The organism is Streptomyces sp. NPDC048001, assembly GCF_043203115.1.
Taxonomy (GTDB): Bacteria; Actinomycetota; Actinomycetes; order Streptomycetales; family Streptomycetaceae; genus Streptomyces; species Streptomyces sanyensis.
This window is the reverse complement of sequence record NZ_JBIDBN010000006.1, coordinates 1-416,154: the sequence shown is the minus strand read 5'-3', so window position 1 is coordinate 416,154 and position 416,154 is coordinate 1. Positions and strand designations below refer to the sequence as shown.

The following is a 416,154-nucleotide window of genomic DNA, read 5'->3' as shown; positions in this document are numbered from 1 at the left end:
GTGGCGTGGCAGGGGCCGCCCCCCCCGTGCGTGCCTATCTGTTTTTTTACCCCCTGGGGGGGTTTATTTCCTTGTTTTGGGGGGGGGGGTGTTTGGGGGGGGGGGGGGGGGGGGGGCCCCGCCGCCGGGGGGGGGCCACCGCCCGGATGTCACGAGGCGGCGTGCAGCGCGGCCAGCGCCTGCGCCCAGCGGGCGTACTTCAGCTCGGCGAGGTCGGCGACGCTCTCCACGCCGAACGCCTCCTTGAGGAGTTCGCCGTCCCGCTCCGAGACGCCCTTCAGGGCGGCGACGGGCGCGGCCAGCACCTCGCCCAGCGGCTTGTCCGCCCACGCCTTGTCCAGAACCCCGCTCAGATCCGTCGATGTCACGGCAGCCTCCTGTGGACCGGTCCTATGCTCTACAAGCATGTAGAGCATAGGACCGGGCGCCCTCCCGGGCGGGCGTTTTCCGGTCTTCCGCCAACAAGGCCGGAAATCGCCCTCGCGGATGCCGGGCCGCCGCCCCTGTCCGTGTGCTTTGCCATTCCTTTACAGTGGATGCGGAGGCGCGCCCGCCGCGCCCTCCACGCCCCGCAGACACAAGGAGCAGCGGACCCCCGATGGGTGAACCTCCCAGTACCCGCCCGTGCCCCCGCGCGTGCGCCCCCCGGGCGCCGGAACGCGGAGCGGCACGGTGACCGGCCCCCTGCCCCGCAGGCTCCCGCCCCTCGCGGCGGGCCCTGCGCTCCCCCCGGCCGCCTCCGGCGGCCGCTCCCGCGCCACGGCCGCGCACCCGCCCCGCACCGGCGGCTCCCGGCCGCGGCGGAGGGCGCCCTGCCGGGGCGCCTGAGGCCCCCGGCCGCGGGTGCCCCGCGCCCCGCACACCCCCCTCGCCGGCACCCCGGCGGAGGAGCAGCCGCTCCTCCTCCCGGGTGGAACCCGGCCCGGAGCCCGGCGGCTTCGCGGCCCGGAGGGGAACCCGGCGGCACACCACCGCGTTGACCACGATCCAGGCACCACGAAGGAGAGCACCTTGTCCGCCAGACCGTCGGACCCCCCGGGACACAGTCCCCGACCACCCCGCCCTGAACACGGCACGCGGCGGGGCGGTGTCCGATGAGTGCCGTCCTCGGCCTGCTGGCGGTCCTGGTGCTCACCGCGGGCACCGGCTACTTCGTCGCCCAGGAGTTCGCCTACGTCGCCGCCGACCGCCTCGCCCTCACCCGCGAGGCGGAGGCGGGCGACAAACGGGCCGCCCGCGCCCTGCGCGTGCTGGAGCGGCTGTCCTTCATGCTCTCCGGCGCACAGCTCGGCATCACCGTCACCGGCCTGGTCGTCGGCTTCCTCGCCGAGCCCTCGGTCTCGGCGCTGCTCCGGCCCGCCCTCACGGGCCTCGGCCTCGGCGCCGGCGCCGTGTCCGCCGTCTCCGTGGTGCTCGCCTTCGTGCTGGCCACCGTCCTGCAGATGGTCCTCGGAGAACTCGCCCCCAAGAACCTGGCCCTGGCCGTGCCCGAGCGGCTCGCCAAGGCACTCGCCCCCTCCACCCTCGTCTACCTGAAGATCGTGGGGCCCGTGGTGCGCGTCTTCGACGGCGCCGCGAACCGGCTGCTGCGCGCCGTCGGCATCGAGCCGGTGGAGGAGCTGCACCACGGCGCCACCCTCGAAGAGCTGGGCCACCTGATCGGCGCCTCGCACGAGCAGGGGCACCTGCCCGCCGACACCGCCGAGCTCCTCGACCACGCGGTCGAGTTCTCCGAGCGGACGCTGGGCGAGGTCATGGTGCCCCGCGCGGACGCCGTCTTCGTCCACCAGGCGACCACGGCGGCAGCCGCGGTGGAGGTGATCGCCGAGCACGGGCACTCCAACTACCCGGTCTTCGGCGACCACCCCGACGACGTGGCCGGCGTCCTCGGAGTGCGCGAGCTGACGCGCGTCCCCGCCGACCGCCTCCACGCCACCACGGCGGGGGCGGCGGCCCGCCCCCCGCTGCTGCTGCCCGAGACACTGCCGCTGCCCGACGCGGTGGCCCGCATGCGGGAGCGCGACGACGACTTCGGCGTCGTCCTCGACGAGCACGGCGGTGTCGCGGGGGTCGTCACCTACGAGGACATCGCCGAGGAGCTCGTCGGCGACATCGCCGACGAGAGCGACCGGGTCGTCGAACTCGCGGTGGCCGACGGCGCGGGCTGGCTGGTCGACGCCGGACGCCGCCTGGACGAGGTCGAGGACGCCACCGGCCTGGCCCTGCCCGAGGAGGAGGACTACGACACCGTGGCGGGCCTGGTCATCGACCGGCTCGGCCGCTTCCCCGCCGTGGGCGACCGCCTCACGGTCGACGGCGTCGACATCCGGGTCCTGACCCTGGACCGCCATGTGCCCGAGCGGGTGCGCCTGGAGCGGTGCCCGGCGGCGGCTCACGACGCCCCCGGCTCCGGGCCCGGAGCCCTCCGGCCTGACGGGTCCGCACCCCCGGCGCCCGCGGCCGGCGCCACCGCCGCCCCGCACTCCGCCGAGGAGGCACGGTCATGAGCCTGCCCACAGCACTGCTGGTCACCGTCCTGCTGCTCGTCGGCAGCGGCTTCTTCGTGGCGGCCGAGTTCGGCCTCGTCGCCGCCAGGCGGCACCGTATGGAGAAGGCCGTGGAGGAGGGGCGGCGGGGCGCCAGGGCCGCCCTCGCCGGCATGCGCGAGCTGTCGCTGATGCTGGCGGGCGCGCAGCTCGGCATCACCGTCTGCACGCTGGGCCTGGGCTCGATCTCCAAGCCCGCGATCTCCCACCACCTCGACCCGCTGCTCCGGGGGCTCGGACTGCCCACCCAGCTGAGCTACGGCATCGCCTTCGCCGTGGCCATGGTGGTGGTCGTCTTCCTCCACATGGTGGTCGGGGAGATGGCCCCCAAGTCCTGGGCGATCGCCCACCCCGAGCGCTCGGCGATGCTGCTGACTCCCCCCTTCCGGGCGCTGGTCAGGGTCGTGCGCCCGGTGATCCGGGTGCTCAACCTGGCCAGCAACGCCCTGGTGAGGCTGTGCCGGGTGGAACCGCGCGAGGAGCTCGCCGCCGTCCACAACCGGGAGCAGCTGACCCACCTGGTCGCCGAGTCCGAGCGTCTGGGCCTGATCAACAAGACCGACTCCGAACTGATCACCCGCTCGCTCACGGAGCCGCAGACCCCCGTGGGCGCGCTGCAGACGCCCGCCGCGGACATCGCCATGGTCCCGGCCGGGGCCGGTGCCGAGGAGGTGCTGGCCGCGGCCACGGCCGCCGACCGCTCCCGGCTGCTGGTCCACGACGGCGACCGGATCCTCGGATCGGTGCACACCCGCGACGCCCTGGTCGCCCGGAGCGGCGGCCGCGCCGTCACCGCCCGGCGCCTGGCCCGGCCGGTGCCCGAGCTGAGCGCCGCGGACAGCGTCTCCCACGCGGTCGAGCAGCTGCGCCGCAGCCGCGCCTCCCTCGCCGTGATCCGTGACGAGCACGGCCGGCTGACGGGGCTGATCAGCCTCGACGACCTGATCGCACGGCTGATGGGCGTGCCCGCCTGAGGGCGTGGGGCGGTCGGGCCCGGGTGGCCCGGCCGCCCCGCCGTGTCCGGCGCGGCGGGCCCGCCCGGGGCCTGTGCGGGTCCGGGTCCGGGGCCTGCCCGGGGCCGGGGCGGGTGTGCGGCCGCCGGCCGCGCTCCCGGGGCGGAAGGCCGCCCCCGGAGGGCCGCCGCCGGACCGGTGCACCCGACCGGACCAGCGGCGATCGCACTTATGTCGGCCATCGGGGGGAATCCCCGCTCCACGGCCCACCCGGTGCGCCGGCGGCGACGAACGACCCACGGACCCGTCCCATCGGGGTGACGGGCCGTCCACCACCGGAGAGCTTTCATGCGCATCCGCATCGCCGCCGCCGTCGCGGCGGCAGCCGCCGTCGCCGCGTCCTTCACCGTCCCCGCCACGGCCTCGTCGGACCCCTCCGCCCCCACCCCCTTCGCTCCCCGCGGCGGGGCCGCACACGCCGGGCTCGTCAGCGTGGGGCTCACCGCGGACCAGCAGCTGGTCGGCTTCTCCGTCGCCGAGCCGGGCGACACCTGGTCCTTCGGCCGCGTCAAGGGCCTCACGGGCGACACCGAGCTGGTCGGCATCGACTTCCGCGTCCAGAACGGCAAGCTCTACGGAGTCGGCGACCGGGGCGGCGTCTACACCCTCGACGACCGGGCCCGGGCGGTGAAGGTCTCCCGGCTCACCGTCGCCCTCGACGGCACGCGCTTCGGGGTCGACTTCAACCCGGCCGCCAACCGGCTGCGGGTGATCAGCGACACCGGCCAGAACCTCCGCCACAACATCGACGACCCGGCGACCCCGCTCACCACCACGGTGGACGGCACGCTCACCGTCCCGGGCACCCCGCCCACCACCGCCCGCGGCGTCACGGGCGCGGGCTACACCAACAACGACCTCAACGCCGCCACCTCGACCACCCTGTTCGACATCGACACCCTGAACGACCGCGTCGTCCTGCAGTCCCCCGCCAACTCGGGAACGCTGGCCGCCACGGGCGCCCTGGGCGTCGACGCGGGCCCGTCCGCGGGCTTCGACGTCTACTACCGGTCCTCCGACGGCTCCAACCACGGCTTCGCCGCCCTCTCGACCGGCGGCCGGCAGCGGTTCTACCGGGTGAACATCCTCGACGGCGAGACCACCTTCGCCGGCACCTTCCCGGCCGGCCACCAGGTCGTCGACGTCGCCCTCCCGCTCGACCAGCGCTGACCCCGGCACCAGGGGGCGGCCGGTCCGGGGCATCCCCGGACCGGCCGCCCCCGTGTCACCGGCCGCCGACCGCGTACGCCGCGTAGAGCCGCCCGGCGTGCGAGGCGAGCACCGGCGCCGCGGGGGCCACCGGGTCCGGGAGCACCGGCGACAGCGGGGACCAGCGGTGCCCGTCGGGCGAGGAGCAGGCGAGGAGCAGACCGGTGCCCTGCTCCCGGTGGGCCAGCCACAGACCGCCGCCGTGTGCGGTGAGGGCGGGGGCGTGCCCGGTGAGCGGCCCGGACAGGTCCCAGACCGGGCCGAACCGCTCGGGCGACCAGGCCAGCGCGCTGAGGGTGCCGTCGTCGCGGCGGTGGGCCGCCCAGGTCGTGCCGCCCAGCCGGGCGAGGCTGAGTCCGCCCGGGCAGTCCCCGTCCGTCAGCCACCCCTGGTCGCGGTGGGACCAGGGGCGCGCGGCACGGTACGGGAGGCGCCACTCGGCCAGTACCGCGTCCCCGGGCCCCCGGCGCACGGCGGTGCGCACCCGTCTGCGGCCGTCCGCGGCCAGGGCGTCCAGGTCCGCGTACGCGTGCTGGTGGGGGAGGCGCACCGCCGCACCGGGGCGGCCGGCCGCGAGGGGGCAGGCGTGCACCGCGCCACCGCCCGCCTCGGCGTACAGGCACCACAGGACCGCGCCCACCGGTACCAGCGCCGGACGGAGGCCGCCCGAGGGCGGCCCGCCGCGGGGGCGCAGCCGGACCGGTGCCCCCCATGCCGTGCCGGGTGCGCCGAGCGTGCTCCACAGCAGGGTCCCGTCCGCCGGGTCCGCGACCGCGGCGTACAGGCGGCCGCCGTGGGAGCACAGCGCGGGCACGGCCGCCCGCGACCACGGCGGGGCGGGTGCCGGAACCCAGCCGCCCTCCCCGAGCGCCCGCAGTCCGATGCGGCGCCGACCGCCGCGTCCGGCGCCGGAGGGGGCGGCGCCGGACGCGGCGGGGGCGGTGGGGGGCTCGGACGGCATGGGCGGCCTTCGGGTCCGGCGCGGCGGGGCGGGCGACGGCGCGCCCCCGGGGGAACGGGGGCGGGGGCGCGCCGTGCCACGCGTGCGCCACGGGCGGTCCGCCCGTTCAGGACTTCGGCATCAGGACGGTGTCGACGATGTAGACCGTGGCGTTGGCGGTGGGCACGTTGCCGCAGACGACCTCGGAGGAGTCGTTGACGGTGTACGCCTCGCCCGAACCCACGGTGGTCAGGGTCGACTTCTGGAGCGTCTCGTAGGTGCCGTCCTCCAGCTGCTCCGGCGTCAGCTTCTCGCCGACCACGTGGTACGTGAGGATGTCGGTGAGCATCTGCTTGTCGGCCAGCACCTTGTCCAGGTCGGCCTGGGGGATCTTGGCGAAGGCGTCGTTGGTGGGCGCGAACACCGTGATGTTCTCGGCGGTGTTGAGGGTGTCCACCAGGCCCGCCTTCTTCACCGCGGTGACCAGGGTGGACAGGGCCGGGTTGTTGGAGGCCGCGGTGGCCACCGGGTCCTGGGCCATGCCGTCGAAGGACCCGGCGCCCTCCGCGGGCACCGAGGCGCAGGCGGGGCCGAACGGGCCGTCCACGGGAGCCGCGTCGTCCGCCGTGCCGGAGTCGTTCCCGGCGGGGGCGGAGCCGGCGCTCTCACCGGCCGCCGCATCGGTGGAAGTGTCCTCACCTCCGCACGCGGTCAGGGCCAGCGGGAGCACCGCGGCGGCGGTGACGGCGACGGCGGCACGGCGGAAGCGGAAGGCGTTCATGGAGCTCTCCAAGGTAGTGGGTCGGTCACTCAGGGTGACGATCGGGGGGCGGTCGGCGCCCCGGCCGGCGGACGGGGCGGGCTGCGCGGGGCGCCTCACACGGGTGGGGCCTCACACGGGTGGCGCCTCACACGGGTGGCGCCTCCGGTGGAACATGCCGCCGTCCGGGGTCGACCGGCCGGCGCTGCGCGTGTCCCGCTGCTCTGATCGTCACGCCCTCTATTCGGGGCCCGCGCCGGGGTGGATTGGTCCGTCCTCCGAAAGAGTGATGACGGCCCCTCGGGTGGGACGGCCCACAGCCGAACGACCCTGGTCCGGGGCCCTGGGTACTCCGTTCGAGGGATAGGTCGGCGCGGGACCCATCCACGGGCCGGGCCGCGGCGAATGCCGGACGAGCCCGGGCGTCCTGGAGGGAGCGCCCGGGCTCGGGCGGCACCGGACGGCGCCGGTCCGCCACCGGCGGCGGCCGCGGACTTCCGGCCCCGGCCGCCGCAGGCCCGTGGGGCGTCCGCTCGCCCGGACGCCCCGCGGGCACCCCGGCCGGACGGGCACCCCGGCCCGGGGGGGCGGGGCCCGGCCGGACCCCGCCCCGAAGGACCTCAGCCGGCGCCGCTCACGGCGCGCCCGGCTCCGGCTCCGCCCCGAAGGCCCCCCGGAGCGGGCGGAGGGCCAGCCGGACCAGCGCCAGGGCGCTGTCGTCACCGGCGATGCGGTTGGTGCCGAGTGCTCCGCAGGAGCGGCACCGGTGGACCAGCATCCACTCCCCGTCCGCCCGTGCGGACACCGCCACGGCGTCCATCCGCCCCCGGCAGCCCGCCGACCGGTCGCCGGGCAGGCGGCCGTCCACGTGCAGGCTGGTGAGGCAGTGCGGGCAGTGGTTGCGGTGCGCGGTGCCGGGGGCGCTCGTGGACACGTCCAGGCGGCAGCCCGCGCAGCGGAAGTCCCGTGCGCGGTGGCCGCCGCCGCCGTGCAGCACGTCCTTGCTCCGCTGCGGCCGCCGGTCCTTCCGGTCCCGTCCGCCCGTGCGGGTACGTCGCGGCATGTCCGATGCCCTCCCGTTCCGCCGGCTCACAGCCGTCCCAGCACTTCGAGCGGGAACGGCGGATCGGCCAGCGGCCGCACCGCGGTGCGCAGGAGCACGAGCCGGTTGTCGTCCGGGTGGACGGGGTGGGAGGCGAGCGCGTCGCAGCGCAGGCAGCGGTGGACGGTGATCCGCTCGCCGGAGTCCAGGACGGCGACGGCGATCGGGGCCGTCCGGCCCCGGCAGCGGCCGGTTCCCCCCGCACCGTCGTCCAGGTGAGGGGCGTTCAGGCAGGAGGGGCAGTGCGTGCGGCGGGCGCCCCGGGAATCGAGGGCACGCGCGGTCGCACCGCACCACGCGCAGTCGAAGGCGCCCCCCTGCGAGGGGTCCGGCGTGTGCGGGACCCCGGGGGAGCCGGGGATGTGCGGGCTGGTGTCGGAGGCGCTGCGGTGAGCGTCTGCGGTGGGGCTGTGACGGGTGGACACCCGGTGTGCTCCTTGCTGATGACGAGACGATGACAGCAAGAGCAGGCCGAGCGGGTCCTCGGGGAACGCACCGCGGCACGGCTGCGCCCGGGATCGGGCGGGCATGCCTGCGGGCGGCGGGGTACCGGACAGCCGGCCGGTCGTCGCCGCACGGGTGCGGCGGCACGGCAGCCGGGGACGGTACGGCCTAGAACGCGGTGCGGTGAGGCGCGCTCGGCACGGTGCGGGGCATGAACACAGCCTTCCAGGGCCGACGGGCCCGGTGCGACGACGGGGTGTGAGACCCACGGTAGCCAGGCCCCCCGCCCGGCTCCAGTGGTTTTTCCCGACCCCCGGGACGGCCCGCCCGACGGGCGACCGGTCGCGCCCCGGCCCCGTCCTCCCCGCCCGCCGGGATCACTCCCCGGCCGCCTCCTCCTCGCCCGCCGCCAGGGGCGTGACGACCGCCTCGACGGTGACCGGTCCGCTCCGCTCGAAGTCGAGGGTGAACGCGATCCGGTCGCCGGGACGCCAGTCCCCGGAGCCCGTCACGGCGACGGCCGGACCGAACCGGGACATGCCGAACTCCGCCCCGGCCGGGACGGTGAACGAGTCCGCGCGCTCCCGGTACCCCCCGCCCTCCGCGGTCATCCGGTGCTGCGTCAGCTCCGCGGGGGTGTTGCGCTCCGACCACGTCACCTCGCGGAGGCGGTCCGGGGAGCCACCGCTGTTGACGATGCGGAAGTAGGCGCTGGTGGTCCGCCCGGGCACCACCGGCTGCAGCACCCGCCCCTGGCCGACCTCGATCCTCGCCGGGGTGCCCGCCTTGCCCGAACCCGCCCAGACGATGAGCCCGCAGGCCGCCACCGCGGCGGCCAGCACCGTGACGGCCGCCGTGCGCAGGGCGTCCGCCAGGCGCCGCGCGTCCGGCCACCAGGGGCCGAACGCCGCCGGACGCCCGCTGCCGGACTCCGCCGCACCCGGATCCGCCACCGGATCCGCCACCGGATCCGCCGTCCCGTCCCGTTCCGCGCGGCTCATCGCGCACCCCCCGCGCCGGGGAGGCGGAGCCCGGGGTGCCGCGCCCCGGGCGGGCGCCCCCCGTCCGGCCGCCAGGTCCGCAGCCGGAGGCTGTTCGCCACCACCAGCACCGAGCTGGCGGACATCGCGACCGCCGCCACCATCGGATTGAGCAGACCCACCATGGCCAGCGGCATGGTGACCGCGTTGTAGCCGAAGGCCCAGACCAGGTTGGCGCGGATGGTGCCCAGGGTCCGTCGGGCCAGCAGCACCGCGTCGGCCAGCGCGTCGATGTCCCCCCGCACCAGGGTCACGTCCGCCGCGCCGATGGCGACGTCGGTCCCGGTGCCCATCGCGATGCCGAGGTCCGCCCCCGCGAGGGCCGCGGCGTCGTTGACCCCGTCGCCGACGACCGCGACACGGCGCCCCTCGGCCCGGAGCCGGGCCACCAGTTCGGCCTTGTCCTCGGGCGAGCAGCGGGCATGGACCTCGGAGATCCCGAGGTCGCGGGCGACCGCCTCCGCGACCGGCGCCCGGTCCCCGGTGGCCAGGACCGGCCGGACGCCGAGGCGCCGCAGCCGGTCGACGGCCCGGTAGCTGTCGGGGCGGACCAGGTCGGCCACCTCGACGAGCGCCTCCGGGACGCCGTCCACCCGGACGAGCACCGCCGAGCGCGAGGCCTCCTCGGCCCGCCCCAGCGCGATCGCCAGCGAGGCCGGCAGCTCCTCCACCCCCGTCGCGCCCGCCCGTCCGGACTCCTCCGCGAGACCGTCCCCGGCCGGACCCTCCGCGAGACCGCGGGCCAGGTCCGGCGCGACGACCTCCACCAGCCGCCCGTCGACGCGACCGCTGACACCCCGGCCCGTCCGCGCACGGAAGTCGTGCACCGGCGGGAGCCCGACGTCCCCGGCGGCCCTGCGGGCATACGCGGCGATCGCCCGCCCCAGCGGATGCTCCGAACCCGCCTCGACGGCGCCCGCCAGCCGCAGGGCCTCACGGGCACCGAGCCCCCCGGGCACGTCCGCGACCCTCCCGACGCTCATCCGCCCCGAGGTGAGGGTGCCCGTCTTGTCGAGGACCACGGTGTCGACGTGCCGGAGGCCCTCCAGCGCCTGCGGGCCGCTGACCAGCACACCGAGCCGGGCGCCGCGTCCCGTGGCCGCCATGAGCGCCGTGGGCGTGGCCAGGCCGAGGGCGCACGGGCAGGCGACCACCAGCACGGCCACGGCCGCGGTGACCGCGGACTGGGCGTCGGCGCCCGCGCCGAGCCAGAAGCCGAGCACCGTGACCGCGACGGCGAGGACCGCGGGGACGAAGTGCCCCGCGACCGCGTCGGCCAGCCGCTGGGCGCGCGCCTTGCCCGCCTGGGCGTCGGTGACCAGCTGTGTGATGCGCGCCAGCCGGGTGTCGGACCCGACCGCCGTGGCGCGCACGAGCAGCAGGCCCCCGACGTTGACCGCTCCGCCGGTCACCGGGCTGCCGGGGGAGACCTCGACGGGGTCCGACTCGCCGGTCACCAGGGAGAGGTCCACGGCCGAACTCCCCTCGGCGACCTCCCCGTCGGCGGCCACCCGCTCGCCGGGCCGCACGGTGAACAGGTCGCCGATCCGCAGCCGCTCCACCGGCAGCAGGACCTCCCCCTCCCCGCGGCGCACGGTGACGTCCTTCACCGCGAGCCGGGCGAGCGAGCGCAGCGCGGCCCCCGTCCCGCGCCGGGCGCGGGCCTCCAGGAACCTCCCCACCAGGACGAACAGCGGTACGCCGACGGCCGCTTCCAGGTACACGTGCGCCATGCCGTCGTCGGCGGCCGGGACCAGGGTGAACGGCATCCGCATGTCCGGATCGCCCGCACCGCCCAGGAACAGGGCGTAGGCGGACCAGCCGAAGGAGGCCGCCACCCCGAGGGAGACCAGGGTGTCCATGGTCGCCGCGGAGTGCCGCAGTCCGCGCAGCGCCCGCAGATGGAAGGGCCAGGCGCCCCAGAAGGCCACCGGAGCGGCCAGGGTGAAGCACAGCCACTGCCAGTTGCGGAACTGCAGGGCGGGCACCATGGACAGCACCAGCACCGGTGCCGACAGCAGGGCGGTGACCAGGAGCCGTCGGCGCTCCTCGGCGGAGGCCTCGCCGCCGTCCGGGGCTCCGTCCGCCGCGCCGCCGCCTCCCTCGTCCCGGCCGTCCTCACCGGCCCCGGCCCCGGGTGCCTTCCGGGCGGGCTCGGGGACGAGCGCCCGGGCGGTGTAGCCGGCGGACTCGACGGCCGCGACGAGTGCCTCGGGGCCGACGTCCTGCGGGTGGGTCACCCGGGCCCGCTCCGTCGCCAGGTTGACCACGGCCGTGACGCCGTCGAGCCGGGCGAGCCTGCGTTCCACCCGGCGGACGCAGGCGGCGCAGGTCATCCCCCCGACGCTGAGGTCGGTCACGGCCTCCGTGGACGCTGCGGCGGTCATCCGTGCCCTCCCGAGTGGCCGGTGCCCGCTCCGTCGTCCCCGTCGCCCGGGTCGCCGGTGGCGGCGGGCCCGACCAGTCCCGGGGCCACCGGCCCCATGACCGCGCCCGCACCGTACGCCCCGGCGAAGATCAGCACGAGGAGCAGGAGGAATCCGTAGACCGCCGGAGGCGGCAGGTACCGGAGGAGTGCCGTCCGGTCTCGGGGGGCGGGCGTCTGTTCCACGGAGCGGCCTCCACGGTCTCGGTGCGGTGCGCGGGACGACGGACGTGCGCGCGGGACGACGGATGTGGCGGACCAGGAGTCGCAGCCGGGCGCCCTCCGGTTTCCGCGTCATGACGTGGCGTACGTCACAGCACGCGCCGCGGTGCCTCCCCGGCCCGTGCCCCGGGGGCGGGGCGGGAGCCGGGACGCCCACCGCCCCTCACCCTCCCGGGTGACACCGGGATCACCCCGGCCCCCCGCCCCGACTCCTGGTGCGACAGGCGGACCACCGGACCCGGTTCACGGACCCGGACCCGCGGCACGACTGAACACCGCCCTCCCGCCATCCGTACCGAGAGGGCAGCCCGAGCGGAGAGCGCGGCGAGCAGGCGGCCGCCGACACGAGGAGCAGAGCATGGACGAACGGCACTACACGGTCACCGGCATGAGCTGCGGCCACTGCGTCGCGTCGATCACCGAGGAGCTGTCGGGCGTGGCGGGGGTGACGGCCGTGGAGGTCGAACTGGCGGGTGGAGCCGTGCTGGTGCGCGGCACGGAGCTGGACGACACCGCCCTGCGGAGGGCCATCACCGAGGCCGGCTACGGGGTTGCCGACCGGGCGGCCCTGCCGGCCGCGAGCTGACCGGGCCCGGCGGCGGCACGTCACCGGCGCGCGCCCGCGGCCGTCTCCCGACCGGCGGAGGCGGCCGCGCGGCCGTCCCGCCACCGGTCCCTCGGGGAACGCGCGGACCACCGACGCGCCCTGAGCGCCGGCCGCGCCCGGGCCCGAGGGCGTCGGCCGTCCCGTACCGGCCGCGCGGGAGCACGGACCCGACCGGGTGGGACGGGCCCGCCGCGGTCCACCACCCGGCGGGGGTGCGAGGGGCGACCACGGCTACCGCTCCCGCAGGCGCCACCACCACCAACGGCCTGCCGTCGACACGGGCACCCGGCCGGGATGCGGGAGGGTGCAGCGCTCGAACTCGGCGTCGATGCGCGCGACCAGTCGGCCGAGGTCGGCCCTGGCTCCCCCGGGGAGGTGGCGCATGACGTCGTCCAGGTCGTCCCGGGCGTCCTCGATCTCCAGTCCCGGCTGCCACACCTCCGAGGCGTCCAGGTACCGCCCCGACCGGCTGAAGGCCGCCGCGAACCGGTCCAGGGCCTCGGCGACGAGACCCGGTCCCAGGCGCTGCTCCTCGACCCGGCGGACGGCCGCCCCGGTCCGGGCGGAGACATGCGGGACACGGCGTACCGCGACGTAGCCGTGCGGTCTCCACCGCTCGTGGCGGAGGTCCCCGGGGCGCCTACGCGGCACGGCCCTTTCGGCAGGAGGTCACGGGCGGCAGTGTGGCACGGCGCGGTGGGCCGGCGGTACGCCTTCGGGGAGAAGCAGCGCCCGGCCCGACGGCGCCGGGGCGGACGCGCGACGCGCACCGGCCGGCGCCGCACCGGCCCCGGTGGCCGGTGCAGCGGCTTCGACGCCCGCCTCGACCGCGTTGCCCGTCCGTGATCCGCGGACTGTACGGTGGCCCACCGGCAGCGAGAGGCGGAGGGAGTCACCGCGGATGCTCGGGCGCGCGACGGTCCACCGCCTGGTGCTGCTCTGCCTGTGCGCGGTCGCCCTGGGGCACGGCTTCGCCGGGGCGGCCACGCATGTCGCCCACCATCCGCCGCTGTCTCCCGTACCGGCGGCCGGAGCGCCCTCCGCCTGGACCGAGGACGCGACGGAGCCCCACGGCCGGGCGCACGGCGACGGGCACGTCGGCCCCGCCTGCGACATCGTCACCGGCAGCGCACCGGGCTCCTCAGGTCCGGCCGCCGGTGTCCCCGTGTGCCCCCTGGGCACCGAGCCCCCCGTCCTCCTGCCGCTCGGCGGAGCCGCGCCGTCCCGGTCGCCTCCGGAGCCGTCCCCGATCGTCCTGTCCGTGTTGCGCATCTAGGAGAGTCCGCCGCCCGCCGCCGCTCGTGCCGAGGCGGGCGGACCCGGGTTCGCAATCTCCTCACACGGAAAGGACGTACATCACTCATGGGAGCACGTGGCAGAAAGGAAACACGGGGCGCGGCGGACCCGGGAGCGGGGCCCGTCATCGCCTCGTTCGCCTCGCTGGGCGCCGCCGCCGTCCATGTCGCGGCGGCCCCCGACCACTTCGCCGAGTGGTGGGCGGCGGGTGTGTTCTTCTACGCGGTCGGCGCCTTCCAGGCACTCTGGGCGGTCGCCGTGCTGCGCTTCCCCGGCCCCGCCCTCATGGCCGCCGGACTGGTCGCCAACGCGGGCGTCATGGCCGTCTGGGCGCTCAGCCGGACCGCGGGCATGCCCTTCGGCCCCGGCGCCGGCCTCCCCGAGGAGGTCACCGGGGCCGACGCGGCGACCGTCGCCTTCGAGGCGGTGGTCGGCCTCGTCGCGGCGTTCGGCCTGCGGGGAAGCGCCTCCCGCGGCTTCGCCTCCCCGTTCACGGCGGTGGCAGTGGCCGGTGCCGCCGGAGCGCTCGTCACGGGGCTGACGGTGCCCGCGGTGCAGAGCGCCCTGAGCCACAGCCACGGCCACGGCCCGGCGGACGGCAGCACCCCGCACGGTCACAGCGAGGAGGACGGGCACGGCGGCGGAAGCCCCGAGCAGCCGGATGGGCACCCGTCCGCGGCCCCGGGCGACGGCTCGGCGCAGGGCGGGGCCTCCGCGTCGGCGGCACCCGCTCCGCGGGACGCGGACGCACCGGCCGGAGAGGCGACGGGCGGCGGGCAGGGCCACGACGACGAGCCGCACGGGCACTGATTCCCGCCCGGGCCGGGAGGGAATCAGTGCCCTCCCGGCCCGGACCGGTCGGCCGGACGGCCGGGGCCCGTCGGACCGCGGTCGGCGGTGGGACGGGCCGGGCCCGTCAGTGGCCGTCGCCGCCCACTGCGATGCGCCTGGTGAAGGACCTGCCGCCGTCGGTCGACTCGTAGACGCCGTCCCCGGTGGCGGCGAGGACGCGCTCCGCGTCGACGGCCGTCAGCGCCTGGGGCCGGCCGCCGGGGACCGTTCCCGTCTTCTCCCAGGTGGCCCCGGCGTCGGTGCTGCGGTGCAGCCCGCCGGAGCCGTCGAGCCCGTACAGGGCGCCGGGCACCGCCCAGGACAGGAAGGCCATGACCGGCTGCCCCCCGGCGGCGAAGGTCCGGCCGCCGTCGGTACTCCTCGCGATGCCGTCCGCGGTGGTGGCGAGGACGGTGTCCGGTGCACCCGGGTGGACGGCGATGTCCAGGGCCTGCAGCCGGGCGCGGTCGTCCCAGGCGGCACCGTCCTCGCTGACACGCAGCCGGGCACCGGTGCTGTCGTAGCCGTAGAGCGTGCCGTCGACGTGTTCGAGGGCGTGGAAGTCGGCTTCGCCCCGCAGGGAGAGGGGCTTCCAGGTCCGTCCCGCGTCCCTGCTCTCGATCAGCCCGTGATGGGCGGGGCCGTCCGAGCCGGGGGCCGGGTGCCCGCTGGCCAGGAACCTCTTCGGCCCGGCGACCGTGAACCCCATGAAGTCGTCCTCGCTGTCACCGACCCGTTCCGGCGCACCTCCCTCGCCGGGGGTGAAGATGCCGTCGTGGGTGGCTGCGTAGAGCCGCTGGTCCGCCGGGTCGACGCCCAGTGCGTGGACGTGCCTGATCTGCGGGGTGCGCGCGCCGGCGGCCGCGCTCGGGTCGTCGCCGCCGGTGCGGCCGGTGTCGGTGCCGCCGGTCGCGGCGGAGCACGCGGACAGCGTGAGTGCGAGAAGGGCTGCGGTGGTGACGGCCCGTGTGCGGGTCGCTGCGTTCATGGTCGTCGTCCTGACGTGGTCGTGTTCGATGAGGGATCGATGAGGGATCACGGTGGCCGGGCGGGCCGCGGCGCGGGCGGCGCCCCTGGCCCGGGCCGGGGGCGGGGTCGCGCACCCGGAGGCCGGGGCGGTACGGCGCACCGGCGGGAACCTGCGACCACCGCCGAAGGCGGTGACACCCCTTCTAGATCCTCAGGACGACGCCCTTCATCACGGCCCCCGGCGGCTTGTGGGAGACCACGGCGGCACCACCCGCGGCGGCGTCGGCCGCGGGCACGGGCAGGGCCTCGCCGTGGGCGGGGAGGCATTCGCCCGGGGCGTGCGGGGCGGGGGCGGGCGAGGGCTGGACCGGCACGCAGTCCGGCGCGTCGTGCACCGGGCCGTGGCCGTCCCGCTCCTCCGCCGGAGCACCGTGGACGAGGTCGGCCGCAGCGCCGCTCACCGCGGCCCGGCTCTCCTGCACGGGGTGCCGGCCACCGTCGGGGACACCCATTCCGTGCGCGCACAGGAAGGCGAGCAGCACGGCCGCAAGCCACAGCGGACGCAGCGCGCCCGCCGCGGGGCGGGAGCGGTGCGTCCGGGAGTGCGGCCGGGCCATCAGCATGCCGCCGAGGTTAGCCGGGTTGGGCGTCACGGTGCCGTCGCGGGGGCGGGAGGAGACCCGGGTCACGCCGTCACGGCGCCCCGGGGGCGGGGGAATGGCCGCTGAGTTCCAGGAAGCGGCCGTGCCAGGTGTGGTACCACACCCGGCCGCTGACCGAGTTCACCGACAGCATGCCCTCGATCCGGTCACCGCGCAGGGTGTGCAGCGTGTAGTAGCCGGGGAACTCCACGGGGTCGGCGGCTCGCAGCGCGGGCCGGTGCTCACGGAGCCACCGGTCGGCGATCCGCACGGCCTGACCGGGTCCCAGCGTCGTCGCGCCCGGCTCGACACGCCGGGGCATCATGCCGTACTCGGTGTTCCAGCTCATCGCCGGGCCGAACTCCGGGTGGACGGTGCCGCTCCCCGGTTCGACGAGCACCTCCGTGGCCCCCTTCCCCTTCGCGTCGACGAGCTGGGCGTAGTAGCCGTCGGTGAACCTCATGACCTCCCCGACATGCAGGTCCCAGCGGTCGGCGAACCGCTCGGCCGCGCGTTCGGCGCCGGCGAGATCGTGCACCGGGCCGAGCCCGGAGACCGCGCCCGCCGGCGGTGGGGGCTCCGACCGCCGGGGGGCGCCGCCGACCGCCCACACCAACGACGCGACCAGTGCCGGCACCGCGGCGAACAGGACCGCCAGCGGCACCACCCGACCGCGCAGCACGCCGGTCATCGGGGTCTCGGCCGGTGCTCGGCGAGCTTCCTGCGGGCCGCGGAGTACGCGTCGCCGTCGATCTCGCCGGAGGCGAAGCGCCGGTCGAGGATGTCCTCGGGAGTCTCGCCCCGCGGCCCGTCGCGCTCCGGCCCGGTGGCGCGGGACGAGGAGTGCTGGGTGAGGCGGACCACCGCCCACACCACGAGGCCGATGAGCAGGATCCACAGCAGCGGCATGAAGGTCATCCAGGCCCAGGCCCCGTCCTCGTGCCAGTACATCGCTGGCCCACCTCCTCGAAAGGTCCCGTCTCCCAGTGTGTGCCCCGCCGCGGAGGACCGTGAGGGGCCGTTCGGCCCGTCGCGGGACCGAACGCCTCTCCGCTCCGGGCTCCCGGCACGGCCGGGACGGGGCGCTCGGCCCCGGACCTCTCCGGGGCCGACCGGGCGGCGCCCCGCCCCGTCCTGCCCCTGGCGGCCCACGGTGCGCCGGTACGTCCGGCAGGTTCGGCGTGGACGGCGTGCGGGAGGCACGGCGCGCATCCGCGGGCGGACAGGCCCCCATGGGGCATCCCAGCGTGCTCGCGGCCGCCCAGGAGACCTTCGACCGCCCGAACCGTTGCGCGCGCGTGAGCGGGCGGGCACCCACGCGCGCACGTGTCCAACCTCGCGGCATGGAGAGGAACTGGAAGGCGGAGTACCTCCGCCTCATGAACGGCCATCGCCCCGGGCTCCCGGACCCCGAGGCCGTGCGGCGGGGCGGGCCTCCGCGGGAGCAGCGGCTGACCGGGACGGAGGTACGGGAGGCCGAGGGGGAACTCGGGATCACGTTTCCGGTCGAGTACCGCGAGCATCTTCTGCGGCACGGCAACGGCAACGGCTGCGGCAGCGGTGGGTTCAGGCAGTTGTGGCGCGGTCCGCGGGGCTGGGGCTGGTACGACGACACCGACACCAACTACGGCTTGCTGGCCGAGCCGTTCCCGCACCCCGACACGTACCGCGCCCACGAGGACGACCTCGACGCCCGCGAGCCGTCCCGCGAGGACACGGACGCCTGGGAGGCGTGGGACTGCGAGGCCGGGGTGCTGGAGGAGCTCAAGACGGCCGGCGCGGTGTACATCAGGCCGGGAGGCTGCGGCTTCTCCACCCTCCTCGTCGTCACGGGCCCGCACCGCGGCGAGATGTGGTTCGACGGCCGGGCCACCTGCGACCGGATACTTCCGCTGACCTGGGCCGGCCGACCCGTGTCCTTCGCCACCTGGGTCGCCCGGGACACGGGCATGGCGCCGTGGTGAGCACACCGCGCACCACGGGCGGGCGTCGGCGGCGGCACGGCTCCGCCCCGACCCGCAACCGGTGCGGGGCTGCCGAGCGTCCGGCGCGGACGACCGGAGGCGGGGGCCGCTACGCGTCCGCGGCGGCGGCCAGGGCGCAGACCAGCAGGGTGCGCGCCTGGACGGAGACATGGTGGCCCCAGGCGGTGAGGCGGGCCAGCTGACGTAGGGTCAGCCAGTGGTACCCGGGCGGCGGGATGGCGGGCAGGGTGTCGTCCTCGACCAGGAGGTAGCGGTTGTCGGCCGCCAGGAAGCGCCCGCCCTCCTCGGCGAGGACCGTGTCGAAGCGGATCCGCTCGGCGGGCGCCGACAGCAGGCGGTCGGCGAAGGGCGCGGACTCACCGGGGAGGCACTGGACGGTGGGGGCGACCTCGGGGCCCGTGATCAGGCCCGGCTCCTCCTTCGCCTGCGCCAGCACATGCAGGACCCCGTCGAAGCGGGTCGCGCCGAAGGCGCTCACCCCGGCCCCCCGCGGGTTCACCAGGGGCTGGCACCAGGACCCCACCTCACGGCCGGCCGTCCTCACCCGGACGGCCACGACCCGGAAGGGCCCGCCGTCCCGGGAGATCTCCTCGGGGCCCCGCCGCCAGCCGGACTCCTCCACCTCCGCCAGGGGCACCGGGCGGGAGACGTGCGACTGGCCGGCACGGGCCCGCGTCAGCCAGCGGACGACCTCCTCCATGGTGTGGCGCGGCCGGGACGCGCCGCCGAGCGAGTGCCACACACCGCCGCCGTCCCGGTCCGTCGCCGGCGCGGACGCCGGAGCCAGCGGGGCGCAGGCGAGCACGCTGCGCGTGTCCATGTTGACCAGGCGGTCCTCGTGCAGCAGCCGGTACAGCTGGCCCAGGGTGAGCCAGTGGAAGTCCGGGTGCTCCGGCACCTCCTCCCCGGTCTCCACCAGCATGTGGCGGTTCCGCTTGTGCAGGAAGTACTCGCCGTGCTCGGACTGCAGGACGTCGGCCAGCACCCGGCCACGCGCCGGGGAGGTGAAGTACTCCAGGAACCGTACGGCGGAACCACCGTGCGAGCGGGTGAAGTTGCTGCGGGTCGCCTGCACGGTCGGCGACAACTGCACCGCGGGGACGTTGCCGGGCTCCGCCTTGGCCTGGAGCAGCAGGTGCAGGACCCCGTCGAACTCCTTGACGACGATGCCCAGGACGCCTATCTCGGGCTGCACCATCACCGGCCGTACGGCGCCGGGCCCCGGGTCCCCCCACGCGGTGCGGCGCAGTCCCTCCACGGTGAAGAACCGTCCGGTGCGGTGGCGCAGGTTCCCGGTACCGGGCTCCGCGTGCCACTGGTCCAGGTCGGCGAAGGGGACGCGCTCCACGGCGAAGCTGCGGTGCCCGTGGGCCCGGAGCCGCTCCCGGAAGGCCGCGAGCGGGAAGCGGGCGCTGTCGGCGGCGGCGGCGGACCGCATCAGCCGCGCGGTGGTCCCGGCGGCGGCACGCTCCCGCGCCCCGTTCACGAGGCCGCCCGCCCGGCGCCACGGGAGGCGTCGGCGGCCCCGGTCAGCGGCTCCCACCAGTCGCGGTTCTCCCGGTACCAGCGCAGCGTGTCGCGCAGCCCGCGCGCGAAGGGGATCCGCGGCCGCCAGCCCAGCTCGGTGTCCGCCTTGGCGCAGTCCAGCGCGTACCGCCGGTCATGGGCCTTGCGGTCGGGATGCCGCCGCACGCTCTCCCACCCGGCGCCGTACTCCCGCAGGATCCTGCCGGTCAGGTCCCGGTTGGTCAGCTCGCAGCCGCCGCCCAGGTGGTAGACCTCACCGGAGCGTCCCGAGGTCAGCGCCGCGAGGATGCCGCGGCAGTGGTCCTCCACGTGCAGCCAGTCCCGGACGTGCTGCCCGTCGCCGTAGAGCGGCACGGGCAGGCCGTCGAGCAGCCGGGTGGCGAAGAGCGGGATGATCTTCTCCGGGTACTGGCGCGGGCCGTAGGTGTTGGACCCCCGGGTGATCACCACGTCGAGTCCGTGAGTGACGTGGCAGGCCAGTGCCAGCAGATCGCCGGCCGCCTTCGCCGCCGCGTAGGGCGAGCGCGGGGCGAGGGGCTGCTCCTCGGTCCACGCTCCGTCGGCGACGGACCCGTACACCTCGTCCGTGGACACCTGCAGGAAGCGGCCCACGCCATGCCGGCGGGCGGCGTCCAGCAGCACCTGGGTGCCGACGGCGCTGGTCACGGCGAAGGGCACGGCGCCCTCGATCGAGCGGTCCACATGCGACTCGGCGGCGAGGTGCACGACCGCGTCGTGGCCGGGCATCAACCGGTCCACCAGCGCGGCGTCCTCCACCGCGCCCCGGACGAAGCGGAAGCCGGGCAGCCGCTCCACGGCGCGCAGGGCGTCCCCGCTGCTCCCGTGGCCCAGCTTGTCGAGCACCGTGACGCGGAACCCGCCCGGCTCCTCCGGGCCGGGGCGCCCCGGCCCCGCTCCCGCTCCCGGTCCGGGTCCGGGCAGCAGCAGACGGAGAAAGTGCGACCCGATGAAACCGGCGCCGCCCGTCACCAGCAGCCTCATCCGCGCTCCTCGCCCGCCGGGCGAACACCGCCCGGCCGTCCGCGAGGCTACGGGGCGCCCGGGCTCCGGACCTGCTCAAAACTGAGCAGGCCGGCCCGGCGGCGGCTGCGAGGATCCCGGCGGGAGGCGCCGCGGCCGACCCTGCCGCCGACGGCGCCGCGAGGGGAGGCTCGGAGCCGATGCGCGGCATCATCCTGGCCGGCGGGAGCGGAAGCCGGCTGTGGCCGCTCACCCGCGCGGTGTGCAAGCAACTACTGCCGATCCACGACAAGCCGATGGTGTACTACCCGCTCAGCACGCTGATGATGGCGGGCATCCAGGACTTCCTGATCATCACCTCGCCCGATGCGCTGGCGCAGTTCCGCCGGCTCCTCGGCGACGGGTCCGGACTGGGGATACGGGTCGAGTACGCCGTGCAGCCGTCGCCCGGGGGCATCGCCCAGGCCCTCGTCATCGGCGAGTCGTTCATCGGCGGCGAGCCGGTGGCCCTGGCGCTGGGGGACAACGTCTTCCACGGCACCGGTCTCGGGGAGCGGTTGCGGGCCCACACCTCGCCCGCCGGGGCCAGGATCTTCGCCCATCAGGTGGCCGATCCACGGGACTACGGAGTCGTGGAGTTCGATGCCGACGGCCGGGTGCTGTCGCTGGAGGAGAAGCCCGCGCGTCCGCGCTCCCGGTACGCGGTGCCGGGCCTGTACTTCTACGACGGCCAGGCCCCCGAGATCGCCCGGGGTGTGCGGCCCGGCTCGCGCGGGGAGGTGGAGATCACCGAGGTGAACCGCGAGTACCTGCGCCGGGGCCGGCTGGCGGTCACCGTGCTGGAACGGGGCGTGGTCTGGCAGGACGCCGGCACGGTGGGCGGCATCTCCGCCACCTCCGAGTACGTCCGTGTGGTGGAGGAACGCCAGGGGCTGAAGATCGGCTGCCCCGAGGAGGTCGCCTGGCGGCTCGGCCACATCGACGACGGGCAACTGCGGGCGCTGGCCGAACCGCTGGTGCCCAGCGGCTACGGGCGCTATCTGCTCCGGCTGCTGCAGGACGACGGCTGACTCCTCGGCCGGGGCGGGCGCGGCCCCGTCCACCACCCCGGCAGCGACCCGCCCGGCCGGACGTCACCCGGCACGGGGCGGGGGCCGAGCAGGCCCTGTCCGCCGGGACGGACCGGCACCCCCCGGTGGCCGGTGGTGAGTGGCCAGTTGTGAGCAGTACCGGGCACGGGTACGGCGGTAGACAGGGAGGCTCCCGATCGCGGAGGAGTCCCGATGCGTGTGCTGTTCACGACCACCCCCGCCCCCGGGCACCTGCACCCCCTGGTGCCGCTGGCCCACGCCGCCGTGGCGGCCGGGCACGAGGTGGCGTTCGCCACCGGCGCCTCGATGGTGCCCGCCGTCGAGGCGATGGGCTTCCGGGCGTTCCCGGCCGGCCTGGGCCGGGACGGGGACGGGGACGAGGAGTTCCGCAAGCTCAAGGAGGCGGCCCGGGGACTGCCGCCCGTCGGCGTGGAGATGGACCGGATCGCCGTCGCCGGTGTGCTGTACGGCGTACGCACCCGTCGGATGGCGCCCGATCTGGTCGCCCTCGCCGAGCGGTGGCGGCCCGACATCATGGTGAGGGACAGCTACGAGGCGGGGGCCGCGGTCGCCGCCGAGCGGCTCGGCATACCGCACGCGGCGCTGGACACCACCCCGCTCTACACGATGGAGCCGCTCCGCGAGCAGATCGCCGCCGAGCTGGCCCGGGCGCGGTCCGAGGCGGGCCTGGCGCCGGACGACGGGCTGGGGATGCTGCACCGTCACCTCACCCTGAGCTGCGCGCCGCCCGGATACCTCTGGCCCGGCACCGAGCGGCCGGCGACCGCCCGGGCGCTGCGGCCGATGCCCTTCGACCGGATGGCGGAGGAGCGGCTGCCCGGCTGGATCGAGGAGTCCGCCGACGACCGGCCGCTGGTCTACGTCACCTTCGGCACCATCACCAACCGCTGGGTGCCCGGGGCATTCCCGGACCTGTTCCGGGAGGTGCTGGCCGGCCTGGCCGAGGAGCCCGTCCGCGTGGTGGCCACGGTCGACCGGGATGCCGACCCCGCCGAACTCGGGCCGCAGCCCCCGCACATCAGGGTGGAGCGGTACGTCCCCCAGAGCCTGCTGCTGCCGCGCTGCGCGGTGGCACTCAGCCACGGCGGCTTCAACACCGTGGTCGGGGCCGTCGACGCCGGTCTGCCGCAGGTGATCATCCCCTTCCTGGGCGACCACCCGGACAACGCGCGGCGCTGTGCCGAACTCGGCATCGCCCGGGTGCTGGAGCGGGAGCGGGTCACCGCCGCGGCGGTCCGGGAGGCGGTCCGCGACGTGCTCGACGACCCGGGCTACCGGACCCGGATCCAGCCGCTGACCGAGGAGTTGCACGCCCTTCCCGGGCCCGCCGAGGCGGTGTCGCTGCTGGCGGAGCTCAGCGGCGCTGCCTGAGTTCCGCCGCCCCGAACAGCGTCTCCTCGATGCGCAGGCAGTCGCGGTACCCGGGCAGCGCGCCCGTGGCCCGCGCCTCCGCCAAGGACACGGCGGCCCGGTCCCGTTCGGACAGGACCGGGTCCAGGCCGTCCGGGAACTCCAGCCCGATGTCCGGGTCGAAGACGGAGACGGACTGCTCGTGTGCGGGGTCGTAGGCGCCGGAGAGCAGATAGGAGACCACGGTGTCGTCGCCGAGCGCGACGAAGGCGTGGCCGACCCCGACCGGCAGGTAGACGGCCTGGAAGGTGCGCTGGTCCAGCAGGACGGACTCCCAGCGGCCGAAGGTGGGCGAGCCGACCCGGAGGTCCACCACGAAGTCGACGGTCCTGCCGCGCGCGCAGTACACGTACTTGGCGGTGCCCGGCGGGGTGGTGGTGTAGTGCACTCCGCGGATCACCCCCCGCCGCGAACGGCTGTGGTTGGTCTGGGCGACGGGGAAGAGCCCGTGGCCCAGGGCCTTGGTGAAGGCGGCCTCCTGGTACGGGGAGACGAACAGGCCCCGGTCGTCGGGATACACCGTGGGGCGGAACACCCAGGCTCCGCCGACGGCGAGTTCACGGGACTCCATGGCACCTCCATGACGGGAACGATCGGATCCATGACGGGAACGCTCGAAACGGACAGGGAAGGGATGGGAAGGGAAGGGACGGGAAGGGCGGCGGGGGGCGGGGAGGGGGGCGGCGAGCGGGCGGGGAGCGGGCGGCCGGTGGTCACCGGTACTCGGCCGGCGGCCCACACGGCCCGACGGCCCACGCGGCGGGCGCGGTGGGCCCCCGCTACCCGGCCAGCAGCTCACGCAACGCGGTGATCACCCGCCCCTGGGCGGCGACGGGGAGGGAGGGGTACATCGGCAGCGAGAAGATCTCCTCGGCCATCGCCTCGGTGACCGGGAGCGTTCCCGGCTTCCGGCCCAGGTGCCGGAAACCGCTCATGGTGTGGACCGGCCAGCGGTAGCTCACAGTGAGTTCGATTCCGCGCGTGGCCAGCGCACCCAGGATCTCGGCGCGGCGGGGGTGCCGGACCACATAGAGGTAGTACACATGGTCGTTTCCGGGGGCGAGGCGGGGCGTCGTGAGCCCGGTGCCGGCCAGGCCCTCGGCGTAGCGGGCGGCGATGGCGCGACGGGCGGCGATGTAGTCGTCGAGGCGGCGCAGCTTGTGGCGCAGGATCTCGGCCTGGACCTCGTCCAGCCGGGAGTTGTGACCGGGGGTCTCCACCACGTAGTAGCGCTCGGCCATGCCGTAGTAGCGCAGTCTGCGCAGCCGTTCGGCCACCTCCGGGTCCGGGGTGAGGACGGCCCCGCCGTCACCGTAGGCGCCCAGCACCTTGGTGGGGTAGAAGGAGAACGCGGCGGCATGGCCCGCGGACCCGGCGATCCGGCCGTGGCGGCGGGCGCCGTGGGCCTGGGCGCAGTCCTCCAGCAGCCGCAGTCCGTGGGCGTCGGCCAGCGCCTCCAGCGGGGCCAGGTCGACGCACTGGCCGTAGAGGTGGACGGGCAGCAGGCAGGTGGTGCGCGGGGTGATGGCCGCCTCCACCGCGGCGGTGTCCATGAGGTAGGTGTCCGGGTCGATGTCCACGAAGACCGGGACGGCGCCGACCGCGTCGATGGCCACCACGGTGGGCGCGGCGGTGTTGGAGACGGTGATGACCTCGTCGCCCGGCTTGACGCCCAGGGCCTGGAGCGCGAGCTTGACGGCGTTGGTGCCGTTGTCGACGCTGACGCAGTGGGGCACGTCGTGGTAGGCGGCGAACTCCTCCTCGAAGGCGCGCATGCTGTCCCCGAAGACCAGTCGGCCGGAGCGGAAGACGGTGTCGACAGCCCCCATGAGGGCGTCGCGTTCCTGCTCGTACTCGGTGAGGTAGTCCCATACCCGGATGGTCTCGTCTGTCACGGCGTCAGGACCCTTTCTCTGCGGTGGCGTGCCCGGCGACGGTGCGCGCCAGGGCGTCGGGCAGGGGTATCCGCGGCGACCAGCCGGTGGCCGTCCGGAAGCGGGTGGCGTCGATCGTGACGCCGTGGAAGTCGGTGGCCGGGGCGCCGGCCGGGGGCTCCACCGGGACGACCGGGACCGGGGGTCCGCCGCGGTGGCCGGCGGCCAGCCGGGCGACGGTGCGGAAGACGTCGCCCAGGCGGTCGCCTCGCCCGGCGCCGAGCGGCCAGTGTGCTCCGGAGAGTGCGTCGGGATGGTCGATCGCGGTCGCGAAGGCCCGGGCGATGTCCTCGGCGTGGACGAGGTCCCTGGTCACGGTGCCGTCGTGCCACATGGTGAGCCGCTGCCCCGCCAGGGCCCGCCGCGCCATGAAGGAGACCACCCCCCGGTCGTCGGCGCCGGGAGCGGCGCTCTCCCCGAACACCGTGGGCAGACGCAGGGCCACGCCGCGCACGGCGCCTTCGCGGGTGGCGTCCAGCAGCAGCCGTTCGGCGGCCAGCTTCTGCCGGTCGTAGGCGGTTTCCGGGTGGTCGGGCTCACCGCCGTCGATCGGTTCGCAGGGCGGGACGCCGAGCTGCGAGGCGGCACCGGCGTAGACCACCACCGGCGCCGCACCGCCGGAGGGGCGGTCCCGCAGGGCGGCCAGGACCGAGGCCATGACGCCCTCGTTGACGGCACGGGCGGCGGGATCGTGCTCGGCGGCGCGCCAGCCGCCGGAGTGGACGACCAGGCTGATCACCACGTCGGCGCCCGCGACCGCCTCGGCGACGGCCCCGGGCGCGGTGAGGTCCAGCGACCGGCTCTCGACCCGGGCGGGACCGCTCGGGAGGCGGACGGGGCGGCGTGCCACGGCCCGCAGCCGCACGGGACGCGCCGACAGTTCCCGGAGGACCCAGGAGCCGACGAAGCCGGAGGCACCCAGCAGGGCGATCAGCGGGCGGGCCCGCTCGGGGCTGGCGGAGAGCATGCGGGCAGCGTAGAGACCCGCGGGCCGCCAGACTGACGACTTCTGAGCATTTCCGGCTCTGCGCCTCTGCTCCACCCGGACCAGGTCAGGCCGCCACACCCGCTTTATTGTTCACGGAAGTGACACAGTATTGACAAGTTGCACAGTGTCCGAAAGCATGCATTCGCGTCTCGAGTAGCGAACCGAGACAGGGGGGGCATGTCGCATGATCGCCAGTGTGCGCCGAGCCGGATCCGGCGCGATTCCCTGCACAGATGATTCTCCCGCGATACCCAGAATTCCGGCGAGCACTCCGGGAGAAGAGCGCGATTTTTCCACCCGGGTGGCGCACCGAATCGCCGCCTCGGATGGCAGCCTGCCCACGGTCTCAATCGCCCGGGGGCAGCATGTCTACAACTGCACCCAGCGCGACCGGAACCTCTACCTCGTGAAGACCGGGCAGGTCAAGACGGTTGCCATCACCGCATCAGGGAAGCGTTGCTTATTGGACCTCTCCATGCCGGGAGACCTCTTCGGAGAGATGTGCCTGGCCCGGTCCTACCGTGACGAGACCGCGGTGGCAATGTCCAATACCACCCTCACACGCATTTCCCAAGACCTGTTCTTCGCCACGCTGCAGGCCGAGAACCTCTTTGAAGCATTCACCTTACACCTTGCTGGGAAACTCTCGGAACAGCAACGCATCATCGCGGATCTGGTGACCATGGAAAGTGAGCTGAGACTTGTTTCCCGTCTTCTCCAGCTCAGTCGCCGCCTCGGGGAGGAGCACCATCAGGGCGTGGTCATATCCGCCCGCCTCACCCAGGAGGAACTGGCCGAGATGATCGGCACCACACGGTCACGCGTCGGCTTCTTTCTCAAACGTCTGCGGGCGGCCGGTCTCATCACGTGCAATCGCGGGTACATCACCATCCGATCCGTAAGCCGGCTTGCTTCCTTCGTCGAGGAGCGCATGGCGCTCGACGGTCCCTGAGCCGGGCCGGTCCCCGGTGGAGCCGGAGGGGGCACGGGCCCCCTCCGGCTCCTCGCGTCGGCCCGCTCAGGCGTGCGCGGAACTGCCGTCGGTCACCCGGGGACGCAGCCGCCCGCCGGTCACCTCCACCACCCGTCCGCCGAGCCGGTCCGGAACCGCCGGGTCGTGGGTCACCACCAGCAGCGCCAGTCCCAGCCCCCGGCTGAGTTCGTCCAGGAGCGCGAGCACGGTCAGGGACGTCGACCGGTCCAGGGCGCTGGTGATCTCGTCGCACAGCAGCACGTCCGGCCGGGCCGCGAGAGCCCGTGCGATGGCGACCCGCTGCCGCTCGCCGCCCGAGAGCTCGGACGGACGGGATGCCGCCCGGTCCGGGGAGAGCCCCACCCGGACCAGCAGGTCCCGCACCTCGGCCTCGGCCTGCTCCCGCCTCACCAGGCCGAACTGGTGCAGCGGCCGGCCCACGATGCGTCCCACGCTCTGCCGGGGGTTCAGCGAGTCGTAGGGGTTCTGGGGCACCAGTTGCATGCGGCGCAGCTGGGCCGGAGCACGCCCGGCGACGCGCGCGGCCAGTCGGTCGCCGGTGAGCCGCACCGTCCCCGAGTCGGGAGCGGCCAGTCCGGCGACCGCCCGCAGCAGGGTGGTCTTGCCGCTGCCGGACGGCCCCATCACACACAGCCGCCCCCCCGGGGCCAGCTCCAGCGAGACGTCGTCGAGCACCCGTCCGGTCCCCGGAAGCGAGACGCTCATCCCGGACACCCGCAGCACCGGACCGGCCGCCGAGGACTCCCCCGGCGCGGGACCGCCATCGGTGGCGGCATCGGTGGCGGCATCGGTGGCGGCATCGGTGGCGGCATCGGTGGCGGCATCGGGCCGCCCGGCCGGGGCCGGGGCGGTACCGGCCGCCGCCGGCTCGCCGGCGGTGACGGCGAGCACCTCCCCGGGCGGACCCGAACGCACCACCCGGCCCTCGCCCATCGTCACCACGGTGTCGGCCACGGCGGCCACCGACTCCAGGTCGTGGGAGATCAGCAGCACCGCCGTGCCCGTGCCCCGGCACAGACCGGTGACCTCCGCGAGCAGCCGCCGGGTGTTCTCCGCGTCCAGCGCGCTGGTGGGCTCGTCGAGCACCAGCAGCTCCGGCTCGCGGGCGAGCGCCGCGGCCACCGACAGGCGCTGCCGCTGCCCTCCGGACAGCCGGTGCGGGCGACGGGCCAGGAACGCCGCGTCGGTGGGCAGCCCCACCCGGGAGAGCGCGAGGCGTGCCCGCTCGGCCCGCTCCTGCCGGGGCACTCCGGCCGCGCGCAGCTGTTCGTCCAGCAGCGCGCGCAGCCGCAGGTTGGCGGGCAGCGAGGTGCGCGCGTCCTGCGCCACATAGGCGGCGGCCCGGGCGCGCAGCGCGCGCAGCCCGCGCGGCGTCAGCGCGGCGGGATCGGTGCCGAGCAGCGTGCCGCCGCCGGCCGTCCGCTCGATCCCGGGGCCCACATGGCCCAGCAGCGCGAGCGCCGTGCTGGTCTTGCCGCTGCCGGACGGCCCGACGAGCGCCACCACAGCACCCCGGGGGACCGTCAGGTCGACACCGCGCACCACGTCCTGGCCCGTGGCGACGGCGGTGAGGGACAGCCCGGACACCTCCGCCGCCGGCCCGCGGCCCCCGTCCGGACCGGGCGCCGCGGCCACCGGCAGGCGCCCGGCGCGCGGCGGGCCGGACCGGCGGCGCGGCCCCGCCGCAGCGCCCGGTCGCACCCCGTCGGCCACCCGGCCGGCGGCGAGCAGCAGGATCAGCAGCATGAGGCTGGGCGCCAGCACGGCGAGCGGCTGAAGTGCCAGTCCGCCGCGGTTCTCCAGGATCATCAGGCCCCAGTCGGGGTCCGGCGGCTGCACCCCCAGCCCCAGGAACCCGGCCGTCGCCACCGCGTACGCGGCACCGACGAAGCGGACACCGGCGTCGGCGGCCAGTGTCACCGTCAGGTTGGGCAGCACCTCGCGCACCAGCACCGAGCGGGTGCGCTCCCCCCGGGCGACGGCGACCTCCACGTAGTCGTGCGCCAGCACCTGCTGCGTCGCGGCGCGCACGATGCGGGTGACGTCCGGCAGCATCACCGCCACCACCGCGACGGCCACACCCACCAGGCCGGGGCCGGTCCCGGTGACCACCACGGCGATCAGGACCAGCGGCGGCAGCCCCATCATCACGTCGGCGAGGCGCATCACCACCGTGCCGGCCCGCCCGCCGCGGAAGGCCGCGAACATTCCGGCGGCCAGCCCCAGCGCATAGGCGGCGACGAGCACGGACAGCGAGACCAGTACCAGGGCCCGGCCTCCGGCCAGCACCCGGGCGAGCACATCGGCTCCGAGATAGTCGGTGCCCAGCGGGTGCTCCCAGCTGACCGGTGCGTACGGCATGCCCGCACCGGTACGCGGGTCCCCCGGGGCGATCCAGGGACCGACGACGGCCAGCACCACCAGGGCGGCGAAGACGATCGCGGCCACGGGGCGACGGCGGGCCCGCGGTGCCGCGGGCCCGGTCCCGTCGCCGCCCGGTGTCGTCAGCGTCATACCGGCACCCTCCGCAGGGGGTCGAGCGCGATGCCGAGAAGGTCACCCAGCAGATTGACCAGCACCGTCACGGCGGCCACGATCAGCGCGACGGCCTGCACCGTGGGCACGTCCCGCCCGGCGGAGCCCTGCACCAGGACGGAGGCGAGGCCCGGGAAGCCGAACAGCGTCTCCACCACCAGGGCGCCGCCGACCAGCAGCGCCACATAGCGCGCCAGCAGCGGGATGACCGGGGGCAGTGCGGCGGGCAGCACATAGCGCAGCACCACACGGTGCTCGGGCACACCGTTGAGCCGGGCGGTCGCCACGGCGTCGTCCGCGACCACCTCCACCACACGGGCCCGCACCAGGCGGGCGTTGTGCGCGATGGTCCCGGCCAGCAGGGTCACCACGGGGAGCACCAGGATCTCCGGATGGTCCAGCACCGAGGCCCCCGGCCCGAGGAAGGAGACCGCGGGCAGCACGTCCAGGTGCAGCGCGAAGATCAGGATGAGCACGCTGCCCACCACGAACTCCGGGATCGACACCATCGTCAGGATGCCCGCCGACAGGGCCCGGTCGGTGAGGCTGCCCTCCCGCAGCCCGCCCCAGACGCCCAGCCCGACCGCGAGCGGCACCAGGAGCACCAGCGTCACCAGGGCCAGCATCATCGAGTTCCCCGCCCGCGCGGCGACGATCTCGGAGACCGGCACCCCGGAGACGTACGAGGTGCCGAAGTCCCCTCGCACGGCCCCCCACAGCCACTTCGCGTAGCGTACGGGGGCGGGCCGGTCCAGGCCGAGCTCCCGGCGCTTCTCCTCGACCGCCGCGGGGCCGGCGTCCGGTCCCACCGCGGCGGAGGCCGCGTCTCCCGGGGCGAGTTCGGTCGCCGTGAAGACGATCAGCGAGACGGCACCGAGCACCAGCAGGCCCATCAGCAGGCGACGCGCCACCAGGGCGGCCAGCGACCGGGCGGACGCGTCCCCGGCCGCGGAAGGCCGGGCGGACGCGTCCCGGGCGGCAGGGGGCCGGGCGGACGCGTCCCGGGCGGCGGGGGGCCGAACAGACGGCTCGCTCATGCCAGATACGCGTCCCGGAAGCTCGGGAACGTCGGATAGCCGAGGGACTGGACACCGCGCACCTGCGGAGTCGCCGCCGCCAGGACGGGGGCCTTGGCCCACACGAGGTCGCCGCCCTTGTCGTACAGGTAGTGCTGCATGTCGCCGACCGCGGCGGCCCGCTGCTCCTCGGTGAGCGCCGAGCGGACGGCGTCCACCAGACCGTCGACGGGGTCGCCGCCGACTCCGGTGAAGGGCAGCAGCGCGTCCGAGCCGTAGAAGAAGAGCACGTCCAGCGGGAGTGGGCGGGGCTTGCGGTTGGCGGACTGGAAGTGCGCGCCGATGAACACCTTGGGATCGGCGAAGAAGTCGGCGGCGGGCACCTTGTCCACGGAGATGTCGATCCCGGTCCGCTTCACCTGCTCGGCGAGCACGACGGCGCCCTCGGTCAGGCCGTACTCGTAGTCGCTGGTGCGCAGGCTGAGGCTGAGCTTGTCCACGCCCGCCTTCCGCAGCAGGGCCTTGGCGCGGTCGGGGTCGTAGGCGCGCTGCGGCAGGTCCTGCGCGTAGTGCGGCAGATGCTTGCCGAACAGGTCGTTGCCCACCTCGCCGAAGCCGAGGGTGACACGCTCCACCATCTGCTCGCGGTCCACGGCGTACTTCAGCGCCTGCACGACCCGGGCGTCGGTGAACGGATCCTGGTTGCGCTTGAGCATGGCCCCGAAGTTCGGCCATTCCCACTTGGGCGGGGTGAGCAACTGCACCGCCTTGTTGGCGCGTTCGGTCTGCCCGGCCACCAGCGAGATGCTCGCCGCGTACTCGACCTGGCCGGCCTTGAGCGCGTTCAGCCGCGCCTCGCCGTCGGCGATGGAGACCAGCTCCAGTTCGTCGAGGTAGGGCCCCTTGTCGCTCCAGTAGTTCGGGTTCCGCTCCAGCACGGCACCCTGGCCGACGCGGTGCTCCTTGAGGATGAAGGGGCCGCTGCCCGGGGTTTTGGTGAAGTCGGTGGTGCCGTCCGGTATGACGAAGAAGCCCTGGGTGAGCACCAGGTCGAAGAAGCCGTGCGCCCGGCGCATGGGGATCGTGCAGGTGAGCTTGTCCACCTGGCGGCCGGCGGCCAGATCGGCGTCGACCAGCAACGGGCCCTGGTTCGCCTGGTCCTCGGCGTAGGTCCGCAGCGAGAACAGCACATCGGCGGCGGTCAGCGCACGGCCGTCGTGGAAGGTGACGCCGTCCCGCACCCGGATGGTCCACTCCTTGCCGTCCGCGCTGGGCTCGACGGACTCGGCCAGCTGCATCTGCACCCGGCCGTCCGGGCCCACCACGCACAGCTCGTCGTACACCACCCGCGCTCGCACGTAGTCGATGGGCGTGTTCGCGGCCATCAGCACGTTGTCGGTCTCGTTGCTGCCACCGATGAACGCGGCCCGCAGCCGCCCGCCGCGCTTGGGGCCGGGGGTCGCGCTGCCCGCACCGTCGGTCGAGGGGCCGGATTCACCGGCATCGCCGCAGGCCGTGAGCGCGCCGCCGAGGGCGACCCCGGCACCCAGCCCGGCTGTGATCCGCAGCAGGGACCGTCTCGACGGCCGGCCTTCGAACTCTCGCATGGTCATCTCCTGATCGCGCGGCGAGCGGTGCGACGACTGTAGGAAGACATCCGGCCAGGGCTCTGCACAGCTTTGAGCATCCTCAACTCCTTCCCGGGGCCGCTCACTTCTGGGCAGACGGCTCCGGGAGGCGCCCGCGAGTCTGGCCCCCTGCCTGTGGCCGACCGACGGAGGAGTGAGCCGATGAGCGAGGCGAGGACCGGAGAGCACGCGGCGGGCGCCGAGGGCGATCTCGACGAGATGCCGACCGACTTCGAGCGGGCCCTGTGCGTGGTGGCGCACCCCGACGACATGGAGTTCAGCGCCGCCGCCGCGGTGGCGGCCTGGACCAAGGACGGCAAGTCCGTGAGCTATCTGCTGCTGACCCGGGGCGAGGCGGGGATCGCCGGCATGCCGCCCGCGGAGGCGGCCCGGGTGCGGGAGGCGGAGCAGCGCCGCAGCGCGGAGATCGTCGGGGTGCGCGAGGTGGAGTTCCTCGATCACCCGGACGGGGTGCTGGAGTACGGGACGGCGCTGCGCCGGGACATCGCGGGGGCCATCCGGCGCCACCGGCCCGAGCTGGTGGTGGGGTTCAACTGCCGGGAGACCACGTACAGCGGGCGCTGGAACTCCCCGGACCACCGGGTCGCCGGGCGGGCTCTGCTGGACGCGGTCGGGGACGCCGGAAACGAGTGGATCTTCCCGGACGCCGGAGCGGCGTGGGGCGGCGTGCGCCATGTGGCGATGGCGGGCTCGCCGCAGCCCACCCATGCCGTGGACGTGTCGGGGACGGTGGACCTGGCCGTGGCATCGCTGGAGGCGCACGCCGCCTATCTGAAGCCGCTGTTCGGCGAGGGGCCGGTGGATGTGCGCACCCCGCTGTCGGGGCTCTTCGGCGGCATCGGGCAGCGCTTCGGGGGGCGCCCGGCGCTCTCCTTCGAACTGGTCCGTCCCTGAGCGCCGGACTGCGCAACTTTGGCCAGGCGGGACGGAGCGCGATCCGTACGCTGCGGGCATGGCAGCCATCCCATATGTGAAGTACGAGAATGTGGCCCGCGCTCTCGAGTGGCTCTCCGCAGCGTTCGGGTTCACGGAGGAACGGCGCTACGCCCACGACGACGGCGCGGTCTTCCACGCCGAGATGCTGACCCCGCAGGGCGACCCGGTGTACCTCGCCGGGCCGGGCGGGGACTACCGCTCGCCCGGCGCCACCGGCCATCGCAGCGCCATGGCCTCCATCGACGTCGAGGACGTGGAAGCGGTCTTCGCGCGCGCCGGGAAGGCGGGGGCCACGGTGGCCTTCCCGCCGACGGACACCCCGCAGGGCCTGCGGGTGTGCAAGGTCGAGGACCACGAGGGGCACGAGTGGTTCTTCAGCCAGCGGCTGAAGGAGGCCGGGGACGCCGCCTGAGGTCGCTCCGCTCCCGGCAGGGGCGGGCGGCCGGGACGAGGAACGTCCCGGCCGCCCGCCCCTGCCGTCGTGGCGGTGCGGTCGTCACCAGGTGACCGGAAGGGCCTCCAGGCTGTGGATGACGACGTTCTTCTTCCACGGCAGCCGGTCCTCCGGCGCCCCGAGCGCCAGCCCGGGGAAGCGGCGCAGCAGGGTCGCGATGCCCACCTGCAGCTCCAGCCGGGCCAGCTGCGCTCCGACGCAGTGGTGGATCCCGTGCCCGAAGGTCGTGTGGGACTGCGGTTTCCGGGTGATGTCGAAGCGGTCCGGGTCGTCCCACTGGGCCGGGTCCCTGTTGGCCGCGTTGGTGACGGCGATGACCCCCTCCCCCGCGCGGATCAGCTCCCCGCCCAGCTCCACGTCCTCGGTGGCCACCCGCATCAGACCGCCGGCCGCCCCGCCCGGGATGTAGCGCAGCAGCTCCTCGACGGCGTCCCCGATCCGCTCCGGCTCCCCGCGCAGCAGCCGCAGCTGCTCCGGGTGGCGCAGCAGCACCAGCACCGAGTTGGCCAGCCGGTTGGCGGTGGTCTCGTAGCCGGCGACGATCAGCCCGCCGGCGAAGGAGACCAGCTCGCGCTCGGTGAGCCGGTCGTCCTCGTCCCGGGCCGCGATCAGCACGCCGAGCAGGTCGTCGGTGGGTGCGGCGCGGCGCCCCTGGACCATGGCCGCCAGATAGCCGATCAGCGCCTCGCGGGCGGCGATCGCCTCGCCGAGCGCGTCGGCCGAGGTCCGGAACATGGTGTCCGACCACTCCCGGAAGCGGTCCTGATCCGACCGGGGGACCCCGAGCAGATCGCAGATGGTGATGATCGGCAGCGGCGCGGAGAGCCCGGACACCAGGTCGCCCTCACGCCCGCCGGCCTCCATCGCGTCCAGCAGCTCGTCGGTGGTCCGCTGGATGCCCTCCCGCATGCCGGCGATCCGCCGGGCGGTGAAGGCCGGGGCGACGAGCTTGCGCAGGCGCGTGTGGTCCGGCGGGTCCTTGCTGACGATGGAGTCCGGGTCCGCCTCCACACCGGGCATCAGCCGGGGCGCCCCCTCCCGGGTGGCCGCCTGGCGGCTGAACCGGGCGTCGTGGAAGACCGTGCGCACGTCCTCGAAGCGGGTGACGATCCAGGCGGTGTCCCCGCTGGGCAGGGTGACGCGGCTGACCGGGCGGTCGGCGCGGAGCAGGGCGTACTCCGGCGACGGATCGAGCGCGGAACGGATGGGGAAGGGGAAGGGCGGCGGGACGCCGGCCCCCGGGGCACCGCTCTCCGGCGGCGGTGTGGTGGGCGTCTGCGTCATCGGGACTCCTTCGCGGATGGGGACGGGTGGGCGGATCCCGGTGGCCCCGGGCCGCGCCTGTGGGCGCGGGAGCGGGCTACCAGGCGACCGGGAGCCGGTGCACGCCGTGGACGAACATGTCCGTGCGGAAGGGCACCTCGCCCAGGGGAACGGCCAGGCGCAGACCGGGCGCGCGGCGGAACAGCGCCGGCCAGAGCACCTGGAGCTGGAGCCGCGCCAGTCGCTGCCCCAGGCACTGGTGCAGCCCGTAGCCGAACGCCAGGTGGTCGCGCGGCGGGCGGTGCGGGTCCAGCCGGTCGGGCTCGGGGAAGACCGCGGGGTCGCGGTTGGCGGAGGAGACGACGACCACCACGCCCTCCCCGGCCCGGATGGTCCGCCCGCCGACCTCGCAGTCCTCGGTGGCGACACGGCGCAGTCCGTAGTCGATGACCGTCTGGTGCCGCAGCAGCTCCTCGACGACGAGGGGCGCCTCTCCCGGATCCCGGCGCAGCCCCTCGGCGAGGCCCGGGTCGAGGAGCAGCATCAGCGTGCCGATGCCGATCTGGTTGGCGATGGTCTCGAAGCCGGCGATCATCAGCAGGGTGACGATGCCGACGACCTCGTCCTCGGTGACCTCGCTCCGGTCCCGGCGCAGCACCAGTCGGCTGATCAGGTCGTCCCCGGGGCGGGCCGCCCGCTCGGCGGTCAGCCGCTGCAGATATCCGCGGAGTTCGTCGCGGACGACCTGGCGCCGGTCGGGCGCGGCGGACTGGTCGCCGATGACCTGGGTGCACCGCTGGAAGAAGTCCCGGTCGCCGTAGGGGACGCCCAGCAGCTCGCAGACGACCAGGGTGGGCAGCGGGAGGGCGAGGGCCTGGACCAGGTCGGCGGGGGCGGGCCCGCCCAGCATCTCGTCCAGCAGCCCCTCCACGATGCCTTCGAGGGCGGGGCGCAGCCGCTCGACCGGCCTGCGCTTGAACTCGTCCACGATGGCGCGGCGCAGCCGGGTGTGGTCCGGCGGGTCCATGCGGATGAAGGTGCCCGGCCCCGGAGGCCGTACGGTCATCCGGGCGGGGAAGCCCTCCCTGGAGAAGTCCGAGCTGAAGCGCGGGTCGGACAGCACCGCGCAGGCGTCCGCGTGACGGGTGATCAGCCAGACGTCGCTGCCGTCGAAGTCCAGACGGGAGGGCGCCACGGGGCACGCCTCGCGCAGCCGGGCGTACTGCGGCGCGGGGTGCAGCGGGTCGGTACGCGGTACGGGGTAGGAGTCCGGTGGCGAGAGGGATTCCACGGGCGCGTCCTCCGGTGTGCGACAACGACGGCTGCGGGCCGGTGGGGCCCGGCCGCAGCCATCGTCGTCGGCGCACACGCGGTGGGTCTGCTCAATTGTGTGCGGGCCCTTCCGGGCCCGCGCCGGATCACTCGAAGGAGTACTCCAGGCGGTAGGAGGCGTTTCCGGCCTCCTCGTGGGTGGCGGTGAAGCCGCCGGAGCCCGTCAGGCCGGCGAGTTCACCGGTGCCGGATCCCTTCACCACCTGCCAGGTGACGGTGGCGGTGTCACCGGTCAGCTCCCCGGTGTGCTGGAGGACGAAGCTTCCGCTGCGCCCCCCGACACGGCCGGTGACCTGCTCCATTCCGACGAAGGTGTTGGTGTCGTCGGCGCGGTAGAACATCACGTACTCCTGGACGGCCTCGCCCTCGATGTCGCCCTCGTAGCGGTAGGCGATGGCGGAACGGGTCAGCTTCACCCCGTCGGCCTTGGCGAAGTCCTCCTCGTCCCAGCTGGAGAGGACGCGTGTTCCGGTGGCGATGGTGCTCATGTTCCTGGCCCTTTCGCGGACGGGTCCTGACGGTGCCTCGACGGCCGGCGGCGGGGCCGGGTGCCAGGGCCCCCGGGGTACCGGGCCGGGACCCGGAGGCCACGCCGAAGCCGGACCCAGCATGCCGGTTCTAGGAGTCCTGGGTGAACCATTCGCGCATTCCCCCCTCGATTCCGGCCACCTGCCGCCAGATGACCCCGTCCCTGAGCACATAGGCGCCGAAGCCGATCTCCTGCTCGCCCCTGACGCTCATCTCCGCGCGCATGAAGATGGTGTCGTCGGTGTGGGTGTACTCCAGCAGCCGCTCGTAGCGGGCCTGGATGTGCATATAGCGACCGAAGGTCTCCTTGATCTCGGTGCTGCCGCGGAGTATCCCCTGGAAGCGGATCACCTCGGCCTCGGGGTGGTACGTCTCCATCAGCCCGTCGATGTCGGCGCGCTGCAGGCAGTCGATCTGCCTGACGAAGACCGGGTGGCAGTGCGACAGGTCCAGTTCTGACATGGTGTTCCTCTCCTGGCGGTGGGTGCGTCGTGCGGTGCGACGTGCGGTCGTGCGGTGCGGTCGTGCGGTGCGGCGCTAGGGACGGGCCGCGGTGAGTACCGGGCGGATCAGCGCCGTCAGTGCCGCGGGATCCTCCCGGAGGTAGAAGTGGCCGCCGGGCAGCACCCGCAGCCGGAACGGCCCCCGGGTGGTGTCCCGCCAGGCCGCCATCTCGTCCGGTGCCACCTGGGGGTCCCGGTCCCCGGCGAAGGCCGAGACCGGGCAGTCCAGCACCCCCCGGGCCCGGGGCACATAGGTCTCGTTCAGCTCGAAGTCCGCCCGCAGGCCGGGCAGGAAGGCGCGCAGCAGCCCGGGCTGGGCGATCACATCGGCGGGGGTGCCGCCCATCTCCGCGACCACCCGCAGGAACTCGCCCTCGGCGAGCCGGTGCACCGGGGCCTGCCGGGACGGCAGATGGGGAGCGCGGCGGGCGGAGACCAGCAGGTGCTCCGGCCGGGGGCCGCCGCACAGCGCCAGCTCCCGGGCCGTCTCGTAGGCGACGACCGCGCCGAGGCTGTGGCCGAAGAAGGCGAACGGGCGGTCCAGCAGCGGCAGCAGGCCCGCGCACAGCGGCCCGAGCAGCTCGTCCATCCGCCGGACGGGGGGTTCGCGGAGCCTGGCCTCGCGACCGGGCAGCAGCACCGGCCGGACGTCCACCCCGGTGCCGAAGGCGCCGCGCCACTCCCGGAAGGCGGACGACCCGCCCCCGGCGTGGGCGAAGCAGAACAGCCGGAAGGCGGCATCGGGCGCCGCCTGCGGTCCCGGCGTCCAGGGACTGCGCACGGTCCGTCCACCTCCGGGGCCCGGCGGGCCGGGGTCGAGGTCCGGTGCGTGCCCGGAGACGGGCCCGCTCACCGCGGATCCCGGCTGAACAGCAGGCTGCCGGCGATGCCCCCGAACCCGAAGGAGTTGGACACCGCGTAGGGAAGGTCGGCGGTCTCGGCGACGGCGCCGGACAGCCGCAGCCCGGTGCCGGCGAGCGGCCGGGTCAGTCCGGGGTTCGGGTGCACGAAGCCCTCGCGCATCTGCACCACCGTGGCGACCGCCTCCACCACCCCGGCGGCATGCAGGCAGTGGCCGGTGAGGGACTTGGTGGCGTTGACCCAGGGCGCGTCCGCACCCTCCCCGAACACCCGGCGCAGCGCCGCCGCCTCGGTGCTGTCCCCGAGCGGGGTCCCGGTGGCGTGCGCGCTGACATAGCGGACCTCCCCGGGCTCCCGTCCGGCGGTGCGCAGCGCCTCCGTCATGACCGCGGCCGCGATCCGCTCGTCCGGGCGGGCGAGCGCGGTGGCGCCCAGCCGCAGCCCGTATCCCTCGACGGCGGCCAGGGGCGGCACCGAGCGCCGGGCCGCGGACCGGGGGCTCTCCAGCACCAGGGCGGCGCAGCCTTCTCCGGGCAGGAATCCCCGGGCCCGCCGGTCGAAGGGCGGCCCCGGGGGCTCGGTCCCGGGTACCGCGCCGGTCGCCATGGCCCCGAGGTTGACCAGCGCCTGCCGCTCCAGGGCCGTGAGCGGACTGAGCGCGCCCACGACCAGGCAGACGTCCGCCTCTCCCATCGCCAGCATCCGTACGGCGGAGATCAGCCCCACCGTGCCGCTCGCGGAGGCGCCGCCGACCGTGCAGCCGGGGCCGGTGGTCCCCAGGACCTCGCTGAGCGTGCCCAGATGGTCGGTGTCCAGCAGACGCAGGGCCGCGCTGGCGGGGACGTGCCCGCGTCCGGCCGCCGCCCTGGGCCGGACCTGCTCGGCGTAGCCGCCGGTCAGGTTGTGCCCGGCGACGACCAGCGCCACCCGGTCCTCCGGCGCCGGGGTGCGGTGCAGACCGGCGCCGCACCAGGCCTCCAGCGCGGTCAGCACCGCCGCGCGGACCTCACGCGGCGCGCGGGCGGCGGCCCGGCGGGCGCGGCGGCCGAGCTCCGCGGGGAGCTCCGCCGGCAGCCGGTCCAGGTCCTCGGCCGAGTCCGGGAGCCGGGCCAGACCCGCCGGATCACCGGGCCCGGCGCCTTCGGTGAGGGCGATGCCGCACCGGCCCTCCCGCAGGGCGGCCGCGAACTGCGCCGGCCCGGTGGCCACCGCGGTGCGCACACCGGCGCCGGTGACCAGGGCGCGGCGGGCGGGCCGTCGGGTCACCGGTGCCTGCTCAGGGTGGCGACCAGCGCACCGATCGTCGGCAGGCCCTGGAACTCGGCCACCGGGACGGACAGGTCCAGCTCCTCCAGGACCAGGGTCACGACATCGGCCCGGTCCACGCTGTTGCAGCCGAGGTCCACCATCGACGCTTCGGGGGTGATCTCCTCGGCCGGGATCTCCGGCACCACCTCCAGGATGCTGCGGCGGACGGCTTCGAAGACCTCCGCCCCGGGGACGGGCGGACCGGGGGCGGTGGGCTCGCTCGCGGGCCCGCCCGCCGGCCCGGACGTGTGCCCGGTCGCGGGCCCGGTGGTGTGCTCGGTCGTGTGCCCGGTGGTGTGCTCGGTCGTGTGCTCGCTCATGGCGCGGTCCCTCAACTCCAGGCGTAGGTACGGTGGTAGTCGGTCACCCCGGTGTGCACCAGCAGGTCCCCGGCGCGCTCCCCGGAATCGAGGTAGTCCTCCCAGAGTTCCCAGGTCACCTCGCGGTTCCGTTCCGGCACCAGGCAGGAACGGGTCACCTTCAGCAGGCGGGTGTACTCGGCGAAGTCGATGGTCCGGCGGGCGGCCAGCCGCTCCCCGATCCGCATCCGGCGCACCGCCCGGGCCGACTCCCCGGTGACCACCCCGCTGAAGAACTCGGAGGCGCAGCCGGAGCCGTAGGAGAACAGGCCCACCCGTTCCGGACGGACGCAGGGCGCGGCGTCCAGCGAGGAGGCCAGCGCCAGATACACCGATCCGGAGCACAGGTTGCCGACCTGCCGCGGATAGGCCAGCGAGGGCGCCACCCGGCGGTCGAAGTCCGCCCCCGCGTCCTGGGGGCTCAGGGACGTCCAGTCCCGCGTCATCTTCCGGTGCGCGGAGCGGACCAGTCCGGCGAACGGGGTGTGCAGCGCCAGCCGGTCGAAGGTGGCGCCGAAGTCGGCGCCCTCCACCCGGTCCGCGTAGTCGGCGAAGCTGCGGTCAAGGCAGTCCAGATAGGCGAAGAGGGAGCGGTCCGCGTCCGCGACGTCCTGGTCCGGAGCCGGGCGGGCCGAATCCAGGGTCTCGTAGCTGTGCAGCCCGAACGCCCCGGGGTCGAGGGTGAGCACCTGCGGTTCGTCGCCGACGAGCAGGGCGACCGCGCCGTGGCCGGTGGCCGGTTCCGCGTACTGGGCGTAGGCGTCCACCACGGCCACGTCGGTGGCGATCACCAGGGCCTTGGCCCCGGGCGAGAGGCCGGAGGCGACATAGCCGGCGGCGAGCTGGAGTGCGCCGGTCGCCGCGTAGCACGCCTGCTTGGCCTCCATGACGCGGCAGGTCGCCGGCAGCCCCAGGTAGTGGTGCACATAGGAGGCGACGGACTTGCTGTAGTCCACGCCCGACTCGGTGGAGGTGACCAGCAGCTCCACACGGGCCCGCTCCGGTGGCGCGAGCGCGTCCAGCAGCGGTTTGGCGGCGTTGACGGCGTTGGTCACCGGGTCCTCGCAGGGCAGCCCCACCGAGCGGCGGTCGAGCATGAGGTTGCCCTGCCGGGCCGGGTCCAGGCCGCGTCCGGCGAACAGGTCGGCCACCTCGATGGCGGCCAGCCCCGCGTAGACGTTCAGCGCCTCGATGCCGACGGCGGGCGCGGCGGCCGTCATGCCGTCCGCCGCGACCGGTCCAGGCAGTCGGCGAGGAACCCGACCAGCGCGCCGATGTCGGGGATGTCGCTGAACCGCCCCATGGGGACGTCGAGACCGAGCCGTGCGGTGACCCCGGCGATGATCTCCACCCGGTCCACCGAGTCGGCTCCCAGGTCCTTCAGGTGCCGGGTGTGGACCACCTCCTGCGGCGGCAGCGCCGGCAGGATTCCGGCGATGACCTCGCGCAGCGCCCGGTCGGCCTCGGTCCTCGCGGCGTGCTCCGGCGGAGTCGCCGGGGGCATGCGTTCCGCTGCGGTCATCGTTCCTCCTGTGGGTTCGTGGGCACCAGCTGGGTGCAGACGGCGATCAGTTCCCGGGAGCCGGCGTCCCGCACCACCGCGTCCCAGACCTCCGCCGGGGGGCCGGAGACCGCGGCCCGCACCCGGACCGCGGTCTCCAGGCGGGTGCCGGGGTCGGCGTTGCCGAGGTAGCAGATCTGCTGGTCGGTCACCGCTCGGGCGAGGAAGTCCGGCTCCGCCCGGCCGAGGGCCCGCCAGCCGGCCAGGAGGGCGCGGTCGACGATGGTGAAGTAGGCCGCGAAGTAGACCAGTCCGACGCCGTTGAGGTCGCTGACGGGATCGATGGTGTGCGTGGCGGTCAGGTCCTCGGCCACCACCCGGCAGCTCCGCTCCGGGTCGTCCAGGAAGGTCAGCAGCGAGCGCGCCCGGCCGTAGGCGAGACGCGGCGAGTAGCGTTCGGGCAGCCGGGGCAGATGGCCGTGGCGGAATCCCGGCGGCGACGCCCTGTCCAGCCCGCGGTTGCTGCCGGCCCGCCCGCGCGAGACCCAGCGGTTGAAGGTCTCGGCGTGCAGGCAGCCGGGGGGCGGCGGCGCGTAGAAGTCGTCCGGCTCCAGGGCCGGTGGCAGCGCCGGCGCCCGGGACGCGTCGGAGATCCGGTGCACGGTGTGCACGGACTCGCTGCCGAAGCCGAACACCCGCGAGAGGATGTCCAGCCGGTCGCCGAAGCCCGGGCTGCGCAGGTGGTAGCCGAGGCTGCCGCGCACCCGGTAGTAGAAGAACGAGAGGTAGGCGGGGTCCCCGGACTCGTTGCGGGCGCGCAGCACGTCCAGCTCGCACACGTCCGCGACGGTCTCCCAGGTCCAGTCCCCGATGCGGCCCAGCAGCAGGGCCGAGGGCCCGCACATGCCCGGGGTGACCACGCGTCGGCGGCGTACCGTGGCGGCGTCCACCCGCTCCCGGTCCGGCCCGGGCGGCAGCGCGTCGCCGGCCGCCGGGACCGGAGCCGGTGCCGGGGTCATGACGCGGCGCCCTTCGCTCCGGCGGTGCGACGGGCGGCGGCCCGCGCGGTGTCCTGTGCGGCGGCCCGCGCGGTGTCCTGTGCGGCCGTGAACTCGGTCAGGATCCGGCCGAAGCGCTCGGCCCGGGTGAGGCTGGGGAAGTGCCCGGCGTCCGGGAACTCGTGGAAGCGGACGTCCGGCAGCAGGCCGTGGAGGAGATGGGCGGTCTTCAGCGGCACCACCGTGTCGTGCCGGCCGTGCACGATCAGCGTCGGGGTGCGCAGCCCCTCCAGGCGGGGCAGCAGATCGGGCGCGGCCTCGAACTCGTCGAGGTAGCGCAGCCCGGTCTTCGGGTCCAGGCTCTCGCAGCGCAGCAGCAGTTCCTCCAGCCGTTCGCGGTCCGCCGCGGTCTCCTCCGTGCCCGGCTGGTCCAGCAGCCGGTCGAAGTCCTCCCGGGCGACCAGGGACAGGCGGTTCATCTCCCCGCGCCGGTTCCCCACCTTGTAGGAACCGCCGACGAGCGTGAGCGAGGCGGTCTCCTGCGGGTTCCGCAGCGCGAAGGACATCGCCGGCAGTGCGCCGAAGGACGCGCCCGCCAGATGCACCGGGCCCTCCACCCCGAGCCCCGCCAGGGCGTGGCGCAGCTGGTCGGCGAGCCCCTCGACGGAGAGGTCGGATGCCGCGGTGGTGTCCCCCACCCCGGGGTGGTGCACGCAGATCACCCGGTGGCGGTCGGCGAGTCCGGCGAACTGCGGCGCGAAGAAGCCGGCCCCGACGTTGAAGAGATGGAGCAGCACCAGAGGCGTCCCGGACCCCGCGGTGAACGCCTCCACCTGCCCGCCCGGGGCCGGGAGGAGATGCCGCTCGACCGCGGGCTGGTGGGTGCGCAGCACGGCGTGGTTCTCGCTCCGGGGCCGGTGCCGCTCCTCCATCGCCGTCCGCACGTCGTCGGGCAGCCGGTCCGCCGGGTAGTAGCTGCCGTCCGGCGCCTGGACGGGGGCGTCCCCGGGTGCGGCGGAGGGCTCGACGGGCACCAGGTCGGGGACGGGCTGCGGGGCGGCCCCCAGCCGGGCGATGCGGCGGCCCGCCTCCCGTGCCGCGGCGGCCGGAAGCCCCACCGGGACCGCGAGCCGCAGCGGAACACCGCCTCCGGAGCCGCCGGCCAGGTGCGGGGCCGCCCGGACGCCGGTGGTGCGGTACAGCCAGGCGAGCCAGCTGGGCCCCGGGTGGCGCAGCGGCCCCGTGGTGGCCATGCGGGCGACGTCCAGCAACACCGCGTGGGCGCCGGGGTGCTCCGGCACGGGCAGTCCGGCGTCCCGCAGCTCCTGCCACAGGGCCCGTACGGCCTCCCGGCGTGCCGTCACCCGCTCGGCGGTCCCGGAGCGGTCGGCGATCGCCTCGGCGATCAGACGGCGCTGGGCCGCACCGGCCTCCGAGCCGCGGAGCCGGATGTCCTCGCGGATGGCGGCGAACAGCTCCGGGTCACTGGTGGCCACCAGTCCGCCGCAGTCGATCCCGAAGTCCTTGGAGAGGCTGAGGGTGACGGCGTGGGCCAGGCCCAGGAACTCCTCCGCGATGTCCCACAGCGGGCGTCCGCGCTGCCCCGGCTCGTGGTCGGCGACGGCCGCGGCGTTCTCCGGCAGCCGGGTGGCGTCCAGGACCAGCGGAACGCCGTGCGCGTCCGCCGTGTCCCGCACCCGGCGCAGTCCGGCCAGCGACAGCGGCGCCCCGCCCGCCGCGTTGGGGCTGGCCTCCACGCAGAGGAAGGACACCTCCCCGGCGTGCGCGGCCAGTTCGCGGCCGAGTGCCCCGGTGTCCAGGTCCGCGTGGAACGGCGAACCGGGGTCCGCGGGCGGCGCGGTGGGCACGGTCAGCGGGGTGTACCCGTGCTCCAGCAGGTTCAGCCCCCAGGTGGGGAAGAGGTCGTTGCGGGCCACCAGGCCGCGCGGGCCGGGCCAGGCGCGGCACAGCAGCGCCTCCGCCGAGCGCCCCTGGCCGGTGGCCACCGCGTGCGCGAACGGCGGGTAGGCCAGCTCTCCGGGGGCCGGGGCGACGCGGGTGGCGGCGCGGCGCCGGAGCGCGGCCACGGCCTCGGCCACCACGGGGGTGTCGAGCTCCGCCCAGGAGTCGGTGACCAGGTCGAACTCGGCCTCGTGGGAGGGGATGCGCAAGGGGTTGTACCCGGCGGCGGCGAGCCGTCGCTCCCGGGCGGCGACGGCGTGCTCGTCCTCTCGGGGCTCTGCGGGCTCTGCGGGCTCTGCGGGCGGGACCGTGCCGGCCGCCGGCGCCGGGTCGGTCCGCCGGGCCTCGTCCGGATCCGCCACATCGGGGTCGGCGATCATCAGGATGATCTCGGAGACGTCCGTGGGGTCCGCGTCGGCGGGCCGGCACAGGTACAGCGGCAGGTTCACGGGCCGGAACTTGTTCTTGAAGCGGAAGTTGCCCTCGCCCGTGAAGACGCCCCGCGAGCGCAGGTCGGCCAGGGCCTGCTCGGCCACCGGATCCGCGTTGGCCGAGGAGTCGAGCCGCACCCCGAAGCTGGCCCCGAAGCTGAACAGCGTCCATCCCTCGTCGGCCAGCAGCCGGATGATGTGGACGAGGGTGAACTCCAGCCCGCCCGGTGGCATCGACTCGGCGTAGAACTCCAGGTCGAGCAGATGGCCGGGCTCCGAGGGGATCCGGGTGATGATCACCGCGCTGTGCAGGGTGCCCTCGGCCCAGGTGAGGAAGAGACGGTGGCGCTCGCCCAGTTCGCCACGCCGCAGCTCGTCGCGCACCGTGGTGACATAGGGGTTGACGGCGTTCCCGGCGGCCTCCTTGCGGGCGCGCCACTGGTCGACCAGGGCCACGATCTCGGCGTCGGTGTCCGGGTCGGCGCCCGTCGTGTACTCCACGGTGCGGGTGCCCGGCCGGCGCCCGAACCTGCCCACCAGGTGACGCAGCCGCTGCATCCGGCCGCCCTCCAGGGAGAACTCCCGGATGTCCTCCAGCCGCTGCACCACACCGAAGGGTGTGGCCGTGCAGGGGACCCCCTGTGCGTCCTCCAGCCGCACCATGGAGAGCTGGTTGGGCTTCAGCCCGTGCGCGCGGGCGTGCTCGAACCACTCCCGGGTCAGTTCGGGCAGGTCGTCCGGGGAGCCCACATAGCTCCAGGCGAGCAGGGAGCCGTTCCGCTGGGAGAAGTGGAAGTAGGCCCTGCGGTGGGAGCCGAGGAAGAGGAAGGGCGCGATGTCGCGTCCGGGCAGCCCGCCTTCCTTGGCATGCCGCCGGTCGAGTTCCGCGACGAGCGCGGCGTCCTCTGCCCGCCCGGGCAGGTCCCGCTTGGCGACGACCAGCGGCCCGGGCCCGCCCGGGTCGCCCGGGAGTGCGGCATCGCCGGGGGAGGCGGGAGTGGGGGAGGCGGGGGCCGGTGACGTCCGGCGGCGTCCCGGAACCCGCCCGCCCAGATGCCGGGCGAGGTCCGCGACGGTGGGGTGGTCGAACAGCAGGGTCTTGCGCTGGGCCCCGAAGTCCCGTTCCAGTGCGCTGACGGCCCGGAGCATGTCGAAGGAGGTGAAGCCCTGCTCGGAGAAGGTGCGTCCGCCGTCCACGGGGTGGCCGAGGACCTCCGTCAGCAGCCGCAGCAGCTCCTCGGAGCCGGTGCCCGCACCGTCGCCGTCCACGGGTGCGGGTGACACGGGTGCGGGTGCCGGAGCGGCGGCCGGGGCGGCGGCCGGGGCCGGAGGCGGAGCGCCCAGGGCCTCGCGGACATGCGTGGTCAGCCGGGCCACCGTGTCCTGCTCGTAGAGCTCCACGGCCTTGAGGTCGATGCCGTAGGCCGTGTTGAGGGCCTGGGCCACGTCCATCCGGAAGACCGAGTCGAGGCCGAGGTCGGCGAAGGGCCGGTCGTGCGGTATCCCGTCCGCCGGGATGCCGAGCACGGCGGACAGCACCTCCAGGACCGTGCGGGTGATCCCGGCGTCGCCGGACGGGCCCGGGGCGGGCACCGGCGCGGGGACCGCTTCGGGCGCGCGCTCGGGCTCGGGCCGCCGGGCGGCGGCGGGAGGCGGCACGGCGTCGTCCGGCTCCGGTGCCGTCGGCAGCGGTGCCAGCCTGACCTTGCGGCCCCGGGGGCCGGAGCGGGACGGGGTCGGGGGGCGCATGTCTGTCTCGGCCTCCTGGCGGAACGGCGGCGTCGGCGTGGGTGCGGGGCGTGCGGGGTGTGCGGGCGAGGGGAGGACGGCCGGTGCGGGGCCGGCGTCCGTCGCGTCCGGCGGCTCCGGGAGCCAGTGGCGGGTCCGGGCCAGCGGGAAGACCGGCAGCGGGGTCCTGGGCGGCAGCGCCCCGTCCCACAGCCCGGGCCAGTCCACCGCCCCGCCCGCCACCCACTCCAGGGCCAGGCGCCGGGGGTCCCCGTACCCCTCGGCGGGGGGCGCGCCGGCCGAGGCACGGCCCCGGCACACGCCCTCCGGTGTGGGTCCGTCCGCCACGTCGGCGAGCGTCCGGGCCAGGCTCCCGAGGTCCTCCGCGACCACCGCCAGGCGCTCGGGCCACGGGTCACGGCCCGTCTGCAGCGTCCGCGCCACCGCGTCCAGGCCGGGCCGGTGCTCGGTGAGCCACCGGGCCAGGCGTCCGGCGTACGCGGTGAGCTGCCCGGCGGTGGGTGCCGAGAGCACGATGAGCCGGGGTGCATGCGGCGTCCGGGGGCGCGGTGCCGCCGGGGCGGACTCCAGCACCACATGGGCGTTGGTGCCGCCGAAGCCGAAGGAGCTGACCCCGGCCCGGCGCACCGGCTCCCCGTCCGGCCCGGGCACGGGGGCCCACGGCTCGGGCTCGGTGACGACCCGCAGCGGGGTGCCGTCGAAGCGGATGGCCGGGTTGAGCCGGTCCAGGTGCAGGGTGGGGGCGAGCCGCCCGTGCTCGAAGGAGAGCAGCACCTTGAGCACTCCGGCGATGCCCGCCGCCGCCTCCAGATGACCGATGTTGGTCTTCACCGAGCCCAGGGCCAGCCGGCCGCCGCCGTCGGGCACCTCGCGGCCCCGGGCGGCGTACAGGGCACGCAGGGCCTGGCGGATGCCCTCGGTCTCGACGGGATCGCCGAGGCCGGTGCCGGTGCCGTGCGTCTCCAGGTAGGTGAGGGTGTCGGGATCGGCCCCGGCGGCGAGATGGGCACGGACCAGCACATCGGCCTGGGCATCGGGCCGGGGCGCGGTGAGGGACCCCGCCCGGCCGCCGTGGCCCACGGCCGTGCCGCTGATCACGCCGTAGACGTGGTCCTTGTCGGCGAGCGCCCGGTCCAGTGGCTTGAGCAGGACGACGCCGCAGCCCTCGCCCCTGACATAGCCGTCCGCCGACGCGTCGAAGGTCTTGCACCGTCCGTCCGCGCTGAGCATCCCGGACTGCTGGAAGGCGCTGAACAGAGCCGGGCTGAGCAGCACGTTGACGCCGCCCGCCAGGGCCATCCCGCACTCGCCGGAGGCCAGGGCCCGGGCGGCGTGGTGCAGCGCCACCAGGGAGCTGGAGCAGGCGGTGTCCACGGACTCGCTGGGGCCGCGCAGGTCGAGGAGGTAGGAGACGCGGTTGGCGAGCACGGCGTGTGCCACTCCGGTGGCGGAGTGCGCGGCCACCGGTACGCCGCCGCGGGCGAGCAGGTCGGCGTAGTCGGAGGTCGAGACACCCGCGAACAGGCCGGTGTCGGTGCCGGCCAGCTCGGAGGGCCGGTACCCGGCGTCGGCGATCGCGTGCCAGGCCGTCTCCAGGAACAGCCGCTGCTGGGGGTCCATCAGCTCGGCCTCGCGGGGGGCGATGCCGAAGAACGCGGCATCGAAGCGGTCCACTCCGTCGATGAAGCCCGCCCGCCAGGGGGTGCCCCCGGGCCGGGCGAGCCCGGGACGGCTGCCGGGCGCCTCGGTCACCAGATGGCGCCCGGCGTCCAGGTGCCGCCAGAACTCCCGGACGTCGGCGGACCCCGGCAGCACTCCCGCGATGCCGATGACGGCGATCCGGTCCGGTGCGGTGCGTGCGCCGCCCGTGCCGCCGCCCGTGCCGCCGCCCGTGCCGCCGTGTGGAGCGTCGGCGGCGGCTGCAGGGGCGGGGGCGGGGGCGGCCTCGTCGGCCTCCGCGGGACCGGCGGCCGCGTCCTCCGCTTCCGGCCCGGCCGCACCCCGGCCCCCGGCGGCGGGGGCCGGCGCCCCGGCGTGGTGGTCCGCCAGATAGCGGGCGAAGGAGGCGAGGTCGGCGCACTCCAGCAGCACCGTCGGCAGCAGGTCGAGGCCATAGGTCTCGTTGACCTGGTTGATCAGCTCGGTGAGCGTGATGGAGTCGAAGCCGAGGTCCAGCAGGGGATGGTCGAGGTCCACGTCCCCGGGCTCCACCATCAGGAAGCCCGCGGCCATGGAGCGCAGTTCGCGTTCGGCCTCCGCCACCGGCCTCCGCTGCGGCGCGGGGGCCTCCTCGGCGGCCGTCGCCCGCGGCGACGGGCCGGGGGCCACGGGGAGGGAGGCGACGGGCGCGGGGGCAGCGGAGGGCGCGGGGGCGGGGGGCACGGGGGCGGGGGGCACGGGCGCCGCGGGGGCGGCCTCCTGCGGGGCAACCGCCGTGACGGCGAGGCAGGCGTCCTCGCCGGCCAGCGCGGCGTCGAAGGACCACAGCCCGTCGGCCGTGGCCAGCGGCACCATCCCCCACCGGCGTTCGAGCAGGGTGCGGGTGGCCTCGTCCACCGTCATGCCGCCGTCCTCCCACAGCGGCCAGCCCAGGGAGACGGTCCGGCCCGGCCGCAGGCCCGCCGCGCGGAGCCGCTCCCGGCGCTCGGCGAACTCGTCGAGGAAGGCGTTGGCGTAGCCGTAGTCGACCTGGCCCGGGTTTCCGCCGTGCGCGACGACGGACGAGAAGAGCGCGAAGAAGTCGAGCGGCTGCTCCCGCGTCGCCTCGTCCAGCGCGACCGTGCCCAGCACCTTGGGGGCGAGCACCGCGGACCAGTCCGCGGGAGACTTGTCCACCAGCCGGGCGTCCCGGGTGGTCCCGGCCGCGTGCACGACCCCGCGCAGCGGCCCGTCGGCGCCGGTGACGCGGTCGACCAGGGCGCGCAGGCTCTCCGGCCGGGTCACGTCGGCCCGCTCGTACCGGACGGTGCTGCCCGGTGCCGCCAGCGCGGCGAACCGCTCCCGGGCGGCCGGGCCGGGCTCCGAGCGCCCGGCCAGGATCACCGTGACCGGGGCCCGGGCCGCCAGATGGGCGGCGAAGTGGCGGGCCAGGGCGCCGGTTCCGCCGGTGATGAGATAGACGGCGCCCGCCCGCACCGGCGGGCCGCCGGAGGCGGGGGGCTCGACGGGGCGGAGCGCCCGCGCCTGTCGTCGGCCGCCCCGGCGGCGCAGCTGCGCCGCCTCGCCGGGGCGGCACCGTCCCAGCTCGGCCAGCAGCCAGCCGGCCAGGCGGTCCGGGTCCTGGAAGGCGTCCGCGCCCTCGACGGCCAGCCGTGCGGCGCCGAACCGGCCGTGCTCCAGCACCAGTCCGCGCAGGGCCGCCGCCATGGCGGCGTCATAGGGCCGGGAGCCGGGCGTCGGGGCCCGGTACCCGTAGACGGCCCGCAGGTCCCGGGGCCCGCTCGCGGTGGCGAGCAGGGCCGTTAGCACCTGGAGGAACGGCTCCGGGCCCTGGCCCAGCAGCCCGGGCAGGGCTGCGGTGGACAGCTCGTCCGGGCCGTCCGGCGGGCAGCAGACCACCGCGTCCGGCACCCGGCCGGCCCGGGCCAGCTCCCGCACCAGCCGACGGGCGTCCTCGGGGTCGCCGGTGCGCAGGACGTGGCGGTGTCCGGCACCGGACGCCGGTTCCGCGGTGCCGGGCGGCACCGGGAGCACGGGGACGACCCGGTGTCCGGCGGCCTCGCAGCGCGCGGTCAGCGCCGCCGCCAGTTCGGTGTCCGCGGTGAGGACCAGCACCGTCCCGGTGCCCTCGTCGTCCCCCGCCGGGTGCGTGTCCGTCTCCCCTGCCGTGTCGCCTTCGCCGGTGGACTCCCAGACCGGCCGCAGCAGCCGGCAGCGCTCCGGCCGGGGCCCTCCCGCGTCGGCCGCGGTGCGGGCCGCGGCGGCGGTGCCCGCTCCGGCGTCCTCGGCGGGGGCCCGGGTGCGGGCACGGGCCAGTGGCCCGTCGCCCGGCAGCCAGTAGCCGCCGTGCTCGAACGGGCAGGCCGGGAACGCGACGCGGCGCGGCAGGGGCGTCCGCCACAGCCGGGCCCAGTCGACGTCGGCCCCGCCGAGCCACGCGGTGACCGCCTCCTGCGGGTCCGTACCCTGCCACTCGGCCGTTCCCCCGCGCGTCGCCGTCCCGGTGCGCAGACCGGGCGGCGTCGGGCCGCCGTCGGCGTACGCCGCGAGCAGCGCGGCGAGTCCCGTCCGCGAGGCGACGGTCACCGCCAGCCGGTGGCCGTACTCCCGGCGGCCGTACTGGGCCGCCCAGGCGAGCTCCCGGAGCGTGGCCGCACCGGTGGCGTCGGCCGGATCCGGCTCCGTCGCGGTCAGGAAGGCGGCCACCCTCCCCGCGTACGCGCGCAGTCGCTCCCCGGTGCGCGCGGAGAGGACGAAGACCTGCTCGGCATCCCGTGGTGCCGCGTCCGGGTGCGGGGCGGGGCGGGGCTCCCGCGCCATGTACTCCTCGACCACCAGATGCACGTTGGCGCCGCCCGCGCCGAAGGAGCTGACGCCGGCCCGCAGCGGGTACTCCCGCTCCTCACCGTCCGCGCCGCGCACCCGCGGCCGGGTCCACTCGGCGAGCTGCGTCTGGGGCCGGAACGGGGAGTCGGCGAAGGGGATCTTCGGGTTGACCCGGTCCAGGTTCGCGGACGGCACCAGGCGGCGGTGGGCCAGCTGGAGCAGCACCTTGGTCAGGCCCGCGATCCCCGCGGCACCCTCCAGGTGGCCGATGTTGGACTTCACCGAGCCGACCGCGCAGTGACGCCCCTGCCAGGCCCGTCGCTCCGCCTCCCGGTCCGCTCCGAACGCACGGGTGAGCGCGGCGATCTCGATGGGATCACCGAGTTCGGTGCCCGTGCCGTGGGCCTCCACATAGCTCAGGGTGCGGGGCTCCACCCCGGCCCGGCGCAGCGTCTCGGCCACCAGGGCCGCCTGCGCGTTGGGGTTGGGCACGGTGTACCCGCTGGTCTTGCCGCCTGCGTTGGACAGCCCCGCCCTGATGACGCCCCAGATGCGGTCGCCGGAGGCGACGGCGTCGGCCAGGGGCTTCAGCAGGACGGCCCCGACGCCTTCGCCCGGCACGTATCCGTCGGCCGCCGCGTCGAAGGTGCGGCAGCCGTCGCCCCCGGCCAGCATGTTCATACCGGCCAGGGCGACCAGGTGGGCGGGGTGCAGGATCAGGTTGACGCCCCCGGCGACGGCCATGCGGCACTCGCCGCGCCGGATGCTCTCGCAGGCGAGCTGGACGGCGGTGAGCGAGGAGGAGCAGGCGGAGTCCACCGCCATGCTGGGCCCGGACAGGTCGAAGGTGTAGCTGACCCGGTTGGCGATCGACCAGTACGCGGAGTGGGCACCGGCCAGCTCCCCGCGCGGCCAGCCCTGCGCGGCGGCCAGCTTGCCGTAGGAGCCGTACATGACGCCGACGAAGACACCGGTCTCCGGTACGCGGCTGCGCGGCCCGGCGTACCCGTTCTCCTCCAGCAGGGTCCAGCAGCTCTCCAGGAACAGCCGTTCCTGCGGATCGATCGCCGCCGCCTCCCGCGGCAGGATGCCGAAGAGGTGCGGGTCGAAGCGGTCCACCCCGTCGAGGAATCCGGCCCACTTGCCGTACGTGCGCTGGGGGGTGCCGCGCCGCGGGTCGAAGTGCTCGCGCCAGTCCCACCGGTCGGGCGGGATCTCCCCGACGCAGTTGGCCCCCGCGGCGAGGTTCCGCCAGAAGGCGTCGAGGTCCGGGGAGCCGGGGTACCGGCCGGTGAGGCCGACCACGGCGATGTCGGTGGGGGACGGCTCCCCGGGCACCGACCGGGACACGGCGGCCACCGCCAGGGCGGCGTCCTGCGCACCGGCCCCCGCGGGCGCCGCGGCCTTCGCGGACGCCCCGGCCTCCGGTGCGGCCACCTCCGGTGCGGCGGCCTCCCGTGCGGCGGCCTCCGGTGCGGCGGGCGCGGACGCCGGGCGCGGTTCCGCCGCGCCCACGAGTCCGGCGGCCCGCAGCACGGGGTCCCGGCGGTCCGCGAGCAGGTGCCGGGCCAGCCGCTCGATGGTCAGGTGCTCGAAGAGCAGGGTGGCGGGGAGTTCACCGAGATCCTCGGACAGCCGGTCGAGGATCTCCGTCCCGGTGATGGAGTCGATGCCGACGTTCTCGAAGGGCTCCCGGTCGGGAAGGTCCTCGTCGGGGCACTTCAGGACGTCCCGGAAGGCGCCGCGCAGATAGCCCCGCACCCGGGGCAGGGCCTCGGTGTCGCCGAGCGGCGCGGTGCCTCCGGTCTCCGGTGCGGCCGGGGAGCCGCCCAGCGGCATCCCGTGCTCGGCCATCCGCGCCGGATCCGCCTTGATCACCAGGGCCTGTCCCGCACCGGACGACACCACCTCGGCCAGCGCGACGGCCCCCTCGGCGGGTTCGATCGACCCCACGCCGAGCCCGGCGAACGCGCGGGCGTAGCGCTCGCCGGCGACCGCGCCGACGCTGCCCCAGTAGCCCCAGTTGACCACCCGGACGGGGAACGGGCAGCGTGGCGCGGCGGCGTGCACCACGGCGTCCTGATAGGTCGCCGCCGCGGCGTAGTTGCCCTGTCCGGCCGCCGCGACGAACGACGCCGCGGAGGAGAAGAAGACGCAGAAGTCCGGGCGTTCCTCCGCCAGTGCGTCCAGGAGGACGGCGGCCCCCGCGGCCTTGGCGGCGAAGACCCCGGTGAACTCGGCCTCCGTCATCCGGGCCAGCGAACGGTCCCGGAGCACCCCGGCCGCGTGCACCACACCGTGCAGGGCGCCGAAGGCCCGGTGCGCCTCGGAGACGGCGGAGCGCACCGCCGAGGGGTCGGTGACATCGCCCGGCACATAGCGCACCCGGCCGCCGAGCGACTCCAGGCCGGCGATCGCGGACGTCACCTCGGGGTCGTCCGCGGGCCGACGGCCCAGCCAGACCAGGCGGGCGGCGTGTCCGGCCGCGAGGTGGCGGCTCACCGCCCGGCCCAGGCCTCCCGTGCCCCCGACGACGAGATAGCACCCCTGGTGCCGGAACGCGGGCCGCTGCTCCGCGGCGGATGCTCCGGTGGCGGGCAGTGGCAGTGGCAGGAACTCCCTGGTCCACGGGCGGCCGTCACGCCAGGCGAGCAGCGCGGTGCCCGGCCCGGCGGACAGCAGGCGGTCCGCGAGGTCCGCCGCGGTGACCGGCGGCTCCTCGGCACCGAGGTCGGTGAGGGCGCACCGCCAGGAGGGGTGCTCGGCGGCGGCTGCGCGGGCCAGTCCCACGAGCCCGGCGCCATGGGCCCGGACCGGCTCCCCCGCGGTGACCGGGACGACGCCGTGGACCGCGACCCGCAGGCTCAGCGGGCGCCGGCCCTGGCCCTCGTCCAGCATGCTCCGCAGCAGCCGGAACGCGGCGAGCGTCGGCGGATCCACCGGCTCCCGGGGACCGTCGGCCTCCCGGGCGGGACCGGCCAGCAGGTACAGGACATCGCAGGGGCCGCCCGGATCCGGGCGCACGGCGGCATCCAGCGGCAGCCGTACCACGGCGTCCCCCGCCCGCTCATGCCGCTCGGCCAGGGCCTCGGCGAGGCCGGCGGCGCCGGGGTCGTGAGCGAGCAGGACGCGGGCTCCACCGGCCGGGGGCGGCGGGGCGGCGGGCCCGGCCGCCAGGGGACGCCAGACCGGGCGGCGCAGCAGCAGCTCCCCGGCGGCGGACGACCCGGCCGGGACGGGCTCCACCGGCTCCACCTGCTCCACCTGCTCCACCTGCTCCAGCGGCTCCAGCGGCTCCACCTGCTCCAGCGGCTTCGCGGGAGGCGCGGGAGACCCGGGCTCCTCTCCGGTGATCCAGTGACGGACGCCACCGAAGGGGTAGGTCGGCAGGCCGGGCCGCCGGGGTGCCGGAGCGGGCTGCGCGGGGTAGACGGCGGACCAGTCCGGGTCCCGTCCCGCCAGGTACTCCTCGGCCGCCCGCCGTACCGCCGGGGAGGCCGCGCGCGGTGGCTCGGCGGCACCGTGGACCAGCCAGGCGCGGGCCTGCTCGCGCAGTTCGGAGGGGGTGCGCACGACGAAGAGGGCGCGCTGCGGGAAGTGCCAGCGGTGCAGTGCCAGGACGCGGCCGACCGCCTCGGCGTCCTGCTGGTCCGTCACCGCGTCGGCAAGCCGCCGCACCTGGTCCCGCAACTGGTCCCGGGTGCGCGCCGACACGGGGACGGGAAGCTCCCGCGTCGTCCCCCTCCCCGGCGCGCGGTCCGCTCCCGGTGCCTCCGGGGGCGCGGTCAGCACGGCGTGGGCGTTGGTCCCGCTGAACCCGAAGCTGCTGACCGCACCCGCGAGCGGCCCGCCGGGGCCGGTGGGCCAGGGCACCGGCTCGGTCACCACCTCGAAGGGCGCACGCTCGGCGTCGATCTCCGGATTGAGCCCGGAGAAGTGCAGCGTGGGCGGGACGCAGCCGTGCTTCAGCGCGCACACGACCTTGAGGAACCCGGCGATGCCGGCCGCCATCGTGGTGTGGCCGATGTTGGACTTCACCGAGCCGATGAGCAGCCGGGGGCCACCGGGAGCGGGCCGGAAGACGTTCCGCAGTGCGCGGGCCTCGATGGGGTCGCCCAGCGGAGTGCCGGTGCCGTGGGTTTCGAGATAGCCGAGCCCGGCCCCGCCGTCGCCCAGCCCGGCGCGGGCGTGCACCTCGCGCAGCAGGGCGGTCTGCGCCTCGGCGCTGGGGGCGGTGATGCCGTTGCTGCGGCCGTCGCCGTTGACGCCGGTCGCCTTGATGACGGCGTGCACGGGGTCCCCGTCGGCCAGCGCCCGGTCCAGCGGCTTGAGGACCACGGCGCCGACGCCCTCGCCCAGCACGATGCCGTCCGCGGTGGCGTCGAAGGGCGCGCAGCGGCCGGTCGGGGAGAGCATGCCGGCGGCGCTGGTCCACACGTGCATCCGGGGACCGGTCATCAGCGCGACGCCGCCGGCCACCGCCATGTCGCACTCGCCCGAGCGCAGGCTGCTCACGGCCAGGTGGATCGCGACCAGGGAGGAGGAGCAGGCCGTGTCCACGCAGAGCGTGGGCCCGCCGAGGTCGAGGTGGTAGGCGATCCGTGCGGCCAGGATCGAGGGGGAGTTGCCGAGGAAGGCGGAGCCGCCGAGGTCCTCGCCGGCCGCCCGCAGCCGCTCCAGGTAGTCGCCCGTCCCGGCCCCCACGAAGACGCCGCAGCGGGCGCGATGCGTGCCGGGGGTCGCGTATCCGGCGTCCTCCAGGGCGGTCCACGCCTCCTGGAGGAAGAGACGCTGCTGCGGGTCCATCCGCTCGGCCTCGCGGGGCGAGAGCCGGAAGAAGGCGGCGTCGAAGCGGTCGATGTCGGTGAGGAGCGCGGCCCACTTGCTGTAGCTGCGGCCGGGGGTGGACGGGTCCGGGTGGTAGTGGCTCCGGAGGTCCCAGCGCTCGGGGGGCACCTCGCGCACGCCGTCCCGGCCCGCGAGCAGGTTGGCCCAGAAGGCGTCCAGGTCGGGGGCGTCGGGGAAGCGCCCGGCCATGCCGATCACGGCGATGTCGGTCGCGCCGGGGCGTTCCGGGGCGGGTCGCGGCGCCGCGGGAGCGTCCTGGGCCGGGCCCGGCACGGGCACGGGCACCGGCACCGGCACCGGCACCGGGTCCAGCACCACCGGCTCCACGGCGGCCGGGGCGGCAGGAGCCGCCGGGGCCGCCGGGGCGGCAAGGGGCTGGGGCTCCGGGGCTTCCCCGGGGGCGACGGCTTCCACCGTGCCGGGTTCCACCGGGGCGGGGTCCGGGGCGGGGTCCGGGGCGGCCAGCGCGGCGGTGTGCAGGGCACCGCCCCGCGCGGCCTCCGCCACGACGAAGGCGGCGAGCCGGTCCACCGTCGGATGGTCGTAGACCACCGTGGACTCCAGCCCGAGCCCGAAGTGCTCGTTGAGATCGCGCACGACCTCCACCGCACCGAGCGAGTCCACGCCCAGCTCCTGGAAGGTGCGGGCGTGGTCGATCTCCTCCTCCTCCAGATACAGATGGCCGCACAGCGTCCCCGTCAGCACGGCCACGACGGTCTCCCGCCCGATCCCGGACGGGGCCGGGGAGGCCGTCTGCCCCGCAGCCGGCCCGGGAGACGGCGCGGCGGCACCCACGGCGGCGGGCTGCACCACCGGCTCCACCGGCTCAACGGGCTCAACGGGCTCAACGGGCTCAACGGGCTCAACGGGCTCCAGCCGTACGGTGACCGCCGCTCCCGCGTCCACCGGCTCCCTGCGCGCTCCCGGCGGCGGAACCGCGGCGGAAGCCCGTGCCCGGTCGGGCCCTTCTCCGGCCGCGTAGTGACGCACCCGGTCGGCGTGGCCGCGTACCCGCGCCACGGCGTCCGCGTCCAGCACCCGCCGGTGCAGCTCCGCCTCACGTTCGACCACGGTCGTCAGCTCCTCCAGAGTGCGCTGCGCCAGCTCCCGCTTGAGCGCCCGGACCGCCGTGCGGGGGCGGGCGGCGATCGACCTGGCCAGGGTGAGCGCGGCGGGCAGCACCTCGGACCGCGGCAGCACCGACACTCCGGCACCGCGCCGTTCCAGCTCCGCCCCGCTGAGCGGCCTGCCCGAGTAGCACATCTCGGCCGCCACCGAGGCGCCGAAGCGGCGCTCCAGCACCCGGGTCGCCCCCATGCCCGGGGTGAAGCCGTAGGCGAGGAAGCTGGCCGCGTACATGCCCTCACGGGCCATCAGCACCACGTCGGCGTGCAGCCCGAAGGCCAGCCCGCCGCCGGACGCATGGCCGGAGAGCGCTGCGACCACCGGGCGGTCGCAGCGCTGCAGCCCCTCGTAGAGGAAGGGCACGTCGGTGAAGCTGCCCTCCCCCCGGGCCAGCTTCTCCAGCGCCTCCGGGGTTCCCCCCATGCTGAACGCCGGCCCCTCGCCGGTGAGGGCGACGGCGCCGACGGAGTCGTCGTCCCCGATCCGGGCGAAGGCGTCCTCCAGGCCGCGCACCGTCTCCTCGGTGAACATGTTGCTGCCCCCGCGCATCACCACCAGGGCGACCCCGTCCTCCAGCACCCGCAGCTCCACCGCGGGCCCCTGCGGCTCGTGCTCCGGCGACGGGACCGGGACGGCGGCGGACGGCCGGGGCGACGGCACCGCGGCGGACGGCCGGGGCGACGGGGCGGCCCGCACGGGCTCGTCCGCCGCCGGGGCGCCGTCACGCCAGCGGCCCAGCCAGCAGCGTTCCTCGCGCAGCGGCGGCACCGGCAGCGCCACCCGGCGCCCCCGGGGCAGCCCGGCCAGGGCCCGCGCCCGTTCCCACGGCACGTCGGCGCCGTCCGCCCAGACACGGGCCAGTTCGGACAGCCGGGCCTCGCGCAGCGAGCGGGCCGCCTCCTCGGCGGACAGGGCGGGGTGCTCCTCGGCGGGACGCCGGGTGCCCCGCACCCGGCGGGCGGGCTGCTCGGGCTCCCCGCTCGCGAACCCCTCCAGCAGCGCCAGCAGTTCGCGCCGCTGGACCTCCGCCGTGCCGGCCGGCACCACCACGGCGAGCCGGTGGTCCAGAGGGGTGCGCCCGGCCTGGAGGGTGTAGGCGACGTCGGCGACACCGACGGACCGGCCGGCGCCGCGCGGGGCCGTCCGGGCGGCCAGCCGGGCCAGGGTGGCCTCCGGGGCCAGGGCCCGGGGCGGCAGCTCCCCGCCGCCGAGGGATTCGCTCAGCCGGCGTGCCAGTTCCCGGCCGGTGGCCGGGTCCAGCCCCAGCTCCGCCAGCGGAGCGGCGGGGTCGATCTCGGCGGGGTCGACGCCCAGCAGCTCGGCGGCGACCGCGACCGCGGCCTCCGCACCGGCCCGGTCGGCGGCGGTGCCGCCGGTGCCCCCCGGTTCGCTCCGGGCGAGGGACGCGGCGACGGCCTCCGCGTAGGACCGCAGCCCCTCCTCGTCCCGGGCGGAGAGCAGCACCAGCTGGGGCCCGCTCCCGCCGTCCTCCGGCTCCCCGACCGGGGCCTCGTGGCTCTCCACGACCAGATGGACGTTGGCCCCGCCCGCGCCGAACGCGCTGATGCCCGCGCGCAGGGGCGCCCCGGGCGCCGGGTGCCACGGGGTGGCGCGCTGCGGTATGCGGAAGGGTGAACCCTCCAGCTCCAGATGGGGGTTGAGTTCCTCCGAGTGCAGCGAGGGCACCAGGGTGCGGTGCCGCATCTGGAGCAGCACCTTGCTCAGCCCGGCGATCCCGGCCGCGCTCTCCAGGTGCCCGATGTTGGACTTCACCGATCCGACGGCGATGCCGCCCTCGCCGGCCCCGCTGTCCGCGAAGGCCTTGCGCAGTCCCCGGATCTCCACCGGATCGCCCAGCGCGGTCCCGGTGCCGTGGGCCTCGATGCAGCCGACGGTGGCCGGGTCGCAGCCCGCCCGGCGCAGGGCCGCGCGGATCAGCTCGGCCTGGGCGTCCGGGTTGGGCACCGTGAAGCCGCTGGTCCGTCCCGTGTGGTTGGCTGCGGAACCACGCAGCACGCCCAGCACGCGGTCACCGTCCTCCAGCGCGCCGGACAGCGGCTTGAGCAGCACCGCCCCCACCCCCTCCCCCGGCACATAGCCGGTGGCCCCCGCGCCGAAGCTCCGGCACCGGCCGTCGGTGGAGAGGAACTGCCCCTGGGCGAGCTGGAGGTACTTCTGCGGGTGCACGGTGACGTTGACCCCGCCCGCGAGCGCGAGGGTGCACTCGCCGCGGCGGATGCTCTCCATGGCGAGGTGCACCGCGGTGAGCGAGGAGGAGCAGGCGGTGTCCACCGCCATGCTGGGGCCGGTCAGTCCCAGGGTGTACGAGACGCGGTTGGCCACCGACGCGTGCATGGCGGCCGGGGCGACGCCCTGGTCCCGGAGCAGCTGGTAGTGGTTCCACATCACTCCGGCGTAGACGCCGACGCACTCGCCGTCGAGCGCATGCGGCGGGTACCCGGCGTCCTGGAGGGTCCGCCAGCAGGTCGTCAGGAAGAGCCGCTCCTGGGGGTCCATGCGCTCGGCGTCACGGCGGGAGATGCCGAAGAAGGACCGGTCGAAGAGGTCCACGCCGTCGAGGAACCCGCCCCAGCGGCCGTAGGTGCGGCCGGGCACGGGGTCGCCCGGCGTGAAGTAGGCGCCGTGGTCCCAGCGGTCGCCCGGGACCTCCACGATGCTGTCGCGCCCCCCGGACAGGTTGCGCCAGAACGCGTCGAGGTCGGGCGCCTGCGGGTACGCGCCCGCGATGCCGATGACCGCGACGGGCTCCTCGGCCCGGTCCGGGCGGCCCGCCGGGGCCTGGGCGGGCGCGATGGCGGTCGCGGCCTCGGCCGCCCGGGGAGCGGGCAGGACGTCACCGATCCGCGAGGGGTCGCCGTACACGGCGACGACGGTGCCGGGGGCTCCGGCCAGGGCGGTGTCCAGCAGGCCGAGCCCGGTGTCCGTCGGCATGGGCCAGGTGCCGCGGGTGCGGCGGGAGTGCGCGACGTCCTCCTCGCTGAGCCGCATGGCGCCGTCGGCCCACATGGGCCAGCCGACGGCCACCGTGCGGCCGGGACGGCCGGAGCGGACGCGCTCCTCGGCGAAGTGCTCCAGGAAGGCGTTGGCGAAGGCGTAGTCGCTCTGGCCCGCGACGGCCTGGGAGGCGGAGAGGGAGGAGTAGAGGACGAAGAGGTCCAGCGGGTCGTCCCGGGTGGCCTCGTCCAGGTGCAGCGTGCCCAGCACCTTGGGAGCGGCCACCCGGTCGAGGTCCGCGCGCGTCCTGCCGGGGAACAGCCCGTCCGAGACGGTGCCGGCGGTGTGGAAGACGCCGTTCACCGGGCCGAACTCCTTCCGCACCCGGGCCAGGGCGGTGCGCACCTCGTCCTCGCGGCCGAGGTCCGCGGTCAGCCAGCTCACCTCGGCGCCCCGGGCGCGCAGCCCTTCGGCCCAGGCCTGCTGCCCGGCGCTCACCGGGCGGCGTACCAGGAGGGCGATACGGGCCCGGAACCGGGTGGCCAGATGTTCCGCGAGCAGCCCGGCCAGCCGGCCGGCGCCGCCGGAGACCACATAGACGCCGCGCTCACGCAGCGGGCTCGCGGCGGGCGGGGCGGGCGCGGCGGGCTCCGCGCGGAAGACGCGTGCCTCGCGGCGGCCGGCGCGGTACCGCACCTGGGGAGCCGCGGGAGCACGCGTCTCCCGGGCCACGGCCTCGGCCACGGTGCCGGCCTCCCACCGGTCGACCCCCAGGACCCGGCAGTCCAGCCGCGGGGACTCGCCGGTGAGGCAGCGGGCCAGCGCGCCGACCGCCGGGCGGGCGGCGTCCGCCCCTTCGGGCGGCGCGGGGTGCGGGGCCAGGAGCAGCGTGGTGCGGGCGGGCCAGCGGCGGGTGAGGGCCTGGGCCAGGCGCAGCAGGGTGTGCGCGGGTCGTACCGGGTCGTCGCCCGGCTCCGGCAGCGGGAGCACCACACAGCCGGGCGGGCCGTCCAGCCCGTCCACGACGGCCGCCACGTCCCCGCCGTCCACCGGTGGGTCGCCCACCGGCAGGAACCGGCGCCCGGGCAGCGCCCGGCGCAGCGCGGGCAGCAGACCGTGCGGGGCGTCGGGCCCGGGGAGGACCAGCACCGGACCCTCCGGTGCCGGAGCAACGGCCCCGGTGGTGCCCGCCGTTGCGGCGGGGGCCCAGACGGGCCGGAACAGGCCGACCGCCCCCGGGTCGCCGGCCTCCCCCTCGGGCGGGGCGCCGGACCCCCTCCCGGGCGGGTCGGCCGGGGCCGTCGCCGGCGGCCCGTAGGTCTCCGCCAGATGCCCGGCGAGCACCTCGATGTTCTGGTACTCGAAGAGCAGCGTGGGGTACAGCGTGCCCTGGACGGCGTCCTCCAGGGCACGGCTGATGGAGAGCAGGTCCAGGGACTCCAGGCCCAGTTCGTAGAACCCGGTGTCGGTGCCGACCTTCCGCGGGTCGGTGTGCAGAGCGTCCGCGACCAGGCGGCGCAGCAGCGCCCGGTAGGCCTCGCGCGGGGAGCCGGCCGGGGTGTCCTCGCCGCCCGGGGCGTCGGCGGGGACGGCTGTCGAGCCGGCGGGGGCGGCGGCCGGGGCGGCGGGGACCCCGTTCAGGACCACCGGGCCGGGGACGGCGTCGGGTGCGTCGTCCAGCAGCGCGGTGATCAGGTCCGGGCGCCGGATGCGCTTGCAGGACAGCCCCGTGAACTCGGCCAGGATCCGGCCGGACGGATCGCACAGGGTGTAGTCGCTGGTGATGAGGTCACCGGTCGCGGCCAGCCGCTCGGGGTGCGGGACGTGCACGAGCGTGGTCGGGCCGATCGGGCCCCAGGCCCGGAAGCGGTCGAGGTAGACCGGGATGAACGGCTCCCGCGAGGCCGCCTCCGTCTGTCCGTAGGCGGCGATCGTCGAGGCGTCGAGGAGCGCCGGATGCAGCCGGAAGGCGTCCGGGGCGGGGGCCGCGGCATCGAGGGTGAGCTCGGCGAGCAGATAGCCGTCACCGATGTGCAGCGGCCCGTGGCAGGTCATGGCGGGGCCGTGCCGGATGTCCTCGGCACGGGCCCGCGCGTAGAGCTCGTCCATCGGGTAGCTGCGCCGGGCCGCGTCCCGCAGCGCCCGGGGGTCGACGGACCCGGGGCCGGAAGCGGTGGGGGGCTCGTCGCCGAAACCGAGTTCGGCGCGCATGTTCTGCCGCCAGGAGGCCCCCGGCCGCCCGGCCGGGCGGCTCTCGGCGGTGACGGCGCGGCGGCCGTCGGGGCCGGGCGCGGCCAGGGTGACGCGGATCTCCCGGCCCCGCCCGGAGGCGGTCGCGACCGCCTCCGGGAAGAGGACGCGGTGCAGCGACGCCCGCCGGTCGTCCAGGCCGCGGGCGCGCAGGATCCGCCAGAGGATGTCCAGGAAGGTCACTCCGGGCATCACCGAGACCTGGTGGACCCGGTGGTTGCGCATGATGAAGTCGTCGTCCGAGAGTTCGAGACGGGCGACGATCGGCGCTTCCCCGGTCGTGGGCTGCCGCTGGGTCATGCGTTCTCCTTTCCGGCGGGCAGAGCCGGGGACGGGCGGTCGGGTCCGGGATCCGCGAAGGCGAGCTGCAGCAGCGAGGTCACCGGGGGACGTTCGCCCGGCCGGGGCGGGCGGTCGAGCCAGCACCTGCGGCGGTGGAACCGGGGTGCCGGAAGCGGGGCGCGCAGCGGCCGGTAGCGGGCGCGGGACGCGGCCGGCAGCCCGCCCAGCACGGCATGGGCGTTGGTTCCGCCGAGGCCGAAGGCGCTGACGCCGGCGAGCCGCCGTACGCCCTCCGGCCACGGGGTGGACTGCCGCTGGACGCGCAGCGGGGAGTTCTCGAAGTCGAAGCGCGGGTTGGGCCTTTCGCATCCCACCGTGGGCGGGATCAGTCCGCGTTCGACGGCGAGGGCCGCCTTGATCAGTCCGGCGATCCCCGCCGCGCTGAAGAGATGGCCGATGTTGGACTTCACGCTGCCGACCGGCAGCGGGCCCGCGTCCGGCGCGCGCCCGGCGAAGACGTCCTGGAGCGCGCGCAGCTCGATCGGGTCCCCGATCAGCGTGGCCGTGCCGTGCGCCTCGATCATGCCGATCTGCTCCGGTCGCGCACCGGCCGCCGCGAGCGCCGCCTTCACCAGCGCCGCCTGGGAGGCGGGGCTGGGGGTGGTCAGCCCCATGGTGCGGCCGTCGTTGTTGGCGGCCACCGCGTCGATGACCGCGGTGATCCGGTCCCCGTCGCGGAGCGCCGCGTCCAGGGGCTTGAGCAGCAGGACGCCGCAGCCCTCGCCGGGGACGAACCCGTCGGCGCGTTCGTCGAAGGTCCGGCACCGGCCGGAGGGGGAGAGCGCGCGGGCCGCGCTGAACTCCAGGTAGGGCTCCTCGTCGAGCAGCACCTCGACACCGCCGGCGAGCGCCAGCTCGGACTCCCCGGCGAGCAGGCTGCGGCAGGCCGACTGCACCGCGAGCAGCGCGGAGGAGCAGGCGCTGTCCACCACGAGGGCGGGGCCGCGCAGGTCGAAGTGGTGGGCGGACATCGCGGCGATGAAGTTCTGGTCGCCGCCGAGCCCGGCCACGCTGCCGGGCGGCCCGGCGCGGTGCCGGTAGCCGGACATGCGCGCCCCGGCGAAGATGCCGACCGCCCGCCCGGCGACGTCCTCGTCGCGGTATCCGGCGCTCCGCAGCGCGGCCGCGGAGCCTTCCAGGAAGAGCCGGACGGCGGGGTCGGTGGTGCGGGCCGCCTCGTCGGTCATGCCGAAGAAGCCGGGGTCGAACTCCTCCAGCCCGTCGAGGAAGCCGCCCCACCTGCTCACGCTGCCACCGCCTGCGGCGGTCCCGCCGGGGCGGTAGTGGGCGGCGGTGTCCCAGCGGTCCGGCGGGATCTCGCGGATGGCGTGCCGGCCCGCCGTGAGCAGCTCCCAGAAGCCGTCCAGGTCCGGTGCGCCGGGGAAGCGGCAGGCCATGCCGATGACGGCGATCTGCGCGGAGTGCCCGGCGAAGGCCGCTTCCGGCGCGAGCGCCGGGCCGTCCGGTGCGGTGCCCGGGCGCGGCGGGGCGGGAGGGACCGGCGTCTCCTCCGGGGCGCGTGCCTCCGCCGGTTCCGGGGCACGGGCCTCCACCGGTTCCGGGGCACGGGCCTCCACCGGTTCCGGCGGCGCGCTTCGGGCGGGCGCCAGATGGCGGGCGAGGGCGCGGGGCGTGGGGTGGTCCAGGACGGCCGCGGGCTGGAGCGGCCGTCCGGTGTGGGCCTCGACGCGGGTGACCAGCTCGGCCAGCATCACGGACTCCACCCCCAGTTCCGTGAAGGAGCGCTCGGGGTCCAGCTCCCCGGCCGGGATGCCGGCCACGTCCTCGAGGAGCCCGGCGAGCCAGCCGGGCACCTCCGGGCCCTCCGCGAAGGGCACCGCGAAGGGCACCGCGCCGGGCACCGCGCCGGGCACCGGGCCGGGAGCGACGGCCGCGGGCGTCGCGTCGGCGGACGGCACGCCCGCGCCCCCGTCGCGGTCGATGCCGCCCGTGGCGCCGGTGTCGGCGCCACGGTCGGCGCCGCTGCCGCCGCCGGGCGGGGCGACCAGCACCACCGGTGCCCCACCGGGCTCCAGCAGGCGCTCCAGCACGGCCAGGGCGTCGTCGCTCGTGAGGGTGCCGAGCCCCGCGCGGGCGGCGGCCCCGGCGGCCTCGGCGGGAGCGGGACCGTCCCTCCACACCGGCCACTGCACCGCGCGGAACCCGGCGTCGCCCAGCCTCCGCCGGTACCGGGCGTAGGCGTCCGCGCAGCCGTTGGCCACCGCGTAGTCGCCTACTCCGGCCGCCAGTTGGGGCAGGGCCGAGGAGACGGACGAGAAGACGACGAAGAACGACGGCCGGTCCGCCGCGGTGAGCTCGGCGAGGGCCCGCAGGCCCTCGGCCTTCGGCTCCAGCACGGCGGCGATGTCCTCCAGCGCCTTCGCCGTGAAGGGTGCCGGACCGCGGGAGCCCGTCCCCGCGCAGTGGATCACCCCGGCCGGCGGGCCGAGCCGGGAGCGCACCCGGTCCAGGAAGGCCGTGAGCCGGGGCCGGTCGGAGAGCGGACCGGCGTGGGTGAGCACGGTGGCACCGCGACGCTCCAGCTCCCGCACGGCCTCCACCGCGCGGGCGGTCCCGGCGGGCAGGCCCGGGTCGTCCCAGCGCTCCCGGCCGGGGAGTCCCCGCAGCCCGGTCAGCGCGATGCGGCGGGCTCCCCGTTCCACCAGGAAACGGGCGGCCAGGGCACCGAGCGCGCCGGTGCCCCCGGTGACCAGGTAGGCGGCTTCGGGGTCGGCGGTGAAGGGCCCGGCGTCCGGGGCCCCGCCGGGCAGCGGGACGGTGCCGGGCAGCAGCCTGCGCCCGTTCCGGTGGCACACCTCGGCCGGGGCCTCCGGCAGCCGCCACTCCCCGGCGATCTGCCCGGCGGAGGGCAGATCGGTGTCCAGCGAGGTGGCGTGGACCAGCGCGGGGTGCTCGGCGTGCAGCACGCGCAGCACGCCCGCCAGGTGCGCGCCCGCCCAGGACGGCCGGGTGCCCGCCGGGTCCTGGAGGCCCGAGGTCACCTGCAGCAGCCGCAGCCGCCGGGTCCCGCCGTCGCGGGCGGCGCGGGGCAGCCGCTGCATCAGGGCGGTGCGGGCCCGCCAGGGGCCGGGCGCCTCTTCCGGGCGCCAGAGGTCGGCGAGGTCGATCACGCCCCGGCAGTGCGTCAGGTCCCCGGCGGAGTCCAGCAGTGTCGCCGCGTCGTGGAACCTCCGGACCCCGGCGCCGAGATCGCCGCCGCCCCCCTGCCCGGACTCGACGAGCACCTGGGCGTCGAGCGGGCCCAGTGCCCGGGCGGTCTCCCGGGCCAGCGCCCAGGTGGCCTCGGTGGCCAGCACCAGCACCCGGCCGCCGCCGGTCTCCGGTGCCGGGGTGTCGGCCCCGCCCACGGGCCCGTGGTCCCGCCACGTCCGCGTGTACAGCGGGACCGGGACCGGCGGCGCGGGCACCGCACCCGCGGCACCCGCGGCCGCCGCGGCCGGGGGCGGTTCGGGCGGCCAGCAGCGGCGCCGGGCGAACGGGTAGGACGGCAGCGGGACGAGGGCGGCCGCCGTGGCGCCCGGCAGCAGCGCCCAGTCCCAGCCGGTTCCGCGCACCCAGGTCCGGGCGATCTCCGCGAGGTCGGCGCCCCGCGGGTCCCGGTGCTCCCCGGCGCGCGGCGCGGCCGTCGCCCGGCCGCGCAGCACCCCGGCGGGCGGGTCCGTGTCGTCGGCGTCGAAGTCCCGCAGCCGCGTCCGTAGTTCGTCGGCGGTTTCGACCAGGAGGGCGGCCCGTTCGGGGAGTTCCTCGCGACCGGTCCGCAGGGTGTGGGCGATGTCGCGGAGGGCCGGGGGACGGCGGCCGTCACCGGTTTCCGTCAGGGCCGCGGCCAGACGTCCGGCGAGGGCGGTCAGGGCCCCGGCGGTCCGGGCGGAGAGCACCACCAGCTCGGTGCCGCGGCCCTCCCCCGCCCCGGCGGCCGAGCCGGTTCCGGTGCCGTCGCCCCGCTCGGGCGAGGCGGCCGGGGGCTCCTCGACGATCAGATGGGCGTTGGAGCCGCCGGCGCCGAAGGAGCTCAGCCCGGCGCGGCGGGCGCCCCCCTCGGGTCGCGGCCAGTCGGCGGGCTCCCGCTGGATCCGGAACGGCACGGCCGCCCAGTCGATCTCCGGGTTCGGCCGCTCGGCGTGCAGGGTGGGGGCCAGCCGTCCGTGCCGGAACTGGAGCAGCACCTTGGTCAGCCCGGCGATCCCGGCCGCCGCCTCCAGGTGGCCGATCAGGGACTTCACGGTGCCGATGGGCACGCCGGCCGGCGGCAGGGCGCCGTAGGCGGTGTGCAGACCGGCGATCTCGACCGGATCGCCGAGCGCGGTGCCGGTGCCGTGCGCCTCGACGTAGCCGATGCTCCCGGGGGCCGTGCCGGCCGCACGCAGCGCCGCGCCGATGACCCGGGCCTGGGCGGCCGGGTCGGGAACGGTGTAGCCGTTGGTCCGCCCGCCGTGGCCGATCGCCGTTCCCCGGATCACGCCGTGCACCCGGTCGCCGTCGGCGAGGGCGCGGTCCAGGGGCTTCAGCAGCACCGCGCCGACGCCTTCGCCCGGGATGAAGCCGTCACCGTCCGCGCCGAAGCCGCGGCAGCGGTGATCGCTGGAGGTCATCCCCATCTCCCGCTGCTGCACGTACTTGTTGGGGTGCAGCGAGAGGCTGACGCCACCGGCCACGGCCACCTCGCACAGCCCCTCGCGCAGGTCCCGTACGGCCAGGTGCAGCGCGGTCAGCGAGGCGGAGCACATGGTGTCGACGGTGAGGCTGGGCCCCTGTGCGTCGAGGAACCACGAGGCCCGGTTGGCGATGCCCCCGGGGGTGGCCCCGGTTGCCCGCGGGGAACCGGCGAGCGTGGCCTCCACCCCGAGGTAGGGGTACTCGTTGTGCATGGCGCCGACATAGACGCCGACGGCGTGGCCGTGCACACGGTGCAGCCGGTCCCGGGGGTAGCCCGCGTCCTCCAGCACCTCCCAGAGCACTTCGAGGAAAAGACGTTCCTGCGGGTCCATCAGCTCGGCGGTGCGGGGGGCGATCCCGAACAGCTGCGGGTCGAACAGGTCGTGCCCGTCGAGGAATCCGCCCCACATGAGGTCCTCCCCCGGACGGCCCCGGCGCCGGTTCGCGGGCAGGGCCCGGATCTGGTCCCGGCCCCGGGACAGCACGTCCCAGAAGGCGTCGAGATCGGCGGCGCCCGGATAGCGGCCCGCCAGACCGATCACGGCGATCCCCTCCGGGCGGGGGGCGGGAGGCCGCCCGGCGGCGGCGGAGGGGGAGGCGGACGGCAGGCTCCGCGGGCCGGAGGCTGCGGCCAGGGCACGGGCGGCGGAGGCGAGGTCCCGGTGCTCGAAGAAGAGGGTGGCGGGCACGGTCGCGAACTCCTCCCGCAGCCTGGCGGTCAGCCGGGCCACCACGAAGGAGGTCAGCCCGTGGCGCTCCAGGGGGGCGGCCGGGTCCAGCTCGGCCGGCGGCACTCCGCTCACCTCGGCATAGAGCTCGGTCAGCCGCCGCTCGACGGCGGCCACCGGCTCCGCCGGGCCGTCGGCCCCGCCCCCGGCGTCCGGGGCGGCGGCGGTCACGGCGGCCGGGGCGGCCTCGGTCGCGGGCAGCGCGGACGGTGAGGGCAGCGCGGACGGCGGGGGAGCGGCCGGGGCCGCAACGGGCACCGCCCGGGCGTCACCGGCCGCTGCCGCGGCCGGGAAGGACCGCTCGCCGGCCGCCGGGGCACGGAGCACGGCATGGGCCAGCGAGCCCGTCGCGCCGACCGCGTTGACCAGCGCACGCAGGGGCAGCCGGGGGTCCCGGGGCCGCCACGGCTCGGCGCGGGACACGACCCGCAGCGGCAGCCGGTCCCAGTCGACCAGCGGGCTGCGCTGTTCGGCGAGGAGGGTGGGCGCGAGGGTGCCGTGCCGCATCTGCAGCAGGACCTTGGTCAGCTGCGCGAGACCGGCGGCCGACTCCAGATGGCCGATGGCCGGCTTGAGGGTGCCCACGGGCAGCGGCCGGCCGCCGTCGCGGTCGCCGAAGACCTCGCGGAGGGCCTGGAGTTCCGCCGCGTCGGAGAGGGCCGCGCCGGTGGCGGCGCACTCCGCGTAGCCGATGTCCCCCGGCTCCACCGCCGCCCGGCGGACCGCCAGGGCGAGGGACTCGCTCAGCGCGGCGACGTCCGGGGCGCCGAAGCGGTCCCCCGCGGCGAAGTCCAGCCAGGTGGACTCGATGACGCCGTGCAGGGGAACGCCGTCCGCCCGGGCCGCGTCCGCCGGACGCAGCAGCAGCGCGCCGCCCCCCTCGCCCGGGGACCAGCCGCTGACGACCGCGTCGTAGGCCCCGGCCACCCCGTCGGGCGCCGTGAGGCCGAGCCCGCCCAGCAGGGCGGTGTGGTACGGGTGCGCCACCAGGTTGACGGCCGCCACCACGGCCGCCTCGCACTCACCGCGGCGCAGCGACTCCCGGGCCAGGTGCAGCGCGGTCAGCGAGGAGGAGCAGGAGGTGTTGACGGCGAGGCTGGGCCCGCGCAGCCCGAGGGCGTGGGAGAGGCGGTTGGGGAGGTCGGAGGCGATACCGGAGAGTTCGGCCTGTCCGGTGCGCTCCCAGCGGTCCGCGCCGTTGAGCTGGTGGTCCGGCCACATGGCCGCCACGAAGACCCCGGTGCGGGGGGCTGTGCGCCGCAGGCTCCCCGGCGTGTGGCCGGCGTCATGGAGGCAGTCGCCCACCAGGTGCATCAGCAGCCGGAGCTGCGGGTCCAGGGACTCCGCCTGCCGGGGGCCGAGGCCCCGCGCGGGGTCCAGGGCGGCGGCCACCGGCGCCTGCGGCTCCACGGCGTCGAGGTCCAGGTAGCCGCCGGGCGTCCTGCCCGTCTGGTGCAGCCGCCCGGCGGGCGCGGGCCGCACCGCGCGGTGGCCGCCGCGCAGGCGGTGCCAGAAGCCGTCCAGGTCCGGCGCGTCGGGGTAGCGGCCGGCCAGGCCGACGACGGCCGTCTCGTAGGGCCCCTCGAAGGCCGCGGCAGCGGGTGCCGCCGGGGCGTGCACGGTGGCGGCGGCCGAGGACGCGTCGGCGGAGGCCCGCGACGACGCGGGCACGGTGAGCCCGCCGCCGAGGAAGGCGTGCAGATAGCGGTGCCCGGAGTCGAGCCGCAGGGCGCTGCGGACCCGGTCGAAGGCCACCTGGCCGATCGGGCACAGGCCCACGCCGGACCGCTCCTGGCCGGCCATCAGGGACTGGCCGAGATACCCGGCCTCGACCAGCAGATAGCGCTCGGCGTCGGACGCGTACAGCGGCTCGATGCCGTGGGTCTGGCCCACCAGGTACAGCTCGAAGCAGGCGCCGTCGAACACGGGCCGGTTGGTGACGAAGTGGACTGTCCGGTCGATGTCCGGGGCGGGATTCACCAGCCGCAGCGTGTGCCGCTCCGGGTCGTAGTAGTACACCCCGCCGGGAAGCGAGGTCACCGCGTCCGGCTTGAGGTGCAGATAGGTCTGGACGGCATAGGTGTCCCCGGCCGAGGGGTAGGTGCGGCGGGCGCGCCCGTCGGCGTGGCGCACCCGCAGCGGGGCGAGCAGCGCGGACAGCGCGTCGGCGGAGAGCGGTCCGGGGGCGTACGTCCGGCGGCTGGTGCGCGCCGTGTAGCTCTCCACGGGGACCTCGGCGGGCGGGAGCGCCACCTCCCTCTCGTCCGGGCCGGGTGCGCGCAGGTTCCAGCGGGCGGCCTTGAAGGCCTCCCGCTCGGCGGCCGACAGCGGGTCGACCCGGCCGGGCCGCTGCCCGGCGGTCCGTTCGGGGGCAGGCGCCTGCGGCGCCTCCCGGCCCTCGCCCGCCTCCCGCGTCGGCTCCTCGTCCGTGGCGGCGGGGGCGTCGGGGGAGGCGGGGGCGTCGGCGAGGAGCGCCGCGAGCGAGCGGGCGATGCCGGCCGCGGTGGGCGCCTCCAGCAGGGTGCTCACCGGGATGCGCACACCGTGGCGGAGGTGCAGTGCCTGGGAGACGCGCACCATGGTGAAGGAGGTGGCGCCCGCGTCCCACAGGTCGGCGTCGGGCGCGACGCCGGGGATGCCGATGAGTTCCGCGGCGGACCGGGCGATCTCCTGCGCGAGCGCCGCTGCCCGGTCGTCCCCGCCCGTCCGCGGGTCCGGGACGTCCGGCGCCTCCGGCCCGCCCGCCGCATCGGCCGCGTCCGTCGCGTCCGGCTCGTCCACCGCATCCGCCGAGCCCACCGCATCCACCGCATCCGCCGCGTCCGGCTCCCCGGGCTCCTGCTGCGCGCACGCGTCCTCCGGCGGCCAGGGCAGGGCCTCGCGGTCCAGCTTGCCGTTGGCGGTGGCCGGGAAGGCGTCCAGACAGCGGACATGACTGGGCACCAGGTAGCCGGGCAGCGCCTCGGCGGCGTAGGCCCGCAGCTCGCGAGCCGTGGGTGCGTCGCCGTCCGGCAGCACATAGGCGACCAGGGTGCGGTCCCCCGAAGGGTCCGGACGGGCCAGCACCTTGACGTCGCGGACCGCCGGATGGCTGCGCAGCCGGTGCTCCACCTCGCCGGGCTCCACCCGGAAGCCCCGGATCTTCACCTGGTCGTCGGCACGGCCGAGGAACTCGATCACGCCGTCCGGCCCGAGGACGGCCCGGTCGCCGGTGCGGTACATACGGGCGTCCGCGGCCCCGGCGTACGGATCGGGCACGAACCGTTCGGCGGTCAGCTCGGGGCGTCCCCGGTACTCCCGGGCCAGGCAGTCCCCTCCGATGTAGAGCTCTCCCGCGACGCCGATCCGGCACGGCCGGCGCTCCTCGTCCAGGACGTAGTACCGGGCGTTGTCGATGGGGCGGCCGTAGGGGATGCTGCGCCAGGCCGGATCCACCTCCAGCACCCGGAACCAGTTGGACCACACGGTGGCCTCGGTCGCGCCGCCCAGGCTGATGAGGTCGGCCCGGCGGAAGACGGCCCGCAGCTCGCCGGGGAGGTTCAGCGGGGTGTAGTCGCCGCTGAGGAAGACCAGCCGGAGGTCCCCGGTGCCCGGGTGCCCGGCGGCCTGGCCGGGGAGCAGGGGCAGCAGCTGTGCCAGCGTGGTGGGCGCGGAGTTCCAGAAGGTCACCGGCTCGCGCAGCAGGACGTCCAGCAGCAGGGCGGGGTCCCGCTGCTCCGACTCGTCCGCGACACGGACGCAGGCCCCGCTGCCCAGCAGGCCGAAGAGGTCGAAGACGGACAGGTCGAAGCCGAGCGAGGTGACCATCAGGCCGGTGTCCCCGGGACCGAACCGGAAGGTGCGCCATGCCCAGTTGAGCAGGTTGCGCACCGGGCGGTGGGTGACGGCCACCCCCTTGGGGCGTCCGGTGCTGCCCGAGGTGAAGATGACGTAGGCCAGGTCGTCCGGGCCGGTGCCCGGGTCCGGGTCGGCGTCCAGCTCCGGGTCGGCGTCGGCACCGGCGGCCTCGCCCGCCGCGGTCACCAGGACGCGGACCCCGCCGCCGGGTCCGCCGGGGTCCGCGCCGCCCGCCTCGTCCGTCAGCAGCACCTCGGCACCGGCGTCGGACAGCATGGCGGCGGCCCGCGCCGGGGGCTGGCTGTGCTCCAGCGGGACGTACGCCCCACCGGCCTTGAGGACGCCCAGGACGGCCGCGACCATGGCGGGCCCGCGCCGGTAGCGCACCCCCACCGGGGAGCCGGGTGCGACACCGGCCGAACGCAGCAGCCGGGCCACCGCGTTGGCCCGGCGGTTCAGGGCGCGGTAGGAGAGGCTGCCCCCGGTGTGGCGCAGTGCGGCGGCCTCCGGGGTGCGCGCCGCCCAGTCCTCGAAGAGGCGGTGCACCGGGCGCTCGTCGGGCAGGGCGGTGGCGGTGGCGTTCCATCCGTGGAGCACCAGCTCGCGTTCGGCCGAACCGGGCGCGGCGACCGTTGCGTCGTCCCCCTCCGGCGCACCGGAACCGGCCGGCGGCAGCGCGGTCAGCCGCTCCCGGTAGACCGCGAACATGGTGTCCAGCACTCCGGCGGGGAAGTCGCCGTCCACCGCGTCCCAGTGGAAGTGCAGGGTGTCCCCCTCCGCGACGCAGATGGAGTCCAGGGAGACGTCGGGGGTGTACGTGAGCCAGGGCCCACCGCGCACCGCGGGTGGCGGCGGGTGCTCGGTCAGCTCCAGCAGCCCCGTGTGCACCACGGGGAACCCGTAGCCGCGGGCGTCGTCGCTGCGGCGGCGCAGCACCTGGCGGCGCAGCTCCGCCAGGCCGTCCACGGCGTCGCCGTGCCGGGTGTCGGCCTCCAGCAGCCGGTGGCAGGACGCGGCGCGTTCGGCGGGCGCCCGGGTGCGGGGCCCGTGGGGTATCCAGCTGAGTCCGGTGTGCTCGCCGGGACGCCGCCCCTCGTCGCCCGGCCGCCAGCGGACCGCGGCGACGCTGAAGTCCTCGTCCGGCAGGCCGGTCGCCAGGGCCTCGGTGAGCGCGGCGACCAGCACGGCGTCGGGGGAGAGGCCCTGCCGGGCCAGGTCCTCGCGGATCGCCTGCCACCCGGTGAGGGTCCCGGAGCGGCGGGTGCGGCGGCGTTCGGTGCCGGTCCGCAGTACGGGGCCCGACGGCAGCCCGCGCAGCCGGTCGCGCCAGTGGGCGCGGGCGGCCTCCCGTGCGGCCTCGGACGGTGGTTCGGGGGTGGGCGCCCCGGCGGGCAGGGCGGGGTGCCACGCCTCCTCGGTGGCGCATCCGCGCATGAGTTCGCGGATCAGCAGATGCAGGCTGCGGCCGTCGGCGAGGGCGAGGTCGAGCACCACGTGGACCGTCGCCGCGTCCGGGCCGTCCGGGGTGACCAGCAGTTCGGCCGCCGGCCAGCGGCCCGGCGGGAAGGCGGTGCCGGCCAGCCGGTGCCGCAGTTCCCCGAACCAGTCCGCACCCTCCGTGGCGGGCGGGCGCAGGACGGGGACCCGGCGGCGCGGACCGGCCTGCCGGCGGACGCTCAGGGTGCCGTCGGGGGCCAGGGAGGACCGCAGCACGTCGTAGCGCTCGGTCATGGCGTGCCAGCGGTCCGCGGCACGCTCGGCGAGGCGTTCGGCGTCGAGGCCGGTGACCTGGAAGGCGTGGTACACCTGGCAGCCGTTGCCGGGCCGGGTGTCCTGTACGCGGGCGACGAAGTACGCCTGCTGGAGCTGGTTCAGCGGGCGGGCCTCCTCCGGCGCGGGCTCCCCGGCGGCGAGCTCCCGCAGCCGGTTCCCGAACTCCGCGAAGAGCCGTTCGGCCGCGCCCGGCGCGAGCAGGGCGTCGGTGACGTCCCAGTGGCAGCGCAACCCGCCGTCCGCCTCCCACATCTGGTGGTCCAGGGCCACTCCGGAGGTGCGGCCGACCGCGTGGGAGACGGCGCGGCCGAAGCCGCCCGGGGCCTCGTGCGCGGTGTCGAGGAGGCTGGTGAAGACCACGGGAAGGACGGGTGCGGACCCGCCGCCGGCCGGGGCGCGCAGCGCCCGCAGCGCCTCCACCCCGGAGACGCCGCCGTGCTCCAGATCGCGCCAGAGCCGGTCGTGCACCTCCCGGGCCGCCTCGTCGAAGGGGCGGTCGAACGCGGGCGTGACGGGGAAGACGACGGTGGAGGTGAAGGGGCCGGGCAGGTCCTGGGCGGACCGGGGCAGCCTGGCGCGGTCCGCGGTGGTGAGCACCACGGTGGAGGGGCCGGCGGAGCCGTGGCGCCCGGCCACCTCGGTGAAGACCGTGAGGACCAGGGCCGAAGGGGAGATCTCCAGGGCGGTGGCGCGGCGCCTGAGCGCCTGCCACTGGTCGGGCGTCAGGGTGTCGTCCAGCGCCCGGCGGGGGTGTCCGCCCGGCGGAGCGACGGGCTGCGGGACGCGGGCGGCGTCCGGGGCGGGCGGCAGCCCGGACAGCCGCTCCCGCCAGTAGGCCAGGTCCTCCTCGTGGGCGGCGGTGCCCTGCCGTCGCCGCAGGGCCAGCACGGCGTCGCGCAGCGGCACGGCGGGAGCCGGCAGGGGGTGCTCCGGGTCCTCGTACCGCTCCCACCAGTGGCGCAGGACGACCGCGAGGCCGTGCCCGTCGGTGACGGCGCCGTCGATCAGCAGATGGACGACGCCGCCGTCGGGACCCAGTGACAGCTCCACGGCGTGCGGCGGCGCGTCGTCGGTGAGTTCACCGCAGGTGAGGCGCTCGCGCACCCGGACCAGGTGGAGGGCGAACTCCGCGCGGCCGGTGTCGCGCAGGTCGTGCCGCGGGACGTCGGGGACGGCTCCGGGGTCGTCGGCCGGCAGGACGCGCTGCCCGCCGGCACCGGCCGGTGCGAGGCGCAGCGCCTCGTGGTGGGCGACCACGGACCGCCAGGCATCGGCCATCCGGGCGGCGTCGAGGCCGGGGACGGTGAGCTCCCGGTACAGCCGGCACCCCGCCGGATCGGGGACCAGCCCGGGATCGCGGCCGACCAGGTAGGCCTGCTGCACCGGCGTGAGCGGGAAGGGCGCGGCGGCGTCCCCCGTCTCCGTGCCCTCCGCCGCGGCGGCGCCCGGCGCCTCCGCGCTCTCCGCGCCGTTCCCGCCGCCGCGCCCCTCGGCGGGGGCTCGCCCGGCGGCGGAACCGGTGACCAGCTCCGCGAGTTGCCGGACCGTCGTCCCGCCCCGGAGCGTGTCCAGGGAGACGGTGACACCGAGCGCGGACCGGATCTCGGCCAGCAGCCGGACGGCGGCGAGTGAGCCCAGGCTGTACGCGCGCAGGGGGGTGTCGGGGGACGGGTCCGCCCCTTCCGGCAGGACCTCCGCCACGATCTTCAGGATCACGTCGGCCGCCGTCTTGTCCTGGTTCATGCCTTCTCCGGTGGTGACGTCGACGTCAGGGGGCGAGGCCGGAAGGACCGGAAAGAAACGCCTCGGCGCGTGCCAGCAGCTCCGGGGCTCCCCGGAAGACCGAGATGTGGTCGCCGTGCGGGCGGGTCCAGGTGGTCGCGCCCGGCAGGGCCCGGGCCACCTCGGCGGATCCTCCGGGATGGGCCGTGGTGTCGTCGCCGCTGGTGACGACCAGCGCCGGTGCGGTGACCCGTGGCAGCAGCGGGCGCAGATCGGTGTCCATCACCGCGCCGTTGAGCACCGAGTAGCGCACGAACAGCCCGGTGTCCGCGTAGGGGTAGAGGGCCAGCGGCGCGATGTCCGCCGGCACGCTGCCGCGCATCGCGTTCAGCAGGCCCTGGTGGATGAGCCCCGCCGACGCGGGATCGGCGCGGGCCATGCCCATCAGCGCCTGGAGGTTGCGCTGGTGGTCGGTCTTCGGGCCGTCGGGGCCGAGTTCGAGGTCCCCGTGCCAGAGGCTGAGGGAGCTCACCCGCCGCGGATGGCGGGCCGCCGCGGCCAGGGCGAGGGCCGCTCCGCCGCACAGCCCCATCACATGGGCGTCCGCGAGCCCGGCCTCGTCCATGGCGGTGATCAGGTCGTCCGCCTGGGCGTCGAGGCCGGTGTGCCCCGGGAAGGGCTCCGTGAAGCCTCCGGGGTCTCCCGGGTCCCCGAAGAGGCCACGGGTCTCGACGGTCAGCACCCGGTGGCGGGCGGCGAGTCCGCGCAGCCAGAACGCGGCCAGCCGGGCCGGCATCCCGGGTGCGGAGGCCAGCACGACCGGTGGTCCGCCGGGCGCGTCCGGCCCGGTGGTGTGGATCCGCAGCGGGGTGCCGTCCGGCGCCTTGACCGTGCGCGGGGGCGCGGCCCGCCCGATGTCGCGGGCGGCCGCCGCGTCCACGGCCCCGTCGGTGAGCCCGCCCTCCGCCGCGGTGGACCCGGGTTCCGGTGGCGGCCCGGCCAGCTTCAGCCGCGCGGCGGCGACCTGGGCGAAGGTCTCCGCGCCCGGCGCGCGGCCGCCCGCCGCCGGGGTGCCCACCGCGATCGGCGGGACCCCCAGCCGCCGGGTCACCCGCTCCAGCGCGGCGGCGTCCGGCAGGCCGTCGCCGGGCGGCACGCTCAGCGGGGCGGGCAGCGCCTGCAGCAGCGGGGCGAGGTCCAGGACCGCTTCCACCAGCCGGGCCGCGTAGGGGGCCGTCCGCGGTGCGGCCCGGTGGTCCGCCGTCCCGGGGCCCTCAGCCGCGGGGGAAGACATGGCCGCGGGTGGTCCGGTCGGTCAGGGTGTTGTGGCCGTAGCGGTCCTCGCCGGAGACCAGCACGGCGCCGTAGCGGTCCAGGGTGACCCGGCCGCCGTACTCCTCGATGGCCTCGGTGCCCGGGTAGACGCGCACCGAGGTGGGCACGTAGCGCGAGGCGAAGCCGAGCCGCATCGGGAGGTCGCCGCCCTGGTGGGGGTGGGAGGCGTGCATCAGCGTGGACCAGAACATGATGGCCTGCCCCGGGCGCATCACCATCGACTCCGCGCGGCTCTCGTCCGGCACGAAGTCCGGGTCCTTCTGCAGGTCGCGGTAGTCGTAGCCGAAGAAGCCGCGGCGCACCCCGTCCTTGACGGTGTGGTTGATGCCGTCCGGCCGGTAGTGCATCCGCCGGGTCTCGTCGTAGTTCATCCGCTCGTGGGTGCCGGGGATGAACTGCAGGCAGCCGTTCTCGACGGTGGCCTCGGTGAACGCCGTCCACACCGTGATGGTCCCGCCGAACTCCTTGAGCTCCTCGGGCCACACGATCTGCGGCGTCCCGGAGGCGTTGGCGAAGGTGTCGGCCTGGTGCCAGTCGGTGCCCTCGTCGCCGGGGTACTTGGGGAAGAACTCGGTCCGCCAGCACAGTGTGTCGAGGCCGAGCACGCTGGTCACCCGGTCGACGATCTGGGGCCGGCAGACGTGGTCGGCGAGGAACGGCGAGTCCAGATGCCGGTCGTAGTTGGAGATGTTGGTGTTGCCGGACGAGGCCGCCTCGTCGCCGTAGACCGCCATCGAACGGTCCATCAGGGCGAGGCGCTCGCGCTTCCACAGCCGGGTCATCTCGTCGGGCTCGTAGACCTGGAACGGCCCGAAGTAGCCCTGTTCGCGGAAGGTGTGGAGCTGCTCGGCCGAGAGCGCGTGGAGACGTTCCGGTGTGGTCATGCTGTTCCCCTCGGATGAGTGGCCGCCGGTTCGGCGGGATGCGGGGCACGGGCGCTCGCCGGACCTCCGGGAGGGGCGGCGTCCGCTCCCCCGTCGGCGCTCCGGCTGTCGGTCACGCAGTCCGCGAGCCGGGCGATGGTGGCCTCGCCGTCCAGCTCGGCGCCGGTGAGCCGGACGCCGAAGTGCTCGTTGACGCGGGCCAGCACCCGCACGAAGGCGAGCGAGGTGGCGCCGGCCTGGAAGAGGTCGGCGTGCGGTCCCGGCGGGGCGGGGTGGGCGAGTATCTCCGCGACGATCTTGGCGACCTCCGGGAGCGGGCCGGAGCCGTCGGGGAGGGCCCCGGCGGCGACGCCCGGCCCGGTGTCCCCCGAGTCCCCGGCGACCAGCAGCGCGCGCAGGGCGGACCGGTCCGCCTTGCCCTGTGCGGTGAGCGGCAGGGAGGGGACGAGGCGGTACCGGGCGGGCCGCAGATGGGCGGGGAGGCGGGCGGCCGCCAGCGCGCTCAGCTCCCCGGCGAGGTCCCCGGGGCCGGCGGAGCCGGGGGCCGGCGTGACGCACGCGGCGAGCCGCAGATCGCCGCCGCCCGCGTCGTAGTCCAGCACCACGGCGTCGGTGACGCCGGGGTGCTCCCGCAGGCACGCCTCGATCTCGCCGGGCTCGATCCGGAAGCCGCGCACCTTGATCTGGTCGTCCAGCCTCCCCAGATAGCGCAGCTCCCCGGTGGCCGCCTCGCGTACCGCGCGGTCGCCGGTGCGGTAGCAGCGCAGCTCCGGTGCGCCGGGCAGCGCGGTGAAGCGCTCGGCGGTCAGCTCCGGGCGGCCGAGGTAGCCCCGGGTGACGCCGTCCCCGCTGACCCAGATCTCCCCCGGGGTGCCGTCGGGCACCTCGGCACCGTCGGCGTCCAGCAGGTGCACCCGCAGGTCCGGCAGCGGCTCCCCGATGGGGCTCGGCCCGGAGCCCTCCACGTCGGCCCGGGTGAGCCGCCGGTAGGTGACGTGCACGCAGGTCTCGGTGATGCCGTACATGTTGACGAGACGGGGCCGGTCGTCGCCGTGGCGCGCCGTCCAGGCGTCCAGGGTGCGCGGGTCGAGCCGCTCGCCGCCGAAGACCAGCAGCCGCAGCGCGGGGAGCGCGTCGCCGCCCGGCCCGGAGCCGGCGACGGCGGCGTCGAGCTGGCGGAAGGCCGACGGGGTCTGGTTGAGCACCGTGACGCCCTCGTCGCGCAGCAGCCGCAGCAGCCCGTCCGAGGTGCGGGCGAGTCCCGAGGGGACGATGACCAGCCGGCCGCCGTGCAGCAGGGCGCCCCAGAGCTCCCAGACCGAGAAGTCGAAGCTCATGGAGTGGAACAGCGCCCAGACGTCGTCGGGGCCGAACGAGAACCACCGGCGGCTGGACGTGAACAGCCGCACCACCTGGCGGTGTTCCACCAGGACGCCCTTGGGGCGGCCGGTGGAACCGGAGGTGTGGATGACATAGGCGAGGTCGCTGTCCCGCACCGCGGGCGGCCGCGTCTCCGGGGCCGGAGCGCCGGGGGCGCCCCCCGGCGCGGTGATCGGCACCCGGCGGGGGCCGTCGGCGGGCAGCGCGGCGGCCGCCCGGTCCGAGGCGGCCACCACCGTCGGCCGGGTGTCCTCCAGCAGCGAGGACAGCCGGGAGGCGGGGTAGTCGGGGTCCAGCGGCACATAGGCGGCCCCGGCCAGGAGGATGCCGAGGACGCCGGTCACCTGCTCCAGGCCGCGCGGCGCGCACAGCCCGACCAGGTCACCGGGGGCCACTCCGGCGCCGGCCAGCCGTCCGGCCAGGTCACGGGCCCGGGCGTCGAGTTCCGCGTAGGTCAGCCGCCCCTCCGGCGCCGTGACCGCGACCCGGTCGGGGGCCTCCCGGACGCGCTCGGCGAAGATCTCGTGCAGACAGCTGCCCTTCATGGGCACCTCCTGGGGAAGCGGCGGTACGTCAGCCGCCGGCGGGTGTGTCCGTCGCGTACAGGCCCCAGTGGTGCGGGGTCAGCGCGGTGTCCTGAAAGCTCCCCTGGACGAACATCCGGGCCCAGGTACCGGGGCCCTTCTCCGGGCTGCGCTCCCGGAAGAAGATCTCCCGCACGCTCTCGTCGCGCACATGCAGCTGGAGCAGCCGCTGGTACGTGCCCAGCGAACGCAGATGGATGAGCCAGTGGATACGGTCCATCGGACCGAAGGCGTCCTCGTAGAGGAGGACCGTCGCCTCGCCCGCCAGGTTGTCGTTGATGGCCGTCGCCGCCTCGCGGGCGAACTCACGTGCCTCGGAGCGGAAGTCGTAGACGATCTGCGCGGTGCGGTGCAGCACGATGCCCGCGTTCGCCGAGTGCAGCAGCAGGTCGTCGGGCTGCTCGGTCTGGTGGCGGGCGGGCGGCAGCCGCACCTCGGCGGTGTCGTTCTCGAAGACCTCGGTACGCCGCTCCCGGTCGTCGTCGACGCGCGTGCCGTACATGCCCCAGAACTGCGGCAGCAGCACGGTCTCGCGCAGGGAGCCGTCCACGAACATCCCGGCCCAGCCGCCGCCGCGCCCGGCGGGAATCCAGTCCCGGCCGAAGAGGGCGCGGTACTCCTCGTCCTCGGTGCCCATCCGGACAAGCGACTCGTAGTCGTCCATCGAATGGAGATGGATCAGCCAGTGCACCATGTCCTTCGTGCCGAAAGTCTCCTCGTAGACGAAGACGCTGGCGACGCCCGGCTGGGTGCGGGTGATGTAGTCGGCGGTGGCGCGCGCGAATTTCCTGGATTCCGAGTGGTATTCCCCTCGCACCTGGGCCGTGCGCTCCACGATCATTCCGGAGTTCGCCGAGTGGAGCAGCTTCTCCGCCGGGACGGAACTCTGGTGGAGGGCCGGTGGAATCACTGTACTCATGAGATCCCTTGCTGGTCAGTGGCTCATCCGGCGATGTTCCGCTGGAACTTTCCGGGTGCGCGGCACGCGGTATCCATACTCATTTCCGTGCGGTTTCCGGAGCGTACGGAACCGGGCCCCAACGGGAGCGTGATCGCCTTCTGTCATCCGGATTCATGGGCGAGACTAACCTTTGCGCGGAATGATGCCTGCTCACTCTTGAGCACGCTTCACCGTCCTCAGATAGCCGTCGGCAATCTCCGCGGCTCCGGTCATCAGCCGGTCCGCGACCTCGTCCACATGGCGCCGCCGCCAGTCCTGCAGCGGGGTGCCGGCGACGAAGGCGTTGAAGGCGCCCATCGCGGGCCCGCAGTGGATCTGGTAGTTGACGCGCCCGCCGGGGTCACCGCGCAGCGCCAGCCGGGTGGAGCGCACGAAGTACCAGCGGAAGACCAGCGCCATGCGCAGCCGCGGGCTGGCCTCCGCACGGGCCAGCTCGCCGGGGTCGGTGCGGGCCAGGTACTCCCTGGTCTCCTGCCACACCTCGGCCACCGGGCGGCCGAAGCACTGGGACTCCAGCGAGGCGAGGGTGCCGGCGTCCAGCTCGTCCAGCGAGCCGTGGCGGCGGTAGAGCTCGTACAGCCTGGCCGCACGCCCCGGGAACAGCGTGCCCCGGCGCATCACCTGCACCCGTGCGCCGAGTTCGAACATGTCGCCCGCCGGGGCGTACGCGGTGTCCTGCACGCCCGCCCCGGCGAGCATCTCCTTGACCGCGTCGGAGGTCCCGGCCTGCGGGGTGCACTGGTTGACGGAGCCGGTGACCGCGAAGTCGGCGCCCAGCAGGAAGACCGCGGCGATCGCCTCGGGCGTGCCCAGTCCGCCGGCGGCACCGACCCGTACCGGCGGGGTCGCGCCGTCGGCCGCCGCCCGCCGCAGCCGGGCGATGGCCGGGAACAGGGCCAGCGCGGTACCCGCGTCCGTGTGCCCCCCGGAGTCGGACTCCACGCACAGCTCCGTGCTGACCGGCACCGCCCGCGCGATGTCCGCCTCCTGCTCCGTCAGCGCGCCGTCGGCCACCAGCTTCCCGATCAGCGGCGCCGGGGCCGGCGCGGCGAAGAGCGCGGCGACCTCGGGGCGGGAGACCTTGGCCAGCACCCGGCGCCCGGGGACGGGCCGGCCCTGGCGGTCGCGGCGCGCGCCCCGGAAGCGGGCCCGCAGCAGGGCGGGCGTCAGCTGGGTGAATCCGGCGGCCTCGACGAACGGCACGTCGTACCGCAGCAGCAGATCGGTGACCGCCGCCTCCCGGCGCGGGTCGCCCGGGGTGTGCAGCAGGTTGACGCCGAACCGCCGCCCGGGGCCGGAGCGGTCGGCGAGCGTGCGCAGTGCCTCCTCGATCCGGTCCGGGCCCAGACCGCCCGACCCGAAGAAGCCCAGCAGCCCGGCCCGTCCCATGCGCAGCACCAGCTCGACGGAGGAGATGCCCTGGTACATGGAACCGGCGAGATAGGCGTACCGCAGCCCGTAGTCCCGCCGGAAGCCGGCCGACCCCAGGTCCTCGGCCCGTACGGCCTCCGGCCCCGCCCCCGTCCCGGCCCCGGCCCCGGCCGGGGCGGGGGCGGGGGCGGGGGCGGGGGCCGGAGCGGGCGCGGCACCCGGGGCGGGCCCCGTACGAGAGGCGGGCACGGCACCCGGGGCGGGCGCGGCGGGCCGCCGCCGCGCCCGCCACAGACCGGTCAGCACCGTGCCCGGCCCCAGCTCTGCCGGTTCCTCCACCCCCCGGGCCCGCAGCTCGTCCATGGTCTCCGCCCAGCGCACCGGCTCCCGGATCTGGCGGGCCAGCAGCGCGGCGACATCCGGGCCGTAGGGCCGCGCCGTGGCGTTGGCGATCACCGGGACGCGCGGCTCCCGGAGCGTGACGTCCTCCAGGAAGACGGCGAACTCCTCCGCCGCGTCGCGCATATAGCGCGAGTGGAAGGGCGCGCTCACCTGCAGCGGCAGGCAGCGCACCCGGCGCCCCCCGCCCTCCTGCCGCAGCCACGCGGCCACCCTGTCCAGTTCGTGCGGCGGCCCGGCCAGCACCACCTGCTCGGGCGAGTTGAGGTTGGCGATGTCCACCCCGCCGGCCCCGCACGCGCGCAGGGCCGCCGCCGTCTCCTCGGGGCCGAGGCCGACCACCGCCGCCATCCCGCCCGGCACGCCGCGGGCCATCAGCTCACCGCGCCGCCGCACCAGCCGCACGCCGGTGGCGAAGTCGAAGCTGCCGGCCGCGAAGAGCGCGGCGTACTCGCCCAGGCTGTGCCCGGCCAGCACGCCGGGCGCCTCACGCCCCTCGTCCCGGGCCGCCAGCACCTGCAGCGCCTCCACGACGAAGAGCGCCGGCTGCGCGTAGCGGGTGTCCCTGAGCCGTTCCTCCGGGCCCTCCAGGCAGAGTTCCGCCACGGAGAACCCCAGCAGCCCGTCGGCCTCGCGCACCCGCTCGGGGTAGCGGTCCAGGACCTCCCGGCCCATCCCCCGCCGCTGCGCTCCCTGTCCGGGAAAGATCCAGGCGTGCACCGCCGTCCCCCTTCTTCTCGTCGGTCCGTGCCGCTACGTACCGGTGGCCCGGGGCGGGGACGCCGGTGGCGCGCCCGGGCCGGCGACGAAGCCCCTGATCCGCTGCCGCACCCGGGGGTCGGACATGAGCGTGACGAACTCGTCGACGGCCAGGCGCTCGGTGTCCTCGCCGCCGGTCCCCAGCCGCCGCGCGTAGTCCTTGAGCGCGGCGACGGTGGCGGGGTCGACGCGGGAGGCGCGGAACTGCAGCCGCCGCAGCACGTCCCCCGGGTCGTCCAGGACCTCGTCGACCAGCCGGCATGCCGCGGCCTGCCGGGCGGTGACCGGGAGGGTGCTCAGCGCCATGGCGTACGCCGGCTGGAAGCCGGTACGCCGGATCAGGAACGGCAGCACCGAGCAGGGCAGCAGGCCCCACAGCGCCTCCGGCAGGCTGAACCGGCTGCGCTCGGTGGCGTACACCAGGTCGCTCGCCGCCACGAGACCCACGCCGCCGCCGACCACCTGGCCGTCGACGTGGGAGACCACCATCCGGCCCAGCCGGGTGAGGCGGTCCAGCAGGCGGTAGTACGCCTCGGCTCCGGCGCGGAGATCCGGCCCGGTGCCGTCCTCCTGACCGGACCCCGCGGCATCGTCGAGGTCCATCCCGGTGCAGAAGTAGCCGTCGGAGCCCTCCAGGACGACCAGGCGGCAGTCCTCCGTCCGCTCCGCGAGGTCGAGAGCGGCGCCCAGCTCCTGAAGGGTCCCCGGAGTGAGGGAGTTGCGCCGGTCCGGCCGTGCCAGGGTCACGGTGAGCCGGGCGCCCCGGTACCCGACGCGGACGTCACGGCACGGGCGGCCGACCGCCTCCTCCAGACCGCCTAGGTCCACCGGTACCTCCGGTGGAAGTCGCGGATCTCCTCCAGGACCAGCAGGCCCCGCCCGGCGAACCGGTCCCGGTAGATGCCGGGGAACTCCTCCGGGTCGAACCTCTCGTTCCGCACCCCGCACATGCGGCGGGCGGCGCCGTCCGCGACGGGCTCGTACTCCTCCATGGTCAGCGGATGCCGCTCCGCGATGGCCCCGGGCAGGTCCCGCGCGGCGACGCGCTCGCCCGCGGACGCGGTCAGCACCCCGCTGTAGAACTCGGAGGCGCAGCCGGACCCGTAGGAGAACAGGCCGATGCGGCGGGGCCCGGCATGCGGCCCGTCGCTGTCGACGGCCGAGCACAGTGCGAGGTAGAGCGCCGCCGAGTAGACGTTCCCGACCTGGGTGCAGTACGTGAGCGACGGTGCGGTGCGGCGCTCGAAGTCCGCCTCGGTCTCCTCCGGGGACACGCCCTTGATCCTGCGCAGCAGGGTGCGGTGGGCGCTCTTGACCATGCCCGCGAAGGGAGTGTGCAGCACCAGCCGTTCGAAGGTGTCCACCAGGTCGGTGCCCGGCACCCGCTCCGCGTAGTGGCGGTAGCTCTGCTCCAGGCAGGTGATGTAGGAGAGCAGCGACAGGTCGGAGTCCCCCGCCTCCATCTCGGGGCGGGGGCGCAGCGTGTCCATCACCTCGTAGCTGTGGAAGCCGGCGGCCCCCCGGTCCAGCCGGAGGACGCGGGCGTCGCGCGAGACGATCATCGCCACGGCACCCGCGCCCTGGGAGGGTTCCCAGTAGGTGTCGCGGGCGGCGGCCCCGGCCGCGTCGGCGGCCACCACCAGGGCCAGGGCGGCCGGGTCCGGGCTCTGCTCCAGCAGCCCGACGGCGGTGCGCAGCGCGGCCGTACCGCCGTAGCAGGCGTGCTTGACCTCGAAGGAGCGGCAGGCCCGGCCGAGCCCGAGCAGATCGTGCACATAGGTGCTGATCGGCTTGCCGAAGTCCAGCCCCGACTCGGTGCCGACCACGACGAGTTCGATGCGGTTCCGTTCGTCCTCGCCGAGTTCGTCGATCAGCGGCCGGGCGGCGTTGACGGCGTTGCTCACGGCGTCCTCGAAGGGCAGGTTGACGGACTTCTGCCGCATCAGCAGATTGCCGAAGCGGCGCATGTCCAGCCCGCGCGCCTCGAACAGGGTCCGCACGTCGAGCGACGCCCGGCCCACATAGGCGTTGATCGCGTCGATGCCCAGCGTCATCCGGAGACCGCCGGGGCCGGATGGTGCGGCACCAGCACGGTGTCGTTGAGGGTGCCGTCCAGGAACATCGCACCCCAGGGCACGCCGCCCTCCCGGACCTCCATGCCGGTGAGCTCGCGCAGCAGCGGGTCACGGGCCTCCAGCTCGGTGATCCTCCGGTAGTCGTCGAGCGAGCGGAGATGGACGAACCAGTGCAGCCGGTCCTGCGTACCCCACTGCTCCTCGTAGAGGAAGGCGCTGACCCGGTCGCGCAGCTTCTCGTTGAGCCGGCCGATCCAGTCGAATCCCAGCTTGCGCGCCACCTTGCGGTACTCGAAGCGGACCTGCCCGGTGCGGTGGATCACGACCCCGGCGTTCGCGCTGTGCAGCAGGGCGTCGTCCGGCTGGTCCGTCTGGTGCCGCGCGGGCACGGCGAACAGGCCCTCCAGGTCGTGGTCGTCACCGTCGGCGTGGGTGAAGCCGTGCTGCGGCACGATCACCCTCTCCTGGAAGGACCCCTGCACGAACATCCGCTCCCAGTTGCCGCCCCCGCGCTCCGGCATGCGGTCCCCCGACGCGACCTGCTGGAACTCGGCGTTGTGATCGACCATCTCCAGCAGGCGGGCGTAGTCGTTCGGGGCCCGCATGTGGATGAGCCAGTGCAGCCGGTCGCGCACCCCGAACAACTCCTCGTACAGCAGGGTCGTCGCATACGGGTGCAGGGCCTTGTTGGTGAAGAACTGGAGGTCCCGGGCGAAGGAGCGGGCCTCGGCCCGGTAGGGGTAGCAGACCTGCCCGACCCGGTGGATGACCAGCCCGGCATTGCCGGTGTGCAGCAGCTCCTCCGGCGGGTGGGCGACCTGCTCGGCGGCGGGCGGGCCGAAGGACCCCGGCGCCTGTTCCGTCTCTTCCATCTCGCTGCCCTTTCGAAGAGGGTGTCCGCGGGGGAGTGGGCGAGGAAGCTTCCGAAGCGTCGTCCGCGGGGCCGTGAGACGGCGCGGCGGGGCGGTTGGGCTCCCCCTCCCGCCCGGCGGTCCGCCCCCCGCCCCCGGCGGGCTGACGCCGCGCCACGCTATGGCGCCAACTCCGATGGCTCTGCTCAAAGTTGGGCACCGACCAGGGCCCCTGGCTCATACAATCCGTCGACGGACCGCCACAAGGCGTGCCGCGCGGCAGCGCGCGGCCGACGAACGAGAGGCATCCACACCATGAGCCGCGTCACCCTGGAGTCCTTGTCCTACGACAAGGCCGCCGACGAGTACGACGCCTACCACGGCGGTCTGGAGCGTGGCCGGAAGGCGGCCGAGGACCTGTCGCCGCACCTGCTGCCGGGACCCGTCCTCGACATCGGCCTGGGCACCGCCCTGGTGGACGTCGGCCTGCGGGATCTGGGCCACCCCGTGCTCGGTGTGGACATCGCCCCCGAGATGGTGTCCCGGGCGCACGACAGGCTCGGCGACCGGGTGGCGCTCGGAGACGCCACCGCGCTGCCCTTCGCCTCCGCCTCGCTCCCCAACATCGTGATGGTCCATGTGCTGCACGTCGTGGACGACATGGAGCGGGTGCTGACCGAAGTGGCCCGGGTCCTGCAGCCCGGCGGCCGGCTGGTGACGGTGCACGGCGTGCCCGTCGCCGAGCCCGACGACATGGTCGGCGCGGAGGCTCCGCTCAACGTCCTCAAGCCCGAGGTCCCGGACACGCCCGAGCGGCTGGCGGAGTCCGCCGAGCGCTGCGGACTGCGGGTGGTCAAGGAGGCCGCGGCGGCCCCCTACGAGATCACCCTCACGCCGAACCAGTACGCCGACTCGATCGCCGGCCGCGTCTGGTCGTACCTCAAGGACGTCGACGACGCCACATGGCAGCGGCTCGTGGAGCCGGTCGTCGCGGACCTGCGGGCGCTCCCCGACCCGGACCGGGAGCGGCAGCAGACCTGGCGGGTGCCGCTGTCCGTGCTCTCCCACCGCTGAGCGGGGGGAGAGCGAGACCATGACCGTCCCCGGACCGCGTCAGGCGGCCTTACCACCGTCCTCCTTCACCGAGTTGCTGCGCGACCGCGCCGAACTCACCCCCGACCGCCCGGCGATCATCGTGGACGGCGTCGCGGAGCTCACCTTCGCCGACTGGGACCGGCGCGCCGACGCGGCCGCCCACCGGCTGCGCGCCTTCGAACCGGCCCGGCTGCGCCGGGTGGCGCTGCTCTTCGGCGGCGACGCCTGGGCGGACTTCGCGGTCGCCTACCACGCGGTACAGCGGGTGGGCGCCACCGCCATCCACCTCAACGACCGCATGCCGGGCGAGGAGATCGCACGACGGCTGGTGCAGTGCGGGGCCAACGGCATCCTGCACGCGGACGGACTGCGGCCCCCGGAGGGCTTCACCGGATGGACCGCGCCGCTCGGCTCCCTCGAAGGCGCCGCGGACGACGCCCCGGCGCGCCCCGACGCCGCCAGGCCGCCCGTGCGGCCGGACGCCATCGCGGACATCCTCTACTCCTCCGGCACCACCGGCCCCGCCAAGGCGGTCACCGTCACCCACGCCAACATGATGCACGGCCGGGCCCGTCCCACCATCGACGCCCTCGGCTCCTCGGAGCACCTGCTGTCCGCGATGCCCCTGGGCACCTCCTCCAGCCAGGGCACGATCTCGCTTCCGCTGCTGTCCGACAGCGTGCTGGTCGCCGCCTCGCTGAGCGACGAGCCCGACCGGATCGCCGAACTCGCCGCCCGGTACCGGGTCGGCTCGCTGATGATCACCCCGGCCACGGCACGGGCCCTGGTCCTCGCACGGGTCCATGAGCGCCACGACCTGTCCGGGGTCACCACGGTCACCAGCGCCTCGGCGGTCTTCCCGGCCGCGGTGGCCCGGCGGCTGCTGGCGATGCTGCCCGGCGCGAGCCTGGCGACCGCCTACACCTCCATCGAGGCGTCCCCGGCCGTGGTCCTCAACGTCTTCGACCCCGGCCACCCGCTGTGCGCGGGCTTCCCGGCCCCCGGCACCGACGTGGTGATCACCGACGAGCGGCAGCAGCCCCTGCCCACCGGCGAGGTCGGTGAGATCTGGCTGGGAACGGACGCCCCCCAGCGGCGCTACCTGGACACCCTGCTGGACCGCCAGGCGCACGTCGGGCGCTGGACGCGGATGGGTGACCTGGGCAGCCTCGACGACCAGGGCCGGCTGCACTTCTTCGACCGTGCCGCCGACGCCGTCCGCTCGGACGGCCGGCTGGTCTCCACGGTCCAGGTGGAGTCCGTCCTCTACGACCACCCCGAGGTGCGGGAGGCGGCGGTCATCGGGCTTCCGCACCCCGGGTCCGGGGAGGAGACCACCGCCGTGGTGGTGCTCTCCTCGGCCGCCGTGCTGCCCGAGGTCCAGGACTTCGCCAAGAGCCGTCTGGAGCCGCACCAGATACCGGGGCGCTACCTGGTGACCGACGCCCTCCCCCGCAGCTTCCTGGGGAAGGTCCTCAAGCGGGAGCTGCGGCGCATCCACACCACGCCGTCCCCGCGCTCCCACCACGAAGCCGCCGACCGCCACGCCGCCGAACCGGAGGAACCCGCCGTGCCCCTCGACCCGGAACTGCTCGATGTCCTCGGCTGCCCCGAACACCCCGACGCCGGACTGCGCCATGACGCGGACCACTCGGCCCTCACCTGCGCCGACTGCGGTCGGCGGTATCCCGTCCTGCGGGGCATACCGGTGCTGCTGCCGGGCGCCGGCGAGTAGCCCGACACCGTTCGCACGGCCCGGCCCTGACGTCCCCTCGACTGGAGCTTCCCCGTGACCACCTCTCCCCCTCATCAGGAAGGCCCCGAGGCCCGCGCCGAGGAGGGCACGCCGAAGCCGGCCGGGCCCGTCCGGCCGGTGCTGCTCGTCGTGCTCCTCTGCCTGGCGGACCTGATGGTCGTGCTGGATGTCACGATCGTGAACGTCGCGCTGCCCTCGATGAAGCGCGACCTCGGACTCTCCCAGACCGATCTGCAGTGGGTGGTCAACGCCTACGCGCTGATCTTCGGCTGCTTCCTGCTGCTGGCGGGACGGCTGGGAGACATCTTCGGGCGCCGTCGGCTCTTCCTCGCCGGCGTGGTCCTCTTCGGCGCCGCGTCGATGCTCAGCGGACTGGCGGACGACGCCGCGACGCTCATCGTCGGCCGCGGCCTGCAGGGCCTGGGCGGTGCCGTCATCGCACCGACCGGACTGTCCATCATCAACACGGAGTTCCGCCACGACACGGCCGGGCGCACCAAGGCGGTCGCGGCCTGGGGCACGATCGCCGCGGGCGGCAGCGCGCTCGGGCTGCTGCTCGGCGGCGTCCTCACCACCACCATCTCCTGGCACTGGATCTTCTTCATCAACGTGCCCGTGGCCGCCGCCGTGCTGCTGTGCGCGCGGGCCGTCCCCGAGTCCCGGGACGAGGCGTCCGACCGGACGGTCGACTACGCCGGTGCCCTGACCGTCACCGCCGGTCTGCTGCTGCTGGTCCTCGCCCTGGGGCACGGCGCGTCCTGGGGCTGGACCTCGGGCCGGACCCTCGGCACGCTGGCCGCCGCCGTGCTGCTGCTGGCGGCCTTCCTGGTGATCTCCTCCCGGGTGCGCCGACCGCTGGTGCGGCTCGGCATCTTCCGCATCCGCTCGCTGGCCGTGGCCGACGGCGTCCTGCTGCTGCTGTCCTCCGGCATCTTCACCATGTTCTTCTTCTCCACCCTCTACCTCCAGGACGTGCTCGGCTACACGCCCATCAAGGCCGGCCTGACCTTCCTCCCGGCCGCGATCGGCGTGATGATCGGCGCCACCATCGCCCAGCCGGTGGTCGGCCGCCTCGGCCCGGTCACCGTGGGCTCGGCCGGCCTGCTGCTGGCCGGCGGCGGCATGCTCTACCTCTCCCGCCTCCCGGAGGGCGGCGACTACGCCACCGACCTGCTCCCCGGGCTCCTCCTCCAGGCGATCGGACTGGGCCTGGCCTTCGTGCCCGTGACCCTGCTCGCCACCTCCGGTGTGCCGGAGTCCGACGCCGGTCTCGCCTCCGGCCTCTACCAGACCGTCCAGGAGATCGGCGGCGCGATCGGCCTGGCCGCCATGTCGGCGCTCGCCGTGTGGCGCACCGGGCAGGAGATGACCGGCTCCGGCGCCGGCCCCGACGTCTCGGCGCAGGTCGCCGGCTTCCGCCTGGCCTTCCTGGCCGGCTCCCTGGTCATGGTGGCCGGCGCCGTCCTCTTCGCCGCACTGCTGCGCAAGCGCCATGTGGACCCGGTCATGGCCGACGTGGCCGCCAACGGCCCGGCGGTCTGACCCTCACCCGACGGGCCCCGGCCGGACTCTCCCGGCCGGGGCCCGTCGCGCTGCGACGGCGTCCCCCGGCGCGCGCGCCGGCCCCGAAGCGGTGCCCGAGGCCCCCGCAGACGGCTCCCGGCTCGTCGCCGGCGGTCGCGGCGCGAAGCGGCCCGGGGCGGCGGGATCGACCAGCGGCATCCGGCCGGCATGCCGGAGCCACCGGGTGCCCGTCGCCGGCGCCGCCCCGCCGACGAGGGGCCGCCCCCGGGCGGCCGGCCCCGCGCCGACCCCGCCGGGCACGACCTCCGCGAGCGCGCCGGGACGCTCCCGTCACCTCGTCGGCATGCTCCCGTCGCGCTCGTCGGCATGCCCGGGACCGGGACCCGGCGGCCGCCCTCACGGGCGACGGACCACGTGATCGTGAAGTGCTCAAGGTTGGGCAGAACCGGGCCGTGACGCAGAACACAATGCACCTCAACGCCACGTTTCGAGGGGAGGTGACCCGCATGAAGAAGCTCGTCGTCCGCCGCCTGGAGACCGTCAAGACCAGCGCCGCGACCTCCTGCTCGGTCGTCGTCGCCTGACGACGACCGGCGGAAGCCGATTGACAGCCCGGGTGGGCCGGTGTCCGCACCGGCCCACCCGGACCCACAGGAGAGAAGGGATCGCACCGATGCCCGGTTATCCGCCCGACTCGGTGATCACCGTGCTGCCGTACTCGCACCGGCGCGAGGCCGACTCCGCTGTCATCGGCGACCTCGACCGCCAGGTCTTCCTGAGCATCCCGATCGAGGCACTCGACGTGCTGGAGTGGTTCGCACAGGGCTGCACGCCCGCCGAGGCGGGCCTCCGCTACGAGGCCAAGCACGGCGAGACCGCCGACCTCGACGACTTCATCGACGTGATGGTCGCCGAGGGCTTCATCACCGTCAACGACGGCACCGCCGAGCCGGTACCGGCCGCGGACACCCCTGCCCACGGCAGCGCGCCCCCGGACGGCGGGACCCAGCGGGACAACGGCTCGAAGCTGCGGTGGAAGAGCCACATGGAGTGGATCAGCCGGCGGACCGCGCAGCGGATCTTCTCCGCCGCGGTGCTGGTGGCCTGCGGCCTCGTCATCGCCGCCGGCCTGCTGACCGCGGTGCTCAACCCCGGGATCATCCCCGGTGCCACGATCCTGCTGTTCCCGGAGCACTTCGCCCTGCTGACCTGGTCGACGATGGCGATCATGATCGTGGGCATCTACCTGCACGAGGTCGCGCACCTGGTGGCCGCCCGGGCGGCCGGGATCCCGGCGCGCATCGGGATCGGCACCCGGCTCTACATCCTGGTCGCCGAGACCGACATGAGCGGCATCTGGCTCGCCTCCAAGCGGCAGCGCTACCTCGCGTTCCTGGCCGGACCGATCGTGGACGGCGTGTTCGGCTCGTTCGCGATCATCCTGCTCAAGCTCATGGAGACCGGCACGCTGTCGGTGCCGCAGGAGATCCAGTGGCTCACCGCCGCCGCGCTGTGGACCTACTTCGGCAGGCTGCTGTGGCAGTGCTTCTTCTTCATGCACACCGACTTCTACTACGTGATCACCACCGCGCTCGGGACCCGCAACCTCATCAAGGACACCGAGAAGTGGATGGGCAATCTGGTGCGGCGGCTGTTCCGCTCGCCCAGGCGCGCGGACCTGTCCGACCTCAGCCCGCGCGAGCTGACGTCGGTCCGCTGGTACTCGGCCGTCTACCTGCTGGGCCGGGGGGTCACGCTCGCCTCGCTGTTCGCGATCACCCTGCCGGTGCTGATCGGCTACCTGTCCCAGGCCTTCCTGTTCCTCACCGGTCAGGACAGCCGGATCAACTCCTTCGACTTCGCCACCATCGTGCTGGTGGCCGTCATGCTCGACGGCGGCGGCCTGTACCTGTCCATCCGCAACCTGTTCCGCCGCAGGCGTGCCCGCCGGACCGAACTCGCGCTGCGCGACGACCGGCTGGCCACCGCGCGGGCGAGTACGGCCGGATCCTGACGCCCCCGACGCACAGGACCGGTTACCGTACCGGCGACCACGACCCCCACCGGGAGGCATGAGACGTGACGGCGGCCGGCATCACCACCCGAGAACTCAACCGCGCGCTGCTGGCCCGCCAGGGACTCCTGGAACCGATCGACGACTCGGTTCCCGGGATTCTCGCGCGTGTGGGGGCGGTTCAGGCGCAGAGCTGGCCCGCGGTGCCGGTGGCCCTGTGGACGCGCAGCGCGCGGCTGGGCCCCGACGACTTCCTCGACGCGGCGCGGGACGGCGAGCTGCTGCTGGCGACCCTGCTGCGCGGCACCCTGCACATGGTCCCCGCCTCGCAGTACCCGGACTACGCGGCGGTCACGCGGCTGACGGGCGCCGCGGACTGGCGGCGCAGGACCAAGGGCCCCGCGCCGCTGGTGGACCGCCTGTTCGAGGAGCTGCGCGAGCACACCGCCGAGCAGGCGCGCGTCCCGGAGGACGTGTGCGCGTTCATCGAGGCGTTCCTGGAGCGCCACCCGGACGCGGTCACCGACGAGGAGATCGCCTTCCAGCGGCAGTACAAGTGGCGCCCCTTCCGCAGCACACCGGCGTTCGTGCGGACCCCGCCGGACGGGGTGTGGGGCGCGAAGGCACCCGAGGCGCTGCGCGCCGCTCCCCCGGCCGAGCCCGACGAGGCCGCCGCCCTGGAGCGGGTCGTGCGAGCGCACCTGCGGGCCTTCGGGCCCGCCGCCCCGGACGACGTGGCGACCTGGATCGGGCACCGGACGCCGCCGGTGCGGGACGTACTGGCCGCGATGGACGACCTGGTCGCCTTCGGCCAGGGCAAGCGGGTGCTCTACGACCTCCCGGACGCGCCTCGCCCGGACGGGGACACCCCCGCGCCGCCGAAGCTGCTGCCCGCGTTCGACAGCACCTTGCTGGCCTACCACACCAACCACCGGGAGCGGATCCTGCCCGACGCGCACAAGGGCGTCGTCTACGCCAGGTCCAACCTCCAGATCAAGCCGAGCTTCCTGGTCGACGGGCTGGTGGCGGGCACCTGGGCGATCGAGGTCAAACGGCGGGTGGCCACGGTGACGTTGCGGCCGTCGGAGCAGCTGGCCGCGAAGGACCGCACGTCCCTGGAGGACGAGGCGGAGCGCCTGGCGCGCTTCGCCCAGCCCGAGGCCAAGGACCACGCGGTCGTCATGGAGACCTGACCGGGCCCCCCTGCACCGGGCCCCGCCGCCCACCCGGGGGACCCGGGCTCTGCGGGGAGGGCCCGGGTCCTGCGGGGAGGGCCCGGGTCCCCCCGGCAGGCGGTCTCGGGCTGGTTCGCGGAGCCGGAGGACCGGCGGGGCCGGGGGGACTCCGGGCTGCGACGGGTGGCCGGTCAGCCCTCGCCAGCAATCCCCGCGCTTGCATGAGGAAGGCGGTGGCTGTCGGACCTTTCTCACAAGGTAGACGGGCCCCGGGGCGTACGGAGGGCGCGGCACCCGGCAAGAGATCTGGACGACAAAGAAGCCCCAGGCCGCTGGCCTGGGGCTTTCTCATGGAGCGGGCGACGAGAATCGAACTCGCGCTCTGAGCTTGGGAATCAGCGGTGCTTGAGTCTCCGGAACGTCTCTGACCTGGGCTTTCCTGCGCGGAAGCTGGGGTCGCAATGGTCTCTGGAGGCTGTACCTGACCGCTGTTGTCCGCTCTGCTGGGCACGGATGGGGCACGGGAGGGCGATACAGCGCACCCTGCCAGGGGGCGTGCTCGGGGTGGGCCGACGCGTCAGAGAGGGATGATGCGGACGTGGTTTCCGCAGAGTTTGGTCATGTCGTCGCTGTCGGAGGTCAGGAGGGCGACGGGTGTCGGCTGCCGCAGGGCGACCTCGGCGACCGTGGCGTCGATGGCGTACTTGTGCCCGTGCAGCCCGACGCCTTTGAGGAGTTCCGCTGCTGCTCTCGCCGCCTGCTCGGTGACGGGCTCCACCTTGACGCGGGACAGAGCCCAGTTCAGGCGAGGCATGTTGGTGCGGGAGTGGCTGACTTCCACGATGGTGTTGGCCCCGATGACCAAGTCGGCTCCCATGTCGTGGAAGACCTGAAGCATCGCGAGCAGCTTGCGGTCCTGCGCGATCCAGGCGGAGAGCCCCTCGGAGTCCAGGACGACGGTCTCGATGCGCTCGCTCACGCGGCATCCGCGCCCGTGGAGGTACCGGCGGAGCCGAAGATCTTCGCGCGAGCCTCGGCGAGCTCCTCGTCGCTGAAGGGTCCGTGCTCCTCCTCGTGACGGCGGAGGTCGTCGCCCAGGAGCTGGTGCCGGATCTGGCGGGCTACAGCTTCCGCCACGTAGCCGGAGACGTTGTCCGTGAGCTTGCGGAGCTCCGCCACCTGATCGCTGGGAAGCGTGACGGTGATGCGAGTCGTCGAAGACATGAGGCCAGCATACTGGAGTATGCAGGATGTCGCTGCGCGGTGCCCCGGCTGCTCGCGGAGGCAGGCGCCAACCCTGTCGACTTCAGTTTCACCAAATGCCTCGCGCCCACTCGACCCTCGGTAGCCTCTCGACAGCGTTCAGTATCGAGGAGGGGTAGGTAGTGACTGAGCAAGCATTCGGGATCGACAAGATTCAGCTGGTCAAGCTGCTGCGGCGGGTGGCCGAGGGCGAAGCGCAGCTACCGGAGTTCCAGCGCGGCTGGGTGTGGCCGGACCACAACATCATCGGGCTGCTCGCCTCGATCTCTCGTGGATACCCGGTCGGCACCCTCATGTTGCTGCAGACCGGTGGTGACGTCCGTTTCAAGTGTCGCCCGGTTGAGGGCGCCACTCCACCCCCGGACACGGAACCGGACACCCTGATCCTCGACGGCCAGCAGAGGATGACCTCGCTCTTCCAGTCGATCATGCTCGGTAAGCCGGTCGAGACACAGAACCAGCGTAAGCAGCGGGTCACCGGCTGGTTCTACGTCGACATGGTCAAGGCTCTCGACCCTCAGGTGGACCGTGAAGACGCCATCCGCCTGCTGCCGGCGGACCGGGTGGTCCGCAGCTTCCGTGGCGATCTCATCGAGGACTACTCGACTCCGGAGAAGGAATACGCGGCCCGGCTCTTCCCTCTCTCCCAGCTCTTCTCCAACCGCGTTTGGAGCTACGGCTACGAGGACTACTGGAAAGACCAGGGAGAGGACGGCCGCAAGTGGTGGCGGGACTTCGAGGAGGCGTTTGTGCGGCCCTTCGAGCTCTACCAGGTGCCGGTGATCGAACTAGGCAGGCAGACCGAGAGGCAGGCTGTCTGCCAAGTCTTCGAGAAGGTCAACACCGGCGGCGTCACCCTCACAGTCTTCGAGCTGCTCACCGCCACATATGCCGCCGAAGAGTTCGACCTGCGCGACCATTGGAACAACGTGGTCCGGGCCGCATGGAAGGCGCCGGAGTACCGCCTCCTCAAAGACGTTGCCAACACCGACTTTCTGCAGGCCGTCACCCTCATGGCAACGGCTGCCCGGCGCGCCGATGCCGCTACCGTCGGGGTTGACGAAGAGCGTCTGCCGCGAATCGGCTGCAAGCGCAAGGACATGCTGGAACTGGGTCTGGACGAGTACCGGCGCTACGCGCCACTGGTCGTCCAAGGCTTCAAGGACGCCGCCAAGTTCCTCCGCCAGCAGTACCTCTTCGACACCAAGTTCCTTCCCTACGGGACCCAGCTGATCCCTCTCGCCGCAATCCTCAGCACGCTCGGCCCACAGGCCGAACCGGCCGGTGCGCAGCAGAAGCTGGCCCGTTGGTACTGGTGCGGTGTGTTCGGTGAGCTGTACGGCGGCTCGACGGAGACCAGGTTCAGCCATGACCTCCCCGAAACCGTGGGCTGGGTACGCGGCACCGGGGCCGAACCTCGGACCATCCGGGACGCCCGGTTCAGCGAGAGCCGCCTGTTGACATTGCGCACCCGCAACAGCGCTGCCTACAAAGGAATCTACGCACTTCTGATGAAGGAAGGCGCCGTCGACTGGCGGACCGGTGAGAAGACTGAGATCACCGAGTACTTCGCGGAGGCAGTGGACATCCACCACATCTTCCCGCAGGCGTGGTGCGAGCGGGAGAACATCGACCGGGGCACTTACAACTCGATCGTCAACAAGACTCCGCTGACCGGACGCACCAACCGCATCATCGGCGGAACAGCACCCTCTGCCTACCTCCCTAGGCTCGCGAAGAACGCCGAGGTGGAAGCGGACACCGTGGCCAACCACATTCGTACCCACCTGGTTGATCCCGCGCTGCTCGTCAAGGATGACTTCGCGGGCTTCTTCGAAGCCCGGCAGCAGGCCTTGGTCGAGTCGATCGAGACGGCCACTGGCAAGGCGGTCGTCACTGAAGACGGATATCCCGCAGCCGGTGTGGTGGACGAGGGCGACGAGGACTGCATGTCCCTTTCCCGAACCGCGTCGACTACTCGCTGAACGGGCTCCTCGCCATCAGTCGCAGACGACGTGTGGACGGAGCCGACCACGAGCAGGAGGGTGATGAGACCGCCGTCCGGTAGGAGCTGGCCGTGCTGGCGGACGCCCTGTGGAGGGGCTTCGGCAGCACATTAGCCGGTAGGTCGAGAAGGGGGCGGACGGCCTGCTGCCAGTCGGAGAGACGGCGAAGCCGTTCCCGCGGTCCACCTTCGGGCGGTAGCGGCGCAAGGCGCGGACCGTTGTCGGTCTGCCGGAGAACTCTCGCTTATGCGACCTCCGGCATATCGGCCCCACCGTCCCGGCCTGGTCGGGTGCCACGCTCAGGACACGATGGTGCGCGCCGACCAGTCGGAGGAGAAGGCACCCCTGATCTATCGGCACTCCGACTGGGCCGGCGGAAGGAGGTCGCGGGCGGGGCTGGGGCGGATGGTGCACGCGGCCCGTGAGAGGGGGTCGGGCGGTGCGGAGGTGGTGCAAGGCGCTTAGCACGGTCCAGGCAACAAAGAAGCCCCGGGCCGCTGGCCTGGGGCTTTCTCGTGGAGCGGGTGACGAGAATCGAACTCGCGCTCTGAGCTTGGGAAGCTCATGTTCTACCATTAAACTACACCCGCACAGCGGATCTTGATCCGTTCCGCATCGCAGCACACTCTACCCCATCCGAGCCCGCGCTGTACGCCGCCTCGACGTGTCCGGGATCGGGGACCCCCGAAGGCTGTGCGACGGAGGGGAGTTGGGGCGTAACCTCGCTACCCGGAGCGCCGCGCAGGGCACTGTCCGAGCCATCCCCTAATGTGACCCTTCGTCCGCATTTCGCTGGGAAGGGGCCCGATGGACTTGATGGAGCGCACCGTCGTCCGCTGTGCCGAGGGGCACGTGTTCGCCACCGCTTCGTTTCCGATGCAGCAGCTGGGGCCCGAGCGGCTCGGGCCCGGGCGGCTCCTGCGGTGCCCCCGCTGTGCGCGGCTGAGGCACGCGGTGCCCGTGGCGCCGGAGCCGGCGCGGGAGCGGCGGCAGGCGTAGGCGAGGGCGGGCGGGCCTCCCGAGCGGGGCCCGCCGGCCCGGCCGGCGAGGGCGCGGGGCAGTGTCCGATTGGGGGCGCCCCGGGCGTCCTGCGTATCCTCGGGACGTGCTTCTCTCAGACAAGGACATCCGGGCCGAGATCGACGCCGGACGGGTGCGCATCGACCCGTACGACGAATCCATGGTGCAGCCGTCGAGCATCGATGTGCGGCTGGACCGCTACTTCCGGGTGTTCGAGAACCACCGCTACCCCCACATCGACCCGGCGGTCGAGCAGGCCGACCTGACCCGTCTCGTGGAGCCCGAGGGCGACGAGGCGTTCATCCTGCACCCGGGCGAGTTCGTGCTGGCGTCGACGTTCGAGGTGATCTCCCTCCCCGACGACATCGCCTCACGGCTGGAGGGCAAGAGCTCGCTCGGCCGCCTCGGCCTCGTCACCCACTCGACGGCCGGCTTCATCGACCCCGGCTTCTCCGGGCACGTCACACTGGAGCTGTCGAACCTGGCGACACTGCCGATCAAGCTGTGGCCGGGCATGAAGATCGGGCAGCTCTGCATGTTCCGGCTGTCCTCGCCCTCCGAGGCCCCGTACGGCAGCGAGCGCTACGGGTCGCGGTACCAGGGACAGCGGGGGCCGACGGCCTCCCGGTCCTTCATCAACTTCCATCGGACCCAGGTGTGAGGGCGGACGCATGAGCGAGGTACGCGAGAACCTGACGTACGAGAAGTTCGGCGGCGCGATCCGCGAACTCGCCCAGACGATCGCCGACGACGGCTACGAGCCGGACGTGGTGCTGTCCATCGCCCGCGGCGGTGTCTTCGTGGCCGGCGGCCTGGCGTACGCCCTGGACTGCAAGAACATCCATCTGGTGAACGTCGAGTTCTACACCGGCGTGGGCACCACGCTGGAGATGCCGGTGATGCTGGCGCCCGTCCCCAACGCGATCGACTTCTCCCACAAGAAGGTCCTGATCGCGGACGACGTGGCCGACACCGGCAAGACGCTGAAGCTGGTCCACGACTTCTGCCTCGACCACGTGGCGGAGGTCCGCTCCGCCGTGATCTACGAGAAGTCCCACTCGCTCGTCAAGTGCGAGTACGTCTGGAAGCGGACGGACGAGTGGATCAACTTCCCCTGGAGCGTCGACAGGCCCGTGGTCAGCAGGCAGGGCCAGGTCCTGGACGCCTGAGCCCCGCGCCCCGGACGCTCACCAGGAACGCAGCGCCCGCACCGGGTCGGTGCGCACCGCGCGGCGCAGTGGCCCTGCCGCGCCCGCCAGCACCGCGGCGGCCGGAAGCAGCAGGGTGGCCGCCACGGTCCACGGGCCGGGCAGCACCAGACCGGCCGGCAGGTGCCGGGCGAACAGCTCCAGTCCGCGCAGCCCCCTGACCGCCAGCGCGCCCAGCGCCGACCCGAGCAGCGCACCGGCCGCCCCGGCGGCGAGCCCGAGGCACCCCGCCTCCACGGCGAAGGCCGTGAGGATCTGGCGGCGGGTGTGGCCGACCGCCCGGAGCAGGCCGACCTCGTGGATGCGCTCGCGCAGCAGCGTGCCGCCCATGCCCACCCCGGCGGCCGCGGCCACGGCCCCGAGGAGGCCGAGCATCAGCCACGACCCCCAGCGGAACAGCTCCAGCAGCAGGGGGAGCTCGCGGACCCGGTCGGCGACGGCACGGGCCGAGAAGCGGTCCCGGTGGAGCCTCTCCAGCACCGGCGCGACGGCCTCGGGCCGCGCCACGACGACCGTGGCACCCGAGAAGCCGCGGGTCGCGAGGAACCGCTCGGGGCTCACCCCCTCCCTGGCCGCGGCCCACTCCACCACCAGGGGAGCGGCCGCGTAGGCGGCATTGGGGCCGTCCTGGCGCCACGCGGGGTCGTAGAGGCCGACGACGGTGATCCGGTCGGCGACGGCGGTACCACGGTTCTCCCCGGTACGCCGGGTGTGTGCCACGTCCACGCTCCGGCCGAGCAGCCCGGTCAGGTCCTGGCCGTCCCCGACGGCGGGCAGGACCACCTCGCGGCCTCGCAGGGGGAAGACCGCGTCACGGGACCGGTGCAGCAGCGGCGGACGCAGGGAGGGCCGTTCGGTGGTCGCATGCAGCAGGAACGGCGGCAAGCTCTCGTCGGTACCGCTGTCGAAGGACGCCTGGAGCAGCGGCTCGACGGATTCCACGCCCTCCAGGGCGCGGACCCCGTCGAGCGCCGTGCCGGTGAGCCGCCTGGCCCCCGGATCGTCGTGCGGTGCCTCCAGATCGATCTGCCGCAGCCCGGAGCCGGAGGCGAGAGCCGCCTCCGCCGCTTCGTCCGCGCCGCGGACGACGGTGGCGGCGGTCAGCGCCACCACGGCGCAGAGGGTGAGGACCACCGCGGCCGCCAGCGTCCGGCGGCCGAAGCGGAGGGCGTTGACCGCCCCGCGGTGGACGTGGTTCACGAGGCGGCTCCCGGTGCGTGGGCGGGCGGGCACGGCAGGGCCGGGGGCGCTCCGCCGCCGAGCACTCCGTCCGCCATCTCCAGGACCCGGTCCGCACGGGCGGCGACCTCGGCGCTGTGCGTGACGAGCAGCACCGCACAGCCGTCCTGGGCGGCGGAGCGGGTCAGCAGGTCGAGGACCGCGGACGCGGACTCGGCGTCGAGGTTGCCGGTCGGCTCGTCCGCGAGCAGCACCGCCGGCCGGTTGACGAGCGCCCGGGCCAGGGCCACCCGCTGCTGCTCCCCGGCGGACAGCTCCCGGGGCCGGTGGCCGAGCCGGTGCCCCAGGCCGACCCCGTTCAGCAGCAGCCGTGCGGGCCCGGCACCCCGGCGCAGCCCTCCGGGGTGGGCGAGGGCCACGTTCTCGGTGGCCGTGAACTGGGGGAGCAGGTGGAAGGACTGGAAGACGAAGCCCAGGCGGTCGCGGCGCAGGGCGGAGAGTGCGGCGTCGGACAGCCCGGCGGTGTCCCGGCCGTCGACGAGCACCGTGCCCGCGGTCGGCACGGCGAGGAGCCCGAGGGCCGTGAGCAGGCTGGTCTTGCCGCTGCCGGAACGGCCCGTGAGGGCGACCGTCCGGCCGGGCACGAGGTCGAGCACCGCCCCGCGGACGGCGGTGACCGGGCCGTCGGGCCCCCGGTGGACGACGGTCAGCCCGCGGGCGGCCAGGACGGGCCGGACCTCCGCCGTCACCGGGCGGCCTCCGCGGGCAGGGCGCCTTCCAGCAGCGCGGTGATCCGGTAGGCGGCCCGCGTGCCGGGGACGCCGCACTCGGTGTCCCGGGCGCTGTCGCGGTAGAAGGCGGAGGCCCCGGGGCAGTCGCGGCGCGCCTCCAGCAACTCCCCGATCCGCTCGGCATCCGCCGTCCGGGGGGTCCAGCCGAGTGCGTGGGCGGCGCCGAGGGCTTCGGCCGCCTCACGCACCGTACCGGCCCGGAGCCTCTCCTCTGCCTCACCGACGAGTTCGGCCGGGGCTGGCCTCTCGCCGGGAAGGGCGTCCAGACGGTCGGCTCGTGCGAGACCGTTGATCAGCAGCGACCTGCCGTACCTGCGCTCGGGGCTGTCCGCCGGCCAGCGCGTGACACGCACGGCGGGCGTGTCCTGGTCGAGCCCGGCGAGGACTTCGGTGTAGCGGCTCCAGACGTCCACGTTGCCGTCGTCGACGGACCGGGGTGCGGAAGCACGGACAGCGGCGAGGACGTCCCGGGTGTCCTGCTCTCCCACCGTGCCGCCCACGGCTTCCATGAGCGTCAGCCAGGCCCCTCGCAGAAGGGGGTCGTAGGTCGTGAGGACGGTGGTCCGCATGTCGGCAAGACCTTCGCGCAGCAGGGGGTCCTCAAGTGGCAGTCCGGCGATCAGGCGGAGGGCGACCACTTCGTAGGTCGAGGTCAGCGCACCGTGGCGCACCTGTACTGCGGGCATGAGACCTGTCGGGAGCTGACGTGAGCGGATCTCCTCCACGAGGGGCGCCAACCCCGTTCGCGGGGATCCCAGAAGGAGCCAGGCACGGGCGCTCAGGCTCTGGACCTGGGGGTCCCTCACGGATCCCCTCGGTTCCAGGACGCCCCGCAAGCGCCTTTCCTGATTGGCCGTCAGTTTCAGGTCGAGGCGGTCGGCCAGCAGCACGTAGTAGGCCGCCTCGATCGCGTCGGACTCGTCCCCGGGGACGGAAAGTGCGTGGCCGCGCTCCTGCCACCACGCACCGGCCCGGGCGGCGAGATGCGCGGGGGGCTGCGCGCCCACGGCAGCCGCGATGTACGCCAGGTGGTAGAGCTGCACAGGCCGCGGCGGCGCTGTCTCTTCGGCCTCCGCCAGCCAACTCCTGACCGCCGCACGGCGGTCGTCGCCCAGCCGGACACCGAAGTGGTCCAAGGCGACGAGGGCCCCGGATGTCTCGTCGAGCAGAACGGACACGTCGCCAGGAACCGTCTTCCCGGCACCGAACCGGGCCTGCGCGGCGAAGTGGGACAGCAGGACATCCACGTCGTCGGGCGTGTGGAGAACGGCGCCCGTCGCGGATTCGAGGCGGGAGATCGATACGGCCGCGCTGAAGGGGTCCCTGAGCACCTCCGCCGCGAACTCGGCTCGCAGCGCCTCGCGCTCGGCCCTGATGGCGACCTGTCTGCCCGTGGCGGTACGCAGGGCGGACAGGCCGTGGGCGGACGCGTGGAGGCCGGGACGCGCGGCGGATCCGGGAGAGGCCGTGAAGAGCCCGTTGTCGCCCCGAAGCTCCTCGATCTGCCGCTCAAGGTCGCGCTGCTCTGCGGTGAGCCCCGAGCGGCCGCGGCCGTCGCCAGGGACGTCGAGGACGTTGCCGAAGACCCTGAGGCCCAGGAGGACAGCCAGGATCCCGCCGACGGCGATCCAGGCGGCGGTGCGCTTACCCCTGGTCATCCCTCCCCCTCAGCCCGCGCAGGCGGAGGCAGTGCCCTTGACGCCCAAACCCTCGTGGTGGGTGGATGCGTAGGAGCACGTCTCGATCCCCCACACCATCGACAGGTACCCCGAGCGCGCCTGGCCCGAGAGGTCGGAGGTCCAGGTGTCGGTGTTGGTCCACTCGAAGGAGTGGGAGCCTGCGCTCCCGCTGCCCGAGACGCCCGTGCTCCCGCTGCCCACCGAGACCGAGCCGCCCTTTCCGGTGATCTGGGCGACGTTCTTGACCCAGCTCATCCGCTGGCGCTTGGAGCCCCGGTAGACCTTCGCCGAGGTCTTCCAGTCGCAGGCCTTCGCCCACAGGTTGCACTCCCAGGCGTTCGCCTGGAGGGTGATGCCCCGTCCGATGGTCCGCTGGGAGCTGTCGCTGATCGCACCGGCGGTCGTCCCGTTCCCGGAGGCGAGGACGGCGAGCACCGCCGCTCCGGCGGAAAGGGACATGCGGGTTGCGCGGTTCATTCCTCCACCCCCACGGGTGTCGTGTTCCTCGTCCGGCGGGGCCGAATGTAGTGGAGCGGTAGCCGCTCCCCCGGCCGCCCGAAGGCGTCCCGGACGACCGCCGCATCGTTCCTTCCGCCGGTGCGCGGGACCGGGGGAGGATCGATACGGCGGAGGAAGGTGGCGGGTCGGGCGACGCTCCTCGGGGGGTCTTCCCGGCCGCGGGCGCGACCGTGCGATCTTCACCTCTTCGGGTAACGGCACTCGTCCCGTTGCCGGAGGGCGGGTATGCGGATCCCATGAAATACCTGGTACGCGACAAGATCTTCGCCATCGGCGACGACTACTGGATCGAGGACGAGCGCGGCCGCCACGCGTTCCTCGTCGACGGCAAGGCACTCCGCCTGCGGGACACCCTGGAGCTCAAGGACCCGAGCGGATACGTGCTGGTCACGCTCCGGCAGAAGCTGCTGAGCCTGCGCGGCGCGATGACGATCGAGCGGGACGGCGAGACGCTCGCCACCATCCGCCGCAAGCGGCTGTCACTGCTGCGCAACCACTTCCGGGTCACGCTCTCCGACGGGACGGAGCTCGACGTCAGCGGCCGGATCCTGGACCGGGAGTTCGCGGTCGAGTACGACGGGGAGCTCCTGGCGCACATCTCCCGGAGGTGGCTGACGCTGCGGGACACCTACGGCGTCGACGTGGTCCGCGAGGACGCGGACGCCTCGCTGCTGATCGCGGTCGCGGTGTGCGTGATCCGGATGGCGGAGCGGGAGCGCGAGGAGGACTGAACCCGCCCGCGCTCCGGTCCGCCCCCTTCCGGGCCGGAGCCCGGGTCAGCGGTCGTGCGGCGCGGCGAGTCCGAGGCGGCGGTCCTTCAGGGCGGGGAAGACCTCCCGGGTCCTGGCCACCGCCTCCGGGTCGATGTCCACCGTGAGCACCTCCTCGCCGGGGCCCGCCTCGGCGAGGACGTCGCCCCAGGGGCCGACCACGATGCTGTGCCCGGCCTGCTCCACGCCCGCGTGGGTGCCGGCGGTACCGCAGGCCAGGACGTAGGACTGGTTCTCGACGGCGCGGGCGCGGGCGAGCAGCGTCCAGTGCTCCCGCCGTCTCGCGGGCCAGCCCGCGGGCACGACGAGCGCCTCCGCCCCCTGGTCCACCAGGCTCCGGAACAGCTCCGGGAAGCGGAGGTCGTAGCAGGTGGCCAGGCCCAGGGTGAGGTCCCCGGGCAGCGGCACGGTCACCGGCTCGGTGCCGGCGCCCATCATCACGGCCTCGCCCGTGTCGAAGCCGAAGCGGTGGATCTTGCGGTAGGTCGCCGCGAGCTCGCCCGTGGGGGCGATCACGAGGGAGGTGTTGTAGAGGGTCCCGTCCCCGGCGCGCTCGACGACCGATCCCGCGTGCAGCCAGACCCCGGCGTCGCGGGCCGCGTCCGCCACGGCCGCGTAGGTGGGCCCGGTGGGAGTCTCGGCCTCGGCGTCGAACTGCCGGTAGGCGAAGGCTCCCACGGGCCAGAGTTCGGGGAGGACGACGAGGTCGGCGCCGCGCTGGTCGCGGACGAGGTCGGCGACGCGTTGCCGCCGGGATTCGACCGACTCGTCCTCTTCGACCGCGATTTGCATGAGTGAGGCGCGCACACTACCACCGTCCTGGCATTGGAGCCGTCAACGCGGGCCTACGATCGTCACACGAAAGCACTGCCGGGGTGCCTCCGAGCAGCGTACTGTGCTGAGGCGGGGGCCACCCCCGGACCCCCACGCAGAGCCGCCCGTCCCGTTTGCCCGCGTACGACCGCCGAGGGGTCCCGTGACCGTCCATCCCAGCCTCCAGAACTACGCCGATGCCTGGACGCAGTCGGTCGAGTCCATAGCCGAGCTGGTGCAGCCGCTCGTCGAGGGTGAGTGGAACCGCGTGACACCGTGCCCGGGGTGGTCCGTGCGGGATGTCGTCTCGCATGTGATCGGCATGGAGTGCGAGATGCTCGGCGATCCCCGGCCCATCCACTCGCTGCCGCGGGACCTCTACCACGTGCGCAGCGAGTTCGCCCGGTACATGGAGATGCAGGTCGACGTCCGCCGCCACCACACGGCGCCGGAGATGACCTCGGAGCTGGAGTACGTGCTGATCCGCCGGGCGCGCCAGCTGCGCAACGAGAGCCGCGCGCCCGACACCAAGGTGCGGGCGCCGCTGGGTGCCGAGCAGACCCTGGAACTGGCCTACCGGATGCGTGCGTTCGACACCTGGGTGCACGAGCAGGACCTGCGGACGGCACTGGGCAGGCCGGGCGCCCTCGACTCCCCCGGAGCGCTGGTGGCCCGGGACGTCCTGATCGAGGGCCTGCCGAAGGCGGTGGCCAAGAACGCGGGGGCGCCCGCGCACTCCGCCGTCGTGTTCGACGTCAGCGGTCCCGTGGAGTTCCTGCGCACGGTGCGGGTGGACGGCGAGGGCCGCGGCTCGGTGGACGGCTCCCCGTCGCTGGGTCCGCTGGTGACCTTCTCGACGGACTGGGAGACCTTCTACCGTCTGACCTGCGGGCGCGTCCGTGCCGCGGCGGTCGCGGACCGGGTCAAGGTCGACGGCGACGAGGAGCTGGGCGAGGCGATCCTGCGGGTGATCGCGGTCACTCCGTAGCGTCCGCGGGGCCGCCGGCCCCGGGGACCCCGTCCCCGATGGCGGCGGCCCCGCCCGCACAGGCCGCGATGTCAGGCCGGCACGTGGACGGCCTCGACCCGGCTGGCGACCAGGCGCTCCCGTTCGCGCCGGGCGCTGAGGCCGCGCAGCCGCAGTATCTGGGCGACGCCGAGGAGTTGGAGGGCGAACACCGAGGCGAACGCCACCCGGTAGTTGCCGCCGGTGGCGTCGAGCAGCAAGCCGACGGCGAGCAGGGTCGTCATCGAGGCCACGAAGCCGCCCATGTTGACGATTCCCGAAGCGGTGCCCTGGCGCTCGGGCGGGTTCGCCGGGCGGGCGAAGTCGAATCCGATCATCGAGGCGGGCCCGCAGGCTCCCAGCACGGTGCACAGGGTGATGAGCAGCCACATGGGCGCCCGGTCCCCCGGGTAGCCGAGGGTCGCGGCCCACAGCAGTGCGGTGGTCGCGATGGTGCCGAGGGCCAGGGGTGCCCGCGCTGTGTGGTGGCGCGCTATGACCTGACCGTAGACCAGTCCGATCACCATGTTGGACGCCACCACCAGGGTGAGCAGGGTGCCCGCGGTATCTCGGGTGAGGCCCTGGGCCTCCACGAGGAAGGGCATGCCCCACAGCAGCAGGAAGACCATGGCGGGGAACTGGGTGGTGAAGTGGACCCACATGCCGAGCCGGGTGCCGGGTTCCTGCCAGGAGGCGCCGAGTTGGCGGCGGACGGAGGCCGTGCCGGGGTGCCGGGCCGGAGGCGGTTCATGGCCCTCGGGGTGGTCCTTGAGGAAGAGGAGCACCAGCGCCAGCGCCACCAGACCGGCGACGGCACTGCCCGCGAAGGTGGCCGTCCAGCCCATGCCGTGCAGCATCCGGGCGATCACCAGGGTGGAGACGAGGTTGCCGGCCATGCCGAAGAGGGCCGCGACCTGGGCGATCAGCGGGCCCCTGCGCACGGGGAACCACCGCGTGCCCAGGCGGAGCACGCTGATGAACGTCATCGCGTCGCCGCAGCCCAGCAGGGCGCGGGCGGCGAGGGCCGTCTCGTAGGAGGGGGCGAGCGCGAATCCGAGCTGCCCGGCGGTGAAGAGGACGGCCCCGATGGTGAGGACCTTCTTGGTGCCGAGCCGGTCGACGAGCAGGCCCACGGGTATCTGCATCCCCGCGTAGACCAGCAGTTGGAGGATGGAGAAGGTGGAGAGCGCCGAGGCGCCGACGTGGAAGCGGTCGGCGGCGTCGAGCCCCGCGACGCCCAGCGAGGTGCGGAAGATGACGGCGACGAAGTAGACGGCGACGCCGATGCCCCAGACGAGGGCGGCGCGCCGGCCGCCCGGGGGGTCCGCCGCCGGGGGCGGCGCGGGGGCGGCGCCGGAGGGCTCCGCGCTCACCCCTCCTCCCCGCGCACCAGGTCCTTCACACGGCCGAGGTGGCGGCGCACGCACTCCGCCGCTCCGTCGGCGTCCCCGGCCCTGATGAACTCCAGGAGCTCGCTGTGCTCCTCGCGGTTGCGGGTGATGCGGTCCGGCAGGGCCCGCATGATGGCGACGCCCATCCGCAGCTGGCGGTCGCGCAGCTGGTCGTAGAGCTTGGAGATGATCTCGTTCCCCGCGTGGCGGACGATCTCGGCGTGGAAGCAGCGGTCGCTGGCCGCGAAGGCGGCCAGGTCGCCGGCCTCCGCGTGGCGGCGCTGCTCGCCCAGGAGTTCCTCCAGGCGGGCGAGGAGGTACGGGGGAGCGGGGACGGCCTTGCGGACGGCGAACTCCTCGACCAGGAGCCGGGTCTCGACCACGTCCGCGATCTCCTGTGCGGAGACGGCGAGGACGAGGGCGCCCTTCTTCGGGTAGAGCTTGATCAGCCCTTCGACCTCCAGCTTGAGGAGCGCTTCCCGTACGGGGGTGCGCGAGACCCCGACGGCGTCGGCGAGTTCGCCTTCCGTCAGGAGGGTCCCGCCGGCGTACTCGCGGTCGAGGACGGCCTGCTTGACATGGGCGTAGACGCGCTCCGCCGCAGGGGGGCGCTTGGCCGCGGCACCGGTCGGGGTGGGGCTGGGAGCGGGCATGCACGCAGCATAGATACAACAAGGGTGCAAGGGGTATCCCCGTCCGCGATCCGGACGGGCGGCGGGCCCGACCGGACACCACGCAGCACGGTGGCGGGTGCCACGGCCCGGCGTGGGCGACCGGGCGGGAGGGACCGATAGGACGGCCGAGCGGGAGGGGTCTGACTCGCAGTCGGCCGTCCTCGCCCACCGCCTGCCGGGAGCGAGGGGCCCTCCGGTACGCGGAACGCCCGGCCGGGGGGTTCCCGGCCGGGCGTTTCACGTGAAACAGGACGTCGATCCCGTCGGGGCCTCAGGCCCCCTCAGGACCTCGGATCCCGTCAGGACGTCGGATCCCCTCAGGACCTCGGATCCCGTCAGGGCCTCAGGCCCAGGTGATCAGCCGCTTGGGCTGCTCCAGGACCGCCGCGATATCCGCGAGGACCTTGGACCCGAGTTCACCGTCGACCAGGCGGTGGTCGAAGGAGAGCGCCAGGGTGGTCACCTGCCGCGGCTTGACCTTGCCCTTGTGCACCCAGGGCTGGAGCTTGATCGCCCCGACGGCGAGGATCGCGGACTCCCCGGGGTTGAGGATCGGGGTACCGGTGTCGACGCCGAAGACGCCGACATTGGTGATCGTCACCGTGCCGCCCTGCATGGCGGCCGGGGTGGTCTTGCCCTCACGTGCCGTCGCGACCAGGTCACCGAGGGCCGAGGCCAGTTCGGGCAGGGTCTTGTCGTGCGCGTCCTTGATGTTCGGCACGATCAGACCGCGGGGGGTGGCCGCGGCGATACCCAGGTTGACGTAGTGCTTGAGCACGATCTCCTGCGCGGCCTCGTCCCAGGCCGCGTTGACCTCCGGGTTGCGTCTGATCGCGACGAGCAGCGCCTTGGCGATCAGCAGCAGCGGGTTCACCCGCAGCCCGGCCATGTCCTTGTCCGCCTTCAGCTCCTCGACGAGCTTCATGGTGCGGGTGACGTCGACCGTGACGAACTCGGTCACATGCGGGGCGGTGAAGGCGCTGCCGACCATGGCTGCCGCCGTCGCCTTGCGGACGCCCTTGATCGGGACGCGGGTCTCACGGGCGCCCGCGGTGACGGGGGCGGCCTCGGGAGCCGGAGCCGGAGCCGGAGCGGGAACGGCCTCGGCCACGGGGGCCGGTGCCGGGGCGGCGGCCGCGTGGACGTCCTCGCGGGTGATGATGCCGTCCGGCCCGGTGGGGGTCACCGTCGCCAGGTCGATGCCCAGGTCCTTGGCCAGCTTGCGCACCGGAGGCTTGGCCAGCGGACGCGGGCGGTCCTCCGGGACGGCCGGAGCGGCACCGTGGCCGTTCATCTCGGCCTGGATCGCCGCCGCCGCGGACTGCTCCGGGGCCGGCGCCGCCTGCTTCCGCGGGCGCCGCTTGGTCGAGGACTCGGCGACCCCGTAGCCGACGAGGACGGGCTGGCGGCCCTTCGGCTTCTCCTCCTCCGCCTCCTCCGCCGGAGCGGCGGGAGTCGGCACGGAGGCGGCCGGGGGCTCCGCGGCCGCCGGCTCCTCGGCCGGACCGGACCCGGGGGCCACGTCGATGGTGATGATCGAGGTGCCGACGTCGACGGTCGTCCCCTCGCCGAAGCGCAGCTCGTGCACCACGCCGTCGTAGGGGATGGGCAGCTCGACGGCCGCCTTCGCGGTCTCGACCTCGCATACGACCTGGCCGTCGGTGACCGTGTCACCGGGCTTGACGTACCAGCTGAGGATCTCGGCCTCGGTGAGCCCCTCGCCCACGTCGGGCATCTTGAACTCGCGGAAGCGCACGGAAGTGTCTGCGGTCATGGTCTCGGCACCCCTCTCAGTACGCGAGCGAGCGGTCGACGGCGTCCAGCACCCGGTCCAGCCCGGGGAGGTACTCCTCCTCCAGACGGGCCGGCGGGTAGGGGGCGTGGTAGCCGCCCACCCGCAGCACCGGGGCCTCCAGCTGGTAGAAGCACCGCTCGGTGATCCGGGCCGCGATCTCCGCGCCCGAACCGTAGAAGACCGGGGCCTCGTGGACCACGACCAGGCGACCGGTCTTGGCGACCGAAGCCTGGACGGTGTCGAAGTCGATCGGCGACATCGAGCGGAGGTCGACGACCTCCAGCGACTTGCCCTCCTCCTGGGCGGCCGCGGCCGCCTCCAGGCAGACCTTCACCATCGGGCCGTAGGCCGCCAGGGTCAGGTCGGAGCCCTCGCGGGCGACCCGTGCCGCGTGCAGGGGACCGGGGATGGCCTCGGTGTCGACCTCGCCCTTGTCCCAGTAGCGCCGCTTCGGCTCGAAGAAGATCACCGGGTCGTCGCTCTGGATGGCCTGCTGGAGCATCCAGTAGGCATCGGAGGCGTTGGACGGGGAGACCACCTTCAGGCCCGCCACGTGGGCGAAGAGCGCCTCGGGGGACTCCGAGTGGTGCTCCACCGCGCCGATGCCGCCGCCGTAGGGGATGCGCACGACGACGGGGAGCTTGACCTTGCCCAGCGCGCGGGCGTGCATCTTGGCCAGCTGGGTGACGATCTGGTCGTACGCGGGGAAGACGAACCCGTCGAACTGGATCTCCACCACCGGGCGGTAGCCGCGCAGGGCCAGCCCGATCGCGGTGCCGACGATGCCCGACTCGGCGAGCGGGGTGTCGATGACCCGGTCCTCGCCGAAGTCCTTCTGCAGCCCGTCGGTGATACGGAAAACGCCACCGAGCTTGCCGACGTCCTCGCCCATGATCAGGACCTTGGGGTCGGTCTCCAGGGCCTTGCGCAGCGACTCGTTGAGCGCCTTGGCGAGGGGAAGCTTCTGTACGGCCATGGCTTACTTGCCCTCCTCGGCGAACGACGCCTGGTAGGCGGCGAACTCGGCGCGCTCCTCGTCGACCAGGGCGTGCCCGTCGGCGTAGGTGTGGTCGAACATGGCCATGTGGTCCGGGTCGGGCATGGCGCGGACGGCCTCGCGCACACGCTTGGCGAGGACGTCGCTCTCCTCCTCCAGGGAGGCGAAGAACGCCTCGTCGGCCAGGCCCTCGTTCTCCAGGTAGGTGCGCAGGCGCAGGATCGGGTCCTTGGCCTCCCAGGCCGCCCGGTCCTCGTCGTGCCGGTAGCGGGTCGGGTCGTCCGAGGTGGTGTGGGCGCCCATGCGGTAGGTGAACGCCTCGACCAGGGTGGGGCCCTCGCCCCGCCGGGCGCGCTCCAGCGCGGAGCGGGTCACGGCCAGGCAGGCGAGGACGTCGTTGCCGTCCACGCGGACGCCCGGGAAACCGTAGCCCTGGGCGCGCTGGTAGAGCGGCACCCGGGTCTGCCGCTCCGTCGGCTCGGAGATGGCCCACTGGTTGTTCTGGCAGAAGAACACCACGGGGGCGTTGTAGACCGCGGAGAAGGTGAAGGACTCCGCGACGTCGCCCTGGCTGGAGGCCCCGTCGCCGAAGTACGCGATCACGGCCGAGTCGGCGCCGTCCTTCGCCACGCCCATGGCGTAGCCGGTGGCGTGCAGGGTCTGCGAGCCGATGACGATCGTGTACAGGTGGAAGTTGTTGGTGGTCGGGTCCCAGCCGCCGTGGTTCACGCCGCGGAACATGCCGAGCAGGTTCGTCGGGTCCACCCCGCGGCACCAGGCCACACCGTGCTCGCGGTACGTCGGGAAGACGTAGTCGTCGTCGCGCAGCGCGCGCCCCGAGCCGATCTGGGCGGCCTCCTGGCCGAGGAGCGAGGCCCACAGGCCCAGCTCGCCCTGGCGCTGGAGGGCCGTGGCCTCGCCGTCGAAGCGGCGGGTCAGGACCATGTCCCGGTACAGCCCGCGCAGCTCGTCGGCGCTCAGGTCGATGTCGTAGTCCGGGTGCTCGACCCGCACGCCCTCGGGCGTCAGCAGCTGTACGAGCTGGGGCTCGGAACTCTGCGGCTTCTTCGCGGCGCTCACGCGCTTGCTGCTGCGTCGCGGTTTGCGCGCGGCAGTGCTCTCCACGGTCACGTGCGTGCTCCTCCGTCGGTCCGGCCCCCGGGGTCCGCCGGTGTGGCCAGTGCGGCTCGCCCGATGTCCGTGCCCACCGTACGGGGGTTGTGTACGGCCGACCGGGAACCGGGCTGACAGGTGCCCCGGCGAATGCCCTGCCATAGGCACGTTACCCAGTGTGGCGCATTACTGCGAAACCCCATTTGACCTGCGTTTTTGCTTGGATTTCCAAGTAAATCGAGGAAGTGGGGAACAATCACTGGTCACAGCCCTGCGGGTGCCGGAACAGGGGGCACGTTATCCCGCGCACCCCGGGCACGGGAAGAGCCGATGTGTGAGACTTCCCGAGTGACCGAAGAAGGAAAAATCACGGTATTCCTGCTCGACGACCACGAGGTCGTACGGCGCGGGGTCCGCGAGCTGCTCTCGATGGAGCCCGATATCGAGGTCGTCGGGGAGGCGGGCACGGCGGCGGAGGCCCTGGTCAGAGTCGCGGCGACCGCGCCGGACGTGGCCGTGCTCGATATCCGGCTGCCCGACGGAAGCGGCGTGGAGGTCTGCCGGGAGATCCGTTCGCAGAACGAGAACATCGCCTGCCTGATGCTCACCTCCTTCTCCGACGACGAAGCCCTGTTCGACGCGATCATGGCCGGGGCCTCGGGCTATGTCCTCAAGGCGATCCGCGGGGACGAGCTGCTGGGGGCCGTGCGCGATGTGGCGGCCGGCAGGTCGCTGCTCGACCCGGTGGCGACCGCGCGGGTGCTGGAGCGCCTCCGCGACGGCGGCAGGCCCCGCGACGACGAGCGGCTGGCGAACCTCACGGAGCAGGAGCGCAGGATCCTGGACCTGATCGGCGAGGGGCTGACCAACCGGGCGATCGGCGAGCGCCTCCACCTGGCCGAGAAGACGATCAAGAACTATGTGTCCAGTCTGCTGGCCAAGCTGAACATGCAGCGCCGCTCCCAGGCCGCGGCCTATGTCGCCCGGCTCCAGGCGGAGCGCGAGCACCACCTCTGAGCACCCCCTCCGCCGGGCCCGGGCCCGGGCCCGGCGGGGCGCGCACGGCGACCACGCAGGAGAGGCGGCGAGCGGCCCCCGGGCCGCGCCCGGCCCGGCGCGCGGCACACGGCACACGGCGAGCGGCGAGCGGCGAGCGGCGAACCAGTCGGCACGGGACCTTGGTCCCACGCTGAACAAGGACCGGCGACTCTTCTGCGGGCACCCGCCGGTGGCGGACAGTGGACGCCATGTCCACCGACCAGCGCCACGCCATCGACCTGCTCTCCCGTGTCCGCTACGGGCGGCTGGCCACCAGCGTGCGGGCGATGCCCTTCGTCGCCCCGGCCCGCCACCTGGTGGACGAGGGGGCCGTCCTGCTGCGGATGCACTCCCGCCTCAGCGACCACCGCGCCTGCAGCGGCAGCGTGGTCGCCTACAGCGCGGACAACCTGGAATCGGGTGCGTCGACCCTGTGGTCGGTGCAGTTCACGGGGACGGCGCGGATCGACTCCCCCACGGCGGAGCAGCTGGCGGCCTTCGGCCCCGCACCGCGCCGGATCAACGGGGAGGAGTACATCCCCGTCTACCTGCGCATCGACCCGCGCTTCGCCACCGTGCACACCCTGGAGCACTCCGAGGCCACCTGAGCGGCCGCCGGGCCGCGGCTGGGAGCACCGGCCACCCGGGCACACTCCGGGCCGGAGTCACGGCGACACGCTGAGTGATCTAACATTTGGCATGTGCCGCGCTCATCTGTCGTCACCCTTCCCGGTGATCCCGCTCCTTCCGCTGTCTTCGCTCCTCCCGGTGACGACCGGCCCCCTCCCGGTGAATGGGCCCCTGTCCGTCGGCCCGTCCCCGCCGCCAGAACCACCCCCTCGGGTGACCCCCTCCCCCCCGTCGGCCGTCTGCTGCGCCGCTACCCCGGGGCCGGGGAACCGCTCTCCTGCCACCCGGTCACCCTCGGGCTGCTCAACCGCGGCTACCGCCTGTCCACCACCCGGGGCGTCTACTTCCTCAAGCACCATCTGGACGGCGACCGGGCCGCCATCGCGCGCCAGCACACGGCCACCTTCCGGCTCCAGGGGCTCGGTGTGCCCGTCGCACCACCGGTGGAGGACGGCGGCGGCGCGACGCTGGCCGTACTCGGCGGGCACTGCTACGCGCTGCACCCCTGGGTCGACGGGCGGCACCGCTACGGCGCCGAGCTGACCGCCGCCCAGTCCCGGCGGCTCGGTTCGCTGCTCGGCACCGTGCACACCCGCCTCGCCGAGGTGATGGCCCCCGCGGCGGACCTGCCGGACGCGCACGCCAGCGCCGACCCCGAGGAGACCTTCGCCCTCATCGGGACACTGCTGCGGCTGGCCCGGTCCGCCCGCCCCCGGGACTCCTTCGACACCCTGGCCGAGCACCGGCTCCTCCAGCGCCGGGTCCTGCTCGCCGAGCACGCCGGGCGCAGACCGCCGCCCGGGGGCGGCGGAGGCTGGGTGCACGGGGACTTCCATCCGCTGAACCTGCTCTACCGGGGCGCGGAACCGGCGGCGATCGTCGACTGGGACCGCCTGGGCGTCCATCCCCGGGCCGAGGAGGCGGTGCGGGCCGCGGCGATCTTCTTCGTCCAGCCGGCGGGGGAACTGGACCTGCCCAAGGTGCGTGCCTACGCCCGCGCCTACCGGCGCGCGGCCGGGGCGGACGCCGCCGAACTGGCGGCGGCGGTGCACCGGGTGTGGTGGGAACGGCTCAACGACTTCTGGATACTGCGCTGGCGCTACGAACTCCAGGACCGAAGGGCCGACCCGCAGTTTCCCGCGGTGTCGGCCCTGGTGGTCTGGTGGACGCGCCGCTACACGGCCGTGCTCGACGCCTTCACCCGCTGAGCGCCCGCGCCCGGCCCGGGCGGTGACACTCGGCCCCGGCCACGGCCCCGGCGGTCCCGAGGCGTCCGGTCGTATCCGGAACGGGCGCACCCCGGGCCGGTCCACGCAGCCGGACGGCGTGCGCCCGCCGCCGGCGCCGGGCAGTTGCCGGTCGCGTGCCGTTGCGGCCGTCAGCTGGTGGTGGCCCCGCCCTCCGTGTCGCCGCCGGTCCCCGAGCCGGTGGTCGTCCCGCCGCCGGTGGTGGTCCCGCCGCCGCCGGTGGTGGCCCCGCCACCACCGGACGCGGTGCCGCCCGAGCCGCTGCCGGCGCCGCCGGCGGTGTCGGTCGGCGGGTCCTCCGGGTCCTCGCCCGGGTCGGAGGGCGCGGGGTCGGAGGGCTCCGCCGAGTCGGAGGGCGTGGGCTCGCCCGCGCTGGGGGTCGGCTCGGTGCTGGGGGTGAAGGAGGGCGTCCAGGAGGGCGTCCAGGAGGGCTGCTGGTGGTTCCCGCCCGTGTCCGTGTCCGGCTCGCCCGTGGGAGCGGTCTCCTCCTCCGTCGGCGTGGGGGACTCCTGCGGCACGGACGGCGACTCGGAGGTCGTCTTGCCGTCCTGCGGAGTGTCGGCGGTGTCCCTGGCCGCGTTGACGGCGAAGGCGATACCGGCGACGACCGCGATGACCGCCAGGGCGGCCATCAGCCACACCTTGGTCCGGGGACCGCCCCCGGGACCGTGCGGGGAGCCGTCGTAGCCCCCGTCGTCCGGGTTGGACGGCGGAAGGATGGGGCCCTGGTGGGTCTCTCCGTGGGCCGGGTAGGCGGCGGTCGGGCCCGTCATGCCCTGCACCCGGGTCGCGCCGGAGTCGTAGACGCCCACCGGTCCGGTGTTCCAGCCGCCGCCGTGCCCGCCGCCCTGCTGGAGCATCTGGAGCGCGTACTGGACCAGCCCGCGCATCTCCTCGGCGCTCTGGAAGCGGTCGTCCGGGTCCTTCGCCAGCGAACGCATCACCAGGCCGTCCAGCTCCGGCGGCACGCTGGAGAGCACCTCGGACGGCGGCCGGGGGATGTCCTGGACATGCTGGTAGACCACCGACAGCGGCGTCTCGCCGGTGAACGGGGGCCGCAGGGCGAGGAGTTCGTAGAGCAGGCAGCCCGTGGCGTAGAGGTCGGAGCGGTGGTCGACGGCCTTGCCGAGCGCCTGCTCGGGCGAGAGGTACTGGGGCGTGCCCATGACCATGCCGGTCTGGGTCATCGTCGACTGGGCGCCGTGCAGGGCGCGGGCGATGCCGAAGTCCATCACCTTCACCGCGCCGGAGTGGGTGATGATGACGTTGGCCGGCTTGATGTCGCGGTGCACGATGCCGTGCTGGTGCGAGTAGGCCAGCGCCTCCAGCACACCGGAGACGATGATCAACGCCTGCTCCGGCGGCGGGGCTTCGGCGTTGACGAGCAGGTCGCGGATGGTGCGGCCCTCGACGAGCTCCATCACGATGTAGGGCACCGTGCGGTCCCCGACGACGTCCTCGCCGGAGTCGTAGACGGCCACCACCGCATGGTGGTTGAGCCCGGCGACCGACTGCGCCTCACGGGTGAAGCGGGCCTTGGACACCGGGTCCTCGGCCAGGTCCGCGCGCAGCAGCTTCACGGCGACGGTGCGCCCGAGCCGTACGTCCTCGGCCGCGAAGACCTCGGCCATACCGCCGCGGCCGAGACGGTGCGTCAGCCGGTAGCGGCCGTCTCCGACCAGTCCGCCGTCGCCCCAGGCATCCGAGGACTCCGGCACTCCGCCGCCTGCTTCGGGTTCGGGTGCCATCAGTCCTCGCCGTCGTATCCGTCCGCGTGCGTGCTGCGCGTTGCGGGATGAGCCATGTCCTCGGGATGCTGTGCCACGTCACGCTACAGCCTTCGCGCGGCACACCGGTCTCGAAGGAGACCGGCCATCAAACCGCCCGTCGCGCCCGGCACGCAAATCCCGCGCCGCCCTGTAACGCTTCCGCGACGCTTGTTGCGCGTACGGTCACGGAACGGGCGCCCGGCTTGACGTGTCGGTGCCCTCGGGCAGACTTGGCCCGTACATCCGGATTCAGCCGCGGCACCGCATCCCGGGCGGCCCGCCGCGCGCACGGGGGGAAGCAGCAGATGAGCCAGGACGGCGCACAGGGCCGCTACGCGGGCGGTTCGGTGGCAGGCGGCCGGTACCAGCTTCGCGACCTGCTCGGCGAAGGAGGTATGGCCTCCGTCTACCTGGCCTACGACACGGCGCTCGACCGTCAGGTCGCCATCAAGACGCTCCACACCGAACTCGGCCGGGAACAGTCCTTCCGCGAGCGGTTCCGCCGCGAGGCGCAGGCCGTCGCCAAGCTGTCGCACACCAACATCGTGTCGGTGTTCGACACCGGCGAGGACACCCTCGACAGCAACCTCATGCCGTACATCGTCATGGAGTACGTGGAGGGCCGCCCCCTCGGCTCCGAGCTCGCCGAGGACGTGCGGCAGTTCGGCGCGATGCCCGCCGACAAGGCCCTGAAGGTCACGGGCGACGTGCTGGCAGCTCTCGACGCCAGCCACGAGATGGGCCTGGTCCACCGCGACATCAAGCCCGGCAACGTGATGGTGACCGGGCGCGGTGTGGTCAAGGTGATGGACTTCGGCATCGCCCGCGCGATGCAGTCGGGCGTCACCTCGATGACGCAGACGGGCATGGTCGTCGGCACCCCGCAGTACCTCTCCCCGGAGCAGGCCCTCGGCCGCGGTGTCGACGCGCGCTCCGACCTGTACTCGGTCGGCATCATGCTGTTCCAGCTGCTGACCGGCCGCCTTCCCTTCGACGCGGACTCGCCCCTCGCCATCGCCTACGCGCATGTGCAGGAGGAGGCGGTGGCGCCGTCCACGATCAACCGCTCCGTCACCCCCGCGATGGACGCCCTCGTCGCCCGCGCCCTGAAGAAGAACCCGAACGAGCGCTTCCCGAGCGCCGCGGCCATGCGCGAGGAGTGCGCACGGGTCGCCGCGGCCGGGCAGACCGTGGCACCCGTGATCATCAGCGGTGCCGCCCCGGCGAACAGCGGCTCGGGCGTCGGCTCGGCGGTCTTCCCTCCGCTGGACCAGTCGGCGCCCGCCCCGCAGGGTGTGCAGACCCCGTACCAGCCCGGCGCCTACGGACCGGCCACACCGGCGCCGGCGGCGGCCCCCGCGCCGCACTACGGCTACCCCACGCCCGCCGCCTACCAGCCCGGCCCCGGTGCCCCGACCCCTCCGCCGTACTCGCTCGCCCCGCAGCCGGCGCCCGCGGGCGGCGGGAGCAGGAAGCGGAACATGCCCGTGGTCATCGGTGCCGTCGCCGTCGCGCTGCTCGCGATCGGCGGCCTGGTCACGGCCCTGTCCCTGAAGGGCGACGACTCCGGTGACAACGCGGGCGGGGCGGAGCCCGGCGCCAGTGCCGAGGCCGCGGAGCAGGCCGACTACAAGGGCCCCGAGCGATACCGGACGATCAAGGCGACCAAGTGCTCCGACGCGCCCGAGGGGTACAACGACGCGTCGAAGGTGCAGGCGCCGAGCTTCGTCTACAAGGACATCCTGTCGGTGAAGGAGTGCGCCGACACGATGGGCTGGAAGATCGAGGAGCGCCCGAAGGCCAGTGCGCAGTGGGGCGACGGGATCGTCGTCTCCCAGTTCCCCCTGGCCGACACGGAGATCTCCGAGGACGACGCGTCCTTCATCCTGGAGGTCTCCACCGGCTATCCGGAGTAGCCCCGCCGCTGACGGAGCAGGGCGCGCCCCGCAGCCGGGGCCCGGCCCCGCCATGCCCCCGACCGGCCGGGCGGCTGTCGGCCGCGCGATGCTGCCGCACCCTCGACACCCGACCGGGATGCCGGGATTGCCCCGCTATGTGACGCTGATCCCGTCCTTCGGCGTCTCGGCACGGGAGGGGTCCCGCGGTGGCTCCAGACCTGAACGCACGGTGCGCGGTCGCCGCCGCCTCACTGCTGCTCCTCGCCACCGGCCTCACCGGCACCGCCACCGCCCGCGCGGACACCCCCGCGCGCCCCTCCGGGCAGGCGCCCGCGGCCCGGCCGGACGAACCTCCCCGGACCTCCCCGCACACACCGCGCCCCTCCTCCGGCGCCCGCCCTCCGGCCGCCCCCGGCCGTACGCCGCACGAGCACCCCGGACGCCCCTCCTCCGGCGCACGGGAGGCCGGGGCACCGGCCGCCACCCGGGGACCGGGACTTCCCGCCCGCGGCCCCTGGCTGCGGCCGGTGGACACGGCGAGGCTGGAGTCGGCCGCTCCGCCCTCCCCCTCGCTGGCCGGGCGGCAGGCGGGCGAGGGGCGGCTGAGGCCGGGCAGGAAGCCCTCCACCGCCCCCGCGGACTCCGGCTCACCGGCACCGTCCCGCACGCCCCGCGGCGCGGCGGAGGAGTCCGCCGCGGCCTCCCCGCCGCACTCCGCCCGTCCGTCCGGGGACGTCACACGGCCCGGCGGGGACCGCGAGCGGGACGGTGATCCGCCGGGGGAGCCGAGCCCGGCCACCCCTCCCGGGGAGGACAAGGCGAGCGAGGACCGGGCACCCTCCCCGGCCGCCTCCGACCCGACGGCCGCTGCTCGGCCGTCGGCCGGGGCGGCCGCCCGGGACCAGGGCCCGCCCGGCCTGCCCGGCCCGCCCGCCCGGCAGATCTCCCCCGCCTCACTCGGCGTCGGGCTGGCCCTGATGGGCCTCGGCATCGGCTTCCTCGGAGTGCGGCTGCGGCGGCGCTGAGCGCCCGCCTCCTCCTCAGGAGGGACCCGCGAGGTCCCCCGTACGTCGGTTGCCCCGGGCGGCATACCCGGTATACATACTGAGTATGTCCATTCGCCACGGGCTTCTCGCCCTCCTGGAGCCGGGCCCCCGGTACGGCTCGCAGCTCCGCTCCGAATTCGAGTCCCGCACCGGGGCCACCTGGCCCCTCAACGTCGGCCAGGTCTACACGACCCTCAACCGCCTGGAACGCGACGGCATGGTCGTCCAGGAGGGCGCGGACGAGGCGGGGCACGCCCTCTACGTCATCACCGAGCAGGGCCGGAACGAGCTGCGGACCTGGTTCGCCACCCCGGTGGACCGGGCCAACCCGCCGCGCGACGAACTGGCGATCAAGCTCGCCATGGCCGTCGGCACCCCCGGGGTCGACATCCGGGCCGTGATCCAGTCCCAGCGGCACCACACCGTGAAGGCCATGCAGGACTACACGCGGCTGAAGGCGCAGGCGCTCGCGGCGATCGAGGGCGGCGGCTCCACCGAGCGGGACGACGTCGCCTGGCTGCTCGTGCTGGAGCAGCTGATCTTCCAGACCGAGGCGGAGGCCCGCTGGCTCGACCACTGCGAGATGCGGCTGATCCGCCTCTCCGCCGCGGCAGGGCCCGCGGCCCCCGCGGGCCCGGAGACTCCGGGGGCCGCGGCCGACGCCGGGAGGACGGCCACCGCCCGGACGCGCCCTGGCGAGGGGGCGGCGGAGCCCGCCGTGCCGACGGGGCGGCGCGGCACCCGGGGCGCGTTCCGGCGGTAGCGCCGGCACCCGAGGAGCGGGCGCCCGTGCCGGCCGCCGGTCGCGCCGGGCCCCGGCCGGCGGCCGACACCGGCCCCGGTAGGGGCCGGCCAGGGGCCTTCGTACCGCCGTGAGGCGCCCGCCCGTCCGCACCACAGACCTTCCGCATGCCCGCCCAGCGAGCGCGGGCTGTTCGCTCACCCAAGGGGGAACCATGACCACACAACCGTCACCACAGCCTCAGAAGTCACAGCAGCCCGTGCTGCAACTCCAGCAGCTGACCCGTGTCCACGGCAGCGGCGCCACCGAGGTCCACGCCCTGCGCGGGATCAACCTCGACGTCTTCCCGGGCGAACTCGTCGCCGTGATGGGCCCGTCGGGATCGGGCAAGTCGACGCTCCTCACCATCGCCGGAGGACTGGACGCCCCGACCTCGGGCCGGGTGATCGTCGAGGGCACGGACATCACGAAGGCCGACCGCAAGGCGATGGCGGCCCTGCGCCGACGCAGCATCGGCTACGTCTTCCAGGACTACAACCTCATTCCCGCGCTGACCGCGGCGGAGAACATCGCCCTGCCCCGGGAGCTGGACGGGACCTCGGCCCGCAAGGCCCGGTCCGAGGCGCTCGCCGCCCTGGAGGAGATGTCCCTGGGCCATCTCGCCGACCGGTTCCCCGACGAGATGTCGGGCGGCCAGCAGCAGCGTGTCGCCATCGCCCGCGCGCTGGTGGGGGACCGGCGCCTGGTCCTCGCGGACGAACCGACCGGTGCCCTGGACTCCGAGACGGGCGAATCCGTGCTCGCGCTGCTGCGGTCCCGCTGCGACGCGGGAGCCGCGGGCATCCTGGTCACCCATGAGCCCCGGTTCGCCGCCTGGGCGGACCGGGTCGTCTTCCTCCGCGACGGGGCCGTGGTCGACCAGACAGCCCGCAGCCAGGCGGACTCCCTGCTCAGCGGGCAGGCGGCCGAGCGGTGAGGACCTGGTACCACTCCTGGCGCGCCACGATCCGCATCGCACGGCGTGACGCCTGGCGCGCGAAGGGCCGCAGCCTCCTCGTCCTCGCGATGATCGCCCTCCCGATCCTCGGTGTCAGCGCAGCGGACCTGACGCTGCGCAGCGCCGAGCTCTCCGCGGAGGAGGCCGCCGCACGGTCGATGGGCGCCGCCGACGGGCGGCTCAGCGACACCGGCTGGGGCGGGACCCCGATCCTCCAGTCGCCCGCGGGCGACCAGTACGCCCCGGCCGAGGAACTCGACTGGCAGACGGTCCCCGAAGGGCCGGTGGACCTCGCCTCGGTCCTGCCCGAGGGGGCCACGACACTTCGGGACACGGTCGCCACGGCCAAGCTGCGCACGGCCCACGGCCTCCTCCAGACGGACATCCGGGAGCTGAAGCCGGACGACCCGCTGGCCGAGGGCCTGATGCCGCTGCTCAGTGGCCGGCTCCCGCAGAGTCCCGACGAGGTGACGGCCACCTCCCACTTCCTGGAGACCAGTGGTCTCACGGTCGGCTCCACCCTCACGGCCCGCGGCTTCGACCGCGAGTACACGGTGGTGGGCACCTACGAACTGCCGAACGACCTCAAGGCCGACCAGATCAACGCCCTGCCCGGGGCACTGATCGCCCCCATGCGCAAGGCGCTGGAGGCCGACGGGCTGCCGACGCCCTCCGCGAGCACCACCCTGCTGGCGAAGATCCCCGGTGGTTTCACGTGGAACACCGTGCAGGAGATCAACACCAAGGGCGTGGCCGTCGCCTCCCGCGCGGTCGCCATGGATCCGCCCGCCGACTCCGAGGTGCCGCTGTACCGCAAGGGGGGCTGGACGTACGAGGAGAGCGCCGGGGCCAGGGCTGCCGCGCTGGCCGCGGTGGGCACCGTCGTGGGCCTGGCCATGCTGGAGATCTGCCTGCTGGCCGGACCCGCCTTCGCCGTGGGCGCCCGGCGCTCCCGCCGCCAGCTCGGCCTGGTCGGTGCCAACGGTGGCGACCGCCGGCACATCCGGGCGATCGTGCTCTCGGGCGGTCTGGTCATCGGTGCCGCCGCGGCCGTGGTCGGCACCCTGCTGGGACTGGTCCTCACCTTCGCTCTCCAACCCCTGCTGGAGGACGCCCTCGGCAAGCGCTTCGGTGCCTTCGACGTACGCCCTCTGGAGTTGCTGGGCATCGCCCTGCTGGCCGTTCTGACGGGCCTGCTCGCCGCGGTCGTGCCCGCGGTGACCGCCTCCCGCCAGTCCGTGCTGGCCTCGCTGACCGGTCGCCGCGGGGTCCGGCGCAGCAGCCGGGTCCTCCCGGCCGTCGGTCTCGTGGCGGTGGTGCTGGGCGCGGCGATCGCCCTGTACGGATCGACGATGACGGAGCAGTTCGCCGTCGTCGCGGGCGGCAGCGCCCTCGCCGAACTGGGCATCGTCGCACTGACCCCGGCGCTGGTCGGCCTCTTCGGCCGCACGGGCCGCCTTCTGCCCCTGTCCCCGCGACTCGCCCTACGGGACGCGGTCCGCAACCGGGGCCGCACGGCCCCGGCGGTCGCCGCGGTGCTCGCCGCGGTGGCCGGAACCGTGGCCGTGGCCACCTATGCGGCGAGCAGCGACGCCCAGGACCGGGCCGACTATGTCGCGGAGCTGCCGTACGGGGCGGTCTCGGTCATGGCCCCCGAGGCGGGCGGCCGTGAGGCGCCCGGTGTGCGGGAGACCGTGCAGCGCACCCTCCCGGTGGAGCTGCGCGCGGATGTGGACCGCATCGCGGTGGGCAAGCCCACCTGTTCGATGTGGGACCAGACCGACGGCTGCGGCTGGTACGAGGTGGTCGTGCCCGAGGCCAACCAGTGCCCGCTCTTCACCAGGGACCCGGGCAGGCCGGCCGACGAGGACCCCGCGCTGCGCTTCAGCGTCGAGGAGCGCAGGCAGCTCGCCCGCGACTGGCGCTGCACGGAACCCGAGGGCCCGGGCAGCGTCACGGAGGGCGGTGTGCTGGTCGGGGACCAGAAGCTGCTGGAGGTGCTGGAGATCGACGACCCGGCGGCGGCGAAGGCCCTCGCGTCCGGCATGCCCGTCGCCTTCGACAAGCGCCCGATCGACCGGCACGGCCGCATCGGTATCAAGCTGATCACCGACACCGAGGCCGCCGAGGACGCGGCCGAGGAGGACCGCGAGGCGCCGGGGGCGATCAGGCACCTGACCGTGCACACGGCCGCGGGCGAACCGCAGACCTACGGCGTGAAGCTGATCGTGCCCCCGGCGGCGGCCGAGGCTGCCGCCCTTCCCACCCTTCCGCTCGGTGCCTACTACAGCACCGACACGATGCCCGGCAGCGAGCAGCGGCAGAAGCTGGACGGGGAACTCGACAAGGCCACCACGGACATCACCCTGGTCGTGGAGGCCGGTTACACCAGCAAGAACAGCATCGTGCTGCTGTCGCTGGCGGTGTTCGCCGGACTGATCACCATCGGAGCGGCCGGTATCGCCACCGGTCTCGCGCAGGCGGACGCGGAGGCGGACCTGAAGACGCTGGCCGCGGTGGGCGCACCGCCCCGGGTCCGCAGGACGCTCAGTGGCTTCCAGTGCGGTGTGGTGGCCGCCATGGGCGTGGTGCTGGGGGCGGCGGCAGGGGTCCTGCCGGCGATCGGGCTCCGGCTCACCGAGAGGCGCCAGCAGTTCGCCTGGCGCCAGGAGGCCCTCGACCGCGGCTGGGGTGCGTTCGGTGGAGAGCCCTTCGTGCCCATCGTGATGCCGTGGGGCACCCTGGCCGCGCTGATCGTGGCCGTACCCGTGGGCGCCGCCGTGCTGGCCGCGCTGGTCACCCGCTCGCGGGGCGCGCTGGCCCGCCGCGAGGCGGCCTGAGCGAAGGGCCCTCCCGGAGGCGTCCGGGAGGGCCCGGGGCGCTCCGGGCCCGGGCAGGGCTCCGGGACCCGGTGCGGCTCCGGGAGGGATCCGGGGGCGCGGTTCGGGGCCCGGCAGGTCCCGGCGGAAGGGTGGATCACCGTCGCACGGGGGCACACCGTGTGGTGAAGCCCACGTACGAGAGAATGGCGGCATGGAGATGCCGAGGAATGAACGGTCGCAGGAAACCCCTCACGTCCTGGTCGTCGGTCAGGACGGGATGGCGCTCGGCGGCGGTGACGGTGACGACGAGTCGCGCGAGGTCCCGGTGACGGACATGGTCGAACAGCCCGCCAAGGTCATGCGCATCGGCAGCATGATCAAGCAACTGCTGGAAGAGGTCAGGGCGGCACCTCTCGACGAGGCGAGCCGTGTCCGGCTCAAGGAGATCCACCGGGGTTCCGTCAAGGAGCTGGAGGACGGCCTGGCTCCCGAGCTGGTCGAGGAACTGGAGCGCCTGTCCCTTCCGTTCACCGAGGAGGCCATCCCGTCCGAAGCGGAACTCCGTATCGCCCAGGCGCAGTTGGTCGGGTGGCTGGAGGGCCTCTTCCACGGCATCCAGACGGCGCTCTTCGCCCAGCAGATGGCCGCCAGGGCCCAGTTGGAGCAGATGCGCCGCGCCCTGCCGCCCGGCGCCCCCCATGAGGACGAGGGCGGTCAGACCGGACCGGTCCGCTCCGGCCCCTACCTGTAGCCGGGCCCGGGCTCGGCGCGAAACGGCGCCGTCCCGGAAGCGGGCGGCGCGGCGTGCGTGGGACGCGGCTGCGCCCCCGGAGGCAGGCGGACGCCGACACGGCCTGAGCCGCGGATCCGCCCCTGCCGATACCGAGCGCCGGACGGGCGGGCCCGAGGGGCCCGCCCGCCGCCGTCGAGGACTCCGGCGCGCGGCGGCCCGACGCCCCGTGCGGGCTCAGGCCCCGGGGGCCGGACGGCCCCGTGCGGCCTCAAGCTCCGGGGGCCCTCAGCAGGATCTTGCCGACATGGCTCCCCGACTCCAGCACCCGATGGGCCTCGGAGGCGTCCTCCAGGGGCACCGTACGGTCCACGACGGCGCGCACCCGGCCCGCCTCGATCAGCGGCCAGACATGCTCGCGCACCGCCGCGACGATCGCGGCCTTCTCGGCCGGGGGCCGTCCGCGCAGGGACGTGGCGGTCACCGCCGCCCGCTTGGCCAGCAGCGCACCCAGGTTGAGTTCACCCTTGACCCCGCCCTGGAGCCCGATCACGGCGAGTCGGCCGTTGACGGCGAGCGCCTTCACGTTCCTGTCGAGGTACTTGGCCCCGACGATGTCCAGGATGACATCGGCCCCGGCCCCGTCGGTGGCCTTGCGGAGTTCCTCGACGAAGTCCTGCTCGCGGTAGTCGATCAGGACGTCCGCGCCGAGTTCGGCGCAGCGCCTCAGCTTCCCGGGGCTCCCCGCCGTGACCGCCACTCGGGCGCCCACGGCCTTGGCCAGCTGGATCGCCATCGTCCCGATCCCACTGGCACCGCCGTGCACGAGGACGGTCTCCCCGGGGCGCAGGTGCGCCACCATGAACACGTTCGACCACACCGTCGCGGTCACCTCGGGGAGCGCGGCCGCGGTGACCGTGTCCATGCCCCGCGGCACGGGCAGCAGTTGCCCGGCGGGCACGGCGACCTTCTCCGCGTAACCGCCCCCGGCGAGCAGGGCGCACACCTCGTCGCCGACGGCCCACCCGGACACACCCGGGCCCAGGGCGGTGACGCGGCCCGCACACTCGAGCCCCGGATAGGGCGAGGCGCCCGGCGGGGGGTCGTAGAAGCCCTGGCGCTGGAGTACGTCGGCCCGGTTCACGGCGCTGGCGGCGACCTCCACGAGGACCTCCCCCTCGCCGGGGACGGGGTCGGGCACCTCGGCCCAGACAAGGGCCTCGGGGCCACCGGGTTCGGGAATCGTGATCGCATGCATGGCCGCGAGGCTACTCCCGGCCGTTGGCGGTGGCCGCGTTCTCCGCCCTCACGATGGTGATGAGACGGTCCGTCAGCTGGAGGGGGCTGGCGGCCGGGTCGTCGTAGGGCAGCAGCCGGTGGCCGCGCACCACGCTCACCACCAGGTCCTCGGTCTCCCGGACGCTGCGCCCCACCTCGGCCTTTATGACCGGCCGTTCGACGAGGTCGAGGCCGCTGCCCTGCTGGATCAGGTCCTCCATGACGGTGCCCGCGCTGGGGCTGAGCACGGAGAGGCCGAGCAGCCTGCCCGCGGCGCCCGAGCTGGTGATCACCGCATCGGCACCGGACTGCCGGAGCAGCGGCGCGTTCTCCTCCTCGCGGACCGCGGCGACGATCTTCGCTCCCCGGTTGAGCTGGCGTGCGGTCAGGGTGACCAGCACCGCGGTGTCGTCCCGCTGGGGCGCGATGATCACCTGGCGCGCCTTCTGGAGCTCGGCCCTCAGCAGCACGTCGCTCCGGGTGGCGTCCCCGACGACCCCGACGAAGCCCTCGGCGTTGGCGGTCTCGATGACCTTGCCGCTCGGGTCGACGATGACGATCTGGTCCTTCCGCAGACCGGTGGCGCAGAGGGTCTTCATCGCCGAACGGCCCTTGGTGCCGAAGCCGACGATGACGGTGTGGTCACGCAAGGTGGACCTCCAGCGGTTCAGCCGCCACTCCTCCCGGGTGCGCTCGGTGAGCACCTCGAGAGTGGTACCGACCAGGATGATCAGGAACAGCACGCGCAGCGGCGTCACCAGGAACACGTTGGTGAGCCGGGCGGCGTCGCTGTAGGGGACGATGTCGCCGTAGCCCGTGGTGGAGAGGGTGACCGTGGCGTAGTAGAGGCAGTCGAGGAAGTCGACCGAGCCGTCGGCGTTGTCGTGGTAGCCGCTGCGGTCGGTCCATACCAGCAGCACCGTCACGGCCAGCACCAGCAGCGCCATCAGGAGCCGCTTGCTGACCTGCCGCAGGGGCCGCTCGACGACCCGGCGCGGAAGCTTCACCCGGGCGGCGACGAGCTGCTCGTCGACGTGCCGGGCCATCGCGTCCCTGTTCGGCAGTTTCACGTGGAACACCCCTCCTCGGTGCCCGGATGGGCCCAGCTGGTCCAGGGCAGCCCCAGGACCTCCAGTGCGTCGCCCGGCCGGGCCCCTCCCGGCGGGACCACGGCGAGCGCGTCGGCCCCGGCGATGCCGCGCAGCATGGCGGGACCGTGGTAGTGCAAGGGCACGAGCCGTCCGGCCGTGTGCCGGACGGGCACCAGCCGGGTGTCGTGCGGGTGCCCCTGCACGGACTCGTGCACCGGGATCCGTGTCGGCTCGGCGGTGGGGCGGCCGGTCAGGCCCCGGAGCAGGGGCTCGGCCAGGGTGAGCAGCGCGGAGACCGCGGCCAGCGGATTGCCGGGGAGGCCGACGAGGCAGCGCCCCGGGGCGAGCCGGGCCAGCAGCATCGGGTGCCCGGGGCGGACCGCGACGCCCTCCACGAGCAGGCGCGCGCCGAGCCGCCGCAGTACCGGGCGGACGTGGTCGACCGGTCCCGCCGCGGTGCCGCCGGTGGTGACCAGCAGTTCGGCCTCCGAGTCCGCCACGGCCCGGTGGAGGGCCTCCTCGTCGTCGACGATCCTGCGGGTGGTCACAGACTCCGCGCCCAGTGCCCGAAGCCAGGGGCCCACCATCGGCCCGAGGGCATCGCGGATGAGGCCTTCCCGGGGCAGCCCGGAGGGGAGCAGTTCGTCGCCGAGGACGAGGATCTCCGCGCGGACGGGCCGGACCGTCCGGAACTCGTCGTAGCCGGCCGCCGCCGCGAGCCCGAGGACGGCGGGCGTCACCGCGGTACCGGCGCCGAGCAGGCGCTCGCCGCTGCGGCACTCCTGGGCACGTGGCCGGATGTCCTGGCCGGGAACCACCGTGCGCTCGGCGTGCAGCAGGCCCTTGGCCTCGTCGGCGCGGGCGTGCTCGCTGCGGATGACGGCGGTCGTCTCGCGAGGGACGCGGGCACCCGTGGCGATCCGTACCGCGGTGCCGTCCGCGAGGGCGTCGGCGGCCGCGTGGCCGGCGAGCACCGCGGCGTCCTGGATGTGCCAGGGGCCGGGACCGGAGACGGCCCAGCCGTCCATGGCGGAGGTGTCGAAGGAGGGCAGGTCGCACAGGGCCGTCAGGGGCTCGGCGAGGACGTGGCCGAGGGCGTCGGCCAGCGGGGTGGTACGGGTCCCGCCCGGAACCCGGCGGCCCTCGCGGGCCGCGATCGCGCGGGCCTCGGTCCAGGCCGGGGCTCCGGGGCCGTGGCCCCGGGCCGGGCGCCGGGGAGAGGTCTCCCCGGTGGGCGGGGCGGCGGACGCCCCGGCGGCGGCAGGCCGGTCGGGCGCGGGCGGCCGGTCGCCGGGCCGGTGGCGGGGCGCTTCGCGGGAGGACGGCTCGTGCGGGGACGGCTCGCGGTGGGGGGCATCACCCGGGGCGGAGAAGCCGGGGGCCGGGGTCCCCGGGGCGGCCTCTCCGCCGGGGCGGGGGGCACCAGTGGTTCCGCGGGGTGCGAGCAGGGCCAGGGCGTCGGACACCCCGTCGAGCTCGGGCAGGGGGTGGTGGTCGTCGGCCCGGCGTCCGGGGGCCGCGCCCTCGGGATGCTCCGGGGCCGGGCGGTGCCCGGGGCCAGGGGCCCCGAAGCCGCCCAGGGGGCCCCAGGACTGCCCCGGGGCGAGGTCCCAGGGGTCGCCGGGGACGGGGCGCACCCGTTCACCAGGGTCCGGGGGCACCGGTCCGCCGCAGGCGGCGCGGGGTTCGGGGGGCGGGCCGGGTTCTCGTTCGCGGCCGGTCGGTCTGCTGCGCGGGTGCTCGGTCATCCTGCCGTGGCCTCACCGCTGCGGGCGTCCCCCGGGCCGCCGTTCCCGGGCTGCGTGCCCTGGTCGTCGCTCTCCGCGGCCCAGCGGGCGGCGAGGGCCGCGGCCTTGCGCGAGGCCTCGGCCACCGCCTCCGGGCCGCCGCCCGCCCGGGCCGCCGCGTAGCCGACCAGGAAGGTGGTCAGCGGCGCGGCCGGGCGGGCGACGCCGTGGGCGGCGTCGCGGGCGAGGTCGAGCAGCCCGTGGGTGTCGACGTCCAACTCGATGCCGAGTTCGGCCGAGACCGCGGCAATCCATTCGTCCAGCACGTATCCATGCTCCCTGATGCGCGCCCGGGCCGCGGCGATGTCCTCCCAGGTGTCGCAGTCGAACGAGGCCAGGGCATCGGCGGCGACCCGGACAAGGTCCAGTTCCCGGGTCAGAAGACGCAGCGGCAGGCCGGAGAGGCTGCCGTACTCGGTTGCGAGGAGAGCGATCTCACGTCGCAGGGGTTCGAGGCGGTAGGCGGCGACCAGCGGCTGGTCGCGCTCGGCCGCGTCGGTGAGCAGCGCCCCCTCGACCGGCGTGCCGGCCTCGCGGCCCGGCGCGGCCCCGCCGAGAGCGGCGAGCAGTGCGCCGACCGTCCGGGGCCCGAGGAAGGGCAGGTCGGCCGAGAGCACGACCACGGTCTCCGCCCGGCAGTGGCGGAGACCCGCGTCGAGCGCGGCGAGCGGACCGCCGCCGGGCGGGTCCTCCCTGGTCCAGAGGACCGGGCGGGTGGTCGGGCGCCGTCCCCCGACGACGACGGTCCGTGCGGCCCCGGCGCAGGCGGAGAGCACCCGGTCGAGCAGCGCCCGGCCTCCCACGCTGACCGCCGGTTTGTCGGTTCCCCCCAGGCGTCGGGCGGCTCCTCCAGCGAGTACGACGGCGTCGTACGCGGAGCGCTCGGGCGTGCCTGGTGTGGTGGTCACCCCAGCAGTATGGGCCGTGATCGCCGCGCCCCGGCAGCCAGGGCCCCGCCTCGCGGGCGTACCCCCTGCCACCAGGGACCTGCGAGCGGCACGGCACCCCTCGGAGCGCCGATGCGGACCTCGTGCCCGGGCGGCGCGAGGGCCAGGGGCCGGGCCCGGCCCATGGTGGGGACGGGCCCGTACCGCCGGGCCCCGAGGACCGGCCCCCGGACGGCCCCGACGGTGTGCCCGGCCGCCGGACCGGCCACCGGACCGGGCGCCGGGCCGGGCGCCGGACGGACGGGCCGGGAGGCCGGGCGGAGGGGCCGCCGGAGCAGGAAGCCGGAGCAGGAAGCCGGGCCGGGAGCCGGGCCGCAGCCACCCGGCCCGCGCGCCCTACACCGTGCGCAGCAGGACCGCCGGCCGCTCCACGCAGTCGGCCACATAGCGCAGGAAGCCTCCCGCGGTACCTCCGTCGCAGACCCGGTGGTCGAAGGTGAGCGAGAGCTGCACTACCTTCCGCACGGCCAACTCCCCTTCATGGACCCAGGGCTTGGGCACGATCCGTCCGACGCCCAGCATGGCGGCCTCGGGGTGGTTGATGATCGGCGTGGAGCCGTCGACGCCGAACACCCCGTAGTTGTTCAGGGTGAAGGTGCCTCCGGTGAGGTCCGCCGGTGTCAGGGTGCCCTCGCGTGCCGCGTCCGTCAGCCGGGCGAACTCGGCGGTGAGCGACTCCGCGGACCTGGTGTGGGCGTCCCTGACCACCGGGACGACCAGTCCCCGCTCCGTCTGCGCGGCGAAGCCGAGGTGCACGCCCGGCAGCCGCACGATCTCCCGGGCCTCCGTGTCCACCGCGGAGTTGAGCTCCGGATAGCGGTCGAGCGCCGCCGTGCAGATGCGGGCGAGCAGCGCCAGGAGCGAGATCTTCTCGCCACCGGAGGCGTTCATCGCGGTGCGGGCGGCCAGCAGCTCGGTGGCGTCCGCGTCCACCCAGCAGGTCGCGTCGGGGATCTCTCGCCGGCTGCGGGACAGCTTGTCGGCTACCGCACCGCGGACCCCGCGCAGCGGAACCCTCTCCTCCGCGCCGGTGGGGAGCGCCGAGGTACCGAGAGCCCTCCCGGCGGCCGGGGCGGTCGGCACCACGGGCGGCGCGACCTCGGCGGCCCTGAGCGCGCTCTCCACGTCGGCGCGCAGGATCAGTCCGTCCGGGCCCGATCCGGTAAGTCGCCGCAGGTCGAGGTCGTTGTCCCGGGCCAGCTTGCGCACCAGTGGCGAGATCACCGCGACGGGCCCCTCGGCGGCGGCCCGCACGGTCTCGCGGCCGTGCGCCCCGTGGTGCGCGGAGGACCCGGAGGCGGCACGCGGCGGCACGCCGCCCGGCGAGCCGTTCCGGGCCGTCGCCGCGGCGGGTGCCGCAGGCGCAGGAGCCGCCGCGGGCGCAGAAGCCGCCGCGGGCACGGCGCCGAGTGCGGACGGCCGCAGCCGCCGCCGCCGCGCCGCGGGGGTACCGGTGCCGTAGCCCACCAGAACGTTTCCAGAGGTCTCGGCGGACGCGTTGCCGCCGGAGGAGGCAGCCCGTTCTCCGGACGGGGCGGGCTGCCCGCCCGATGCCGCCACGGCGCCCGCGTCCTCCAGCCGGTCCGCTCCGACGGCGACCGTCAGCAGCGGTGCGCCCACCGGCAGCTCGCTGCCCTCCTCACCGAAGCGGGCCGTCACCACTCCGCCGTAGGGGCAGGGCACCTCCACCATCGCCTTGGCGGTCTCGACCTCGACCACCGGCTGGTCGATGGCGACCACGTCGCCGACGTCCACCAGCCAGCGGACGATCTCGGCCTCGGTCAGGCCCTCGCCCAGGTCGGGAAGCTTGAACTCCAGGACCTTCGCCATCAGCTCTCCGCCTCCCACTGAAGCCGTGCGACCGCGTCCAGGACCCGGTCGACGCCCGGCAGATGATGCTTCTCCAGCATGGGCGGCGGATAGGGGATGTCGAGGCCCGCCACCCGGAGTACGGGGGCCTCCAGATGGTGGAAGCAGCGCTCGGTGACCCGGGCGGCGATCTCGCCTCCGGGACCGCCGAACCCGTTGGACTCGTGGACCACGACGGCCCGTCCGGTCCGGCGCACCGAGGCGCACACCGTCTCGTCGTCGAAGGGCACCAGCGAGCGCAGGTCCACCACCTCCAGGTCCCAGCCCTCGGCCGTGGCGGCCTCGGCGGCCTCCAGGCAGACGGGCACCGAGGGGCCGTAGGTGATGAGCGTGGCACTGCGGCCGGGGCGGCGCACCGCGGCCCGTCCGACGGGTTCGACCTCAGCAGGCGCCTCGGGCGACCAGGCCGACTTGGACCAGTACAGCCGCTTGGGCTCCAGGAAGACCACCGGGTCGTCGGAGGCGATCGCCGCGCGCAGCATCCCGTAGGCGTCCTCGACCGTGGCCGGGGTCAGGATGTGCAGACCCGGCGTGGCCATGTAGTAGGCCTCGGAGGCGTCGCTGTGGTGCTCGACGCCCCCGATGCCGCCTCCGTAGGGGATGCGCACCGTGATCGGGAGGGGCATCGCCCCCCGCGTCCGGTTGCGCATCTTGGCGACATGGCTGACCAGCTGCTCGAACGCCGGGTAGGCGAAGGCGTCGAACTGCATCTCGACGACGGGCCGCAGGCCGTACATCGCCATACCGATCGCGGTGCCGAGGATGCCGGCCTCGGCCAGCGGGGTGTCGGTGCAGCGATCGTCGCCGAACTCCTTGGCAAGCCCGTCGGTCACCCGGAAGACGCCCCCGAGGGTGCCGACGTCCTCGCCCATGACATGGACCGTCGGGTCCTCGGCCATGGCGTCGCGCATGGCGCGCTGCAGCGCCTGGGCCATGGTCGCGGGCTTCACTGCGGCCGTGGTCATCGTGCTTCCCCCTCGGCTTCGGCCGCGGCCTCCAGCTCGGCGCGGAGCTGCGCCGCCTGCTCGCGCAGCTGGCCGGTCTGCTCCGTGTAGACGTGGGCGAACAGGTCCATCGGGTCGAGGACCGGGTCGGCGTTCATACGTTCGCGCAGGTCGGCCGCCATGGCCTCGGCCTCCTCGGTGACGGTCCGGCGGCTCTCCTCGTCGAGCAGGCCCCGTGCGGTGAGCTCCCGCTCCAGCAGCATGATCGGGTCGTGGGCGCGCCAGACCTCGACCTCCTGTTCGCCCCGGTACCGGGTGGCGTCGTCGGCGTTGGTGTGGGCGTCCACGCGGTAGGTGACCGCCTCGACGAGCGTGGGGCCGCCGCCTCGGCGGGCCCGCTCCACGGCCTCGCCGAGGACCTGGTGGACGGCCGCGGCGTCGTTGCCGTCGACCAGGCGGCCGGGCATCCCGTAGCCCACGGCCTTGTGGGCCAGCGAGGGCGCGGCCGTCTGCTTGGCCAGGGGCACGGAGATCGCGAACCCGTTGTTCTGGACGAGGAAGACGACCGGTGCCTGCCAGACCGCGGCGAAGTTCAGCGCCTCGTGGAAGTCGCCCTCGCTGGTGCCGCCGTCGCCGACCATGGCGAGGGCGACGACGTCGTCGCCGCGCAGCCGGGCCGCGTGCGCCAGACCGACGGCGTGGGGCAGCTGGGTGGCGAGGGGCGTGCACAGCGGGGCGATGCGGTGCTCGCGGGGGTCGTAGCCGGTGTGCCAGTCGCCGCGCAGCAGGGTGAGCGCCTCGACCGGGTCGAGCCCGCGCGCCACGGCCGCGAGGGTGTCGCGGTAGCTGGGGAAGAGCCAGTCGCGCTCCTCCAGGACCATCGCCGCGGCGATCTCACAGGCCTCCTGGCCCGTGCTGGACGGGTAGACCGCGAGGCGCCCCTGCTTGGTCAGCGCCGTGGCCTGGGTGTTGTACCGGCGGCCCCGGACCAGCTGGGCGTAGAGCCGGAGCAGCAGGCCGGAATCGGCCGAGGCGGCCGCATCGGTGCCGAGCACACGCAGCGGCTCGGGATCCGGGAGCAGGGGGGCGGGGTCGGTGCGGGGCTGCCAGGCCGGCGGCGGGGTGGGCCGGTAGTCGGCAGCGGCACCGGGCAGCTCCTGGACCGTCATGCTGCTCTTTCTCAACGCGAGCACCTCCTCGTGGGAGCGCCGACGAACGAGGCCGTGGGCGACGACGAATGCGAACGGGAGACATCGCCCTGTGTGGCGTGCCTCACCTACCGATTGTTCGGTCGTGAGCGCATTTTGGCTACAGGCACCTCCAGCCTGTGGACAAACGGTCCGGCGGGGCTTCAGATGGACACAGGTTGTCCACAAGGCGGAGGCGGGGGGACATGTCCACTGAACAAATGGCCGACGGCCAGGACCGCGCGGAGCAGGCGCCCCCGCCCAGGCCCCTCGATGCCGTCGACCGCGACATCCTGCGCATACTCCAGTCGGACGGCCGCGCGTCCGTCCGGGGCGTCGCCGAGCGGGTGCACGTCTCCCGTGCCAACGCGTACGCCCGCATCAACCGGCTCATCGACGACGGTGTGATCAGGGGCTTCACGGCCCGTGTCGACCACGAGCGCGCGGGGCAGGGTGCCTCCGCCTACATCACGCTCAAGATCGTGCAGAACACCTGGCGCACGGTGCGGGAGCAGCTCCAGGCGCTGCCGGGGGCCGCGCACATCGCCCTCGTCAGCGGAGACTTCGACGTCCTGCTCCTGGTGCACACGCCGGACACCCGCACCCTCCGGGAGCTGGTCCTCACCCGCATCCAGGCCATTCCGGAGGTGCTGTCCACCCGGACGCTGCTGGTCTTCGAGGAGACCGATCTGGACCCGGTCTGCGGAGGCGGGCCCGGCGCTCTCTCCGGCCCCGGCGCCGACCCGGAAGAGCAGACGCCCTGAGCGCGCGCCGAGCGTCGGAACCGCCGCCCGCGCCCCCCGGTGTGATCATCGGAAGGCACTGTCCACAGCGCCGGACGCCCCGGTCCCGCGCGCCCGCCTGGCGCCCCGCGCGGCGACCGCCGCTACCGGGCCGAGAGGCAGGTCACCCGCCGCTGCGCAGCCCGTCGAAGGCCATCCGCACGACGGCCTCGGCCACCTGCTCGCCCTCGTACCCGCCGCCCGGCTGCGGTCGGTACCACTCGACCAGCGAGTTGACCATGCCGAAGAGCAGCCGCGTGGCGAGGCGGGTGTCCACGTCGGCCCGGAGGTCCCCCTCGGCGGCGGCCGCCTTCAGCAGGTCGGCCACCCGCTGGTCGAACTCCCGGCGGCGCTCCAGCGCCCACCGCTCGGTCGTGGTGTTGCCGCGCACACGCAGCAGCAGCGTCACATAGGGCAGCTCGGCCATGAGCACCCCGACGGTGCGCCGGGTGACGTACTCGACCCTCTCGACGGCGCGCCCCCGGCCGGCGTCCGGCTCGTCCAGGATCGCGAACAACGCGTCGAGGGCGCGGCTGACCGCCCGGCGCAGCAGTTCCTCCTTGCCCGCGACGTGGTGGTAGATCGACGACTTGGAGATCCCCGCCGCGCGGGACAGGTGCTCCATCGACGTGCCGTCGTAGCCGCGCTCGTTGAAGATCCGCACCGCGACCGTCAGCAGGGTCTCGGGGGTGTACGTGTCGCGCTTGGCCGTGGTCATGGGGCGTCCTCGTCTGTCGGCTCGGGCGTCGCGTGGGACCACTGGTGGAGGCCCAGCGTCCGCGCGTAGCGGCCGGTCGGCACCGTCTCGTCCAGGTTCGCGAGCAGCTCCCAGGCCCAGCCCCGCCCCAGTGCCTCGTTCCATTCGAGGGGGCCGCGCGGGTAGTTGACCCCGAGGCGCATCGCGGTGTCGATGTCCTGCGCGGTGGCGACGCCGCGGACCAGCGCGTCCGCCGCCAGGTCGCCGAGCATCGCGACGGTGCGGGCGACGATCATGCCGGGGACGTCCCCCAGGACGGTCACCTTCTTGCCGAGTGCCTGGAACAGTCCGGTCGCCTGGGCCAGGGTGTCGGGCCGGACGTCGGGAGCGCAGGAGAGCGCCACCCGTCCCGCGGTGCGGTAGTCGAGGGCCAGGTCGAAGTAGACGACGTCGCGGAACTCGCAGGCGGCCTGCCCGTCCGCCAGGACCAGCTGACCGCCGCTGGGCAGCACCAGGCGCGTCCCCTGGTCCTCGTCCTCGGGGCGGACGGCGATACCCGCGTCGGAGATCAGCTCCAGCAGAGCGCCCGCGGGCCCCAGGTCGCCTTCGGCGACCACGTACGCGGGGGCGTCCTGCGGCTCCGCGTCCCCGGGCACCGGTCGCTCCGCGCCCTCGGCGTAGGAGTACCAGCCGTGACCGGTCTTGCGGCCGAGGCGCCCGGACTCGACGAGCCGCTGCTGGGCCAGCGACGGCTGGAACTTCGGGCTGTGGAAGAAGGACTGCCAGACGGACCGCGTCACGGCCTCGTTGACGTCCTGGCCGATCAGGTCGGTGAGCTCGAAGGGGCCCATCCGGAAGCCGCCGCACTCGCGCAGCACCAGGTCGATCAGCGCGGGCTCGATCCGGTGCTCCTCGTGCACGGCGAACGCCTCGGCGTAGAAAGGCCGGGCCAGGCGGTTCACGATGAAGCCGGGCAGGTCGGCGCAGCCGACGGGGGTCTTGCCCCACGCCGCGACGGTCCCGCGGGCGGTCCGTGCGGCCTGCTCGTCGGTGGCGTGCCCGCTGACCACCTCCACGAGCGGGAGCAGCGGTGCCGGGTTGAAGAAGTGCAGGCCGAGGAACCGCCCCGGGACCCGCACAGGGCCCGCCACGGCCGTCACCGAGAGGGAGGAGGTGTTGGTGGCGAGCAGGCAGTCGTCCGCGACGACCTTCTCCAGTTCGGCGAAGAGCTCCTGCTTGACGTCCAGCCGCTCCAGCACGGCCTCGACCACGAGGGCGGCGTCGGCCAGCTCGGCGATCGAGGAGGCGGGGTGCAGCCGTGCGCGCGCCGCGTCCCGGTCCGCCGGCGCCATGCGGCCCTTCTCCACCAGGCGGTCGAGGCGGGCTGCGACGGCCAGCGCGGCCTCCTCCGCCCGGCCCGGGACGGCGTCGTGCAGCCGCACGGGGTGCCCGGCGGCCAGGGCGACCTGCGCGATGCCCTGGCCCATGGTGCCGGTTCCGACGACGGCGACGGTGCGGCTGGGGTCGATGGCGGTCATGGAGCGATCCTCTCCGATGAGTTGTCCACAGCTTCGACAGGCCCCCTTGTACCGACCGATCGTTCGGTTACTCTAACTCTGTCATTCCTCCCCTGCCCAGCTCGACGAGGAGTTGGTCCTCATGCAGTTGACCGAGACCCACCGGCCCACGCTCGACCAGGCCCTCGAAGCGATCCGCACGCGCGCCTACTGGTCCCCCCACCCCGAGCACCCCAAGGCGTACGGCGAGAACGCCCCCTCGGACGGCCTCGCCGCCTTCGAGGCGCTGCGCGGCAACCGCTTCGACCTGGACCAGCCGGGCACCGACGGATGGACGGGGGGTGAGGTCTCGCCGTACGGCATCGACCTGGGGATCGAGTACCCGCATCCCGACCCGGAGGTACTGCTGCCGGCCATGCGCGCCGGCATGGCGGCCTGGCGCGACGCGGGCCCGGAGACCCGCGCCCTGGTCTGCCTGGAGATCCTCGCCCGCATCAGCGCGCGTACCCACGAGTTCGCGCACGCCGTGATGCACACCAGCGGCCAGGCGTTCATGATGGCGTTCCAGGCGGGCGGGCCGCACGCCCAGGACCGCGGCATGGAGGCCGTCGCCTACGCCTACCTGGAGCAGACCCGCACCCCGGCCGCCGCCGACTGGTCCAAGCCCCAGGGCAAGCGCGGTCCGCTGGAGATGCGGAAGACCTTCACCGCCGCGGGCCGCGGCATCGCCCTGATGATCGGCTGCAACACCTTCCCGACGTGGAACGGCTACCCCGGCCTCTTCGCCTCGCTGGCCACCGGAAACCCGGTGCTCGTCAAGCCGCATCCGCGGGCGGTCCTGCCGCTCGCCATGACGGTGAAGGTCGCGCGCGAGGTGCTGGCCGAGGCGGGCTTCGACCCGAACCTGGTGGCACTGGCCGTGGAGCGGCCGGGCGAGGGCATCGCCAAGGCGCTGGCCACCCGGCCGGAGGTCCGGATCATCGACTACACGGGCTCGACCGCGTTCGGTGACTGGCTGGAGGCGAACGCCCGCCAGGCCGTGGTCCACACGGAGAAGGCGGGCGTCAACACCGTCGTCGTCGACTCGACGGACGACTACCGGGGCATGCTGTCCAACCTGGCCTTCTCTCTCAGCCTGTACAGCGGCCAGATGTGCACCGCCCCGCAGAACGTGCTGGTGCCCCGGGAGGGCATCGAGACGGACCAGGGCCGCAAGTCGTTCGACGAGGTGGCGGCCGACCTCGGTGCCGCGGTGAGCGGCCTGCTGGCCGACGACGCCCGGGCCACCGCCCTGCTGGGGGCCCTGGTCAACCCCGAGGTCAAGGCACGGCTGGAGGCTGCCGCGGAGCTCGGCGAAGTGGCCCTGGCCTCCCGGGAGGTCGTCCACCCGGAGTTCCCCGGCGCGACGGTCCGTACGCCGCTGGTCGTGAAGCTGGACGGGGCACGCAAGCTCTGGGAGTCCCGGGAGAACGAGCCCGCCTACCTCGACGAGTGCTTCGGCCCGGTGGCCTTCGTGGTGGCGGTCGACTCGACGACCGACGCCCTGGATCTGCTGCGGTACACGATTCGCGAGAAGGGGGCGATGACCGTCGGCGGCTACACCACGTCCACGGAGACGGAGCGGGCCCTGGAGGAGGTCTGCCTCGACGAGTCGGCCCAGCTCTCCCTGAACCTGACCGGCGGGGTGTACGTCAACCAGACGGCGGCGTTCTCCGACTTCCACGGCTCCGGCGGCAACCCCGCCGCCAACGCCGCACTCTGCGACGGGGCGTTCGTGGCGAACCGCTTCCGGGTGGTGGAGGTCCGCAGGCACGCGTGAGGCGGTCCGCCGCCCGGGCTCAGGTCCGGGCGGCGGCGAGGCCCGGGCGGGCGGCGGCGCCCACCGCGCGGTGCCCCGGCCCCGGGGCGGGGTGGCCGCTGCCACGACGGACGGGTCGGCACGGGCCACCTCGGTGCGCCCCCCTGCCGCGGTGGGCATCCGCAGCGTGGTGGGCATCCGCAGCGTGGTGGGCGGCGCACGACGGACCGCGCCGGGCGGTACGGTCCCGGGCGGTACGGTCCCGGGCCGGGCATACCCGGGCGGGCTCAGGGTGCCGGGATCTCCGCATGCCGCTGCACCCAGGCGTGCATCGCGATGGCCGCCGCCGCACCGGCGTTGATGGACCGGGTCGAACCGAACTGGGCGATAGAGCAGACCATCTCCACGTGGGCGCGCGCCTCCTCCGTCAGCCCCGGCCCCTCCTGGCCGAACAGCAGAACGCAGCGGCGCGGCAGCACGACGCGCTCCAGCGGGACGGCGCCCGGCAGGTTGTCGATCCCGATCACCGGCAGGGCCTCCGCTGCGGCCCACCCGGTGAGCGACGCGGTGTCCGGGTGGTGGCGCACATGCTGGTAGCGGTCGGTCACCATGGCGCCGCGGCGGTTCCAGCGGCGCCTGCCGACGATGTGGACCTCCTTGGCGAGGAAGGCGTTGGCGGTACGCACCACGGACCCGATGTTGAAGTCGTGCCCCCAGTTCTCGACCGCCACGTGGAAGTCGTGGCGCCGGGTGTCCAGGTCGGCGACGATCGCCTCCCGTGACCAGTACCGGTAGGCGTCCACGACGTTGCGCCGGTCGCCTCCGGCGAGCAGCTCGGGGTCGTAGCGCTCGCCCCGGGGCCAGGGCAGCGGATGCGGGCCTACGCCGACCTCGGGCCCGTAGCCCTCGTCGTACTGCCGGGGTTCTTCCTCGGTGGTGCTCACCCCACGAGCGTACGTCCCGGCCCGGAGCCCTCCGCACCGTCCGCCCGCCCCGGATCCGCCTGCCCGCCAATGCCGCCGGAGGGGGCCTCGGCCGCCCTCGGGGCCGGTACGCTCGCGGCCGCGGCGCCGCCCTCGCGCCCGCCCCAGCGCCGCCGCGAGGGAAGCCGGCGCAGCAGCCCCTCGCGGAGGCCCGCCGCCCGGGCCCCCAGCCAGACCAGGAAGACCGTCGGCAGGAAGACCGCGTCGGCGGAGATCATCGCCAGCGAGAAGAACGGCAGCCCGAGCAGGACCGCGATCCCTGCGTGCTCCATGATCATGATGACCAGCAGCACGTTCTTGACCTTGCGGTTGAAGAGCGTGAAGGGGAACGCCACCTGCACGAGGACGGTGCCGTAGGTGAGCACCAGCACCAGCAGGCCGCTGGCGGCAAGCAGGTCGGAGACCGCGGGCCAGGGCGTGAAGTACTCCAGGTTGAGCGGGTAGTACAGGGCAGTGCCGTCCTGCCAGCGCGAACCCTGCACCTTGTACCAGCCCGCGGTGGCGTAGATGAGGCAGACCTCCGCCATGATCACCAGCAGGGCCGTGTTGTGCACCAGGTTGGCCACCACGTCGAGCGCGAGGCGGTGCTGGCCGCCCGGTGTGTACCGGGTCACGAGCCACCACAGCCCCTGTACCGACCACAGCAGCCAGAACAGCCACAGGACGAGTTCACCGGTCTCGTTGAGAAGGGTGCCGGTGAACAGCCCGGCCCCGAGGACACCCCACAGCACCGGTCCGGCGACGTCCCGGACGGGACCGTCCCGCTCCGCCCGGGCGGCCCGTCGCGCGTCGAGGGACCACACCGAGGCGCACCGGGTCAGGACCAGGTAGATCGCCATCAGGTGCACCACGTTGTCACCGCCGTCGCCGACGAAGACGGAGCGGTTCTGGAGCGAGAGCACGCCGAACATGAACAGCGCCGAGGCCGCACGGGTGCGCCAGCCCAGCACCAGCAGCAGACTCGACAGCGCGGACAGCGCGTAGACGGCCTCGAACCAGAAGGCGCTGTCGGTCCACAGCAGACCCGTGAAGGCGTCGTTGTCGGCCAGGAGTTCGTACCCCAGCTGCCAGTCCCACGGGCCGTCCGGGCCGTAGAGCGCATGGCGGTTCGGGAACTCGAAGAGAAGGAAGGCCAGCCAGGTGGTGCCGAAGCCGATGCGCACGATCGCGCTCTGGTACGGGCCGAAGGCGGTCGCCGTGACCCGCTGGAAGGCGCGCGCGGCCTTGCGCTCCACGGCGGTGGCCAGCTCGGGGTCCCCGCTCGCCGCAGGCCCCGGGGACACCTCCCGCCCGCCGCTCATCGGGCCTCCTCCGTCCGGCCGCCGGTGACGCCGCCGGGCAGGTCGGCGGCGGTGACGGTCCACCACGGCTGCACGTTGTACACGGGACGGGTGTCGACCTTCTCGGGGCTCCACGAGGGCGGCTCGATGGCCTGCGAGGAGGACCTCAGCTGGATCCGCTGGACGGGGCCGCCCAGCTCCGCGCCCTCCAGCCGCTGCATGGCTATCCGGCGCAGGTAGCGCTCGGAGAGGCGGGCACGCAGGCTGTCCGGACGGGCGCCCTCGGCATGCGCCCCGAGGTAGAAGTCCCAGCCCCGGCGGAGCTGGTTCTGGTGGATGTGGCTGGGGAGGAGGTTGCCCCGGATCGCCTCGGCGTCCCGCTCCGTCAGGTTGATCCAGTCGCTCGTCCGGCGGCTGCCCCCGGCGTCCGTGTACTCGGCCCGCGCCTCCACGGAGATGTTCTGCTGGAGGGGGTTGGGGGCGAACAGCTTCCAGTTCTGCTCGAACTCCGGGTACACCCACGCCTGCACCGCGTCGCCGTGCCGTTTGGTCAGGGTGTTGGACGGCGCCACATGGAGGAAGACCATGGCGAGATGGACGCAGGCCACGGAGGCGATGCCTGCGGCGCACACGGCGGCGAGCACCCGGTAGGGCGTGGACAGCCCCGCCACCCCCGCGGGAGGCGGCCGGTGCGCCGCCGGGTCGGCGGGGTCGGCGCCCGGCCCGGTGGGCGCCTGCGGGGCGGACTGCCCGGAACGGGTCTGCACGGCGGCCGGCTGGGGAGACCGACCGGGCGGACCGGCGGGCGGTGCCCCGTCCTCCGTACCGCTCGCCTGCTCGTAGGACTCCATCCCCGCCCCGATCCCCAGTCGTCCACGTCGGTCATCCACAGGGTTGACACCCTAAGGGCCCTCGACCGACCATTGAAGCCAGTGAACCGAACGATCGGTCGGTAGGGAGTCCGGATGACGTCAGTGACCACGGAGGCGTACGAGGCGGCTTTCGACGCCGCCGTGGCCGCCGACGAGCGCATCGAGCCGCGTGACTGGATGCCGGAGGCCTACCGGGCGACGCTCATCCGCCAGATGGCCCAGCACGCCCACTCGGAGATCATCGGCATGCAGCCGGAGGCCAACTGGATCACCCGGGCGCCCTCCCTGCGCCGCAAGGCGATCCTCATGGCCAAGGTCCAGGACGAGGCGGGCCACGGCCTCTACCTCTACAGCGCCGCGGAGACCCTGGGCGTGAGCCGGGACGAACTGCTGGACAAGCTTCACACCGGCCGCCAGAAGTACTCGTCGATCTTCAACTACCCGACGCTCACCTGGGCGGACGTCGGCGCGATCGGCTGGCTGGTCGACGGGGCGGCCATCACCAACCAGGTACCGCTCTGCCGCTGCTCGTACGGGCCCTACGCCCGCGCGATGGTCCGGGTGTGCAAGGAGGAGTCCTTCCACCAGCGCCAGGGGTACGAGCTGCTCCTCGCGCTCTCGAAGGGGACGCCCGCACAGCACGCCATGGCACAGGACGCGGTGGACCGCTGGTGGTGGCCGTCGCTGATGATGTTCGGCCCCCCGGACGACGCCTCGGCCCACTCCGCGCAGTCCATGGCCTGGAAGATCAAGCGCCATTCCAACGACGAACTGCGCCAGCGCTTCGTGGACATCTGCGTCCCCCAGGCAGAGAGCCTCGGCCTCTCGCTCCCCGACCCCGACCTCCGATGGAACGAGGAGCGCGGCCACCACGACTTCGGCACCATCGACTGGAGCGAGCTGACCGAGGTCATCAAGGGCAACGGCCCCTGCAACGAACAGCGCCTCGGCCAGCGCCGTCGCGCGCACGAGGAGGGCGCCTGGGTCCGCGAGGCGGCCGCCGCCCACGCCGCCAAGCGGCGCACCGCACAGCACACCGAGCCCCGGGAGGCGACGGCATGAGCAGCTCGACCGAATGGCCGCTGTGGGAGGTCTTCGTGCGCTCGCGCAGGGGCCTGTCCCACACCCACGCGGGCAGCCTGCACGCACCGGACGCCGAGATGGCCCTCAGGAACGCCAGGGACCTCTACACCCGACGCAGCGAGGGAGTCTCCCTCTGGGTGGTCCCCTCCGGCGCGATCACCGCCTCGTCCCCGGACGAGAAGGACCCCTTCTTCGAGCCCTCGGCCGACAAGCCCTACCGGCACCCCACCTTCTACGAGATCCCGGAAGGGGTGAAGCACCTGTGACGGCGACGCACGTGGACACGGCGGCGGCGCTCGCCCTCGGCGACGACGCCCTGGTGCTCTCCCACCGGCTGGGCGAGTGGGCGGGGCACGCACCCGTGCTGGAGGAGGAGGTCGCCCTCGCCAACATCGCGCTCGACCTCCTCGGCCAGGCCCGGGTGCTGCTCTCCCTGGTGGGCGACGAGGACGAGCTGGCCTACCTGCGCGAGGAACGCGCCTTCCGCAACCTCCAGCTGGTCGAGCAGCCCGGCGGCGACTTCGCCCACACCATCGCCCGCCAGCTCTACTTCTCCGGCTACCAGTACCTGCTGTACGAGCGCCTCGCCGCCGACGGCGGACCTCTCTCCGGGCTGGCGGCCAAGGCCGTCAAGGAGGTCGCCTACCACCGCGACCACGCCGAGCAGTGGACCACCCGCCTGGGGGACGGCACGCAGGAGAGCCACCGGAGGATGCAGCGGGCCTGCGACGCACTGTGGCGGTACACCGGCGAGATGTTCCGCCCGGTCGACGGCCTGGGCCTCGACGCGGAGGACTGGGTGCTGCTGGACGCCGCCTGGACGGCGCGCATCACGGAGGTCCTCACCGGTGCGACCCTCACCGTGCCCGAGGGTCCGCGTGCGGACGCCTGGTCGGCCGGCGGCGGCCGGGAGGGCCTGCACACCGAGCCCTTCGGGCGGATGCTCGCCGAGATGCAGCACCTCCACCGCAGCCACCCGGGGGCGTCATGGTGAGCGGTGCGCAGGCGGCCGACACCCGGCTGGAAGCGGAGCTCCGCCGCCTCGCGGGCTCCGTGCCCGACCCTGAGCTGCCGGTGCTCACGCTGGAGGACCTGGGCGTGGTCCGCGCGGTACACGTCCGCGGCGCCGACCGGGTCGAGGTGGAACTCACCCCGACGTACACGGGCTGCCCCGCGATCGAGGCCATGTCGGCGGACATCGAGCGGGTGCTCCACGAGCACGGGGTGGCCGAGGTCTCGGTGGTCACCGTGCTCGCCCCCGCGTGGTCGACGGACGACATCACGGCCGAGGGCCGCCGCAAGCTCACCGAGTTCGGCATCGCCCCACCGCGCCCCCACGCGGCGGACGGCCCGGTCTCCCTGACACTCTCCGTCCGCTGCCCGCACTGCGGCTCCACCGAGACGGAGCTGCTGAGCCGGTTCTCGTCGACGGCCTGCAAGGCCCTGCGCCGCTGTGTCTCCTGCCGTGAACCCTTCGACCACTTCAAGGAGCTGTAGATGTTCCATCCGCTCCGGGTCGGCGCCGTCGATCAGCTCACCGACGACTCCGTGGCGGTCACCTTCGAGGTGCCGCCCGAGCTGCACGACACCTTCCGCCATGTGCCCGGCCAGCATCTGGCACTGCGCCGCATCATGGACGGCGTGGAGGTCCGGCGTACGTACTCGATCTGCGCGCCCGCCGTCCCGGAGGGCACCGCCCCCGTCCTGCGGGTGGGGATCCGGCTCGTCGACGGCGGAGCCTTCTCCACGTACGCGCTCAAGGAACTCACGCCGGGCGAGCTGGTCGAGGCCATGCCCCCGATGGGACGCTTCCTGCTGCCGCCCCGGCCGGGGTACTTCGCGGCCGTGGTCGGGGGCAGCGGCATCACTCCGGTCCTGTCCATGGCCGCGACCCTCCTCGCCGCCGAGCCGGCGGCCCGGTTCTGCCTGGTCCGCAGCGACCGCACGGCCGCCTCGACGATGTTCCTGGACGAGGTGGCCGACCTCAAGGACCGCTATCCGGACCGGTTCCAGCTGGTCACGGTGCTCTCCCGGGAGGAGCAGCAGGCGGGGCTGCCGTCGGGGCGGCTCGACGAGGAGCGGCTGACGGAGCTGCTGCCCGCGCTGCTGCCCGTCGGAGCGGTGGACGGCTGGTACCTGTGCGGGCCCTTCGGGCTGGTGCAGGCGGCCGAACGCGCGCTGCGGGGGCTCGATGTGGAGCGGGGCCGCATCCACCAGGAGATCTTCCACGTCGACGACGGTTCGGCTCCCGTCTCCGGGGCACGGGCGGCCGCGCCCGCGCACGCCTCGCTGACCGCGACGCTCGACGGCCGGTCGGGTACCTGGCCCGTCCAGGAGGGGGAGTCGCTCCTGGAAACGGTGCTGCGCAGCCGTGCGGACGCGCCGTACGCCTGCAAGGGGGGCGTGTGCGGCACCTGCCGGGCGTTCCTGGTCTCCGGCGAGGTGCGGATGGACCGCAACTTCGCCCTGGAGCCGGAGGAGACCGAAGCCGGCTATGTGCTGGCGTGCCAGTCGCATCCGGCCACCGGCACGGTGGAGCTGGATTTCGACCGGTGACGTCGGCCCGGGCGGTCCCCGACCGGCTCCGCCCGGCATCCCCGGCCCTGCGGGGGCCGCCCCCATCCCCGTACCGGAGGGGCGGGCGGACCGGCTCGGGCCTGCGGGCGGGCCGCGCGGTGCCGACCGCGACCGGCTCCGTGGGCGCGCTCCCGCGTGCCGGGGCACGGGCTCCCGGGCCGGGAGCCGGGCCTACAGCCCCGGCCGGTGCGGTCTCGGCACTCCCGCCCGCCGGGATCGGCCGACGGGCGGCGGGCGGTCGGCTCGGTGAGTACGCCGGTCGTACGGCGAGCGCCCTCAGAGGACGTGGGCCGGGACTCCGCTCTCGGTGACCATGGGCCGCCCCGCGCCCTCCCAGGCCAGCATCCCGCCGTCCACGTTCACCGCGTCCAGCCCCTGCTGGACCAGGTACTGCGTGACCTGGGCGGACCGGCCGCCCACGCGGCACATCACAAAGGCACGACGGCCGTCGGCCAATGCCTCGGTGACCTGGCCGAAGCGTGCCACGAAGTCGCTCATCGGCACATGCAGCGCGCCCTCGACGTGCCCGGCCGCCCATTCGTCGGCCTCCCTGACGTCCAGGACCAGGCCGTCGGCCGGTACCGCAGCGGCTTCCACGCTGGGCAGCGGGGCGAAGTTCATGGGGCGATGCCTTCTCTCGTACGGGAACGTCGTGGGACGGGCGCGGCTCAGTCCCACCGGTGGGACTGAGCCCTGAGCCCTGAGCCCTGAGCCCTGAGCCCTGAGCCCTGAGCCCTGAGAAAAACTACTCCACCAGGCCGGCGAGTTCCCGTTCCCGATCGGCAACCTTGGCCAGCAACTGCTCGGCGATCTCGTCGAGCAGCGCATCGGGATCGTCGGGCGCCATCGTGAGCATCGCGCCGATGGCGCTCTCCTCCAGTTCCCGTGCCACCGCAGTGAGCAGTTCCTTCCGCTGCGACAGCCACTCCAGCCGGGCGTAGAGCTCCTCGCTCTCACTCAGGCGCGTCTCGGGCGATGCCGGGCCCGCCTCCCACTCCTCGGCCAGCCGCTTCAGCAACTCCTCGTCGCCGAGCGCGTAGGCTGCGTTCACCCGCGTGATGAACGCGTCGCGGCGCTTCCGCTCGCTCTCGTCCTGCGCCAGGTCCGGGTGGGCCTTGCGTGCCAGCTCGCGGTAGAGCCGACGTGCCTCCTCGCTCGGACGCACCCGCCGGGGAGCGCTGACAGGCCGGTCCGTGAGCATGGCCGCGGCCTCGGGGGAGAGACCGTCCCCGTCCATCCAGTTGTGGAAGAGCTCGTCGACCCCGGGCATGGGCTGCACCAGCGCGCGTGCCTCGCGCGCCCTGCGCAGGTCCTCGGCATCGCCGCTGCGGGCGGCCCGCGCCTCGGCGATCCGGGCGTCGAGTTCGTCCAGCCTGGCGTACATCGGCCCGAGCTTCTGGTGGTGGAGGCGCGAGAAGTTCTCTACCTCCACCCGGAAGGTCTCCACGGCGATCTCGAACTCGATCAGCGCCTGCTCGGCCACGCGCACGGCGTGCGCGAGCCTGTCCTCGGGCCGCTCCTGCGCATCGGGGGGCACCGCATGGTCCTCGTCGTTCCGGGTGGCCTGTCCCCCGGTGGCTTCCTCGCTCACCCGTCCAGACTACGGGCGTGGCCGGCCACCGGGTCACACACCCAGCTCAGCGGCTATCCGGCCGTTCTTGACGGCCGTCAGGAGGTCCGCGTGATCGGCCTCCGTCCGGTCCGCGTAGGTCACGGCGAAGGAGGCCACCGCCTCCTCGAACTCGTCGCTCTTCCCGCAGTACCCGGCGACCAGACGGGGATCGGCGCTGTGGGCGTGCGCCCGGGCGAGCAGGGCACCGGTCATCCTCCCGTAGTCGTCGACCTGGTCCGGCGCGAGCGCGGCGGGATCGACGCTGCCCTTGCGGTTCCGGAACTGCCGGACCTGGAAGGGCCGCCCGTGCACCGTGGTCCATCCGAGCAGGATGTCGCTCACGACCTGCATCCGCTTCTGCCCCTGGACGACCCTCCGCCCCTCGTGGGCGACGTGCCGCACGGCGAAGCCCGCGGCCCGCAGATGGGGTTCCAGCACCGAGGGCCGCGCCTCCTTCACCTGCAGGACCAGCGGATCGCCCCGGTGGTCGAGCAGCAGGACCACATAGGAGCGCGTGCCGACGCTTCCGGTGCCGACGACGCGGAAGGCCACGTCCTGGATCGCGTACCGGGCCAGCAGCGGGAGGCGGTCCTCGGAGACGGTGGCGAGATAGGGGCCGAGCGATGCGGCGACGGCGGCCGCCTCCTCGTCCGGCACCCGGCGCAGCACGGGCGGTGCGTCGACGAAGCGGCGCACGCTCCGTCCCTCGGCGTCGTGGACGCTCTCGGTGGATTTGGCGGCGAAACGCGCGCTGGTGTTGTTCCGTGCCTTCGCCGACACCCGCTCCAGGGTGCCGAGGAGGTCCCGGGAGTCGGTGTGGGAGACGAGTTCCTCGTCGGCGATCGCGTTCCAGGCGTCCAGCACCGGGAGCTTGGCCAGCAGGCGCATGGTGCGGCGGTAGGCGCCGACGGCGTCGAGCGCGGCCGCCCGGCAGACGTCCTCGTCCGCGCCGGCAACGCGGCCCGCGAGGACCAGCGACGCGGCAAGACGCTTGACGTCCCACTCCCAGGGGCCGACGACGGTCTCGTCGAAGTCGTTCAGATCGATCACGAGGCTTCCCCGGGCGTCCCCGTAGAGACCGAAGTTGCCCGCGTGCGCATCGCCGCAGAGCTGGGCCTCGACACCTGTGACGGGCGTCCCCACGAGATCGTGCGCCATCAGCCCGGCGGATCCGCGGAGGAAGGCGAAGGGCGAGGCGGCCATCCGGCCGACGCGGATCGGGGTCAGCTCGGGAACCCGGCCTCGGCCGGACTCCTCCACCGCCCGGACGGCGTCCGGGCGGTCCTCGGTGAGCACGAGCGAGTCATGGTCCGCACGGGGCACTCTGGCCCGCAGCTCCTTGCCCAGCGCCTTGGGCGAGAGCCCCTCCGCCTCGGGCCCGGCCGCGCGGGTGACGAACCCGGGGACCACCGGGATGCGCACCCGCCCCTCGCCCCCGGACTCCGGACGCTGCCCCGGTACCCACACCTCGGCCTCGCTCATGCCGCTGCCTCCCCCGTGCGCGAACGCCGTCCGCCGTCCGCCGTCGTTCCGACCGATGAATGCCCCGACCGTACAGTCGCGCGGCACGGGCCGTCTCCCCCTGTGGAAACCGCCCTGTGGAAAACCCCGGAGACCTCTCCCACCTGCGCCCGGACCAGGTCCCGCCGTCCCGGGGCCCACCGCGGCGGCCGGTCCCGGCGACCGCGGCGGGCAGCACCGCGCTGCGCACCTCCCGAGGGCCACGGGCGGCACCGTGCGCACCCGGGCTGCTCACGGCCCCGGGGCCGAACGGTGACCCGGAGCCGAACGGTGACCCGGGCGGCCGCCCCGCGGCACCCCTCGGCCCGTCCCCGGCAGGGACACCGGCGAAAGGGAGCGCGTCGGCGCCCTGCCAGGAGCTGCCCTGCCGCCGGCCGAGGCGTACCGCACCCCACGGCCCGGGCCGGGCCCCGGGCGGCCCCCGTGGCGCGCTCCCCGCCACCGGTGCCGCGCGGACGGCTCCCTCGCCGGGGCCCGCGCACGGGCCCAGAGCGGTCGGCGGACAACCGGACCACGGGTCCACCCGGGGTGGCCGGAACCTGTGCCCGCCCGTGGGGGAGAGGAGCATCCGAAGGGAGGAGGGAGTGTCCCGGGGGCGCTGCGGAACGGCACGGCACCGCCCGGCCTTCATGCGTATCGAGCCTGCGTACCGGGCCGGGGCCGGTGGCACGGGTGGAGGGCCGCGGGGCAGGAGGGGCACCTGCGGCGCCGTTTCGAAGGTCCTGCGGCCGTCGTACGAGACCGGGCGTCGCCACCGGCGGCGATCCCCGGAGCACCTCCCCCGGAGGACCCCACGGGGCACCGGTCCCGGACACTGCGTGCGCCCGCCCGCCCCCTGGGCCGCGACCACGCCCGTGCGCGAGACGGCCCGTACACGAGAAACGGGCCCCCACCGGGACTTTCGTCCGGTGGAGACCCGTCTCCTCTGTGCGCGAGGGGGGAGTTGAACCCCCACGCCCTTGCGGGCACTGGAACCTGAATCCAGCGCGTCTGCCTATTCCGCCACCCGCGCATTGGGTGCTTTCGTTCGGCTGCCTCACCTGCTGTGGTGCTGCCCCCTGGCGACATGCAGAAGATTAGCACGCTGCCCGGGGTGGGTTCACATCCGTTTGTTTCGGAGGCCCGCGGAGCGAACAGGAAGGTGAAGAGCCAGGGCGCACGCGGGCACGGAACGGAGACGGTCTCCCCCCACTCCTCCTGTATGCCTCCCGGGTGCGGGACACTGTCCGAAGGCCCCCTCTACGATCCGTGTGAGAGGTGACACTCATCAACGGGGCAGCCAAGGGGAACCAGCCGTTTTCCCCGCGCGTGGATACGATCAGTAAGCAGTACCAGGGCGACAACGACGGAGGAGGTGCCCCATGGGAGTCCTGAAGCGTTTCGAGCAGCGTCTCGAAGGCCTGGTCAACGGCACCTTCGCCAAGGTGTTCAAGTCCGAGGTCCAGCCTGTCGAGATCGCCGGCGCCCTCCAGCGCGAGTGCGACAACAACGCGACGATCTGGAACCGCGACCGCACCGTCGTCCCGAACGACTTCATCGTGGAGCTGAGCGCCCCCGACTTCGAGCGGCTGAGCCCGTACTCGGGGCAGCTCGGCGACGAGCTCTCCGGCCTGGTGCGCGACTACGCCAAGCAGCAGCGCTACACCTTCATGGGGCCGATCAAGGTCCACCTGGAGAAGGCGGACGACCTCGACACCGGCCTCTACCGCGTGCGCAGCCGCACCCTGGCGTCCAGCACCTCCCAGACGCCCGGGTCCCAGGCGGGTCCCCAGGGGGGCGGATACGGCTACCCCCCGGTGGGCGCCCCGCCGATGCCCGCCGCCCCGCCGCCGGGAGGCTCCCGTCCCGGGCCCGCGGCGGGCGGCCAGCGCCCGCAGGGCCCCGGCGCCCCGCAGGGTGCCCATGTACGACGCTGGATCGAGATCAACGGCACACGCCATCAGATCTCCCGCCCGACGCTGGTGCTCGGACGCAGCACCGACGCCGATGTGCGGATCGACGACCCCGGCGTCTCCCGCCGGCACTGTGAGATCCGGACCGGAACGCCCTCGACGATCCAGGATCTCGGGTCTACCAACGGCATCGTGGTAGACGGGCAGCACACCACCCGCGCTACGCTCCGCGACGGCTCGCGGATCGTCGTGGGCAGCACCACCATCGTTTACCGGCAAGCCGAAGGGTGAAGCGGGGGCAATGTCAGAGCTGACCCTGACGGTCATGCGGCTAGGTTTCCTGGCCGTCCTGTGGCTGTTCGTGATCGTGGCCGTGCAGGTCATCCGCAGTGACCTGTTCGGCACGCGCGTGACACAGCGCGGCTCGCGCCGCGGCGCGGAACCCCGCCCGCAGCAGCGCCAGGCCGCGGCACCGCCGCAGCAGCGGCAGCAGCAGAGCGGCGGCGGCCGCCAGCGCCGGGGGGCGCCGACGAAGCTGGTCGTCTCGGAGGGGACGCTCTCGGGCACCACGGTCGCGCTCCAGGGCCAGACGATCACGCTCGGGCGGGCGCACGACTCCACCATCGTCCTGGACGACGACTACGCCTCCAGCAGGCATGCCAGGATCTACCCCGACCGGGACGGCCAGTGGATCGTGGAGGATCTCGGGTCCACCAACGGCACCTATCTCGACCGGACCCGCCTCACCACCCCGACACCGATTCCGCTGGGCGCGCCGATCCGTATCGGCAAGACCGTCATCGAGCTGCGGAAGTAGTACGACAATGAGCGAGCGGAGCGAGCGAGCCGCAGCGGTCGCCGGCGGCGACCGGCACCGGCTCCCGACCGGAGGGTGGGCAGTGTGGCTCGAGACCGGCTGTACCCCGAGCCGACGGGCGAGGTGCGCATGAGTCTGTCTCTGCGTTTCGCCGCCGGGTCGCACAAGGGCATGATCCGCGAGGGCAACGAGGACTCCGGTTACGCCGGCCCCCGACTGCTCGCGATCGCCGACGGCATGGGCGGCCAGGCGGCGGGGGAGGTGGCCTCCTCGGAGGTCATCTCGACCCTGGTGACGCTCGACGACGACGTGCCGGGCTCCGACATCCTCACCTCGCTCGGCACGGCCGTGCAGCGCGCCAACGAGCAGCTGCGGATGATGGTCGAGGAGGACCCGCAGCTGGAGGGCATGGGCACCACGCTCACCGCCCTGCTGTGGACCGGCCAGCGCCTCGGCCTGGTGCACGTGGGCGACTCCCGCGCGTACCTGCTGCGCGACGGCGTGCTGACGCAGATCACCCAGGACCACACCTGGGTGCAGCGCCTCGTCGACGAGGGGCGCATCACCGAGGAGGAGGCCACCACCCACCCGCAGCGCTCCCTGCTGATGCGCGCCCTGGGCAGTGGCGACCACGTGGAGCCGGACCTGTCGATCAGGGAGGTCCGGGCCGGTGACCGCTACCTCATCTGCTCCGACGGCCTGTCCGGCGTGGTGTCCCACCAGACGATGGAGGAGACGCTCGCCAGCTACCAGGGCCCGCAGGAGACCGTGCAGGACCTGATCCAGCTCGCGCTGCGCGGCGGCGGGCCCGACAACATCACCGTGATCGTGGCCGATGTGCTCGACACGGACTCGGGCGACACCCTGGCCGGCCACCTCAGCGACTCGCCCGTGGTCGTCGGCGCCGTCGCGGAGAACCAGCACCAGCTCAACGACGGCGGTGCGATGCAGACGCCCGCGGGCCGGGCCTCGGGCCTGGGCCGCTCCTCCTCCGGCGGCGGCTTCGGCCCGCCGGGGTCCGGGGCCGGGTACGGCGGTATGCCGCCCGAGGGCTCCTTCGACTCGTACACCGACGAGGACTTCACCAAGAAGCGCGCCGGGCGGAAGTGGCTGAAGCGCTCCTTCTTCCTGGTGCTCGCCCTCGCGGTGGTCGGCGGCAGCGCCTACGGCGGCTACCGCTGGACGCAGACCCAGTACTACGTGGGGTCCAACGAGGAGCACATCGCCCTCTACCGCGGCATCAGCCAGGACCTCGCCTGGGTCTCGCTCTCGGAGGTGGAGAAGGACCACCCCGAGATCGAACTCAAGTACCTACCGCCCTACCAGCGCAAGCAGGTCGAGGCGACGATCACCGAGGACAGCCTCGGCAAGGCCCGCGCCAAGATCCAGGAGCTCTCCCGGCAGGCGTCCGCCTGCAAGAAGGAGGAGCAGCGCCGCGAGGCGGCCGACAGTGCGAGTCCACCGCCGCCCGCCGAGAGCGAGGCGGAGGAATCCGCCGGGACTCCCGCGACCCAGGGCGAACAGACCAAGCCGAACGCAGCCTCTCCCTCTCCGGGTCCCACCCTCTCGGAGGAGGAGCAGAAGCTGGCCTCGAACTGCGGCAAGCAGTAGCGGGCCGTAGGGGGCCTTCTCCACCATGAGCGTTGTCACCAACACGACCACGATCGGCGCGATCGACGCGCCGAGCCGGCGGAACACCGAGCTGATGCTGCTCGCCTTCGCCGTCGCGATCCCGGTCTTCGCGTACATCAACGTGGGCCTCGCCCTCGACGGCGAGCTGCCCGCGGGCGTCATCGGCTACGGGCTGGGTCTCGGCCTGCTCGCCGGTGTGGCCCACATCGTGGTGCGCAGATTCGCCAAGTACGCCGACCCGCTGCTGCTGCCGCTGGCCACCCTGCTGAACGGCCTCGGCCTGGTGCTGATCTGGCGCCTCGACCAGTCCCCGCGGCTGATGGCCCGGCCCGACTTCAGCGCCCAGGCCACCAACCAGCTGATGTACTCGGCGCTCGGCATCGCGCTCTTCGTGGGCGTGCTGCTGGTCCTCAAGGACCACCGGGTGCTCCAGCGCTTCACCTACATCTCGATGGCCGTCGCGATCGTGCTCCTGCTGCTGCCGCTGGTGCCCGGTCTGGGCGCCGACGTCTTCGGCGCGAAGATCTGGATCCGGGTCGGGGGCTTCTCCATCCAGCCCGGCGAGTTCGCCAAGATCGTGATCGCGGTGTTCTTCTCCGGCTACCTGATGGTGAAGCGGGACGCGCTGGCCCTGGCCAGCCGCCGCTTCATGGGGCTCTACCTGCCGCGCGGCCGCGACCTCGGCCCGATCCTCACCATCTGGGCGATGAGCCTGCTGATCCTCGTCTTCGAGAACGACCTCGGCACCTCGCTGCTGTTCTTCGGCATGTTCGTGATCATGCTGTACGTGGCGACCGAGCGGACCAGCTGGATCGTCATCGGCCTGCTGATGTCCGCGGGCGGCGCCGTGGTGGTCGCCTCCTTCGCCAGCCATGTGCAGTCCCGTGTGGCGGCCTGGCTGGACCCCTTCGGCTGCCGCGAGTCGGCCGCCGCGGCCGGCAACGGCAACATGCTGAACGCCTGCGACCAGATGACCCAGGTCCTGATGTCCTTCGGCGCGGGCGGCACCATCGGCACCGGACTCGGCCAGGGCAACTCGGACCTCATCGGCTTCGCCACCAACTCGGACTTCATCTTCAGCACCGTCGGCGAGGAGCTCGGACTGGCCGGTGTGATGGCCTTCCTGCTGCTCTACGGGCTGATCATCGAGCGCGGTGTGCGCACCGCACTGGCCGCCCGCGACCCCTTCGGCAAGCTGTTCGCGATCGGCCTGTCCGGCGCCTTCGCGCTCCAGGTCTTCGTCGTGGCCGGCGGCGTGATGGGCCTCATCCCGCTGACCGGTATGACGATGCCCTTCCTCGCGGCCGGTGGCTCGTCCGTCATCGCCAACTGGGCACTGATCGGCATCCTGATCCGCATCAGCGACACCGCGCGCCGTCCGGCACCCGCGCCCGCCCCGTCCCCTGACGCCGAGATGACCCAGGTGGTCCGACCGTGAACAAGCCCCTGCGCCGAATCGCGATCTTCTGCGGACTGCTGGTCCTCGCCCTCATGATCCGCGACAACTGGCTCCAGTACGTCCGCGCCGACGAGCTCAACACGCACAAGCTCAACAAGCGCGTCGAGATCGAGCGCTACGCCCACGCCCGCGGCAACATCGTCGTCGAGGGCAAGGCGATCACCGGCTCGGAGGAGACGGACGACACCTACTACAAGTTCAAGCGGACCTACACCGACGGCCCGATGTGGGCACCGGTGACGGGCTACGCCTCCCAGGTCTTCGGCGCCAACCAGATCGAGAAGCTCGAGGACGGCATCCTCAGCGGCAACTCGGACCAGCTCTTCTTCGACCGCACCATGGCCATGTTCACGGGCGACGAGAAGAAGGGCGGCAACGTCGTCACCACCCTCAACGCCAAGGCCCAGGAGGCCGCGTTCAAGGGGCTCGGCGACAAGAAGGGCGCCGTGGCGGCGATCGACCCCAAGACGGGCAAGATCCTCGCGCTGGCGTCCACGCCCTCCTACGACCCGGCCTCGTTCGCGGGACGCCTCAAGGACGACGAGAAGGCCTGGGTCTCGCTGACCGAGGACGAGGACAAGCCCATGCTCAACCGGGCGCTGCGCGAGACCTACCCGCCCGGTTCCACCTTCAAGGTCGTCACGGCGGCCGCGGCCCTGGAGAACGGGAAGGTGGACGACATCGACGCGGCCACCGACACGCCCGAGCCGTACATCCTCCCCGGCACCCGCACCCCCATGGTCAACCACGCCCAGGGCTGCGAGAACGCGAGCCTCAACCGGGCGATGGAGGTCTCCTGCAACTCCGTCTTCGCCAAGCTCGGCGACGACGTGAGCCGGGACAAGATGGTCGAGACGGCGGAGAAGTTCGGCTTCAACAACCCCGAGATCGACACCCCCGTCCGTGCCGCCGCCTCCGTCTACGACAAGGAGATGAGCCGGGACGGCAACGCACAGTCCGCGATCGGGCAGTTCAACACCGCCGCGACCCCGCTGCAGATGGCCATGGTCACCGCCGCCATCGCCAACGACGGCAAGCTGATGAAGCCGTACATGATCGACAAGCTGGAGTCCCCCGACCTGGAGGTCGTCCAGCAGAACGAGCCGGAGGAGATGAGCCGGCCGGTCTCGGCGGAGAACGCCCAGCTGCTCCAGCAGATGATGGAGAACGTCGTCGAGCGCGGCACCGGCGGCAACGCGGCGATCCCCGGTGTGAAGGTCGGCGGCAAGACGGGCACGGCCCAGCACGGCGAGAACAACAGCAAGAACCCCTACGCCTGGTTCATCTCCTACGCCAAGGACGCGAACGGCTCGCCGGTCGCCGTCGCCGTCGTGGTGGAGGACAGCGACGCCAGCCGCGACGACATCTCCGGCGGCGGCCTCGCCGCACCCATCGCGAAGGCCGTGATGAAGGCAGTGCTCGACGACAAGTGACGAGGATCACTTCCGGCCCGGATACCTGCATGTTGCGATACCGGTCGGATATCAGCTGACGGTCCCGGGCGGATCACGCGGTGGCAGCCCGGTAGCGTATGCGCGAACAGCACACCGGCATTACCACACACAGGTGCGGTCGGGACTGACGGAGAGGGCTGGAAGGTTATGGAAGAGCCGCGTCGCCTCGGCGGCCGGTACGAACTGGGCTCGGTGCTCGGCCGCGGCGGAATGGCCGAGGTCTACCTCGCCCACGACACCCGGCTCGGCCGCACCGTCGCCGTGAAGACGCTCCGGGCCGACCTCGCCCGCGACCCGTCCTTCCAGGCCCGGTTCCGCCGGGAGGCCCAGTCCGCCGCCTCACTCAACCACCCGGCGATCGTCGCCGTCTACGACACCGGCGAGGACTACGTCGACGGGGTCTCCATCCCCTACATCGTGATGGAGTACGTCGACGGCTCCACCCTGCGCGAGCTGCTGCACTCCGGCCGGAAACTGCTGCCCGAGCGCACCCTGGAGATGACGATCGGCATCCTCCAGGCCCTGGAGTACTCCCACCGCAACGGCATCGTCCACCGGGACATCAAGCCGGCCAACGTGATGCTGACGCGCACCGGCCAGGTCAAGGTCATGGACTTCGGTATCGCCCGCGCCATGGGCGACGCCGGTATGACCATGACGCAGACCGCCGCCGTGATCGGCACCGCCCAGTACCTCTCCCCCGAGCAGGCCAAGGGCGAGCAGGTCGACGCCCGATCCGACCTGTACTCGACGGGCTGCCTGCTCTACGAGCTCCTCACCGTCCGGCCGCCCTTCGTCGGGGACTCCCCGGTGGCCGTGGCCTACCAGCACGTCCGCGAGGAGCCGCAGCCGCCCAGCTCCTTCGACCCCGAGATCACGCCCGAGATGGACGCGATCGTGCTGAAGGCCCTGGTCAAGGACCCCGACTACCGCTACCAGTCCGCCGACGAGATGCGCGCCGACATCGAGGCGTGCCTCGACGGGCAGCCCGTCGCGGCGACGGCGGCCATGGGTTCGGGGGGGTACGGCTATCCGCCCGAGGACCAGCCGACGACCGCGCTGCGCCAGGCCGAACCGGCAGGGCAGACCGCGATGCTCCCGCCGGTCAACCCGGACGACGGGGGCTACGGCGGTTACGACGACCGGCCCGACCGGCGCCGCCAGAAGAAGTCCAGCACCTCGACGGTGCTGCTCGTGGTGGCGGGCGTCCTGGTGCTGATCGGCGCCATCCTCATCGGCAAAGCGGTCTTCGGTGCGGAGAACAGCGGCCAGATCAGCGTGCCGCAGCTGGTGGGCAAGACCCTGGAGGAGGCCCAGCAGTCGGCCGAGAACGCCAAGTTCACCCTCGCCCAGTCCGGCACCGAGCGCTGCGACCAGCCCAAGGGCAGCATCTGCAGCCAGACCCCGACCCCTCCGGCCAAGATCGACGAAGGCGAGACCGTGTCGGTGGTCGTCTCCGAGGGCGCGCCGAAGGTCAAGGTGCCGGACGTGGTCGACCGCGACCGCGACCGGGCGACCGAGATCCTGGAGAAGGAGAAGTTCCAGGTCGAGGTGGACGAGGTGGAGTCCTCGGACGCCGAGCCCGGAACCGTCCTGAGCCAGGACCCGGAGGCCGGCCAGGAGGCGGAGACCGGCGCGACCGTCACCCTCACGATCGCCAAGCAGGCCAAGCAGGATCTGCCGAACGTCGTCTCCAAGCCCTTCGACGCCGCCAAGGCGCAGCTGGAGATCCTGGAGTTCGAGGTGGTCAGGGTCGACATCGACTCGGACCAGCCGCAGGACACCGTGGTCGCCCAGGACCCGCAGCCCGGCAAGGTCAGCAAGGGCAGCAGGGTGACCCTCCAGGTCTCCAAGGGCCCGCAGCAGACGCAGTCGCCGGTCCCCTTCGAGATCCTGGGCAAGCGGCTCGGCCAGGCGAAGCAGATCCTGGCGCAGGCGGGCTTCGCCAACGTCTCGGTGGCGCCGGGCAACCCGACGGAGGACAACGCCATCGTCCGCAGCTCCAACCCGTCTCCCGGCACACCGGTGGACCCGGCCACCACCCCCGTCGTGCTGGAGACCTTCGGCGGCAACGACGGCGGAAACGGCGGCAACGGGGGGAACGGCGGAGGCTTCATCGGAGGCCTCGGCGGAGACGACTGACCCTGCCCGCGACATGACGCGGGAAGGCCCCGGCACCTCCTGGACCACTCCTCTCGGGTCCACGGTGCCGGGGCCTTCCCGCGTTCCCGGTGGCCGCCTCCGGTGCGGAGCGTCCGGTCGGGGACAGGCCCCCCGAGTGGGGAGCCCCCGGAGCCCGAGGCCCGCCCCGTGGCCCGCGGCGACCGTCGCGCGCACGCGCCGCGCTGCCGCAGCCGATCGACTGCTCTCCCGTACGAGGGGGACCCTCCGCCGTACGGGCGCAGCCACCGGAGGCCGTGTGCCCCGCGCTCGGGCGGACGGGACCCCGGCCGGGGCGCGCTCCTAGGAGGCGAGTTCCGCGGGCGGTGTGCGCTCGGCGTCCACCTTCTGGGTGCGTACCAGCTCGCCCCACACGATGTAGCGGTAGTCCGAGGTGAAGACCGGCGTGCAGGTGGTGAGGGTGATGTACCGGCCGGGTCTGGACCGGCCCGACTCCTCCGGCACCGGCTGGAGCACGTCCACGTTGTACTTCGAGGTCTTCGGCAGGGTCTCGTAGACCTTGTACACGTACCAGGTGTCCTTGGTCTCGAAGACGATCGGGTCGCCGTCCGCCAGCTTGTGGATGTTGTGGAACTTGGCACCGTGGCCGTCCCGGTGCGCGGCCAGGGTGAAGTTCCCCTGCTCGTCCCACGGCAGCGCGGAGGCGATCGGCTCGGTGTAGTAGCCGGCGACCCCGCCGTTCAGGGACGCGGGGTCGGTGCCCTTCGTGACGAGGACCTCGCCGTCGCCCATGGCCGGAACGTGGAGGAAGCCGATGCCGTCCCCGGAGTCGAAGGCGCGCGGTCCTGCGGCGGGGGTGTCGCCCGCCGCCCATCCTTCGCGCATCCGCTCACCCTGCTGCCGGGCCTCGCGGTCGGCGAGGACATTGGTCCACCACAGCGAGTAGACGACGAAGAGCCCCAGCACGAGACCCGTCGTGATCAGCAGTTCCCCGAGGACGCCGATGGCACCGGCGATCCGGCCTCGCGCACGTGTCACTGCACCGTTCCCTGTCTTGACGTGTGTCGGCGTCCCAGGCGTTCCCGTACGCCGAGGCGCGGCCGTCAGCCGACGAGCGCGTCCGGTTTGCCCTCGCTGCGGGGCCGTTCGTCGACCATCTTGCCCCACACGATCATCCGGAAGGTACTGGTGAACTCGGGGGTACAGGTGGTGAGCGTGATGTAGCGGCCGGGTTCCTCGAATCCCGAGCCTGCGGGGATCGGATCGATCACGGCCACGTTGGACGGCGAGGTCTGCGGCAGGATGCTCGCCATCTCGTAGGTGTAGTAGGTGTCCCGCGTCTCGACCACGATCGGGTCGCCGGGCTTGAGGCGGTTGATGTAGCGGAACGGTTCGCCGTGGGTGTTGCGGTGTCCCGCGACGGCGAAGTTGCCCTCCTCGTCCTGGGGCATCGCCGTCTTCAGCTTTCCCTCGCCGTAGTGGCCGACCAGGCCCCGGTCCAGCACCTTGTTCTTGTCGATGCCCTCCGCGATCGGCACGACCACGTCCAGCTTGGGGATGTACATGATGGCGAAGCCCGTGCCGGGCTCGAAGGCGTCGGGCTGCCGCGGGTCCTCGGCGTTGGCCCAGTCGTCCTGGATCTGGTCGGCCGCCCGGTCGGCCTGCTGGCCCGCCAGGACGTTGGTCCACCACAACTGGTAGGTGACGAACAGCAGCATCACCACGCCGCAGGTGATGAAGAACTCGCCGATCGCACGGCTGGCGATGACAGCGGGGCTGTCCTTGGCCGCCTTGGCGGCGCGGCGGGCCTCCATGCGGGACATCGGCCGCCCCGGCTCCGCACCGGGGCCGGTGGGCTGTTTCGGGGCCGCTGCGGCGCTCCTGCGGCGGTTGCCCCTGCCCTTGGCGGCCCGCCGGCGCTCGGCCCGGCCCGGACCGGGAGGCGCCTCGGGGACCCCGGGTGACGCCACGGTGCGCAGCGCCACGGTCTCGGCGTCGGCCACGGAGGCGGCGGACGCGGAGGCGCGGTCGGCTCCGACCGCGGAGGATGCCGTGCCCGGGGGCCGCTCGTCCCGTACGGGCGGCAGGACGGCCGTCTCCTCGCCCTCCACCGCGGGCCGGGTCCGACCGCCTCGCGCATGGCGGGCCTCCGGCACCTGCGGGCGGTGCGGTGGCGGGGCCGCGGTGGGGGCGTCCCCGCCCCGGGCGGGGGCATCCGGGCCGGGGGATCCGGCTCCGGGAGGCGGAGCAGCGACCGGGGGCGCCGAGCCGTACCAGTCCCGTCCGTAGCCCTCGCGGTCGTACCAGTCGACGGGTTCCTCGGCGGGCCCGCGGACGGCCCGGCCACCGGCCGGGGTGTCCGAGGCGGAGGAGGCGGGCTCCCCGGCCCACGGCGGCCCCGGGACACCGGACGGCAGCGGGCCGGTCAGCGGGTCGGTCAGCGGGTCGTACCCGCCGCCCCCGCCGCGGCCTTCGGGCACCTGGCCGTCGCGCCCGGGACCCCCGGCGCTCACGCGCTCGCCTTGCCCACCACCGGCGCCAGCCCGGCGGAACGCCCGACGGCCCCCTCGTCCCCGCACTGCTCCAGCCAGTTGGCGAGCATCAGGTGCCCGTGCTCCGTGAGCACCGACTCGGGATGGAACTGCACTCCCTCGACGGGCAGATCACGGTGGCGCAGCCCCATGATGATGCCGTCGGCGGTGCGGGCCGTGACCTCCAGTTCGCCCGGCAGGTCGGCCGGTTCGGCGGCCAGCGAGTGGTAGCGGGTGGCCGTGAACGGCGAAGGGAGGCCGGCGAAGACGCCCTTGCCCTCGTGGGTGACGAGGGAGGTCTTGCCGTGCAGCAGTTCGGGGGCGCGGTCGACCACGCCGCCGTAGGCGACGGCCATGGACTGCATCCCCAGGCACACGCCGAACACGGGCACGCCCGCCGCGGCGCAGTGGCGCACCATCTCGATGCACACACCGGCCTGCTCCGGCGCCCCGGGCCCCGGGGAGAGCAGGACGCCGTCGAAGCCGTCCCGGGCGTGCGCGGTGGAGACCTCGTCGTTGCGCACCACCTCGCACTCGGCGCCGAGTTGGTAGAGGTACTGGACCAGGTTGAAGACGAAGCTGTCGTAGTTGTCGACCACCAGGATGCGGGCGCTCACCGGGCGGCTCCTTCCCCGTCGACGGTGACATCGTTGAACGGGAGCAGCGGTTCCGCCCACGGGAAGACGTACTGGAACAGCACGTAGACGACCGCCAGGACCAGCACGAGCGAGATGGCACCCCGCACCCACGCGTTGCCCGGCAGATGACGCCAGATCCAGCCGTACATGCCGTCCCTTTCCGTTTCGTTACGGGAACAGGTTACGGGGCGGGCGCGGGCCTGCGGGCGGGCTGTGGAAAGCCGGTGCGGTCGGCCGTCCGCCCCGGGGGGCCCGGAGCGGCGCCGGGGGCGCCGGCGGGCGGGGCGGCGGAGCGTGCGGCTATCCGGTGGGCTCGGCGTACTGGAGGTCGACGGTGCCCGTGTAGCCGGGCAGGGTGACCTTGCCGTCCTCCTCGACCTTCCAGCCGAGTCCGTAGGCCTTCACGTAGAGCTGGTAGTTCTGGATCGCGGGTGACGCGGTCAGCGCCTTGCGCAGCGCCTCCTGGTCACCGATGGCGGTGACCTTGTAGGGCGGCGAGTAGACGCGGCCCTGGAGGATCAGGGTGTTGCCCACGCAGCGCACGGCGCTGGTGGAGATGAGGCGCTGGTCCATGACGCGGATGCCCTCGGCGCCTCCCTGCCACAGCGCGTTGACCACGGCCTGGAGGTCCTGCTGGTGGATCACCAGGTCGTTGGCCTGCGGCTCGGGGTAGCCGGGGGCCGCGCGGGCGTTCGGCGGGGCGTCGTCGAGGGTCACCGTGACCGCGTCGCCGGTGAGCTCCTCGGTGCCGGCCGCCTTCTCCAGGGCCCTGAGCTCGGCGTCCTGGGACCCGGTCGAGGCGTCGTCGCGTTCGGCGAGCGCCTCCACCTCCGCCCGGACGGCGGCGGTGGACTCCTCCAGGTCCTTGTTGTCCGTGCTGCGCTGCCCGATCAGGTCGCTCAGCTTGAGCATGGACGCATCGGTGCGCAGGTCCGTACCCTTGGCGGTGTTGAAACTGGTCACGAAGATGACGCCCGCCAGGGCGAAGACGGCAGCCGTGAGCAGGCGGACCGGTCGCCAGGTGAAGCGGCTGACCGGCCCTCGGGGAGAGTCGGCGGAATTGCTCAACGTACCCTTATCTCCTTCGGCACCGCGGAAGCACTACGCTAACGGACGCCCGGGGGAGGCCGTGGTCCCCCTCACGCCCGAAGCGGCGCCAGCCACCGTTATCTGCGCGGTCACGCAGCGCATCGACAGGAGAGTCCCTCGTGCCGAAGTCACGTATCCGCAAGAAGGCCGACTTCACGCCGCCGCCCGCCGCCAAGCAGGCAGCGAACATCAAGCTGACGAGCCGCAGCTGGGTCGCGCCGGTCATGCTCGCGCTGTTCCTGATCGGCCTGGTCTGGATCGTCCTCTTCTACGTGACCGAGGGCGAGCTGCCGGTCCAGAGCTTCGGCAACTGGAACATCGTCGCCGGCTTCGGCTTCATCGCCGCGGGCTTCGGCGTCTCCACGCAGTGGAAGTAGCGTCTGCGCGGTCCGGCCCCGGTCGGCCACGGCTGACGGGCGACCGGGCGGCGGCGCTCTGGCGCGCCGAGGCCGCACCGGTTGTCCACACAGTTATCCACAGCCCGGGGAAAAGGTCAGAAGATCTGTGGATAACCAACACCCCGTTGACGCCGATCTGACCGATTCACCCATGCCGGTGAACCATCGTGCCCCTCACCCTGACCGGAAAACTCCAGGTCAGCAGCGAGGGGCACTGGCGTCCCCCACACGGCGCACAAGATCCGCCACCCACTGTGGACAACTGTGGGGAAAGCCGGGAGCGACACCCACGGGACCCCTCAGGTGAGCGCCATCGTCCGGCCCACCACGACCCCGATGGCGACCAGGAACACCAGCGCGCACGTCGCGAACTGCACCGGGACCCGCTTGCGGCCCGACGGCGCGTGCACCATCCCGTACGCGATCGCCGCCCCGGCGACCAGACCGCCGACATGGGCCTCCCAGGCGATCCCCGGCGCCACGAACGTGATCACCAGGTTGATCGCCAGCAGGACGACCACGGGGCGCAGGTCCTGCCGCATCCTCCGCATCAGGACGACGGTCGCCCCGAAGAGCCCGTAGACCGCCCCCGAGGCCCCCAGCGACCCCTGCTGCGGTGCGGCGATCAGATAGGTGAGGGCGCTGCCCGCGAAGCCCGAGACCAGGTAGAGGGCGAGGAAGCGCACCCGGCCGAGCGCCTGCTCCAGCGGGCCGCCCAACCACCACAGCAGCAGCATGTTGAAGAAGATGTGCCAGATCTCCTGGTGCAGGAACACCGAGGTGACCAGGCGGTACCACTCGCCGTCGGCCGCCACGCCCACCACGTCGCGGAGCTGCGGGTCGTAGGCGCCACCGATCAGGGTCAACCGGTGCACCAGCTGGTCGCCGAGGATCAGCGTCAGCAGGAAGACCGCGGCGTTGAGCCCCACGAGCACCTTGGTGACCAGTCTCGGATCCGAGGCCACCGCGCCGCCGGCGAGGGTCCGCGGCATGCTGGCGCCCGGCGCGTGGCCCGTGCCGGAGCCGGTGCGCACGCACTCCGGGCACTGGAAGCCGACCGAGGCGCTGATCATGCACTCCGTGCAGATGGGGCGCTCGCAGCGGGTGCACCGGATGCCCGTCTCCCGCTCCGCGTGCCGATAGCAGCGCGGCAGTTCGTGCGCTCCCTGCGGATTCTGCGGGCCGCCTGGCTCCTGGTCCATGAGGTCCCCGTCCTTCCGGGCTCGCGACTACGCCCTGCCCATCCTTACGGACGGGCGGGCCGGGAGGTTCCCGGGGTCCCGCACAGGGGCCCGCGCCGGGCACCCGCCCCGCTCGTCCCCCCTCGGAACGTCCCCGAGGAGACCCCGTACGGTCAGCGCTCGCGGGTCTCGACGACGACGGTCTCGATCGCGATGTCCTCGATCGGGCGATGGGTGCGGGGATTGGTCGGCGCGGCGGCGATGGCGTCGACGACCTTCCGGGCGGCCTCGGTGCTCACCTCTCCGAAGATGGTGTGCTTGCGCGTCAGCCACGCGGTCGGCGAGACCGTGATGAAGAACTGCGAGCCGTTGGTGCCCGGGCCGGCGTTGGCCATGGCCAGCAGATAGGGACGGTCGAAGGCGAGCTCGGGGTGGAACTCGTCGGCGAACTCGTAGCCGGGGCCGCCCGTGCCGTTGCCCAGCGGGTCACCACCCTGGATCATGAAGCCGCCGATCACCCGGTGGAAGACGGTCCCGTCGTAGAGCGGGTCCCGGGAGGTCGCCCCGGTGGCCGGGTGCACCCACTGGCGCTCTCCGGTCGCGAGCTCCACGAAGTTCTTCACGGTCTTCGGCGCGTGAAACGGCAGGAGCCGGACCTCGATGTCGCCGCGAGTGGTCTTGAGGGTGGCGTAGAGCTGCTCGGCCACGGTGTGCCTTCCGAAAGGTCTGTGTGTCTTCCCCGGCCTGCCGGCCGACTGCCCGATCCTCGCACGGAAGGGGCCGCGGGAATGCCGAGGCGGCCGGTGGGCATGCGAAAGGGACCGGTGGCGCACGCGGCACCGGCTCGGCGGAGATCGGCGGGGCAGCCCTCGGCGACCCGCCCGTCCGTGTCCGGGGTGACCCGGATGCCCGCCCCGCATGCCGAGGCGGCCTGACCCGGGCATGATGTGCCATCGGGTGGAAAGGCGTAACTGTGCCCCATAAGGGGACATGAGCAGGCCCTCAGAACGCCACCGAGGAGGAGGATCCCGTGACCCGCAACGACAGCGTGCGCGCCGCGACCGGTTCGGCGAAGGACAGCGTCCTGCACGCCGCGGAAGTGGTGGCGCCCTACGCCGGCACGGCCAGGGACCATGCCGTTCTCTATGCACGCGAAGCACGCGTCAGGCTCGCGCCCTCGGTCCACAGGGCCGCAGCGCAGGCACGCGCCCAGTACGACGTGTACGTGGCGCCGCGCGTGCCGCCCAAGGTCGACGAGACCGCGCACCGTGCCGCTGTGCAGGCCCGCAAGGCCGCACGTCAGGCGGCGGACTACACGACCCCCCGGGTGGAGTACGCACTGGCCGCGGCGCAGCCCGTCGGCAGGGAGGCGGCAGCCCGCTCGGCCGCCGCACTGGCGGCACTGCGCGGCCAGGTGAGCGCCAAGGACATCCAGAAGCTGGTGCGGAAGCACGAGCGGCGCTCACGCACCGGTCGCGCGGTCAAGGGCCTCGTGGTCGCCGGTGCGGTGGCCGGCGGTCTGATCGCCCTGTGGAAGTGGTGGGACCGGCAGGCCAACCCGGACTGGCTGGTGGAGCCGCCGGCGGCTACCGAGGTCTCCGAGCGAGGTCGCCTGTCGTCCGTGGACGGCAGCGAGCAGGCCGGTCTCGACCCGGAGGTCCGGGCGAAGCAGGACGAGTCGGAGGCAGCGGAAGGCGACGAGGGCCGCTGACGCGGGCCGGGCCGGTTCCCCGCGGACCGAGGCGCCGGGAGAGGCGGACGCTCCCGGCGCCTCATGCTGCGATCACATAGGCGTCGCGGTGGGCGGTGACGGCCTCGGCGCGTGCCGGGTCGGAGCCGGTGGCCCGAGCGGCGGCCGCGTGGCGCTCGGCGACGTGGGCGGCGGTGCGGGGCGCACGGCCCGCGGTGGACCGGGCGAAGAGGGCGCGGGCCGGGCGGACGACCACCGCGGCGGCGCAGAGGCGGCCGAGGGCCGCTGCGGGGCGGGCCAGCCGGGCGGCGGTGCGGGCGCTGAGCAGGGCTCGTCGGCCGCTGAGCGGATGCGCGGACGGCCCGGACGGGCTCCCGGCACCGCACACGGCCGGGACGGGGTGCCCGACGGCCGGGACGGCGGGGTCGGGCAGGGCGAGCTGGCGGGCGGCCGGCGCGGCGCCGTGCGCCTCGGCACGGATGCGCTGCTTCATCGTGGGCGGCAGCGACCGGTCCCGTGCGGTGTGCCGGGCGACGTCGACCCCCCTTCTTCTCTGGGCCGGTACGGTGCTTCGCGGCTTCCGCGTCCGCGGCGCGGCGGAGCGGTCCGCCCGGGGAGCGGCCGGGTTCGGCGCGGCGGCGGAGCCGGCGGTGGACGCGGCGGCGGTGCCGAAGCCCAGTGCGGCGAGCAGTGCGAAGAACGCGGAGACGACCGCGGTCCACAGATTCCTGGCCGTGATGGCAGCCATGACCCCTCACTTTCGGGTTGAGCGCTTTACATACCTTTCTCATGATGTGTACGCATCTCGAGGAGTGTGGGAGCGACGCCACCGCCGCGCAGTTCTTCCGATGAACACCACCCGTCCGGCGCAGCACCCCCGGCCCTGAAAGGGCGCGCACCGGATGCGCACCCCGCAGGGGCGGGGTAGGAGTGCCGCATACGGCCGCCTCGGAGCGGCTGGACGGCCACCGCAGGCCCCGGACGGGCGGACCTGCTGCACGCACCGTCACAAACCGCCGTGCCGGGGTGTCTTGAAGAGTGTGGACATGGAACGAGAACGGCATCGCGGTGGAGGGGCCCGAGGCAGCGGGACCGGCGGCGGTCCACCGGCGCCCGGGCCCGGGCGCCCGACCGGGCGGCGGGCGCCCCGCCCCCGCCCGCCGCCGGAGCGGGCCCGGGGGCCGAAGCGGACGGCGAAGCCGGGCGCCCGGCAGCGGTGCCGTCCCGCGACCTCAGCACGGAGCAGGGGAAGCAAACACCCCTCCGACCATGTCTTCGCAGGTCAAAGGGGCGAGAGAGTGGAGCCTAGGGGAGTCGAACCCCTGACATCTGCCATGCAAAGACAGCGCTCTACCAACTGAGCTAAGGCCCCGCGAACGGACGGACCGCCGCAGGACGGAACGGGCGGACCCGTCACCGTCGCGGACCAGAGTACCGGGTCATCCCCGTGATCCCGCAATAAGGACCGGAGTCCTCTCGGGCCTCCCGGCGGCGGGCCGCGCTCCGTAGGATGCAGGCGGGTTCGCAGCAGCGAAGCCCGGTCGGGGACAGCGATGGGGAGGCGCGATGGACGCGGCACAGCAGGAGACGACGGCAAGAGCCCGGGAGTTGCAGCGCAGCTGGTACGGAGAGCCGCTGGGGGCGCTCTTCCGCCGGCTGATCGACGACCTGGGGCTCAACCAGGCCCGGCTGGCCGGAGTCCTCGGGCTGTCCGCCCCCATGCTCTCGCAGCTGATGAGCGGCCAGCGTGCCAAGATCGGAAACCCGGCGGTGGTCCAGCGCGTCCAGGCCCTCCAGGAGCTCGCGGGCCAGGTCGCGGACGGAAGCGTGAGCGCGGTCGAGGCCACGACCCGCATGGAGGAGATCAAGAAGTCGCAGGGCGGCTCGGTCCTCACCGCCACCAGCCACTCCGGCGGCACCTCGGGAGCCCCCACGGTCAAGCGCGTGGTGCGCGAGATCCAGTCGCTGCTGCGCTCCGTGGCCGCCGCCGGCGACATCATCGACGCGGCCGACTCCCTCGCGGGGACCCATCCGGAACTGGCGGAGTTCCTCCGGGTGTACGGCGCGGGCCGGACGGCCGACGCGGTCGCCCACTACGAGGCGCACCAGAGCTGACGGGCTCCACGACTCGGCACGGGGAACACGAGGCAACGAGGAGCGGGCGCAGCGCACATGGGTGAGGTCTTCGCCGGACGGTACGAGCTGGTGGATCCGATCGGACGCGGTGCCGTCGGGGCGGTCTGGCGCTCCTGGGACCACCGCAGGCGGCGGTACGTGGCCGCCAAGGTGCTCCAGCAGAGCGACGCGCACACCCTGCTGCGCTTCGTCCGCGAGCAGGCCCTGCGCATCGACCACCCGCATGTGCTCGCCCCCGCCAGCTGGGCGGCGGACGACGACAAGGTCCTGTTCACCATGGACCTGGTCGCCGGGGGCTCCCTGGCCCATGTCATCGGCGACTACGGCCCGCTGCCTCCGCGCTTCGTGTGCACCCTGCTCGACCAGCTGCTGTCCGGCCTGGCAGCGGTGCACGCCGAGGGAGTCGTGCACCGGGACATCAAGCCGGCCAACCTGCTGCTGGAGGCCACCGGCACCGGCAGACCGCATCTGCGCGTCTCCGACTTCGGCATCGCGATGCGCAAGGGCGAGCCCCGCCTGACCGAGACCGACTACGTCGTGGGGACGCCCGGGTACTTCGCCCCCGAGCAGATGCTGGGGTCCGAGCCCGACTTCCCCGCCGACCTCTTCGCCGCCGGGCTCGTCGGCCTCTACCTTCTCCAGGGGAGCAAACCCGACGCCCGGGCCCTGATCGAGTACTTCGCCCGGCACGGGACCCCGGGGGCCCCGAACGGCGTTGCCGAGCCTCTGTGGCAGGTGCTCGCCGGTCTGCTCCAACCGGATCCGCAGGCACGGTTCCGCACCGCGACGGGTGCGCGCAAGGCCCTGGCCGCGGCCGTGGAGCTGCTGCCGGAAGCGGCACCCGACGAGGAACCGGTGGAGATCTTCGACCAGATCGGACCGCTGCCTTCCGGTTTCGGTCCGTCCGGCCCCGCGACGGCCGCCTCCGGCACGCGGTCCGGCGCCGCCCCGGCCTCGGAGACCGGCAGCTTCCACCTCGCTCCTCCGCCTCGGCCCTCGGCACAACGGCACCCCGCACCCACGGGCGCCCCGGCCACCGGCAGCACTCCCCCGGGGCAGGGACTGCCGCGGCCCGAGCAGGTGCCGACCGGACCGCCGGCAGCAGCCGTGCCACCCGCCCCGGCCCCGTCTGCCCCGCCTGCCCCGCTGTTCACCGCGCACCCGGCCCCCGCGCCCCACGACCCCTCGGCACCGACCCGGGCCTACACGGAGCACGGTGCGCCGCCGCCCCGGCCGGGGGCGGCGGCGGCCCAGGGTGCCTTCACCGCGGGCCCGGTGCCCGCTCCGGTGCCCCCCCGCCGGCCGGGACCTCCCACGAGGGTCGCCGTGCCCGTCCTCGTCGTGGCGCTGCTCTGCTTCGCCGTCGGGATCTGGGCCCTGACCCGCATCTGACCCGTGCTCACCGGGCCTGCGGCGTCGGGGCGGTGGCCGGTCGGCCGCGACGGCGGCGCGGGGTCCGCAGCGCGTCCGGAGCGCCCTGCCCTCCCGTTCAGGAGGCGGGCGGCGGCCCGTACCCGCCCTGCCCGTGCACCGGCGCCCCGTACCGGCCCGGGTACCCGTCATCCGGACCCGGACCCGGACCGGGACCGGGACCGGGCACCGGCAGTGCCCCCGCTGCCCGGGCAGGGGGGGCCGGCCGCCCCCGTGCCACGGGCCGCGCGCCGCCGCGCTGCCAGGGTCCACACCCCGAGCCCGAGCACCAGCAGGGTCCCGGTGCCCAGGGCCACGGCGGCGACCACGGCCATGGCACCACCGCTCTCCTGCGCGGCGTTGCGGCCGGAGTCCGCGGCGGACCGGTCCTCGGAGGTGACCTGGAAGTCACCCGCCGCTCCCTCGTACCCCGGGCCCGCCCCCGCCTCGCCGGTGACGTCGACCCGCAGGGTGAGCGGCAGGGGCCCGTCGCCGAAGGACCCGGCCGTCTCCGGGCTGAGCGTCACCGACAGGTAGTACCAGCCGGCGAAGCGCATGGCGCCCACGCTGCTGTCGGAGTCGTGGCGGTTCTCGTGGGCGACCGGCGGCAGCGGGTCGATCGACAGGCTCTTCTGCTTGCCGTCGTACCTCACGGCGGACTCCCGGTCCACCAGGCCGCGGGCCGGGTTGTACAGGGAGACCGCGAGCGCGTTGCCGACACCGTCCCCCTCCGCGGTGCTGCTGCCGAGGTCGGCGCTGACGAAGAGCTGCTGCCCCCAGTCGACGGGGACCCGGTAGAACAGCGTCTCGCCCGGTGCGATCTCGTCCTGCCATTCCCCCTGGTCGAGCCCGGTGGCGTCATGGAACCCGTGGCCGCCCGCGCGCGCCGTCGGTCCGCCGGCCGGGGCCGCCGGGGAGGCAGAGGGCCACTCCTCGGGAGCCTCGGTGGGCACCGGGGTCGCGGGCCTCGGCTCGGTGACGAGACGGATCTCCACCTGCCACGGGCCGGGCGAGGAGTCCTGCTCGCCGCTCCGCTCCAGCAGCACGTAGTAGGGCCCGGCCTCCTGGCAGGTGCTCCGTCCCCCGGTGATCCGCCGCTCGGCGTAGTCGGCGATCGGACGGGCGTAGTCCGCCGACCCGAAGCGCGCCGTGCCGCTGTCGCACGAGCGCCCGGAGCGGTCCTCGATCGTCACCGAGAGTCCGTCACCGTAGGCGACCGTGCTGCCCGGCTCCGGGACGGCCACCGCGGAGAGGTAGGCGTCCACCCGGTCGTCGAGGTCGATCCGGTAGTAGCGCCTGCCCTCCGGCCCGATGCTGTCCCGGTAGGTCGAACCGGCCTCCAGCACAGGGCCCTTGGTGTTCACGGAGGCGCCGGACACACGGTGCGCCCCCGTGTCGAAGGTGTACGCACCCGGTCCGGGCCCCTCCGCGGCCCCGGCCGGGGCGGGCGGTGCCGCGAACGCGTACACCGCGACGGCTCCGGCCAGCGCGCCCCGGGCTGCGCTGCGCTTCTTCACGCACGCCTCCTTGCGTCCGAGGGGTCCGCCACCGTGGCGGCCCCGTCTCCGGCGGCCTCCGCCGCCCCCACGGCCCCGCGCACGGCGGGCGCCCGTTCCCCCGCCGCCCAGCGCCTGCGCACCAGGAGCACCGCGGCCGCTCCGGCGGCGCCGGCGAGTGCCATGCCGGACCATCCTGCCCCGGAGCCTTGGGCGCTGTCCGCGCGAGAGGGTGCTGCACGCCCCCGGTCCGCCGGGGCACCCGTTCCGTCTGCCGCACGGTCGGCCGGTCCACCGCCGTCCGACGCGGGTGTCCAGGGCTCCGCCGCGTCCCGCCGCTCACCGAGGACCGACAGCCTGAGCACCACGCCCACCCGCGGGTCGTCGGCGATCTCGGCGGCCCCGGCGCCGAGGGTCACCGCGATGTAGAAGCCCCCACTGGTGTGCACGGGGCCGACGTGCTCGCCGCTCCCGTAGCGGTTGGACCAGGCCACGGGCACCGTCGCCATGTCCAGCGACGCCGGCCGCCCGGCGTAGGCGGTGCGCCGGGCGCGGCCGTCCGCCTCGCCGACCGGGACCCGGGTCGGCGTGTACACCCGCGTGGCACCGTACGAGCCCTTCCCGGACCAGCCCTCGGCCACCGGCTCCCCGGTGAACTCCACCGAGTACCGGAGCCGTTGGCCCCAGCCGACGGCCACGCGGTACCAGACGGTCTGGGAGGGGAGCAGGCCGTCCCGCCAGACCCCCGGCCCGATCTCCCGTGCGTCGTTGAAGCCGCTGCCCCCGCGGACCTCCACCGGTTCGCCGTGCGGGAGTTCGGCCGGAGCGGTGAGCGCGGCCTGCCTACGGTCCTCACCGTCCTCGGCGGGTGCCGTGGACGCCGTGTCCTCGCCCGGCGGCTCCTCCAGGGTGTAGGCGAGTTCCAGCGGCCAGGGGGCGGTCCCCGGCCCCTCCTCGCCCGTCCGCTCCACCACCAGCAGGTAGCGGCCCGCATCGTCGCACCGCCCGGCTCCCCGGCGGCTCGGCACACGCGCCACCGCGGAGGTCAGCGGTACGGCACCCTCCGCCTGGGCGAAGGACTCCTCGCCCGTCGCGCAGGCGCTCCCCTCGCCTCCCTCCGCGCCGCGTGCGGCCCCGTCCCTGAGCAGCCGTGCACGCAGTCCGGCGCCGGGGTCGGCCGCGGCACCGGGATGGGGCACCGCAGTCGCCGAGAGGGTCGCCGTGGACACGCCGTCCAGCCGGAGGGCGTAGTGGCGCTGCTCGCCCGGCCCGAGGGAGTCGAGGTACTGCCCCGGTACGAGCCCCGGGGCCGTGTCGCCGGAGGCGGTACCGGTCACCGGGGTACCGCGCAGGCGGTAGGAGTCCGCGGCGAGTTGCGCGCTGCGCTGCAGCTCCCGGGAGAGCGCCCCGGCGTCCGGGGCGTCGCGGTAGCGCCCGGCCCCCGCCGCGGCGACGCACTCCAGTTCGGCACGGGCGGCGCCGTCCACCTGGAAGCCGATGGTGTCGATGCGCACCCCCGGGGTGCCCCGGGCCACCTTGCGGGCCGCCTCGCAGGGCGGCAGCCCGCAGCCGTCGCGCCCGTCCGAGACCAGCACGATCGTGCGGGTGCCGGACGCGCGGCCGACGGCCGCGGGCAGGTCCTGCGCCGCCCGCTCCAACGCCGTCCCGACCGCGCTGTCCCCGCGGGGCTCGAGGGACCGCAGGGCATGTGTCAGCCCGGCCTTGCCGAGAGGGTGCACGGGGACCAGCTCCCGGGTGCCCGTGCAGCCCCCGGCCCGTTCGGCGCCGTGGACCCGCAGGCCGGTGGGATGGCCTGCGGGAAGGGTGCCGACCGCGGTCCCGACGGCCTGCCGGGCCGACTCCAGGCGGCTGCGGCCGGTGCCGTCGTCCCCGGCCATCGAGGCGGAGCTGTCGAGGACGAGCACCAGTGCGCCCCGGTCACCGGCGGACGGTCCGCCGCGTCGCGGCTCCTCCCGCGCGGTGCCCGCGCTCCCCTCCGCCGCGGCCTGGGGGCCCGCCGCTGCGAGGAGCAGAGCGGCCCCGACCGCGACCGCGGCTCGTCGGCACTGCCGTACTCCCACGACGTCCCCCTCCGCCGTTACTTTGCTCTCGCAATTCAACAGGTTGCGATGGTGAACTCACGAGGATCGTGTCCTCGCCGGGGCAGGGCCGGGGAAGCGTTCGATCCCCGGGTGCACGGAACCCCGGCCGCATCCTGCGGCCGGGGTTCTCGTCTCAGCGTTCTGTGTCTCACACACCCGAACCTGCGGGCACGGAGTCGGTCGCCTCCGTCCACAGGTCCTGCTCGGCGCGATCCGCCTGGATCTGGCGGTACACGAGGAGCCCGCCGATGGCGGCCAGTGCGACCAGGAGGAGCTTCTTCACCGCGCGACCTCGTCTTTCCTTGACGTATGAGGGCTTCTGGCGCCCGACTATACACACCGGCCGATACCGATCGGTTACCTGCGTACGGACTCCGGACGCAGGCCCTCGCACCCGCTCACGGGCCCGCGCGGCGGAGCCGATCCTTCCGGCGGGCCGCCCCGCGGAGCGGCCCGCCGGGGCCGGCCGCCGGAGAGCCGGGGTGCCGTCCCCCCGCCCCCGTGCCACGCTGAAGGCGGACCGCACCGGCCCGGGGGGTTCGCCCGCACGGCAGCACCCCGACACCCGAGGAGGCCGACATGGCCACTGACACCCGTCCCGGATCAGCCCCTGCGCAACCGGCCGCCTCGCACGGCCACACCTCCGGCGCGACGGTCCTCGCCGCCTCGCTGATGCTCTTCGGTGGTGTGATGGCGATCTTCGAGGGCATCTCGGCCATCGCCGAGGACGACCTGTTCGTCGTGACACGCAACTACGTCTTCGAGTTCAGCCTGACGGGCTGGGGATGGGTACATCTCATCCTGGGATTCGTCCTTGTCCTCGCCGGGATCGCCGTACTCGGCAGCGGAGCGCTGTGGGCCCGGTTCTTCGGCGTGTTCGTGGCGAGCCTGGGCGCGATCGCCAACTTCCTGTGGATCCCGTACTACCCGCTGTGGGCCCTGGTCCTGGTGGCCGTCAACATCTTCATCGTCTGGGCGCTGTGCACGGGGATGCACCGCGAGGCGGAATGACGGGCGGGCAGGGAGGCCCGGAACCCGTCCGGGCGACGGCTCGGCGGAACCCCGCCGGGACGCCCCGCGCCTGACGGCCCGTGCACGGCCGCACCCGCCAGGGGCCGTCCGGCGCGGGACGGGTGCACCCGGCACGGCGACCGGGAACGGCACGAACGAGGGCCCCCGACCTGTTCGGTCGGGGGCCCTCGTCTGATGTGGGGCTAACAGGATTTGAACCTGTGGCCTCATCCTTATCAGGGATGCGCTCTAACCAACTGAGCTATAGCCCCTCCGCGCTGCGCGCTGACCTCTGAAGATTAGCGCACCTGACGCGCAGCGCCAAAATCGGTTCCCGCGGGGCCGGCCCGGAGCCGCGCCGCGGCGGACCAGCGGCTACTCGTCCTCGGCCAGCGTGAGCTCCACACCGCCCACGAAGCCGGCCGAGAGGTTGTAGATGAAGGCGCCGAGGGTCGCCAGCGCCGTGGCGAGCACCACGTCGATCACGGCGATGACCGAGGTGAAGATCAGGACACGGGGCAGCGACAGGAACGACTGCAGGTCGAAGCCGTTGCTCTCGTTGGACCCGGTGGCCTCGCTGATCGTGCCGCCGACCGTGGAGAAGACCCCCATCGCGTCCATGACCATCCAGAGCACCGCGGCCGCGACCACGGTGCAGATGCCGAGGGCGATCGACAGCAGGAAGCTGACCTTCATCACCGACCAGGGGTCGGCCTTCGCCACCCGCAGCCGTGCCTTGCGGGTCCGCGGCGTGGTGCGGGCCCCGGTGCGCGGAAGGCGCACCGCCGGGGCGGCCTGCTGGCCCGTCCGGGCCTGGCCGCCCTCGGTTCCGCCGGGTGCCTGGTAGGCCTGCGGCGGGTGGTACGGCTCACGCTCGGGCTGCTCGTCGCCGTACGTCTCGTAGGGGGACTGCTGTCCCCGGGTGTCCGTCACTGTTGTGGCCCCCTGGGAGTCCGCGGCAGGGCCACGGGCACCGTTCGCTCCGGAAGCGGACGCTCCGGCACCCGTGGCTCCACTCACGCTTACTCCTCGTGCTCCCCTGCCGAGGACGGAGTGCCCTCGGCTGCCGACTCGGCCGCCTCATCGCCGGCCGCTTCCGTCCCGTCGACCTCTTCGGCCTCGCGACCTGCCTCGGCGTTGCGGGCGATGCCCACGACGGCATCGCGCTTGCCGAGATTGATCAGTTGGACGCCCATGGTGTCACGGCCCGTCTCCCTGACTTCGTTGACTCGCGTACGAATCACACCGCCACCGAGGGTGATGGCGAGGATCTCGTCGCTCTCCTCGACCACCAGCGCGCCCACGAGCGACCCCCGGTCCTCCACGATCTTCGCGGCCTTGATGCCGAGACCGCCGCGACCCTGGACGCGGTACTCGTCGACGGGGGTCCGCTTGGCGTACCCGCCGTCGGTTGCGGTGAAGACGAACGTACCGGTCCGGACGACATTCATCGAGAGCAGTTCGTCACCCTCGCGGAAACTCATGCCCTTCACGCCGGAGGTCGCACGGCCCATCGGGCGCAGCGCCTCGTCCGTCGCGGTGAAGCGGATGGACTGGGCCTTCTTGCTGATCAGCAGCAGGTCGTCCTCGGCGGACACCAGCTCCGCTCCGATCAGTTCGTCGTCGCCGCCGGCCTCGGTCTCCCGGAGGTTGATCGCGATCACACCGCCCGAGCGGGGGGAGTCGTAGTCCTTCAGCGGTGTCTTCTTCACCAGCCCGGCCTTGGTGGCGAGCACCAGGTAGGGCGCGGCCTCGTAGTCGCGGATCGCGAGGATCTGCGCGATCTGCTCGTCCGGCTGGAAGGCGAGGAGGTTGGCGACGTGCTGGCCGCGGGCGTCCCGGCCGGCGTCCGGCAGCTCGTACGCCTTCGCGCGGTAGACCCGCCCCTTGTTGGTGAAGAACAGCAGCCAGTGGTGGGTGGTGGAGACGAAGAAGTGGTCGACGATGTCGTCTTCCTTCAGCTTCGTGCCGCGCACGCCCTTGCCGCCGCGCTTCTGGGACCGGTAGTCGTCGGTCTTGGTGCGCTTGACATAGCCGCCGCGCGTGATCGTGACGACGATGTCCTCCTCGGCGATCAGGTCCTCGATGGACATGTCGCCGTCGAAGGGGACCAGCTTGGAGCGGCGGTCGTCGCCGAACTTCTCCACCACCGCGGCGAGCTCCTCGCTGATGATGGCGCGCTGCTTCTCGGGGGAGGCCAGGATGCGGTTGTACTCGTCGATCTTCGCCTGGAGCTCGTCGTGCTCCTGGACGATCTTCTGGCGCTCCAGGGCCGCGAGCCGCCGCAGCTGCATCTCCAGGATGGCGTTGGCCTGGATCTCGTCGATCTCCAGCAGGCCCATCAGGCCCTCGCGGGCCACCTCGACCGTGTCGCTGCGCCGGATCAGGGCGATGACCTCGTCGATGGCGTCGAGGGCCTTGAGCAGGCCGCGCAGGATGTGCGCCCGCTCCTCGGCCTTGCGCAGCCGGAACCGGGTGCGGCGGACGACGACCTCGACCTGGTGCGTCACCCAGTGGCGGATGAACGCGTCCAGCGAGAGGGTGCGCGGCACACCGTCGACCAGGGCCAGCATGTTGGCACCGAAGTTGGTCTGGAGGTCGGTGTGCTTGTAGAGGTTGTTGAGCACCACCTTGGCGACGGCGTCGCGCTTGAGCACGATCACCAGCCGCTGGCCGGTGCGGGAGGAGGTCTCGTCGCGGACGTCGGCGATCCCGCCGATCCTGCCGTCCTTCACCAGGTCGGCGATCTTCTGCGCGAGATTGTCCGGGTTGACCTGGTACGGGAGCTCGGTGACCACCAGGCACTGGCGGTTCTGGACCTCCTCGACCTCCACGACCGCGCGCATCGTGATGGAGCCGCGCCCCGTGCGGTACGCCTCCTCGATGCCCTTGCGGCCGACCACCAGGGCACCCGTGGGGAAGTCCGGGCCCTTGATGCGCTCGACCAGTGCGTCGAGCAGCTCCTCGTGCGTGGCCTCCGGGTGCTCCAGCGCCCACTGGGCACCGGCCGCGACCTCGCGGAGGTTGTGCGGCGGGATGTTGGTGGCCATGCCGACCGCGATACCGGCGGAGCCGTTGACCAGGAGGTTGGGGAAGCGCGACGGCAGGACCGTCGGCTCCTGGTTGCGCCCGTCGTAGTTGTCCTGGAAGTCGACGGTCTCCTCGTCGATGTCCCGGAGCATCTCCATGGACAGCGGCGCCATCTTGCACTCGGTGTAGCGCATGGCGGCGGCCGGGTCGTTGCCCGGGGAGCCGAAGTTGCCGTTGGAGTCCACCAGCGGCATCCGCATCGACCACGGCTGGGCGAGGCGCACCAGGGCGTCGTAGATGGAGGAGTCGCCGTGCGGGTGGTAGGTGCCCATCACGTCGCCGACGACGCGGGCGCACTTGTAGAAGCCCTTCTCGGGGCGGTACCCGCCGTCGTACATCGCGTACAGCACCCGGCGGTGGACGGGCTTGAGGCCGTCCCGTACGTCGGGCAGCGCACGCGAGACGATGACGGACATCGCGTAGTCGAGGTACGAGCGCTGCATCTCGGTCTCGAGACCGACCGGTTCGATCCGCAGCTGCGGGCCCTCGTCCTCGGTGGCGGTCACGGGAGTGTTCTCGTCGGCCATTGCTGGTCTTCAGTCCTTTCGTGCGGTCAGCTGAGACCGACTCAGATGTCGAGGAAGCGGACGTCCTTGGCGTTGCGCTGGATGAACGAGCGCCGTGCCTCGACGTCCTCGCCCATCAGCACCGAGAACAGGTCGTCGGCCTGTGCGGCGTCGTCCAGCGTGACCTGGCCGAGCACGCGGTGCTCGACGTCCATGGTGGTGACGCGCAGCTCCTCGGCGTTCATCTCGCCCAGGCCCTTGAAGCGCTGGATCGAGTCCTCCCTGATGCGCTTGCCGGCCTGCTTGCCCATCTCGACCAGGGCGTCGCGCTCGCGGTCGGAGTAGGCGTACTCGAAGTCGTCCCGGCCCCACTTGATCTTGTACAGCGGCGGGCGGGAGAGGAAGACGTGCCCGGCCTCGACCAGCGGACGCATGAAACGGAAGAGGAAGGTCAGCAGCAGGGTGTTGATGTGCTGGCCGTCGACGTCGGCGTCCGCCATCAGGATGATCTTGTGATAGCGGAGCTTCTCGATGTCGAAGTCCTCGTGCACACCCGTGCCGAAGGCGGAGATCAGCGCCTGGACCTCGGTGTTCTGGAGGATCTTGTCGATCCGGGCCTTCTCGACGTTCAGGATCTTGCCGCGGATCGGCAGGATGGCCTGGTACATCGGGTTCCGGCCGGACTTGGCCGAGCCGCCGGCGGAGTCGCCCTCGACGATGAAGATCTCGCACTTCGTCGGGTCGTTGGACTGGCAGTCGCTCAGCTTGCCGGGCAGCGAGGCCGACTCCAGCAGGCCCTTGCGCCGGGTGAGGTCGCGGGCCTTGCGGGCGGCCACACGGGCCGTGGCCGCCTGGATGGCCTTGCGGACGATGTCCGCGGCCTCGTTCGGGTTGCGGTCGAACCAGTCGGTGAGGTGCTCGTGGACGACCTTCTGGACGAAGGTCTTCGCCTCGGTGTTGCCGAGCTTGGTCTTCGTCTGGCCCTCGAACTGCGGCTCGCCGAGCTTGACCGAGATGATGGCCGTCAGGCCCTCGCGGATGTCCTCGCCCGTGAGGTTGTCGTCCTTCTCCCGGAGCAGCTTCCGGTCCCGGGCGTACCGGTTGACCAGGCCCGTCAGGGCCGCACGGAAGCCCTCCTCGTGGGTGCCGCCCTCGTGGGTGTGGATCGTGTTCGCGAAGGAGTACACACCCTCGCTGTACTGCGAGTTCCACTGCATGGCGATCTCGACCGAGAGCATCCGCTCCCTGTCCTCGGAGTCCACGTCGATCACGGTCGGGTGGATCAGCTCGCCCTTGCGGGAGTTGAGGTACTTCACGAAGTCGACGATGCCGCCCTCGTAGAAGTAGGTCACCGACCGCGCCGGCTGCACCTCGGCCGTCTCGGCGGCGTCGGGGTCGTCGGCGTTCATCGTCGCCCGCGCCGACTCGCGCTCGTCCGTCAGGGTCAGGGTCAGGCCCTTGTTGAGGAAGGCCATCTCCTGGAAGCGGCGCGAGAGCGTCTCGAAGGAGTAGTCGGTGGTCTCGAAGACATCCGGGTCGGCCCAGAAGGTCACCGTGGTGCCGGAGTCCTCGACCTGCTCGTGCTGGGCCAGCGGCGCGGTGGGCACACCGAGCTTGTAGTCCTGCGTCCAGCGGTAGCCGTCGCGCTTGATCTCGACGGAGACCCTGGAGGAGAGCGCGTTCACCACGGACACGCCCACACCGTGCAGACCGCCGGAGACGGCGTAGCCGCCGCCGCCGAACTTTCCGCCCGCGTGCAGCACCGTCAGCACCACCTCGACGGCGGGCTTCTTCTCCACCGGGTGGATGTCCACCGGGATGCCGCGGCCGTTGTCGACGACGCGCACACCGCCGTCGGCCAGGATCGTGACGTCGATCGTGTCCGCGTGGCCGGCGAGGGCCTCGTCGACCGAGTTGTCGACGACCTCGTAGACCAGGTGGTGCAGTCCCCGCTCACCGGTCGAGCCGATGTACATGCCGGGGCGCTTGCGGACCGCGTCCAGACCCTCGAGGACGGTGATCGCGCTGGCGTCGTACGAGGCGGTGACCTCGCTGCTCCTACCGGCGGCAGTGGACGGGGTGTTCTCGTTGGGGTTGCCGGAATCGGCCACGAAGCGCCCTTTCTGGCACAGCACGAGCCGTTCTCCGACGGGCGGGAGCGGCTGCGTCTTTCGGCATCTGATCGACGTGTCCCGCGAGATTCGCGGGATTGTGCACCAGTCTACCGGTACCGGCGACCCGAATGGGGGTTTGGCGGTAGCTGAGTTCGCATGTGCCGCCCTGGCAGTCCACCGCTCGACTCCCCATATCCGGGAAGGGGCTCCAAGAGGCTCACACCGGCTTTGAGCGCTTCGGGCTGTCAACCCCCCGCTACCGAGAGGGACGCCCCCTGTGCGCACCGGGGCTCCCGGCTGTGCGCACCGGGGCTCCCGGGGACCGCGCGGTGCCCCGGGAAGCCTCCGCCGAAGGAGCGGGGCGGGGAGGGATCAGCCGTAGGTGTCCCCGGGCCCGGTGCTGCCCGGCGCCCGCAGCGGGCCGTACCGGCGCTGCGGCGCGCCCGGCCCGACCACCTTGATCGCCCGGACGGTGCCGTGGCCGAGGTCCTCGTTGAGCCGGGCCACCAGGCGGGGGGCGAGCAGGCGCAGCTGGGTGGCCCAGGCCGTGGAGTCGCACTGGACCGTGAGCAGCCGCTCGTCCGGGTCCTCGTCGTAGCGCAGCGGGACGCAGTGCTTGGCCAGGTCCTCGCCGACGATCTGGGGCCAGCGCCCCATGACGCCGCCCACCGCGGCGGGGGTCTCCCACCCGCGCTCGGTGATCAGCCGGTTGATCGCCGCCCCGAGCGGCAGCGGGTCCCGGCCGTCGGCACGCGCGCCGGAGCGCAGGCCGCCCCGGCGTGCCTGCTTCTTCTGCTGGGCCGCGGCGCCCCGCGCCCTGGCCTGCTCCTTCGCCGCGCGCAGTGCGACCCTGGCCAGGTCCACGCCGGAGGGCTCGGCGGTGGCCGCCCGGGCGGCAGGGGACTCGGAGGTGCTCATGCCCCGCGCACCTCCCCGTCGGCCACGGTGTAGCGGCTGCCGGCGAGCACCGCGGGGACGTCGTCACCCACGGCAGCGGTGACCAGCACCTGCTCACCGGGGGCCACCAGCTCCGCGAGGCGCTCGCGGCGGTGCGCGTCCAGCTCCGCGAAGACGTCGTCCAGCACGAGCACCGGTTCGTTCCCCTCCGCACGCAGCAGCTCGTAGGAGGCGAGGCGCAGTGCGAGGGCGAAGGACCAGGACTCGCCGTGGCTGGCATAGCCCTTGGCCGGCAGCCTGCCGAGCCGGAGCACCAGGTCGTCCCGGTGGGGGCCGACCAGCGTCACACCGCGCTCGATCTCCTGGCGGCGCGCCTCCTCCAGAGCCGCGAGCAGGTGCGCGTAGAACTCCTCGCGCCCGTGCGCCTCCCCGGACCCGGCGGAGGCGGAACGGTACTCCAGCACGACGGGTCCGCCTCCCGGCGCCAGCGCCTCGTAGGCCTTGTCGGCCAGCGGCTGGAGGGCGGTGATCAACTCGCTGCGCCGGGCGAGCACCTCGGCCCCGGCACGGGCCAGGTGCTGGTCCCACACGTCCAGGGTGGACATGTCCATGGAGCGGCCACCGTGGCGCCGGGCCATGGCTGCCGACTTCAGCAGGGTGTTGCGCTGCTTGAGGACCCGCTCGTAGTCGGACCGCACACCCGCCATCCGCGGCGAGCGGGCGGTGACCAGGTCGTCGAGGAAGCGCCGGCGCTCCCCGGGATCGCCCTTGACCAGGGCCAGATCCTCCGGGGCGAAGAGCACGGTGCGCAGGATGCCGAGCACGTCGCGTGGCCTGACCTGCGAGGACCTGTTGATGCGCGCCCGGTTGGCCTTGCCCGGGTTGAGTTCCAGCTCGATCAGCTGGGAGCGCTCGCCCTGGGTGACGGCGGCCCGGACCACGGCGCGCTCGGCGCCCAAGCGGACCAGCGGGGCGTCCGAGGAGACCCGGTGGCTGGAGAGCGTGGCCAGATAGCCGACGGCCTCCACGAGGTTGGTCTTGCCCTGGCCGTTCGCCCCGACGAACGCGGTGACGCCCGGGCCGAGAGGGACCTCGACCCGGGCGTAGGAGCGGAAGTCGGCCAGCGACAGGTGCGTGACGTGCATGGGTGTGCGCCGACCTTCCCGCGGCGGCCCGTGCACAGGGTGCGCACGGGCTGTGGACTACTTCTTGCTCTCGACCGCGTGGCCCCCGAACTGGTTGCGCAGCGCGGCGATCATCTTCATCTGCGGGGAGTCGTCCTGGCGGGACGCGAACCGCGCGAAGAGCGAGGCCGTGATCGCCGGGAGCGGCACGGCGTTGTCGATGGCCGCCTCCACGGTCCAGCGGCCCTCGCCCGAGTCCTGGGCGTAGCCGCGCAGCCGGTCGAGGTGCTCGTCCTCGTCCAGGGCGTTGACCGCCAGGTCGAGCAGCCAGGAGCGGATGACCGTGCCCTCCTGCCAGGAGCGGAACACCTCGCGCACGTCCGTGACCGAGTCGACCTTCTCCAGCAGCTCCCAGCCCTCGGCGTACGCCTGCATCATGGCGTACTCGATGCCGTTGTGGACCATCTTGGCGAAGTGGCCGGCGCCGACCTTCCCGGCGTGGACGGAGCCGTGGGCCCCCTCCGGCTTGAGCGCGTCGAAGACCGGCTGCACCTTCGCGACGTCCTCGGCATCGCCGCCGTACATCAGGGCGTAGCCGTTCTCCAGGCCCCAGACGCCGCCGGAGACACCGCAGTCGACGAAACCGATGCCCTTGATGCCCAGTTCGACGGCGTGCTTCTCGTCGTCCGTCCAGCGGGAGTTGCCGCCGTCGACGACCACGTCGCCGGGGGAGAGCAGCTCCGCCAGCTCGTCGATGGTGGACTGGGTCGCGGCTCCGGCCGGGACCATGACCCACACCACGCGCGGGCCCTTGAGGCTGCCCACCAGCTCCTCCAGGCTGTGGACGTCCGCGAGGTCCGGGTTGCGGTCGTAGCCGATGACGGTGTGGCCTGCGCGGCGGATGCGCTCGCGCATGTTGCCGCCCATCTTGCCGAGGCCGACGAGACCGAGCTCCATCTGAGATTCCTCAATCGTTTGTGTGCCGTGTTCCTGCCCGGCTCCGAGACTACGCCCGGCAACCGGCGCACACCTGTGGGGTCACGCGCTCAGAAGCCCTGCTCAACCGCCTCGCGGGCCGTCGACCGCGAGGGCCGCGGGGCGCCCTGGCCGCGCACCCGGTCCGGGCGGGCCCCCGCCCGGACCGCACCCGGGTCAGCCGCTCAGGCGGACCGGCATGATCAGGTACTTGTACGCCTCGTCCGCCTCCGCGTCGACGGCCGGCTTGCCGCTGAGCAGCGCCGGCTTGGTGGAGGTGGTGAAGGAGAGCTGGGCGACCGGGGAGTCGATGGCGCTCAGGCCGTCGAGCAGGAAGGTCGGGTTGAAGGCGATCGAGATGTCGTCGCCGTCCAGCTGGGCGTCCACGCGCTCCACGGCCTGCGCGTCGTCGCTGGAGCCGGCCTCCAGGATCAGCACGCCCTGCTCGAAGCTGAGCCGCACCGGGGTGTTCCGCTCGGCGACCAGGGCCACGCGCTTGACGGCCTCGACGAAGGGAGCCGTCTCGATCACGGCAACCGAGTTGAACTCGGTGGGGAACAGCGTGCGGTACTTCGGGAGGTCGCCCTCGAGCAGGCGGGTGGTGGTGCGGCGCCCCGCCCCCTCGAAACCGATCAGGCCCTCGCCCGCACCGGAGCCGGACAGCGCCAGAGTGACCGTGTCGCCGCTGGTGAGCGCCTTGGCGGTGTCGAGCAGGGTCTTGGCGGGCACCAGCGCGACGGCCGAGGCGTCCGGGCTCTCGGGCTTCCACAGGAACTCGCGGACCGCGAAGCGGTAGCGGTCGGTGGAGGCGAGGGTGACGGTGTCCCCCTCGATCTCGATGCGCACGCCCGTCAGCACCGGCAGCGTGTCGTCGCGCCCGGCGGCGATGGCCACCTGGGCGGCGGCGGAGGCGAAGACCTCGCCCGGCACCGTGCCCGTGGCGGTGGGCATCTGCGGCAGGGCCGGGTACTCCTCCACAGGCAGGGTGTGGAGCGTGAAGCGGGAGGAGCCGCAGACCACCGTCGCCCGGACGCCGTCGGTGGAGATCTCCACGGGGCGGTTGGGCAGGGCGCGGCAGATGTCCGCGAGCAGGCGGCCGGAGACCAGGACCGTGCCGTCCTCCTCGACCTCTGCCTCCACCGAGACCCGGGCCGAGACCTCGTAGTCGAAGCTGGAGAAGCTGAGCGCGCCGTCCTCGGCCTTCAGCAGAAGGCCAGCGAGAACCGGCGCCGGCGGACGGGCCGGAAGGCTCCGGGCCACCCAGGCCACCGCCTCCGCGAGTACATCGCGCTCCACCCGGATCTTCACCGGAACCGCCTCCTGCTGTTGCTGGCTCGCCCTGCTGGCCTTCGTCGTCGGCTTGATGCCGGAGACCAGTCTGACGCACGGCGCCGACACTCGGTGCGGCTCGGGGTCAAGTCGGGACGGGGGCGGCGGGGGCCACCGGGCCCGAGTTGTGCACAGGCCCCCCTTCCAAGCAGATTCCCCGCTAACTCTGAGTGGGAGTAGTAGTAGGGCCTGTGGAAACCGTGGATAACGTCGTTGACGCAGGTCAGGCACGGTTTTTTGTCCACTGCCCCTGTGGGCCGCAGCCGTGGACAACCGGGGGTGCCTGTGGACGCGCGAAAGTTCTGCACAGTCGATGCACAGCCCCGGGGGACTTCTCCCCAGCGGCGTCCCCAGCTTTACCCACGTTCCCCACAGGCCAATCCGGCAGCTTGGTGTGACGGCTTTCACTCCACCCGGTGAGGGGCGGTGTTGCGTTGCCGAACAGTGGACAGGGGTGGGGAAAAGCTGTGGGCAACCGCGTGTGCCTTGTGGGTCACCGGTGGACAACGAGGATCAAGGTTTCGGGAAGATCGGGATCTCCACAGCCTGTGGAGATCCTTCGGCCACAAGTCCACAACCGGCTGAGCAGGGCCGACGGCACGGCGAAGGGGCCACCTGTGGACAGCTTCGGGACAACGTGCGGATCCCCAGGCTGTGGACGGCGGTTTCGGTCCCGGTCTGTGGAGAACCGCCCCGGCCCGCCGGTATTCGAACACAGCCGGGCGAGGGGTCGCGGGGCATCCGGGGCGCGCGGGGCCGCCTCCCCCTCGGTCCGCACGCAGTCCGACGGCCCGCGGGACGGTGACGGACCCCGGGGCCGCGGGAGGCGGCGATGACCCGCCGGACGTCCCCGGACGTCCCCGGACGCCGCTCCCGCCCCTCCTCGTCCCGGCCGGCGCCCTCCCCGCTGCCTCTCCCCGGCCGTCCGCCGCTCCGCCGCGGCTTCCCGGCCGGCGCCCTCCCCGGGAGCCTCCGCGCCACCGGGGACCCCGCCTGCGCGGACCCCGCCTGCGGGGCCGCGAACGGCGAAGGGCGCCCGGGAGGATGTCCCGTGCGCCCCTCGTCCCCGCTCCGTCCGGTGGACCCCCGCTCAGCCCGCCTTGATCCGGTTGGTCAGCTCCGTGACCTGGTTGTAGATCGAGCGGCGCTCCGCCATCAGCGCACGGATCTTCCGGTCCGCGTGCATCACGGTCGTGTGGTCCCGACCGCCGAACTGGGCGCCGATCTTGGGCAGGGAGAGATCCGTCAGCTCGCGGCACAGGTACATCGCGATCTGGCGCGCCGTCACCAGGACCCGGCTGCGTGAGGAGCCGCACAGGTCCTCGACGGTCAGGCCGAAGTAGTCGGCGGTGGCCGCCATGATCGCCCCCGCGGTGATCTCGGGGGCCGCGTCCTCGCCGCCCGGGATCAGGTCCTTGAGGACGATCTCCGTCAGCCCCAGGTCCACCGGCTGCCGGTTGAGCGAGGCGAAGGCGGTGACCCGGATGAGCGCACCCTCCAGCTCCCGGATGTTGCGGGAGATCCGGGAGGCGATGAACTCCAGCACCTCCGGGGGCGCGTTCAGCTGCTCCTGCACCGCCTTCTTGCGCAGGATCGCGATGCGCGTCTCCAGCTCGGGGGGCTGGACGTCCGTCGTCAGCCCCCACTCGAAGCGGTTGCGCAGCCGGTCCTCCAGCGTCATGAGCTGCTTGGGGGGCCGGTCGGAGGAGAGCACGATCTGCTTGTTGGCGTTGTGCAGGGTGTTGAAGGTGTGGAAGAACTCCTCCTGCGTGGACTCCTTGCTCGCCAGGAACTGGATGTCGTCGACCAGCAGGATGTCCACGTCGCGGTACCGCTTGCGGAAGGTGTCGCCCTTGCCGTCGCGGATGGAGTTGATGAACTCGTTGGTGAACTCCTCGGAGCTCACGTACCGCACCCGGGTGCCCGGGTAGAGACTGCGGGCGTAGTGCCCGATCGCGTGCAGCAGGTGCGTCTTCCCGAGCCCGGACTCCCCGTAGATGAACAGGGGGTTGTAGGCCTTGGCCGGCGCCTCCGCCACCGCCACCGCGGCGGCGTGCGCGAAGCGGTTGGACGCCCCGATCACGAAGGTGTCGAAGAGGTACTTCGGGTTCAGCCGGGCGTGCGGCTCCCCGGGCCCGGGTGCCGGAGCCGGTTTGGCCCCGAGCGGGCCGGTGCCGCCCCCGGGGCCCCCGCGGTGCGGCGAGGCGGGCTCGCCCAGGTCCCTGCGTTCGGCGCGCGGGTCGTACGGCTGGTGGTCGGCGGGCTGGGGCCGGCGGTAGTCGTGCTGCCCGCGGCCGGGCGGCGGGGTCGCGTACGGGTCGCGCTCCGGGAAGCCGCCGAGTCGGGGCTGCTGCCAGGAGAGGTCCTCCTGGGTACGCGGCCAGGAGCCCGGCTCGGGGCGCTGCTGGTACTCGGGGTAGGCGGGGCGCACCGAGGGCAGCCCCTCGTCGGTCTCGCCGCGGCGGCCGTATCCCTCGTAGCGGTCGGTGCGCGGGGAGTCGTAGCCCTCACCGGGGCGGGGCGGCTCGTAGGCGTCCTGCCGGCGGGGTGCACCGTAGCCCTCGCCCTGGCGCCCGCCGTCGTAGCCCTCGGACCCCCGCCCGCCCTCGTAGCCCTCGCCGCCGCGCGGGTCCTCGTGCGGGGCCGCGGGGTAGCGCGGGGCGCCCGGCTGCTGGGAGGCGGGCGCAGAGCTGTCGCCGACGGAGTCGTCGACGGTGATCGCGATACGGATCGGGCGGCCGCACTCCCGGCTGAGGGTGTCGCTGATCAGCGGGGCGAGGCGGCCCTCCAGTACGCGCTTGCCCCACTCGTTGGGTACGGCGAGCAGCGCCGTGTCGGCGACCAGGGCCAGCGGCTGGCAGCGCTCGATCCACTGCTTGTCCTTGGGCTCGACGCCCTGCTGGCCCTCGTCGAGAAGCTGCTCGAGCACTCGCGGCCACACTGCGGCAAGATCGGCAGGTACGTCAGCCACAAAGCACGCTCTCTCGCAGGTCCCACGAATGTGTGGTTCTCGGGACGGGATAGGAAGACAGGCAGGAAAAGAATCCGAGTTCAGCCACGGTAGTCAGGCCGACCCGTGCGGTTCAAGTTGTTGTCCACAGCCTGTGTACAGGGCACCCCGCCATCCACGTGGTTTGACCGGATGGCGTAGCCGCGCGTACCGTAACCAGGTCGAGTTGTCGATGGCTGCTGCCGCCTGCCTCCGATGGGCAAAGACCACGGTCCGTGGTCGAGAAGCGGTGCACTCGGGCGTGAACGCGAGCTACTCGTGGGCGCACGGTGACAGCCAGGCGATGTCCCGCCACCAACGAATCATTTCTGGAGCCCCCGAGTGAGCAAGCGCACCTTCCAGCCGAACAACCGTCGTCGTGCGAAGACCCACGGTTTCCGCCTGCGCATGCGTACCCGTGCCGGCCGCGCCATCCTGGCGAACCGCCGCAGCAAGGGTCGCGCCAACCTGTCCGCCTGATCGCCTTAAACAGGTCATGACGTGCTGCCTACCGAGAATCGGCTGAGGCGGCGCGAGGACTTCGCGACTGCGGTACGCCGAGGGCGCCGGGCCGGACGCCCGCTCCTCGTCGTCCACCTTCGAAGCGGTGCCATGGACCCGCACGCGCCTGGGGAGAGCGCCTCCCAGACGTGTGCGGGTTTCGTCGTGAGCAAGGCCGTGGGCGGCGCCGTGGTACGGAACAAGGTGAAGCGGAGACTGCGCCACCTCATGCGCGATCGGCTCTCCGAGCTGCCCCCCGGTAGCCTGGTGGTCGTACGGGCGCTCCCCGGTGCGGGTGACGCCGAACACGCACAGCTGGCCCAAGACCTGGACGCCGCTCTCCGGCGGCTGCTGGGAGGGGGCGCGCGATGAAGTACCCGCTGCTGGCACTGATCAAGATCTACCAGTGGACGATCAGCCCGCTGCTGGGACCTGTGTGCAGGTATTACCCGTCGTGTTCCCACTACGGATTCACGGCCATCGACCGGCACGGCGCGGTCAAGGGAACAGCCCTGACCGCCTGGCGGATCCTGCGGTGCAATCCGTGGTCCCCGGGCGGGGTGGACCACGTCCCGCCGCGCAAGCGGCCCCGATGGCACGAAATGCTGCGCGATGCCCTGCGTGGCAGCAAGGGCGGGCACTCCGCCGCTGATGTGCCGGCCCCGGGATCGGCTGCCGAGGCCACGGCCCCGGTCGCAGAGACCTCGCCCAATGCTCAAGGAGCCTGATTAGTGGACACGATTGCCAGTCTCTTCAGTTTTATCACCACACCTGTCTCGTGGATCATCGTCCAGTTCCACTCGCTCTACGGGGCCGTCTTCGGCCCTGACACGGGCTGGGCCTGGGGACTGTCCATCGTGTCCCTGGTGGTGCTGATCCGTATCTGCCTGATCCCGCTCTTCGTGAAGCAGATCAAGTCGATGCGGAACATGCAGGCGCTCCAGCCCAAGATGAAGGCGATCCAGGAGCGCTACAAGTCGGACCGCCAGCGGCAGTCCGAAGAGATGATGAAGCTGTACAAGGAGACCGGGACCAACCCGCTCTCCTCGTGCCTGCCCATCCTGGCGCAGTCGCCGTTCTTCTTCGCCCTCTACCACGTGCTCAGCAAGATCGCCTCCGGTCAGGAGATCGGCGTTCTCAACCAGAGCCTCGTGGACAGCGCCCGCCAGGCGCACATCTTCGGTGCGCCGATCGCCGCGAAGTTCATGGACTCGCCCGAGAAGGTCCAGGCGCTGGACGCCACGCTGCTCGACGTCCGCATCGTCACCGCGGTCATGATCGTCCTGATGTCGGCGTCGCAGTTCTACACCCAGCGCCAGCTGATGCAGAAGAACGTCGACCTCACGGTCAAGACGCCGTACATGAACCAGCAGAAGATGCTCATGTACATCTTCCCGGTGATCTTCGCCGTGATGGGCATCAACTTCCCGGTCGGTGTCCTCGTCTACTGGCTGACCACCAACGTGTGGACCATGGGTCAGCAGATGTACGTGATCAACCAGAACCCCACGCCGGGCAGCAAGGCACAGGACCAGTACCTCCAGCGCATGCTGAAGGGCATCACGACGAGCGGGCAGGTCGGCTCCCGTCGTAAGCGGACCGTGGTCCAGACGATCGTCGCCAAGGGACCGGACCGCAACGACAACGAGCGCCGCTTCGTCACGGGCCTCGCCAAGGCGGGACTGGTGGCCCAGCCCGACGGCACGGTGGCCAAGAGCGACACCGCCATGGCCGAGGCAGAAGGCGGATCCCACCGTCGCCAGCAGCCCAAGCGTCAGAGCAAGGCCCAGAGGCAGTCCGCGCAGTCGGCCGCCAAGGGCGCCGACAGCACCGATGGTGCCCCCGTCTCCAAGCCGTCCCTCCAGAAGGGACAGACCGGCGAGGCTCCCCAGGCCAAGTCCGCGGGTGCCAAGGCGGCCGGTTCCACTCGCCAGCCCAAGTCCGGTCAGCGCAAGGGGCCCCAGCGTCCCAAGCACCCGTCGTCGAAGAAGTAAGAAGGAGTCCATCCGTGACGGAAGGCACCATCTCCGCCGCCGAGGGTGGCGACACCCTCACCCGCCTGGAGCAGGAGGGTGAAATCGCGGCCGACTACCTCGAGGGCCTGCTGGACATCGCCGACCTCGACGGCGACATCGACATGGATGTCGAGGCGGACCGGGCCGCGGTCTCCATCATCAGCGAGGCGGGCAGCCGCGACCTTCAGAAGCTCGTGGGGCGCGACGGGGAGGTCCTGGAGGCGCTCCAGGAGCTGACGCGTCTTGCGGTGCATCGGGAGACCGGCGACCGCAGCCGCCTGATGCTGGACATCGCCGGCTTCCGCGCCCAGAAGCGCTCCGAGCTCGCGGAGCTCGGAGCCAAGGCGGCGGCTGAGGTCAGGTCGAGCGGTGAGCCCGTGAAGCTCGACCCGATGACCCCCTTCGAGCGCAAGGTCGTCCACGACGCCGTGGCGGCCGCGGGGCTGCGCAGCGAGTCGGAGGGCGAGGAGCCGCAGCGGTTCGTCGTCGTCCTGCCTGCCTGACCCACGTGTTCCCCCGGCCCCGTCTGCTCGCAGGCGGGGCCGCTCCTTGTCAGCCTGAAATTCAGCTCACCACGGTCCCCGCGGGGACAGCGACGTGCGGTACGGAAGGACGGTTCCCCGTGACGGAGGCAGCGGAGCTCCCTCAAGCACCCGAAGAGGCGAGGACGGTTTTCGGCGAGTACTTCCCGGAAGCGGTGCGCTATGCGGAGCTGCTCGCGGATGCGGGAGTGACGCGCGGGCTCATCGGTCCCCGTGAGGTGCCCCGTCTGTGGGAGCGGCACCTGCTCAACTGTGCCGTTCTCTCCGAGGTGGTGCCAGCAGGCGTCACGGTGTGCGATGTCGGCTCGGGCGCGGGGCTGCCCGGTATTCCGCTCGCCCTGGTCCGCCGTGATCTCAAGATCACTCTTCTGGAGCCGCTGCTGCGACGCACCACCTTCCTTCAGGAGGTTGTGGAGCTGCTCGGTCTCGACCATGTGACCGTGGTCCGTGGACGTGCCGAGGAGATGCTGGGCAAGGTCCCGCCCGTCCATGTGGTCACCGCTCGTGCTGTGGCTCCGCTGGATCGTCTGGCCGGCTGGGGTGTTCCCCTGCTGCGTCCCTACGGCGAGATGCTGGCCCTGAAGGGGGACACCGCGGAGGAGGAGCTGAGCAGTGCCCGCTCGGCCCTCGGCAAGCTCGGTGTCGTGGAGACCTCGGTGCTGCAGGTGGGCCAGGGGGTTGTCGATCCCCTGTCGACCGTGGTGCGGGTGGAGGTCGGGGAGAGCCCCGGTGGAGTGCGGTTCGCCGCCAAGCGGGCCAAGGCGGCCCGCACGAGCCGGACCCGCCGTCGCAGGTGATGCCCGTGTGTGGTGCCGTACGGCTGCCATACGCACATGGAGCGGAGTGTCTTCCCGGTAGCCCGCGCTGGCGCATGCATCGTGTTTCACGTGAAACGTCGCTCACTGCTGCAGGGAATCATCAGCCGCGGCCGTGCGGCCGCGGCCCCCGGGAGGGCGCGTAAGCCCCTTGTGCGGGCTACGGGGTTGTCCACAGAGGTGGATTCCTCCACAGAACCAGGGGCCTCGCTGGTTCACGAGCCCGAAAGCATGGCAGGCTCTGTGCATCGCGAGCCTGAAGTCGAGGAAGGTGAATCCTTGCGGTCCGACGCCAATATCGCGGGACCGATGACCGATCCGGTCCCCGGCCCCCGTTCCGAGTTCGCGGCGGAGGATGTTTCACGTGAAACACCGCCGCCGATGGACGACACCCCCATCGGCCGAGCTGCTCAGCTGGCCGTGGCGGCGCTGGGGCGTGCCGGTGAAGGTCTCCCCCGACCTGAGCAGACACGCGTCATGATCGTTGCCAATCAGAAGGGCGGCGTGGGGAAGACCACCACCACGGTCAATCTCGCCGCCTCGCTCGCGCTCCATGGCGCCCGCGTTCTGGTGGTCGACCTCGACCCCCAGGGCAACGCCTCCACCGCGCTGGGCATCGATCATCACGCGGAGGTTCCCTCGATCTATGACGTCCTGGTGGACAGCAGACCCCTTTCCGAGGTGGTCCAGCCCGTCCCCGACGTCGAAGGACTCTTCTGCGCCCCCGCCACCATCGATCTCGCCGGTGCGGAGATCGAGCTGGTGTCGTTGGTGGCGCGGGAGAGCAGGCTGCAGCGTGCCATCCAGGCATACGAGCAGCCGCTGGACTACATCCTCATCGACTGCCCGCCCTCGCTGGGTCTGCTGACGGTCAACGCCCTGGTGGCCGGCGCGGAGGTGCTCATCCCGATCCAGTGCGAGTACTACGCACTGGAAGGGCTGGGGCAGCTGCTTCGCAATGTGGATCTGGTGCGAGGGCATCTGAATCCGGCCCTCCATGTCTCCACGATCCTGCTCACGATGTACGACGGTCGGACCCGGCTTGCTTCTCAGGTTGCGGAGGAGGTCCGGAGCCACTTCGGGGAGGAGGTCCTGCGGACCAGCATCCCGCGGTCGGTCCGCATCTCGGAGGCTCCGAGCTATGGGCAGACGGTGCTGACCTACGATCCGAGTTCCAGCGGTGCTCTCTCCTATCTGGAGGCAGCACGGGAGATCGCCCTGCGTGGTGTCGGAGTCCGCTACGACCCGCAGCACGCACACGGGGCACAGAACGCACAGCAGAACACGCCGGAGGGGATCCAGTGAGCGAGCGACGTAGAGGGCTGGGACGTGGGCTCGGCGCCCTGATTCCCCCTGCCCCCCAGGAACCGCAGGGCGGAAGCACGACGGGAGCGGGAGCCCCTGCCTCCTCCCCCGTCTTTGCGTCCGATCGCGGTGTCGCGGCGGCCAAGGTCACCACGCTCCCCCCGGCAGCGCGCGCGCCGGGGAGCGGAGGGGCTTCAGCGGCGCCCGCCCAGGCTGCTTCCCCGGCCTCCGAGCCTGTCGGCGCCCACTTCATGGAAGTGCCTCTCGGCGCGATCACACCGAATCCGAGGCAGCCCCGGAAGGACTTCGACGAGGACCTTCTCGCCGAGCTGGTGACCTCCATCAAGGAAGTCGGACTCCTCCAGCCCGTGGTGGTTCGCCAGTTGGGCGCTGACCGCTACGAGCTCATCATGGGCGAGCGCCGGTGGCGGGCCTGCCAGAAGGCAGGGCTGGAGGCAGTCCCCGCCATCGTCCGCTATACGGAGGACGAGAAGCTTCTGCTGGACGCGCTGCTGGAGAACCTCCACCGTGCGCAGCTGAACCCCCTGGAAGAGGCCGCCGCCTACGACCAGCTTCTCAAGGACTTCAGCTGCACCCATGACCAACTGGCCGATCGGATCGGTCGGTCACGGCCACAGGTCACCAACACCCTGCGTCTGCTGAAGCTCTCCCCGCCGGTTCAGCGACGGGTGGCGGCAGGTGTTCTCTCCGCCGGTCACGCCCGCGCGCTGATCTCGGTCGAGGAGCCCGAGCAGCAGGACAGGCTGGCCCACCGCATCGTCACCGAGGGGCTCTCCGTACGTGCGGTCGAAGAGATCGTCACGCTGATCAACTCCGGCAGGGAGGTCTCAGCGAAGCCCAAGGGCCCGCGCGCCGGCACGAGGCGGTCGCCTGCACTGAACGACCTGGCCTCGCGGCTCTCCGACCGGTTCGAAACCCGGGTGAAGGTCGATCTGGGGCAGAAGAAGGGCAAGATCGTCGTCGAGTTCGCCTCGATGGAGGACCTGGAGCGCATCCTGGGCACCCTCGCACCCGGCGAGGGCCGGGTACTGGAGCAGCCACTGGACCCGGACGTGGCGGAAGACGAATCCTGAGACACGAGGGTGGGGGATCCCTGCCTTCCCGACACAGGGCGGATGGTGCCTTCGGGCACCATCCGCCCTGTGTCGTCCCGGGGGCTTCGACTCTGGCCGGTATCCGGTACCCGCGTCGGTGCTGGGTGGATACGATGCGTTCTGGTACGACGCATCCACCTTGAGCCATCTCCTGGGGAGGGCGGGGCCATGCGAGTGGCGAGCCGCGGCCGACTGGTGACCGCAGGGCTGGTACTGGGAGCGCTGGGCGGATTCGTCGCCGGCGTGCTGAGTGAGAGGAGTGCGCTGGCGGCAGCGCTCAGCGCCGCGGAACGACGAAGTGAGGAACAGCCTTCATGGGGCGCCGGCTCGCACCACTCACCTTGGACAACGTCTCGGACCTTCCCAAGCGGTGCCGGTCCTGCGTCTTCTGGGAACTCGACCCCGTCAGTGGGGAGGCCGCGGTAGCGGCGGGCACTCCTCAGTGGGAGAAGGAAGCGTGGATCTCCGCAGTGCTACTCGACTGGGGATCCTGTGGACGGGTTGTCTATGTCGATGAGAAGCCCGTCGGTTTCGTGCTCTACGCGCCACCCGCCTACGTCCCCCGCTCAGCAGCCTTTCCCACCAGTCCGGTGGCTGCGGACGCCGTACAGCTGATCACGGGGTGGATCATGCCGGGATACCAGGGGCAGGGCCTGGGCCGGGTCATGGTGCAGACCGTGGCCAAGGATCTGCTGCGACGAGGGTTTCGCGCGATCGAGGCTTTCGGCGATGCTCGCTGGAAGGAACCAGCCTGTGTCCTGCCCGCTGACCATCTGCTGGCCGTGGGCTTCAAGACCGTGCGTCCGCATCCGAGCCATCCACGTCTGCGTCTGGAGTTGAGGACGACGCTGAGATGGAAGGAGGACGTGGAACTGGCCTTGGACCGTCTGCTGGGTGCGGTGCAGAAGGATCCGGTACTCCGACCGCTGTGAGCGTTCGGTCGGCGGTGTCGTCGGCCGCACAGCACAGTGGGCCCATCCCGGCTGGGAATGAGCCCACTGCCTGTTTCACGTGAAACAGCCTGACGGCTACTCCTGGATGAAGGTCTCCAGATCGCGGATGATCGCCGCCTTGGGCTTGGCGCCGATGATCGTCTTGGCGACCTCGCCGTTCTGGTAGACGTTGAGCATCGGGATGGACATCACGCCGTACTTGATGGCGGTCGCCTGGTTCTCGTCGATGTTCATCTTGACGATCTCGATCTTGTCACCGTGCTCGGCCGCGATGGCCTCGAGCGACGGGGCGATCTGGCGGCAGGGGCCGCACCAGGGGGCCCAGAAGTCCACCAGGACGGGCTTGTCGCTCTTGAGGACGTCCTCTTCGAAGGAAGCGTCGGTCACGTTCTTCAGGGCGCCGGCCACGGCGGCCTCCTTACGTTGCTCGGGGGAGGGGGTGAGAGTGCGGTCGGTCAGACGACGGGGGTCTTCTCGGGCTCTGCGGCCTGCTCGCTGTCCGAGAGGGCCGCAAGGAAGCGCTCGGCGTCGAGGGCGGCAGAGCAGCCCGTGCCGGCAGCGGTGATGGCCTGCCGGTAGGTGTGGTCCACCACGTCGCCGGCGGCGAAGACTCCGGTGAGGTTGGTGCGCGTGGACGGCGCATCCACCTTCAGGTAGCCCTCGTCGTCGAGCTCCAGCTGCCCCTTGAAGAGTTCGGTCCGGGGGTCGTGGCCCACAGCGATGAACAGACCGGTGACGGCGAGCTGCGAGAGCTCGCCTGTCTTGGTGTTCCGCAGGGTGAGGCCGGACAGCTTCTGCTCGCCATGGATCTCGGCGACCTCGCTGTCCCAGGCGAAGGAGATCTTCGGGTCCCCGAAGGCGCGATCCTGCATGGCCTTCGAGGCGCGCAGGGTGTCACGGCGGTGGACGATGGTGACGGACTTGGCGAAGCGCGAGAGGAAGGTCGCCTCCTCCATGGCGGTGTCCCCGCCACCGACGACCGCGATGTCCTGGTCCCGGAAGAAGAAGCCGTCGCAGGTGGCGCACCAGGAGACCCCGCGCCCGGACAGCTGGTCCTCGCGAGGCAGACCCAGCTTGCGGTGCTGGGAACCCGTGGTGACGATCACGGCCCTGGCCTGGTGCACGGTACCGGCGGTGTCGGTGACGGTCTTGATCTCACCGGAGAGATCGACGGCCACGACATCGTCCGGAACCAGCTCGGCACCGAAGCGCTCGGCCTGGGCACGCATGTTGTCCATCAGGTCCGGACCCATGATGCCGTCGCGGAAACCCGGGAAGTTCTCCACATCGGTCGTGTTCATCAGCGCGCCACCCGCGGTGACGGCTCCCTCGAACACCAGCGGCTTCAGCGAAGCGCGCGCGGTATAGAGGGCAGCCGTGTAGCCTGCGGGCCCGGAGCCGATGATGATCACGTTACGAACGTCGCTCACGGGGTGCTTCCTCGTCTCTGCCGACTGCCTACTGCGTACGGGGCGGGTTCATCGCTCTCACCCCACCCAACGGATCCTAAGGGGCGGGCATTCCCATGCTGCTGCTCGGCACAGAGGACGGACGTTGAGCCGGGTCACTCCAGGGGGTAGGTCCCGTCGAGGAGCAGGGAGCCGGCGTCTGCGCCGCCGTCCTCGGTACAGGAGGCGTCGACGACATAGGCGTCGACCTGAGTGCGGTCCGCGGCATGCGGCAGGAGTACGAGGTAGGCGCCGGTCCCCTGGTACTGCCCCTGCTCGAAGGCGAGAGGCTGCTCGCCGCGGCCGGTGCCGCGCTGGACACACGGGGGGAGCGCCGAGTCGGGAGAGCTCTGCGGCGTGACCATGCCCGGAGCTTCCGCCTCCAGGGACGGTCCCTTCTCGATGCGGGGCTCCGCTGCGTCGATCGGTGCAGACAGGAGGCTCCGGACCCGCTCGTCGATCGGCTCTCCGGAGAACTCTCCGTCAGCACCCGCGGCAGAACTCAGGCTGGCGTCCTGCGCCCTGCCCGCGTCTCCGACCGTGGAGGGCAGACCTTGGAGCACGAGGACACCCACGCCCACCGCGGCAGCACCCAGGACGGCTCCGAAAGCCGCGAGCCGTCGGCGGCTTCGGCGGGTGCGTCCCGGTCCCGTGGCGCCCCTGGAGTGTCCGGAGGGACGGTCAGGATGTGAGAGGGAACCACCGTCGGCCGAGGAGCCCTTCGTTTCACGTGAAACATCGCTGGCCGGGTCGGGAGTCGTGGCCTGGAGGAGTGCCTCCGCAGCCAGAGCGGCATCGATTCTGCCGGCGACATCGCCGGGCATCCGACCGGGCCCGGGAAGGGTGCCGAGCAGCCCTCTGATCTCCTCGAGGGAGGTCCGCACATCGGCGCAGACGGCACAGCCCTCAAGATGGCGGCGGAGCTCGGCTGCCTGATCGAAGGGCAGAAGACCCTCGGTGAGATCGGCGATCTCCGAGACATCAGGGTGCCGGTTTGTGTCGGTCGAGGATGTCACGCTCGCCCACCTCCGCCCTTCACTGCCGCCGAACCGTTCGGTCCCGGTTCGTTCGCTGCCGACTCCGTTCGGACGGCCGTCCCCGTCGTCCGGTTCCTTTCCCTGGGAATCTCCGGGCTATCCACGCCATTGCCCCGCAGATGGGTGAGCATCGGCAGCAACCGGGCTCTCCCCCGTGCGCAGCGGCTCTTGACGGTTCCCGTGGGAACGTCCAGGACCTTCGCCGCCTCGGCCACGGGATACCCCTGCATATCGACGAGCACCAGCGCGGCTCGCTGCTCCGGCGGCAGGGTCCCCAGGGCTCTCAGGAGTTCCCGATGGAGATCCTGGCGTTCGGCCGGCGCCTCGGCGGACTCATGGGGCTCCAGGAGCTGCTCCAGCCGTTCGGTGTCGTCCACCGGTGCCGTCTTGCGTGAGTCGGCCTTCCTGACCCGGTCCAGACAGGCATTGACCGTGATGCGGTGCAGCCAGGTGGTGACGGCCGCCTGGCCACGGAAGCCGGCTGCCGCGCGGAAGGCCGAGACGAAGGCATCCTGTACGGCGTCCGCGGCCTCCTCGCGGTCACCGAGCGTCCGCAGGGCGACGGCCCACAGGCGGTCCCTGTGGCGGCGGACGAGCTCACCGAAGGCATCCGGGTCTCCCGCGACATGCTGCGCGAGAAGGTCCTGGTCGCTTGTGTCGCGGAGTGTCGAGTCGTCCAACGGTGAGCCCCCTCCCGATCCTGTGCGTCAGCCGGTGAAGGAGACGTCCGTGATGGCCTGCTTGTATCCGGGGTCGCTGTACCCGTCCTTCGGTGAGTGAGGCATCGCGGTCATCCACACGAGCACATAACGGCCGGTGACCGGCTTCTCGGCTGTCAGCTTCAGCGTGGAACTCCCGGTCTGGCCGTTCGCGATCTTCGTCATGGAGCTGACGGGTCCGGACGGCGTGAGGGAGTCGACCGCGTAGAGGCTGATCGCCGTGTGGTTCCCCCCGTAGCGCAGAGCTATGGATCCCCCGGTCACGGCCTTCTCACTGCCGAGGTCGTAGACGATGCCGACTCCCTGCTTGATGGACGGAGCGAACTCCGGTCCGTCGAAGTAGGTCTTGGTGCGCCAGTAGCTGGAGCTGTCCTGGTCGTAGGTCGAGCCGACGGTGGAGGGGTTCTGCGGGGACCCGTCCGGTGCGTACTCCTGTGCGCCGTGGATGGCGAGGGGCACGGGCGTGTTCGGCTTGTCGTCGCCTTCCGGTGGCGCGGTCTCGGAGGACGTGGGGGCCTCCCGGGAGTTCTTCCCCTGGTCGAGCAAGCGGTCCGCGACCTGCCAGCTCCCGAGCCCCAGCGCGGCGATCAGCAAAGCCGAGACCGTCCACTTGAGAGCCTTGCCCGTGCGGCTCTCCAACGGCGCCGGGGGAACGACGGGCGGCTGGGCGGCGACGGCACGAGGGTGCATCGCAGGGCGCCCGTAGCCGCCCTGCTGGTAGGTGGTCCGCTGGTAGTCCGGAGGAGCGGTGAACGTCGGCTCCGGCGGGCGGATACGCGGCATGGCCGCCACCGCCTTCGCGAGTTCGTCGGGCGTGGTGCAGGGAGGGTCCTGCCGTGACGCGGTGGCTCCGTCGTTCACCAGCGCTCGCATGGCCAGTTCGGACAGCCCGCGGTGAACGCCTGCCCTCACCTGGTCGGGCGGGAGGAGCCCGACCCCCTTGGGGAGGCCCGTGAGCCCGTGGGCATCGTTCTCGTAGGGCCACCGCTGGGTGAGAGCGGCGTACAGCAGGGCTCCGATGGCCTCCGTGTCCGTCCGCTGCGGACGCTCCACCGAGATGCCCCGCAGTGCGGCGTTCACGGCCAGCCCGCGGATCCGGTACTGACCGGTCGACGTGCGCAGGACAGCGCTCGGAGTGAGGCGGAGATGGGCCAGGCCCTCTCGGTGGGCGGCGGTCATCGCCAACGACACCTGCTCGACGAGCTGGTAGGCGTCATGGGCTTCGAGGGGTGCTGCTGCGAGGAGAGCGGTCAGCTCCACCGCGTCCGGCAGCCATTCGTGGACGACATAGACCAGGTCGCCCTCCTCCACCGCGTCCAGGACCTGGACGAAGCGGGGGTCGCCGAGGAGCGCCGAGGAGCGTGCCGCGGCCAGGACCGAACGGGCTCTGGGATGCTCGGCCGGCAGGACGTGGACGCCGACGGCCCGACGCAGCTTCTCGTCCACCGCCCGCCAGCTGCTGAAGCCGTCCAGACGGGTGACGCACTCCTCCAGTCGGTAGCGCTTGGCGAGTTTGTGGCCGCTGTGCAGTTCGGGTGCCGTGACACCGGACGTGTCGCCGGGAGCCGGGTCTTCCTTCGCCGTCTCGCCCGGGTCGGGTGCGGTCTTCTCCGCAGACTTCTGGGATCCAGCCGCCCCGTCGGCCGTGGCCTTGCGCTCCTGCGCGGACAGCGGTTCGTTACCGCCGTTGTCGGCCACGTCGACGGCAGCCGTGCTACGTTCCGCCACCGTCGTTCCTGCCTCCCCATCCATTGCGCTGTACTCAGACGCCATGCCAATTGTGCCCACAGTCCGGCGCTATGCACGACACACGGCGGCGGTGGAAGGTTGTGCCAGGGAGTGAAGCCCGTGCCACGAACTCCCCCGTCGGCTGCGCAACGTGTCGGCCACCTCCCGCTCTCCTGCCGTCGGACGCCGCAGAGCACGCCGCCCCAGGGAGTGCTGCGTGGCCCCGGCCGGACGCCCTAGCGGCCCAACCGCCCGCGGACCATTCCGACCAGGGCGTTGAGTTCCGCGATGCGCATCTTCTTCGCGGAGACGAAGAAGACGCCCGCCAGCACGATGCCGCCGATCACCAGTGCCACCAGCGAGCCCCCGGCGCCGCTGCCCAGCGTGGTGAGGATGCCGTAGGCCACAAGGCCGCCGCCGAGCGCCGCGGGCACCGAGGCCATCGACAGCCGGGCGTAGGTCCGCAGCACATGGGCCCCGTCCAGGTCGCCTCCGAGTCGCTTGCTGAGGCGCCGCCAGGCGACGCCCACGCCGACCGCGTAGGCGAGGCCGTAGGACGCGGCCATCCCGACGACCGCCCAGCGGGCCGGCAGCAGGGCGAAGCAGAGTGCCGAGGCACCGGCGTTGACGGCGGCGACGATCACGGTGTTGTAGAAGGGGGTCCGGGTGTCCTCGTAGGCGTAGAAGCCGCGGAGGACGACGTACTGGACCGAGTAGGGGATCAGCCCGAGACCGAAGGCCATCAGGATGAAGCCCATGCCGCGGGCCGCCTCCCCGCCGGTGGAGGCGAAGAGCAGGGTGGACATCGGGACGCCCAGTGCCAGGAACGCGAAGGCCACCGGGACGATGGCCACCGCGGAGTTGCGCAGTCCCTGCGAGATGTCGTCGCGGACCGCACCCGGGTCCCCGTCGTGGGCCGCACGGGAGAGCCGTGGCAGGAGGGCGGCCATCACGGAGACGGTGATGATGGCCTGGGGCATTCCCCAGATCAGCTGGGCATTGGTGTAGGCGATGAAGCCCGCTCCTTGGCGTCCCGAGGCCTCACCGGCGGCCGTGGCGAGCTGGGTGACCACCAGAACGCCCGCCTGGTTGGCCAGTACGAAGAGCACGGTCCACTTGGCCAGCTTGACCGTCTTGCCGAGCCCGTGGCCCTTCCAGTCGAAGCGGGGGCGGAACCGGAACCCGGTCTCGCGCAGGTACGGGATCATCGCCAGCGCCTGCACCACCAGGCCCAGCAGGGTGCCGATGCCCAGAAGGCGCACGCCCTCCGGCGGGATCGTCTCCACGCCCATCCGGGACTCGGCCGAGGTGCCGTAGACCCAGATGAAGAGCCCGAAGGTGGTGATCATGACGATGTTGTTCAGGACCGGGGTCCACATCATGGCGCCGAACTTGCCGCGGGCGTTGAGGATCTGCCCCATCACCACGTGGATGCCCATGAAGAAGATCGTCGGCAGGCAGTAGCGGGCGAAGGTGACCGCCACGCTGTTGGACGCGGGGTCGCCCGCGATCGTGTCCGACATGAGCCGGATCAGCAGGGGTGCGGCGAACACCGCGAGCACCACGATGCCGCCCAGTGTCACCATCACCAGCGTCAGCAGCCGGTTGGCGAAGGCTTCGCCGCCGTCCTCGTCGTTCTTCATCGCCCGTACCAGCTGAGGGACGAAGACCGAGTTCAGACCGCCGCCCACGGTGAGGATGTAGATCATCGTGGGGAGGGTGTAGGCGACGGTGAAGGTGTCGCCGAGGAGCGCGGCGCCGAGCGCCGCGGTGATGACCAGGCTGCGGACGAAGCCGGTGAGGCGTGACACCAGGGTGCCCGCCGCCATCACCGCACTGGACTTCAGCAGCCCGGATGCGCGGCCGGAGGGCTTCTTCGGGGCTGCGGGAGCGGGCTCCGGCTGCGGCGGGGGGACCGCAGCGGGCTGTCCCGGCCCGGATGCCTGCTGGTCGCGGAAGAGGTGTGCGAAGGCGTCAGGCTCCGGCTTCTCCGCCGAGGCACGGGTGACCAGGTCGTCCACACCGGTGAACTGCGTGGTGCGGGCGTCGTCGCCGTAGGGAAGGCGTCTGGACGGGCCCTCCGGCTCGGGTGGGGGTGTCTGCGCCCACACCCGGGGGTCCGGTGCGTGAGCGGGCGCTGCGGGCTGCTGGTAGAGCGCCTGAGGGTCCTGGTAGGTGCCGGGCGGGGGCGGCGGGTGCTCCGAGCGGTCGTAGAGGGCCTCCGAGACCGGGTCCTGCGCCGTGAGGTCCTGTGCCCGGAAGGGGTCGGGCGTGTAGGCGTCCTGCACATAGGGGTCCGGGGCGTATGCGTCCTGTGACGCCTGGTGATCGGGGGTGGGGTACTGAGGCTGCCGGCCGTGGCCTGCGGGGTTTCCCCCACCCGCGCCCTGGCCGCGGTCACCGTCATACGGCGCGTTCATGCCTACCCCACCTCATCGTCCCCGGCCGACCGGCCACGACATCGCTCAACGGTCCACTTTCTCACCAGCGCCCGACGGGTCGCCGCTTTCGGGTCGGGTGTCCGGTGTCGGGTCACCCGGGTGCCCGTGCTCCCGGTGGCCGGCGTCGTCGGCGGCTTTGTCGTGCTCTCCGGGGTCTCCGGCGCCGGGGGCGTCGGTCCCCTCGCCGTCGGCCGCGGGGGCCGTTGAGACGGTCGCCTCGGCTGCGGCCCGCTTGCGCTGGGTGTACATCCTGATGCCTGCGAGGACGAGAAGCAGCACCCCACCCGCGATGACAAGCATCACCTGAGGAGTGATCTCCGAGACCTTGACGGTGAAGTCCATGGCCTTGCCGTAGGGCTTGCCGTCCTTGGTGAACAGCTGGGCCGTCATCTGCACCTGGCCGTTGGCATTGGCCGCGGCCGGGAACTGCACCGTCTGACTGTGGCCGCCCCCGACCCGGACGGCCTGCTCGGCCATCGCCTTGTCCTCCAGCCCCAGGCGCGTCGGGCTGTGCGAGCGCAGGCGCAGCACCAGGTCGTCGACGTCCTGCACCAGCTGGTTCTGCACGGTGACCGGGATCATCGCGCTGCGGCCCGAGAGGGTCACATCCGACTTCTGGATCAGCTGGACCTCGCCGGTGAGGTCCTTGAGGTAGGCGCGGACGCCGTCGCGGTACTGCTCGGCCCCCGTGGGGTTCCCGCGCCAGGAGGTGGAGAGCTCCCGGTCCACGGCCCGACCGAAGGGGGTGTTGACCCGGTCGGCCTGGGTGAGGATGCCCTCGAACATGTCGAGGCTCTGCTGCGTGGAGCGGATCTCCTCGAAGGCGCCGACCTGGAGTTCCTGCTTGCGAAGGCGGTCGGGGTAGCGGGACCCGCGGGGCACGGCGGTATTGGCGTCGGCATCCGGCTTGGTCGTCGCGGCATCGACCAGGTCCAGCGGCTGGGTCCAGCGCTTGCCGGACAGCCCCTCCATCGCCTCCGCCATGGACTGGGCCTGGGCGGCGGTGGGCATGCGCTGGGGTGCCACCACGATGCTGCGCTGCTTCCCGGGCACCTGGAGAGTGATCGCGAGCGACTGGGCGAGGAACTCCTGAACGGCGAGGGTGGAGGCTCCCGACCGGCTCATATCGCCCTCGAAGGCCGTGGACAGCCGTGCATCGGACACCACTGCGGTGGTGCCGCCCCCGATGGGGCGGGCTGCCGTCGGCGTGTAGGTGAGATCGTCACGGAGGCTGTCGCTCCTGACGATGACGTTGTCGGCTCCCGCCGAGGTGGCGACGTCGACGATGGAGGAGTCGATGGCGCCCTCCACCGGCCACGCGAATTCCACCGAGGGCTTCACATGGAGCACGGTCTCCACCGTCGTGGAGGCGACGTCGGTCGCCGGTTGGAGATGGCTCAGCGAGCCGGAGACGGAGGTGCCCCGGTGTGCCAGGGAAGCGAGGTCGGGATCCCCGAAGGGCAGCGCGACCACCTTGCTGTTCTGCACCGCCGCGCCGAGCGAGCTCAGCCAGCGCTTGGCCACGGCCTGGTTCTTGCCGGGAACGATGGTGTCGCCCTGCTTGACCGCGTAGCTCTCGGCCATCGCGTCCACGCTTGCCAGCAGGTCGGGGTCGACGACCCAGGTGACCGGTAGCCGGCTGCCGAGGGCCACCAGCCGTTCGAGGCGGCCACCAGGGGCCAGCTCCCCGGCCAGGCTCTCGTCCTCGAAGACGGGGGTCTGCTCGGGGTCCGATCCGGTCTCCGCCGTCAGGTGCGTGGAGGAGACCAGCGGCCAGAGGTAGGTGAGGCTGGTCTTCTTCTTCAGAGCCTCGGGCTGCCAGGGCAGGAAGGTCCGCTGGATGCCGAGCACCTGGTCGAAGGAGCCGTTCGGGGTCTGCCCGGTGAGGGTGACGCCCAGCTGGTAGATCGCGCCGTCCTCGCCGAGATCGAGTTCCCCGACCGGGACGGAGATGGTGAAGTCCCTGCTGATTCCGGAGGCCAGGCGGGGAACGTCCACCGCGTACTCGTCGTCGACCGCCCGCCCGTCCACCGCGGGGTCGAAGCCGGTGCGGTCCGGCACCTGGTCCATGGAGGTGCGGTTGGCGAACTTCTGGCCGATGCGGAGGTCCACCTGGGCGTCGGTGATCGTTTGCTTCCCGCGGTTGGTCACCGTCCCCGAGACGGTGAGCGTGTCCTTGGCCCCGGGGGCGGCCGGTGCCACCGTGTCCAGGGACACATCGACGGTGCGGGTGCCGGTGGCCTCCTCCGCGGCCGACGCGGGCTGGGCCGCCGGTACCCCGAGCAGCCCGGCGATCAAGGGGAGCCCGAGGGCCAGGGGGACCGTGCGGCGCAGCCACCGGCGCGCAGGAGAGGTACGCATCCCCTGGAAGTCTGCCGCCTCGGCCACGCGCTCGCCCGTCTCTCGTCGTCTGCACGCCGGTGGTGGTTCGCCGGTGCTCTGGTTCGTGCGTCCACGAATGGTAACGAGGCCCGCTGTGCCGAAGTGCCGCGGAGTGGTGTACCAAGATCATGGAAATCCGTGGGCCGTTTAACCGGGCGGCCCCGGGCGGTCGGGGCACGTAACCTGTTCTGCTGTGCCGAACGCCAATGAAGACCTCCCCACTGCCCTGAACCAGGCGCAACACCGCGCGGTGAGCGAACTGCTGCGTGTCTCGCCGGTCGCCGACGACCTCGCACGCCGATTCCAGGAGGCCGGGTTCCGGCTCGCGCTCGTCGGCGGCTCCGTCCGTGACGCACTGCTCGGGCGGCTGGGCAACGACCTGGACTTCACGACGGATGCCCGGCCCGAGGACGTCCTGAAGATCATGCGCCCCTGGGCGGACGCGGTCTGGGACGTGGGCATCGCCTTCGGCACGGTCGGTGCCCAGAAGGAGGGGCGCGTCGGTGAGGAGGTGCAGCGCTTCGAGATCGAGGTGACCACCTACCGCTCCGAGGCGTACGACCGGACCTCGCGCAAGCCCGTGGTCTCCTATGGCGACTCCATCGAGGAGGACTTGGTCCGCCGTGATTTCACGGTGAACGCCATGGCCGTGGCGCTCCCGGAGAAGCGGTTCATCGACCCCCACGGAGGGCTCGACGACCTGGCGGACCGTGTGCTGCGGACCCCCGGTACCCCCGAGGACTCCTTCTCCGACGATCCGCTGCGGATGATGCGCGCTGCCCGGTTCGCCGCGCAGCTGGACTTCGGCCTGGCGCCGGACGTGGTCACCGCGATGACGGCGATGGCCGAGCGGATCGAGATCGTCTCCGCGGAGCGCGTCCGTGACGAGCTCAACAAGCTCCTGCTGTCGCCCCGGCCGCGCACGGGTCTGGGCCTGCTCGTCGATACCGGGCTGGCCGAGCATGTGCTTCCGGAGCTTCCGGCTCTACGCCTGGAGCGTGACGAGCACCATCGCCACAAGGACGTGTACGAGCACTCACTCACCGTGCTCGACCAGGCGATCGACCTGGAGGTCGACGGCCCGGATCTGGTTCTGCGCCTCGCTGCCCTGCTCCATGACATCGGCAAGCCGCGGACGCGGCGCTTCGAGAAGGACGGCCGGGTCTCCTTCCACCACCACGAGGTGGTCGGCGCCAAGATGACCAAGAAGCGCATGACGGCGCTCAAGTACTCGAACGACATGGTTCGGGACGTCTCCCGCTTGGTCGAGCTGCACCTCCGTTTCCATGGCTACGGGGGCGGAGAGTGGACCGACTCGGCGGTGCGTCGCTATGTGCGCGATGCCGGCCCCCTGCTGGACCGCCTCCACAAGCTGACCCGGTCGGACTGCACCACGCGGAACAAGAAGAAGGCCGCCGCGCTCTCCCGCACCTACGACGGACTGGAGGAGCGGATCCTTCAGCTGCAGGAGCAGGAGGAGCTGGACGCCATCCGGCCCGACCTCAACGGCAACGAGATCCAGGAGGTCCTCGGCGTCGGCCCGGGGCCGATGATCGGCAGGGCGTACTCCTTCCTTCTGGAGCTGCGTCTTGAGAACGGCCCGATGGCGCGCGACGAGGCCGTGACGGCACTCAAGGAGTGGTGGTCGCAGCAGCAGTGACCTTTGTCGTGCGGTGTTTCACGTGAAACACCGCACCAAGCCGGACAGTGGGGTCGTGTTTCACGTGAAACACGACCCCACTGTCATGGCGTGTCCGGCAGGCTGCGGAGGCTTCGGGCAAGGCCCGCGGCCACCATCGCGTAGATCGCGGACACCATGAGCAGCACCGGGACGGAGCGCCCGTCCGGAGGCAGCATCAGCGCCACGACTCCCGCCGCCCCGACGAACGCAGCATTGAAGAGCATGTCGTAGAGGGAGAAGATCCTGCCGCGGTAGGCGTCGTCCACCGCCGTCTGCACCACGGTGTCCGTGGCGATTTTCGCTCCCTGTGTGAGCAGGCCGAGGACGAAGGCGGCGGCCAGCATCGGTACAGGGGCGAAGGGCAAGCCCAGAGCGGGCACCAGAACGGCCCCTGACCCCGCACAGACGGCCATCCAGCCGGTACGGCCCAGTCGCCTGATCGTCCACGGCGAGACCACGGCGGCGATGAAGAATCCTGCTCCGGAGGCAGCGAGCGCGAGACCGAGCAGGGTGAGCCCGTCCGCTTCGGTGTCGGACCATGCGTACCGGCAGAGCATCAGCACCGTCACCGTGAGGGCTCCGTAGCAGAAGCGCAGCAGCGTCATCGCCATGAGAGCCCGCGCGGCGCTCCGCCGCTCCCTGAGATGCCGGAGCCCGTGGTGCAGGCCGTGCACGGTGGAGGCCAGTGCGGGCAGCAGTTGTGAGGTGGCCAGGGTTGTGTCCGGTCCCAGCAGGTCGCGTGCCATGCGCAGCGAGGCCGCGCCTGCGGCCAGGTACAGCAGGGCGCCGAGGACGACCACGGCAGCATCGGAGTCCGACACGATCAGTCGGACGGCGAAGGCCAGGCCGCCCCCCGCGGTGGCCGCCAGGGTGCCGGCAGTGGGGGACAGGGAGTTCGCCATGACCAGGCGCTGGGAGTCCACGACCCGGGGCAGTGCTGCCGACAGCCCCGCCAGCACGAAGCGGTTGACCGCGGTGACGGCGAGAGCGGAGGCGTAGAAGAGCCCGTCGGGTGCTCCGCTGACCATGAGGACCGCCGTGGAGGCTGCCAGACAGGTGCGCAGCAGACTGCCGTAGAACAGGACCTGGCGGCGGCGCCAGCGGTCGAGCAGGACTCCGGCGAAGGGGCCGACGAGGGAGTAGGGCAGCAGCAGGACCGCCATGGCGGAAGCGATGGCCGCCGGGGAGGTCTGGCGCTCGGGGGAGAAGACCACATAGGTGGCGAGGGCCACCTGGTACACGCCGTCGGCCGACTGGGAAAGCAGCCGGACGGTCAGCAGGCGGCGGAAGTCGGTCAGGCGCAGGAGTACGCGCAGGTCACGTACGGGGGGCATGCGAGCTAGCGTCACATACGGGGAGGGTCCCCGGGGCATCGCCCCGGGGACCCTCCCCGGTGTCGAGGTGGAGCGCTCAGCGCTCGGTCTCGCCCTTGATGAACTTCTCGACGTTCTCGCGGGCCACGTCGTCGAAGTACTGGACCGGCGGGGACTTCATGAAGTACGAGGACGCGGAGAGGATCGGGCCGCCGATACCGCGGTCCTTGGCGATCTTCGCAGCGCGCAGGGCGTCGATGATGACACCGGCCGAGTTCGGGGAGTCCCAGACCTCGAGCTTGTACTCGAGGTTCAGCGGGACGTCACCGAAGGCGCGGCCCTCGAGGCGGACATACGCCCACTTGCGGTCGTCGAGCCAGGCCACGTAGTCGGACGGGCCGATGTGGACGTTCTTCTCGCCCAGCTCGCGGTCCGGGATCTGCGAGGTGACGGCCTGCGTCTTCGAGATCTTCTTGGACTCCAGGCGCTCGCGCTCGAGCATGTTCTTGAAGTCCATGTTGCCGCCGACGTTCAGCTGCATGGTGCGGTCCAGGACGACACCGCGGTCCTCGAACAGCTTGGCCATCACGCGATGCGTGATGGTGGCGCCGACCTGGGACTTGATGTCGTCGCCGACGATCGGGACACCGGCCTCGGTGAACTTGTCGGCCCACTCCTTGGTACCCGCGATGAAGACCGGGAGGGCGTTGACGAAGGCGACCTTGGCGTCGATGGCGCACTGCGCGTAGAACTTCGCCGCGTCCTCGGAGCCGACGGGCAGGTAGCAGACCAGGACGTCGACCTGCTTGTCCTTGAGGACCTGGACCACGTCGACCGGGGCCTCGGCGGACTCCTCGATGGTCTGGCGGTAGTACATGCCCAGGCCGTCCAGGGTGTGGCCGCGCTGCACGGTGACGCCGCTCGACGGCACGTCGCAGATCTTGATGGTGTTGTTCTCGCTGGCGCCGATGGCGTCCGAGAGGTCGAGGCCGACCTTCTTGGCGTCCACGTCGAAGGCGGCGACGAACTCGACGTCACGCACGTGGTAGTCGCCGAACTGGACGTGCATCAGACCCGGCACCTTGCCGGCCGGGTCGGCGTCCTTGTAGTACTCGACGCCCTGCACCAGCGAGGCGGCGCAGTTGCCCACGCCGACGATGGCTACGCGAACCGAACCCATTCCGGTTGCTCCCTGTGTGTTCTCGGTGTTCCGGATGAAACCCTGCGGATCCGCAGAGCCTCACTTGGCGGTGTCGTCGGACGGATCCGGCGGAGTGGAGCCGACCGGGGGTGTCCCCACGGAGGGCTCGGTTCCTTCAGGCCGGGGCAGGCCGCCCGTCGCTCCAGATGTGGTGTCCTGCTGAGCGGTGCTCTCCGGGGAGGGTCGTCGCTGATCCCGCCCCGCTCGCTCGCTCTCGATCAGCTCGTTCAGCCAGCGCACTTCACGCTCCACGGACTCCATGCCGTGGCGCTGCAGCTCGAGCGTGTAGTCGTCGAGGCGCTCACGGGTGCGGGCAAGAGAGGCGCGCATCTTCTCCAGGCGCTCTTCCAGCCGGCTGCGACGGCCCTCCAGGACGCGCATCCGCACCTCTCGCTCCGTCTGGCCGAAGAAGGCGAAACGGGCGGCGAAGTGCTCGTCCTCCCAGGTGTCGGGGCCGGTATGGGAGAGCAGCTCCTCGAAGTGCTCCTTACCTTCCGCCGTCAACCGGTAGACGATCTTTGCGCGGCGCCCCGCGAGGGAGGCGGCGAGGGCGTCCTCGGGCGCGCTCCCCGGTTCCTCGATCAACCAGCCGTTGGCGACCAGCGTCTTGAGGCAGGGGTAGAGGGTTCCGTAGCTGAAGGCCCGGAAGATTCCCAGCGAGGTGTTGAGCCGCTTGCGCAGCTCGTACCCGTGCATCGGGGCCTCGCGGAGCAGTCCGAGCACGGCGAACTCGAGGATGCCGGAGCGTCTGCTCACTGCCGCCTCCTTCGCCGTTCCTGCTCGTACTCCACCGCGATGTGTCGTGCTGATGTATCGAATCGATACATCAGCACGATAGAACGGTGTCACCTCCGCGACAAGAGGGGGCGTGGTGAACGGCGTCACATCATCAATTCGCCACAGCCTTGATGCCGGAAATGGGGTGAACTTCGGCTTCAGGGGGGTTTTGGGCGTGCGTAGTCTGTGCGGCATGCAGACCACCGGGAACCAAGTGACGCCGCTGAGCGTCATCGCCGTGGATGCCCAGCGGATGAGTTCTGACCGGAACTCGTCCGTATCCATTTCGGGGGGACCGGAACTCAACTGCCGCTTCCAGGCGTCTTGCCTGCCCGAGGAGTAGTCGTTCGATGAGCGAGCACCGTCGCAAACCGCCACAGCCGCAGGGTGGCGGGCGCGCCGCGGCCCGTCGCGCCGCCCAGCAGCCGTCGGGCCGTCGCGCAGCACCCGGCCCAAGTGCCACATCAGCCTCCCCCGGCGCCTCCTACGGCGCCGAGGGCCCCGCCTACGGCAGCCGTGCCGAGGCCCGCCGTGCCGCACAGCGGGGAGGCCGGCGGCGGGTGGACGAGCCGGGGGCCGGGGGCGGCGGCCAGGGCGGCGGCCGTGGCGGCGGACGGCGCGGCACCGGCGGCAACGGGGGAGGCGGCGGCCAGGGGCCGAGGAAGCGCCGGATCATCGACTACCCGAGGCACGACAAGTACGGGTGGCGACGCTGGGTGCCCTCCTGGAAGCTGGTCACCGGCCTGATCATCGCCTTCTTCGGCAGCATGATGACCGCTGCCACCATCGCCTACGCCATGGTGGTCGTCCCCAACCCCGCCGAGGCGGCCACGGCCCAGAACAACGTCTACTACTGGGCCGACGGCTCGCAGATGGCGGCCACCGGCGGTGAGACCAACCGGCAGATCATCGGCTTCGACCAGATCCCCCGGGACATGCAGAACGCGGTGGTCTCCGCCGAGAACAAGACCTTCTGGAAGGACTCGGGCATCGACCCGAAGGGCATCGGGCGCGCCGTGTTCAACATGGCGACCGGTGGCCAGACCCAGGGCGGCTCGACGATCACCCAGCAGTACGTCAAGAACAACCGGCTGAACGACCAGTCCCAGACGGTGACCCGCAAGCTCAAGGAACTCTTCATCTCGATCAAGATCGACTCCGAGGTCGACAAGGACACGATCATGGCGGGGTACCTCAACACCGCGTACTACGGCCGCGGGGCCTACGGCATCCAGGCCGCCGCCCGCACGTACTACGGCAAGGACGCCAAGGACCTCAACGCGAGCGAGAGCGCCTTCCTCGCCTCGCTGCTCAAGGGCGCCACCTACTTCGACCCGGCCGGCTCCGAGGCGATCGACCCCGAGGCCACGGCCGCCAACAACACCGCCCGCGCCACCGAGCGCTGGGCGTGGATCCTCGACGAGATGGTCAAGGACGGGCACCTCGAGGCGGCCGAGCGCGCCACCTACACCGAGTTCCCCATGCCGGACAAGCCGAAGAAGAACGCGCAGCTCAGCGGTCAGATCGGCTATCTGGTGGACCTCGCCAAGGCCAACTTCATCAACAACAACGACCGGGACATCGGCGCCGAGGACCTCGCCCAGGGCGGGTACGAGATCCACACGACCTTCGACAAGAAGAAGGTCACCCTGCTCGAGAAGTCGGTCAACAAGATCCTGGACGAGTACATCGACCCGGAGAAGCGCCCCAAGACGGACACCCACGTCCAGTTCGGCGGTGCGTCCGTCGAGCCCGAGACCGGCAAGATCATCGCCATCTACGGCGGTACGGACGCCACCAAGCACTTCACCAACAACGCGGACGCCACCGGTGCCCAGGTCGGGTCGACCTTCAAGCCCTTCGTGCTGGCCGCAGCCATGCGCGACGGCGTCCGCGACCCCGGGGGCGGCAAGGAGCAGGGGCTGGAGAGCCGCACCCGCGTCGATCCCGACAAGAGCCGCTACAGCGGCAAGAACAAGCTGACGGTCAGGAACTACGACGGCTCCGTGTGGCACGACCAGAACGGGGAGGAGTGGAACCAGGTCAACGACGACGACGCCAGCTACGGCGACATCAGCCTCCGCGAGGCGATGATCCACTCGGCCAACTCCCCCTATGTGCAGCTCGGCATGGACGTCGGCATCCCCTCGGTCCGCCAGGCGGCGCTCGACGCCGGCCTGCTGGAGTCCAGCCTGGTGAAGTCGGACGTCCCCTCGTTCTCACTCGGCATCTCCTCCCCCAGCGCCATCCGCATGGCCGGTGCCTACGGCACCTTCGCCGCCGACGGCGAGCAGCGCGACCCCTACTCCGTGGAGCGCGTCCAGTACGAGGGCGAGACGGTCTACGAGCACGAGGACAAGGCCGAGCGGGCCTTCAGCCGGGCCGTCGCCACCAACGTCACCGACGTGCTCCGCTCCGTCGTCGACGACCCGGAGGGCACCGGCCGCAAGGCGCGGATCCCCGGCCGCCAGGTCGCCGGCAAGACCGGTACGACCGACGGCAACAAGCAGGCGTGGTTCGTCGGCTACACGCCGCAGTTGTCCACGGCCATCGACATGTACCGCCTCGACGACGACGAGAACAACAAGAACCGCAAGTTCGAGGACATGTACGGCACCGGTGACCAGCCGAAGGTCCACGGCTCGTCGTTCCCGTCCCGCGTCTGGCAGGACTACATGTCCTCGGCGCTCAAGGGCGAGAAGGTCATGACCTTCCCCGCCCCGGAGGAGCTGGACGCCGAGGCCGTCTGGGGCGGCGGCGCGGAGAGCCCCGAGCCCACGCCCAGCACCTCTCCCTCGTCCTCCCCCTCGCCGTCGCCCTCGGAGTCCGAGGCCGAGCCCTCGCCCTCCAGGACGTCCGGCCGCCCGTCCCCGTCCTGCAACCCGTGGGAGGACTGGACCTGCCGGCCCACCGGCGGTACCGACGGCGGCACGGACGAGGGATCGTCCAACGGCGGGGTCACCACCAGCCCCTCGCCCTCCACGACGGACGGCGGTGTCGACGGCGGTGTCGACGGAGGTGCCGACAGCGGCGGTGGCGGATCCAACGGCGGCGGGTCCAACGGCGGCGCGAACGGCGGGAACGGCGGCGGGTTCATCGGCGGATCCGACGGCACCTGATCCCCGCACGCGGCCACGGGGCCGTCGCATCCGGCACGAAGGGCGCCCGGCGCCCGGCGGATGCGACGGCCCCGGCCGTTTCCGCCACCCGGTACGGCAGGATGTGCACCATGCCCAGCCCAGAAGAGACCACCGCGCACCCGGCACGCCCCGGTGCGGGCCCGGTGGGGCAGGACCGCCCCGACGTGGCTCCCACCCGGAGCGACAGCATCGCCGCGGCCGCCTCCGAGCTGATCGGAGGGCCTCTCGGCCGTCGGGCGCGCGGCGGCACGGCCGGGCGGTTCACCCCCGCGGCGGTGGTCGCGCTGACCGCGATCGGCATGTTCGCGCTGGGCATGGTGCAGAAGCTGCCCTGCTACAACTGGGCCTGGTTCCGGGGAGCCAGCTCCCAGTACACCCACGCCTGCTACTCCGACATCCCGCACCTGTACCTGGGCCGCGGGTTCTCCGAGGGGCTCGTCCCCTACATCGACCGTCTGCCCGGCGACATGGAGTACCTGGAGTACCCCGTGCTCACCGGACTGTTCATGCAGGTCGCCTCCTGGATCAGCGACATCGGCTTCTGGCTGGGCATCTCCGACGGCGACGTCATGCAGCGCGAGCAGCTCTACTGGCTGGTGAACGCGGGCATGCTCATGGTGTGCACCGCGGTGATCGCCGTGTGCGTGGCCCGCACCCACCGCCACCGGCCGTGGGACGGCATGCTCGTCGCCCTGGCCCCCGCCTTCGCCCTGACGGCCACCATCAACTGGGACCTCTTCGCGGTCGCCCTCACCGCCGCCGCGATGCTCATGTGGTCGCGCGGGCGGGTCCTGGCCTTCGGCATCCTCATCGGACTGGCGACGGCCGCGAAGCTGTACCCGGTGTTCCTGCTCGCTCCCCTGCTCCCCCTGTGCTGGCGCACCGGACGCTGGCGCCCGTTCCTCACCGCCTGTCTGTCGGCGGCAGGGGCGTGGCTCGCGGTCAACCTGCCGGTGATGGTGCTCGCCCCCGAGGGCTGGAAGAAGTTCTACGCCTTCAGCCAGGAGCGGTCGATCGACTTCGGCTCCTTCTGGCTGGTCATCACCCAGCGCACCGGGAAGCCCATCGACGTGCAGTTCGTCAACGACGCGGCGATCGCCCTGGTGGTCGTGGCCTTCGTCGGTCTGTGCCTGCTCACCCTGAAGGCCCCGCGCCGCCCCCGGTTCGCCCAGCTGGTCTTCCTGCTGGTCGCGGTCTTCATCCTGACCAACAAGGTCTACTCCCCGCAGTACGTCCTGTGGCTGATCCCCCTGGCCGCCCTCGCCAGGCCCCGCTGGCGGGACTTCCTCGTCTGGCAGGCCTGCGAGGTGTTGTACTTCCTCGGGATCTGGATGTACCTGGCGTACACGACCAGCGAGAAGCACCAGGGCCTGCCGGTCGAGGGATACCAGCTCGCCATCGCCCTGCACCTGCTGGGGACGCTCTACCTCTGCGCGGTGATCCTGCGGGACATCCTGCGGCCGGAGCGCGACGTGGTGCGCCGGGACGGAGACGACGACCCCTCGGGCGGGATCCTCGACGGCGCCGAGGACGTGTTCGTCCTCGGCGCTACCGGCTCCCGGAAGGACACCCCGGACCGCGGCGGGGAGCAGGCGTACGCCGCTCGCGGGGCGCTGAGCGGCCCGGGAGCGGAGACGGCGCCGCGCAGCACGGTCTGAGGCCCCTTGACGCCCCGGTGCCCCGAAGGCGGTGCGGGGCAGGTGCAGGAGCCTCCCTGCACCCGCCCCGCGGCGGCCTTGCGGTCGGGGACCGTCAGTGGTCCACCAGACGGTCGAACTGGGTCGTGGTGTGCCTCAGGTGGGCGACCAGCTCGTCGCCCACCTTGGGCTCCTGGGCATCGGCCGGTACGAAGAGGATCGACACCTGCATGTGCGGCGGCTCGGCGAACCAGCGCTGCTTGCCCGCCCACACGAAGGGCGACAGATTGCGGTTGACGGTCGCCAGTCCGGCCCGCGCCACGCCCTTGGCCCGGGGCATCACCCCGTGCAGGGCCTTGGGGGCCTCCAGCCCCACACCGTGCGAGGTGCCCCCGGCGACCACCACCAGCCAGCCGTCCGAGGCGGCCTTCTGCTGCCGGTAGCCGAACCGGTCGCCCTTGGCCACACGGGTGACGTCCAGAACGGCTCCGCGGTACTCGGTGGCCTCGTGGTCCCCCAGCCAGAGCCGGGTGCCGATGCGGGCGCGGAACCGGGTCTGCGGGAACTGCTGCTGCAGGCGGGCCAGCTCGTCGGCCCGCAGATGACTGACGAACATGGTGCCCAGCGGCAGACGCGCGGCGCGGAGCCGGTCCATCCAGGCGATGACCTCCTCGACGGCGTCCGAACCGTCGGTGCGGTCGAGGGGCAGATGCAGGGCGAAGCCCTCGAGGCGGACGTCCTCGATCGCCGCGTGGAGCTGGCCGAGCTCCTCCTCGGTGATCCCGTGGCGCTTCATCGAGCTCATGCACTCGATCACCACCCGGGCGCCCACCAGCGCGTACACGCCGTCGACGGAGGACACGGACCGCACCACGCGGTCCGGCAGCGGCACGGGCTCCTCGCCCCGCCGGAACGGGGTGAGGACGAGCAGGTCACCGCCGAACCAGTCCTTGATGCGCGCCGCCTCGTACGTGGTGCCCACGGCCAGCATGTCGGTCCCGAAGCGGGCCGCCTCCTCGCAGAGGCGCTCGTGGCCGAAGCCGTACCCGTTGCCCTTGCAGACCGGGACGAGGCCGGGGAACTGGTCGATGACCGACTTCTGGTGTGCCCGCCAGCGCGCGGTGTCGACGTAGAGGGAGAGCGCCATACTGGCCGGACCCTTTCTGGTGGCTGCGGTGTTCAGGGGGTGTGTACGAGGGTACGGAGTCGGGCGCCGGGCGGCCGCCTCCCGTGCCGGGGCCGCCCCGTCGCCTCAGCGGCGCGACATGTAGATGTCCAGCGCCTTGTGGAGCAGCTTGTTGAGAGGGAAGTCCCACTCGCCGATGTACTCGACGGCCTCACCGCCGGTGCCGACCTTGAACTGGATCAGGCCGAAGAGGTGGTCCGTCTCGTCGAGCGAGTCGCTGATGCCGCGGAGGTCGTAGACGGTGGCGCCCATGGCGTAGGCGTCGCGCAGCATCCGCCACTGCATCGCGTTGGACGGCCTCACCTCGCGGCCGATGTTGTCGGAGGCGCCGTAGGAGTACCAGACGTGGCCGCCGACGACCAGCATGGTCGCCGCCGAGAGGTTCACGCCGTTGTGCCGGGCGAAGTAGAGACGCATGCGGTTCGGGTCCTCGTTGTTGAGGACGGTCCACATGCGCTGGAAGTAGGAGAGCGGGCGGGGGCGGAAGCGGTCGCGCACGGCCGTGATCTCGTACAGGCGCTGCCACTCCTCCAGGTCCTCGTAGCGGCCCTGCACGACTTCCACACCGGCCTTCTCGGCCTTCTTGATGTTGCGGCGCCAGAGCTGGTTGAAGCCCTTGAGGACGTCGTCGAGCGAGCGGTTGGCCAGCGGGACCTGGTAGACGTACCGCGGCTGCACGTCGCCGAAGCCGGCACCGCCGTCCTCGCCCTGCTGCCAGCCCATCTTGCGGAGGCGGTCGGACACCTCGAAGGCGCGCGGCTCGACGTGGGTGGCCTGGACGTCCCGCAGGCGCTTCACGTCCGGGTCCTGGATGCCGGCCTTGATCGCGGGGGCGTCCCACCGGCGGATGACGACCGGAGGCCCCATCTTGACGGAGAACGCGCCCTGGTTCCTGAGGTGCGCCAGCATGGGCTGGAGCCAGTCGTCCAGGTTGGGCGCGTACCAGTCGATCACCGGTCCCTCGGGCAGGTACGCCAGATAGCGCTTGATCTTGGGCAGCTGGCGGTACAGGACCAGCCCGGCGCCGACCAGCTGATCGTTCCTGTCGAACCAGCCCAGGTTCTCCGAGCGCCACTCGGTCTTCACATCAGCCCACGCCGGGACCTGGCAGTGACTCGCCGAGGGCAGGCTCTGGATATAGGCCAGATGCTGCTCACGGCTGATGGTCCTCAGGGTCAGGCTCATGCGGGGGCTCCTCGGCAGGTGTGTCCCCATGGGTACAGGGGCTCCGGCTCTCGCGCCGAAGCCTACTGCGCCTGCGCAGCGCCCCGAATGTCTGTGCACAGCTGCGGGTCACACCGTACGCGGGCGCGGGCCGCGTACGGCCCGCGCCCCTCGTCCGCCCGGTGCCGCGGCGGCGGTGGCGGGCGGGGCTCCGGAGTCAGCCGAGGACTCCGGGGCGGGGCTCCGGAGTCAGCCGAGGACTCCTCCGAAGAGCCCGCCGTGGGCCATGCCGAGGAAGAAGCCCACCGCGGAGGCGCCCAGACCGATGATCAGCAGGAAGCGCTCACGGGTCGTCGCCGAGATGAACTGGCCGTAGGCGCCGGTGATGATGCCCACCAGGCCCGCCCACGAGCTGAGCAGGTGGAGGTTGTGCCACATCGCGGTGATGAAGGCCACGGCGCCGAGCACCAGCGTGGCCGCCATCAGGGTGTCCTGCAGGGGATGGGGCTTGCCGTCGGTGGCGAGCAGGGAGGCGGGGGAGGAGGACTGCCGCCGCAGTGCGGTGGTCTGGCGTCGCATTGTCTGTGCCATGAGGCACCTCCTGGCTGTGCAGAGAGGCGGCGCGCATCGTAGCGCCGCATGCACCCGATGCGTACAGATTGCGGCCATTCGCTCCCGGATTTCAACCGGAAGCCGGTGGACGGGTAGGCTGTACGGTCTGCACCGGTCTCTGCCCAGGCCCAGGCATGCCAGTCCCGGATCCGCGTGGTCCGGACGGCGCTGTCAGTGGCCGCCGATACCGTTGCGCACGCATCACGACCCTCCTGCCACGGAACGACCGTGGCCGCTGAGTCCAAAGGAGGTGGGTTCCACATGCGTCACTACGAGGTGATGGTCATCCTCGACCCCGATCTCGAGGAGCGCTCTGTCTCCCCGCTGATCGAGAACTTCCTCTCCGTCGTCCGTGAGGGCAACGGAAAGGTCGAGAAGGTCGACACCTGGGGCCGTCGTCGTCTCGCTTACGAGATCAAGAAGAAGCCCGAGGGCATCTACTCGGTCATCGACCTGCAGGCGGAGCCTGCGGTCGTCAAGGAGCTCGACCGCCAGATGAACCTGAACGAGTCGGTCCTCCGGACCAAGGTCCTCCGTCCCGAGACCCACTGAGCCTCCCGCTCAGGGTCATCGGGTCCGAGTAGCAGCAAGCAGCCAGAAGCAATCCCCGCCGAGAGGTTCCCCCATGGCAGGCGAGACCGTCATCACGGTCGTCGGCAATCTCGTCGACGACCCCGAGCTGCGCTTCACCCCGTCCGGTGCGGCGGTCGCGAAGTTCCGCGTCGCGTCCACTCCCCGCACCTTCGACCGGCAGACCAATGAGTGGAAGGACGGCGAGAGCCTGTTCCTGACCTGCTCGGTCTGGCGGCAGGCGGCGGAGAACGTCGCCGAGTCCCTGCAGCGCGGCATGCGTGTCGTCGTGCAGGGGCGTCTGAAGCAGCGGTCCTACGAGGACCGCGAGGGCGTCAAGCGCACGGTCTTCGAGCTGGATGTCGAGGAAGTCGGCCCCAGCCTCCGCAACGCCACGGCCAAGGTCACCAAGACCACCGGCCGAGGCGGCCAGGGCGGTTACGGCGGCGGCCAGCAGGGTGGCGGCGGCTGGGGCCAGGGCCCCGGCGGCGGCCAGCAGGGCGGCGGCGGGGCTCCCGCCGACGACCCGTGGGCCACCGGCGCACCGGCCGGCGGGGGTCAGCAGCAGGGCGGCGGCTGGGGCGGAGGCTCCGGCGGTTCCGGTGGCGGCTGGGGCGGAGGCTCCAGCGGTTCCGGTGGCGGCTCCTCGGACGAGCCTCCCTTCTAGGGCAGCTCGTACTCCCACTTCTTGATCACACAGGAGAAACACCATGGCGAAGCCGCCTGTGCGCAAGCCTAAGAAGAAGGTCTGCGCGTTCTGCAAGGACAAGACCGCGTACGTGGACTACAAGGACACGAACATGCTGCGGAAGTTCATTTCCGACCGCGGCAAGATCCGTGCCCGCCGCGTGACCGGCAACTGCACGCAGCACCAGCGTGACGTCGCCACGGCCGTCAAGAACAGCCGTGAGATGGCGCTGCTGCCCTACACGTCCACCGCGCGATAAGGGAAGGGTGACCGAATCATGAAGATCATCCTCACCCACGAGGTCTCCGGCCTCGGTGCCGCCGGCGACGTCGTCGACGTCAAGGACGGCTACGCTCGCAACTACCTGGTCCCGCGCGGTTTCGCGATCCGCTGGACCAAGGGCGGCGAGAAGGACGTGGCGCAGATCCGCCGCGCCCGCAAGATCCACGAGATCGCGACGATCGAGCAGGCCAACTCCGTGAAGGCCCAGCTCGAGTCCGTGAAGGTGCGCCTGTCCGTTCGCTCCGGCGACGCCGGCCGCCTCTTCGGCTCCGTCACGCCGGCCGACGTCGCTTCGGCGATCAAGGCCGCCGGTGGCCCGGAGGTCGACAAGCGTCGTGTCGAGCTCGGTGCGCCGATCAAGACCCTGGGTTCGCACCAGGTGTCCGTGCGTCTGCACCCCGAGGTCGCTGCGGAGCTCGGCGTCGAGGTCGTCGCCGCCTGAGACCGCTCGTGACCCTGCTCTTCTGAGCCGACGAAGGGCCGCACCCGTCAGGGTGCGGCCCTTCGCCGTGCCCGGTCCCTCTGCATCCCGTCCCGTTTCACGTGAAACAGGACGGTGCCGGGTTGATTGTTCTGTTTCACGTGAAACAGAACAGTCTTCCCGTCATCGAGCCGCGCCGGTCACGATCCAGCGGCCCGAGCGTGCGCGCCACCAGAGAGTGATCAACCGAACGGTCATCATCAGGGTCATCGCCCACCACAGCGCGGTGAGCCCGCCACCGAGGTGCGGCACCAGCAGTGCGGCGGGAAGGAAGGCGGCCAGCGTGACGACCATGGCGCCTGCGAGATAGGGGCCGTCCCCCGCGCCCATGAGCACACCGTCGAGGACGAACACGACTCCGGCGATCGGCTGGGACACGGCCACCACGAGCAGCGCGGGCAGAAGAGTGTCCTGCACGGTCTGGTCGCTGGTGAAGAGGGGGATGAACAGAGGGCGGGCCGCGATCACCAGGATCCCCAGGGCCACACCCGTCGCCATGCCCCACTGCACCATCCGTCTGCATACCTGCCGCGCCCCCTCCGCGTCACCGGCCCCGAGGTAGCGGCCGATGATCGCCTGACCGGCGATGGCGATCGCGTCGAGAGCGAAGGCGAGCAGACTCCACAGGGAGAGGACGATCTGGTGCGCGGCGATGTCGGCGTCGCCCAGGCGTGCCGCGACCGCCGTGGCGATCATCAGCACGGCACGCAGGGACAGCGTCCTGATGAGCAGGGGGACACCGGCATGGGCGCTCGCCCGGATGCCGGCGGCATCCGGGCGGAGCGAGGCGTGATGGCGGCGTGCGCCTCGGACGACCACGAGCAGATAGGCGAGAGCCATGCCGTACTGGGCGGCGACGGTGCCCCATGCGGAGCCCGCGATGCCGAGTCCGGCACCGTAGACGAGGGCCAGGTTGAGCACGGCGTTGGCCGTGAAGCCGCCGATCGCCACATACAGGGGAGTCCTGGTGTCCTGGAGCCCGCGCAGCACGCCGGTGGCCGCCAGCACGATCAGCATGGCGGGGATGCCGAGGCTGGAGATGCGGAGATAGGTGACGGCATGAGGGGTCGCGGTCTCGGACGTTCCGAAGAGGGCGACCCACCAGGGTGCCGACGGCAGCGTGACGACGACGACCGCGATGCCCAGTAGGAGCGCGAGCCAGATCCCGTCCATCCCCTGGCGCAGGGCCGCCCGCAGGTCGCCCGCACCGACGCGTCGGGCCACTGCGGCCGTGGTGGCGTAGGCGAGGAAGACGAAGACGCTGACGGCGGTCATGAGAAGGGCGGCAGCGACTCCGAGTCCGGCGAGCTGGGGTGTGCCCAGGTGGCCGATGATGGCGCTGTCCGCCATGACGAACAGGGGCTCGGCGACCAGGGCGCCGAAGGCCGGGACGGCCAGGGAGACGATCTCGCGGTCATGGCGACTTCTGTGCGCTCGGGAGGTCGCAGGGGCCTGGGTCATGGGATCAATCTAATCTTCCACAGGTAAGAGATGCAATGTATCTGCATCCCTTACATGATCGCTGGACGGAGGGTGGCGGCGAGGGCGCTTCGGCTGATCTTGTGCCGGGGGAGGAAGTTTTTCTCCTGCACAGCCGGTGGATGTAAAAACTGCAGGTCAGATAGGGGTCTGCGGTGGTGGTGTGCCGTTGTCCACAGTGCTGTCCCCTGCTCCGTGCACAGGTTCGGGAGAGTTCTCCACAGCATCTGGTCTTTCATCCACACAGCCTGTGGATAACCAGATTGGCTGACGCCCCCGCCGGGCCTACCGTGGACCGTCGCCCGACGCGCCGCGAGGGAGCTCGGGCGGCTCGATCTGTCGGTGTCGTGGCGTAGAAAGAGTGCCACGGCAGAGGTCCGCGGTGCGGACGGGAGGAGGTGGCCCCGGGTGAGTATCTCCGAGCCCTTGGACGACCCGTGGGCGGCCGACACACCGGGCGACCGTCTGCCCGCCCGACGCCGCGGAGGCGAGCCCCAGGGTGGTCGCGGGAGCCGTGACAACCGCGAGGACCGTCACGACCGCGGCAGCGACGGAGCCTGGGACGGTGGGCCGGCCTTCGAGCGCGTTCCGCCCCAGGACCTCGACGCCGAGCAGTCGGTACTCGGCGGCATGCTGCTCTCCAAGGACGCCATCGCCGACGTCGTCGAGATCATCAAGGGCCACGACTTCTACCGTCCGGCGCACGAGACGGTCTTCCAGGCCATTCTCGACCTCTATGCCAAGGGCGAGCCCGCCGACCCGATCACCGTCGCCGCGGAGCTGGTCAAGCGGGGCGAGATCACCCGTGTGGGAGGGGCCCCCTACCTCCACACCCTGGTGCAGTCGGTTCCCACCGCGGCCAACGCCTCCTACTACGCCGAGATCGTCCACGAACGCGCGGTGCTGAGGCGCCTCGTCGAGGCCGGCACCAAGATCACGCAGATGGGGTACGCGGCCGACGGCGACGTCGACGAGATCGTGAACTCCGCGCAGGCGGAGATCTACGCGGTCACCGAGCAGCGCACGAGCGAGGACTACCTCCCCCTCGGCGACATCATGGAGGGGGCCCTCGACGAGATCGAGGCGATCGGCTCCCGCAGCGGCGAGATGACCGGAGTCCCCACGGGGTTCACCGACTTCGACTCTCTGACCAACGGGCTCCACCCGGGGCAGATGATCGTCATCGCGGCCCGTCCGGCGATGGGCAAGTCGACTCTGGCACTGGACTTCGCCCGGGCGGCGTCGATCAGGAACAACCTGCCCAGCGTCATCTTCTCCCTGGAGATGGGACGCAACGAGATCGCCATGAGGCTCCTCTCGGCCGAGGCCAGGGTGGCCCTGCACCACATGCGCTCGGGCACCATGACCGACGAGGACTGGACCCGGCTGGCCCGCAGGATGCCCGACGTCTCCCAGGCCCCGCTCTACATCGACGACTCCCCGAACCTGTCGATGATGGAGATCCGCGCCAAGTGCCGGCGTCTGAAACAGCGCAACGACCTCAAGCTGGTGGTCATCGACTACCTCCAGCTGATGCAGTCGGGCGGCTCCAAGCGGGCGGAGAGCCGCCAGCAGGAGGTCTCCGACATGTCCCGTAACCTCAAGCTGCTGGCCAAGGAGCTGGAGATCCCGGTCATCGCACTCTCCCAGCTGAACCGAGGTCCCGAACAGCGCACGGACAAGAAGCCGATGGTCTCCGATCTCCGTGAGTCGGGTTCCATCGAGCAGGACGCCGACATGGTGATCCTCCTGCACCGCGAGGACGCCTACGAGAAGGAGTCCCCGCGCGCGGGCGAGGCCGACCTGATCGTGGCCAAGCACCGCAACGGCCCGACGGCCACCATCACCGTCGCCTTCCAGGGCCACTACTCCCGCTTCGTGGACATGGCCCAGACCTGAGCCCGGACCTCTCGCAGGTCCTCGGGGCGCCCGCCGTTCTCCCGGTCGCGATGTCGGCCGACCGGCGGCATGGGCCGCCCGACGAGGCGACCGGAGGAACCCCGGGGCACGACGGGGGACAGCCTCCGAGGTCGTCGGATATCCCCGTGCCGTGGCACCGGCGGACGGGCAGACTCGCCCCATGGCGGACATGGGCGCGTTCCGGGATGCGGTCACCGGCTGGGCGAGTGGGGGTCCCGACGGGCCGGCGCGCGATCTGGCAGAACGCCTGGGTGTGCGGACCGCGGTGCTCCTGGAAGGGCGGAGCGATCTCGCGGCCGTCGAGGCCCTGGCCGCCCGGCACGGCCGGAGCCTGGCCGCCGAGGGAGTGTGCACCGTGCCGATGGGCGGGGCGATGAACGCCGCCCGCTACGCCGGGCTCCTCGGACCCACCGGGCTCGGTCTGCGCCTGACAGGGCTGTGCGACGCGGGCGAGAAGGGCTTCTACGAACGCGGGCTGAGGCGCTCGCAGGCTCCGCTCCGGGACGTCTACGTCTGCACCGCGGATCTGGAGGACGAACTCATCCGCTCACTCGGCACGGCGGGGGTCGAGGAGGTCCTCCGCGCCGAGGGCGACTTCCGTGCGTGGCAGTCCTTCCAGCGTCAGCCCGCACAGCTCGGCCGGCCCCGGCATCAGCAGCTGCGGCGCTTCCTCGGTACGAAGAAGGGCCGCAAGATCCGCTATGGCCGCCTCCTTGCCGAGGCCCTCGCCGCGGATCGGACACCGCCCCCGCTCGACGGCCTCCTCGCGAGTCTCTGAGGTCTGGAGACAGGGGCCTCCCGCGTCCGCTGGACAGCGGACGGGCACGGGCGGGCGGCCGACCGGCGGCAACGGCCGGGCAGGCTCCGGCGGAAGCCGCCCGTTCCCGCAGGTGATCTGCGGGCGCCTTCGCCCTCTGCGGGGTCGTCTCCGGACGCCGGGGACGGGGAAGGCCCGGCCGGACCTCGGCCCGCGACAGCCGCCGAAGCGGTACCGGCGGGGGATTCGGCCGGGTCGGGCGAATCGGGTCGACGGGGTGGCCGGGCCACCGATAGACCTGGGGTATGACCTCAGAATCGGAAGACCTGCTGCCCGGCACGCGCAGGGCTCTGCTGCACCGCATCGCGGTCGCGCAGACGGAGGGGCGCACACCCAGCCTTGTGGGAGGCGTGCTGCGGGACGGGCGAGTCCTGTGGACCGGCTCCCGCACCGGACTCGAGGAGGCCGCCGCTCCCGGGGCGGACGCCCAGTACCGGATCGGCTCCATCACCAAGACCTTCACCGCCGTGCTGGTCATGCGTCTGCGTGACGAAGGGCTCCTCGATCTCGGCGACCCGCTGGAGAAGCACCTTCCCGGAACCGAGGTGGGCGAGGTGACCATCGCCCAGCTCCTGGCGCACAGCGGGGGGCTGGGCGCCGAGGCCCCCGCTCCGTGGTGGGAGCGGACACCGGGCTCGCTGCGTCCCTCCCTCCCCGACGTGATCGGGGAGGGCGCCCGGATGCATCCCCCCGGCCGTCTGTTCCACTACTCCAACCCCGGTTACACGCTGCTCGGTTCACTCGTCGAGGCGCTGCGGGGGATGTCCTGGGAGGAGGCCCTCCGGCGCGAGGTCCTCGAACCGCTGGGGCTGCATCGTACGAGCGCCCAGCCGCAGGAGCCGTACGCGAGGGGGTGGGCCGTGCATCCCTGGGCCGACGCCCTGCTTCCCGAGCCCGCCGAGGACCTGGGCCTGATGGCACCCGCGGGGCAGCTGTGGTCGACCGCCGCCGATCTGCTCCGCTTCGCCTGGTTCCTGGCGGAGGGCGACGAGCGGGTCCTCGGCGCGGCCTCGGTCCGGGAGATGCGCACCCCTGCGGTTCCCGCGGCCGCCGGGGACTGGAGCGGCACCTACGGGCTGGGTATGCAGATCACCCGCAGCGGGGAGCGCACCCTGGTGGGCCACTGCGGCTCCCTGCCGGGCTTCCTGGCCGGTCTGTGGCTGTGCGTGGAGGAGGGGGTGGCCGCCGTGGCGCTCGCCAACGCCACCTCGGGGCCGCTGCCCGGCCCGGCGGCGGCCGAGCTGGTACGGATCGTCGCCGATGCGGAGCCCCGCTTCCCGGACCCCTGGCGCCCCGCTGGGGAGGTGGACACCCGGCTGCTGGCCCTGGCGGGCCCCTGGTACTGGGGTACCCACGCCTACGGCCTCCGCCTCACCTCCGACGGCGGGCTGACGCTCGACCTGCTGCGCGGTGGGGGACGCGGCTCCCGGTTCGTCGCGGCGGGCGAGGATGCCTGGACCGGCCTGGACGGCTACTACGCGGGAGAGACGCTGCGGGTGGTGCGCCGGCCCGACGGGGCGGTCGGCCATCTCGACCTGGGGTCCTTCGTGTTCACCCGGGAGCCCTATGAACCGGGTGACGCGGTGCCCGGCGGTGTGGACGAAGGCGGTTGGCGCGGCATCTGAGGGCTGCCCGGGCAGTTTGCGCCGTGCGGGATGCTCTCCGGGCGATGGTCCCGCCCCGGAGCGGTGCCGCGGCAAGGGCGCACGGGGCCGGCCGCCTCCGGTGCGGTCGGCCCCGTGCCCGCCAGGGAGGTCGGGGCGCCCGCGCTTCATGGTCGGGGCGCCCCGCGCGGGCGCTCAGAGGGCCAGCTTGAAGCCCACATGGGACGGGGTGAAGCCAAGGCGCCGATAGAAGCGGTGGGCATCGGTCCGCCTGGTGTCCGAGGTGAGCTGGACGAGCCCGCACCCCAGACGGCGGGACTCCTCGACGGCCCACTCGATCAGCTCGGTCCCCAGGCCGCTGCCGCGCTCGTCCCGGTGGACCCGGACGGCTTCGACGATCGCCCGGGTGGCACCGCGTCGAGACAGGCCGGGCACCACGGTGAGCTGCAGCATGCCGACCACGCGGTCGCCCCGTACCGCCACCGTCTGGTGCTGACGGGGGTCCGCGGCCAGCTCTTCGAAGGCGGTGAGGTACAGGGCGAGGTCGTCGGGTGACTCCCGCTGCGCCCCCAGCGGGTCGTCGGCCAGCATGGCCACGATGGCCGGGATGTCCTCTGCGGTCGCCGGGCGTATCTGAAGATCGCTCATGTCCCGCAGACTACGCAGGACCTCAGGCGCTCGACGGCCGAGGGCGGCGGGGTGAACGGCCGGGAGCAGCAGGCGATTCGGGATCCTGCGCCGCACCGTCCCCTGCCTCCCGGGCCGTGGCCCACCGTCCCCGGTGCCTGGTACGGCTCTGCGTCGGGGAGCCGGGGAGCCGGGGAGGCGAGGAGGCCGGGAGGCGAGGAGGCCGGGAGCCGCGGAGGCGGTCGGGCGGGGAGCCCTCAGGAGCGGGGCGCCGCGCCGAGCGCTCCGCTCCCGGGAAGGGGACGGATCCCGCCGGTTGCTGGTGCGGGTCAGCCCGCTGCCACGGTCAGGGGGGCGAAGCGGCGGGTCCAGTCCCCGGGCAGCTCCTGCGTGCCGAGGGTCATCACCGCGTTGTGGGCGACCGTTTCCAGCCCCTGGGCCCGCACCCAGCGCAGTAGTTCCTCGTGCCGGACGTCGATGTCCGTCCGCAGGGGCCGGTCGGTGCACCGCGCCAGAGAAGCGATCAGCGCCTTCGCCGTATCCGTGTTCTCGGCGATCAGAGGGCCGACGACATGGGTGTCCATATTGGGCCAGGCGGCGGTGTAGCCCACCAGTTCGCCCGCCCTCTCCGCCACCCGCAGGTGGTCGGCGAAGGCGGGAAGCCGGGCGAGGAGAGCGGTCCGGTCGGCTCCGAACACCTCGGCGTCCAGACGGAGCATCCGGGGGATGTCCTCCGCTGTCGCGGCACGGGTGGCGACCGAGGGCACCGTTTCCCGGGGGGTGAAGTGGCCTCGAAGCATCTCGGCCCGCCCCTGGACCTCGAACCCCAGCTCCTCGTAGAGGGGGCGCCCCGTGGGGGTGGCGTGGAGCGTGAGCGGAGTACCTTCCGCCTCCGCGAGGACGTGCCGCATCAGACGCCTTCCGATCCCCTGGCGGGAGAACCGTTCGGCCACCAGCACCATGCCGATGGCCGCGAGGCCGGGACCGTACGAGGTCACCACACACGCGGCGGCCAGGCCCTTGCCGTCGGGGGCGTCGATCCCGTGCCCGGTGCCGGCGCTCAACAGGAGTCCCCACTTGTGCTCCTCGCGCGGCCAGCCCCGGTCCTCGGAGAGATCGGCGCAGGCGGAGAGGTCACCGTGGGTCAGGTGCCTGATGGACAGTTCGGCGAGAAGTGTCGGCATGGAGCCAGGCTGTACGACTCATGGATCTTCCGTCCAGTCCTTTCGGGCAATACTCGGCCGCCCATTCGGCCCGGTGCGGCAGGCGGCTGCCTCCTTGGTGCGGAGTCCGGGTGCGGAGCCCGGAACCCACCGGCACGGAGCCGTCCGAGCGTGGTGGTGCTCCGTCCGGTCGGGACGAGGGACTGGCCCGCAGGCAGGGGCCGGGCACGTCGTTTCACGTGAAACATCCGCCGCGACGCCGTCCTGGCCGCGTCCCGTGCGAGGGTTCCGCGGGATCCCTCGGGGCGGCGGGCCCCGGCTGCGTGCTCCTGAGGCAGGGCGGTTCCCGAGGTCCGGCCGCACCGCCCCGTGCGGCCACTCTCTCGGGGAGCGACACAGCCTAGAGGGAAAAGGATTCGCCCGGGCGGGACTTCCCGCTCTTGCCTCCGGCTCCGTGGGGCCTCTGCCATCCTGCGACAGCGGCCGCTGCGGACAGATCGGGTGAAGGCGCGGCCCTGCACGGCCCCCGACGCGCGGAAGCGACCGAGGCGCGGCGGGTTCGGCCAGGCGCGGAGTTCGGAACGAGAACCGGCGCAACCGATCGAGAGATGTTCGAGTGAGGCAGACGCATGGATGCTCCGGCCGGTATGTCGGCAGGGAACGGTAGGCCCGGTGGCAGAGGCATACGGGCGACAGCGCAGCCGCGGTCCGCACACGGCGGGCAGCCGTCGGGCGGCCCCCTCCCCGGCCCCCTGCCCCCACTGTCCCCCGGTACCTCCCGGCCGAACGCGGAACAGCAGGCGGCCCCGGCCGATCCGGACTCCCCGGTGTGCCGCTCGGGCCCCCGGTCCGTCCGCCCCGGCAGACGGCCGCAGCTCTCGATCGTCCGGGACGCGGCGGGCCCCGGAGACGCCCCCGAGGCAGGCCGCACCCCCACCGCGCCCCCTGCACCGGAAACCGCGCCCCCCGCACCGGAAGCCGCCCCCACCGCGCCCCCGTCGAGGGACGCCGTCCTCGTACGCCGCACGATGGCCGCCGTCGCACCCGTCGCCGACCAGCTGGTCTCGTACTTCTACGCCCTGCTCTTCGTCCGCCACCCCGCGCTGCGCCCGATGTTCCCGGTCGCGATGGACCTCCAGCGCGACCGGCTGGTGAAGGCCCTGCTGACCGCCGCGGAGCACATGGACGACCCGGCCGTCCTCTCGCACTACCTGCGGGACCTGGGGCGCGGCCACCGCAGGTACGGGACGCAGTCCTTCCACTATCCCGCGGTGGGCGAGGCGCTGATCGGCGCGCTCACCCGCTACGCGGCCGAGGTCTGGGACGCCGAGACGGAGGCGGCCTGGGTGCGCACGTACACCACGATCTCGGGGATCATGATCGACGCCGCCGCGGAGGACGAGCGGCACCACCCCGCCTGGTGGGAGGCCGAGGTCGTCTCCCACGATCTGAGGACGCCCGAGGTCGCGGTGGTCACCCTGCGGCCCGACCGTCCGTACCCGTTCCTCGCCGGTCAGTACACGGCCCTGGAGACGCCCTGGTGGCCGAGGGTCTGGCGCCACTACTCGTTCGCCGGGGCGCCGCGGGCCGACGGGCTGCTGGCCTTCCACGTCAAGGCGGTGCCGGCGGGCTGGGTCTCCGGCGCCCTGGTGCACCGGGCCCGCCCCGGTGACGTCCTGAGGATCGGACCGCCCGCCGGGTCGATGACCGTGGACCACGCCTCCGACCGCGGCCTGCTCTGCCTCGGCGGGGGGACGGGCATCGCCCCGATCACGGCCCTCGTCGAGGACGTGGCGGGGCACGGCGGACGGCGGCCCGTCGAGGTGTTCTACGGCGCCCGCTCCGACCACGACCTGTACGCCCTCGACACCCTGCGGCGGCTCCAGCGGACGTACCCCTGGCTCTCGGTGCTCCCCGTGGTCGACGCCGACGCGCGGTTTCCGAGGGCCCTGCGCGGGCTGGGGAGCTACGGCCCGTGGGACGGTTTCGACGCCTGCCTGTCCGGGCCCGCCGGAATGATCAGGAACGGGGTGGAGGAGTTGCAGGCGCTCGGCTTCCCCGCACGGCGGATCCTGCACGACGCGGTCGAGGACCTGGTGCCGTACGCGTACTGACGGCCGGCGCCTCCGGGGCGGGCGGCGCCCGCCCCGGCCCGGAGGCTCGGCTCAGCCCAGGTCCGGGGCGTGCATGGCCCGTACGCCCTCGATGTTGCCGTCCAGGTAGTGGCGCAGGGACAGCGGGACCAGGTGGACGGCGGCGATGCCGACCCTGCTGAAGGGCACCCGCACGATCTCGTACTCGCCGACCGGCTCCTCCACCTCGGGGCCGTGCCGGAGCGAGGGGTTCATCGACTCCAGGCGGCAGACGAAGAAGTGCTGCACCTTCACACCGGTCACGCCGCCGTCCGCGATGTGCTCCACCGTGTCGACGAAGCAGGGGACCACATCGGTGATCTTGGCGCCGAGTTCCTCGTGCACCTCGCGGTGCAGGGCGTCGACCACGGTGGCGTCCCCCGGCTCCACGCCTCCGCCGGGGGTGAGCCAGTAGGGGTCCACTCCCGGCTTGGTGCGCTTGATCAGGACGAGGTCGCCGCCGTCGAGCAGGATGGCGCGTGCGGTGCGCTTGACCACGGGTCGTTCGGTCATGGCAAGAGAGTGGCCCACATCGGGCCCTCTGAAACGCGTGCCCGGTCCGGATGCGGTGCGGGAGCCGCTCACCAGTCGGCGGCCGCACGGAGCAGGTGGTCGTGGGCGCGGGCGATGTGCGGATGGGCCAGGGTGCCGGTGCGGACCACGAGGAAGTAGGTCCGCAGCGGGGGGACGGGGGGCTCCAGGAGGGGGATCAGCCGCCCCTCTCTCAGCGCCCCCTCGCACAGATAGCGCGGCAGCACGGCGAGCCCCGCTCCCGCGGTGGTCGCCGCGAGGACCGCGTGCAGGTCGGGCGCGACCACGGCGGCCGCGGCCGCAGGACGCGATTCGAAGACCGCGTGCCAGTACCGGGAGACGAGCGGCAGCGACTCGTGCACCTCCACGACGGGCAGCTGCGCGAGGACCACATGTCCCTTGCGGAGGTCCTCCGGCGGGAGGTGGTGCGCCCAGCGCGGGGCGGCGACGAGGACGTGCTCCTCGTCGCAGAGGGTGGTCGACGCCAGGAGCCGTCCGCGCGGGCGGGCGGTGGTGATCGCCAGATCGTGGTGGCCCGCGGACAGCCCGTCCAACGCGCTCTCCGCCGTGCCGAAGGACGTCCGCAGGGCGAGCCCCTGGGACACCAGGGGGGTGAGCGCGGGCAGGGCACGGACCGCGGTGAACTCGGGCGGACCCGCGAGATGCAGCGTGCGGACCGCGGAGTCGTCCCGCAGCCCGCCTTCGGCGATCTCCACCAGCGCGTCCAGGTGCGGGGCGGCCCGGTGGGCGAGTTCGTCGCCGATGGTGGTCGGAGTGACACCGCGGGCCTTGCGCAGGAAGAGCGGACGGCCGAGCTGGCGCTCCAGCGTCCGTATCTGGCCGGTCACCGCCGGTTGGGAGAGCCCCAGCAGTGCCGCGGCCCGGGTGAAGGATCCGGCCCGGTGCACCGTGACGAACGTGCGCAGCAGGGCCAGATCCATGCCATGACCTCCCGATCCGGCGATGCTCTCGAACCCGGCCAACTATAAATATGTCGATAGGTCGCTGTCGCTAGGGTGATTGGACACTGACGCTGAGTCAACTAGCCTTGTCCGCACGGTTCTTCGCAGGAGGAACCGGAACGGTCCGAGCCACGAGGGGGGAGGCTCGGACCGTTCGCCGGGGGACCGGGGTCAGGGTGCCGCCGCGTCCAGCGCCCGGGCCACGTCGGCCAGCAGGTCCTCGGGGTCCTCGGCACCGACCGAGAAGCGGATGAAACCCTCCGGGACGTCGTCCCCGCCCCAGCGGCGGCGCCGCTCCGCGGTGGAGCGCACCCCGCCGAAACTGGTCGCGTCGTCGACCAGCGTCAGGGCGCGCAGGAAGCGCTCCGCGTGGTCGCGGTCGGGCAGCACGAAGGAGACCACGCAGCCGAAGCGCCGCATCTGGCGGGAGGCCACCGGATGCGAGGGGTCGCCGGGCAGGCCCGGGTAGCGCAGGCCCGTGACCTCCGCCCGCCGCCGAAGGGACTCCGCCAGCGCCAGCGCGGTGGCCGACTGGCGGTCGGAGCGCAGCTGCAGCGTGGCGAGGGACCGGTGTGCCAGCCATGCCTCCATCGGGCCCGGGATGGCGCCGACGATCTTGCGCCAGTGCCGCACTTCGGCGGCCTTCCCGGCATCGCGGCAGCTCACATGGCCGAGCAGCACGTCCCCGTGACCGGTCAGGCCCTTGGTCCCGCTGGCCACCGAGAAGTCCGCCCCCAGGGCGAGCGGACGCTGCCCGAGCGGGGTGGCGAGGGTGTTGTCCACCGCGACGAGCGCCCCGGCGGCGTGTGCCGCCCCGGTCAGCCGCCGGATGTCGCAGACGTCCAGCCCGGGGTTGGAGGGCGTCTCGATCCACAGCAGCCGCGCCCCGTCCAGCACGGCCAGCTGCGCGTCCCCACCGGTCGGCGCCGTGCGCACGGTGATCCCCCAGGCGCGTAGCTGCTCGTGTACCAGCGGGAGTGCCTGGTAGCCGTCGGAGGGGAGCACCACGGTGTCGCCGGAGCGCAGTTGGGACATGAGCACGGCCGAGATCGCCGCCATGCCGGAGGCGAACGCGACCGTCTCCACAGGTTCCCCGGGGGCTTCCAGCTCCCCGACGGCCCGCTCCAGGTGCGTCCAGGTGGGGTTGGACTCCCGGCCGTACGCGTACGGCCCCGTCGGGTCGCCCGAGAGGTGGAAGTGGGCGGCGAACACCGGCCCGGGCAAGGTGGGTTCGTGGTTCACCGGGTCGGGCAACCCCGCCCTGACCGCTCGGGTGCCCTCTCCCGCGGGTGTACCGGTCATGCCGCGACGCTCCTTCGCCTGTGCCGGTCGCGCCGGGTGGGTGCCCCGCCCGGCGCCTCGCCCATTGTCGGGCACGGGGGCGGAGGGGCAGCGGCCCCGGCGGGGCGCGGTCGTCCGCCGGGGCCGGGAGGCGCCGGTGCGGCGGGGTTCAGTCCCCGTCGGGCAGCACCACGTTGAGGGCCCAGGAGACGATGGAGATGATCAGGCCGCCGAGGACGGCCGTCCAGAAGCCCTCGACATGGAAGTTCAGATCGAACTGGTCGGCGAGCCAGGACGTCAGCATCAGCATCAGGGCGTTGACGACCAGTGTGATCAACCCGAGCGTGAGGATGAACAGCGGCAGGGTGAGGACCTGGAGCACCGGCTTCACGAAGAAGTTGACCAGTCCGAAGATCAGCGCGACCAGGATCAGGCTGAGCGCCTTCCTGCCGGTGCTGTCACCGGTCAGGGTGATGTCCTGCACGAGCCAGATGGCGACCAGCAGGGCCCCGGCGTTGGCTAGCGTCTTGACTGCAAAATTCATCATGTGTCTGATCGTGGCAGACACGATCGGGCGAAGGGCAGGGGCGGACGGGCATGAAGGCATTCCGGCTGGACGAACTGGAGGCGGAGCGCGCCGCCAACGAGGGGGCGTATCTGCAGTTCCTCCGCGAGCGGAACATGTCGGTCGGGCTGTACGCGCTGGACGCCGGGCAGACGGACCCGCAGCAGCCGCACCGGCAGGACGAGGTGTACTTCGTCGTCAGCGGTCGCGCCGCGATCACGGTCGGTACCGAGACGACCCAGGTCGGCCGCGGCAGCGTGGTCTATGTGCCGGCCGGGGTGCCGCACCGCTTCCACCACATCAGCGAGGACCTGCGGGTCATGGTCGTCTTCTCGCCGCCCGAGGGCTGACGGGGCCGCCGTGCCGGGGCGGCGTCCGGGGCCAGGGCCCCGGGTTCCCTAGGGGGTGGCTCAGGGGAGTTCGGGGGATCGAGGGCGCCGCTCGGCGTCCGCCGCCGCCTAGCATCGAAGGCACGGACTCGGAGAAAGAGGTAGCGCGATGGCTGTGCGGGAGATTTTCGCGGGGATGCCGTGGTGGGTGAAGTGGATCGCCGTACCCGTCATCGCCCTGGTCGTGTTCGGCGGGCTGATCACGAGCATCGTCGCCTTCGTCGTCGGCCTGCTCTTCAAGGTGCTGCTGTTCGTGGCCCTGGTCGGCGTGCTCGTCTTCGTCGTCAGGAAGTTCACGGCGTCCTCGGGCTCCTCGCGGAGCGACTGGTGAGGAGCGGCGAGGGGCCGGTCGGGCCCCTCGCACGGAGCGGGCGGAGCGGCCCGCGCGGCGCCGGGTGACTGCCCCGGCGCTGCCGTATTAGCCCGCCCGGGGGAACGGAACGGCGTAAGCCCGTGCCGTCCCCCGGCTGCCGTTAGAGTGACAGCCCTCTGCCGCCCCCTCGGCCCATCTCCACAGGTGACGGCTCCGCCCCGAGCCCCTGCCGTCCCGTCCCGGGCAGGTGCCCGTGTCCCGGCCGGCCGGCCCGGAACGGCGGTCCCGGATCTGTGGTCCCCAGGACCGCGGGCTGCGGCGGCCGCGCGGGGGCGGCCCCCGCGGGCGGGCACGCAGCCCGTCACACGCCTGGGGGTGACCTATGGCCAGGGCTACGTCCGCTGCCGTCCCTACCCTGATCGGCTCGGTGCAGCGGGCCTTGAGGCTGCTGGAGGCGGCCGGGGCGCATCGCGACGGCGCGCCCGCCAAGCAGCTGGCGCGGGAGGCCGGCATCCCGCTGGCCACCGCCTACCACCTGCTGCGCACCCTCACGCACGAGGACTACCTGCGGCGGGACAAGGGCGTCTTCACCCTCGGCCCCGCGGTCGACCGGCTGGCCCTCGACCGCTCCCAGCAGAATCGTCGCGCCAGGCTCCAGGACTCCCTGACCCAGTGGCGGGACGCGATCGGCGTCGCCGTCTACTTCGCGGTGTACCGCGAGGGTGAGGTCGATGTCGTGGCGGTCTCCGACACGCCCTACGCCCCGGCCGTCCCCGAGTGGGCCGACTTCCGCGAGACCGCCCACGCCCATGCGATCGGGCAGTGCCTGCTCGGTCAGCTCGACACGGAGGCGCGGCGCGACCATCTCGACCGCCACCCGGTGCAGCAGGTCACGCCCTACTCCGTGCGCGACCGGGAGGCGCTGCTGGAGCGCATGGCCGCAAACGCCCGCCCGGGAACCGTGGTCGAGCGTCAGGAGTACGCGCTCGGAACCGTCTGCGCCGCTATTCCCGTCACCGTGGGTGACATGATCGGGACGATGGCGCTTTCTCTCCCCCTGGAGCAAGAGGCCCGTCTCCGTCCCGCAGTTGAACAGTTGCGGAGGGGAGTGAGGGAGCTCATGGAGTCTCTTGCGTTCTCTATCAGTATCTGAAATATCACTCCTTGTGATCTGCTAGCGGTTCCAGCACGATGGCGTCAAGAGGAACCGGGGGATCGTTCCCGGCCAACTCTTCTTCGTCGGTATGCCAGAACGCCGGTACGTCAGCACGGTTCAATCAGCTCCATCTCTGCGAGGTATGTGATGCGCGAGTCGGTTCAGGCCGAGGTCCTGATGAGCTTCCTGGTCTCCGAGGAGCTCTCCTTCCGGATCCCGGTGGAGCTGCGCTACGAGACAGGCGATCCGTACGCGGTGCGGATGACCTTCCACCTCCCCGGCGATGCTCCCGTGACCTGGGCCTTCGGGAGGGAGCTGCTGCTCGACGGGATCAACGCGCCCAGCGGGGACGGCGATGTGCACATCGCGCCGACCGGCCACGAGCCCCTGTCGGACGTGCACATCCGTCTGCGGGTCGGGGACGACTCGGCTCTCTTCCGGGCGGGGGCCCCGCCGCTCGTCGCCTTCCTGGACCGCACGGACAAGCTGGTTCCGCTCGGACAGGAGCTCGCGCTCGGTGACTTCGAGCTGAGCCTGGAGGAGGCACTGGGGCGCATCCTGGCCGAGGAGAACGCGGGCTGAGGGCGGCAGGGCCGGGAACCGGGCCGGCGGAAGCCCCGGCCGAGGTCCGGGCGGTGGAGGCGCCCGGCCCGGGCACCCCCGGCCGGCATGCTCCGTCACCGGCCGGCCGCCGCCCGGTCGGCTACCGCTTCCTGCGCCGTCCGCGACCGCCGGTCCGCCCTGCCCCCGCCGCGGCGGGCTTCCCCTCGGCGCCGGGCCGGTCCGCGGAGACCACCAGGGCGGCGAGCGCCGTGGTGACGGGTACGGAGGCGACCAGCCCGATCGAGCCGACCAGGGTCCGCACGATCTCCTGCGCCACGAGTTCGCTGTTGGCGACCGTGCCCACACTGGACTGGGCGATGCTGAACAGCAGGAGCAGCGGCAGTGCCGCGCCCGCGTAGGCGAGCACCAGGGTGTTGACGACGGAGGCGATGTGGTCGCGGCCGATCCGGATGGCCGCGCGGTACAGGGCGCGCGGCCCCATCCCCGGGTCCGCGTGGTGCAGTTCCCAGACCGCGGAGGTCTGCGTCACGGTGACGTCGTCGAGCACGCCCAGCGAGCCGATGATGACCCCGGCCAGCAGAAGGCCGCTCATGTCCAGCTCCGGGTAGAGGCCCTTGATCAGACCGGTGTTGTCGTCGGTGTTGCCGCTGAGGCTGGCCCAGCCGATGAACAGCGAGCCGAGCAGCCCGATGAGGAGCAGCGAGATCAGGGTGCCGAGCACCGCCACCGAGGTGCGGGCCGTGACGCCGTGGCACAGGTACAGCGCCATCAGCATGATCGCGCTGGAGCCCACCACGGCCACGACCAGCGGGTTCGACCCCTGCAGGATCGCCGGGAGGATGAACAGCGTCAGCACGGCGAAGGACACGGCCAGGGCGATCAGCGCCATGAGGCCGCGCATCCGCCCGACCAGCACCACCGCCAGGGCGAAGATGCCGGCCAGGACGGCGATCGGCACCTTGCGGTTCACATCGGTGACCGAGTACTGGAGGTCCCTGGGGGCGTCCGGGGCGTAGGCCACCACGACCCCCTGGCCCTCCCTCAGCTGCCGCGGGGCGTCGGGCTGGACGATCTCGACGAACCGCCGCCCCTTCTCCGGGCCGGTGGTCACCTCCACGGTCGCCCGGGCGCAGTCGCCCTGCCGGCGGTTCACCGCCTCCCGTCCCTCCGGGGTGGAGGTGTCGCCGGTCGGCGGCACCTGGGCCGCGTTGACCTCCTCGCAGGACACTCTCTCGAGTGCGACGACGGTGCCCTGCTCGGTCTGGCGGTCGAAGCCCACCCCGGTGCGCTCGTGGCCGGGGGCCCCACCGGGCCAGAGCACGGCCAGGCCCACCAGCACGGCCGTGGCGAAGGGGATGAGCACCGCGGCGATGACCCTGCGGAGGTGCCGGGACACCGGTTCGGCGGGGCCGTGCGCGTGGGAGTGGACATGCCCGGAGGCCGCGACATCGCCGGGGGCGGCTCCGTGGCCGTGGGAGTGCGGTTCGGGAGTCTGCTGCGAGGAGGTCACCGACAGATCATCGCAAGAACGCGAGGGGCCCACTGTTCAGCACGCCCGGCGGGACGCTAGCGTGGTGGCACGTTTTTGCACACGCGGGAGCTCGGAGCACCGGGCTGAGAGGGCGTTGACCTCCGTATATCCGTACGGGACAGCTGCGCCGACCGCCGAACCTGTTACCGGGTAATGCCGGCGTAGGGAGTAGGTCACATGACCACATCGGACGCACACACGCCTGCCTCCGACCAGAGCGGCGAGGCCGGGAGGTCCATCGGCTGGCACAAGGGGTACGTCGAGGGGTCGCGCCCCGACATCCGGGTGCCGGTGCGCAGGGTGCACCTCACCAACGGCCGTGACGTGACGCTGTACGACACCTCCGGTCCGTACACCGACCCCGGGGTCGACACCGACGTGCGCCGCGGGCTGCCGGCCCTCCGGGAGAACTGGATCGTCGCGCGCGGGGACACCGAGGAGTACGCCGGCCGGCCCGTCCGCCCCGAGGACGACGGCGTCAAGCACACCGCGCCGCGCGGGGGACTGCGCAACCTCGACGCCGTGTTCCCGGGACGCCCGCGCCAGCCGCGCCGCGGTCGCGAGGGCCGGGCGGTCACCCAACTCGCCTACGCCCGGCGGGGTGAGATCACCCCGGAGATGGAGTACGTGGCCCTCCGGGAGAACGTCTCCCCCGAGGTCGTGCGCGAGGAGATCGCGGCGGGGCGGGCCGTGCTGCCCGCCAACGTCAACCACCCCGAGATCGAGCCGATGATCATCGGCAAGCGGTTCCTGGTGAAGGTCAACGCCAACATCGGCAACTCCGCCGTCACCTCCTCCATCGAGGAGGAGGTGGAGAAGATGACCTGGGCGACGCGCTGGGGCGCCGACACGGTCATGGACCTCTCCACCGGCCGCAACATCCACACCACCCGCGAGTGGGTGCTGCGCAACTCCCCGGTGCCGATCGGCACGGTGCCGCTCTACCAGGCGCTGGAGAAGGTGGACGGCAAGGCCGAGGAGCTCACCTGGGAGATCTACAAGGACACGGTCGTCGAGCAGGCCGAGCAGGGCGTGGACTACATGACCGTCCACGCCGGTGTGCTGCTGCGCTATGTGCCGCTCACCGCCCGGCGCAAGACGGGCATCGTCTCGCGCGGCGGCTCGATCATGGCCGCGTGGTGCCTCGCGCACCACCGGGAGTCCTTCCTGTACGAGAACTTCGAGGAGCTCTGCGAGATCCTCGCCTCCTACGACGTCACCTACTCCCTCGGCGACGGCCTCCGCCCCGGTTCGATCGCGGACGCCAACGACGAGGCGCAGTTCGCCGAGTTGAGGACGCTCGGGGAGCTGAACACGATCGCCAAGCGGCACAACGTGCAGACCATGATCGAGGGCCCCGGCCATGTGCCGATGCACAAGATCAAGGAGAACATCGACCTCCAGCAGGAGATCTGCGAGGAGGCGCCGTTCTACACGCTCGGCCCGCTCACCACGGACGTCGCCCCGGCCTACGACCACATCACCTCGGGGATCGGCGCCGCGATGATCGCCTGGTGGGGCACGGCGATGCTCTGCTACGTCACGCCCAAGGAGCACCTCGGCCTGCCCGACCGCGACGACGTGAAGACCGGCGTCATCACGTACAAGATCGCGGCGCATGCGGCGGACCTGGCCAAGGGGCATCCCGGTGCGCAGGAGTGGGACGACGCGCTGTCCGACGCGCGGTTCGAGTTCCGCTGGGAGGACCAGTTCAACCTGGCGCTCGACCCGGACACGGCCCGCGAGTACCACGACGAGACGCTGCCCGCGGAGCCGGCGAAGACGGCGCACTTCTGCTCCATGTGCGGTCCGAAGTTCTGCTCGATGAAGATCAGCAGAAGCATCACGGAGCAGTTCGGCGGCGACGATCCGCTGGTCGGCGACGACGAGGCCCGTGCGGGGATGCTGGCCAAGTCGGCCGAGTTCGCGGCCCAGGGCAACCGGCTGTACCTGCCGATCGCCGACTGAGGCCCCGAGGCCGCGATGTCCCCCGGCAGGCGCCGGGGGACATCGTCGTATGCGGGGGTTCCGCGACGGACAGGCTCCCGTGCGGGTCCGCCGCCGTCGCCGCGCACGGGGCCGCCGGAACCGGACCGGGCGGTGGGGCCGCTCGCCCTTCGCTCCGGCGCACGGCTGCCCCCGTGGAGGTGCGAGGGGAGCGGGCTGTCCCCAGGTCCTGGGTCCCCCGCGGGCCTCGCGGGCCGGGGGGCGCCGCCCGCGGGGCGGGCGGCGCTCGGACACGGTTGGGACGCAGGTCGGTGACGTTTCGGCCGTGACCGGTCCGCGCCTTGCCCGGCGACCACCCCATGGATAAGTTTCAGCCGCTTGTCTGAAATTCGATCTGCCCTGACATGGGCATGGGGAGGGGACCGCAGTGAACTGGTACCTGGCAGTACTGAAGAACTACGTGGGATTCAGCGGCCGTGCGCGCCGTACGGAATTCTGGATGTACACGCTCTTCAACTCCCTCGCGACGCTCGTGCTGTACGTCGCGGGCATGGCGATCGACACGATGGTCCCGTACTTCCTCTACTCCGTCGCGACCTTCCTGCCGTCCCTCGCCGTGGCCTTCCGGCGGCTGCACGACACCGGCCGCCCCGCGTGGTGGCTCCTGCTGGGCTTCGTCCCGTTCGTCGGCGGCATCATCCTGATCGTCTTCCTGGCCTCCGAGGGCCAGGAGGAGGCGAACCGGTACGGCGCCAACCCCAAGGCCGTGCCCGCCGCCTGATCTCCACGGCGGCCCGAGTGCGCCGCCCCGTCCCCGTTCGCCGCACTCCCCGGCTCGCCCACCGGCGCCCGGGGGCGGCGGACGGGCCGGTCATTCCGGGCGGTGTTCCGGGCCGCCGAACTCGGGCCCGGAGAAGTCGGGGCTGGAGAACGTCGGCCGCCGCCCGCCGGTCCGGCCCTCCGAGGGGCTGGTGAAGTCCGGCCCGCTGTAGCCGACCTTGGGTATGCGGCCCACCCGCGGCGGCGGGTCCAGCCGGGCCCGGGGGGCGGTGTCGTCGAGGGCCGCCCTGAGGAAGGGCAGCATCCCCCGCTCCAGCAGTGCCGCACCCCAGGCGTCCTTGGCGCTGCGCACCTCGTCCGGCAGCGCGTCGAAGGGTCTGCCGTCGGCGACATGGCTGGCGTCGTTGCGCAGGGCCGTCAGCAGCAGGGCCACCGCCGCGGCCAGGATCGCGGCGGCGGTCAGGGCGGCGAAGGCCCAGCCGGTGGAGACCAGGGCGCCGGCCAGGGACGGCGGCGGGCTGAGCACCTTCAGCAGATAGCCGACGGCCAGCAGGATCACCGCGGCCGTGCCCGCGAGCATCGGCGCCAGGACGGTGACCACCGCGGCCAGTCCCGCTCCCGTCCGGGTGGTCTCCCCCGCACCGGACGGGAGGACCGTGCCGGCCGCCGCGGCGCGTACCTCGGCACGGACCCGCACGTAGTGCTCGTACTCGACGGCAGCGGCGGCGGTGATCAGGGCCGTCGCGTCCAGTGCGGTGGCGCGCAACTGCTCGGTCGTCAGTCCGGCGCCCGCGATGGCGGGATCCCGTCCCTCGCGTGCGGTGCGCAGTGCTGCGTCGAGGATCCGCTCGTAGTCGGTGCGGTCCTCGGCCAGCAGGTGCGGAGCGCTTCTCATGTGCATCCCCCGAAGCTCCGTAGGGCCGGATCGCACGTGGTGGCCGGGCGGTCGGGCGGAAACGGAGGAGAGCCTGCTACGGATACGCCGATGGTAGAGCGGTCACGGCACACGGTGACAGAGGGTTTCCGTAATTCGCCGGATGCCCGAGAGACGGGTGGTCGGTCAGCGAGCGAGCGGCAGCTGCTGGACAAGCAGCTTTCCGGCCATGGTCACGCCGCCGTCCATGGCGATGGCCAGGTCGTCGGCGTAGACGTGGGGGCCCTCGACCCGTGGACGCTCGCCCTCCCCGCCGTCCTCGGTGCCGACCTCGCCCAGGAGGTAGGGGATGGGGCTGTGCCCGTGGACCACGCGCTGCCCGCCGTAGGCGTCGAGCAGCTCGCGCACGGCCATCGGGCCGGCCTCGTCGCGGAAGGCGAAGCGCTTGGTGAACTTGCGGAAGAGGTCCCAGCACTGGTCGGGGTCGTTGCGGGTGAGGACCTCGTGCACGGCGTCGTTGACGTCCGCGATGGTGGAGCCGTACTCCAGGTACGCGGTCGTGTCGGAGTGCAGCAGCAGGTGGCCGTCCTCCTCGACGACGGCGTCGAGCCGGGCCATCCACTGGAGGTGCACCTCCTCCAGGCGGTCCATGTCCTGCTTCTGGCCCCCGTTGAGCAGCCAGGCGGCCTGGAAGGTGGCGGTGCCGGCACCGGAGTTGACGGGCGTGTCGCCGAACCGCTTGGCGCCGAGCAGCAGCAGCTCGTGGTTGCCCATCAGGGCCTTGCAGTAGCCTCCGGCGGCGGCCGCCTCGGCGGACAGCCTCATGACCAGGTCGATCACGCCGATGCCGTCGGGGCCGCGGTCGGTGAAGTCACCGAGGAACCACAGCCGCGCGTTGCCGGCGGCCCAGTGGAGGTCGGTGTCGATCAGCCCCTTCTCGGCGAGGGCGGCGACGAGTTCCTCGAGGTAGCCGTGGACGTCTCCGACGACGTAGAGCGGTCCGAGGCCGGCGGCCTGCGCCTCCTCGGGCGCGACGGCCACCTCCAGCGTGTCGCCCGGGCCTCCCCGGCCGATCACCGGGAGGTTGCGCTCGGTGGGGGTGTACCCCTCGGGCACCTCGCCCTCCGGGAAGGGGCTTCCGGGCCGGGCGTCCTGCCCGGGCGCGGCGGACTGCGACTGCACGGGCACCTGGGCGTACGGCGGTACCCGGAAGTCACGCAGTGTCGCCGTCCGCACCGCGGGTCCCTGACCGGCCCCCTGAGTCATCGACCCCTCCACCACCGTCGCGCGCCGTTCACCACTCGGCCCAACCTGGTCGGGGTGGTCCGCGGTGTCGTTCGCCCATCATAGGAACGCACCAGGCGGTGTGTGACGCACCAGGGGCGACGAATCCCGCCGCTCTCCTGGTTCACCTGATGTTTCGTCCCAATTGAGAAGCTCTAGTCCTGGGCGGGGGACCGCGGTGCGCTCACGGTGGTGCGCGGGGAGCGGCGCTGCGAGGACGTCCTGACGATCAGTTCGGTCGGTATCACCTGTTCGACCGGCCGGTCCTCGTCGATTCCCTCGATCGCGTCGATCAGCAACTGGACGACCGCGGTCCCGATGCGTCGGGGCTTGAGCGAGAGGGTCGTGATGGGCGGCTCCGTGCTGGCGTACACGGTGGACTCGCTGCAGCAGACGAGCAGCAGGTCCTCCGGGACGCGCAGACCGTAGCGCCGGGCGGCGGCGAGGAGGTCCGTGCCGTTGGGGTCGAAGAGTCCGTAGACCGCGTCGGGCCGGTCGGGCCGGGCGAGCAGCCGGTCGGCGGCGACCGCACCGGCGCAGGGGTCGTGGGCCGGGTAGGACTCGTAGACCGGGTCCTGGCCGACACGCTCGCACCAGCTGAGGTACGCGGTGGTGGACAGGCGGGTGTAGGTGTCCGTGGTGGTGCCGGTCAGCAGGCCGATGCGCCGGGCCCCGGCGTCCGCGAGATGGTCCAGCAGGCCCAGCACGGCGGCCTCGTGGTCGTTGTCGACCCAGGCCGTGACGGGCAGGGTGCCCGCGGGGCGGCCGTCGGAGACGACGGGGAGACCCTGGCGGACGAGCTCGGCGACCACGGGGTCGTGGTCGGAGGGGTCGATGACCACGGTGCCGTCGAGTGCCACGTTGGACCAGACGTCGTGGCGGGAGGTGGCCGGAAGGATCACCAGGGCGTAGCCGCGGGCCAGGGCGGCCGAGGTGGCGGCCCTGGCCATCTCCGCGAAGTAGGCGAACTCGGTGAAGGTGAAAGGTTCATCCCCGTAGGTGGTCACCGTCAGGCCGATTAAGCCGGACTTCCCGGTGCGGAGCGTGCGGGCCGCTGCGGAGGGGCGGTAGCCCAGCCGGTCGGCGACCTCGCGGACGTGCCGACGGGTGGCGTCGGGGAGTCTGCCCTTCCCGTTGAGCGCGTCGGAGACGGTAGTGATCGAGACCCCGGCTGCGGCGGCGACGTCCCGGATGCCCGCCCGCCCCTGCCTGCCGCCCCGGCGGGATGTTTCCGTCCGGCTCACCTGGTGCTTCCCTGCTGCTGTCATGGCGAGCCGATAGTAGGGCTCGCGCGGTTGGTCTGGCCGGTCGCATATGCGCGCGTTGACAGTCACGATTCTGCATGATCGCGGCAGGTTAACTACCTTCGAAGCCAAGGCTGTTGGCTGATTCGGGCTGGATGCCATGGGTAGGGAGGGGTGTGCACCTGTCAGGCGGGTCAGGTTGCGAACCGGTCTCAACTCACCTCTACGAGGGATGCGCGCCACGGAGTGAGCTACCGGCGCGCGAGGTGCTCGTGCGCTCCCCCGGCCCGGTCCGAGCCGGATCCGGCGGTGCCCGCGGAACCCGTCGGGAGACCGTCCGGCGGTGCCCGCGGGGCCGGTGGGCCCGGCGGCGGTCCCGGAAGGGATTTCCGGCTCCGGCCATTCGCAGGAGACGCGAATCCTCATAAGGTGAGCAGTATTGGTGAGAGATACACGGTGGCCGGCCCGGCGTGCGCGCGGGGAACGGCCGGCAGGACGGTCGAGGAGGACCTGCGGTGAGCGAGACGACGCCCAAGCTGCGCGCGGCGCTGGACGACATCCCCACGTACAAGCCGGGCAAGCCCGCGGCGGCCGGCGGGCCGGTGGCCTTCAAGCTGTCCTCCAACGAGAACCCCTACCCTCCGCTGCCCGGGGTGATGGAGAGCGCCCTGGCGGCGGCGGCGAGCTTCAACCGCTACCCGGACATGGCCTGCACCGGGCTGATGAACGAGCTCGCGGAGCGCTTCGGCGTCCCCGTCTCCCATATTGCGACGGGCACCGGCTCGGTCGGCGTGGCCCAGTCGCTGCTCCAGGCCACCTCGGGCCCCGGTGACGAGGTGATCTACGGCTGGCGTTCCTTCGAGGCGTACCCGATCATCACCCGGATCAGCGGCGCCACGGCCGTTCCCGTGCCGCTCACCCCGGGGGAGGTGCACGACCTCGACGCGATGGCCGAGGCGGTGACCGACCGCACCCGGCTGATCTTCGTCTGCAACCCCAACAACCCGACCGGCACGGTCGTGCGCCGGGCCGAGCTGGAGCGCTTCCTGGACCGGGTGCCCTCGGATGTGCTGGTCGTCCTGGACGAGGCCTACCGTGAGTTCATCCGTGACGCGGAGGTGCCGGACGGCCTGGAGGTCTACCGCGAGCGCCCCAACGTCGCCGTGCTGCGGACCTTCTCCAAGGCGTACGGGCTGGCGGGCCTGCGGGTCGGCTTCGCCGTCGCGCACGAGCCGGTCGCGGCGGCGCTGCGCAAGACGGCCGTGCCCTTCGGCGTCTCGCAGCTGGCCCAGGACGCGGCGGTCGCCTCGCTGCGCGCCGAGGACGAGCTGCTGGGGCGTGTCGGCTCCCTGGTGTCCGAGCGGACCCGGGTGTACGAGGGGCTCCTCGGCCAGGGCTGGACCGTGCCGGAGACCCAGGCCAACTTCGTCTGGCTGCGGCTCGGCGAGCGGACCGTCGACTTCGCGGCCGCCTGCGAGAAGGCCGGTGTCGTGGTGCGGCCCTTCCCGGGAGAGGGCGTGCGGGTGACCATCGGCGAGACCGAGGCCAACGACCTGTTCCTCCAGACGACCGAGGCCTTCCGCAAGGCGCTCTGATCCGCCCGCGCGAGCCCGCCCCGGCGCTCCGGCGCCTCTTCGCGCCGGGGTGACGCGCCGCCGCCCCGGCGGCTGCCTCGATCCGGCTCCGGTCCCGCCCCGGAGGCACCGGGCGGTCGCGGGGCATCCCCGATCGGTCCGAACACCCCCGTGAGCACCCTGCTCACGGGGGTGTTCCCGATGGTCGGGCGCCGGTCCGGCCGGACGGCCGGGAGGCGCGGCCCGTGTGGCCGGGGCCACACTCCGGTGGCGCCCCGGGGGGAGGGGCGGTTTTCGGACCCCCCGGTGAAAGGCGTGGATCGTGAATGAGCCATAATGCTTGTGAATGTGAACGCGTTCACAAGCTCGCCTGTTTCTCCCCGGATGCGGTGGTCTGACAGGCAGGCGGTTCGCGGTGACCACGGCGACGTAAGGAGAACCGACGTGGACCTGAACCTCGCACTCGCGCCCGAGACACTGGCGCGCTGGCAGTTCGGCATCACCACCGTCTACCACTTCCTCTTCGTCCCCCTGACCATCTCGCTCGCCGCGCTCACGGCCGGACTCCAGACGGCCTGGGTGCGGACGCACAAGGAGAAGTACCTCCGGGCGACCAAGTTCTGGGGCAAGCTGTTCCTGATCAACATCGCGATGGGCGTGGTCACGGGCATCGTGCAGGAGTTCCAGTTCGGGATGAACTGGTCCGACTACTCCCGCTTCGTCGGAGACATCTTCGGAGCCCCGCTCGCCTTCGAGGCCCTGATCGCCTTCTTCTTCGAGTCGACCTTCATCGGGCTGTGGATCTTCGGCTGGGACAAGCTGCCCCAGAAGATCCACCTGGCCTGCATATGGATGGTCGCCCTCGGGACCACCCTCTCCGCCTACTTCATCCTGGCGGCCAACTCCTGGATGCAGCACCCGGTCGGCTACCGGATCGACGAGGAACGCGGCCGGGCCGAGCTCACCGACTTCTGGCTGGTACTGACCCAGGACACCGCGGTCACCCAGTTCTTCCACACCATCACCGCGGCCTTCCTGGTCGGCGGCGCCTTCATGGTGGGGATCTCCGCCTTCCACCTCGCCCGCAGGAAGCACATCCCGGTGATGAGGAGTTCGCTCCGGGTCGGCCTGGTGACCCTCACCGTGGCCGGTCTGCTGACCGCGGTCAGCGGCGACCTGCTCGGCAAGGTGATGTTCAAGCAGCAGCCGATGAAGATGGCCGCTGCCGAGGCGCTGTGGGACGGCGAGGCTCCCGCACCCTTCTCGGTCTTCGCCTACGGCGACGTCGACGCGGGGCACAACAAGGTGGCCATCGAGATCCCCGGCCTGCTGTCCTTCCTGGCCAACGACGACTTCGACTCCTATGTGCCGGGGATCAACGACGTCAACAAGGCGGAGCAGGAGAAGTTCGGCCCCGGGGACTACCGGCCGAACATCCCCGTCGCCTACTGGGGCTTCCGCTGGATGATCGGCTTCGGTATGACGTCCTTCGGGATCGGCCTGCTCGGCCTCTGGCTCACCCGCAGGCGGTTCCTGCTGCCGCCCGTGCTGCGGACCGGGGAGGAGGAGGTGCCCCGCCTGGTGCTCTTCAGGACCAAGGAGCTCAGCCCCCGCCTCACCGGGTGGTACTGGCGCATCGCCCTGTGGACCACCGGCTTCCCGCTGATCGCCAGCTCCTGGGGGTGGATCTTCACCGAGATGGGCCGCCAGCCCTGGGTGGTCTACGGCGTGCTCCGGACCAGCGACGCGGTCTCCCCCGGTGTCTCGCAGGCCGAGGTGATCACCTCCATGACGGTGTTCACCCTGCTCTACGCGGTGCTCGCCGTCATCGAGGTCAAGCTCCTGGCCAAGTACGTCAAGGCCGGCCCGCCGGAGCTGACCGAGGCCGACCTCGACCCGCCCACCCGGATCGGCGGACACGACCACGACGCCGACCGGCCGATGGCCTTCTCGTACTGAGACCGCAGAGGAGCTGTTGACGCATGGAACTCCACAACGTCTGGTTCGCCCTGATCGCGGTCCTCTGGATCGGCTACTTCTTCCTGGAGGGTTTCGACTTCGGCGTCGGTGTCCTGACCAAGCTGCTCGCCCGCGACCGCGCGGAGCGGCGGGTGCTCATCAACACGATCGGTCCGGTCTGGGACGGCAACGAAGTGTGGCTGCTCACCGCGGGCGGGGCGACCTTCGCCGCGTTCCCCGACTGGTACGCCACCCTCTTCTCCGGCTTCTACCTGCCGCTGCTGCTGATCCTCGTCTGCCTGATCGTGCGCGGGGTGGCCTTCGAGTACCGGCACAAGCGTGAGGAGGAGCGCTGGCAGGCCAACTGGGAGCAGGCGATCTTCTGGACCTCGCTGCTGCCCGCCTTCCTCTGGGGCGTGGCCTTCGCCAACATCGTCCGCGGTGTCGCCATCGACGCGGACAAGGAATACGTCGGTGGCCTGCTCGACCTGCTCAACCCCTACGCCCTGCTGGGCGGTCTGGTGACACTGACCCTGTTCACCTTCCACGGCGCCGTCTTCGCAGCCCTCAAGACCGTGGGGGAGATCAGGGTGCGGGCCAGGACGCTGTCGCTGAGGCTGGGTGCGGTGGCGGGTGTCCCGGCGGTCGCCTTCCTGCTGTGGACCCAGGCACTGCGGGGAGACGGGGCCAGCCTGGTGGCGCTCGCCGTCGCCGGAGCGGCGCTCCTCGCGGCGATCGCCGCGATCCGGGCCGGTCGCGAGGGCTGGTCCTTCGCCCTGTCCGGTGTCACCATCGCCGCCGCCGTCGCCATGCTCTTCCTGGCGCTCTTCCCGCGGGTGATGCCCTCGACCCTGGACGACGCCTGGAGCCTGACCGTCACCAACGCCTCGTCGAGCCCCTACACGCTCACGATCATGACCTGGCTCGCGGTGATCGCCACTCCGGTGGTCCTGCTCTACCAGGGCTGGACCTACTGGGTGTTCCGCAAGCGCATCGGCACCCAGCACCTCGCCGACACCCACTAGCGGGGGATGTTTCACGTGAAACCGATCGATCCGCGTCTGCTGCACTACGCCCGCGCCACCCGCCTCTTCCTGGCCGCGGTGGTCGCGCTCGGCCTGACCGGGGCCGCGCTCGTCGTCGCCCAGGCGATGCTCATCGCCGAGATCGTCGTCGGGGGCTTCCAGCAGGACCTGGCAGTGGCGGAGCTGGCGACGCCGCTGCTGCTGCTCGGGGCCGTCGCGGTGGGCCGGGCGGCCGTCTCCTGGCTCACCGAGCTGGCCGCGCACCGGGCCAGCGCCGCGGTCAAGTCCGAGCTGCGCGGTCGGCTGCTGGAGCATGCCTCGGGGCTGGGCCCCGGCTGGCTGAGCGGGCAGCGCAGCGGCTCCCTCGCCGCCCTGGCCACCCGCGGGATCGACGCCCTGGACGACTACTTCGCCCGCTATCTGCCGCAGCTGGGCCTTGCGATCGTGGTCCCGGTGGCGGTTCTGGCCCGGATCGTCACCGAGGACTGGGTCTCCGCGGCGATCATCGTCGGCACCCTGCCGCTGATCCCTCTCTTCATGGTGCTCATCGGCTGGGTGACGCAGTCCCGGATGGACCGGCAGTGGGGCCTGCTGTCGCGGCTCTCGGGGCACTTCCTCGACGTGGTGGCGGGTCTGCCCACGCTCAAGGTGTTCGGCCGGGCGAAGGCGCAGGCGGAGTCGATCCGGGAGATCACCTCCGAGTACCGCCGGGCGACGATGCGCACCCTGCGCATCGCCTTCCTCTCCTCCTTCGCCCTGGAACTGCTCTCCACCCTCTCGGTGGCCCTGGTGGCCGTGACCATCGGCATGCGGCTGGTCCACGGCGACCTGGACCTCTACACCGGCCTGGTGATCCTCGTCCTGGCGCCCGAGGCGTATCTGCCGCTGCGGGCGGTCGGCGCCCAGTACCACGCGGCGGCGGAGGGGCTCTCGGCCGCCGAGGAGGTCTTCGAGGTGCTGGAGACCGGGCAGCGGCACACCGGCCCCGCGGCAGTCCCCGAGGTGCTCCGCCTGGAGATCGAGGAGGTCTCCGTCCACCACGAGGGCCGGCGCGGGGCGGCGCCGGAGCGCGCCTCCCTGGTGGTCGAGCCGGGTGAGACGGTGGCCCTCGTCGGGGAGAGCGGCAGCGGGAAGTCCACCCTGCTGAACGTCCTGCTGGGCTTCACGGAGCCGACGACCGGAACGGTGCGGGTGGGCGGTGTCGACCTCCGGGAGATCGACACCGAGGAGTGGTGGCAGCAGGTCGCCTGGGTCCCCCAGCGTCCCTATCTCTTCGCGGGGACGATCGCCGACAACGTGCGCCTGGCCCGTCCGGAGGCCGATGACGCGGCCGTGTACGAGGCGCTGCGGGAGGCGGGCGCGGAGGAGTTCGTCGCCGCCCTCCCGCACGGCGCCCGGACACCGCTGGGCGAGGACGGGGCCGGCCTCTCCGCGGGGCAGCGCCAACGGCTCGCGCTCGCCCGGGCGTTCCTCGCGGATCGTCCGGTGCTGCTTCTGGACGAGCCGACCGCCGCCCTGGACGGTGAGACCGAGACGGCCGTCGTCGAGGCCGTCGGGCGTCTCGCCCGGGGCCGCACGGTGCTGCTGGTCGTCCACCGGCCCGCGCTGCTGTCCGTCGCCGACCGCGTGGTCTCCCTCGCCTCCGCCTCCGCCTCGGCCGAAGAGGCCCCGGACCGCGTTCCTTCGGCCGAGGCGGCCGGCGGTCGCCGCGAGCACCCCGCGCCCGGCCCCGGCGAGGTCCGGGCCGGTGACCCGACGGAGACCCACCCCGACGGCGCCGCCCCGGGGACCGGGCGGTCCCGGGGAGGCCCGGTCCTGGCCCGGGTGCGGGCGGCCGCGGGCGGCCTCCACGGCAGGCTCCTGCTGGCACTGCTGCTCGGCACCCTGGCCCTGGCCTCGGCGGTCGGCCTGATGGCCGTGTCCGGATGGCTGATCTCCCGCGCCTCCGAGCAGCCCCCCGTGCTCCATCTGATGATCGCGGTCACCGCCACCCGCGCCTTCGGCATCGGGCGCGCCGTGTTCCGCTATGCGGAGCGGGTCGTCTCGCACGATGCCGTGCTGCGGATGCTGGCCGGGACACGGGTGGCCGTGTACCGGGGACTGGAGGCCATCGCCCCCGCCGGGCTGGGCGGACGGCGGCGGGGAGACCTGCTCTCGCGGCTGGTCGCGGACGTGGACGGCCTCCAGGACTACTGGCTGCGCTGGCTGCTCCCCGCGGGAGCGGCCGCCCTGGTCGGCGCCGGGACCGTCGGCTTCACCGGCTGGCTGCTTCCCGAGGCGGGCGCCGTACTGGCCGTCGGCCTGCTGGTGGCGGGCGCCGGAGTCCCGCTGCTGAGCGGCGCCGTCGCGCGGCGCGCCGAGCGGCAGCTGGCCCCGGCCCGCGGCCGCCTCACCGACACGGTGGTCGACCTGCTGCGCGGTGCCGCGGAGTCGACCGTGGCCGGGGCACGCCCGCGCAAGCTCGCCGCCGTCCGGGAGGCGGACGGCCTGCTCACCCGGATCGCCGCCCGGGGCGCGGCCGCCACGGCGCTGGGCGGCGGACTGTCCGCGCTGGTCTGCGGGCTGACCGTGCTCGGCGCGGCGGCCGTCGGACTCCGGGCGGTGCACGAGGGCCGGCTCTCGGGCGTGGCGCTCGCCGTCGTCGTGCTGACCCCGCTCGCCGCCTTCGAGGCGGTCGCCGGTCTGCCGCTCGCCGTGCAGTACCGCAAGCGGGTGGAGCGCAGCGCGGAGCGCGTGTACGAGGTCCTCGACGCCCCCGCCCCCGTGCGGGAGCCCTCGTCCCCCGCCGAGCCGCCCGCCACGCCCTTCCCGCTGGTACTGCGAGGGGTCGGGGCACGGTACGGGACGGACGCGCCCCGGGCCCTGTGCGACATCGACCTCACGCTCACCCCCGGCCGTCGGGTCGCGGTGGTGGGCACCTCGGGAGCGGGCAAGACCACCCTCGCCCAGGTGCTGCTGCGCTTCCTGGACACCGACTCCGGCCGCTACACCCTCGGCGGCACCGACGCCGGGACGCTGGACGGCGACAGCCTGCGTCGCTTCGTGGGCCTGTGCGCCCAGGACGCCCACCTCTTCGACAGCTCGGTGCGGGAGAACCTGCGCCTGGCCCGCCCCGACGCGAGCGAGGAGGAACTGCGCCGCGCTCTGGGCGCCGCCCGTCTGCTGGACTGGGCCGACGCCCTGCCCGAGGGGCTGGACACCCTGGTGGGCGAGCACGGTGCCCGCCTCTCGGGCGGCCAGCGGCAGCGACTGGCGCTGGCCCGGGCCCTGCTGGCCGACTTCCCCGTGCTGGTGCTGGACGAACCGGCCGAGCACCTCGACCTGGTGACCGCCGACGCGCTCACCGCGGACCTGCTGGCGGCGACCCGCACACGCAGCGGCGCGGGGCGTGCCACGGTGCTGATCACCCATCGACTGCGCGGGCTGGAGACCGTCGACGAGGTGCTCGTCCTCGACGAGGGGCGGGTCGTCCAGCGGGGGCCCTACGAGGAACTGGTCCTCGTCGACGGACCGCTCCGGACGATGCTGGAGAGGGAGACGGCGACCGAAGAGGGAGGAATCCGACTTTCCGCCTCCGTCGGTGCTCACTAGGCTCGGAGGCATGACCGCCTCCGCACGCCGGGCCACGCAGGGCCCGGCGGAGCCGCCCGGCGGGCCGGAGGACCGGGTGCCCGGGCTGCTGCGGGCCCTTCGGTCCATCGGCGCCGGGGCGGAACTCCGCCCGGCCCTGGACCGCATCTGCCGCACGGCGGCCGAGCTGACGGGGGCACGGTACGCGGCGATCGGGGTGCTCGACCCCGAGGGCGGGGGACTCGGCGACTTCGTCGCCCACGGCGTCGCCCCGGAGACCGAGGAGGCGATCGGCCGCCCGCCGGACGGCCGGAGCGGTCTCCTCGGCGCGCTGATCCACGATCCCGCGCCGCTGCTCCTGGACGAGCTCACCGCCGACCCCCGGTCCGTCGGCTTCCCTCCGGGCCACCCCTCGATGCGCACCTTCCTGGGGGTCCCGATCCGGGAGCGGGGCGAGGTCTTCGGCAACCTCTACCTGGCCGAGAAGCACGGCGGGCAGGGGTTCAGCGAGGAGGACCTCCATCTGGCGCACGTCCTCGCGACGGAGGCGGGGATCGCCGTCGGCACCGCGCGGCTGTACACCCGGGCCCGCCGGCGCGAGCGGTGGATCGACGGCGCGGTGGCCGTCACCACCCAACTGCTCGCGGGGGAGGACGCGGACGAGGCGCTGGCCGTGGTCGCCGAGCAGGCGATGAGCCTGGCCGAGGCTGCGGCCGGCGTGGTGCTGCTTCCGGAGCAGGGCGGCGGACTGGAGATCGTGGCGGTCTCCACCCCGCCGGTCCCGTCGGCCGAGGGGACCGGCGCGCCGCCCGGGCCAGGGGACTGGCTGTCCGGCGCGGCCGGGACGCCGCGCTCCGCGCAGGGGGCCGCCACCCGAGCCGAACTCCTGGGTGTGGTCGTCCCCGCCCGTACCCCGGCCGTACGGATGCTGCTGGCGGGGGAGACCGTGCTGGTGGCCGACTCCGCGACCGATCCGCGTCTGGCCGGGTCCCGCCTCGCCGGGCGGTTCGGCCCCGGACTGCTGCTGCCCCTGAGCAGCGGCGGTCGGGTGCTCGGCGCACTGGCCCTTCCACGGGCGGGCGGGGCGCGGCGCTTCACCCCGGAGGACCTCACCCTGGCGACCCGGTTCGCCGCCCAGGCCGCCCTGGCCCTGATGGCGGCCGAGGCGCAGCGGGCCCGGGAGCGCCTTGCGGTGCTGGAGGACCGCGACCGCATCGCACGGGACCTCCACGACCTCGTGATCCAGCGGCTGTTCACCACCGGGATGCTGCTGGAGAGCGCCCAGCTCCACAGCGCCGCGGCCGGGGTCCGCGAGGGGGTCGGGCGGGCGGTGGGCGAGCTGGACGTGACCATCCAGGAGATCCGCAGCGCCGTCTTCGCGCTCCGGCAGGGCCCCGCCGACGAACCCGCGGCTCTGGGCACCCGGGTGCTGCGGGAGATCGCCATGGCCGCCGTCCCGCTGGGCTTCGCGCCCAGCCACCGCTTCACCGGCCCGGTGGACGAAGGGGTCGGTGAACTCACGGGCAAGAACCTGATCGCCGCGTTGCGGGAGGCGCTCTCCAACGCCTTCCGGCACGCCCGGGCGAGCAGGATCGAGGTGGCGGTGGACGCCGCGGCGCAGCTCCCGGACGGAACCCCCGCCGTGCTGCTGTCGGTCGGGGACGACGGCATCGGTCTGCCGGACGGCGGGCGGCGCAGCGGCCTGGGGAACCTTGCGCGGCGGGCGGAGTCGCTCGGCGGCTCCAGCTGGACGGGTCCGGGTATCGGCACCGAGGGCAGGGGGACCACGGTGTTCTGGCAGGCGCCGCTGGAGGTGCCCGGCGCCTGAGCCCCGGCGGTCGGCGTCTCGGGTGGCGGGGGACGGGGACGGGTGAACGGCGTTGCCGGGCCGGGCCGTCCGCGGCCGAGGGGCGCGCGGCGCAGCGGCGGACCGGCCGGTGCGGACCGGCCGGTGCGCGGCATCGCCCGGGAAGCGGTGGCCGCTGGGCCAGGTGGCCCTACGGCGCCCGGGGCTACCGGTTTCGGCCGGAGGGGCGGGTCACGATCCGTACATGGTCAGGAGACACCGTGATCGCTTGTGTGTGCTGACGGCGGTGCTGTGCGCGCTGCTGGGGGCTCCCGCCTCCACCGCGACCGCCGTCCCCGCGCGGGCGACGCCCCCTCCGGTGCCGCAGCTGCTCTCCTCGGTGGTGCCGCACCCCCTGCTCCCCGCGGCACCGCACGGGCGCCCGGGGCGGCTGCCCGTCGTGCCTCCGCAGCCGGCCCCGGCGCCCGCCACGCCCGCGGACCGGCCCGAGGGGCGGGCGACCGCACCGGATGCGGGGGCCACCTCCGGGCGGGAGGGGGAGCGGGAGCCGTCCGACCGGGCGCCGCGGCCCCTGGCGCAGAAGGTCCTCCGGCTCTACGAGGACGCGGCCCGCGCGACCGCGGCGTACGAGCGCGGCCGCCGCGCCTCGGTCCGCCAGCGCGCCGAGGCGGACCGCCTCCGGGCGAGGGTCCTCCGGGAACGCCGCAGCCTCGACGAACTCCGCGAGAAGCTCGGCGCGGTCGCCCGGGAGCAGTACCGGACCGGGGGCCCCCTCGCGGACGCGGCGCGTCTGCTGCTGGCCGAGGATCCGGACACCCTGCTGCGCGGCTACCGGATCGCCGCGCAGACCCAGCGCGCGGTCAACCGGCTGCTGGACCGTACGGACCGGGCCCGGGCGCGCTTCGCCCGCCAGGAGCGCAGGGCGCGGGCGGCCTGGCGGGAGCTGGCCGAGCACGAGGCGCGCCTCGCGGCGGTCAAGCGCGGTGTCGAGACGACCCTGGAGGCCGCGCAGTGGATGCTGCAGAGCGAGGCCGACCGGCGGGTGGCGGCCGGTTCCTGCGCGGGTGCGGTGCGGCTGGACCAGCCGCCGCTGCCGGAGGGCGGGCCCGCGTGGGTGGCGCCCGTGGAGGACTACTGGCTCTCCGCGGGGTTCGCCCGCTCGGGCGGCCGATGGGCCCACCGGCACACGGGGCAGGACTTCGCCGTGGGCATCGGCGCCCCGGTGAGGTCGGTGGGTGCCGGGCGGGTGGTGAAGGTGTCCTGCGGCGGGGCCTTCGGCATCGAGATCGTCGTCCGCCACGGTGACGGCTCCTACACCCAGTACGCGCATCTGGCGGGGCTCGCGGTGGACCAGGGGGAGCGGGTGCGCCCGGGGCAGTGGATCGGCCAGGTGGGCACCACCGGCAACTCCACCGGACCGCATCTGCACTTCGAGGCGCGGATCACGCCGCACCTCGGGTCGGGGGTGGATCCGGTGGCCTGGCTGCGGGAGCGGGGCGTGCGCCTGTGAGCACCGGTTGCCGCGCCCGGCGGAGGCCGGGGACGCGGTCGGCGGGCGGCGCCCCGCCCCGTCCCGACCGGCCCGCCGGGGGCGGAGGACTCAGGCGCGCCGGTCGAGCCGGGTGAGGATCCGCTCGATGACGGCGGCGACGCCGTCCTCGTTGTTGTCGACGGTCCGGCCGGAGGCGGCCGCGGTGACATCGGGGTGGGCGTTGCCCATGGCGTAGGAGGTGCCGGCCCAGCTCAGCATCTCGATGTCGTTCGGCATGTCGCCGAAGGCCACGACCTCGTCCGCGGAGATGCCGCGCTCCGCGCAGCACAGGGCCAGGGTGCTGGCCTTGCTCACGCCCAGGCCGCTGACCTCCAGCAGCGCCGTGGGGCTGGAGCGGGTGATCGAGGCGTGCCCGCCCGCTGCCGTGCGCGCCAGAGCCAGGAAGCCGTCCGGGGTGAGGTCGGTGTGGTGGGCGAGGAGCTTGAGCACCGGGGTGCCCTCGCCGGGCCGCCCCTCGTGGAGCAGCTTCTCCGCGGTGGCCACCGTGGCGCCCGGGTCGAGGTGGAAGGGCGGGTAGGCGGGCTCGTAGTGGATACCGGTGGCCAGCTCGACGGCGAACGAGGTCCCGGGCGCGGCGTCCCGCAGGGCGCGCACCACGTCGAGCGCGGTGAGCCGGGCCAGGTCGCGGACCTGGACGAGTTCGCCCCCGGCGTGGAGGTCGACGACGGCCGCGCCGTTGGCGCAGATGGCCAGGCCGTGGCCGTGGACGTGCTCGCTGACCACGTCCATCCAGCGGGCCGGGCGGCCGGTGACGAAGAAGACCTCGATCCCGGCGTCCTCGGCGGCGGCCAGGGCCGCCACCGTCCGGTCGGAGACGGACTTGTCGTCGCGCAGCAGTGTGCCGTCCAGGTCCGTGGCGATGAGCCGCGGCATCGTGGACTGGGGCAGGGGATCGGTCGCTGAGGTCACCCGATCATTCTCCCGCACCGCGTGCACGTGCGTGCGAGGGGGCGCACATGTGAGTGGGCACACGGTGACGCAGAGGCCCGGGCCGCTCCGGGCCCGATCCCGCCGGTCGGCACGGGCCCGGAGCGTGCGGCGCGCTCAGCGCAGCTGGGCTGGGGCCTCGGCGGCGATCTTCTCGAAGACGGCCTGGTCCGCTGCGAAGTCGGATTCGGGGATCGGCCAGTGGACGGCGAGCTCCGTGAAACCGAGTTCCCGGTGGCGGCCCGCGAAGTCGACGAAGGCGTCCAGGGACTCCAGGGGACGTCCGCGGTCCGGGGTGAAGCCGGTCAGCAGGATCCTGTCCAGCTCGCCCGCGTCCCGCCCGATCTCCGCGCAGGCCGCGTCGAGCCGCTCGGCCTGTCCGCGCAGGGCTGCCACCGACTGCTCCGGGGTGCCCGTCTCGTACAGCTTCGGGTCGCCCGTCGTCACCCAGGCCTGGCCGTGCCGGGCGGCCAGCCTCAGCCCGCGCGGTCCGGTCGCCGCCACGGCGAACGGCAGCCGCGGCCGCTGCACGCAGCCCGGTATGTTCCGGGCCTCCTCCGCGGTGTAGAAGGCCCCCCGCTGAGAGACGGCGCCCTCGGTGAGGAGCCGGTCGAGCAGCGGCACGAACTCGGCGAAGCGGTCCGCCCGCTCGCGCGGCGTCCATGCCTCCTGGCCGAGCGCGGTGGCGTCGAAGCCGTTGCCACCCGCGCCGATACCCAGGGTGACCCTGCCGCCCGAGACGTCGTCCAGCGAGATCAGCTCCTTGGCGAGCGTCACCGGGTGCCGGAAGTTGGGGGACGTCACCAGCGTACCCAAGCGCATACTCTGTGTGACCGTCGCCGCGGCTGTGAGCGTGGGGATGGCACCGAACCACGGTCCGTCGCGGAAGGTCCGCCAAGAGAGGTGGTCGTACGTGTACGCGGCGTGGAACCCGAGCTCCTCGGCCCGCCGCCAGTTCTTCTGCCCTTCGACCCATCGGTGGATGGGGAGGATCACCGTGCTCAGACGCATGACCCCGACCATACGCGGGCTGCCCGCTGCCATGGATATGGCGACGGAGCAGAATCGGGAAGCCACGCTGACGTCGCTGTGGGGGCCGCTACCGTGGCGTCATGGGCACGCTGGACAGGGCCGAGCTTGAGGCCATGATCGACGAGGCGACGGTGGACGCCTACGGCGAGGGCGAGGAGCGGACCGGTCTGTTCACCATGCTTGAGTAGTACCTCGATCTGCCCTTCACCACCACGGTTCTCGGCGTCGAGGTGACGGTTCGCGGTGTCGACCTCACGCCCGATGGCAGGATCGTCGCCCGGTGCTCGCGCGGCCGTGTCCGGCAGTCGATCGGAATCCTGCACCTGCCGCTGCCCAACCCCGCTCCCGAGGGCGCGGAGTGGATCGAGGCGTACCGCCATTGGGCCGGTTGAGGCCGGAACCTCTCACTTCCCGCGGAACTGGCTCGTACGAAAGGGCTGCACGTGGCTGAGGCCGCACAGGGCGCACATCAGGGTGCCCATGAACCGTCATTGGCTGATCTCATCGAGCGCAGCGCCGAATTGAAGGGGCGGCTGGTCACCTTCGCGCAGAGCGCCCGCTTCGACCGCTGGTTGACGCACCTCCTGCTGGAGGCCGCTGGGCCTGAAGGGCTGTTGGACGAGGGTGAGGCGATCCGGATCACCGATCACTTCATCCTTCGATACCGCCTGCCGGACGGTTCGACCGTGGTGGACCGGTTCGTCGCCGGCCGGAAGGACTTGACCAAGGCCGACCGGGAGATGCTGCTCGGCTGGCGTGACCCGGTCGAGGGCGTCTTCGAGATCCGGCGCAAGGACGGGGATGCCGTCGTCCTGCTCAACCTTGTCGACGACCTGGAGTACCGCACGTACTCGAATGCCGGACGGGCGGCGTTCCGCGGAGTGTCCGAGGGAGGATTCCTCCACACCTGCCTGGTGCCCCTCCGCCCGGCCGACGGTGCGTGGCTGGTGTCCGGGGCGATGACGAGCTATCCCAGGTCCAGCGCCACCGAGATCGCCCAAGCAGCTCTGCAACTGGCCACGCACGACCCCGAGCTGGTCTTCCGCAACCCCGAGAAGATCGAGCAGGGGTGGCAGCGGATGAGGGAGGACCGTGCCGCGTTCGTCGAGTTCTGCGGTGGCGACGAACTGGTCCTTCCGCCTGCCGAAGCCGAGGACCTCCTCAATGCCTTCTACCGCCACCGCCAACAGGCCGCCGTCGCCGCACAGCCCGGCCGTGCCCGGCGCAGGCGGCTCCCCGGACTGGACCTGCCCCTCTTCGAGCTGCCGTCAGAACTGGCGGACTCGGACACCGTCGGCGTCATCTACGACCAGGTCGACGGGCTCAACTTCTACGCCGACTACGGGATGCTGCGGGACCTCTTCGCGGATCCCGCGCTCACGGGTCGCAGACAGCACCAGGATCTGCTGCGCACGTACCTGCGCGAGGAGTCGATCACGCCACTGCCGATCCGCCGGCTGGCCGCTGCTCACCCGGAGACCGTCGACGCGGTGTTCCGGAAGCTCCTGCGGAAGCCGGGATTCAGCTGGAGTGAGCACGGTGACGCGCTGCTGCGCCGGCGTAAACCCTGGTACTACGAGAACGCCCCACGCCCCGGTGTGTCCGTGATCGGCGACCGTCTTCACGAGCTGCTCGGTGCGGGACGCCGCTGAGCTCGTAGGTGGAGCTCCGGGAAGGTGAGGTGCCCGGCCGGGACGGAGGCCGTGAGCCACACACCGTTGGTGCTCACGCGGAAGACATGGCCCTCTCGGTGCAGCGCCCCGGCCCGCACCGTGAGGACGATCGGGCGGCCCCGGCGCGCCCCCACGCGCAGCGCGGTCTCCCGGTCCGGGGAGAGGTGGACGTCGTGCCGGGCCATCGGCCGAAGCCCCTCCGCCCGGATCGCGGCGAGCCGGGCGGCGACCGTACCGTGGTAGAGGTACTCGGGCGGCTCGGCGGGCGGGAGGTCCAGATCGACGCGGACCGTGTGCCCCTGTGCGGCGCGGATGCGGTCGCCGTCCACGGTGAAGCGCCGCTTGTCGTTGACGGCCACCACATGGTCGAGTTCGGCACGGGTGAGGGGGAAGCCGTGCGCGGCGGCCGCGCGGAGCAGGGCGTCGACGGGCACCCAGCCGTGCGGATCCAGGGTGAGACCGATGCGCTCCGGCCGATGGCGCAGGTGCCTGGCGAGGTACTTCGAGACCCGCACGGTGCGATGGGTGCCGATCTCCGGCGGGGGTTCCGTCTCCGGTGCCATGGCGACAGGATGCCCCGAGACCGAGGACCCCGCCATCGAAAATCGCAGCCCACAAGAGGTTTGATCCACAGTCAATTCGACTTATCCACAGGATTCTTGGGTTGCCTGTGGACAACTGCCCTCTGCTTTGCGCCTGATTGGCCAACATCATCTGTGGACAGAGGGTGTTGATCAACAGCCCCTGTCCCACCGGCGGGAGGGAGCAGGGCGTCCAGCAGCCGTGCACGCAGCTCCCGTTCGGCGGAGGCGGCGATGAACTCCGCCGCCTCCTGGCTCCCAACCGCCCGCTCCACGGCCGCGACCGTCTCGGCCGGAAGGGCGACGGCCCGGCTCGCCGGAGGTCCCGACCCGGGGCCCGCGGCGGTCTCCCCGGCCAGGTGCCGCGGAAGGTCGCGGGTGGCCAGCATCCGCATGGCCCGGGCCAGTTCGGCGTCCACGGTCCTGCGGGCGAGCGGCCTGAGGCGCCGCACCAGCCCGGCCGCCTCGGTGGCCTGCTCGTCCGTCGGCGGACCGTCCGCCAGGAAGCGCCCGAAGACGTGCTCCGTGGTGAACTCCAGCAGTCGCGCGGCCAGGTGCTCGACCAGCTCCCGAACCTCCGCCAGCTGCACGGCGATCGCGGTCAGGGGGACGCCCGCCGCATGCAACTCGACCGCCACGGACAGCTCCTGGGGGCTCGGTACCCGGAAGGCGTCCGGCTCCCCCGGGATGCGCTCCAGCACGCCGAGCCGCAGGGCCTGCGCGATCAGCGCCCCGTGCGACCCGGCGCCGAAGGCCTCGGCCAACTCGGCCCGGGTGACCCGCCCTTCCTCCTCCTCGCTCCAGGGGCCCGCCACCTCCGCGGCGAGCCCCAGCACGCCGCCCAGGCCCCGGCCCTCGTCCCAGGCGTCGAGCAACTCCTTGATCGACGCGAGGGTGTAGCCGCGGTCGAGCAGGTCGGCGATGCGCCCCAGGCGGTCGAGGTGCACGGCCCCGTACAGGTTGGACCGGCCCCTCCGCTCCGGCCGGGGCAGCAGCCCGCGGTCCTGGTATCCGCGGATCGTGCGGGCCGTGGCCCCGCTCAGCCGCGCCAGGTCGTCGATCCGGTAGCCGAATCCCTCCCCGGCGGCCGGACGCCCGCCGCCGCTCACAGCGGAGGCCGCAGGCGGGCGAGCCCGCGCAGCGCCTTGGGCGCGAGGCGGGACAGCAGCCGGGCTCCGTGTGCCTCCGGCGTCACCGGGACCACGGCCCGGTCGCGCAGGACGGCGTCGAGCACGGCCTCCGCCACCTTCTCCGGTGGGTAGTTGCGCCTCCCGTACCACTGCGTCGACCTGCTCCGCCGCCGCTGCTGCTCCTCCTCGTCCGTGCCCGCGAAGCGCGTGGTCGAGGTGATGCTGGTGTTCACGATCCCCGGGCAGATCGCGGAGACGCCGATGCCCCGGTCCGCGAACTCGGCGCGCAGGCACTCGCTGAGCATCAGCACCGCCGCCTTGGAGGTGCTGTAGGCGGGCAGCGTCCGCGAGGGGAGGAAGGCGGCGGCCGAGGCGGTGTTGACGATGTGGCCGCCCTGCCCGCGCTCCACCATCCTGCGCCCGAAGAGCCTGCATCCGTGGACGACGCCCCAGAGGTTGACGTCCAGCACCCGCCGCCACTCCTCGGGGCTCGTGTCCAGGAAGGAGCCGGCGAGGCCGATGCCGGCGTTGTTGACGAGCACGTCCACGACTCCGTGCTCGGAGGTGACCCGTTCGGCGAGCTTCTCCATGGCCTGCTCGTCGCTCACGTCCGCGGTCTCGGCCCACGCCCCGGCCGCTCCCGCGGCCCGCGCCTCGTCCGCCGTGCGGACGGCGCCGTCCGCGTCGCGGTCCACCGCCACCACGCGGGCGCCCGCGGCGGCGAAGGCGAGGGCCGTGGCCCGTCCGATGCCGCTCGCCGCACCGGTCACCAGGACCAGCTGCCCGCCGAAGCGCCGACCGTACGCGTCCCGGGGCGGGGCGGCGGCGCGCTCCCTCCCGGCGGCGCGCTCCGTCCCGTCCGCGCCCGTCCCGCTCGCGCCCGTCCCGTCCGCGCCGGGGCCGCCCGGTTCGTGCGCCTCCGCGAAGTCGCCGATCCAGCGGGCCAGCAGGTCGGGCCGGGTACGGGGCGCCCAGTGGCCCGCGGCCAGCGTGCGCCGCGTCAGCCGGGGCACCCAGCGGTTGAGGTCGTCGTAGAGCCGCTCGGACAGGAAGGCGTCACCGGCAGGGGTGATCAGCTGCACCGGCACATGGGCGTGGGCGTCGGGCCGCGGACGGCGCAGCCGCGCCCGTACGTTGTCCCGGTACAGCCAGGCGCCGTGGGCGGCGTCCTGCGGGAGGGAGGCGGTCGGGTAGGAGCCGGCGGGAACGCCCTCCAGCCGCTCCAGCACCCCCGGCCAGCGCCGGCCCAGCGGGCCGCGCCAGGCGAGTTCCGGGAGCACCGGGGTGTGCAGCAGGTACACGTACCAGGACTTGACCCCCTGGCCGAGGAGCTGGCCCGCCGCGCGGGGGGTGGGGCGGCGCGTCCGCCGCTGGATCCAGTGGCCGAAGTGGTCCAGCGAGGGGCCCGAGACGGAGGAGAAGGAGGCGATGCGGCCCTCGGCCCGCGCGGAGGTGGCGAACTCCCACCCCTGCACCGAGCCCCAGTCGTGGCCGACCAGGTGCACCGGCCGCCCGGGGCTCACCGCGTCGGCGACGGCCAGGAAGTCGTCGGTCAGCTTCTCCAGCGTGAAGCCGCCGCGCAGCGGGTTCGGCGCGGTGGAGCGGCCGTGTCCCCGTACGTCGTAGAGCACGACGTGGAACCTCCCGCAGAGCCGGGAGGCCACCTCGGACCAGACCTCCTTGCTGTCCGGGTAGCCGTGCACCAGGACCACCGTGGGCCGCGAGGGCTCGCCCAGCTCGGCGACGCGGAGTTCGACGCCCCCGGTGCGTATCCGGCGCTCCCGCGCCTCCTGAAGACCGCTGCCGCCCACCCGTCCGTCCTCCTCCTGCCGGACGCCCCGCGGGGGTCCGGCGGTTCGACGCCCCGGTCCGGGCGCCCCGTGCGGGAGGGCGCGGGCGACCGGCGCGGGTGGCGCGGGGGGACGGCCGTCCGTCTCCGCCGGGCCACGATCCGTGATCTGCCACTGATGAATGTGACAATGCCCGGCGGCCACGTCAAGGGTGCCGTCCGGGTCTCCCCGCGGGGCACCGGGCACCGCGGGGCGCCGCGCCCCGGAGGGCGCCCCCCTCTCAGGTCGCACGGCCCCTACGGGGCCCTACCCCTGGAGTCGGACACGGGTCGGTCCACGAGGCTGACGTCAGCTGTGGCGCGCGCCACTAGCGTCGACCCCGTGACTGTGATCGCGACCGAAAGCCTGAGCAAGCGGTTCCCCCGGGTGACCGCGCTTGACCGGCTCTCCTTGGACATCGGCCCCGGTGTGACCGGCCTGGTGGGCGCCAACGGAGCCGGCAAGTCCACGTTGATCAAGATCCTGCTGGGTCTGTCCCCGGCGACCGAGGGCACCGCCGCCGTGCTCGGCCTCGACGTCGCCACCCGCGGCGCCGAGATCCGCGAGCGGGTCGGGTACATGCCGGAGCACGACTGCCTGCCGCCCGACGTCTCGGCCACCGAGTTCGTCGTCCACATGGCGCGCATGTCGGGCCTGCCGCCGACGGCCGCCCGGGAGCGGACGGCCGACACCTTGCGGCATGTCGGCCTCTACGAGGAGCGGTACCGCCCCATCGGCGGCTACTCCACGGGCATGAAGCAGCGGGTGAAGCTGGCGCAGGCACTCGTCCACGACCCGCGGCTGGTGCTGCTGGACGAGCCGACCAACGGCCTCGACCCGGTCGGCCGCGACGACATGCTGGGCCTGATCCGCCGTATCCACACGGAGTTCGGCATCTCGGTCCTGGTCACCTCCCACCTCCTGGGCGAGCTGGAGCGGACCTGCGACCACGTGGTCGTGATCGACGGCGGCACCCTGCTGCGCTCCAGCTCCACCCGGGACTTCACCCGCACCACGACCACCCTCGCGGTGGAGGTCACCGACTCCGACGCCCACCCCGACGGCACGGCCGCCCTGCGCGGGGCGCTCCTCGCGGCCGGGGTGCGGCCGCACGAGGGCGAGGAGCAGGGCCTGCCCGGAGCCGGCCACATCCTGCTGCTGGACGCCGGCGGCGAGGAGACCTACGACCTCGTCCGCGACACCGTCGCCGAACTCGGCCTCGGACTGGTCCGGATGGAGCAGCGACGCCACCACATCGCCGAGGTGTTCCGGCCCGGGACGCCGGACGCGGAGGCACGGACCATGGAGGTGCAGACCCCGTGACCCCCCAGACCCCCGGGCCCGCCCGGACGACCGGGGCACCTCTGCCCTCCGGGGCGTCCCACGCCCCCGGGAGCGCGCAGCCCCCCGGCAGCACCCGGATCCACGACATCGGCTACCGCCACTACGACGGCCCGCGGCTCGGCCGCTCCTACGCCCGCCGGTCGCTCTACACGCAGTCGCTGCGCGGCGCCTTCGGGCTGGGGCGCTCGGCGAAGTCCAAGGTGCTGCCGATGATCCTCACGGGGATCATGTGCCTGGTCGCGGCGATCATGGTCGCCGTGGCCCTCGCCGTGCCCGGCAGCACCGAACTGCCCATGGAGTACACCCGCTTCGCGATCGTCATGCAGGCGCTGATCGGGCTGTTCCTGGCGGCCCAGGCGCCCCAGTCGGTCTCCCGGGACCTGCGCTTCAAGACGGTGCCGCTCTACTTCTCCCGGCCCATCGAGCGCGCGGACTACGTGCTCGCGAAGTTCGCCGCGATGGCCTCCGCGCTGTTCGTGCTCACCGGGGCGCCCCTGGTGATCCTCTACGCGGGTGCGCTGCTCGCGGAGTTCGACGTCGCGGACCAGACGAAGGGATTCGCCCAGGCCGTGGTCTCCGTGGCGCTGCTCTCCCTGCTCTTCGGCGGGATCGGGCTCGTGCTGGCCGCCCTCACCCCGCGCCGCGGCTTCGGTGTCGCCGCCGTCATCGCCGCGATGACCATCACCTACGGTGCCGTGACCACCGTGCAGGCCATCGCCTTCGAGTCGGGCTCGCCCGGCGCGGTGGAGTGGCTGGGACTGTTCTCGCCCGCCACGCTCGTCGACGGCGTGCAGACCGCGTTCCTCGGCGCCACCTCCGCCTTCCCCGGCGGGCAGGGGCCCGGCGCGGGCGTCGGGGCGGTGTACCTGGCCGTCCTCCTCGCCCTGGTCGCCGGCAGCTACGCCGTCCTGATGCGCCGCTACCGAAAGGTCGGACTGTGACCACCATCGACATCGCCAACGCCTCGCGGTGGTTCGGCAACGTCGTCGCCGTGAACGACGTGAGCATGAGCATCGGACCGGGGGTCACCGGTCTTCTCGGGCCCAACGGCGCGGGAAAGTCCACCCTGATCAACATGATGGGCGGCTTCCTCGCCCCCTCCACCGGCGCCGTGACCCTGGACGGGCAGCCGATCTGGCGGAACGAGGGCGTCTACCGCCACATCGGCGTGGTGCCCGAGCGGGAGGCCATGTACGACTTCCTCACCGGCCGGGAGTTCGTCGTCGCCAACGCCGAACTGCACGGGCTGGACGGCCGGGCAGCCGCGCGGGCCCTCGCCACCGTGGAGATGGAGTACGCGCAGGACCGCAAGATCGCGACCTACAGCAAGGGCATGCGCCAGCGGGTCAAGATGGCCTCCGCGCTGGTCCACGAGCCCTCCGTGCTCCTGCTCGACGAGCCGTTCAATGGCATGGACCCGCGCCAGCGGATGCAGCTGATGGACCTGCTGCGCCGGATGGGAGCCGACGGCAGGACGGTGCTGTTCTCCTCGCACATCCTGGAGGAGGTCGAGCAACTCGCCTCGCACATCGAGGTGATCGTGGCCGGGCGGCACGCCGCGAGTGGCGACTTCCGCCGCATCCGGCGCCTGATGACCGACCGGCCGCACCGCTACCTGGTGCGCTCCAGCGACGACCGGGCGCTCGCCGCCGCCCTGATCGCCGACCCCTCCACGGCCGGCATCGAGGTGGACGCGACCGAGGGCGCCCTGCGCATCCAGGCCGTCGACTTCGGCCGGTTCACCGGGCTGCTCCCCAGGGTCGCCCGCGAGCACGGCATCAGGCTGCTGTCCGTCTCGCCGTCCGACGAGTCGCTCGAATCGGTCTTCTCGTACCTCGTAGCGGCCTGAAAGGACCTGTGACCACGATGTACAACCCCACGGTCGCCCGGCTCACCTACCGGGCCGTCCTCGGGCGGCGCCGGGCCGCCATCCTCTTCGTGCTCCCGGCGCTGCTGCTGCTCCTCGCCGCCGCGGTGCGCGGCTTCCACGGCGCCGACGACCAGGTCGCCGCCGACCTGCTGGGCGGTTTCGCCCTGGCCACGATGGTGCCCCTGATCGGCGTCATCGCGGGAACGGGCGCGATCGGGCCGGAGATCGACGACGGCTCGATCGTCTACCTCCTCTCCAAGCCGGTGAAGCGCTCCGAGATCATCGCCACCAAGTTCACGGTGGCCCTCGCCGTCACGATGGCCTTCTCCGCGCTGCCGACGCTCCTCGCGGGCTTCATCCTCAACGGAAACGGCCAGCAGGTCGCGGTCGCCTGCGCGGTGGCCGCTCTGGTCGCCTCCTTCGCCTACAGCGCGCTGTTCCTGCTGCTGGGCACCGTGAGCCGGCACGCGGTGGTCATCGGCCTCGTCTACGCCCTGGTCTGGGAGTCGCTCTTCGGCAGCCTGGTACCGGGCGCACGGACGCTGAGCGTCCAGCAGTGGTCGCTGGCGCTGGCCGAACGCATCGCCGGGGAGGGGCTGTTCGGCTCCGACGTCGGGATGGCGGCGGCCGTGTCCCTGCTCGTGGGGGTGACGGTCGCGGCGATCTGGTACGCGGGCAGCAGGCTCCGCAGCCTGACCCTGGCCGGGGAGGAGTAGCCCGGCCGACCGGGAGCAGCCCGCCCGGCACCGCCCGGCACCGCGGGGCGGTGCCGGGCGCGTTCGTGGCCCCGGACCCGCCGCGGGACCGGGCAGGAGGTGGCGTGCCCGGAGCCCGGGCCGGATATTCGGTGGAGCGCGGACGCCCGCCCGCGGCACAGTGGTCCCACCGGTGGAAGCGGCCCGTGCCGTGCCCACCGGAGGGACCGGGAGCGGAGCACGCCGGCGGCACGGATGTCGAGTCCCCGCCGGACGCGCTCCCGACGGGGCGGGCCGGGCAGGCCGCGGCGTGGCGGGAGCCACCGGCCGGGTGCCGCTCGGCGCTCCGCCCGGGGGCGGCCGCTTCGAGCGCGCATCCGCGCGGGCCGCCCCCTCCCGGAGCCCTGCCGCTCAGCCGGTGAGCAGCTCCTCCAGCACCACCGCGATGCCGTCGTCTTCGTTCGAGGCGGTGACCCGGTGCGCCACGGCCTTGAGGGTGTCGTGCGCGTTGGCCATCGCGACCCCGTGGGCGGCCCAGCCGACCATCGGGATGTCGTTGGGCATGTCGCCGAAGGCGATGGTGTCCGCCGCGCGGAGGCCGAGGCGGCGGGCGGCCAGCGAGAGCCCCGTGGCCTTGCTCAGCCCGAGCGGCAGGATCTCCACCGTCCCGGGACCGGCCATGACGACGTCCACCAGGCTCCCCACGGTCGCCCGGGCGGCCTCCGCGAGCGCGTCGTCGCCGAGCGTGGGGTGCTGGATGTAGATCTTGTTGAGCGGGGCCGCCCACAGCTCGGAGGGCTCCCGCATCGGCACGTAGGGCAGCGGCCCCTCCTGGGCCCGGTAGCCCTCGCCGATCAGCACGTCCCCGTCCAGCCCGTCGCGGCCCGCGGCCAGCAGCAGGGGGCCGACCTCGGCCTCGATCTTGGCCAGGGCGAGCCCCGCCAGCTGGCGGTCGAGGGTCACGGAGGTCAGCAGGCGGTGCTCGCCCGCGTGGTACACCTGCGCGCCCTGGCCGCAGACCGCGAGGCCCTGGTAGCCGAGGTCGTCCAGGATGTGGCGTGTCCAGGGCACCGCGCGGCCGGTGACGACGATGTGCGCCGCGCCCGCCGCGGTGGCCGCGGCGAGCGCCTCGCGGGTGCGCTGCGAGACGGTGTCGTCGCCCCGCAGCAGGGTCCCGTCGAGGTCGGTGGCGACGAGCCGGTAGGGGAAGCTGCCGCTGCTCACCGGGAGATCGGCTCCAGCACCTCGCGGCCGCCGAGGTAGGGGCGCAGCACCTGCGGCACCCGCACGGACCCGTCGGCCTGCTGGTGGTTCTCCAGGATCGCCACGATGGTGCGCGGGACGGCGCACAGGGTGCCGTTGAGCGTGGCCAGCGGCTGGACCTTGCGGCCCTCGCGCATGCGGACGGAGAGGCGGCGGGCCTGGAAGCTGTCGCAGTTCGAGGCGGAGGTCAGCTCGCGGTACCTGCCCTGGGTGGGGATCCACGCCTCGCAGTCGTACTTGCGGGAGGCGGACGCCCCGAGGTCGCCGGTGGCGACGTCGATCACCTGGAAGGGGAGTTCCAGGGAGGTCAGCCACTGCTTCTCCCACTCCAGCAGCCGCTTGTGCTCGGCCTCGGCCTCCTCGGGGGCGACGTAGGAGAACATCTCCACCTTGTCGAACTGGTGGACGCGGAAGATGCCCCGGGTGTCCTTGCCGTAGGTGCCGGCCTCGCGGCGGTAGCAGGGCGAGAAGCCCGCGTAGCGCAGCGGGAGCGCGTCCGCGTCGAGGATCTCGTCCATGTGGTAGGCGGCGAGGGGGACCTCGGAGGTGCCGACGAGGTAGTAGTCGTCCTTCTCCAGGTGGTACACGTTCTCCGCGGCCTGGCCGAGGAAGCCGGTGCCCTCCATGGCGCGCGGGCGGACCAGCGCCGGGGTCAGCATCGGGGTGAAGCCGGCCTCGGTGGCCTGGGCGATCGAGGCGTTGACGAGGGCCAGCTCCAGCAGGGCGCCCACGCCGGTCAGGTAGTAGAAGCGCGAGCCGGAGACCTTCGCGCCGCGTTCGACGTCGATGGCGCCGAGGGCTTCGCCGAGTTCCAGGTGGTCCCTGGGCTCGAAGCCCTCCGCTCCGAAGTCGCGGACGGTGCCGTGCGTCTCCAGGACGACGAAGTCCTCCTCGCCGCCGACCGGGACGTCCTCGTGGACCAGGTTGCCCAGCCGGAGCAGGAGGCGGCGGGTCTCCTCGTCCGCCTCGTTCTGCGCGGCCTCGGCGGCCTTGACGTCGCTCTTGAGCTGCTCCGCCGTGCCGAGCAGCTCGGCGCGCTCCTCGGGGGAGGCCTTGGGGATCAGCTTGCCGAGCGACTTCTGCTCGGCACGCAGCTCGTCGAAGCGGACGCCGGAGGACCGCCGCCGCTCGTCGGCGAGGAGCAGGGCGTCGACGAGGTCGACGTCCTCTCCACGGGCGCGCTGGGACGCGCGGACTCGGTCGGGGTCCTCACGGAGCAGGCGAAGGTCAATCACCCCACCAGGCTACCGGTGCCGACTCGGGCCCCCGCACCGGATATTGCCGTGCGTGTCGTTTTGTCCTTATTGATCCCCTTGATAAAAAGCCGCGGGGAAAGCGGCTGCCGAATGGGGGTGCAGGTGCGCCCCTGTACGGGCCGCCTCCGGCGGCCTCCGCCCGGGATGACGGGGGCCGCTGTCCACAGGAACGGCAAGGACGGCAAGGGTTATCCACAGGCTGTGTGAAGACCCTGTGGATTCTGGAATTGATCATTCCGAAGTTGTCGGGATTGCCATTGGATTAGCAGTTCAAACCCCATTCGCCCACTCATTCGGGTGGGAAATTCTCCCCTTGCGGGGGTGATCGGTGGAATTGGGTCGACGGGGGCGCCCCGCGGGCAGGTGGCGCCCCAGGCGTCGAGGGTGGCCCACTGAGCCGATTTGTCGACCCTGCGACGATCCGCTGTCGACTTGTCCCCAGGTCGAGAAGCGAGCCTGTGGATAAGTTCTGTGGACAAGAAAAGTCAGCCCGTAGGACCGGGGTGCGGGCCGGCCGGGGGATGCCGCGAGCCGGAGACCCCGCCGCCGCCCGCGCGGCTCAGGCCTCCGCGCGGCCGTCCTGGCAGCGTGCCAGCCAGTCGGACGCGGCCGTGAACTCCGCGTCCGAGGTCCCGGCGCGCAGCGGCCGCACATCCTGCCGGGCCACCCCCGCCCGCGGGTAGGACCCGAGGAAGCGCACCTTCGGGCAGATCCGCTTGAGCCCCATCAGGGCCTCGCCCACCCGCCGGTCCGCGATGTGCCCCTCCGCGTCCACGGCGAAGCAGTAGTTGCCGATGCCCGCGCCCGTGGGCCGGGACTGGATCAGCATCAGGTTGACCCCGCGCACGGCGAACTCCTGCAGCAGCTCCAGCAGCGCGCCGGGATGGTCGTCGCCCAGCCAGATCACCACGGAGGTCTTGTCCGCCCCGGTGGGCGCCGACGGCCGGGCCGGGCGCCCCACGAGCACGAAGCGGGTCTCCGCGTTGTCCGCGTCGTGGATCTGGGTGACCAGCGGCTCCAGGCCGTAGGTGGCCGCCGCGAACTCGCCCGCGAACGCCGCGTCGTAGCGGCCCTCCTGCACCAGCCGGGCGCCGTCCGCGTTGGAGGCCGCCGACTCCCACTGCGCGTCCGGCAGATGGGTGCGCAGCCAGTTGCGCACCTGGGGCTGGGCGACCGGGTGGCCCGTGACGGTCTTGATCTGCGACAGCTCGGTGCCCGGACGCACCAGCAGCGCGAACGCGATCGGCAGCAGCACCTCGCGGTAGATCATCAGGGGTTCGCCGGCGGCCAGCTCGTCCAGGGTGGCCGTCACCCCGCCCTCCACCGAGTTCTCGATGGGCACCAGCGCGGCCGCGGCCTCGCCCGCGCGGACGGCGTCCAGTGCCGCCGGCACGGACAGCATGGGGACGAGTTCGCGCGTGGCGGCCTCGGGAAGCGTGCGCAGGGCAGCCTCGGTGAAGGTCCCCTCGGGGCCCAGGTACGTGAAGCGCGTGGCGGACATACCGTCACCCTAAGGCCTGTCCCCGGGTCCCCGGCGGGCGTACGAGGACGGCCGCGGCACCTCGCCGCGTCCCCGCGCTCCGACCCGCACACCCGGTACGACGACGGCGGCGGCCCGTGGCCCCGTGCCGCCCCCGCCCCGCCTCCGCGGCCCCCGGCCGCGGGGCGCCCTCAGCCCTCCAGCAGCCGCTGCCCCACGTACTCGCCCTCCGCCGCGCCGGGCGGCACGGCGAACAGCCCGCTGGCCTCGTGCCGGATGAACGCCGAGAGCGCGTCGCCCCGGTCCAGCTTGCGCTGCACCGGGACGAAACCCCGGAGCGGATCGGCCTGCCAGCACACGAACAGCAGCCCCGCGTCCGGGGCGCCGTCCTCCCCGGGCCCGTCGTGGTACGAGAAGGGCCGCCGCAGCATCGCCGCACCGCCGTTCTGCTCCGGCGCGGAGATCCGGGCGTGGGCGTTGGCGGGGATGACGAGCGAGCCGTCCGGGCCCACCGCCTCCAGGTCGGGCTCGGTCGTCTCGGTGCCGCCGGTGAGCGGAGCACCGTCCGACTTGCGTCGCCCGATGACCTTCTCCTGCGCGTCCGGGGCGAGCCGCTCCCAGTCGTCGAGGAGCATCCGGATCCTGCGGACCACGGCGTACGAACCGCCCGCCATCCAGGCGTGCTCGGTGTCCCGCGGGACGAAGACCCGCTGCCGGAAGTCGGGTTCGGAGGGCTTCGGGTTGCCCGTGCCGTCGATCTGACCCATCAGGTTGCGCGCCGTCATCGGCTGCCCGGTGGCCCCCGGGGAGCGGTTGAACCCGCCCATCTCCCAGCGCGGCCCCGCCGCCTGCCCGGCCGCCCGGCGGATCGCGTGCAGCGCGTGGAAGGCGACCAGGGCGTCGTCGGCCCCGATCTGGACCCACAGGTCGCCCTCCGAGCGCTTGGGGTCGATGCGGTCCGCGGAGAACACCGGCAGCGGGTCGAGCTGCTCGGGGCGGGCTGCCGTGAGCCCGGTGCGGTCGAAGAAGCTGCGGCCGAACCCGAAGGTGACGGTGAGCGAGCACGGACCGGCGTCCAGCGCGACACCCGTGTCGCCGTCCCCGGCGGGCCGGCCGGCCATCAGCTCGGCGGCCAGCGCCGACCAGCGCCGCATCAGCGCCGCCGCCTCCCTGCGCCCCGCCCCGGGGGCGAGATCGAAGGCGGCGAGACGGCCGTGGGACTGCTGGCGGTCGGTGATGCCCGCCTGGTGCTCGCCGTGGAAGGCCACCGAGGTGGAGCCCACGGTGCTCAGCGCCGTCGGGGAGCCGGCGGCCGCGGCATGGCCCAGCGCGCCGCCCCCGGCACCGAGGACGAGTCCGGCCGCACCGGCGGCGCCCGCGGTGCCGAGCAGGCGCCGCCTGGAGATGTCTGTGTCGCTCACGGGTGGTTCAGCCGATCTCGATGGTCTCGTCGACGGTGGTCTGGTCGATGTCGGAGGTCCGCACGGTGACCTTGATCTGCCAGTCGCCCGGCATGGGGATCTGCACGCTGCCCGCGCTCCAGTGCCCGGCCGAGAGCTGGTCCGGCGTGATCGGCAGCGGGCCGATCTCCTTGGCCTTGAGCGTGAAGGACACCTTCAGCTCGGGGGCGTCCAGCGGCTTCCCGTCGGGGGTCACGGCCCAGACGTGCATCTCGTTGGACCCCGCCCGGGCCGGGTCCAGGGTGAGGCGCACCGTTCCCTCGCCCCCCTCGCCGCCGGTGTCGAAGGGAAGCTCGACCTCGGTGGGCCCGGCCGGTGCGGCGGGGGCGGCCTGGACACCGGAGGCCGCGGCGGCCTCCTGGGTCCGGCCCGGCTCGGTGGAGGTGAGCGCCGTGGTCACCGCCAGCAGGACCGCCGCCACCCCGGCCTCCACCAGCACGGAGCGGCGCAGTCCGCTGCGCTCGGCGTCCGCGTCGCGGACGCGCTTGCGGGCGGCGGCCGCGACGGCGGCGCGCTGGCGCTCCAGCTGCGCCGCGCGCCGGGCCTCGGCCGGGGGGGTGCCGTCCCCGGCGGCCGCGCCCCCGGAGCGCCCGCCCTTGCCGGTGCCCTTGCCCGGGGTGCCCTTGCCGGAGGTCTTGCCCGGGGCGCTCATGCCTGCGGTGCCCTTCGCGCCGGTGTCCGGCCGGGGGTCCGTGAGCCGCTGCGTCCAGCGCCGGGAGAACCAGGCGACGGCCACCAGGACAGCCACCAGGGCCACCTTCACGAGCAGCAGCTGTCCGTAGCGCGTCCCGGTGAGGGCCGACCAGGAGCCGACCTGCCGCCACGACTGGTAGAGCCCGGTGGCGGCGAGCACCGCCACCGAGGCGAAGGCCACCGTGGAGAAGCGCCGTACCGCCTCCCGCTCGATCGAGGGGGTGCGGTACAGCGCGGTGAGCAGTGCGGCCAGGCCGCCCAGCCACGCGGCGACGGCCAGCAGGTGCAGTACGTCCACCGGCATGGCCACGCCCGGCTGGATTCCCGTCGAGGCGTGCTCGGACAGCGCCCAGGTGCCCGCGATCCCGGCGGCGAGGACACCGCCGCCCATGGCGAGGCCGAAGGTCAGGTCCCGGCGGGCGTCGGTGCCCGGCCCGTCCTGTGCCGCCGGGCCCTGTGCGCCGTCGGCGCCCTCCGCCGAGGCCCGGGCGTACGCGCCGAAGAGCACGGCGACGAACAGCGCCGCGGCCCCGAGCAGCAGCAGCCGGGAGACGAGCGCCGCACCGGTCTTGGTGTCCAGCACGTCGCCGAGGGCGGCGAGGTCGAAGACGTCCGCGAGGCCGCCGCCGCCCGTGTAGGGGGCGCGCAGCAGCAGCATCACGAGGGTGGCCGCGGTGGCGGTGATCCACCCGCGCACGACGAGCCGCTGGACCGGCCGCTCCGCCGCCCCGCGCCGCCAGCACAGCAGCACGAACGCGCCGCCGCCGGCGAGCACCGTGAAGCCGGCGTAGGCCGCGTACCGCGCTAGGTCGTACAGCGTGCCGACGAGCCCGCCGCCGGCCTCCTGGGCGGGGAGGGCGACGGTGGTCTGCGAGGGCGCGCCGATGGAGAAGGTGAAGGCCCCGGCGACGGGGTGGCTGTCCGCCGACACGCCCTGCCACGCCACCGTGTAGGTGCCGTCCGGCAGACCGGGGTGCAGCGTCACCCCGTACACCACGCCGCCGTCCGTGCCGAGTTCGCGGATCTCGTCGGTGTCGGCGCGCTTGCCGCTCGGTTCGAGGACGCGGATGGAGTCGTCGCCCACGGCGATCTTCTCGGAGAAGGTGAGCGTGACCTCCGCGGGAGCGGTGGCCACCACCGCCCCGTCCGCCGGGTCGCTCGCCAGCAGGGCCGCGTGCGCGGCCGCCGGGGCGGCGCCCGCGAGCAGGGTGCCGAGGGCCGCGGACAGCAGCACGGCTGCCGCGAGCAGCAGGCGTACGGCCCGCCGCACGGGACGCGGGGCGGTGGTGGTGGTCGTCATGCGATCAGTCCCTCACTCACGTCTCAGTGCTCCGGGTCGTGGGTCGCCGCCTTGACGGGGACGTCCACGGTGATCGGGTCCGACTTCTCGAAGTGCAGCTCCACGGAGACCGTGTCGCCCTCCTCGGGCCGCTCCTTCAGAGCCATGAACATGATGTGGTTGCCGCCGCGTTCGAGGTCCAGGGAGCCCTCGGCCGGGATGTCGAAGGACGCCACCTCCGTCATCCGCCCGCCCTCGGTGCGGTGGATGCTCACCTCGTCCGAGATGCCGCTGGTGACCGAGGTGAGCCGGTCCCCGGCACCGCCGGTGTTCTCGACGGTGAGGAAGCCGGCGGCCATGTCCGAGACGGGCTGCGGCATGAAGGCGCCGCTCACCGTGAGCTCGGGGGCCGCGGAGGAGCCGCAGCCCGCGAGGAGCAGCGGGGCCGCCACCGCGGCGGCCAGTGCGGCGGCGGTGCGGCGGGGTATGCGCCTCACGGCTTCTCCCCCTTCACCAGCTTGGGCAGGTCCTTCGCCCAGGTGTCCGCGTCGGTGTCCTCGCCGTAGAACACGTAGCCCTGGTCGGTCTTCGGGGAGAAGGCGATGACCTGGGCGCCGTGCATCGACTCGACGGTGCCGTCGGGGTTCTTCTTCGGCGGGTCGATGCCGATGTGCAGCTCCCGTGCCCCGGCCTGGATGGTCTCGAAGTCGCCGGTGAGGCCGATGAAGGAGGGGTCGCCCGCGCTCGGCAGCCACGTGGCGAGCTCCTCGGCGGTGTCCCGCTCGGGGTCGGTGGTCACGAAGACGACCTGGAGCCGGTCCCGGTCGGCCTCGGGGAGCTGCTTCACGGCGATGGCGAGGTTGCTCATCGTCAGCGGGCAGACGTCGGGGCAGTGGGTGTAGCCGAAGTAGATCAGGGTCGGCCTGCCCTTGGTCCGCTCCCGCAGGTCGAAGCTCTCGCCGCGGGTGTCGGTGAGGACGAGGTCGGGCTTGGTGTACGGCGCGTCCAGCACGGTCGCCGCCTCGGTCTTCGGCTGCGCCGAGACCTCGAAGGCGGAGCCCGTGCCGGAGTCGTCGGTACCGCCCGTCGAGCAGGCGGTCAGGGCCAGCGCGGCGGCCGCGAGGAACGCGGCCGCCGGCAGGTACTTCTTGCGCATGGTGCGAGTGTCCCGTCGTGGGTGAGGGGGCTTCAGGCGCGGCGGCGGCCGGCGAGGACGCCGAAGGCCACGCCGGCGGCGCCGACGGCGATGCCGACGCCGCCGAGGATCCGGGCGGTCGGGTCGCTGGTGTCACCCGCGGCGGCGGCCTGCTCCGCCTCGGCGCCGTGCGAGCCGTCCTTCCCGTCCTGCTCGTCGTGCGCGGCGGTGTCCGCGGAGCCGCCGCCGTGGTGGTCGCCGGTGGCGGCGGACAGGGCCAGGACCGGGGCGGGGGCCTCGGGCTCCTCGCCGCCCTCGACCGGGGCCTCGATCCAGCGGACGACCTCCTTGTTGTCGTAGGTCTGGACGGCCTTGAAGACCAGCTGGTCCGCGTCCTCGGGGAGGCGGCCCAGGGACACCGGGAACTGCTGGAAGTAGCCGGGCTCGATCTTCGAGCCGTCGGAGGTCCAGGTGACCTTGGTGACGGCCTCGGTGATCTGCTTGCCGTGCACCTCCAGCGGCTTGTCGAGGGTCTCCTTGGTGATCTCGACCTTCCAGCCGGGCACGGCCTGCGGCGTCACCGAGGACAGCGGGTGCTCGGCGGGCATGGAGACCTCGAGCTTGACGGTCGAGGCCTGGTCCCGCTCGTTGGGGACCTTGAAGTTGACGGTGGCGTAGCCGCCCTTGGCGGCCTCGCCCTGCGGCTGGACGGTGACGTGCGCGAAGGCCGTGCCGGAGAGGGCGAGGACGGAGACGGCGGCGGCGGTGGCGGTGGCGGCGATACGGGAAACGTTCACGGAAGAGCACTCCACGGTGGGGAGAAGGCGGGATGTGCCGCGCGCGGACGCGCGAGGGCACGGCGGCTCCGCTCCCGTCGAGCGGGCCGCGTTCAGGCGACGAGTGCGAAGGCGGGCGGGGGCCCGCGCCTGATCACCGTGTGCTGGAGTTCCGCGCCGCGGGCCGCGGGCGGGGGGCCCTGCGCGGGGGGCGCGAGGGAGGGGGCCGGAGCCGTGCCGGTGGCACCCGCGCACAGCGCCGCGACGAGCGTCAGCGCGGCCCGCAGCGAGCGCAGCCGGGCCGCCTCGGCCAGCTCCTGCGCCGAGTCGGCGGAGAGCAGCATCAGGCGGACCAGCGCCCGGTCGCCGCGCCGCATGAGCAGCCCCGTGGCCACGGCGGCCAGCAGATGGGCGAGCAGCATGGCGAGCGAGGGCAGTTGCCCCTCCGCGGCGGCCGTTCCGGCGGCGTGGGCGCCGTGCACGGCGTCCGCCGGATCGAAGCCGGCCGTGGTCACGATGCGCCGGGCGTCGGCCGGGGTGAGGGAGGCGGGAGTGCCCCCGCACACCAGCTTGGCGGCGACCCTGATCAGTGCGTCGTCCGCCGTCGGGGCGAGGTGCAACCGGGTCTGGGCGGCCCCGAACAGGCCGTGCAGGCTCAGCTGCCCGCCGGTGAGCACCAGGGCGATGGCGGGCAGCGAGCGCTGCCGCCCCGCGAAGGGCAGGACCAGCGCGAAGACGCCCGCGAAACCCCCGGCCAGGGCCCAGGCCGGCACGCCCTCGCAGGCGGCCAGCGCATGTCCCGTCCCGGACAGCACGACGCAGACCGCGGCGAAGACCGCGGCCCTCAGCAGCCGGAGACCGACCCCGGTGCGTGCGCGGTGCACGACGGACGTGGAGGACATGGCCGGGTCATCATCCCACTGGCCCCGCGGGCCCCGTACGGCAGGTCCCAAAGATCCGGTTTGCCGAGTCCGGGCCGTTACCCGGTCCGTGCCGCCTCGCCCCGGGCCCGGCCGCCGGGAACGCGGGGCGGGGCGGGCGCCCGGCACCGTCCGAACCCCCCGCCGCCCGCCCGCCGAACGGGCGCCGCCGCCGTCTTTGCGGGCGTACCGGCGGGGGGTTCGGGCAATACGTATCGGTATGTCGAGCCGCGATCAGGAGGCTGGAGCATGAGCATCTGGTGGTCCCTGTGCCTGCGGCGTGATGCCGCCAGCGTCCCGCTGGCCCGCCGGCTGTTCCTGGGCACCATGGAGACCGCCGGCGTCGACCCCGAGGTCTGCCACGACCTGTCCGTCGCGCTCACCGAGGCCTGTGCCAACGCGGTCGAGCACGGCGGCGGGACGCCCGGTTCGCAGGGCCCGGAGGAGTTCCGGGTGACGGCCTACCTGGACGGCGAGAGGTGCCGTATCGAGGTGGCGGACTCGGGGCCCGGTTTCACGCCGCGGAGCGTTTCCCCGCACGGCCCGCACGGCCCCTTCGGGCACCGGGCGCCGGCCGACGCGGAGAGCGGCCGGGGCCTCGGCCTCATCGCGCAGCTGGCCGACCACGTCCAGGTCCGCACCGGCCCGGGGCGGGGGGCCGTGGTCAGCTTCGACAAGCTCCTCACCTGGCGGGAGGGCGCCCCGCTGGCGGTGGTCTGAGCCGCGGGGGCGCGCCCCCGGGACCGTCCCCGGGGGCGGGGGCCCGCCGCCTCGTGCGCTTCCCGGCGGTCAGCCCTGGAGCGCGGCCATCCACGCCTCGACCTCGTCGGAGCGGCGGGGCAGCGCCGCCGAGAGGTTCCGGTTGCCGTCCTCGGTCACCAGGATGTCGTCCTCGATGCGGACGCCGATGCCCCGGTACTCCTCGGGCACGGTCAGGTCGTCCGCCTGGAAGTACAGACCGGGCTCGACGGTCAGGCACATGCCGGGCTCCAGCGTGCTGTCCACATAGGCCTCGGTGCGGGCCGCGGCGCAGTCGTGGACGTCCATGCCGAGCATGTGACCGGTGCCGTGCAGCGTCCAGCGGCGCTGGAGGCCGAGCTCCAGGACGCGCTCGACCGGGCCCTCGACCAGGCCCCACTCGACGAGCCTCGCGGCCAGCACCCGCTGGGCGGCGTCGTGGAAGTCGCGGTACTTGGCGCCGGGCCGCACGGCGGCGATCCCGGCCTCCTGGGCCTCGTAGACCGCGTCGTAGATCTTCCGCTGGAGGTCGGTGTAGCGGCCGTTGACCGGCAGCGTGCGGGTGACGTCCGCCGTGTAGAGCGTGGTGGTCTCCACGCCCGCGTCGAGCAGCAGCAGGTCGCCGGAGCGCACCGGGCCGTCGTTGCGCACCCAGTGCAGCGTGGTGGCGTGCGGGCCGGAGGCGCAGATCGAGCCGTAGCCGACGTCGTTGCCCTCGACGCGGGCGCGCAGGAAGAAGGTGCCCTCGATATAGCGCTCGCTGGTGGCCTGCGCCTTGTCGAGCACCCTGACGACGTCCTCGAAGCCGCGGGCCGTCGAGTCGCAGGCCCTCTGCAGCTCGCCGATCTCGAAGTCGTCCTTCACCAGCCGGGCCTCGGAGAGGACGACGCGCAGCTCCTCGTCGCGCTCGGCGGTCACCTTGTCGGTGAGGGCGGCCTCGATCCCGGCGTCGTGGCCGCGGACCACGCGGACCGGGCCGGTCGCCTCCCGCAGGGCCTCCGGCAGCTCGCGGACGTCCCGCGCGGGCAGGCCGAGCAGCTGCTCGGCCTCGGCCAGCGAGTGGCGGCGGCCCACCCACAGCTCGCCCTGGCCGGACAGCCAGAACTCGCCGTTCTCCCGGTCGGACCGGGGCAGCAGGTGCACGGTCGCCTCGTGGCCGTCCGCGGTGGGCTCCAGGACGAGCACGCCGTCCTCGGTCTGGTCGCCGGTGAGGTAGGCGTACTCGGTGGAGGCGCGGAAGCTGTACTCGGTGTCGTTGGAGCGGGTCTTCAGGTTGCCCGCGGGGACCACCAGGCGCTCACCGGGGAAGCGTGCGGAGAGCGCCGCGCGCCGGGCCGCCGCGTGGCCGGCCTGGGCGACGGGCTCCAGGTCGCGCAGCTCGGTGTCGGCCCAGCCCTGGGTCATGTTCTCGGCCAGCTCGTCGGACACGCCCGGGTACAGGCCGTTCTTGCGCTGCTTGATCGGCTGCTCTTCTTCCGGGGTCTCCGGGGTGAGCTCCTCCGCCACGTCTGCCTCCTCGGCCTTGGGGCCGCTCGCGATACGACTCGGGGCCTCCCGGTGGCGGGGTTCCGCTCACCGGGGGGACGGTTCCATCGTATGTGCGGGGGGAAGACGGCCTCGCACGGTCCGGGCGACTGTGAGGAATCAGTCGAAACGGGCGGCGAGCAGCACGGCCTCCTGCGCTCCGCCGGTCCCGCCGCCCCCTTCCGGGAGGAGCGCGTCCATCACGTGGTCGACAAGGGCCGACGGGTCCTCCCGCACGGGCCGCGGTGCGCCCGCCGCCGCCGCGTGGAGCCGCGCGAAGGCCCGGTCCATGGGCTCCCCGGTGCGCCGCAGCAGCCCGTCCGTGTAGAGCAGCACCGTTTCTCCGGGTGCCGGGGACAGCTCCACGCTGGGCGCCTCCCAGCAGGCCAGCATCCCCAGCGGGGCCGAGAGGGAGGTCTCGACGAACGCGGCCCGCCGGTCGCCGACGACCAGCGGCGGGGTGTGGCCCGCGCTCGCCAGAACGATCCTGCGTGCCGCGGGCTCCGCGTAGGCGAACAGCGCGGTCGCCGTACGGGCGGGCTCCGTCAGCCGCAGCAGCAGCTCCAGGTCGGACAGGACGGCGACCGGGTCCTCCCCCTCCATCACGGCGTAGGCTCGCAGCGAGGCGCGGAGGCGGCCCATCGCGGCGAGCGCGCTCGGATCGGAGCCGCCGACCGAACCGACGGCGAGGCCCAGCGCCCCGTCGGGCAGCGGCAGGGCGTCGTACCAGTCGCCGCCGCCCTGCTCGCCCGCCCGGTGCCGGACGGCGAGGGACACCCCCGGCACCCGGGGCAGCCGACCGGGCAGCAGCCCGTCGGCGACCGCGGCCACGGTGGCGCGGGCCCGCTCCAGTTCGAGCAGGCGGGCCAGGTGCCCGGTGGCGTACCTCATGTAGAGGCCGATGAGGTGCACCTGCCGCTCGACGGGCTCGGCGGGCTCGTCGTAGAGCCACACGGCCGCGCCGAGCGTGCCCGACTCCTCGCCGGCCAGGGGGGCCGTGTAGCTGGCCGCGTAGCCGAGGCGCCGTGCCACCTCGCGCTGCCGGGGGTGGAGGTCCTCGGAGAGCAGGTCCGGGTGGGCCACCGGCTCCGGGACCGTGCGGGTCGTGCGGCCCCGGTCCAGCATCGCGCCGTACGCGGTGGCCTCGCGCGGCACCGTCTCGATGTGCCCGAGGTCGGCGCGGCTGAGCCCGAGGCCCCTGGTCAGGGTGCGGCCCGTCTCGGGAGGGAGCGAGCCGTCGAGGGCCGGGTCCCTGGGCGGCTCCAGGACGACCAGGCCGCGGCGGGCGCCGGCCAGGGCCGCCCCCGCGTTCAGCAGTTCCTCCAGCGCGCCGTCCACCGAGCCCGTCCGCGCCAGCCGCTCGGTGAGTTCGTGGAGTGTCGTCAGGTCGGAGACCCAGCCGGCCAGGCGGTCCTGGATCAGGGCGCCGGGGGGAGGGTCGGCGGGGAGCGGGGGGAGGGGTGCGGAAGTCTGCGAGGGGGAGGGCACCATGGAGCTGATTCCGGCCACATTCGGTCGGTGTGGGGCGTTCATCGCCGCCGGCTTTCCGGCAGGAGCGTTTCGCTGAATAGCATCGCAAACCCCTAGGTCCATCTGCGCCGCTACCTATGCATCCACATCTACACGCAGTCGCAAGGTGATGTCCAGCATTGCCCCGGTGGGTTTGATGGTGTTCGTGAGGCTGCTAACTTGGCTGAAAAATGCACCTGATGGGCGATGTCTGCGGTCGACTGAGGGCGTTCGACAGGGGGATCCCGGGCTCTCATCCCGGGGAAGCGTCATGGCAAGCGTGCTGGGTACGTGTACGTAGACGGTGACGGCGAGGGGCAGTTGGTCCGCCCCGGAACCTGACGGCGGGCACAGGCGTCCTCGACGGTCGGGGGCCGTGCCCCATCCGCGACCCGACGGGAGCGTTCCGTTCCGGACGCACACGCCGGGAGCCACCCCTCACCGCGCGTTCCATGGACCTCAGCCGACGTTCGGCCCGGGCGGCACCCCCGCCGCCGGTGGACCGGGTGGCCCGAGCCCCGCGGTACCGGGGGCGGCACGCCGATCAGTGCGCATGTGTACGCACAGTGAATTCATGCACGTGTAGTGATGTGGACCCGGCGTTCAACGGAAAGGAACGAGCGCACATGCGCGAGATCCTCGGAAGGCGACGCAGGCTTCGGCACCGCCCGCAGAAGGGACCCGACCAGCTCGACGCGGCGCTCACCAGCGCCGTCGCCTGGGGCTGGCCCGTCCTGCCGGGTGCGGAACGGAGCACCGCGGCGGACCCGGACGACGACTTCGTCGGGGACGGCGGGCGCGACTGCGCCTGCCCCGACCCCGAGTGCGCCGTACCCGGCGCACATCCCTTCGACCCCGGACTCCTCGCGGCCACCACCGACGAACGGATGATCCGCTGGTGGTGGGGCAACCGGCCGACCGCCCCGGTGATCCTGGCCACCGGAGGCCGTGCCCCCTGCGCGGTGAGCCTGCCCGCGGTCGCCGCGGCCCGCGCGCTGGCCGTACTGGACGAACTCGACCTGCGCCTCGGGCCGGTCGTGGCCACCCCCGAGCGGTGGTCCCTGCTGGTCGCCCCCTACGGCCTGGAGCGTCTCGGGGAGCTGCTCTACGCCAAGGACTGCGTACCCGGCTCGCTGCGCTTCCACGGCGAGGGCGGCTACCTCGCCCTCCCGCCGTCGCTCACGGGTTCGGGGGCCGTGCGCTGGGAGCGTGCTCCCCTGCCGGGCTCCGCCACACCCTGGCTGCCCGACGTGGAGGCCGTCATCGACGCCCTGGTCGAGGCCAGCGTGGAGGAGGGAGGGCCTGCCGAAGGGGACACCCTCCGGCCGCCGGGAGGTCAGGTCCACCCGCCGGAGCCGGGCGAGGGCAGCCGGCTCGCCCACTGAGCGGGGGCCGGCCCCGGGTTCCCGGCCCGGCCTCCCGCAGGGCCCCGGGCACGTACCCCGGGGCCGGCCGCCCTGGAGCCCGGGCCGGCCGCCGATGCCCCGGCGGCGGGTCCGCGCGCGGGCCTCGCATGCGCCCGGCGGGTCCGCGCGTATGCGCCGCCGGCGCTGGTCAGGCCCGGTCAGGCGACGACGTCGTCGGCGGGTCCGCGCGTCCGCGCCGCCGGCCCGCCCGGCGGGAAGGGCGGCGGATGGTACCCGAGGCCGGACGGCCTCCACGGACCGCGCGGTGGGGCGATGTGGGCCGGAACTCGCCGCCCGGGAGCGGCCGGGGCTCCGCGTCGGCCACGGCACCGCGAGGCCCTGCCGGACCGCGCGGATGCCACATGCACGGCGACGGCCCGCCGCCGTGCGGGGAACCGCGTCGATCGGCCTGCCCCGACCCTCCGCCGCGGAATACGGGCGGTCGCCGCCCGGCCCTTACCGACTGCTTGCGGAGTTCACCGCCCCGGAGTTCGACGGGGTCGGCTGCTGCGAGGCGCCGGGAGCAACTCACCGCGGTCCGGCGGGTGTTGGGGCGACCGTTGCGCGCGGGAAATGGAAACGCCCGGTCGCTGGCGACGGGGGATGCACCAGCGACCGGGCTTCCAGAACGGTAACAAGAGATCTGCGTTCCGCAAATTCGATCTCTTGTATTCGGACAGGGATTTACCTTCGCGGAGGACGAGTTGTGACTGGTGTCACCCGCGCCTCCCGGGCCGTGCCGTGCTCAGCTCAGGGTGACCTGGCGGTTGGTGAGACCGCCGCGGGCCCGGCGCTCCTCCGCCGTCAGCGGGGTGTCCTCGGCCAGCGCCGCCGCCAGCCGCTCGGCGAACTCCGCCGCGGGCTTCTCGCAGTCCTCGGCGCCCATCCCGGTCGGCAGGTCCCACACGGGGACGACCAGGCCGTGCGCACGGAAGGAGCCGACCAGCCGGGTGCCCTCCCCGAGCGAGGACGCACCGGCGGCGTGCAGCCGCGCCAGCGCGTCCAGCAGGCGCTCCTCCGGGTGCGGCATGACCCAGCGCAGGTGGTTCTTCTCCGGGGTCTCGCACCAGTAGGCGGAGTCCACCCCGGCGAGCTTCACGGTCGGGATCGCCGCGGCGTTCGCCCGCTCCAGGGAGGCGGCCACCTCCGAGGATGCCTGCTCGGAGGAGTCCGGCACCCAGAACTCGAAGCCGGAGTGCACCGTCGGCTCGAAGGGCGCCTCGGGGTCCAGCAGGTCCTGCAGCCGCGCCGCGCCCTCCTCGGCACGGCCGCCGGTCACCGGCGTCCCCGGCTCGGCCGCCAGCGCCCTGGTCAGGGTGGCGGCGAGATCGCGGCTGAGGTCGCCGGAAGGCGTGTCGTTCTGGAGGCCGAGCAGCACGGAACCGTCGTCCCGGCGCAGTGCGGGCCAGGCCATCGGCAGGACCGTCGCCAGGGTCACGGAGGGCACTCCCTCGGGCAGCCCGTCCTTCAGCGCCAGCCGCACGGTCGCGGCGGGCACCAGTTCGCGCAGCGCCACCCAATCGCACTCCCCGGCCAGGCCCTCGAAGGGGCGCTGGACCAGCTCGGTCACGGAGTGGCTCGCGGCGCGCCCGTGGCACGCCTTGTAGCGGCGGCCCGAGCCGCAGGGGCAGGGCTCGCGGGCGCCCACGACGGGCACGGGCCCGTTCGCTCCTGCGGAGCGTGCCCCGGCCGTGGTCCGAGGCTTCGTCGCCTTCGTCTGGGGGCGCTTCTTGGCCATGGTGTGGCTATCTCCCGATTGCGGCGGTGCGGTGTCGGCGCGAGCCTAGCCGCATGCCGCCGCGCCCGGGGCGCACTACCGGGCAGCGCGCGCGGGAGCACCCCGCGGGCCGCTCCCCGGCCGATCGCCCGCGTGCCCGCGAGCACGCCCCTCGGCCGCTCGCGGTCGGCGCCCCGGGCGCGTCCCGGCCCGGGACCGGGCGCCACGGGCGGTCAGAGGTCGTCGAAGGCGTCCGCGAAGCCGAAGGACGGACTGCCCACCCGTGTCGCGAAGTCCTCCCGGCGGTGGCCCGCCGCCAGGACCACCCAGACGGTGACCTCGCCCCCCAGGCCGTCCCGCACGCCCCACTCCCGGGCCAGCGCCGAGATGATGTTCAGCCCGCGGCCGCCGCGCGCCGTCACCGAGGGCGTCGACGGGACGGGGCGGGTCGGCCCTCCCCCGTCCGTCACCTCCACCGTGAGCCCGCCCGTCCCGTCGACGCGCCAGGCGGCCATCACATCGCCCTCGCCCGCGTCCTCGGCCCCCAGCGGCCTGCCGTGCCGGCAGGCGTTGCTCAAGAGCTCGGACAGGACGAGAACCGCATCGTCGACGACCGAGTCGGATACACCGCCGAGGAGCAACTGCTCACGCATCCGGCGCCGTGCCCGCCCTACGCCGGCAGGGCCGTGGGGCACGGCCATGCTCGACGACGTGGGCACCTCCTGTGCCACCACCAACGCCACCCCCGAGACCTCCTTTGCCCCACGCCACGGTGTGGATGCCCTCCCGGACCGCGCCGGAAACCGGCCAAGCACGCAGGCGTGACGCATTCGACATGCGTGACCACGCAGTGAATGCGCCGGTGCACTCCCCGTGATCAGGTCAGCTGCGGCCCAGCTGGGACAGGACCGTGCCCGGGCGGTTGGTGATGATCGCCTCCACCCCGAGGTCGACGCACAGCTCCACGTCCTCGGGCTCGTTCACCGTCCACACGTGCACCGCGTGCCCCGCCCGCCGCAGCCGCTCCACCACGCCCGGGTGACTGCGGACCATGCGGATCCCCGGGCCGGCGATACGGGAGCCCGCGGGCAGCCGGCCGTCGCGCACCCGGGGCGTGGCGAACTGCATCAGGTAGACCGTGGGCACGGCCGGCGCCGCGGCCGCCACCCGGTGCAGCGACCGCGCGGAGAAGCTCATGATCCGCACCGGGGACTCCTCCGGTGAGGGCGGCGCCGCCAGCCCGAAGCGGCCCAGCAGCGTCAGCAGGCGCTCCTCCACCTGACCGGCCCAGCGGGTCGGGTGCTTCGTCTCGATCGCGAGATCCACCCGGCGCCCCGCGTCGGAGACCAGCTCCAGCAGCCGCTCCAGGGTCAGCACCGAGGTGAGCGAGGGGTCCTTCCAGTCGGGGCTCTCCGGGGCGTCCTTCCAGGAGCCGAAGTCCAGGGCCGCGAGGTCGGCGAGTTCCAGTGCCGAGACGGCGCCGCGGCCGTTGGACGTCCGGTCGACCCGGCGGTCGTGGACGCAGACGAGATGCCCGTCCGCGGTGAGCCGCACATCGCACTCGAGGGCGTCCGCCCCGTCCTCGATCGCCTTGCGGTACGCGGCGAGGGTGTGCTCCGGGGCGTCCTCGGACGCGCCCCGGTGGGCGACGACCTGGATCCCGGACTGGCTCCGGCGGGGCTGAGGTGCTGAGGTCACGGCGTCATGGTGTCACCGGAACGGGGCAGGCGGAGCAGGGGATCCGGCAGCCGCCCGGCCCCGGCCTCCGGACCTCCCGGAGATGCGGGCGTTTCGCCGGAAGTAAAGGATTGCCGCGATACGCACAGGTCCTGCTTACAGTGGCCTGACGTGCGGTGGGAAAGGCTGGTCGGCGGACATGTGCTCAACGTGCCCCGTCCGGCACCGGAGCCCGTCCGCCGGCGCGGGCCGAGCCGTAGACCGATGTGGAATCTGAGGAGAGAGAGCTGTGAGCAGCGAGAACGAGGGCAGCACGGAACCGGCAGCCCCGTCCGTACCGCCTCGGCCGGAGAATGCTCCCGCGACACCCCCCGCCCCCGGCTCCCCGGCGGGCCAGGCCCCCGCGGACCCGGCCGCACCCGGCCCGGAGCCCGTGCCCGGGGCCCACGGGGACCACGCCGCGCCCGTGCCCGGGCCCGACGGCACGGCGACGCCGCCTCCCCACCCCGCGTACCCGACGAGCGCCCCCGCACCGGCCCCGACCGGTGCCCCGCACCAGGCGGGCGGCGCCGGCTGGCCGCCGCCCGCCGGGCTCCCCGGGCACGGCGGGGGTGGCGGCGGGCCCGTGTGGGGCGCGCCCGCCGCCACCCCCGCGCCCCGCCGCCGCCCGGGCGGTCTGGTCGCCGCCGTCCTGGTCGCCGCGCTCGTCGCGGGCGGCGTCGGCGGCGGCATCGGCTACTGGGCCGCCGAACGCAGCGACGGCGGCTCCACCACCGTCTCCGCCGCCGCCCCCCGCTCCCTGGAGCGCGAGCCCGGCAGCGTCGCCGCCGTGGCGGGCAAGGCCCTGCCCAGCGTGGTGACCATCGAGGCCGCGGCGGGCGGCGGTCCCGGAGGCGAGGCCGGTACCGGAACCGGCTTCGTCTACGACAAGGAAGGCCACATCCTCACCAACAACCACGTGGTGGAGTCCGCGGCCGACGGCGGCACGCTCTCCGCGACCTTCTCCGACGGCAAGACCTACGACGCCGAGGTCGTCGGCCGGGCCCAGGGCTACGACGTGGCGGTCCTCAAGCTCAAGAACGCGCCCGCCGGGCTGGTCCCGCTGCCGCTGGGCGACTCGGACAAGGTCGCCGTCGGCGACTCCACCATCGCGATCGGCGCGCCCTTCGGACTGTCGAACACCGTCACCACCGGCATCATCAGCGCCAAGAACCGCCCGGTCGCCTCCGGCGACGGCTCCAGCGGCAAGAACTCCTACATGAGCGCGCTGCAGACCGACGCCTCCATCAACCCCGGCAACTCCGGCGGCCCGCTCCTCGACTCCGGCGGGGCGGTCATCGGCATCAACTCGGCCATCCAGTCGGCGGGCAACGGCTTCGGCCAGTCCCAGGCGGGCTCCATCGGCCTCGGCTTCGCCATCCCCATCAACCAGGCGACGACCGTCGCCCAGCAGCTCATCAGGACCGGCACACCCGTCTACCCCGTGATCGGCGCCACCGTCGACATGTCGGGCCAGGGCGACGGGGCCCGCATCGCGCAGGAGGGCGCGGGCGGCACCGCGCCGGTCACCCCCGACGGCCCCGCGGCCGAGGCGGGCCTCCGGCCCGGCGACGTCATCACCGGCTTCGACGGCGAGCCCGTGGACAGCGGTCCGACGCTCATCAGCGAGATCTGGACCCACAAGCCGGGTGACCGGGTGACCCTCACCTACGAGCGCGACGGCAAGGAGCGCACGGCCGAACTGACCCTCGGCGAACGCAAGGGCGACCGCTGACCCCTTCGGCCACCCCACGCGGCCGGGCGGCCTGCAGCCCGCTCCGGCCCGGCGGGCCGGGCGCGGGTGGGTTGCCCGAGCCGCCCAACGACGTGGTGGTCAACCTGTGGTCAGCCGATCCGTGATCGGTGACGGTGCCTGCCGGTGTGCCCGGTTCGGGCTCGGCTGAGCCCCCGCTCGTGGCGGGGGCTCAGGGGGCCGTACCTGTCTGCCGACCTACCCGGCTAGGGAAGCTGCTTCTTCTCGGCGTAGTAGGCGTAGGCGTAACCGCCGACCTCGGAACCGGTGAGGGCGGCCGAGAATTCGAGAGGACCTGGCTTGGAGGTGTCGATGCTGCGCTGGAAGATGGAGCCGTCACACACCTGGGTCCCCGCAGCCGAGGGCACGTCCTTGTCCGCGGTGGTGAACGTCAGCGCCACCGTGGCGCCACCCGTGCAGGTGAACGCGAACGACACGCTCAGCACGTCGTCCGGCGTGGCGGGATGCGTGTTGCCGAACTGCCGCTCCAGCCCGCCGGACCCGCTGCCGATGGACTCCATGGCGACAATGCCCCTGTCCAGCACAGACTTTGCGGCTTCGGCGGCGGCTGTGTCCGGAGCCGTCGGGGTCGACTCCATCGCGCTCGGGCTCTGCGAAGGCGATCCGGACTGCCCGCTCGGGCTGCACGCCCCTGCACCGAGCAGCGTCGTGACGGACAGCGCGACGGAGAGTCGCCGTACGGCCCTGCCAGCCGCACCACTGACCCGCCTCATGAGTTCTGCCGTCCGATCGACATGTCGCCCTTCCGCGGAGCCCGCGGCTTCTTCTTGTCGACCGTGAAGTACGGCGACCCCTTGACGGTGTACGTCGGCCGATGGTTCACCTCCGGGCAGGCCGCCGCACCCATGTCCCCTTTCCTCTCCTTGGGCTCTTCACCTTCGAACGTGAAGGTGACCGTGTCGCCGACGCCGACGCCGACGCCGACGCCGACGCCGACGCCGACGCCGACGACACGTCCGTCGTCCAGGACGATCTCCGCGCCCTCGGCCGGAGTCGGCTCGTCCACCGGAGCGGCGGCGCTTGCGCCGGCTCCTGCGAGCAGAACGGCGCCGGCGGTTATGAGAGGCAGCGCGGTGCGCATTGCGATGCGGTTCATGTGTCCCCCGTCTTGTAGGTGAGTTGAGATGGCTCCTGGTCAGGGAGCCGCAACCCGTCACCCTGAGCGATGGGAAGAAGAAGGCTCTGGGTGATCTGTGTGCGCTGTTCCTACCGCGCTCCGTTGAGAGACGCAATCACCAGGTGATGCGGATCACGCGCCTGGGTCGCACGTGGCTTCACTGGTGCTGAGCCAGCTCAAGCGAACCTCAGGTCATGGAGGGTGCAACGACTTTCCCCGCACCGGGAAGCGGCGGCTTTCCGTTGCCGTGCGTGATCAGTGGCAAGTCTTCGGTAGAGATGTACAAAGCTGCGACATCAATGAGCTCGTTCGCCTTGTGCTGCCGGCCTCGCAGGATCTTGGCGTAGAAGCGGAAGAGGACCGTGAGGCTGTGGCCGGCCCGGCGGCCGGCTTCGGCCGGGTCGACACCGGCCCTGATCCAGAGCGATACGCAGAGCCCCCTTCTTGCCCTTCAGCGTGAGCGAGATCGCCTTGAGCGCGGGGCGGAGCTTGCCCGGCGCGGCCAGGTCCTCGACCTTGAGCGAGTTCGCCGCGATCCAGTCGCGCGGCAGCGACCTCCTCCGGCGGCTCATGGACGTCCTTCCTCGGCGTCCACTCGCCCTTGTCATCCCTGACCATCTGGAATGCCCGGCTTCGCAGGGACAGGCGGACCGTCCTGGCCTCCGGCGCTCCCGTCCGGCTCGTCGTAAGCGCCGGAGTGATGTCGGCCAGAGCCTCGGCGATCAACGCCTTCCACGAGCCGGCTCGCGTCGACCTCGGCGTGGATGGCAGCGTCTCCGGCGAGCAGCACCCCGAGCGGGACCTCCTGCTGCCCTCCGCGCGTCGCGAGGACGGCGCGCAGGCGTCCTGACTCCGAGGCTCGTCCGGCGCGTGGCAGACTCCTGGAAGCCGCCTCCGTGGTCAGCTACGGCCGCCGTGGTCAACCTGTGGTCAGACTTCCCTGCACGAGGCGTCCAGCCGGTAGGCTGTAGCCCGCTCCGCAGCAGGTGAGGCGGGGCGCGGGTGGGTTGCCCGAGCGGCCTAAGGGAACGGTCTTGAAAACCGTCGTGGCGCAAGCCACCGTGGGTTCAAATCCCACACCCACCGCTTGCAGGTCAGAGAACGTGCTGATCAGAAGGGGTGTCCCGATCCAGGGGCACCCCTTCGCCGTTGGGTCTGTCTCACTCTGAATCGCCTGTGTCCCGCTTCGGATCATCGTGTGTGGAGCAGGCGTGGACCGCCGTGGGCGATTCAGGTGGCGGGAGGTGAATCGGGCGAAACCACGCTGTGAGAGGGCGGTTCGTGACTCTTTGAGCGCCTCTGTCATCGCCTGATGGTGTGGATGCGGGGCGGAATCCGCTGGTCCGTAGCCGCCCGTCTGCTGGTGTGATGATGTGAGCGAACGCAAGCCCTACCCCAGCGACTTATCGGACGAGCAGTGGGCGTTGATCGAGCCGGTGATCACCGCGTGGAAGGACCGGCACCGCTCGGTCAGCGGCCACCAGGGCGCCTACGCGATGCGGGAGATCGTAAACGCGATCCTCTACCAGGGCCGAACCGGCTGCCAGTGGGCCTACCTCCCGCACGATCTGCCGCAGAAGAGCGCGACGTACTACTACTTCGCCGCCTGGCGGGACGACGGCACCGACCAGGTCATCCACGAACTCCTGCGCTGCCAGGTCCGTGAGCGGGCCCGCCGATTAGAGGACCCGACCCTGGTGGTGCTGGACACCCAGAGTGTCCACGCGGCCGCCGGGGTCCCCGCCTCCACGACCGGCCGGGACCCGGCGAAGAAGGTGCCGGGCCGCAAGCGGGGACTGGCCGTGGACGTGCTCGGCCTCGTCATCGCCGTCACCGTCCTGGCCGCGAGCGCGCACGACAACGCTGCGGGCATCGCCCTGCTGAACCAGGTCGCCGAGAACGCTGGCGGCACCGTCGAGAAGGCGCTGGCCGACCAGGGTTTCAAGAAGGCCGTGGTCGACCACGGCACCGCACTCGGCGTCGACGTGGAGATCGTCGAACGCAACCCGCAGGACGCCGGCTTCGTCCCACAGTTGAAGCGGTGGAGGGTCGAGCAGACCTACGGGATCCTGATACTGCACCGGCGCCTGGTCCGCGACTACGAGCACCACCCGGCCTCGTCCGCCTCCCGCGTCTACTGGGCCATGACCCAGGTCATGGTCCGCCGCCTCACCGGTGCGAACACCCCGACCTGGCGCGAGGCGCAGGCGGTGAGCACGTGAACATCCAGCCCCTGCTCGACGCGCTCGGCATCCAGGAGGACGTCGCCCGGGCCATGGCCGACGAACTCCGCACGCAGCTCGACAAACTGCAGGCCCGGCTGCGGGAGGCCGAGACCCACCTCGAACACCTCGCGATCACACGCAAGACCGTCACCGCCCTCGCCGACCGGCTCCCAGCCGTCCCGCCGGACCTGCCCGAGCACCCGGACTACCCCCGCATCCTGAGTGTCTTCAACGACGTGACCGGCCCACTGCGGGCCCGGGACGTGTGCGAAGCCCTCGCCCACGAACTGCTGCCGAAGAACATCGAGGGCACCCGTTCCAAGCTGAAACGCCTGGTCAAGCTCGGTATCCTCACCGAGGCCGACGCCGGCAGCTTCACCAGGAAGCAGTAGCCGCCGAGCACTGCGACGAGCAGCCCCACACCAGCCTCATCAGTGAGCAGATCTCTGCTGTGTCTGTTCCTGCGGGCCGCACGACGCTAGCGTCGAGTCTCATGATCGTATGGCTCAACGGCACCCATGGCGCGGGCAAGACGACGACCAGTGCGCTCGTGCAGCAGCTGATCCCGGATTCACGGGTGTTCGATGCTGAGAAGGTCGGCGAGACGCTCATGGACATCACGCCGGGGTTGCCCGCTACGGACAACTTCCAGCATTGGCCGCCATGGCGGCCGCTCGTGGTCGAGACCGCCCGACGTGTTCTCGACTACACCGGCGGCACTCTGGTGATGCCCATGACTGTCCTGGTCGAGCAGTACTGGCGCGAGATCACCTCCGGCCTTGCTCAGCATGCCATTCCGGTCCGGCACTTCGTCCTCCATGCCGACCCGGACACCCTCCGCGGGCGGATCACGGGCGACACTGTTCTCGGCCCCAACTCCCCGTTCCGTCTCCAATATCTTGAGCCGTACGCCGAGGCGGCCCGCACCTGGCTGCACGCCGAGGCCGAGGTCGTCGACACCACACACCTCACGCCCGCCCAGGTCGCCCTGCAGATCGCAGAGGCCGTCAAGAGCTGACGCAGAACGACCTGCCGACGTCAAGCCTCACAGGTGCCGAGAAGCCTGCCCACGTGAACAACCAGCGTGCTTCGGCTCAATCGGGAAACGGTCAACACCTCACGAACCGCCCTCTGAGTACCCGGCCGTGGATCGTGGACGATGACCTGTGGGCGCTGATCGAGCTGCTGATGCCGCCCTTGCCCGGGAAGGCTCCCGGCCCGCGGCCGGTGCCGGACCGGCCGTGCTTGCAGGGCATCCTCTACGTGCGTGCTGCACAACAACATCGCCTGGCAACCGCTGCCCCTGGAGTTGGGATTCGGCTCGGGACGGACCTCTCAGGCCGCGACGACGTCCATCACGCACGCCTGCAACGCACGACGAGGCGCGGTGATGCGGCGGATCACCTGAGAGGCACTGGACTGGTTGTGACCTCGCGGCGTCCTAGGTCCGGTGGTTACGCCGCTGTGGTGTGGGTGAAGCCGAGGGAGGCCGATCCTTCGGTTTGGCACAGTCGGTCGGAGGGGCCGCCGATCTCGGTCTGGAGGAGTTGGTAGGCGGCGCCGTGGGACTGGCCCCAGTGCATCGCCGCCCGCCACAGGATGCGTCCCAGGCCCTGGCCTCGGGCCTCGGGCAGGACGGCGAAGTACTGGGGCATGAGCTGGGGGCGTTCGATGGCGTCGGGTTGGATCTCCATGGGGCCGATCGCGCCCACGATGCGGTCCTCGACAGTGGTGGTGAGGACCGGACCGCATCGGCCGGCCTGCATCCGGGTGTGGAGGAAGGTCAGGCCATCGCCCGCCATGGCCTCGGCGAACGGCGCGAAGCTCTCCTGCGCGGCAGTCGGCCAATCGGTGACGGGCCGGACCGGGCCGTGGGGGGCGGGGCAGGGGGCGGTGGTGAAGTCCTTCAGCTGGATGCGGGTGCCGCGCGGGTGCGGGGTGTCGGGGCCGAGGGGGCGTACGACTCGGGCGCCGACCACGTCGTGTACGGAGGCGAGCTTGGCTGCCAGCTCGGCGGCCTCCTCCACGACGCTGTCGCGGATCCCGTAGGCGAAGACCTTCACGGTGCCGCGTCCGCGCCGGGTCAGTGTGGGGATGAGGGTGTGCTCGGGCTGGTGGACCACGTCCTCGCGGAGGGCCTTCTCGTCCTTCTCGCCGCCCCAGCGCCGGTCCTTGTCGTAGGGCAGGAAGTCTCCGGTGTCGGCAGTCCGCAGGACGTCCTCGAAGATCCCGACGGTCAGGGCATCGGGGTGGACGGGACCGAGAGTCGGCACGATCGGCGCGGTCAGTTGGGGCCGGAGCCAGTCCCAGCGGAAGAACATGGGCGGCACCCTAGCGGTGGGACGGGCAGGGCTCAGGCCCCGACGCGAGGACGCCGGGGCCTGAGCGGAGTTGACCGGATCGTGTCGGTCAGTGGGGGTTGTCGTCCCCGGCGTCGCAGGAGCACTCCGCGCTCTCCACGATCACGTCGAGGTCCTGGACAGCGGTGATCGACGCGGTCGCGACGGGCGGGGCCGCGCGGCGGGCCGAGGCCGGGAGGCCTGGGAGGATGCTCACCGGTACGGGCGGGGTCATGAGGCGTTCTCCTTGTCTCCGTGCTGGCAGTAGCTGTGCAGCGGCGCCTTCGCCTCCTGGTAGTGCTTGGCCAGGGGGCGGCAGACCCGGCAGGTGCCGGACAGGGCGCAGCCCTCGCACCCACCGGTGCGAAGCATGAGGCGGTCGGCGATGGCCCCGAGCCGGGTGAGGCCGTCGATGCCTTCGGCCATGAGGTCGATCTGGTCGTCGCGGCCGACCTTGCAGATCGACACCTTGGCGTGGGGGTCGGCGTGGAAGAAGGTGTGTCCCGCGTTGCAGCCGGCGAACGGCTTGCGCTGTCGCAGGTGGGCGGCGGACTGTGCGAGCAGCGGTTCACCGCCGCCGTAGATCGTGGGCGTCATGTTCGTGTACGCGTGGTTCTCGACGTTCCATTCGTCGGCGAGGGCGGCCATCGCGTCGGCCTCGTCAGCGTTGTCCTCGGTCACCACGACGTTGATGCGCAGCGGCAGCCCCGCCTCACGGGCGGCGTCCATGCCGCGCCGGAACGACTTCCACGCCCCGCGGCGCTGGGTGAGCGTGTCGAAGGACTCCTCACTCGCCCCGTACATGCTGGCCACCAGGCGGTAGGGCGGGCAGTCGCGGAAGAGCTTGAGGAGGTCGGGCCGCCAGAGCAGTGAGCCGTTGGTGGAGATGGTGAGCATCATCCCGGCCTGCCAGGCGTACCGGTAGGCACCTTGAAAGTGGGGATCCATGGTGGGCTCGCCGCCGGTGATCTGGAGCCAGAGGACACCGGCCTCACGCATGATGTCCAGCAGTCGCACCTTGTCCTCCCAGCCGAGGCCGGAGAAGGGCCGTTCGCCGAGATAGCAGTGCTTGCAGCCGAAGTTGCAGCCGAGGTTGATCTCCCAGGAGGCCCGGCAGTAGCCGTACGGGGACGGCTCGCGCACCAGCACCGTGCCCTGCACGGGTCGGCCGCCCAGGTCCAGGCCCCACACGTCGGCGGCGGCCTGCACCACCCAGGCGGGAAGCGACTCACCGTCGGCAGCGGCCTGGCGCAGGCCCTCGAAATGGTCGGCCGAGATGCGGGCGCCGGCCCTTGCTCCCGGCTTGAGGAGAAGGTGTCCGTCGAGGAACGGGGAGGCGATCAGAGCGTGGGCCATCGGTGGCCCTCCTTCCGGATCATGGAGCGGGACAGCACACGGGACTCCTGGCGGCCGGCGTGGCAGTGGATCTCGCCAAGCCCGTTGCAGGTGCCGCAGGTTCTGCCCGACGAGTTGGCGCCGCTGCCACCGCAGTCCCCGCACTGTTCGTTGCGAGGCGAGCGAGGGCGCCGGGTCTTGTGCGGGCCCGCGATCAGCTGGTGCACGAGACCTCCTCCAGGGCGTCTTCCCAGGTGTGCTGCACTGCGTGGTCGGCGAACAGACAGCAGTCCTCGCCGTCAGGACCCGGGGCGGCCACCGGGCAGTCCGGCAGTACGACCAGTTCCACCTCGTCCGCCCCGTGCCAGCGGAGCCACAGCGCGGTCCCGTACGCCACGGCGTCGGTGAGGAGACCGAAGTGCTCACCCTCGTCGTGCGCGGACAGTTGACACTGCACCGCCCTGTCGATGTACGCGGCGGCCGACTTCTCCCGCGCTTCCCGTGCCAGGTCGAGGGGCACCCGGCGCCAGTGCACGCACCGCATCACGACACCGTCCGGCAGGACCTGACGGCATTTCGGGCCTGCTGCGAGCACCGGGGGCAGACGCAGGGCGGGTAGCGGCCCGGGTTCTCCGGGACCACCGGGTCCTCGCCCACACGTACCACCATGCGGGGCCCCCACGTCTGGCCGGAGTCGCGGGAGACCCGCAACGTCATCCGTACGTCGTCCTGTCCGTTCGCCATGGTCAGGAGCATCGCGATCCGCGGGCCCGGCCAGAAAGGCCAAGCGGTCTACCCAGCTTGGGTAACATCACCCTCGGTTGACCAAGTGCAGCGATCCGTAGTCCTCATGCCGGAGCGTGCCCGATGCCCGAGCCGTCCCGCTCGAAGGAACTCCCGGTCAGCCTGCTCACGCACCCTGTGATGATCGAGGCATGCCAGGTCAGAGACTTCGGCCGCATCTTTCAGCTGGTCAAGGCACGAGCAGGCATCTATCCGTCGATGATCGCGCGCCGCTGCGACCTGACCCCGAGCCGCGTGGGCGAGGTGATCGCCGGACGACGGCAGTTGCTGCACATGGACGTGGTCGAACGGATCTCCGACGGACTGCGCATCCCCGGACACATGCTCGGCCTTGCCCGACGCGTCTGGGAGACGCCGCCCAGCCTGACGGTCATGCCCGACGAACCGGCCGAGGTGCCGAGCTCAGCCGGCGAACCGCTGGTTGCCGGACTGCCGGGGGCGGACGTCGACAGCATCCTCGCCCTGGCGGCCGAGCGGGACCTCAGCGCGTCGACGCTGGACGCGCTGCGTTCGTCGATCGCGGACTACTGGCGCCGGGACGACGAGCACGGCGGAGAGACCTTACGGCCGGCGGTCGTCGGCCAGCTCCGCTACGTCGTCGAACTCCTCAAGGAGCAGCGTCCGGCTCCTCTACGGGACGGCCTGCACAGCATCGCGGCCGAGTTGGCCCGGCTCACCGGATGGACCTACTTCGACGCCCGCCAGTACCACCAGGCACGCGCCTACTTCACCGAATCCCTCGGCCTGGCCAAGGTCATCGACGACCGCCGGTTCATGGCCAACGTCCTCGCCTGCATGAGCCTCCAGGCCACCTACCAGGACAAGCCCGGCGACGCCCTCGCACTCGTCACGGCCGCCCAGGACCAGGCCCGAGCCGCCGCGGGGACGACACCGCGCGTGTTGGCCATGCTCGCGATGCGCGAAGCCTTCGCCCACGCCACCCTCGGCAACCCCGGCGCGACCCACACCGCGATCTCGGAAGCCCACACCCAGTTCGGCCGGATCAGCAGCGGTGATCCGGACCCGGCATGGGTCGCCTACTTCGACGAACCGAAGCTGATCGTGGACACCGGCATCGCGCACGGCCGCCTGGGCGAAGCCGCCCTCGCCGAACCCCTCATCGCGGACGCCCTCCGCCGCGAACACGCATCGAACCACCGGGGCCGCGCCTTTCACGCCTTCTGGCTCGCCCGCACCCAGCTCCAACGCGGCAAACTCGACCAGGCATGCCACACGGCCATGGACGCCCTGGCCCCGGCAGCGGCCGTCAGCTCGCAACGAGTCGCCGGCCACCTCCGGGAGTTCTACGAGCAGTTGGAGCCCTTCCGCCGCGAACCGGCCGCAGTGGCGTTCGAGGCCCGGCTCCGGGAGGCGCTGCCGCGTCAGGTCAGCGGATCGCCTCGTTCATGAGCAGGTAGAGCAGCCCCACGAGGGAGCCGCTGCTGACGATCTCGCGGCGGTCGATCATGCCCCGTACGTCGGCCAGCGGGATCCACTCGATCCGGTCCGACTCGTTCTTCTCGGCCGGCGGACCCTCGTACGTCGCTCCGTCGGCCCGGAAGACGTGGTGCTGGGAGTCGGTGATGCCATTGGCCGGCTCGGCGTAGATCAGCGGCTTGATGGGGCCGGGGCGCCAGCCGGTCTCCTCCAGCACCTCACGGGCAGCCGCCTCGGCCGGTGTCTCGCCCTCTTCGACCAGGCCCATGGGCAGCTCCCACGCCCAGGCGTCCGTGATGAAGCGGTGCCGCCACATCATCAGCACCTCGCGTCGCTCGTTGACGACAGCGGCCACGGCCAGGTGCCGGAGCTTGACGACGTGGTGCTCCCAGCGGTTCCCGTCCGGCGTCTCGACGTCGGTGAGCCACAGGTTCACCCAGCTGTTCTCGTAGATCGGACGTTCCCCGTGGATCTTCCACTGCATCGCTGCGGCCCCTCTCGATCGGCCTCCAGCATCGCAGAGCAGCGGCTAACTGGGGTTGGGTTCGACCACGTTTCACGTCAGGCTGACGAATACTGGCGCCCCTGTTCTTACGAGGTCGCAACCCCATGCGGGAGCTCGCACGAGTCGTCCCTCATATGCAGGCGCCGGAGGTCCTGCAGTGCGGCGGCAGGGAAGGGGTGCTGTACCCACTTGGCTCGGTATCCGTCCTCACCGTGTATCCGGAGTACGTCCTGTGCCGCCTCCACGACAGCGTGGCTCAGAAGGGCGCGGGGCTGTTTCGACCGCCACACAAGCTTTCCTTCTGAGTCCGCCATGTCAAAGCTCGTGGACATGTCCGGAAACTCGTAGATCGCGATGCCCACATCCGAATCCTGACCTCGAAGGACCCACCTCACCTCAGCGGGTTCGAGGTCGAATGAGACCCTCTGGACAGAGGTGGGGCCGTAGAGACCCGCCACGCGATGGATCAGGTCGGCGAGTGCGTCGGTGCAGTAGCTGACGAAGTGCCTCTGCTCGGAAGCGCTGTCCGCGATGCGGCATGTGGCCCAACCGGTTCCGCTGAGCTCCCAACTGAACTGGAGATCACCTGGCACCGTCCCCCCTCCCCGAGATTGCCTGCGAAGACGGTACAGCGGAGGTACTGCTGTCGCGTGCGGGGTGTGGTCGGCCGGGTGTCTCAGCGGAGTTCTGGGTGCCTGGGTCAGGTAGTTCGGCATCCAGCTCATGAAGTAGCCCCATCCCAGTGCTCAGCTCTCTTGGCCCAGGTGCTGTCAGTGGCCGCTGTTAGCGTCCGGCCGCTCTGGAAGAGCGGTGCGGGGAGGGGCCGGTACATGGGCGCGTCGGGGTGGGACTACTCGGTGCCGTATCAGGAGGATCTCGTCGGGGCGTTCGATGCGCTGCGGCGGAAGGTCTTCGAGGAGCGGGAGTACTACTGGGTTTCGGGCGCTGACTGGAGGCCGGAGAAGGAACGGTTGCCCTGGCCCGAGACCGAGGAGGAGTTGTGGGCTGACGAGATGGCCCAGGAAGCCGGGACGCACTCGATTCTCGACATCTTCCGGATCATCGGGCCGGACGAGGAGCCGGATTGGTCCACGATGAAGCAGGTGACCGAGGACGAGGCGCTGTGTGTCCTGGGCACGCGGAAACTCACCCGGGCGCACGTGCCGAGGCTCGAGGAGTTCGACCACTGGCGCTGGTACGGGCGGTGTGCCGTGCTCCATGACGACCAGGGGGAGCCGCAGGAGATCTACTTCTGGGGCTTCTCCGGCGACTGAGCCGACCCAGTGGACCAGGTGTGGACCGCCGGAGGCGGCGATGGGCCTGGAGGGCGGGGAACCAGCAGGTCAGCGACAGGGGGACGCTTCCCCCAGCACCCGTCTCCGTGGTTTCGCATCCCACCCCACCGCATGTGAACGGCCCCTGACCAGGTGACATGGTTGGGGGCCGCTTGTACGTCATTCGTCCGTGGCAGACCGCGACTCCCCGCTGTTCCCCCTTCGGGTCGGGCACGCGAGGGCTTCATCTCGCAGGGCGGTGGCATGCGCTGAACTAGGGCGCGGCAGACTGCCGCCATGTGGATACCCGTTGCGGCGGCGACGCTGCTCGTCGTGCTCGCGTCGGCCTCCGCGATCGTCCAAGCACGCAAGGGCCAGTGGTGGACCGCTGCCGCGCACTTTCTGCCGTCCCTCGGTGTGGCGGCGTTGCTTGGTGGCTTGGAGTGGTCGCGTACGTCGCTCTTCTGGCTGGCGGGCATGTTCGTAGTGGCCGGCCTGGGCGCCGAGGTCGTGGCCTACTGGAGATCTCGGAGGTCTGCGCGCGAGCGGGCGGGCCAGTGAGTGCGAGCCGACCGCCCCGGCCACCGCGGGCTACCGTCCACGGCATCGGGTGTGCTCGCTCAGCCCCGCGTCCCGGAAAGCCGAGCCCGCGGTCCCGTACCCCGCGGTCCGCACGCGTCGACGCTCCCCCCGATCCCGTGCCGCCGGGCGGGTGGACGACACTCGGAGGTGGCGGAGAGCCCGCACGTCACCGCCCTGAACCGACACGAAGGCTGAGCATGCGCGTCACGATGGACACCCGACCCGGTGGAACGGCCCCCAACGAGGACTGGGTGGCCGGTACACCCGCGCTCGCCGTGGTGCTGGACGGACTCAGCACCGCAGGGCTCGACACGGGATGCCGTCACGGAGTGCCCTGGTACGTGTCCCGCCTCGGCAGTCGGCTGCTCGCCGAGCTGGCCGATCCGGAGGTCCCGCTCGCGGGCGGTCTGGCCCGCGCACTCGGGCAGGTGGCAGCGCTCCACCCCGACTGCGACCTGGGCAACCCGGGCACCCCTTCGGCAACGGTGGCCGTCCTCCGGCAGCGTGACGGCTTCCTCGACCACATGGTCCTGGCCGACTCCCCCGTCGTCCTCGAAGGACAGGACGGGGTCACCGTCGTCACCGACCTCCGCGTCGACGAGGTGCTCCCCGAACTGCGCGCCGAGGTGGAGCAGTACGAGACCCACACGGCCGAGCACCGGGAGGCCGTTCAGCGTTTCGTGACCGCCCAGCGGCAGACCCGCAACGTCCCCGGCGGTTACTGGGTCGCGGCGGCCGATCCGGAGGCGGCGGACCACGTGATCACGGGGAGCACTCCGGCCGGTGGCGTACGGGCGGCCGCGGTCCTGTCCGACGGTGCCTCGTGCCTGGTCACCGGGTACGGCATGGCGACGTGGCCCCAGGTCTTCGCCCTGCTCCGGGCCGGAGGGCCGCGTGAACTCATCGACACCGTCCGCAAGGTCGAGGCCACGGACCCCAACGGCCGGCGATGGCCGCGCTACAAGTCCGGGGACGACGCGACCGTGGCCTTCTGCGAGTGGTGAGCGCGGGGCCGGCCCGCGTCGCCGAGTGAGATATCGAGTGGTGTGCCCGCAGCCGGACATGGGAGACTCTCGGCACACCGAAGGGGTGTAGCTCAGATGGCCAGAGCGCCGGTCTCCAAAACCGGATGTCGCAGGTTCGACTCCTGTCACCCCTGCCATACGGGCGGCCCGTCCTCCGGTGCAGGACGCGATACCGGACGGCGACGGCCGCCCCTGCCTCGCGGACGGCTTCGCCGCCGAGCCGGGGGAGCGCGGCGGTGAGGCGCGTTCGCCGAGAAGAGGAGTGAGGGCGGCTCAGCCGCCCCGGGTGCCGGAGCCGTACCGGGCCGAGGGGCACGCGGGCGGGCAGAGCAGGCGGGGCGCGGGTCGCGGCCGTGGTCGTGACGGGGGGAGACGTGGACAAGGGCTGGCCCGAGCGCTGGTGGACGACGGCGCTCTGCGCGTTGGCACTCGCCGGTCTGGTGTTCTACGACGTCTGGAAGGTCGTGGAGAACCTCGCCGGGCCGCGTGTGGACGGCTGGGACCTGCTCGGCCGGTGCCTGGGGGGCAGCTTGTTCGCGCTCATGGCCGTGGCGACCGCTCATCGTGCGGTCGTCCTCCGCCGTGGCGCGGGAGCCGTCGGCGCCGGGACGCGGGCCGAGGGCTGAAGTCCGCGCCAGGGCATGCCGGTTCCCGCTCGTCCGGCCGCAGGGGGAGCATGCTCGGCGCGCTTCGGCCGGCTCCCCGAGGGCCGTGGGACCGGGTGGGCGGTGGGTGAGAGGCCCCGGGCCTGTGGCCCTCGGCACCGGGAGATCCCGGCACGAGGGACCGGGCCCGTCCGTGTGGCACGAGGGACCGGGCCCGTCCGTGTGGCACAAGGGACCCGTGCGGTGGGGCCGGGCAGTGGGAGCCGTCCGGCAGGTCACGCCGTGTACGGCGTGCCGTACATCCTCCACTCCAGCGGCGTGTCGAGAGACAGGTTGCCGTTGTGGAGGAACTGCCGGAGGGCCGTGTCGACCCGGCTGGTGTCGCTGTCCGGGCGCTTCGCCCCGATGGCCTTGCGGTGCACGTCGAGGAAGGCGTCCAGGTACTCCTTCTCGGAGCCGCCCTCCGCGGGGGTGTCCGCTTCCGCCAGGGCGCGTTCGCGCAGGTCGTAGAAGCCGTTCGCGGCCGTGTCGGGACCGTGGAAGACCATCGCGTCGTAGTAGACGAACTGCCCCAGGGTGCCGAGGCCGTCGAGCTTGGCCAGCTGGACCGCCGGGTCGAAGTACACGCGGTCGCGCTCCGACTCCTGGGCCTCGCGGAAGGCCTTGACCTCCGCCTCGGCCTCCCAGGCAGCGGTGAAGCCGGGGTCCAGGCCCTCGTGCGAGTCCGTGCCGTCCACCGCCCGCAGGGCGGGCAGGTAGCGGGCGAGGCCGTTGCCGGGGTGGGCCTCGGTGTAGCGCTCCACGAGGGTGAGCAGATCGTGGGTGCCCGTGCAGAACCCGATGATTCCCGCGGTATAGCCCTTTCCGTCACCGATGTCCTTGATGGCACCGTATGTACTGCGCCATTCCGCGGTGGAGTTGACGGCCGTCGCCACGAACCGCTGCGCCAGCTCCTTCTTCGCGGGCGCGGCCAGGCCGGGGGGCAGGTCCGCGATCGCCTGGTCGTCCGGGTTCTCGGCGGACTCCTTGGCCTCCTCGCGGACTCCCGGGGTCGCGGACGCGGCAGGTTTGCTCAGCGTGTCGCTCTCCGAATGTGCGGGTGCGAAGAGGTAGGCCACCGCCGTCAGACCGACGGGGAGGGCCGCGAGGAGCAGGCATCCGGCGCGTTTCATGGCGGTCAGGGTAGCCCCGGACCTCGCACAGGCATCCGAGGGGCGCCTCTCCGCTCCGGTGGGCCCGGGTGCGGCCCGGCCAGGGGCGCGCGGCGGGAAGCGCGGTCGGCGGGCCGGTGGCGGGCGGGCAGGGGCCGCTGTTCGGGTTCTGCTCGATCAGCGGTCTTCGGTCGGCCGGTTTCCGGCCACACCTGACGCTTCACCGAAAATTCACAACTCGTGGAAATGTCCCCCCCACAGGTCCATGCGCTACCCTCATGGCCCCCGGGCACAGTGTGACAGAGGGGGCGTTCGAACCGTCCAGGTTCGTTCCTGTGAACAGGTACGTCAGCCCGGGAGCGTACGACGCGCCCGATCGGTGTCCATGGGGATGTGCGTCGGAGTGGAAAAGTGGCTTGATCATGGTCAACCGGGTCGACGGGATGTCGGCCGGAGGAGTGACCGTGAGGCCGGTTGGTCGGATGATCGCACCGCGTCACCGGGGCCGGGCGGCCCGCGTGAAGCCGACCCGGTGACGCCACCGGGATCCGGTGGCGGGCAGGAGTCCTGGTTCGGCGGCGCGCCGGGCGGGACCCCGGGCGGCTCCGCCGCGGAGAGCGCCCGAAGACCCGACCCATCGGTCACACGGGGTGACGATCCATCGCCCGGTTCCTCGGAAGCGGGCAGAACCCGCCCGCTTCCCGTGGCCGCCTCCGCGGAGGCCGGCGCCCCCCTCGCCGACGCCCCCTCCGCCGATGCGCACGACCCCAACGAGGTCACCGTCCAGATGGACGCGGTGCGCATCGGCGGCTCGGACGGCGCGTGGTCCGTCCGCCCGGCCGAGTCCGCCGCCGAGGTCCGCCGCGAGCCCGACGGCCCGGTCTTCGTGGACGAGTCCGGCCGCCGCAGCCGCACCTTCCGGCGCCTCGGCACCCTGATGGGGGCCGCCTGCGCCGTCTACGCCGTGATCATCGTGGGCACGCTGCTGTCCGGGAACTCCGCCGCGCCCTGGCTGCCGGTCCCGGACCAGGACCAGGGCGTACCGGCCGGGCAGGTCGAGATGTCCACGCCGCCGTCCGAGTCGGCCGAGCCGTCACCCACCGTGAGTGTGATCCCGACGCCCAGCGCCACCAGCGGCGTACGTCCCGCGGCGCCCGCCAGGGTCGTGCCCAGCCCCTCGGCGAGCGCTTCCGCGCCGAGCGGCTCCCCCGCCCCGGACCCCTCCTCGGCGGCCACCACGGCACCCTCACCGGACGCCACCGTCGAGGACCCCCCGGCCGAGCCCTCCTCCTCGTCCACCCCCTCGCCCACGCCCTCCGCCTCCACCGGCGGCCCCACGCCGGAACCGACCACGTCCCCCACCGGCGGGGGTTCCGCGGTCGAGAACGTCGCCCTCTCCGTGCCCGCCGGGTTCGCCGGCGGGGCCGCCCACTCCTCGACGGAGAGCGTCCTGTGAGCAGATCCACCCGCAAGCGTCTTTCCGCTCGCAAAGGCGCTCCGGTCGGCCGTCGCCGTTCGCTGCCGCTGCGCTTCCTGCTTCCCTCGCTGCTCCTGGTCGCCGTGATGACGATGCTGATGCTCCGCGGCTATGTGAACAGCGAGATCCTCGCCGACCACCGCGTCAGCTCCGAGACCGCGAGCGACCGGGTGCCCTCGGAGGTCCACGAGAGCGGACCGGTCCTCGACACCCGCGGCGACCGTGTGACCAGCCTGAGCGTGCCCGACGACAGCATCGTCCTCACCTTCGACGACGGCCCGGACCCCACCTGGACCCCCAAGGTGCTCGACGTGCTGAAGAAGCACCGCGCCCACGCGGTCTTCTTCGTCACCGGCACCATGGCCTCGCGGCACCCGGACCTCGTCCGCCGCATGGTCGACGAGGGCCACGAGGTCGGGCTCCACACCTTCAACCACCCCGACCTCTCCCTGCAGTCCAAGAGCCGCATCGACTGGGAGCTGTCCCAGAACCAGCTGGCGCTCGTCGGGGCCGCCGGTATCCGCTCCTCGCTCTTCCGGCCGCCCTACTCCTCCTTCGCCGACGCGATGGACAACGCGTCCTGGCCGGTGACTCAGTACGTCGGAACGCTCGGCTACATCACCGTCGTCAACGACACCGACACCGAGGACTGGCGCAGGCCGGGCGTCGGCGAGATCATCCGCAGGGCCACCCCGGAGGACGGCAAGGGCGCGATCGTCCTGATGCACGACTCCGGCGGCGACCGCTCGCAGACCGTGGCGGCGCTGGACCGGTTCCTGCCCGCGATGAAGGCCGAGGGCTACCGCTTCCAGAACCTCACCGAGGCGCTCGACGCGCCGAGCGCCCACACACCGGTCACCGGGGTGGACCTGTGGAAGGGCAAGGCCTGGACCTTCCTGGTCCAGGCATCGGAGGACACCACCGACGTCCTGGTCGTCGCACTGGCGGCCATCGGTGTGCTGGTCTTCACCCGCTTCGGTCTGATGCTCGTGCTGTCCGGCGCCCACGCCCGCCGGGTCCGCCGCAAGAACTTCCGCTGGGGCCCCGCCCCGGTGACCGAACCCGTCTCGGTGCTGGTGCCCGCGTACAACGAGGCCAAGTGCATCGAGAACACCATCCGCTCCCTGATGACGAGTGAGCACCCCATCGAGGTGATCGTCGTCGACGACGGCTCCGCCGACGGGACGGCCCGCATCGTCGAGGAGATGGGGCTGCCCAATGTGCGCGTCGTGCGCCAGCTCAACGCGGGCAAGCCGGCGGCCCTCAACAGGGGCCTGGTGAACGCCCGCTACGACCTGGTCGTGATGATGGACGGCGACACGGTCTTCGAGCCGTCCACCGTGCGCGAACTCGTGCAGCCCTTCGCGGACCCCCGGGTGGGTGCCGTCGCGGGCAACGCCAAGGTCGGCAACAAGGACTCGATGATCGGTGCCTGGCAGCACATCGAGTATGTGATGGGCTTCAACCTGGACCGCCGGATGTACGACATGCTGCGCTGCATGCCGACGATCCCGGGCGCGGTCGGGGCCTTCCGGCGTTCGGCGCTGGAGCGGGTCGGCGGCATGAGCGACGACACGCTCGCCGAGGACACCGACATCACCATGGCCCTGCACCGCGACGGCTGGCGCGTGGTCTACGCGGAGAACGCCCGGGCCTGGACCGAGGCACCGGAGACCGTCCAGCAGCTGTGGTCGCAGCGCTACCGCTGGTCCTACGGCACGATGCAGGCGATCTGGAAGCACCGCCGGGCCCTGGTGGAACGCGGGCCCTCCGGCCGCTTCGGCCGTGTGGGGCTGCCGCTGGTCTCGCTGTTCATGGTGCTGGCACCGCTGCTGGCACCGCTGATCGACGTGTTCCTCCTGTACGGGCTCATCTTCGGGCCCACCGGGAAGACGGTCGCCGCCTGGCTGGGCGTCCTCGCGGTGCAGGCGGTCTGCGCCGCCTACGCCTTCCGTCTGGACCGGGAGAAGATGACGCACCTCGTCTCCCTGCCCCTCCAGCAGATCCTCTACCGGCAGTTGATGTACGTGGTGCTGCTGCAGTCCTGGATCACCGCACTCACCGGCGGCCGCCTGCGCTGGCAGAAGCTGCGGCGCACCGGCGTGGTGGAGGCGGCCCCGGGCTCGGTCCCGAGGCAGTCGGCCGAGCAGACGAGCGGCAGTGAGCGGAGGCCCGTCGGATGACCACGCACGAGCAGGCGCCGGGGCCCGGCCCGGCCCCGGCAGCACCGGCCGGCGCCTGGCAGGCCGATCCCCCGCCCGCCGCAGCACCCACGGCACCGGTCGGCGCACCGGTCGGCGTCCGGGAGGCCGAACCGCCGGGTGCAGAACGCCCCGGTGCAGAACGCGCCGGTGCCGCTCCGGCCGGTCCCCCGGAGGCCGGTCCGCCGCGATCCGCGACAACCGGGCCCGAGGGCGCGGGAGCCCCTCCGGCGCAGCGGAGGCAGGGCCGCGACCGGTACCTGGACCTGCTGCGGTCCATCGCGCTGGTCCGGGTGGTGGTGTACCACGTCTTCGGCTGGGCCTGGCTGACGATCCTCTTCCCCTCCATGGGGGTGATGTTCGCGCTGGCGGGCATGCTGATGGCGCGCTCGCTGGACCGCCCCGCACGCCAGGTGATCATGAGCCGGGTGCGGCGTCTGCTGCCCCCGCTGTGGGCGTTCGGCGCGGTGACGCTGACCGTGCTCCTCGTGGGCGGCTGGAATCCGCTGAAGGACACCGGCGACGGCGCCGCCTGGGGCCTGGTCAGGGTCCTCTCCTACCTGGTGCCGTTCGGCGCGCCGCCCTACCCGCCCGGCGACGACTGGGCGATGCAGGCCGCGGGCCCGCTGTGGTACCTGCGCGCCTATCTGTGGTTCGTCCTGGCCTCGCCGCTGCTGCTGTGGGCCTTCCGCCGCGTCCCGTGGGCCGTACTGGCGGCCCCCCTGGCGCTGACGGCCGTCGTCGGCACCGGCCTGGTCGCGATCCCCGGCGAGACCGGTGAGGCGGTGACCGACTTCGCGGTCTACGGCGGCTGCTGGGTGCTGGGCTTCGCGCACCACGACGGGCTGCTGAAGCGGATCCCGCGGTACGCCGCGGTGTCCTGGGGCTTCCTGGTGATGGCCTTCGGCCTGTGGTGGGCCTCGGGCCACGCGGGTGCCGGCGGCTGGAACCTCAACGAGATCCCGCTGGCGCAGGCGGCGTGGTCGTTCGGCTTCGTGCTCATCCTGCTCCAGTACGCCCCCTCCTGGGAGCGGCTCCCGGGCCGACTGGCGAAGTGGGACGGGCTCGTCACCCTGTCCAACAACCGGGCGGTCACGATCTACCTGTGGCACAACCTGCTGATCTTCGTGGCGGGGCTGGTCGTCAGCCAGGGGTACCGGCTGCCGTTCCTCGCCGGGGAGAGGGGCGACGCGGCGCTCGACGCGACGTACTCGATGTGGACGTTCGTGGTGGTCTGGCCGCTGATCGCCCTGGCGGTGCTCGCGTTCGGCTGGATCGAGGACGTCGCGGCGCGGCGTCGGCCGCGACTGTGGCCGAACGGGACCGCGGGCAACCGGACCGGACGCCGCGCCCGCCGGACGTAGCAGGGGCACCGGCGGCGGAGCACGCGGCGCCCCCGTGCGGCGCGCGGGGATGCGCCCGCACGGGGGACGCGCTGGGCCGGGTGCGCCCCGGCCCCGCCGCCGAACCGGTCACCTCCGCCCGTTCACCGGGAGAACGGCCCGGATGTGCGCATACCTCATCTCCATGAGGAAGATCCTGCTCTCCGCGCTCTGCGCCGCCGCCCTGCTCGCCGGCGCCCTCCCGGCCACGGCCGCGGACCACCGCCCACCGCCGTGCACCGCCTCGCCCCCGGCCCGGGCGGGGAAGGCGGCGGACGTCGTCCGCATCGCCGAGGAGGCGCGCCGCGACCTGGACCTCAACTCCGTCGTCCTCAAGGTGACGGTGCGCGGGCGGGAGGTGGTGACCTCCGCGCTCGGCGAGTCGATGACCGGCGTACCCGCCGATCCCGCGATGCACTTCCGCAACGGCTCCGTGGCCATCGCCTACCTGGGCACGGTGCTGCTCCAACTCGTCGACGAGGGGCGGGTGTCGCTGGACGACCCCGTCTCCCGCTGGCTGCCCCGGCTGCCGCACTCCGAGCGGATCACCCTGCGGATGCTCGGCAGTTCGACCTCGGGGCTCGCGGACTACGTCACCGACCCGGGCTTCCTGGCAGCGCTGGACGCCGACCCGTTCCGGCAGTGGGAGGCACGCGAGCTGGTGCGCATCTCCACCTCGCACCCCCTGTGGTACCGGCCGGGCACCAACTGGAGCTACTCGCACGCCAACTTCGTCATCCTGGGCAGGGCGCTGGAGCGGATCACCGGGACCCCGCTGGACGCACTGCTGCGGGAGCGGGTCCTCCGGCCCCTCGGGCTGTCCGAGACCCGTTCCTCCACGACGCCCGACATCCCCGCGCCGGTGCTGCACGCCTTCACCGCCGAGCGCGGCACCTACGAGGAGTCCACCTTCTGGAACCCCTCGTGGACCACGGCGCCGGGCGCGGTCATGACGACGGACATCTGCGACCTGGCCCGCTCGGCCGTGGCCGTCGGCACGGGGGAGCTGCTCTCCCGGCGCGCCCACCGCGAGCAGCTGGACCCCGGGACCGTCGGGCTCGGCGGGCCGACGGACACCTGCCCGGAGACGGTCTGCTTCGCCAACACCGAGGCACGCCACTACGGGCTGGGCGTGAACGTGCTGAACACCTGGATCACCCAGAACCCCGTCTTCGACGGCTTCGCCGCCGTCCAGGCGTACCTGCCGTCCCGGCACCTGGCCGTCGCCGTGTCGACGACCCAGGGCCCGGACTCCCCGGGCGGCAACACCGCCCAGCTGGTCGCGGCCCGGATCGCCGCGGTCCTCGCACCGGAGCGGCCGCTGGGGTAGGGCGGTGCCCGTCGCCGGGGACCGCGGGCGCTCCCCCGCGGTCCCCGCGGTCCCCGGCGACGGGGGCGGGCGGGCCGTGGTCCGGCCGCGCCCCGCCGGTCAGGACCGGGTGGCGTCCTCGGCCCTGGTGTGGGCCACCAGGGCGTTGGCGTGGCCGTGGCCCAGGCCGTGCTCGGCCTTGAGCCAGGAGACGAGTTCCCTGTGCCGCGTCAGCGGCGAGGCGCGGATCAGTTCCTTCCACTCGGCGACGGGGCGGCCGTACGTCTTCTCGATCGAGGGGAAGTAGCTCGCGGGGCCCTTGGCGGCTGCGGTCATGGCGGGTTCTCCGTATCTGCGTCGGCGGTGGTCGCTCCGGTGGTCTCTGCCGTGCCGTGAGGGCGGACCGCCCGCCCCGCCGGGACTCGTCGGTGCGGAGGTGTGAGAGAGGTCACAGGGCGGGCGCCCCTGCGGGGCGTGCCGGTGCGGACGGCCGGAACGGGTCCGCACCGAGCCGTTTTCGGCCAATGACGCCGACCGGGCCGGGAGTTCTCAACCGCCCGGCCCCCGGCCCGCCTCTGAGAGACGGGAGGCCGTCGCCGGGCGCCGGTCCGCGCTCCGCTGCGCCGCCTCCCGCATCCCGCCCGGCACCGGAGAACAGCGAGGAACGATGACCAGATCCCGTACCGCCCGTACCGCCCGCACCGCTCCCACCTCCCGCACCGCCCCCACCCTCCCCGACCGCGCGGCGCTCGCCGTCGCCGCCGCGGTGGCCGTCACCGCGCTGGCCGGGGCGGCCGCTCCCGGGGCGGACCCCGCGGCGTCCGGCCCCGGGCACCGCACGGCCGCCGCTCCCGGCAGCCCCGCCACACCCCAGGGCGACAACCACATCGCCGACCGTCCCGCGGCCCTGGGGGCGCTCACGGCGGAGCCGGGCGGGGCCCGCACCGCCTGAGGCCGGCGGCCTCTCCCCTCCGGGCCCCGGGGCGCGGCGCCCCGGGGCCCGGACCTCCCGCGGGAGCCCTCGCGGCGGCCCCCGCGCCGCCCCCTTGTCGATGCACAGGTGTATCCGATACGTTCACGCATCCGAGAAGGGACCGCCATGAGCACCACCGCACCCCGCCGGGTGACCGCCCGCCGCGCCCGGACACGTCGCCGCATGCTGGACGCCGCGCTGCAGGTCTTCGCCGAGGAGGGCTTCGGGCGCTCCACCGTCGAGCAGGTCTGCGAGCGGGCCGGGTTCACCCGGGGCGCGTTCTACTCCAACTTCGCCTCCCTCGACGAACTCTTCCTCGCCATGTGGGAGGAGCGCTCCGAGCGCATGCTGGAGGACCTGCGCGAGGCCCTCGCCGAGGTCACCGCGGCCTCACCGGACCAGGCCCTGCGCGCCGCCCTCGGCGCGATCCCGGTGGACGACGCCTGGTACCGGGTCACCGCCGAGTTCACCGCCCACGCCCTGCGCAACCCCTCGCTGCGCCGGGTGATGGCCGCCCGGGAGCAGGCCGTCCTCGACACGGTCCTGCCCGTCGTCGTCGCCACGCTGGCCCGCCTCGGACGTCGGGTCCCGGAGGTGACCGCGCTGGGCCGGGCGCTCGTCGCGGTGCACGACGGCACCGCGGTGCAGGTGCTCCTCGAACCGGGGGCCGAGGAGCCCCGGCGGAGGCGGGAGGAGCTCTTCCTCACCGTCCTGAACGCCTACAGCACACCGATCGCCGAGGAGGCACCGTGAGCGGGGACGCCGACGTCATCGTCGTGGGCGCCGGGCTGTCCGGCCTGGTCGCGACGTACGAGCTGGTCCGGGCCGGGCGGCGCGTGATCGTCGTCGACCAGGAGAACGAGGCCAACCTCGGGGGGCAGGCGTTCTGGTCCCTGGGCGGCCTGTTCCTGGTGGACAGCCCCGAGCAGCGCCGCATGGGCATCCGGGACTCGGCCGCGCTGGCCCTCTCCGACTGGCTCGGGTCGGCCGGCTTCGACCGGGAGCGCGAGGACCAGTGGCCGCGGCGCTGGGCCGAGGCCTACGTCGACTTCGCGGCCGGGGAGAAGCGGGCCTACCTCCACCGGCTCGGGCTGCGGGTGATGCCGACCGTCGGATGGGCCGAGCGCGGTGCGGGCTCGGCGTCCGGGCACGGCAACTCGGTGCCCCGGTTCCACCTCACCTGGGGGACCGGCCCGGAGGTCGTCCGCGTCTTCCGCGAACCGGTCCTCGCCGCGGCCGCCCGGGGGCTGGTGACCTTCCGGTACCGGCACCGGGTCGACGGGCTGATCACCGAGGGCGGAGCGGCGGCCGGTGTCCGCGGCACCGTGCTGGAGCCGTCCGCCGCGCCGCGCGGCGCGGCCTCCTCCCGAGAGCCGGCGGGCGAGTTCGCGCTGCGGGCCCAGGCCGTGGTCGTGACCTCGGGCGGCATCGGCGGCGACCACGCACTGGTGCGGCGCAACTGGCCCGCCGACCGGCTCGGCCCCGCACCCCGCTCCATGATCACCGGGGTCCCCGCGTACGTCGACGGCCGGATGCTGGGCATCGCCGAGGAGGCGGGAGCCTCCCTGGTGAACCGGGACCGGATGTGGCACTACACCGAGGGCATCCGCAACTGGGACCCGATCTGGCCCGACCACGCCATCCGCATCATCCCGGGCCCCTCCTCGCTGTGGCTGGACGCCACGGGCAGGCGGCTGCCGGCGCCGCTCTTCCCCGGGCACGACACCCTGGCCACCCTCCGGCACATCGTCTCGACCGGCCACGACTACTCGTGGTTCGTGCTGACGCGGTCCATCGTGGAGAAGGAGTTCGCGCTCTCCGGCTCCGAGCAGAACCCCGACGTCACCGGGAAGGACCTGAAGCTCGTCCTCTCCCGCGCCCGCAAGGGCGCCCCCGGCCCGGTGCAGGCCTTCCTGGACAAGGGCGAGGACTTCGTCGTGCGGCGCACCCTCCCCGAACTCGTCGCGGGCATGAACGCCATCGCCCCCGGCCCGAGGCTGGACGCGGCGCAGGTGGAGCGCGAGGTGGTGGCCCGCGACCGGGAGGCCTCGGCCGCCTACTCCAAGGACTTCCAGATGATGTCGGTCGCCAACGCCCGTGCGTACTGGCCGGACAGGCTCACCCGGGTCGCCCGGCCGCACCGGCTGCTCGACCCCGCGCACGGCCCGCTGATCGCGGTGCGCCTGCACCTGCTCACCCGCAAGACCCTCGGCGGGCTGGAGACGACCCTCGACTCCCAGGTGGTCCGCCCCGGCGGGGAGCCCTTCGAGGGCCTGTACGCGGCGGGCGAGGCGGCCGGCTTCGGCGGCGGCGGGGTGCACGGCTACAACGCGCTGGAGGGCAGCTTCCTCGGCGGCTGCGTCTTCTCCGGACGGGCGGCGGGCCGGGCGATCGCACGGAGGCTCGGATGAGCGCCGCGCGCACCGCCCTGGTCACCGGTGCCTCCTCGGGCATCGGCGCGGCCGTGGCCCGGGCCCTGACCGCCCGCGGGTACCGGGTGTACGGGACGAGCCGCCGCCCCGGATCCGTCACCGATCCGGTCCCGGGCGTGGAGTACCTGGCACTGGACCTGACCGACCCGGCCTCCGTCCGGGCGTGCGCCGCGGCGGCCGGCCCGGTGGACGTGCTCGTCAACAACGCGGGGGAGAGCCAGAGCGGGCCGCTGGAGGAACTGCCGGAGGAGGCGCTGGAGCGCCTCTTCCGGCTGAACGTCCTCGGCGCGGTGCGGCTGACGCAGCTGGTGCTGCCGGGCATGAGGGCCCGGCGGGGCGGACGGATCGTCATGGTCGGCTCGATGCTGGCCAGCTTCCCGCTGGCGTACCGCTCCTCGTACGTGGCCTCCAAGGCCGCCCTCAAGGGCTTCGCCACGGCGCTGCGCCGCGAGGTGGCGCCGTACGGGATCGGGGTGGCCACCGTGGAGCCCGGGGCGATCAGCACCGGCATCAGCGCCCGCCGGACGGGTTATCTGGCCGAAGGCTCCCCCTACCGGGAGGAGTACGAGGCGATGCTGGCCGCCCTCGACGCCAACGAGGCCCGGGGCGTCCCCGCGGAGCGGGTCGCGGCCACCGTGCTGCGGGCCGTGGAGGCAGCCAGGCCCCGGCCCCTGTACGCGGTCGGCAGCGGCGCGCCCCTGGTGTTCGTGCTGCGCCGGCTGCTGCCGCGGTCCACCGTCGAGCGGATGACGGCCCGTCGCCACGGGCTGCGCCCGGTGGCCGGGCCCGTTCCGGCTACCCGGCCGGGCGGCCGCGCTGGCGGCCCACCCGGCCGCGGGTGATCATCGGGGCATGGATGCCACGATTCACCTCGCCCAGCAACCCGAGGCCGACGAGCTGCTCGGGCGGAGCGCCCTCGCCGCCCTGGTCGGCATGCTGCTGGACCAGCAGGTCCCCATGGAGTGGGCGTTCACCGGCCCGTACACGCTCGCGCAGCGCCTCGGCACCGACGACCTGGACGCGGGCGCGATCGCGGCCCACGACCCGGAGGCCTTCGCCGACCTGCTCCGCCGCAAGCCCGCGGTGCACCGCTACCCCGGCTCGATGGCGAAGCGGGTGCAGGAGCTCTGCCGCCATCTCGTCGAGGAGTACGACGGCGACGCCGCCGCGGTCTGGCGGGACGTGGACAGCGGACCGGAACTGCTGGCGCGGCTGCGTGCCCTGCCCGGGTACGGGGAGCAGAAGGCGCAGATCTTCCTCGCGCTGCTGGGCAAGCAGTACGGGGTGCGGCCGCGGGGCTGGCGGGAGGCGGCCGGCGTCTACGGCGAGGAGGGCGCCTACCGCTCCGCGGCGGACATCACGGGACCCGAGTCGCTGGCCCGGGTGCGCGCCTACAAGCAGGAGAGGAAGGCGGCGGCCGGACCGTCCGGATCGGGCAAGCGTTCCGATCGCGCCAAAGGCGCCAAGTAGGCGTCAAACAGCGGTACTTGGGGCGGAGGGATCTCGTCCGGGTGTCAATGGCATGAAATGCGCCGCCAGTTGTGACTGAAGTGTTCCCAGATCCGGATGAGATCGCTAGCTTCCCTTCCACCCACGTTCGCATCGGGAAGGACCTCTGTGACCGCATCACCTCGCAGAGCCGTGGCCACCCTGGCCGCAGCCGCACTCGCGACCCCGCTCCTGCTGGCGTCCGCCTCCCCTTCCGCAGCGCACCGCGCCGACCCCGGCGACCGGGCGGCGAAGGACGCGGCGAAGCTCGCCCGGAAACTGGTGGCCAGGGCGTCGGCCGACGACGCCTTCCGCCACCTGGAGAAGTTCCAGCAGATAGCAGACACCACCGACGGCCACCGCGCCGCCGGCTCGCTCGGCCACGACGCCTCCGCCGCGTACGTGTACCAGCAGATGAAGCGCTGGGGCTACAACGTCTCCTACCAGACGTTCCAGTTCCCCTACACGGAGACCCAGGCCGAGGAGCTGTCGGTCGTCGCACCCGCCCCGCGGGACGTCGAGATCGCGGCCATGACCTACACGACGTCCACCCCGGTGGGCGGGATCACGGCCGCCCTGGCCGCCGTGCCGGTGGACGACACGACCGGCTGCGAGGCGGAGGACTACGCCTCGGCCACCTTCACGGGGAAGATCGCGCTGATCAAGCGCGGCGGCTGCACCTTCGCCCAGAAGCAGGCCACGGCGGCCGACGCGGGCGCGGTGGGCGCCATCGTCTACAACAACACCGACGGCGTGCTCTCCGGCACCCTCGGCGACGCCGCGGCCGGGCGCATCCCGACCGGCGGTGTGACCAAGGCGGCGGGCGAGCAGCTGGCGGCCGACCTGGCGGCCGGGCCGGTGGAGGTCTCCCTGGAGATCCGCCAGCTCCAGCAGACGCGCACCACCCGCAACGTGATCGCCGAGACCAAGCGCGGCAACGCGGCCAACACCGTGATGCTCGGCTCCCACCTGGACTCGGTCAGCGAGGGGCCCGGCATCAACGACAACGGCTCCGGTTCCGCCGGTCTGCTGGAGGTCGCCGAACAGCTGGCGAAGAAGGAGAAGCGGCCGACCAACAAGGTCCGCTTCGCCTGGTGGTCGGCCGAGGAGAACGGCCTGCTCGGCTCCGAGCACTACGTGGCCGAACTCAGCGACCTCGGCAGGAAGGAGATCAAGCTCTATCTGAACTTCGACATGATCGCCTCGCCGAACTACGGGCTCTTCGTCTACGACGGCGACGACTCCGACGGCGTCGGCGCGGGGCCGGGGCCGCAGGGCTCGGCGCAGCTGGAGCGCGACATCAACGCCTTCCTCGACCGCCGCGGCACCCCGCACGAGGGCACGGACTTCACCGGGCGCTCCGACTACGGCCCCTTCATCGAGGTGGGCATCCCCTCCGGCGGCACCTTCACCGGGGCGGAGGGCATCAAGACCGAGGCCCAGGTCCAGAAGTTCGGCGGTCAGGCGGGCGTGGCCTACGACCCGAACTACCACGCCGCGGGCGACGACCTCGACAACGTCAACATGGACGCCTTCGCCGTGAACATCGGCGTCATCGCCAACGCGGTGGGGACCTACGCCCATGACATCAGCTCGCTCCGCACGCCGGTCGAGTCCGTGCCGACGGGCGGCGACGCGGGCAGCGGCGGCGGCCTGCACGACGGCCACGGCCACGAGGTGACCGAGTAGCACCCGGCAGGGCCTGCCGGTGGCACCGGCCCCGGTGCCACCGGACTCCCGGCACCCCCCGGCGCGACGTGCGCCGGGGGGTGCCGTCGTCTGCGGGCGGCGCGACAGGCCCACCGGGCCGGGGCGCGCGGCCTCCGGCTCCCCGCGCGGGCGGGTGCGGCCTCCCGGTCAACGGGGGTGTGGCCATGGCCACCTCCGGCTCCCCGCGCGGGCGGGTGCGGCGTCGCCCCCGGCCGGTGCCTCCCGGTGCGTCCCCGCCCTCGGCGGCACCCCGCCGACGGGCCCGGGACGGGAACCGGCGCCCGCTCCGGAAGCGGTTCCTCAGCTTCTGCCCGGGTTTCACCCCGATGGCCACCTGGCTTCGCGGCTGCGCCGGGAGCCCGTCGCCCGGTAGGCTTTCCGTGTGATCTTCAAGCGCATCGGCAACGGGCGGCCGTACCCCGACCACGGCCGGGAGAGTACCCGGCAGTGGGCGGACGTCGCGCCCCGCCCGGTCCGCCTCGACCAGCTCGTCACCACCAAGGGCCAGCTGGATCTCGAAACCCTGCTCGCGGAGGACTCGACCTTCTACGGCGACCTCTTCGCCCATGTCGTGAAGTGGCAGGGCGACCTCTATCTGGAGGACGGCCTGCACCGCGCCGTGCGCGCGGCCCTGCAGCAGCGCCAGGTGCTGCACGCCCGGGTGCTCGAACTGGGCTGACAGGGTCCCCCGGCCCGGCCTCCGGGCCCGGGCCGTGCGGCTCCCCGCCTGCCGCGCCCCCTCCGCGGTCCAGGCGGCCCGGTGCGCCCGGACCCGCTCCGGCAGCCCCGGGACACGCCCGGTCCGCGCGTGCGCGACAGCGTGCCCGCCCCTCCGCCGTGCCTCCTTTCGAGGTCAATCGCCTCCCGGACGGACGCAGGCAGCTGATCGTTTAGTAGGCATGGCGCCGAGACGGCACTACGCTGCGCCCATGAGCATGCTCACACCCCCCGGCATGGGCGGAAAGTACCGCATCACGGGCAACGCTTATCCCCGGATGCGACGCCCGCGGAGGCGCCGCAGAATCGTCTTCGCGGTCGTGGCCGCGGTGGTCGCCCTCGGCCTGGCCGGCTGGGGCACCGTCCAGCTCATCGACGCCTTCACCGGCGGGGACGAGACCACCGCCACCGCCGCGAAGAAGGCCCGGGAGTGCGAACCCGTCCCCGTCGTCTCCGCCGCACCGCCCCCGCCGCCGCGCGAGATCACCGTGAACGTCTTCAACGCCACACCCCGCAGCGGGCTGGCCAAGGCGGCCGCCGACGAGCTGAAGAAACGCGGCTTCACCATCGGGGAGATCGGCAACGCCACCGAGGAGTACGACAAGAAGGTGCCCGGCACCGCGGTGCTGCTCGGCGGTGCCACCGCCCACGACGGCCCCTTCCGGGTGCTCGGCACCCAGCTCACCGGCACCCAGCTCAAGACCGACACCCGCGAGGGCGCGGAGGTCGACCTGATCATCGGCACGGCCTTCACCGCCCTGTCGCCCAAGGCCCAGGCCGACACCGCGCTCGCCGCGCTGAGCAAGCCGGCGCCCGCCCCTTCCGGCTGCTGAGCCCGGGGCGCCCGGCCGGCGGCGGGACGCACCGGGCCGGCGGCGTCCTCGCGCCGCCGGCCCGGGCCGTCACCGTCGTCCTGCCGTACTACTCCGCCGCGCCGTACATCCGGTCGCCCGCGTCCCCGAGGCCGGGCACGATGTAGCCGTTGTCGTTCAGCCGCTCGTCGACCGAGGCGGTGACCACGGTGACCGGGGTCCCGGCCAGCTCGCGCTCCATCACCGCCACGCCCTCGGGGGCGGCGAGCAGCACGACGGCCGTGACGTCGTCGGCACCCCGGTCGATCAGCTCGCGGATCGCGGCGACCAGCGTGCCGCCCGTCGCCAGCATCGGGTCCAGGACGTAGACCTGACGCCCGGAGAGGTCCTCGGGCATCCGGGTGGCGTAGGTCGAAGCCTCCAGGGTCTCCTCGTTGCGGATCATCCCCAGGAAGCCCACCTCGGCGGTCGGCAGCAGCCGCACCATGCCGTCCAGCATGCCCAGGCCCGCCCGCAGGATGGGCACCACCAGCGGCCGGGGGTGGGAGAGCTTCACCCCGGTCGTGCCGGTCACCGGGGTCTCGATGTCGACCTGCTCGGTGCGCACGTCCCGGGTGGCCTCGTAGGCGAGCAGGGTCACCAGCTCGTCGGCGAGGCGCCGGAAGGTGGGGGAGTCGGTGCGCCGGTCGCGCAGCGTGGTGAGTTTGTGCGCCACCAGCGGGTGGTCGACGACGTGGATCCGCATGGCGTCCACAGTAGCCCGCGCTCGCATCAACCCCTGCGCCGGAGGGAAGGTGGTGGGGTACCCCGGCCGCGGGACGGGGCGCAGTCAGAGTGCATGGGGTGGTGTGACCGATGGCGGAGCCCGACCCGGAGCGTGCCGAGCAGCCGGAGACCGACGCCGACCGGCGCAGGCGGCGCGCGCAGTTCCTGCGCGAGCTGAACGAGGCGAGGGCGCTCCGCGACCGGGTCCAGCCGAGGAAGGCGCGTGCGGCCCGGATGCGCCAGCAGATGCGCATGAGGACCTTCCGCTGGTGATCCTCCGGGCCCCCCGGGAGCCCTCCCTGCGGGGGACACGGCAGAACTGGTGGCCGACGCAACGCGGGAAGACCTCTCGCCCGGCGCATGTTTCTGCCACGATTCCGGGAGGGCGGGGCACGCACGCCGCGCACCGCCGGTCGTCACACCTCTGATCAGTGGGAGAGTCACGGTGTACTTCGCCGCACTGCTCGCGCGCACTCACGACGGGTGGCAAGCGAGCGACACAGAGCTCGACGATGTGGAGACCCTGTCGGACCTGGCCGACCTGGCCCGGGACGCCTCGGTGGACGAGGACACGGTGGTCCTCTTCATCGAGCAGGAGGACGCCTGGTTCGGCGTCCTGCGGATCGAGGGGGAAGAGGACCCCCGGATCTTCGTCTCGGACGCGGCCGCGGCCGCACGCTCCTCGTACGGGGAGATCCTCACGACCGAACTGCTCGGCGGGGACGAGGACCCCGCCGACGAACTCGACGCACTCGACCTGGACGGCACCGAGGACGGCGAGCCGGACCGCGAGGACGGGGAGGGCGAGTCCTTCGAGGGCGAGTCCGTCCCCGCGGGACCGGTCGGCGACCGGGCCGTCCTCGCGGACCTCGGCCTGTCCGAGTCGGACCTGCTGGCTCTGGGGTCCGAGGCGCTGCCCGAGATCACGGAGGCGCTCGGCGCCGGCGAGATCCTGGAGACCGTCCGCTGACGCCCCCCGATGAACCATCCGATGAACCGTCCGACACCCCCTCGGACCCCCGGCCGCCCCGGGAGTCCTGACCCCCACGACCCCGACGCCGACCGCGTGCGCGGGCCCTGGCTGGCGCCGATGCGACGCGCGCTGACCGAGGCCGGGCGCGCGGCCGCCGCCGGGGATGTGCCCGTGGGTGCCGTCGTGCTGGCCGCCGACGGCACCCTGCTGGCCACCGGCCACAACGAGCGCGAGGCCGCCGGCGATCCGACGGCCCATGCGGAGGTGCTCGCCCTGCGGCGGGCCGCCGCCCGGGTGGGCGCATGGCGCCTGACCGGCTGCACCCTGGTGGTCACGCTGGAACCCTGCACCATGTGCGCGGGTGCCCTGGTGCAGTCCCGTGTGGAACGCGTGGTCTACGGCGCCCGCGACGAGAAGGCGGGAGCCGCGGGCTCGCTGTGGGACCTGGTGCGCGATCGACGGCTCAACCACCGGCCGGAGGTGATCGCGGGCGTGCTGGAGCAGGAGTGCTCCGAGTTGCTGACCCGCTTCTTCCGCGATCGTCCCGCACCGTTCTGACCTGCGGCCGCGTCCCCGAGACGGAGGTCACCTCCGTGGAGCCGGGGAACCGATTTCGGAGCACGGCCTCCGGTGGGCTAGGATCTCTCCCGGTAGCGTGTCCGAGCGGCCGAAGGAGCTCGCCTCGAAAGCGAGTGTGGCGTAACCCGTCACCGTGGGTTCAAATCCCACCGCTACCGCTGTGGAAGGGGCGGACCGGTCGGAAGACCGGTCCGCCCCTTCCGGTTTCCCGACCCGGATTCCGCCTCGGTCGGCCCACCGGGACTGCTCGTCGTCGCCTTCCGCCCCGGTTCCCTCTCCCCGCGACGCCCTCACGCGTCGTGCCGAGCCTCCCGCCACCTGGCCAACGCCTCCTCCTCCGCCCGGAAGGCGGCGGCGACCAGGACGGCGGACAGTGCGAACACGCAGGCGGCCCCTGCGTCGAACTCTCGCACCACTGCCTTCACCGCCGACTCGTACGTGTCGCGGGACACCGGTTCCCGGACTCCTCGGTCGTTGAGGTAGTAGCCCTCCGCGGTGCGTTCCGGCTGCCCACCGGCCGGATCCGCGCCGAGGGCGAGGCACAGCACCACGCCGAGGGCGAGCCCCCCTGCCGCGAGCTTCAGCCATCGGGGGGTGTGCCACAGCAGGTCGAGGAACTCCTGACCCTGGGTTCGCACGCCTGCCCGGCGGCATCGCAGTACCGCACTCCCGAGCACCGGAAACATCAGACCGAACAGGGTGAACGCGGCAGCTTCGGGAACCACGGGCGTTCCCGGCAGCAGGGTCAGGGCCACGGCGATCGCGGCCAGCCCGGAGAGGGACAACGACACGCCCATATGGACCTTGTAGCTGGTCGGCACCGGCGATCCTCTCCTCGCTGCGTGCGAGAAGCCTGACTCATCGGATGCCGCCGGAGGAGCCCCGAACGCAGCAGGTATGACCGTCCGGTACTGCGGGATCCCGGCAAGGAACCGACTGGTGACTGATCCTGGCCGCGGACACCTCCGCCTCCCGGGCGGTTCTCCGGCCCCGGTCCCGCCCCGGCCGGCCCCGCCGGGGGCGGTCCCGGTCCCGGCGGCGGTTCCGGGTTCCCGGCCCGCCCGTCCGCGGCCGGAGCGGCCCGGGAGCGCTCGGCTAGACTCACGCCGCGCACGGACCGGGGCAGGGGCAGCAGGGAGAGAGCGGACGATGGTTCAAGCCAAGAAGATCGCCCTCTACATAGTCGGCGTCTTCGTCCTGTACACGATCATCACCTCCCCCGCCAAGGCCGCCGACCTCGTGCAGATAGGGTTCGAGGGCATTTCGGACGCCGCCAAGGGCGTCGGAGAGTTCATGACCCAGCTCGTCAACTAGCCCGCCCGGCCCGGTGCCGGGGCGGGCCCCGCACTCGGCCCCGGGAGCCTCGCATGATCCGCCATCTGGTCCTGTTCAAGCTCGACGAGGGAGTCCGCCGCGACGAGCCGCGGGTGCTGGCCGGTGCGCAGGCCTTCCGGGAACTCGACGGGGTCGTCCCCGAGCTGGAGTTCTGGGAGTGCGCCTGGAACATCACCGACCGGCCCATCGCCTACGACTTCGCCATCAACTCCGCCGTCACGGACGCGGACGCGCTGAAGCGCTACCTGGAGCACCCCGCCCACCAGGCCGCCGCCGCGCAGTGGCGGGAGTTCGCCACGTGGGTGATCGCCGACTACGAGTTCTGAGCGGCTCCCGGCCCCGCAGGGACCCCCCGCCGCGACCGGCGGGGGGTTCCTGCGTTCGCCGGGGCGGAGCCCCGTGCGGCGGCCCCGGCGGTGGCACCGGGCCCCGCGCTCCGGGCCCCTCCGCCTGCCCGCGAAGGCCGTCAACACGACGTGATGGGGTGCTTGCACACAGTGGACATGTCTTGTGATGCTATGACCGCTTTTGACGGATGAGTTGACTGAAATCGACCGTAAAGGGGTGGCGTGACCGTGCCGGCCAGTACTGCGCCTCAGGTGCCGCCCCAGAACGAGCGGCCCAACGAGCCCTCCCCTGCCGCGGCACCGGCCCCGCCCCGGCGCCCGGGCGCGCGCCCCCAGGGGCGCGGGGCGGACACCCGGGCCCTCACCCAGGTCCTCTTCGCCCGCCTCAAGGAGCTGGAGCCGGGTACGCCGGAGCACGCCCGGGTACGCGCGGCGCTCATCGAGGCCAATCTGCCCCTGGTGCGCTACGCGGCCGCGCGCTTCCGCTCGCGCAACGAGCCGATGGAGGACGTCGTCCAGGTGGGGACCATCGGTCTGATCAACGCCATCGACCGCTTCGACCCCGACCGCGGGGTGCAGTTCCCCACCTTCGCGATGCCCACGGTCGTCGGCGAGATCAAGCGCTACTTCCGGGACAACGTGCGGACCGTGCACGTGCCCCGGCGGCTGCACGAGCTGTGGGTCCAGGTGAACGGCGCCACCGAGGACCTCACCACCGCCCACGGCCGCTCCCCGACGACGGCCGAGATCGCCGAGCGGCTGAAGATCGGCGAGGAGGAGGTCCTCGCCTGCATCGAGGCCGGACGCTCCTACCACGCCACCTCGCTGGAGGCCGCGCAGGAGGGCGACGGGATGCCCGGGCTGCTCGACCGGCTCGGCTACGAGGACCCCGCGCTGGCGGGTGTGGAGCACCGCGATCTCGTCCGCCATCTGCTGGTCCAGCTCCCCGAGCGGGAGCAGCGGATCCTGATGCTGCGCTACTACAGCAATCTGACGCAGTCGCAGATCAGTCAGGAGCTCGGTGTCTCACAGATGCATGTGTCAAGGCTTCTGGCCCGAAGTTTCGCGCGACTGCGATCCGCAAACAGGATCGAAGCGTAAGCAGAACGGGTAGACCCCTTCCGGGAAACGGAGGGGGTCCCCAACCCCGAACACCCCTTGTTTCCTGGGGCTTTCCACCCGATACTTGTCGACATGTCGCTACAGCGCGTTGCCGACATGTGACATTCTGCGGGAAGCGTGTTTGCCGTGGCCCCGCCGCCGGTATTCAGGTGGAGGCTGCGTTCCTCAGCCGGTCGCGGCCACCGCGACCGTCCGCGACCTCAAGGGGGTGGCATGTCCGCAGAACAGGGCAGCTCGAAGGTGCTCACGCGTGCGCACGGCGTACCGGCGCAGGCGACGGCTCCGGTACCTTCCGCGCCCGGCCCCTCGGAAGCCATCGACACCCGCACCCTGTCCCGCTCCCTCTTCCTGCGCCTGCGCGCGCTCGACGGTGAGGGCGCGGCCGAGGACAGCCCCGAACGCACCTATGTGCGCGACACGTTGATCGAGCTCAACCTGCCCCTGGTGCGCTACGCGGCCGCCCGGTTCCGCTCGCGCAACGAGCCCATGGAGGACATCGTCCAGGTCGGAACGATCGGCCTGATCAAGGCGATCGACCGCTTCGACTGCGAACGGGGCGTGGAGTTCCCGACGTTCGCGATGCCCACCGTCGTCGGCGAGATCAAGCGCTTCTTCCGGGACACCTCGTGGTCGGTGCGTGTCCCGCGCCGGCTCCAGGAGCTGCGCCTCGCCCTCACCAAGGCGAGCGACGAGCTCTCCCAGAAGCTGGACCGGTCGCCCACCGTCCCCGAACTCGCCGCGGTGCTGGGCGTGTCGGAGGAGGACGTGGTCGACGGGCTGGCGGTCGGCAACGCCTACACTGCCTCCTCGCTGGACTCGCCCTCGCCCGAGGACGACGGCGGCGAGGGCTCCCTGGCCGACCGTCTCGGCTACGAGGACAGCGCGCTGGAGGGCGTGGAGTACCGCGAGTCGCTGAAGCCCCTGCTGGCCAAACTGCCGCCCAGGGAGCGGCAGATCATCATGCTCCGCTTCTTCGCCAATATGACGCAGTCCCAGATCGGCGAGGAGGTCGGCATCTCCCAGATGCACGTCTCACGCCTGCTGACGCGCACGCTGGCGCAGCTGCGGGACGGCCTGATCGCCGACTGAGCCGCCGCGGCGCGGCCCCCGCAGGGGCGGCCGTCGCCGCGCGGAGCGCACGGGGCCGGTGCCCCGCCTGTTCGGGGGGCGGGGCACCGGCCCCGTCGGCCCGCGTTTCAGGCCAGGGCCAGCCAGGCCACCGCGCCCAGTACCAGCACCACGGCGACGACGCCGAGGACGAGGCCCGTCCGGGAAGAAGAGGACGGGGAGGCGGGGGAGGCGGCGGGGGTCGCGGCGCGTCCCTGCGGGGCGCCCTCGTCGACGAACGCGCGGAACATCTGCGTGCTGCCCGCGGGGTCGTGGGTGCCCTCGGGGCCCGGGTTCTGCGGAGCATGGGGGTTGTGTGCCATGGGCCAGGACACTAGCGAACGGCGCTCCGGTGCCCAACCCCGGGCGGTCCGGATACGCCGGGGCCGCCGCTCCCCGCGGTGGGGCGCTGCCCGCCCATGGGCTTCCCATGACCCGTGCCAGGCCAAGGCTTAGGGCTTCCTTTACCCGTTCCGGGGCGTTTTCGTTTGCCTGTAGCAACCAAACTCTTCTATCGTTGCCCTAAGCAACAAGATGGGGAGTGGGGCGATGGCCGAGAGGAGCCAGTACGAGGACCTGGCACGGCAGATCAGTGCCGTGGGGGCCGTGAAGCGGGCGCTCGCCCGCCTGCTGCCGGCCGAGTGCCCCGCCGGCTCCGCGGCCGTGCTGTCCCTGGTCGACCGCCACGGCGACATGCGTCTGCGCAGGCTCACCGAGCTGCTCGCCGTCGACATGTCGGTGACCAGCCGGCACGTCGCCCATGCCGTGGACCGGGGCTGGCTGGAGCGGCTGCCCGACCCGGGCGACGGGCGCTCCCGCATCCTGCGCCTCACCCCCGCGGGCCGGGACCTCCTCGACGACCTCGGGCGTCGCACGGCGGACCTCTTCGCCCACCACCTCGGGGACTGGACCGACGACGAGGTCGGACAGCTCAACGCCCTGCTGGCCCGCCTCCGGGAATCCCTCGGCGACTGCCGGGCCCACGCCACCCGTACACAGACCACGTAAAGGAAGCCCATGGCTACGACCACACCGTCCGGTGTGCGGGGCGGCCACGCCGAGCACGGCGGCGCCGACGCCCCCGACGGCGGCGCCCCGATGACCCACCGGCAGATCATGGAGGCGCTGTCCGGGCTGCTGCTCGGCATGTTCGTCGCGATCCTGTCGTCGACGATCGTCTCCAACGCCCTGCCCGAGATCATCGGCGACCTCGGCGGCGGCCAGAGCGCCTACACCTGGGTCGTCACCGCCTCGCTGCTCGCGATGACGGCGACCACCCCGCTCTGGGGCAAGCTCGCCGACCTGTTCTCCAAGAAGCTGCTGGTCCAGCTGGCCCTGATCGTCTACGTGCTGGGCTCGGTGGTCGCCGGGCTGTCGACGAGCTCGGGCATGCTGATCGCCTGCCGGGTGGTCCAGGGCATCGGGGTCGGCGGCCTCTCCGCCCTCGCCCAGATCGTCATGGCCGCGATGATCTCCCCGCGGGAGCGCGGCCGCTACTCCGGCTACCTCGGTGCGACCTTCGCCGTCGCCACCGTCGGCGGACCGCTGCTCGGCGGCGTCATCACCGACACCGACTGGCTCGGCTGGCGCTGGTGCTTCTACGTCGGTGTGCCGTTCGCGGTCGTCGCGCTCGTCGTGCTGCAGAAGACGCTCAAGCTGCCCGTCGTCAAGCGGGAGGTCACGGTCGACTGGTGGGGCGCCTCCCTGATCAGCGCCTCCGTCTCGCTGCTGCTCGTGTGGGTCACCTTCGCGGGAGACAAGTACGCCTGGGCGTCCTGGCAGACGGCGGCCATGGTCGGCGGATCCGTGGCGCTCGGAGCCCTGTTCGTCCTCGTGGAGTCCAGGGCGAGCGACCCGATCATCCCGCTGCGGCTCTTCCGCAACCGGACGATCACCCTGGCCTCGCTGGCCTCGCTCTTCGTCGGCGTCGCGATGTTCGCCGGCACCGTCTTCTTCAGCCAGTACTTCCAGCTGGCCCGGGGCGAGTCCCCGACGATGTCCGGTGTGCTGACCGTCCCGATGATCGGCGGCCTGTTCGTCTCCTCGACCGTCTCCGGTCTGGTCATCACCCGCACCGGGCGGTGGAAGGCCTGGCTGGTCGGCGGCGGCGTCCTCGTCACGGCGGGACTGGGCCTCCTCGGCGGCATCCGCTACGACACCCCCTACTGGCACGTGGCCGTGTTCATGGCCGTCATGGGCCTGGGCATCGGCATGATGATGCAGAACCTCGTGCTGTGCACGCAGAACCAGGTGCCCCCGCAGGACCTCGGCGCGGCGAGCTCGGTCGTCACCTTCTTCCGCTCGCTCGGCGGCGCGGTCGGCGTCTCGGCGCTCGGCGCGGTGCTGGGCACCAAGGTCACCGACTACGTGGGGGAGGGCCTGCGGAAGCTGGGCCCGGAGGCCGCCGCGCTCGGCCACGGCGGCACCGGCGGCGGGGGCATCCCCGACCTGGACGCACTGCCGGAGCCGGTGCGCCTGGTGATGGAGGACGCCTACGGCCACGGTGTCGGCGACGTCTTCCTCTACTCCGCCCCCTTCGCCCTGCTCGCCCTGCTGGTGACGCTGTTCATCAAGGAGGTCGCGCTGAGGACGCACCACGGCGAGGAGGGCTGAGACCGGCCGCGGGGGTGGTGCACCCCCGCGGCGCCTCCCCGCCCGGGGGCGGGGGGAGAAGACCACCGGAGCGGACGCGCGACCGTAGCGGATGCGCGCGCCCCTCGGGTGGGGACGGGCCCCGGGACGGGCGCGGCGGGCAGGGGACGGCCGGCCGCCCCGGCCCGGGGCCCGTACACGACCGGGCGGAGCGGGACGTGCGCCGCCTTCCTCAGCGGGACGGGCCGAGCAAGCGGGCCCCGTTGTCGTGGCAGACCGCCCGCAGCCAGTCCTCGCCCAGCTCCAGCCGCTCCAGGGCGTCCAGTTGGTGGAGGTAGGGGTAGGGGATGTTCGGGAAGTCCGTCCCCAGCACGATCCGGTGCCCCAGGTCGGCAAGGCGCCCCCGCTCCTTCTCGGGGAAGGGCGCCAGCGCCTCGCTGAAGTCGGTGAAGGCGACCGTGGTGTCCAGGTGGACCTCCGCGTAGCGCTCGGCCAGGTCCAGGAACTCCCCGTACTCCGGCATGCCCATGTGCGCCACCACCAGCCGGAGCCCCGGATGCCGGGCCAGCAGCCGGCCCACCGGGCCGGGCCCGGTGTACCTCCCGGGCGCCGGGCCGGACCCGCAGTGGACGACCACGGGGACGCCCGCGTCGGCGATGTCGCCCCAGGCCGCGTCCAGCAGCGGGTCGTCCGGGGCGTAGTCCCCCACCTGCACATGCGCCTTGAAGACCCGCGTCCCGCCCTCCAATGCCTTCCGCACGTAGTGCGCCACCCCGTCCTCGGGGAAGAGCGTCGCGGTGCGTGCGCAGTCCGGGACCCGCCCGGCGAAGTCCCCGGCCCAGGCGTTCAGCCACTCGGCCATGCCCGGCTTGTGCGGGTAGACCATCGAGGTGAAGGTGCGTACGCCGAACGCCCTCAGCAGGGCGACGCGTTCGTCCTCCTCGTGCCGGTAGGTGATGGGCCACTCCAGGCCGGTCAGCGGGCCGGCGGCGTCGAAGTAGGCCCACACCTTGCGCATCACCCGCTCCGGCATGAAGTGCGTGTGGACGTCCACCAGCCCGGGCAGCCCCAGACGCGTCCAGAAGCTCCGCACACCGGCCGCCTCCCCGTCGGACGCCGGTGGGGCGGCCCCCTCCCCGGGAACCCGCACGCCCTCGCCCCGGTCCCGCACCCCCTCGCCCCGGTCCCGTACACCGTCGTCCGCGGGCCGCGGTTCCCCGGCCCCCGTTCCGTTCGCCATCCGTACCCCTCCCGGACCTGCGCCCCTGCGGCGCCCCTGATCGCTCCGCCGCGGGGAGCCGGAGCCGGCGCCCCGCGGCGGACGCACCCGGCCGTCCTACCACCCGGTCCGGCGGCCGTGGCGGGCGGCCCCTCCGCTCCCGCCCCGGCGGCCCGCGCCGTGCCCCGGCGGCGCCCGGAGACGTGGGGCTCCGTCAGAACAGGCCCTCCTGGCCCGCGCCCTCGGCCCCGGGCAGGGCGGGCAGCGGGGCGAGGGGCACCCGGATCCCCTCGTCCGCATCCGCTCCCGTGAGCGCCCAGCCCGTCACCAGGCGCGTGTCCAGCACCACGATCCGGTTGCCGCCCGTGCGCGGGTCGTCCGCACGCAGGTACAGGTCCGGACCGGCCGCCGCGGCCAGGCGCCCGGCGACGACCCCGCCGTCCACCAGCTCCCGCACCGACGCCGCCGCCACCGGCAGCCCGTCGAGCCCGAACAGCCGGCTGTGGTCGACCACCCGGCACTCCAGCCGCTCCAGTGTCTCCGCCCAGCCGTCGAGCCCCGCGGCGCGCGCGTGCAGACGCGCCACCTCCGCGCGGCGCTCGCCCACCGGCGGCAGAGCGGTCCGCAGGACCCGCTTGCGCGTGTACGGGACCCGGTCCGGGACCCCGAGCGCGGCCCGCAGCAGTTCCTCCGTCCGCCGGGCGGCCATCAACGGCCCGCGGCCCAGCCAGGTGTACGCCACCGCGCCCTGCTCCCGGAGCCGCGCGGCCCCGCGCTCCTCCGCGGTGATGCCGACCTTCACCACCCCGGGCCCGAACCAGGCCAGGTAGACCCGGAAGGTCCGGGGATCGTCGGGGACCCCGTCCGCCGCCACCGAGAACGCCCGGTCGAGGCGGGAGCACTCAGGGCAGCGCGCCCCCGCGGCGCGCGCGGGCACCGGGGCGCGCACCGGGCAGGGTGTGTCCCGTGCGCCGACGCAGGAGCGCCCGCCCGCGACGCGGAAGCCGATCGGCCGGCCGGGACCCAGCACGCTGACCCGGCCGCCCTCCCAGCGCAGCACCGCCCCGGGTCCTTCCTCCGGCCACCCGAGCCCGGCACACCGCCACGCCACCCGCACCCACCGCCTCCGACGGGGCCCCGCACCGCGCGAGGGCCTTCGAGGGGAGGCTACGGGCTGGCCCGCACTACCCGGCGGGCGCGCGACGGCAGTTGCGGCACCCCGGTGCGTCGGCGCCGCACCCGGGTGGACGACTTCCTGTCGCTGCCGGCACTCTGCCTCAAGGCCCTGCGCATGCGCCCGCCCAGCAGCTCGGTGACCGGAAAGCCGCCGGGGAACTCTGGCAGGACTCCCGCGGACTGATCTTCACCACGAAGCACGGCACCCCGATCGAGCCGGGCAACCTCACCCGCATGTTCGCCCTGCGGGCCCGTCGAGCCGGTCTGCGCGCGATCCCGCTCCGGAACACCCGGCATACATGCAGCTCGCTCCTGGTCGCCCTCAAGGTCCACCCGAAGGTGGCGCAGCGCATCCTGCGGCACTCCCGGATCGCCATGACGATGGAGGTCTACGCCGAGGCGAGCGAGGAAGCTGTACGGGCCGCGCTCGGCAAGCTGTCCGGCGCGAGCGGCACCGGCTGACAGCAGTCGGCGCGGTTGCCGTACTTCGCTGCTGTACGCCCCAACGCGAGAGGCCCCCGGATGATCTCCGGGGGCCTCTCGCCTGTGTGCACTCGGCAGGATTCGAACCTGCAACCTTCTGATCCGTAGTCAGATGCTCTATCCGTTAAGCTACGAGTGCTTGTGCTTCCCGGTCTTTTCTGCCCGGTCGGCGTTGCGGGAACAACATTACATGACCTGCGCCGTCACGCGAAATCCATTGGGTGAACCCGTTCTGACCTGCGCAAACGTCCATACGATCAGCTGATGGGATCCGAAAGGCGCCCGGCCCGGTGGGCCTCTTCGAGGCCCGTACGGAGTGCTCGGCGGACCGGGAGGGGCGCTGCCCGCACGGCGCCGGCCCGTCCCCGGCGCGGGGTGCCCGCAGGCCCCGCCGCCCGGCGGCTCGCGGGGGAAGGCCGCCGGTGGCACCGGAACGGCCGAAGCCCCGGCCGGGGGCCGGGGCTTCGGTGTGGTGCGGAGGCGGAGGGATTTGAACCCTCGATGGGGGGTAAGCCCCAAACCGCATTAGCAGTGCGGCGCCATAGACCGGACTAGGCGACGCCTCCAGCCCACCCGCGCGAGCAGGTGGTGCGTGCAGATGATGACACAGCCGCACGGCCTGTCACCAATCGCCGTCCACGGTACTAGGAGCGCTGCCCGCAGAGCAAAGCCTTTGCCCGCGGTTGCGCAACGCCGTGCCGTCGGCAGCGTTAGAGATGCCGGGGCCCCGTTCCCCCGCCGGACCCGTGATCTCCCAGGAGTTCCCATGCTGCGCCGCCTTGCCCTCACCGCCGCCGTCTCGGCCGCCGCGCTCGGTGCGGCCGCACCCGCGCCCGCGGCGGTGGCCGACCCCCTCCCCCTGCCCCTGCCGGTCCTCGGCCTCACCGGCGACGCGCCCGGCCCGGCGCGGACGGCGCCCGACGAGCTGACGGTGGTGGTCTCGAAGACGGGCTACGCCCGGACGGACGGCCGGTACCGCCTGGAGTGCGACCCGGTGGGAGGTACCCACCCGGCGGCCCGCTCGGCCTGCGCGCGCCTGGACGAGATCGCCCGGAGCGGACGGGACCCCTTCGCCCCGGTCCCGCGAGGGCGGATGTGCACGCAGCAGTTCGGGGGTTCGGCGACCGCGCGGATCACCGGCACCTGGCAGGGCCGGCCCGTCGACGCCTCCTTCGACCGCTCGAACGGCTGCGAGATCTCCCGCTGGCGGTCACTGGAGCCCGTCCTTCCGAACACCGGACCGTAGCCCGTCCTTCCGAACAGCGCGCCGTAGCACGCCGATGTGCACCGCCCGTACACAAGCCGACGGAGGGCTCCCCCTCATCCACCGGCCAGGCCCCGGCGGCAGCGCTTAGACTCCCTCAGTGACAGGCCGGGGCCCGAGGGGCAAGATGGGACCGGCCGTCCGCACTAGGCAGTAGGTCAGGGAGGAACCGTCGTCGTGAGCAGCAGGCCATCCCGAGGCGCTGCTCGCCTCGCAGCCATACTCGACGCCCTCCCCGACGGGCTCGTCCTCGTCAATGCCAACGGCACCGTCGTCAACGCCAACGCCATCGCGCTCGACCTCTTCGAGGCGCCCGGCACGGCCCTGGTCGGCCGCGGGCTGCTCGACCTGGTGCCCGGCTTCGACTCCCAGCTGATCCCCGGCTCGATGCGCCGGCCGGATGCCGCGGACTCCCGCGGGCGCACCAAGCCCACCCGGATGATCGCCCGGCGGACCGACGGCAGCGAGTTCCCCGTCGAGGTGACGAGCGCCGGACTGGACGGCCGCGAGGCCTACGACTCGGCCGGCGGCTACACGGGGGACGAGTTGCTGATGCTCGTCGTCCGGGACCTGACCGGGACCCTCGACACCGAGGCGGAGCTGGCGCGCTCGCAGCGGCAGACCGAGATGATCCTCCGGGCGGCCGCGGAGGGAGTCGTCGGGACCGACACCGACGGCCGGGTGGTCCTGGTCAACCCGGCGGCCGCGCAGATCCTGGGCTTCCGCGCCAGCGACCTGGGCGGCCACCAGCTGCACCCGCTCATCCTCCACTCCCGCGCGGACGGCGAGCCGTTCCCGTACAACGAGTCGCCGCTGGCCGACACCCTCAAGTCGGGGCGCAAGCACCGGGTGCGGGGGCAGGTCCTGTGGGCGAAGAACGGGGACCGGGTCTCCGTGGACCTCACCACGGCCCCGGTGCGGGACGGCGACCAGCTGGTCGGCGCGGTGATGACCTTCACCGACCGCAGGCCGTACGAGCAGCTCGCCGAACGGCACGCGGCGGAACTCGCCGAGACCACCGAGCGCCTGGGCGCCGAGCTCAAGGAGACCACCGAGCGCCTCACGGCCGAGCTGGAGGAGGCCACCGGGCGGCTGACGGCGGAACTCGACGCGGCCACCGAGAAGCACGAGGCCGAGCTGGCCGACAAGGCGGAGCGCTACAGCGCCGAGCTGGAGGCGGGCGCCGAGCGGTACGAGGAGCTCGCCGGCCGTCATGCACAGCTCACCGCGGTGCTCGGGGAGTCCCTGCGCGGCCCCCTGGAGGAGCTGCGCGCCGAGCTCGCCACCCTGGCCGCCGACCCCGCCGGGCAGCTGTGGCCCGAGGCCAACCAGATCCTCCACCACCTCGCCGCCGGCTACTCCCGGATGACGACGCTGGTCGACAACGTGCTCGGCTACCAGCGCCTCGACACCGGCGCGGAGCGCCTGGTGAAGGCGAAGGCCATGCTGGACGGCGTGGTCGCCGCGGGTGTCGAGGGCGCGGTGGAGCTGATCGGCCCCGGGCGGGTGCAGTTCGCGGTGCACGCTCCGCCGATCGAGGCGGAGGTGGACGGGGCCCGGCTGGCCACGGCCCTGGCGCATCTGGTGGCCGACGTGGCCGGTGTCGACTCGACCGGCCGCACCCGGCCCGTGCCGGGCGGCGGGTATGTGGACTCGACGATCGTGGTCGCCGCGGCGCAGCGGGGCGAGGTGGTGCGCATCGAGGTCCGCGGGCCCTACTCCGGCGGCGATCCGGTGCACGGGCCGATCGTGCGCGGGATCGTCGGCGCGCACGGGGGCGTGCTGCAGACGCACGAGGTGCCGGGCGCGGGCGGCAGCGCCTTCGTGCTGGAGCTGCCGCTCGGGGAGGGTGCGGGCACGGTGGCCCCGCCCCCGGCGCTGGAGCTGCCGGCGGCCCTGCCGGCCCAGCAGTCCGCCGAGCCGGTGGCGCCCGTCTCGCCGCGTACTTCGGGTGGCGGGCGGCGGCGGGCGCGACGGGCTTCCACCGATGCCTTCCTCGACAGCCCGGTGGCGGCCGAGGACCCGGTGGCCGCGCGTCCGACCGGGCGGCGCAGGGCCCCCGGCCAGGAGCTGATCCCCTCCCAGGAGGCGGCGCAGGAAGCGGCGGAGGGCGTCGCCCGCGGCGGGTCGGACGGCGGAACCGGTCGGCGGCGAGGACGCCCCAGCCCGGCCGAGGCCGCGGCCCCCGTACCGGGCGCCGCACCCGCCGCCGAGGGCTCGGTCGTGACGGCGGCCGAGAGCGCCGGCGGACGGGCCGCGTTCGGCGAGACCGTGCCGCCGCAGGGTGTCCCGGTGGACGCGAACGGCCTGGCGGGGCCGCCGACGGGGCGCCGGGCGCGCAGGGCCGTGGAGCCCGCGCGCAGCGCGCTGCCGGAGCTGTCGGCGGCGCCGTCGCCGGCGGGCCCCGCCGAGCCGGGCACCGCTCCCGGGCGGCCCCCGGCACCGGGGGCCGCCGAGCAGCTGGTTCCCGCGGAGCAGGGGCTGCCCGTCCACCGGCACCCCGGCGCAGCGCCGCCGCCCGAGCTGCAGCCCGCGCAGTCCACGGGCCGCAGGGCGCGGCGCGCGCTGGCCGCGGCCCCGGCGGAGGCGGAGCCCGCCGTCCGCACGCCCTTCGCGCTGCCGCCCGCCGACGCCGACCGCCAGCTCGCCCCGGGCGCTGACGCTGCGGAGCAGGCGGCCGCGGGCGGACCGGAGTCCGCCCCTGCGCCGGAGTCCGCCTCCCCGCCGCAGCCGACCGTGCCCGGGCAGCCGACCGTGCCCGCGCAGTCCCCCGCTTCCGGACAGTCCCCCGCTCCGGGGCAGTCCGTCGCCACGGGGCGCCGGCGTGCGATGCCCGCTCAGCAGCCGGGTGCCGTGCCGGACGCCGCCGCGGGCACCGCGGGCGCCCCGGCGCCGTACGCGGCGGATCCCGCCGACACGGGGGCCGGGGACGCGACCGGTGCCGAGGGTGGCACCGACGGCGGGCATCGCGCCCTGGGTCCGGGTCCGGTTCCGGTTCCGGGTGCGACGGCGTCCGGGGCGGGGCGGCAGGACAGCGGCTCGGTGTCCCTGCCGCTGCCCCGGGAGATGCCGTCGCCGCGGGCCGCGCAGCCGCTGCCCGCCGAGGCACCGGCACCCGCGGACTCCACACAGGGGCGCGCGTTCAGCGTGCGCACCCTCGGGCAGGGCGTCCCTCTCGCGCAGCAGCTGACCCAGCAGCAGAACCCGACGCCCCCGCCGACGGGCTCGGGCCGTCGCCGCAAGCTCGGCAACCGCCAGGACGCCGCCCTCCCCGGTCCGGGGGGCGCGGCCGCCCCGCAGATGCAGCCGCAGCCGCAGGCGGCCCCCGCGCCTGCACCGCCGGGCGCGGGGGCGACCGGGCCGGGAGAGGCTCCCGCCGGGCCCGCCGGTCAGGGGCCCGTGACCGGGCAGCCCAGGCTCCCGGCCGACCGGCCGGAGGGACGCGCCTACGCCATAGGCGCCCCGGACGAGGGCGCCGAGGGGCCCGAGCCCCTGGACGGCCCGGGCGGTGCCGTGGAGGTCGCCAACCGGCCTCAGCCGCAGCCGGTCGACGACGAGCTGCCTCCCGAGCCCCTCGACAACCCGCGCCGCCTGCTGGTGTGGCCCGCTCCGGACGCCACCACCCAGCAGGCCCTCAGCGACCGGGGCTACCGGCCGGTCGTGGTGCACTCCCGGGAGGAGGTCGACGCGCAGATCGCGGCCTTCCCGGCGGCGCTGTTCGTCGATCCGCTGACCGGGCCGATCACGCGCACCGCGCTCCAGTCGCTGCGGACGGCGGCCGTGGCGGCCGAGGTGCCGGTGCTGGTGACCGCCGGGCTCGGGCAGGCGACCCGGGAGGCCGCCTACGGGGCGGACCCGGCGGTGCTGCTCAAGGCGCTGGCGCCGAGGGACAGCGAGCAGCACCCGCCGCGGGTGCTGCTGATCGAGGAGCACGAGGAGATCGCGCTGGCGCTGTCCGAGACCCTGGAGCGGCGCGGGATGCAGGTGGCCCGTGCCGACGCCGACGCCGACGCGGTGACGCTGGCCGGGCAGATGCGCCCGAACCTCGTGGTCATGGATCTGATGCAGGTGCGGCGCAGGCGGGCCGGGATCGTCGACTGGCTCCGGGCGAACGGGCAGTTGAACCGCACGCCGCTGGTCGTCTACACCTCGGTCGGACTGGACCCCGCCGAGCTGCCGAGGCTCGCCGCGGGGGAGACCGTCCTCTTCCTCGCGGAGCGGTCCACCAGCGCCGAGGTGCAGGCCCGCATCGTGGACCTGCTGGCGAAGATCGGCACCAACTGAGCCCCGGCACGGTCGGGACGGGTCAGGCCCCGGCACGGTCGGGACGGGTCAGGCCCCGGCACGGTCGGGACGGGTCAGGCCCCGGCACGGTCGGGGTGGATCACGGCATGCCCGGGGGGCCGGCGGTCCGTCCGCCGACCCCCCGGGTCGTGCCGAGCCCCGCACGGGGCGGAGCCGGGCTACAGCTCGGTCACGTCCAGTTCGCCGTCCGCGTACTGCCGGCGGATGACCTTCTTGTCGAACTTGCCGACGCTCGTCTTCGGCACGGCCGGGACCAGTGCCCAGCGCTCGGGGAGCTGCCACCTGGCTATCCGCTCGGCGAGGAAGGCGCGGAGCACGGCGTAGTCCGCCGTGGCGCCCTCCCTGAGCACGACGGTCGCGAGGGGGCGCTCGCCCCACTTGTCGTCGGGGACGGCGACGACCGCGGCCTCGGCGACCTCGGGGTGCGCCATCAGGGCGTTCTCCAGCTCCACGCTGGAGATCCACTCGCCACCGGACTTGATGACGTCCTTGGCCCGGTCGGTCAGGGTCAGATAGCCGTCCGGGCTGATCACACCGACGTCACCGGTCTTCAGCCAGCCGTCCTCGCTGAACTTGTCCGCGGGCCGGAGTTCGTCGCCGCCCGCTCCGCCGTAGTACGCACCGGCGATCCACGCGCCGCGCACCTCCAGCTCCCCGGCGGACTCCCCGTCCCAGGGGAGCCGCTCGCCACCCGGACCGACGAGGCGAGCCTCCACCCCTGCGGGGAAACGGCCCTGGGTGACGCGGTACGGCCACTCCTCCTCGGCCGAGAGCCCGGCCGGGGGGTGGGCCATGGTGCCGAGCGGCGAGGTCTCGGTCATGCCCCAGGCGTGGCAGAGCCGCACGCCGAGCTTGTCGTACGCCTCCATCAGCGAGGGCGGGCAGGCGGCACCGCCGATGGTGACCTGCTTCATGGAGGACAGGTCGCGCGGGTTGGCGGTGACCTCGGCGAGGAGGCCCTGCCAGATGGTCGGGACGGCGGCGGCGTGGGAGGGCCGCTCGCGTTCGATCATCTCGGCGAGCGGGGCCGGCTGGAGGAAGCGGTCCGGCATCAGCATGCTGATGCCGGTCATGAAGGTGGCGTGGGGCAGCCCCCAGGCGTTCACATGGAACTGCGGCACCACGACGAGCGAGGTGTCCCGGTCGGTCAGGCCCATGGACTCGGCCATGTTGACCTGCATCGAGTGCAGGTAGATCGAGCGGTGCGAGTACACGACGCCCTTGGGGTCGCCGGTGGTGCCGGAGGTGTAGCACATGGCGGCCGCGGAACGCTCGTCCAGCTCGGGCCAGTCGTAGGTGGTGGGGCGTCCCGCGATCAGGTCCTCGTACTCGTGGACCCGGGCGTCGGTGCCGGTGAGCAGCGAGCGGTCGCCCGGCCCGGCGACCACGACGTGCTCGACGGTGGGCAGGTGCGGCAGCAGGGGGGCGAGCAGGGGCAGCAGGGAGCCGTTGACGATGACCGCGCGGTCGGCGGCGTGGTTCACGATCCAGACGAGCTGCTCGGCGGGCAGCCGCAGGTTCAGGGTGTGCAGGACGGCGCCCATGGAGGGGATGGCGAAGTACGCCTCGACGTGCTCGGCGTTGTTCCACATCAGCGTGGCGACGCGCTGGTCGCCGTCGATGCCGAGTTCGTCGCGCAGGGCGTTGGCCAGCTGGGTGGCGCGGCGGCCCACCTCGGCGAAGGTGCGTCGCTGCGGTTCCGCCTCACCGGTCCAGGTGGTGATCTGAGACGTCCCGTGGATCGTCATCCCATGCTGAAGGATGCGGGTCACGGTCAGCGGTACGTCCTGCATGGTGCTCAGCACGGCGTCCTCCCGGTGGGCGCTGGCGCTACGTTGCGGCAAGTGGGAAGATTCTGCGCACATACTGCGCGGTATGTCACTACCCGGGAGTAGTCAATCCGCCGAAGCCCGGGGCGCGGCACGCCGCCGGGGAACGCGGCACGCGGCACCGCGCGGGCCGGACCGGTGCCTCCGCCGCGCCCGGCGGACCGGGCGGTGCGCCGCCGGGGCACCGGAACCGCGCTCCGCGCGGCCGGGTCCCGTGTGCGGCCGATCCGCCCGTACCCGGGGGCGCCCGGCCGGGGACCCCTCCCGGCCAGGCCGGACACCCCGACCCGCCCGCACCCTGCACGGGGGCGCCCACCGCCGGGGAAAGTCCACCGCGCGCCCTCAGCTCAGGGCACGGGCCTGATCTCCGGGTCCTCCCGGAGCTTGCCGAGCGCCCGGGACACCGCACTCTTGACCGTGCCCACGGACACGCCGAGCACCTCGGCGGTCTGCACCTCGCTCAGGTCCTCGTAGTAGCGCAGGACGACCATGGCCCGCTGCCGGTCGGGCAGCCGCATCACGGCGCGCCACATGGCATCCCGCAGCGCCTGCTGCTCGGCCGGGTCCGCCGCGGGGACCGTCTCGGGCTCGGGCGGCTCGTCGCAGGCGAACTCGTCCACCTTGCGCTTGCGCCACTGGGAGGTCCGCGTGTTCACCAGAGCGCGGCGGACGTAGCCGTCCAGCGCCCGGTGGTCCTCTATCCGCTCCCACGCCATGTACGTCTTGGTGAGCGCGGTCTGGAGCAGGTCCTCGGCATCGCTCGGGTTCGCGGTGAGCGACCGGGCGGTGCGCAGCAGCACGGGCCCCCGCGCCCGCATGTAGGACGAGAAGCAGGGGTAGCGCGTGTACGACGGCACCGGCGCGGCGGCCTGGGAAGCGCTCGTACAGACTGGCGTGGTCATGAGTCCACGCTAGGAGCGCCCCCGGCCCCACGGATCGGCCCCAGGGACCGAAGGCCCGTCCCCCTCAGGTTGTAGGTCCGGACCGCCCCGCACCTCCTGAAGGTGGAGGGCGCCCCCGAGTCCTCCCCCTCCCGGCCGCACGGCCCGCAGGAGCCGGGTCGCCCGCGGCCGCCGCGTGCGGCGCCCTCCCCTGTGGGGCACCGCACCGCGGACCGCCGCCCCGCCCCGTCGCCGCCTCCTTCCGGGGCATGGCTCCGCCCCTTCGCCGACCGGGCCCCGCGGCTGGTACACCCCCTTCCCGGGTCCCCTCGGCTTCCTGCGTCCCCCCTCGGGCCGACTCCCCCGGCTCAGGCCGGTGCGCGCGGACGACCGCGGAAGGCGCCGGAACCGTCCCTGCCCATGCCTCTCATGTCCTCTGTCCTCTCCTTCGTGCGGCACCACGGGCGCTGTGCCCCTTGCCTCCGGGCGATCGGCCTCCGCTCCGGAGCGTGTCCACGACGTCGCAGGGACAGAACTGCCCAGCCGTCCCCGGTGAATGCGCCGGTACCGGGCCATTCGCTCTCACGCGTGAGGATCGCCCGGTAAACCCCCTTCCGGTTCCCGGGGCGCGCGTTCCGCCCGTCGGCGCGCGCCCCGGCCCCCGGTGCGCCGCGGCCCGGAGTTGCCCGTGCGCCCGCGTGCGCCCGGTGCCGCCGCCGGTGCCGGTGCCCGCGTCGGCGCCCTGCCGGCGGACGGGACCCGGAGGCGGCCGGGGAGTGCTGCCGGGGAGTGCGGCCGGTCCTTCCCGGCGGGAGGGACGTGCCCGCCCGCGGCCGTTCATCCCGCGATCCGCGAGGCTGCGCACTCCCAAGGACGCAGCTCCCATGACTCCTCGCCCTGGCCGGCGTCCTCCCGGTACCACCCCGTCCCGGCCACCCAGGTCTCGAGCCACCGGGCCAGGCTCCCGGCGTCGACGAACCAGGCGGCGGCCCAGTCGTCACCGACGGCGTTCGGCTCGAAGAGGAGCACCGCGGCGCTCTTGCTCCGGCAGTCCACTGCGGCGTACATCCCGCAGCCCCAGTCGAGGACGGGAACCACGCCTTCCGGCCAGAAGGGCGCTTCCTCCCCGGCGGAGGCGGACCGCTCGGCGTGGTAGGCGCTCACCACCGTGCGCGCCGGGCCCACCAGGGGGAGCAGTGTGTACTCGGGACCGAAGCCGCCGTTGGCCACCTCCCGGTACAGGGCGGCCAGCAGGGGCGGTAGCGCGAAGCCGAGAGCGGTCTCCGCAGCGGCCAGGTCCGCGGCGGAGACCGCGGGCGGCAGCGCGGTCGGTCCGGCCTGCGCCCGGTCCGCGACACGGGCGAGGAGGTCTTCGTCGGTCTTCACCCGCCGGATCCTGCCAGCCGCCTGCGACAACGGCGGCCGTCGGCGGCCCGCCCGCGCCGCAGCCGGCCGTCCACGGGTGCCGGGGCCGAGGCGGTACGAGCCCTGCGGCCGCCCCGGCCGGGACCCGCTCGGAGCGGTCTCGCCCGCCGCCGGGACCCGCGCCATCGGGTCCGCGATCCTCCACGGCGGGCGATCGGCGGGCAGAATGGGCTCATGGCGAAGCTGCCCGCACGGCCGGTCCGCCGTGCCTCCCGTGGTTCGGTCCGCCGTGCCTCCCCCGGTTCGGTGCTGTCGTTGTGGTCGCAGGACTCCGTGCTGTCGATCGGCTCCGTGGGATCGGTGCTGTCCGTGGGGTCTGTCGGTTCGGCCCTGTCGGTGGGCTCGATCGGCAGCGCCCTGTCGGTGGGCTCGATCGGTTCCTCCCTGTCGCTGATCTCGGCCGGGTCGTGGCTGAGCACGGGGTCGCTGCTCTCCGCGCAGTCGCGTTGGTCGGTGCTGTCGTGGCGCTCCTCTCGCGGCTTCCTGGCCGCGGGTGCGGTGGGGGCGGCGACCGGAGGTGCCCTGCTGCTGGTCCGGATGCTGCGCGAGGCCGGCACCGGCACCGGGCGACTGTGATCGGGCCGCCGGCGAGCGGTGCCGCGTGACGGTCCGCCGGATCCCGTAGGACGGTGTCCGGGCGCCTTGTGGCCCGGAGCGGTCCCGGAGCGGCAGGGCGGCAGCGGCTCCACCTCCGTGCGCCCCCGGTGTCCCGCGCTCCCTCGCGGGCGTCGAGCTCACTGGTGCACGTGGGCGCGCTGTCCGTCACGGTCGAAGACCATGATCAATTCGGCCGGGCCGTCCAGGGCCGTGATCGCGTGCGGGACCATCGTCGCGAACTCCGCGGCCTCCCCCGTGCCGACGTCGATCTGCCGCTCGCCCAGCCACAGCCGCACGCGTCCCTCCAGTACGAGGAACCAGTCGTGGCCCGGGTGCACGCGCTGGCCGGGCGGTGCGTCGGACGGTTCGAGGCGCATCTTCATCGCGACCGTCCGCCCGTCCGGGCGGCTCAGCGGCCAGGTCGTCCGCGTGCCGCTGCTGTGTGCGACCGGACGGATGACGACGTCCTCGTCGGTCGGCACCTCGAAGAGCGCGTCGAGACTCAGCTGGAGGGCGTTGGCCAGCGGTACGAGCACGTCCAGGCTGAGTGAGCGCCTGCCCGTCTCGATGCGGCTGATGGTCGAGGGGCTGAGCCTGGTGCGCTCGGCCAGTTCGTCGAGGGAGTACCCCAGGGTGGTGCGCATACTGCGCAGGCGCGACCGTGCCAGGGCTTCGATGTCGGCGACTCCGTTCATGTGTCCATCCTGGCGCGTCTTGCGGATTATGCAAGTGTCCTTGCTGAAGCCGCCAGGAGCTGTACCGTCGGATGTATGAGCGAGCACTCCGGACACAGCCGGCACTCGACCCCGTCCGAGCCCACCGAACAGGCCGGCCACACCCCGCCCCCCACCATGGAGCGCCACTGCGACGTGGCCGTGATCGGTGGCTCGGCCGCCGGTCTCGCCGCCGCCCTGCAGCTCTCCCGCCAGCGGCGCGGCGTCGTCGTGGTCGACGACGGCACCCCGCGCAACGCCCCGGCCGCGCACATGCACGGTTACCTGGGGCACGAAGGAGCCGCTCCCGGCGAGCTGATGGAGACCGGGCGCGCGGAAGTGCGCGCATGCGGCGGGGAGGTGCTCCCCGGACGGGTCGTGGGAGTGCACCGCCGCGACGACGGCCGGTTTCACCTCGACCTGACCGGCGGTCACGCACTGGTGGCCCGCCGCGTCCTCGCGGCGACCGGCGTGTCCGACGAACTCCCCGCGATCGACGGCGTCGCCGAGGGGTGGGGGCGCGGCGTGATCCACTGCCCGTTCTGCCACGGCTTCGAGGTGCGTGACCAGCGCCTGGTGCAGATCGTCACGCACCCCCTGGCGCTCCACCCGACCCCGCTGTTCCGGCATCTGAGCGACCGGCTGACCGTGGTGCTGCACGACCCGGCCGGGCTCGACGAAGAGGCCCTCGCGGCCCTCGCCGCCTCCGGCGTCACCGTCGAGCGCGGCGAGGCCGCCCGGGTTCGCACCGGGCCGGACGGCGAGGTGTCCGGGGTCGAACTCGGCGACGGTCGCGTGCTCGAGGCCGACGCCGTCGTGGTCGGCCCGCGCTTCCGGGCACGCGTCGACGTGCTCGCCGGGGTCGGTCTCACCACCACTGCGCACCCGTCCGGTGCCGGCGACGTCCTCGCGGTCGACGCGCGGGGCGAGACCGCCGTACCGGGGATCTACGCGGCCGGCAACGTCACCGACCCGAGCCTGCAGGTGCTGCCGTCGGCCGCCCAGGGCAGCCGGGCCGGCTCCATGATCGCCTTCAGTCTCGCCGAGGAGGACCTGCGCGCCGCCGTCCGGCACTCGGGAGAGGAGGCCGACTGGGACCACCGCTACGCGGGCTCCGGCCGGGCCTGGAGCGGCAACCCCAACGGCACACTCGTCCACGAGGCCGGCGCCCTGTCCCCGGGCCGGGCACTCGACGTCGGCACCGGCGAGGGCGCCGACGCCCTCTGGCTGGCGGAGCACGGCTGGAAGGTGACCGCCACCGACATCTCCGGCAACGCGCTCGCCCGGGTGCGCTCCGAGGCCGAGCGCCGCGGACTGGCCGTCACCCTCGTACGCGGCGACGCCAACGACCCCGAGCCCTTCGGCACCGAGACCTACGACCTGGTCTCCCTGCAGTACGGCTCGTTCAAGCGCACGCCCGACCAGCGCGGTCTGCGCAGCCTGCTCGCCGCCGTCGCCCCCGGTGGCACGCTCCTGGTCGTGCACCACGACCTCACCCCCCTGCGCGACCCGGTCGACGTGGCGACCCAGACCCGGATGTACGACCCGGAGGCGTTCGTCGGGGTCGAGGAGATCGCCGCCGCCCTCGCCGCCGACCCCGGCACCTGGCAGGTCGGGACCCACGAGACCCGGCCACGGCCCGCCGGCGCGGTCAGCACCCACCACGTCAGCGACGTCGTACTGCGCGCGACGCGACGGACGGTCTGACTGACCGCGCCGCCGGAGCCGCCGGCGCGCTCGCCCGTCGGGTCCCCGGGGCAAGCCGCGGCCGTCGGGGCGGCCTTCGCCGCGGCCTGCGCGCAGGCCGCTGACCGAGCCCGGAACCCCGGGAGTCCGGCGGCAGCGAGGAGTGGTACCGGCGACGGGGAGCCCCCGGTCCGGCGGCGGGGGCTCCCCGCCCGGGGCTTGGCGGTCGTCGCGGAGCAGGCCGGGGCCGGCACCGCCCTGCTCCGTGCCCGGGCCGACGTGCGAGGGGCCGGGAGCGGACGGATGTCCGCGGGGTGGCTGCCGATTCCGGTAACGGTTCGGCAACGCCGCGGGAGGGGGCGGGGGCGGACGCATCGGTCGTGGTGAACGCCCCGCACCAAGTGAAGGATGGGGAAGCCCATGAACGACGCCGGACACCGCCTGCCACTGCGCCTGGTGGCCAGTGGAGCCGTCGCGCTCTCGCTGCTCGCCGGACTGCCCGGAGCCGCCCGGGCCGACGGGAATCCTCCTGGCCGGGGGTGGGAAGCCGAGACCGCGGCCGGCTACCGGCCGGGTGAGGGCCCGGGCACGGTAGCCCCCGCCGGAGCCTGTGAGTTCTCCCTGGACGGCGTCACCTGGAGGAGCAGGGTGAAGGTGGGGCCCACCCGCCTGAAGCCCGGGAAGGACGGCACCGTGCGTGTCCGGGTCCGTGCGGCCGGACGCGGGAGCTGCACCGCCTCACTGGCCTCGTACCGTACGCACGGCCCCACCTGGAAGTCCTCCGGGCTTCAGGTCTTCCACGACTGGGACACGCTCACGGTCGCCGGCGGGGCCCGGGGAGTGCTCCGGATCGCCGTGCCGGACGCGGGCTGCTTCGGGCAGGTGGATCTGTACCGGGACGACGTCGTGTACGACGGGCTGCTGGACGCCCGCGACGGCAGGCGGCACGGTCCGCTGCCGCAGGGGCCGGACCGGCCGGTGATCAAGGAGAGGCTGATCACGGCGTGGAACGGGGGCACCAGGAGCTGCGTCGCCCGGCCGGTGCCGAATCCGTCGGTCAGCGCCCCCGCCCCCGCTCCGTCCTCGCCGGCCGAACCGACAGCACCGCCGCCGTCTGTTCCGGGTGCCGGCGCGTCGACGCCGGGCACGAGCCCCGTCCCGTCGAGCCCGGCCCCCGCGTCACCGGAAACGGACACCGGTGGAGCGGGGAGCGCACCCGGCGGCCATGGCCCCGGACTCGCCCGGACCGGTGCGGGTGACACCGTCGTCCACACCGCGCTGGGTCTGCTCCTGGTCGGTGCCGGTGGCGGGCTGCTCATGCTCCGGCGCCGGAGAGCGGTCACCGGTACCGGCTGATCAGGTCGGAGCGACCGTGTGCCGGAATCCCCGGCACTCGGCGCGGTCCGGGCGCCCGGTCGGTGGCGCCCTGCGGGTTGCGGGGCCCTGTGCCCTCTGCACGGCGGCGGGGCCCTCTGCACGGCGGCGGGGCGTCGCCGTCGCCGGGTGCGGTCGCCGCCTGCGAGGTGTCGCGGGTGGCCCCGCCACGGGAACGAACGTATGTCTACTCTCGCCGGACGGCACTCGGCGGATGGATGGATTCCGGTACCGCGTACCGGGAGCGAACGGCTGTCGAGCCTCCTGGTACGCGCGCGGTCCATCCCTTCCGGGTCCGCGCGACCTTGCGTCGTCCGGCCGAACTTCAGGAGCACCATGACTGAGTACGCGGGACCCTCCGCCGTCGAGCGTTCGGACACGGAGCTGACGGAGGCGATACGCACCGGTGCCGAGCAGGCGGCGATGGCGGAGCTGTATGCCCGCCACCGCTCCGCCGTGCTGGCCTACGCGCGGACGTGCTGCCGTGACGCGCACACGGCCGAGGACCTCGCGGCCGAGGCGTTCGCGAGGACCCTGGAGGCCGTGCGTTCGGGCGGGGGCCCGACCGGGCCCTGGCGGCCCTACCTGCTGACCGTGGTGCGCAGGACGGCGATGGCCTGGACGACCACGGCCCGGCGGGCCGAGGTGACGGAGGACGTCGAGCAATGGGAGCACACCGTCCCGCACGCCCGCGACGGCGAGGAGTTCGCGCTGCGAGGCGAGGAGGACGACCTGGTCCTGCGCGGCTTCCGCGCGCTTCCCGAGCGCTGGCAGGCGGTGCTGTGGCACACGGTCGTGGAGGGGGAGAGCGCCCAGCAGGTGGGCACCATGCTGGGACTGAGCGCCAGCGGGGTGTGGTCCCTGGCGGAGCGGGCCCGGGAGGGGCTGCGCGAGGCGTACCTCTCGGAGCACGCCCACGGCCCGCGCGCGTCCGTCGAATGCCGCCGCCACAGCCCCGTGTTGGCTGCCGCGGTGCGCCGGGGGCGCCGCACGGCCGGACGCCGACTCGACCGGCACCTGGGCGAGTGCCGCTCCTGCCGCAGGGCGTTCCGCGACCTGACGGAACTCAACTCCCGGCTGCGCGTGGTCCTGCCGGGCGCCGTGCTGCTGTGGGGTGCGGAGAAGTACCTGTCCTCGTACGCGGTCGCGGCCGCCGGGAGCGGTGGTGCGGCGGCCGGTGTCTCGGGAGCGGCGGCCGGTCTCCCCGCCGCCCAGCTCGCCGGGGCGTCGCTGGCGGCCGTGACGGCGGTCGGCGCCCTGGTCTACGTCGCCGTCCCCCAGGGCACCGATACCGGGCGGGCGGGCCCGCCCGTCGTCAGCGAGGCTCCCGCACAGCCCGGTACCGGCAGGGCCGCGGCGCCCACGCCGACTCCGCCGGCTCCCACTCCCGGCACGTCCCCCTCGTCCGTGCCGACCTCTGTGCCGACCTTCGCCCTGGTGGAGGCCGTCAGTGCGTCCACGTCCGTACCGGCCGCCCCTGACGAGCGCACGCGGCTGCGGATCGACTCCACGGGCCTGTGCATGGAGATCCCGGGCGGCAGCAGGGAGGTGGGGGCGCAGCCGCGGGAGGCGGTGTGCTCGGGGGCCGCCCACCAGGAGTGGGACGTGACGCCTCAGGAGGAGCGCCGCCGGGTGATGCTCCGGAACGCGGGCACCGGGCTGTGCCTCTCCCACACCGGCACGACCGCCGTCGGCGCGCCCGTGCGGCAGGCCGTCTGCGACTCCGGCGACGCCCTGCAGATCTGGACCATCAACCGGCACAACGACAGAGGCACCGCAGGGATCTTCACCAGCGACAACAGGTATCTCGGGCTCAAGGAGTGGGCGCCGGCCTCCCGGGGCGAGGCGCACGACTCGCTGATCGCCACCTCCCCCCACTACTACGCCTCCCCGTCCCTGCACTTCCGTACCGACTGGTGAGCTGCCGGGCCGCTTCTCGCGGCCCGTGAACCGGCCGCCGACCGGGATGCCCGGCCGGCGGCCGATCCCGTGGTTGCCCACGGTGGGCGGTCCGGTGCCCGGACGGCGTCCGCCCACCCGCGTACGGGTGGCTGCTGCCGGTCTCGCGGTACGCAGGTCCCCGACGGCACGGTCAACGGTGCGGCGATGGGCGCCCTCGACGGGGCGGCGGGCCGGACGTCGACCGCCTGGATCCGCCTCGTGGGGTCCGCCGGGCCGGTGTGACGTGCCGGGTGTGACGTGCCGGGTGTGCCGGGAAGTCGACAGGTAAAGGAAGGGCAAAGCCCCGGGAGGGGTGTGCCCCCGCCCCGCTCTTCGCTGGTGACAAGGCACGAAACCAAGGGAGAGCGGAGCGACATGGGACTCAGCCTGAAGAAGATCGCCGGAACGGCGGCGGCGTCGGCGGCGCTGTTCGCGGGCACGGGAGCCGCTGCCTCGCCGGCCGCCGCGGACGACGCGGCAAAGAACCGCGTCCTGGTCGTCATGCTGGACGTCCAGGACCGGGTCCACGCCGACCCCGGTGCGACCAAGGCGGACTTCGCCGCCCGCTACTTCGGGGCCGACAACTCCCTGAAGTCCTACTACGACAAGGTCTCCCGCGGACGCGTCGACTTCGTGCCCGCGGTTCCGGAGAAGGTGATCGGCCCCTTCAAGCTGTCCGTGAGCGGCGGTACCTGCCAGCCGGGGGAGATCAGGGTGAAGACCGAGGCCCTCATGGCGGCCAAGGGCTTCAAGAGGGGCGAGGATTACGACAGCCTCTCCATGGTCACGCCCAGGATCGGCTGCTCCTGGTCCGGGCTGGCCACCATCGGGCGGGGGGTCAGCTGGATCCAGGCCCCGCGAGGCACCGCCAACCTGGGCGTGATCGTCCATGAGTTCGGCCACAACCAGGGCTACCCCCACCAGCCGGGCCTCGTGTGCAAGGACGGGAACCTCACCGACTGCGCCGAGGGCAGGGGCGGCAAGTCCCCGATGGGCGGCGGTGGCACCCGCCTCGGCCTGACCGCCACCCAGCTCATCCGCAGCGGTTGGCTCGACGCCGCCGAACACCAGCGGGTCAAGGACTCCGGCACCTTCACCCTGCGTCCCCTGTACGGCGAGCAGCAGGGCGTGCGTGCCCTGGAAGTGCCCCTCGGCGAGGACAAGGTGGTCCTGGAGTACCGCCGCCCGACGGCCGGACTGGACGAGGAGCTCGGCGGCGTCTACGCCTACCGCGTCACCAAGGACCACTACGCCGGGGGCCGGCAGATCCGCCTGGGATCGAACGACGGCGACGGCGCCGTCACCACCTTCACCGACACCGCCCACAGGCTGAAGGTCTCCGTCACCTCCACCGGTGCCGACGGCGCCGAGGTGGCGATCAGTATGAACGGCAAGGCCGCGCCCCCCGCCGAGAAGACCACGCCGGTCGTCACGGAGGAGGTCGAGCCCACGCCCCCGCCCACCCCCTCCGACGACGCCCCCGTCGTCCACGGCGACGACGAGCCCCCGGCCGACGACGCCCACGGCGACGACGCAGCAGGGTCACCGGGAGCGCCCGCCGACGGCGCCGGCACGGGAACCGCCGGCGCACCCGGTTCCTCGTCCGAGGACGGCACACACACCATGGACTCCGGGTCGGACCAGACCCGACTGGCCGCCACCGGCAGCGACGCCACCGTCCTGGTGCTCGTCTCCGTGAGTGCGGCACTCATGCTGGTCCTCGGCGCTCTCGGACTGAAGCGCACCCGCCGCAACCGCGCTCACCACTGACGCCGCGCCGGCAGCCGCGGCAGGGTCGTGTCCGGGCCGGCCGCGAGGCGGACCGGGCACGGCCCTGCCCCCACCAAGGCCGCTCATCGCATCGAACCGACGAGGCCGTACCCCGGACGACGGATGCCGGCGCAACGCCGCCGCACGCCCGCGGCACCCCACCCCGCTCAACCAGGCCCGCAGCCGGCGCATCACCGGCACAGGCGCCTTCCGGGCGAACCCGCACCGAACCACCTCCACGCCGCCCCGCGGAGACGGCAGACACCTTGAGCACCCGGCCGACACCCCACCAACCCACTCCACACCCCACGGGACCGTGCCGCGGGGCCGACGGACGCGACAGCGCAGATCTGCACGTGCGGCTGCAGCGACCCGGCCGGTACGCGGGGAACCGGGACGGCGCCCACAACCGGCAACCTGGTCCTGCGCGAGGCGGGACACGGCCCCGCACCGGCTTCGCCGTCGGCCCTGCGCCGGACCGTGGCCACGGCTGCACCCCCCGGAGAGACCTTCAGGAAGAGGACGGACGTGTCCGGATCGATCTGCCCACGCTGCGGTACCGCCCGACTGCAGCCGGGCTCGGACTGCCTCTGCGCCGCCCCGGGGCGCGACACCGAGCCGTTCGAGGAGACATGGGTACGCCCCTATCTCGGCGGCCCGCCGCCCTGCGAAGTGCCCCCGGACACGCCCGCGCACCCGTGGGTGGGGGAGAGCACGAGCGCGCCCGGCCCCGTGCGGGGCATCATGCAGGCCTACACGTCACTGCGCCAGGACGAGGGCCGGGTGACGGACCACCGTGATTCCGGCCGCGATTCCGGCCACCGTGATTCCGGTCCGCGTGAGACGCCCTCCGAAGGACTCCGGTCCCCGCACCGTCCGACGGCGCGGCTCGCCGGTCCTCGGGACTCTCCCGCTTCCCCGGCTCCGGATGCCGCGGACGACGACACCGTCGTCCTGCGCCTTGTCGGTGCCCGGCACACCGCCGACCCGCCCACCGCACCCTGGGAGGGGGCAGGTCCCCGCCGACTTCGCAGGAGGAGTGCGGGGGCGCAGCATCCCACTGCTCGGGGTCGGGGTGCCAAAGTCGCCGGCGCTGCGGCCCTGTTGGCGGCGGTGGCCGGCACGACCGCGCTGGCCGGTGTTCTGGTCGGCGCTGGGGGCCCCGCGCAGCGGGTGGCACCCGAAGCGACGTCCTCCGCCCACTCCGTCCCGAAGCCGACCACCCCACCCACCCCCGCCGGCAGCCCGCGTCAGGAGACGGACGAGGAGGAGGGCGCCGTTGCCGGCGCTGCCCCGTCGGCGCCGAACTCCCCCACCTGGTCCCGCCCCACTGCCACCCCGCCCGACCCCACCCCGCCCGACGCCACCCCGCCCGCGCCCACCCCCACGACCGCCTCTTCCGGACGAAGCGCCGAGGAGTGCCTCGTGCCCCGCCTGCCCGGGGCGCCGTGCCCTACCGGCGGAGAGCGGCACAGCCTCCCGCCGGAGGGGAGATCCACCGGCCTGTGCTGCGGAGCCAGCGGCCCCGAGGTGGCCGACCTGCAGTTCCGGCTCCGATGGCTCGACCTGTACGGCGGCCGGCTCAACGGCACGTACAACCAGCGCCTGACCGACTCGGTTCTCGCCTACCAGCAGAGCCGCGGCATCACATCCGATCTGCCGGGCCAGTACGGCCCGGCGACCCGCGCCGCACTCCAGCGCGAGGTGCCCGACGTCGTCAGCGACTGATCTCCGGTGGATGCAAAGAGGGCCGGCGGCTCACGACGATTCCTTCGAGTGGTCCACGGCCCCGCGGTGCGCTCCGGCACGTGAGGATGGCCGGCCCGCGGGATGTGACCGTTGACCGGGAAGGTCCCTTTCCCCGGCGGGTGCGGGCCGGCGAGCGGTGGCAGCTCACGCACCCGGCAGCCGGGGGACGCCGTCCGTCGTCGGCGCCGCCCCGCTCCCGGCCTCCGGAAGGAAGGTCAGCTCCGGCTCCGGGGGCGTTCCTCGACGAGCCGGCCGAAGACGATGAGGCGTCCCCGGGTGCTGTACTCGGGGGTGCAGGTCGTGAGGGTGATGTACCGGCCGGAGGTGGTGAAGGGCGATCCGCCGGGGATCGGCCGGAGCACGCTGACGTCGGTCGGGGGTGTCTCGGGGATACGGCCGGCGACCTCGTAGGTGTAGGAGGCGGTCGCGGTCTCCACGATGATCTTGTCCCCGGGCGCCAGTCTGTCGATCTCCCGGAACGGCTCGCCGTGGGTGTTCCGGTGCGCGGCCAGCACGACGTTCCCGGTGGGGTCGGCGGGCATCCCCGTTCCCGTGTAGTGCCCCACCAGCCCCTTGTCGAGCACCTGCTCCGTCCCGGTGCCTTCCGCGATCGGTGAGGCCAGCCCGAGTGCGGGGACGCGGAGGATCGCGAACCCCTCGCCCGGCTCGAACGCCCCGGTCTCGTCGGCCCTCTGCGGGTCAGGGGTCTCGTCGGTCCATGTCTGCTCCAGCCTGGAGAGCGCCTCGTCGGCCTCGGCGCGGGCCTGGACGTTCGTCCACCACACCTGGTGGACGACGAAGAGGACCATGGCCAGGCCCGAGGTGATCAGCATCGTGCTCGCGGCCCGGGAGGCGCCCTTGGACGGCGGCTTCCTGCGGCGGCCGGGCGCCTGGCGCCGCCGGGAGCCGGCTCGGCGCCTCGACGCCCGTCGGGCCGCGGGCTGTGGTGAGACGGGTTGTGGTGAGGAGGCTTCCTCCGCATCCGGTGCCGCGGGTTCCGGGGCCGGTGTCGCGGGCTCCGGAGCCGCGCTCGCGTCGGGAACGGGCTCTGGTGGGAGGAGGGCCCCGCCGGTGTCGCCCTGGGTGCCAGGCGACCAGCCGTGGTGGGGGGCTGGGGGGTGCGGCTCTGAGGGGTGGGCGTACCAGCCGTCGGGCGCCGGGCCGGGTGCGTGTGCCTGCGGGTCGTACGGGTGCGCGTGGTGGGGCCAGTGGTCGTGGTGGGGGGCGGGGGTGTACGGCTGCTGCTCGTGGGCGTACCAGCTGTGCGGCGCCGGGCCGGGTGCCTGTGCCTGCGGGTCGTATTCGTACGGGTGCGGGTGGTGGGGCCAGTGGTGGTGCGGCGCGGCAGCGTACGGCTGCTGCTCGTGGGCGTACCACTCCTGGGGGTACCAGCCGTCCGGCCAGTGGGCCGGTGTGTACGGCTGAGGGGCTGCCGGGGCTGTGCCCCAGGGTGCGGCGTCCTCCGGATGGGTCGTGGTCATGAGAAGCGTTCCTCCGAAGTCTCGGCCGAGGTGCGCCCGGCAGGTCTGAGGGCGGCTGTCACGAGGGCGCGGCACACCGCGGGGCGCCGGGTGGAGAGGTCTGCCGCGGCTTGTGTCCCGGGCCGCTGCCGTCGGGCGCCCCGGGATGCCCCGCGGTGCGGCCGGTGCCCGTGGCGGCGTCGGGTTCGGGTACCTGGTCGAGACCGTGAAGCGCGGCGGTCGGGTGGCGGCGGCCTGAGCGGGGCGTTCGCCCAGGCCCGGCGTCTGGGGAGGGAAGCCGCGGGGCCTGGGCGAACGAGGCGGCGCCCGGTGGGGCCGGGCGCCGTAGGGGGCCGGTCAGAGGCTCTGGGAGGCCCTGCGCCGGGAGCGGGCTCGGCGGGCGGCGACGAACGCGCCGCCGAGGAAGAGCCCGGTGCCGCCGATGGCGGTCAGCGTGAGCGTGGTGCCGTCGCTGCCCGTTGCGGCGAGGTTCTGGCCCGGGAGGCCGGGGGTGTGGCCGACCTTGCCGGACGGCGCGTCGGTCGAGGACTGCGCGGTGTTCGGGGCGTCGCCGTCCTGCGCGGTCTCCTGCTGCGTGGCCTCGTCCTGTGTGGCGTGCTCGTGTGCGGAGTCGGTGCCGCTCTCGTCGACGTCGCCGGGACCGGTGGGCACGGCCGGGTCGGTGACCTCCATGGGAGCGGTGGTGTCGGCCGCTTCCTCCGGCGCGACGGCGGTGCTCGGCGCGGCGCCGGCGGCCGGGGCCTTGCCGTCGAGGCCGACGGCGATGGTGGCGGCGTCGGCGGTCCGGCCGGTCACCTTCACGGTCACCTTGCTGGCGTCGTCGCGGAGTTCGGTGACACCGGCGTTGCGGTCGGTGGTGGTCAGGACGATCGGGACGGCGGTGTGGTACTTGCCGTCGTCGACGCGGTAGGCGTAGACGCCATCGAGGTTCTTGTCCAGGTGGCCGGAGGGCCGGCGGTATTCGAGGAGCAGGCTCTGCTTGTCCTTCAGGGGGATCTCCAGCGCACGGGTGCCGTTCTGCGTGCCGTAGAGGTGCTTGAGGCTGAAGGTTCCGGAGCCGGTGACGCGCTGGTGTTCGGCGGTCTCCAGCCAGCCCATGCGGATCAGCTGGTTGGCGGAGAGCCCGGCCCCTCCGTTGCCGCCCATCGGGGACCGGCCCGCGACGGCGGCGCGGTCCTTGCAGTCGACGAGGTTGCCGTCCTTGCACTGGTAGCGGACCTGATGGCCGAAGCCGATGTTGTGGCCGAACTCGTGCCGGATCGTCGTCTCGGAGACGGCGTTGTTCTTGGTGTTCAGCCAGGTGAAACGGCCGCCGACGGAGCCCATGCCGACCCAGTAGCAGCTGATGTTGGGGAGGACGATGGACAGGTGGTCCCAGTCCTTCCTCCGCTCCAGGCCCTTGGCGGTCACCTGGGCCTCGGCGTCCTCGCGGACCTTCCGCAGCTGGCCGTTGCCGCCGCAGCCGGCCTTCTCCTTCAAGGTCAGCGGGCCGATGACCTTCTCCTTGGCGGCGGGCGCGAAGGTGAAGCGGCCGCGCGAGACCTCGGTGAAATACGTGGACAGGGAGTCGCCGGGACCGAAGTACTTGTCGAGGGCGTCCGCCCGCATCGCCGCGGGGTCGGGGTGGGCGCGGTCGGCGAAGTTGGCCACGACGACCAGGACGCGCCCGGTCTTGGCGTCGTCCGCCGCGGCCGGTGAGGCCGAAGCCCCGACCGCCAGCGTGGTGAGGGAGGCCGCAGCGGCCAGGAGCCTGCCGGTTCTGGTGTGCATGTGCTCTGTACTCCCGTTGCTCGAAGACTGACGTCAGGGGGAGGGAGCGAGCACCGACCGACATCCTCGCGCGGCGTTACCAGTTCGTTATTTTCGGGCGGAGGGGGCGCCTCGGCAGCCGAACACCGGCTTCCGCGTCCGGAAGCGACCGCGCGGGACGCGGGCGTGTGAGACGGCCGCTTCCGTGACGCTCGCCGTACCGCTGCGACGGTCCTTCCGATCCTCGGCGTCCCGGCGTCGTGGTCGCCGCGATCACGGACTGGGACCCCGGGGGGAGCGGCACGTACGCGGGCCCGGCACATGCACGTGACCGGGACGCTGCTGGGGAAGGTCGCGCAGCAAGTCGGGGACGTCCTCCGGGAGCCGCCCGGGGGCGACGGAGTTCCCGACTGAGACGGAAACCGAGACGGACGAACGCCAGAGGGCCGGACCGCTTTCGCGGTCCGGCCCTCTGGGCTGGCGGAGGATACGAGATCCGAACTCGTGAGGGGTTGCCCCACCAGAAATCTCGTTGAACCTACCTTCGGCAGATTCAACGGGGCTACCGCGAGAAGGGCTCTGCCAAGTAGCCCGGTCATTGTCCAGGCAATGGCCTCACGGTGCCCCGGCGTCCCTCGAAAGTCGAGGAGCGTTTACCAGCCGCGTGCCCGCCATTCGGCGAGTGAAGGCCGTTCCGCGCCGAGTGTTGTGTCCCGACCGTGTCCCGGGTAGACCCATGTCTCATCGGGCAAATTATTGAAGATCTTTCCCTCGACATCCTCGAAGAGGGAGATGAATGCATCGGTGTTACCGAAGGTGTTTCCCAACCCGCCAGGGAAAAGTGAGTCACCGGTGAACAGGTGTGGATGACCGTCCGGGTCTTCGTACAGCAACGCGACGCTCCCCGGTGTGTGGCCGGTCAGTCGTATTACCCTCAACTCGAACGCGCCGCAGGTTATGGTGTCGCCGTCGTGCAACGGAACGTCAGTGGGTACATCGATGCCCGGCGCATCAGGCTCTCCGGCGAAAGTCGTGGCGCCTGTGGCCTCGACCACGGCTGCAAGTGCATGCTCCCAGTGGTCCCAATGTTGATGAGTGGTCACGACAGCGTCCAAGCGACGATCACAGAAGTCGAGCAGGGTTTCCGGCTCATTCGCTGCGTCGATCATCAGCTGTTGTCCGGTCGAATGGCAGTGCAGCAGATAGCAGTTGTTGTCACCACGTCCGACCGAGACCTTGCTGATGGTCAGCCTGGAGAGCTTGCGAACCCCTGGAGCTGCACCCGTGTATGCTGTCACTTTTTGATCATAGGTGATCGGGCGGGTGGGTCCGGTGTGGCTTAAATAGAATGGCTTATTTGCGGCGTACGGCTGATTCGCATCATGAGCGGTCATGAGTGCTGGTCTGCGCACGGCTGGCTTCTGACGGATTGTGGGAACTGGTTGCCTCGATGCCGAAGCTTCTCGTCCGCCGGGCCGTGGGATCGAACCGTGTGATGAACGCGCACCATGCAGGTCGGTGACTTCGCGGGCGGAGAAACCGAGGACGTCCCGCAGGGTCAGGGCCGCCCGATGCTGCGGCTGCAGGCGCTGCAACGTGGCGACGAAGGCAAGCTGCAACGATTCACCCGTTGTTTCCACCTCGGGGGCCATCACCAGGGCAGGGCTCGATCCGCAGGGTGGCGTCGGCTGGAGCCCCGGCGGCGTGGCGGCGTCGGTGGGCCTTGAGGGGTCCTCTGGCAGCGCCGGCCGCGGGACGGAGGCGAGTGCGTCCAGACAGACATTGGTTCGATCGGTACACCCACGACCGCTTCAGGCGTCTTCGTGGGGCGTGAATGCTGGATCGCGTTGGCGGCCAGCTCCGAGACGAGGAGCCGGGCGACTTCGATCCCCTTGTCGGGGAAGCGCCACCGCTGGAGGATGCCGACGGTGTGAACGTCGGGCCCAGGCGACGGCGTTGGGGTGGCGGCGAGGGACAGTTCGCTGTGCTTGGCTGGGCGCGGGTAGTCACTGTGCTCCAGGAAGTGCTCGGAGAAGATCTCCACGGTGCTGTCGTCCTGGAGGGGGATGTCCCAGACGAACTCGGCCGGCGTCACGAGGTCGATGTTCAAGGATCCGTGGATGCGGTGGGCTCCGCCGCCGATCTGCACCTTGGCGGGCTTGTCGTCGATGCGGCCGTTGGGCCGGACGCGTCGGTCGGCGTGGGGTGGTAGCGGTGGGGCTCTATCTCCTTGGCGGCGGCCCGGAAGGGCGAGACCCTTGGGCTTCGCTGGGAAGCGTCGATCTCCGCGATGAGTACCTGAAGCTGCGCCGGAACCGGCTCCGCCCTAAGTACGCCCACGGATGCGCGGACACTGCCCCTGCGGCAGGAAGCCCGGCTACTGCCCCGATCGTGTGCAGACCCGCCGTGAGACGAAGAACGCCAAACCGAAGGCGGGACGGCGCGCGGTGCCGCTGCCCGGCCCGCTGGGGACCATACTGCGCACCCAACGGGACAGCAGGCACGGGAGCACACGGCCGCGGGCAACATCCGGACGGAGTCGGAGTACGTCTTCACCGAGCAGCTCGGCGGGCCGCTGAGCCCGAAAGCGGACCACCGCGACTGGAAGCGGCTGCTGGAGGACACTGCGGTGCGGGGCGGGCGGCTGCATGACGCCCGTCACACGGCCGGCACGGTGCTGATGCTGCTCGGTGTACCGGACCGGGTCATCGACCAGATCATGGGCTGGGAGCCCGGCGGTGCCGCACGCATGCGGGCCCGGTACCTGCACGTCTCCGACCACCTGATGAAGGAGGTCGCCCGGAAGATCGGAACGGCGATCTGGGGCGACGTCGGCACAGTCCTTGTGGACAAGAACCAGGACAACGAAGGCTGAGACACGTCGAAGGGCCCCACCGCTTGCGGTGGGGCCCTTCGACATCGTGCCCGGTGAGGCACTGGCGGAGGATACGAGATTCGAACTCGTGAGGGGTTGCCCCCAACACGCTTTCCAAGCGTGCGCCCTAGGCCTCTAGGCGAATCCTCCGCCGGGAACATTACATGACGTCGGGGGGTGCTCGCGAACCCGTTCCGTGGGGACCCCCGAGGGGGTCTGAGCACCCCCCGGGATCGGGTAACCTGGGGCGCAGCCCCTCACGTGGCGCTATCTGACTGAACTCCCCCAGGGCCGGAAGGCAGCAAGGGTAGGTCGGCTCTGGCGGGTGCGTGGGGGGCGTCTGCGTTTCCGGGGGAGCGGTCTCCCGGGGCGGGCGCCGCAACGGGGCCGCTCCGGTTGTCCGTGGGCCCCGATAACCTCGTAGGCGTGTCGTCCCTTGCGCTGTACCGCCGCTACCGCCCCGAGTCGTTCGCCGAGGTCATCGGACAGGAGCATGTCACTGACCCGCTCCAGCAGGCCCTGAGGAACAACCGGGTCAATCACGCGTACCTGTTCAGCGGTCCGCGGGGCTGCGGCAAGACGACCAGCGCGCGCATCCTGGCGCGCTGCCTCAACTGCGAGCAGGGGCCCACCCCGACCCCGTGCGGCGAGTGCCGGTCCTGCCTCGACCTGGCCCGCAACGGCCCCGGCTCCATCGATGTCATCGAGATCGACGCGGCCTCGCACGGCGGTGTGGACGACGCCCGCGACCTGCGGGAGAAGGCGTTCTTCGGGCCGGCGGGCAGCCGCTACAAGATCTACATCATCGACGAGGCCCACATGGTCACCCCGCAGGGCTTCAACGCCCTGCTGAAGGTGGTGGAGGAGCCTCCGGAGCACCTGAAGTTCATCTTCGCCACCACGGAGCCGGAGAAGGTCATCGGGACCATCCGCTCCCGTACGCACCACTACCCCTTCCGGCTGGTGCCGCCCGGCACGCTCCGGGACTACCTCGCCGAGGTCTGCGGCAAGGAGGGCATTCCGGTCGAGGACGGCGTGATGCCGCTGGTCGTGCGGGCCGGGGCCGGCTCGGTGCGGGACTCGATGTCCGTGATGGACCAGCTGCTGGCCGGCGCCGCCGAGGACGGTGTGACATACGCCATGGCCACGGCCCTCCTCGGTTATACCGACGGCTCCCTGCTGGACGCGGTGGTCGACGCCTTCGCCTCCGGGGACGGCGCCGCGGCCTTCGACGTGGTCGACCGGGTCATCGAGGGAGGCAACGACCCCCGCCGCTTCGTGGCGGACCTGCTGGAGCGCCTGCGCGACCTGGTGATCCTCGCCGCGGTCCCGGACGCGGGTGCCAAGGGCCTGATCGACGCTCCCGAGGACGTGGTGGAGCGGATGCAGGCGCAGGCCTCCGTGTTCGGCGCGGTCGAGTTGAGCCGTGCGGCCGACCTGGTCAACCAGGGCCTGACCGAGATGCGGGGCGCGAACTCCCCGAGGCTGCAGCTGGAGCTGATCTGCGCCCGGGTCATGCTGCCCGCGGCCTTCGGGGACGAGCGCTCGCTGATGGCCAGGCTGGAGCGCCTGGAGCGCGGTGCCGCGGCCGGGCTCCCCGCGGGCGCCCCCGCACCGGCCATGGGCTATGTGCCCGGCCCCGACGCCCAGGCGCATGTGGCGCAGGTCCCCCCGGGCGGCGGCCCCGCCGCGGCCCGCGCCGCCGTGCGCGCGGAGCAGCCGCCCGCTCCCGCGGCTCCCGCCGCTCCCCGGCCCGAGGCCCCGGCCCCGCCCGCCCCGCCCGCCCCGGCCGCGCCCGCGCCCGCCCCGGACCCCCAGCCCCCGGCGGCCCCCGCCCGGCCGGGTGCCTGGCCCGGGGCCTCGGCAGGCCCCGGTGGCGACGCCGCGCCCGCGCCGCCCGCCCCGGCGGCCGAGCCGGGCCGCCGCCCCGGCGGCTGGCCCACCGCGGCCTCGCCCGGGCAGGGTGCGCCCCAGCCCGCGGCCGCCCCGGCAACGCCTCGGCAGCAGGCCCCGCAACCCCCGCAGGCCCCGCAACCCCCGGCGCCGTCCGCGGCCGCTCCGGCCGGAGGCGGGGCCGGGCAGGTGCGGACCATGTGGCCGGACATCCTGGAGGCGGTCAAGAACCGCCGCCGGTTCACCTGGATCCTGCTCAGCCAGAACGCCCAGGTGGCCGGATTCGACGGCACCACGCTCCAGGTCGGCTTCGTCAACGCCGGAGCCCGGGACAACTTCGCCGGCAGCGGCAGCGAGGACGTGCTCCGGCAGGCACTCGCCGAGCGCTTCAACGTGCACTGGAAGATCGAGGCGATCGTCGACCCGTCCGGCGGCGCGGGCCACCCCTCCGGTCCGGGCCAGCCCCCTTCCGGCGGGTACGGCGGCGGGTACGGCGGTCCCGGCGGCGGGGCCGCGCCCCCGCAGCGCCCGCCCGCCCCCGCCGCGCCCCAGGCCCCCCGGCCGCCGGAGGCTCCGGCCGCGCCCGCCTCGCAGCAGCCCGCGCCGCAGCAGGCCGCCCCGAAGGAGCCGCCCCGCTCCGCGGAGCCCCCCGCTCCGCCGCCGGTCTCCCTGGAGGACGACGTCCCCGAGGAGGACGACCCGGACCTGGTCGACTCCGCCCTCTCCGGCCACGACCTGATCGTCCGCGAGCTCGGCGCCACCGTGGTGGAGGAATATACGAACGAGTAGCGGATCCTCCCTCGGAGGCCCGTACGACGACTTCCGGCGCCCGGCGGCTAGGCTGGCGCCCGTGAAGGTCCTTGTCATCGGCGGCGGCGCCCGCGAACACGCCCTGTGCCGCTCCCTGTCCCTCGATCCCGACGTCACCGCCCTGCACTGCGCGCCCGGGAACGCCGGTATCGCCGACGTGGCCGAGCTGCACGCCGTCGACCAGCTGGACGGCGGGGCCGTCGCCGCCCTGGCGGCGTCGCTGGAGGCCGACCTCGTCGTCGTCGGCCCGGAGGCGCCGCTGGTCGCGGGTGTCGCCGACGCCGTGCGCGCCGCGGGGATCCCCTGCTTCGGCCCGTCCCGGGAGGCGGCGCAGCTGGAAGGCTCCAAGGCCTTCGCCAAGGACGTGATGGCCGGGGCGGGCGTTCCCACGGCCCGGAGCTACGTCTGCACCACCGAGGCGGAGGTCGACGAGGCGCTCGACGCCTTCGGCGCCCCCTACGTGGTCAAGGACGACGGCCTCGCCGCGGGCAAGGGCGTCGTCGTCACGAGCGACCTCGCCGCCGCCCGTGAGCACGCGCTGTCCTGCGACCGCGTGGTGATCGAGGAGTTCCTGGACGGTCCCGAGGTCTCGCTCTTCGCGGTCACGGACGGCACCACCGTCGTGCCGCTGCGGCCCGCGCAGGACTTCAAGCGCGCCCTGGACGGCGACGAGGGCCCCAACACGGGCGGCATGGGCGCGTACTCGCCGCTGCCGTGGGCCGACCCCAAGCTCGTCGACGAGGTCGTCGAGACCGTCCTGCAGCCGACCGTCGACGAACTCCGGCGCCGCGGAACCCCGTTCTCCGGCCTGCTGTACGCGGGGCTGGCGATCACCTCCCGCGGGGTGCGGGTGATCGAGTTCAACGCCCGGTTCGGCGACCCGGAGACGCAGGTCGTCCTGGCCCGCCTCACGACCCCGCTGGCGGGCGTACTGCTCGCGGCGGCGAACGGGACGCTGGACTCGCTGGAGCCGCTGCACTGGCGTGAGGACGCGGCCGTCACCGTGGTGGTGGCCTCGCACAACTACCCCGGCACGCCCCGTACCGGCGACCCGATCGAGGGTCTGGAGGAGGTCGCGGCCGAGGACGCCCCGCACGCCTACGTGCTGCACGCGGGCACCCGCCGCGACGGCGGGGCCGTCCTCAGCGCGGGCGGGCGGGTGCTGTCGGTGACCGCGACCGGAGCGGACCTCGCCCAGGCCCGTGAGCGGGCGTACCGGGCCGTCTCCCGGATCCGGCTCGCCGACTCCCAGCACCGCACCGACATCGCCCGGAGCGCCGCCGGCGAGTGAGCCCGCGCCGCCTGCGCGCACCACGGCGGGAGGGAGCCCGGCGGCATCGCGCCCCGGGCTCCCTCCGTGTGCGTCCACCGCTGTACCCGGTCCCCGCCCGCCCGCGCGGGGCCTTCGTGCGGGACCTGCGCTGGAGGAAGTCGTGGGACCTGCGTCCCCGCCCGCCTGCGCGGGGCCCGCGTCCCGGTCCGGGCGTGCGGTGTCCACCCCTCGCGTCCCACCCTTGCCCCAAAGCCATTCCATCGGGTGATGGCTGGGCCATCCGGATGACGGTCGCCGAACCCCCAACTATGGTGCGGCGCAAGCGTTCCGGCACTTGGCTCACCGGCATTGCGATGTCGGCGGCCGGTGCCACAGTGGGGGAGTGACCAACACCGTCGCAGGGCAGAGGGGGTGAGATCCGGTGGTGTCCGGTTCCGGGTTTTCCGTCGGCACTCACGGCGCCCGTTCCAAGGCTCTCGCCGTACTGCGGGTGCGCGGCTGGGCCACGGCCGCCGCGCTGCTTCCCGCGGCGGCGGCCGTCGTGCTGCTCGCCGGCGCGGCCGCGGGCCCGATGCGGGGCGCGGGCTGGGACACGGCGCGCTGGATCACCGGGGCCTGTGCGGTGGCCGTGCTGCTGGCGGCCGCGGCGGTGGCCGCGGTGATCGCCCGTGCGTCCCCCGCGCTCACGCCCACCGTGGAGCTCGCGCCCGGTGCCGCCCCGGACCTCCACCGGCTGGTGGAGGACCTGGCCGACCGCCTCGACGTCCCGGCGCCGTCCGCCCTCGCGCTCACGCCCGACTGCGACAGCTGGCTGGAGGACCGCTCCCACCCGTCCCACCGCCGTACCGGTGCCCGCCGGTCCGGCGAGGGCCCGGTGCTGGTCATCGGCTCACCGTTCCTGTGGTGGATGCGGGTGGCCGAGCTGCGCGCGGTGCTGGCGCCGGTGGTGGCGGGCGCGGGCCCGGCCGCGGACCCGGACATAGCCGCCGCCCGCCGGTTCGTCCGGGCGCTGGACGCGGCGGTCGCGGACGCCGCCGGGCCCGCCGGGCGGCGGGGCATAGCCGGGCCCCTCGGGGCATTGGCGGGCCGCGTCGCCGCGCTGCTGCTGCGGGCCTGCCGGACGGATGCGGCGGAGATGGAGCGCTGGGTCGCGACGGCCTCGTCCGAACGCGCCAAGGGCGTGGACTACGGGCTGAGGGTCGTCGCACAGGAGCAGGTCGGCCTCGCCTACGCCGGATGGGACCGGCTGCTGACGCGGGTGGCGCTCCCCGCCTGGCGGATCGGCCGCTGGCCCTCGCGGCTGGACGCGGGCGTGGTCGCGGCCCTGACGGAGTTGTCCCGCCGGGACCGGCTCGCCGACGGCTTCGCCTCCCGGCTGGGCGAGCGCCCCGCGTGCGACCTGCTGGAGGAGCCGGGAGCCGTGGACGAGGCGGTGTCCCTGCTGGCGGCCCGGCTCTTCCACGGAGGCCGGTCCGGGCCCCCGTGGGCCCCGGTCGCCTGGGAGGCCTATCCCGAGCAGGTCGTGGACCGCACCTGGCGGGTGCAGGCGGCCCGTATCCACGGGGTGCTGGACGAACTCGGGGTGCCGACGGCGACGGGTCCCGGCGGTCCGACGCTGGCCCGGGTGATGGAGCACCTCTCCCGGGAGCCGGGCACCGCCGCGGGGGACGGACTGGCGGCCGCGCTCACGGCCCGCGCGGCCCGCGAGGAGGCGGCCGGAGGGCCGGGTCCGGGCCGCCCGGGGGAGGAGCGCCCCCCGGCGCCGGGCGAGGAGGCGGCCGCCCCCGCCGCAGAGGAGGTGTCCGCGCTGTGGGGCGGGGACACGACACCGCTGGTTCCCCTGCAGCCGCCCCGCACCGGGCGGGAACTGCTCGCCGACCATGTGGTCGCCATGGTGTGCTGCACGGCGATCGACACCGTGGGCGCGGCGCCCGGTATGGACTGGCTGGACGGCCCCGTCCTGCTGGTCGACGGTGAGCGCTGCGCGGACCTGCTGCCCCCGGTGCTCAGCCTCGTGGAGGAGGGCGACGCCACGCCGCTGCGCGTCTGGCTGGGGTCGCTCGGAGTGCGCCCGGAGAAGCCCGTGCGGCTGGTGTGAGTGCCCGGCCGGGGAGCCTCCTCGGCCGGAGGCGGTTCGACGGGGGCGGTTCGACGGGGGCGTCATCGGGGTCGACGCCTGCGGCCCACTGGGGCGGATACGACCGGCGGCGGTTCGCGCGTGCCGGTCGCCGGGGCCGGTGGCGGGGGCCGGTGGCCGGAAGCGGTCCGTGCGGTGGGGCCGCCCGGGGGAGTCCGATCAGAGGCGTGCACGGTCCGCGGAGCCCGGAGCGGCCGCTGCCGAGAACCGCTCGGGTCCGGTCGCCGGCCGGTCTTCCTCGTCCCGTACCGGCTCGTCCTCCGCTCCTTGGCGGTACGGATCGGTCGGACGCGGTCCCCATCGCGGAAGTCGTCACGGGCAGCCACGCAAACGCGCCGGATATGCGGGCTGCATGCCCGGGACGCCGGAAAGATACGGAGAAGTCCCTTCCGTTTCACGTCAATTCGCGACGAACGGTGACGGGCTGAGTGCGTTATGTGATGTGCTGGAGACCGGCGCTGCACAGGTCGGCGCGCACCGGCGGTCCGGGGCACCGAGGAGGCACGGCATGGGGGCGGAGAGGGTCCGGCGATGGGAATCGGGCGCCCTCGCCCATGCCGTCAGCGACCCCTTCGGCCAGGGGCCGCTGCCCTGGCTGCGGGGCAGCGAGCAGTACTTCGGCGACACCGGGCAGGTCGTCCCCTGGTACGCCGACGAGGCGATGGCCCGGGGCGGCTCCGGCCGCCCGCGCACCGCCGACGACGTCCACCACCAGATCAAGGGCTTCGTCTCCCCGGGAGCGGCCGAGCCCGGCGGGGCCGTCGACTTCCACATCACCGTGGACCCGCCCCAGCAGTTCTCGGTCGACGTCTACCGGATCGGGCACTACGGCGGGGACGGTGCCGCGAAGATCACCACCAGCCCCCGGCTCTCCGGGATCGTCCAGCCGCCCCCGCTGACCGCCGACCGCACGGTCTCCTGCCACCACTGGTGGCTCTCGTGGCGGCTGCAGATCCCCTCGTACTGGTCCGTCGGTGCCTACGTGGCGGTGCTGACAACCCTCGACGGGTACCGCTCCCACATCCCGTTCACGGTCCGCGACGACCATCCGGCGGACCTGCTCCTGCTCCTGCCCGACGTCACCTGGCAGGCCTACAACCTCTACCCGGAGGACGGGCGCACCGGCGCCAGCCTCTACCACGCCTGGGACGGGGACGGCCGGCTGCTCGGTGAGGCGGAGGCCGCGACGACGGTCTCCTTCGACCGCCCGTACGCCGGTGCCGGCCTCCCGCTGCACGTCGGCCACGCCTACGACTTCATCCGCTGGGCCGAGCGGTACGGCTACGACCTGGCCTACGCGGACGCGCGGGACCTGCACGCGGGCCGCGTCGACCCGGCCCGCTACCGGGGCCTGGTCTTCCCCGGCCACGACGAGTACTGGTCGGTGCCCATGCGGCAGGCGGCGGAACGGGCCCGGGACGGCGGGACCTCGCTGGTGTTCCTCTCCGCCAACACCCTCTACTGGCAGATCCGGCTCGGCCCCTCGCCCTCCGGGGTGCCGGACCGGCTGCTCACCTGCCGCAAGCGCCGCGGCCCGGGGCGCCCGGCGCTCTGGCGCGAGCTGGACCGCGCCGAGCAGCAGCTGCTCGGCATCCAGTACGCGGGCCGGGTGCCCGAGCCGTCCCCCATGGTGGTGCGCAACGCGGACCACTGGCTGTGGGAGGCCACCGGTGCGGGCGAGGGCGACGAGATCCCCGGTCTCGTCGCGGGGGAGGCCGACCGCTACTTCCCGCGCACCGCGCTCCCCGAGCACCGTCGGCGGATCCTGCTCGCCCACTCCCCCTACCGGGACGGCGAGGGCGTGGTGCGCCACCAGGAGACCTCGCTCTACCGGGCGCCCTCCGGGGCGCTGGTCTTCGCCTCGGGGACCTTCGCCTGGTCGCCCGCGCTCGACCGGCCGGGCCATGTGGACGCCCGTGTCCAGCGTGCGACCGCCAACCTCCTCGACCGCATCTGCAAACGCGACTGAGCGCCGCGCCCCGCCGTGCGCGCGCTGCTGCCCGCCGCGCCCCGCCGCGCCCCGCCGCGCGCGGGGGCGGGCCCGGCGGGCGGTCGGCGCGCGGCACGGCGCCCCCTGGTCGGGAGAGCCCCGCCGGTACGGGAGAATCGGTGCCGTCGTACTGAACCACGGGGAGGAACCGTGTCCGGATTCGTCGAAAAGCCCGAGCCCGTCCAGGTGCCGGGACTGGTGCATCTGCACACCGGCAAGGTGCGCGACCTGTACCGGAACGAGGCGGGCGACCTCGTGATGGTCGCCAGCGACCGCATCTCCGCGTACGACTGGGTGCTCCCCACCGAGATCCCGGACAAGGGGCGGGTGCTCACCCGGCTGTCGCTGTGGTGGTTCGACCGGCTGAAGGACCTGGTGCCCCACCACGTCCTGTCCACCGAACTGCCCGAGGGCGCTCCCGCCTCCTGGGAGGGCCGCACCCTGGTGTGCCGCTCGCTGCGGATGGTGCCCGTGGAGTGCGTGGCGCGCGGCTACCTCACCGGGTCGGGACTGGCCGAGTACGAGCAGTCCCGGACCGTCTGCGGCCTGGCGCTCCCCGAGGGGCTCGCCGACGGGTCCGAGCTGCCGGCGCCGATCTTCACCCCGGCGACCAAGGCCGCCGTGGGCGACCACGACGAGAACGTCAGCTACGAGGAGGTCGCCCGCCAGGTCGGCGCCGAGACGGCGGCGCTGCTGCGCCGGACGACGATCGACGTGTACGCCCGGGCGCGGGACATCGCCCGGGACCGCGGCATCATCCTGGCCGACACCAAGTTCGAGTTCGGCTTCGACGGGGACACGCTCGTCCTCGCCGACGAGGTGCTCACGCCGGACTCCTCCCGCTTCTGGCCCGCCGACGCCTGGGAGCCGGGGCACCCGCAGCCCTCCTACGACAAGCAGTTCGTCCGCGACTGGCTGACCTCGCCGGCGTCCGGCTGGGACCGCCGGAGCGAGGAGCCGCCCCCGGCGCTGCCCGAGGAGGTCGTGGCGGCCACCCGGGCCAAGTACCTGGAGGCCTACGAGCTGCTGACCGGCACCGCCTGGTCCTGAAGGGCCGGCGCGCGGCCTCCGGCACGCGCGCTGCGTTGCCGGGGCCGTCCGTGTGCCTCGGGTACGAGGACGCCCCTCCGCCGTGCGAGGGTGCGCACCGGAGGCCGCGCACCGCGCCCCACGGGCGGACGGTGCAACGGCCTGGCGCGCGCCGACGGCGCCGGGCCGCCGCGCACCGCGCTCCGCCGTGGGGCCCGGTCCGGCGTTCGCGATCGCCCTGGGCCCGGCCGGTGCCGGGCCGTGCCGCCGGGCCTCCCGCGGACCTCCTCCCCGGGGCCTGCGGGAAGCCGGGGAAGCGGGTGCGGTGGAGGAGGGGGGCACGACGAAGCCCCCGGCGAGATCACCGGGGGCTTCGAACCGAGCGGACGACGAGATTCGAACTCGCGACCCTCACCTTGGCAAGGTGATGCTCTACCAACTGAGCCACGTCCGCATGCGCCGTAGCGCGGAGCCCACTATACCCAACCTTTCTCCCGAGCGAGACGCGCCGCGGAGTGGCGGTTCTCGGCGCCGAGCTTGGAGACCGCCGAGGAGAGGTAGTTGCGCACGGTTCCCGGGGACAGCGAGGCCCGGGCGGCGATCTCCGCGACGGGCGCCCCGTCCTCCGCCAGGGCCAGCACCTCGGCCTCGCGCGCGGTCAGCGGGGAGTCGCCCGCGGAGATCGCGTCGGCCGCCAACTCCGGGTCCACATAGCGGTTTCCCGCATGGACGGTGCGGATGATCTCGGCGAGCCTCCGGGCGCTCACGGTCTTCGGGACGAAGCCCCGCACCCCCGCGGTCAGGGCCCGCTTCAGGTGCCCGGGGAGTCCGTGGCTGGTCACGATCAGGCTGCGGCACCCGGGCAGTTCGTCCCTGAGGTGTGTGGCGACCGTCACGCCGTCGGCGCCCGGCATCTGAAGGTCCAGCACGGCCACGTCCGGCCGGTGGGCCCGGGCCATCGCCAGGGCCTCGGGCCCGGTGGCGGCCTCGGCGACGACGACCAGGTCGTCCTCCAGGGCGAGCAGGGCGGCGAGTGCGCCCCGGATCAGGTGCTCGTCGTCGGCGAGCAGGACGCGTACACGCGGGTTCACGCGGGCTCCTTCGGCTCGGTGCCCGTGCGGAGCGGTTTCCGCCCCGGGGCGCTTCGGTGCTCTCCCGGGGCCCGCCGGGGGCCCGGCGGCCGGGGCACGGGGCCGGCGCTTGGTGCCGCTGTCCCCGCTCCCCCGGCGCCGGGGTTCTCGGGCCCCGGCAGCGGAACACGGGCGGCGACCCGGAAGCGGTCGCCGCCGAGCGGGCCGGCCTCCAGGCTGCCGCCGACCGCGGCGAGGCGTTCCCGCAGCCCCGCCAGACCGGAGCCCGGGCCGACGGGGGCGGCGGCCCGGGCTCCCGCCCCGTCGTTCTCGACGGTCAGGACCGCGCTCCCCTCGACGAGGCCGACCGAGATCGTGCAGTGCCGGGCGTCGCCGTGCCGCAGGATGTTGGTGGTGGCCTCACGGACCACCCAGCCGAGCGCGGACTGGACGGCGGCGTCCAGCGCGGACAGCTCCCGGTCGCCGCCGTGGGCCCGCGGGACGGCCCCCCGGTGCGGGGCGGTCAGCACCGTGCACCCGATGCCGGCGGCGGCGAGCACGCTGCTCGCCCCGTCCAGTTCGGCCCGCAGGTCGGCGTCCCGGTAGCCGCGCACCACCTCGCGCACCTCGCGCTGGGACTCCCGGGCGATCCGCTGGACCTCGGTCATCTGGTCGGCGGCCTCCGGCCGTCCGCGGTGCGCGAGTTCGACGGCCAGCTCGCTCTTGAGCGCGATGACCGCGAGGTTGCGGCCCAGCACGTCGTGGAGGTCGCGTCCGAAGCGCAGCCGCTCCTCGGCGACGGCCAGCCGGGCTTCGACGTCCCGTGCCGCGTGGAGCTTCCACATCACGGCGAGCACCCACAGGGACACCCGGACCGTGACCGCGAGCCATCCGGTGATCAGCCCCACCGTGACGGCGACGGCCACCGCGTCGCCCGCCCCGTACCCGGCCCCCGGCAGCACCGCGGCGAGCACGACGAGGGCGAGCACCTGGTGCAGGGCGACCGTCCGGGCCCTCGGCAGCAGGCAGTGGCCGCCCGAGAGCGGGGCCAGGCAGCAGCCGAGGAGCAGCGGGAGCAGCCCCTCCGGCACGGTCGTCCCCGCTGCCACCACCGGTGCCGCCAGTCCGGCGGTGGCGGCGGCGCAGAGGGCGAGCAGCCGCCCGGGGTAGGCCCTGCGGCCGAGGTACGCCTCGATCGCGGTGCGGGCGAGGCGGTGGCACAGGACGCCGTTGACCAGTGCGAGCAGCAGGACGGCGGAGACCAGGAGCGGCCGCCCCGCGGCGCTGACCAGGAGGGCGGCCGCCACCAGGACGACGCACAGCACCGCGCCCCAGTGGATCGCGTACACCGAGCCGCGCGTGTACAGGTCGACCTTCGCCGCTCCGCTGCGGCCGCTCCAGAGCCCCACCCGGTCCCTCCTCCTCGTCCGCCCCGTCTTCCGCCCGCCGGTCCGCGGTCCCCGCGCCCCCGCCGGTCCGCGGTCCCCGCGCCCCCGCCGTCCGGGGTCCCCCTCGCCCCGGACGCCGGGGGCGGGGCGGACGCTCAGCGCCGGGGCTCCCAGCGGAACCACCGTCGCACAGCGAACACCCCCAGCAGCGTCCAGGCCAGAGCCCCCAGCACCGCGGTGGCGAGCTCGGCCGGCTCGGCCCCGCCGGTCCACCCGGCCCTGACCAGGGTCATGGCCCCGGTCAGCGGCAGCAGCTCGCACAGCCGGGCCAGCCGGTCCGGCAGGAGGGCCAGCGGGAGGACCAGGCCCGAGCCGACCGAGGAGAGCAGCAGCATCGGCAGTGTGGTGATCTGGGCGCTCTCCACGGTCCGGGTCACGGCGGACGTCGCCGCGGCCAGGACCGCCATCAGCACCACCCCGAGGAGCACCCCGGCGGCGAGCAGCCACGGCCGCTCGGGCGCTCCGGTGCCGAGGAGCGCCGCGCCCGCCGCACCCAGCGCGGCGCACTGGGCGAGTGCCAGGGCGGCGGCCGGGAGCGCCGAGCCCGCCAGGATCTCCGCGTCGGACGCCTCCCCCGTGCGCAGCCGCTTCAGCACCAGGTCCTCGCGCCGTGCGACATAGGCGGAGACCAGGTTCATATGGACGACGAGGACGAGGGCGAGGCCGGTGCCGCTCGTCATCAGCGCGGTGTCGGGGTCGATGCCGGTGCCGGCCAGGTCGAGGCTCCCGAGGGAGTTCCTGACCGCGACCACCATCAGCGCGGGCAGGGCCAGCGCGACGAAGAGCGAGGACCGGTTGCGGACGAGCAGGGTGATCTCCGCGCGTCCCAGGGCCGTCAGCCGTCCCGCGGTCGTCGTCGTGGCCGTCATCGGGCCCTCACCGTCCTGTCGTTGTCGTTGCCGTTGCCGTGGGCGGGTGTGCCGCCGAGGTCCGGTGCGCCGCCGCCGGGGGTGCTCCCGCCCGCGTGCCCGGCGATGTCCAGGAACGCCTCCTCCAGCGAGGCGGAGCGGGCGTCGAGTCCCTGCAGCCCCACCTCCGCCTCGGCCGCCCACCGGAGCAGGGCTCCGAGGTCCTCCTGGAGGCGGTGGGTGCGGATCTCGACGTGCCGGCCGTCGGCGGCCGCGTGGAGCGAGAGCGGCAGCCGGGCGGGGGCGACCTCCTCGGGCAGGCTGAAGCGGATGCGCGCCGGGCGGCCGGCGGTCACCTCGGCGGGCGTGCCCGAGGTGACGACGAGGCCCTGGTGCATGATCGCCAGCCGGTCCGCCAGCGACTCGGCCTCCTCCAGGTAGTGCGTGGTCAGCAGCACCGTGGTGCCGCCGTCCCGGAGGGCGCGCACCAGCTCCCAGGTGTCGCGGCGCCCCTCGGCGTCGAGGCCGGTGGTCGGCTCGTCGAGAAAGAGCACCTCGGGACGGCCCAGGAGCGCGAGGGCCAGGTCGAGCCTGCGGCGCTCGCCCCCGGAGAGCTGCTTGACCCTGACCCCCGCCCGGTGTCCGAGGCCCACCAGCTCCAGGGCCTCGGGCACGGGGCGCGCTCCGCTGGTGCAGCCGGCCCACATCCGGGCGGTCTCGGCGGCGGTCAGGTCCGAGGGGAAGCCGCCCTCCTGGAGCATCACCCCGATACGGGGGCGTACGGCGGCGCGCTCCCGCCAGGGGTCGCGGCCCAGGACGCGGACGGTGCCGGAGCCGGGCGGGGCGAGCCCTTCGAGCAGTTCGACGGTGGAGGTCTTGCCGGCCCCGTTGGTCCCGAGCAGGGCGAAGACCTCGCCGTGGCGGACGTCCAGGTCGATGCCGCGGACGGCCCGGTACCCGCCCCTGTAGGTGCGGTGGAGGCCGCGCGCCTCGATCGCGTGCTCCTCGGGCCCGGATGCGGAGCGAGCGGCTTCGAGTGCGCTCCGGAGTGTGGCGTCGGTCATGCCACCAGGCTTCCGCCGCCCGTGCGGCGGCGGCAGTGCGTGCTGTCATCGCCGCCCGTGACGGATGTCATGGGTCCGGGCGGGAGGTGCGCGGTGCACGCGGAGACGACGAAGGCCCCGATCGTGATGATCGGGGCCTTCGTGCCACGAGCGGACGACGAGATTCGAACTCGCGACCCTCACCTTGGCAAGGTGATGCTCTACCAACTGAGCCACGTCCGCAGTGCCTCCGCTCGGCTTTCACCGGGCGGCGCGTTCACCACTGTACCTGATCCACAACGGTGGTCGGTAAGAGGTGGAGAGCGGGTGACAGGAATTGCACACTGCGCCTTCCCCCTGGAAGGGGGATGTTCTACTACTGAACTACACCCGCACGATCCTCGGTTCGGGCCTTTCGGCCTCTCCCCTCGGCGTGCTCCAGACTCTAGCCGATCATCGGGGGGGTCGTGCAAGTCGGATCGGGTGCGACGGCCCCCCGCCGCTCCCGGAAGCTCAACTCGCCGCGCGGAACGCCTCGTAGACGTGCTTGGGGATGCGCCCCCGGGCGGGGATGTCCATCTTCCGCGACTGCGCCCAGGCGCGGACGGCGGACGGGGCCGGTTCCACCGCGGTGTGGCGGTACGCCTCGGGTGCGGGCCTCCGCCCCGCGCCCCCGGACCGCTTCCGGCCCGCGGCCAGGTACGGTGCCAGGGCCTTGCGCAGTTTCTTTGCATTGGAGGTATTGAGGTCGATCTCGTACGACTTCCCGTCCAGGCCGAACATGACCGTTTCCGCCGCTTCTCCTCCGTCGATGTCGTCGGAGAGTGTGACGACTACTCGCTGAGCCACGGATATCGGTCCTTTCCCTGCGGTGTCACCGCTTCTGACGTGCCAGGACGCCGGATAAGCGGTCGGCGAGGAGCAATGCTGCTTTCCTCTGCATTCCTTTGTACAGCGGCGGGCGGCGCATTGTGAAGCCCCGGCAATTCGCTGCGCGTGTCCGCGGCAAACCCCCTCGGCATTCCTATCCGGGATTTCCGTGTGGTGTCCAAGGATATCTACTCGCGTAGATTTCTCGGCCGGGTACGCTGAGGGAACCGCCCTCGCAACACACCACCGGGAGTGCCCGTGGCTCGCGTCGTAGTCGACGTCATGCTCAAGCCCGAGATCCTCGACCCCCAGGGGCAGGCGGTGCAGCGTGCACTGCCCCGTCTGGGATTCGACGGCATCGCGGACGTACGTCAGGGGAAGCGCTTCGAGCTGGAGGTGGACGGGACGGTCGACGACGCCGCCCTCGCCCGCATCCACGAGATGGCCGAGACCTTCCTCGCCAACACCGTCATCGAGGACTTCGTCGTGAGGGTCGAATCGTGACCTCGCGTATCGGAGTCGTCACCTTCCCCGGAACCCTCGACGACCAGGACGCCCTGCGCGCCGTGCGCGTGGCCGGCGCCGAGGCCGTGCCGCTGTGGCACCGCGACAAGGACCTGCACCAGGTCGACGCGGTCGTCCTGGCGGGCGGGTTCAGCTACGGGGACTACCTCCGCGCCGGAGCCATCTCCCGCTTCTCGCCGGTGATGGAGACGATCATCGAGCAGGCCAGGGGCGGCATGCCGGTGCTCGGCATCTGCAACGGCTTCCAGATCCTCACCGAGGCGCACCTGCTGCCCGGCGCGATGCTCCGCAACAACCACCTCCACTTCATCTGCCGCGACCAGCGGCTGACGGTGGAGAACGCGGCCACGGCCTGGACCGCCGACTACGAGCAGGGCCAGGAGATCTCGGTCCCGCTGAAGAACATGGACGGCCGGTACACCGCCGACGAGCGCACTCTGGACGAGCTGGAGGCCGAGGGGCGCGTCGCGTTCCGCTACACCGCCGGCGGGGACGCGGCCGACGGCTACGGCAACCCCAACGGCTCGCTGCGCGACATCGCGGGCATCACCAACGCGGCGGGCAACGTCGTGGGCCTGATGCCGCACCCCGAGCACGCCGTGGAGCCGCTGATCGGCACGGGCGGCACGGACGGGCTCGGATTCTTCACCTCGATCCTCAAGAAGTTGGTCAGCGCCTCATGACTCTCGACACGGTCAAGCACGCCTCCGGGACGCCTGACGCGGAGCAGCCCTGGCGCGAACTCGGGCTCAAGGAGGACGAGTACGCGCGCATCCGCGAGATCCTCGGCCGCCGGCCCACCGGCGCCGAACTGGCCATGTACAGCGTCATGTGGTCCGAGCACTGCTCCTACAAGAGCAGCAAGGTCCACCTGCGCCAGTTCGGGGAGAAGGCCCCCGAGAACGACGCCCTGCTCGTCGGCATCGGCGAGAACGCGGGCGTGGTCGACGTCGGCCAGGGCTACGCGGTGACCTTCAAGGTCGAGTCGCACAACCACCCCTCGTACATCGAGCCCTACCAGGGTGCGGCGACGGGTGTCGGCGGCATCGTCCGCGACATCCTCGCCATGGGCGCCCGCCCGGTGGCCGTCGTCGACCCCCTGCGGTTCGGCGCCCCCGACCACCCGGACACCAGGCGCGTGCTGCCGGGCGTGGTCGCGGGCATCGGCGGCTACGGCAACTGCCTCGGCCTGCCGAACATCGGCGGCGAGGTCGTCTTCGACTCCTGCTACCAGGGCAACCCGCTGGTCAACGCCGGCTGCATCGGCGTGATGAAGCACGAGGACATCCACTTGGCCAAGGCCTCCGGCCCCGGCAACAAGGTCATCCTCTACGGTGCCCGCACCGGCGGCGACGGCATCGGCGGCGTCTCGGTGCTCGCCTCCGAGACCTTCGACGACTCCAAGCCCGCCAAGCGCCCCGCCGTCCAGGTCGGCGACCCGTTCCAGGAGAAGCTCCTGATCGAGTGCACCCTGGAGATCTTCCGGGAGAAGCTCGTCGCGGGCATCCAGGACCTCGGCGGCGCCGGGCTGTCCTGCGCCACCTCCGAGCTGGCCAGCGCCGGCTCCGGCGGGATGCGCGTCGAGCTCGACCGCGTCCACCTGCGCGACGCGACGCTCTCGCCCGAGGAGATCCTCATGAGCGAGTCGCAGGAGCGCATGTGCGCGATCGTCGAGCCCGACAAGGTCGAGCGCTTCCTCGCCATCTGCGAGAAGTGGGACGTCATCGCCACCGTGATCGGCGAGGTCACCGAGGGCGAGCGGCTGGAGATCTACTGGCACGGCGAGCAGATCGTCGACGTGCCGCCGCGCACGGTCGCCCACGAGGGTCCCGTCTACGAGCGTCCCTACGCCCGCCCGTCCTGGCAGGACGCCCTGCAGGCGGACGACGCGAACGCGCTGCCCCGCCCGGCGGACGCCGAGGAGCTGCGGGCCCAGGTGCTCAGGCTCGTCGCCTCGCCGAACCAGGCGTCGAAGGCGTGGATCACCGACCAGTACGACCGCTTCGTGCAGGGCAACACCGTGCTCGCCCAGCCCGAGGACGCGGGCATGGTGCGCATCGACGAGGAGTCCGACCTCGGTGTGGCCATGGCGACCGACGGCAACGGCCGGTACGCCAAGCTCGACCCGTACACCGGGGCGCAGCTCGCCCTCGCCGAGGCGTACCGCAACGTCGCCGCGTCGGGAGCCAGGCCGCTCGCGGTCTCGGACTGCCTGAACTTCGGCTCCCCCGAGGACCCGGACGTGATGTGGCAGTTCGCCGAGGCCACCCGCGGGCTCGCGGACGCCTGCCAGACGCTCGGCACCCCGGTGACCGGCGGCAACGTCTCGCTCTACAACCAGACCGGCGAGACGGCGATCCACCCCACCCCGGTGGTGGCCGTGCTCGGCGTGATCGACGACGTGACACGGCGCACGCCGATCGCGTTCGCCGAGGAGGGGCAGCTGCTCTACCTGCTCGGCGACACCCGTGAGGAGTTCGGCGGCTCGGCGTGGTCCCAGGTCGTCCACGACCACCTCGGCGGTCTGCCGCCCGCGGTGGACCTCGACCGGGAGCGGCTGCTGGCGGAGATCCTCATCTCGGCCTCCCGCGACGGCATGATCGACGCCGCGCACGACCTCTCCGACGGCGGGCTGGTCCAGGCGGTCGTCGAGTCCTGCCTGCGCGGCGGGAAGGGCGCCCGGCTGGTCGTGCCGGACGGCCTGGACGCCTTCACCTTCCTGCTCAGCGAGTCGGCCGGGCGGGCGATCGTCGCCGTGCCCCGCAGCGAGGAGCTGCGCTTCACCGACATGTGCGGCGCGCGCGGGCTGCCCGCGACCCGGATCGGTGTCGTGGACGGCGACGCGGTCGAGGTCCAGGGCGCCTTCGGCATCCCGCTCGACGAGCTGCGCACCGCGCACGAGGAGACGATCCCGGGCCTGCTGGCCTGACGCGCATCGGCGCGGCTCCGCCCCCGGAGCCCCCGAGCCCCGCCCGGCACGGCGTCCCGCGCCGCCGGGCGGGGCTCCGCCGTGCCCGGGCGTGCCCCGCCGCCCGGCTCTCCGGCCGCGTGGTCCTGCCCTGCCCGGGCCCCCGGGTGCCGCGCGGGCCCCTGCGCGGTGCGATCCTTCGCGCGGACCCCGCGACGCACCGCCGGGCCGTAGGGTCGGGCCATGCCCCCTGCCGCCAAGCGCCCCCGCTCCTACGACCATGCGAAGGTCGTGGCCGCGGTCCTCGCCCAGTTCTCCCACGTCCGCGCGGCGGTCGGGCGGCTGACGCCCGAGCAGCTCGCCCTGCCCACCCGGCTGGGGGAGTGGACCGTGCGCGAACTCTGCGCCCACATCGCGATGGTGGCCCAACTCGCGGCCGAGAGCCTGGAGCGGCCCGAGCCGCGCACCCGGGATCTCGCCCTGCTGGACTGGCCGTTCGCCACCTCCACCGCGGCCTCCGCAGTCGACGGGGACACCCGCTCCTTCGCCGGGCTCGGGGAGGCGGACGAGCTCTGCGCACGCACCGCCGAGCGGATCGGGGCCCTGCTCCCCGGTTCCCCCGCCGACCGGCTGGTCCCGATGCGCTTCGGCGGGATGCGGTTCGGTGACTACCTCGTCACCCGCACCGTCGAGCTGGTGGTGCACACCGACGACCTGGCCGCCGCCACCGGACTGGAGATCCCCTACGACCGGCAGGCGCTCGCCGCCTGCACCCGGCTGCTCGCGGACGCCCTCGCGGTGAAGGCGCCGGGCGGTTCCACGGAAGTGCGGATCCCGCCGTTCGCGGTCGTGCAGTGCATCGAGGGACCGCGCCACACCCGGGGCACTCCCCCGAACACCGTGGAGACCGATCCGCTGACCTGGGTCAGGCTCGCCACCGGGCGGGCCGTCTGGCAGGAGGAGCGGGACGCCGCCCGGGTCCGGGTCCGCGGCGAGCGGGCCGACCTGGGGCCGCTGCTGCCGCTGCTGGGCTGATCCCGGCCGCGGGACGGAACCGCTCCGGACACGGGGCCGTCCCAGCGGCATGCGTCCTCGGCTGAGCCTTCCCGTCCTCGTGTCCGTCCTTCTCCTGCCGCTCGCCGCCTGCGGCGAGCAGACGTCCTCCGGAGCGGCCTCCTCCGCTGTTCCCGACCTCCCCCTGTCCGGGGTGCGGTGGTCCGTCGACGCCGTCACGGTGGACGGCCGGCGCATCCCCGCCCCCGCGGGCGCCCACCTGGAGGTCGGCGACGAGGGCCGGGCCCGGGGGGACTACGGCTGCAACCGCTTCGGGGCGCAGGTGGGCGTCGAGGGCGACACGGTGACCGTCAGTCCGGGCGAGGTGACCGAGAAGGCGTGCGCCGCGGACGTCCAGAGCTTCGAGGACGGCCTCCGCGCCCTGCTCACCGGCGCACTCACGGGCGAGCTGGCCGACGACCGGCTGACCCTCACCGACCGGCACGGCGACCAGATCGCGCTCTCGGCCGCCCGGGAGCCCGCACTGGTGGGCACCGAATGGACGGTCACGTCCCTGGTGGAGGGGGAGAGCGCCGCCTCCCTTCCCGAGGGCACGCGCGGCACCGCCGTGCTGGCCTTCGCCGAGGACGGCACGGCCGAGGGGAGCCTGGGCTGCAACCGCTTCACCGCCGATGCCCGGATCACCGGCGACTCGGTGGTCCTCGGGCCGGTCGCGGCCACCAGGAAGCTCTGCGACGGCCCCGGGATGGAGCTGGAGCGGGCACTGACGGCCCTGCTGGAGTCGGGGGCGCTGCGGTACCGGCTGGACCAGGGTGCGCTGACCCTCACCGCCGGGGACGGCACCGGCCTGGTGGCCTCGGCGGACCCGGAGCGCTGAGGGTCCCGCGGCCGTCCGGGCGCCCCCTAGCGTCCTGAATATGGGGGTATGTCGCTCCGTGGAGGGCTGGGCGGGGATGTGAACTAGCGCACGCGGCCCCGTTCCGGCTCCGAACGGCCGGTGGCGCCCCCGCCCCCTCGTCCCGGAGCGGCTCCCGGCGGCGCCGGCCGCACCCGCGCCGCCCGGGGCCTGCCTGGGGAGTCGGCCCCCGTTCCGCTATCCGGACGGCCCGCCGGACGCCCGGGTGATCTTGTCCGGGGGTGCCGGAGAGGCCCGCGGGCACCTCGGAATCGGGGGTTCCGGGACGCGTCGGGGCGCCTTTCGCGGCCCCCGGGAGCGGGTGCGCGGCCATCCCCAATTCGGACCAGTGGTCGATCTCGCCTACACTCGGTGGCGTGCCACGTGGTGACGGACGACTCAACCACGACCTGCTCCCCGGAGAGAAGGGCCCCCAGGACGCCTGCGGCGTCTTCGGTGTCTGGGCTCCGGGCGAAGAGGTCGCCAAGCTCACTTACTTCGGGCTCTACGCCCTCCAGCATCGAGGCCAGGAATCCGCGGGAATCGCGGTCAGCAACGGCTCTCAGATCCTCGTCTTCAAGGACATGGGCCTTGTGTCCCAGGTCTTCGACGAGACCTCCCTCGGCTCCCTGAGCGGTCATATCGCGGTCGGACACGCCCGCTACTCGACCACCGGCGCCTCCGTGTGGGAGAACGCCCAGCCGACCTTCCGGGCCACCGCCCACGGGTCGATCGCGCTGGGTCACAACGGCAACCTGGTCAACACCGCGCAGCTGGCCGAGATGGTCGCCGACCTCCCCAAGGAGAACGGCCGCGCCACCCAGGTCGCCGCGACCAACGACACGGACCTGGTCACCGCCCTGCTGGCGGGCCAGGTCGACGAGGACGGCAAGCCGCTCACCGTGGAGGAGGCGGCCGCCCGGGTCCTCCCCGCGGTGAAGGGCGCCTTCTCGCTCGTCTTCATGGACGAGGGCACCCTGTACGCGGCCCGCGACCCGCAGGGCATCCGCCCGCTGGTCCTCGGCCGTCTGGAGCGCGGCTGGGTCGTCGCCTCCGAGTCGGCCGCCCTCGACATCTGCGGCGCCAGCTTCGTCCGCGAGGTCGAGCCCGGCGAGATGATCGCGATCGACGAGAACGGCATCCGGACCTCTCGCTTCGCAGATGCGAAGCCCAAGGGCTGTGTCTTCGAGTATGTGTACCTGGCCCGTCCCGACACGGACATCGCCGGCCGGAACGTGTACCTCTCGCGGGTCGAAATGGGCCGGAAACTCGCCGCGGAAGCCCCCGCCGAGGCCGACCTCGTCATAGCGACGCCGGAGTCCGGCACGCCCGCGGCCATCGGCTACGCCGAGGCCAGCGGTATCCCGTACGGCTCCGGACTGGTGAAGAACGCCTACGTCGGGCGCACCTTCATCCAGCCCTCCCAGACCATCCGGCAGCTCGGCATCCGGCTGAAGCTGAACCCCCTGAAGGAAGTCATCAAGGGCAAGCGCCTGGTCGTGGTGGACGACTCGATCGTCCGCGGCAACACCCAGCGCGCCCTGGTCAAGATGCTGCGCGAGGCCGGCGCCGCCGAGGTCCACATCCGGATCTCGTCCCCGCCGGTGAAGTGGCCCTGCTTTTTCGGCATCGACTTCGCCACCCGGGCGGAGCTGATCGCCAACGGCATGACGATCGACGAGATCGGCACCTCGCTCGGCGCCGACTCCCTCGCGTACATCTCCATCGACGGCATGATCGACGCGACCACGATCGACAAGCCCCAGCTGTGCCGCGCGTGCTTCGACGGCGAGTACCCCATGGAGCTGCCGGACCCGGAGCTGCTCGGCAAGCAGCTGCTGGAGACGGAGCTGGCCGCCGGGCCCGCGGCCACCGCGGCCGCCGACGCGCTCCGCCGCCCGTAACACCCCGCAGTAACGACACGAAAGCTCTGAAGCCATGTCTCAGACCACCGGTGCCAGCTATGCCGAGGCAGGTGTCGACATCGAAGCGGGCGACCGCGCCGTCGAGCTGATGAAGGAGTGGGTGAAGAAGACGCAGCGCCCCGAGGTCCTCGGCGGCCTCGGCGGCTTCGCCGGCCTCTTCGACGCGTCCGCCCTCAAGCGCTACGAGCGCCCGCTGCTGGCCTCGGCCACCGACGGGGTCGGCACGAAGGTCGACATCGCCCGCCAGATGGGCGTCTACGACACGATCGGCCACGACCTGGTCGCCATGGTCATGGACGACATCGTCGTCTGCGGTGCCGAGCCGCTGTTCATGACCGACTACATCTGCGTCGGCAAGGTCCACCCCGAGCGGGTCGCCGCCATCGTCAAGGGCATCGCGGAGGGCTGCGTGCTCGCCGGGACCGCCCTCGTCGGCGGGGAGACCGCGGAGCACCCGGGGCTGCTCGGCCCCGACGACTTCGACGTGGCCGGCGCGGGGACCGGTGTCGTGGAGGCGGACCGGCTGCTCGGGCCGGACCGCATCCGTACGGGTGACACGGTCATCGCGATGGCCTCCTCCGGCCTTCACTCGAACGGGTACTCGCTCGTCCGCCACGTGCTGTTCGACCGGGCCGGGATGTCCCTGGACCAGCAGGTCGAGGAGCTGGGGCGCACGCTGGGCGAGGAGCTGCTGGAGCCCACCCGGATCTACTCGCTGGACTGCCTGGCGATGACCCGCACCACCGAGGTGCACGCCTTCAGCCACATCACCGGGGGCGGGCTCGCGGCCAACCTCGCGCGGGTGGTCCCCGACGGGCTCCACGCGGTGGTCGACCGTTCCACCTGGACCCCGGGTCCGGTCTTCGACCTCGTCGGCACGGCCGGCCGGGTCGAGCGGCTGGAGCTCGAGAAGACGCTCAACATGGGCGTCGGCATGATGGCCGTGGTCCCGGAGTCCTCCGTCGAGGTGGCCCTGGCCACGCTGGCCGACCGGGGTGTGGACGCCTGGGTCGCCGGTGAGATCGTCGACCGCGGCGACCGCACCACCGGTGCGGAGCTGACCGGGTCGTACGCCGGCTAGCCCGCGGCGACGGCCGGTGACCTGCGCGTGAGCGCGACCTCGGGCACGACGGAGAGGCGGCTGCCCTCAGGGGGCGGCCGCCCGGCCGGACGACACGGTCGCCGAACAGTACGCAAGCGCACAGAACCCGGTCCGGGCACAGGCCGGACCGGGTCGGTGGATGGGCGTCAAGCGCCGCGGCGTTGCGACGCGGGACCGGACTCCTCGTCCTCGTCGCCGTCGTCGTTGTACATGTCGGCGTACCGCGCGTACGGGTCGTCTTCCTCGTCGTCGTCCTCGAACGGCTCGCCGTTCGGCGGCTGGCTCGAGATATGACCCGAAGTCGATGCGCCCAGCTCGTTGGCCAGACGTGCGAGGTCCGTCCCGCCGCTGTTGTACTTCAGCTGGCGGGCGACCTTCGTCTGCTTGGCCTTGGCCCGGCCGCGCCCCATGGCTCGACCCCCTCGGTGACGGGGCTCGACGGCCCCAGAGTCTTGACACGCGTTCATGATGCGGAACGGGCTCTCCTCGGAGAGCTCGGCCCGTAGGGCTTCAACGGTACCTGCTTCCGCGGCCATACGGTACGCCGCCCGCATGAGGTGCCACTTCGCACGACCCCCGAGGCGCCCCGTCCTCGCTGGTCAACTGCGATTTTAACCTCTTCCGGGCACACGACCCGCCGTCCGGGGTGAGTCTTCTCTCCCCCCGGGCGGGCGGGCCGTGCGCCCAGGGCTCAGCCCTGCCGGGCCTCCGCCATGCGCTGCTCGGCGATCCGGTCGGCCGCGGCGGCCGGCGGGATCCCGTCCTCCTTCGCACGTGCGAATATCGCCAGCGTGGTGTCGAAGATCCTGGCGGCCTGGATCTTGCACCGGTCGAAGTCGAACCCGTTCAGTTCGTCCGCCACCTGGATGACGCCGCCGGCGTTCACCACGTAGTCCGGGGCGTAGAGGATGCCCCGGTCGGCCAGGTCCTTCTCGACGCCCTGGTGGGCCAGCTGGTTGTTGGCCGCGCCGCAGACGACGCTGGCCGTCAGCACCGGCACGGTGTCGTCGTTCAGCGCGCCGCCCAGCGCGCAGGGTGCGTAGACGTCCAGGCCCTCGGTGCGGATCAGCGTCTCGGTGTCCGCCACCGCGGTGACCTCGGGGTGGGCCTCGACGATCCGCCTGACCGACTCCTCGCGCACATCCGTGATCACGACCTCGGCACGCTCCTCCAGCAGGTGCTGCACCAGGTAGTGGCCGACCTTGCCGACGCCGACGACGCCGACCTTGCGGCCGCGCAGCGAGGGGTCCCCCCACAGGTGCTGGGCCGAGGCCCGCATGCCCTGGTACACGCCGAAGGCGGTGAGCACGGAGGAGTCGCCCGCGCCGCCGTTCTCGGGGGAGCGGCCGGTCACCCAGCGGCTCCCGCGGGCGACCACGTCCATGTCCGCGACGAAGGTGCCGACATCGCAGGCGGTGACGTAGCGGCCGCCGAGGGAGTCCACGAAGCGGCCGTAGGCGAGCAGCAGGTCCTCGGACTTGATCTGCTCGGGGTCGCCGATGATCACGGCCTTCCCGCCGCCGTGGCGGAGGCCGGCCATGGCGTTCTTGTAGGACATCCCGCGCGCGAGGTTGAGCGCGTCGGCGACGGCGTCCTCCTCGGAGGCGTACGGGTAGAAGCGCGTGCCGCCGAGGGCGGGGCCCAGGGCGGTGGAGTGGATGGCGATGACGGCCCTGAGGCCCGTGGCGCGGTCCTGGCAGAGCACGACCTGCTCGTGCCCTCCCTGCTCGGATCGGAACAGGGTGTGCAGGACGCCGTCGGTCACATCGGTCACGGTGGTGACTCCCAAGTACGAAGCGGCGGGGGGAGGACCTTCCAGGGGTGGGGGAAGGTCCGTGTGGGCAGAGAGTATGTCCTACGCGCGCGTAGGTGGGCACCGAGCGCCGGAACACCCTCCGGGAGGGTGTCGGCGTGGAAGGATTCCGCTATGCCAGCGCAGTCCTCGGTCCTCGTTCCGTACGCGGCCTACTTGCGGGTCTACGAGCCGCTCGCGGCCTTCCCGGAGCCGGAGCGGTCCTACTGGGCGCGCTACGCGCGGCGCGGCGACGGCCCCACGGCGCAGGACGAACTGCGCCGCTCGCTGGCGGACTTGCTGGCCACCCCGCCGGTGGCCGTCCCCGTCCACGAGAGCCCGGACGCCTTCGTCGCCGAGGTCGACGGAGTGCTCTGCGTCTGCCCCTGGCGGACCCGGCTGCGCGGGTGGCTGGCGCTGGCGGAGCTCCCGGGCGTGCTCCCCGCGGCGCTGCTGGACGCGGTGCTGCCCCCGGTGGTGCGCGAGCAGGCCGCGGCCGATTTCGAGAAGTGGCGGGCGGGCAACCCGGACGCGCGCCCGTGGATGAGGACCGCGCTGTGGGCGGTGCCGGTCGGCTGGTTCGTGCTCTTCTCCGACGGGGAGCGCGTCCACCGCCCCGAGGAGCCCGCGCTGCGCTACCGGACGCCGATGGTCCAGGCCCGGCGGCGGCTGGCGCGGGCGCTGCGCACGGTCCGCGAGGCGATCGGCGAGGGGCCGCTGACCGAGATGCTGGTGGACGTGGGGCGCTGGCTGGAGGAGTTCCATCCGCGCTCGCTGGTGGAGCTGGACTACGGCGGGCTGGTGCACGCGCTGGGAGCGGCGGAGCTCGCGGAGGACCACTCGGCGCGCGATGCGGCGGAGGGGCTGGCCGCGCTGGGCGCCGGCGACCGGGAGGGCGCGGGCGAGGCGTACCGGAGGCTGACCGAGCGCTGGCGCGCCGTGAGGCACCGTCAGTTCGCGAACTGATCCGGCTGGTGGCCGGGGCTCGGGACCTGGGTCCCGAGTCGGGCGTTTGCCTCAAGCGTGATGGACGGCACTAACCGCTCCCTTGCGCCCATCACCTCCCCTCGTGTCAAAATAGGACAAGGAGTCCGGGGAGGGTTCCTTCCGCCCGGTTACGGGCGGATTGCTCTGCATTGCACGCTATGGGGGGTCTGACGACTCCTGATCGCTCTGTGACTGATCGTTACTGTGACGTGACTGTCCGTTATGGCATGGTCCATCGGGCTTCGGCCGCTGATGGACACCTGAGAGGGCAATTCCATCGGTTTGGCCGACGTGGCTGGACAGATGGTGTAGTTGTAGTGCCGAGGACAAGCCGTTCGTCCTATAACCGACTCGGCCTGCGTCCGCCATTTCGGGCAACGCGGGTCAAGGTGCAGAATTTAGAGGAATGAACCGAGAAGGTTCGGTTCTCCCGAGGAGGCCGCTCATGACCGCTCGCACCCCTGATGCCGAGCCGCTGCTGACCCCGGCTGAGGTTGCCACGATGTTCCGCGTGGACCCGAAGACGGTCACCCGCTGGGCGAAGGCGGGCAAGCTCACGTCCATCCGCACGCTCGGTGGACATCGCCGATACCGCGAGGCCGAGGTCCGTGCACTGCTGGCGGGCATTCCGCAGCAGCGCAGCGAGGCCTGAACACCCCGTTTCACCGGGCGTTCCAGGGGCCCCCACCTCTGAGCGACCCACACCTTGATACATCCGGCGCCCGCCTGCCCCAACAGGTGTGCGCCGTTGATCGCGCCGGACTCCGCCGAGTCCGGCGCGATCTTGTTGTGCCCGCGGGCGGCGCCGGAGGGGCGCACCCCGGGCCGCGGACCTCTTCGCGGGTGACATCGCTGTCGCGTCGACGGGGGTGTCGGAGGTCAGTGCAATGGCACGCATTAAATGGTGGAGTTGTAGGGAGGGGTTAAATATGAGGGTTCCCGAAACCCCTTCCGTGACTCCCGTCACAGTGCCTGCCTCTTGTCAAACTCCAGCCTGCCACTGAAAGAGCAGTGGCGCGGCGGGCGTTGGTCACTCGCCCGCGGGACTTTCGGTCCCGCCGTCCGGGGCCTGGCGGCCCTCCCGTGCGGGGCGCGCGACGCGCTCCCGGGGCGGCGCCTGCTCCGCCGGCCCCCCGGAGGGCCCCGGGAGGCCCCCTGCGGCGCTCTCCGGCTCACCGGGGGGCGGCGCCTCCGCCTCGCGGTCGGCGCGCTCCAGGGCGAGGCGCAGCAGGTGGTGGCAGACGGGGCAGTTCTTCGTGAGGTGGCGGTACCCCGAGGAGGCCGCCAGATGGGCGCGCAGCAGCGCCCGTGTCTCGTAACGCCGCGCGGTGGACGCCGCCATGCACGTCACCTCCGGGAGTGTGCCGCCCAAGGGCCCTGGCAACGGAGTACCCGCGGCGCGGCGGACCGTCAACCCTCCCCGCAGGGATGCGGACAGGCGAGCGGCGCCCCGGCGCGACGGGAGCGATACGCGGGGCGCGGGAGGCGGCCGGGGAGGGCGGTGCGCGGTGCGGGCGGGAGTTCGCCGTACCCCGGGCCGGGCATGCCGAAGGCCCGCACCGATACGGTACGGGCCTTCAGATGATGCGGTCCTGACGGGATTTGAACCCGCGGCCTCCACCTTGACAGGGTGGCGAGCACTCCAAACTGCTCCACAGGACCAGGTTTCGCAGCCGCTGTTCCCCTGGCTGCGAGAGAGACTGTACAGCAGGTCTGCTGGTCAGGTCGAACTCACGGTGAGCGACGCCCCCGTCACGGGACGAGGCCGTCGATGGCCTTCACGATGCGCTTGTCCGAGACGGGGTACGCGGTCCCCAGGGCATGGGCGAAGTAGCTCACCCGCAGCTCCTCGATCATCCAGCGGACGTCCCGCGCGGCCCGGGGGACCGGCCGCCCCTCGGGGAACTGCTCCAGCAGCCAGGCGAACTCGTCCTGCATCTCGTGGACCTTCTCCATGCGCGTGGTGTCACGCTGGACGGAGGTGGGCATCTGCTGGAGCCTGCGGTCCGCGGCGACCAGATAGCGCATCAGGTCGGGCAGCCGCACGAGCCCCGTCCGGGTCACGAAGCCGTCGGGCATCAGCGCGGCCAGCTGCCGCTGCACGTCCTGGACGTTCGGCAGCAGCGTCGGGCTGGTGGTGGCCTTCAGCCGCCGCTCGCACGCCTGCCAGGCGGCGAGGACCTGCTGGACCTGGTCGACGGTGCGCACCGTCAGGTCGACGAGATCGGCGCGGACCTTGTCGAAGAGGGCCCGATACGCCGACTCGTCCCACACCGGCCCGCCGTGGTCGGCGATCAGCCGGTCGGCCGCCGCCGTGGCGCAGTCCTCGAAGAGCGCCTGCACGGAGCCGTGGGGGTTGCGCGAGAGCGCCAGCTTCTGCTGGTTCGTGAGCCGGTCCGAGGCGAACTTCGCCGGGCTGACGGGGATGTTGAGCATGATCAGCCGACGGGTGCCCCGCCACATGGCCTCGGCCTGCTCCGCCTCGCTGTCGAAGAGCCGCACGGCCACGGACTCCCCCTCGTCGACCAGCGCCGGGTACGCCTTGACCGGCTGGCCCGCCCGGCGGGTCTCGAAGACCCTCTCCAGGGTGCCGACCGTCCAGTCCTTCAGCCCGCTGCGCTCCAGGGAGCGGCCGTCGGGCCGGGCCGAGGCCGCAGCCTTGGACAGCGCCTGGCGGGCCTTGGGCCGCAGTGCGCGGCGCAGCGCCTCCAGGTCCTTGTCCTCGGCCAGCTTCCGCCGCCGCTCGTCCACGATCCGGAAGGTGACCTTGAGGTGGTCCGGGACCCGGGAGAGGTCGAAGTCGTCCGCCGAGACGGGCACCCCGACCGCCCGCTGGAGCTCCCGCGCCAGCACCGTGACCAGGGGCTCCTGCGAGGGGGCGGCCCGGTCGAGGAAGGCCGCGGCATGGTTGGGGGCGGGGACGTAGTGCCGGCGCACCGGCTTGGGCAGGGAGCGGATCAACTCGGTGACGACCTCGGTCCGCAGGCCCGGGATCTGCCAGTCGAAGCCCTCCCCGGTCACCTGGTTGAGCACCTGGAGCGGGATGTGCACGGTCACGCCGTCGGCGTCCGCGCCGGGCTCGAACTGGTACGTCACCCGGAACGACAGCCGCCCCTGGCGCCAGGTGTCCGGGTAGTCGTCCTTGGTGACCGAACCCGCCTTCTCGTTGATGAGCATCTCGCGCTCGAAGTCGAGCAGCTCGGGCTGCTCGCGGTGCTTGTGCTTCCACCAGGAGTCGAAGTGGGCACCGGAGACGACGTGCTCGGGCACCCGCTGGTCGTAGAAGTCGAACAGCGTCTCGTCGTCCACCAGGATGTCGCGGCGGCGGGCCCGGTGCTCCAGGTCCTCGACCTCGGTCAGCAGCCGGCGGTTGTCGGCGAAGAACTTGTGGTGGGTGCGCCAGTCGCCCTCGACGAGCGCGTTGCGGATGAACAGGTCGCGCGAGGTCTCGGGGTCGATGCGCCCGTAGTTGACCTTGCGCTGCGCGACGATCGGCACGCCGTAGAGCGTGACCTTCTCGTACGCCATGACCGCCGCCGCGTCCTTCTCCCAGTGCGGTTCGCTGTACGTCCGCTTCACCAGGTGCTGCGCCAGGGGCTCGATCCACTCGGGCTCGACCCGGGCGTTCACCCGCGCCCACAGCCGGGAGGTCTCCACGAGCTCCGCGGACATCACGAACCGGGGCGGCTTCCGGAACAGCGCCGAGCCGGGGAAGATCGCGAACTTGGCGCCGCGGGCGCCCAGGTACTCGTTCCGGCCCCCGCCGCCCCGGCCGGCCGGCTCCTTGCCGGTCTCCTTCACGTCCTTCAGGCCGATGTGGGAGAGGAGCCCGGCCAGCAGCGAGACGTGCACCGCCTGCTCGGGAGCGTCCTGCTCGTCGAGGTGGATCCCCATCTGCTTCGCCACCGTGCGCAGCTGGGCGTAGATGTCCTGCCACTCCCGGATGCGCAGGAAGTTGAGGTACTCCTGCTTGCACATCCGGCGGAAGCTGGAGGAGCCCCGCTCCTTCTGCTGCTCGCGCACATAGCGCCAGAGGTTCAGGTACGCGAGGAAGTCGCTGGTCTCGTCCTTGAAGCGGGCGTGCTGCTGGTCCGCCTGGGCCTGCTTCTCGGCGGGGCGCTCGCGCGGGTCCTGGATGGACAGCGCGGCCGCGATGACCATCACCTCGCGGACGCAGCCGTTCCTGTCGGCCTCCAGCACCATGCGCGCCAGCCGGGGGTCGACCGGCAGCTGGGCCAGCCGGCGCCCCAGCGGGGTGAGGCGCTTGCGCGGGTCCTTCTCCGCCGGGTCGAGCGCACCGAGCTCCTGCAGCAGCTGCACGCCGTCGCGGATGTTGCGGTGGTCCGGCGGGTCGATGAAGGGGAACCTCTCGATGTCCCCCAGCCCGGCGGCGGTCATCTGCAGGATCACGGAGGCCAGGTTGGTGCGCAGGATCTCGGCGTCGGTGAACTCGGGGCGGGCGAGGAAGTCGTCCTCGGAGTACAGCCGGATGCAGATGCCGTCCGAGGTGCGGCCGCAGCGGCCCTTGCGCTGGTTGGCGCTGGCCTGGCTGACGGGCTCGATCGGGAGCCGCTGGACCTTGGTGCGGTGGCTGTAGCGGGAGATGCGGGCGGTGCCCGGGTCGATCACGTACTTGATGCCGGGGACGGTCAGAGAGGTCTCGGCGACGTTGGTCGCGAGCACGATCCGGCGGCCGGTGTGCGGCTGGAAGACCCGGTGCTGCTCCGCGTGGGAGAGGCGGGCGTAGAGCGGCAGCACCTCGGTGAAGCGGTGGTTCTTCTTGTTGAGCGCGTCCGCCGTGTCCCGGATCTCCCGCTCACCGGAGAGGAAGACCAGGATGTCGCCCTTGCCCTCGCGCATCAGCTCCTCGACCGCGTCCGTGATCGCGGTGATCTGGTCGCGGTCGGCGTCCTGGGAGTCCTCCTCCAGCAGGGGCCGGTAGCGCACCTCCACCGGGTACGTGCGGCCGCTCACCTCCACGATCGGCGCGTCGCCGAAGTGGCGGGAGAAGCGCTCCGGGTCGATGGTCGCCGAGGTGATCACGACCTTGAGGTCGGGACGGCGGGGGAGGAGCTGGGCGAGGTAGCCGAGCAGGAAGTCGATGTTGAGCGAGCGTTCGTGGGCCTCGTCGATGATGATCGTGTCGTAGGCGCGCAGCTCGCGGTCGGTCTGGATCTCCGCGAGGAGGATGCCGTCCGTCATCAGCTTGACCAGGGTGTCGCCGCTCGCCTGGTCGGTGAAGCGGACCTTCCAGCCGACCGCCTCGCCGAGCGGGGTGTCCAGCTCCTCGGCCACGCGCTCGGCCACCGTCCGGGCGGCGATGCGGCGGGGCTGGGTGTGACCGATCATGCCCCGTACGCCGCGGCCGAGTTCCAGGCAGATCTTGGGGATCTGGGTCGTCTTGCCGGAGCCGGTCTCGCCCGCGACGATCACCACCTGGTGGTCCCGTATCGCGGTGAGGATCTCGTCCTTCCGCTGGCTGACCGGGAGCTGCTCGGGGTAGGTGATCTCCGGCATGCGCTCGGCGCGCCGCGCCGTCCGTGCCGCGGATTTCTCCGCCTCGGCGGCGATCTCGGCCAGCACGGCCTGCCGCGCCTCGGGCTTGCGGATGCGGCGGGCGCCCTCGAGACGACGGCCGAGCCGGTGGGCGTCGCGCAGGGACGCCCCGGCCAGCAGGGTCTGGAGGTCGGCGAAGGAAGTAGACATACGGAGTCCAGGATCGCACCCCCGCCGAAGCGGTGGCGAACCCATTTCGCCGCGGTCGCGAACCCGTACCGTCAGCGGGGCGACAGGGGTGGTGCAGTATGGAGCGCATCGTTCACGCTCCGCGCACCCGGTGGAAGGACTCCCGCACATGCTGATCGGCACCGGCTCCGGGCACCGCAGGGTGCCGGTCGCCGTCGGTCTGCTGCTGGGGCTGCTCCTCGGGCTGCTGGGCTGCGCGGCGGCGGGCGCGGGGCCGTCCGGCGGGGCGCCGGGCGCGAGCGGTGCCACCGGCTGGCCGCGCGGGGGCGTCGCGGTCTCCGCGGGCGCCGGGTGGTCCGGACACCTGCAGCCGGGCGCCGGAGCCGGGGGGACCTCGTACGCCTCCCTCCGGGCGCCCGCAGCGACCGCACCGCCCCCCGCCGCGCGGGACCCCCGGGCGGACGGCCCGGTGCCCGGCTGCCGCGGCGCCGCCTCCGACGACGGTGCCCGCCCCTCGGTACCGCCCCGCGGCGGCGGGTGCGAACTGCTCGCGGCCCTCCACCACGCCCCCGCCCCGCCCGGCGGCGCGGCCCTGCGGGACGCGCTCTCGCCTCTGCCCTCTCCGCTGCGTGCCCCGCCCCCGACCGAGGCCCCCTCCCCGGTCGGGCTCTCCGTGCTGCGGGTCTAGGACCCGGCCGACCCGTCCGCCCGGTACGAGGGCGGTCCTGCGCTGTCCGGGCGCACGGACCGCAGGCCGCCTGCCCCGCCCACCGGGCGGTCGGCGGCCCTGCCGGGCCCACCCCGGGACGGTCCGGTCCGGCCGCGGCGCACACCCGTGCCGCGCCCGGAGCCGCCGCCTCAGCCCGCCGCCGGGAAGGACACCGTCCGGCCCCGGCCCCTGCACCCACACCCGCACAGGAGTTCCCCCATGCCGTCCGACCGTCCCTCCGCCCCCTCCCGCGCCCCGCTCGCCATCGGCGCGGGCGTGCTGGCCGCCGCCGTGCTGCTCGGCTGGGCCTCGTACACGGCGACCAAGCCGGAGGGCTCCGGCGCCGGCACCTCCGCCGCGTCTGCCGCGGAGACCCGCCCCCGCTCCGCCCTGGAGTCGGTCGCCCGCCGCGACGCGGACGACCCGCTCGCCGTGGGGCGGCACGACGCCCCGGTGGTCCTGGTCGAGTACGCAGACTTCCAGTGCGGCTACTGCGGGGTCTTCGCCCGCGACACCGAGCCGGAGCTGGTCCGCCGCTACGTCGAGGACGGGACGCTGCGCATCGAGTTCCGGAACTTCCCCATCTTCGGGGAGGAGTCCGAGGCCGCCGCCCGCGCGGCCTGGGCGGCCGGCCGGCAGGGCCGCTTCTGGGAGTTCCACGCGGCCGCCTACGCCGAGGACGCCGCCGGGGAGGGCTTCACCGCGGACCGGCTGCGCGCGCTGGCCGAGGAGGCGGGCGTGGCCGACCTCGACCGCTTCGCCCGCGACATGGACGGCGACAAGGCCCGGGGAGCCGTCGCCCGCGACCGGGCGGAGGGCTACAAGCTCGGTGTGGCCTCCACCCCGTCCTTCCTCGTCAACGGCTACCCCGTCTCCGGCGCGCAGCCCCTGGCGGTCTTCGCCGACGAGGTGGAGGAGGCCGCCCGGGCCGCGAAGGACAGGGGCTGAAGAGGTGTCCGACATCGGCTACCTGGCCGCCTTCCTCGGCGGTCTGCTCGCGCTGCTCAGCCCCTGCAGCGCGCTGCTGCTGCCGGCCTTCTTCGCCTACTCCGTCGATTCCACGGGCCGGCTGCTGGCCCGGACGGGCGTCTTCTACGCCGGCCTCGCCACCACCCTGGTCCCCCTCGGTGCGGCGGGCTCCTTCGCCGGACGCCTGTTCTACGGCCACCGCGAGCTGCTCGTGGCCCTCGGGGGCTGGCTGATCATCGCCCTGGGCGCGGCCCAGATCCTCGGCGCGGGCTTCGCCTCCCGGCGCCTGGCCGAGGTCTCCGGCCGGATCCGTCCCACGACCGCGCTGTCGGTCTACGCCCTCGGGCTGGTCTACGGGCTGGCCGGGTTCTGCGCCGGGCCGATCCTCGGCAGTGTGCTCACGGTGGCCGCGATCGGCGGCAGCCCCGTCTACGGCGGTCTCCTGCTGGCGGTGTACGCGCTCGGGATGGCCGTGCCGCTGTTCCTGCTGGCCCTGCTCTGGGACCGTTTCGACCTGGGGCGGCGACGCTGGCTGCGGGGCCGGGAGCTGCGCGCGGGGCGCCTCCGGCTGCACACCACCTCGCTGCTGTCGGGGTTCTTCTTCATGCTGCTGGGCACGATGTTCCTGGCCTTCGACGGAGCCACGGCGCTGCCGGGCGTGCTGTCGGCGGACGACTCCCTCGCCGTGGAGCGGTGGGCGTCCCGGATCGGCGGGGCGGTGCCCGACTGGGTGCTGCTGGTGCTGCTCGTGGCCGCCGTGGCGGTGCCGCTCGCGGTGCGCGGCCGCCGCGAGCGGCGATCCCGCCGGGGTGCACCGACCGGGGAGGTCTGACCGGAGCCCGCGGCCCGTCCCGCCCCGGCTTCCGGCCGGGGCGGGACGCGACCGGGTGGGCGGGGAGGGCGTGCGCCCCTCGCCGGGCGACGGCGGGGGCTGCTGCAGAGCGGGGGTTGTTACAGAGAAGGCCCCGATCCGGGGATCGGGGCCTTCGACTGTGGCTGGGGCCGGGGTCGAACCGGCGACCTATCGCTTTTCAGGCGATCGCTCGTACCAACTGAGCTACCCAGCCGCGGAGTTCTCACGAACTCCAGCGGTCCTGACGGGATTTGAACCCGCGGCCTCCACCTTGACAGGGTGGCGAGCACTCCAAACTGCTCCACAGGACCAAGCATGGTGCGAGAACGAGTCTCGCACACGGTGATGCGTGCCCCCAACGGGATTCGAACCCGTGCTACCGCCTTGAAAGGGCGGCGTCCTGGGCCACTAGACGATGAGGGCTAAGGGCCCGCCTGGGCGCTTCGCAGCGCGTCGGGGACGTGAGAAGCATATGGGATGCGGGGAGGTATCGCCAAAACGGTTTACGGAGCGGCCGGGGCGGAGGCGGGCGGGGCCGGCGGCAGCGGCTCCTCCGCTTCCACCAGATGCCGGCTGACCTCGGCCTTCGTCAGTCCCAGTCCGCCCAGGGTGATCTCGTCCCACGCCTGCAGCCGACGCTCGGAGCGGTCCAGGTAGAGCACCGAGGCCCGCACCTCCTCGGGATGCTCGTTCTGCACGGCGCGCAGACCGCCGCCGCCGGTGGACCCCTCGATCCTCAGCCGGGTGCCGTGCTCCAGCACCTCGGTGCGGCGGTGGTGCACATGGCCCGCCAGCACCAGGGGCACGGTGCCGTCGACCTCCGCCGCGGCGACCGGGTTGTGGGCGACGGCGATGTCCACGGGCGTGCCCGCCCGCTCCTGGTCGCGCAGGGCCGAGGCCAGCCGGATGCCCGCCATCCGCTCGGCCGGGTCGCCCGCCGCCGCGACCGACCGGTCCGGGGTGAACTGCGGATCGCCCGTGCCCGCGAGGCGCAGCCCCGCCACCGTCACCGCCCGGCCCTCGTCCAGGACGTGCACGTTCCTCATCCGGGACAGGTACGCCTGGGTCGTGCGCGAGTCGTGGTTGCCCCGCACCCAGACGTAGGGCGCACCGAGGCCGGACACGGGGTCGAGGAAGCCGTTCTCCGCCGCCGAGCCGTGGTCCATGGTGTCGCCCGAGTCGACGATCACGTCGATGCGGTACTGCCGCACCAGCGACCGGACGATGTGCCAGGCGGCCGGGTTGAGGTGGATGTCGGAGACGTGGAGCACCCGCAGGGTGTCGGGGTCCGGCCGGTACGCGGGCAGGGTGGAGGTGGCGTCGTAGAGCCGGGTCACGTTCGTGACCAGCCGCGCCAGCTCCTTCTGGTACACGTCGAAGTCGGTGACGATCGAGCGGGCGTCGCCGACCAGCGAGGGGGCGGACGTCAGCAGGCCGGAGTACCGGGGCTCCAGCACGGAGTCGGGGTTCCAGGTCGCCGCCGCCGACGCCGCGGAGGAGGCCAGCAGGGCGAGTGCCAGGCCGCCCGCGGCCAGGGCCCGCCGAGGGCGGCGGAAGACCACGAGCCCCAGCGCCGTCGCACCGGTCACCACCGCGGCACAGGAGCGGAAGGCCAGTTCGCGGGTGCCGTCGCGGATGTCCGCCGAGACCGCGTCGCCGAGTTCGGAGAAGAGCCCCGGGTCCTCCACCAGGGCCCCCGCCCGCGCCGGGTCCAGGCGGTCGACGTCCACGTCGAGCCGGACCGGGGCGTGGTGCGAGTCCAGCCGCAGGTCGCCGAGCGGAGCGACGTTGATCCTGGTGCCGCCGGTGAGGGAGGGACGCAGGGTCATGGTGGTGTCCACCGGTCCCACCGGTATGCGGACCTCGCCCACGACCAGCAGTCCGAGCCAGGCGCCGGCCAGCACCACCGCCGCCAGGGCCAGGGCGCGCGCCCACGGGTGCGGCGTGCGGCCGAGCCCTCCGCCGGACGTCCCGGCCGGCCGGGTGCGGCGCCACGGCGCCCGGAGCGGCCCGGGCCGGCGGCCGGCGCGGTGCGGTTCCGGTGCGCGGTCCGGGTCCGGGTCCGGTGCACGGTGCGGTTCCGGGGTTCGGCGGGCCATTGCCTGCGTATGCCCTCCGGGCCGCCGGGGCATTCCGGCCCGGTGCGCCGCGCCGGCGGTACGGGACAATGGCCGGGTGCTGGAGATGACGCGCGAGGAGTTCGAGGAACTGGTCGCCGAGGCCCTGGACCGGATCCCTCCGGAGCTGACGCGGCTGATGGACAACGTCGCCGTGTTCGTGGAGGACGAGCCGGCCCCCGACGACCCCGACCTGCTCGGTCTCTACGAGGGGACTCCGCTCACCGACCGCGGCGAGTGGTACGCAGGGGTCCTGCCGGACCGGATCACGATCTACCGCGGTCCGACGCTGCGCATGTGCGAGAGCCGGGAGGACGTGGTCGCCGAGACCGAGATCACCGTGGTGCACGAGATCGCCCACCACTTCGGGATCGACGACGCCCGGCTCCATGAACTGGGCTACGGATGAGGGGCGGACGCAAGGCGCCGCCGGACGCGACCGTCCCCCCGGAAGGCGGCGTCTGCCCGGCCTCGGCGGTCGACCCGGACGTCGACCTGCGGGTTCCCGCCCAGCGGGCCGAGCTGGCGGGACGTCACCGGTGGACGGTGCTCTCCGCGATCTCGCTCGGCGGGGCGGTCGGCGCGACGGCCCGCCATGCGGCCTCGGTGCTCTGGCCGGCCTCCGGCGGGGGCTTCCCCTGGGCCCTCCTCGTGGTCAACGCCGCCGGCTGCGCCCTGATCGGCGTGCTGATGGTGCTGGTGGGCGCCGGGGGCAGGGCGTCCCGCCCCCTGGTCCGGCCCTTCCTCGGCGTCGGCGTCCTCGGTGGCTTCACCACCTTCTCCACCTATGCCGCGGGGGTGGTGGACCTGCTGGAGCACGGCAGGGCGCTGCCCGCCGCCGGATACGCGGCGGGCACCGCGGCGGCGGCGCTCGGCGGGGTGTGGGCCGGTGCGTCCGCCACCCGGGCCTGCCTGGCGGGGGAGCGCTCGTGAGCGGGCCGGGGCGCCGCGCGCGCGCCGGGCGCCCGGGGCCGGGCGGGTCCGCCGCGGCACGCCCCGGGAGCAGGACGAGGGACGCGGACCGGGAGGGGACGGCATGACCTGGCTGCTGGTGGCCGCGGGGGCGGCCGCGGGCGCGCCGCTGCGGTATCTGACGGACCGTGCGGTGCAGTCGCGGCACACGTCCGCCTTCCCCTGGGGCACGTTCACCGCCAACGCGCTCGGCAGCCTGCTGCTCGGGCTGCTGGCCGGGGCGTCGGTCTCCTCGGGAGCGTACGCGCTGCTCGGCACGGGGCTGTGCGGGGCGCTCACCACGTACTCGACGTTCTCCTACGAGACCCTGCGGCTGGCCGAGCAGGGGCGGCACCTGACGGCGGCCGCCAATGTGGCGGCCTCGGTGGCGGTGGCGGTGGCGGCGGTGTACGCGGGCATGGAGACCGCACGCCTCCTCGCGGGCTGAGCGTGCCGTACGGGCCCTGAGGCGGTCGCGGGCCGGGCGGGGCGCGCCGGGGGCGGGGGCTCGACACGCACGGGGCGCCGCGGTGGGCGCGGCGGCCGTGTCCCCGGCGGGGTGCCGGTAGTTGGGCAGGGGGACCCGCGTCCGTCTTCCCCGCACCCCGGAGGTGCCCCCGTGCGCCATGCGCCCGCTCCCGGCCGGTCCACCGCCCTGCTCGCCGCCGTCTTCGCGGTCCTGGCCTCCGCGGGCTGCATGAGCGTGGGGCAGGACGAGGGCGCGCCACCCGCGCCGAGCACCTCCACCAGCGAGGGGCCCGACGAGGTGCAGGAGGCCGGCGCGGACCGCGGGGCCCCGGGCGGGCAGTTCCCGGCCGGGCACGGCGGGGGCCGGCCCGCGGTCGGCGACGGGGACGACCCCGCCGAGGACGGGGACGGCAAGGGCGGCGAGGACGGGGCGGACGAGGGCGAGGACGCCGCACCCGCGGAGGCGGGGGCGCCTCCCGGGCCGAGCGGCTCGCCGACGCGGGGCGCCTCGCCGCGCCCCGGCGGGGGGCAGGGCAAGCCGGACACCCACCCCTCCACGACGCCGCCCGGCCCCAGTGCCGAGCCGGGCACGCCGACGCCCGAGCCGCCGTCCGAGCCCCCGCAGGAGCCCGAACCCGAGCCCTCCGAGCCCGCGGAACCCACCGGGCAGCCGTCCGCCTCCTCGGCCCCCGAGGTCCACGGGAACGCGCTGCGCACCGTCGCGGACGGGGAACCGGAGGCCCGCTTCGGCCCGGAGCCCGCGGCCTCGCCCCAGGCAGGTCCCGTGTGACCGCCGTGCCGCTCACCCGCTCCTGAGGCCGGTGTAACCGGGCTCACGCCGAGGCGGTTTGCCTCGGCGGGGGGAGGGTGCGTATGGTAGTAGATCGTTTGATCCCATTGCCCGGCGCCGAAAAAGAAGCGCGCCGTGTGGCGCGTACTCTCCCTGACCGTGGCTGACCGCATCGAGGCGGTCGAATTGCGAATTCACGGAGTTTGGGCGCGTGCCGTAACTCCGGAAGGTTCGCATTTCGCATGTCCGAATTCTCGACCGATCACGCCGTCATGCCCGCTGACGCCGAGGCGCCCGCCGCCGAGCAGCCGTCCGCGGAGCCGCAGGTCACCTTCGCGGACCTCGGCCTCCCCGAGGGCGTGGTGCGCAAGCTCGCCCAGAACGGCGTGACCGTCCCGTTCCCGATCCAGGCGGCCACCATCCCGGACGCCCTGTCCGGCAAGGACATCCTCGGCCGCGGCCGCACCGGCTCCGGCAAGACCCTCTCCTTCGGCCTGCCGACGCTGGCGGCCCTGGCCGGCGGCCGCACCGAGAAGAAGCGCCCCCGCGCGGTGATCCTCACCCCCACCCGCGAGCTCGCCATGCAGGTGGCGGACGCGCTCCAGCCCTACGGCGACGTTCTCGGCCTGAAGATGAAGGTCGTCTGCGGCGGCACCTCCATGGGCAACCAGATCTACGCCCTGGAGCGCGGCGTCGACCTGCTGGTCGCCACCCCGGGCCGCCTGCGCGACGTCATCAACCGCGGCGCCTGCTCCCTGGAGGACGTGCGGGTCGCCGTCCTCGACGAGGCGGACCAGATGTCCGACCTGGGCTTCCTCCCCGAGGTCACCGAGCTGCTCGACCAGGTCCCGTCCGGCGGCCAGCGCATGCTGTTCTCCGCGACCATGGAGAACGAGATCTCCACCCTGGTGAAGCGCTACCTCACCGACCCGGTCAGCCACGAGGTCGACAGCGCCCAGGGCAACGTCACGACCATGACCCACCACGTCCTCGTGGTGAAGCCGAAGGACAAGGCGCCCGTCACGGCGGCGATCGCCGCGCGCGAGGGCCGCACCATCATCTTCGTCCGCACCCAGCTGGGCGCCGACCGCATCGCCGAGCAGCTCCGCGACGCCGGGGTGAAGGCCGACGCCCTGCACGGCGGCATGACCCAGGGCGCGCGCACCCGCACCCTCGCCGACTTCAAGGACGGCTACGTCAACGCGCTGGTCGCGACCGACGTCGCCGCGCGCGGCATCCACGTCGACGGCATCGACCTGGTGCTGAACGTGGACCCCGCCGGCGACCACAAGGACTACCTGCACCGCTCCGGCCGCACCGCGCGCGCCGGCAGGTCGGGCACCGTGGTCTCGCTCTCGCTTCCGCACCAGCGGCGCCAGATCTTCCGCCTGATGGAGGACGCGGGCGTCGACGCCTCGCGCCACATCGTGGGCGGCGCGGGCGCCTTCGACCCGGAGGTCGCGGAGATCACCGGCGCCCGGTCGCTCACCGAGGTGCAGGCCGACTCCGCCAACAACGCCGCCAAGCAGGCCGAGCGCGAGGTCGCCGAGCTGACCCGGCGTCTGGAGCAGGTCCAGCGCCGGGCCGCCGAACTCCGCGAGGAGGCCGACCGCCTGGTCGCGCGCGCCGCCCGCGAGCGCGGTGACGACCCGGAGGCCGCGATCGCCGAGGTGACCGAGGCCGCCGAGGCCGAGGTGGCGGCGTCCGTGCCGGAGCCGGCCGCCGAGCCCGTGCGCGAGGAGCGCGCCTCCTACGACCGGCGCGACGAGCGGGGCAACTTCGAGCGTCGCGACCGGGGCGGGTTCCGCCGGGACGACCGCGGTGGCGACCGCGGCGGCCGGTCCTTCGAGCGCCGTGACGACCGCGGTGGCGACCGCGGTGGCCGCTCCTTCGAGCGCCGTGACGACCGCGGTGACCGCGGCGGCCGCTCCTTCGACCGTGACCGGTCCTTCGAGCGCCGTGACGACCGCGGCGGCGACCGCGGTGGCCGCTCCTTCGACCGCGAGCGCTCGTTCGACCGTCGCGACGACCGCCCCTCGGGCGGGTTCCGCCGGGACGACCGCGGTGGCTTCGAGCGTCGCGACCGGGGCGGGTTCCGCCGGGACGACCGCGGCGGCCGCTCCTTCGAGCGCCGCGACGACCGTCCCTCGGGCCACCGCGGCAGCGACCGTCCCTACAACCGCGACCGTCGCGACGAGCGCCCCTCGGGCGGCTTCCGTTCGGGCGGCGACCGCCACGACCGCCCCTACGGCCGTCGTGACGACCACCGCGGCGCCGGCTCCTTCGGCGGCGGCCGCCGTGACGACAAGCCGCGCTGGAAGCGCAACGGCTGACGTCGTGTGACCTGACACCCCGGGCCCGCGGGCCGCTCCCGAGGAGCGGTTCGCGGGCCCGGGCCGTTTCCGGGACTCCCTCCCCGGGGCCGGTCGCGGCGGGACGCCCGGACGTGTCGGGATACCCGATCGGTTCCGGGCAGCTCTTTGGCTATGCTCAGGGGTGTCGTGTCGAGGGCCGTTAGCTCAATTGGCAGAGCAGCGGACTTTTAATCCGTTGGTTGTGGGTTCGAGTCCCACACGGCCTACCGGCAGCAGGCGAGGGGAAACCCCCGCACCTGCGGCAGAGCGCCCCGCGCGGTTCCCACCGCGCGGGGCGCTCCGCTGTTCCACGCCCTCCGCCGTTCCACGCCCTCTGCCGTTCCCGGCCCTCCGCCGCCCCTTCGCCGCCCTGGCCGGCATCCCCGGCTCGTGCCCGGCGGCGTCCGCCCGTCCGTGCGCGCATCCCCCGGCCGCCGGAGGCCCTGACGGCACCTCACCGCTCGGCGCCCTCCCTGCCCGCGGCCATCCGGCGCGGCGGGGCGTCGCCCGCGTCCGGTCGTCGGGGAGCCGGCCGCGGCCGACGATGGGAGTACGCCCGTCGACAGGGAGGCGATCATGACCGGCTGGCTCATCAGGGACTACGCCCAGGACGACCTGGAGGGGCTGATCCGGGTCGACGCCGAGAGCGGGACGACCGGGGAGCCGCCGCTCTTCCCGCTGTCCGACGCGGTGGCCGCCCTCCAGGGCGGGCACCCCGCGGTGGTGGCCGTGGCGGACGACGTGGTCGTGGGGGCGGCCGTGGGCCGGGTGGAGCACGACCGGGCGTGGATCCTGCGGATCGGCATGCTGCCCAGCTGGCGCCACATGGGCATGGGCAGTGCGCTGGTCACGGCCCTGGAGCACCGGTTCTTCGCGGGCGGGGTGCGCTCGGTGCACGTCGCGCTGCCGGAGGAGGAGACGGGCGCGGCCGCCCTGCGCAACTGCGGCTTCGAGGCGCGGTCCGGGCTGGTCGTCTTCGAGAAGCGGGGGCCGGTGACCCCGCGGGCGATCAGCATGCTCTCGGCGCTCGGCGCGGAGCTGCCTCCCGGGGGGCTGTGGGGGAAGGTCGCCGGGATGCAGCGGGAGAAGCGGCTGATCGAGCGGCGGCTGGTGCTGCCGCTCGCGCACCCGGAGATGGCGTCCCAGCACGGCGTCGAGCCGCCGCGCGCGGTGATGCTCTTCGGGCCGCCCGGGACGGGCAAGAGCACCTTCGCCCACGCCATCGCGAGCCGCCTCGGCTGGCCGTTCCTGGAGCTGTTCCCGGCGCGGCTGGCAGCCGAGTACGGACTGGCCGCCGGGCTGAGCCGGCGCTTCGACGAGATCGCGCAGCTCGACCACGTCCTGGTCTTCATCGACGAGGTGGAGGAGGTCGCCGCCGCGCGCAGCGGTGCGGACGCGACGGGGGTCGGCGTCGTCAACGAGCTGCTGAAGGCCATCGTGCGGTTCCGCAGCCAGGACGGGCGGCTGCTGGTCTGCGCCACCAACAGCGTCACCGCACTGGATCCGGCCTTCCTGCGCCACGGCCGCTTCGACTACGTCCTGCCCATCGGTCCGCCCGACGAGAGCGCCCGGTCGGCCCTGTGGGGGAGCTACCTGGCGCGCGCCGGGACCGAGGCGGACGTCTCCGCGCTCGCCGCCGCCAGCGAGGGCTTCACCCCCGCCGACATCGCCCATGTGGCGCGGATGGTCTCCCAGGCCCAGTTCGAGCGGACCTACGACACCGGGGCCCGCTCCCGGCCGACCACCGAGGACTACCTGGCCGCCATCCGCGAGACCCATCCCACGGTGAGCCGGGACATGGTGGCGGAGTTCGCGGAGCAGAGCGCGGTCTTCGCCCGCACCTGAACGGCGGCCCGGGCGCACCGCCCGGGACAATGGCGCGATGGAGGAGACGACAGGGGAGACGACAGGGGCCGGCCCCGGGGACGAGGCCGTGGCGCGGGCCGTCGCGGGGGAGCTGCGGCTGATGGAGCCCGCGGTGCGCGCCTCGCGCACCGCCGCGGCGGAGCTGCTGGATCCGGAGTTCGTCGAGGTGGGGGCCTCGGGCCGGCGGTGGACGTACGCCGGGATGCTCGACGCGCTGCCCCGGATGGCGGGCGCCGACGGGGAGGGGCCGCGCTACCGGCCGTCCACGATGGCCGGGGTGCTGCTGGCGCCGGGGCTGGTGCACCTCACCTACGAGACGGAGGCGGGCGGACGCCGGGTGCGGCGGAGCTCGCTGTGGCGGGCCGAGGGCGGTACCGGCCCCCTGCGGCTGCTGTACCACCAGGGCACGCCGGTTCCCGACGGCGCCGGGTGAGACCTGCCGGGCGGTCCGGCCGCGGGACGGGCGCCCCCGGGGGGCCGAGGCGGCCGGGCGGGGGTCGCCGTGCGGCGGAGGGTGCCGAGGGTTCGGGCCGCGGGGGCGTGCCTCGTCCAGCGGGACCCTGAATAGGAGTCTTGGATGCATGTTTGCTAGCGTCCTCGTATGCGGCTGACCAAGTTCACCGATCTCGCCCTCCGTGCCGTGATGCGGCTCGCCGTCGTGCGCGACGGCTCGCCCGTCTCGACCACCCGCGAGGTGGCCGAGGCGATGAACGTGCCGTACGCGCACATGGCGAAGGCGGTCGCCCGGCTCCAGCACCTCGGCGTGGTGGAGGCCCGGCGCGGGCGGGGCGGCGGTCTGGCGCTCAGCGCCCTCGGGCGGAGGGCCTCGGTCGGGTGGCTGGTCAGAGAGCTGGAGGGTGAGGGGGAGGTCGTCACCTGCGAGGGTGACGCCCCGTGTCCGCTGCGGGGCGCGTGCCGGCTGCGGCGGGCGCTGCGGGAGGCGCAGGAGGCGTTCTACGCCACGCTCGACCCGTTGACCGTCGAGGACGTCGTCGCCTCGCCCACGGGTCCGGTCCTGGTCGGCCTGACCGGGGTGCGGGGAGGGGAGGCCGGAACCCCCCGGCCCGGATGACCGGCCGGTGCGCGGTGGGGGTGCGCTCGATCTCCGCCCGCAAGCGTCAGCAAAAATGCGAAGATCTTTAACCAATTAGGAGTCCCTGTGCTGTCCGACCAGTCCGCGCCCGTCGTCCGCGCCACGCTCCCGGCCGTCGGTGCCGCGATCGGCGAGATCGCCGACCGCTTCTACGAGCGGCTCTTCGCCGACCGGCCCGAGCTGCTGCGCGACCTGTTCAACCGCGGCAACCAGGCCAACGGCGAGCAGCGCCGCGCCCTCGCCGGGTCCATCGCCGCCTTCGCCACGATGCTGGTGCAGCGGCCCGACGAGCGGCCGGACGCCCTGCTCGCCCGGATCGCCGGCAAGCACGCCTCCCTCGGGGTCACCTCCGACCAGTACAAGCTCGTCCAGCGGCACCTCTTCGGGGCCATCGCCGAGGTGCTGGGGGACGCGGTGACCCCCGAGGTGGCCGACGCCTGGGACGAGGTGTACTGGCTGATGGCCGGCGCCCTGATCGCCCGGGAGGCCCGCCTCTACCAGGAGGCGGGGGTGCCCGAGGGCGAGGTGTGGCAGCGCATGGTGGTCGAGGAGCGCCACCAGGAGACGCCCGACGTGGTCTCGTTCACCCTGCGCCACGCCGACGGCCGCCCGGCCGGGGCCTTCCGGCCCGGGCAGTACGTCAGCGTGCAGGTCCCGCTGCCCGACGGTGCGCGGCAGATTCGCCAGTACAGCCTCTCGGCGGCCCCCGGCGGATCCACCTGGCGGATCAGCGTCAAGCGGGTGCGCGGCGGCGCAGCGCCCGAGGGCGAGGTGTCGGCGTGGCTGCACGAGCACCTGCGGCCCGGCGGCGAGCTGACCGTCTCGCTGCCCTTCGGCGACCTGGTGCTGCCCCCCGGGGACGGCCCCGTGGCGCTGGTCTCGGCCGGAATCGGCGGCACGCCGATGCTCTCGGTGCTCGGCCACCTGGCGGAGACGGGACGCGACCGCAAGGTCCTCGTCGCCCACGCCGACCGGAGCCCGTCCGGCCACGCCCACCGCGCGGAGCTCCTGCGGCTGGCGGCGGCGCACCCCCGCGCCGCCGTCCGCCTCTGGTACGAGGAGCCGGGGGAGCAGGAGACCGGGGACCAGGGGAACGGCGGCGGCCCGGTGGCGGTCGCGTCCGGACCGTTGGACGCCGGGGCTCTGGAGCTGCCCAAGGGGGTCACCGTGCTGCTCTGCGGCCCGCTGCCCTTCATGCGCGCGGTCCGCGGGGACCTGCTGCGCCGGGGCGTCCCGGCCGAGCGGATCCAGTACGAGGTCTTCGGTCCGGACCTGTGGCTGGGCCTGGAGTGAGCCCCGTCCGGCTCCGCCCGGTGCGCTCCGGCGGCTGACGCGGAGCCCCCGGCCGGGGCGCCGGCCCGCCCGGCACCGGCGCCTCCGCACGGCGGCGCACCCGGCCCCTTCCGCCCGGCGGACCGGGCCGGGCGGGGGCTCTCGGAGCCCCCGCCCGGGAAACGTGGTCGGAACCGCCCCGCGGATGGCGTATGGTTGTGTTCACCGACGCGGGGTGGAGCAGCTCGGTAGCTCGCTGGGCTCATAACCCAGAGGTCGCAGGTTCAAATCCTGTCCCCGCTACTGAAGGCCGAGGCCCGGTGATCATCACGATCACCGGGCCTTCGTCGTGTGCCCCTCCGGGCCGGTGGTTCGCCCGGCAGGTCGGCGGCAAGTCGCCGCCGCGCCGATCCGCACGCAGCATGGGAAGAGCGCGGCACCGGTCCGCGGCCGTGGACCAAGCGGCAGGAGATCAGCTGTGGGGCGAGAGCAGGGCGCCGGCTACCGGCCTCCGTGGTTCCTGCGCCTGCTGCCTGCCGCCACGCTGCTCGCGGGCGTCGCACTGGACGCGCTCACCCCGCCGCGGTTCACGGCCGTCTCGTTCTACGCCGCCGCCCCGCTGATCGCCGCCGCCATCGCCTCCTGGGTGGTGACCCTCCTCACGGGGATCGGCGCGATCCTGGCCACCGGGGCGCTGCACTACTACGACGACAACATCACCGAGGCGACCGCCTTCACCGAGACGAGCACCGTGGTCACGGTCTCCGCCGTGGCCCTGGTGATCAACAGGGTGGTGCGGCGCAGCGGTGAGCGGCTGGCCTCCGCCCGGGTGGTCGCCGAGGCCGCGCAGCGCGCCGTGCTGCCCACGCCCCAGGACCGGATAGCCGGGCTCCACATCGCCGCCCGCTACGAGGCGGCGCAGGCGGAGGCGTTCATCGGGGGCGACCTCTTCGCCGTCCAGGACACCCCGCACGGGATCCGGCTGATCGTGGGGGACGTGCGGGGCAAGGGCATGGGCGCGGTGGAGTCGGTCGCCGTGCTCATCGGCACGTTCCGGGAGGCGGCCGAGCAGGAGCGCACACTGGAGCAGGTGGCCGAGCGCCTGGAGCGGGCGCTGCGGCGGGAGGGGGTGCGCCGGGCCGGGCTCGACGCGGTGGAGGGCTTCACCACCGCCGTGCTGGGCGAGATCCCGCACCCGGACGGCGGGGGCGGCGCGCACGGCCCGCCGGCGCGGCAGGGGGCGGGGGGCGGCGTGCCCGGCACCGTCCGGCTGCTCAACCGCGGGCATCCGGACCCGCTGCTGCTCCATGCGGACGGCCGGCTGGACGTGCTGCCGCCCGCGCAGGCCGCGCTGCCGCTGGGGATGGGGGATCTCGGCGGCTGGCCGGACCGCCCGGAGTCGTTCCCGCTGCCCGCCGGGTCCACGCTGCTGCTCTACACGGACGGGCTGTCGGAGGCGCGCGACGGCCGCGGGGTGTTCTACGACCCGGTGGAGCGGCTGAGCGGGCGGATCTTCGCGGAGCCGGACGACCTGCTGGACGCGCTCGTGGCGGACGTCCGGCGCTACACGGGCGGGGGGTCGAGCGACGACATGGCCCTGCTGGCCGTCCAGCGGCCGGCGGCCGGGCAGCCGGAGCGCAGGCGTACGGTTCCGGTCGTCCGCGGTGACCGGAAGGAGTCGGTCAGGGGGGCCGGGAGACGCGCCGACCGAGAGCACCGTGCGTAGTCGGAGGATGCCCCTCCGCATAACAAGTGACGAACTGTCAGAAAAGCTTCTCCTCCTGAGGTGCGCTCAAGTCGCCCGAATCCACACGCTTCTGTCCCGTTTGGTCCCCGTCAAGATCCTCAACTATCCGCGGGAACGGCTTGGAAACCTGCCGCGGCTTCTATTAACGTTCGATAACGCAGCACGGTCGTCCCAGCCGTCGCAAGAGGCGGCACCGTGCTCACGCGCCGAATCCCGCAAGGGAACCGGGGAACCACCACTTGGGGTGAATCAGCCAACTTCGGCCGCACGCACATCGGCGGCAGAGGGCGGCCGTAGGAGACCTTCCTGCTCCGAACCCGTCAGCTAACCCGGTAGGCGAGAAGGAAGGAAAGGAGTACGCCTTCGTGGCGTCCAACATGCCTGCTCCCGAGGCCCCGACCGCGTCGTCCCGGTTCAGCGGCGACACCCCGGAAGCCTCCTTCGGGGAGTGGAACCCGACCGAGGAGACGGTCCGCCCCGTGCGGGGCCGGCACCGCGTGGTCAAGCAGCGCGGCGGCCTGGCCCGCAGCTCCACCGTCCTCGGCGTGGGCGTCATCGCGGCCGTGGGCGCGGGTGGCATCGCCACCGCGCAGGACAAGCCCGCGGTCTCCATATCCCTTCCCGACGCCCTCACCGACAGCCTCCCCGAGGCCGCCTCCCTCCCCGGGGTCGGCTCCCTGATCGCGGACTCCGACGCGGACTCCGGCTCCGGGACGACCGCCGACACCGCCCCCCTCACCGCCATGGTGCCCGTGGCCGAGACCGCCCCGAGCGGCGCCGAGGACCGCTCCGCAGGAGCGGGCGAGGCCCTGCGGGCCCGGATCCTCCAGCAGGCCGAGCAGCAGCGCGCCGAGGCGGACGCGGAGGCCAAGGCCGCGGCCGAGAAGGCCGCCGCGGAGGCGGCGGCGGCCGAGGCCGCCAAGCAGCAGAGCGAGGCGGAGGCCAAGGCCGCCGAGGAGAAGCGCAAGGCCGAGGAGGCGGCACGGGCCAAGGCCGAGGCCGAGCGCCTCGCCAGGCTCGCGGCCAGCTACGCCCTCCCCACCTCCTCCTACACCCTCACCTCGACCTACGGCCAGGCCGGCGCCATGTGGTCCTCCGGCTACCACACCGGCCTGGACTTCGCCGCTCCCACCGGCACCCCGGTCAAGGCCGTCCACGGCGGCACCGTCACCTCGGCCGGCTGGTCCGGCTCGTACGGCTACCGCATCGTGCTGGAGCTGGAGGACGGCACCGAGGTCTGGTACGCGCACCTGTCCTCCATGACGGCCTCGGCCGGTCAGAAGGTCGCCACCGGCGAGACCATCGGACGGGTCGGCGCGACCGGCAACGTCACCGGTCCCCACCTCCACCTCGAGGTGCACTCCCCCGGTGGCTCCGGCCTCGACCCGCTCGCCTGGCTGCGGGGCAAGGGCCTCACCGTCTGACGCGGCGATCCCGCACCCGCGTCCGCAGCGCCCCGGGAGCCCCGGGGCGCTTCGGCGTCCGCGCCACCGCGCGCCCCGCGGCCTCCGCCCGCGTTCCCACCGGCACGGACCACCCGGGGCCCCGCCCGGAGCCGCCTCAGGTGCGGTAGGGGTTGAACCCGTCGTAGTCCCGGTGCGGCAGCACCTGGGGGGCCCGGCCCGTGGCGCGCGCCGCGTAGGCCAGGGACGGCGCCGCGACCTCCCGGCGCAACCACAGGTGGTGCAGCAGCTCCCGCTCCCGTTCCGCGAAGTCCGGGCCCGCCGCGCCCCGGTGGGCCCTGTTGCGCAGGAACGCCAGCGAGGTGGCGAACGCCTCGTACTCCGCCACGGCCCGTCCGGCCGCCGGGCCGTAGGTACGGCGCGCGAAGTCCCTCGCCACGGCCCGCGCCCGCATCGACGACAGCGCGGACGGCTCGGTGGCCGTGAGCCAGCCGGCCGCCGCGTACGAGGGCAACCGGGCGGCTATGGTGCGCAGCTCGCGCTGCCTGCTCCATACGGTCAGCCAGGTGAGCAGCGCGAACGCGGGCACCATGAACGCCCCGTACACCCCGAAGAATCCCCAGGGGCCGAGCAGGGAGGCCGAGCCGTTCCACAGGGCGTGCATGCCCATGGCGGCCACCAGCCCGAGCAGCGGCAGCAGCACCCGCCGTACCCGCCGTCCGCGGGGCGCCGCGGCGGCCAGGCCGAAGCCGAGGCCGCAGAGCACCGTGAACAGCGGGTGCGCGAACGGCGACATCACGATGCGGACGAAGAAGGTCGCCGCCGTGACCGACCCCAGGCCCGCGAAGCCGAAGGCCATGTCCTCGTCGAAGGCGTTCCCGAGGTAGAGGATGTTCTCCGTGAACGCGAAGCCCGTCGCGGTGAACCCGGCGAGCACGATCCCGTCCACCACACCGGAGAACTCCCTTCCGCGCAGCAGGAAGAGCAGCAGCAGTGCGACCCCCTTGGCGCTCTCCTCGACGACCGGCGCGACGACCGTGGCGCCCAGGGTGTCCGCCGAGGCGGGGTCGGCCGTGGCGGTCGCTATCCAGCGGGTGGCCAGGGTGTTGGCGAGCAGGGATATCAGCGCCGCCGCGCAGGCCCCCCAGCCGAACGCGAAGACCAGGTTCCGCCAGGGCAGCGGGTCGACCCGGTCGAGCCAGCGGAACGCGGCGAGCAGCAGCGGCACGGGGAGCGTGGCCAGCCCCAGGCCCACCAGGAAGCCCGTGGAGCCGGTCTGCTCGCGCACCAGGACCAGGATGACCAGCCCGCAGAGCGCGAGCAGGGTGAACACGGCCGCCATCCGCACGGCCCGGCTGCGCCACAGCAGCGCGGCGCGCAGGCGGGCCGACCGGTGCGCCCATGCTCCGGGGACGGGCGGTGCCCCGTCCGGCGCGTACGGGGGCACGGCCGGGGGCGGCGGGAAGGCGGGCGGGGAGGGCTCCGGCGGAGTCGCTGACACCCGTCGACCCTAAGGCCTCTCCCGCACTCCCCGGCGGGCGTGCGGCGACGGCTGCGGCACCTCGCCGTGGTGCCGAGTCGCCCGAACACGTCCGGCACGAGGGCGGACTGCCCGCCGTGCGATGCACGGCTCGGGGCGGGACGCCGGGTCAGGCTTCCCGGCGGGTGCGGCGGAAGAGCAGGTCGTGCACGAGGTGGCCCTTGTCCAGCCCCTGCCCCTCGAAGCGGGTCAGCGGCCGGAAGGAGGGCCGGGGGGCGTAGCCGCCGCCGGGGACGGTGTTCTCGAAGTCCGGGTGGGCCTGGAGCACCTCGAGCATCTGCTCGGCGTAGGGTTCCCAGTCCGTCGCGCAGTGCAGGACGGCGCCCGGCTTCAGGGGCCCGGCGGCCAGATCGAGGAACTCGGGCTGGACGAGGCGCCGCTTGTGGTGGCGCTTCTTGGGCCAGGGGTCGGGGAAGAAGACCCGCATGCCGTCGAGCGAGCGCGGCGGCAGCATCTCGCGCAGCAGGATGATTGCGTCCCCGTTGGCCACGCGCACGTTGGTCAGGCCGTTGCGCTCGGCGAGGGCGAGCAGGTTGCCCTGGCCCGGGGTGTGGACGTCCACGGCGAGGATGCCCGTGCCCGGATCGTCCGCCGCCATCTGGGCCGTCGCCTCGCCCATGCCGAAGCCGATCTCCAGGACGACCGGCAGCCCGCCGAAGAGCTCCTCCAGGTCGAGCACCCGGTGCCCGTCGATGTCCATGCCCCACGTCGGCCAGAGCCGTCGCAGTGCCTCGCCCTGCCCGGTGGTCACCCGGCTGCGGCGCGGCTGGAAGCTGCGGATGCGGCGCTCGTGGTGGGAGCCCGCGGGGTCGGCGGCGGGGCCGCCGGGGAAGCGGGGCGCGCCCACGGTGCGGGTCGCGGGCCGGGGGGCGTCGGGGGCGGTGTTTCGAGGCTCAGACACAGTGCGTCGATTCTACGAGCCGGGCCGGTGCCCCGTCCGGCCCGGTGCGGCGGGCCCGGTCGCCCGCCCGGTCCGGGGGGCGAGGACGTGGCCGGGGCCGGCACGGGGACGGTCAGTCCGGTGCGGCGTCCAGCGCGGCCAGCGCGCGCCGGGCCACCTCGCGGCCGATGGGCAGGGCTGCCGTCGCGGCGGGCGAGGGCGCGTTCAGCACATGGACCGTCCGGGGGCCCTCGCGCAGGACGAAGTCGTCGGCGAGGGTGCCGTCCCGCAGCACGGCCTGGGCGCGCACCCCGGCCGCGGCAGGCCTCAGGTCGTCCTCGGTGACGGCGGGGAGCAGCCGGGCGACGGACCGGGTGAAGGCCCGCTTCGACAGCGAGCGGTGCAGCTCTCCGGCCCCGTGGCGCCAGTGGCGGCGCGCGATCCGCCAGGAGCCGGGCCAGCGCAGGGTCTCGGCGACGTCCCGCGGACGGGCCGTCCACCGCTGGTAGCCCTCCCGGGCCAGCGCGGGCACGGCGTTCGGGCCCACATGGACACCGCCCTCGACGCCCCGGGTCAGATGGACGCCGAGGAAGGGGAAGGCCGGGTCCGGCACGGGGTAGACCAGGCCGCGGACCAGTCCGGGCCGGAGGAGGTCGTAGTACTCACCGCGGAAGGGCACGATCCGCATCCCCGGGTCGTCGCCCGCGAGGCGGGCCACCCGGTCGCAGTGGAGCCCGGCGCAGTTCACCAGGGCCCGGGCGCGCACCACCGCGCCGCCGGTGGTGCGGACCGCCACCCCCCAGGGCCTGCGGTCGACGGCGTCGACCTCCTGCCCGTAGCGCACGTCGGCGCCGGAGGCGAGCGCCAGCCGTGCGGCCATGGCGCGGAAGTCGCACACGCCGGTGGTGCCGACGTGGATCGCGGCGAGGCCGGTGACCTCGGGCTCGTACTCGGGTATCTGCGAGGCACCCAGTTCGCGCACCGGGATGCCGTTCTCCCGGCCGCGCTGGACCAGGGAGTGGAGGCGGGGCAGCTCCGGGCGGTCGGTGGCCACGATGAGTTTGCCGGTGACCTCGTGGGGGACGCCGTGCTCCTTGCAGAACGCGACCGTCTCGGCGGCTCCGCGCACCGCGTAGCGGGCCTTGAGCGAGCCGGGCCGGTAGTAGATCCCGCTGTGGATCACCCCGCTGTTGCGCCCCGTCTGGTGCCGCGCCGGGCCCCGCTCCTTCTCCAGGACGGTCACCTCGGTGCCCGGGGCCGAGCGGGAGAGGGCGTACGCCGTCGACAGGCCGACGATCCCGCCGCCGACCACCAGGACGTCGCAGTCGAAGCCCCGCCCGCGTGCCGTCACCTGCGTCACCTCCCACCCCGATAGTGCACTGGCCCGCCGGCAGGGGCTTCAAACCAGGCCCGGGGAGTGGGGGGTGTCACGCCGGGGCGGCCAGGAGCGGGCGGGCCCGCTCCCGCAGCTCCATCACCCGCGGCTCGTCGCCGTAGGGCTCCAGGCGGTGCAGCAGGTCGCGCACGTACTCGGTGGTGCGGGCGGAGGAGATCCGGCCCGCCACCTCGACCGCACGGGTGCCGGCCGCGCAGGCGGCGTCCAGGTTGCCGGACTCCAGCTCGGCGACCGCGCTGACGATCAACCGGAGCCCGTGGGAGCGCACGTACTCCTCGGTCGGGCGGGACAGGGCCTGCTCGGTGAAGCGGCGCACCTGCCGGGGGGCCTTGAGGTCGCGGTAGCACTCGGCGGCGTCGGCGGCGAAGCGGTCGTAGGAGTAGAAGCCGAGCCAGGAGGGGTCGCAGTCCCCCTCCCGGGAGCGCTCCAGCCAGCCCTCGGCGGCCTTGAGCGCCTGGCCCGCGGCGGCGGCGTCGCCGGCCTTGGCGTGCGCGCGGGCCTCGACCAGCCGGAAGAAGCTCATGGTGCGCGCGGTCGCCAGGCCGCGGTTGCGCTCCAGGGCGGCCTGCGCCAGGTCGACCCCCTCGTCCGCGAAGCCGCGGTAGGTGGCCTGCAGCGACATGGAGGCGAGGACGTAGCCGCCCAGCGGCACGTCCGCGGCGGCCCGGGCCAGCCTCAGGGCCTGGATGTAGTAGCGCTGGGCCGCCTCCTGCTGGCCGGTGTCGAAGGCCATCCAGCCGGCCAGGCGGGTCAGCTCGGCGGTGGCGCCGAACAGCGCGCGGCCCACCTCGTCGGAGTAGGAGCCGAGCAGCAGCGGCGCGGCGTCGACGCGGAGGCACTCGGGGACCATCGACGAACGCCAGTCGCCGCCGCCGTACTTGGAGTCCCAGCGGCGGGCGTCCTCGGCCGCCTCGCGGAGCTTGGCCACATCGCTGTGGCCGACCCGCACGGCGGCGTCCGCGCCGTCGGCCGGCTCCGCCGCGGGCCCGGCGGTGCGCGGAGCGGCGCCCACCCGCAGGGGGGCGCCGACGAGCCGCTCGACCGACGGGTCCGCGGGGGTTATCAGCCAGCGGGACGCGGGGGTGGCGTAGGCGCTCACGGCGAAGGAACCGGCCAGGGACTGCCATATGCCTCCCCCGCCCGCGCGGCGTCCGGCGAGGTCGAGCCGGTACAGCTCGGTGGCCGATTTCACCGCCTCGCCGATGTCCCGGGGGAAGGCGAGCCCGACCTCGGGCGCCGGGTCGGCGTCCGCCAGGCCGATCTCGTGGAGCGGGACCGGGCGGCCCAGCTTGGCGCCGATCGCGGCGGCGATCAGATGCGGCGCGGCTCCCTGCGGCACCATCCCCTTGGAGACCCAGCGGGCCACCGAGGTCTTGTCGTAGCGGAGGGTCAGTCCGCGCTGGGCCCCGAGGTCGTTGACCCGGCGGGCGAGCCCCGCGTTGCTGATTCCCGCGAGGGCGAGGACGGCGCCGAGCTTGTCGTTCGGCTCGCGTTGCTCCCTGGACATGCGCCACCCCTCGACACGCAGACGGCTGCCGCGGCGCCCCGGCGCACGGCATTCGTGCTGTGTCCTCGCGTTTCGCGGCCCGCCCGTCCCGGAGCGGTCCCGGCTGCAAAAGCGCCTGGCCGAACCGCCCGGAATATGCGCGCCCGTGGAGGACAGCAGTAAACCCAGCGTAGTTCGCCGCATCCCTACCGTTAAGAGGCGGTGTGCCGTATGGCGGGAATGTGGCGCGGGCCGGGCGCCCCCGCCCGCGCGCCGTGCTCCCGCCGTGTGGCCGTGCGCCCGTCCGTGCGCTCTGGCCCGGGGGCGGCCGGGGCGGTTCGCTGGGTGCTGCGTGGGTCGGCCCATGGTGCGTCAGCACCGGTGGGCTGGGGGACACCGCCGCCTCATCCCCGCGGGCGGCGGACCGGTCCGGGAGGCGAACCGCGCCTCCCGGAACGGTTGCCGAAGCTAATCCTCGTTCCACAGAATGGCCGGAAGTCGATGGTCGTGGAGCGGACTCGAACCGCTCCTCCACCGAGCGGAACATCGCTTTCACGCCATCCGTACAGCGTTAAATCGCCATGCTGCGGCAGGCGTTCACTTCCCGCGCGCGCGACCGGAGCCGGGGTCCCGGCGCCTCCTTCGTGGCAGCATGTTCCCGAGCGGCTTCGGGAACACGGTGGAGGCGGGGATGCGCTGGCTGGTGGGATGGAGCAGTGGCGGCCCGGGCCCCGTGCCGGCCGACGCCCCGGCCGGCCTGCCGGACGGCACCGAGGGCGGCTCCGTCCACCCGGTCGGCTCCCACCGCCTGTGGGGCGGACCCGACCCGCTGTGGGCGGTGGGCGACTGGCGCCCCGATGAGGTGCGCGTCGTCACGGTCGCACCACCGGCCCGCTCCGTTCCCGGCGGTGGCGCGAACCCTCCCCCGGCCGTCCGCCTCGCGGTCCTCGGCTGCTGCGCCGCCGACGACGAGGAACTCCGGGTGGGCCTGCTCGCCGCACGCGGCGGCGCCCTGCGCCATCTGACCGCCTGGCCCGGCAGCTACACCGCCGTAGTCCAGTCCGGCCGGCGCACCACCGTCGTCGGCGACCTCGCGGGCGCCCGGCCCGTCTTCCACACCCCGTGGGCCGGCGGCACCGCCTACGCCACCGCCGCCCTGCCGCTCGCCGACCTGGTCGAGGCCCAGCTCGACATCGGCTACCTGGCCGCCCTGCTGGCCTGCCCCGAGACCCCCGAAGCGCTGGGCGACGCCACCCCGTACGCGGGAGTGAGACGCATCCCGCCCGGGCACGCGCTGATCCTCCGCGAGGGCTCCCGGGAGGTCGCCGGGTACGAGGCGGTCGCCTCGCTCGCCGTCGCCGGGCCCCGGATCGACCCGGACCAGGCCGTCGGCGGGGTCCGCGACGCCCTCGTGGAGGCCGTGCGGGCACGTCTGACCGCGCCGCGCCACGCCCCCGAGACCCTGCCCCCCGACCCCGGGCCGGTCCCCGGCATGGGGCCGGCGGAGCGCAGGGCCGCCCGGGGCGCGCCCGCACCCGGCATCGGGGCCGACCTCTCGGGCGGCAGCGCCTCCAGCACCCTCGCCCTCCTCGCCGCCGGGTTGCCCGGGGTGCCCGGCACCGTGCTCGGGCACGGCACCGGCGCGGGGGAGCGGCTGCTCGCCGTCACCTTCAACGACCTGGCCACCGCCGGGCGCGACTCCCGCGAGCCGGAGCTGGAACGCGCCCGCCTCCTCGCCGCCAACCCCCGGCTGCACCATGTGGTCGTCGCCGCCGGGGAGGAGGCCCTGCCCTATGCCGGGCTGGAGGGCGGGCCGCTCACCGACGAGCCCGCGCCGTCGCTGGTGACCGCCGAACGCCACCGCTCCCGGCTCGTCGCCGGGAGCGCCGACCATCTGACCGGGGCGGGCGCCAGAGCGGTGCTCGACGCCCACCCCGCGCGCCTCGCGGACTTGCTGATGGACCGCAGCCGACGCCATCTGATGCGGCCGGTGGCGGCACTGGCCCGCGCCGACGGCGCCTCGCCGCAGTCCCTGCTGGTGCCGTTCACGGTCTACCGGGCGGCCCGCCGCCTCGCCCGTACGCCCTACCGGGCGGGGCTGGAGGACGCCGCCGGACGGCTGCTCACCGCCAACCGGCCGGGGGCCGTGGGGCTGAACGGTGCCGTCGGCGCCTCGCTCGCCGCGCTGGCCTGGGCCCGCCCCGGCCCGGCGGCACGCTGGCTGACGGGAGAGGCGCTCGCTGAAGTATCGGTTCGCCTGACCGGCGCGGCGACCCGCCCGGCCACCGTGCTGCGCCCCGGTGAGGCCCGCGCCCGTGCGGCCCTCACCCGGTACGCGGCCGACCACCGGATCCTGGAGCAGGCCGCCGAGATCCGCAGCCAGCGCCTCCACGCGCCCTTCCTCGACAACCAGGTCGTGCGTGCGAGCAGGGCGCTGCCCGAGACGCTGAGGGTCCGCCCGGGAGCGCGCGCCGAGGTGCTGCGCGCCGTCCTGACGGGGGCCGGTGTCCACGACCTGCCGACCGGGTGGGGGACCACCGCCCACGCCGGGCAGACCGCCACGGCGACCGCGCGCACCGGACTGCGCACCGCGCTCCCGCAGCTGATGGCGCTCTTCGACGCGCCTCTCCTCGCGGATGCCGGACTGGTGGAGGCCCGTGTGGTGCGCCGGGCGCTGCGGGCCGCCTCCGAGGGGGAGCCGGTCGCGCTGGACGGGCTGGCCGAGCTGGTCTCCACGGAGCTGTGGTTGCGCAAGCTGCTGGCCCGCCGGGGAAGTTGCTGGACCGGCACGGAGGCGCCCCGCCGCCGTGCGGTGGCCGGCGGGGTGCCCAGGCGCCCCACCCTGCAGCCCTGACCCGGCCCCCGCCCGTCCCGCCCGGCCGCAGGTGATCCGCGGCTCGGCTGCGGCGGTACCCCGCCCGCAGGGGCACGGTCACCTCCAGGGGGCCTGGCAGCCGGTCACGGCGGTGCCCCGCCCGCGCCGAGCCAGATCCGGGGGCGCTCCCGGGCGCGGGCGAGCCGGTGGCAGCTCCCCCGCATGACGGTCATCGGCGCCTCGGCCCTCCCGGGCGCGCGCGGGCCGGTCGCCGCGGCGCCCTGTCCGGCGTGCCGTCCCCTCCGCTGTGCGGACCCCTCTGGTGTGCGGTCCCGTCCGGCGCGCGGTCCGGTCCGGTCCGGTGTGCGGTCCCGTCCGGCGTGCGGTCCGGTCGGCGCACCGCCCCCGGTCGCCGGAAGCGGCGCGCGCCCCGGCCGCGGAGGATGCGCCGCGACCGGGGCCGTGCGCGGCCGCGCACAGTGCGATCAGGCCGTCCGGCCGCAGGTGATCCGCGGCTCGGCCCAGTCGGCCAGCGCCAGCGAGGCCCCGGGACCGACCGGCTCGACGACCAGGCGCAGCGTCCGGTGGCCCGTCAGCGGCACGCGCACCCGCACCGCCTCGTCCCCGCGTGCCAGGGGCTCCGAACGCCACACCCGGCTCCCGTCCCCGTACACCGCGAAGCGCACGGTCCGACCGCCCGGTGTCAGGTCGTCCACCCCCACCACCGCCTCGTACGCCACACACGGGCGGTTCAGGTCGATCAGGATCGAGGAACGGCCCCCGACCGTCACGCCCTGGCCGGCCCCGCGACCGCCGATCGATGTCGCGCCGCGCTGCCAGAGCCAACTGCTCCCCGCGATCCGGACCTCCGGGCCGCTTCCGTCTCCGACCAGGGCGTAGGGAAGCCGGTTGACCTGGTAGACGACCGGGGCGGGAGAGGTGGGAGGGGCAGGGGACGGCGTGGGGGAGGGCGCCGGAGCCTCCGGGGCGGGCGCGGGGGACCGCTCGGGTGCCGGCGCGGAGCGCGACGGCGCGGGAGTGGGCTTCGGCGCGGGCGGTGGAGGCGGCGGGGACGACGTCCGGGCGGGGGCCGCCACCGCGCGGGGAGCCGGCGCCGGAGGGGACGCGGGCGCCGCCGGCCGGGACGGTGCCGGGGCGGCGGGAGGGGGCGCCTCCGGCTCGGCGGGTGCGGAGACCGCGGGCTTCGCCCCGGGCACCTCCACCGGGGCCGGCTCCCCCGAGAAGGCCCACACCAGCCCGGCGGTGGCCGCGACGGCCGCGGCGGCGGCGATCCCCGCCTTCGCCGGAGCGCCCAGCCCCTCCGCGACGGCCCCTCCCGCCGCCCCACCCGACGCCCCGCCTCCCGCCGCGGCCGCCGCGGCACCGGCTCCCGCGGCCCCCGCCACACCCCCCGCGGCCACCCCGGCGGCCTTGAGCGAGTAGCCGGCGGCGAACCAGCCGACGACGGCGATCGGCAGCAGTGCCGGGATCCCGGCGTTGACATGCGCCAGCTCACCCGCCGCGAGACGGCACCGGGCGCACTCGTCGAGGTGCTTGCGCAGTCCGCGCTCCGCCCGCATCCGCAGACCGCCCCGGGCGAAGGCCCCCAGCCGGTCCGCGTACCGCGCGCAGTCGCCCCCCGCGGTCAGCGACGTGCTGACATGAGCCTGGAGATAGGCCTGCTTCAGCCCCTCACGGGCGCGACTCGCCAGTACCGCCGTCGCGTTCGGGGTCAGCCCGAACAGCGGGGCGACCTCGCTGGGGGACTCCTCCTCCACGGTGGTGTGCCACAGCACCGCCTGCCAGCGCTCCGGCAGGGACCGGAACGCCTGGAGCGCAAGCGAACGCTCCGCCTCGTGCATCGCCCGCACATCGGCACCGGCGTCGAGGGTGTCGCCGTGGGCCCGGTCCACGCCGCGGGCGGCCTCCGCCGCGAACACGGCGAAGTCCTCCACCAGTTGCTCGCGCTTCGCCGACTTCGTCCAGGTGGCGGCGACCCGCCGGACCGTGGTCAGCAGATAGGCGCGCACGGCGTGCTCGGGCCCGGCACCGCCCCGCACCGCCTGGAGGGTCCGCGCGAAGACCTCGGCCGTGAGGTCGTCCGCGGTGTCCGCATCCCGGCAGCAGGAACGCGCGTACCGGCGCACCGCCTCCGAGTGGCGGCGGAACAGCTCCTCGTAGGCGCTGTCGTCGCCCTCCCGCATCAGCCGCAGCAGATCGCCGTCCGACGGTGCGCTCTCCCGCGGCGGCGGCAGCACCGAGCCCGAACTGCCCCTCTCCCGCTGCTGGGGCACCGCCACCGGACCGTCGCCCGCAGGCCCGGGCCGCCCACCGCCGCCGGTGCCGGACGGTGCGGACGCCGGCGCCCCGGCAGGCCCGCCCTGGCCGGGGACCTTGCCCGAGGGCGCTCCGGTGGAGGCGGACGCCCCCGACCCGTCGAGTGACTCGTCCCGACCGTCACCGCTCATCGCGGAAGCCCCCGTTAGCACTTCAGACCCGGATTACCGGGCAAGAGTGCCACAGCGCGCCGCCCCGCCGAACCCTGCTGCCCGGCAACCACCCGTCCGGGGAGGCGCCCACGGCGGGCGGTGGATCGCGGGGCGCCGCACGGACGGCCCCGCCGCGTCGCCCGGCGCCCCTCAGACCGCGCGCGGCCGCAGTCCCTCCAGCAGGATGTCCAGCAGCCGGGAGGACGCGGCCTCCTGCTGTGCGGCATCCGGCAGGGACGGCGCCGCGGTGGCTATCACCAGCAGGACATCGGCCACCGTCACGTCCCCGCGCAGCTCGCCCGCGGCCCGGGCCCGGGCCACGAGCCGCCCCACCACGTCGAGCAGTTCGGCCGCCCCGGTGTCCTCCAGCTCCTCCTCGGGCACGGACCGGGGCCCGACGACCCGCAGCCCGGTCGGCTCACCGGCCCGCTGCTGCGGGACCCTCGGCTCCTCCCGGACATCGCCGGAGTGCTCCTCGGAGGCGCCCTCGGCCCCGGCACTCTCGCCGTCCACCCCCACCCGCAGCACCTGTGGGGGAAGCAGCCGCCCGGCGCCCGAGGCCACCGAGGTCCGCAGGAACCGGGACAGCGCCGACCAGGGCTCCTCCTCCTGCCCGAGCGCGGTACGCGCCTGCTCCGTCAGCCGAGCGGTCTCCTCGGCTGCTATGCGGCGCACCAGCACGTCCTTGCTCGGGAAGCGGCGGTACACCGTGCCGACGCCCACCCGGGCGCGCCGCGCCACGTCCTCCATCGGAGCGCCGTACCCCAGCTCGCCGAACACCTCGCGTGCGGCGCGCAGCACGTGCTCCAGATTGCGCTGGGCGTCGACGCGCAGCGGAGCCGGGCGCCCCGCCGGGTGCGCGGGCACCGCCCCGCCCCCGCTCTCCGCGGGGGACGCCGGTGCCGCCACCGGTGCGACGGCGGTCTGCCAATGAGAATCCTGAATGTGCATATATGTTCCCCCGGTCATGTCGTCTCCCCCCGGAGACATCCCCGCCCTCGGTCTGTCGGGCATGCCGTGGCCCGGCACCCCGACCGGCTATGAACATAGTTGAGCCGGGGTCAATTCAGAAGGGGGCACTTCGCACGGAGCGCCCCCCGATCGGAGCAAGGACCGGAACATTCCCTATTCCACCCCTCCTACCCACCCCCTTCGCAACCGCTGACCTGCGTACCTTCCGATATGACCCGACCCGTGCCGCGGCGGCTCCGACGGCACCCTGCGGTCACACAATCCGTCGGGCCTGTGGACAAACGGCAGAGCCCGTTGCCTCATGGGATGGTGAAGGCTGCGAACACCCGGGGCACGACCTCCGGCACCCCGCCCCGCACACGCGTCCTCGTCGTCGGCGGCGGGTACGTCGGGATGTACACCGCGCTGCGCCTCCAGCGGATGCTCAGGCCGGAGCTCGCCCGCGAGGACGTCGAGATCGTGGTGGCCGCCACCGACCCCTACATGACCTACCAGCCCTTCCTGCCGGAGGCGGCGGCCGGCTCCCTCTCCCCCCGCCATGTGGTGGTGCCCCTGCGCCGGGTCCTCGACCGGTGCCGGATCGTCATCGGCGAGGTGAGGTCCGTCGACCACGCCAAGCGGACGGCGATGCTCACCACCCTCGCCACGGACGAGGAGGGCACCGGAGCCGTCGCGCTGGCCTACGACGAACTCGTCATCGCCCCCGGCTCCGTCTCCCGCACCCTGCCCGTGCCGGGCCTCGCCGACCACGGCATCGGCTTCAAGACGGTCGAGGAGGCCATCGGCCTGCGCAACCACGTCATCGAGCAGATGGACATCGCCTCCTCCACCCGCGACCCCGCGATCCGCGACGCGGCCCTCACCTTCGTTTTCGTCGGCGGCGGCTACGCCGGTGTGGAGGCGCTCGCCGAACTCGAGGACATGGCCCGCTACACCGCGCGCTACTACCGCACCATCCGGCCCGAGGACCTGAAGTGGATCCTCGTGGAGGCCTCCGACCGCATCCTGCCCGAGGTGGGCGAGGCGCTGGGCCGCTACGCCGTCCGGGAACTGCGCGCACGCAACATCGACGTTCGGCTGGGCACCCGCCTGGAGTCCTGCGAGGGCCGGGTCGCCCGGCTCAGCGACGGCTCCCGCTTCCCCACCCGGACCCTGGTGTGGACGGCCGGGGTCAGACCCGCCCCGCTGCTCGCCGCGACCGACCTGCCCCTCGACGCACGCGGCCGCCTGGTGTGCACCGCACGCCTGAGCGTCAGCGGCACGGAGCACGCCTGGGCGGCCGGCGACGCGGCGGCCGTCCCGGACCTCACCGCCTCCGGCCCCGACGCGTACTGCGCCCCCAACGCCCAGCACGCCGTCCGCCAGGCCGCCGTGCTCGCCGGGAACCTCGCGGCCTCGCTGCGCGGCGAACCGCTCCGGGAGTACGCGCACCGCAACGCCGGCTCGGTCGCCTCGCTCGGCCTGCACAAGGGCGTGGCCCATGTGTACGGGCGGAAGCTGAAGGGCTATCCGGCCTGGCTGATGCACCGCGCGTACCATCTGAGCCGCGTCCCCACGCTGAACCGCAAGGCACGGGTGCTCGCCGAGTGGACCCTCTCCGGTCTGTTCAAACGGGAGATCGTCTCGCTGGGCTCCCTGGAGCACCCGCGGGCCGAGTTCGAACGCGCCGCGGCACCGCCCCCGTCACCCGCCGACCCGCCCGGGGCCAGCCCCCCGGCGGACGGCGGGGGCGGAGCACCCGACCGCTGACCGCCCCGTGCGGCGAGGCGGTCCCGCAACGCCGGGAGACCGGCGCAAAGACGACTGTCAGTCCGGTCCGCGACACTGGACGTGTGACCATAGGTGGGCTCACACCTGCACAGAGTGACCCTTGGAATCCATCCCATTGAGGCTTGAAAGTCAGTGAACTTCACGCGTTGGAGCGCGATGCTCCCCGGTACGCAGCGCCGCGCCGCAGCGCGAGGGACGGACCAGGGGCCTTCCCGGGCACCGCGCGGCGAAGGGGCCGTGCCCGCAGCCCGCGGCCGGTCCGCCCGCCCCGCCGAGCAGGACGGATCGGCCGTACCCGTCCTGGAGGACTTCGTCCTGCCGGAGCTGCTGGGCAGTCTGCCCGCCCTGATCGCCCTGGTGTACGGGCCCGACCACCGGCTCGCCTACGCCAACGACGCCTACACGTCGGCCTTCGGGCACCGCACCCCCGGCCTGCCCGCCGTCGACGGCTGCCCCGAACTCGCCGAACTCGGGCTCCTCGCGCTGATGGAGCAGGTGCTCCGCAGCGGCCGACCGCGCACCGTGAAGTCGCGCCGCATCCACACCGGCGACGCACCGGCCGGCGGCGAGGGCTCCTACACCGTGACCTGCCTCCCGGCCGGTCGGCGGGACGGCGACCCCGCGGGGGCCGGCGTGCTGATCTTCGCCACCGATGTCACGGACCACGCCGTGGCGGCCGAGCGGCTCCGCGCCAGCGAGCGCCGCCACCGCGAGACGGCCGTGACCCTCCAGCGCTCCCTGCTGCCCCAGGAGCTGGAGCAGCCGGACGACCTGCGCTTCGCGGCCACCTACCAGCCCGGCGGCACCGACGCCGCGGTCGGCGGCGACTGGTACGACGTCATCACCCTCGGCGCCGGCCGCACCGCGGTGGTGATCGGGGACGTGATGGGCCGCGGGGTCCGCGCGGCCGCCGTGATGGGGCAGCTCCGCACCGCCGTGCGCGCCTACGCCCGGCTGGACCTGCCTCCCCACGAGGTGCTCCAGCTGCTCGACGGCCTGGCCGCGGAGATCGACGCCAGCCAGATCGCCACGTGCGTGTACGCGGTCCACGACCCCAACGAGGGGCGTCTGGCCTACGCCTCCGCGGGCCATCTGCCCATCCTCGTCCGCGACGCCGGCGGATGCGTCCGCCGCGCCGAGGAGCCCACTGGCCCGCCGCTCGGCACGGGCGGCTGGCTCCACACCTCGGGCAGCATCGCCCTGCCGCCCGGTTCGACCGCCGTCCTCTACACGGACGGGCTGGTCGAGCGCCGCCGCGAGGACATCGACGAGGGGGTCGCGGCCCTGGAGCGCGCACTCGCGGGGGCCACGGGTTCCCCGCAGGTCGTCTGCGACCGTCTGATCCGCTCGCTGGGCGTGACGGCGGAGCACGACGACGACGTCGCCGTGCTGGTCCTCCAGCACCCGGCGCGCGACGGTGCCGACGCCGAGCTGTTCCACAACGCCGCGCTGGACCTCCTCGGCGGCCACGAGGCCGCCCCGCGGGCGCGGGCGTTCGCCTCGGGGGTCCTCGCCTCCTGGCGCTTCTCTCCCGAGCTGCACGACCTCGGGGTGCTGGCGGTCAGCGAACTGGTGGGCAACTCCCTCCAGCACGGCGTCCCCCCGATGCGGCTGCGGCTCCGCCGCACGGACCGGCGGCTGATCATCGAGGTGACGGACGGGGACGAGCACCTTCCGCGGCGCCGCCGCGTCGAGACCGAGGACGAGGCGGGCCGCGGCATCTCGATCATCGCGACCATCGCCTCGTCATGGGGGTCCCGCCGCACGCCCGGTGGAGGCAAGGCGGTGTGGTGCGAGTTCGCCCTGCCCTCCTGAGGCGATCAGCGGCGGGGCGCGGTGTCAGCGGCTCCCGGCGGAAGCCGGCGAGCGGGGCGCCTCCGGTGCGCCCGGGCGCACCTCGCCCCCGGGCACGTGCACGGCCACGACCCGGGAGCTCGTGGCGAGCCACGGCCGGTCCTGCTCCGGTGCGAGGCGCCGGCCCAGCCGCAGTGCCAGCGCGGTGATGCCGAGTGAGAACAGGACGAAGGTGACGATGTAGGGGCCGTGCAGGGTGGCTCCCATCGGGCCGCCCACCGCCGGGCCGACCGCCAGCGCGAGCTGCTTGACCAGTGCGAACGCCGAGTTGTACTGGCCGACCATCGACGCGGGCGCCAGGTCCGCGACCAGCGGGGCGACGGTCGGGGAGAGCATGGACTCCCCCAGGCCGAAGAGCGCGTAGGTGGAGATGAACGCGGCCGTGGCCATCGCCTGACCACCGTGGCCGAGCCCGGCGTAGCCCGCGGCGAGCCAGGCCACCGCCCAGATCAGACCGACCGAGGCGATCACCTTGGTACGGCTGCGGCGCTCCACGAACCTCAGCACGAGGAACTGCGCGGCCACGATCACGGCGGTGTTCGCCGCGAGGGCGGTGCCCAGGGTGGCGGGCGCGATCCCGGCAGCCTCGGTCCCGTAGGCCGCGAGACCCGACTCGAACTGGCCGTAGCAGGCGAAGAACAGCACGAACCCCAGGACGAGCAACTGCACCATGGCGCGGTGGCCCAGCAGCGCCCGCAGACCGCCCCCGCCCGGTGCGGTGGGGCGCGCCCCCGCCGGCGCGCCCGGCCGGGGCAGCCGGATGGTCAGCGCCATCCCGGCCAGGACCAGGAACATCACGGCCTCGATGCCGAACAGCAGGGTGAAGCTGGACGGCCGGCTCTCGTCGACGAGGTGCCCGCCGATCAGCCCGCCGATCCCGAGCCCGAGGTTCTGGAGGAAGAACTGCGTGGCGAAGGCGCGGGTGCGGGTCGCCGCGTCCGAGCACCAGACGATCATGGTGGCCAGTGCGGGCTGCATGACGGCCGTGCCGGCGCCCAGCAGTGTCGCCGACCCGACGGCGGCGGGTACGTCCGTGGCGAGGCCGAGCCCCGCGGCACCGGCGGACGCCAGCAGCGCGGCGCCCACGAGCACGGGCAGCGGTCCGCGCCGGTCGACGACGCGCCCCGTGAACGGCAGAACCGCGAGGGCGGCCATGGCGAACACCGCGAGCACCACGCCCGCGGTCGTCGCTCCCAGCTCCCGCACCTGCGCCACATAGACGTACAGATAGGGAACGGTGAAGCCGAGCCCGAACGCGCTCAGCGCGTTCCCTGCCTGGATCCGGCGCATCGCCGCGCCCTTCGCCCTGGTCACACTCACCTACTTCATGGTTCTGCGGCCCGCTCCGGGCCGACTGGACGACTGAAGCCTGAAGACTTCACAACTAAAGTTCGATGCTTAACTCTACACATCCAAGGACTTCAACGCCAACGGGTACGTGCCATACTTCGCCGCATGCCTACCGAGACCCCCGGGGCTCCCGCGTCCGGCCCCCAGGAGCCGAGCCTCGACGAACAGATCGCCGCGTACCAGCGGGAGTACGGCGACCTCGACCCCCAGGTCGAGAAGGTGGTCTCGGCCCTCGGCCGACTCAACCGGCGCATGAACGTCGCTTACGGGCGCCAGCTGGCGGACCTCGGGATCAGCAATGCCGAGTGGGAGGTGCTGAAGACCCTCGTCCTCTCGGGAGAGCCGTACCGGCTCGGACCCGGCGAGCTCGCCAAGCGCCTCGGGCTCACCCCGGCCGCGATGACCCACCGGATCGACCGCATGGCCGCGGAGGGACTCGTCACCCGGGACCGGGACGAGAACAACCGGGTGCGGGTGATCGTCGAGCTCACGGACGAGGGCCGGACCAAGTGGCTGGAGGCCATGCGGATGGCCACGACCTTCGAGGAGGACCTCCTCCAGGACCTCCTCGGGGAGGACCGGGCACTGCTGGGCGAGATGCTGATCCGGGTCCTGCGGCGGGTGGAGCACGACCAGCCGGACGCCGGGGGCAGGCTCACCGACCTGGAGTGAGGGGGCGGGTGCGGAGCGGGTCGCCGGTCCGCACCGGCGGCCCGGCAGAGGCTCCGGTGCGACCCGAGGGGGAGGCGGCCGGGATCCTGTTCCCGGGAGTTGACACACTCCTCACCGATCCGTAAAGTTCTTCGGGTTGCCGCTGGGCCGTAACGGTTCTCCGGTGACCATCCCCGCCGCGGATGCGGCACCCAACCTCAGCACGAACTCCCGGACGGGATCGAATTCGGCATGCTCGAATTCCTTTCGAACGCTCGATTATGAGCGGCCCGGGAAATCCGCTAGAGTTCGGGACGTCGGAACGGCTCAACGGCCGGGAGGACACCCCCTTCTGACGGGGAATCGGAGCCGAAAGGGTCTGATAGAGTCGGAGCCGCCGGAAGGCCGAGAGGCCGGAAAGCGGAGAGCAGGACCGAGAAACACCCCGAGGAA

Annotated in this window: 335 protein-coding genes, 19 tRNA genes, 1 other RNA gene, 2 pseudogenes and 2 riboswitches; of the genes and pseudogenes, 172 read left to right on the top strand and 185 right to left on the bottom strand. The window is 73.5% G+C overall.

Annotated elements, in window-relative coordinates; all coding sequences use genetic code 11:
* Positions 1 to 149: 149 nt before the first annotated feature.
* The gene (locus ACGF15_RS14050; RefSeq protein ID WP_345611853.1) at positions 150 to 368 is read right to left on the bottom strand and encodes a hypothetical protein; all 219 of its coding nucleotides are present in this window, start codon (positions 366 to 368) and stop codon (positions 150 to 152) included.
* Between the two features lie 726 nt (positions 369 to 1,094).
* On the opposite strand from ACGF15_RS14050, the gene ACGF15_RS14045 reads away from it, so the two are divergent.
* The 3 genes from ACGF15_RS14045 (at position 1,095) to ACGF15_RS14035 (ending at position 4,729) form a co-directional block, all read left to right on the top strand.
* Positions 1,095 to 2,507 (top strand): hemolysin family protein, encoded by a 1,413-nt coding sequence (locus ACGF15_RS14045; RefSeq protein ID WP_345611855.1) that lies wholly within the window; start codon positions 1,095 to 1,097, stop codon positions 2,505 to 2,507.
* Positions 2,504 to 3,520: a hemolysin family protein gene (locus tag ACGF15_RS14040; protein WP_345611857.1), complete on the top strand. Its 1,017-nt coding sequence runs from the start codon at positions 2,504 to 2,506 to the stop codon at positions 3,518 to 3,520. The genes ACGF15_RS14045 and ACGF15_RS14040 overlap by 4 nt, the downstream gene beginning before the upstream one ends.
* 327 nt (positions 3,521 to 3,847) lie before the next feature.
* Entirely contained in the window at positions 3,848 to 4,729 is an 882-nt protein-coding gene (locus ACGF15_RS14035) for a DUF4394 domain-containing protein (RefSeq protein WP_392798814.1), read from the top strand.
* 55 nt (positions 4,730 to 4,784) lie between these two features.
* Here ACGF15_RS14035 and ACGF15_RS14030 read toward each other — a convergent pair whose 3' ends face one another.
* From ACGF15_RS14030 to ACGF15_RS14000, 7 genes are all read right to left on the bottom strand, one after another.
* Entirely contained in the window at positions 4,785 to 5,729 is a 945-nt protein-coding gene (locus ACGF15_RS14030) for a hypothetical protein (RefSeq protein WP_392798811.1), read from the bottom strand.
* A 106-nt stretch (positions 5,730 to 5,835) separates the two neighbouring features.
* The gene (locus ACGF15_RS14025) at positions 5,836 to 6,489 is read right to left on the bottom strand and encodes a fasciclin domain-containing protein (protein ID WP_392798808.1); all 654 of its coding nucleotides are present in this window, start codon (positions 6,487 to 6,489) and stop codon (positions 5,836 to 5,838) included.
* Between the two features lie 613 nt (positions 6,490 to 7,102).
* On the bottom strand, positions 7,103 to 7,531 hold the full coding sequence (locus tag ACGF15_RS14020; protein WP_345611865.1) for an RNHCP domain-containing protein: 429 nt from the start codon (positions 7,529 to 7,531) through the stop codon (positions 7,103 to 7,105).
* A gap of 26 nt (positions 7,532 to 7,557) precedes the next feature.
* Entirely contained in the window at positions 7,558 to 7,995 is a 438-nt protein-coding gene (locus tag ACGF15_RS14015; protein WP_392798805.1) for an RNHCP domain-containing protein, read from the bottom strand.
* A 396-nt stretch (positions 7,996 to 8,391) separates the two neighbouring features.
* Complete coding sequence (locus tag ACGF15_RS14010; protein ID WP_392798802.1) at positions 8,392 to 9,015, bottom strand: copper chaperone PCu(A)C; 624 nt, start codon at positions 9,013 to 9,015, stop codon at positions 8,392 to 8,394.
* Positions 9,012 to 11,441, bottom strand: a complete 2,430-nt coding sequence (locus tag ACGF15_RS14005; RefSeq protein WP_392798799.1) for a heavy metal translocating P-type ATPase — start codon at positions 11,439 to 11,441, stop codon at positions 9,012 to 9,014. The genes ACGF15_RS14010 and ACGF15_RS14005 overlap by 4 nt, the downstream gene beginning before the upstream one ends.
* On the bottom strand, positions 11,438 to 11,665 hold the full coding sequence (locus ACGF15_RS14000; RefSeq protein ID WP_392798796.1) for a hypothetical protein: 228 nt from the start codon (positions 11,663 to 11,665) through the stop codon (positions 11,438 to 11,440). The genes ACGF15_RS14005 and ACGF15_RS14000 overlap by 4 nt, the downstream gene beginning before the upstream one ends.
* Positions 11,666 to 12,059: 394 nt before the next feature.
* On the opposite strand from ACGF15_RS14000, the gene ACGF15_RS13995 reads away from it, so the two are divergent.
* Positions 12,060 to 12,287: a heavy-metal-associated domain-containing protein gene (locus tag ACGF15_RS13995; RefSeq protein ID WP_392798793.1), complete on the top strand. Its 228-nt coding sequence runs from the start codon at positions 12,060 to 12,062 to the stop codon at positions 12,285 to 12,287.
* Between the two features lie 252 nt (positions 12,288 to 12,539).
* Here ACGF15_RS13995 and ACGF15_RS13990 read toward each other — a convergent pair whose 3' ends face one another.
* Positions 12,540 to 12,959 (bottom strand): hypothetical protein, encoded by a 420-nt coding sequence (locus tag ACGF15_RS13990; RefSeq protein ID WP_362611912.1) that lies wholly within the window; start codon positions 12,957 to 12,959, stop codon positions 12,540 to 12,542.
* 250 nt (positions 12,960 to 13,209) lie between these two features.
* Between ACGF15_RS13990 and ACGF15_RS13985 the strand changes: the two genes are divergently transcribed.
* A complete protein-coding gene (locus ACGF15_RS13985) occupies positions 13,210 to 13,584 on the top strand; it encodes a hypothetical protein (protein WP_362611910.1) in 375 nt (124 codons plus the stop codon).
* Positions 13,585 to 13,670: 86 nt separating this feature from the next.
* A complete protein-coding gene (locus ACGF15_RS13980; protein ID WP_392798790.1) occupies positions 13,671 to 14,414 on the top strand; it encodes a hypothetical protein in 744 nt (247 codons plus the stop codon).
* Positions 14,415 to 14,520: 106 nt separating this feature from the next.
* On the opposite strand, the gene ACGF15_RS13975 is transcribed toward ACGF15_RS13980, so the two are convergent.
* The 4 genes from ACGF15_RS13975 to ACGF15_RS13960 all read right to left on the bottom strand — a co-directional run bounded on the left by ACGF15_RS13975 (position 14,521) and on the right by ACGF15_RS13960 (position 16,996).
* Positions 14,521 to 15,423 (bottom strand): F510_1955 family glycosylhydrolase, encoded by a 903-nt coding sequence (locus ACGF15_RS13975; protein ID WP_362611906.1) that lies wholly within the window; start codon positions 15,421 to 15,423, stop codon positions 14,521 to 14,523.
* Positions 15,424 to 15,607: 184 nt separating this feature from the next.
* The gene (locus ACGF15_RS13970) at positions 15,608 to 16,027 is read right to left on the bottom strand and encodes a hypothetical protein (protein WP_392798787.1); all 420 of its coding nucleotides are present in this window, start codon (positions 16,025 to 16,027) and stop codon (positions 15,608 to 15,610) included.
* A 70-nt stretch (positions 16,028 to 16,097) separates the two neighbouring features.
* Complete coding sequence (locus ACGF15_RS13965) at positions 16,098 to 16,727, bottom strand: hypothetical protein (RefSeq protein ID WP_392798784.1); 630 nt, start codon at positions 16,725 to 16,727, stop codon at positions 16,098 to 16,100.
* Between the two features lie 5 nt (positions 16,728 to 16,732).
* On the bottom strand, positions 16,733 to 16,996 hold the full coding sequence (locus ACGF15_RS13960) for an SHOCT domain-containing protein (protein ID WP_362611900.1): 264 nt from the start codon (positions 16,994 to 16,996) through the stop codon (positions 16,733 to 16,735).
* 392 nt (positions 16,997 to 17,388) lie between these two features.
* Here ACGF15_RS13960 and ACGF15_RS13955 point away from each other — a divergent pair, with 392 nt between their 5' ends.
* Positions 17,389 to 18,009: an SMI1/KNR4 family protein gene (locus ACGF15_RS13955; RefSeq protein ID WP_392798780.1), complete on the top strand. Its 621-nt coding sequence runs from the start codon at positions 17,389 to 17,391 to the stop codon at positions 18,007 to 18,009.
* A 109-nt stretch (positions 18,010 to 18,118) separates the two neighbouring features.
* Here the strand turns inward: ACGF15_RS13955 and ACGF15_RS13950 are convergent, their stop codons facing one another.
* Both ACGF15_RS13950 and ACGF15_RS13945 read right to left on the bottom strand, forming a co-directional pair.
* The gene (locus ACGF15_RS13950) at positions 18,119 to 19,516 is read right to left on the bottom strand and encodes an NDP-hexose 2,3-dehydratase family protein (RefSeq protein WP_392798777.1); all 1,398 of its coding nucleotides are present in this window, start codon (positions 19,514 to 19,516) and stop codon (positions 18,119 to 18,121) included.
* Positions 19,513 to 20,559 (bottom strand): dTDP-glucose 4,6-dehydratase, encoded by a 1,047-nt coding sequence (locus tag ACGF15_RS13945; RefSeq protein WP_392798774.1) that lies wholly within the window; start codon positions 20,557 to 20,559, stop codon positions 19,513 to 19,515. Before ACGF15_RS13945 ends, ACGF15_RS13950 begins: the two co-directional genes overlap by 4 nt.
* A 179-nt stretch (positions 20,560 to 20,738) precedes the next feature.
* Between ACGF15_RS13945 and rfbA the strand changes: the two genes are divergently transcribed.
* Positions 20,739 to 21,608, top strand: a complete 870-nt coding sequence (rfbA, locus tag ACGF15_RS13940) for a glucose-1-phosphate thymidylyltransferase RfbA (RefSeq protein ID WP_392798771.1) — start codon at positions 20,739 to 20,741, stop codon at positions 21,606 to 21,608.
* Positions 21,609 to 21,821: 213 nt separating this feature from the next.
* A complete protein-coding gene (locus ACGF15_RS13935; RefSeq protein ID WP_392798768.1) occupies positions 21,822 to 23,021 on the top strand; it encodes a glycosyltransferase in 1,200 nt (399 codons plus the stop codon).
* Here the strand turns inward: ACGF15_RS13935 and ACGF15_RS13930 are convergent.
* From ACGF15_RS13930 to ACGF15_RS13920, 3 genes are all read right to left on the bottom strand, one after another.
* Positions 23,005 to 23,631, bottom strand: a complete 627-nt coding sequence (locus ACGF15_RS13930) for a dTDP-4-dehydrorhamnose 3,5-epimerase family protein (protein WP_392798765.1) — start codon at positions 23,629 to 23,631, stop codon at positions 23,005 to 23,007. The two genes, ACGF15_RS13935 and ACGF15_RS13930, sit on opposite strands and share 17 nt — an antisense overlap.
* Before the next feature lie 208 nt (positions 23,632 to 23,839).
* On the bottom strand, positions 23,840 to 24,889 hold the full coding sequence (locus ACGF15_RS13925; protein WP_345612465.1) for a DegT/DnrJ/EryC1/StrS family aminotransferase: 1,050 nt from the start codon (positions 24,887 to 24,889) through the stop codon (positions 23,840 to 23,842).
* Positions 24,890 to 24,959: 70 nt separating this feature from the next.
* Complete coding sequence (locus tag ACGF15_RS13920; RefSeq protein ID WP_345611893.1) at positions 24,960 to 25,961, bottom strand: NAD-dependent epimerase/dehydratase; 1,002 nt, start codon at positions 25,959 to 25,961, stop codon at positions 24,960 to 24,962.
* 205 nt (positions 25,962 to 26,166) lie between these two features.
* Between ACGF15_RS13920 and ACGF15_RS13915 the strand changes: the two genes are divergently transcribed.
* Positions 26,167 to 26,934 carry a Crp/Fnr family transcriptional regulator gene (locus ACGF15_RS13915; protein WP_345611895.1) on the top strand — a complete coding sequence of 256 codons (768 nt, stop codon included), beginning with the start codon at positions 26,167 to 26,169 and terminating at the stop codon, positions 26,932 to 26,934.
* Positions 26,935 to 27,000: 66 nt separating this feature from the next.
* Here ACGF15_RS13915 and ACGF15_RS13910 read toward each other — a convergent pair whose 3' ends face one another.
* The 3 genes from ACGF15_RS13910 to ACGF15_RS13900 are packed head-to-tail and all read right to left on the bottom strand — an operon-like array spanning position 27,001 to position 32,134.
* Positions 27,001 to 29,490 (bottom strand): ATP-binding cassette domain-containing protein, encoded by a 2,490-nt coding sequence (locus ACGF15_RS13910; protein WP_392798762.1) that lies wholly within the window; start codon positions 29,488 to 29,490, stop codon positions 27,001 to 27,003.
* The gene (locus tag ACGF15_RS13905) at positions 29,487 to 30,548 is read right to left on the bottom strand and encodes an ABC transporter permease (RefSeq protein ID WP_392798759.1); all 1,062 of its coding nucleotides are present in this window, start codon (positions 30,546 to 30,548) and stop codon (positions 29,487 to 29,489) included. Before ACGF15_RS13905 ends, ACGF15_RS13910 begins: the two co-directional genes overlap by 4 nt.
* Positions 30,545 to 32,134 (bottom strand): ABC transporter substrate-binding protein, encoded by a 1,590-nt coding sequence (locus ACGF15_RS13900; protein WP_345611903.1) that lies wholly within the window; start codon positions 32,132 to 32,134, stop codon positions 30,545 to 30,547. The genes ACGF15_RS13905 and ACGF15_RS13900 overlap by 4 nt, the downstream gene beginning before the upstream one ends.
* Before the next feature lie 183 nt (positions 32,135 to 32,317).
* Here ACGF15_RS13900 and ACGF15_RS13895 point away from each other — a divergent pair, with 183 nt between their 5' ends.
* On the top strand, positions 32,318 to 33,070 hold the full coding sequence (locus ACGF15_RS13895; protein WP_362615634.1) for a PIG-L deacetylase family protein: 753 nt from the start codon (positions 32,318 to 32,320) through the stop codon (positions 33,068 to 33,070).
* Between the two features lie 58 nt (positions 33,071 to 33,128).
* Positions 33,129 to 33,524 (top strand): VOC family protein, encoded by a 396-nt coding sequence (locus tag ACGF15_RS13890; RefSeq protein WP_345611908.1) that lies wholly within the window; start codon positions 33,129 to 33,131, stop codon positions 33,522 to 33,524.
* Between the two features lie 84 nt (positions 33,525 to 33,608).
* On the opposite strand, the gene ACGF15_RS13885 is transcribed toward ACGF15_RS13890, so the two are convergent.
* From ACGF15_RS13885 to ACGF15_RS13790, 20 genes are all read right to left on the bottom strand, one after another.
* A complete protein-coding gene (locus tag ACGF15_RS13885; protein WP_345611911.1) occupies positions 33,609 to 34,850 on the bottom strand; it encodes a cytochrome P450 in 1,242 nt (413 codons plus the stop codon).
* 76 nt (positions 34,851 to 34,926) lie between these two features.
* The gene (locus ACGF15_RS13880; RefSeq protein WP_345611913.1) at positions 34,927 to 36,120 is read right to left on the bottom strand and encodes a cytochrome P450; all 1,194 of its coding nucleotides are present in this window, start codon (positions 36,118 to 36,120) and stop codon (positions 34,927 to 34,929) included.
* A 127-nt stretch (positions 36,121 to 36,247) separates the two neighbouring features.
* Complete coding sequence (locus tag ACGF15_RS13875; RefSeq protein WP_345611915.1) at positions 36,248 to 36,649, bottom strand: DUF3224 domain-containing protein; 402 nt, start codon at positions 36,647 to 36,649, stop codon at positions 36,248 to 36,250.
* Between the two features lie 130 nt (positions 36,650 to 36,779).
* Positions 36,780 to 37,151 (bottom strand): nuclear transport factor 2 family protein, encoded by a 372-nt coding sequence (locus tag ACGF15_RS13870; protein WP_345611917.1) that lies wholly within the window; start codon positions 37,149 to 37,151, stop codon positions 36,780 to 36,782.
* A gap of 75 nt (positions 37,152 to 37,226) precedes the next feature.
* Positions 37,227 to 37,973 (bottom strand): alpha/beta fold hydrolase, encoded by a 747-nt coding sequence (locus ACGF15_RS13865; protein WP_345611919.1) that lies wholly within the window; start codon positions 37,971 to 37,973, stop codon positions 37,227 to 37,229.
* Positions 37,974 to 38,041: 68 nt separating this feature from the next.
* Positions 38,042 to 39,319 carry a beta-ketoacyl synthase N-terminal-like domain-containing protein gene (locus tag ACGF15_RS13860; RefSeq protein WP_362615123.1) on the bottom strand — a complete coding sequence of 426 codons (1,278 nt, stop codon included), beginning with the start codon at positions 39,317 to 39,319 and terminating at the stop codon, positions 38,042 to 38,044.
* A complete protein-coding gene (locus tag ACGF15_RS13855; protein ID WP_392798751.1) occupies positions 39,316 to 39,681 on the bottom strand; it encodes a phosphopantetheine-binding protein in 366 nt (121 codons plus the stop codon). The genes ACGF15_RS13860 and ACGF15_RS13855 overlap by 4 nt, the downstream gene beginning before the upstream one ends.
* An 11-nt stretch (positions 39,682 to 39,692) precedes the next feature.
* Positions 39,693 to 40,940: a hydroxymethylglutaryl-CoA synthase family protein gene (locus tag ACGF15_RS13850; RefSeq protein ID WP_392798748.1), complete on the bottom strand. Its 1,248-nt coding sequence runs from the start codon at positions 40,938 to 40,940 to the stop codon at positions 39,693 to 39,695.
* Entirely contained in the window at positions 40,937 to 41,242 is a 306-nt protein-coding gene (locus tag ACGF15_RS13845) for an acyl carrier protein (RefSeq protein ID WP_345611932.1), read from the bottom strand. Before ACGF15_RS13845 ends, ACGF15_RS13850 begins: the two co-directional genes overlap by 4 nt.
* Positions 41,239 to 42,240: an LnmK family bifunctional acyltransferase/decarboxylase gene (locus tag ACGF15_RS13840; RefSeq protein ID WP_392798745.1), complete on the bottom strand. Its 1,002-nt coding sequence runs from the start codon at positions 42,238 to 42,240 to the stop codon at positions 41,239 to 41,241. Before ACGF15_RS13840 ends, ACGF15_RS13845 begins: the two co-directional genes overlap by 4 nt.
* A complete protein-coding gene (locus ACGF15_RS13835) occupies positions 42,237 to 62,324 on the bottom strand; it encodes an SDR family NAD(P)-dependent oxidoreductase (RefSeq protein ID WP_392798742.1) in 20,088 nt (6,695 codons plus the stop codon). Before ACGF15_RS13835 ends, ACGF15_RS13840 begins: the two co-directional genes overlap by 4 nt.
* A complete protein-coding gene (locus ACGF15_RS13830; RefSeq protein ID WP_392798739.1) occupies positions 62,321 to 75,124 on the bottom strand; it encodes an amino acid adenylation domain-containing protein in 12,804 nt (4,267 codons plus the stop codon). The genes ACGF15_RS13835 and ACGF15_RS13830 overlap by 4 nt, the downstream gene beginning before the upstream one ends.
* A gap of 25 nt (positions 75,125 to 75,149) precedes the next feature.
* On the bottom strand, positions 75,150 to 76,397 hold the full coding sequence (locus ACGF15_RS13825) for an alpha/beta fold hydrolase (protein WP_345611944.1): 1,248 nt from the start codon (positions 76,395 to 76,397) through the stop codon (positions 75,150 to 75,152).
* The gene (locus ACGF15_RS13820; protein WP_345611946.1) at positions 76,378 to 77,322 is read right to left on the bottom strand and encodes a chlorinating enzyme; all 945 of its coding nucleotides are present in this window, start codon (positions 77,320 to 77,322) and stop codon (positions 76,378 to 76,380) included. The genes ACGF15_RS13825 and ACGF15_RS13820 overlap by 20 nt, the downstream gene beginning before the upstream one ends.
* On the bottom strand, positions 77,319 to 79,247 hold the full coding sequence (locus ACGF15_RS13815; protein WP_392798735.1) for an amino acid adenylation domain-containing protein: 1,929 nt from the start codon (positions 79,245 to 79,247) through the stop codon (positions 77,319 to 77,321). The genes ACGF15_RS13820 and ACGF15_RS13815 overlap by 4 nt, the downstream gene beginning before the upstream one ends.
* Positions 79,248 to 79,275: 28 nt before the next feature.
* On the bottom strand, positions 79,276 to 80,205 hold the full coding sequence (locus ACGF15_RS13810) for a DUF6039 family protein (protein ID WP_345611954.1): 930 nt from the start codon (positions 80,203 to 80,205) through the stop codon (positions 79,276 to 79,278).
* Between the two features lie 192 nt (positions 80,206 to 80,397).
* Entirely contained in the window at positions 80,398 to 82,737 is a 2,340-nt protein-coding gene (gene fabD / locus ACGF15_RS13805) for an ACP S-malonyltransferase (protein WP_392798732.1), read from the bottom strand.
* Positions 82,738 to 82,770: 33 nt separating this feature from the next.
* Positions 82,771 to 83,604: an enoyl-CoA hydratase-related protein gene (locus tag ACGF15_RS13800; protein ID WP_392798729.1), complete on the bottom strand. Its 834-nt coding sequence runs from the start codon at positions 83,602 to 83,604 to the stop codon at positions 82,771 to 82,773.
* Positions 83,595 to 84,830, bottom strand: coding sequence for a hydroxymethylglutaryl-CoA synthase (locus ACGF15_RS13795; RefSeq protein WP_345611963.1), 1,236 nt, complete (start codon positions 84,828 to 84,830; stop codon positions 83,595 to 83,597). The genes ACGF15_RS13800 and ACGF15_RS13795 overlap by 10 nt, the downstream gene beginning before the upstream one ends.
* Positions 84,827 to 85,723 (bottom strand): DUF6039 family protein, encoded by an 897-nt coding sequence (locus ACGF15_RS13790; RefSeq protein ID WP_345611965.1) that lies wholly within the window; start codon positions 85,721 to 85,723, stop codon positions 84,827 to 84,829. The genes ACGF15_RS13795 and ACGF15_RS13790 overlap by 4 nt, the downstream gene beginning before the upstream one ends.
* A 294-nt stretch (positions 85,724 to 86,017) precedes the next feature.
* On the opposite strand from ACGF15_RS13790, the gene ACGF15_RS13785 reads away from it, so the two are divergent.
* From ACGF15_RS13785 to ACGF15_RS13760, 6 genes are all read left to right on the top strand, one after another.
* Complete coding sequence (locus ACGF15_RS13785; protein WP_345611968.1) at positions 86,018 to 86,776, top strand: methyltransferase domain-containing protein; 759 nt, start codon at positions 86,018 to 86,020, stop codon at positions 86,774 to 86,776.
* 19 nt (positions 86,777 to 86,795) lie between these two features.
* A complete protein-coding gene (locus tag ACGF15_RS13780) occupies positions 86,796 to 88,532 on the top strand; it encodes an AMP-binding protein (RefSeq protein ID WP_345611969.1) in 1,737 nt (578 codons plus the stop codon).
* Positions 88,533 to 88,586: 54 nt separating this feature from the next.
* On the top strand, positions 88,587 to 90,095 hold the full coding sequence (locus ACGF15_RS13775; RefSeq protein ID WP_345611971.1) for an MFS transporter: 1,509 nt from the start codon (positions 88,587 to 88,589) through the stop codon (positions 90,093 to 90,095).
* 434 nt (positions 90,096 to 90,529) lie between these two features.
* A complete protein-coding gene (locus ACGF15_RS13770; RefSeq protein WP_345611973.1) occupies positions 90,530 to 90,661 on the top strand; it encodes a hypothetical protein in 132 nt (43 codons plus the stop codon).
* A gap of 89 nt (positions 90,662 to 90,750) precedes the next feature.
* Complete coding sequence (locus ACGF15_RS13765; RefSeq protein WP_392798723.1) at positions 90,751 to 92,091, top strand: hypothetical protein; 1,341 nt, start codon at positions 90,751 to 90,753, stop codon at positions 92,089 to 92,091.
* Positions 92,092 to 92,156: 65 nt separating this feature from the next.
* Positions 92,157 to 93,284, top strand: a complete 1,128-nt coding sequence (locus ACGF15_RS13760) for a winged helix DNA-binding domain-containing protein (RefSeq protein ID WP_392798720.1) — start codon at positions 92,157 to 92,159, stop codon at positions 93,282 to 93,284.
* A 559-nt stretch (positions 93,285 to 93,843) separates the two neighbouring features.
* Here ACGF15_RS13760 and ACGF15_RS13755 read toward each other — a convergent pair.
* Both ACGF15_RS13755 and ACGF15_RS13750 read right to left on the bottom strand, forming a co-directional pair.
* Complete coding sequence (locus tag ACGF15_RS13755; protein ID WP_392798717.1) at positions 93,844 to 94,245, bottom strand: PIN domain-containing protein; 402 nt, start codon at positions 94,243 to 94,245, stop codon at positions 93,844 to 93,846.
* The gene (locus ACGF15_RS13750; protein ID WP_007457715.1) at positions 94,242 to 94,490 is read right to left on the bottom strand and encodes a type II toxin-antitoxin system CcdA family antitoxin; all 249 of its coding nucleotides are present in this window, start codon (positions 94,488 to 94,490) and stop codon (positions 94,242 to 94,244) included. Before ACGF15_RS13750 ends, ACGF15_RS13755 begins: the two co-directional genes overlap by 4 nt.
* A 161-nt stretch (positions 94,491 to 94,651) precedes the next feature.
* On the opposite strand from ACGF15_RS13750, the gene ACGF15_RS13745 reads away from it, so the two are divergent.
* Complete coding sequence (locus ACGF15_RS13745; RefSeq protein ID WP_392798713.1) at positions 94,652 to 96,514, top strand: DUF262 domain-containing protein; 1,863 nt, start codon at positions 94,652 to 94,654, stop codon at positions 96,512 to 96,514.
* A 537-nt stretch (positions 96,515 to 97,051) separates the two neighbouring features.
* On the opposite strand, the gene ACGF15_RS13740 is transcribed toward ACGF15_RS13745, so the two are convergent.
* Positions 97,052 to 97,125 (bottom strand) — tRNA-Gly (locus ACGF15_RS13740).
* Between the two features lie 217 nt (positions 97,126 to 97,342).
* On the opposite strand from ACGF15_RS13740, the gene ACGF15_RS13735 reads away from it, so the two are divergent.
* From ACGF15_RS13735 to ACGF15_RS13725, 3 genes are all read left to right on the top strand, one after another.
* Entirely contained in the window at positions 97,343 to 97,534 is a 192-nt protein-coding gene (locus ACGF15_RS13735; protein ID WP_256522371.1) for a hypothetical protein, read from the top strand.
* A 106-nt stretch (positions 97,535 to 97,640) separates the two neighbouring features.
* The gene (gene dcd, locus ACGF15_RS13730) at positions 97,641 to 98,216 is read left to right on the top strand and encodes a dCTP deaminase (RefSeq protein WP_345612037.1); all 576 of its coding nucleotides are present in this window, start codon (positions 97,641 to 97,643) and stop codon (positions 98,214 to 98,216) included.
* 10 nt (positions 98,217 to 98,226) lie between these two features.
* A complete protein-coding gene (locus ACGF15_RS13725) occupies positions 98,227 to 98,724 on the top strand; it encodes a phosphoribosyltransferase (protein WP_345612039.1) in 498 nt (165 codons plus the stop codon).
* A gap of 18 nt (positions 98,725 to 98,742) precedes the next feature.
* Here ACGF15_RS13725 and ACGF15_RS13720 read toward each other — a convergent pair whose 3' ends face one another.
* The 4 genes from ACGF15_RS13720 to ACGF15_RS13705 are packed head-to-tail and all read right to left on the bottom strand — an operon-like array spanning position 98,743 to position 102,889.
* A complete protein-coding gene (locus ACGF15_RS13720; RefSeq protein ID WP_345612041.1) occupies positions 98,743 to 99,963 on the bottom strand; it encodes an FtsX-like permease family protein in 1,221 nt (406 codons plus the stop codon).
* The gene (locus tag ACGF15_RS13715) at positions 99,960 to 100,691 is read right to left on the bottom strand and encodes an ABC transporter ATP-binding protein (protein WP_345612043.1); all 732 of its coding nucleotides are present in this window, start codon (positions 100,689 to 100,691) and stop codon (positions 99,960 to 99,962) included. Before ACGF15_RS13715 ends, ACGF15_RS13720 begins: the two co-directional genes overlap by 4 nt.
* Positions 100,688 to 102,391 carry a hypothetical protein gene (locus tag ACGF15_RS13710; protein ID WP_392798708.1) on the bottom strand — a complete coding sequence of 568 codons (1,704 nt, stop codon included), beginning with the start codon at positions 102,389 to 102,391 and terminating at the stop codon, positions 100,688 to 100,690. The genes ACGF15_RS13715 and ACGF15_RS13710 overlap by 4 nt, the downstream gene beginning before the upstream one ends.
* 9 nt (positions 102,392 to 102,400) lie before the next feature.
* Positions 102,401 to 102,889, bottom strand: coding sequence for a hypothetical protein (locus ACGF15_RS13705; protein ID WP_392798705.1), 489 nt, complete (start codon positions 102,887 to 102,889; stop codon positions 102,401 to 102,403).
* Positions 102,890 to 103,167: 278 nt separating this feature from the next.
* Here ACGF15_RS13705 and ACGF15_RS13700 point away from each other — a divergent pair, with 278 nt between their 5' ends.
* Positions 103,168 to 103,662, top strand: a complete 495-nt coding sequence (locus ACGF15_RS13700) for an LURP-one-related family protein (protein ID WP_345612049.1) — start codon at positions 103,168 to 103,170, stop codon at positions 103,660 to 103,662.
* 45 nt (positions 103,663 to 103,707) lie between these two features.
* Here ACGF15_RS13700 and ACGF15_RS13695 read toward each other — a convergent pair whose 3' ends face one another.
* Positions 103,708 to 104,508, bottom strand: coding sequence for a carbon-nitrogen family hydrolase (locus ACGF15_RS13695; RefSeq protein ID WP_362606457.1), 801 nt, complete (start codon positions 104,506 to 104,508; stop codon positions 103,708 to 103,710).
* 169 nt (positions 104,509 to 104,677) lie between these two features.
* Between ACGF15_RS13695 and ACGF15_RS13690 the strand changes: the two genes are divergently transcribed.
* Positions 104,678 to 105,502 (top strand): maleylpyruvate isomerase family mycothiol-dependent enzyme, encoded by an 825-nt coding sequence (locus tag ACGF15_RS13690; RefSeq protein ID WP_345612053.1) that lies wholly within the window; start codon positions 104,678 to 104,680, stop codon positions 105,500 to 105,502.
* 71 nt (positions 105,503 to 105,573) lie between these two features.
* Here the strand turns inward: ACGF15_RS13690 and ACGF15_RS13685 are convergent, their stop codons facing one another.
* The 5 genes from ACGF15_RS13685 to pdhA (ACGF15_RS13665) all read right to left on the bottom strand — a co-directional run bounded on the left by ACGF15_RS13685 (position 105,574) and on the right by pdhA (ACGF15_RS13665) (position 111,508).
* The gene (locus ACGF15_RS13685) at positions 105,574 to 106,893 is read right to left on the bottom strand and encodes a nitrate/nitrite transporter (RefSeq protein ID WP_392798700.1); all 1,320 of its coding nucleotides are present in this window, start codon (positions 106,891 to 106,893) and stop codon (positions 105,574 to 105,576) included.
* Positions 106,890 to 107,564: a GntR family transcriptional regulator gene (locus tag ACGF15_RS13680; RefSeq protein WP_392798697.1), complete on the bottom strand. Its 675-nt coding sequence runs from the start codon at positions 107,562 to 107,564 to the stop codon at positions 106,890 to 106,892. The genes ACGF15_RS13685 and ACGF15_RS13680 overlap by 4 nt, the downstream gene beginning before the upstream one ends.
* Positions 107,565 to 107,928: 364 nt before the next feature.
* Positions 107,929 to 109,359: a dihydrolipoamide acetyltransferase family protein gene (locus ACGF15_RS13675; protein WP_345612059.1), complete on the bottom strand. Its 1,431-nt coding sequence runs from the start codon at positions 109,357 to 109,359 to the stop codon at positions 107,929 to 107,931.
* Between the two features lie 16 nt (positions 109,360 to 109,375).
* Positions 109,376 to 110,356 (bottom strand): alpha-ketoacid dehydrogenase subunit beta, encoded by a 981-nt coding sequence (locus ACGF15_RS13670; protein ID WP_345612061.1) that lies wholly within the window; start codon positions 110,354 to 110,356, stop codon positions 109,376 to 109,378.
* 3 nt (positions 110,357 to 110,359) lie between these two features.
* Positions 110,360 to 111,508: a pyruvate dehydrogenase (acetyl-transferring) E1 component subunit alpha gene (pdhA, locus tag ACGF15_RS13665; protein ID WP_345612063.1), complete on the bottom strand. Its 1,149-nt coding sequence runs from the start codon at positions 111,506 to 111,508 to the stop codon at positions 110,360 to 110,362.
* A 330-nt stretch (positions 111,509 to 111,838) separates the two neighbouring features.
* On the opposite strand from pdhA (ACGF15_RS13665), the gene ACGF15_RS13660 reads away from it, so the two are divergent.
* The 3 genes from ACGF15_RS13660 to ACGF15_RS13650 all read left to right on the top strand — a co-directional run bounded on the left by ACGF15_RS13660 (position 111,839) and on the right by ACGF15_RS13650 (position 114,366).
* Positions 111,839 to 112,507: a response regulator transcription factor gene (locus ACGF15_RS13660; protein ID WP_345612064.1), complete on the top strand. Its 669-nt coding sequence runs from the start codon at positions 111,839 to 111,841 to the stop codon at positions 112,505 to 112,507.
* Positions 112,508 to 112,737: 230 nt separating this feature from the next.
* Positions 112,738 to 113,136 carry a pyridoxamine 5'-phosphate oxidase family protein gene (locus ACGF15_RS13655; protein ID WP_345612066.1) on the top strand — a complete coding sequence of 133 codons (399 nt, stop codon included), beginning with the start codon at positions 112,738 to 112,740 and terminating at the stop codon, positions 113,134 to 113,136.
* 261 nt (positions 113,137 to 113,397) lie between these two features.
* On the top strand, positions 113,398 to 114,366 hold the full coding sequence (locus tag ACGF15_RS13650; RefSeq protein WP_345612470.1) for a phosphotransferase: 969 nt from the start codon (positions 113,398 to 113,400) through the stop codon (positions 114,364 to 114,366).
* A gap of 170 nt (positions 114,367 to 114,536) precedes the next feature.
* On the opposite strand, the gene ACGF15_RS13645 is transcribed toward ACGF15_RS13650, so the two are convergent.
* Entirely contained in the window at positions 114,537 to 116,153 is a 1,617-nt protein-coding gene (locus tag ACGF15_RS13645; RefSeq protein ID WP_392798691.1) for a protein kinase, read from the bottom strand.
* A gap of 326 nt (positions 116,154 to 116,479) precedes the next feature.
* On the opposite strand from ACGF15_RS13645, the gene ACGF15_RS13640 reads away from it, so the two are divergent.
* The 6 genes from ACGF15_RS13640 (at position 116,480) to ACGF15_RS13615 (ending at position 124,430) form a co-directional block, all read left to right on the top strand.
* Positions 116,480 to 118,090, top strand: coding sequence for a protein kinase (locus ACGF15_RS13640; RefSeq protein WP_392798688.1), 1,611 nt, complete (start codon positions 116,480 to 116,482; stop codon positions 118,088 to 118,090).
* A 188-nt stretch (positions 118,091 to 118,278) separates the two neighbouring features.
* Complete coding sequence (locus ACGF15_RS13635) at positions 118,279 to 119,097, top strand: hypothetical protein (protein ID WP_392798685.1); 819 nt, start codon at positions 118,279 to 118,281, stop codon at positions 119,095 to 119,097.
* Between the two features lie 85 nt (positions 119,098 to 119,182).
* A complete protein-coding gene (locus ACGF15_RS13630) occupies positions 119,183 to 119,881 on the top strand; it encodes a PadR family transcriptional regulator (RefSeq protein WP_392798682.1) in 699 nt (232 codons plus the stop codon).
* A 193-nt stretch (positions 119,882 to 120,074) separates the two neighbouring features.
* Entirely contained in the window at positions 120,075 to 120,836 is a 762-nt protein-coding gene (locus ACGF15_RS13625) for an ABC transporter ATP-binding protein (protein WP_345612077.1), read from the top strand.
* Positions 120,833 to 123,697, top strand: coding sequence for an FtsX-like permease family protein (locus tag ACGF15_RS13620; protein WP_392798678.1), 2,865 nt, complete (start codon positions 120,833 to 120,835; stop codon positions 123,695 to 123,697). Before ACGF15_RS13625 ends, ACGF15_RS13620 begins: the two co-directional genes overlap by 4 nt.
* A gap of 193 nt (positions 123,698 to 123,890) precedes the next feature.
* Positions 123,891 to 124,430 carry a bacterial proteasome activator family protein gene (locus ACGF15_RS13615; protein ID WP_345612081.1) on the top strand — a complete coding sequence of 180 codons (540 nt, stop codon included), beginning with the start codon at positions 123,891 to 123,893 and terminating at the stop codon, positions 124,428 to 124,430.
* A 250-nt stretch (positions 124,431 to 124,680) separates the two neighbouring features.
* Here ACGF15_RS13615 and ACGF15_RS13610 read toward each other — a convergent pair whose 3' ends face one another.
* The 7 genes from ACGF15_RS13610 to pdhA (ACGF15_RS13580) all read right to left on the bottom strand — a co-directional run bounded on the left by ACGF15_RS13610 (position 124,681) and on the right by pdhA (ACGF15_RS13580) (position 133,494).
* Complete coding sequence (locus ACGF15_RS13610; protein ID WP_345612083.1) at positions 124,681 to 125,667, bottom strand: NAD(P)H-quinone oxidoreductase; 987 nt, start codon at positions 125,665 to 125,667, stop codon at positions 124,681 to 124,683.
* Positions 125,668 to 125,677: 10 nt separating this feature from the next.
* Positions 125,678 to 126,757 (bottom strand): potassium channel family protein, encoded by a 1,080-nt coding sequence (locus ACGF15_RS13605; RefSeq protein ID WP_376428990.1) that lies wholly within the window; start codon positions 126,755 to 126,757, stop codon positions 125,678 to 125,680.
* Positions 126,754 to 128,415 (bottom strand): molybdopterin-binding protein, encoded by a 1,662-nt coding sequence (locus ACGF15_RS13600; RefSeq protein WP_392798673.1) that lies wholly within the window; start codon positions 128,413 to 128,415, stop codon positions 126,754 to 126,756. Before ACGF15_RS13600 ends, ACGF15_RS13605 begins: the two co-directional genes overlap by 4 nt.
* A 107-nt stretch (positions 128,416 to 128,522) precedes the next feature.
* Positions 128,523 to 129,473 carry an NTP transferase domain-containing protein gene (locus ACGF15_RS13595; protein ID WP_345612088.1) on the bottom strand — a complete coding sequence of 317 codons (951 nt, stop codon included), beginning with the start codon at positions 129,471 to 129,473 and terminating at the stop codon, positions 128,523 to 128,525.
* A gap of 375 nt (positions 129,474 to 129,848) precedes the next feature.
* Positions 129,849 to 131,342: a dihydrolipoamide acetyltransferase family protein gene (locus tag ACGF15_RS13590; RefSeq protein WP_392798670.1), complete on the bottom strand. Its 1,494-nt coding sequence runs from the start codon at positions 131,340 to 131,342 to the stop codon at positions 129,849 to 129,851.
* Complete coding sequence (locus ACGF15_RS13585) at positions 131,342 to 132,346, bottom strand: alpha-ketoacid dehydrogenase subunit beta (RefSeq protein ID WP_345612095.1); 1,005 nt, start codon at positions 132,344 to 132,346, stop codon at positions 131,342 to 131,344. Before ACGF15_RS13585 ends, ACGF15_RS13590 begins: the two co-directional genes overlap by 1 nt.
* Positions 132,343 to 133,494 carry a pyruvate dehydrogenase (acetyl-transferring) E1 component subunit alpha gene (gene pdhA / locus ACGF15_RS13580; RefSeq protein ID WP_392798850.1) on the bottom strand — a complete coding sequence of 384 codons (1,152 nt, stop codon included), beginning with the start codon at positions 133,492 to 133,494 and terminating at the stop codon, positions 132,343 to 132,345. The genes ACGF15_RS13585 and pdhA (ACGF15_RS13580) overlap by 4 nt, the downstream gene beginning before the upstream one ends.
* Positions 133,495 to 133,733: 239 nt before the next feature.
* On the opposite strand from pdhA (ACGF15_RS13580), the gene ACGF15_RS13575 reads away from it, so the two are divergent.
* Positions 133,734 to 134,276 (top strand): Lrp/AsnC family transcriptional regulator, encoded by a 543-nt coding sequence (locus ACGF15_RS13575; protein WP_345612476.1) that lies wholly within the window; start codon positions 133,734 to 133,736, stop codon positions 134,274 to 134,276.
* 142 nt (positions 134,277 to 134,418) lie between these two features.
* Here ACGF15_RS13575 and ACGF15_RS13570 read toward each other — a convergent pair whose 3' ends face one another.
* Positions 134,419 to 135,012: a TetR/AcrR family transcriptional regulator gene (locus ACGF15_RS13570; protein ID WP_256522341.1), complete on the bottom strand. Its 594-nt coding sequence runs from the start codon at positions 135,010 to 135,012 to the stop codon at positions 134,419 to 134,421.
* Positions 135,009 to 136,529: a 3-hydroxyacyl-CoA dehydrogenase gene (locus ACGF15_RS13565; protein ID WP_392798666.1), complete on the bottom strand. Its 1,521-nt coding sequence runs from the start codon at positions 136,527 to 136,529 to the stop codon at positions 135,009 to 135,011. The genes ACGF15_RS13570 and ACGF15_RS13565 overlap by 4 nt, the downstream gene beginning before the upstream one ends.
* 121 nt (positions 136,530 to 136,650) lie before the next feature.
* Here ACGF15_RS13565 and paaN point away from each other — a divergent pair, with 121 nt between their 5' ends.
* Positions 136,651 to 138,327, top strand: a complete 1,677-nt coding sequence (paaN, locus tag ACGF15_RS13560) for a phenylacetic acid degradation protein PaaN (protein WP_392798663.1) — start codon at positions 136,651 to 136,653, stop codon at positions 138,325 to 138,327.
* 266 nt (positions 138,328 to 138,593) lie between these two features.
* Here paaN and ACGF15_RS13555 read toward each other — a convergent pair whose 3' ends face one another.
* The 3 genes from ACGF15_RS13555 to ACGF15_RS13545 are packed head-to-tail and all read right to left on the bottom strand — an operon-like array spanning position 138,594 to position 141,420.
* Positions 138,594 to 139,250, bottom strand: a complete 657-nt coding sequence (locus tag ACGF15_RS13555) for a TrmH family RNA methyltransferase (protein WP_362610382.1) — start codon at positions 139,248 to 139,250, stop codon at positions 138,594 to 138,596.
* A complete protein-coding gene (locus ACGF15_RS13550; protein ID WP_392798660.1) occupies positions 139,247 to 140,590 on the bottom strand; it encodes an HTTM domain-containing protein in 1,344 nt (447 codons plus the stop codon). Before ACGF15_RS13550 ends, ACGF15_RS13555 begins: the two co-directional genes overlap by 4 nt.
* Positions 140,587 to 141,420, bottom strand: coding sequence for a DUF5819 family protein (locus tag ACGF15_RS13545; RefSeq protein WP_392798847.1), 834 nt, complete (start codon positions 141,418 to 141,420; stop codon positions 140,587 to 140,589). Before ACGF15_RS13545 ends, ACGF15_RS13550 begins: the two co-directional genes overlap by 4 nt.
* Before the next feature lie 114 nt (positions 141,421 to 141,534).
* Here ACGF15_RS13545 and paaA point away from each other — a divergent pair, with 114 nt between their 5' ends.
* The 5 genes from paaA to ACGF15_RS13520 are packed head-to-tail and all read left to right on the top strand — an operon-like array spanning position 141,535 to position 145,080.
* A complete protein-coding gene (paaA, locus tag ACGF15_RS13540; protein WP_345612111.1) occupies positions 141,535 to 142,503 on the top strand; it encodes a 1,2-phenylacetyl-CoA epoxidase subunit PaaA in 969 nt (322 codons plus the stop codon).
* Entirely contained in the window at positions 142,500 to 142,790 is a 291-nt protein-coding gene (gene paaB, locus ACGF15_RS13535; RefSeq protein ID WP_256522331.1) for a 1,2-phenylacetyl-CoA epoxidase subunit PaaB, read from the top strand. Before paaA ends, paaB begins: the two co-directional genes overlap by 4 nt.
* Positions 142,787 to 143,518: a 1,2-phenylacetyl-CoA epoxidase subunit PaaC gene (paaC, locus tag ACGF15_RS13530; RefSeq protein WP_345612115.1), complete on the top strand. Its 732-nt coding sequence runs from the start codon at positions 142,787 to 142,789 to the stop codon at positions 143,516 to 143,518. Before paaB ends, paaC begins: the two co-directional genes overlap by 4 nt.
* Positions 143,512 to 144,021 carry a 1,2-phenylacetyl-CoA epoxidase subunit PaaD gene (gene paaD, locus ACGF15_RS13525; RefSeq protein ID WP_345612117.1) on the top strand — a complete coding sequence of 170 codons (510 nt, stop codon included), beginning with the start codon at positions 143,512 to 143,514 and terminating at the stop codon, positions 144,019 to 144,021. The genes paaC and paaD overlap by 7 nt, the downstream gene beginning before the upstream one ends.
* A complete protein-coding gene (locus ACGF15_RS13520; protein ID WP_345612119.1) occupies positions 144,022 to 145,080 on the top strand; it encodes a 2Fe-2S iron-sulfur cluster-binding protein in 1,059 nt (352 codons plus the stop codon).
* A gap of 297 nt (positions 145,081 to 145,377) precedes the next feature.
* Here ACGF15_RS13520 and ACGF15_RS13515 read toward each other — a convergent pair whose 3' ends face one another.
* The 4 genes from ACGF15_RS13515 to ACGF15_RS13500 form a co-directional block, all read right to left on the bottom strand.
* Positions 145,378 to 145,722 (bottom strand): rhodanese-like domain-containing protein, encoded by a 345-nt coding sequence (locus tag ACGF15_RS13515; protein ID WP_256522327.1) that lies wholly within the window; start codon positions 145,720 to 145,722, stop codon positions 145,378 to 145,380.
* A gap of 124 nt (positions 145,723 to 145,846) precedes the next feature.
* On the bottom strand, positions 145,847 to 146,638 hold the full coding sequence (locus tag ACGF15_RS13510; protein WP_392798844.1) for a hypothetical protein: 792 nt from the start codon (positions 146,636 to 146,638) through the stop codon (positions 145,847 to 145,849).
* 87 nt (positions 146,639 to 146,725) lie between these two features.
* Positions 146,726 to 148,195: a DUF2252 domain-containing protein gene (locus tag ACGF15_RS13505; RefSeq protein WP_392798653.1), complete on the bottom strand. Its 1,470-nt coding sequence runs from the start codon at positions 148,193 to 148,195 to the stop codon at positions 146,726 to 146,728.
* Between the two features lie 967 nt (positions 148,196 to 149,162).
* A tRNA-Leu gene (locus tag ACGF15_RS13500) sits at positions 149,163 to 149,246 on the bottom strand.
* Between the two features lie 349 nt (positions 149,247 to 149,595).
* Between ACGF15_RS13500 and ACGF15_RS13495 the strand changes: the two genes are divergently transcribed.
* From ACGF15_RS13495 to pknB, 6 genes are all read left to right on the top strand, one after another.
* Positions 149,596 to 150,417 carry a DUF3662 and FHA domain-containing protein gene (locus ACGF15_RS13495; RefSeq protein WP_345612124.1) on the top strand — a complete coding sequence of 274 codons (822 nt, stop codon included), beginning with the start codon at positions 149,596 to 149,598 and terminating at the stop codon, positions 150,415 to 150,417.
* Between the two features lie 10 nt (positions 150,418 to 150,427).
* Entirely contained in the window at positions 150,428 to 150,943 is a 516-nt protein-coding gene (locus tag ACGF15_RS13490) for an FHA domain-containing protein (RefSeq protein WP_392798650.1), read from the top strand.
* Positions 150,944 to 151,072: 129 nt separating this feature from the next.
* Positions 151,073 to 152,554: a Stp1/IreP family PP2C-type Ser/Thr phosphatase gene (locus tag ACGF15_RS13485; RefSeq protein ID WP_345612126.1), complete on the top strand. Its 1,482-nt coding sequence runs from the start codon at positions 151,073 to 151,075 to the stop codon at positions 152,552 to 152,554.
* Positions 152,555 to 152,579: 25 nt separating this feature from the next.
* Positions 152,580 to 154,013 (top strand): FtsW/RodA/SpoVE family cell cycle protein, encoded by a 1,434-nt coding sequence (locus tag ACGF15_RS13480; RefSeq protein ID WP_345612128.1) that lies wholly within the window; start codon positions 152,580 to 152,582, stop codon positions 154,011 to 154,013.
* Positions 154,010 to 155,467, top strand: coding sequence for a penicillin-binding transpeptidase domain-containing protein (locus tag ACGF15_RS13475; protein ID WP_345612130.1), 1,458 nt, complete (start codon positions 154,010 to 154,012; stop codon positions 155,465 to 155,467). Before ACGF15_RS13480 ends, ACGF15_RS13475 begins: the two co-directional genes overlap by 4 nt.
* Positions 155,468 to 155,635: 168 nt before the next feature.
* Complete coding sequence (gene pknB, locus ACGF15_RS13470; RefSeq protein WP_362607908.1) at positions 155,636 to 157,630, top strand: Stk1 family PASTA domain-containing Ser/Thr kinase; 1,995 nt, start codon at positions 155,636 to 155,638, stop codon at positions 157,628 to 157,630.
* Positions 157,631 to 157,951: 321 nt separating this feature from the next.
* Here the strand turns inward: pknB and ACGF15_RS13465 are convergent, their stop codons facing one another.
* From ACGF15_RS13465 to ACGF15_RS13445, 5 genes are all read right to left on the bottom strand, one after another.
* Entirely contained in the window at positions 157,952 to 158,647 is a 696-nt protein-coding gene (locus ACGF15_RS13465) for a class E sortase (RefSeq protein WP_345612134.1), read from the bottom strand.
* 65 nt (positions 158,648 to 158,712) lie between these two features.
* Positions 158,713 to 160,122, bottom strand: a complete 1,410-nt coding sequence (locus ACGF15_RS13460; RefSeq protein ID WP_345612136.1) for a class E sortase — start codon at positions 160,120 to 160,122, stop codon at positions 158,713 to 158,715.
* Positions 160,119 to 160,757: an aminodeoxychorismate/anthranilate synthase component II gene (locus ACGF15_RS13455; RefSeq protein ID WP_345612138.1), complete on the bottom strand. Its 639-nt coding sequence runs from the start codon at positions 160,755 to 160,757 to the stop codon at positions 160,119 to 160,121. Before ACGF15_RS13455 ends, ACGF15_RS13460 begins: the two co-directional genes overlap by 4 nt.
* Positions 160,754 to 160,927, bottom strand: coding sequence for a hypothetical protein (locus ACGF15_RS13450; protein WP_256522311.1), 174 nt, complete (start codon positions 160,925 to 160,927; stop codon positions 160,754 to 160,756). The genes ACGF15_RS13455 and ACGF15_RS13450 overlap by 4 nt, the downstream gene beginning before the upstream one ends.
* A 151-nt stretch (positions 160,928 to 161,078) precedes the next feature.
* On the bottom strand, positions 161,079 to 161,846 hold the full coding sequence (locus ACGF15_RS13445) for a DUF881 domain-containing protein (protein WP_345612141.1): 768 nt from the start codon (positions 161,844 to 161,846) through the stop codon (positions 161,079 to 161,081).
* Positions 161,847 to 161,986: 140 nt separating this feature from the next.
* Here ACGF15_RS13445 and crgA point away from each other — a divergent pair, with 140 nt between their 5' ends.
* Complete coding sequence (gene crgA, locus ACGF15_RS13440; RefSeq protein ID WP_345612143.1) at positions 161,987 to 162,244, top strand: cell division protein CrgA; 258 nt, start codon at positions 161,987 to 161,989, stop codon at positions 162,242 to 162,244.
* A 320-nt stretch (positions 162,245 to 162,564) separates the two neighbouring features.
* Here the strand turns inward: crgA and ACGF15_RS13435 are convergent, their stop codons facing one another.
* Together ACGF15_RS13435 and ACGF15_RS13430 are read right to left on the bottom strand one after the other, a co-directional pair.
* Complete coding sequence (locus tag ACGF15_RS13435) at positions 162,565 to 163,467, bottom strand: rhomboid family intramembrane serine protease (protein WP_345612145.1); 903 nt, start codon at positions 163,465 to 163,467, stop codon at positions 162,565 to 162,567.
* A gap of 152 nt (positions 163,468 to 163,619) precedes the next feature.
* Positions 163,620 to 164,153, bottom strand: a complete 534-nt coding sequence (locus ACGF15_RS13430; RefSeq protein WP_345612147.1) for a peptidylprolyl isomerase — start codon at positions 164,151 to 164,153, stop codon at positions 163,620 to 163,622.
* Positions 164,154 to 164,476: 323 nt separating this feature from the next.
* On the opposite strand from ACGF15_RS13430, the gene ACGF15_RS13425 reads away from it, so the two are divergent.
* Positions 164,477 to 165,157 (top strand): DUF5324 family protein, encoded by a 681-nt coding sequence (locus ACGF15_RS13425; protein ID WP_392798640.1) that lies wholly within the window; start codon positions 164,477 to 164,479, stop codon positions 165,155 to 165,157.
* Positions 165,158 to 165,218: 61 nt separating this feature from the next.
* Here the strand turns inward: ACGF15_RS13425 and ACGF15_RS13420 are convergent, their stop codons facing one another.
* Positions 165,219 to 165,884, bottom strand: coding sequence for a DUF6344 domain-containing protein (locus ACGF15_RS13420; RefSeq protein WP_362607899.1), 666 nt, complete (start codon positions 165,882 to 165,884; stop codon positions 165,219 to 165,221).
* A gap of 551 nt (positions 165,885 to 166,435) precedes the next feature.
* A tRNA-Ala gene (locus tag ACGF15_RS13415) sits at positions 166,436 to 166,508 on the bottom strand.
* A 194-nt stretch (positions 166,509 to 166,702) separates the two neighbouring features.
* Between ACGF15_RS13415 and ACGF15_RS13410 the strand changes: the two genes are divergently transcribed.
* Together ACGF15_RS13410 and ACGF15_RS13405 are read left to right on the top strand one after the other, a co-directional pair.
* Entirely contained in the window at positions 166,703 to 167,251 is a 549-nt protein-coding gene (locus ACGF15_RS13410; RefSeq protein WP_345612153.1) for a DNA-binding protein, read from the top strand.
* A 57-nt stretch (positions 167,252 to 167,308) separates the two neighbouring features.
* The gene (locus ACGF15_RS13405) at positions 167,309 to 168,664 is read left to right on the top strand and encodes a protein kinase (RefSeq protein ID WP_392798636.1); all 1,356 of its coding nucleotides are present in this window, start codon (positions 167,309 to 167,311) and stop codon (positions 168,662 to 168,664) included.
* Between the two features lie 167 nt (positions 168,665 to 168,831).
* On the opposite strand, the gene ACGF15_RS13400 is transcribed toward ACGF15_RS13405, so the two are convergent.
* From ACGF15_RS13400 to ACGF15_RS13390, 3 genes are all read right to left on the bottom strand, one after another.
* Entirely contained in the window at positions 168,832 to 170,199 is a 1,368-nt protein-coding gene (locus tag ACGF15_RS13400; protein WP_392798633.1) for a hypothetical protein, read from the bottom strand.
* Positions 170,196 to 172,259 carry a VWA domain-containing protein gene (locus ACGF15_RS13395; protein WP_392798630.1) on the bottom strand — a complete coding sequence of 688 codons (2,064 nt, stop codon included), beginning with the start codon at positions 172,257 to 172,259 and terminating at the stop codon, positions 170,196 to 170,198. The genes ACGF15_RS13400 and ACGF15_RS13395 overlap by 4 nt, the downstream gene beginning before the upstream one ends.
* Before the next feature lie 169 nt (positions 172,260 to 172,428).
* A complete protein-coding gene (locus tag ACGF15_RS13390) occupies positions 172,429 to 172,563 on the bottom strand; it encodes a DLW-39 family protein (protein WP_003958712.1) in 135 nt (44 codons plus the stop codon).
* A 296-nt stretch (positions 172,564 to 172,859) separates the two neighbouring features.
* Between ACGF15_RS13390 and ACGF15_RS13385 the strand changes: the two genes are divergently transcribed.
* Positions 172,860 to 173,291, top strand: coding sequence for a hypothetical protein (locus ACGF15_RS13385; RefSeq protein ID WP_376426385.1), 432 nt, complete (start codon positions 172,860 to 172,862; stop codon positions 173,289 to 173,291).
* 198 nt (positions 173,292 to 173,489) lie between these two features.
* Here the strand turns inward: ACGF15_RS13385 and ACGF15_RS13380 are convergent.
* From ACGF15_RS13380 to dnaA, 9 genes are all read right to left on the bottom strand, one after another.
* Positions 173,490 to 173,563 (bottom strand) — tRNA-Ile (locus ACGF15_RS13380).
* 103 nt (positions 173,564 to 173,666) lie between these two features.
* Positions 173,667 to 174,224, bottom strand: coding sequence for a DUF3566 domain-containing protein (locus ACGF15_RS13375; RefSeq protein WP_345612162.1), 558 nt, complete (start codon positions 174,222 to 174,224; stop codon positions 173,667 to 173,669).
* Between the two features lie 89 nt (positions 174,225 to 174,313).
* Complete coding sequence (gene gyrA / locus ACGF15_RS13370; protein ID WP_345612164.1) at positions 174,314 to 176,908, bottom strand: DNA gyrase subunit A; 2,595 nt, start codon at positions 176,906 to 176,908, stop codon at positions 174,314 to 174,316.
* A gap of 41 nt (positions 176,909 to 176,949) precedes the next feature.
* Complete coding sequence (gene gyrB, locus ACGF15_RS13365) at positions 176,950 to 179,022, bottom strand: DNA topoisomerase (ATP-hydrolyzing) subunit B (protein ID WP_345612166.1); 2,073 nt, start codon at positions 179,020 to 179,022, stop codon at positions 176,950 to 176,952.
* Positions 179,023 to 179,373: 351 nt separating this feature from the next.
* A complete protein-coding gene (locus ACGF15_RS13360) occupies positions 179,374 to 179,919 on the bottom strand; it encodes a DciA family protein (RefSeq protein WP_362607888.1) in 546 nt (181 codons plus the stop codon).
* Positions 179,916 to 181,043, bottom strand: a complete 1,128-nt coding sequence (gene recF / locus ACGF15_RS13355; protein WP_362607886.1) for a DNA replication/repair protein RecF — start codon at positions 181,041 to 181,043, stop codon at positions 179,916 to 179,918. Before recF ends, ACGF15_RS13360 begins: the two co-directional genes overlap by 4 nt.
* A gap of 57 nt (positions 181,044 to 181,100) precedes the next feature.
* The gene (gene gnd / locus ACGF15_RS13350; RefSeq protein WP_376426380.1) at positions 181,101 to 181,979 is read right to left on the bottom strand and encodes a phosphogluconate dehydrogenase (NAD(+)-dependent, decarboxylating); all 879 of its coding nucleotides are present in this window, start codon (positions 181,977 to 181,979) and stop codon (positions 181,101 to 181,103) included.
* Positions 181,980 to 182,174: 195 nt separating this feature from the next.
* Complete coding sequence (dnaN, locus tag ACGF15_RS13345) at positions 182,175 to 183,305, bottom strand: DNA polymerase III subunit beta (RefSeq protein WP_138057578.1); 1,131 nt, start codon at positions 183,303 to 183,305, stop codon at positions 182,175 to 182,177.
* A gap of 1,111 nt (positions 183,306 to 184,416) precedes the next feature.
* The gene (dnaA, locus tag ACGF15_RS13340; protein ID WP_345612174.1) at positions 184,417 to 186,297 is read right to left on the bottom strand and encodes a chromosomal replication initiator protein DnaA; all 1,881 of its coding nucleotides are present in this window, start codon (positions 186,295 to 186,297) and stop codon (positions 184,417 to 184,419) included.
* Positions 186,298 to 186,657: 360 nt separating this feature from the next.
* On the opposite strand from dnaA, the gene rpmH reads away from it, so the two are divergent.
* The 9 genes from rpmH to ACGF15_RS13295 all read left to right on the top strand — a co-directional run bounded on the left by rpmH (position 186,658) and on the right by ACGF15_RS13295 (position 193,540).
* The gene (gene rpmH, locus ACGF15_RS13335; protein WP_018846094.1) at positions 186,658 to 186,795 is read left to right on the top strand and encodes a 50S ribosomal protein L34; all 138 of its coding nucleotides are present in this window, start codon (positions 186,658 to 186,660) and stop codon (positions 186,793 to 186,795) included.
* Positions 186,796 to 186,816: 21 nt separating this feature from the next.
* The gene (rnpA, locus tag ACGF15_RS13330) at positions 186,817 to 187,188 is read left to right on the top strand and encodes a ribonuclease P protein component (protein WP_256522276.1); all 372 of its coding nucleotides are present in this window, start codon (positions 186,817 to 186,819) and stop codon (positions 187,186 to 187,188) included.
* Positions 187,185 to 187,544 carry a membrane protein insertion efficiency factor YidD gene (yidD, locus tag ACGF15_RS13325; protein ID WP_256522275.1) on the top strand — a complete coding sequence of 120 codons (360 nt, stop codon included), beginning with the start codon at positions 187,185 to 187,187 and terminating at the stop codon, positions 187,542 to 187,544. Before rnpA ends, yidD begins: the two co-directional genes overlap by 4 nt.
* Positions 187,545 to 187,547: 3 nt before the next feature.
* On the top strand, positions 187,548 to 188,810 hold the full coding sequence (gene yidC / locus ACGF15_RS13320; protein WP_345612178.1) for a membrane protein insertase YidC: 1,263 nt from the start codon (positions 187,548 to 187,550) through the stop codon (positions 188,808 to 188,810).
* 14 nt (positions 188,811 to 188,824) lie between these two features.
* Entirely contained in the window at positions 188,825 to 189,334 is a 510-nt protein-coding gene (locus ACGF15_RS13315; RefSeq protein WP_256522272.1) for a R3H domain-containing nucleic acid-binding protein, read from the top strand.
* Positions 189,335 to 189,453: 119 nt separating this feature from the next.
* A complete protein-coding gene (rsmG, locus tag ACGF15_RS13310; protein ID WP_345612181.1) occupies positions 189,454 to 190,170 on the top strand; it encodes a 16S rRNA (guanine(527)-N(7))-methyltransferase RsmG in 717 nt (238 codons plus the stop codon).
* Between the two features lie 249 nt (positions 190,171 to 190,419).
* Positions 190,420 to 191,493 (top strand): AAA family ATPase, encoded by a 1,074-nt coding sequence (locus ACGF15_RS13305; protein WP_345612183.1) that lies wholly within the window; start codon positions 190,420 to 190,422, stop codon positions 191,491 to 191,493.
* Positions 191,490 to 192,587: a ParB/RepB/Spo0J family partition protein gene (locus ACGF15_RS13300; RefSeq protein WP_345612185.1), complete on the top strand. Its 1,098-nt coding sequence runs from the start codon at positions 191,490 to 191,492 to the stop codon at positions 192,585 to 192,587. Before ACGF15_RS13305 ends, ACGF15_RS13300 begins: the two co-directional genes overlap by 4 nt.
* A 335-nt stretch (positions 192,588 to 192,922) precedes the next feature.
* Positions 192,923 to 193,540, top strand: coding sequence for a GNAT family N-acetyltransferase (locus ACGF15_RS13295; RefSeq protein WP_345612187.1), 618 nt, complete (start codon positions 192,923 to 192,925; stop codon positions 193,538 to 193,540).
* 96 nt (positions 193,541 to 193,636) lie between these two features.
* On the opposite strand, the gene trxA is transcribed toward ACGF15_RS13295, so the two are convergent.
* The 7 genes from trxA to ACGF15_RS13260 form a co-directional block, all read right to left on the bottom strand.
* A complete protein-coding gene (gene trxA, locus ACGF15_RS13290; RefSeq protein ID WP_345612189.1) occupies positions 193,637 to 193,969 on the bottom strand; it encodes a thioredoxin in 333 nt (110 codons plus the stop codon).
* 47 nt (positions 193,970 to 194,016) lie between these two features.
* The gene (gene trxB, locus ACGF15_RS13285) at positions 194,017 to 194,991 is read right to left on the bottom strand and encodes a thioredoxin-disulfide reductase (protein WP_362607875.1); all 975 of its coding nucleotides are present in this window, start codon (positions 194,989 to 194,991) and stop codon (positions 194,017 to 194,019) included.
* 134 nt (positions 194,992 to 195,125) lie between these two features.
* Positions 195,126 to 195,590, bottom strand: a complete 465-nt coding sequence (locus ACGF15_RS13280; RefSeq protein ID WP_392798616.1) for a hypothetical protein — start codon at positions 195,588 to 195,590, stop codon at positions 195,126 to 195,128.
* A gap of 431 nt (positions 195,591 to 196,021) precedes the next feature.
* Positions 196,022 to 196,726 (bottom strand): RNA polymerase sigma factor SigM, encoded by a 705-nt coding sequence (gene sigM / locus ACGF15_RS13275; protein ID WP_345612197.1) that lies wholly within the window; start codon positions 196,724 to 196,726, stop codon positions 196,022 to 196,024.
* A gap of 27 nt (positions 196,727 to 196,753) precedes the next feature.
* Positions 196,754 to 198,493, bottom strand: a complete 1,740-nt coding sequence (locus tag ACGF15_RS13270; protein ID WP_345612199.1) for a protein kinase family protein — start codon at positions 198,491 to 198,493, stop codon at positions 196,754 to 196,756.
* Between the two features lie 236 nt (positions 198,494 to 198,729).
* Positions 198,730 to 200,913, bottom strand: a complete 2,184-nt coding sequence (gene murJ, locus ACGF15_RS13265; protein ID WP_345612201.1) for a murein biosynthesis integral membrane protein MurJ — start codon at positions 200,911 to 200,913, stop codon at positions 198,730 to 198,732.
* A gap of 45 nt (positions 200,914 to 200,958) precedes the next feature.
* Entirely contained in the window at positions 200,959 to 203,322 is a 2,364-nt protein-coding gene (locus ACGF15_RS13260; RefSeq protein WP_392798611.1) for a DUF6049 family protein, read from the bottom strand.
* A 187-nt stretch (positions 203,323 to 203,509) separates the two neighbouring features.
* On the opposite strand from ACGF15_RS13260, the gene ACGF15_RS13255 reads away from it, so the two are divergent.
* A complete protein-coding gene (locus tag ACGF15_RS13255; protein WP_392798608.1) occupies positions 203,510 to 204,976 on the top strand; it encodes a CCA tRNA nucleotidyltransferase in 1,467 nt (488 codons plus the stop codon).
* An 83-nt stretch (positions 204,977 to 205,059) separates the two neighbouring features.
* On the opposite strand, the gene ACGF15_RS13250 is transcribed toward ACGF15_RS13255, so the two are convergent.
* From ACGF15_RS13250 to ACGF15_RS13240, 3 genes are all read right to left on the bottom strand, one after another.
* The gene (locus tag ACGF15_RS13250; RefSeq protein WP_362740033.1) at positions 205,060 to 206,331 is read right to left on the bottom strand and encodes an MFS transporter; all 1,272 of its coding nucleotides are present in this window, start codon (positions 206,329 to 206,331) and stop codon (positions 205,060 to 205,062) included.
* A 76-nt stretch (positions 206,332 to 206,407) separates the two neighbouring features.
* Positions 206,408 to 207,490, bottom strand: coding sequence for an inositol-3-phosphate synthase (locus ACGF15_RS13245; RefSeq protein WP_345612209.1), 1,083 nt, complete (start codon positions 207,488 to 207,490; stop codon positions 206,408 to 206,410).
* 60 nt (positions 207,491 to 207,550) lie between these two features.
* Positions 207,551 to 208,267 carry a helix-turn-helix transcriptional regulator gene (locus ACGF15_RS13240; protein ID WP_345612211.1) on the bottom strand — a complete coding sequence of 239 codons (717 nt, stop codon included), beginning with the start codon at positions 208,265 to 208,267 and terminating at the stop codon, positions 207,551 to 207,553.
* A 112-nt stretch (positions 208,268 to 208,379) separates the two neighbouring features.
* Here ACGF15_RS13240 and ACGF15_RS13235 point away from each other — a divergent pair, with 112 nt between their 5' ends.
* The 3 genes from ACGF15_RS13235 (at position 208,380) to ACGF15_RS13225 (ending at position 213,086) form a co-directional block, all read left to right on the top strand.
* A complete protein-coding gene (locus tag ACGF15_RS13235; RefSeq protein ID WP_345612214.1) occupies positions 208,380 to 208,631 on the top strand; it encodes a hypothetical protein in 252 nt (83 codons plus the stop codon).
* Between the two features lie 7 nt (positions 208,632 to 208,638).
* Positions 208,639 to 211,407, top strand: a complete 2,769-nt coding sequence (locus ACGF15_RS13230; RefSeq protein ID WP_392798603.1) for a transglycosylase domain-containing protein — start codon at positions 208,639 to 208,641, stop codon at positions 211,405 to 211,407.
* A gap of 110 nt (positions 211,408 to 211,517) precedes the next feature.
* A complete protein-coding gene (locus ACGF15_RS13225) occupies positions 211,518 to 213,086 on the top strand; it encodes a glycosyltransferase family 87 protein (RefSeq protein WP_392798600.1) in 1,569 nt (522 codons plus the stop codon).
* Between the two features lie 94 nt (positions 213,087 to 213,180).
* On the opposite strand, the gene ACGF15_RS13220 is transcribed toward ACGF15_RS13225, so the two are convergent.
* The 3 genes from ACGF15_RS13220 to ACGF15_RS13210 all read right to left on the bottom strand — a co-directional run bounded on the left by ACGF15_RS13220 (position 213,181) and on the right by ACGF15_RS13210 (position 216,006).
* Positions 213,181 to 214,212 (bottom strand): alanine racemase, encoded by a 1,032-nt coding sequence (locus tag ACGF15_RS13220; RefSeq protein ID WP_345612221.1) that lies wholly within the window; start codon positions 214,210 to 214,212, stop codon positions 213,181 to 213,183.
* Positions 214,213 to 214,317: 105 nt separating this feature from the next.
* Positions 214,318 to 215,436 carry a peptidoglycan bridge formation glycyltransferase FemA/FemB family protein gene (locus ACGF15_RS13215; RefSeq protein ID WP_256522246.1) on the bottom strand — a complete coding sequence of 373 codons (1,119 nt, stop codon included), beginning with the start codon at positions 215,434 to 215,436 and terminating at the stop codon, positions 214,318 to 214,320.
* Positions 215,437 to 215,664: 228 nt separating this feature from the next.
* Positions 215,665 to 216,006, bottom strand: coding sequence for a hypothetical protein (locus ACGF15_RS13210; protein ID WP_376426316.1), 342 nt, complete (start codon positions 216,004 to 216,006; stop codon positions 215,665 to 215,667).
* Between the two features lie 282 nt (positions 216,007 to 216,288).
* On the opposite strand from ACGF15_RS13210, the gene rpsF reads away from it, so the two are divergent.
* The 4 genes from rpsF to rplI all read left to right on the top strand — a co-directional run bounded on the left by rpsF (position 216,289) and on the right by rplI (position 218,009).
* Positions 216,289 to 216,579, top strand: a complete 291-nt coding sequence (gene rpsF, locus ACGF15_RS13205) for a 30S ribosomal protein S6 (protein WP_093655579.1) — start codon at positions 216,289 to 216,291, stop codon at positions 216,577 to 216,579.
* 73 nt (positions 216,580 to 216,652) lie between these two features.
* Positions 216,653 to 217,264, top strand: a complete 612-nt coding sequence (locus ACGF15_RS13200) for a single-stranded DNA-binding protein (protein ID WP_392798594.1) — start codon at positions 216,653 to 216,655, stop codon at positions 217,262 to 217,264.
* A 43-nt stretch (positions 217,265 to 217,307) separates the two neighbouring features.
* On the top strand, positions 217,308 to 217,544 hold the full coding sequence (rpsR, locus tag ACGF15_RS13195; protein WP_005315025.1) for a 30S ribosomal protein S18: 237 nt from the start codon (positions 217,308 to 217,310) through the stop codon (positions 217,542 to 217,544).
* A gap of 18 nt (positions 217,545 to 217,562) precedes the next feature.
* Positions 217,563 to 218,009, top strand: a complete 447-nt coding sequence (rplI, locus tag ACGF15_RS13190) for a 50S ribosomal protein L9 (RefSeq protein WP_345612228.1) — start codon at positions 217,563 to 217,565, stop codon at positions 218,007 to 218,009.
* 162 nt (positions 218,010 to 218,171) lie between these two features.
* On the opposite strand, the gene ACGF15_RS13185 is transcribed toward rplI, so the two are convergent.
* A complete protein-coding gene (locus ACGF15_RS13185; protein ID WP_345612230.1) occupies positions 218,172 to 219,509 on the bottom strand; it encodes an MATE family efflux transporter in 1,338 nt (445 codons plus the stop codon).
* A 426-nt stretch (positions 219,510 to 219,935) separates the two neighbouring features.
* On the opposite strand from ACGF15_RS13185, the gene dnaB reads away from it, so the two are divergent.
* The 3 genes from dnaB (at position 219,936) to ACGF15_RS13170 (ending at position 223,889) form a co-directional block, all read left to right on the top strand.
* Positions 219,936 to 221,426 carry a replicative DNA helicase gene (dnaB, locus tag ACGF15_RS13180; protein WP_345612232.1) on the top strand — a complete coding sequence of 497 codons (1,491 nt, stop codon included), beginning with the start codon at positions 219,936 to 219,938 and terminating at the stop codon, positions 221,424 to 221,426.
* A 181-nt stretch (positions 221,427 to 221,607) separates the two neighbouring features.
* Positions 221,608 to 222,225: a TOPRIM nucleotidyl transferase/hydrolase domain-containing protein gene (locus ACGF15_RS13175; RefSeq protein ID WP_362608167.1), complete on the top strand. Its 618-nt coding sequence runs from the start codon at positions 221,608 to 221,610 to the stop codon at positions 222,223 to 222,225.
* Between the two features lie 284 nt (positions 222,226 to 222,509).
* Positions 222,510 to 223,889, top strand: a complete 1,380-nt coding sequence (locus ACGF15_RS13170; protein WP_362608169.1) for a serine hydrolase domain-containing protein — start codon at positions 222,510 to 222,512, stop codon at positions 223,887 to 223,889.
* Positions 223,890 to 224,063: 174 nt separating this feature from the next.
* Here ACGF15_RS13170 and ACGF15_RS13165 read toward each other — a convergent pair whose 3' ends face one another.
* A complete protein-coding gene (locus ACGF15_RS13165) occupies positions 224,064 to 224,516 on the bottom strand; it encodes a GNAT family N-acetyltransferase (RefSeq protein ID WP_392798588.1) in 453 nt (150 codons plus the stop codon).
* Between the two features lie 308 nt (positions 224,517 to 224,824).
* Positions 224,825 to 225,679, bottom strand: coding sequence for a GNAT family N-acetyltransferase (locus ACGF15_RS13160; RefSeq protein ID WP_392798585.1), 855 nt, complete (start codon positions 225,677 to 225,679; stop codon positions 224,825 to 224,827).
* A gap of 1,007 nt (positions 225,680 to 226,686) precedes the next feature.
* Between ACGF15_RS13160 and ACGF15_RS13155 the strand changes: the two genes are divergently transcribed.
* Positions 226,687 to 227,772, top strand: a complete 1,086-nt coding sequence (locus ACGF15_RS13155; protein ID WP_392798582.1) for a globin domain-containing protein — start codon at positions 226,687 to 226,689, stop codon at positions 227,770 to 227,772.
* Between the two features lie 51 nt (positions 227,773 to 227,823).
* Here ACGF15_RS13155 and ACGF15_RS13150 read toward each other — a convergent pair whose 3' ends face one another.
* From ACGF15_RS13150 to ACGF15_RS13135, 4 genes are all read right to left on the bottom strand, one after another.
* On the bottom strand, positions 227,824 to 228,303 hold the full coding sequence (locus ACGF15_RS13150) for an NUDIX hydrolase (RefSeq protein WP_345612245.1): 480 nt from the start codon (positions 228,301 to 228,303) through the stop codon (positions 227,824 to 227,826).
* Positions 228,304 to 228,371: 68 nt separating this feature from the next.
* Positions 228,372 to 229,262, bottom strand: a complete 891-nt coding sequence (locus tag ACGF15_RS13145) for a LysR family transcriptional regulator (RefSeq protein WP_345612247.1) — start codon at positions 229,260 to 229,262, stop codon at positions 228,372 to 228,374.
* Positions 229,263 to 229,454: 192 nt separating this feature from the next.
* The gene (locus ACGF15_RS13140) at positions 229,455 to 230,585 is read right to left on the bottom strand and encodes a cystathionine gamma-lyase (protein WP_392798577.1); all 1,131 of its coding nucleotides are present in this window, start codon (positions 230,583 to 230,585) and stop codon (positions 229,455 to 229,457) included.
* 148 nt (positions 230,586 to 230,733) lie between these two features.
* Positions 230,734 to 231,111, bottom strand: coding sequence for a phage holin family protein (locus ACGF15_RS13135; protein WP_345612251.1), 378 nt, complete (start codon positions 231,109 to 231,111; stop codon positions 230,734 to 230,736).
* A 50-nt stretch (positions 231,112 to 231,161) separates the two neighbouring features.
* Between ACGF15_RS13135 and ACGF15_RS13130 the strand changes: the two genes are divergently transcribed.
* From ACGF15_RS13130 to ACGF15_RS13115, 4 genes are all read left to right on the top strand, one after another.
* Positions 231,162 to 231,479 carry a cupin domain-containing protein gene (locus tag ACGF15_RS13130; protein ID WP_345612254.1) on the top strand — a complete coding sequence of 106 codons (318 nt, stop codon included), beginning with the start codon at positions 231,162 to 231,164 and terminating at the stop codon, positions 231,477 to 231,479.
* Between the two features lie 154 nt (positions 231,480 to 231,633).
* Positions 231,634 to 231,849 (top strand): DUF5326 family protein, encoded by a 216-nt coding sequence (locus tag ACGF15_RS13125; RefSeq protein WP_256526277.1) that lies wholly within the window; start codon positions 231,634 to 231,636, stop codon positions 231,847 to 231,849.
* 364 nt (positions 231,850 to 232,213) lie between these two features.
* On the top strand, positions 232,214 to 232,984 hold the full coding sequence (locus ACGF15_RS13120; protein WP_345612256.1) for a helix-turn-helix domain-containing protein: 771 nt from the start codon (positions 232,214 to 232,216) through the stop codon (positions 232,982 to 232,984).
* A 150-nt stretch (positions 232,985 to 233,134) separates the two neighbouring features.
* On the top strand, positions 233,135 to 233,569 hold the full coding sequence (locus tag ACGF15_RS13115) for an SsgA family sporulation/cell division regulator (protein ID WP_345612258.1): 435 nt from the start codon (positions 233,135 to 233,137) through the stop codon (positions 233,567 to 233,569).
* Positions 233,570 to 233,690: 121 nt separating this feature from the next.
* On the opposite strand, the gene ACGF15_RS13110 is transcribed toward ACGF15_RS13115, so the two are convergent.
* On the bottom strand, positions 233,691 to 235,061 hold the full coding sequence (locus tag ACGF15_RS13110; protein ID WP_376426327.1) for a YibE/F family protein: 1,371 nt from the start codon (positions 235,059 to 235,061) through the stop codon (positions 233,691 to 233,693).
* Between the two features lie 73 nt (positions 235,062 to 235,134).
* Positions 235,135 to 235,267: riboswitch (TPP riboswitch) on the top strand.
* Between ACGF15_RS13110 and thiC the strand changes: the two genes are divergently transcribed.
* Together thiC and ACGF15_RS13100 are read left to right on the top strand one after the other, a co-directional pair.
* The gene (gene thiC / locus ACGF15_RS13105; RefSeq protein WP_392798572.1) at positions 235,260 to 237,050 is read left to right on the top strand and encodes a phosphomethylpyrimidine synthase ThiC; all 1,791 of its coding nucleotides are present in this window, start codon (positions 235,260 to 235,262) and stop codon (positions 237,048 to 237,050) included. It overlaps the preceding riboswitch by 8 nt.
* 406 nt (positions 237,051 to 237,456) lie before the next feature.
* A complete protein-coding gene (locus tag ACGF15_RS13100) occupies positions 237,457 to 237,810 on the top strand; it encodes a DUF805 domain-containing protein (protein ID WP_392798569.1) in 354 nt (117 codons plus the stop codon).
* Positions 237,811 to 237,900: 90 nt separating this feature from the next.
* Here ACGF15_RS13100 and ACGF15_RS13095 read toward each other — a convergent pair whose 3' ends face one another.
* From ACGF15_RS13095 to ACGF15_RS13085, 3 genes are all read right to left on the bottom strand, one after another.
* A complete protein-coding gene (locus tag ACGF15_RS13095; RefSeq protein WP_345612267.1) occupies positions 237,901 to 238,710 on the bottom strand; it encodes a hypothetical protein in 810 nt (269 codons plus the stop codon).
* A gap of 159 nt (positions 238,711 to 238,869) precedes the next feature.
* The gene (locus ACGF15_RS13090) at positions 238,870 to 239,964 is read right to left on the bottom strand and encodes a metallophosphoesterase (protein ID WP_376426331.1); all 1,095 of its coding nucleotides are present in this window, start codon (positions 239,962 to 239,964) and stop codon (positions 238,870 to 238,872) included.
* Positions 239,965 to 240,122: 158 nt separating this feature from the next.
* Positions 240,123 to 241,235 carry a LacI family DNA-binding transcriptional regulator gene (locus ACGF15_RS13085; protein WP_345612272.1) on the bottom strand — a complete coding sequence of 371 codons (1,113 nt, stop codon included), beginning with the start codon at positions 241,233 to 241,235 and terminating at the stop codon, positions 240,123 to 240,125.
* 491 nt (positions 241,236 to 241,726) lie between these two features.
* Here ACGF15_RS13085 and hisC point away from each other — a divergent pair, with 491 nt between their 5' ends.
* The 6 genes from hisC (at position 241,727) to ACGF15_RS13055 (ending at position 252,656) form a co-directional block, all read left to right on the top strand.
* Positions 241,727 to 242,806: a histidinol-phosphate transaminase gene (gene hisC / locus ACGF15_RS13080; protein ID WP_392798564.1), complete on the top strand. Its 1,080-nt coding sequence runs from the start codon at positions 241,727 to 241,729 to the stop codon at positions 242,804 to 242,806.
* A 429-nt stretch (positions 242,807 to 243,235) separates the two neighbouring features.
* A complete protein-coding gene (locus ACGF15_RS13075) occupies positions 243,236 to 244,744 on the top strand; it encodes a cytochrome ubiquinol oxidase subunit I (protein WP_392798841.1) in 1,509 nt (502 codons plus the stop codon).
* 23 nt (positions 244,745 to 244,767) lie between these two features.
* Positions 244,768 to 245,769: a cytochrome d ubiquinol oxidase subunit II gene (gene cydB / locus ACGF15_RS13070; protein WP_362608186.1), complete on the top strand. Its 1,002-nt coding sequence runs from the start codon at positions 244,768 to 244,770 to the stop codon at positions 245,767 to 245,769.
* 15 nt (positions 245,770 to 245,784) lie between these two features.
* Positions 245,785 to 249,360, top strand: a complete 3,576-nt coding sequence (gene cydD, locus ACGF15_RS13065) for a thiol reductant ABC exporter subunit CydD (protein ID WP_392798560.1) — start codon at positions 245,785 to 245,787, stop codon at positions 249,358 to 249,360.
* A 10-nt stretch (positions 249,361 to 249,370) separates the two neighbouring features.
* Positions 249,371 to 251,167: a GAF domain-containing sensor histidine kinase gene (locus ACGF15_RS13060; protein ID WP_392798557.1), complete on the top strand. Its 1,797-nt coding sequence runs from the start codon at positions 249,371 to 249,373 to the stop codon at positions 251,165 to 251,167.
* Between the two features lie 247 nt (positions 251,168 to 251,414).
* A complete protein-coding gene (locus tag ACGF15_RS13055) occupies positions 251,415 to 252,656 on the top strand; it encodes a M23 family metallopeptidase (RefSeq protein ID WP_392798554.1) in 1,242 nt (413 codons plus the stop codon).
* Positions 252,657 to 252,746: 90 nt separating this feature from the next.
* Here the strand turns inward: ACGF15_RS13055 and ACGF15_RS13050 are convergent, their stop codons facing one another.
* Together ACGF15_RS13050 and ACGF15_RS13045 are read right to left on the bottom strand one after the other, a co-directional pair.
* Positions 252,747 to 253,607 carry a Cof-type HAD-IIB family hydrolase gene (locus ACGF15_RS13050; protein WP_392798551.1) on the bottom strand — a complete coding sequence of 287 codons (861 nt, stop codon included), beginning with the start codon at positions 253,605 to 253,607 and terminating at the stop codon, positions 252,747 to 252,749.
* Positions 253,608 to 253,742: 135 nt separating this feature from the next.
* Positions 253,743 to 254,636, bottom strand: coding sequence for an LLM class flavin-dependent oxidoreductase (locus ACGF15_RS13045; RefSeq protein WP_345612283.1), 894 nt, complete (start codon positions 254,634 to 254,636; stop codon positions 253,743 to 253,745).
* Positions 254,637 to 254,887: 251 nt separating this feature from the next.
* On the opposite strand from ACGF15_RS13045, the gene ACGF15_RS13040 reads away from it, so the two are divergent.
* Both ACGF15_RS13040 and ACGF15_RS13035 read left to right on the top strand, forming a co-directional pair.
* Positions 254,888 to 255,049, top strand: coding sequence for a hypothetical protein (locus ACGF15_RS13040; RefSeq protein ID WP_392798548.1), 162 nt, complete (start codon positions 254,888 to 254,890; stop codon positions 255,047 to 255,049).
* A gap of 99 nt (positions 255,050 to 255,148) precedes the next feature.
* Positions 255,149 to 256,309: a hypothetical protein gene (locus tag ACGF15_RS13035; protein ID WP_392798545.1), complete on the top strand. Its 1,161-nt coding sequence runs from the start codon at positions 255,149 to 255,151 to the stop codon at positions 256,307 to 256,309.
* Here ACGF15_RS13035 and ACGF15_RS13030 read toward each other — a convergent pair.
* The 3 genes from ACGF15_RS13030 to ACGF15_RS13020 all read right to left on the bottom strand — a co-directional run bounded on the left by ACGF15_RS13030 (position 256,279) and on the right by ACGF15_RS13020 (position 259,852).
* Positions 256,279 to 256,863 carry an RNA 2'-phosphotransferase gene (locus ACGF15_RS13030; protein ID WP_392798838.1) on the bottom strand — a complete coding sequence of 195 codons (585 nt, stop codon included), beginning with the start codon at positions 256,861 to 256,863 and terminating at the stop codon, positions 256,279 to 256,281. The two genes, ACGF15_RS13035 and ACGF15_RS13030, sit on opposite strands and share 31 nt — an antisense overlap.
* Positions 256,864 to 256,964: 101 nt before the next feature.
* On the bottom strand, positions 256,965 to 258,020 hold the full coding sequence (locus tag ACGF15_RS13025) for a MerR family transcriptional regulator (RefSeq protein ID WP_392798542.1): 1,056 nt from the start codon (positions 258,018 to 258,020) through the stop codon (positions 256,965 to 256,967).
* On the bottom strand, positions 258,017 to 259,852 hold the full coding sequence (locus ACGF15_RS13020; protein WP_392798539.1) for an SDR family oxidoreductase: 1,836 nt from the start codon (positions 259,850 to 259,852) through the stop codon (positions 258,017 to 258,019). Before ACGF15_RS13020 ends, ACGF15_RS13025 begins: the two co-directional genes overlap by 4 nt.
* Before the next feature lie 366 nt (positions 259,853 to 260,218).
* On the opposite strand from ACGF15_RS13020, the gene ACGF15_RS13015 reads away from it, so the two are divergent.
* From ACGF15_RS13015 to ACGF15_RS13000, 4 genes are read left to right on the top strand one after another with little or no spacing between them, the layout of a single operon-like run.
* A complete protein-coding gene (locus tag ACGF15_RS13015) occupies positions 260,219 to 261,193 on the top strand; it encodes an ABC transporter ATP-binding protein (RefSeq protein ID WP_345612495.1) in 975 nt (324 codons plus the stop codon).
* A 41-nt stretch (positions 261,194 to 261,234) separates the two neighbouring features.
* Complete coding sequence (locus tag ACGF15_RS13010; RefSeq protein WP_392798835.1) at positions 261,235 to 262,155, top strand: ABC transporter permease; 921 nt, start codon at positions 261,235 to 261,237, stop codon at positions 262,153 to 262,155.
* Positions 262,152 to 263,063: an ABC transporter ATP-binding protein gene (locus tag ACGF15_RS13005; RefSeq protein ID WP_392798537.1), complete on the top strand. Its 912-nt coding sequence runs from the start codon at positions 262,152 to 262,154 to the stop codon at positions 263,061 to 263,063. The genes ACGF15_RS13010 and ACGF15_RS13005 overlap by 4 nt, the downstream gene beginning before the upstream one ends.
* A 17-nt stretch (positions 263,064 to 263,080) precedes the next feature.
* The gene (locus tag ACGF15_RS13000) at positions 263,081 to 263,800 is read left to right on the top strand and encodes an ABC transporter permease (RefSeq protein WP_345612499.1); all 720 of its coding nucleotides are present in this window, start codon (positions 263,081 to 263,083) and stop codon (positions 263,798 to 263,800) included.
* Positions 263,801 to 264,190: 390 nt separating this feature from the next.
* Here the strand turns inward: ACGF15_RS13000 and ACGF15_RS12995 are convergent, their stop codons facing one another.
* The 9 genes from ACGF15_RS12995 to ACGF15_RS12955 form a co-directional block, all read right to left on the bottom strand.
* Positions 264,191 to 265,003, bottom strand: a complete 813-nt coding sequence (locus tag ACGF15_RS12995; protein WP_392798534.1) for an HAD family hydrolase — start codon at positions 265,001 to 265,003, stop codon at positions 264,191 to 264,193.
* Positions 265,000 to 266,277, bottom strand: coding sequence for a serine--tRNA ligase (gene serS, locus ACGF15_RS12990; RefSeq protein ID WP_345612298.1), 1,278 nt, complete (start codon positions 266,275 to 266,277; stop codon positions 265,000 to 265,002). The genes ACGF15_RS12995 and serS overlap by 4 nt, the downstream gene beginning before the upstream one ends.
* A 580-nt stretch (positions 266,278 to 266,857) precedes the next feature.
* Positions 266,858 to 267,799: a prephenate dehydratase gene (gene pheA, locus ACGF15_RS12985; protein WP_345612300.1), complete on the bottom strand. Its 942-nt coding sequence runs from the start codon at positions 267,797 to 267,799 to the stop codon at positions 266,858 to 266,860.
* A gap of 170 nt (positions 267,800 to 267,969) precedes the next feature.
* The gene (gene efeB / locus ACGF15_RS12980) at positions 267,970 to 269,199 is read right to left on the bottom strand and encodes an iron uptake transporter deferrochelatase/peroxidase subunit (RefSeq protein ID WP_345612302.1); all 1,230 of its coding nucleotides are present in this window, start codon (positions 269,197 to 269,199) and stop codon (positions 267,970 to 267,972) included.
* Between the two features lie 7 nt (positions 269,200 to 269,206).
* Complete coding sequence (locus tag ACGF15_RS12975; protein ID WP_392798530.1) at positions 269,207 to 271,231, bottom strand: copper resistance protein CopC; 2,025 nt, start codon at positions 271,229 to 271,231, stop codon at positions 269,207 to 269,209.
* A gap of 23 nt (positions 271,232 to 271,254) precedes the next feature.
* A complete protein-coding gene (locus ACGF15_RS12970; protein ID WP_345612501.1) occupies positions 271,255 to 271,698 on the bottom strand; it encodes a copper chaperone PCu(A)C in 444 nt (147 codons plus the stop codon).
* A gap of 5 nt (positions 271,699 to 271,703) precedes the next feature.
* The gene (locus ACGF15_RS12965; RefSeq protein ID WP_392798528.1) at positions 271,704 to 272,366 is read right to left on the bottom strand and encodes an SCO family protein; all 663 of its coding nucleotides are present in this window, start codon (positions 272,364 to 272,366) and stop codon (positions 271,704 to 271,706) included.
* A 32-nt stretch (positions 272,367 to 272,398) separates the two neighbouring features.
* Positions 272,399 to 273,142 carry a YcnI family protein gene (locus ACGF15_RS12960; RefSeq protein WP_392798525.1) on the bottom strand — a complete coding sequence of 248 codons (744 nt, stop codon included), beginning with the start codon at positions 273,140 to 273,142 and terminating at the stop codon, positions 272,399 to 272,401.
* 92 nt (positions 273,143 to 273,234) lie between these two features.
* On the bottom strand, positions 273,235 to 274,023 hold the full coding sequence (locus tag ACGF15_RS12955) for a hypothetical protein (protein ID WP_392798522.1): 789 nt from the start codon (positions 274,021 to 274,023) through the stop codon (positions 273,235 to 273,237).
* A gap of 267 nt (positions 274,024 to 274,290) precedes the next feature.
* Between ACGF15_RS12955 and ACGF15_RS12950 the strand changes: the two genes are divergently transcribed.
* The gene (locus tag ACGF15_RS12950; RefSeq protein ID WP_392798519.1) at positions 274,291 to 274,761 is read left to right on the top strand and encodes an ATP-binding protein; all 471 of its coding nucleotides are present in this window, start codon (positions 274,291 to 274,293) and stop codon (positions 274,759 to 274,761) included.
* Between the two features lie 69 nt (positions 274,762 to 274,830).
* On the opposite strand, the gene ACGF15_RS12945 is transcribed toward ACGF15_RS12950, so the two are convergent.
* Positions 274,831 to 276,285 (bottom strand): aminopeptidase P family protein, encoded by a 1,455-nt coding sequence (locus ACGF15_RS12945; protein WP_345612314.1) that lies wholly within the window; start codon positions 276,283 to 276,285, stop codon positions 274,831 to 274,833.
* 138 nt (positions 276,286 to 276,423) lie between these two features.
* A complete protein-coding gene (locus ACGF15_RS12940; RefSeq protein WP_392798516.1) occupies positions 276,424 to 277,896 on the bottom strand; it encodes a PP2C family protein-serine/threonine phosphatase in 1,473 nt (490 codons plus the stop codon).
* A gap of 542 nt (positions 277,897 to 278,438) precedes the next feature.
* Between ACGF15_RS12940 and ACGF15_RS12935 the strand changes: the two genes are divergently transcribed.
* Positions 278,439 to 279,197, top strand: coding sequence for a bifunctional DNA primase/polymerase (locus ACGF15_RS12935; protein ID WP_345612319.1), 759 nt, complete (start codon positions 278,439 to 278,441; stop codon positions 279,195 to 279,197).
* A gap of 766 nt (positions 279,198 to 279,963) precedes the next feature.
* Here the strand turns inward: ACGF15_RS12935 and ACGF15_RS12930 are convergent.
* The 3 genes from ACGF15_RS12930 to ACGF15_RS12920 form a co-directional block, all read right to left on the bottom strand.
* On the bottom strand, positions 279,964 to 280,956 hold the full coding sequence (locus ACGF15_RS12930; protein ID WP_345612321.1) for a DUF5926 family protein: 993 nt from the start codon (positions 280,954 to 280,956) through the stop codon (positions 279,964 to 279,966).
* 212 nt (positions 280,957 to 281,168) lie between these two features.
* Positions 281,169 to 281,765: an ATP-binding protein gene (locus ACGF15_RS12925; RefSeq protein ID WP_392798513.1), complete on the bottom strand. Its 597-nt coding sequence runs from the start codon at positions 281,763 to 281,765 to the stop codon at positions 281,169 to 281,171.
* Positions 281,766 to 281,817: 52 nt separating this feature from the next.
* Complete coding sequence (locus ACGF15_RS12920) at positions 281,818 to 282,633, bottom strand: glycerophosphodiester phosphodiesterase (protein ID WP_345612326.1); 816 nt, start codon at positions 282,631 to 282,633, stop codon at positions 281,818 to 281,820.
* 268 nt (positions 282,634 to 282,901) lie between these two features.
* On the opposite strand from ACGF15_RS12920, the gene ACGF15_RS12915 reads away from it, so the two are divergent.
* A complete protein-coding gene (locus tag ACGF15_RS12915) occupies positions 282,902 to 284,386 on the top strand; it encodes a S1C family serine protease (RefSeq protein WP_392798510.1) in 1,485 nt (494 codons plus the stop codon).
* A gap of 224 nt (positions 284,387 to 284,610) precedes the next feature.
* On the opposite strand, the gene ACGF15_RS12910 is transcribed toward ACGF15_RS12915, so the two are convergent.
* Positions 284,611 to 284,925: a hypothetical protein gene (locus ACGF15_RS12910; RefSeq protein ID WP_392798507.1), complete on the bottom strand. Its 315-nt coding sequence runs from the start codon at positions 284,923 to 284,925 to the stop codon at positions 284,611 to 284,613.
* Between the two features lie 209 nt (positions 284,926 to 285,134).
* A complete protein-coding gene (locus ACGF15_RS12905) occupies positions 285,135 to 285,521 on the bottom strand; it encodes a hypothetical protein (protein WP_392798504.1) in 387 nt (128 codons plus the stop codon).
* Between the two features lie 721 nt (positions 285,522 to 286,242).
* Here ACGF15_RS12905 and ACGF15_RS12900 point away from each other — a divergent pair.
* The 6 genes from ACGF15_RS12900 to ACGF15_RS12875 all read left to right on the top strand — a co-directional run bounded on the left by ACGF15_RS12900 (position 286,243) and on the right by ACGF15_RS12875 (position 289,175).
* Positions 286,243 to 286,392 (top strand): hypothetical protein, encoded by a 150-nt coding sequence (locus ACGF15_RS12900; RefSeq protein ID WP_345612336.1) that lies wholly within the window; start codon positions 286,243 to 286,245, stop codon positions 286,390 to 286,392.
* A gap of 151 nt (positions 286,393 to 286,543) precedes the next feature.
* Positions 286,544 to 286,628, top strand: a tRNA-Ser gene (locus tag ACGF15_RS12895).
* A gap of 287 nt (positions 286,629 to 286,915) precedes the next feature.
* Complete coding sequence (locus ACGF15_RS12890; protein ID WP_392798501.1) at positions 286,916 to 287,764, top strand: IS5 family transposase; 849 nt, start codon at positions 286,916 to 286,918, stop codon at positions 287,762 to 287,764.
* Positions 287,761 to 288,159, top strand: coding sequence for a hypothetical protein (locus ACGF15_RS12885; RefSeq protein ID WP_392798498.1), 399 nt, complete (start codon positions 287,761 to 287,763; stop codon positions 288,157 to 288,159). The genes ACGF15_RS12890 and ACGF15_RS12885 overlap by 4 nt, the downstream gene beginning before the upstream one ends.
* Before the next feature lie 101 nt (positions 288,160 to 288,260).
* Positions 288,261 to 288,785, top strand: a complete 525-nt coding sequence (locus tag ACGF15_RS12880; RefSeq protein ID WP_392798495.1) for an ATP-binding protein — start codon at positions 288,261 to 288,263, stop codon at positions 288,783 to 288,785.
* Positions 288,786 to 289,034: 249 nt separating this feature from the next.
* Complete coding sequence (locus ACGF15_RS12875; protein ID WP_392798493.1) at positions 289,035 to 289,175, top strand: hypothetical protein; 141 nt, start codon at positions 289,035 to 289,037, stop codon at positions 289,173 to 289,175.
* Positions 289,176 to 289,221: 46 nt separating this feature from the next.
* Here ACGF15_RS12875 and ACGF15_RS12870 read toward each other — a convergent pair whose 3' ends face one another.
* The 4 genes from ACGF15_RS12870 to ACGF15_RS12855 form a co-directional block, all read right to left on the bottom strand.
* The gene (locus ACGF15_RS12870; protein ID WP_392798490.1) at positions 289,222 to 290,088 is read right to left on the bottom strand and encodes a GNAT family N-acetyltransferase; all 867 of its coding nucleotides are present in this window, start codon (positions 290,086 to 290,088) and stop codon (positions 289,222 to 289,224) included.
* Positions 290,089 to 290,176: 88 nt separating this feature from the next.
* The gene (locus tag ACGF15_RS12865; protein ID WP_392798487.1) at positions 290,177 to 290,341 is read right to left on the bottom strand and encodes a hypothetical protein; all 165 of its coding nucleotides are present in this window, start codon (positions 290,339 to 290,341) and stop codon (positions 290,177 to 290,179) included.
* Complete coding sequence (locus ACGF15_RS12860; RefSeq protein WP_392798484.1) at positions 290,338 to 291,462, bottom strand: radical SAM protein; 1,125 nt, start codon at positions 291,460 to 291,462, stop codon at positions 290,338 to 290,340. Before ACGF15_RS12860 ends, ACGF15_RS12865 begins: the two co-directional genes overlap by 4 nt.
* 193 nt (positions 291,463 to 291,655) lie before the next feature.
* A complete protein-coding gene (locus tag ACGF15_RS12855) occupies positions 291,656 to 291,985 on the bottom strand; it encodes a hypothetical protein (protein ID WP_392798481.1) in 330 nt (109 codons plus the stop codon).
* 323 nt (positions 291,986 to 292,308) lie between these two features.
* Here ACGF15_RS12855 and ACGF15_RS12850 point away from each other — a divergent pair, with 323 nt between their 5' ends.
* On the top strand, positions 292,309 to 293,655 hold the full coding sequence (locus ACGF15_RS12850; RefSeq protein ID WP_392798478.1) for a hypothetical protein: 1,347 nt from the start codon (positions 292,309 to 292,311) through the stop codon (positions 293,653 to 293,655).
* Here ACGF15_RS12850 and ACGF15_RS12845 read toward each other — a convergent pair.
* Entirely contained in the window at positions 293,633 to 294,166 is a 534-nt protein-coding gene (locus ACGF15_RS12845; RefSeq protein ID WP_392798476.1) for an NUDIX hydrolase, read from the bottom strand. The two genes, ACGF15_RS12850 and ACGF15_RS12845, sit on opposite strands and share 23 nt — an antisense overlap.
* Before the next feature lie 107 nt (positions 294,167 to 294,273).
* Entirely contained in the window at positions 294,274 to 294,780 is a 507-nt protein-coding gene (locus tag ACGF15_RS12840) for a hypothetical protein (protein ID WP_392798474.1), read from the bottom strand.
* A 180-nt stretch (positions 294,781 to 294,960) separates the two neighbouring features.
* On the opposite strand from ACGF15_RS12840, the gene ACGF15_RS12835 reads away from it, so the two are divergent.
* The 5 genes from ACGF15_RS12835 (at position 294,961) to ACGF15_RS12815 (ending at position 297,694) form a co-directional block, all read left to right on the top strand.
* On the top strand, positions 294,961 to 295,461 hold the full coding sequence (locus ACGF15_RS12835) for a hypothetical protein (RefSeq protein WP_392798471.1): 501 nt from the start codon (positions 294,961 to 294,963) through the stop codon (positions 295,459 to 295,461).
* Between the two features lie 297 nt (positions 295,462 to 295,758).
* A complete protein-coding gene (locus ACGF15_RS12830) occupies positions 295,759 to 296,022 on the top strand; it encodes a hypothetical protein (RefSeq protein ID WP_392798468.1) in 264 nt (87 codons plus the stop codon).
* 218 nt (positions 296,023 to 296,240) lie between these two features.
* Positions 296,241 to 297,047 carry a hypothetical protein gene (locus tag ACGF15_RS12825; protein WP_345612378.1) on the top strand — a complete coding sequence of 269 codons (807 nt, stop codon included), beginning with the start codon at positions 296,241 to 296,243 and terminating at the stop codon, positions 297,045 to 297,047.
* A gap of 81 nt (positions 297,048 to 297,128) precedes the next feature.
* Positions 297,129 to 297,205, top strand: a tRNA-Trp gene (locus ACGF15_RS12820).
* 237 nt (positions 297,206 to 297,442) lie between these two features.
* Positions 297,443 to 297,694 carry a hypothetical protein gene (locus ACGF15_RS12815; protein WP_392798465.1) on the top strand — a complete coding sequence of 84 codons (252 nt, stop codon included), beginning with the start codon at positions 297,443 to 297,445 and terminating at the stop codon, positions 297,692 to 297,694.
* A gap of 254 nt (positions 297,695 to 297,948) precedes the next feature.
* On the opposite strand, the gene ACGF15_RS12810 is transcribed toward ACGF15_RS12815, so the two are convergent.
* On the bottom strand, positions 297,949 to 298,845 hold the full coding sequence (locus ACGF15_RS12810; protein ID WP_392798462.1) for a chitosanase: 897 nt from the start codon (positions 298,843 to 298,845) through the stop codon (positions 297,949 to 297,951).
* A 682-nt stretch (positions 298,846 to 299,527) separates the two neighbouring features.
* Between ACGF15_RS12810 and ACGF15_RS12805 the strand changes: the two genes are divergently transcribed.
* The 4 genes from ACGF15_RS12805 (at position 299,528) to ACGF15_RS12790 (ending at position 305,214) form a co-directional block, all read left to right on the top strand.
* Entirely contained in the window at positions 299,528 to 300,280 is a 753-nt protein-coding gene (locus ACGF15_RS12805) for a hypothetical protein (RefSeq protein ID WP_345612384.1), read from the top strand.
* Positions 300,281 to 300,387: 107 nt separating this feature from the next.
* Complete coding sequence (locus ACGF15_RS12800) at positions 300,388 to 302,484, top strand: glycosyltransferase (protein WP_376427568.1); 2,097 nt, start codon at positions 300,388 to 300,390, stop codon at positions 302,482 to 302,484.
* Positions 302,481 to 303,866, top strand: coding sequence for an acyltransferase (locus ACGF15_RS12795; RefSeq protein WP_392798459.1), 1,386 nt, complete (start codon positions 302,481 to 302,483; stop codon positions 303,864 to 303,866). The genes ACGF15_RS12800 and ACGF15_RS12795 overlap by 4 nt, the downstream gene beginning before the upstream one ends.
* Positions 303,867 to 304,029: 163 nt before the next feature.
* Positions 304,030 to 305,214 carry a serine hydrolase domain-containing protein gene (locus ACGF15_RS12790; protein WP_362615700.1) on the top strand — a complete coding sequence of 395 codons (1,185 nt, stop codon included), beginning with the start codon at positions 304,030 to 304,032 and terminating at the stop codon, positions 305,212 to 305,214.
* A 99-nt stretch (positions 305,215 to 305,313) separates the two neighbouring features.
* Here the strand turns inward: ACGF15_RS12790 and ACGF15_RS12785 are convergent, their stop codons facing one another.
* Complete coding sequence (locus ACGF15_RS12785; RefSeq protein ID WP_392798456.1) at positions 305,314 to 305,529, bottom strand: DUF4287 domain-containing protein; 216 nt, start codon at positions 305,527 to 305,529, stop codon at positions 305,314 to 305,316.
* Positions 305,530 to 305,860: 331 nt separating this feature from the next.
* Here ACGF15_RS12785 and ACGF15_RS12780 point away from each other — a divergent pair, with 331 nt between their 5' ends.
* From ACGF15_RS12780 to ACGF15_RS12745, 8 genes are all read left to right on the top strand, one after another.
* Positions 305,861 to 306,145: a hypothetical protein gene (locus ACGF15_RS12780; protein ID WP_392798453.1), complete on the top strand. Its 285-nt coding sequence runs from the start codon at positions 305,861 to 305,863 to the stop codon at positions 306,143 to 306,145.
* A gap of 147 nt (positions 306,146 to 306,292) precedes the next feature.
* A complete protein-coding gene (locus tag ACGF15_RS12775; RefSeq protein ID WP_345612396.1) occupies positions 306,293 to 306,919 on the top strand; it encodes a TetR family transcriptional regulator in 627 nt (208 codons plus the stop codon).
* The gene (locus ACGF15_RS12770; protein WP_392798450.1) at positions 306,916 to 308,577 is read left to right on the top strand and encodes an FAD-binding dehydrogenase; all 1,662 of its coding nucleotides are present in this window, start codon (positions 306,916 to 306,918) and stop codon (positions 308,575 to 308,577) included. The genes ACGF15_RS12775 and ACGF15_RS12770 overlap by 4 nt, the downstream gene beginning before the upstream one ends.
* Complete coding sequence (locus tag ACGF15_RS12765; RefSeq protein ID WP_392798447.1) at positions 308,574 to 309,440, top strand: SDR family NAD(P)-dependent oxidoreductase; 867 nt, start codon at positions 308,574 to 308,576, stop codon at positions 309,438 to 309,440. The genes ACGF15_RS12770 and ACGF15_RS12765 overlap by 4 nt, the downstream gene beginning before the upstream one ends.
* Before the next feature lie 10 nt (positions 309,441 to 309,450).
* On the top strand, positions 309,451 to 310,068 hold the full coding sequence (locus ACGF15_RS12760) for an HhH-GPD-type base excision DNA repair protein (protein WP_345612403.1): 618 nt from the start codon (positions 309,451 to 309,453) through the stop codon (positions 310,066 to 310,068).
* Positions 310,069 to 310,239: 171 nt separating this feature from the next.
* Entirely contained in the window at positions 310,240 to 311,775 is a 1,536-nt protein-coding gene (locus ACGF15_RS12755) for a M28 family metallopeptidase (RefSeq protein WP_345612503.1), read from the top strand.
* Between the two features lie 403 nt (positions 311,776 to 312,178).
* Positions 312,179 to 312,475, top strand: a complete 297-nt coding sequence (locus ACGF15_RS12750; RefSeq protein WP_003955420.1) for a type II toxin-antitoxin system VapB family antitoxin — start codon at positions 312,179 to 312,181, stop codon at positions 312,473 to 312,475.
* A 274-nt stretch (positions 312,476 to 312,749) separates the two neighbouring features.
* Positions 312,750 to 313,346, top strand: a complete 597-nt coding sequence (locus ACGF15_RS12745; RefSeq protein WP_392798830.1) for a LytR C-terminal domain-containing protein — start codon at positions 312,750 to 312,752, stop codon at positions 313,344 to 313,346.
* 88 nt (positions 313,347 to 313,434) lie between these two features.
* Here ACGF15_RS12745 and upp read toward each other — a convergent pair whose 3' ends face one another.
* Positions 313,435 to 314,070: a uracil phosphoribosyltransferase gene (gene upp / locus ACGF15_RS12740; protein ID WP_345612408.1), complete on the bottom strand. Its 636-nt coding sequence runs from the start codon at positions 314,068 to 314,070 to the stop codon at positions 313,435 to 313,437.
* A 110-nt stretch (positions 314,071 to 314,180) separates the two neighbouring features.
* On the opposite strand from upp, the gene ACGF15_RS12735 reads away from it, so the two are divergent.
* The 4 genes from ACGF15_RS12735 to ACGF15_RS12720 all read left to right on the top strand — a co-directional run bounded on the left by ACGF15_RS12735 (position 314,181) and on the right by ACGF15_RS12720 (position 315,800).
* Entirely contained in the window at positions 314,181 to 314,363 is a 183-nt protein-coding gene (locus ACGF15_RS12735; RefSeq protein ID WP_345612410.1) for a hypothetical protein, read from the top strand.
* A 172-nt stretch (positions 314,364 to 314,535) separates the two neighbouring features.
* Positions 314,536 to 315,060 carry a hypothetical protein gene (locus tag ACGF15_RS12730; RefSeq protein WP_345612412.1) on the top strand — a complete coding sequence of 175 codons (525 nt, stop codon included), beginning with the start codon at positions 314,536 to 314,538 and terminating at the stop codon, positions 315,058 to 315,060.
* 21 nt (positions 315,061 to 315,081) lie between these two features.
* Entirely contained in the window at positions 315,082 to 315,621 is a 540-nt protein-coding gene (gene tadA, locus ACGF15_RS12725; RefSeq protein ID WP_392798442.1) for a tRNA adenosine(34) deaminase TadA, read from the top strand.
* 91 nt (positions 315,622 to 315,712) lie between these two features.
* Positions 315,713 to 315,800, top strand: a tRNA-Ser gene (locus ACGF15_RS12720).
* Positions 315,801 to 315,932: 132 nt separating this feature from the next.
* Here ACGF15_RS12720 and ACGF15_RS12715 read toward each other — a convergent pair.
* Complete coding sequence (locus ACGF15_RS12715; protein ID WP_345612416.1) at positions 315,933 to 316,463, bottom strand: hypothetical protein; 531 nt, start codon at positions 316,461 to 316,463, stop codon at positions 315,933 to 315,935.
* A gap of 328 nt (positions 316,464 to 316,791) precedes the next feature.
* Between ACGF15_RS12715 and ACGF15_RS12710 the strand changes: the two genes are divergently transcribed.
* The 4 genes from ACGF15_RS12710 to ACGF15_RS12695 all read left to right on the top strand — a co-directional run bounded on the left by ACGF15_RS12710 (position 316,792) and on the right by ACGF15_RS12695 (position 319,535).
* The gene (locus tag ACGF15_RS12710; protein WP_256526207.1) at positions 316,792 to 316,956 is read left to right on the top strand and encodes a hypothetical protein; all 165 of its coding nucleotides are present in this window, start codon (positions 316,792 to 316,794) and stop codon (positions 316,954 to 316,956) included.
* Positions 316,957 to 317,009: 53 nt separating this feature from the next.
* Complete coding sequence (locus tag ACGF15_RS12705; RefSeq protein WP_392798438.1) at positions 317,010 to 317,303, top strand: Dabb family protein; 294 nt, start codon at positions 317,010 to 317,012, stop codon at positions 317,301 to 317,303.
* Positions 317,304 to 317,552: 249 nt separating this feature from the next.
* Positions 317,553 to 318,425 (top strand): RNA polymerase sigma factor SigF, encoded by an 873-nt coding sequence (locus ACGF15_RS12700; RefSeq protein ID WP_345612422.1) that lies wholly within the window; start codon positions 317,553 to 317,555, stop codon positions 318,423 to 318,425.
* A 234-nt stretch (positions 318,426 to 318,659) separates the two neighbouring features.
* Positions 318,660 to 319,535: an RNA polymerase sigma factor SigF gene (locus ACGF15_RS12695; protein WP_345612424.1), complete on the top strand. Its 876-nt coding sequence runs from the start codon at positions 318,660 to 318,662 to the stop codon at positions 319,533 to 319,535.
* 107 nt (positions 319,536 to 319,642) lie between these two features.
* Here the strand turns inward: ACGF15_RS12695 and ACGF15_RS12690 are convergent, their stop codons facing one another.
* On the bottom strand, positions 319,643 to 319,876 hold the full coding sequence (locus tag ACGF15_RS12690) for a hypothetical protein (protein ID WP_392798434.1): 234 nt from the start codon (positions 319,874 to 319,876) through the stop codon (positions 319,643 to 319,645).
* A gap of 226 nt (positions 319,877 to 320,102) precedes the next feature.
* Between ACGF15_RS12690 and ACGF15_RS12685 the strand changes: the two genes are divergently transcribed.
* Positions 320,103 to 320,561 carry a MarR family winged helix-turn-helix transcriptional regulator gene (locus tag ACGF15_RS12685; RefSeq protein WP_345612429.1) on the top strand — a complete coding sequence of 153 codons (459 nt, stop codon included), beginning with the start codon at positions 320,103 to 320,105 and terminating at the stop codon, positions 320,559 to 320,561.
* A 9-nt stretch (positions 320,562 to 320,570) separates the two neighbouring features.
* Positions 320,571 to 322,166 (top strand): MDR family MFS transporter, encoded by a 1,596-nt coding sequence (locus tag ACGF15_RS12680; protein WP_392798431.1) that lies wholly within the window; start codon positions 320,571 to 320,573, stop codon positions 322,164 to 322,166.
* Between the two features lie 211 nt (positions 322,167 to 322,377).
* Here the strand turns inward: ACGF15_RS12680 and ACGF15_RS12675 are convergent, their stop codons facing one another.
* Positions 322,378 to 323,385 (bottom strand): amidohydrolase family protein, encoded by a 1,008-nt coding sequence (locus tag ACGF15_RS12675; protein ID WP_392798428.1) that lies wholly within the window; start codon positions 323,383 to 323,385, stop codon positions 322,378 to 322,380.
* Between the two features lie 193 nt (positions 323,386 to 323,578).
* Positions 323,579 to 324,475, bottom strand: a complete 897-nt coding sequence (locus ACGF15_RS12670; protein WP_392798425.1) for a DUF2797 domain-containing protein — start codon at positions 324,473 to 324,475, stop codon at positions 323,579 to 323,581.
* 135 nt (positions 324,476 to 324,610) lie between these two features.
* Between ACGF15_RS12670 and ACGF15_RS12665 the strand changes: the two are divergent.
* Positions 324,611 to 325,002, top strand: a pseudogene (locus ACGF15_RS12665) (tyrosine-type recombinase/integrase); the annotation flags it as partial.
* An 87-nt stretch (positions 325,003 to 325,089) separates the two neighbouring features.
* On the opposite strand, the gene ACGF15_RS12660 reads toward ACGF15_RS12665, so the two are convergent.
* Positions 325,090 to 325,162 (bottom strand) — tRNA-Arg (locus tag ACGF15_RS12660).
* A 336-nt stretch (positions 325,163 to 325,498) separates the two neighbouring features.
* Positions 325,499 to 325,589 (bottom strand) — tRNA-Ser (locus ACGF15_RS12655).
* A gap of 200 nt (positions 325,590 to 325,789) precedes the next feature.
* On the opposite strand from ACGF15_RS12655, the gene ACGF15_RS12650 reads away from it, so the two are divergent.
* Positions 325,790 to 326,269 carry an SSI family serine proteinase inhibitor gene (locus ACGF15_RS12650; protein WP_345616440.1) on the top strand — a complete coding sequence of 160 codons (480 nt, stop codon included), beginning with the start codon at positions 325,790 to 325,792 and terminating at the stop codon, positions 326,267 to 326,269.
* A gap of 195 nt (positions 326,270 to 326,464) precedes the next feature.
* Positions 326,465 to 330,571, top strand: coding sequence for a PAS domain-containing protein (locus tag ACGF15_RS12645; protein WP_392798421.1), 4,107 nt, complete (start codon positions 326,465 to 326,467; stop codon positions 330,569 to 330,571).
* A 179-nt stretch (positions 330,572 to 330,750) separates the two neighbouring features.
* Here ACGF15_RS12645 and ACGF15_RS12640 read toward each other — a convergent pair whose 3' ends face one another.
* The 3 genes from ACGF15_RS12640 to ACGF15_RS12630 all read right to left on the bottom strand — a co-directional run bounded on the left by ACGF15_RS12640 (position 330,751) and on the right by ACGF15_RS12630 (position 334,688).
* On the bottom strand, positions 330,751 to 332,397 hold the full coding sequence (locus ACGF15_RS12640) for a long-chain fatty acid--CoA ligase (protein WP_392798827.1): 1,647 nt from the start codon (positions 332,395 to 332,397) through the stop codon (positions 330,751 to 330,753).
* Positions 332,398 to 332,768: 371 nt separating this feature from the next.
* Positions 332,769 to 333,323 carry a SigE family RNA polymerase sigma factor gene (locus tag ACGF15_RS12635; protein ID WP_345616442.1) on the bottom strand — a complete coding sequence of 185 codons (555 nt, stop codon included), beginning with the start codon at positions 333,321 to 333,323 and terminating at the stop codon, positions 332,769 to 332,771.
* An 816-nt stretch (positions 333,324 to 334,139) separates the two neighbouring features.
* Complete coding sequence (locus ACGF15_RS12630) at positions 334,140 to 334,688, bottom strand: SMI1/KNR4 family protein (RefSeq protein ID WP_392798417.1); 549 nt, start codon at positions 334,686 to 334,688, stop codon at positions 334,140 to 334,142.
* A gap of 213 nt (positions 334,689 to 334,901) precedes the next feature.
* On the opposite strand from ACGF15_RS12630, the gene ACGF15_RS12625 reads away from it, so the two are divergent.
* Positions 334,902 to 335,303, top strand: coding sequence for a hypothetical protein (locus ACGF15_RS12625; protein ID WP_392798414.1), 402 nt, complete (start codon positions 334,902 to 334,904; stop codon positions 335,301 to 335,303).
* Positions 335,304 to 335,461: 158 nt separating this feature from the next.
* Here the strand turns inward: ACGF15_RS12625 and ACGF15_RS12620 are convergent, their stop codons facing one another.
* Positions 335,462 to 336,019 carry a helix-turn-helix domain-containing protein gene (locus tag ACGF15_RS12620; protein ID WP_392798411.1) on the bottom strand — a complete coding sequence of 186 codons (558 nt, stop codon included), beginning with the start codon at positions 336,017 to 336,019 and terminating at the stop codon, positions 335,462 to 335,464.
* Between the two features lie 75 nt (positions 336,020 to 336,094).
* Between ACGF15_RS12620 and ACGF15_RS12615 the strand changes: the two genes are divergently transcribed.
* The 5 genes from ACGF15_RS12615 to ACGF15_RS12595 all read left to right on the top strand — a co-directional run bounded on the left by ACGF15_RS12615 (position 336,095) and on the right by ACGF15_RS12595 (position 344,536).
* On the top strand, positions 336,095 to 337,744 hold the full coding sequence (locus ACGF15_RS12615) for an FAD-dependent oxidoreductase (protein ID WP_392798408.1): 1,650 nt from the start codon (positions 336,095 to 336,097) through the stop codon (positions 337,742 to 337,744).
* Between the two features lie 399 nt (positions 337,745 to 338,143).
* Positions 338,144 to 339,079, top strand: a complete 936-nt coding sequence (locus ACGF15_RS12610) for a hypothetical protein (RefSeq protein ID WP_392798405.1) — start codon at positions 338,144 to 338,146, stop codon at positions 339,077 to 339,079.
* Between the two features lie 354 nt (positions 339,080 to 339,433).
* Positions 339,434 to 341,017: a sigma-70 family RNA polymerase sigma factor gene (locus tag ACGF15_RS12605; RefSeq protein ID WP_392798402.1), complete on the top strand. Its 1,584-nt coding sequence runs from the start codon at positions 339,434 to 339,436 to the stop codon at positions 341,015 to 341,017.
* A gap of 396 nt (positions 341,018 to 341,413) precedes the next feature.
* On the top strand, positions 341,414 to 342,808 hold the full coding sequence (locus ACGF15_RS12600; RefSeq protein WP_392798399.1) for a hypothetical protein: 1,395 nt from the start codon (positions 341,414 to 341,416) through the stop codon (positions 342,806 to 342,808).
* A gap of 1,530 nt (positions 342,809 to 344,338) precedes the next feature.
* Positions 344,339 to 344,536, top strand: a complete 198-nt coding sequence (locus tag ACGF15_RS12595) for a peptidoglycan-binding domain-containing protein (RefSeq protein WP_345616451.1) — start codon at positions 344,339 to 344,341, stop codon at positions 344,534 to 344,536.
* A gap of 236 nt (positions 344,537 to 344,772) precedes the next feature.
* On the opposite strand, the gene ACGF15_RS12590 is transcribed toward ACGF15_RS12595, so the two are convergent.
* The 4 genes from ACGF15_RS12590 to ACGF15_RS12575 form a co-directional block, all read right to left on the bottom strand.
* Positions 344,773 to 346,038: a class E sortase gene (locus ACGF15_RS12590; protein ID WP_392798396.1), complete on the bottom strand. Its 1,266-nt coding sequence runs from the start codon at positions 346,036 to 346,038 to the stop codon at positions 344,773 to 344,775.
* 336 nt (positions 346,039 to 346,374) lie between these two features.
* Entirely contained in the window at positions 346,375 to 347,808 is a 1,434-nt protein-coding gene (locus tag ACGF15_RS12585; protein ID WP_392798393.1) for a hypothetical protein, read from the bottom strand.
* Positions 347,809 to 348,440: 632 nt separating this feature from the next.
* The gene (locus ACGF15_RS12580; protein WP_376427947.1) at positions 348,441 to 349,103 is read right to left on the bottom strand and encodes an MBL fold metallo-hydrolase; all 663 of its coding nucleotides are present in this window, start codon (positions 349,101 to 349,103) and stop codon (positions 348,441 to 348,443) included.
* A gap of 335 nt (positions 349,104 to 349,438) precedes the next feature.
* A complete protein-coding gene (locus ACGF15_RS12575; RefSeq protein WP_392798390.1) occupies positions 349,439 to 349,897 on the bottom strand; it encodes a hypothetical protein in 459 nt (152 codons plus the stop codon).
* Positions 349,898 to 350,029: 132 nt separating this feature from the next.
* Here ACGF15_RS12575 and ACGF15_RS12570 point away from each other — a divergent pair.
* A pseudogene (locus tag ACGF15_RS12570) lies at positions 350,030 to 350,662 on the top strand (tyrosine-type recombinase/integrase); the annotation flags it as partial.
* A gap of 62 nt (positions 350,663 to 350,724) precedes the next feature.
* On the opposite strand, the gene ACGF15_RS12565 reads toward ACGF15_RS12570, so the two are convergent.
* Positions 350,725 to 350,812 (bottom strand) — tRNA-Ser (locus tag ACGF15_RS12565).
* Between the two features lie 98 nt (positions 350,813 to 350,910).
* Here ACGF15_RS12565 and ffs point away from each other — a divergent pair.
* From ffs to ACGF15_RS12535, 6 genes are all read left to right on the top strand, one after another.
* Positions 350,911 to 351,007: signal recognition particle sRNA small type (gene ffs / locus ACGF15_RS12560), an RNA gene on the top strand.
* An 81-nt stretch (positions 351,008 to 351,088) separates the two neighbouring features.
* Entirely contained in the window at positions 351,089 to 353,344 is a 2,256-nt protein-coding gene (locus tag ACGF15_RS12555) for a DNA polymerase III subunit gamma and tau (RefSeq protein ID WP_392798387.1), read from the top strand.
* A 61-nt stretch (positions 353,345 to 353,405) separates the two neighbouring features.
* Positions 353,406 to 354,656 (top strand): phosphoribosylamine--glycine ligase, encoded by a 1,251-nt coding sequence (gene purD / locus ACGF15_RS12550; protein WP_345616280.1) that lies wholly within the window; start codon positions 353,406 to 353,408, stop codon positions 354,654 to 354,656.
* 406 nt (positions 354,657 to 355,062) lie between these two features.
* Positions 355,063 to 356,736 carry a hypothetical protein gene (locus ACGF15_RS12545; protein WP_392798384.1) on the top strand — a complete coding sequence of 558 codons (1,674 nt, stop codon included), beginning with the start codon at positions 355,063 to 355,065 and terminating at the stop codon, positions 356,734 to 356,736.
* A gap of 547 nt (positions 356,737 to 357,283) precedes the next feature.
* Entirely contained in the window at positions 357,284 to 358,744 is a 1,461-nt protein-coding gene (locus ACGF15_RS12540; protein ID WP_345616282.1) for a N,N-dimethylformamidase beta subunit family domain-containing protein, read from the top strand.
* Between the two features lie 171 nt (positions 358,745 to 358,915).
* Entirely contained in the window at positions 358,916 to 359,815 is a 900-nt protein-coding gene (locus tag ACGF15_RS12535; RefSeq protein ID WP_392798381.1) for a phosphoribosylaminoimidazolesuccinocarboxamide synthase, read from the top strand.
* A gap of 360 nt (positions 359,816 to 360,175) precedes the next feature.
* Here the strand turns inward: ACGF15_RS12535 and ACGF15_RS12530 are convergent.
* From ACGF15_RS12530 to ACGF15_RS12495, 8 genes are all read right to left on the bottom strand, one after another.
* A tRNA-Gly gene (locus ACGF15_RS12530) sits at positions 360,176 to 360,248 on the bottom strand.
* A gap of 22 nt (positions 360,249 to 360,270) precedes the next feature.
* Complete coding sequence (locus ACGF15_RS12525) at positions 360,271 to 360,885, bottom strand: response regulator transcription factor (protein WP_345616284.1); 615 nt, start codon at positions 360,883 to 360,885, stop codon at positions 360,271 to 360,273.
* On the bottom strand, positions 360,882 to 362,273 hold the full coding sequence (locus ACGF15_RS12520) for a sensor histidine kinase (RefSeq protein ID WP_392798378.1): 1,392 nt from the start codon (positions 362,271 to 362,273) through the stop codon (positions 360,882 to 360,884). Before ACGF15_RS12520 ends, ACGF15_RS12525 begins: the two co-directional genes overlap by 4 nt.
* 134 nt (positions 362,274 to 362,407) lie before the next feature.
* Entirely contained in the window at positions 362,408 to 363,181 is a 774-nt protein-coding gene (locus ACGF15_RS12515) for an ABC transporter permease (RefSeq protein ID WP_362609307.1), read from the bottom strand.
* Positions 363,178 to 364,224 carry an ABC transporter ATP-binding protein gene (locus ACGF15_RS12510; protein ID WP_392798374.1) on the bottom strand — a complete coding sequence of 349 codons (1,047 nt, stop codon included), beginning with the start codon at positions 364,222 to 364,224 and terminating at the stop codon, positions 363,178 to 363,180. Before ACGF15_RS12510 ends, ACGF15_RS12515 begins: the two co-directional genes overlap by 4 nt.
* 149 nt (positions 364,225 to 364,373) lie before the next feature.
* A tRNA-Gly gene (locus ACGF15_RS12505) sits at positions 364,374 to 364,446 on the bottom strand.
* A 79-nt stretch (positions 364,447 to 364,525) separates the two neighbouring features.
* Positions 364,526 to 364,597: transfer RNA gene (locus ACGF15_RS12500), tRNA-Gly, on the bottom strand.
* Positions 364,598 to 364,716: 119 nt separating this feature from the next.
* Entirely contained in the window at positions 364,717 to 365,052 is a 336-nt protein-coding gene (locus ACGF15_RS12495) for an Lsr2 family protein (RefSeq protein WP_256526240.1), read from the bottom strand.
* 279 nt (positions 365,053 to 365,331) lie between these two features.
* Between ACGF15_RS12495 and purS the strand changes: the two genes are divergently transcribed.
* The 7 genes from purS (at position 365,332) to purM (ending at position 373,421) form a co-directional block, all read left to right on the top strand.
* Positions 365,332 to 365,577, top strand: coding sequence for a phosphoribosylformylglycinamidine synthase subunit PurS (gene purS / locus ACGF15_RS12490; protein ID WP_256526241.1), 246 nt, complete (start codon positions 365,332 to 365,334; stop codon positions 365,575 to 365,577).
* The gene (purQ, locus tag ACGF15_RS12485; RefSeq protein WP_345616289.1) at positions 365,574 to 366,281 is read left to right on the top strand and encodes a phosphoribosylformylglycinamidine synthase subunit PurQ; all 708 of its coding nucleotides are present in this window, start codon (positions 365,574 to 365,576) and stop codon (positions 366,279 to 366,281) included. The genes purS and purQ overlap by 4 nt, the downstream gene beginning before the upstream one ends.
* Positions 366,278 to 368,527: a phosphoribosylformylglycinamidine synthase subunit PurL gene (purL, locus tag ACGF15_RS12480; RefSeq protein ID WP_362609315.1), complete on the top strand. Its 2,250-nt coding sequence runs from the start codon at positions 366,278 to 366,280 to the stop codon at positions 368,525 to 368,527. The genes purQ and purL overlap by 4 nt, the downstream gene beginning before the upstream one ends.
* A gap of 222 nt (positions 368,528 to 368,749) precedes the next feature.
* Positions 368,750 to 369,541, top strand: a complete 792-nt coding sequence (locus ACGF15_RS12475; protein WP_392798369.1) for a sterol carrier family protein — start codon at positions 368,750 to 368,752, stop codon at positions 369,539 to 369,541.
* A 79-nt stretch (positions 369,542 to 369,620) separates the two neighbouring features.
* Entirely contained in the window at positions 369,621 to 370,397 is a 777-nt protein-coding gene (locus ACGF15_RS12470) for an META domain-containing protein (protein WP_392798366.1), read from the top strand.
* Positions 370,398 to 370,792: 395 nt separating this feature from the next.
* A complete protein-coding gene (gene purF, locus ACGF15_RS12465) occupies positions 370,793 to 372,319 on the top strand; it encodes an amidophosphoribosyltransferase (protein WP_345616294.1) in 1,527 nt (508 codons plus the stop codon).
* A gap of 34 nt (positions 372,320 to 372,353) precedes the next feature.
* A complete protein-coding gene (gene purM, locus ACGF15_RS12460; RefSeq protein WP_392798363.1) occupies positions 372,354 to 373,421 on the top strand; it encodes a phosphoribosylformylglycinamidine cyclo-ligase in 1,068 nt (355 codons plus the stop codon).
* A gap of 167 nt (positions 373,422 to 373,588) precedes the next feature.
* Here the strand turns inward: purM and ACGF15_RS12455 are convergent, their stop codons facing one another.
* Both ACGF15_RS12455 and ACGF15_RS12450 read right to left on the bottom strand, forming a co-directional pair.
* Positions 373,589 to 373,852, bottom strand: a complete 264-nt coding sequence (locus ACGF15_RS12455; protein WP_345616296.1) for a DUF3073 domain-containing protein — start codon at positions 373,850 to 373,852, stop codon at positions 373,589 to 373,591.
* A gap of 281 nt (positions 373,853 to 374,133) precedes the next feature.
* Positions 374,134 to 375,216, bottom strand: coding sequence for a Glu/Leu/Phe/Val dehydrogenase dimerization domain-containing protein (locus ACGF15_RS12450; RefSeq protein WP_345616297.1), 1,083 nt, complete (start codon positions 375,214 to 375,216; stop codon positions 374,134 to 374,136).
* Between the two features lie 153 nt (positions 375,217 to 375,369).
* On the opposite strand from ACGF15_RS12450, the gene ACGF15_RS12445 reads away from it, so the two are divergent.
* Positions 375,370 to 376,200, top strand: a complete 831-nt coding sequence (locus ACGF15_RS12445; RefSeq protein WP_345616298.1) for a hypothetical protein — start codon at positions 375,370 to 375,372, stop codon at positions 376,198 to 376,200.
* Positions 376,201 to 376,666: 466 nt separating this feature from the next.
* Entirely contained in the window at positions 376,667 to 376,873 is a 207-nt protein-coding gene (gene bldC / locus ACGF15_RS12440; protein ID WP_003949541.1) for a developmental transcriptional regulator BldC, read from the top strand.
* A 378-nt stretch (positions 376,874 to 377,251) separates the two neighbouring features.
* Here bldC and ACGF15_RS12435 read toward each other — a convergent pair whose 3' ends face one another.
* From ACGF15_RS12435 to hrpA, 3 genes are all read right to left on the bottom strand, one after another.
* A complete protein-coding gene (locus ACGF15_RS12435) occupies positions 377,252 to 377,563 on the bottom strand; it encodes a DUF6274 family protein (RefSeq protein WP_345616299.1) in 312 nt (103 codons plus the stop codon).
* A gap of 245 nt (positions 377,564 to 377,808) precedes the next feature.
* Positions 377,809 to 377,883 (bottom strand) — tRNA-Asp (locus ACGF15_RS12430).
* Between the two features lie 90 nt (positions 377,884 to 377,973).
* Positions 377,974 to 381,927: an ATP-dependent RNA helicase HrpA gene (gene hrpA / locus ACGF15_RS12425; RefSeq protein WP_392798358.1), complete on the bottom strand. Its 3,954-nt coding sequence runs from the start codon at positions 381,925 to 381,927 to the stop codon at positions 377,974 to 377,976.
* Between the two features lie 148 nt (positions 381,928 to 382,075).
* On the opposite strand from hrpA, the gene ACGF15_RS12420 reads away from it, so the two are divergent.
* From ACGF15_RS12420 to ACGF15_RS12410, 3 genes are all read left to right on the top strand, one after another.
* On the top strand, positions 382,076 to 382,594 hold the full coding sequence (locus ACGF15_RS12420; RefSeq protein ID WP_392798355.1) for a hypothetical protein: 519 nt from the start codon (positions 382,076 to 382,078) through the stop codon (positions 382,592 to 382,594).
* A 240-nt stretch (positions 382,595 to 382,834) separates the two neighbouring features.
* Positions 382,835 to 383,563 (top strand): thioredoxin domain-containing protein, encoded by a 729-nt coding sequence (locus tag ACGF15_RS12415; RefSeq protein WP_345616302.1) that lies wholly within the window; start codon positions 382,835 to 382,837, stop codon positions 383,561 to 383,563.
* Between the two features lie 4 nt (positions 383,564 to 383,567).
* Positions 383,568 to 384,416 carry a cytochrome c biogenesis CcdA family protein gene (locus ACGF15_RS12410; protein ID WP_345616303.1) on the top strand — a complete coding sequence of 283 codons (849 nt, stop codon included), beginning with the start codon at positions 383,568 to 383,570 and terminating at the stop codon, positions 384,414 to 384,416.
* 161 nt (positions 384,417 to 384,577) lie between these two features.
* On the opposite strand, the gene ACGF15_RS12405 is transcribed toward ACGF15_RS12410, so the two are convergent.
* The 4 genes from ACGF15_RS12405 to ACGF15_RS12390 form a co-directional block, all read right to left on the bottom strand.
* Positions 384,578 to 384,651: transfer RNA gene (locus ACGF15_RS12405), tRNA-Phe, on the bottom strand.
* A gap of 22 nt (positions 384,652 to 384,673) precedes the next feature.
* Positions 384,674 to 384,748: transfer RNA gene (locus tag ACGF15_RS12400), tRNA-Asp, on the bottom strand.
* A 39-nt stretch (positions 384,749 to 384,787) separates the two neighbouring features.
* Positions 384,788 to 384,860: transfer RNA gene (locus ACGF15_RS12395), tRNA-Glu, on the bottom strand.
* An 80-nt stretch (positions 384,861 to 384,940) separates the two neighbouring features.
* A complete protein-coding gene (locus ACGF15_RS12390) occupies positions 384,941 to 386,536 on the bottom strand; it encodes a metallophosphoesterase (RefSeq protein WP_392798351.1) in 1,596 nt (531 codons plus the stop codon).
* 76 nt (positions 386,537 to 386,612) lie between these two features.
* Here ACGF15_RS12390 and ACGF15_RS12385 point away from each other — a divergent pair, with 76 nt between their 5' ends.
* The 13 genes from ACGF15_RS12385 to ACGF15_RS12325 all read left to right on the top strand — a co-directional run bounded on the left by ACGF15_RS12385 (position 386,613) and on the right by ACGF15_RS12325 (position 398,519).
* The gene (locus ACGF15_RS12385) at positions 386,613 to 386,963 is read left to right on the top strand and encodes a metallopeptidase family protein (RefSeq protein ID WP_345616304.1); all 351 of its coding nucleotides are present in this window, start codon (positions 386,613 to 386,615) and stop codon (positions 386,961 to 386,963) included.
* Positions 386,960 to 387,487 carry a fluoride efflux transporter FluC gene (locus ACGF15_RS12380; RefSeq protein ID WP_392798348.1) on the top strand — a complete coding sequence of 176 codons (528 nt, stop codon included), beginning with the start codon at positions 386,960 to 386,962 and terminating at the stop codon, positions 387,485 to 387,487. The genes ACGF15_RS12385 and ACGF15_RS12380 overlap by 4 nt, the downstream gene beginning before the upstream one ends.
* A 103-nt stretch (positions 387,488 to 387,590) precedes the next feature.
* On the top strand, positions 387,591 to 387,953 hold the full coding sequence (locus tag ACGF15_RS12375) for a CrcB family protein (RefSeq protein ID WP_345616306.1): 363 nt from the start codon (positions 387,591 to 387,593) through the stop codon (positions 387,951 to 387,953).
* A 171-nt stretch (positions 387,954 to 388,124) separates the two neighbouring features.
* On the top strand, positions 388,125 to 388,763 hold the full coding sequence (locus tag ACGF15_RS12370; protein ID WP_345616307.1) for a hypothetical protein: 639 nt from the start codon (positions 388,125 to 388,127) through the stop codon (positions 388,761 to 388,763).
* 242 nt (positions 388,764 to 389,005) lie between these two features.
* Positions 389,006 to 391,096, top strand: a complete 2,091-nt coding sequence (locus ACGF15_RS12365) for a DEAD/DEAH box helicase (protein ID WP_392798343.1) — start codon at positions 389,006 to 389,008, stop codon at positions 391,094 to 391,096.
* A 175-nt stretch (positions 391,097 to 391,271) separates the two neighbouring features.
* Positions 391,272 to 391,344: transfer RNA gene (locus ACGF15_RS12360), tRNA-Lys, on the top strand.
* Between the two features lie 349 nt (positions 391,345 to 391,693).
* A complete protein-coding gene (locus ACGF15_RS12355; RefSeq protein WP_345616309.1) occupies positions 391,694 to 392,962 on the top strand; it encodes a bifunctional GNAT family N-acetyltransferase/ATP-binding protein in 1,269 nt (422 codons plus the stop codon).
* Positions 392,963 to 392,999: 37 nt separating this feature from the next.
* Positions 393,000 to 393,416, top strand: coding sequence for a nuclear transport factor 2 family protein (locus ACGF15_RS12350; RefSeq protein WP_362610009.1), 417 nt, complete (start codon positions 393,000 to 393,002; stop codon positions 393,414 to 393,416).
* Between the two features lie 168 nt (positions 393,417 to 393,584).
* On the top strand, positions 393,585 to 394,055 hold the full coding sequence (gene nsrR / locus ACGF15_RS12345; RefSeq protein ID WP_392798339.1) for a nitric oxide-sensing transcriptional repressor NsrR: 471 nt from the start codon (positions 393,585 to 393,587) through the stop codon (positions 394,053 to 394,055).
* Positions 394,056 to 394,142: 87 nt separating this feature from the next.
* The gene (locus tag ACGF15_RS12340; protein ID WP_392798336.1) at positions 394,143 to 395,369 is read left to right on the top strand and encodes a globin domain-containing protein; all 1,227 of its coding nucleotides are present in this window, start codon (positions 394,143 to 394,145) and stop codon (positions 395,367 to 395,369) included.
* Between the two features lie 208 nt (positions 395,370 to 395,577).
* Positions 395,578 to 395,651 (top strand) — tRNA-Met (locus ACGF15_RS12335).
* A 175-nt stretch (positions 395,652 to 395,826) separates the two neighbouring features.
* The gene (locus ACGF15_RS12330; protein WP_345616313.1) at positions 395,827 to 397,074 is read left to right on the top strand and encodes a PP2C family protein-serine/threonine phosphatase; all 1,248 of its coding nucleotides are present in this window, start codon (positions 395,827 to 395,829) and stop codon (positions 397,072 to 397,074) included.
* A 215-nt stretch (positions 397,075 to 397,289) separates the two neighbouring features.
* Positions 397,290 to 397,449: riboswitch (cyclic di-AMP (ydaO/yuaA leader) on the top strand.
* Positions 397,450 to 397,460: 11 nt separating this feature from the next.
* Entirely contained in the window at positions 397,461 to 398,519 is a 1,059-nt protein-coding gene (locus ACGF15_RS12325) for a M23 family metallopeptidase (protein ID WP_392798333.1), read from the top strand.
* Between the two features lie 136 nt (positions 398,520 to 398,655).
* Here ACGF15_RS12325 and ACGF15_RS12320 read toward each other — a convergent pair whose 3' ends face one another.
* From ACGF15_RS12320 to ACGF15_RS12305, 4 genes are all read right to left on the bottom strand, one after another.
* The gene (locus ACGF15_RS12320; RefSeq protein WP_392798824.1) at positions 398,656 to 399,945 is read right to left on the bottom strand and encodes a PrsW family intramembrane metalloprotease; all 1,290 of its coding nucleotides are present in this window, start codon (positions 399,943 to 399,945) and stop codon (positions 398,656 to 398,658) included.
* Positions 399,946 to 400,147: 202 nt separating this feature from the next.
* Positions 400,148 to 400,939, bottom strand: a complete 792-nt coding sequence (gene trmB, locus ACGF15_RS12315) for a tRNA (guanosine(46)-N7)-methyltransferase TrmB (RefSeq protein WP_376428231.1) — start codon at positions 400,937 to 400,939, stop codon at positions 400,148 to 400,150.
* A 112-nt stretch (positions 400,940 to 401,051) separates the two neighbouring features.
* Positions 401,052 to 402,269, bottom strand: coding sequence for an L-2-hydroxyglutarate oxidase (gene lhgO / locus ACGF15_RS12310; RefSeq protein WP_362609998.1), 1,218 nt, complete (start codon positions 402,267 to 402,269; stop codon positions 401,052 to 401,054).
* A gap of 76 nt (positions 402,270 to 402,345) precedes the next feature.
* On the bottom strand, positions 402,346 to 403,821 hold the full coding sequence (locus ACGF15_RS12305) for an MFS transporter (RefSeq protein ID WP_345616317.1): 1,476 nt from the start codon (positions 403,819 to 403,821) through the stop codon (positions 402,346 to 402,348).
* A 670-nt stretch (positions 403,822 to 404,491) separates the two neighbouring features.
* On the opposite strand from ACGF15_RS12305, the gene ACGF15_RS12300 reads away from it, so the two are divergent.
* The gene (locus tag ACGF15_RS12300) at positions 404,492 to 406,654 is read left to right on the top strand and encodes an asparagine synthase-related protein (protein ID WP_392798821.1); all 2,163 of its coding nucleotides are present in this window, start codon (positions 404,492 to 404,494) and stop codon (positions 406,652 to 406,654) included.
* 446 nt (positions 406,655 to 407,100) lie between these two features.
* Here ACGF15_RS12300 and ACGF15_RS12295 read toward each other — a convergent pair whose 3' ends face one another.
* Both ACGF15_RS12295 and ACGF15_RS12290 read right to left on the bottom strand, forming a co-directional pair.
* Entirely contained in the window at positions 407,101 to 409,083 is a 1,983-nt protein-coding gene (locus ACGF15_RS12295; protein ID WP_392798328.1) for a sigma-70 family RNA polymerase sigma factor, read from the bottom strand.
* Positions 409,084 to 409,254: 171 nt separating this feature from the next.
* Positions 409,255 to 410,055, bottom strand: coding sequence for a helix-turn-helix domain-containing protein (locus ACGF15_RS12290; RefSeq protein WP_362610033.1), 801 nt, complete (start codon positions 410,053 to 410,055; stop codon positions 409,255 to 409,257).
* A gap of 327 nt (positions 410,056 to 410,382) precedes the next feature.
* Here ACGF15_RS12290 and ACGF15_RS12285 point away from each other — a divergent pair, with 327 nt between their 5' ends.
* Both ACGF15_RS12285 and ACGF15_RS12280 read left to right on the top strand, forming a co-directional pair.
* Complete coding sequence (locus ACGF15_RS12285) at positions 410,383 to 411,825, top strand: FAD-dependent oxidoreductase (protein ID WP_345616320.1); 1,443 nt, start codon at positions 410,383 to 410,385, stop codon at positions 411,823 to 411,825.
* A 153-nt stretch (positions 411,826 to 411,978) separates the two neighbouring features.
* Entirely contained in the window at positions 411,979 to 413,661 is a 1,683-nt protein-coding gene (locus tag ACGF15_RS12280) for a SpoIIE family protein phosphatase (RefSeq protein ID WP_345616321.1), read from the top strand.
* A 24-nt stretch (positions 413,662 to 413,685) separates the two neighbouring features.
* Here the strand turns inward: ACGF15_RS12280 and ACGF15_RS12275 are convergent, their stop codons facing one another.
* Positions 413,686 to 415,014, bottom strand: a complete 1,329-nt coding sequence (locus ACGF15_RS12275) for an MFS transporter (RefSeq protein WP_392798818.1) — start codon at positions 415,012 to 415,014, stop codon at positions 413,686 to 413,688.
* 141 nt (positions 415,015 to 415,155) lie between these two features.
* Between ACGF15_RS12275 and ACGF15_RS12270 the strand changes: the two genes are divergently transcribed.
* The gene (locus ACGF15_RS12270; RefSeq protein ID WP_392798324.1) at positions 415,156 to 415,722 is read left to right on the top strand and encodes a MarR family winged helix-turn-helix transcriptional regulator; all 567 of its coding nucleotides are present in this window, start codon (positions 415,156 to 415,158) and stop codon (positions 415,720 to 415,722) included.
* Positions 415,723 to 416,154: the final 432 nt, after the last annotated feature.

Excerpts from the sequence above, each read along its gene's own strand:
- ACGF15_RS14045 (WP_345611855.1), top strand. The coding sequence starts at position 1,095 with ATGAGTGCCGTCCTCGGCCTGCTGGCGGTCCTGGTGCTCACCGCGGGC.
- ACGF15_RS14040 (WP_345611857.1), top strand. The coding sequence starts at position 2,504 with ATGAGCCTGCCCACAGCACTGCTGGTCACCGTCCTGCTGCTCGTCGGC.
- ACGF15_RS14035 (WP_392798814.1), top strand. The coding sequence starts at position 3,848 with ATGCGCATCCGCATCGCCGCCGCCGTCGCGGCGGCAGCCGCCGTCGCC.
- ACGF15_RS14030 (WP_392798811.1), bottom strand. The coding sequence starts at position 5,729 with ATGCCGTCCGAGCCCCCCACCGCCCCCGCCGCGTCCGGCGCCGCCCCC.
- ACGF15_RS14025 (WP_392798808.1), bottom strand. The coding sequence starts at position 6,489 with ATGAACGCCTTCCGCTTCCGCCGTGCCGCCGTCGCCGTCACCGCCGCC.
- ACGF15_RS14020 (WP_345611865.1), bottom strand. The coding sequence starts at position 7,531 with ATGCCGCGACGTACCCGCACGGGCGGACGGGACCGGAAGGACCGGCGG.
- ACGF15_RS14010 (WP_392798802.1), bottom strand. The coding sequence starts at position 9,015 with ATGAGCCGCGCGGAACGGGACGGGACGGCGGATCCGGTGGCGGATCCG.
- ACGF15_RS14005 (WP_392798799.1), bottom strand. The coding sequence starts at position 11,441 with ATGACCGCCGCAGCGTCCACGGAGGCCGTGACCGACCTCAGCGTCGGG.
- ACGF15_RS13995 (WP_392798793.1), top strand. The coding sequence starts at position 12,060 with ATGGACGAACGGCACTACACGGTCACCGGCATGAGCTGCGGCCACTGC.
- ACGF15_RS13985 (WP_362611910.1), top strand. The coding sequence starts at position 13,210 with ATGCTCGGGCGCGCGACGGTCCACCGCCTGGTGCTGCTCTGCCTGTGC.
- ACGF15_RS13980 (WP_392798790.1), top strand. The coding sequence starts at position 13,671 with ATGGGAGCACGTGGCAGAAAGGAAACACGGGGCGCGGCGGACCCGGGA.
- ACGF15_RS13975 (WP_362611906.1), bottom strand. The coding sequence starts at position 15,423 with ATGAACGCAGCGACCCGCACACGGGCCGTCACCACCGCAGCCCTTCTC.
- ACGF15_RS13970 (WP_392798787.1), bottom strand. The coding sequence starts at position 16,027 with ATGCTGATGGCCCGGCCGCACTCCCGGACGCACCGCTCCCGCCCCGCG.
- ACGF15_RS13960 (WP_362611900.1), bottom strand. The coding sequence starts at position 16,996 with ATGTACTGGCACGAGGACGGGGCCTGGGCCTGGATGACCTTCATGCCG.
- ACGF15_RS13955 (WP_392798780.1), top strand. The coding sequence starts at position 17,389 with ATGGAGAGGAACTGGAAGGCGGAGTACCTCCGCCTCATGAACGGCCAT.
- ACGF15_RS13945 (WP_392798774.1), bottom strand. The coding sequence starts at position 20,559 with ATGAGGCTGCTGGTGACGGGCGGCGCCGGTTTCATCGGGTCGCACTTT.
- rfbA (WP_392798771.1), top strand. The coding sequence starts at position 20,739 with ATGCGCGGCATCATCCTGGCCGGCGGGAGCGGAAGCCGGCTGTGGCCG.
- ACGF15_RS13935 (WP_392798768.1), top strand. The coding sequence starts at position 21,822 with ATGCGTGTGCTGTTCACGACCACCCCCGCCCCCGGGCACCTGCACCCC.
- ACGF15_RS13930 (WP_392798765.1), bottom strand. The coding sequence starts at position 23,631 with ATGGAGTCCCGTGAACTCGCCGTCGGCGGAGCCTGGGTGTTCCGCCCC.
- ACGF15_RS13925 (WP_345612465.1), bottom strand. The coding sequence starts at position 24,889 with ATGGGGGCTGTCGACACCGTCTTCCGCTCCGGCCGACTGGTCTTCGGG.
- ACGF15_RS13920 (WP_345611893.1), bottom strand. The coding sequence starts at position 25,961 with ATGCTCTCCGCCAGCCCCGAGCGGGCCCGCCCGCTGATCGCCCTGCTG.
- ACGF15_RS13915 (WP_345611895.1), top strand. The coding sequence starts at position 26,167 with ATGATCGCCAGTGTGCGCCGAGCCGGATCCGGCGCGATTCCCTGCACA.
- ACGF15_RS13910 (WP_392798762.1), bottom strand. The coding sequence starts at position 29,490 with ATGACGCTGACGACACCGGGCGGCGACGGGACCGGGCCCGCGGCACCG.
- ACGF15_RS13905 (WP_392798759.1), bottom strand. The coding sequence starts at position 30,548 with ATGAGCGAGCCGTCTGTTCGGCCCCCCGCCGCCCGGGACGCGTCCGCC.
- ACGF15_RS13900 (WP_345611903.1), bottom strand. The coding sequence starts at position 32,134 with ATGCGAGAGTTCGAAGGCCGGCCGTCGAGACGGTCCCTGCTGCGGATC.
- ACGF15_RS13895 (WP_362615634.1), top strand. The coding sequence starts at position 32,318 with ATGAGCGAGGCGAGGACCGGAGAGCACGCGGCGGGCGCCGAGGGCGAT.
- ACGF15_RS13890 (WP_345611908.1), top strand. The coding sequence starts at position 33,129 with ATGGCAGCCATCCCATATGTGAAGTACGAGAATGTGGCCCGCGCTCTC.
- ACGF15_RS13885 (WP_345611911.1), bottom strand. The coding sequence starts at position 34,850 with ATGACGCAGACGCCCACCACACCGCCGCCGGAGAGCGGTGCCCCGGGG.
- ACGF15_RS13875 (WP_345611915.1), bottom strand. The coding sequence starts at position 36,649 with ATGAGCACCATCGCCACCGGAACACGCGTCCTCTCCAGCTGGGACGAG.
- ACGF15_RS13870 (WP_345611917.1), bottom strand. The coding sequence starts at position 37,151 with ATGTCAGAACTGGACCTGTCGCACTGCCACCCGGTCTTCGTCAGGCAG.
- ACGF15_RS13855 (WP_392798751.1), bottom strand. The coding sequence starts at position 39,681 with ATGAGCGAGCACACGACCGAGCACACCACCGGGCACACGACCGAGCAC.
- ACGF15_RS13850 (WP_392798748.1), bottom strand. The coding sequence starts at position 40,940 with ATGACGGCCGCCGCGCCCGCCGTCGGCATCGAGGCGCTGAACGTCTAC.
- ACGF15_RS13845 (WP_345611932.1), bottom strand. The coding sequence starts at position 41,242 with ATGACCGCAGCGGAACGCATGCCCCCGGCGACTCCGCCGGAGCACGCC.
- ACGF15_RS13840 (WP_392798745.1), bottom strand. The coding sequence starts at position 42,240 with ATGACCCCGGCACCGGCTCCGGTCCCGGCGGCCGGCGACGCGCTGCCG.
- ACGF15_RS13835 (WP_392798742.1), bottom strand. The coding sequence starts at position 62,324 with ATGACCCAGCGGCAGCCCACGACCGGGGAAGCGCCGATCGTCGCCCGT.
- ACGF15_RS13830 (WP_392798739.1), bottom strand. The coding sequence starts at position 75,124 with ATGAACCAGGACAAGACGGCGGCCGACGTGATCCTGAAGATCGTGGCG.
- ACGF15_RS13825 (WP_345611944.1), bottom strand. The coding sequence starts at position 76,397 with ATGTCTTCCCCCGCGGCTGAGGGCCCCGGGACGGCGGACCACCGGGCC.
- ACGF15_RS13820 (WP_345611946.1), bottom strand. The coding sequence starts at position 77,322 with ATGACCACACCGGAACGTCTCCACGCGCTCTCGGCCGAGCAGCTCCAC.
- ACGF15_RS13815 (WP_392798735.1), bottom strand. The coding sequence starts at position 79,247 with ATGAAGGGCAGCTGTCTGCACGAGATCTTCGCCGAGCGCGTCCGGGAG.
- ACGF15_RS13810 (WP_345611954.1), bottom strand. The coding sequence starts at position 80,205 with ATGAGTACAGTGATTCCACCGGCCCTCCACCAGAGTTCCGTCCCGGCG.
- ACGF15_RS13795 (WP_345611963.1), bottom strand. The coding sequence starts at position 84,830 with ATGACGCTGGGCATCGACGCGATCAACGCCTATGTGGGCCGGGCGTCG.
- ACGF15_RS13790 (WP_345611965.1), bottom strand. The coding sequence starts at position 85,723 with ATGGAAGAGACGGAACAGGCGCCGGGGTCCTTCGGCCCGCCCGCCGCC.
- ACGF15_RS13785 (WP_345611968.1), top strand. The coding sequence starts at position 86,018 with ATGAGCCGCGTCACCCTGGAGTCCTTGTCCTACGACAAGGCCGCCGAC.
- ACGF15_RS13780 (WP_345611969.1), top strand. The coding sequence starts at position 86,796 with ATGACCGTCCCCGGACCGCGTCAGGCGGCCTTACCACCGTCCTCCTTC.
- ACGF15_RS13765 (WP_392798723.1), top strand. The coding sequence starts at position 90,751 with ATGCCCGGTTATCCGCCCGACTCGGTGATCACCGTGCTGCCGTACTCG.
- ACGF15_RS13750 (WP_007457715.1), bottom strand. The coding sequence starts at position 94,490 with ATGTCTTCGACGACTCGCATCACCGTCACGCTTCCCAGCGATCAGGTG.
- ACGF15_RS13735 (WP_256522371.1), top strand. The coding sequence starts at position 97,343 with ATGGACTTGATGGAGCGCACCGTCGTCCGCTGTGCCGAGGGGCACGTG.
- ACGF15_RS13725 (WP_345612039.1), top strand. The coding sequence starts at position 98,227 with ATGAGCGAGGTACGCGAGAACCTGACGTACGAGAAGTTCGGCGGCGCG.
- ACGF15_RS13710 (WP_392798708.1), bottom strand. The coding sequence starts at position 102,391 with ATGACCAGGGGTAAGCGCACCGCCGCCTGGATCGCCGTCGGCGGGATC.
- ACGF15_RS13705 (WP_392798705.1), bottom strand. The coding sequence starts at position 102,889 with ATGAACCGCGCAACCCGCATGTCCCTTTCCGCCGGAGCGGCGGTGCTC.
- ACGF15_RS13700 (WP_345612049.1), top strand. The coding sequence starts at position 103,168 with ATGAAATACCTGGTACGCGACAAGATCTTCGCCATCGGCGACGACTAC.
- ACGF15_RS13680 (WP_392798697.1), bottom strand. The coding sequence starts at position 107,564 with ATGCCCGCTCCCAGCCCCACCCCGACCGGTGCCGCGGCCAAGCGCCCC.
- ACGF15_RS13675 (WP_345612059.1), bottom strand. The coding sequence starts at position 109,359 with ATGACCGCAGACACTTCCGTGCGCTTCCGCGAGTTCAAGATGCCCGAC.
- ACGF15_RS13670 (WP_345612061.1), bottom strand. The coding sequence starts at position 110,356 with ATGGCCGTACAGAAGCTTCCCCTCGCCAAGGCGCTCAACGAGTCGCTG.
- ACGF15_RS13655 (WP_345612066.1), top strand. The coding sequence starts at position 112,738 with ATGTCCACCGACCAGCGCCACGCCATCGACCTGCTCTCCCGTGTCCGC.
- ACGF15_RS13645 (WP_392798691.1), bottom strand. The coding sequence starts at position 116,153 with ATGGCACCCGAACCCGAAGCAGGCGGCGGAGTGCCGGAGTCCTCGGAT.
- ACGF15_RS13640 (WP_392798688.1), top strand. The coding sequence starts at position 116,480 with ATGAGCCAGGACGGCGCACAGGGCCGCTACGCGGGCGGTTCGGTGGCA.
- ACGF15_RS13630 (WP_392798682.1), top strand. The coding sequence starts at position 119,183 with ATGTCCATTCGCCACGGGCTTCTCGCCCTCCTGGAGCCGGGCCCCCGG.
- ACGF15_RS13625 (WP_345612077.1), top strand. The coding sequence starts at position 120,075 with ATGACCACACAACCGTCACCACAGCCTCAGAAGTCACAGCAGCCCGTG.
- ACGF15_RS13615 (WP_345612081.1), top strand. The coding sequence starts at position 123,891 with ATGGAGATGCCGAGGAATGAACGGTCGCAGGAAACCCCTCACGTCCTG.
- ACGF15_RS13610 (WP_345612083.1), bottom strand. The coding sequence starts at position 125,667 with ATGCATGCGATCACGATTCCCGAACCCGGTGGCCCCGAGGCCCTTGTC.
- ACGF15_RS13590 (WP_392798670.1), bottom strand. The coding sequence starts at position 131,342 with ATGGCGAAGGTCCTGGAGTTCAAGCTTCCCGACCTGGGCGAGGGCCTG.
- ACGF15_RS13585 (WP_345612095.1), bottom strand. The coding sequence starts at position 132,346 with ATGACCACGGCCGCAGTGAAGCCCGCGACCATGGCCCAGGCGCTGCAG.
- pdhA (WP_392798850.1), bottom strand. The coding sequence starts at position 133,494 with ATGACGGTCCAGGAGCTGCCCGGTGCCGCTGCCGACTACCGGCCCACC.
- ACGF15_RS13575 (WP_345612476.1), top strand. The coding sequence starts at position 133,734 with ATGGCCGACGGCCAGGACCGCGCGGAGCAGGCGCCCCCGCCCAGGCCC.
- ACGF15_RS13570 (WP_256522341.1), bottom strand. The coding sequence starts at position 135,012 with ATGACCACGGCCAAGCGCGACACGTACACCCCCGAGACCCTGCTGACG.
- ACGF15_RS13565 (WP_392798666.1), bottom strand. The coding sequence starts at position 136,529 with ATGACCGCCATCGACCCCAGCCGCACCGTCGCCGTCGTCGGAACCGGC.
- paaN (WP_392798663.1), top strand. The coding sequence starts at position 136,651 with ATGCAGTTGACCGAGACCCACCGGCCCACGCTCGACCAGGCCCTCGAA.
- ACGF15_RS13550 (WP_392798660.1), bottom strand. The coding sequence starts at position 140,590 with ATGAGCGGCGGGCGGGAGGTGTCCCCGGGGCCTGCGGCGAGCGGGGAC.
- ACGF15_RS13545 (WP_392798847.1), bottom strand. The coding sequence starts at position 141,420 with ATGGAGTCCTACGAGCAGGCGAGCGGTACGGAGGACGGGGCACCGCCC.
- paaA (WP_345612111.1), top strand. The coding sequence starts at position 141,535 with ATGACGTCAGTGACCACGGAGGCGTACGAGGCGGCTTTCGACGCCGCC.
- paaB (WP_256522331.1), top strand. The coding sequence starts at position 142,500 with ATGAGCAGCTCGACCGAATGGCCGCTGTGGGAGGTCTTCGTGCGCTCG.
- paaD (WP_345612117.1), top strand. The coding sequence starts at position 143,512 with ATGGTGAGCGGTGCGCAGGCGGCCGACACCCGGCTGGAAGCGGAGCTC.
- ACGF15_RS13520 (WP_345612119.1), top strand. The coding sequence starts at position 144,022 with ATGTTCCATCCGCTCCGGGTCGGCGCCGTCGATCAGCTCACCGACGAC.
- ACGF15_RS13515 (WP_256522327.1), bottom strand. The coding sequence starts at position 145,722 with ATGAACTTCGCCCCGCTGCCCAGCGTGGAAGCCGCTGCGGTACCGGCC.
- ACGF15_RS13505 (WP_392798653.1), bottom strand. The coding sequence starts at position 148,195 with ATGAGCGAGGCCGAGGTGTGGGTACCGGGGCAGCGTCCGGAGTCCGGG.
- ACGF15_RS13495 (WP_345612124.1), top strand. The coding sequence starts at position 149,596 with ATGGGAGTCCTGAAGCGTTTCGAGCAGCGTCTCGAAGGCCTGGTCAAC.
- ACGF15_RS13490 (WP_392798650.1), top strand. The coding sequence starts at position 150,428 with ATGTCAGAGCTGACCCTGACGGTCATGCGGCTAGGTTTCCTGGCCGTC.
- ACGF15_RS13485 (WP_345612126.1), top strand. The coding sequence starts at position 151,073 with ATGAGTCTGTCTCTGCGTTTCGCCGCCGGGTCGCACAAGGGCATGATC.
- ACGF15_RS13480 (WP_345612128.1), top strand. The coding sequence starts at position 152,580 with ATGAGCGTTGTCACCAACACGACCACGATCGGCGCGATCGACGCGCCG.
- pknB (WP_362607908.1), top strand. The coding sequence starts at position 155,636 with ATGGAAGAGCCGCGTCGCCTCGGCGGCCGGTACGAACTGGGCTCGGTG.
- ACGF15_RS13450 (WP_256522311.1), bottom strand. The coding sequence starts at position 160,927 with ATGTACGGCTGGATCTGGCGTCATCTGCCGGGCAACGCGTGGGTGCGG.
- ACGF15_RS13435 (WP_345612145.1), bottom strand. The coding sequence starts at position 163,467 with ATGGACCAGGAGCCAGGCGGCCCGCAGAATCCGCAGGGAGCGCACGAA.
- ACGF15_RS13420 (WP_362607899.1), bottom strand. The coding sequence starts at position 165,884 with ATGGCTGCCATCACGGCCAGGAATCTGTGGACCGCGGTCGTCTCCGCG.
- ACGF15_RS13410 (WP_345612153.1), top strand. The coding sequence starts at position 166,703 with ATGGACGCGGCACAGCAGGAGACGACGGCAAGAGCCCGGGAGTTGCAG.
- ACGF15_RS13405 (WP_392798636.1), top strand. The coding sequence starts at position 167,309 with ATGGGTGAGGTCTTCGCCGGACGGTACGAGCTGGTGGATCCGATCGGA.
- ACGF15_RS13385 (WP_376426385.1), top strand. The coding sequence starts at position 172,860 with ATGGCCACTGACACCCGTCCCGGATCAGCCCCTGCGCAACCGGCCGCC.
- gyrA (WP_345612164.1), bottom strand. The coding sequence starts at position 176,908 with ATGGCCGACGAGAACACTCCCGTGACCGCCACCGAGGACGAGGGCCCG.
- ACGF15_RS13360 (WP_362607888.1), bottom strand. The coding sequence starts at position 179,919 with ATGAGCACCTCCGAGTCCCCTGCCGCCCGGGCGGCCACCGCCGAGCCC.
- recF (WP_362607886.1), bottom strand. The coding sequence starts at position 181,043 with ATGCACGTCACGCACCTGTCGCTGGCCGACTTCCGCTCCTACGCCCGG.
- gnd (WP_376426380.1), bottom strand. The coding sequence starts at position 181,979 with ATGGAGCTCGGTCTCGTCGGCCTCGGCAAGATGGGCGGCAACATGCGC.
- yidD (WP_256522275.1), top strand. The coding sequence starts at position 187,185 with ATGAAGTACCCGCTGCTGGCACTGATCAAGATCTACCAGTGGACGATC.
- ACGF15_RS13305 (WP_345612183.1), top strand. The coding sequence starts at position 190,420 with ATGGCAGGCTCTGTGCATCGCGAGCCTGAAGTCGAGGAAGGTGAATCC.
- ACGF15_RS13295 (WP_345612187.1), top strand. The coding sequence starts at position 192,923 with ATGGGGCGCCGGCTCGCACCACTCACCTTGGACAACGTCTCGGACCTT.
- murJ (WP_345612201.1), bottom strand. The coding sequence starts at position 200,913 with ATGAACGCGCCGTATGACGGTGACCGCGGCCAGGGCGCGGGTGGGGGA.
- ACGF15_RS13250 (WP_362740033.1), bottom strand. The coding sequence starts at position 206,331 with ATGCCCCCCGTACGTGACCTGCGCGTACTCCTGCGCCTGACCGACTTC.
- ACGF15_RS13245 (WP_345612209.1), bottom strand. The coding sequence starts at position 207,490 with ATGGGTTCGGTTCGCGTAGCCATCGTCGGCGTGGGCAACTGCGCCGCC.
- ACGF15_RS13230 (WP_392798603.1), top strand. The coding sequence starts at position 208,639 with ATGAGCGAGCACCGTCGCAAACCGCCACAGCCGCAGGGTGGCGGGCGC.
- ACGF15_RS13225 (WP_392798600.1), top strand. The coding sequence starts at position 211,518 with ATGCCCAGCCCAGAAGAGACCACCGCGCACCCGGCACGCCCCGGTGCG.
- ACGF15_RS13220 (WP_345612221.1), bottom strand. The coding sequence starts at position 214,212 with ATGGCGCTCTCCCTCTACGTCGACACCGCGCGCTGGCGGGCACACCAG.
- ACGF15_RS13215 (WP_256522246.1), bottom strand. The coding sequence starts at position 215,436 with ATGAGCCTGACCCTGAGGACCATCAGCCGTGAGCAGCATCTGGCCTAT.
- ACGF15_RS13210 (WP_376426316.1), bottom strand. The coding sequence starts at position 216,006 with ATGGCACAGACAATGCGACGCCAGACCACCGCACTGCGGCGGCAGTCC.
- rpsF (WP_093655579.1), top strand. The coding sequence starts at position 216,289 with ATGCGTCACTACGAGGTGATGGTCATCCTCGACCCCGATCTCGAGGAG.
- ACGF15_RS13200 (WP_392798594.1), top strand. The coding sequence starts at position 216,653 with ATGGCAGGCGAGACCGTCATCACGGTCGTCGGCAATCTCGTCGACGAC.
- rpsR (WP_005315025.1), top strand. The coding sequence starts at position 217,308 with ATGGCGAAGCCGCCTGTGCGCAAGCCTAAGAAGAAGGTCTGCGCGTTC.
- rplI (WP_345612228.1), top strand. The coding sequence starts at position 217,563 with ATGAAGATCATCCTCACCCACGAGGTCTCCGGCCTCGGTGCCGCCGGC.
- ACGF15_RS13185 (WP_345612230.1), bottom strand. The coding sequence starts at position 219,509 with ATGACCCAGGCCCCTGCGACCTCCCGAGCGCACAGAAGTCGCCATGAC.
- ACGF15_RS13175 (WP_362608167.1), top strand. The coding sequence starts at position 221,608 with ATGGCGGACATGGGCGCGTTCCGGGATGCGGTCACCGGCTGGGCGAGT.
- ACGF15_RS13170 (WP_362608169.1), top strand. The coding sequence starts at position 222,510 with ATGACCTCAGAATCGGAAGACCTGCTGCCCGGCACGCGCAGGGCTCTG.
- ACGF15_RS13165 (WP_392798588.1), bottom strand. The coding sequence starts at position 224,516 with ATGAGCGATCTTCAGATACGCCCGGCGACCGCAGAGGACATCCCGGCC.
- ACGF15_RS13160 (WP_392798585.1), bottom strand. The coding sequence starts at position 225,679 with ATGCCGACACTTCTCGCCGAACTGTCCATCAGGCACCTGACCCACGGT.
- ACGF15_RS13155 (WP_392798582.1), top strand. The coding sequence starts at position 226,687 with ATGGCCGCCGTCGCACCCGTCGCCGACCAGCTGGTCTCGTACTTCTAC.
- ACGF15_RS13150 (WP_345612245.1), bottom strand. The coding sequence starts at position 228,303 with ATGACCGAACGACCCGTGGTCAAGCGCACCGCACGCGCCATCCTGCTC.
- ACGF15_RS13145 (WP_345612247.1), bottom strand. The coding sequence starts at position 229,262 with ATGGATCTGGCCCTGCTGCGCACGTTCGTCACGGTGCACCGGGCCGGA.
- ACGF15_RS13140 (WP_392798577.1), bottom strand. The coding sequence starts at position 230,585 with ATGACCGGTACACCCGCGGGAGAGGGCACCCGAGCGGTCAGGGCGGGG.
- ACGF15_RS13135 (WP_345612251.1), bottom strand. The coding sequence starts at position 231,111 with ATGATGAATTTTGCAGTCAAGACGCTAGCCAACGCCGGGGCCCTGCTG.
- ACGF15_RS13130 (WP_345612254.1), top strand. The coding sequence starts at position 231,162 with ATGAAGGCATTCCGGCTGGACGAACTGGAGGCGGAGCGCGCCGCCAAC.
- ACGF15_RS13120 (WP_345612256.1), top strand. The coding sequence starts at position 232,214 with ATGGCCAGGGCTACGTCCGCTGCCGTCCCTACCCTGATCGGCTCGGTG.
- ACGF15_RS13115 (WP_345612258.1), top strand. The coding sequence starts at position 233,135 with ATGCGCGAGTCGGTTCAGGCCGAGGTCCTGATGAGCTTCCTGGTCTCC.
- thiC (WP_392798572.1), top strand. The coding sequence starts at position 235,260 with ATGACCACATCGGACGCACACACGCCTGCCTCCGACCAGAGCGGCGAG.
- ACGF15_RS13095 (WP_345612267.1), bottom strand. The coding sequence starts at position 238,710 with ATGCACATGAGAAGCGCTCCGCACCTGCTGGCCGAGGACCGCACCGAC.
- ACGF15_RS13085 (WP_345612272.1), bottom strand. The coding sequence starts at position 241,235 with ATGACAGCAGCAGGGAAGCACCAGGTGAGCCGGACGGAAACATCCCGC.
- cydB (WP_362608186.1), top strand. The coding sequence starts at position 244,768 with ATGGAACTCCACAACGTCTGGTTCGCCCTGATCGCGGTCCTCTGGATC.
- ACGF15_RS13060 (WP_392798557.1), top strand. The coding sequence starts at position 249,371 with ATGACCGCCTCCGCACGCCGGGCCACGCAGGGCCCGGCGGAGCCGCCC.
- ACGF15_RS13045 (WP_345612283.1), bottom strand. The coding sequence starts at position 254,636 with ATGCGTCTGAGCACGGTGATCCTCCCCATCCACCGATGGGTCGAAGGG.
- ACGF15_RS13000 (WP_345612499.1), top strand. The coding sequence starts at position 263,081 with ATGTACAACCCCACGGTCGCCCGGCTCACCTACCGGGCCGTCCTCGGG.
- pheA (WP_345612300.1), bottom strand. The coding sequence starts at position 267,799 with ATGTCCGCCACGCGCTTCACGTACCTGGGCCCCGAGGGGACCTTCACC.
- ACGF15_RS12975 (WP_392798530.1), bottom strand. The coding sequence starts at position 271,231 with ATGACGACCACCACCACCGCCCCGCGTCCCGTGCGGCGGGCCGTACGC.
- ACGF15_RS12965 (WP_392798528.1), bottom strand. The coding sequence starts at position 272,366 with ATGCGCAAGAAGTACCTGCCGGCGGCCGCGTTCCTCGCGGCCGCCGCG.
- ACGF15_RS12955 (WP_392798522.1), bottom strand. The coding sequence starts at position 274,023 with ATGTCCTCCACGTCCGTCGTGCACCGCGCACGCACCGGGGTCGGTCTC.
- ACGF15_RS12950 (WP_392798519.1), top strand. The coding sequence starts at position 274,291 with ATGAGCATCTGGTGGTCCCTGTGCCTGCGGCGTGATGCCGCCAGCGTC.
- ACGF15_RS12940 (WP_392798516.1), bottom strand. The coding sequence starts at position 277,896 with ATGGACCTAGGGGTTTGCGATGCTATTCAGCGAAACGCTCCTGCCGGA.
- ACGF15_RS12935 (WP_345612319.1), top strand. The coding sequence starts at position 278,439 with ATGCGCGAGATCCTCGGAAGGCGACGCAGGCTTCGGCACCGCCCGCAG.
- ACGF15_RS12930 (WP_345612321.1), bottom strand. The coding sequence starts at position 280,956 with ATGGCCAAGAAGCGCCCCCAGACGAAGGCGACGAAGCCTCGGACCACG.
- ACGF15_RS12925 (WP_392798513.1), bottom strand. The coding sequence starts at position 281,765 with ATGCGTCACGCCTGCGTGCTTGGCCGGTTTCCGGCGCGGTCCGGGAGG.
- ACGF15_RS12910 (WP_392798507.1), bottom strand. The coding sequence starts at position 284,925 with ATGGAGTCCATCGGCAGCGGGTCCGGCGGGCTGGAGCGGCAGTTCGGC.
- ACGF15_RS12905 (WP_392798504.1), bottom strand. The coding sequence starts at position 285,521 with ATGAACCGCATCGCAATGCGCACCGCGCTGCCTCTCATAACCGCCGGC.
- ACGF15_RS12900 (WP_345612336.1), top strand. The coding sequence starts at position 286,243 with ATGTCGGCCAGAGCCTCGGCGATCAACGCCTTCCACGAGCCGGCTCGC.
- ACGF15_RS12880 (WP_392798495.1), top strand. The coding sequence starts at position 288,261 with ATGATCGTATGGCTCAACGGCACCCATGGCGCGGGCAAGACGACGACC.
- ACGF15_RS12870 (WP_392798490.1), bottom strand. The coding sequence starts at position 290,088 with ATGTTCTTCCGCTGGGACTGGCTCCGGCCCCAACTGACCGCGCCGATC.
- ACGF15_RS12865 (WP_392798487.1), bottom strand. The coding sequence starts at position 290,341 with ATGACCCCGCCCGTACCGGTGAGCATCCTCCCAGGCCTCCCGGCCTCG.
- ACGF15_RS12860 (WP_392798484.1), bottom strand. The coding sequence starts at position 291,462 with ATGGCCCACGCTCTGATCGCCTCCCCGTTCCTCGACGGACACCTTCTC.
- ACGF15_RS12855 (WP_392798481.1), bottom strand. The coding sequence starts at position 291,985 with ATGCGGTGCGTGCACTGGCGCCGGGTGCCCCTCGACCTGGCACGGGAA.
- ACGF15_RS12850 (WP_392798478.1), top strand. The coding sequence starts at position 292,309 with ATGCCCGAGCCGTCCCGCTCGAAGGAACTCCCGGTCAGCCTGCTCACG.
- ACGF15_RS12845 (WP_392798476.1), bottom strand. The coding sequence starts at position 294,166 with ATGCAGTGGAAGATCCACGGGGAACGTCCGATCTACGAGAACAGCTGG.
- ACGF15_RS12830 (WP_392798468.1), top strand. The coding sequence starts at position 295,759 with ATGTGGATACCCGTTGCGGCGGCGACGCTGCTCGTCGTGCTCGCGTCG.
- ACGF15_RS12825 (WP_345612378.1), top strand. The coding sequence starts at position 296,241 with ATGCGCGTCACGATGGACACCCGACCCGGTGGAACGGCCCCCAACGAG.
- ACGF15_RS12810 (WP_392798462.1), bottom strand. The coding sequence starts at position 298,845 with ATGAAACGCGCCGGATGCCTGCTCCTCGCGGCCCTCCCCGTCGGTCTG.
- ACGF15_RS12800 (WP_376427568.1), top strand. The coding sequence starts at position 300,388 with ATGACGATGCTGATGCTCCGCGGCTATGTGAACAGCGAGATCCTCGCC.
- ACGF15_RS12795 (WP_392798459.1), top strand. The coding sequence starts at position 302,481 with ATGACCACGCACGAGCAGGCGCCGGGGCCCGGCCCGGCCCCGGCAGCA.
- ACGF15_RS12790 (WP_362615700.1), top strand. The coding sequence starts at position 304,030 with ATGAGGAAGATCCTGCTCTCCGCGCTCTGCGCCGCCGCCCTGCTCGCC.
- ACGF15_RS12785 (WP_392798456.1), bottom strand. The coding sequence starts at position 305,529 with ATGACCGCAGCCGCCAAGGGCCCCGCGAGCTACTTCCCCTCGATCGAG.
- ACGF15_RS12780 (WP_392798453.1), top strand. The coding sequence starts at position 305,861 with ATGACCAGATCCCGTACCGCCCGTACCGCCCGCACCGCTCCCACCTCC.
- ACGF15_RS12775 (WP_345612396.1), top strand. The coding sequence starts at position 306,293 with ATGAGCACCACCGCACCCCGCCGGGTGACCGCCCGCCGCGCCCGGACA.
- ACGF15_RS12765 (WP_392798447.1), top strand. The coding sequence starts at position 308,574 with ATGAGCGCCGCGCGCACCGCCCTGGTCACCGGTGCCTCCTCGGGCATC.
- ACGF15_RS12760 (WP_345612403.1), top strand. The coding sequence starts at position 309,451 with ATGGATGCCACGATTCACCTCGCCCAGCAACCCGAGGCCGACGAGCTG.
- ACGF15_RS12745 (WP_392798830.1), top strand. The coding sequence starts at position 312,750 with ATGGGCGGAAAGTACCGCATCACGGGCAACGCTTATCCCCGGATGCGA.
- upp (WP_345612408.1), bottom strand. The coding sequence starts at position 314,070 with ATGCGGATCCACGTCGTCGACCACCCGCTGGTGGCGCACAAACTCACC.
- ACGF15_RS12735 (WP_345612410.1), top strand. The coding sequence starts at position 314,181 with ATGGCGGAGCCCGACCCGGAGCGTGCCGAGCAGCCGGAGACCGACGCC.
- tadA (WP_392798442.1), top strand. The coding sequence starts at position 315,082 with ATGAACCGTCCGACACCCCCTCGGACCCCCGGCCGCCCCGGGAGTCCT.
- ACGF15_RS12710 (WP_256526207.1), top strand. The coding sequence starts at position 316,792 with ATGGTTCAAGCCAAGAAGATCGCCCTCTACATAGTCGGCGTCTTCGTC.
- ACGF15_RS12705 (WP_392798438.1), top strand. The coding sequence starts at position 317,010 with ATGATCCGCCATCTGGTCCTGTTCAAGCTCGACGAGGGAGTCCGCCGC.
- ACGF15_RS12695 (WP_345612424.1), top strand. The coding sequence starts at position 318,660 with ATGTCCGCAGAACAGGGCAGCTCGAAGGTGCTCACGCGTGCGCACGGC.
- ACGF15_RS12690 (WP_392798434.1), bottom strand. The coding sequence starts at position 319,876 with ATGGCACACAACCCCCATGCTCCGCAGAACCCGGGCCCCGAGGGCACC.
- ACGF15_RS12685 (WP_345612429.1), top strand. The coding sequence starts at position 320,103 with ATGGCCGAGAGGAGCCAGTACGAGGACCTGGCACGGCAGATCAGTGCC.
- ACGF15_RS12680 (WP_392798431.1), top strand. The coding sequence starts at position 320,571 with ATGGCTACGACCACACCGTCCGGTGTGCGGGGCGGCCACGCCGAGCAC.
- ACGF15_RS12675 (WP_392798428.1), bottom strand. The coding sequence starts at position 323,385 with ATGGCGAACGGAACGGGGGCCGGGGAACCGCGGCCCGCGGACGACGGT.
- ACGF15_RS12650 (WP_345616440.1), top strand. The coding sequence starts at position 325,790 with ATGCTGCGCCGCCTTGCCCTCACCGCCGCCGTCTCGGCCGCCGCGCTC.
- ACGF15_RS12635 (WP_345616442.1), bottom strand. The coding sequence starts at position 333,323 with ATGACCACGCCAGTCTGTACGAGCGCTTCCCAGGCCGCCGCGCCGGTG.
- ACGF15_RS12625 (WP_392798414.1), top strand. The coding sequence starts at position 334,902 with ATGGCGAAGCTGCCCGCACGGCCGGTCCGCCGTGCCTCCCGTGGTTCG.
- ACGF15_RS12620 (WP_392798411.1), bottom strand. The coding sequence starts at position 336,019 with ATGAACGGAGTCGCCGACATCGAAGCCCTGGCACGGTCGCGCCTGCGC.
- ACGF15_RS12615 (WP_392798408.1), top strand. The coding sequence starts at position 336,095 with ATGAGCGAGCACTCCGGACACAGCCGGCACTCGACCCCGTCCGAGCCC.
- ACGF15_RS12610 (WP_392798405.1), top strand. The coding sequence starts at position 338,144 with ATGAACGACGCCGGACACCGCCTGCCACTGCGCCTGGTGGCCAGTGGA.
- ACGF15_RS12605 (WP_392798402.1), top strand. The coding sequence starts at position 339,434 with ATGACTGAGTACGCGGGACCCTCCGCCGTCGAGCGTTCGGACACGGAG.
- ACGF15_RS12600 (WP_392798399.1), top strand. The coding sequence starts at position 341,414 with ATGGGACTCAGCCTGAAGAAGATCGCCGGAACGGCGGCGGCGTCGGCG.
- ACGF15_RS12590 (WP_392798396.1), bottom strand. The coding sequence starts at position 346,038 with ATGACCACGACCCATCCGGAGGACGCCGCACCCTGGGGCACAGCCCCG.
- ACGF15_RS12585 (WP_392798393.1), bottom strand. The coding sequence starts at position 347,808 with ATGCACACCAGAACCGGCAGGCTCCTGGCCGCTGCGGCCTCCCTCACC.
- ACGF15_RS12540 (WP_345616282.1), top strand. The coding sequence starts at position 357,284 with ATGGGGGCGGAGAGGGTCCGGCGATGGGAATCGGGCGCCCTCGCCCAT.
- ACGF15_RS12515 (WP_362609307.1), bottom strand. The coding sequence starts at position 363,181 with ATGACGGCCACGACGACGACCGCGGGACGGCTGACGGCCCTGGGACGC.
- ACGF15_RS12510 (WP_392798374.1), bottom strand. The coding sequence starts at position 364,224 with ATGACCGACGCCACACTCCGGAGCGCACTCGAAGCCGCTCGCTCCGCA.
- purL (WP_362609315.1), top strand. The coding sequence starts at position 366,278 with ATGACTCTCGACACGGTCAAGCACGCCTCCGGGACGCCTGACGCGGAG.
- ACGF15_RS12475 (WP_392798369.1), top strand. The coding sequence starts at position 368,750 with ATGCCCCCTGCCGCCAAGCGCCCCCGCTCCTACGACCATGCGAAGGTC.
- purM (WP_392798363.1), top strand. The coding sequence starts at position 372,354 with ATGTCTCAGACCACCGGTGCCAGCTATGCCGAGGCAGGTGTCGACATC.
- ACGF15_RS12455 (WP_345616296.1), bottom strand. The coding sequence starts at position 373,852 with ATGGGGCGCGGCCGGGCCAAGGCCAAGCAGACGAAGGTCGCCCGCCAG.
- ACGF15_RS12445 (WP_345616298.1), top strand. The coding sequence starts at position 375,370 with ATGCCAGCGCAGTCCTCGGTCCTCGTTCCGTACGCGGCCTACTTGCGG.
- bldC (WP_003949541.1), top strand. The coding sequence starts at position 376,667 with ATGACCGCTCGCACCCCTGATGCCGAGCCGCTGCTGACCCCGGCTGAG.
- ACGF15_RS12435 (WP_345616299.1), bottom strand. The coding sequence starts at position 377,563 with ATGGCGGCGTCCACCGCGCGGCGTTACGAGACACGGGCGCTGCTGCGC.
- hrpA (WP_392798358.1), bottom strand. The coding sequence starts at position 381,927 with ATGTCTACTTCCTTCGCCGACCTCCAGACCCTGCTGGCCGGGGCGTCC.
- ACGF15_RS12420 (WP_392798355.1), top strand. The coding sequence starts at position 382,076 with ATGCTGATCGGCACCGGCTCCGGGCACCGCAGGGTGCCGGTCGCCGTC.
- ACGF15_RS12415 (WP_345616302.1), top strand. The coding sequence starts at position 382,835 with ATGCCGTCCGACCGTCCCTCCGCCCCCTCCCGCGCCCCGCTCGCCATC.
- ACGF15_RS12390 (WP_392798351.1), bottom strand. The coding sequence starts at position 386,536 with ATGGCCCGCCGAACCCCGGAACCGCACCGTGCACCGGACCCGGACCCG.
- ACGF15_RS12380 (WP_392798348.1), top strand. The coding sequence starts at position 386,960 with ATGAGGGGCGGACGCAAGGCGCCGCCGGACGCGACCGTCCCCCCGGAA.
- ACGF15_RS12375 (WP_345616306.1), top strand. The coding sequence starts at position 387,591 with ATGACCTGGCTGCTGGTGGCCGCGGGGGCGGCCGCGGGCGCGCCGCTG.
- ACGF15_RS12365 (WP_392798343.1), top strand. The coding sequence starts at position 389,006 with ATGTCCGAATTCTCGACCGATCACGCCGTCATGCCCGCTGACGCCGAG.
- ACGF15_RS12355 (WP_345616309.1), top strand. The coding sequence starts at position 391,694 with ATGACCGGCTGGCTCATCAGGGACTACGCCCAGGACGACCTGGAGGGG.
- ACGF15_RS12350 (WP_362610009.1), top strand. The coding sequence starts at position 393,000 with ATGGAGGAGACGACAGGGGAGACGACAGGGGCCGGCCCCGGGGACGAG.
- nsrR (WP_392798339.1), top strand. The coding sequence starts at position 393,585 with ATGCGGCTGACCAAGTTCACCGATCTCGCCCTCCGTGCCGTGATGCGG.
- ACGF15_RS12305 (WP_345616317.1), bottom strand. The coding sequence starts at position 403,821 with ATGTCCAGGGAGCAACGCGAGCCGAACGACAAGCTCGGCGCCGTCCTC.
- ACGF15_RS12300 (WP_392798821.1), top strand. The coding sequence starts at position 404,492 with ATGCGCTGGCTGGTGGGATGGAGCAGTGGCGGCCCGGGCCCCGTGCCG.
- ACGF15_RS12295 (WP_392798328.1), bottom strand. The coding sequence starts at position 409,083 with ATGAGCGGTGACGGTCGGGACGAGTCACTCGACGGGTCGGGGGCGTCC.
- ACGF15_RS12290 (WP_362610033.1), bottom strand. The coding sequence starts at position 410,055 with ATGCACATTCAGGATTCTCATTGGCAGACCGCCGTCGCACCGGTGGCG.
- ACGF15_RS12285 (WP_345616320.1), top strand. The coding sequence starts at position 410,383 with ATGGTGAAGGCTGCGAACACCCGGGGCACGACCTCCGGCACCCCGCCC.
- ACGF15_RS12270 (WP_392798324.1), top strand. The coding sequence starts at position 415,156 with ATGCCTACCGAGACCCCCGGGGCTCCCGCGTCCGGCCCCCAGGAGCCG.